Genomic DNA, 461,373 nt, shown 5'->3' with positions numbered 1-461,373 from the left:
TCCAGCAGCGCCAGCATCCGCTGGATGGTGGTCTTTAGCTGCTTGTCGTAAATGGTGGCAACCCGCATCAGCATTTCCTCAAGTTTGCCGGTTTCCTCGCCCATTTTAATCATTTGCACCGCCAGTTTGGGAAACAGGTTTTGCTGGGCCAACGCGTCCGACATCGTCCGGCCTTGCTTGAGCTGTGCTTCGGCATTTTCTAATAGATCCGCCAACACCATGTTACCGACGGTTTCCCGGACTATGCCCAGTGATTTTAAAATCGACACGCCATTGCCTAATAAAGTGCCGAAGGTGCGGCTGAAATTTGCTATTTCCATGGTCAGGATGATCTCGCCGAACAACGGAAATTTCAAAAGCCGGCCGTCCCAGGCTTTTTTGCCGGCCGGATCGGCCAACTGCGATTTTATAGTTTGCACGCTGCCAAGAATAACAATCAGCAGCACCCACCAATAACTTTGCAGAAACTCGGCCAGGCCGATGACGATCTGAGTTGGCACCGGCAAGGCCTGGCCAGCGCTGTCGAACATTTCCTTAAATTGCGGTACCACAAAAGTTAACATCACGAACAGCGATGCCAGCGACATCACCAATAAAATGGCCGGATAAATCAGCGCGGTGCTGACCGTATCTTTCAGTTCTTGCGAGCGCTCCATATACTCGGATAAACGCATCAATACGCCGCCGAGATTGCCGCCCATTTCGCCGGCGCGGATCATGTTCAAATAAAACTTGGAAAACACGCCGCTTTGGCTTTCCAGCGCATCGGCCAAAGCTTTACCCGCCTTGACCTTCTCCAGCACCTCGCCGACCAGTTTATTCAATTTCGGGTTTTCTTCGGTCAACTGCATCAGAATCGTCAACGAGCGGTCCAGTGGCAAACCCGATTCCAGCAAAGTCGCCAGCTCTCCAGTTAGCATGCCGATTTCTTTCTGGGAAAGCTTGACCCCGGCAGACTTTAATTTGAACCCCAGAAAGGTCTTATCCTTCGCCAACTCAATGCGGATGGGAATTAAGCCCTGGTTTTGCAATTCCAGCAGCAAGGCCTGCTCGTCTGCGGCATTACGCACACCGTCTTCGGCGACACCCTGACTGTTGACGGCTTTGTAGGAGAATAAAGGCATGTATTTGCTTAGTTTGCTTTTTGGCTGGGTTTGCGGTTCGGTAGTTGGCAATGTTTTTGTAATGCCAAGACATAGACACTCGGTTACTGTCGCGTAGCGTGTATACGTCTATCACATTTCATGTTATCAACCCGGCCCTATTTATCACTGGTATTCCGTTCGGTCTGAGCTGGTCGAAGCCCAGGCGGGTTTGCCCTTCGACAAGCTCAGCACCCTATAGAGGTGAACGGCTTTTAAGGGCCGAGTTAATAATCACGCAGATTCGGCTTGGCTTAATTCCGCCGGCAAAACATGGTCGCAACTATAAAGTAGTTGCGGGCGTATCTCAAAACTCCATGCGTATCCCGACATTAAAGGCGTGGCGGGATACGTATTCCTGGCCGAAGGTGGTGTCGTATTGAATGAACGCCGAGCCGCCAAACGGCAGTTGGGCCGATAAACCGGCGCGCAGATTAATGTAATCCTTATCGACACTAAAACTGTTGGTGGTAAAGGCATTGTTAGGCGAATCGACGAAGCGGGTGGTAATGAGGGAGTTTTTATTGAACCACTGATGCTCCCATTCGACATTCACTTGCGAAACTAGAACCCCCATCGGCGTGCTCAGCGCATGCGTGACCATGGCGCCGATACTGCTGCTCAACGACTCGTTGTCCAAGTCGCCGACGATCATATTCATGCCTAAACCGGCACCTTGTTCCTTGCGGCCGTTGACAAAATTGTAACCGTATTCCGTGCGGCCTCTAAGGCCAAACGTCCATTCTTTTACCGCTATGTCGTAACCGCTGCTGAGGCTGGTGCGATTTTGCCAGCCATCGGTTTGGCTGGATGCCGTTTCATTGACCGCTGTGCCGTTGGCATCGTTATACAGCGTGACGCGTTTGGAATCGTATTGGTTATAAGTCAGGTTGTTGACCAGATCAACATACCAGTTATCGGTCAGGTTTAGCGAGCCGAAGGCTGATACGGTGTATCCATCTATGCTTTGGCTGCCGCCTTGTTGGGAAATCAGTGCGGTGCTGCTGCCGTAGCCGGCAGACAAACCCATGAGTAGTCGTTTGCTCAAGCGATAGTCGGCGCCGGCAGTGACGGCGGACATCGTGGACGCATAACCGCGTTGAACTACCGTCGCGGTTCTATCCGCCCATTCGAACTGGCCGTTAATGAATAAGCCCAAATTGCTGAAGCCGGAGATAAGATCGGTGCCGTCGGCGTCGTTACCCGTGTTCAAGGAAATACTGACCGAGGAGGGTGCATTGGATGAGGATTGACCATCTTTTTCCGGCGTTGAAGCCTGAATGCTGATGCCGTTAGAACTGGGCGTACTGGGCGTGTTTATGCTGCTTGATGCATTCGGCGCGCTGACACTGTTTGTTGAGCTGGGCCCGCTGATATTGCCTGGAGCGCTGCCGATAGCCATTGAACTGCTTACTGGTGTGTTGAGCTTGGCGGACGCATTGAAACTGGAAGGAGATCCGGCGCCGACGCTTCCGGCTCTTAGAGAGACCAGCCGCTGAGTGACGTTGCCGGATTGCAGTTTGGCTATTTGGTTGGACACGGTTTGTTCCGCCGCGATTTGGCCAGGGCTGATTTGCCGCAACGCGCTGATGAATTGATCTACTTTGCTGGCATCGGCGGTACCGTTTGCTAAAAAGGGTTTCAAGCCGTTCAATAGATTCTGCAGATTAGTCGGGGTCGAGGCGCTGCAGTCTATTTGTTGTAAGGCGCTTGCCAGGGATTGCACGTCGGCGGGAACCAGATTGGGCAATCTGGGCACCATGGTCAGCAAAAACTGCTTTTCCTGTTTGGAAAATATAAACATATCGCTGGAGCCTTCCGGGCAAGTAATGCTCTGGTTAAAATTTCCGGAGATACTGCCGCTGGTGGTTTGCAACAGCACAGACTGCGAAAACGCCTGTTGCGGCGAGAAATTAGGCTGGCTGAGCAAGCGTTGTAAATTAAGCTTTGCGCCCTGAATATCGATGCTGCGCGCGTTAATCGCATCGGTCACCAATTGCCCGTTTACCCCGCCCAATTCCAAATTCAAGCTGCTGGACTCGCGAAATATCAAATCGGCCGATGTGGCATCGATGGCCGCTATACCCTGACCATTGGCACCTGGTCCCGGCGAGAAGCTATTGTTTATGTCCACAATGCCGGCGTAAGAACCGCTGCCGGATACCGGGCCGTTCAAAGTCAGATGCGAACCGGCGATGCCGACCGTGCCATCGTTGATGAGGGGACCGCTGATGCTGCCGTTGCCGCCGAAGCTTCCCGCTTGAATCTCGGTCAAAGCCTGGCTCCAAACGCCGTCCACCTGGGTAGTGCCGGCGGTTTGCCGGTAAGTGCCTGAGCCGGTAAAAGTTGCGTTGCTGGTCACCCGCACATTGCCAGAATTGATGACGGTCGATTGATTGTTGAGGATGAAATTGCCGTTCAGCAATAAATCGCTGGCAGAGCCTCCCGAGCCGCTGATAATCAAACTGCCGGGGCCAAGCATCTGACCACCGGAAAGCACGGCCGATTGCACTCTTAATTCGCCCGGGCCCGACAATATGCCGCCAGTCTGCACGTAACGGCTGACCTCCGTGCTGGTGTGCTGCAAATTGACGGTGCCGTTGTTTATAGTAAAGGTGCTGCCCAGGTTAAGTAGCTTGGTTGCCGCGGACGAAAAATTGACGGTGCCTCCGGATACCGTGGTGGAATTGCTTACCGAATAGTCGCCGGCGATAGTAGTTGTCCCGCCGCTGAACACCGCATCGGTGGCGGTAAGTGCAACGCCGGCGTTGACTAGATTGGTTCCGCCGCTAAAGGTGATATTAGCCGTGCCGAGATTGGTGCCCGTATTGAATTGGTGGTTGCCCGCGCCGAATTGCAAGGTACCGTTACCGGTGAAATTGCCGGAGTGGGTATTGCTGCCGGTAAAATTCAATACGCCGGCATCTACAAGCGTGTTGCCGGTGTAACTGTTAGTACCGTTTAAGATCACCGTACCCGACGTGGTTTTATTCAAGCCGACGTTGCCGCCCAGATTGGCGTTGACCGTGCCGGCTTGAAGATCAAAAGCGCTGTTCGACGTTAACGTGCCGGTGCCGGTGATCGACCCCGACAACAATTGCACGCCGGCCACGGTGTCGTTATGGCTGCCCAGATCGAAGCTGCCGCCGTTGACGATCAGGCTGGAGGTATTGGCGAGCACATCGCCGGCGCCCAAAGCCAACGTGCCGGCGCTGACTTGCGTGTTGCCGGTGTACGTGTTGGTGCCGCTTAGCGTCACGGTGCCGGCGGTAGTTTTGTTCAAGCCCACGCTGCCGCCTAACACAGCGCTGACCGTGCCGGCTTGCATATCAAACGTGCTGTTCGAGGTTAACGTGCCAGTGCCGGTGATCGACCCCGACAACAATTGGACGCCGGCCACGGTGTCGTTATGGCTGCCCAGATCGAAGCTGCCGCCGTTGACGATCAGGCTGGAGGTATTGGCGAGCACATCGCCGGCGCCCAAAGCCAACGTGCCGGCGCTAACTTGCGTGTTGCCGGTGTACGTGTTGGAGCCGCTTAGCGTCACGGTGCCGGCAGTGGTTTTGTTCAAGCCCACGCTGCCACCTAACACAGCGCTGACCGTGCCGGCTTGCATATCAAACGTGCTGTTCGACGTTAACGTGCCAGTGCCGGTGATCGACCCCGACAACAATTGCACCCCGGCGACGGTGTCGCTGTTTGCGCCCAAGTCGAAGGTACCCCCGTTGACCACCAGACTGGAGGCGTCGGCAATCACGTTGCTGTTGCCCAAAGCCAACGTGCCGGTGCTGACTTGCGTGTTGCCGGTGTACGTGTTGGTGCCGCTTAGCGTCACGGTGCCGGCAGTGGTTTTGTTCAATCCGACGCTGCCGCCTAATACCGCGCTGACCGTGCCGGCTTGAAGATCAAAAGCGCTGTTCGAGGTTAACGTGCCGGTGCCGGTGATCGACCCCGACAACAATTGCACCCCGGCCACGGTGTCGCTGTTTGCGCCCAAGTCGAAGGTACCCCCGTTGACCACCAGACTGGAGGCGTCGGCAATCACGTTGCTGTTGCCCAAAGCCAACGAGCCGGCGCTGACTTGCGTGTTGCCAGTGTACGTGTTGGTGCCGCTGAGCGTCACGGTGCCGGCGGTGGTTTTGTTCAAGCCCACACTGCCGCCTAACACAGCGCTGACCGTGCCGGCTTGCATATCAAACGTGCTGTTCGAGGTTAACGTGCCGGTGCCGGTGATCGACCCCGACAACAATTGCACGCCGGCCACGGTGTCGCTGTTTGCGCCCAAGTCGAAGGTACCCCCGTTGACCACCAGATTGGAGGCGTCGGCAATCACGTTGCTGTTGCCCAAAGCCAACGAGCCGGCGCTGACTTGTGTGTTGCCGGTGTACGTGTTGGTGCCGCTTAGCGTCACGGTGCCGGCAGTGGTTTTGTTCAAGCCCACGCTGCCGCCTAATACCGCGCTGACCGTGCCGGCTTGCATATCAAACGTGCTGTTCGACGTTAACGTGCCAGTGCCGGTGATCGACCCCGACAACAATTGCACGCCGGCGACGGTGTCGCTGTTTGCGCCCAAGTCGAAGGTACCCCCGTTGACCACCAGACTGGAGGCATCGGCAATCACGTTACTGTTGCCCAAAGCCAACGAGCCGGCGCTGACTTGCGTGTTGCCGGTGTACGTGTTGGTGCCGCTTAGCGTCACGGTGCCGGCGGTGGTTTTGTTCAAGCCGACACTGCCGCCTAACACAGCGCTGACCGTGCCGGCTTGCATATCGAACGTGCTGTTCGAGGTTAACGTGCCTGTGCCGGTGATCGACCCCGACAACAATTGCACCCCGGCCACCGTGTCGCTGTTTGCGCCCAAGTCGAAGGTACCCCCGTTGACCACCAGACTGGAGGCGTCGGCAATCACGTTGCTGTTGCCCAAAACCAACGTGCCGGCGCTGACTTGCGTGTTGCCGGTGTACGTGTTGGTGCCGCTTAGCGTCACGGTGCCGGCGGTGGTTTTGTTCAAGCCGACACTGCCGCCTAACACAGCGCTGACCGTGCCGGCTTGCATATCAAAGTCGTTGGTTGAGGTTAATGTGCCGGCGCCGCTCAAAGTCGCGCCTGCATGCGCTAAACTGAAATTTGCCACGCTGGGCGAAATATCAAGAGCCACATTTTGGCCGACATTGATAACCGCATCATCGGCGGCTCCGGGGCTTGCGGCACACGACCAGTTAGCGGGCGTAGACCAGATGTCATCCCCACCTTGCCAGTTACAAACGGCAGCGTCGGCGGTTGAAAAAAAACCGATCAGCAGCGCGGAGAATGGGTAAGAGGCATACGCGCCGAGGCTGCGTGAACGCCGTCCGGCTATCAGTGGATTATTTGCAGACTCGGCTAGTGATTGACACATCTTGAATCCATGATGTTGATTAAAAAGTGGGTTTTGGTCATATTCCACTTGCAGCTAGCTGTTATGCGGCATGTTAGCTTCGTCGTTCAAAGCCTTTCTAGATTTAGATCAACGAAAGTCTGTTGTCGAGAGCTGACTAAGTGGCTCAAGTCTCGGTCGTCACCCTTAACACCTCTTCCAAGGTGGTGATGCCCTGCAAGGCCTTAACCACACCATCCTCGTACATAGTTTGCATGCCTTCCTGAATGGCGGTTTGCTGGATCACAAACGCTTCTTCGTGCTTCATGATTTGCTTACGTATCGTGTCGGTCATCGTCAAAAATTCGATGATCGCCAGCCGGCCTTTGTAGCCGATGCCATTGCAGGTGGGGCAGCCGACTGGTTTGTGCAGCAGGATTTCGCCGTTGGGTTGCCATTGCCTTAGTTTCATTTCTTCGATCAGGGTGTCCGAGGCAGGATGGGCTTGTTTGCAATGCGGGCAGAGTCGCCGCACCAGACGCTGGGCGAGGATGCCGTTGATCGTCGAGCTAAGTAGGTATTCTTCCAGCCCCATGTCCTGTAAGCGGGTGACGCCGGCCGCGGCATCGTTAGTGTGCAGCGTCGATAACACCAAGTGACCGGTTAGCGCGGATTGCACGGCGATCTTGGCGGTTTCCAGGTCGCGCATCTCGCCGATCATGATCACATCTGGGTCTTGACGAACGATGGAGCGCAGGGCCGAAGCAAAGGTTAAACCAATCTGTGGTTTGGCTTGAATCTGGTTGATGCCTTCCAGTTGATATTCCACCGGGTCTTCGACGGTGATGATTTTGCGTTCGGAGGTATTCAGGGTTTTTAAGGCCGCATACAGCGATGTGGATTTACCGCTACCCGTTGGACCCGTGATCAGCAATATGCCGTGCGGCTGGGCCAGTACTTCCATGAAGCGCTCGGCCTGCTTGCCCACGAAGCCTAGAGTTTCGAAATCCAGTACCGCGTTTTCCTTGTCCAACAACCGTATCACCACGCTTTCGCCGTGCAGAGTAGGGATGGTCGAAACCCGCAAATCCAGCTCCTTACCAATCATTTGCAATTTGATGCGACCGTCCTGCGGCAGGCGGCGCTCGGCGATGTTGAGCTTGGCCATGATCTTGATCCGCGACAATACGGCGGCGGTGGAGGCTACGGGCGGCGAGTCGATGTCTTGCAACACGCCGTCGATGCGTAGGCGTACTTTCAGGCTTTGTTCGAAGGGTTCGATGTGCACGTCCGAGGCCCGGCTTTCCACAGCTTTTTGCAAAATGAAGTTAACCATCTTGATGATGGGCGCTTCGCTGGCCAGGTCCTTTAAGTGCTCCAGGTCTTCGCTGCCTTCCTCTTCGACATTGAGGTTGTCCATCAGCTTGTCCATTTGCGACTTGCCTTCGCCGTATTGCAATTCCAGCGCGGCGTCGATTTCCGAAAGTTGGCCGATTTGCAGCTTGATGGGTTTGCCTGTGGCGAGTTGCAGGGCTTGCGTGACGTAATCGTCTTCCGGGTCCATCACCGCGACCTGGATTTGCTCGTCGTCCGCCGCCAGGCCGACCGCATGGTATTGCTTTAAGAAACGCTGGGAAACGCTATCCGGCAGCGGCGATTGCGGCGGATACTGTTCGGGCGTTACGCGCTGTATGCCGCTGGCTTCGGCGAAACTGCCGGCGATGTCGCTGTCGGAACATAAGCCCAGTTTGATCAATAGCTGTGGTAATGAGTCGTCCAGAGCCGACTTTTGCATGCGGCGAACTTTGCCCAAATCGTTGTCGGAGAGTTTGCCCTTGCTTTTTAGCAATCTCAAAAAAGCGGCGTATTTTTCGGATTTATCAGCGATTTCCATGTCCATGTTTTCTGCCAGTCAACTTGCGAGATTAGGGCTGCATTGTAGCGATTTTCCGTGGAATCGGGCTTGATTTATTGCCGGCCTATCAGTCGCATGTTGTATATTGCAGCTGTTACCGGTTGGGAGGTTTTTAGGAGATTTGCGATGCGAGGACTAAACGTTATTTTGGGTTTGTTGGCGGCGATGGTGATGGCCGCGTGCAGCGCGGATTGGCCGCAACGCCTTGGCTATCACGCGGTGCAGAATGCCGGGCAATTGCAGTGCCAAAAAGCCATGTCCAACGATTGCGAACGGCGGCAAAGTTACGACGCGTATCAACGCGAGCGGGAGACGATGCGATAGCCATTTAAATACTATTCAACAACGACAGTTCGGCAGGATGCGGCAACATGTAAAAAGAATTGTCAATAAACTCATCCGGCTCTCTGCGAAAATGATGGCGGAGCAGGGTGAGAGGCACGATCAGCGGCAATAAACCGATTCGATAATTTTCGATGGTTTCCACCAGTTCCTGTTTGTCGTCGCTGTCCAGCTTATGTTTCAGGTAACCTTGAATATGTTGTAACACATTCACATGATTGCCGCGGGTGGCGACGATTTTCAGGCAGGTCATCAACGCCGCGATGTAGGCGGCGGCTGTGCTTTCAATGTCCGCGTTGGTGACGCCGGCAATAATCCGTCCCAGCTCCCGAGCCTGGTTTTGTTCGTGGCTCATCGCGATCAATTTATGCCGGCTGTGAAAGGTGATCAAGCTATGCGCGGTCAAACCTTGTTCGCATAGATCTTGCCAGCGGCGCATCACAAACACGCGCTGGATAAAGTTTTCCCGCAGGCCGGGGTCGCCCAGCCGGCCTTCTTCTTCCACCGGCAGGCTAGGGAAGGTGCGCTGTAAATAGTCCGCGAAAATACCGGTGCCTTGGCGGGCGGGAATGTCGTTTTTGTAAACTTTAACCCGGGTCATGCCACAGCTGGGCGAGTCCTTTTTAAGGATGTAGCCGCACAAGCCGCCCAGCCAGTCGTGTTGCCGGACCGAAGCCTGTTCCAGACGTTCCGTCACGTCCAGACTATTATCCTTGACGCCGACGCACCGGATGCCGTCGGCGGTTTCACGCAACTGCACGCTGGGTCGCGGGATACCCAAGCCGGCCTCTACTTCCGGACAGAAGGCTCTGAATTCGAAATACTGGCCCAGCGTACGCTCGATATAGCTGTGATACTTATGTGCGCCGTCGTAACGCACTTCCTGACCTAACAGACAGGCACTGATGCCCACCGAAATTTTCTGCATGCTTAATCCTGTTTATTGCTTGGGGTGTTGATCAAAAATCAGTTTCTCGGTGGCAAAACCGAGCGCTTTTGCCTGGTTAATCAGCTCTTGGCGGATGCTAGTTTCCAATTCCGGGCTCCGGGCCAGTATCCAAAGATAGTCGCGATCCGGGCCGGCAATCATCACATAGCGGTAGCCGGTTTTGTCCAGCGCAATGATGTTATAGGCGCCGTAAAACGGCCCAAAGAAAGAGACTTTCAGCCGGCCGATGTCCGGCTTGTCGATAAAGTAAGCTTTGCCTTCGGCGATTTTTCGTTGGCCTTGCTCGGCATCGTAGCCGCTATTTAACACCCTCACGCCGCCGTCATCGCGCAAGCTGTATTCGGCGCTGATGTCGGTCAGTCCACGCTCGAAGCTGTGATCCAGGCGGGCGATTTCGTACCAGGTGCCTAGATAGCGTTCCAGCTCGAATCCGTCTATGACTTTTACGCCTTCCGGAATGCCGGTGCAGCCGCATAGCAGGCTTAATAAAATTATCGATACATAACGCATGGTTTACTCCGGGGTAGCCGTGGTATTGCCCAGGGCTTTGAATTGGGCTTTGATAGCCTGGCTTTGTACGGCATGATCAACGCATGGTGGCGGGTAGTCGCCGGCTTGCGGATGCTTTTCCCATTTATGAATGACTGCTGCTGGGAAGTGCTGCAACTCCGGAATCCAAGTCTTGATATACAGGCATTGCGGATCGAATTTTTTCTGTTGCAGCCAGGGATTGAATATTCGGAAATAAGGCTGGGCGTCGCAACCGGTCGATGCCGCCCATTGCCAGTTGCCGTTATTGACGCAAGGGTCGTAATCCAACAGACGTTGGGCAAAATAACGTTCGCCCCAGCGCCAGGAGACGTGTAAATCCTTGACCAAAAACGAGGCAACGATCATCCGCAAGCGGTTGTGCATCCAGCCGGTCTGGTTCAATTCGCGCATGGCCGCGTCCACAATCGGAAAGCCGGTTTGGCCGTTGGCCCAGGCCCAAAAGTCTTCTTGGCCGTTGCGCCAAAGCAAGCCGTCGTAACGTCTATCAAAGGCGTGACCGAATACATGCGGAAAATGAAAGCCGATATGGGTGAAAAAATCCCGCCAATACAGCTGCCGGAGCAAGGGATGGTCGGGATCGAGTTCGGCTTGGATGCTGGAAAAAGCCTCGCGCACCGAGCAGCAGCCGAACTTTAAATAAGCCGACAGTTGGCTGGTAGCGGCCATGGCTGGAAAATCGCGGACCGCAAGGTAGTTTTTACAATTGCCGATGATGGCCAACCGTTCCAGTGCCGCGTGTCGGCCACCGGGTAGCGCGTTTTGGTGCGGCTGTTGCAACTGCTGGAGTAGCTCGGGTTTGTGGCCGGCATAGGCTTTTTCCAATAGTTTGCCTAGCGCCAAGCGTTGCGGAGCCGGCACCGTCTGGAGCCTGGCTTGCCGATGAAACGCGGTGAATACTTGATAAGGCTTGCCGTTGCTTTTTAAGCTCTGTTCCGGTTCCGTCAGCAGCAAATCGGCTAGGCTGTGAAAAGCCAAATGCAGTGTTTCGCATTGTTCGCGCAGTTCGTTGTCCCGTTGCCGGCTGAACGGACTGTAGTCGCGATTGACAAATACCGCTTCGATACCTAAGTCCTGCTTCAGCGGCTCGATGAGGTGTGCCGGCTGATCGTTGAAAATGTAAAGCAGGGCGCCTTGTTCTTGCAGTTGCCGGCTTAGATCGCTTAGCGACTCCAGCATGAATTGCAGGCCGGGCGTGCTTTGGTAAGGATGAGTTTGGATTTGTCGGGGATCGAAGATAAAGCAGGCGATGACTTGCCCGGAATCGTTTAGGGCGGCGTTGAGTGCGGTGTTATCTTCCAGCCGTAAATCGCGGCGAAAAATAAATAGCGAGGTTTTGTAGCGTTTTTTTGCCATCGGCTCAGCAGTCGCCCCAATGAATAATCATTTGTTGGCAATTAAACAGGATATTGGGGTAATACTGATAAATCACCCAACGCAGCAGTAAATCGAAATACGCCGCCACTGTCAGTATGCGCGCGACAGCGGCCCAAACTCTGCTGGCGCCTTTATCGGAACAGCGCCAGACTGCGCCGGTCCAATAGATCAGGGGCATCGCCATGATGATATGGATAGTCACCCAGCTGGCGACGGTGAAGTTGCCTTCGTTAATGCGATAGTCGATGAAAAACAGTACCGCGTTATACAGGATAAAAAACGGATAGAACGCGTCTTTTAACCGCAGGTAACCTAGCCAGCTCCATTGCAGGTAAAAATACAGCGTGGCCGGCGTGCGTTCTTCCCATTCCTGGGCCGGGGAGGGGGTCAGATAAAATACCAGCACGCCCAGGGCGAGGGCGATCAACAGCGCTTCGTACCAGGTGACGAACGAGGTAAAGGCAAATAGCAGGGAAAGACTGTCGATCAACATAAAGATGCCCGTTTTTAAATCTAGGGTTTATGCAAAATATCGCGCAATGCGGTATCCAGCTGTGAATATTTAAATGCAAAGCCTTGCGCCAGTAACCGCTCCGGCAGCACGCGCTGGCTACCCAAGACTAGCGCGGCCATTTCGCCCAGCAATAATTTAAGGGGCGCTTCCGGTATCGGCATTAGCAGCGGCCGCTTAAGCACGCTGGCCAGGCTGGCACTGAATTGTTGGTTGTTGACCGGTTCGGGGGCTGTGGCGTTGTATGGGCCGCGCATTGCCGGTTGTTCTATCATCGCTTCGACAATAGCCAGCCAGTCGTGCAGATGAATCCAAGACATCCATTGCTTGCCATTCCCCAGGCGGCCGCCTAACCCCAAACGAAACGGCAACAACATGCGTTTCAGTATGCCACCATTATCACCCAGCACCAAGCCGGTGCGTATCAGGCAGACCCGGCTGCCGAATTTTTCCGCTTCTAAGGCTGCGGATTCCCAATCGGCGCATAACTGTTGGGAGAAATCGGCAAGGCTCGCGCTGTTTTCAGTGAGGAATTTGTCGCCTTGATCGCCGTAAACGCCGATAGCCGAGCCGCTTACCAGTACTGGTGCGGGTTGGGTGGCTGATGCTATCCAGGCCACCAATTGTTTGGTTAATTTAATGCGGCTATCGCGCAATAGCTGTTTGCGTGGCTCGGTCCAGCGTTGATCGAAAATGCCCGCACCGGCCAGGTTGACCACCGCTTTAAAGCTGCCGGCATCCGGTAAGTCGGTGATCGAGCTAACAGCTTGAACGCTGTTGCCGAATGTGGCGAACACTTTTTCGGCGCTACGGCTTAGGATCGTCACCGCATAGTTTTTTTGGATTAGTTGTTTAGTAAGCGCGCTGCCCAGAAAGCCGGTGCCGCCGCTAATTAAAATCGAGTTGGTGTTCATGACATTCTGCTCCGGAAACTAATAAGACTAAACCCTAGCGTCTGTTCAGGGCTTGGTGGGTTAATCGGCTTCGGTATCGGTGGATGCGCGGCCTTTCGGTATCATCATTTGACTTAACTGCTTATTTTTAAACCAGATTACTGCGCGAAAACCCAGCAGCATAAATATCAGAAGCAAATAGAATAAAGGCTCTGCCAGATTGCCTTTAAGCTGCCAGAAATAATGAATCATTGCCGCGCCGGCTGCTAGGTAAATAAATCGATGCAGTTTTTTCCAGCTCTTGCCCAAGAGTTTTTTGGACGCTTTAGAGGAGGTAATGCCCAATGAAAAAACAATAAGATAGGCGAGCAATCCAAACCAGATATACGAGCTTTCGAGAATATCGATACCGATGATTCGCCAGGCAAAAACTTGATCAACCGCTAAATAAACCAGGACATGCAAGCTGGCGTAAAAAAAAGCATATAAACCGAATAATTGCCGATACTCGGTCATGCCGCGCCATTTCGTGACGGTTTGTACGGGAGTAATAGCCAAGGTTATCCATAAAAACCGCAAGGCCCAGTCACCTAAACGAATATGTAGGGCTTGCATTTGATTTGAGCCCAGATTATCGAAGGCAATATCGAAAACGACCCAAAGCAGCGGAATAAAACACACCGCGATGGTTAAAGACCGCAAATTATTAATTTGCATAATCATTAGAAAAAATGCCTCAAATCCATATCACGATACAGGTGAGCGACCTGTTCGCCATACCCGTTAAATAATTCGGTTTGCCGGCGGGGGGTAAAAAAGCCGCTGCCCAATAGCCGCTCGCTATTTTGGCTCCAGCGCGGATGCGGCACGTCCGGATTGACGTTGGCGTAAAAGCCGTATTCGTTGGGCGCAAACTTGTTCCAACTGCTAATCGGCGGCCTTTTCAGCAGTTCTATTTTGACGACGGCCTTGATGCTTTTAAAGCCGTATTTCCAGGGCACTACCAAACGCAGCGGCGCGCCGTTTTGCTTGGGCAAAATGTCGCCATACATACCGGTTGCCAGTATAGTCAATGGGTGCATGGCTTCGTCTATACGCAAACCCTCGACATAGGGCCATTCCAGCATCGCGTTATTGCGTTGCTTGGGCATGCTGTCAGGCTGATGAACCGAAGTGAGTTTTACGAACTTGGCGCTTGATAGAGGTTTTGCGGTTTTCAGTAAATCGCCCAGCGAAAAGCCTACCCAGGGCACCACCATGGACCAGGCCTCAACGCACCGGAAACGATAGATATATTCCTGTATCTGTTGCTGGTGCAGAATATCTTCCAACTGATAAATTCCGGGTTTTTCCACTTCGCCGCCGATCTCGACAGACCAGGGATCTACACGCAGGCTTTGGGCCAGGCTGCTGGGGTCTTCTTTGTTAAAGGCAAATTCATAATAGTTATTGTAATTTTTTGTGGCGTCCGCCGGCGTAACTGCTAACTCATGCGCCGAGAATGGGCTTTTGGGCACGGAGCTCCCTATCGGTTTTGAGGTGTCGGCCAAGCCGGTGCGGATGCTGGTGCCGGTCAGCATCATCGCCGCCATCGCTTTTATCAGAGTGCGGCGTTGCTGAAAAACCAAGGGATCGGTAATTTCACTGCCGGGAATAGTTTTTATTGTTTTTATAATCATGGCTTGATTACCGGTAACTTATCAAAGAAGTTCCATTAATTACTTTTTCCCTTTCGGAATCCAGCCCATTAATTGCCGGATTTTACGTTCGGTAATAAATGCCAGAGAAAACAGTTGAATAAAATTCTCCGCTTCAATCAAATCCAATCCTATATTGGCCGGTACCAGCTCTTTCCGAGTACCAAACATCCGATCCCAAATAGCCAACACTATGCCGTAGTTGCTGTCATGTTCCGAGCGCAAGGTGGAATGGTGAGTGCGGTGCAGGGAAGGGGTGATAATAATTTGGGAGATAGCGGCTTCGTTGGGGACCCGGATATTAGCGTGATGGAAAAATATGAAGAACAACTCGATGATTTCGATGGAAAGTACTAAATACGCATCCACGCCAATCACCACAACGAATACGCATTTATAAATTATTTCTAGGAATAAATCGAAAACATGGAAGCGAAAACCGGTGGAAACGTTAAAGCATTTATCGCTGTGGTGAACTTTGTGGAATCGCCACAAATACTCATACTTATGGCTGGCGTAATGCCAGATAAAAATAGCCAAGTCGAAAAAAGCGAAAGCCAGTAGCCATTTAACCGGGCCGTTACTCAGGCCGCTTAACAAGCCGTAACTGGCGAATTGCTGAGCAACCAGAAATAATGACGACGCTCTGAGCGCAGTTAATATTAAGTTATTAACCAAGAACGCCGTGGTATTGGTGACAAAGGACTCTTTATAAGTTTTGGCGGAAAACTGGCGATAAGGTTTGGTTTTTTCTATGATTAGCAACAGCACGAAAGCCAATATCGCCAGGCCAAATAAGGCTTCGTTAAAAAACAGGCCATCGTCACCGTTGGCGTTTGCAGTTGTATTCATGGAGACCCTCTACAAAATATATTTATCGCACGGTAATTTAACTTCCTTGAATCGCATCCAATAGACTGGTTAATTCCTTTATTTCATTGTTAGCACTTACTTGCTCGGTAATATCATATTGCACGCCTAGATAATATATTACCCGATTCTTTTTATCCAATAACGGGGTTATCTTTAAACGATTGTGAAATAAAGTACCGTCTTTTTTGTAGTTTCTTAAAGTCACTTCAACCGATTCGTGATTCTTCATGGCATCAGCAATTTTGAAGCGCGCCTCTTGCTCTCTATCTTCACCTTGCAAAAAACGGCAGTTATGACCGATTATTTCGTCATGAGCATATCCGGTTAAACGTTCGAATGCTTTATTGGCGTATATTATAGGCGCGTCTTCAAGGTCCGGGTCCGCCAACGTGACGCCGTTTACGCATTCGTCCAAAATAGCGGAAAGTACTTGCGGAATAAGCCCGCTATCTTTTTCAACAATAAAAGCCATGGTTAAACTCCGGGTTTTATAATAATTATGAGTTTGTATATGCTAGTTGCATTCTACTAATATTAAATTCTTAATGTTTTCGACGGTGCTTTCCGCACCGTCTTCAATGGCGCAACGAATTAATTTCTCAAAAGGTCGCATGAACACCTCAAGCTCCAAAAATTCAAATCGAAATGTCAAACGGGTGGGTTGCCGGTCTTCTTGAACGACTTCAAGAAAATAACTGTGCTTGTAAGGTTGGGTCAATCCTTGAAAGATAAGCTTGTTTTTGGGTTGATAATCGGTGATTTCAAAAACAGATTCGATTTCGCCGTTGTTATCGTTACGGATTTGTTTGGCCTTGGCGCCAACGAATACTTCTTTGCCGTCGAGAGGTTCAAAATCGACTACTTCAACAGCCCATTTTGGATAATTCTCAAAAAATTTTTCACCGACATAATGAAAAACATCGTCAACTGGTTTGTCGATGTCGATGCATGCCTCCCCGGCAACGGGCTTGTGTGAGTCAAACGGAAATTTGATGTGCATTTGATCTTTCCCCCTCGCGGAGCTTTCTGCTCGGCGTTGTTATAATTTTTCTGGACACGTAAAGCCTATAAAACTGTATTTGGATTTATGGAATTAAATCACCTTCAGGCGGTTCGGCTTTTTGTGTATTTACTCAGTATACCTCGATGGAGTTGATTTAGAGATGGCTTTACAGCTAAACAGTCGATTAGACTGAACTTTAAAGAGAAAATATAAATTTGCTTTATGGTTTGTGCTAAGCAAAGCCTATCATAGTAAAGAGAAATACTTCAGTATCTAATTCTAGTCTACATCGTGTCAGAAAACTTACAAATCCCTAGTTTTCCTGGTGCCGCATGGCTGCGCAGCCGCCATAAAGCAGGTGCGATAAGCCGGAATAAATAAATAATTGTCTGTAATTGTCGTCGATTTCAATTTGATTGATCGAGCAGTAAAACTCCAGTGAACCGATTAACAGAAGAAGAAAAACACCTAACGCGGCCAATGCTTCCGGGCTGTTACTCAATTTATAAAAACTGTACGCCGCGATTTGGATTAAACACAAATAAAACATCATTAACCGCATATTATTGGCCAAGGGGCCATACAGATCGCTACTATCTTCAAAAAAAAGCGTATTACCGAATATCGTCGCTGCACCGCTGATCAATAATAGAATCACCGCTACATTAAAATTAATCTGCAATAACAATTGCAGTGCGTTCATGGTTTTTGTGGTTATCGATTGAGTATGCATATTGCTACCTCTGAAAAAAGATACCCTCCAAGAGTACAGCGTTTGGAGGGTACATAGAGGAGGACTTTTAGGACGCCAGTACTTGTCCTTGATCCAGGTGATCGCCGGTTTCGTCGTTTATCGAGTCTTCGATCTCTTCAAACGATTTTGGTTGTTCTACTTCTTCAGGTTCCGGCGGTGCAAGTTTTTTGCCTTGTAGCAGTTCGTCAATTTGGAATTTATCGATGGTTTCCCAATCCATTAAGGCTTGCGCCATGTTGTGCAACACTTCGATATTTTCTTTCAGTATGGTTTCGGCGCGGTTGTAATTGGCGTCGATTACTGCCCGTACCTCTTCATCGATAGTTTGTGCCATTTTTTCGGACATTGGCTTGGATTGCGGGCCCATATAGCCGCCTTCGCTGTCACCGTAATCCATGGGACCTAAACGATCCGACAAACCCCATTTTGTGACCATGTTTCTAGCCAATTGCGTAGCCCGCATGATGTCGTTGGACGCGCCAGTGGTGACCTTGTTTTTGCCGTAGATCAAAGCTTCCGCTACCCGGCCACCGAACAAACTGGCAATCTGGCTTTCCAATTTGTCTTTGGAGGCGCTGTATTGATCACGCTCCGGCAAGAACATGGTGATACCCAGAGCACCGCCGCGAGGCATGATGCTGACTTTATAGACAGGATCATGCTCCGGCACATTGCGGCCGACGATGGCGTGTCCGGCTTCGTGATAAGCGGTCATCAACAAATCTTCTTTGGTCATCACCATGGTGCGTTTTTCAACGCCCATAATCATTTTGTCGCGAGCTTTATCCAAGTCGTTCATCGTCACGACCCGCTTTTTGTTGCGGGCAGCGAACAAAGCGCCTTCGTTGATCAAATTGGCTAGCTCTGCACCGGAAAAACCGGGTGTGCCGCGGGCCAGATCGTTGATATTCACGTCTTCTGCCAGCGGTACTTTGGCGCCATGCACTTTTAGGATTTGTTCGCGGCCTTTGATGTCCGGCAAGCCGACTTGTACTTGACGGTCGAAACGGCCAGGTCTTAACAAAGCTTTGTCTAACACGTCAGCCCGGTTGGTGGCGGCTATGACGATAATACCTTCGTTGCCGCTGAAGCCGTCCATCTCCACCAGCAGCTGGTTCAGGGTTTGTTCGCGTTCGTCGTTACCTCCGCCGATCCCGCTGCCGCCACGTTGCCGGCCGACTGCATCGATCTCGTCGATAAATATGATGCAGGGTGCGCGTTTTTTGGCTTGTTCGAACATGTCCCTGACCCTGGAGGCGCCGACACCGACGAACATTTCCACGAAATCCGAACCCGAGATAGAGAAGAAGGGTACGCCTGCTTCGCCGGCAATCGCTCTGGCTAACAAGGTTTTACCGGTACCGGGAGGGCCCACCATCAATACACCGCGCGGAATTTTGCCGCCAAGAGCTTCGTATTTGCCTGGTTCTCGCAGGAAATCGACCATTTCCACGACGTCTTCCTTGGCTTCTTCCACGCCGGCGACGTCGGTAAAGCGGACCTTGATTTGGTCTTCAGCCATTAATTTAGCGCGGCTTTTACCAAAACCCATCTGGCCATCGCGGCCGCCCATCGCGGCCTGCTTGCGCATGAAATACACCAGCACCATGATCAGTAACAAAGTGGGCGCCCAGGAGATGAGAATATTCATCAGGGTGGACGGCTGTTGTGGCTTCTCAACTTTGATTTTCACGCCATATTCCAGCAACTCGTCGATCATGCGCGAGTCGTTGGGATTGTAGGTCGCGAAACGCGTGCCGTTTTGCCGATGCCCTTCGACGTTATTGCCGTCGATCACCACTTCCGTGACCACTTTATTACGTACATCTTCGATAAAGTCCGAATACGAAATTTCAAAATGCGGGTCGTATTCCGGCATGTTGCGATTCATCACCGCCGACACCACCAACCCTGCTGCGAGAAGGATGGTGATAAAAATGAACATTTTTTTCATGATAGCTGTCTCCTAACTTACTTTTCGCTGGAGAAGTATTTGAAAAAATCGGAATTCGGTTTTAACACCAAAGTATCCTGAGTTTTTTCAAACGACGTTTGGTATGCCTGCAAGCTGCGGTAGAACGCATAAAACTCGGGGTTTTTACCGTAGCTTTTCGCGTAAATCTCCGCTGATTGCGCGTCACCGCGACCGCGAATGCTTTCCGCATCGCGCTGGGCATTGGCCACTATCACATGTTTTTGCTTGTCGGCTTCCGCGCTGATTTGCTCGGCACTTTCCGCGCCTTGCGAACGGAACTCTCTGGCTACCCGCTCACGTTCGGCGCGCATCCGTTGATAGACCGAGCTGCTGACTTCCGGCGGCAAATCGATGCGTTTGACGCGAATGTCGATTAACTCGATACCAAACTTTTCGGCAGTCGGCGACAACTTTGCCAGCAAGGTTTGTCTGAGTTCGTTGCGGTCTTCGGAGATCAGTTGCTTGATGGTTCGTACGCCGAATTCGCTACGCATCGCATCTTTCATAATTTGATCAAGGCGGAGATTTGCTTGAAACTCGTCGCCGCCGACCGTGGTGTAAAAGAGACCCACATCACCGATTCGCCATTTGACGAATGAGTCAACAATAACGTTCTTCTTCTCGGAGGTAAGAAAACGCTCGGATTTGGCATCCAAGGTCAGCACACGCGCATCAAATGTGCTGACGTTATTGATGATAGGGGTCTTAAAATGTAGCCCGGGAGTGTAGTCGGATGTGACCATCTCACCGAGACGAAACAGAATGGCTTTTTCGTTTTCTTTGACGTAAAAAACCGACATATAGGCCAGTACACACAGGGTCAAACCGGCCGGAATTAAAACTTGGGTGGTTTTGCTGCTCATTGTTTGCTCCTGCTAGGACGTAATTCGTTGCCGGTTGATTTGCGAACGCCATTTTTGTCGCCGTTGTGCGGTTCGGAGCTAAGTTCCGGTTCCGTATGGCTGGCGGCTGGCTGTGCATGTTGCGTGACGGTTTGCGGCAAAGGCATGTACATCATCGGGCTGGATTGATCATCGTTCAGCATGATTTTGTTGGTGCTGCTGTACAGTTTTTCCTTGGCTTCCAAGTACAAACGTTTACGGGTGATGGCAGGGCTTTTTTCGTATTCCACCAGCAACTGATCGAACCGTTCGGTTTCACCTTTGGCTTTGGCTACTTTCTCGGCTTCGTAGGCTTCCGCTTCTTGAATAATTCTGGAAGCCGCGCCGCGCGCTTTAGGAATCACTTCGTTGCTGTAGGCTTCGGCTTCGTTGATCAAGCGTTGCTTGTCTTCTCTGGCCCGAATCGCATCCTCGAACGCACCTTGCACTTCCTCGGGCGGCTGCGCGTCTTGTAGGTTGACGCTAGCGATGCTGATACCGGCTTTGTAGCCGTCCATCGCTTCCTGAATTTGTTCTTTAATCTCTGCGACGATTTGACTGCGCCCTTCGGTTAAGACGAAGTCCATATTGTTGCGACCGATCACCGCGCGCTCCACGCTTTCAGTCAATTGCTTCAACGTGTTTTCGTTGTTTTTCACGTTAAACAAGTAGTCGCGGGCGTTATTAATCTGATACTGCACGGCCAGGCGCACGGTAATAATGTTTTCGTCACTGGTCAGCATCAATGATTCTTGCGGAATAACAGCTGATTTGTTAACCCGGCTGGAATCGGTATAGCCAACTTCGATAAAGCGTTGTTGTTCTACGTTAACGTTGGCGACGCTTTCGATAGGCGCCGGAATGTGCCAATGCGGACCGGGCAAGGTGGTCTCGGAATACGCTCCGAAGCGACTTACCACCCCGCGATTACCCTGGTCCACTATATAAACCCCGCTGGCCAGCCAGACGACGGTCAAGGTGCCACCCACGGCAGCGGCGATATTGGTTAACGTAAACATACTCTTGTGATCGTTAAAGAAGTCGCCCGCTTTAGTAGAGACTTGCTTCCACTGCTTATCCAATTCCAACTTCCAGTCGGACTGCGGCGTTTGCTTACTGGTGTTTTGTTTTTCTGATGACATAATCACTCCTCTTGTAGTGTTAGCCTGACCTGGGTCAATGATTGTTATTGTTAGCCATCCTTGGGTTCGAGAAATAGCATAAGGTCAAAGCCAAATTGTTGTTTCAGTTTTTTTAATGCTTCATTTTGAATTTGCCTGACTCTCTCCCGAGTAACATGCAGCTGATCCGCTACTGCCTGCAAGGTCATTTCCGTATGATCGCGCAGACCGAAACGCATGGTTAAAATCGCCGCCTGTTTTTCCGGTAGCGAAGCAACTGCTTTGTCGACATATTGAGCCAGATCCTGATCAATTAGTTCATCGAGTGGCAGACTGAATTGATGCTGCTGCATTTTTGCCATCAATTCCAGGTTATCGTCATCATCACCTATCGAGGCGTCCAGAGAGTGGGTGGCCTGATAGTAGCTGCTGATGGTTTTAATCTCTTGCTCCGACAAATCGCAAGCAAGTTTTAATTCGGCGATGCTCGGCCAGCGCTCATATTTAAGGTAGCAACTGCGCATGGCCTCGAACACGGTGGCGGCTTTTTCAGCCAGCGCTACCGGCAAACGGACAATTTTTTCTTGTTTGACTATCAGGCGGGATATGGCCTGTCTGATCCAATAGATGGCATAAGTCGAAAAACAGATGCCGCGATCAGGGTCGAATCTATCCACCGCTTTAATCAAGCCCACCAAACCTTCCTGCATCAAATCTTCAAAGCTCAAATTGCTGGTTTTGTACTTGTGAGCAACGAAGGCCACCAGGCCGGTGTTGGCGGAGATCATTTGTTGGCGCAAGCTTCTCAATTCCCGTTTGGCTTTGCCCAGGCGTTTTTTGAAATCTGCGCTGTCTTCGGTTTCGGCGGTCAATACGCCGTCTGCTTGGGCCGCACTGTCCATCAAAAATACCGGTAACAAGTGCAGGCTGTACAACAACCGATTAACCGAACGAGCCACCAAGGATTGTTGCGCGAATTCCGAACCCATAAGTTGTACAACATTCTCGGCTTGTACAACTTTGTCCTGTCCGTTATTCTCGACATAAAGGACTGGATTGTTTTTATTTGCCGCCTGGCTGTTGACCAATAATTGCAGCAGCCTTTTATAGTCTTCAGAGTTCTTGGCGACGATCAGATCCGAGCAGTCCACGCCTGAATTGAGGTCGTGCAAAAATCTGTTGATTATCAAAGCGTTGGTCTGCTTGTTTTCCAGCAATAACGCTAGCAGAGTCTGCCTGGCCTGTTCAACTTGAACGGCAAGTGAGTTGGGTTGGGATTCTGTTACCGAATCCATCTCGCTATCGATTGGCAATGTGGCTAAGTTGGACATAATCAATTCACTTGGTTATTTAAGTTGTTGGCAAATAACTTACTAGAATGTAGAATGTTTGTCAAAGTATTTTCTATACAAAAGTTGAACAATGTACTCAATTAAAGCGATTACCTCCTTAACCGGATTAACAGCGGAAACACTAAGAGCCTGGGAACGTCGCTACGCCTGCATCATGCCGGCGCGGAACAGCACCGGGCGGCGTTTCTATTCTCAACAGGATTTGGAAAAATTGACGCTGTTGGTCAATCTGACCCGAAAGGGCCATCCCATCGGCAAGCTGGCTACCCTGGACAACCAGCAGCTACAAGATTTTCAGAAACAAGTCAGTGTTCAACCGTCAGAAGAGCAATCGCCGCTGTTGGCGCAGATCATCGAGTCGTTGAAACACTACCGAATCGAACGTTGCGAGCAGTTGTTGAAGAAGGCTCTGATCGCTGCCGAGCCATTGGACTACGCCAGAGACATTTTGTTGCCGGCCTTGCAAACCGTGGGCGAACTTTGGCACGACGGTAAATTGAACATCGCCCAGGAGCACATGTTTTCCAGTTGCATCAAACGGATTGTGTTGAGCATGGTGAACAATTTGCATCATCACTCTAAAAATAATCCGGGCATGCTGTTTGCCACTCCTAGCGGCGATCCGCATGAATTCGGGATTTTGGTGAGCTGCTTGATCGCTGCCAATCAGGGCTACAACTGCTATTATTTGGGTGCGGACTTGCCGGCCAAGGATATTATCGAGGCCTGCCAGCACTTGAAGCCGGACGTGATCGTCATGGGATTGGTAAAGACTCCGCCGGAGCAAGTAACCCTCGATGAATTACAGCTGATAATAGATTCGGTCAACAGCGAGGCTACCAAGGTATGGCTGGGCGGCAGTGGGGCTTATTTTTACTATGCGCAATTGCAAAACGATTTGAGCAACTGCGAATTGATCACCGATATCGATCATTTCAACGCCAAAGCTCAGCAACAGCAGTTGTCCAACTGATTTACAGGCTAAATCCAGACAACTTGCTGGAGATGATCCGGTGCCAGCTGCTTGCCGAACTTCGGTCAGGCAGAAACGTTGAAAGGGTTAGGGATATTCCAAGAACTTTTTTAGTTCGATCAAGAGCTTTTCTCACAAGCTACTACAGACCGACACGCGGCAACCCATTTGCCCCCAATCATTTAATCAACCCGCTAGTAGGTGAACGGCATGAACGAAGATACATTCAACATGGAAATCAGAAAATTTCTTAAAACAGTCGGTATCAGTTCGCAGCGCGAGATTGAACACGCAGTGGCGAAAGCGCTGGAAACCGGAAAACTAAACGGTTCGGAAAGCATCAGCGTGAAAATGACTCTGGAAGCGCCTGCGGCAGGCATCAGCCATTGTATTGAGGGGACTATCGCACTGGAATGACGGGCGCTTTTTTGAAGGGCGGCAGACCAGTGTGGATTTACGCTGGTCGCTTAGGCTAAAGGCGGGGATTAAGACACGGATTCTTTTTTGGCCTTTTTCGCGGCTTTTTTTTCTTTCGGGCTCAAGGCCGGTTGTTTTTTGGTTTCCTTATTGCTTTTTTGCGCTTTGCTCATGGTGTTTACTCCGAATTATTGATGGTTTTGTCCGGCGAATAATCAAAATGATGCCTGTATGCCAGTGAACACCAACGACTTGAAATAACCCGTAAGCGAAGTTATACACCTATTCGGCGTAGAGAACTGGCCTGGTTTGCCGTTGCCCAGTTTTTGGGCTGGTAGCATGTTCAAACAGAGTAGCCCAGGGGGTATTTGCAAATATTCCTAATCTCCGCACTGTTCAATGCGCAAGAACCGTAAAATCAAAAAGCTAGCGTCTGAAATACGCGGGAATGACAAATTTTTACATGTCCTCCATAATCAACCAATGGTCAGTTTGTTCAAATACCCTTAGGTACTTTCGCCAATTCAAGTCATGAATGAAATTACGTACGACATCGATAGTTTATTGATTGCCTGTGTGTTGCTGGGATCCATGGCAGTGACCATCGAGCTGGGTTATCGCTTGGGTTTACGGATTAAGCCTAAGGTGGACGATAATTTCAAAGCCCATGTCAATTCCATTTCCGGGTCATTACTCGGCATTCTGGCATTGTTGCTGGGTTTTACCTTCTCGTTGTCCTTACAACGCTACGATAGTCGGAGTGAGGCGGTGGTCGACGAAGCCAATGCCATTGGTACCGCTTATTTGCGTGCGCAATTATTGCCGAAGTCAGTCAGTGCAGAAGTCAGCGGCGTAATACGCAATTATCTGGATTTGCGGGTCAGAACCGGCTATGTCGATCTAACCCAGCGTGGGCAGAGGGAGGCGCTGATTGCGGAGGCCGGACGTATGCAAGCGAAACTTTGGGATTACGCCCGGCAAGCGAATGAACTGGCACCCAGTCCGGTGACCACCGGATTGTTTATCCCCGCCTTGAACGATTTGATCGACAATTTTGGGAAACGCGATGCCGAGGTGAATCGGCATGTACCCGAGTTGGTGCTGGGATTGTTGTACATCACTTTTGTAATGAGTGGCGCTCTGGTGGGCTATACCAACGGTCTGGCCGGGCATCGCACATCGTTTGTCACTTACATCATGGTCTGGCTGATTGTGGTCATGGTGTTCATTATTCTGGATTTGGACCGGCCGTATCGGGGCGTAATCCGGGTGAGTCAGCAGAGTATGATCGACTTACAGAGTGCTATTCGCGATGATGGCCGCACCGATAGCCGGCATTAGCATTTTTTAACAACCGGAGAGTTTCGCCATGTTTGACATTATCCTGATCCTCATTGCAATTGTTGTTCTGATTGTTTTGGCGTTGGCCAGCAGACAGCCGGATACGTTCCAGGTTTCCCGGTCCATCAGTATGGTCGCGTCGCCGGCAACGGTTTTTAACCAAATCAACGATTTGCAGAACTGGCAGGCTTGGTCGCCCTGGGCCAAACTTGACCCCAATGCCAAAAACAGCTTTTCCGGGCCGCAAGCCGGTGCCGGTGCCAACATGAGTTGGGCCGGCAACAACAAGGTAGGCGAGGGCAGTATGACCATCGTAGAGAGTCGCCCGCACGACTTGATCCGTTTCAAACTGGATTTTCTTAAACCGTTTAAAGCCTGCAATACCGCCGAGTTTACCTTCAAATCCGCTGGGGAAAATACTGTTGTGGTCTGGAGTATGTCCGGCAAAAATAACTTTATCGGCAAACTCATGAGCCTGATCATGAATTGCGACAAAATGGTGGGCTGCCAGTTTGAGCAGGGCTTGTCGGCTATCAAAGCGATAGTGGAAGAGGCCGGCTAGATTGGATTGAACTTGGCACCAAGAGAGGCCAATAAGACCTCATCGGCGATAACACACTAGTCTTGGTTTTCTGCCCACGAATTCTGCAAATAAAGCGCCTCTACCTTCTGCCTTGCCCATGGCGTCTTGCGCAAAAACCTCAGACTGGAGGTAATGCTGGGGTCTTTGGCAAAGCAATTAATGTCGATACGGCTGGCCAATTCCGCCCAGCCGTATTTTTCCACCAAACGGGTCAGCAGTGTTTCCAGCGTGATGCCATGCAGCGGATCTTGCTTGCCGGGTTTAGTCATCGGCGGCTTCGCCAGGGTTGGTTTCGGCCTTTTTCACACGAATGCGATTGCCGTCCATTTCCAGACCATTTAGGGTTTTGATGGCGGCCTTGGCTTCGCCGGCTTTGGGCATCTCTACAAAACCAAAGCCTTTGGAGCTATTGGTGTCTTTGTCCATCACCAGCGAACAGGATTGCACGCTGCCGTGTTCCGCGAACATAGCCCGCAATTCGGTTTCGGTGGTGGTGCGGGGGAGATTGCGTATCAGTAATTTCATGGGTTTGCTTGTTTATGCTAAAGGCCCCCAACTATACAACTTATCCGATTGGGCTTTTTTGCTAAATACGCGCTGTGCGGCAATCGGTTTGGGTTTTGTCGGTTATGCGACAATAAATCGATTAGTCAACGCGCAGCAATACGCTAAATTTGCGCGTAAAACTGACAATTCGCCGAGTTTGGCGGGCTCGCTGACGGCGGATTACCGTGGTGCGATTATTGCTGCAATGTGGTTTTCCATTACCGGATCGGTACCATGCGCTACGAACCTTACCAAGAAGAATATGATGCGGCTCAGTCCATGAGCGACGAAGATCTGTTGGAATATTTTATGTATCGCATCGTCGAAATGGACGAAGTCTGGGGTTTGAAAGAAAGCCGGCAATGGATTTTGCGGGTGGTGGACGGCCACGAAACCTTGCCGGTCTGGCCCTACCGGCGCTACGCTGACGAGGCGGCGGTCGGCGAATGGGAAAACATGATAGGGGTGGCGGAGACGCTGGATTTTTTCATGTATCAAGTCTTGAACAAGCTGACCGCACAGGGCGTCCTGGTGGAAATCATGCCCCGAAAAGCGGCGGCGGGCTGTCTGATCAGTCCGCAACGGCTGTTTAATTTTCTGGAAGGCATGCGCGATTCGCGCGACTTTGTGTTGGACGATTAACGCCGTAACCCAGAGCCTGACCGAGCTTGCGGCACGCGGGAGCACCGATATTGCGGCCGCGCTAATTAGTCACCAGCAAAACCCGCGTTGGCGTTCAGTAAAGTTTTAAAAATGTTAGAGTAAACACCTGCTAATCGGTCTTTATGAGGTGTTATGCACTATTGGGATTTCTCCGGCGCTAGGTATTCTGCGGCTTGGCTATTGCTGGCTAGCTTGGTGTCCAGCGGGACCCAGGCCGATGTTTATCGTCTATCGATCTCGGAAAAATCGATCAATCTGATTGGCGACACCCAGCAGGCCGTGGTCGCGGACGAGGCTTTGCCGGCGCCTACCTTGCATTGGCGGGAAGGCGAGGATGTGACCTTGCAAGTCACTAATCTACTCAAAGAATCTACTTCAATACACTGGCACGGCATCATTCTGCCTTACCAAATGGACGGCGTGCCGGGCATCAGTTTCGACGGTATTGCGCCCGGCCAGACCTTTACCTATCAATTTAAAATCAAGCAAAGCGGCACCTACTGGTATCACGGCCATTCCGGGATGCAGGAACAACAGGGCTTGTTTGGAGCGCTGATCATAGCCCCGCAACAGGAGCAGCAAAAGGTGGATCGCGATTATGTGGTCATGCTGTCCGATTGGCCGCGCGCGGACCCGGCGCGGACCATGGCGCGCTTAAAAAAACAAAGTGACTATTACAATTTTCAGCAGCGCACGGTCGGTGATTTCTTCGCCGATATTCAGCGCTTGGGTTTTTGGGAAACCGTTAGCGATCGGCTAGTCTGGGGCGAGATGCGTATGGAGCCTACCGATCTGGCCGACGTGACCGGCGCCAATTACCGGTTTTTGATCAACGGCCAAACCGCCGAAGCGAAACCGCTATATCTATTCAAACCAGGCGAAAAACTGCGTTTGCGCTTTATCAACGCTTCGGCGATGACGCATTTTGACGTGCGCCTGCCGGGTCTGAAAATGACGGTGATTGCCGCCGACGGGCAACCCGTCGAGCCGGTCGATGTGGCGGAATTCCGGATTGCGGTGGCGGAAACCTACGATGTGTTGGTGCAGCCGCAAACCGAACAGGCTTACAGTATTTTTGCCGAAGCGATGGATCGCAGCGGTTATGCCAACGCGACGTTGACGCCGCGCGCGGACCTGCATGCCGAACTGCCGGCGTTGCGGCCCATGACCTTGTTGACCTTGGCAGATATGGGCGGGGAACATGCCGGTCACACCGCTCATCAAACATCGCTTCAGCCACCTGCCAGCGAGGAAGTTAGCCACGCGCATACGGAACTCTCGGCTAAACCCGACCCCACCATGACTCAACACGCCGGCCATCAGCATGTAACTGTCGAGACACCGCCAAACCCGCATGCCGGGCATGTGATGCCTGTTGCGGATACCAGCGACACAGCAAAGCCATTGAGCTATAGCCAGTTAATCGCCACGCAACCCAATCACGTGCTGATGGGGCCGCCGGATCGGGAAATCACGTTGCGGTTAACCGGTAATATGCAACGCTACATTTGGTCGTTCGACGACACCAAATACGCCGATGCGGAACCGATTCGGGTCAAGTTCGGCGAACGGATTCGCTTTACCTATGTCAACGAAACCATGATGAACCACCCTATCCATATTCACGGCCTCTGGCAGTATTTGGACAACGGTAACGGCATGTACAACCCGAAAAAACATGTGATCAACGTCAAACCCGGTCAGACTGTCAGCGTCGATGTACCAGCCGATGCGGAAGGGGAGTGGGCCTTTCATTGTCATTTGCTCTATCACATGGATACCGGCATGTTTCGTAAATTAATCGTAGAAAAGGCGAAACATGAGCATCAGTAATGCCTGGTTCTCCACGATGACCCGCAAGTACTCCGTGACCGTCATTCCCTCGAAAGCGGGAATCCAGCGTGACGACTGGGCTTCCTTCTGCACGGGAACGATGACTTCTAAGGTCTCGTTTAATAGAAATATACATGTTTGGTTCTGTCTGCTGCTAGCGCTGTATTGTTCTGCCGCAACTGCGCACGACAGCTCGATGATTTTCAATCATTTCAAGGCCGACAGGCTGGAATACGAAGGCAACCAAGGGCTGCATCTGTTCAAATGGGATGTGCAGAACTGGACCGGCACCGACGAAAACAAGCTTTGGTTGAAATCGGAAGGCGATTATTCCGCCGATCAAAATATCTTCGGCCGCGCCGATTTACAGATCCTATACAGTCGCAATATCGACACGTTTTGGGATTTTCAAATCGGTGCGCGGCGGGCGATAGAACCGGAACGTACTTTCGATGCAGTGATCGGTTTTCAAGGGCTGGCACCGTATTTCATCGAAGTGGACAGCGCGATGTTCATCAACGAGAAAGGCAATGTGTTGGGACGTTTGACGCTGGGTTACGAAATGCTGTTGACTCAACGGCTAATTCTACAGCCGCGCGTGGAAGTGAATGTGGCGGCGGAGGACATACAAAATCGCGGCGTGAAAGCAGGCGTTACCGAATTTGAAGCTGGTTTTCGCTTACGTTATGAGATCGAACGCGAATTTGCGCCTTACGTAGGCATGGACTATGTCGAGGAAGCATCGCTCCGCGAGCACCAGCACAGTTTGCGCGGTGTCGTGGGTGTGCGGCTTTGGTATTAAGTCGTTTCGGACCAGTATATTTTTGAAAAAATAAAGTCCAATTTTCAAGCCAATGGGGATTGGCAGACTATTGGAATTGCCAGGAGAAAGTTTTTGAAACAATCATTTTACGACTTAAGTTATTCTGATTTAGAAACGGTTATAAATCAGAATAATTTAAACCAATCGGTAGCGGGAGTTCTATTTAATTGGCATTATAAGAAAAAAGAAAACATTCAATGTCGTGATAATATTTCAAAATCCTCATTGGCTTTTTTTGAACAACAATTCGACTTTTCTCTGCCGGAAATCGATTTGGTTCATGAGTCGTCAAAAGATCGAACAGTAAAGTTTCTTTTTAAGCTCAAAGACAATCATAAAGTCGAAACTGTCCTTATTCCGTTTAACAATAAATATTCTATTTGCCTGTCATCGCAGGTTGGCTGCGCAATGAATTGCTCTTTTTGTTTTACCGGCGAACAAGGACTTAAGCGGAATTTGACTACCGGTGAAATTGTTGGGCAGTTTCTGCAGGCTTGGCGTTGGTTGGCAAGCAATAGGCCTGGAGAAGAGCGGATTTTAAATATTGTTTTTATGGGGCAGGGCGAACCTTTACATAACTTTGATGCCGTTAAAAAAGCCTGTGAAATTTTTTTAGCGCAACACGGCACATCAATAGGTGTGCAAAAAATTACAATTTCAACGGCGGGTTATATTCCTGGGCTTAAAAGATGGATCCAGGAGGTTCCCGGCGTGAACTTGGCATTATCGCTGCATTCACCGTTCACAGAAAAGAGGAATGAGCTTATTCCCATTAATAGAAAATATCCGTTGGATGAAGTCCTATCCTATATTGATAAGATTCCTTTGCATAAAAAGCAATTTATTACCTATGAATATATTCTGATAAAAGGTTTCAATGACTCTGCGGATGATGCTAAAAAATTGGGGGCGTTACTGGCAGGTAAACGTGCTTATATAAACTTAATTCCTTTTAACGCATTCCCTGGCTCACGTTACCAGAGTCCTGATTTGCATGAGGTCGAAAACTTTAAAGCAGTATTAGATGAATTTAGAATCCCGACTTTAATAAGAGGCACTAAAGGTGATGATGTATTAGCGGCATGCGGGCAACTTAATTCTAAAAATTAAAAAATTCCTCCCTTCAATATTTCGGCAGGATGGCAATATGACAGCTGTGCGGACCAGCCATACACACCCGCTTCAGATTGCAGAAGTACGTGCGAGTCCTGCGCATGGACGGATCGGCATTACTTTCTGCCCCGGCAAGTACGACCACTTTGCTTACACGGGTGCCTGGGAGCGCGACCTCGGTATCGATTTGGATGCCATCGCTGCTTGGGGGGCAAAACTGGTGTTGACGCTCGTCGAACCCGCAGAGCTTAAAGCTCTCAAGGTGCCGCAACTCGGACATGAAATTCGCAGACGCGGCATAGCCTGGTTACATCTGCCGATTGCCGACTTTTCCGTGCCTACTCAAGCTTTTGAACAGCATTGGGTCACGCAAGGCCGCGAGATCCGCGAGATGTTGCGGAACGGCGATGACTTGCTCGTGCATTGCAAAGGCGGTTTGGGCCGGGCGGGTATGATCGCGGCGCGGCTGTTAGTGGAATTGGGAATGGATACCGAAGAGGCGATCCAGACCGTTCGGCACGTGCGTAAGGGTGCCATCGAAACGCCTGCGCAATTGGCGCTGGTGCGTCGCACTAAACCCATCCCTTAAGCCGGGGAATATAGCGATACGTGCAGCTATGCCAACTATTGATACCACGACCATGCAACGGATTGGCGGGCAATTGGGTACCAATCCCGCAGGCGTTTTTCAGGACGGTAAAGGTCGACGCTACTACGTGAAAACCCTGGAATCTGCGGCGCATGCGCGCAATGAACTGATCGCAGCCAAGCTCTATCAACTGGCTGGAGCGCCCACTTTGACCTATGTGAGAACAATAGCGGCGGACCAGGTGGCGACAGAGTGGGTGGAACTCGACAAGAAATGCATCGCTCATCTCAACGAAAGCGAACGCAAACAAGCTCAGCAGTGGTTTGGTGTGCATGCCTGGACCGCCAACTGGGACGCCGCCGGCTTCAATGGCGATAACCAAGGTGTTGTCAACGGCAACGTGTTGACACTGGATGTGGGCGGCGCACTGGCATTCCGGGCTCAGGGCGATCCCAAAGGCAAAGCATTCGGCACCAGCGTGGACGAACTAGACGTGCTGCGCGGCGACGATGGCAACCCACATGCCGGCAAACTCTTCGCAGACATGAGTCCTGAAGACATCAAGCAGGCCATTTTGGTGGTGTTAAGGATTCCCGACGAAAGCATTCGGCAAGTCATCAGTGATAGCGGCGGCAGTCATGCGCTGGCCGAAAAGATGATTGCACGCAAAGCTGATATGGCTGGGCACTAGCCTAACTTACTGGAGAATCGATTGATAGGACGCCTTCGACCCCTATGTATAGTGCCCAACTATGAGTAGATATTGTTACCAATGTATTTTTCATTGGTCAGGATCTCTTGCACCGTTGCGCGAGTCCACTGCCGGTCCAGGTCAGTATGTATTTCCATGCCGTTCAAGCGTTCGGCAATTTCGGACTCGACCAGTCCATCCTCGATGAACCAGTGATACATCAAATTGACGGTGCGGATTTCCGCCTCGGGACCAGGCATGAGGATGACACGGTCGGTTTGCAGGCTTTTATGTTCGCCTCTGGCCAGTTCGGCTTTAATGGAACCGTTTTGATCGAGTAATACCCGTCGTAGGCCATAGCCAGCAGGGCCGCCTTGACGAAAACCGAGCTCAATCAGTCGAGACTGCCCGGCGAAAACCTTAGCCGACAATTCTCGGCTGTATTCACCCGCCATAGCGCGTTTAACGCCTTTGACAATGGTGGAAACAGGTGAACCGTCGTTTTCAAACTGTTCGGCACAGTAAGTAACTTGAATTCCTGCTTTCCGACACCGATATTCATAGTAAGCGCTCTCATCAGCATCCTGGAATCGTCCCCAGCGGCTAACGTCATAAACCAAAATCATTGAAAAGTCGGCAGAGCCACTTTCAACATCTTTCAACAACTGTTGTAGCGAAACTCGGCCATCGATTCGCAAACCGCTTTTTCCGGCATCGGTGTAGGTTCTTACGATCTCTATATCATGACGAGCGGCGTATTCGCGGATTTTGTCAGACTGATTTTCTGTGGAGTACTGCTGGTGCTCGGTCGACATTCGCACATATTCCACTGCGCGTAATTTGACGAACGTTTCTGGCTGTTCTTCGTTGGATTCAATTTGATTAATCAAACCTGATGATCCCCGATCGCATGAAAATTAGGCCCTCGCTAAGCCACTTGTGGACAGGAGCTATCTTCTAAGCGGGGACAGCCAAATCCAGGGTTTACCAAGAGAAAACTGACAATACGGTATAAGAATCAGATTGGTTTGCCGATCAAGTCATCTCTTTGCAACACTGGCTTATGGCCGACATTCGCAAGCATGTACCGTGATTTCTACGGTCCAAACGTCCATCTTTACATTATTGGTTTCTGTCACCAAACTTAGTCTGTAAATCCCTGATGGCAGCGCCTTTGCTGGAGTTGACGCGTCCATATTTGCAATTCGAATATTTTTGGCTTTGGCGCTGCGTGTCCGTTGCAAAGTACGATTACGATCAACATACTTTGGATGAGATTCACGGTATTGACGCCAATAATCAGGATTGCGCTCTATCCACGATTGTTGCGCCCGTTGTTGGTTCTCTTGATAATCAGGGTCTGTTTGCAGTTTGTTGCTGTGCCATTGCCGTTTACGATGCTGTTGGCATGAAGGCACTGAGCAATAGGTTTGCAGTGGAACTTGTGGACGTGGTTGAAAAGACTGGCCGCAAGCGAGGCATTGTTTAATCGCCATTGAAGGCTCCCTACACAAAAATGCGTATTGAGCCCAATCAAATGAGTTAAAAGGCTGAAATAAGGCTAAGGCTGGTTTGCTGATGTCGTAGCTGTGACTTTGTTACGGCAGGATGCTAATAACTTTGCGAGCTTTGCCTCAGATCGTGCGCGGAGTCGACAAATGGCTGATAATGGTTCTGTATCAAATAACGCCCACTGAAATGGAATCAGTTATGGTTATTAGAATCAAAAGTAGGGTAGAGAGTAGGGTAGAAAAAATTAAGGCCTTGATAAGTCGTTATTTATCAAGGCCCTAACTGTATATAATGGCGGAGAGCTAGGGATTCGAACCCCAGGAAGGGATAAACCTTCAACGGTTTTCAAGACCGCCGCTTTCGACCGCTCAGCCAGCTCTCCAACAGCCGCGTATTATTACAGAAAATATTTTAAAATCCAGTGTTTTTTGCCGTTCCATTTTCACGCTGCAACCGAATGCAATCTTGTTTAGTACCTAAGTGTTTGTTAGTAATTGCCAAATCGACGCGGATGTTGGTGCAAATGTGCGTCGATTCCAGATGCGAAGTGGTGTCTATTGATTGCTTTGCCGATAGCGATACTCGGCAAATGGCAAAGCAGACATATCAGGTGGCTTCACTGGCCTGGGATGATGTTAGGGGTGCAGTGGCAGCGGTTCGGAAGATTTACGGCTTAACCGAATTGTTATACGGCAGTGGTTTGGAAACTTACCCGGAAACCTTGAGCAGTCTGGAAAAGGATTGGCGGATTATTGGGAATTCTGCAGCTATTTTTCAACGGGTCCAGGACAAGCGTGATTTTTTTGCCAGACTCGATTCGTTGTCAATTCGGCATCCGCCGGTGGTGTTTACGAAGCCTGAGGATGGTTTTGACTGGTTGTTAAAGCCTTGGCGCGGCGAGGGCGGCTTGGGGATTAGACTCTGTAATAATGACGAGTTTGCCGACGGCTATTGGCAGCGCTATATCGAAGGCCGTTCAATGTCCGTGTTGTTTGCGGCGAGTCGTGATGGGGTTGAGCTGATCGGTTTTAACGAGCAATGGACTGTAAATTCGGATGGCGGGCAATCGTTTCTGTTTCAGGGGATTGTCAGCCATGCCCAGGTTTCTATGTCTATTCAGACTGATGTTGCCGATTGGTTGGATAAGCTTGTTAATGCCTATGGATTGCACGGTTTAAACAGCATGGATTTTATCCTGCGTGACGGCAAATGTTACGTGTTGGAAATCAACGCGCGGATCTCCGCTAGCGCCCAGCTTTATGGTAAATCGCTGCTCTTGAAACATCTACACGCTTGTCAAAACCGGCTGGATGATAGTGTCGAATTATCGAAGGAGCCGAATGCTTATCAAATAATTTATGCGCAAAAAAAAGTCACGATTCCCGAGCGACTGGCATGGCCGATATGGGCAGTGGACAGGCCTAATTCCGGCGCAATTGTTGCCACAGGCGAGCCGATATGCAGTATTATTGCCACCGGAAAAAACTCGGGGCAGGTGCTGGATAATGTGCATCGCCAACAACGCATCCTTGCAAATCTTTTGGAAACAGGTCTTTAAAACTCATGCAATACCAGGCAAGCGTCAATAAATTTTCCCAGCCCTTGGTTCAACAACTGCTGGATAACGCGGATAAATTACGGTTGGGTATCGAAAAGCTGGAAAACGGCTGCACGATCATTGATGCCGGTATCAAAGTGCCGGGCGGTTTGGAAGCCGGACGGATTATCACGGAAATCTGTATGGGCGGCTTAGGTACTGCAACGATCTCGCAAAGCCCGTACACCAGTAATTGGCCGCTGACCATTAACGTACATGCGAGCAATCCGGTGTTGTCTTGCCTGGGTAGTCAATATGCGGGTTGGAGTTTGTCGCATGGCAAATATTATGCTCTGGGTTCAGGTCCGGCGCGGGCGATGGCCACCAAAGTCAAGGATGGTGCGGTCGAGCCGGTGGAAGAGCTTTATAAGGAATTGGAATACCGCGATAGCGCGGAACAAACCGCTTTAGTCATCGAAAACGATGCGTTACCGCCGGTGGAAATCGTCGAGAAAGTCGCGGCGGCTTGTGGCGTATCGCCAGCCAATCTGACCATCATCGTTACGCCAACCAGCAGTCTGGCTGGCGGCGTACAAGTAGTCGGCCGGGTGTTGGAAGTGGCAATGCACAAAGCCCATGCGTTGCATTTCCCGTTGGAAAACATCGTCGACGGTTCCGGCAGTGCGCCGATTTGTCCTCCACATCCGAATTTCGTTAAAGCGATGGGCAGAACTAACGACGCTATTTTGTTCGCCGGCCAGGTGCATTTGTTCGTCAAAGGCAGCGACGAAGCGGCGGAGAAACTGGCCAAGGAATTGCCAAGCTCCACCTCTAAAGATTACGGCAAACCCTTTGCCGAAATTTTCAAAGCTTACGAATACGATTTCTTCAAAGTCGATGCGATGTTGTTCAGCCCTGCCAGCGTTATCGTTACCGCTGTCGAATCCGGCAAAAGCTTCCGGGCCGGCAAGCTTGACAACGCCTTGCTCGATCTGTCGTTCGGCGCTTAATTCGCTCTAACTCTCTTCGACAGTTAACTGGCCTTGCTGGGCAAGGTCAGTTAGCTTGTATCGCTAACTTTTTCGACACACATCTCCTTGCACCGAATAGCAATAATTACCGATGATCCGGGTTGGCACGGCAAGCAGTTGTGCTTGGCTTTTGCCGAGCGCGGTTATGCCGCCGAATATGTCTCGCTGACTGCCTGCAAATTGCAGTTAACGGTCTCGGATTTGCCGATTGTTATTCCCGGTTTTGAGCAAGAATTGCCGGCGGCGGTCTTCGTGCGCGGGGTGCCCGGAGGTTCGCTGGAAGAGGTGGTGTTTTATTTGGATGTTTTGCACGCCTTAAAAATCCTGGGCGTACCGGTTTATAACGATGCCGGCGCTATCGAGCGCAGCGTCGATAAAGGCATGACCAGTTTTTTGCTGCAACACGGCGGATTGCCGACGGCAATGACCTGGGTATTGCGGGATCGTGACGAAGCATTAGCGATTGCTGAACAACAGTTGTGTGCAGGCTATTATCTCATCAGTAAACCCTTGTTCGGTTCGCAAGGCGAAGGCATCCGGCGTATCGAAAAATCCACCGATTTATTGTGGCTGACTAGCAGCCACGGTATTTTTTATTTGCAGCGTTTTGTCGAATGCGCCGGTGACGGCTATTCCGATGTGCGCGTGTTCGTGATCAACGGCAGGGCCGTGGCTGCCATGCGTCGGCGGGGAATCTCTTGGTTGAATAATGTGGCCAGAGGCGCGTCTTGCGAATGCATAGAACTGGAGCCGGCTTTGGTAGAGCTGGCGATTGCCGCCGTCGCGGCGCTAAAAATGGACTATGCCGGGGTAGATGTGATTCAGGATGCGGACGGTTGTTATCGCATCATCGAAGTAAACAGCGTGCCGGCCTGGAAAGGTTTGCAAAGTGTCTGCGACATCAACATCGCCGAGTGTCTGGTGGCGGATTTGCTTGACCGTTATTGCGAATTGGCAAAAGTATGTTGAGCCGGCAAAAACTGATGGAAGTGTACTTGCAAGCTTGCGAAACCGAGTTGCGAGCGTTCAAGCCCGGAAATGTCAGTGTTTATAGTGCTGCTGACGATATGACGGTTGAGGATTTTCGTGTCAGCGCCCAAGTTAGCAGTCAGCCTATCACCGATCCGCAATTCAGTTTGGGTGAAAAAATATATTACGCAGTTAAGGCAACCCGCGAGGCGGTGGCTTGTAATACCAATTTGGGTATTATTTTGCTTTGCGCGCCTTTGTTGCAGGTGGCTGCCAGCCTAAGCAGGGGCGAAAACTTGCATGATGGTTTACGGCTATTACTGGAAAATACGACCCGCGAGGATGCAGATTGGGTTTTCAAGGCTGTCACCTTAGCTGCGCCGGCCGGTTTGGGCGAATCCGCGCAGCACGACGTACAAAAACCGGCGGATGTGACGCTGACCGAAGCCATGGTTTTTGCCGCTGAAAAGGACAGAATTGCCCTGCAATACGCAACTATTTTTAAAGACGTTTTTGATTTCGGCGTTTTACGATATAATCGTGCTTTCGTTTTGTCTGGCGATTGTGCTTGGGCTGCGTTAGCGGTTTTTGCCGCAATGTTGGCTCAATATCCCGATAGTCATATTGAGCGGAAGTATGGAGAGCGGTATTCAGAGTGGATCAGGGCTGAGATGCATAAGCTCGATAGAGCAATGCAAACAGCTTGTGAGCCTGAAGAGCTTTTGCCAGTTTTGTATGATCTGGACAAAGCTTTTAAGGCACAAAGGATCAATCCGGGTACAACAGCTGACATAACTGTAGCGACAGTACTGGTGGTGCTTCTGGAACAACTTATCGGTGAAGGAACCGGTGGGTTATAGAGGGAACTAAGCAGAAACTACAATCTTGAGACACGAAAGTGTCTATTTTTTTGGTTCAATCTTATCTTTAGGGGATAAATTTAAAATGGCAAAAATCAATAACTTGCGCGTTGGCGAATCTTTGGTTGGTGAAGGCAACGAAATTGCTCACATCGATTTGATCATCGGCCCACGCGGCTCAGCAGCTGAAACTGCTTTCGCAAATGCTTTGACAAACAACAAAGACGGTTTCTCTACTCTGTTGGCTGTTGTTGCTCCTAACCTGTTGGTTAAACCTGCAACCATCCTGTTCAACAAAGTAACCATCAAAGGTGCAAAACAAGCTGTTCAAATGTTTGGACCAGCTCAACGCGCTGTTGCTATGGCTGTTGCTGATTCCGTTGAAGACGGCACTATCCCTGCTGACGAAGCTGACGATTTGTTCATTTCTGTTGGTGTTTTCATCCACTGGTTGGCTGAAGACGATGCAAAAATCGAAGAATTCAACTACAAAGCCACCAAAGAAGCAATTGCTCGCGCTGTTGCAGGCACTCCAACTGCTAAAGAAGTAGTTGCTGCTAAATCTGGTGCAAAACACCCATTTGCTGCTAACAACGTTTAAGTTTTTAGTTTCAAAGGCTGTCGAAGATACCCCGGCTTGCCGGGGTATTTTTTTGCCTAAATTTTTCCAGTGCGACGGCGTCGATACTGCCGTTATGCAGGGCGCTGGCCAGTAACACAGCGGCAATGCCGATAGTTTCTAGTCGCATCAGATCGTTAACGTCCCGAACCCCGCCAGCGGCGACAAAACGTTTGTTTGGATGATCCCTGCAAAGCTGGCTAAGTTTTGCAAAGTCCGGGCCTTTATTGCTGCCGACCAAATCCAAGGTCATCACCACAACGGTGTCCGGCCACAGTTCAGGACTTTCAAGCCAACTCGGATGACCTAAAGCCTGGTTATGTTTAAAATCCAGGGACAGGATGAGATCGGTGTTTTTTAAAATAACTGGTAACCCTTGCGATTCGGTACCAATGACCGGTTTACACTTGCAGGGTTGAGTGGCCTTATATGCGGTTTGGAGGCTGCTGCCGTTATCCAGCCAAAACTCCTTGTTTGGATATTGGCTAAGCAATGTGTCGATGGCATTGTTGTGATTGCCGTTGCCGTCAATAGCATCTAGGTCGGCAATATAAAACGTTTGAAATGGATGCAGCTTTAAAAAACAGGTCACGACCTCGGTTATCACGCTGCTGTCACATATTGACGAAGTGTGATGTACGGCTTGATAACGACTACGGTCGCCTCCTGCGGCATGGACCACCAGGCCGTCTTTCAAATCAATGACTGGAATAATCTGCATAGGCCAAGCGAGTTTTAGAATTGAAAATTCTAGTATTTGAATATATTACCGGCGGCGGTTTGGTCGGACAGGCATTGCCTGCTTCGTTGGCGACGGAAGGCGCGATGATGTTACAGGCTTTAATCGCCGAACTGAAGTGTCTGGAAAATATTCAGCTATGCATACCGCTTGACGAACGTTGTGCCAGACCGGATATGCTGACGCAAGTGGAAATTGTAAGAGTAAGTGCCAATGGCGACATCTTTGCGCTGCTGCGGGATTTACTTTATGAAGCCGACTTGTTTTGGCCAATCGCACCGGAAAGCGACAATTTGTTGCAGAGCTTGGCCGAGCTGGCTATTGCCGCGAATGTCGAGGTTTTGTTGTCCAATCCTGCAACCTTGAGCGTATGCGCCAATAAGTATGCAACTTATCAAGCTTTGAAGAAACGGATAATTCCGGCAGTGGCAACGCATTTGCTTAGCGAAGCGGAGGAGGGTATCGGAGCGGATAAGCTTGTTGTCAAAATCGCCGACGGCGTCGGGTGCCTTGATAGTTGGCAAATCGATGCCGAACAGTTGCCGGTCAAGATTGCCGAATTGACAGATCCGCAACGCTATGTGTTACAGCCTTATATTGGCGGACGATCTGCCAGTTTGTCTTGCTTGTTCAAGCATGGCCAAGCCTGGCTTATCTGCTACAACCACCAGCAAATCGTTCTGGCGCAGGGCAGATTCAGTTTGCAAGGCTGTTTAGTCAATATGCAAACCGATAAGCTGGATTTTTATCATAAGCTGATAAAGCAAATCGCCGAAGCCATGTCTGGCTTGTGGGGCTATGTCGGTATTGATGTTATCGAGAACACAGAATTAGGTCCGCTAGTTTTGGAAATCAACCCGCGTTTGACCAGTTCCTATGTGGGTATCCAGCAAGCGACCGGCATCAACGTCGCCGAACAGGTTTTGCGCCTGCGGCATGCCGACCCGGTGTTGCAGGCCTGTCGAAATGAAACGGTTCAAATCAGTATCAATTAAAAAGCAGAATGAACAAACAGATTGCAGGTTGGGACATTGGCGGTGCGCACGTCAAATTGGCGTTGCTCGATGAGTCCGGGCATGTCCAGGCAGTTGCTCAGCAGGCTTGTCCGCTATGGAAGGGCGTGGATTTCTTGCATGGCACTTTGGCCGATTTGGCCGGCCAGTTCGATTTGCAAGCTTGCCAGCATGCCGTGACGATGACCGGCGAACTGGTGGATTGCTTTACCAGTCGCGAGCAGGGCGTCAATGCCATCGTTCAGGCAGTTTGCGAGCATTTCAACGCCGAGAGGGTATCGGTATTTGCCGGCTTGCGCGGCTTTTTGCCGGCAGCGCAAATTCAGTCGGCCGATTGCATGGACATCGCCTCCGCTAACTGGTTAGCCAGCTTGTTACTGGTGGCAAAGCGCCTGCCAAATGCCTTATTTGTGGATATAGGCAGTACCACTACCGATATTTTGCTGGTCGAAAATCATCAGCTCAAAGTGCAAGGCTTTACCGACTATCAGCGCTTGGTCTCCGGCGAGCTAGTGTATACCGGGATTGTCCGTACGGCGGTAATGGCAATTGCGCAAGAAGCGGAATTCAACGGTCAACAAATGGGCTTGATGGCCGAGTATTTTGCGACAATGGCCGATGTGTATCGCTTGACCGGCGATTTAAACGAAGCTCACGATCAGAGCGACACCGCCGATGGCGCGGAAAAGTCGATTTCGGCCAGCGCCCGTCGCTTGTCGCGACTGACCGGTTACGAGTTCAGTGAGAGCGATCACGCACTCTGGGCGGCATTTGCCGAGCAGATTAAAACCAAGCAACATCACAAAATTAGTCAGGCTTGTGTCAGGCAGTTTCAAAAGGCAAAATCTCGCTCGGCAATCCAATTTGTCGGTGCCGGCGTCGGCCGGTTTTTGGCGCGGGACATTGCCCGGGATTTGGGAGTTGAGTATCTTGACTTTAACGATTTGCTGTCATCACCCCCTAAAACCAATGGTATAGATGCTGCCGACTGCGCGCCGGCCGCCGCCGTGGCTTATCTTGCCGGCCGGTTTGGTTAAAGCCCATGGCTGGGGTAAAATCGGTGTATTGCAAATCATGTCCTTGCGGCACATTCCGGCCGTTTAACAGCACCCCTTAATGCCTTTAGCAAAACCCATCAAACAATCGCTGCCTTATTTTCAAGACAGTGCAACATTATTTGCCCCGCTGGCGCAGCAGCCTTGGGCAGTATTTCTGGATAGCACCCAGCCGCATAGCAAGCAGGATAGGTTCGACATCATCGCCTACGCCCCAATCGCAACCCTGCAAACACGTGGCAATATTACCCTTATCGAACGCGATGGCGTGATTAGCGAAAGCGCGGAGGATCCTTTCGAGTTATTGAAACAGCAATTAGGTGCGCCTTTGGCCAGTGTGGACGGTTTGCCGTTCAACGGTGGGGCGATCGGTTATTTTGCTTACGATCTTGCCAGACGCATAGAGCGACTGCCGGCTATGGCCGCCGACGCCGAACAACTGCCGGAAATGGCGGTGGGCATTTACCGCTGGGCGGTGATTGTCGATCATCAGCGTCGGCAAAGCTGGTTGGTCAGTATCGATTTACCGGAAAGTGAGCAGCAAAGACTAATCGCCGAATTCAGCGCGATTTCTAAACCGGCTGACACTGCGGAATTTAAAGTGCTGCACGCGCCGCGCGCCAATATGGACAAAGATGCTTACACCACGGCTTTTCGGCGTATCAAATATTATTTGAAAGAGGGCGATTGTTATCAGATTAATTTGACCCAGCGCTTCGAAAGCCCTTGTCAGGGCGAGTCCTGGCAAGCCTATCAAGTATTGCGGCAGATCAACGCCGCACCTTTTAGTGCCTATCTCAATTTCCCGGATGTGCAGGTTTTAAGTTCTTCGCCGGAACGCTTTTTAAAAGTTACCGACGGCGCGGTGGAAACCAAACCCATCAAAGGTACCAGGCCGCGTCGAAGCGACTGGGAAGAAGATCAGGCGCAGATCGAAGACTTAGTATCCAGCACCAAAGACCGGGCTGAGAATGTGATGATCGTCGATCTGTTACGCAACGATTTGGGTAAAAGCTGCAAGAAGGGTTCGGTATGGGTGCCTAGTCTGTTCTCGGTAGAAAGCTATACCACCGTACATCATTTGGTAAGTACCGTCACGGGCCAGCTTGCCGCCGGTCAACATGCCATCGATTTATTGCGCAGCTGTTTCCCGGGGGGCTCGATTACCGGCGCGCCGAAGATCCGGGCGATGGAGATTATCGAGGAGTTGGAACCGCATCGGCGCGGCATCTATTGCGGTGCAATTGGTTATATAGGCTTTGACGGCAATATGGACACTAATATCGCGATTCGTACTCTGGTCCACAATCACGGCACGATACGTTTTTGGGCGGGCGGCGGCATTGTCAACGACTCGGTGTTGGACGAGGAATATCAGGAATGCTTCGATAAGGCCGCCGCCTTGTTGCAGTTGCTGAAACAATTTAGCGCATGACTTGCGTGATCAAGCTGGGCGGCAGCTTGCTGGAAACAGCAGCCTTGCCCGCTTGTTTGGCAGCAATCGCAAATCGCGCCGGCCCAATTGTTATTGTGCCCGGCGGGGGAACGTTTGCTGAACAAGTGCGTATCGCGCAAAGTCAATGGCGTTTCGACGATATCGCCGCGCACCGGATGGCGATTCTGGCGATGCAGCAAATGGCCTTGTTGATCCAGAGCCTAATGCCCGAGTTTGCTATCGTCGCCGATGCGGAAAGTATACGTTGTGCATCGCAAGTCAAACCGGTGCTGATCTGGTCTCCGCAAGTCAAGCAATTAGATCAAGCCGGGATTGCCGCTAGCTGGGATATAACGTCCGATAGTTTGGCGGCCTGGTTGGCTGGCTATATCAAAGCCGATGAGCTAATTATCGTTAAATCGGCGGCGATTCCGGAGCAAGCGAGTTTGCTGGGCTTACAGCAACAAGGCATACTCGACGCTGCTTTTACACGCTTCACCGCCCAGGCACACTACAAAATCAAAGTGATTAATAAAGACCGTTTCCTGTCCCACCATGATTAATTTTATCAAAGCCATTCTGAACAAACGTTTGCGCAAGGCTTACTACCAAAGCCGCGAGTCCTTGTTGGGTCATCAAAAGCGCGACATCGTAGTGATGCAGGTTGGGCAGGCTTGCGAGAGCTTGAAGGACAGCCGGGATCAATTCGTCGATGCACTGGATAAATTTAAAAGCATCGTCAATGTGCAGGATAGTTCGATGGAACAACGCTATCAGCAGCTTAAGCGCCGCTACGATCTATGCAAGGGTAAGGCCGATCAAGTCAGTCAAAGGATTCAGGCGGTCGAAGAGATTAGTGAAGCTCTATTCAACGAATGGGAAGCCGAGCTGGCTTTATATAGCAACCGGGCCTTGAAGGCGCGCAGCCAGCAGCAGTTGAAAAAATCTCGGCAACAATACGCCCGGTTGTTAAAAGCCTTGCAAACTGCGGAAACCCGCATGCATCCGGTATTGGCGGCGTTTCAGGATCAGGTGCTGTTTTTAAAACACAACCTGAACGCCCATGCCATCGCTGCACTGCGGCACGAATTTATGGAAATTGGTGTGGATATTTCGCGGTTGATTGAGGTGATGGAGAAAACCATCAGCGAGGCCAGCCAGTTTGTTGCGGTTCTGGTGGAACAGAAACAACTGCCGGCCCCGGTGCGCAGATAAATTACATGGAGTGCATTTTGTAATCGACCCGTGCCGGTGGGTTTTTGTCACGTTGGTCAGGGGTTTTCTTGCGGTTTTGATCGATACGTTCTTGCGAGTATTGGGAAATCATTTGGTCCCAGTTGTCGTACTTTTCGTAGTCTTTGCTGCCGGCAGCTTTACGTTTGGCAAATAACTCTTTGCCAGATTCCACCAATTGTTCCGGTGTCTTGCCATCGATAGCGTCCAAAAACTCCTTGTTATTGCGGATTTCATCGCGTAAGGTCCAGAAAGACACTTCAAACTCGATGCGTTGGTCTAGCGGCAATTTTTCCTTGATTTGACTGATTGATCGATTGACCGTTTTTAAACTGCTGCCGTTGATTTGATTGCTTTTATTGCAACCAGCCAAAAGTGCACAGGTTAAAAAAACCAAAACAGTTGACGCTTTTTTCATGATGCAGCCCCCCAGTGGCTAAATAAACAAACCCGAATTTTGTATTTATAATGGTTGCAACGCGGGTTACCAAACAAACCAAATTACTCGGTAATTAAAAACACAAGCTTACCACATGCTGGAATTTATCCAACTTCTCAAACAGCGTTACCAAACTGTGCTACAGCAGCTGGATAAAAAAAATCCCCAGTACCTGGATTATCAGCAACGTATCGAGCAATTGTTGCACGGCGAAGCCTTTATTCGCAAAGGCGAGCTGCTGGACCAAAACCCCGGTTTTCCGCTGCAAATCGCCGTGATCGGGCCTACGCAGGCCGGTAAAAGTTCCGTCGTTAATCTGCTGTTAGATGCCAACGCCGCCGGCGTGAGTCCGCTGGCCGGTTACACGGTACAGGCCCAAGGCTTTTGCCACGGCCTGACGCCCGACGACTGCGACGGCATGCAACATTATTTCGGCCGCTTTCAACGTTTGGAGCAAACTGAGCTGCGGCCGGGAAGATACGATTGCTATTCCTTGAGTCCAAGCCCCGGCGCCTCGGCCTTGTTGCCGGCTTGCGTCTGCTGGGATACGCCTGATTTCGATTCAATAGACGCCGCTGATTATCGGGAAGGCGTGATCCGCACCATCGCGCTGGCGGACATCGTGGTACTGGTGGTGAGTAAAGAAAAATACGCCGATCAATCGGTTTGGGAAATGATGAAAGCCATCGAGGTTTTCCAGCAGCCTACCTTGATTTGCGTGAATAAACTTAACGAAGGCAGCGAGCCGGTGATTCTGGATTCGCTGCGGCAAAAGTGGCTGCAAACCCGGCAAGATACTTTGCCTATCGTGGTGCCCTTATTATTCCAAAAAGCCCCCGCCGTGCCGAGCTGGCCGCAGTCGGCTGCGCACGCATTCGCGGATCTGGCGAAAAAGGTTACCCGGCATAAACACGCCGCTCGCCAGCAGCAATTACTTAGCCGCTATTGGCTGGACTGGCTGCAACCGGTGTTTGCCGAACACCATGCTCAGCATCATTGGCAAACCCTGGTCGATCAAGCTTTGGCGCAGGCAGTTAAGGAGTACCAGCGCGATTATCTGAACCATCCGCATCATTACGAAACCTTTCAAAACGCTTTGTTAAATCTGCTGACCTTGCTGGAAATCCCCGGCATCGCCAAGGCCTTGGGCAAGACCCGAAGGGCCATGACCTGGCCGTTTCGTAAATTATTTGCCTTGGGCGGCGGCACACCTGTTAATCCCACTCAGGAGCTCGGGGTGTTAAATCAGTTAGGCGAGCATCTGTTGATTCAAATCGCCGACCGTTTGCTGGAGAAAACCGAAACCGAACCGGCCGATAGCCGCTGGTGGAAAGAAACCGCGATGGCGCTGAGACAGAAACGCGGCGATTTATTAACCAGTTATCGCCAGGCGGTAACGGACTATCACAGCGATTTTCAACAGGATGTGGAAGCCTCGGCGCAGCGTTTATACGTAAAACTGCAAGAGCAACCGATGGTTTTGAACAGTCTGCGCGCCACCCGCGTCACGACCGACGCCGGCGCCTTATTGCTGGCAATCCAGGCCGGCGGTATCGGTATTCATGATTTGGTGATTACCCCATTGATGCTGACCATTACGTCCTTATTAGCCGAAAGCGCCATCGGTAGTTACATGCATAAGGTAGAAGCCGAATTAAAACAGCATCAGCTCAATACCGTGAAAACCGCGCTGTTCGATGCCTGCCTGAAACAGCGCTTGTATTTGTTGCCGCAAGGCGTGCTGTCGCCCACCCGCTTTAACATCTCCGAACAACAATGCCACGCCGCGGAACTGGCGCTGAAAGAGAAGAAACATGGCTTACGATTACTCTGAATTGCTGACCCAAGCCCGGCAATGGGCCGCAGCCGCGCAAGCCGAAGGCCGATTGAGTGCGGAACGGGCGCAATTATTGACCACCATAGACGCGCGCAGTACGGAAAGCCTCTTTGCCGCGAGTCAATCCGATCCGGATAGCAGACCGTTGATTGTTGCCTTCATGGGCGGCACCGGCGTCGGTAAAAGCAGTTTGTTGAATCGTTTGGCGGGGCAAGCCATTGCCCGGGCCGGCATCGAGCGCCCCACTTCGCGGGAAGTGACCTTGTATCACCATCAAAGCCTGGCGATTAACAAGTTGCCGGCCGGGCTGCCCTTGGACAGCATCAAGATCAGCCAGCACAACGATGCGGCAAACAGCCGTATCGTCTGGATTGATATGCCGGATTTCGACAGCGTTGAACTCGGCAACAAACGTTTGGTACTGGAATGGCTGCCGCATATCGACGCTTTACTCTATGTAGTCAGCCCAGAGCGCTACCGCGACAACAAAGCCTGGCAACTGCTGCTGTCGGAAGGTGCGAAACACGCCTGGCTGTTTGTGATGAATCAGTGGGATCGTGGTCAGTCGGTGCAATACGACGATTTTAAACAGCAGCTGGGTAAGGCCGGTTTTACCGATCCCTTAATCTTTCGCACCAGTTGCAGCGAACCGGACGGCGACGAGTTTGCCGCATTGCTGGCGCAGTTGCGGCAACTCTCTGGTAAACACAGCGTTGTGCAATTAGAGCAGCGCGGCGAACAATTGCGCCGCCAGCACCTAAAGCAGACCTTGCAACAACTGGCCGAGGATTTTTCCGCGCAAGACTACGCGCAATTACAGCAGAATTTCGATGCACTATGGCAGCATACCGAAGCCAGCTTGCAACAAGGCCTGGCCTGGCCGATCAAACAACTCGCGCAATTCTGGGCGGAGAATCTGGGCCAAGCAGCAGACATCAAATTGTGGGACGACTGGGCGCAGAATCGCCTGAACGATTTGCTGGACGAATTGGTGTTGCAAGCCGCGCAAGCCAATATTCCCAGTAAACCTTTAAAAAATGCTCTGCAAGGCATCCGCGACAATACCGAGAAAAACCTCACCGCTCAAACTGAACTGGCTGGCCGACAGGCTTTATTGCAGCCCGGCAACGGTGCCCAACGCTTTCTGCTCAAACTCACCGCAATCTGTGAAACTGTCTTGCCTCTGGCGGCGATGGGTGCAGTGGGCTATCAAGTATTCTCCGGCTACTACCACAGTGCCGCCGACGCCAATGCCACTGCTTATTTGGGTACTGACTTTGCGGTACATAGCGTGTTGCTGATTGGCCTAAGCTGGCTTATCCCGTTTTTCCTGCACAAAAAAATCCAGCCGTCTTTGCAGAAAGCGGCGTTGAAAGGCTTACAGAAAGGTTTACAGCAAGCTTTGGCGGAGGTGATGGCGGAGATCAAACAGGCGATGTTGAGCGAGCAAAAACGGCATGAAGTGCTGGGGCAGCAACTTGCAGGGTTGATCGAGCGTTGCGGTGCCGGGCCAACGATGGCTCTGGAAAATGGAAGCCTGCTGGGGCGGGTATTGTTGGTTAAGTGAGATTCTTCAGCTTGAGGTTTTGCCGGCTAAGATTAACGTGCATTCAAGTGCCCCAAGCTCGGATAGTTTTTACGTTTGTGTCTGAGAGACACAGTCTGCTCGCGGGCTTCTTACAATTTGAATCGTGCTGCCAACTTATCTAGGCTTGCCGCCTGTTGCGCTAATTGTTCCGCGCTCTGCTTGGTTTTCTCTACAGTTTTAGCCAGCGAATTGGCATTTTGCGAGATCTGTTCCACCCGACCAGCCATATCGCGTGTAGCAGCCGATTGCTGGCCAAGTGCGCCACTAATCCCGTCTACCGACAGAGTGACGCGGTATTGGGCATCGAGGATTTCGTTGACCGATTGGCCGGCCTGGCTGGAAAGCGCTACGCCGGATTCAACGCCGGTTACACCACTTTCCATAGCCTGCACGGCGGCTTTGGAGGCCTGACGAATTTTTTCCACCATCAATTTAATTTCACCGCTGGATGTGCTGGTGCGCTCGGCAAGGGTTCTTACTTCGTCTGCAACCACTGCGAAACCTCGGCCGTACTCGCCGGCTCGAGCGGCTTCAATCGCGGCGTTCAGAGCAAGCAGATTGGTTTGTTCGGCGACACCGTGAATCACATCAACAATACTGGTTATTTCCGAGCTGATTGCTTCCAGATTGCGAATGTAGTCGGCCGCATTTACAACAATGGCTGAAATTTTTTGCATCTCTTTGGCGGTGGAGCTAATGACTTTTGTGGATGACTCGGCGCGCTGTCCTGATTCGAACGCAACCTGCTTGGCGTCCAGCGCATTACCGTTGACTTGTTCGAGCGATACCGAGAGCTGTTCGATAGTGGCCGCCATGCTGCAAGCTGCCTCGTAACCGTTATTGGCGATAATCGATTCTTGCGCGGCGGCCTCTAACAGGTCCGCCGAATATCGATTAAGTTGGAATACGCCGTTGTGCATATCGGAGATTAGATTGTGTAGGTTCTTGCGCATCTGCGCTAACTTTCTGAGAAGTTGTCCGATTTCATCGTCGCCTGCATCGGGGATTACCACCGTCAGGTCGCCGGCGGCGATAGCCCCAGTGACTTTTTCCGCTTGATCAAGGCTGTAACGGATTTGGTGAATAATCACGTAGGCCATTATCACGAACGCTATTGCGCCCAGTAATGCCAGTCCGACCAGATACCAGGTTGTGCTGTCGACGGTCTGGTTAAGGTTTGCCAAGGTTTCATTGGAATATTGGTTGGAAATTTTGACTGTTTCTTCCAATGCTTCGTGATGTCGTTCGTACTGTTGATCCAGGCGTTCCATCGCCAGGTCCATTGTTTTTACATCACCTTCCTTGATTGCTGGAATATAGCGTTCCTCCAATTCTTTCCACCACTGATCAGCTTGTTCGCGTTGCGTGCCCAATATGGCTTGTTTTAGTTGGGCGGGAATACCCTGTGTGGACTCCCAATAGCGATTGCGGGTGTCATACTCGATTTTCAGTTCTTTTAATCGCACATACTTCGGTTCTTTATCTTTGTCATGGTAAAGCTGTTCGGCCATTAACTGAGCTTCAACCAGAAATAAAGGGGGCGGTAGAATGTCGGCGACAATATCTTTTCCTTGTCCCATACGGTGTGCTGCATCTCCGAGAAAATTTAATGCGTGATAGCCAAGTAACGCCAGGCCGGCCAGCAGTAGAGACGCAAACCAAGACATCAGTTGAAGTTTGGTGGCTATCGAAAAACGATTCAGCATACGCATTCCCCCTGTATTCATAACGTGAAAACTGAGTAGAAATTGTAGAAGAAATTTTGAATGCAACAATCAGCCACTGAGATAGGGCTTAAATAACGGAAAGGCGATAGGCCAGTCTGCGTGGGGGCGACTATCAGCAGATGCTTGGATTAATAGTGTTTGTGTGGCGTTGACGGTAAGGCGGATTCTTATTTGTCGGGTGCTTTATGTTGTTTAACACATACCCCAATAAGGTGTCGCTTAACGTTGAATGAGCGGGGCTGGTGTACCGGCTGGTTTTGGTTTTCAATATGACCTGTTCTGGTCTATTTCTTGCTGCCGGTTAACTGAGCCGCAAAATGGCCTGGATTAGCTGTGATTCATGTCATTTTCATAACATCGCTCAGGCCGAATGTTCGATGGTCTACAGAAGTTCGATTTTTGGACACGGTTCTACCGGTTCGGACCGGTATTTATAAAACCTATATCAAGAGGAATAGACAATGGCAGAGTTTTTTATTGAGATAAGCGCGCAAGAAAATGGCGATCACCTGATTCATAAATCCAGCTGCTCTTTGCTACCTGCTAAAGAGGCCATTTATTATCTGGGTTCGATCAGCAGCGTGACCAGTGCGGCGAAGAAGGCCGGTGAGAGATTTGCCAAGCCAACCGCGTGTCCGCAATGTTCTCCGGTTTGAGATAAAGCCTTATAAGGCGAATACGGCAGCGTATTCGCCTTAAGCTTACGAAAACTAGGCGGATTGCCCAGCGGCAAGCCGCACCGGCGATCTAATGGGTTACTGCTTCGCTGTCAATAACCGCCGCCGGCCGTTGCTCGCCCTTGCCGATTTCCAGTAAATCCCAGAGTAATAAGCCGCCACCGACTGCGGTCATCAAACCGAATACCATCCGCCAAATCATCGCCTGCATGAACCAAGGGTGGTTTTGTGCGGCAAAATAGCCGGCCCAGGTTGAGCCTTCAACCGCCCGTTCGATAAAGGATTGTTCGTAGCCGGCGATCAACAGGGCCACTGTCATGCCCATCACGCCCAAGTTCAGCAGAATCGCCGCGGCTTTCCAACGCCAGCCGTTGGCCAGTTCGCCGCCCATCCAGACATTGCCGCGCGCTTGCTGTGCGGCCAGGTAAAAGAAGGCGATGTTGATGGTGGCATAGGCGCCGAAGAAGGCTAAATGGCCGTGCGATGCCGACCATTGCGTACCGTGGGTATACAGATTGATTTGCGGTAGCGTGTGCATAAAGCCCCAAACGCCGGCGCCGAGAAAGTTACCGAAGGCGTGAGCGATAATCCAGGCCAGGGCAGGGTGGTTGCTGTTTTTGAATTTATGCGCGCCGGCATCGTAAATCGAATGCACCACCATCGCCACTAGCGGAATCGGTTCCAGCGCAGAGAAGAAGCCGCCGATGGTAAACCAATATTCCGGTGTACCGATCCAGAAATAGTGATGGCCCAAGCCTAAAATGCCGGAGCCGAACATCAAGGCCACTTCGATATACAGCCAGGTTTGCACGACTTTGCGGCGCACACCCAGCAACTTCATCAAGCTCCAGGCCATGATGCAGCCCACCAGCACTTCCCAGGTGGCTTCCACCCAGAGATGGATGACCCACCACCACCAGTATTGATCGACGGAAATGTTGGTGACATAAAACATGCCGGCCAGATACAAGCCGGCTAAGGCAACCAAGTCCAGAGTTAAAACGCCGGCAATCCCCGACCATTTGCCCTTGGCAAAGGTAGCCGCGACGTTGTAAAAGAAGGTCAGCATCACCACGACGATGCCGATGTCGGCCCAACGCGGCGCTTCGATGTATTCGCGGCCTTCGTTAATCAACCACAATGAAGTGTCGGTGCCGCTGCCGATTTGAATCAGTAGGTAAACCAGCACCACGATGGTGACTGCGCCGGTCAGCACCCAAAACGCCAGTTGACCCCATTTCAAACCGACGATGGGCACGCCGCTTTCGTCTTCCAGAAACCAGTATACCGAACCGAGAAAGCCGTACAGCATCCACACCACCATGGCATTGATATGCACCATGCGGTTGACGTTGAAATCGAGGATTTCGTATAAAAAGCTCGGGAAGATAAACTGCAACCCGGCCAGTAGGCCGAACAACAGTTGCGCCATAAACAGCACCATCGCCACGGTAAAATAATGCACGGCCAGTTTTTGGCCGCCGCTCAAATTTGGATTGGCCATGAATGCGGCATAGCGTTGCTTGCAATTGGCCGCGCAACCCTCGGCTTTTTCTTGATAGGCTTGTAGCGTCATCTATTTGTCCTCTTCGCCGAGCGCGATGAAATTATGCGGGAAGCCGTTGGTGTCGATAGACGACATCCATTTCAGGAAGGCGACGATGGCTTCTGCTTCCGGCGGCGTGATGTCCAGATTGGGCATCTTGCGGTTGGAGCCGTAAGTGCGGGCATTTTTTTCCGGATCGAGCAGGAAGTTCACCATCATTTGCTCGCGAGATTCCTTGGCGCCCCACCCTTGATCCAGCCAGGCTTTGGTCAAGTCCGGCGCGTAATAGGCGCCGTTGCCGAGCAGGGTATGGCAGTTCATGCAGTTTTTAGCTTGTACGGTTTTCTTGCCATGATCGACCAGTTTTTCGGCTTCTGCTTCGCTTAAAGTTTTGCCGAACAACGGTGCGTCATCGCCTATAGTCGGTTGATAACGCTGTTTGGCCTTGTCGAAGCGGTAGCTGACGTCTTTGTTTATCACGCTGTAAGCCGGCACGCGGGGACCGCCGGCGCTGATTTGTTTCATCGAATCGAAGCTTAAAATGACCAGTAACACAAAAGAACCGCCGGTGACCCAGATCGCGGTTTTTTTCCAGAATGTTTCCGACGCCCAGCGGGGCGGGCTTTGCTCAGTCATGATGACCTCCAGATTGATGAGAGTGATGAGTTTCGTCGTCGTGCGTCGCGGCACACAACTTCCAGATCAGACGCGGCATCCAGCCGTAGCCGAGTACCATTAACAACGACAGCAGTAGCCAATAATCGTTAAAATGGTTGACGTAGCTGAACACGCCGACGCAAATCAGCAACCCGGCGTAGATTACCCAAGCGGCAATCCCGAAAGCCCGGCGGCCGCTGATCTTGGACCAGGCATATAAAGCGGCATACACGGTAGCCAGCAAGATGATCAACGCCGCGCTGAAAAAGCTCAGGAAAAAATCGGACAGGGCAACGGGTTCGATCAACATTAAATTTACCGCCGGACAGTTTTATAACATGGTTTATAAATGCAACTTTTCGGCAAGTGTAAGCGTCATTAACATTTATTTCAAATACAGCTTTAACTGAACTCATCGACATGCAATTGACTGCACACACCGATTACGCGCTCCGCGTATTGATTTATCTGACAATTAACACCGAGAAATTGGTGACCATTACTGAATTGGCCGAGTATTTCGGCATTTCCAGAAACCACTTGGTCAAGGTGGTACACAAACTGGGCGTAAAAGGCTTTGTGCAAACTGTGCGGGGGAAGGGCGGCGGTATTCGGTTATCGCGGCCGGCGCGGGAGATCAGTGTCGGCAATGTGGTACGGGAAGTGGAGGGACACTTTCAGATGGCCGAATGTTTTAATCCCAAGAAACAGGGGCATTGCGCCTTGGAGAATGGTTGCGGCCTTATAGGATTGTTAGGCGGCGCTGTAGAGCAGTTTTTACAGACTTTGGACAAGGCGGTTCTGAGCGATTTGGTGCCAGGGCCCCGGCCGGGTGGCTTGGATGGCGTACCGCTAAAACAGGGTTGAGGCATCGCAATGTGTAGGATGGGTAGAGGCGATAGCCGAAACCCATCGCATCAGTTTGAGGATACTTGATGGGTTTCGGCTATCGCCTCTACCCATCCTACCGTTGTCAATAAAATCCGTTGGCAGCTATTTACCCAGAATGCTAGTTCCTCCGTTTCAACCTGTCCTTGGGCTGGTTTTGTTCGATTAGCGGTAGGCTCCAACAAACGGATTGCTGCGCATTTCCACGCCAAAGGTAGACATCGGGCCATGGCCGGGGATGAATTTCACATCTTCGCCCAAGGGCCAGAGTTTTAATTCAATCGAGTCGATCAAAGTTTGATGGTCGCCTTTGGGGAAATCGGTGCGACCGATCGAGCCTTTGAATAACACATCCCCAACCAGCGCCAAGCGCTGTGCCTCGCTGAAGAACACCACATGGCCGGGCGTATGACCAGGGCAGTGGATCACTTGTAACTCTGCGTCTCCCACCTTTACCGTATCGCCGTCGTTCAACCAACGTTGAGGAGTAAAGCTTTTCGATTCCGGAAAACCGAACATCCGGCATTGCTGCGCCAAGGCCTCGATCCAGAAGTTATCTTCAATTTGCGGGCCGATTATCGGCAACGAGAGTTTTTCGGCCAACTCCGCAACACCGCCAACATGATCGAGATGGCCGTGGGTGACCAGTATCGATTCCAACGCCACGCCTTGTTTTTTGACTTCCTTCAGCAATACATCAAGGTCGCCGCCCGGATCGACCAGAGCGGCTTTATGGGTTTGTTCGCAGACCAGTAAGGTGCAGTTTTGTTGATAGGCGGTGACGGGAATAATGGTGTAGCGCATGAAATCGATGATTGCTGGAAGTTGGACTCCCGCTTGCGCGGGAGTGATGGATCAGTAAGTTAGATATTTAGTAATAAATGCGCCGGCGCTTCCAGACATTCCTTGATGATGCCCAAAAACTGCACCGCTTCCTTGCCGTCCACCAAGCGATGGTCGTAGGACAAAGCCAGGTACATGATAGGCCGGATCACGATCTCGCCGTTTTCTACCACCGGCCGGTCTTTGATCGCATGCATACCTAAAATCGCGCATTGCGGCGGATTCAGGATGGGTGTAGAGAGCATGGAGCCGAAAATTCCGCCATTCGTGATGGTAAAGGTACCGCCGCTCAGGTCTTCGACACTGATCGAGCCATTACGGGCTTTATTTCCGAAGTCGTGTATGCCTTTTTCGATGCCGGCAAAATCCAGCTGATCAGCGTCGCGCAAAATCGGCACGATTAAGCCGCGCGGCGTGGTGACGGCGATACCGATGTCGTAGTAGCCGTGGTAGATAATATCGCTGCCGTCGATGGATGCGTTAATGGCCGGGAAGCGTTTTAAGCCTTCAATGGATGCCTTGACGAAGAAGGACATGAAACCCAGCTTGATGCTGTGCTTGGTTTCGAAACGATCTTTGTAGTGATTACGCAGATCGATGACGGCGCTTAGGTTGACTTCGTTAAAGGTGGTCAGCATCGCCGCGTTTTGCTGGGCTTGCAGTAATCGTTCCGCGACTTTGGCGCGCAAACGGGTCATCGGCACCCGCTGTTCTGGCCGTAGGCTAGCGACGGCTGTGGCCGATAACGGCGAGTGGGTTTCCGCTACCGGCGCGGGTGCCGGAGCAGGTGGCGTCTCTTTCGCTTGCTCGTTCAAGAAATCCAAGACATCGGTTTTCAGAATCCGGCCGTGTTTTCCGGAGCCGGCGATGGCTTGCGGATCAAGGTCTTTTTCGGCGACCAATTTGCGAACGGAAGGGCTAAGGACGGCTTCTTCGGTTTTTTCGGTTACCTGAGCCGGTTTGGCTTGCTGGGCGTCCAGTTTGGCTAGTAGTTGACCGCCGACCACGGTTTCGCCGTCTTGTACCACCAGTTCCACCAGCGTGCCGGATTTGGGTGCCGGTACTTCCAAGATGACCTTGTCGGTTTCGAGATCGGCCAGATTGTCGCCTTCGTTGACCCATTCGCCGGCCTGTTTGTGCCATGCGACTAGGGTGGCATCGGATACGGATTCGGGAAGGCTGGGGACCAGTATTTCAAAGCTCATGTGTATTTCCTTCGTTGCTGCCATAGAGCGCGGCGTTTACCACGGCGCGTTGTTCGTTGAGATGGGTTTTGTAATTGCCGACCGCCGGTGATGCCGACGCGACCCGGCCGGCATAGCTGATCGGGATATTCTTGTCTAGCAAATCGAAAAAATGGTGCTTGCTTTGGTACCAGGCGCCCTGGTTTTTCGGTTCTTCCTGACACCAGACAATATGTTCGATATTGGGGTATTTGTCGATTTCGCGTTTGAATTGCTCGTTCGGAAAAGGGTAGAGCTGCTCGATACGAATAATCGCAACATGGCGCAGTTGCTCCTGATCCAGGCGGCGAGCTTCCAACAAATCGAAATATACCTTGCCGGCGCACAATACGATGCGCGTGACGTGGTAGGGATCGATATCGTCCTGTTCGCCTATCACGTTCAAAAATTCGCCATGGGTCAAGTCGCTCAGCGTCGATACCGCTAGCTTGTGTCTTAGCAGGCTTTTCGGACTCATGACGATAAGCGGTTTGCGATATTGCCGCAGCATCTGTCGACGGAGCAAATGAAAAATTTGCGCCGGTGTGGTGGGGACGCAGACTTGGATATTGTGGTCGGCACATAGCTGTAAATAACGCTCCAGGCGGGCCGATGAATGTTCCGGGCCTTGGCCTTCAAAACCATGCGGTAACAACATCACCAAGCCGCTAAGCTTGCCCCATTTGGTTTCGCCGGAGGAAATGAATTGGTCGATTACCACTTGCGCACCGTTGGCAAAATCGCCGAATTGCGCTTCCCAGATCACCAGTTTATTCGGTTCGGTGGAGCTGTAACCGTATTCAAAACCCAACACGCCGGCTTCCGAGAGCAGCGAGTTGAAGATTTGCGCGCGGCCCTGGTCTTCACTTAGGTGTTTGAGCGGGATGTAGTTTTCGCCGTTGGCCTGGTTCAGCAAAATGGCGTGGCGATGCGAGAACGTGCCGCGGCCGATGTCCTGGCCGGTCAAGCGCATATGGTATTTTTCCAATAGTAGCGTCGCATAAGCCAAATTTTCCGCAAAGCCCCAATCCATTGGAATTTCGCCGGCCGCCATTTTATTGCGGTCTTCCATGACTTTGGCGACTCTGGGATGCAGTTCAAAACCTTCCGGCAAGCTTTGCAAACGCTGGTTGCAGAATTGGAGATGCTCCAAGCTTATTGAGGTGTCGGCCGGCGTGTCCCAATGTTTGTTTTGATAAGGTACCCAGCGCGCCGAGTATGAATAAACGTTGTTTTCGATAATCGGCCGCGATACCGGTTGGCCTTCGTTGAGCAGTTGTTGGTAATCCTGCTCCATTTTCTGCACCATGTCTTCCGTGACCACGCCTTCCGCAATTAATTTTTGCGCATAGATTTGCGGAGGGGTTTGATGGTCACGGATGGATTTGTACATCATCGGCTGGGTAGCCGCGGGTTCGTCCGCCTCGTTGTGACCATGGCGGCGGTAGCAAATTAAGTCGATAACCACATCTTTATGAAACGTGTTCCGGTAATCCAATGCCAATTGCGTGATGAAAATCACCGCCTCCGGATCGTCGCCGTTGACGTGAAATACCGGTGCTTGAATCATGTTGGCTACGTCGGTGCAATACAGTGTGGAACGCGCGTCGAACGGGTTGCTGGTCGTAAAACCAATTTGATTGTTGATAACAATATGCACGGTGCCGCCGGTGGAGAAGGCGCGCGTTTCCGACATATTCAAGGTTTCCATCACAATGCCCTGGCCGGCAAAAGCGGCGTCACCGTGAATCAATATCGGCAAGATCGCGTCAAAACCATCCGGGCCGTGCCGATCTTGGCGGGCTTTTACCGAGCCTTCCACCACCGGATTGATGATTTCCAAATGCGAGGGGTTGAAGGCCAGCGTCAAATGAATCGGGCCGCCCGGTGTGGCAATATTGGACGAAAAGCCTTGATGGTATTTGACATCGCCGGTTAGTACGCCGGGCGAGGACGTATGGGTGCCTTCGAATTCGCCGAACAGTACAGCCGGACTTTTGCCCAATATATTAATAAGTACGTTCAAACGGCCACGGTGGGCCATGCCGATCACGATTTCCTTACCTTTGTGTTCGCCTGCGCGTTGAATCAATTCGTCCAGCACTGGAATCAAAGACTCGCCGCCTTCCAGCGAAAAGCGTTTTTGGCCGACATATTTGCGGTGCAGGAATTTTTCCAGGCCTTCTGCGGCAATCAACAACTTTAACAGCCATTGGCGCTTTTCCGGGTGGCTGCTGAAATCCGGTTTCGCGCCTTCCAGTTTATCCTTGATCCAGCGTTTCTTTTCGTCATCGACGATGTGCATGTATTCGCTGCCGATGCTGCCGCAGTAAATCTCGTTAAGCGTTTGAATAATCGCTTTTAGGGGCAAGCGATCAACGCCGCACAAGCCGCCGGTGTCGAACAGCGTGCTCATATCCGCATCGGTCAAACCATAATATATAGGTTCCAAGTCGGCGGGGATGCTTTGCGATTGGCCAAGCGGATTGTTGGACGCTATCTGATGGCCTTTGACCCGGTAATGATTGATCAAGCGGGCTACCGCTGATTGCTTCTTGACGCTTTGCTCGGTAAACCCCTGCATTCTGGCCAGCCTGCCCGGTTCCGCAATCGCCAGTTTTTCGAAGCGCTCCACAATCACGCTATGCGGTGTGTCTTCGGTGGCACCGCTGCGAATGTGGTCGAAGCGTTGCCGCCAGCTTGGGCTGATGGATTCCGGGTTGCTCAAGTACTGTTCGTACAAGTACTCGATGAAGTGGGCGTTGCCTCCGTACAATGAGGAGGACTCTTCGAATTGTTTAAGCAGGCTACTCATGCAAACATCCAGGTTTTCGGCAAGTTGAACCGATTATGTTAGAACTAAAATGTTATATTACCAAGGACAATGTGTTGTAACGGGCTAGTGCATCAAGTGATTCCAGTTTCATTTGGTTGATTCAATATCGGGAAAAAACATGGCTGATAATAAAGTAGTTATCAAAATTAATTATGATAAGAAACACTCAGGCATAAACACGGAGCCGCAAACGGTAACGGTTTGGCATATTCGCAGGATACTGGTTGCGGTTCTGGCCTTAGTTTTGATAGTAATAGTATTGTTTTCATGGTTTGGCGGCGCTGACGAAGATAGTGATACTCAGATCGATACCACGGAAAAAGTTCAACAATTTAATACCCCGGATGCTGAAATTGTTGAACGGCAAGAGCCGGCGCTAATAGAAAAGCCAGTGCCGGCGATAGTGCCTAAGGAATCAGCCCACTCTGAAAGTGTTAAAAAAATCGACAGTGTTAAAAAGCCGGCGGCGATTATATTGGACCGAAAGGTTATCAGAGCATCTTTAAATACCGAGCCCAAGGATGATGAACCCGGTGAGCCGATTAAGTCTCCGCTGAGAGTTATTCCTAACCAATCCCAGGAAGTTTTTTATTTTAGTGAGATAAAAAACATGAAGGGTAGATCTTTGTTTCATCGATGGTCGCGTAACGGTCAAATCGTGCATCAAAAACAATTGGATATGAAAGATAAAATAACCAAGGTATGGTCTAGTAAAACCCTGTCTGCCAAAGATAAGGGCGAATGGCAAGTACAGTTGACGGATAAGAAAGGCAAGGTATATTCGGAAGTCAATTTTTCAGTAAATTCTGAATAATAGTTTTATTTAGAAACGCCGGGTGATAGAATTGTTTGCGTTTTTTGATTAACGAGGAAAATATGACTGACTTTAATAAACTATCCGAAGCCGAATTACAGGCTGTTATTGATAATGCCGAAAAAGCATTAAAAGAAAGACAATCCAGTAAACGCAAGGAAGTTATTGCGCAAATAAAGGAATTGGCGGCTTCTATTGGCGTAACTGTCGATATTCAAGACGGCGAGAAGAAATCCGAAAGAAAAACCGGTAAAGTTGCGGCTAGGTACCGTAGTCCTGACGATGCATCTTTAACCTGGTCTGGCCGTGGATTGGCGCCGAAATGGATGCAGGAATTGCTGGCTTCCGGTCGCAGTAAAGCCGAGTTTGAAATCAAATAATCTTCGGATTTAAACCGTAGTCTGGTTTATCCAGTCTTTTAAGCGGTTTGCTACCCAGGCTCCATCGTCCAAACATAGATCATGGCCCGCCCACGGGTGCGTGAAGATGTCGATTTGCCATTTGTTATGAATGGCGTCGGAACAAGCCGGTGCGACTAAACGGTCGCCCCGGCCATTCAATAGCAGCAATGGTGTTTCCGGTTTTCTCTGGCTAGGCCGATAGCGTGCCGCGGCTTTCAGCTGTCTGACACCATTAGCAAGGCTGATAGGCCGAACTTGCTGTATGGCGGTCCAGGCCTTGGCCGTTTCCGCGTAGAGGTCTTGCCGGTTACTAACCAGCTGAAGTATCGCTAGTTCCCTGTTGTACAAATCCCTTTCCAGTAATAACTCAATAAACTGCGGATAACTCTGCCAACGCATGCGCCGATAAAACGGGCTTAAACCGGCAAAGCTGGTATTAACCAGCGCGGCTGCGGCGATGTCTTGTGGATAGTTTTGCAACCATTCCCAGGCCACCATACCGCCTAGGGATAATGCGAGTAGCGTCACAGGCTTTGCCAGTAAGCCGTCCGCTAAAGCCTGGCGGCGGACTTGTTCCGTTATCGTTTCGATGCTGTCCGGGCTGGGTTCTCGGTAATATCGGCCGGTGCCTGGCAAATCGATAGTGCTGACGGTCGATTGTGGAAAAGCCTGCTGCAAAAAATCCGGAAAATTTCCCCAATGCGCCGCCTCTCGGCATAACCCACGCAGTAATAGCCAATGTTGCCCGGCTGACTCAGGCATACCAGAGTTCCAATGCTTGTCGCCGATTCTGCTCTTGTTGGTGGTTGTTTAACGCCGCCCATTTTTGCGGGTAGAGCAAGCTGCGGTACAAGAAATCGAAGAGGGTTAGATGCCTGCGCATAATGCGTTGCTGACGATGCGGCAGCAAGGGATGGAACAAGCCATGACGTTGAAATAAATGCGTCGGACTCTTGCGCAGCCACAGCCAGGAGCCCATCTCCAGGGTTAAAGGGAGAAACACCCGCTGTTTGCCATGCCGGTCGATAAAATCGTCATATAGATAATCCCACAAGTCCCCGCTGATAACGTATTCTTGGCTCATAGGCTCTATTTTATAGAAATGGTGCGGGTAGCAGCGATCAAACAATTGTTTTAAGCCATAAGCTTCTGCTATGCCCGGAAACGGCGTCTGACAGGATGCATAGGGAAACCATAATCTATCGTGGATGCCAAACCCCGAATGCAGATCGATAGCAATCGATAACGGTGCATTGAACAGATGTTTATGTACCACTCGGCATAATGCCTGGGCTTCTTTTTCCATTTTCGATTCATCGCCGCGATACCAAGGTAGTTTGGCGCTGAAACGCTGGCCGCTGTATAGCCGGGTGTTGCCGATACTTTCGATGGGCGAATTACGCATCAAATCTACGCCGTGACCGTTACAGCGCGTGCCTCGATAGACGCCCACCGGGTTGACAATGGGTACGAATACCAGCCGCGAATGTTGCAAACGAGCGTTAAATTCCTCGTCCCAATCCAATAATTGCAGGATGGTTTGTAAGTACGCCAGTATGACTTCCGAGCCGATTTTCTCCAGGCCATGCACGCCACCGAAAAAAGCCAATACCGGAACATCCGGACTGGTTGAGCCCAGGCTGAGGCAATGAATGGGAAATTGCCTGTCTTTATAGGTGATTTGCTCGACGATCTCGCAACGGGCGCGGTCGCCGAATTGCTCGATCAGAGTTTCCAGCTGTTCCAGCTCCGGGAATGAACGATTTTCCATGAATTCGCGCAACCCTAACCGGCCAGCGATTTTTCGATGTAGCGTTGTCTTTTCTTGGGCGCGATTTTATCGACCTCCACCATGATCAGGCCGTCGATACAATTATTGAAGTCCGGGTCGATATTGAAGGCGACGAAATGGCAGCCTTTATCGACACATAATTCCACGTATTGTTTATAAAGCGTAGGGACTTTGACGCCCAGTTTTTTTAGTTCGCTATTCAATATTTTGAAACTGGTGGAGTAGTCGGCGCTGAATTCTGTGGCCGCGAACGCTTTGCACTGTTGGGACATCACGAAGGGCGTTCTGGCCTTGGTGTTCTGTAAGTCGGAAGCGAACTGCTGTTGATAAAAACCGATAATCAGTTCTTTCGCGGCCTGCGGGTAGGCATTGCTGATGCTGACCGGGCCGAATAGATATTTGATGTCCGGCCGTTCGCGCAAATAGGCGCCTATACCGTACCAAAGATAATCCAGGCTGTGTTGCCCCCAATAACGCGGCTGCACAAAGCTGCGACCTAGCTCGATGCTGTGAGGTAGATAAGCTTCGAATTCGTTGCGTAAATCGAACAGGGTTTGCGTATAAAAACCGTCTATACCATGGCTGGCCATAATGGCAGGGCCGTCTCCGACCCGGTAGGCACCGACGATTTCCAGATCGTTATCGTCCCACAGCACGATGTGGCTGTAGTAAATGTCGAATTTGTCTAGATCCAATGCTAGGCCGGTGCCTTCTTCGACGGTTCTGAATGTCAGTTCGCGTAAGCGGGCGATTTCCCGCATCACCGGACAATCGTCTTGAAACTGGTATAAAAAGATCTTTTTGCCGTCGCGGGTTTCGCCAAGCAGACGCGATTGGTACAAGGCCTTCTTCACCGCTTTGGTATCGGAAGGATGCACCACGGTGGCGACGGTCTCGAATAGCGCCGGTTTGTTTTTCTTGCCCAGGTTTTGGACGTGCTTGCGAAAGCGCTGACTGAGCTGTTTATTGCTTTCCTCGCTATCGGCAATCACTTGGTAAGGTACCGGCGCGCCGACCATGAATTTGATTTCCTGGCCCTTCTTGTTGAACATCTCCTTAACTAACAGCATCGTGCCCAACGGTTTGTATAGCGTCGAGGCGCTGTAGAACAAGGCCGAGTTCTTGGCTTTGATGAAGATCGGCAGGATAGGGCACTGTGCTCTGCGAGCCAGTTTAATAAAGCCGGATTGCCAGGCGCCGTCGCGGATGCCTTTGGGCGTGATGCGCGAAACCTCGCCGGCCGGGAAGAAAATGATGGCTTCTTCGTTTTCCAGTGCATCCAGCATCACCTTATAAACGTCTTTTAGCTTTTTCTTATCGGACAGTACATCGACCGGCAGAAATATGGATTGCAAAGGCTCCATATGCGACAAGACTCGGTTGGCAACGATACGCACATCGGGCCGCACAGAACGAATCAATTTCACCAAGGCCAAGCCGTCCAGGGTTCCAATTGGGTGATTGGCAACGATCAGCAGACGGCCTTCCGAGGGAATATTGTTATAGCAATCGTTGCTGACTTGATAATTGAATTTGAAGTAATTCAGTAGCTTGTCGAGAAAGGCGAAGCCGCGCAGGTGTTGGTTTTTGCGAATAACGTCGTTGAAATCGTCTTCGTGGATCAGTTTTTTTAAAGCTTGTACGACCAGCTTATTGTCTTTGCCAAATTTAAAGTCGGGATAAGTTTCTTGCAGAATGCGTTCAGCATCGATCATCGCTCAGTGTCCTGGAAAAAGGAGTATGGCGGCGATTCTAGTGGGCAAATATGTCAGAAATATGTCAGCCGCAGGCTGATGAAAATGCCTGGCAGCCAATGGTTGATAAGCCGTAAACGACGTGCCCCAAACGGCAGAGCAGGCTGTTGGTGTGGTTTATTCTTAGCAAAAATTGCGGTTTAGGTGCCGGATGTTGGCGGGCCGAAAGAGGTTATCCAACCCGTTTTTAGTCGTGCTTTCACACAACAACGACGATAATCAGTGAGCTCTCCGGCCGGGTTTCTCCGGCGTCAATACGGTGTTTTGCGGCGGCTGACTGTTGTCCAAATCGGGATAATCCTTGGTGTAATGCAAGCCCCGGCTTTCCTTGCGCTGCTGCGCGCAGCGGATGATCAGTTCGGCGACGATGACCAGATTGCGCAGTTCCAGCAGGTCGCTGGTAATGCGGAACTGGCCGTAGTACTCGGCGATTTCTTCTTTTAGCAACACCAGGCGGTTCATCGCCCGTTCCAGGCGTTTGTTGGTGCGAACGATGCCGACGTAATCCCACATGAAACGGCGCAATTCGTCCCAATTGTGCGCGATTACCACTTCCTCGTCAGAGTCGCCGACTTTGGATTCGTCCCAATCCGGCAGCGGCAGCGGTTCCGGTAATTGCGCGAATCTGCGGCGAATGTCCTGATTGGCTTGTTCGGCGAATACTAGGCATTCCAACAAGGAGTTGCTGGCCATGCGATTGGCGCCGTGCAATCCGGTACAGGCGACCTCGCCGATGGCGTAAAGGCCGGGGATGTCGGTGCGGGCGTTGGCATCGGTTAATACGCCGCCGCAAGTGTAATGCGCAGCCGGTACCACGGGAATCGGTTGCTGACTGATGTCGATGTCCAGTTCCAAACACTGCATATAAATAGTGGGAAAGTGCTTCTGGATGAACTCCCGGGATTTGTGGCTGATGTCCAGATAGACGCATTCGATGCCGTGTTTCTTGATTTCGCTATCGATGGCGCGGGCGACGATATCGCGCGGCGCTAATTCCATACGCTCGTCGTAACGGCGCATGAAGCGCTCGCCGTCGGGCAAGATCAAATGCGCACCTTCGCCGCGCACCGCTTCGCTGATTAAAAACGAACGCGCGGTCGGGTGATACAGGCAGGTGGGATGAAATTGCATGAATTCCATATTGCTGATCCGGCAGCCGGCCCGCCAGGCCAACGCAATCCCGTCTCCGCTGGAAATATGCGGATTAGTTGAATACAGATAAACCTTGTTGGCGCCGCCCGTCGCCAATACCACCACTTTCGCAGCTATCGATTTGATGCTGCCTGATTTGCTGTCCAACACATAGGCGCCGCATATGCGTTGTTCGCTCGCGCCTAATTTGTTGGCGGTGATTAATTCGACAACGTTGTGATATTCCAGCAGGGTAATGTTGGGGTGAGCCTGGGCGCGTTCGATCAACGATAGCGAGACCGCTTTGCCGGTGGCATCGTCGGTGTGAACGATGCGGCGGTGCGAGTGGCCGCCTTCGCGGTTTAAATGCAATTGTTTGGCGCCGTCGGCGTTACGCTCTTCGGTAAAGTTCACGCCTTGTTGACGTAGCCATTCGATGCTTCGACGGCCTTGAGCGACGGTGAGTCTAACGATCTCCGCGTCGCATAGACCGGCGCCGGCGATCAAGGTGTCTTCGATATGCGATTCGATGGAATCGTATTCTTCGTCGAATACCGCGGAGATACCGCCTTGGGCGTAATAAGTGCTGCATTCGGTCAGTGCGAATTTGGCGAGCACCGCGACCTTGTAGGTGTCGGCAAGATGCAGCGCAAGACTCAGGCCGGCGCCGCCGCTGCCGGCGATAAGGATGTCATAATAGGAATCAGCGGTATTGATGGGTTGGTTTGCTGTCAGTGTGGTCAACTTTGCGGCCGGATGAATAGTTTTAGCGTTTTTGAATAATATCTGGTTTTAATCTTGCGGTAATTTTTTTTGTGTTGCCAGAACTAATGAGGTTTAATTCTGTCCACTTCAATATCAAAATAGCGCAGTGAACGAACAAGAAACGAATACCGAAGATCTGGATCAAGAGCTGGTACGCCGTGTGCAGCAAGGCGATAAATCCGCCTTCGATCTTTTGGTGATCAAATACCAGCACAAGATCGTCCACTTGGTGAATCGGTACGTCAAGGATCCGAGCGAAGCTCAGGATGTGGCGCAGGACAGCTTCATCAAGGCTTACCGGGCCTTGGGAGATTTTCGCGGTGACAGCGCCTTTTACACTTGGTTGTATCGCATAGCGATTAACACCGCCAAAAACTATTTGTTGTCGCGTTCGCGCCGTCATTTTGATTACGAGATCGATGTTCAAGATGCCGAACAAGTAGAAAACGCGCCACAACTAAAAGATATAGAAACGCCGGAAAATTTGTTGATGAACGAACAAATCGTGGCGGTCATCAAATCGGCTATCGAGAGGTTACCAGAAGAGATGCGGATTGCAATTACGCTCAGGGAGTTTGAAGGGATGAGTTACGAAGAAATCGCGGAAGCAATGGATTGCCCCATCGGAACGGTACGCTCGCGGATTTTTAGGGCTCGCGAAGCCATAGACCAAAAATTAAACCCATTGCTCGACTAAAGGTGTATCGATGCAAGAACAACTTAACGAAAAACTTTCTCAACTGATAGACGACGAACTGGATAGTCAGCAAGCACTGTCGCTATTAAAAACTTTGCAGAACGACGGTTTGCTGAAAGACAAGTTGCGTCGCTATCAAATTGCCAGTCAAGTCATGAGGAGTGGCGAATATTCTCACGTTACCAGCGATTTTGTGGACAAGATTCACGAACAGATACGCCAAGAACCTACCTATTTCTTACCTCGGAAAAAGTCGGCGGTAAATTGGCAAAAGGCTGCGTTGGCGATTGCCGCGTCGGTAGCACTGGCCGTGGTGTGGGTCAGCACTAAAGTGGATAAGCAAATGCATAACCCTTTCGGCGCGGTCGAGATGGTGGCTCAGGGTAAAGAGGCGTCAGCCGAGGAAATGCATGCTCGATTCAAGGATTATTTGGAAGCTCATGACAACGCGATGTATGTCAATAGCGTGCAAGCGGGGCAACCCTACGCACGGGTGGTGGGCTATCGGCAGGAATAAGCGCGTGAGAGTTTTAAAAGCTTTTTTGCTATGTGTTGTTTGCCAAAGCGCTTTTGCCGAGAAGGATCAAGTGACGGCCCGACAATGGCTGGATCATATGAACCGGGCGATGAAAACCCTAAACTATCGGGGTACCGTGATCTTCATGAAAAACGGTCAGCTCGATACGATGAAATATCAGCATAGTGTTGAAAACGGCGTCGAACAGGAACGCTTGGCTTCTTTGAATTCGCCGATGCGGGAAGTGACGCGTAAATCGAACGAAGTGACTTGCACATTCAAGGAAACCAGTCAAAAAGTGGTCAACCACCATCCGCTGGATAGTTCGTTTATCGTCAATTTGCCGCAGAACACCGCTAACCTGGAAAAAAATTATCAATTAGTTTTGTCGGGTCAGGAATCCATCGCGATGTTGCCGACGCAAATCGTCAGTGTTGAGCCTACCGATGCGCTGCGCTACCCGAGAAAAATCTGGGTGGATACCCAACATTTTTTGCCGCTGAAAGTCGAAGTTTACAATTTGGACGGCAGTATCCTTGAGCAAGTAGTGTTCACCGATTTAATGACCGATTCCGTAGCCGAGCCCCACACCGGCAATGTCGACGACAACAGCTTTCATGTCAAACATATCCACACTGCTCAAGCCGAACCGTTTGAAAACGCCACATTCGTATTGAAGAATTGGCCGGCTGGGTTTGAGCCGGTATTTTTTATTCGCAATTCCATCCAGCAATCTCAAAAAGCCGTAGATCATTTATTGATTAGCGACGGTTTTTCTACGGTGTCGGTGTATCTGGAAGCCAAAGAATCGCAAGGTATGAACGGTTTGCATAGTCTGGGTTCTGTTAATTCGTTCAGTAAGGTGATTGGCGATACCCAATTCACCGTATTGGGTGAAGTACCCGCCAAAACAGTCGAGCTAATTGCTGACGGCATAGCGCTACGTTAGCGTGTCCTTTTTGTAACAAATCAAATGTATGAGTGGAGATTACATGCTTAATAAGCTGTTTTATGGAGTTTTGATATTTTTATTGGCGATTGATGCAAGCTATGCGCAATTACCCGATTTTACCGAAATGGTGAAAACCAATGGGGATGCGGTGGTTAACATCAGCACGACCCAAAAGGCTGCCGACCCGCAAGCCGGCGTCGATCAGCAGCAAATGCCGGAGGATATGCCACCGGAAATGGAAGAGTTTTTTCGACGGTTTTTTCAGGGGCCGGGGCGTGGTAACTCCCCACGGGAGACTAACTCTCTAGGCTCGGGGTTTGTGATTTCCAAAGACGGATACGTCTTGACTAACCACCATGTAGTCAACAATGCCTCCGAGATTGTCGTCAAATTGAAAGATCGCCGGGAGTTGATCGCCAAATTGATCGGCTCCGACGAAAGCACCGATGTGGCCTTGTTGAAGGTAGAGGCCAAAGACCTGCCGGTAGTGGAAGTCGGTTCGCCGGAGCAATTGCAAGTGGGCGAGTGGGTTTTGGCCATCGGTACGCCGTTTGGTTTTGATCAATCCGTCACCGCCGGTATCGTCAGTGCTAAAGGGCGCAGTCTGCCGGATGGCAATTATGTGCCGTTCATCCAAACCGACGTCGCCATCAATCCGGGCAATTCAGGCGGCCCCTTATTCAATATGCAAGGCAAGGTCGTAGGGATTAACTCGCAAATCTACAGCCGTTCCGGCGGCTATATGGGTTTATCGTTTGCGATTCCTATCGATGTGGCGATGAACGTAGTCGACCAAATCAAAAGCAAGGGTAAAGTGTCGCGTGGCTGGTTGGGTGTACAAATTCAGGACGTGACTCGGCAGTTGGCGGAGTCGTTTGGTATGGACCGGCCGCACGGCGCCTTGGTTTCTAAAGTGATACCAGGCGGACCTGCAGAAAAAGCCGGCATTCAAATCGGCGATATTATTGTCGAGTTTAATGGTCAAGTCATTGAAACTTCTGGCGAACTGCCGCCTAGAGTGGGCATGACGCCCATCGATGAAAAAGCCAAGGTTAAAATCATTCGTCAAGGCGATAAGCAGGATCTTAGTGTGAAAATCGGTTTGCTGCCTGCGCAACCTTCCTCTTTGGCAAACGCGCCCGCCGCCGCCCCTGAAGTGGCGGTGAACCGTCTGGGCTTGGCCGTGGCCGATTTAACCGCCGAACAACGTCAACAATCACAGGTGGAAAAGAACGGTGTAATAGTTCAAAAAGTGAACAAAGGTATTGCGATGGATGCCGGTATTCAGCCAGGTGACATTATTTTGCGCATTCAAAATAATGTGGTGCGCGATGCCGCCGAGTTTAATTCCATCGTCGCGAAATTACCGGTTGAAAAATCGATAGCACTTTTGGTACAACGTAACGGCAGTCCGGTGTTTTTAGCGTTTAAAATCGAGAAATAATTGAGGTAACTCAATGCCTACCGCCAGCAATGTAACGCAATTGATCGGCAATACGCCATTAGTGAAATTACATAAAGTCGTGTTGGAAAACTCCGCGACTGTGCTGGCGAAACTGGAATCAAGAAACCCCGGCGGTTCAGTCAAGGACAGAATCGGTCTGGCCATGATTCAGGCCGCCGAGAGAGCGGGTCGCTTACGCAACGGTGGCACTATTGTGGAGCCGACCTCCGGCAATACCGGTATTGCCTTAGCCATGATTGCCGCCGCCCGCGGTTATCATTGTATTTTGACAATGCCCGACACTATGTCGATCGAGCGCCGGCAATTATTGACATTGTATGGTGCGGAAATCGTGTTGACGCCGGGTGCTGAAGGCATGACCGGCGCAATTGCCAAGGCGCAGGAAATAGTCAGACAGACACCGGGGGCATTTATGCCCCATCAATTCGAAAATCCGGCTAACCCTGAAGTTCACAGACAAACCACCGCCCAGGAAATCTGGTCGGCTACCGACGGCCAAGTCGACGCTTTTGTTTGCGGAGTAGGTACCGGCGGTACCATTTCCGGGGTTGCCGACGTGATCAAGAACCGTAAACCGCAATTTCAAGTGATTGCCGTTGAGCCGGCTGAATCCCCGGTCATCTCGGGTGGCACTCATACACCGCACAAAATTCAGGGCATAGGGCCAGGTTTTGTGCCCAAGAATCTGGAAGTCGATCTGCTGGATGGCATCGAATTGGTCACGACCGAGGAAGCCTTTACGATGCGCAAAAGGCTGATCGAAGAAGAGGGCATTATGGCCGGTATTTCCTCCGGTGCCAGTGTTTGCGCGGCGGTACGCGTCGCGGCGCAGATGGGTGCCGGTAAAACCGTGGTGACCATTATTCACGATACCGGTGAGCGCTATTTGAGTATGAGCTAACGCCGTTTTATCCCGCATTCTGCTGGAGCAACAATAATAACAATGACAAATCCCAGCATCAAAATACGTTCCACCGGACTCGGTTATTTTATTAACCGCATTCAAACCCTGTTTGTCAGCATGTTGCGTATCTGGACGATACCCATCGTCCTGATGCTTAGCCTGTCGTCCGGCTTTACCACTTATTACGGTTTATCGCATTTCATTACGCCCTGGATTGCGTTGGTGATTACCGTCGCCATTCAATCCATCATCGTTATCTGTTCTTTGGAAATGGCCGGCATCCATTGGAAAGCCAACAGGATGCGCTACTTTACTGTGGTAGCGTCTCTAGCGGTGGCGATTGCCGCTTCGGTGACTTTTTCCTATTTCAAGTTTTACGAAATATCCGAGCAGGAAACCCTGCATATCAATAGGCTGAATGAGTTAAGGCAGCAAACCAAAAGTTATTTGGACGGCATTCTGCAAGTTAAAAGCCAGATGTTGCACCAACAAAAACTTGATCTGGAAAAAGCTTCGCTGGATGCCAGTCAGGCGTATTTTGGCACCCATAATCAGATCGGGCCCGGCTATAAAAATCAGGTGGGAGAGGGGCCGTTCTGGCGTCACTACAACCAAATTTATCAGGAAAAAAAGCAGGCCTTACAACAGCAGGAACAAGCATTTCAGACGTTGGACAGCAATATTAGGCTGCTGCAAAGTAACCTGAATGAACTGGATGTGACTAACGACAAGGAAGCTACTTATTCACAATTTTTAAAGAATTATCAGGATATTCAACTCGGCGTGAATCAACTGGCCAGCAGCATGGGCTTATCTTTACCCGACGCGCCCTTGCTAATGACCTATAAACAGTTTGTCGAAGAAGTTAAACCCTCGTTTGCGATGTGGCGCGGGTTTTCTTGGTTCGCATTTGCCTGCGCGGCGATGGTGGATTTTTTCACGGTATTACTGTCTTACCGCTTGGAATTTACCGCACCGGGACCGTTAACGATCCAGGAAGAAGAGCTGGTGTTTGAATGCCTGCGGCAATTCACCGAGTTTCGGATCAACGAAAACGACGAACTGGAAATGGTCATCGAAAAGTCCGACTTGGAAAAAGCCCGGCGCTATTCGGATTGGTCGCGCATGTTCGTGGTCGGCTTGCTGCTCAGTCGCGGCTTCTTGCGTAAAGTGGACGATAGAACCGTGGAGTTTGCGCCGAATCTTTACCCGCTGATTGCGGAAAAAATGTCCGACAAAATCGCCGCGCTTAAACAAAAAGCGGTTGCCGCAGCCAGTGTTGTGAGCCATGAATAGCACCGGTAGCGAATTGGAAATCTGGCTGGCAGGCGGCGATTTATTCGAAGAGTCGCTTGCCGATTCGGCGGAGCAATGGATCGCCGGTTTCGACGCAGACCGGCAAGTGGTGCAGCTAAAACTCGGGCCGTATAAAAAACTTTTTTTACGTCCGAAGAAATTCGTCAAACGCTTCTATCACCACATTCACCCTCTGACGATAGAAAGCTGGCAATACCGGCGGCAGCTGAGTATGTTCGACGATTTTTGCACGGTAGACTTGGCGCTGGATTTGCGCTTTCAGGCTACCTTGGCTTATGTGCTGAAAAACAGCGAAATGCTGCCAACGATTAACCAACACATCAAGCAGTTGTATGCCGACATTATCGACGATGTGGTTAATCTTGAACTGCAAACGCTGGCTGATGGCAACTGGATTCAAACCGGTCTAATTGACACCGAGAAACGCATTGCGCTGGCTATTAACCAAGTGTTGATGCAACAGCATATTCAATCGCAAGCCCTCTGTAGTCTCACTGCCAGCTTTAACGAATTTCCGAGCGTGCAGTTGGGCCGCGACAGTGTTTATCTGAACGTGTTGAAAAAGACTTTTGAGTTGAATGAAGAACGCACCCGAGAGCTATCCCGGCAGCAGCGGTTGCTGGAAGAGGAGGAAATACACGAAAAGCGCCTGCAACTGGAACATTTGCGCCGTGTATCCGAGCTGGAATTGCAGATGCAGGCTCAGGAAGCGGAAAAACAGCGGCGCTTGCTGGAAGACAAACAAGAGCAGCTTAGCCAGCAACTGGAACTTGAGAAGCGTTTGTATGCCGAACAGCTACGCCACGAAAACGAATTAAAGGCTATGCGTCTGGAAGCGGAGTTGCTGGCCCAGGAAACCCAGCAGGTTAGGCAAAGGCTTGCAGAAAGTCAGCAACTTACAGAACAACTGACCCATCAGGCGGAATTGCACGATAAAAAGGTACTTGCCGACATTCGCTTGCAGCAACGCACGCAAAGCTTATGGCAAGAGAATAGTTCAACGAACGAAACAGGGAGTGATCATGCAGAGCAATAAATTGATAGGTGTAAGTTACCGGGTGTTGGTTTTGCTGTTGACCGGCTTGCTGGCGGCTTGCAGCACCACACCGCGTCCGCTGCAATTCCGCACGGAAATCGATTCGCTAGTCGCCGTAAGCGCTCCGCAAAGCAATATGCGATTCTTCGTATTGCCGGGCAATGCCGGCGCCAACGACCAGGATTTGCAGTTTATCGAGTTTAAAACCTATATCGAAAAAGTCCTGGCTAATCGCGGTTACAGCAAGGCCAACAGTATCCAGGACAGCAACTTGGTGATGTTCCTGAGTTACGGTGTCGGTGCCCCGGAAGTGCATCAATACACTTACGAGGTACCGTTGTGGAACGACATGGGTTATTACTATCCGTACCGAATGTCCAGATTTTACAACGGCTATTATCCGGGTTTCGGCGTCGGCGGCTATTCGCAACGGACCGAATCCTATACGACATTTCGGCGCTATCTGGTGCTGGAAGCCTGCGATAAAGAAGCCTATTTGCAACAGCAACAACGCAAACAGCTATGGAAAACCAGCGTGCAAAGTAACGGTTCCAGCAATGACTTACGTCTGGTGTTCCCGTATATGGCGGCGGCAATGCAAGCCTATTTAGGTACTAATACAGGGCACATGATCACTGTGGATATTGACGAAACCAATACCTTGGTGCGTAGCCTGCTTGGCCCATATCAACCGAGCACGCCGCAACCGAGATAAAGATTCGATTTGGTTTTCTGTCGGCTGCTGTGCTTCATTGCAGGCAACATATTGACAACGCCTGGTGGCGGATACAGACTGAGGGCACACCCGCGAAGTTAGGGATTGGATTTGATGTCGAGTATGCGGTTGGCCGAGCCGAAAGTTTAGGGATGAAAGTTAACAATAATAATCAGGAGAGCAGCATGAAAATAATCGTTTTGGGATTTGTCCTGGCTTTCAACAGCTTGGCTGCACACGCTGCAAAATACGGTCTGGAGCCGGGCGATGCGGTACTGACTAATTGTCACGAAATTTATACCCGGGGGGTGGTTAAAGCCAAAGTCGATGACGGCTACACCGTGCACTTTCCCAAAAACGCCGGACCTATCCAGTGTCCGCCGTTTCGTTGGCATGCCGAGTTTGTATTGCCGTTTCAATCGGTTTCGGAGTATCGCCTGAAGTTTCTAGGCGGCTTAAAACGCGACATCCTCTTTCAAGTGGGCGAGCCGGTGACTTTTCGGGTCGATACCGACAGACGCGTTGTCAAAACCAAAGCCAGCATCGACATCGACGCACAGATTACCGATATCAGCAGCAACGGCGCGATAGCCGTGAAATTAATCAGCACCGACCCGGAAGCAGCGGCGACATTTTGGCAATGGATAGGCGGCAATTATGTCGATTTACGGCATAAATATTTGGAACCGGAACGGGATAAAAGATCCCGGTAGTTCCCACAAATCAAGCTAAACACGTTCTTGTAATTGCTAACGCAATAGCCGGCAATTCGTAGCTATCTGCTGATGGACCAACGCATGGATGCAGAAGGAATAGCAACGCATGGTGCAATTCCCTAGCGGATCGCTGAGAGGAGAATTACTTGCTATTCAGTTCCCTGGTTTGCTTATTTTCCTTATTTCCCATACGCTTTTGGTCAAACACACCGAGGGCGCGTCTAATCCGTTTGAAGATGATCGCAAAGCAGGGATTGGCCTGGGGCAGAGTATTGGTAGAGACGCTATGAATTCGGCATTTTTCCATTTGACAAAAGTTGATCGGACCGCCCATCCCGATGCAAGATGACTTCAACATTACCTTGGATCAGCTGCGAATCGGGTTGTATATACACCTCGATCTCAAGTGGTTTGATCACCCATTCTCGTTCAGCCATTTCAAGATAAAGAACGAGGCACAGATCAAGACCCTCCAGAGTCTTGGGCTGAAGTCAATTCGTTACGATCCGGCCCTCAGCGATGTCAATCCGCTGCCAAAAAAACCACAGCAGGTAGAGCAAACACAGGTTGCAACCAAGCCGGATATTTCGCCGGCGCTGGCGACCAAACTGGCGCTAGTCGAGCGAATCCAGCAGCAGCGAGAGGCGGCGGCACGAATCGAAAATGCCTTTATCGATACCGCTAAAACGATACACGGTATCGAGAAAAGCCTGTATACCATGCCGGCGGAGACTTTGCGAAAGGCGACACAATTGGTGGACCAAATTGTCGACTCGCTGCTTTGCGCGCCGGAACTTGCTATACACGTCATGATAGGCAAGGCGGGGGCTGAGGAAATGTATTACCACTCTTTAAATGTCACCATGCTGTCCCTGATGATGGCGCGCGACATCGAATTGCCCCAAGAGGTGGTCGGCACCTTGGGGCTGGGCGCGCTGTTCCACGATATTGGTCATAAGGAGATTCCGTCAAAGATCCTGATGAAAAAGGAGCCGCTCAATCAGGCTGAGCGTCATTTATTCGAAATGCATTGCCAGTACGGCGCGGATATCGGCCGGCGACTGGGGCTTGCACCTGCCGTCTTGGCCATCATCCGCGAACATCATGAACTGTTCGATGGGACCGGCTACCCCAGTAAATTGAAAGGCGAAGCGATCAGTTTGCTTTCCCGCATTGTCGTCATTGCCAACCATTACGATGAACTGTGCAACCCGATGAATATTAACGATGCGCTGACACCTCATGAGGCTCTGTCGACGATGTTCGCCAAGTTGCGCAACAAATTCGATCAGAAGTTGCTTCAGGTCTTCATCCATTGTCTTGGTGTGTATCCGCCGGGCACGATCGTGCAGTTTTCCAATGGCGTGATCGGCATGGTCGTCACCGTCAATACCGCCAAGCCGATGAAACCGCTGGTGCTGATTTACGATGCGGATATTCCCAGGGATGAAGCGATCTTGGTGGATATGGCGTGCGAAGCGGATGCGAATATCGCGAAGGCGATCAGACCGGCGCAGGTTCCGCGGGAAATATACAACTATCTCAGTCCACGCAAACGGGTCAATTATTATTTCGATCCGAACAATCCCGGCCAGGAGCAAAGCGCCAGATGAGCAGCCTCGAACATCTGATGATTGATTGCAGCCAACATATGATGTTGCTGGTTGAACCCAGTGAGTTGCGGATCATCATTGCCAACAAGATGGTCGAGAAGATGCTTGGCTATTCGGAAGCGGAATTGCTGGCCATGGCCATCACGAATATCGAAAGTTCGTTGCAAGACGTCTTTTATTGGGAGGACGTCCGTAACGGCCAATACCAGGATATCGAGACCCAGGACGGACTTTACCAATGCGCCGACGGTTCGATGCTGACGGTGACCAAATCCGTCAAGGTCATTCACCATGAAGGGCGCCCTCTGATTCTGATTCAGGCCAGGGATGTACAGAACGAACACAAGGCCGAGGATGCCCTGGCCCAAATATTGTCGCAACTGCGGGCAACGCTGGAATCGACAGGCAACGGCATTCTGGTCATCGATTGGCATGGCAAGATCGCCAACATGAACCGCCAGTTCAGCAGCATGTGGGGCATTTCCGACGAGTTGCTGCTGGAGAGGGAGGAAGCGGATATTCTCGAGTTCATTGCCGGGCTGGTTGCCGAACCGGAAGTATTGCGTATTCGCCTACAGGAACTCGTCGGCAACAGCGAAACCGAAGATATCCTGAGTCTCAATGATGGCCGGATTTTCGAATGCAGATCGCGGCCGCAATATCTAGGCGAGCACATCATCGGCCGCGTCTTCGGCTTCAACGATATTACCGAACGCAAACGGGCCGAGGAAGCGTTGCGCGATTCCCGAGACGAACTTGAAGAGCAGGTGCGAAAGCGCACTGAATCCCTGCAAATGGCGAATACGCAATTGCTGGCCGAGAAGGCACGTCAAGAGGAGCTTATCGGGCAGCTTGAAGAAACTCAGATGCAACTGCTGCAATCCGAAAAAATGGCTTCGATAGGCCAGCTCGCTGCCGGCGTGGCCCACGAGATCAATAATCCCATTGGCTTCGTCAACTCCAACTTGAGTACCTTGCAGGAGTATGTCGATGGGATGCTCAGACTGTTGGCGGCTTACGAGCGGATCGAAGGGTCGTTGGTGAATGAGGCCTTGGAAAATATTAAGCATCTGAAGCAGGAAATTAATATCGGCTATTTGCGCGAAGATATTGGCGACCTTCTGGCGGAATCCCTCGACGGCTTGCAGCGAGTGCGGCGCATCGTTAAAGATCTGAAGGATTTCTCTCACGTCGGCGAACTGGAACAGCAATCGGCGAATCTTGAGTCGGGTCTCGACAGCACGCTTAACGTGGTATGGAACGAAATCAAGTACAAAGCCGACGTCGTTAAGGAATATGGCGGAATCCCGGAAATCAACTGCATCGCGTCCCAACTTAACCAGGTGTTTATGAACCTGCTGATCAATGCGGTGCAAGCTATCGAGGATCATGGTCGAATTACGCTTCGCACCGCTTATGACGAGCAAAATGTCTGGGTTGAGGTGGAGGATACCGGCAAGGGCATCAAGCCCGAACAGCTCGGAAAAATCTTCGACCCATTTTTTACCACCAAGTCGGTCGGCATGGGCACAGGCCTGGGTCTATCGTTATCCTATGGGATCGTTAAAAAGCACAATGGGCGGATAGAAGTGAAGAGCGAACTCGGTAAGGGCACTTGCTTTCGCGTATGTTTGCCGCGGACTAGCTGACAGGCGTTCCGCCATTTTGCCTATAGGCAATCCGCCATGCTAAACGGTCGCGGTAATCAGGATAATTCGATCCGAATAGCTTGTTTATCTCCAGCGAATTTGCCGTTATGCCTATTCTCCCCGACAAATGGTGAACAGCTGTTGTGTACTGAGAATGGTTCCGGCGGGAGAGTCGGTGATCGTTTCCAATCAGCAATGTTCGAGTTATTTTCTCCATCAATCAAGCTTGGAGCTTGGATGACCGAGAAATTTTCTTGAACGACCGAGCTGCGAGCTCAATTGGCCGAGAAATTTTCTCAATTGACCGAGCTCTGAGCTAGAACGGCCGAGCTATTTTCTCGATCATTCTCACTCAGAACTGCATCGTTCAAGCTCCGAGCTAAAACGTTGGCGTTATTTTGTCCAATGATCGAGAAAAAAGCTTGGCCGTTGCAGAAAATTTGTCCAATGGCCAAGAAAATAAGTCGAATCGGGGAGGGCGATTAGTGAGCGGACGGGGGATTTGCTGCGGCGGTCGCGCTGGTCGATTTTCTGGCGAAGCGGCGACTCAAACCGTCCAGGTGTTGTTCCAGGGCGCCATTCTTGCCGGCCAGTTTCGCCGCTTGGTATACCAGCAAGGTTTGACTATAAGCGTCGCAGCCCGCCGCCAAAAACGTATCCTCCAACCGGCCTTGCAGTTGGCCCAAGGCCAACACCAGCGGCTCTAACTGCCGAACTAAGGTCACGTCGCGCTGATATTCGTCCAAATCGAAATTGCGCGGCAAGATGCCCGGATTTTGCACGGCCAACACCAAGCCTTGGTCCACAAACGCCCGGCTCTTGTCACCCAGCTTGGGCAAGGCCCGGCGCTCGTCGGCGTTTAAATCGATCAAAAACGGTAACAGGTTTTGAATTTGACCGATCAAACCCATCACGGCATTCTGCTGGTCGGCGGACAATTCGCCCTTGACTAAATCGTTGTTCATAATCGCTCCTGGTCCAAAAAATTGATACTGGGATGCCTGTCGATGTTTGTATCGAACGGATCGAATCCCAGTAATTTAAGGTGAGGGTAGAGAGATAGCAGTCGCTGCATGCTTAAACTGCTTATTTAAACAACCGATCAGCAAAGCATGACGAATAAACGTCTAAAATGATTCGCCTTTCGGTTGCCGGCTGAGTGTAGTGGAAAATCGGCAAGGATTCAAACCTATCCGAACCCGAATATTAAGAGGGGTTGATTTGTTAACGGATTTAAATTTGATCGCAATGCCGACGAGCCGTTTGGTTGGGCTGATGGCTATCCAGTTCAAATGCTCCCGTTCGGCCAAAACCGGCCTCTGATTCAGCGAATGGCAGCTTTTCGGCAAGTAACCTTACATCCTCTTTGGCTCGACCTGGCCAAAAGGTGTCACCCAATCGTAGATCGCGAGCGGCTAACGATGTTCCTAAGCCCTCATTCAGGCAAATTCAATTTTTCTATGACTAATGGAGGAATTGATATGGGCGTCCAGCGGCCAAACGCTGCAACGGATTCATATAGTCGATAATCAGATTTTTCTTCGTCTGGGCCTTCCCTACTTCGTGCCGAGCAATGCGTTTCGGCCGATAATCGCCCCAATTCCAAGCAAGCTAACAGGCCGTCAAACCGAAGCAGTTTTTCCTTGGACGCGCAGTTTTCCGCAGCCTGACCCTTAAAGTTTACTATAAGTCATGTTTACATTAACCAGCTACTCACATCAGTTACATCAGAGTCTAAAAAGTTAGGCATGAGGCATTGAACTACCGTCGCGGATATTCGAATTGCAGGGCCACAAAATCGGCAGTCGGCGCACCATAGCGTCCGGCAATACCTTCTATTGCCGCATCCAATGCGCTCGCCGAAGTGCCGGCATAAACGGGTAGGACATATCGACCCAACTCGGAGCCGGCCTCAGTTTCCATGAGCAAGCCGTGGCGGGATCGCACCGCACCGCTTACATTCGTCGCCAATGCTTCGGAGCGAAAGGTTCGGGACCACGCATCCGCCATGAGTGCCACGGAAATTTCATCGAAACCGCCGTCAACGGGTATTTCGACAACCTCGTGTCGCCACACGGCGAGCCAATTGCCGGCTGCGAGAAAGATGCGGTCTGCGGTTAGAGTGAACGCAGATGTATCGTGATCGATTTTCCAAGTGCTCAGTCCCAGTCGTTGTGCAGTAAGCTCGGCAGCATGCCGACCGGCAATCGCTTCGACCAGCGCCAACGATGCCGGCAGGGAAGCGCTGATACCAGTGGTCGTCATCACCTGTCTGTCAATAACGAAGCGTTGGTTATGCACCCATGTCGTACCAGGAAATGCTTTAGCCATTTCCTCCAAACCCGACCAGTGTGTGGTCGCCGCTTTGCCTTCGAGTAGTCCTGCATGCGCGATAACTCGTGCGCCCTCACAAATCGATACCACTGTCGCGCCCTTTTCGGACTGGGCTCGCACCCAGTTGAGCAACACCGGATTTTCCGCTCTATCCATGGCGGGAACAATCAGAATGTCGGCTCCGTTCGGGGTTGATTCGTCGAATTGCCCTATCGTCATATCCGCGCGTATCTGTAGCGCAGGCATCAGCTCAACCGTGCCAGGCTCAGTCGAAACCGTCACCACATCTGCTGCACCGGATTCCTTCAAGACCCCGTAAGGAATGACAAAATCCGTGGTTTCTGTACCGGCATTGTCGGCAAGTATGACGACCAATGGACGTACACGCCGGTCTTTCGGTGCCGGAAGGGTGAGCGAGTTATTCGTCATGTCAGCGATTTTCGCGTGAGTGGAATCTGCGCCCAGGCATGATCGCGTGCAGTACGTTGACGCTGCAAGCAGCACTATCGCGAAACTGGTAATTTTTATCAAAGCGGAACAATTCATTTGCTTTCCTCAATCATTGGTCAATGCGCATTTGCAATGACTTTTGAATGCCGCAAAAGATAGGCGAGATACGCTGCGGCCACCACATCGTAGGTCAGGCAAAACATTGACCACCAATTAGGGACGCCTGGATTGGAAATGAGATGGCCGTGAAAGAAATCAAATATGCCATGGGTAACTAACGCAAAAACGACAAACCACAAATTGCGTTTGAAGCCAAGAACAGTGGCACCTAAAAATACGGCCATTACGACTGACTCGCTAAGGGCAGCCTGAAACGAGCCGCCCATAACCGCAAATAAACCATAGTAGGATGCAATCACTACCAACACGGTTGGGTAGAAGCTACGTTCTTTGTCAAAGCCGACGAGTGAAGCGAACAACGAAACAACTAAGGCGATGATAATACCTGCGAGATATTCCATTTTGGTTCCAGCTATCTAATGTTTGAATTTAGTGACCGTCGAGTCATGTCTTATAGCCATCTCGGAACGGACTGCGTGTAGGTGACGAAATGTTTGCCGAACTTTATAGACAGCGCCCTCTCCTCGGGTGAAATTTGAAAGCGATTCATATAGATAACAAAAGCTGGCAAGAAGATAAATCCCGCGGCATGCGCAAGAAAGAATGCCCAGCTACCTAGCGTAAATAAGAAGCCGACATACATGGGGTTCCGACTGAAACGATAGATGCCCGAGCTAACCAAGGTAGACGCGGCACCCGGTCGCGTTGGATTAACCGTTGTCTTGGCAGCACGAAATGCAATGACGCCGGCAACAGCGAAGACGATGCCAGTACCGCACAATGCAATGGATATGATAAGACGTCCGGGAATGGCGAAGGACATAACCGGAAACTGCACTGATGCAAGCCACATTGCGCCTGCAATGAAAAGTGACAAAGCGACGGGAGGAATTTTGAGTTCAAGTGTGTTCATGAGATGAAGATTCCGGCTGATATAAAAACTTTAATGCAGGGTTAGAGTGCATACTCAAAGCATTACGAATGAATGTTTGCCATGTCTGATTGGGCACCCAAACCTCCAGCATTGTATGGGCTGATTCTTCCTCACTCTCTAGGCGACATAATCTCCTATAGAGGTATATAAAAACCGATACCCGCATGTTTTTTGCGCCATGCACCCAAACATTGCGCTTTTCGAGGGCCTTGAGTGTGCTGAAAAACTGCGTTAGCCGATGAAGCTCGGGTTGCTCCCAAGCTACGGGAATATGAATGTAGGTAATTCCTTGCCGTGTAACAAATTCAGCCTCACCGGATAGGGCGTTTGATGACGTTGGGGGAGCCAAATTGATCACGGCGTCTATTCCAAGGTCCGTCAGACTTGCAATGTCCCTTTCAGATAATTGGCCGGAAGTCCAGAGCCAGTCAAATACTTGATGAATGTTTTCAGCGTCCATGAATGGTATCTTGGGGCTCATATCAGCTAATCAGACTTGTCCGGACACTTGTTGCGCACCCGACCAGCGAACTGCGGGCAAAAATATTTTGCTCTATGGTTTTTTGGCTGCCAACGCTAAAGTGCGAACATGGACAGGGGGCGCAGTGACGGAGAATTTCATAGGCTTTATTCATGAGATGTTTCCTTTCAAATTGATTTGATGCGGGGCCTAGTCTACGAGCTCACATCAGCTACGGCTTGAACGAAACGGCTATTCGCGCTGGAAACTAGAAGGCGCAATCCCGAACATGCGCTTGAACGTCCGCGAAAAATGCGCGGAGTCTGCAAATCCGCCGGCATACGAAGCCTCGGTCAGATTGCTGCCAGATGCTAATGCAGTGAGCGCGATTTCGATGCGCAGCCACAGCAGGTAGGGCCGAAACCGCATACCTGTTTGCTCAATGAAGAGATGGCGAAAGCGATCTGGAGAAAGACAGGTGGCATTAGCAATATCGGCAAGCTGAACCGTTTCACCGATATTCTCACGCAATAGTTCCACAGCATATTCAATTCGCTTATCCAGCGCTACCACCGGAACCGTGGTCATTGCGGCAAGTTTGGTAATCACGAATCGTGCGCAGGAGGCGAGTTCTGAATCTAGGGAGCCCTCCATGTAGGAGGCGGCGAGGGCTGCACGTTCGAGTTTAAGCGTTCCAAAGGCAAGCGCCGAAATCCCCTCACCGAGATATAACTGGTGTAGCACCCGTCCCTCGCGTGACTCCGGCTCAACAAAGATCATCGCAACAAACTCGCCACGCGCCTCGAATGCGTGAGGCTGGTGCGCAGCGATGATTGCCGAATTATAGGCATTCCAGTTTCCGTCGGGGCGCCGAAATCGCACCCCGCCTTCGGAGAATGACAACGTGATCTGGACTGCATGATGGGAATGAAAATCCGTGGGCTCACCAGCTCGACCGATCCACAGACTCCCTCCACGCCAAAGCACGATACGCCCGATTCCTGTCGTCTTCATTTCATACTACTCCGAGCTATACCGATTGGCAGGGCCGCAGGCTGAGTGGAGCGGTAGCGTACCCAGCTTAAATGGCTTCTAGTTGGGTTTCATTATCATTCAAACCAGACTACTTCCACGAACGCAGATTCAGCTTATTATCCAATTGCGGACCAGCCGATTTCAACTAAGCAACTAAATCCATCTTCAATCAATTTGGCTACTGACCGATGAAAAAACACTAACGCCCATGCTAATCAACAACATAGAGCGATTCATCTTTTCTGAAAGTGTTTGGTTAACCATGCGACTTGTTATATAACAGTCGCGCTTCAGCGGTCGCGCACCATGACTGGTCCGCTATTGTCTCTGGGCTTAATTTGATCGTTTTTGAGAGTATTGAACTAGTGTTTTATGTCACACAGGGCGCAAAATCCATCCTCATATTAATTTACTGCACGCTATTGGCCGCCTGCCAAGAATCGTCGCCACAATACCCAAAGCCCGTCAGCAAAATCACTGTAGCCTTCACTTATCAACCGGAATCCGTGCTGATGCATGTCGCCATGGCGCAAGGCTATTTTGCCGAGGAAGGATTGGAAGTTGAACCTCAAATACATAGCTTCGGCAAGGCCGCCTTACAATCGGTGGTTGAGGGGAAAGCCGATTTCGCAACCGTCGCGGAAACGCCCTTGATGTTCAGTATATTGCGTGGAGAAAAGGTCGCCGTAATCGCCAACATCGTCACCAGTTCAAGTAATCATGCGATTGCGGCCAGACAAGATGCCAGCATCTCCAAACTCTCGGACTTAAAGGGCAAGCGCGTGGGCTTTACTCCCGGCACCACATCCGAATTTTTTCTGGATTCAATTTTGACGGCATCCGGCCTGATGAGATCCGAGATTGAACCAGTCGCCCTAAACCCCCAGGAAATGCAGGAGAGTATCACCCTTAAAAAGGTCGATGCAGTTTGCACCTGGAACTACCCGCTGATACAAATTCAACGGCAACTCGGCTCTGCTGTGACGGTTTTTTACGACCGGGACATCTACACCGAAACTTTCAATATCGCTGTCCTGCAAGCGTTTATCGAAAAAAACCCGAAAACAATCAAAAGTTTTCTGCGCGCCTTGCTCAAGGCCGAACGTTTCGTGGCCGAACAACCGGATGCGGCTCAAACCATTATGGCAAGCGCAACCAAGGTCGAGTTGGGGCTGATCAAGAGTGTCTGGGACGATTTCAATTATGAGCTGACACTCGATCAAACTCTGCTGATTACCCTGGAAGATGAAACCCGATGGGCAATGAAAAACCGGCTAACCGATCAAGTCGTGATGCCTAACTACCAGCAATCTATCCATCTGGATAGTCTGGCGGCTATCAAACCTGCAACCGTAACCCTATACCGTTAGACCAGCATGCGGGTCATCAAACGCTTACAAATCCTGTCAACTTCGACTATCACCGCTGTGATCGTATTATTGCCTATCCTGTTCTGGGCGTACGTGCATTATCAGCGTGAAAAAAACGACTACGTGCTGGTGGACCAACTCCGCCATGGTTTTTTCGAACTGACTGTCTTCAGGGACCAATATTTCCTGTATCGCGAGGAACGGGCGCGAAGGGAATGGGACATCCACAAGGAAATAGTTAATCAGCTTATAGATCGGATTACGGCTCAACACGGCCACCAAGAAGATGAACCTGTTTTTAAGGATTTGCGCAGGAGTTTTAGCGAATCCGCAAATATTTTTCAGCGCATTGTCGAAAACAGCGAGTCATTAAAAACCGCAACCGATAAGCGAAGCATTTATGAGGAATTAGATCATCGACTCATTAGTCAACTGCTGCTAAGGTCCACCAAGAGCCTCAATTTGGCTTCAGCCTTACTGGATATCAGCACCCGGCGGGTAGAGAAAAGTTACCAATATTTGGTTGGCATTGTCAGTATGTTCGCCTTGCTGTTGGCACTGGCCACCATTCTGAGCTCGATGCGACTCAGTAGGTTGATCAACAAGCGATTATTGCCCTTGCATCAAGGGGCTAAGAGGATTGCAGGGGGCAATCTGGATTACCGTATTATCTGCGACGGTACGGATGAGTTTAGCGAGCTTGCCGCTTCTATCAATGTGATGACGACTCGCTTGCAGACATTTACCGAGCAGCTTCAGGCGGAAATCGTCGAACGAGAGCGCCTTGCACAAGAAAGGGAGCAGTATTTCCGATTCTTCCGACTCACCACGGAGCCGATGTGTATAGCCGATCCCAAAGGTTGTTTCAAGCAAGTCAATCCCGCATTTATTTCGCTGACAGGCTTTGACGAAAGCGAGTTGTTGACCCAGCCTTTTATAGACTTTGTGTTTGCCGAGGACAGACAAAAAACCGAGGATGAAATGACACACCAGATATTGGGTCAAAAATCCATGGCTTTTGAAAACCGTTACCTTTGCAAAGATGGCAAGTTGGTTTATTTGTCTTGGACGGCTTATTTTGATCGAGTCGACGGAGTAACCTATGCTACGGCACGGGATATTACCGAACGTAAACACGCAGAGGCCCAACTGGCCGAAAGCGAATTTCGCTGGAAATTCGCAATCGAAGGTTCCGGCGACGGCGTTTGGGACTGGAATATCGTCACGGACGAGGTGAATTTTTCCCAGCGTTACAAGGAGATGTTAGGGTATTCCGACGAAGACATTCGCGCGGTTAAACAGGAATGGGCTGATCGGCTTCATCCTGATGATCGAGCCGATGTCACCGCAATGCTTCAGGATTATCTGCTTGGCCAGATCCCGAATTATTCCATAGAGTTTCGGATGAAATGCAAGGATGGCAGCTATAAATACATTCATGCGCGCGGCATGCTGGTAAGTCGTAGCCACGACGGCAAACCATTGCGAATGATTGGGACGCATACCGATATCACCGAGCGTAAGCAAGCCCAACAGAAACTGCAGCTTGCCGCTAGTGTTTTCGCGAATGCTCGGGAGGGAATCATGATTACCGAGACAGACGGGAGGATCATTGAAGTCAACGACGCATTCGTCCAGATTACCGGCTACAGTCGCGAAGAAGCGGTTAGCCGTAACCCGCGCATTCTAAGTTCCGGTATCCATGGTAGTGACTTTTATACTAGGCTTTGGCGTCAATTGCTTGAGAACGGCCACTGGTATGGCGAGGTCTGGAATCGACGCAAAAATGGCGAAGTTTACGCCCAAATGGAAAACATCAGCGCGATACGAGACGCTCGAGGCAATGTCTGCCAATACGTGTCCTTATTCTCTGACATCACCACCCACAAGGAGCATGAAAAAAAACTGGAACATATCGCGCACTTCGATGCCCTGACCAACCTCCCCAATCGCGTGCTGTTAGCCGACCGCCTGCGGCAGGCCATGGCGCAGACGGATCGAGATCAACGGTTGTTGGCGATAGTCTATCTGGATTTAGACGGTTTCAAGGCCATTAACGATACCTATGGACATGCGGCCGGCGACCGGTTGTTGATGGCTGTTTCCGAACGGATGAAACAAACCCTGCGCGAAGTAGATACCTTGGCCAGAATTGGCGGCGACGAATTCGTCGCGGTGTTACCGAATATGCCCGATACGGCGTCGAGTATCCCCATGCTAAACCGGTTGTTAGGCGCCGCCTCCAAACCGATAGAGACTGATGATATTGCGTTTACTGTTTCGGCCAGTCTAGGAGTAACCTTTTTTCCACAGGTCGACGATGTCGATGCCGACCAACTCCTACGTCAAGCCGATCAGGCCATGTATCAGGCCAAACTGGCCGGCAAAAACCGATTTTATATGTTCGATGCCGACCAAGACATCAGTATACGCAATCATCATGAATCACTGAATCGTATCAGGCAGGCTTTAGTTGCAAATGAGCTGGTGTTGTATTACCAACCCAAGGTGAATCTTCGTACTGGAGGCGTCATTGGTGCGGAAGCGTTAATCCGCTGGCAACATCCGGAAAGCGGCCTGCTCCCACCGTCCGCATTTCTGCCGATAATCGAGGAGCATCCGCTGGCTGTCGAAATTGGCGAATGGGTAGTAGACACGGCGCTAACCCAAATACAGATCTGGCACAACGCCGGGTTGAAAATACCGGTTAGCGTCAACATCGGTGCCCGCCAGTTGCAGCAAAAGGACTTTGTCGACCGTCTGCGACAGTTGCTGGTGGCCCATACAGCAATTAGTCACAATAGCCTAGAGCTTGAGGTACTGGAAACCAGTGCGCTAGAAGACATTAGCCATGTTTCCGATGTCATTAACGCCTGTAGCGAGATGGGGGTGGCATTCGCTCTGGATGATTTTGGCACCGGTTATTCGTCTCTAACCTATCTGAAACGTTTGCCGGTCGCAATGCTGAAAATTGACCAGAGCTTCGTGCGCGACATGCTTGACGATCCTGACGATCTGTCCATTTTGAATGGCGTCATTAGTTTAGCCGCCGCTTTTGGTAAGCAGGTTATTGCCGAAGGCGTTGAAAGTCAGAAACATGGGGACTTATTGCTGCAACTCGGCTGTGAGTTGGCACAAGGTTATGGCATAGCCAAACCCATGCCTGCTGAGGAAATGCTTGATTGGCACACTAATTGGAGTAAACAACCTCACTGGCCCGATCACCCTTAGCGATTTTTCCTGGATTGCTTTCCTGGGTTTGGTAGCTAGGAAATTGAGAGGATTCAACATTTGACGATAGTCATTAGAATCTCAAATGAATGGAGAAATTAAGAGCATAACAGTAGCGGCCAAAGGCTGCTATTTGGCCGTTTGGTTGAGGTCGACAACGTCGCCTTTGTAGTCCTCCAGTTCGCAGAGTCTGGCTTCGGTCGACTGGCGGCTTTGGAGAAACTCGAGTGGCAAAAATGGGTCGAAATTTGGCCGTCAAAATCGTCAGATGGCTTTGGGTCTATCTAGCCATGGCAGTTTGAATGTCCCATGAGCGGAACAGCGTATCAACTCCTGTGCCGAACCTTGGTCAATTCATATTGCGGCAATGGAAAGCATTCCGGGAAGGCTGAATAATCCTCCCAATATTTAAAGATAAAGCCCGCCATTTTGTTTGACGTAATTGCCAACAACTAAAGTTGGCAATTACGGGTCGATAAGTTACCTCAGATTTAACCCTGCAAAGCCTTCAACAACCCCTGCAATTTGTCGTTGGCATCGCCGAACAGCATGCGGGTGTTTTCATGCACGAACAGCGGGTTGCCAACGCCGGCGTAACCGGAGGCCATTGAGCGTTTCAGCACGATGGTGTTTGCACCTTTCCAGCATTCTAGGACCGGCATGCCGGCTATCGGACTGTTGGGGTCGTCCAAAGCGGACGGGTTGACGATGTCGTTGGCGCCGATGACGATGGAGACATCGACATGCGGGAAGTCTTCGTTGATTTCGTCCATTTCAAAGACGATGTCGTACGGGACTTTCGCTTCAGCGAGCAACACGTTCATATGCCCCGGCATGCGCCCGGCGACCGGATGGATGGCAAAGCGGACTTTTTTGCCGCGACTGGTCAGGAATTTGGTGATTTCGTTGACTGTGTGCTGCGCTTGCGCCACGGCCATGCCATAGCCGGGGATAATCACGATGTCTTTGGCGTCCAGCAACAGTTGCGCGGTTTCTTCGACTTCAATGGGCTGTACGTCGCCAACCACTTCCGCGGCTTCGCCACCCGCGCTGCCAAAGCCGCCGGCAATGACGCTAAGAAAATGTCGATTCATGGCGCGGCACATGATGTAGCTCAGAATCGCACCGCTGGAGCCCACTAAAGCGCCGGTGACGATCAGCAAGTCATTACTAAGCATGAAACCGGTCGCGGCCGCGGCCCAGCCGGAATAGCTGTTGAGCATCGATACCACCACCGGCATGTCGGCGCCGCCGATGGCCATCACCATGTGTACCCCAAATACCAAGGCGATCACGGTCATAATCGCCAGCGGAATCGTCCCGCCGCCGGATTCTGCCGCACTCAAAAAGCTGCCACCCAAGATCACGGTGGCGACCAACATGGCCAGATTCAACCAATGCCGCGCGGGCAGCAAGATCGGTTTGCCGCTGATGCGACCGCAGAGCTTGCCGAAGGCGATGACCGAGCCGGAAAATGTCACCGCACCGATAAAAATACCGATATAGGTTTCGACTTCGTGAATGGTTTTCTCTGCGCCGACCAAGCTGTTGGAATGATCCATGGCGTTGGCGTAACCGACTAATACCGCCGCCATACCGACCAAGCTGTGCATCAATGCCACCAGCTCCGGCATTTGTGTCATTTCCACCTTGGCGGCGGCTTTGGTACCAATGAAGCCACCGATCAGCAAGGCAATCGTGAGTATCACGTAGGCGGTCACGCTGCCGCCGAATACCGTGGCGACAATCGCAATCGCCATGCCGGTCATCCCGTAATAGTTGCCTCGGCGCGCCGTGTCCTGCTTGCTCAGACCGCTGAGGCTGAGTATGAATAGAATCGAGGCTGCGATGTACGCCATCGTAACTAGACCGTTTGACATGTAGCTCTCCTTATTTTCTAAACATTTCAAGCATGCGGCGCGTCACGAGAAAGCCGCCGGCAATATTGATGGATGCGATCAGAATGGCCACCGCGGACAAAATGCCGATTATCGAGTCAGGCGAGGATACCTGCACCAAGGCACCGATGACGATAATGCCGCTGATGGCATTAGTCACGCTCATTAACGGCGTGTGTAGCGACGGTGAGACGTTCCAAATCACTTGGTAGCCGACAAAGCAAGCCAACACAAACACCGTGAAGTGCGACAAAAATGAGGTAGGTGCCGTCGCGCCGACCGCAAAGAACACCAGAGCAGCCAATGCTATCGGCAGCCATTGTTTTATCGGTTCCGGTATTAAGGATTTGGTTTCGACAGTGGCTGCCGCTTCGCTCGCTGCCGCCTGTTTGGGCGCGGCAGATAGTTTGGGCGGTGGTGGCGGCCAGGTGATATTGCCTTCCTTAATCACGGTAGCGCCGCGAATCACCTCATCCTCCATATTGATGACGGTGTTGCCGTCCTTGCCGGGAGTGAGATCGGTGAGCAGATGCCGCAGGTTGGTGGCGTAAAGTTGGCTGGATTGATTGGCCAAGCGGCTGGGTAAATTGGTGTAACCAATGATAGTCACATCGTGTTTGACCACTACCTGATTTTTCTCGGTCAAGGCACAGTTACCGCCTTGTTCGGCGGCCAAATCCACGATGACGCTGCCGGGTTTCATCGACGCCACCATCTCGGCGGTAATCAGCTCGGGCGCGGGCTTGCCAGGGATCAAAGCGGTGGTGACGATGATGTCTACTTCCTTGGCTTGCTGGGCAAACAAAGCCATCTCCGCTTCGATAAATTCCTTGGACATGGTTTTGGCGTAACCGCCGGTACCGGTGCCGTCTTCGTGAAAATCCAGCATCAGAAACTCGGCGTCCATACTTTCAATTTGTTCTTTTACCTCTGGGCGGGTGTCGAAGGCGCGGACAATGGCGCCCATGCCTTTCGCGGCGCCGATAGCCGCTAGTCCGGCTACGCCGGCGCCAATCACCAACACTTTCGCGGGCGGGATTTTACCGGCAGCGGTGATTTGGCCGGTGAAGAAGCGGCCAAAATGCTGGGCGGCTTCCACGATGGCTCGGTAACCGGCGATGTTGGCCATGGAGCTGAGTGCATCCATTTTTTGCGCCCGGGACATGCGTGGCACGCTGTCCATCGCCAATACCGAGACTTTTTTCGCTGCCAGTTTTTGCATCAGCGCTTCATTTTGCGCCGGCCAGATGAAGCTGATTAATTGTTGGCCTTCTCGCAGTAAGTCGGCTTCGTCGATAGCCAACTGCGGATGAAATTCGGGCGCCCGGACTTTCATGACAATGTCGCTGTTTTGCCATAGTTCCTGTGCCGAGGCGACGACTTGTACGCCTGCCGCGCGATAAGCGTCATCGGAAATATTGGCATTGTCGCCGGCACCGCTTTCCACCAGTACTTCAAAACCTAGTTTGATGATTTTTTCAGCGGCCTCTGGGGTGGTAGCGACGCGTTTTTCGCCGTCGTGAACTTCTTTTGGAACACCGATTTTCATGATTTCTCCTAAGGTTTGGAGGGGAATAACGGACGGTTATTAGGCTGAAAAGCCAGCGGGCGAGGATAGGGGATTGAACCGGTTTTATCAATTGTTTTCTGTGAGCCCTGCGAATTACGCTAGAATCCTAGAGTCTGCTTAAGCCAACTAGAAGAACAATGAAAATATTGGTGGTCGATGATAGCAAAGTGATCAGGCAGCTGGTTGCGGAATGCCTAAAAGAAATGGGGCATGCGGTGTCCTATGCGGAAAACGGTTCCGAAGCCTTGCAATATGTCGCCGACCACGATGTGGACTTGATTCTGATGGATGTGGAAATGCCCTTGCTGACCGGTATAGAGGCCACTAAAGCAATCCGCGAGTTAAAAAAGGCTGATTGGTTTCCCATCATTTTTTTTACCATGCATGACGATGATCAATCGTTTGTCAACGGCATTTTGGCCGGCGGCGATGCCTATCTGCCTAAACCGCTGAATCCTACCCGATTGCGATTGACAGTGATCGCGATGGAGCGGATTTATGTGATGCGGCAAAAGCTGCAAACAACCCAGCGCGAATTGCAGGCAGCCAATCTGGAATTGGAGCGTTTATCATTGCGCGATCAATTAACCGGCTTGGGCAATCGCCGCCATTTCGATAGCAATCTATCCATGCAGTTTGCGCTGTCCCGCCGCAATAAAGCGCCGTTGTCTTTGATTATTTGCGATATCGATTACTTTAAGAAATACAACGATACTTTAGGGCACCCGCAAGGCGACGGGTGTTTAATTGCAGTGGCGAAAGTTCTCACGGAGCAATTGGAGCGTAGCAGCGATCTCATTTGCCGTTACGGTGGCGAGGAGTTCGTAGCGATCCTGCCCGATACGTCGTTACAACATGCGCGTGTACTCGCTGAAAATATTCGCCGGCAAGTTTTTGAAAAAAACTTCGTTTACGGCGAGACTGAGACTCAGTGTATTAGCCTGAGTTTGGGGGTGGCAACCTATGTCGGCCAATATAGAACTGCGCTGGAGATGTTGGAAGCGGCGGATGCCGCTTTGTACAAGGCCAAGCAAAGCGGTCGTAACCGGGTGGAAGTCAATTAAATCGTGTATCGAGCCAAAGATTTTATAGAAACTGCGGAAGGATTGATTTTTGCCGTCGTAGTTCAGGGCCAGGAAAATGGGAAGGTTTTATGTTTTCTGCGCTACCTCTGCCTGGCGGGCGTTTGGCGTAAGGTCGACACTGCGCTGGCGAACCGTCATCTTGAGCAATATTGCCCGCAGTATCTGCATTATTCGGCGCTGCTCGATGCGCATTTACACGCCGTGCCTAGCGCCGCTATTGTTCGGCATTACCAACCTCAAAAAATATTGCAAAGTTTGTTGGCTGACGAACCCGGCGACCCGGTATTGGCCGATTTGCATAAACTGTGCGGCTTGTTGCGGGCCAATGGCTTGGCACTTAGCCGATTCGGCGTGACCGGCTCGCTGCTGGTGGGTATGCAAAAACATAGTTCCGATATTGATCTGGTTTGCTACGAGCGCGGCGAGTTTCATCGTGCGCGCAATATCGTCCAAGCCTTGATTGCCGAAGATCGTTGCCAAGCATTAAACGATGAAGATTGGTTGGAGGCTTACCAGCGGCGAGCCTGCGATTTTGCCTTTGACGACTATGTCTGGCATGAGCAGCGCAAATACAACAAGGGCATGATCAATGGGCGTAAATTCGATTTGTCGCTGGCGATTGCCGACCCGGAAGCACAGGACAGAAGTTACCGTAAACTGGGCTTTGTCACTATCGACGCCGAAGTGTGTGAAGACCAATTCAGTTTCGATTATCCCGCTCGGTTTGTTATTAAGCATCCGCAAGTCGATAGCGTGGTGTGTTTTACCGCGACTTATAACGGTCAGGCGCAAGTCGGCGAACGGATTCGCGTGGCCGGGCAGTTAGAAGTCGATCAAGACGGTGTCCAGCGCATAGTAGTCGGTTCGAATCGGGAAGCCATAGGCGAATTTATTAAGGTCATCCGGTGAAGGAACGGGGCTGGCGGGCGATTATTTTTGATATGGACGGTCTGGTTTTGGATAGTGAACCGACTTATGTTAAAGCTTGGCAGGCCGCTGCCGATGAGCTTGGTTTTGCGATGCCGGCGGAATTTTGGGATGGCTTGACCGGTTGCTCCGGAATGACGGTGACTCGGCGTTTGCAGGAGCAAAGCGGGATTCGTTTCAATCTGGAAAAGTTTCAGCAATTAAGTAGCGTTTATTGGCTCGCGCATGTGCAGCACCACGGTATCGCCGTAAAACCGGGTCTTTTTGCCGTATTGGAGGTATTGGCTAAGTACCGTTTGCCGTTCTGTCTGGCCACTAACAGCGCACTGGCAGCGGCGCAACAGTGCTTGGCCTGGGCCGGATTGTCGGATGTTTTTTCGTATATTGTTGCCGGCGATATGGTCGCCGCGGCAAAGCCGGCCCCGGATATTTTTTTGCGCGCTGCCGCAGAACTGGCACAACCGGTTGAGGACTGTTTGGTGCTGGAAGATTCGCCGACAGGCGTCCGCGCCGCTCTAGCCGCTGGGACGCCCTGCGTCTTCGTGCCGTCATTCCATCCGGCGGATGCCTGGGCTGTCGAACACGCCGATTTTCTAATGGAAGATCTACACCAAGTGGCCGATTTTATCTCGGCCCGCCAACATCATCCGCTATAATGCCGGCTCCTTAGTATTTGACGGAATCCAGGTGGTGAAAGCGCGGTACCAATCAGTCACGGTCATAGCTCCGGCTCGCTTACATATGGGCTTTATCGATTTAAGTGGCGCGTTGGGGCGGCATTTCGGTAGCATCGGTTTGGCGCTGAACGAAATCAATACCAGGCTCACCATAAGCGCGGCGGATAGCCTGCAAGTCAGCGGTCCGTCAGCGGAGCGCGCCCTGAAATGTACCCGGCAATTTTGTCAATTGCTAGGCGTTTCCGATGCACTCAATATCACTATCGATAATGCCATCCCTGAACACATTGGATTAGGATCCGGTACGCAAATGGCTTTGGCTGTTGGTGCCGCGTTGAATGCTTTTTACGATTTGGGTCTGTCGGTGCGGGAAATAGCGCAACTCTCCGATCGCGGCGCGCGTTCCGGTATTGGTATCGGTATCTTCGAAACAGGCGGCTTGGTAGTGGATGGCGGTCGCGGACCGGACACCAAAACCCCGCCAATGGTCGCGCAAATGGCGGTGCCGGAAGACTGGCGATTTATTTTGGTGTTCGATCAACGCGGCCAAGGTTTGCATGGCGAACAGGAAGTCAGCGCTTTTCAGCAATTGCCGCCGTTTCCGCAAGCCCAGGCCGAGCGCTTATGTTACTTGCTGTTGATGCAGGGTTTGCCGGCTCTGGCGGAATGCGATCTTGATAAATTCGGCGAAGTGATTACCTCCCTGCAACAGGCGGTGGGTGAGCATTTCGCGCCGGTACAGGGCGGGGTGTTTACCAGCCCGGATGTCGCGGCGGCAATGGCTAGTCTCGCCGTGCAAGGGGCCGTGGCGATAGGCCAGACCTCGTGGGGGCCGACCGGATTTTGCGCGGTTGCCAATCCGCAACGGGCGGCAGAGTTGCTGGCGCAGTTGGAACGGCAATTCGCCGCATCGCCGTTAAGTTTTTTGGTGGCCAGCGCCCGGAATCAGACCGCCGAAATTATTCTTAACTAGCCTTTGCTTCAGTCGAGCACGTGCTCCGCGTGATCTTGGTTTTGTCTATTGTCAGCCCATTCGGCGCTGAGCCTATCGCCGCTGTTTGCTATCAATCTAAACGTAAAAAACGGATTTTTGGAGATGCTGCCGGCCATGTTGGTGGTTAGGATTAGTTGATCGTTTAATTTAACCACCAACCGCTCGATAAAATGCGCCGGAATCAATTCGCCGTTAGCGTCGCGATTGCGGCCGTTTTCCATCGGATGCGTAATCAGCAATTTAACTTCTATGTAGCCGTCGCGCCGTTGGCTTCTGATTTTTATGCTGTTGTTCATCTCAACCTGTTCCACAGCCGCCGCGCATCACATTCACCCAACGGCTGGTGCGCAATAGCTCTCCGTTATGTTCCGCAAGCAAAATCACGTTGCAAGATTCGGCTAATTTAATCCGCGCGGTGATGAAGGGTGCTATCAGTGGCGTGAGTTCGAATTCCGCCAGCAGCGGCGTAGGATTTTTATCGGCGAATAGATACAGTTTCTCGATGCCGTCCAGCTCACTAGCAATGCTCACCGGCACCACTGCGCCATCTTCGGCAATCTCGGGCAGGATCAAATTGAGTTTATCGCTATCAATCACCGTTCGCTGATCGATAAGCTGCGAGTAGAGGGCGACGAAGTCGTCGGCGGCAAAATGTTTCGCCAACCTCTCGGCAAGTGCGCTTGCGGATTTGCCGGTCAATAAAGTCCCGGCCAGCAAAATACCGGAGTGCTTTAGAAATAGGCGGCGACTAGGCATAAATTTTAATAACCATAAAAAGTTTGATGTATATCAAAAAATTTAAGCCTCGGCTTGTTATCTTTTGCCCCGTTGAAATTTTTTCAGCACCACCATCACAAACAACAAAAGGAAGGTACAAAATGAGTGAAGTACAAGAAAAAGATAATTTCTGGCTCTATATCGTCATTGCTGTCGTCTTGGCGGCTGGCGCTGTACTGATGGTAAAAAATGCCGAGCATGATAAATATGCTACCGCGGCAAAAAATATCGCCGAAGACTCCGCCAACTCAGCTTACCGCAATGATGTACTTCACAGCGGTGGCGCGAAAAGATAAGCTCTTTTCAGCGTTTCGGGAAATGTAATCTGCGTTTCCCAAATTTGCGGATTTTGGTGGGGCATCCGGGCCCCGTCAAAATCCGTTTCTGTTTCTGCTAGTCGTTAAACAATACCGTTGCTTTCAGCAAGGCGATGGCATTGGCCATGCCAACTTCCAAGTTTTTCTCGATCTCGGCCATGGTGATTTCACCCTCCACCACGCCGGCCGCCCAATTGGCTACCACCGAGATATTGGCATAAGCCAAGCCCAGTTCCCGTGCCAGCGCTGCTTCCGGCATCCCGGTCATGCCCACCAAGTCGCAACCGTCGTTAGCCATACGTTTGATTTCGGCTACAGTTTCCAGCCGCGGCCCTTGGGTGCAGCCGTAAGTGCCTGAGGGAGTTATCGAAATGTTTGCCTGTTGCGCGGCTTGCATAATGCGCGCGCGTAGCGACGGTGTGTAGGGCTCGGTGAAATCGATATGTGTGACATGCTCCAGATCGTCGGCAAAAAACGTATGCTCCCGGCCGTAGCTGTAGTCTATCAATTGATCCGGAATGGCAATAACGGCCGGTGCCATCTTTGCGCCGATACCGCCGACCGCCGCGACGCCGATAATCTCGGAAACGCCCAGCTGTTTTAAACCCCAGATATTGGCCCGGTAGCTGATCTTGTGCGGCGGAATCCGGTGCGGATTGCCGTGTCTGGCCAGGAACACCAATTTCTTGCCATTTAGCTCACCAAGCAGATAAGGCGCGGATGGTTCGCCGAAAGGCGTGGTCAGGCGTTCTTCACCAGTGATGGTGAGTTCTTCGATTTGGGTGAGGCCGGTACCGCCGATGATAGCTAATGTCATAACACGTCCTTGCAGGCAAATACGCCTGGCGCATTTCTAAGATAACCCTTGTAATCCATGCCGTAACCAAACAAATAATGATTGGCGACCTTGAGACCGATAAAGTCGGGCTCGATGGGCTTGGTAACTTGCAAATCTTTGTCGAACAGCGCAGCGGTATAAACGGCGCTGGCACCTTGCTCCCGGCAATATTCGACAATAGCATGCAGCGTATGGCCTTCGTCGAGAATATCGTCCACCACCAATACCGTACGGCCGGCCAACGGTGTCGTGGGTTTAAACAACCAATGTATGTCGCTGCCCGAGGTGGCGTTGCGGTAACGGCTAGCGTGGACGCTGTCCAGATTTAACGGAAAGTCCAGGCGGGGCAGTAATTTGCCGGTAGCGATGATGCCGCCGTTGATGACGCACAACACCAACGGATTGCTGTCTTGCAGTTTGTCGGTGATCGCCGCCGCCATGCCGTCCAACGCCGCTTCGACTTCCTCGGCGCTGTGTAGCAACAGCGCGTGTTGTTTAACGATGCCGATTTCTTCAAGCATGGGATTCATAAAACTCCGTGATTTGTTTGGAAACAGTTTGCCATTTGTCATTTTTTACCAAGGCATCTTTGTCTAGCCGGACTTTGCCGCGCATCGCTTGCAGGCGTTGTTCGCGTTGGCTGTTGTGGCTGATAGGCAGTTTATCCAGCACTTGCTCCGCAGCTGCCGAATTATTGCAAACCAGCAGCATATCGCAGCCGGCTTGCTGGGCAAGGCCGGCGCGTTCGGTGAAGTCGCCTATGCTCGCCGCACCTTCCATACTTAGATCGTCGCTGAAAATGGCGCCATCAAAGCCCAGTTCGCCGCGCAGAATGGTCTGTAACCAGAAACTGGAAAAGCCCGCCGGATAGCGGTCCACTTGCGGATAAACCACATGAGCCGGCATGATGGCTTCCAGGCCTTGCGCTATCAGTTGTTTGAACGGCAATAGATCTTGCCGGCGGATGGTTTCCAAGTCGCGCTCGTCGACCGGCAGCGTCAAATGCGAGTCCAGCGCCACCGCGCCATGACCCGGAAAGTGTTTGCCGGTGGCCGCCATGCCGGCGCTACGCATGCCTTGTCGAAACGCGCCGGCCAGTTCTCCGGCTAATTTCGCGTCTTGGGAAAAGGAGCGGTTACCGATGATCTCGCTAACGCCGCAATCCACATCCAGCACCGGCGCGAAACTAAAGTCCACATCCACCGCCAGCAGTTCACTAGCCATCAGCCAGCCGGCAGCTTCTGCCAACTCTGGTTTCTCGGCGTAAAATGCTGCCGCCGGCAAGCGGGTAAAGCCGGTTTGAAAGCGTTGCACCCGACCGCCTTCCTGATCGACGGCGATCAAAATGTCGCCATGACGCGCGGCGCGGATTTGTTTAATCAATTCGGCGACTTGCCGAGGACTGTCGTAATTTCTAGCGAACAGGATTAACGCGCCGGTATTGGGATGAGCAATTTTTTCTTTGTCCAGCGCGCTGAGGCTGTGGGCCTCTATGTCTATCATGACCGGGCCGATAGCTTGTGGTTTCATGGTGATAAATGGTGAAAATGGAATATACTTTTGGTCTAACCATCACATTATATGAGGAAACCGTGCGAACATTTATATTGTTGATCAGTTTGATGCTGTTACCGACTATGACTTGGGCCAATTCCGGCGAGAAGAAAGCCGACGAGAGCGCAGGTCCGGTTATTGAGTATGTGGAGATGAAACCTAAATTCACCGTCAATCTGGCCGAGCCTAAAAAATATTTGATGCTGAATGTGCAACTACTGGCGGAAGGCGCCGAACACGTCGAAAAAATCAAAAAATATATGCCGGTTTTACGGCATGAGATGATCATGATGCTGAGCGGCATGAAAAGCGCCGACTTGCAAACCATGGAACAGCGCGAAGCGCTGCGAATGAAGACCAAACAATTGATCACCGATTTGTTGACCAAGAGTCAAAATAGCGACGGCTTTCGCGACGTGTTCTTTTCGGAGTTTTTGATCAATTAGTGGTCCCGATAAACCAACGGCCTGAATTTAAAAAGCTTGCAGCGATGCGAGCTTTTTTTTGCACGGTCATTTTTCCTATTAGACTGAATCTTCGACTAAGCCTCAGACCCGGCTACCCAATGCCATGGGCGGACTGCTTCGAAAAACCCATGAAGCTTGAATTCGCGTGTGATCGGTATAATCCCCTTACTCAAATTATGTGCTGCTTGCAGATGAAGCTATGTCTACGCCATTAATTTATAAAGGTCGCGCTAGTATCAGTAATGTCGCTGGGCGCTTTGAACGGCAAAGCGCGGTGGCTGAGGACGATGGTTGGGGCAGTCTGGATGCGGCACTTCCGCCGCTGCCGACCGAAGTGATCATCGACAGCACCAAATCGGTGATTACTTACAACGATTCGCCGGATATACCGTTCGACAGGTCGATAAATCCTTATCGCGGCTGCGAGCATGCTTGTATTTATTGTTTTGCCAGGCCGACCCATGCTTATCTGGGTTATTCCGCCGGACTGGATTTCGAAAGTAAAATTCTGGTTAAGCCCAATGCCGCCCAATTACTGCGGGAGGAACTAGCCAAGCGCAGTTATCGCTGTGCGCCGCTGGCGCTGGGCACCAATACAGACCCTTACCAACCGCTGGAACGGCAACAGCGCATCATGCGGCAAATTTTGGAAGTGTTGGCCGAGACCCGGCATCCGGTCAGCATCGTCACTAAATCGGCGTTGGTCGAGCGCGACATTGATGTTCTCGCGGACCTGGCCGGGCAGGGTTTGGCGTCAGTTTATCTGTCGATTACCACCCTGGATAGAACGCTGGCGCGAACCTTGGAGCCGCGCGCTGCGGCGCCGCAACGGCGGTTGGAGGCTGTCGCCCGCTTGCGGGCAGCGGGGATTCCGGTTGGGGTGATGGTGGCGCCGCTGATTCCGGTGCTGACCGATTACGAATTGGAAAGCATTGTTGGCGCCGCCCATCAAGCCGGCGCACAGAGTGTGCAATACATCCTGCTGCGCCTGCCATTGGAAACCGCCGACTTGTTTGCGCAATGGCTGGCGCAACACTACCCGCTAAAAGTCGAGCATGTCATGAATCGGGTCCGCGACAGTCGCGGCGGCAAAGCTTACGATGCGGCGTTTAATCAACGCCAGTCTGGCAGCGGCAGTTATGCCGATTTGCTTGCGCAGCGCTTCAAGTTGATTACCAGAAAGCTGCAACTAACCCGTTCGCTGCCACCGCTACGCAGCGATTTGTTTCGCCCGCCAAACTTAGGCGGACAAATGAGTTTCGATTTTTTCGATTGACCCCAAAGTCACACTTCGATTTCCTCCTCATCCCGTCGTTCCAGCAAACCTTGCTCCCGGATCATGGCTTTAAAACCTTTCATCACCGGCCGAGAAATCGCGGTTTCCGCCATCAGGCGTTTTTCGTAAATCAAGTTTTTCAAAGCTTCGTCGTCTTCGTCGTCTTCGTCGGCGCGGGCGGTCGCTATCAAAGGATGCAGATCAGCTTGCAGAATTTGTCCCGGCAAGTGTTTGACGCAGTCGTAAAGTAGCGCCATCACCACTTTTTCCGTCGGCCGCATTTTGCATTTGCCGTCGATGATTTTCAGCATCACCGTTACCGCGCAATCGACGTGGATGGGGCTTAGGGGATGGCTGTTGACCCATTGTGCGACGTGTTCGGGCGTCATCCGATCTCCTCGCCGGCGGCGGTGCGTTTGGCATAGTCCAGCAAGGATTCTTCGACCGCCGCGTAGGCGTATTCGGAAACCGCCCGGACGCCGATAGCATGCACTTTTGCGGTGGGGCCGTCACCGATGCGCGCTACGAACACCGCATAGCAGTCTTTAATGGATTCCAAAATGCCGGGCATTGCAGACTCGTCGGCATGCTGGCCGAGACAGTAGTTGGCTACTTCGCGGGTTTCCAGTAAGTCGCAGCCGGTTTCGGTAACGCTGTACACCGAAAACTGCTTGGCGTGGCCGAAATGTTCGTTGATGGAGATATGGTCTTTGGTGGCGACGGCCAGTTTTAAAGGGAACTCAGTCATGCGCATTCGCTTGTTTAGGTTTCATTGATCAGACTCGTCTTAGGGTTTACTAAAATCAAAGCAAGACCAATACCAGTTGCGCTAAGGCTTGATTAGTGGGATCACACCGAGAATCCTGCGGAGCAGGGTTGATTATTTGTCGAATATCCGACAAGTACAGCTGACAAAGGGCTTATTCCTCGTGTTTTTTTAAGGTACTGCCGGCAGGCTTGAAGGTATGTAAATCCACGGTCGGCTGGGTGCCTTGCGCAGCGCAACCCCAGCTTAGTTGCTGATCTTGGGTGAAGCGTTTGCCCAATTGCCAGGCGATTTCGGCGCGCGCCAGTTCCACGCCCAGATAAAAAGCATGGCCGCCATCGGTTTCCACGTGCAACTTGGGGTACAAATCAAATGGGTCGAGCGCGGTGTGCAGGCCATCGCGGTTAAACACATGGATGCCGTCGCTGCTGACCTGGATGCGGTAGCTGGGGTCTTTAATTTCCGCCGCCAAACTTTCGATTTCCTCGCGGCTATTCAAAAACGGCGAGCTGTCATGCACGGTCAGCAAATCCGGCGCGATATGCTTGGGCAGGGTATTGTGCTGCTTGGCGGTGTACATGATGCGACGGGCGCTGTCGGCTTCCTTGATCGCCCGCCGCGCGTGTTTACTCACTTCGGTGGCCAGAATGTGGTTGATATTCAGCTCCGAGCAAATCCCCAGCAGCATCGCGTTGATGCCGGAGGTGTCGGCGTGGGTCAGTTCAGTGAGATTGCCGACACCCATCATCATTTCTACCTGCGGATAGCGGCGGCGGAATTCATGATTGCGGACGATGGAGTCGGTGAAACCGAAGTGAATCGGGTCCAGAATCGGGTCGACGATGAAGGCGCGGTTTTTCGCGCTCAAGATTTCGATGGCTTTATCCAGCGTGCTCAAGTCGCCGTGCGTTTCCGGGATCAGAATCGGCGTGGTCGCCACTTCGTCTGCAATCCACAGGCTTTTGGTGGTCAGGCTGAGCATATAGTCGGCGCCGGCTTGGCCGCCGGCCAGCAGGTCGGCGTCTTCCAAGGAATCAATGCTGACGGTGAAGCCTTCTTGTTTCAAGGTGCGGATGCACTCCGCCAGATGTGGAAACGGCGTGCCGGGCAGGCAGCCAATGTCGATCACGTCGGCGCCGTTGGCTTTGTAGTAATAAGCCCGCTCGATCACTGCCTCGACGCTGATGCTGGGGGCGTCAGTAATTTCCGCGAAAATCTTGGTCTGGTATTGGCTGAGGTCGTAATGCTGCGCGGCCATGCCGAAATGCTGGGGCAGATCTTTGATTTCTTCCGGACCGCGCTCGAACGGCACGCCGAAATGCTGGCGCAGCGCCTCCAGATCGCCGCGGCAGCGGCCAGGTAAGATTACTCTATCAGCGCCTTGCGCGTCGGGCATGCGGCGGATGATCATGTCGCTGGTAATCAACGCGGCCACCGTTACGCCCATCACATACACTTTGTATTGAAATTCCGGCTGCATTTTCTCCAATACTTGCCGGACTTGCTTTTCCGCCAGTCGGCCGGTGATGAACAGGATGCGCTCGGTCATAAGCTGGCTAGCCGGGCGTTGACCGCGACGATCAGTTGCTCGACATCATCAACCACTTGCGTGTAAGGAAAAGAACGGATTTTATCGGTGGCTTCCAGATCGATAGGGCGCGGATAGACCATGAATTTTTTCTTACCGGGCGCGGTGGTTTCGATTTCCGGCTGGGTGTCGCAAGGGTAAACGATGCTGGGCACACGGCATTTTCCGGCTTGGGAATACAAGTTGGTCACCAACGAATCGGCGATGCCGAGCACGCATTTGGCGATGGTATTTGAGGTGGTTGGGGCCATCACAAAAGTGTGGTAGTGGCCTTTATAAAACAAGCCCACCGGCGGGGCGGAGGCGGCTTTATCGCGATATACCGGCATCTTGGCTCTAACGTCTTCCAGACGAATACCGTACATTTTCAAGACTTCCTCACCGGCCTGGCTCAAATACAAATCAACATTGTCCAGCGTCAGCATGTATTCAAGACATTCTTCTATATAGTGCCCGGAGCCGGTAATGGCCCAGGCGAGACGAGGGGTGGTCATGGGGTATGTAGTAGTTTTGTGGATGGTGCATTATACGTGAAGATGGCGGCGAATCGACCGCTCGCCGCTAAGGCCCCGATATGTGCAACCTAGGTTTATGCTATGAATTCATGAATTTGTAAGATTGGGCTTACAATATCGTTTGAATTCGGCTGGCTTGGTTTGCCGATCTAAATCCGACCTAAACAGCCTATTTCATTGCCACGATGGACAGTTTACATTTTTCAGAACAGGACAGCGCTGACGCACAATCAAAACCGCACATTATTGCGTTTGCTGGGGCCAAGAGCGCCGTCGGTAAAACCAGTGTGGTGGCTAATGTAGCGGCAGCGATGGCATTGCGCGGCAAGCGCGTTTGTGTGTTGGATGTCGATACCGGCTTGTCCAATATCAACACATTACTCGGGCTGCGGCCGGCGCACCGTTTGGAGCAGGTGCTATCCGGCGAAAAAACGATTGCTGAGGTTTTGCTGAAAACCGGCGAGGATGTGGGCGTGGTGTCCGCCGCAAGTTTAATGGGCGGCATACCTGTTTCTGCCGCGCAGATGACTAAGCTGTCGGAAGCATTGACCGAGCTGGAAGCGCAATTCGATTATTTTTTGATCGACACCGCCGCGACGCATACAGAAACCGTCCTGCGCTTTATCGAGCTGGCGCAATCTACGTTTTTAGTGGTCAGCGGTGATCCGGCGGCGCTAACCGATGCCTTTGCGCTGCTGAAGGCTTTGAATGCCCGTCAGTATTCGGGCAGCCTGCGCGTGGTTGTCAATCAGGCCGTTGATTATCCGGCCGCGACCGATACCTATCGACGCTTTGCCGCCGTGGCGGAAAAATGTTTGAAACTAAAAGTCGAGTACGGCGGTTTTGTGATTCGCGACGAAAATCTGCCTAAAGCCGTCGCTTTGCAAATGTCGGTGGTGGATTTAGCCGCCAATTCTCCGGCTAGCCGTTGTTTGTTTGCGTTGGCGGACAATATTATCAAGCACATCGGCAGCGAAACGGCCGGCAATGGGCTGTTGGATTACTGGCAAGCCTTGTTAACCCCCGCGCCGTTCAAACATACGGTGGCCGATATTGCCGATAGCGAACCGACTGCGGCGGTTAATTCCTGGCTTGCAGCCGATAAAACGGAGCTTAGTGTCAGCGAGTTGAGCCGGCGGCTGTTGTCGGCGATGAAACATCAATTGCTCGATCAACCGGAGCTGGAGCGTTTTACCGGCGAATTTGTAGAAGCCTACTGCGAGCAGTTCGGCCGTTTTCCGAATACCTTCAAACAGCTGTTTTATCGCTGGCTGGAAACTGAAAATTATGCCGAGCCTAGATTGGTCGAATTGCTGACGACCTTGGAGGCTTTGCATGCGATGCGTTATCAACGGCCGATGTTTAGCCTGGAAGAAAACGCGGCTCGATTGGTTGCGCAACTGCAAGGGCAGCAGGGGTCGCATCGCGAGTTGGTGGAGCAGCTATGCACGGCCTATCGGCAGGCTTTTCACGAAGAGGTCTTCGATGCCGAACAGGTCCTGCTGGAGCGCATGCAAGCCGATGACTTCACCGAGCAGCGTTTCGAGGCATTGCTGCAAAAATTGCGGGACGGCTTTCAGGCGCGATTCAAGCGGCCTTACCAAAGCCGGCACGAACTGGCGCTGGCATCCGTTGTCGAGGCTTTAAATGTCATGGGCGTCGATCAACAAAATTTGCAGGATGAAATCACTATGCTGATGCATGGCTTTCAATTGCTGGGTTCGCGGCGAGAAAAGTTGCTGACTGTTCTCAACGCCTTGCAAAATTCCGGTTTGCCACTCCCAGCCTCGGCCGTCCGGGATAATTGAGGTAGTTCTTTAAGCGCGGGCGCAAACCCAGACATCAACTTTGCCGACCCCGGCTTGCTTTAGCGCTGCCGCCAGCGCAGAGGCGGTAGCGCCGGTGGTCATGACGTCGTCTATGATTGCAATATGTTGAAAATTTAATGGTTTAACGACCTTAAACGCCAAACGCATGTTTTTCCGGCGCTGCTTGGCCGGTAAGCCGGTTTGATGGCCGGTATCGCGCTGGCGAACACAACTGTGTAAATCCAGCGGAATGCGGAGCTGTCTGGACAAATGCCGGGCAATTTCTATCGACTGATTGAAACCACGTTCCCGATAGCGCTTGGGATACAGCGGTACGGGTAACAGGCAATCCGGCAGCTCCGCACTATCGGCAATATGTTGAGCCAGCAAGGCTGCCATTAAGCGGGCGTTTTTATAATCGTTGGCGAACTTTAATTGGCCGATCAAATAGCGCATCTGGCTTTGGTACAAAAACGGCGCATAGGTCTCGTCGAAGGCCGGTGATTTCTTCAGGCAACGACCGCAGAGCTGCGGCACCTCTATTGCGGTCTCGAAGTGTTCCCCACAGCGGTAACAGCAAGACAGGTTGCGCGGCAGGTCGGTTAAGCAGCCCAGGCATAAATCCAAATTGCCGTATCCCGGACTTGCGCATAACACACAACGTGGCGGCAGCAATTTCTTCTGTATAATGTTCAGCCAGTTGTTTACCATAATTTTAAATATAGGTTGATAAGTCGGTGCTTGGCACGGCTTTGTCCTCACTCTCGGAGATTATCAGAATGTCTGCAAGCCAGAAACCCTTGGAATCAATGGCCACCATTCGTCACGACTGGCAGTTACCCGAAGTCGAAGCTTTGCTGGCGCTGCCATTTAACGATCTGATTTATCAGGCGCAAAGCGTGCATCGGGTGTATTTCGATCCGAATGAGATCCAGGTTAGCAGTCTGTTGAGCATCAAGACCGGCTCCTGTTCCGAGGATTGTGGTTATTGTCCGCAAAGCGCGCGCTACGATTCCGATTTAAATCCGGAAGCGCTGATGCCGGTTGACGCCGTATTAAAAGCCGCGCAACAGGCCAAAGAGCAGGGTGCATCGCGGTTTTGCATGGGTGCAGCGTGGCGTAGTCCGAAGGACAGGGATATCGAGAGAGTCGTGGAAATGGTACAGGGCGTGAAGGCGCTGGGCATGGAAACTTGCGTGACGCTGGGTATGCTCAGCGATAAACAGACCCAAGCCTTAAAAGACGGAGGCCTGGATTATTACAACCACAATCTGGATACCTCGGAAGATTATTATTCCGAAATAATTACCACCCGGACTTACCAAGACCGCCTGGATACACTGGAGCGAGTGCGCGATGCCGGGATCAACGTCTGCTGCGGCGGTATTGTCGGGATGGGCGAGTCGGAAACCGACCGTGCCAAGTTGCTGTTGCAACTAGCGAATATGCCTAAGCATCCGGAAAGTGTACCCATCAATATGTTGGTGCAGGTGGAAGGTACGCCCTTGCATGGCACTGAAGCGCTGGATCCTATTGTGTTTGTCCGTACGATTGCGGTAGCTAGAATTTTAATGCCGCAGTCGCGGGTACGTCTGTCGGCCGGCCGCAAGGCCATGAGCGACGAGATGCAGGCTTTGTGTTTCCTGGCCGGTGCCAATTCGATTTTCTACGGCGATAAACTGCTGACCACCGATAATCCGATGACCAACCACGACCAGCAGTTGTTCGAGCGTTTGGGCGTGCGGATGGGCGGATCAAGCTACGCCTGATGGCCAACCCTTTCTACGATTTTACCGCCGAACTGCGGCAGCTGGAGCAGGATAATCTGTATCGGCGCCGCCGCGTTGTTGATGGTCCGCAAGGCATCACGCTGAATGTCGATGGTCGGCAGTTGGTTAATTTTTGCAGTAACGATTATCTGGGGCTGGCCAATCATCCCGAGGTCAAGGTGGCATTCAAGTCCGGTGTCGATCACTACGGCGTCGGCAGCGGTTCGGCGCATTTGATCTGCGGACATAGTAGCGCGCATCATGCCTTGGAAGAAGAGTTGGCGGCGTTTACCGGACGAGACAGGGCTTTGTTGTTTTCCACAGGCTATATGGCAAATCTGGGTGTGATTTCCGCATTGCTGGATCGCAGTGATACTGTGTTGGAGGACCGCTTGAATCACGCTTCGCTGCTGGATGGCGGCTTGCTGTCACGGGCGCGTTTTCAGCGCTATCGACACGCGGATGTTCAAGATTTGCAGACCAAGCTATCTGCTGCTGCGGGTAAGGCTTTGCTGGTCAGCGACGGTGTGTTCAGTATGGATGGTGATTTGGCGCCGCTGCCGGCCATGGTCGACTTGGCCGAACAGCATCATGCCGGCTTGTTGATCGACGATGCCCATGGTTTTGGCGTGCTGGGTAACAATGGCGGCGGCGTGGTCGAACATTTCGGTTTGAGTCAAAACCAGGTGCCTCTCCTAATCGGCACACTGGGTAAGGCTTTCGGGACATTCGGCGCGTTTGTGGCCGGTTCCGAGGACTTGATCGAGATGTTGATTCAAAAAGCCCGGAGTTATGTGTTTACGACCGCACTGCCGGCGGCTGTGGCTGAGGCGACTCGCGCCAGTTTGCGTTTGCTGCAAGTGGAGTCCTGGCGCCGCGAACAGCTGCAAAATCTAATCTCCCGTTTCCGGCAAGGTGCGCAGCAACAAGGCTTGCAATTAATGGACTCTTTCACCGCGATTCAACCTGTTCTGATTGGCGACAGCGGCCAAACCGTGGCGGCTAGTCAACGCTTGCTGGAACAAGGTTTTTGGGTCAGTGCGATTCGACCGCCGACCGTGCCGGCCGGCAGCGCTCGCTTGAGGATCACCTTTTCCGCTAATCACACCGAACAACAGATCGATGCCTTGTTGGAGGCATTGGTTAAGGCTTTGCCATGACTGGAATTCATAGAGAAATATACGGCCAGGGCAGACCATTAGTCATGCTGCACGGTTGGGCGATGCATAGCGGCATTTGGCGTGATTTTGCCAGGCAGTTGGCTCGGCATCGCCAGGTGATTTGCCTGGATTTACCCGGTCATGGTCGCAGTGCCGGGTTGGATGCGTATGATCTACCGGCTATTACTTCCGCGTTATTCGATGCGATTCCGGTCAATCGCTTTAGCGTGTTGGGCTGGTCACTGGGCGCGACGGTGGCTTTGGATATGGCGGCGCGCTGTCCCGAGCGATTGCAGTCGCTGTTCTTGTTATCAGGCAATCCGAAGTTTGTTAAGACTGCCGATTGGCCGGGAGTGAGGTCGGAGGTGTTGGATGGTTTTGTCGCCCAGCTTAGCGATGACACGAAATTGACCTTGCAACGCTTTTTGGGTTTGCAAGTGCAAGGCTTGCCTGAGAGCCGGCAGTTGTTACAGCAATTGCGCTTGGCCGTGCAGGAGTGCGATGCCCCGACGCGCGATGCGTTGCAGGGTGGTTTGCAAATTCTGAAAAATAGCGATTTGCGCAAGTCCGTCGTGGGGTTGCGCTGTCCGATCACAGTAATACAAGGCGATAAAGATACTTTGATTCCGGTGCAAACCGGGCAAGCTGTAAAGACTTTAAACACGCGCGTCAAACTACATGTTCTGGCAAGTGCCGGACATGTGCCATTTTTATCGCACGCCCAGCAGCTATGCGACATCGTTGCCGCGGCTGAATGAGTTTTGCCGTGTTGGATAAAGCCAAAATTAGGCGTTCATTTGCGGCGGCGGCTGGGAGTTATGATTCGGCGGCGATGTTGCAACGCCAGGTGGGATTGGCCTTGCTGCAAAAATTTCCGTTGCAATCCGCGCCGGGTTGGGTGCTGGACGTTGGGTGCGGCACCGGTTTTTTGACGCGCCGTTTGCCGTTAGATTGTCTGAATCAGTCTTGTTTGGCATTGGATATTGCGTTGCCCATGCTGCAAACGTCGCGACGGAACAACGGTGCTTTACCGGTCGAATATGTTTGTGCCGATGCCGAAAAACTACCGTTTGCGGATAACAGTCTGCAACAGGTTTATTCGAATCTGGCCGTGCAGTGGTGTCAGGACTTGCCGGCGGTGTTTGCCGATGTGCGGCGATTATTGCGCCAGTGTGGGCAACTGGTATTTTCAACCTTCGGTCCGGAGACCTTAAGAGAGCTGAAAGCGGCTTGGACTGGTGTCGACGACTTTGCTCATGTTAACGATTTTTATAGTGCGGGGCAGATTTGCGGTTTTTTACGGGCTGCCGGTTTAGCGCGGGTCGATGTGGACACTGTGATGTATCGTTTATCTTACCCTTCGGTGATGGCTTTGATGCATGAGCTAAAAGATCTTGGGGCGCATAACGTTAGTGATGCCAGAAATCGGCGGTTCACCACCCGTTCGCAATTGCAGCAAATGATGCGGCAGTATGAAAACAGCATGGTAAACGGCGAAATAGTGGCCAGCTACGAAATTATCTTCGTGCGGGCAAGGTCATGAAATCTGCGTTCTTCATTACCGGTACCGATACGAATGTCGGCAAAACCTGGACGACTATTGCCTTGATGCGCTGTCTGCAAATGCAAGGCTTAAGTGCGGTGGGAATGAAACCGGTGGCCGCCGGCTGTGAATGGCATGACGGCATGCTGAAAAATTCCGATGCGCTACTGATGCAGCAATACGCTTCAGTGCCACTGGAATACCGGGAAATCAATCCCTACGCTTTTGAAGCGGCAATTTCTCCGCATCTGGCATGTGGTGACGTTGAAGTTTCGATGGATGTTATTGCGGACGGATTTGTCCGATTACAACAACGGGTTGATGTAGTGCTGGTCGAAGGGGCGGGCGGCTGGTATTCGCCGTTGAGCGGTGTTTTTGACAATGCCGGTCTGGCGCAAGCGTTATGTTTGCCGGTGATTCTGGTGGTGGGTATCAGGCTGGGTTGTATCAATCACGCGCGCTTGACGATGTCGGCCATACGCCGGAGCGGTTTGTCCTGCGCCGGTTGGGTGGCGGTGCAAATTGATCAGGCCATGCCTGGTTTTGATGGCAATCTGACTTATCTACGTGAGCTTATAGATACACCTCTGTTGGGGGTTTTGCCGTTTTCAGCCGCCGGCGATTTTGATGTGTTAGCTTCTAAATTGAGTTTGCCAAACTGGCAAAAAGTTGATGTAAATCAAAAAAAATGATGAACAGATGTTCAAAATGACGACTCCATTACAAAAACAACCAGGAGACGTTATATGGCTTTAATTACTTGGACTGCGGCTCAATATGGCACTAATGTCGGATTTGCCGACCAAGAGCATCAAACCTTGTTCGGTTTGCTGAATAAACTGTACGATGAAGCCACGGGCGGCGCGGCGCGCGCTACTGTTGGCGCTTCGCTGGATGCATTGATTACCTATGTGGTCGATCACTTTGCGCACGAAGAAAGGGAAATGGTTGCTAAAGGCTTTGGCGGTTATGATAGACACAAAGCCGAGCATGAAGCATTGATCGGTATCTGCGCGGATTTGCAGAAAAAATTCCATGCCGGTGAAGCAGAAGTCACCGAGGACGTCGGTCAATTGGTGAAAGGCTGGCTGGATAACCACATTCCGAAATTCGATATGGCTTATGCAGACGCATTAAAGTAATGACAGCATAAATCTGTCTCTAATATGCAACAAAAGGCTTGCGAGCAGCGATGCTCCCAAGCCTTTTTTATGTGTATTTTTTACAAACGGGAAAACCTCTTCTGGTTTGTGGGTGAGTCATGGGTTAAAATTGCCCAGTTAATTTATGATAATTATCAGTAAATGGAATTGTTCGCGCCTTTGATGTCGTGCGACGATATTACGAAGATATAACGCATACAAGTTTATAACTACTAATGGGGAGGCTGCTCCGTGAAGAAAACAAAGCAACTGCTCGCTTGTCTGGTCTTGATGGCTTTAGGCCTGGGGACTGCGCATGCGGACTATACACTCAACCTGATGAAAGGCGTGACGCAACTCAGTAACGAGCTTTACGATTTGCACATGCTGATTCTGTGGATCTGTGTGTTTATTGGGATCGCGGTGTTCGGCACTATGTTTTACTCGATTTATCATCATCGTAAATCAAAGGGTCATAAAGCCGAGCAGTTTCATGAGAATACGACTGTCGAGATCATCTGGACCATCATTCCCACGCTGATTCTGGTGGGTATGGCGATTCCTGCCACCAAAGCCGTGATCGATTTGGACAAGGTGCAGGACTCAGAGATGAGTATCAAAGTCACCGGTAAACAATGGTATTGGGAATACGAATACCTGGATAGCGGCGTGCATTTCGAAAGCCATTTAGACGAGGCCAGCGAAAAAACCCATAGGGTCAGCACGATGGATCCGCATAACGTCCCCAACTATTTGTTGAACGTTGATAAGCCTCTGGTCGTGCCGGTCGGCAAGAAAATCCGCTTTCTGTTTACCGCTGCCGACGTGATTCACTCCTGGTGGGTTCCTGATCTGGGCTGGAAAAAAGACGCCAACCCCGGTTTTGTGAACGAAGCTTGGACCTCAGTCGATAAACCCGGCACTTACCGTGGTCAATGTACTGAGCTGTGCGGTCGTGACCACGGTTTCATGCCCGTGGTGGTGGTTGCGATGGAGCAGGATCAATACGATGCCTGGGTTAAAGCGACTTTGGAAAAGCAAAATCAGAAACCTGATTTGAGCGACCAAACCCGCAATACCTTGATGGCAAAAGGCGAGTCTGTGTATCTGAAAAACTGCGTGGCTTGCCACCAGATCGATGGTAACGGTATTTCCGGTTGGTTCCCTGCTTTGAGGGGTAGCGAGAAAGTCACTGGAAACATGGATCAGCTGATTGGTTTTATTCAGGCAGGTACGAGCAAAATGCCGGCCTTCAAAAAATTGCCGGATGACGAATTGGCCGAGCTGATTACTTACATCAGAAACGCGCCGGCATTGGGTAACAACGTGGGTGATGAGATTCAGCCTAATAAAATCACACCCAAATGGGACGATGATGAGTAATTCACTGATTTTCGCAATGAACTCATTTTCTAATTTTTGCTGAGGTATAAAGTATGACTGCTGTCGTAGCTGAACATGATGATCATCACGATCACCACGATCACGGCCCCGAAAAGGGCGTTTTACGGTGGATATTTACCACCAACCACAAAGATATAGGCACCTTGTATCTGGTATTCGGTCTGATAATGTTTTTTGTCGGCGGTGCCATGGCATTGGTCATTCGCTCCGAGTTATTCGAGCCTGGCCTGCAATTTGTCGATCCTAACTTCTTCAATTCGATGACCACCATGCATGCCCTGGTGATGGTATTCGGCGCGGTAATGCCGGCGTTCGTCGGCTTGGCCAACTGGATGATTCCGATGATGATCGGCGCGCCGGATATGGCCTTGCCGCGGATGAACAACATGAGCTTCTGGATGTTGGTAGCAGGTGTCTTACTGTTGGCCAGCACTTTGTTCATGGAAGGTGGTGCACCATCCGGCGGTTGGACTTTTTATCCACCGTTGGTTTTTCAAAACGGTAAATCGTTTCCTTTCGCTATTTTCTCTGTGCATTTGCTGGGTATTTCTTCGATCATGGGTGCGATCAATGTGATTGCCACCATTTTCAACATGCGCGCACCAGGCATGACCTTGATGAAAATGCCTTTGTTCGTGTGGACTTGGTTGATTACTGCCTTCTTGTTGATCGCTATCATGCCGGTATTTGCCGGTGCGGTAACCATGTTGTTGACCGACAAATTCTTCGATACCAGCTTCTTCGATGCGGCTGGCGGCGGCGATCCGGTGTTGTATCAGCACATATTCTGGTTCTTCGGTCATCCTGAAGTGTATGTGATGATTCTGCCGACTTTTGGTGTGGCGTCTACCATCATTCCGGTGTTTGCCCGTAAACCACTTTTTGGTTATGCCTCTATGGTGTATGCGACTGGCGCAATTGCGTTCTTGTCGTTCATCGTTTGGGCTCACCACATGTTTACTGTAGGTATGCCTGTCGCCGGTGAGTTGTACTTTATGTACGCCACCATGTTGATTGCGATTCCGACCGGCGTAAAAGTGTTCAACTGGACCGCGACCATGTGGAAGGGCTCTATGACGTTCGAAACGCCGATGCTGTTTTCGATTGCGTTTGTAGTGCTATTTACCATGGGTGGTTTCACTGGCTTGATGATGTCGGTAGCGCCGGTGGATTTTCAATACCACGATACATATTTCATCGTTGCCCACTTCCACTACACCTTGGTGCCTGCGTCTATTTTCATCCTGATGGCTGCCGGTTACTTCTGGTTGCCAAAATGGACCGGTAATATGTACAACGAGAAAATCGGCAGACTGCATTTTTGGTTGTCGGCGGTATCGGTGAATATTTTGTTCTTCCCGCAACATTTCCTGGGTTTGGCTGGCATGCCGCGTCGTATCCCCGATTATGCGATTCAATTCGCCGATTGGAATATGGTGTCCAGTATTGGTGCGTTCATCTACGGTTTTAGCCAGCTGTTGTTCGTGTACATTGTCATCGACACCATTCGTGGTGGAACCGGCGAAAAAGTGAGCGACGAGGTTTGGGAAGATGCTAGCAAACACAGTCTGGAATGGACAGTGCCTTCGCCTGCGCCTTATCACACCTTCAGCACGCCGCCGGCGAGAATCCCTACCGAGCATTTTTAAAGCTTGAAATGAGTGACTGAAATAAGCCATGTCGTTTGACATGGCTTATTGGGTAATGAAATGGATACAAAAAAGAAAAACATTTTGACGGCTTTGGTGTTGTTTGCTGTGGCCTTCACGATATACGTATTTGCGGTCATTAAGGCAATCTCGCAATGAGCGAGGATCTTGGGCAAAAAAATACCAAGTTGGTCCGTAAATTGGCGCTTGTCGCAATTGCCATGTTTGGTTTTGGTTATGCTTTGGTGCCGCTTTACGATGTGCTTTGCGATTTGACCGGCTTGAACGGTAAGGTTGAAGGTCAAGCCGTTCAAGAAACGGCGTATGAGGTGGATAAAAGTAGGGAGGTGACAGTAGAGTTTCTCACATCCTTAAACGAGTCCACTCCCATGTTGTTCCGCTCCGAAGTGAAAAGCATGAAAGTACATCCGGGTGAGTACTACACGGTTAATTTTTATGCGAAAAACACGAGTAATCAGCCGATGATTGCGCAAGCCATACCCAGTATTACGCCGGGCCTGGCCGCAGAATTTTTTAAAAAAACTCAGTGCTTTTGCTTTACCGAACAAACCTTTGCTGCGAACGAAGAAAAAACCATGCCGGTCCGTTTCGTTGTAGAACCGACGTTACCCGAACGCTATAAGACCGTCACGCTTGCATACACTTTTTTTGATAACACTAACATCAGTAAAAAATAGAGAGGAAGGATATGTCTACACACGATAGTTATTACATACCGCATAAAGCCGTGTGGCCGGTTTTAGCTACCGGCGGCTTGATGATGACGCTGGCCGGGTTTGCTAATCATTTGAACGGTTCGTCGATAGGTTCCGGGATGATGCTGACGGGTTTCGTAATTTTTTTGGTGATGCTGGGGTTGTGGTTTGCCTTGCAGTCAACCGAGAGCGAATCCGGTATGTACAATCATGGCGTCGGTATTTCCTATCGGATGGGTATGATGTGGTTCATTTTTTCCGAAGTCATGTTCTTCGCCGTTTTCTTCGGCGCGCTTTGGTACACCCGTAATTTATCCGTGACTTGGTTGGGCGAGACAGGCCTTCCAAGTGGCCCTGGTCGTTCGACACACGATACTTTGTGGCCGGCGTTCCAAGCAGTTTGGCCGACTAATGGTCCCGGTAAGGTTGGTGGTGATTTCGAACCGATGGGCGCTTTTGGTTTACCGTTCCTGAATACCCTGTTGCTTTTGTCTAGTGGCGTAACCTGCACCTGGGCGCATCACGGCTTGCTAGCTAAAAATCGCGACCAACTGATAAAAGGTTTAATCGCTACCGTTGGTTTGGGCTTTTTGTTCGTGGGATTTCAAGCGACTGAGTATTACGAAGCCTATCACGAAATGGGTCTGACATTGGGCTCAGGTATTTATGGTTCAACCTTCTTCATGCTGACAGGTTTTCATGGCTTTCATGTTTGCGTCGGCGCGATTATTTTATCGGTAGTGTTGTTTAGAAGCTGGAAAGGTCATTTCACACCGGAAAACCACTTTGCCTTTGAAGCAGCCGCTTGGTATTGGCATTTTGTTGACGTGGTCTGGTTGGGTCTGTTCGTATTCGTTTACATGATGTAACACCGATTAACCACACCGGAAAAAGCGCGGTCTGTATAGATCGCGCTTTTTTTTTGTCGGTTCTTATCGGTCTGAAGTTGCTGTTGCTGGGTTTTGATTGGTATGCATGCGCGCACCGATGCCGTGGGGTTGAATTATCCCGGTGGCGTAGGCGATGAACAGCAGAATGAACAAAGCCAGCGACAGGCCGATCCGCATGGTCAACGCCTTGGCAGTCTTTGCCGAATCGCTGTCTTCCTTGTGTTTGACAATATGAAACAGCGCGGAACCAAGACTGAAGACGATGGCCAGGAAGGCGACGATAGTGAGCGTTTTGATGAACATGGCGGCGTTAATAAATAAAAACCTGCATTCTCGGCGATTCGGGTACGCTTGCCAATAGTGCATATTCATACTGGAGCTTTCATTTATGATCAAATTTAGCACGATGGGTATCGACTTCCGTTGCTCATTCCTCGCGCTAATCGGATATCTGCTGTTATTCGGCTTGCTTTGTAGTCTGGGCGTTTGGCAATTGGGACGCGGCGAACAGAAGACGATTTTATTGGCGCAACAGCAAGATGCTGCCAATGCGGAAGCCTTGGATTTAACTCGGCAAACTGAAATCGATAAGGATGTTTTACGCTATCGACCCGTGCTAGTGAGTGGTCATTACGATGCTAGTCAACAGATTTTGCTGGATAACCAAATGCTGAACGGTAAACCCGGCTACCTGGTTTTAACGCCGTTTTTGCCCGACGGCGGTCAGCCTGGCATATTAGTTAACCGCGGCTGGGTCGCGTTAGGCGCCTCCCGTGACGTGTTGCCGGACCTCAGTATCAGCATGGTTGCGCAGCAAGTGCGTGGCAGAATCAACCGTTTTCCGGAGCCTGGTCTGAAATTAAAGGGTGCGGAAATTCCAGGGGAGACTTGGCCGGTCAGGGTACAAGTTTTAGATAGCAAACTCTTGGCGGATAAGTTGGGATATGCGTTGGCCGATTATCAGATCGAGCTTGATCCGGCGCAGCCCGAGGGCTACCAACGGCAATGGAAGATCGCCGTCGCAATCCCGCCTGAAAAACATAGAGCCTATGCAGTACAATGGTTCGGATTGGCGCTGACATTAACAGCCCTATTTATTTGGATCAGTAGTCGAAAAATAAACCGTGGATAATCAATATAAAAAAAACCGCATCACCATCATAGTGATATTTGCCATGTCCATCGTGCCCTTTGGGTTTGCTTGGTTTTTGGCAAAAAATCCCGAGATAGTTAAATTAGGCACCAACAATGGCGCGCTGATCAATCCACCGCAAGTTACCTCAGCCGATGAGTTCTCCGGCTACGATACATTTTCCGCGCAAAACATGCAGGAGTTGAAAGGCCACTGGGTATTAGTCAATCCGGTGCCGCAGAATTGCGAGGAAACATGTCGCGATGCCTTGTACAAAACGCATCAACTAACATTAATGATGGGTAAGGATATTGCCCGGATCCGGCGCTTGGCCGTGCTGTTCGACAAAACGTATCAGCTGCCTGCCGAATGGCGCGACGACGGTCGTTTATTAAAAGCCTTGCCAGCTGTCTCGTTGCAGGAAAAATTAAAACAACTAAGCGCACAGCCTTTTCCGGAAGGTATGCTGATCATCATGGACCCACTGGGGAACCTCATGATGCAATACGCCCCAGGTTACGATCCTTATCAAGTCAAAAGCGACTTAAGCAAGTTACTCAGAATTTCACAAATCGGTTAGAAACATGTTCAGAAAATTAACTCTGTGCTGCGCGTTTTTGGCGCTGCTAGTCATTATCGTCGGCGCTTATGTCCGACTAACCCATGCCGGATTGGGCTGCCCGGATTGGCCCGGCTGTTACGGCAAGGCTTTCGTCAGTGACAGCGCCGAATTCAAAGCCGACGCTGCCGCAGGATTTCCGCAATATGCCTTGGATACGGCAAAAGCCTGGAAAGAAATGACTCACCGCTATTTAGCGGGTGGGCTGGCGATATTGGTGTTGGTTTGGTTCGGCTTGGCGTGGAAGGAAAAACCACGTTCGCCTGCGGTGATGCTGACTGCCTTGGTATTGCTTTTGATTGCCGGGCAAGCCGGTTTGGGCATGTGGGCCGTCGCTTCCGGCACACGACCAGGAGTTGTGACTGCTCACCTATTACTAGGGTTTTTCACATTTTGGACCTTGGGCTGGAGTTATTTACGACTTAACCCGGCCGCTGAGCTAAGGCCGGTTCGAAGCGGCCCGGCTTTATTTACTGGTTTGGCGATGCTGGTCTTACTGGCGCAGATTGTGTTGGGTGGCTGGGTCAGTAGCAACTATGCCGGCTTGGCCTGTAGCGATTTTCCGCGCTGCAATGGCGAATGGTTGCCGGGTGCCGATTATCTGAGCATCTTGGATCTATTCAGAGACAGTGGTCTTTCCGCTGATGCGAAAATGGCGATTCAGGCGTTGCATCGGGTCTTGGCGGCTTTTACTTTCTTGGTACTCAGTGCTTTGATGTTGTCGGCTACTTCGGAACGTTACCCAAAACCGGTGCGTTTAGCGGGGAATATCCTGAGCCTGCTGTTATTAGTGCAAATTGCGCTGGGGATTTTTAGCGTCAAGTACCAGTTGCCTTTGGCTTTGGCGGTTGCGCATAACGCGGTCGCGGCTTTGCTGATGTTGCCGTTGTTGGGGATTCTGTTTTATAGCCGTTATAGCATCGGAACCGAGGATGAAAGTCTAACCTTCGAAGCGGTCGAGACTGTTGCAACTGAACAAATACCGGTGGAAGTACCTCAGGTAAGCACTGAAGATTCTTTATATCTGCGCTTGACCACCCAGCTGAAAAGAACCAGAACCGGCCTGGGCGGAGTACTGAGCAGTTTGGCATTCGGGCAAAAAGCGGTTACAAAGGAATTATTGGCGGACATCGAAGCCCAGTTATTAATGGCCGATTTGGGTATCGAAACCACCACGCAATTGATTAAACAACTGACCGATAGTCTGGAGCGCGATCAGCTCAGCGACGGCCAGGTGTTAAGCCAAACCTTGAAGCAAAACTTATTAGCCTTGCTGGAGCCTTGCAGCTTGCCGCTGCAAATTCCTGAACAGGATGGCCCTTTCGTGATTCTGGTGGTGGGTGTTAACGGTGCCGGCAAAACAACTTCTATCGGCAAGTTGGCCAAACGCCTGCAACAACAGGGCCATAGTGTGATGCTCGCGGCGGGCGACACCTTTAGGGCCGCGGCAGTCGAGCAATTGCAAACTTGGGGTGAGCGTAACGATATTCAAGTCGTGGCCCAGCACACCGGGGCCGATTCCGCATCGGTCATTTTCGATGCCCTGCAGTCCGCCAAAGCCAAAGGGGTTGATGTATTGATAGCTGATACCGCCGGCCGTTTGCATACTAAGTCCAATCTGATGGACGAGCTTAAAAAAATCAAACGCATTATGACCAAGCTGGACGAGTCTGCGCCACACGAGGTATTGCTGATACTGGATGCTGGCACCGGGCAGAATGCCTTGTCGCAGGCTAAACTATTCAACGAAGCGGTGGAACTGACCGGCATTGCCTTAACCAAGCTGGACGGTACCGCTAAGGGCGGCATTATTTTCGCGCTAGCCAATCAACTGCATATCCCCATTCGTTTTATCGGCGTGGGCGAGCAGATAGACGATTTGCAGGATTTCAATGCGCAAAACTTTGTCGACGCCCTATTTGTGCAAGAATGAAGCGTAACAGACTGATCCCATGTTGAGATTCGAACACGTAAGCAAACGCTATCCCGATGCAGGTGAGGCCTTGACTGATGTCAGTTTCCACTTGCATCGTGGCGAAATGGCATTTTTAACCGGCCGTTCCGGCGCGGGCAAAAGTACCTTGCTGAAGTTAATCGCGATGATGGAACAATGCACGCGCGGCAGCGTGTTGCTTGACGGCCAGGATATTACTCGCATCGGCGAGCGGAAGATTCCCTACATGCGTCGCAATTTGGGCCTGATTTTTCAGGATTACAAATTGCTGAATGATAGAACCGTGTTTGATAACGTGGCCTTGCCATTAGTTGTTTCAGGTTATAACCATCAGGAAGTGGCGCGGCGGGTGCGCGCATCCCTGGATAAAGTGGGTCTGTTAGGTAAGGAAAAGAAACATCCCTTGGCGCTGTCCGGAGGGGAGCAACAGCGCGTAGGTATTGCCCGAGCCATAGTTAATAAACCTAAATTAATTCTGGCGGACGAGCCCACGGGTAACCTGGACCCGGATCTGTCCGCTGAAGTGATGTTCATGTTCGAGCAATTCAAGCAAGTCGGGGTGACGGTTTTGATAGCCAGCCACGATATAGAGTTAATTAATCATCTCGGCCATCGAGTGTTGACGCTCGATAAAGGCCATTTGGTTGCGAGTTGACGATGAAACAGAATCACCGCAAACAAGCCGGCAGCAGGCTGGTGGAGTTATTCCAAGCTTATTTGCTTAATCATGCTCACGGCCTATTTTCCAGCCTGGGTCGTTTGAGCCGCACGCCTTTTACCTCTGCCATGACCATTCTGGTATTGGCTATCGCCATTTCCTTGGCTAGCAGCTTTTATATCGTCGTCGCCAATATTCAGCAATTGACGGGTAATTTGGAGTCCAGCAATCAGATGTCGCTGTTTTTGCACGACAACATTACTGACGCGGCCGGGCAGAAACTCGCCGAGCAAATTCAGCAAAACGGTAGTGTCATGGAAGTCAAATTCATCAGCAAGAAACAGGCGTTGGAGGAGTTCAAAGCCAATAGCGGCTTCAGCGATGCGTTGAATGCGCTGGAACGCAATCCCTTGCCGAGTGTGATTCAGGTAGTGCCGAAAAATGCGCTGGAAAACAACGCAGACATCGAAAAATTGATGGCCGATTTCAAACAATTCCCGCAAGTCGATTTCGTACAGGTCGATATGCAGTGGGTGGCGCGCCTGCAAACCATCATGCTGATCGCCAGCCGTGGCGTGATGTTGGTCAGCTTGTTGCTGGGTTTTGCGGTTACATTCATTACCGGCAATACCATTCGTCTTGAATTGCAGAATCGCCAGGATGAAGTGTTTATTTCCAAATTGGTCGGTGCCACCCATGCATTTATTCAACGACCATTTTTATACACTGGTTTTTGGTTGGGATTTATCTCGGGTTTTCTCGGTTGGCTGATCATGACGATCATGCTATTGATCCTGGAAACACCGGTGGAGAAACTATCGACCTTGTACAACAGTTCTTTCGACTTACTGTTTTTGAGTTTCTCGGAGTTTATTTTGCTATTGATGATCTCATCCGTGTTAGCGGTAGTTGGCTCCTGGGCGGTGCTGCACTATCAGTTGCGCCAGCTTAAACCGCAATAAGACGATGAATTTCTGGGAAACCAAGACTTTGGCGCAAATGAGCACGGAAGAGTGGGAATCGCTCTGCGATAACTGCGGCAAGTGTTGTTTGAATAAGCTGGAGGACGAAGACACGGGCGAAATTGCCTTTACCAGCGTGGCGTGCGATTTGATCGATTTGGACACTTGCCGTTGCACGCGTTATAGCGAGCGTTGTACGCTGGTACCGGAGTGTATCGATTTGAAGCAGCACGATTTCGCCGAGTACAACTGGTTGCCGTCAACCTGCGCATATCGTTTGTTAACCGACGGTGAGCCATTGCCCAACTGGCATCCTTTGATTAGCGGGACTAGCGAGTCGGTGAAAGAGGCTGGGGTGTCTATCGGCAGTTATGCGATTAAGGAATCGCAAGTCACCGATCTGGAAGATCATATTATCGAATGGTTGCAACCCTGATTCAGGCTGGCTGGGCCGCCGGTAAACTTAGTTTTCCGGCGGCGACAGGTGTGGAAAATCCGGGATTGCCGATCCCTAGGGTGTGCTTTTAGATTATCCTTTGCCGGGCAGCATACCTACCGTACCCGGTTTAATCCGTTTGCAACTAACTACGACATCTTGCTGACGGCATTTGGCTTCCTGTGGGTTGCTGCAGGTGTCGCAAACCGTATTGCCAGTACTTTTAATCTCATCAACATGCCAACCGTAACCTTGGGATTGGCAAAACTTTTTACTGAATCTGTCGATATTGTAGTTTTTGGCAGCATTTTCCTTAGCTTTGCTCTCAACTTGGCAATGCTCTGGGGCCAGAGTGTTCGCCATAATGTCTCGGTAAATATATTCGGTAGCCTGGACGGGGCTGGCCAGCAATAAAGAGGCTAACAGGGTGCCGATAAAAGTTGTTTTCATCATAATTAATCCTCGCGGTTGCCGATGACGCGGATGTTCATCAAGCGATTCTCTTCGGCAATTTGGTCCTTGATGGGGGCAAATTTTTCGTTTTCGCTCATTTTTACCGCCAGGATGGCGCCAACAACAACTGCGGTAGCCAGCACCACATACAACACGAAGTTATCTTTTTCTTGTTTTACTTCTGTCATGGTTTTACCTCTTGTAATAGTAAATCGGTCAGTGCCGAACCGAATTTGTATTGAAAAACCTGTTCGCCCTATAACGGGGCCGGCACTGATTTGACGTCAATTACAGCGATTTCTCCGATACCAAAGGCATGCCGCTGAGCCAGATCGAATATTTCGCTGAAAGCATTGAATGCATCAGCCAGGAATTGCGTTACACCTCCATATAAGCAGTGCCAGATTGAAAAAGCCTGATTTAGGCATTTCCTGACCGCTTCATGGTAGCGAATCGAAACAATAAAAGAAATGAGCGGGCTTGTCAAACAAATATCGTATCAATATTATGCGTTTGCCATTGTTTTCGCAAAGACCGTCCGCAAATAGCGCTTGGATTATGCGCTATCATCTGCTTCCCCAATCTGACCAGGCGCGGTTTGGCTTGAAAAACCGGCGGCCTTTTATTTGAAAAGTTTGGAAAACGGAGTGTATATCGGCGATAAAATACTCGCGAAGTTGAAATTGACGATTATCCTGGTAGTCTTCGGTTTTGATCTTGTCTAATTACTTTAATAACAGAAATAGAAAAATCTCATATGCAAACATTGACTAGAAAAATTAAAAAAAATGTGACGGTGATTTTTTTAGGTGCATTGCTTCCGGCGCTCAACCCGGCTTGGGCGGAATCCGACAAGCAACTCCAGGAAAAAACCCTCAAAGCGCGGGAAATGATTCATCAGAAAGATATGGATCACTCCGCTCATGCCAATCTGGCAGAAAACACCGAGGGATTTCGTGGAGTTTTTTACGGATACTTGCCGTGTAAGGAAAAAGATTGTGACGGCTTTAAAATGACCTTGTCCTTGAAACAAAAGAACAATTATTTATTGGTCACCCAATACGCAAAAGCCTCTTCCAGAGAGTTTTACGAGAAAGGTAAGTACGACTGGGATGACAAAACTCGCATACTGTCGTTAACCTCCAATAAAAACGATCTGAATCGCAAATTCAGCATCAAAGACGAAGGGACATTGATACAGCTCAATAGTGATGGTACGCCCATGCTCGGCGACCAGGACGACTACACGTTGGCAAGGAGTGATAAATCAAAATCGCGGGAAGTGCACATTCATTAATCTATGCCCGGAACGAGCTAGCCGGTATTTAAGTAACGCCGGCTAGTTATAAAAATAGGCTGTTGGACGCAAAACACCGATACAGTCTATGTAGTTTGAAATTCACGCTGATTAGACTAAATAGTCGTTTTTCAACTTCACGTAATGTTTGGCGGAATATTCCAGAAAATTTTTTTCCTCGTCGGTAAGTGCCCGCATCTGCTTGGCCGGAGCACCAACATATAAATAACCGCCTTCCAACTTCTTGCCGGGCGGCACCAGCGCTCCCGCACCCAACATCACATAATCCCCCAATTCGGCATCGTCCATAACGATAGCGCCTATGCCAATAAGGCAATAATTACCTATCGTACAGGCGTGCACCACGGCACGATGACCGATGGTTACGCCTTTACCAATTGTTAACGGATGGCCTTGTGGAGAATAGTCGCCGGCGTGGGAGACGTGCAATACCGCGCCGTCCTGAACGTTAGTACCGTCGCCGATGCTGACGGCTTCCACATCGCCGCGTATCACCGTGGTTGGCCACACCGATACATCGTCGCCAATTGTCACATCGCCTATCACGACCGCCGCTTCGTCTATGTACACGTTTTTGCCGATGTCAGGCTGTTTACCTTTATATGTTCTGATTGCCACCGCAACTCCAGTTTTTTGCCATACTTAAACCGCGATGTTACGCAATTAATCAATTCTTCTCCAGTCCAGCGAGGGTAGTAATGGCATTTATAGACGGTATCAAACGGCAGCTGCGTTCGGTTATCGAGTGGGAAAATCCCGACCCCGATCTGTTGTTGGCGCAATGGACTGAAAACGGCGACGAAATCAAAAATGCCTCCAAATTGATCGTCGGTCCGGGACAGGGCTGTATTTTTGTGTATCAGGGCCAGGTTAAGGCAATTATCGAAGAACAGTGCATGATCAACCTAGAGACCGATAACGTGCCGTTCTGGACCACGATCAAGAAATTCATGCAGTTTTTCGAGAGTGAACATAAGGTGGGGATTTATTTCTTCCGCAAAACCAAGATTCTCGATCAGAAGTGGGGCACTACCTCACCGATTAAATATCAGGACCCTAAATATCATTTTCCTGTCGCTCTAAAAGCTTACGGCAACTATAGCTATCAGATAGCCGACCCAGGCGATTTCTTCGTCAATATCGTTGGCAGCCATAACCAAATGCGCGTAGACGATTTCCGCAATATTCTCTCGGCGCGAATCATCAACCCGATTTCCGATTATCTGGCGGAATGTCAGCATAGCTTTGCAGACATTGACGCCAACCGTGACGAAATAGCTCGGGGCATAGCCATTAAACTGGCCATCGTGTTTCGTAAGCTGGGTTTTAGCATTAGCGATTTTCGCATCGAAGGTACCGATTTCGATGAAGATACCTTGCGCCGCATCAATCGGATTGCCGATCTGACCGCTGAAGCGCAAGCCGCGCAAGCGGTGGGTCTGGATTATGCGAAGGTGCAACAGCTGGATGCCTTACGCGACGCAGCTCGCAACGAAGGTGGTGGCGCCGGTCTTGGCATGGGGATGGGGGCCGGCATCGGCTTGGGACAAGGCATGGCGCAATCGCTGGGTGCAACGACTAATCAGGCTGCTGCCGATAGTAATCAAACCGTCGCCAAGCTGACCGAGCTGAAACAGTTGTTTGAGGCGCAGCTGATTAACGAAGCCGAATACGCCGCCAAGAAACAACAAATATTGGATAAGTTTTAGCATGGCCAACTGCACCAGCTGTTCCGCACCCTTACCAGCCAACACGCAATATTGCAGTTATTGCGGGGTCCGCAACGATATTGATTTGCAAGGCAAGCACGACTACCAAGTGATCGATTCCACCAGCGAGCGCGTGTGCCCAGAGTGCGCACAAGGCCTGCAAACTATCAGTCTGGATGCCGCTGGTGCCTTGCATATTGAGCGGTGCGCCAACTGCTATGGCTTATTTTTCGATCCCGGTGAAATAGAAACCTTGCTGGATAGCGCGGTAGCGCCGGTTGTTACCGTTAATTTAGAACTGCTGAGCAACATCAACCAAGACCGGTATCCGAAAAATGCTACGGTAAAATATCTGAAATGCCCGGTGTGCCAGGTGTTAATGAATCGGGTGATCTACGGCTATCGCAGCGGCGTGATTATCGACCAATGCAGAAGCCATGGCATCTGGCTGGACGGCGGGCAAATCAGCCACCTGTTGGAGTGGAAAAAAGCCGGCGGCCAGATTTTGAATCAGCAAAAAATCGCTGTCAAACAAGAAAAAGCCAGTGCCGAGCAATTCAAAAATGCTTTTCGGAAAGACTATTCCAGGCCGCAACAAAATTACGGCGAACAAAGCGTGGATGGCGATTTAGTGGCGTCGGTAGCCGAAGTGATATTCAAGATTTTTGAATAAACGGCTTAACGGTTTCCGGCGGGTGTTCAACTGCCGGCGTCAGCACCGCAGGTAAAAAAAACTCTGCCACCAGCAACGGTTGCCGATGGATTGCGTAGACAGTTCGGCGTCCCCAGATAGCATCATCAACACCAACCGCCGTTTGCAGACCTGGCGACCAAATACCTCTATCGGCCCGGCTAAATTGTCGCTGGCGGCGCTCCAAATCAGGATAAGCGAAAATCACTTCACCCAAGGGCCTGGTGCCGAGATGGGATAAATTGCGATGGGCGATTTCGATGGTGGGTTCCGGCAGGATGGTGCGGGCCAGCACCAAGGGCTCGTCATCGGCGTGCAACAGCACTTCGCGGATCAATTGGTAGCGGCAGGGCGGCAAGCCCAATAGGCGGCATTCGTCTATGAAAGCCGGTTTCCAGCGGTGGAACAGTACTTTTACGCCGAAGCGGTTGCCGTGTATGCCGCGCAGACGTTTGGTCAGCGAGCCGGTTTCATTAAGCCAGGATTGCAAATTGTCCGGCAGTTGCCGTTGGCTGCTCTGTTCGTGGCTTTTCCAGATGGGCGGACGGCTGAATAGAAAACTTTTGTCGGGCAAGCGTTAAACCTCGGCGTAATGGCGGCTATGGCCGATCCAGCGTTGGATCAGCGGTTGAATGGCGTTGGGGTGTTGGCGATGGATCAATTGCACGGCGGCCGGGATCAGTTCCAGCAAGTCGCAGTCCCGGCTCAAGTCAGCGATTTTGAACTGAATCTGCCCGGTTTGGCGAGTGCCCATGACTTCGCCGGGGCCGCGCAGTTCCAAGTCTTTTTCGGCGATGACGAAGCCGTCGTTGCTTTCTTTCAGAATAGCCAGTCGTTGCTTGCCGGCTTGCGAGAGCGGTGACTGGTATAACAGCAGACAATAGCTGTCTTGATTGCCGCGGCCAACCCGACCACGTAATTGGTGCAATTGCGACAAGCCCAAACGCTCCGGGTTTTCAATGATCATCAGGCCGGCGTTGGGCACGTCCACTCCGACTTCAATCACGGTGGTGGCGACCAATAAATCGCAATCGCGATTTTTAAAAGCTTGCATCACCGCGTCTTTTTCCGCGGCTTTCATCCGGCCATGGACCAGTCCGACGCGCACATTCGGCAAGGCTTGGCATAGATAGGCGGCGGTTTTTTCGGCAGCTTCGCATTGCAGAACTTCCGATTCTTCGATCAAGGTGCAAACCCAATAGGCTTGGCGTTGCTGCGAAACCCAATGCTCGATGCGGCCGATGACCTCTTCCCGGCGTTCCGAGGAAATCACGCTGGTGGCGATGGGTTTACGGCCGGGAGGCAACTCGTCGATGATGGATATGTCCAGGTCGGAATATTGCAGCATCGCCAGGGTGCGCGGAATGGGCGTGGCGGTCATGATCAACTGGTGGGGTCTTAAGCCGCCATGTTGGCCTTTTTCGCGCAGGGCCAAGCGTTGATGGACGCCGAAGCGGTGTTGTTCGTCGATGACGATCAAACCCAGTTTATGAAAATGCACGCTGTCTTGAAATAGCGCATGTGTGCCAATCACGATGTTAGCCGAACCGTCGGTTAGCGCTTCCAAAGTGGCTTGCCGGGATTTGCCTTTTAATTGGCCGGTCAGAAACAGCACTTGATAGCCGGTCTCGGCGAACCATAGGTTGAAGTTACGAAAGTGTTGTTCGGCCAACAATTCGGTAGGTGCCATGATCGCGACTTGATAACCCGAGTTTAGCGCCAGCAAACTTGCCAGAGCCGCCACTACGGTTTTGCCGGAACCGACATCGCCTTGCACGAGGCGCAGCATCGGTTGTGCTTGGCGGCAATCGCTTTCGATTTCGGTGCAAACCCGCTGTTGTGCTGCGGTCAGTTGAAACGGCAAGCCTTGCAGAAATGCCTGATTCGCAGCCTGGTTTATTTCGAAAACCGGCGACTGCCAGCTTTTATAAGCCAATTTGCCTTGCAGTAGCGCCAGATGGTGGGCTAAAAATTCCTCAAAAACCAGGCGTTTTAAGGCGGGCAGGGAGCCGCCGCTGATGATCTCCGCCGATAACTGCGGTGGCGGATTGTGTAGAGTTTGCAGCGCGTCGTTCAGCGTAGGGTAGCCATACTCGGCCAACAAATTGGCCGGTAGCCAGTCCGTGATCGCGTTGTCGCTTGCCAAACATAGTGCTAATGCCTGTTTGATGGCTTTACGCAATGCGGATTGGGAAATACCTTCGGTCAGCGGGTAAACCGGTGTCAACGTGGTTTCCAGGAGTTGCTCGGCAGCAGAAACGATTTTGTATTCCGGATGCACCATTTCTAGGCCGTTGTAACCGTAACGGATTTCACCGAAACAGCCGAGCAGGGTGCCGGGTTTAAGTTGTTGGCTTTGTTGGACGGTGAAGTGAAAAAACCGGATCGACAAATTGCCGCTGTCGTCGGCAATGCGGCAAATCACGCTGGGCCGGCCACGCTGGATACTGTCGGTAAATTCGACCGTACCGCAGACTAAGGTGGTCATGCCCGGTAACAAGTGAGATATGGGCACGATGCGGCTGCGATCCTGATAGCGCAAGGGCAGGTGGAACAATAGGTCTTGGACAGTACTAATACCCAGTTTTTCCAGGCGGGCGGCGGATTGAGAACCGATGCCTGTCAGCGTGGTGACCGGCTGGTTATGCGGTTCCGGATGATTCATGAATACACAAATGAGGCCAGTTAAAGCGCCCCGTTGGCTTTATCAGTAGTATTCGTTGCGCAATACCATCACGCCGTCCATTTCCACGCCGACGCCTTTGGGTAATGCCGCAACGCCAATCGCGGCGCGAGCGGGGTAGGGTTGGCTGAAGTATTCGGCCATGATTTCGTTGACGATAGGAAAATTGCTTAAATCGGTCAGAAACACATTCAGTTTGACGATGTCGTTGAAATCGCCGCCGGCAGCCTCGGCTACAGCTTTCAGGTTATCGAATACTCGGCGGATATGCACGGCGATGTCGCCGTCGACGACTTGCATGGTTTCCGGGTCAAGCGGGATTTGCCCCGATAAATAAACCGTCTCGCCGACTTTGACGGCTTGCGAATAGGTGCCGATGGCTTGCGGGGCCAATGGCGTCGAGATGATTTCCTTGTTCATGCTATGCCTTGATGCGGGTAATTTTTAAAACGATGGAGAGTTTTTTCAGCTTGCGGATGATATTGGCCAGATGCACGCGATCCTTCACGGCTAAGGTCAGCAAATCCACCGAGACCCGATCATCCTGGCTGACCACGGTAATATTTTCGATATTGGAATCCATGCTGGAGATGGTCGAGGCGATGGTGGCCAGCGAACCGCGTTGGTTTAACAATTCGATGCGAATTTCGGCGGGGAATTCGCCGCTGGCTTCCGGGCTCCATTCCACATCCAGCCAGGTAGTCTGTTTTTTTCTGACTTCGTTGCTGTTGCGGCATTCGTGATGATGGACGACGATGCCTTTGCCGGGGTTGAAGAAGCCGATAATCGAGTCGCCGGGAATTGGCCGGCAGCATTTGGCAAGGCTCACTACGATGCCTTCGGTGCCTTTGATGATTAAAGGGGTTTTATGCGTCGATTCGTTGTCGTCGAGTTTGACTGCCGCGTTAACGTCGGTTTGGCTGATTCGTTTGGCCACCAGGAAAGGCATGCGATTACCCAGGCCGATGTCTTCCAGCAACTCGTTCATCGAGTGTTTTTTCAATACCTGCAATACCTGGATGATACGGGTGTTATCGACATTTTCCAGTTGAATGCCCAGGCTTTGCAATTCTTTTTCCAGCAGGCGGCGGCCCAGATTGATCGCTTCCTGCTGGTTGAAGTTTTTCAAATAGGCGCGGATGCAGCTGCGGGCCTTGGCTGTGGTGACGTAGTTCAGCCAAAGGGGATTCGGTCTGGCCCAAGTGGCGGTAATGACTTCCACCGTCATACCGTTTTCCAGCTTGGTTTGCAGCGGCACCAGTTTCTTGTCGATGCGCGCGGAAATACAGGCGTTGCCGACATCGGTATGTACCAGATAAGCAAAATCGACAATAGTCGCGCCGCGCGGCAGCTTGATGATTTTGCCTTTGGGGGTAAACACGAAAACTTCTTGCGGGAACAGATCGACTTTTAGGTTATCGATGAATTCCAGCGAATCGCCGGCGGATTTTTGAATCTCCAGCAAATCGCGCAGCCATTCGTTGGCGCGGGCCTGGATGGTTTCGCTTTTATCGTTGTCGGATTTGTATAGCCAATGTGCGGCAATCCCCGATTCCGAAAGACGGTGCATTTCGTGGGTGCGAATCTGAATTTCGATAGGCACGCCGTAAGGGCCAATCAATATCGTGTGCAGCGACTGATAGCCGTTGGCTTTGGGCAAGGCTATGTAGTCCTTGAAGCGGCCGGGAACGGGTTTATACAAATTGTGTACGCAGCCTAAAGCCCGGTAACAGTCGTCGACCTGATGGCAATAAATGCGGAAAGCGTAGACATCAAAAACGTCGGTAAAGGAAATCCGTTTACTGAGCATTTTTTGATAAATGCTGGCGATGTTTTTTTCTCGGCCCGCTACTGCGCCGTCCAAGTTGGATTCGTTTAGACGATTTTGGATGGCATTCTGGATGGTGTCGATGATTTCCTTGCGGTTACCGCGCGATTTTTTCACGGCATTATTGATAGCCGTATAGCGGTTGGGATAGAGCGCTTTAAAGCCCAACGATTCCAGCTGATGCCGCACGTCGTTCATGCCCAGCCGATTGGCGATGGGGGCGTAAATTTCCAGCGTTTCCTTGGCAATGCGGCGTTTTTTATCGACCGGCATATTGCCCATGGTTTGCATATTGTGCAAACGGTCGGCGAGTTTAACCACGATTACCCGTAGGTCTTGCGCCATGGCCAGAAACATTTTTCTGACGTTTTCCGCTTGCGCTTCGGCACGGGAGCGGCTGTCAATTTTGGACAGTTTGGTCACGCCATCAACCAATTCGGCCACTTCGACGCCAAACTGCTCGCCAAGTTGTTCCTTGCTGATTGGGGTGTCTTCGATCACATCGTGCAGAATGGCCGCCATGATGCCATGGTGATCCATGTGCATGCTGGCCAACGTGATCGCTACGGATACCGGATGGCAGATATAGGCTTCACCGCTTCTGCGGAATTGCCCGGAATGAGCGGCCGCACCGAAATGGTAGGCGCGGATCACATCGTTGATTTGTTCTTGGTCGAGATAGCTGCGCAGGATCTCGCAGAGCTGGTGAAGAAGTTTTTCTTCAGGATGCTCGATAGCAGGTAGCGCTGGTGCGGGTTTGACAGCTATCTCGGGCATGGGCGTTAGATTTCCAGATGGGTTTCCGAAACGTATCCCGCGCGATGCAAACGATCGATATTTTCTTCGTTAACAAAGCCAGCGGCAATTTCACGAAGTGCCAGGACAGTGTCTTTGTCTTTGCCTCGCGGAATGAATTCATCGGCGCCTTTTTCCAACTGTCGTGCTCTTTTGCTGGCGAGTAACACCAATTTGAAACGGTTTTCAACATTTTCCAAACAATCTTCAACGGTAACGCGTGCCATGATTAAACCTTATCTGAGTTTGCGGGGGAGCTTTGCCCGGTAGACTGTAACAGTATCGAGCGGACAAGGTTGAATTATAAGATAAATGACGCACTTAGGCCAATCGAGGCTGCAAGCGGCTAGGAGGGGAGTGTAAAACGATAGGCAATAAAAAGCCCGCTATACGCGGGCCCGTCCTGTTTGTTGTAATTATTATTGTTATAGTGTTGGACGCCTGCCTTAGGGCAGTTTAGTCAAGCAATTACTATTTTATAGTTATTATTATCAGCCGTTTTACAGGCTGTTTCCCTCCCCCCTCAAAGATACAACCCGTTAAGGTTGAACGCACTCCGTATTCAAGGTGGGCGAAGTGTATTTTAAAAAAAACCGGGTGTCCAACAAAAAAAACAGTTTTATTTCGGGAAATGGTTTCGCCACGAAATTAATTTTCTTAAACAGAAACTTAGCTTGTATCAGGCTTTTCTAATGTTTTGTTTTAGCGTTCCATTCGGCGCGATTCTTCCTCGCTGAGAAAGAAATTTAGCCGTTCGTTGAGGATGGCCTGTAGTTGAAAGCTGAGATCGTTCTGTTGTTTTGCCAATCTGATTTGCATGATTGCCGCTTCGGTTTCGCCGCTGGCGTAATAGTACTCGGCCATGTAGCGATGCGATTCACCAGGCTGTTTGAGGTCTGCGAAAATCTGCGCGAGTAATTCGTAATAATACGGCTGGTCTTTCTCGCCGTCCGACAAGCTTTGTAACACTTGTTTTGCGCGTTGCGGTTGAGCTTTCTTGACCAGGCTGCGGGTATATTGGATTTTCAGCGCGTCGTTGCTGGGGAAGGTATTAATCGCTTTTTCAAATAATTTGCCGGCTTTTTCGTAGTCGTGCGCATCCATGGCCGTGCGGGCCAGCGCCGATATATATTGCGGTTGCCGTGGATATTGCTCGGTGAGTTTTTGAAAAATTTCGCTGGCGGCGGCGTATTGTTGATTTTCCAAATACACCAAACCCATGCCGTAGCGGGCCACAGCTCTTTGCTCCGGCGTGCCTTGCATTTCGAGCGTAGTGAAATGCTGTAGCGGAGTGCGTTTGTCCTGCGCGGATAGTACGGCAAGCTTGGCTTTGGTCAACAAATACGCTAATGAGTCCGGATATTGTCGGTACGGATAGATTTCAGCTCTGCCGCGGGTGTCGGCGACGCGGTTCTCGGATACCGGATGCGTTCTTAAAAATTCAGGTACGCCTTTGCCGTAATAACGGGTGGATTGCTGCAAGCGTTCGAAAAAAGTCGGCATGCTGCGCGGGTCGTAATTGGCGCCTGCCAGGGTTTGCATGCCCACCCGGTCGGCTTCTTTTTCGTGGTCGCGGGTAAAGTCGATTTGAAACTGAATATTGCCGGCTTGGATGGCCATTAAAGCCGCTTGACCCATGTTGGGTGACTGGGTGCCGATTAAAATGGCCGCCAACGTGGCCGCGACTGTTGGAATCGACATTTTGCTGGCTTTTTCGATTGATCTATACAAGTGGCGTTGCGTGACGTGAGCGATCTCGTGAGCCATTACCGACGCCAGTTCGCTTTCCGCTTCGGTCAACAAAATCAAGCCCGAGTTGACCCCAATGTAACCGCCCGGGCCGGCAAAAGCGTTGATGTTGGGGTCCATCACGACAAAAAAGTGGAAGGGATTGGACGGTGTATCGCTATGGGATGCTAATTGCCGGCCGATATTCTGGATATATTGTTGGATTTCCACATCCTGATTAATCTCGGTTTGTTGATGTAAATTACGAAAAAATGCTTCGCCGAATTCCTTTTCCTGTGCGGGTGAAATGATGGCGCCGGCAGAATCGCCCATTTCGGGCAGTTGGATTTTTTCGATGTCCAAGGCTCTTGGCGACGAACAGAACAGGATCAGGCCAAGGCTGAAAATAAGAGGCTTAAGTGTCATGGAAGCTCGGACTGGAAGCAATAAATTTGGTTCAATGGCAAAACAATGCACGGCAAAAACGGGCAGTTTGAGTGTGCTCGTATTAAAATACGCCGAATATTGAGTTTAACGATTATTTTACAGCGCGATGAGATATGCCGTACAAGTTAATGCCAGTCCTTACGCCACCAATGTCGGCCTAAATGCCTATCGGTTTATTCAAGCCGCGTTGGCGGCCGAGCACCAAATTCTGCGAGTATTTTTTTACAAGGAAGGCATCTATCATGCGTTTCGTTACGCCAATCCTCCGGAGGACGAATTCTCGATTACCCGACATTGGTCGGCTTTGGCTGAGCAGCATGGTGTGGATTTAGTGGTATGCATCTCTGCGGCGCAGCGCCGGGGGTTATTGTGTCGCGATGAAGCGACGCGCCAAGGTAAGCAGGATGACGATACGGCGCCAGGGTTTCGGATAGCCGGCTTGGGGCAATGGCTGGAAGCGACTTTGCTGGCTGACCGCAGTATTGTCTTCGGCTAACTGTGGAATGAAACGCTACCTATTTATTATGCGCCGCTCGCCTTACAGCGGTGCTCATCTGCAAGAGACCTTAGACGCGATTTTGACTGCGGCCGCTTTTGATCAGCACGTCGCATTACTTTTTGTCGACGATGCCGTTTGGCAATTGAAAAATCAGCAGCAACCTGCTGGATTAGATTTAAAGGATACCTCGGCAATTTTCCAGGCCTTGCAAATTTACGACGTTAACGATTTGTACGTAGAAGAAGAATCTTTGCAGCTGGCCGGACTAACATCCACGGATTTGATCTTGCCTGCCGTCCGTCTGCCGCGCGCAGAAGTTAGCGGCTTGATGCGTAGTTACGACCTTACTATTTCCGATTGACGCTGCGGAATTAAACAGTTAAAGCCGCTTAAGCTAAAATTCTTTATTCGTAATATTACCCCACTTAAGTAGACCGAGGACGAGCACACCATGGCGGATGAAATTGAAGAAAAAAGGCGTTATTTTCGAGTCAACGACACGATAAATCTGCTGCATAAAGTCATCGACAAAAAAAATGTCGACGCCTTGAGTCATGTTTCTAATGATGTATTGGGCAATTGTTCATTGACGTCCGCTTTGGACGTATTGGCGCAGGAAGCGCGCATGTTGTCGCCGCGCCTGGAAAGACGTGATCCGGAAATGTTCGAATATCTGAAGATCATCGACACCAAAATCAACCTTATCGCACAGGCGATTAGCGCACAGAGCGAGGAATTTTCCGAACACGATACCCGCGAAGTAAGTCTCAGCGCGACTGGCTTGGCTTTTAGCAATGAAACGCCGATAGAAGTCGGCGAACTACTGGAACTGCGGATGCTGCTGACCTCGTGTATGGCGGTGATCGTGGCCTACGCGAATGTCGTCCAGTGCAAGGATATTGCCGAAGAGAGTCCGGAACGGCCGTTTTCTATCTGTGTCGAGTATGTCAATCTCACCGAAGACGATAGAGAGCTATTGATAAAGCATGTCGTCAAAAAACAATTGCAACAATTGCGTGATAAAAACGAGTTCTAGCTGCGTAGTGCATTTTTACAGAGCGTTCGGCAGGTTGGCGATTGATCTCTCCTAAACTCAAACAGTTGTTACATGTCCTGGCGGATGGTCAATTCCACTCCGGGACCGAATTGGCGGGCTTGCTGGGCGCTAGTCGTTCGGCTGTATGGAAACACTTAAGTGCGTTGTCCGAATTCGGTATCGAGTTACTAGCGGTTTCGGGTAAAGGTTACCGCTTGCAACACCCTTTACAGTTGTTGGATGAGCAGCAGATCGATCAGCACTTGGATGGACATGCAAAATCATTGTTGGGTGAGCTGGAAATTCACGATCAGATTCACTCTACCAACACGCATTTATTGGAAAAGGCGCGGCAGGGCGCTGGCATCGGCTCGGTCTGTCTGGCCGAACGGCAAACCGCCGGGAAAGGGCGGCGCAGCAGGTATTGGGTTTCGCCGTTTGGTCACAATATTTACCTATCGATTTTGTGGCGCTTCCAGGGTGGGCCGGCTGCGATCAGCGGGTTGAGTCTGGCGGTCGGAGTAGCGGTAATCCGCGCGTTGCGAGGTTTCGGCATTGTTGATGTGGGGTTGAAATGGCCGAACGATATTTATTGGCGCCAACGTAAATTGGCGGGGATTTTAATTGAAGTCTCAGGAGAAACTAACGGGCCGTGCCACGCGGTGATAGGTTTGGGTTTAAATGTGTATTTGCCGGCCCATGAAGGACAAGCTATCGAGCAGGATTGGGTCGATTTGCACGCCATTTTGGCCGAGTCGTTTCATGGTAAACGCAATCGGTTGGTGGGCGAGTTATTAAATCAGTTGTTACCCGTGCTGGCAGAGTACGAGACCCGTGCGCTGGAGCATTATCTCGACGAATGGCGTGGCTACGATGCCATGCAAGGCAAACAGGTCGATATTTTTATGCACGAGCAGAGCTTTAGCGGCGTGGTGGCGGGCATTGATGATCAAGGCCTGTTGTTGCTGGAACTCGCGGACGGCCAAACCCGTGTGTTTGCGTCCGGCGAAGTCAGTTTCCGGCGGTTATGATTTTACTGGTCGATATTGGCAACTCGCGTCTGAAATGGACCCTGGCAGAGGCCGGTCGGCTTCAGCCGACTCAGTTCATGGATTATCGGCAGCCGGATTTCTCTGAAGGCTTGCGTGAATATTGGCTGAATATCCCAGCACCCAAGCAAATAGCTATTGCGTCGGTATCGGAAAATTCTTTGATCTTGTTGCTGGTCGAAATGGCGCGGTCAATATGGCCAGGTCTTGAAGTAATCATTCCGCAGTCTTCGCAAACCGCTTTTAACGTCAAAAATGCATATGCTCGCCCGGAGAAGTTGGGTGTGGACCGCTGGTTGGGATTGCAGGCGGCACATCGTTATTATCCCGGGGATACGTGTGTCGTCGATTGTGGCACCGCTATCACAATAGATTTCATCGAGAGCGATGGCAGGCATCTGGGTGGTTTAATTAGTCCGGGGTTGTTGCTGATGAAAAAATCCTTGGCAGACAATACCGCCGCGCTACCGTTTAGCGAAGATCAGGCAGATACAAGTTTGGCGGTTGTCACGTCGGCGGCTATCAATAACGGTACTTTGTTAGCTGCGACTGGCTTGGTAGAGGCTGCCTTGGCGCGTCAGCCCAAAGCGTATCAGTTGGTATTGAGCGGCGGCGATGGGGAGACCTTAGCTCGACACCTGGCCGTTCCAAGCATTGTAGACGGCGATTTGGTCTTTAAAGGCTTGCTCAATTATTGCCGAAATGAAAACGTCTCATGAAAGCGCTGTTTTTTTTGTTATGTCTGCTGAATGTGTTGTTTTTTTTCTGGAAGCTACATTTTGGTGCGCTGACGCCATCGCTCGAGCCAGTCAGCCATATTCCGGCCTTGCTAACGGTCAGCGAAAGACAATCGGCTAGGCGTGGAGCACAAATTTCTGCTTATCTGGACAACGCCGCCGCTGAAATACAAGCTAAGCAAGCGAAGGATATTTTGCAGCGCTTGAATCCGCCCCAAGCTGTTTTGATCCTCAAAACAAGCCCCCATACACCTAAGCCAACTGTTTCCGAAAGGCGGAAAGCCGAGATCCATCAGTGCTACGAGGCTGGGCCGTTCAGCGATCAGGAAGCGTTGCGGCGCTGGGCTAATACCGAGCGTTTAACTGCGTTCAAAGCGGTAAACAAGTCGAGCATTGTGGCGTCGGACTTCCAGGTTTATTACCCGGCTGGAAAAGATGCCGAGCAAACCCGTATCAATAAAATGATGTTAAAGGCCAAAGGATTTAACGATATCTGGCCGGTAACCGATGGTGATATCAAAGGGGCAATATCGCTCGGCGTGTTCAATGAGCGGCAGCGCGCAACGCTATTTAAAAATCAATTGGCCGAGCAAGGCGTAAAAGCGGAAATAAGGCAGCGCAATAAACTCCGGGATGAATTGTTTATTCGCTTCTTCGGGGTACAGGGCGCAATTTTCAAGAACGTTGGCTACTCACGTGTGGCCGATTTAGACTGTGGAAATGCGTTGAAATAAGCGCCCGACGCTGACCGCATTTGCTACAGATGCTTTGACGGTCGTTGCGCCGGATGAAACAAATTTAGCTTCATCCGGCTTTTTTATGTCCGAAAAATTACCTTGTCTCAGTTCCAGACGCGTAACGCACCGATTTGGTGACTTTTTTACGCAAAAGGCAAAAATCACTCGTAACGTGTCGGTAATATTTACACTTTGCGATTGTTGTGGATATAACTTATTGAAAAAAAACGTTTTTAATTATGGCATTATATTTGCATTAACCTGTTTGGGTGGGTGTTTGTATATATCCACCCCCCTTCTTAGTTGGCATTGAGGAACAATTTCAACTACGGAGTAAGGTGGTCAAAAGGATGACCAATTGTTAACGTTAATTTAAATGGGGAATATCCATGAAAACGCTTTTATCTTTAAAACTTTGGCTTGCTGTTTGCCTATTTGCAGTTTCGACTGTAAGTTCGGCAGGCATCATTTGGGAATCTACTGACGGCGATAGCAATTTTATCTCCTTCGGTTCTAGTTCATTCCCATTTACTTCAAGTGACACCTTCGGTATCTTTTCTGCTACCGCTGATCTGGCTATTGATGCACCTGTTTACACTTTTAACGGTGTAGGCACATTTGCCTCTGCTAGCCCGTTTAAATTGGGTCTGTGGACAGCAAGCGGTTGGGTTAGCGAAGTCGGTAACTATGAATTGGGTGCTCCTAATACGTTCTTGTTGACCTTTGTAAAACCAGGCGTGGTCACCAGCAACTTGAGCTTTCTGTTTGGATTCGATCTGAAAGCCGCTGCTAATCAAAATCCTGTCACTAGCGTACCTCTCCCCGCATCGGTATGGTTTATGACAAGCGCTTTGATGGGCTTCCTGTATACCGGTCGTCGTAAAACGGCCGTTCAAGCTTAAAATTTTTGGGCTTTTTAAACCGGATGGAGTCGTGCTCCATCCGGTTTTTTTATGTCTGTTGAAAATCTCCAAGTTTATACCTCTAAATTCTCGCGATGGCGGGAGCTTTTAATTTGCCTGGCGCATCATTGTAGCCGATTGGCTTCCGCCTTCCCGGGAGCGACGTTTAACAGGCAAATCAACAACGGTCTTTCTTCACTGCTTTTCTGCTCAAGAACACGCCGACAGCGCTACCGAATAACCAAATTGGTGCAGGCAGCGGAACTGGCTGAACAGAGCCGGACACGGGCTTGAACGACACTAATCTCAACAAATCGCCATTTAGAAAATCGTTGTTCGCCGCCAAGGTAAAGTAACCGGAGCTGGTTGGTGCGGAGGAGCCGGCTTTGGCGTAAAGGTTAAACTCACCCGCGCCGCCGTCCCATCTGGCGCTTGTTCCCCAACCGCCACCTTGCGTCCACTGGCCCATCAATTGTTGGCTAAAGTCCAGTGTTTCGCCTGCGCTATCCCAGGTGGCAAAATCGAAATCCATCATCTGAAATGTGCCGTTTCCTAGGCCTCCCGTGGCGTTGGAAACGGTCAATGTGAAAGCCTTGATCACATCATTGTTGCTGAAATCAAGAAAAGTCGAGCCTGGATTGGGAATGAATTGGTCATCCAAGCTGATAAGGCCTTGCGCTGTGGCGGCGTTTCCGAATGCTAAGCCGCTGTAATCGAGGCTAAAAGTAAGTATTGCGGCGTGAGCGTTACCGGCCGCGCATAACGGGATAAGTGCGGTCAGGCTGTTTCTAACTAATTTTTTGAGCTGCTTATTCATCGTTGTTCTGGTTTATATTGAAAAGGAGACCACTCCGGCCCGGCGGGCGTAGCAGTTGCCGGGCGAGTGGGTTTTGCTAAGTCAGTCTTTAAATTCCCTGGTGTCGCCATTCCCGTAAAAACTGGAATCCAGTTCCTCAACTAGGCTTCGGCGTTCGCAGGGTAGACTTTATTTAAAGGTTAGGTGAATAGCTTGCCGAAATGCCGGGACTGGGACATGTCAGTCCCGGCAACAGAAGTTAACCGCCGCTGACTATCATGGCTCGCGCCTGGTTCTTCAGATTTATCGCGTTTTGCATGAGTGTCGAGCGGTTTGGATAAAACTTATTCGTTGCTTGTGTTTCGTAATAAAGCGCTTGCTGCAATTTGTCCAACGCATCCGGATAGGGATTGATGACAGCTTCCTTGAGCACGTCGATAGCGTCCTGAGTATCGGCAATCGCCAGTTTCAAGGTTTTGACGCTTTGATCGCCGCTCAACGCCATCGCTTTTTGGTCCAAAAGATTAGAGCTGCGGATGTTTTCCAGCACGTTGATGGAGCGCAGGAATAAAGCGACGGCAATAACTTGCGACGAATCCAGTTTGCCTTGGCGGTTGGCTTTACTCGAGGTGAATGCGCCCGGCGAACTGTTAAATGCATCGGAACTGTAAAACGCCACAGTCTCTTCCAGTGTGGTCACACTGTTATTGTGGAAGAACGGCGCGGTATCGGCAGCTTCGATGAGTGATGGGGTGTTGAAGCGATTCAAACCATGGTGACCTGCGGGGCGCGTGGTGGTGCCGGCCGGTGCGACACTGCCGTCGCTGTAACAGGTTTCGTTAAAGTTCGGACCACAATCGGTTTGTAGTGTTTGTCCGAAACCGCCATCGTATGCCAGATTAGGATCGGCCAAATGATGCAACTGGTCGCGCATGCGCTCTACGCCGGTGTCGCGCGTTGGATTGGCATTGGTGGTGGAGCTGATGCCGCCGGCGTTGGAGTGGCAGCCATTGCAGTTGCCGGTGGTGCCGAATAACACCGTACCGTCGGCAAGTTTCGGATTGTTTTTAGTGTTGAACAATAACAAGCCGTTTTGCACCAGCGGCGACTTGAAATACATATTGGCAAGATTGATTTCTTCGCTGCGGCCCAGGGACAGCATATAAGCTTCCAACGCATCCAGCTCGGCTTCGGTAGGCATTCTAAAGTCGATGTTTTCAGCGCGAATCAGGGTTTTCGGTAAGTGCTGTTTGATGGCGCCCTTAGCGAAATCTCGCAGCGACCCGCCGTCGGGTGCGCCGTCTCCCGACCAACCGATAGCATGCGTGTGTGTACCGGATTGCTGTGCTTCGGGGTCGTGAGCGTTGAAATAATCCGTATCCTGAGTGAATTCGCCGTTGCCGTAGCCTGGGTTGATGGTTTTTTCAAAGGTTAAGGTGTTGGCTATACCCAGCAGATGCGACGAGCTACGCAGTACCGGTGGTCTATCGAAGCCATCGACATTGGCCACGAATAAGCCAAACTGTCTGAGCAGCGCAGGTTTTTCCAGATCGGCCAATACCGGATTGGTTTCGGCTACAAACAGCGGATCGGTTTTCGGCAGCTTGGCGATGTAACTTGGATCGATGGTATGGTTGTTGTCCGGCCTGTGGCAGGTGGCGCAGGTACGACCGTTGCCGTTAAAGGTTTGTTCGGTAAACAGCTGTTGCCCGGTGGCGATCAGTTGTGTCAGTTGTTCTGGAGAGGTGGCAGCCGAGGCAGTCACAGCTGCTTGCGCGGTTTTGGGTAATAAAAATTCGAACGCCGCTTGTGCGGGACGGGCGTTCTCTTCTGTCGTTACGGAGCCTACCGTTGCCGCCGGCCAATAGCGCTCGGTGTAATATAGCCGTTGCAGTAAGCTTGGCGAGCCGAATAACAGGCCGCCGGTTTGCGGTGTCTCTCCGGCCTTGGCAATCGCGACGGCATCCATCGTAAAGCCGGTGAAGCGGTCGCGGTCCAGTTGGGTTGTCAGTAAGTGTTTATCTTCATGGGCTGACAATGGGCCAATTTTGACCGCTTTGTCGTTTAGGTTATTGCCGGATTTGTGATTATCCAGCAGCCAAACATCGTATTCTTCTTGATTGGATAAGCCGCTGACCGCCACTCTTAATTGGCCATTCACCAGATTCAATGCCGCTTCACCATTGGCAGCGGTAAATTGCCTGGATTGCGCTCGCGAAAAACCCAAGCCGACACGCAATACCTCTAAGTTTCCTTGTTGTTCGTGTGCGGTTTTCCAGCGCTCGTAGACTTTACTTAAAGCATCGACATTGCCGTGGCCGGTAAAAGCGGTTTCCGGTTTGGGGGTCAGAGCATAGCCCAAGGCGATTGCGGCGACAAAAGCCAAAGGAATTTTTAATTGTTTTTTCATGCTTATAATCCTGGGTTGAGCTAAATAAGGCTGATGCGGCGGACAACGACGGGATTTGATAGAAAGCACGGTTCCGGATGTTTCTGATCATGGTAACCAATTAAATTGTGTTCCAGCGCGGCATCCCCCAGGCAAAAGCAATAGCTATGCCTGATTGTGTTTTATAGTTAGCCGATAGAAAAAATCCATATAAATCAATGATAAGAATTTGTTGAGTTCTGGTTTTATCAGCCGTGAACAAGCATGAGCGGGTCGCTAGATGATTTTTTCGATATGTCAAACTTCTAGCTTTCGGATAAATGGGTCATATGCCTTATATCTGTGTTATATGACACAGTCATTTAGATTGTCGACGCTGAAAGAACTTTAAGCTTTCGCTAAACAGTATGTTTTAGAGGCTTTTGACAGGAAATATTTTTTTGTATTGCAAATTCCAGCATGATTTCTCCGGTTTTTAGGTGTGGACTCCTCCGGTAGGCGCGTTTTGGCTAATTAGCGTGTCGGAAAATGGGTTATTTACCTTAAATTACAGATGCTGGAAGTTCTGCGGTCGGGCTGAGTGGCTTGCGGTGCAACTGTGTTCAGATGGAGTGGATCGGCAGTTCCCGATTTATGGCTGGAAAATTAATCGCTTTGAGTAGGCCGGGGTTTCGGGACATGAATCCCGTTTCCCAGCCCTTAATTTAAGCTAGTTTTCGTAGCCAAACTCGTTTATGAATGGTTGCAGCTCAGGCAGGATGGTGGTGTATTCCGCTCGATAATGCTGCCAACGGCCAACTGATGATGAATATAAAGGTTGCGCGACCTGGCTAAAACTGGGGCTGGCGATGTACTTGCCGCCTGCTTTTTTATGGAATTCGGCGACCGCCGGATCCCACTCCAAACCAATAAAATCAAACACCTTTCGGAATGCCGGTTCGAAATCAAATACCGCGTCTTCGTACCGGAACTCGATAAAACGCATCGTTAATTTCGGTCTGATAGTCAGCCACCAGTCCATGACTTGCGCATAAAACCGGGCAGTACTTTCCCAGCTTAGTAATTGCACCGTTGATGGCGTCGGCAACATGGTTTGCATGAAGCAGCTCAAGCAAACGTCGCGCGGATCGCGCAGCAAAAATACCAGTTTGGCGTCCGGAAAAATGCAGTTGATCAAGCCCAGATCGATGGTGTTCATCGTCGTCTTATCCAGCAATAATCGGGTGCCGATCTTATCGCCGTACAAGGCGCGGGCTCGGTGCCAGTAAAACGCACGTAAGTGTTGTACGCCTGCTAAATCGAGTTTGCGTAGTTGCTCGGTGACGTGACCTTGTCCATTCGACATTCGCTTAAGTTCCTTCGCCATCGAAATAACCAGATCGGTTTCGTCCGCGACAAAAATTTCCGGATGGGCGGCCAGCACTTCCTGGGTTAGGGTAGTGCCGGTACGCATAAAGCCCAGCAGAAAAACCGGCGCGGGTTGATCGGCTGGAAACTCGGTATGGGTCCAGCGTCCCAGTAGTTCGCTATCAAATTCCGTCTTATGTGTTTCCAGCATTTTTGGAACTAAACTGGCGTCTTGGCGTTTTACTTCCGGCAGGAGCGGCGCCTGTTCGGCGGCTGCATGCAAATGCGGGAAAACCTGATCATATTGTCCAAGTTTGTCCAGAATCCGAGCCAGCTCTTTATTGGCTCGGAACCTTTCTTCGGTGGTCAATAAGGCGTTTTGCAATACCTTTTCCAAACGTTGTTTGGCTTCTTGGTTCAGGCCATCGGCAGCTTCCAGAGTGGCGAGTAAAATCGACAGTACTGCGCTGTTCGGCGCCAATTTCAATGCCTGTCTACCGGCTGCGAGGGCGGGTTTTTTCTGATTTAGACGAGAGTAGGTCAAGGCCAGCAATTGATAGCCGCGCAATTGCCCCGGATTAATTTGCACGGCTTGTTTGCATAGCTCCAGCGCACCGGGAAAGTCATTCCAATACTGCAATTGGTCGACCATATCCAGGGCCAAACCGATGTCGCGGCTTTTCCGGGCTTTTTTTAAAAGCAGTTGCCCCGACTGATGAAGGTGTGCCAAACCTTCATCGCGCTTCCCTAGCCAGCATAGCGATTGTCCCAGGCAAGCCTTGATTTGCGGATCTTTAGGGCTATCCTCGGCCGCCTTACTAAACCATGCCACGGCTTCGCTGAAGTTCTTCTGTTGGACGGCGGCTTGGCCGAGTTGCATGAATGGGGTCATGATGAGTATGGTTTGCTAATTCAAGCTTCAAAAAAGGTTTGTGAGATGGCGTTCGGTGAATACCTCCCATTTGTTTTTGATATTTTACTTTAGGGGCGGGAGCGTGTGTCATTCAGGCGTAAGAGCCAAGGAAAAATGATTCTGACGACTTTGTTATGTCATGATTTTTGCGCAGATACCTGCTCGGCCGAGCATGGGCCGAACAGGTTGATAGCGTCTAATGGCTTTTAGTGTTATGCCAGCGAGCGTTTACGACGTTGCAGGCCTATAAAACCGGTCAAAGCGCTACCAAATAACCATACCGCACCCGGCACGGGAACGGCCGCAATTGTCAGCTGATAGTCGTTGCGGGTTTCTATCCAGTCGCCTGCTTGAAAGCCGCCCAACATGATGGTGTATATTTTGCCGGCCTCGGCGGTGAATGTAGCACTATTTCCTACAACATCATCCAGTATCAGAGCGGTGAGTCCACTGCCGCCAAATGGATTGGGGTCGGTAATTTGGCTGTCATTATTGCCTACGGCTTGCGCGCTGGCTGGGTCTATCGAATGCCAGGTGCCGTGGTGAGAATAGTTGGTGGTTCCGGTATTTTTGCCTTCAAACACCGTAAAGCCATAATCGGGCGTTTCGTTAAGGGAGCCGTTACCCAGCAGGCTGGAAATCGAAAGAGTGACAGTCTGAGTGACGTTGGACTTAAACAAGCCGATGTCGGTGTCGTGTTTCCAGCCCTCGGCTGCGCCGTCGTGCCATGCGCCTTGTGCAGTATCAATGTCGGCGTAGTTGAACGTCGTGCCGTCTGCAAGGACGGTGCCCCCGTAACGGGTGTTGGAATCCAGTCTGGATACTACCGCAGTTTCGCCCGCACCGATGACCGCCGTCCAGTTTAATGTCTGTGTGCCTGAATAATTGAAGTTCGCATCGGTACGTGCATCGTTACCAACCCAGGGCACGGCCGCATTGCCTGCGCCCCCGGAGGTGACTTTTGTTGGGTTGTTGCTGGTAGTTGGACCATTGCCGCAGGTGCTGCCGGCCGCACCGCACGCATTGGTGCCGGTTCTCATCCAGCCATCCGTTCCATTGCCGCCAGACACCAATGCTTTGGGGGCGGAACGGTCATGGTTGAACGCGTTATAAGAGACAGTGGCCGCGGCGGCGTCTGAGCTGGAAACAGCGGAGATGGCGATGCCGGTCATAGCAAAAGCAACGGCCTGAGATAACTTGGTTTTTAGCATGTAATTCCTCGCAATAAAATATGTTTGCCGACTGGAAAGGGGGGAGGGCGCCGGCCTTAGGTATATTTAGAAGCATGTGTGGCGGCGCTGAAGCTGTTGTAAGAGCTTATTAACAACGACGAACAATTTATGTCTTCTAAGCAATGTGCCTGGGTTAGGCACATTGCGTTCAAAGCACATAGCGTGCCATTCATAACATGATGAAATATAAGGAAATAAATGCCTTCTGTTGTTTGAGGTGTGTGATATGCCGCACTTTGCGTGAAATGGCCTAATTTCAACAGGAACGCTATTCATGTTCTCGCTGAAGGGTGTTTTAGCAAGCGGCCTAGCAAACGGTTATGATTTTTTGTAAGAAATATCGGGGTATCTGGTCCTGGGTGTAAAAGGAGGGGGCTAATCGGGCGGCACGGTCAAAAGCCGAAAGTCCACGTCGCATTCAAGGTGCCTTCCCTTTCCAGTTGGTGCCCGTTGAAATCGGTAGCAATCGGTTGCAGCCACTCGATGCTGAAACTGTGGCCGGCAAGTGGGCCGTCTGGCAGGGTGGCGTTTAAACCCAAACCTACGTCCCAAAAGCGTCCGCCATAGTTGCCGGGGTGGTCCACTGTCGAGTTCAGCGAATGACTGCGGTTGAATTGGCCCTTGATCGCGCCTTGTTCGGAATAAATGCCGCGAACCGATGTAGAAAGCCAATCTAATATTTTGTAACTACCCCAAGCGGTGGATTGGAATGCGTCGCCCAGAGCATAACCAACGCGATTCCTATCTTGCATGCGTTTGATGCCACTCATTTGTGCGCCCCAAGACCAGTCTGCAAATTGACCGGTGTAGGTCAAGCTGGGTCTGAAATCCCAAGTGCCGCTGCCGAGCTGCATGCCATAATCCTGGACTTGGCTGGTCAGGGCGTCTTGCCCATCGACGGTCACTTCGTTACTGCCGGTGGGAGCGCTGACACCAAGCCCGACATGCAGGTGATGGTTGGGCGTGTCGAAGGCTTTGAACATGGCGGTCATAATGGTATCGCCCAGGCCGCCGCTACTATGGCCGCTGCCATGTTCATTACTAGCGGTGGAACCGGGAATGTTCGATAACGACATTTTCATGTCCATGATTTGCGGCATCAACATCAAATTCAGCCAATTGGTGGGTGCATACATGATGTCCAGCATGTGCATATTCATGCTCATTTCACTGGGACGCGAGGCGCATTGGTAGTTGCCGCAGGCTGAGTTCAACAAAGATGCGTCGTCCACCGTGCTCGAGCCAAATTGCATGCCGCCGGTTTGATTGGTGTAGGCGTAACGGTAGCCGACCATCAGCTCACCGGGCGTATTCATCATATGGCCGAACATAACGCCGGCGGGTAGCGGTGCGCCGTGGTTATGATGCAGGTGATGGGCATGCTCACCGGACTGCGAACTTAACGCGGATAGATTGACGTTCAATCCGCCATGCACCATGTAATAGCTGTAGTCGGCGTAACTGTTATCCAGACCGCCGCCTAACTTCAAACCGCTTTGCCGGGTGTAATACTCAAAGCCGGCATCCAGCGTCACACCTTTATTGAATTGTTTGCTGAAGGTAATCCCGCCGCTCAAGGCGCCAAAATCCGCTAGGCGAAAATCGCTGGAATAATGTCCATCAGCGCGCGGCGCTAAAAAATACGGCGCAAAAAATTCGGCTTGCGACTGTGAGTAATAACGAAAGCTCGGCGTGACGGTAATGCCCATCGGTAAGGATTGATACCATTTGAGCTCAACAGTATGTGAATTCACTCCCCAATCGTCGGCGTAAAAACGGTAATCAAAATGCACCGAGGCATCCAGTGAAGGAATATATTGGTTGATGCGGTTGGAAATAGACCATTGATTGCGTAGATCCGGTCTCACTTCCCGAAACAGTTCCGTGCCAACCATTTCCAGTTTGGTGATGGCATTCCAATTGATCGGGGCGCCGTTGGAGCCTTGATAGATTTGATAGTATTCCTCCGGAGTCACTTCGCCACGGATGTACACGTATTTGTAAGGGTTGCTCAAATAGCCGTTTTGCCGTGTATAGCTGGCAGACGAATGGAGCAGGGTGTTTTTGCTTAAAATTTGCGAAAAACCTAGATTAAAACCATGGGATGCGCTGGTCTCATTCAGTGCCTGATAATTGGGAGAATTGTCATTATCGCCATGCGTGTGTTCGTCGGCTGCGCCGTGGGCGGAGTCAGTGCTTCGAGTAATTTGATTACTGGAAATATTGTAACCAGCGGATACGGTACTTAGTTTGTTGTTAAATTCGTGGCTTAAAGTCACTGAGCCGAAATTGGAAATAAAGTCAGGTTCTTCGGACATGCCGCCGGAAAACGCCAGGGTGTTGTCGTCAAAATAATATTTGCCGCTGAAAGTCGGCATGGTGCGGGTTTCCAGCGGTTGCTGTTGATATTTTTGGACGATGGAGGACATCGGCGGAATCATCCGATTCAGGACATTTCTATACGCATCGATCACCAACTGTTGAAACAAGTTGGCCTGCGTGGCATTGATCGCTGAGACTTGTTGATTGTATTGGGCAATTGTCGCGGCGTCGGCGCCAGTCAGTCGGGAATAACTGACGTCATCAAGGCGCATTTTGTAGGCGGAGCCGGCAGTGATGAACGAATCGGGTTCGCCGATAAAATGAATCCAGACCGCGTAAATATTTTTAAAATCATTCCCCAGTACCATGATGCCGTTAAAGCTGTCCGCGCTGGTGTTATTAACACTTTTATAAGCCGCTCGTGTCGCATAATTAGTGCCGTCTCCACTGGATAAACTGAGATTCTGCGCTTGGCTGAAGCCTAAAATCTCCCAGGCGCCAGCTCTACGATTGACAAACGGGCTGGAAGTGGACCAGGGAGCCGAAAACCGCATAGATTTCAGGTCGAACGCCTGTCCGTCCTGGGCGCGAATATATATGCCTGAAGAATCGTTGTGATAAGCCACTTCATATAATTCGGTAACGCCGTCAGCGGCAAAATCATTCTGTTCTTGATGCAGATGGTTGGTAGGATTGGCATCGCTCACCACGCCCATCACAAAGCCCGACTCTGCATAGCAGTCCGCGCATATGCCGGTTGCGGCAATATTGGCATGGCCGCCATAAGCCGCTTGACTCATGCCGTCGAAATTTAGTGTGCCGCTGCTGGGTGAAGGTGCTATCGATAGTCCCGCTTGATCTTTAAGTGTGCTAATTGTGGATAAAATTTGCGCTTGGCCTGGATCGTAAACATCCTTAAACGCTTGAAAATTGTTTAGTCCGGCTGGGGTGGTGAGTGTTGCGGCGCTAACGCCGGCCGATGCGGCCGAGACAATATCCACCAGGCTTAACACGCCATCATCGTAATTGAGCTGGTTTGCCATGGCTGCCGGCATGCTGAATGCCGGCGTTGCCCCGCTGTAGGTATCCCTGTCTATGCTAAACGACAACTCAAGCGTGTCCTTATAAGGCACGGTAAAGTCGGCGTGATAGACGTCAACCGCCATGCGATTATCGCTTTCCTGATAGTGGCCGTAGTGAAAATTGGCTTCCGCTTGCGCAGCGGGTGTGGCTCCCTGGGCTTGGAGCCCTGGCAGTGCCAGAGCGGCTGAAGTCAGCGCGGCAAGCGCCTTGTGCTTATCGCTAGTTACAGCCACAGCCGCCACCACTGCCATTCAACCCGCCTTGAGACGCTTCCTTGCTAGTGAAAATATGGTCGCGGAAATGGCTTAAGTTCGGTTTAGGATTAAGCGCCATATCTCTTTTAGCTAGATTGCCTCTTTCCCAGGGCGAAACTTCGGCGCATCCTGCAAGTGCACAAATGCCGCACATCAATAATGCCTTAAAAAGCCTATTCAACTGGTCCATTGTTGTTCTGAAAGCCCTTACTGGTTGAGTAATGATTTTATTTGCTCTTTCAGAAGCGCCTGATCGCCATCGCGGAAGCCCAAATGGATTTTTCTAACTATGCCGGATTTGTCGAGTAGGTAAGAAGAGGGCATGGCTTTAACGTCATATATTTTCGGGCACTCGCCTTGCGGGTCGAAGGCAATGGGGTAATTCACTTGATGCTCGGTTAAAAATTGGCTCACGGTGTCGCGGTCTTCATCGAGATTAATCGCTACCACCTCAAAGCCGTCCTTGCCCAGTTCCTGGTGTAGTCCATTGAAAAAAGGCATGGATTTGATGCAGGGAGGGCACCAAGTCGCCCAAAAATCCAGTAAAACCACCTTGCCTTTGAAGTTGCTTGGATCCACTGATAGTTTGGTCTCTGAGAATACGGCCGGACATGCCGGAGCGGGTTGGCCCAGTTCAGCTGCGGTTGTGGAAAAACTACCAAGCAATAATAACGGGAAGAAAAAAAGCGCTTTATTCATAAGTTGCAAAGGGGATAGGAATTGATTCCTGTAAGCAGGAACCGTACCTATTTAAGATTGGGTGGGCAGATAAGCGGGTTGTGCTTGGGTTTAGCGAGAAGTCATTGAGATTTGGGTGGTGTTCAGGCCCACGGGCTGATTCTTGGCAGGGGTGGTGCGGGGCATATCAAGCACTATGCGTGAGTTATTTAACATAGTTCATTTTGTTAGCATCCTTGCTGAGTTGTTTTTGAGGGGGTGATCGACGCTTTTCGTTATGATTATTAAAGGGTTAAGGAATATGGTCTGGGTTTTGCTTTAGAGTTTTTACGGGGATTGTTAGGAAATGGCGATTGCGTTGTCAATCGTTCAGTAATTCTTTGAAATTTTTTAAGTCAAAGGATGATGTTAGAGCAAATTTCAAATTTTAAAATTAACCCAAGAAAGGAGATTTGATAGATGAATCAGTTAAGCACAATCAGCGCATTACTGCTTGCCGGCATGGCGTCGGTTTCAGGTGCGGCTTCCGCGGCAACTACCACCACCACCCTCAACTTCGATGGCATGAATCAAGCGGCCTACGGCGGTCATGCCAATATTGCCGCAACCGGTGTTTGTGCCGACTGCTATGCCGAGTCCGGCTTTGTGATGGGCGTGGTGAGTGATACCAATCTAACCAACCATCTGCATCAGGAAAACAATGACTTTGCCCCAGATGGCGTTACCGAATTATATGAAGTGGCTTATCACAATGATTCTTCAGGCATTTATATTCGCGCCCAGGATGGACAAGCGTTCGACCTGAAATCCATGCAGTTTTCCGCTCCCTGGTCCACTTCCAGCCCGTTCGTCAATCGTAGAGCTGGCTCTTGGGAGATTTTAGGTTTTAGTCAGGCGGATAATCCTAATCTGTCTAGCGGAAATGGCACTGATTATGCGACTCGCGTGGCTTATCAGACTGTTGCGAATACGGCTGCGGATAGTTTCAACGGTACCTTGGTGCTAAATAGCGGCTTTCAAAATATCAGTGCGTTCTGGATTCATTTTATCGGTGAACCTGATTCGTTCGTGACAGCTGGAAGTGCGTACAAAATGCGTTTAGACAATGTCGTGATCGAGCAGACTGCCGCAGCAGTGCCGGTACCGGCTGCCGTTTGGATGTTTGGTAGTGGTTTGTTGGGCTTGCTGTCCTTCGGAAGAAAGAAAAATATTTCATTAGCTGTCTAAGTCCAACAAACGATCCATTGCGCTGAGTTTTACGGGGTGGCGGTAACGCCACCCCGTTTTTTTTTGATCAGGTCTCAGGATTGGGCGGCTTTAATTTAGGCTTGCCGGCTACATCTGGTGCCAGCTCGATTCGTGATTCGGTATTTGCCTGTGTATTTAAATCAAATTGTGTCAAATGACGCATTGTCAGCTCCAGAAAGGCTGGTGGAATGATTGAAATCAATATAAGAACATGTTTTAAATGGTAATTATGTAAATGGTTTTATTTTTGCTTATTGACTTCAAATTCAAACAAGTTTGCATTTAGACGAGGTAATTATGCGAGTTATGAATAAATTGGGCTGGACAACCGCGGGCTGGTTATTTTGGTTGCCATTTGCTTTTGCCCACGGGCCGCAGCCGATGCCGTTGCAGAACGTGCCGATACCCAAGGTTTTAGGGACGTTGGGCGAGTTGCCGGTAAATTTTTTACCTACGGATGGTCGCGACCCTATCGTCGTAGACAAACAAAAGGCGATTGCTTTGGGTAAGGCCTTGTTTTGGGATGTCAATGTCGGCAGCGATGGCATGGCATGCGGATCCTGCCATTTTCATGCCGGTGCCGATAACCGGGTGAAAAACCAAATGAACCCTGGGCTTAAAGGTACTACGGCGACTGCTGAAACTTTTGAACGTTTGCCTTCGAGTATCGATAGCGGTGGTCCCAACTACACGCTTAAAACCACGGATTTTCCAACCTTTCGTTTTAATGACCCTTTAAATAAGGCAAGCGGTGTGTCTTTTGCAACCGATGATGTCGTTTCGTCATCCGGCACATTCAGCGGTAATTTTACCGGTGTATCGAAATTTACCGGCGAGCAAGATCAATGCGCCCGCTCCGCCGACCCGATATTTCATGTCGATGGTACCGGAACCCGCAGGGTGGAGCCCAGAAACGCCCCGACAGTGGTAAATGCTATTTTCAATCACCGAAATTTTTGGGATGGGCGAGCCAATAATACCTATAACGGCGTTAGTCCCTGGGGCGACCGCGATCCCGACGCGGGCGTTTGGGTGAAAACCGGTGCCAGAAGCGCCGCCAAACAGAAGCTTAGGCTGGAAAATGCGTCACTCGCGTCTTTGGCTATGGGGCCGGCATTAAGTGACGTCGAGATGTCATGTGTCGCTCGCAAATGGCCCAACATAGGCAGAAAGTTGCTATTGCGCCAGCCCCTGCAAGGCCAGAAAGTGCATCACCAAGATAGCGTGTTGGGCGCACTCAGTTTGAGCACGCCGGGCAGTCTCAAGCCCGGTTTGAATACAACGTATAAAAACATGATTATGGGGGCTTTCAACCCGAAATTCTGGTCATTCAGTTCGACGGGCCCGTTCGGTGCGCCGGCGGGGCAAGAGCCTTACAATCAAATGGAAGCCAATTTTTCGATGTTCTTTGGTATCGCTTTACAGCTGTATCAAGGCACTCTGGTTTCCGATCAGGCACCGATTGATTTGACCCCACGCGATCCGATTACACATTTGCCGACCTGGGAGGGCATGGGTAAAACGCAGGCGGAGATCGATTCTTTAAACAACGGCTTGGCAACATTCACCAACAATCACTGTAATTTGTGCCACTCAGGCCCGGCTTTGACTACCGCGGCAATTACGCTGAATAGTACGCTGGTCGACGGAACGCTTAATGCCTTCTATGGTAGCGATCTTTCAATACCGTATGGGCCGGACGGTCTGGGACCGGATGCCGGTGCTTACGCAGCCGGGATCAGTCCGCACGTCAGCGTAGTAACTCGTAATACTACTGTCGGCGGTATCAAACTCATGGATCTTGGTTTTGCCAACACCGGCGTGGCGGATCCGGCGGCTGATCCCGGTTTGGGTGCTTTAGACGATTTTGGTAACCCCTTGTCATATTCAGATCAATATGTTCAGTATTTGCTGGGAAATTACTCAAACGTCAAAGACAAAGTCGTAAAAAGCGTGCGCAGCTGCGATTTTCTGGTCGAGATTGCCAAAAATGTTACGACGACTAACCTTGTCACATTTACGATCCCCAATGGCATTCAAGCGGATGGCGCTAGGGAAGGAGTGCTGAAAAATCAGGATTGCATCAACGATTTTGCGTTAAAGGGGAATATACCGACCATTGCCGCAGCCAATGCATCGCTAACGTCGGCGCCGTTAAAACTGGGGGTCGCCAAGAAAGCTACCTTTAAAATACCGGGTTTACGGAATATCGAGCTGACTGGCCCGTATATGCATAACGGCAGCATGTCGACGTTGGAGCAGGTTCTTGAGTTTTATTCTAGAAAAGGCAACAACGACAATCCGGATAGACATACCTTGGTTTCGAATATCGCCTTGGCAAATGCGCCCGAGCAACGTGCCGACTTGCTGGCGCTGTTAAAAAGTTTTACCGATGAGCGGGTGCGTTATGAAAAAGCGCCTTTCGACCATCCGGAAATCAAAGTACCCAACGGGCATGCTGGCGACCATATTTCGGTGACGGCCGGTAATCCGCTGAGCGCTGAATTGGCTACCGAAGAATTTCTGGTGATTCCGCCGGTAGGGGCAAACGGTTCGCAAGCTCCGTTGTTACCGTTTGAGAGCTATTTGCAGGCCCCTTAATTTAATTATGCGATCCAAGCCGGCATATCCCCGGCTTGGATGCGGATTATTCAGTTGCACTAGGAATAAGAAATGAAAAACTTGAGTAACAAACAAAGACTTTTCAGCAGTTTGATGGTTTTGGTTTTACTAACGCTTGGCCAAAACGCGCAAGCGAGCAGTTCGTTCGATAGTCAAGCGACTATTTCGTTTGATGTCAGTGGAATAGGGAGCGGTGTGACGGCGACGAGCGCCTATGCACCCGCGGATGCGTCATATTCCTATATTTTTACAGCCCCAGAGAGTGTTGGTGCGATTTTACCGGCTGCTGCTAACGCCGTGGCGCTGCCCTCGCTTGGTTTTGGAGTCGCGCATACGTTTGCGGTCAATGGCTACGCGTCAGCTGGGAGCTTTACTTCGCAGCATGTCGGTTGGTATCAGCTGGATTTTTTAAATGAAAGTGCTCAGGATCAACAAATAACGCTGACAGTGAATTACACGCTCCAAGCCTTTACACAGGGTGATGCGAATACGGATGTGATTCTTGATTTTTGGGATACATTTTCACCGCAATTAGGTAATGCATTTTTCAATAACGGCATGCTCAATGTAACGTCTTATGACCCTGCCTTGGCGATTGCTGGCGATAAACGTTTTGTGACTTATTCCTTTAACCTGGCGCAGGGGGCGAGCAGAAGCTTTTTTACGGATGTGACAATAAACGGGAATTTGCAGCCAGCGGCGGTGCCGCTCCCTGCCGCTGTCTGGTCATTCTTAGCTGGTTTGATGGGTATATTGGGTGCTAAAAAACGCAAAAAAATACCCGTCAAGTTTGCTTAGAACTCTTTTGTATAGTCAACAGGGTTGCGGTTTAGCCTTAAACCACTCTATCCGGCAGTTCAGCGCCTGAAAAATAAGCCTGTAAATTTGCCAACACTTTTTCCCCCATCGCGGTGCGCGTGGCAATCGTCGCGCTGCCCAGATGGGGAAGGAGTGCGGCGTTGTCCAACGTCAGAAAACCGGGGTCTATGTTAGGTTCGCCTTCGTAAACATCCAGGCCGGCGCCGGCAATGCGTTTTTCTTGCAAGGCTTTGATCAAAGCTTTGCTGTCCACGACGTCGCCACGCGCGGTATTGATTAAATGCGCGGTGGGCTTCATTAAATTCAAGGTATTCTCGTTGATTAAATGCCGGGTTTCGTTGCCGCCAGGACAATGCAGAGATACATAATCGCATTGCGGTAATAGTTCTTCCAGCGTATCGCAACGCTCCGCCTTTAGCTCTTCGACAATGGCAGGGTCGGCCGGACTGGGTTTGAGATACAAAATTTTCATTCCAAAGCCGTGATGAGCTTTTCGCGCCATGGCCTGGGCGATGCGTCCGAAACCGATCAGCCCCAGCGTGGCGCCGGTCACGTCGCTACTCATCATATGGGTTGGGCACCAGCCGGTCCATGCGCCGGCTCTGACCAGTCTATCGCCCTCGGCGCCGCGCCGCGCAGACATTAATAACAAGGTCATCGCTATGTCGGCGGTGCTTTGCGTCAATACCCCAGGGGTATTGGTAACAATCAGGCCTTGCTGTTTGGCGGCGGCAATATCGATATGGTTATAACCCACGCCAAAATTACCCAGAATTTTGCAGCGCTTGTTCGCGACATTCAGTACTTCGGCTGGCAGGGAGTCGCAAACGCTGGGACACACTGCATCGTAATTTTGTAACGCCGCTCTAAATTCGTCGGCACTGAGAGGGTGGTCGTCGGTATTCAGCGTGACGTCGTAAAGCGCTTGCAGTTTAGCTTCAACACTTGCCGGCCAGCGGCGGCTAATCAGGACTTTGGGTTTGTTCATCGGATTTCCTATCGTAAAACTTTTGCGCTTTTAGGTTTAAACAAGTTATCAGGGATTTAGGGGTCAACGGCCGGGTTGGAAGTGCTTATGCCGCCGCTGCCATGATCACGGTCGTAAGCTTTCAAACGTGCCGCGCGCAGGCTGTTGATACTGGCGATATTCTCATCATGTTGTTGCAAAGATCTTTGCCGCTGCAATGACAAATGTTGGTCTTGTTGCTCTTGCAAGGCCGTCGCCATTGCCGGCTTTCTATATTGCAGTTCGGCTTGGCGTTCGGCGATACTTTGTTCTCGGTCGCGCGTGTCCGTATTCAGGTGTTTTTCCATCAAATCCAGGCTGCGCGCTTGGTTTTGCAACTGCTGTTGGCTTAGTATTTTCGCGTCGTCGAGCTGCTGCTGTCTGAGTCGTAGCTCGTTTTCCATGCGTCGAGCTTCCAGTTCGTCCTGGCGCTGGACGTTCATTTGTTGATTGTGGAGTAACAGCTGTTCTTGCTGGCTTTTCAGCGCGTCGGTGGCGGCAATTAATTTAGCATTTTGGATCTGCTGCAGCTCGGCTTGTTGCCGGGATTGCTGGTTATTGTGATAAATCCAAGACCCTATCGGAAACAATAGCAGCAGGGCGATAGCCACTCGTTGTGACCATAGGCCTATCCGGCCGGGTTCGGTTGCGTTGGGGGGGCTTATTTCAGTAGGCTGCAAGCGGCTGGCCGCCAGTTTTCGGTCATAGCTGATGCGCCGGTCCGTGTCGGACAGTATCACAAATGCTTCTCTCGCTCGGTTGAGTGTATCTATTGCGGAGTCGTCTTCGCGTTTTGCCCAAGTCCGTTCAATATCCTTGAACGCTCGATGGATTTGTTGGTCGTTGGCGGACTCGGCTATGTTTAATAGTTGATATAAGGTTTTTGCCATTTTTGCATCTCCCAACGCTTCGTCGTCTAATGATCGGGAGATAGTGGACTAGCCCCTGAAAGTGCCGGCACTGAGCAAAGCGCCGGCAGGTGGGACTATAAAGAATTGAAATTCGCAGCGCAAATACCTGGCAAAAAATTAATCGGCGACGATGGTCAGCTTTTCTTGGTGTCGACGCAGCATCGCTAACGTCCCCAACATGCAACCCAAAACAAACCAGGTTAATGCGGCTAGGGGCATAGATGATAAGGATTTTTCACTAACTGCCGTAACGGATTGCCGGCTGGTTTGGGCGTCTGCGGTTTTTTCCAGTAGAAACTGGTAACCAATGTCGGGGATAAACGACCAAGCTCCGCTGCTGATGGCGGGATAGTTCATCACGGACCAGTTCACTGCTCCAATATCGAGAGCTTCACTGGTATTTTCTCGATTTAATCCCGATGCGTAAATGGCTTCGATAACGCAAGTGTTGATCTGGTCGGCGTTATTGTTGCCGGTTAAGCTGCTGGGTAGCCAGCATAGCCCTGGTGCTAAAAAGTAGGAACTTGGTGCCAGGCTAATCGGAGTGGCGTTGTTTAGCAATGCTTGGTCGTAGATTTCAGTTGGCTCGTGTTCATGAAGTTCCGCATGGGCAGGAGCGATCAGTGCTGCTAACAGTAATAGGCGGTGTCTCATGATTTTCTCCTTTGGCTTTGGAGTCAGAAGATAACTCAAACAAATATTAAGCAATAGCAATGCCTTTATTTAAAAAGTCTTTTATTTTAAATATTTACTGATAATTTTCATTATTTTCGGTGTAAAAAATCAGGTGCTTTTGAGGTGGAATGGTGCAAAAGACGGTTACTTTTGGTGCTTAGTGCACAAAACACGGCTGTTAATCTCGTGTTCTAAAGTACATGGAGGCGGTATATCGGCCTGTTTTGGGATGTGATAAGGGCTAGGGCTGATGGGATACTTGCGGATCGGATGACGGGTGGCCGGTTACGCAGGTCACCCGTCGAACTTAGGGGATGTTATTTCGCTGTCGAGCGGTAATACTCGATGGCTGCGGCAACGCCGCTACCCGGTTTAATGTCAAAACCGTTATCCAGCATCGCCATTTCCACGCCGGCAATCGCCCCCAATAAGGAAACATCGTTCATATCGCCAACGTGGCCGATGCGGAACACTTTGCCGGCCACTTCGCTGAGGCCTGCGCCTAATGAAATGTTGTATTTGTTGTAAGCGGTACTGATGACGTGGCGTGCATCCTTGTCGGCCGGTACCACAATCGCGGTGACTGTATCGGAATCCCAGCCTGCTTGTGCGCAAGTTTGCAAGCCCCAGGCCGCAACCGCGCGGCGTACGCCTTCGCCCAGACGGTGATGGCGGGCGTAAACGTTCTCCATGCCTTCTTCCAGCAACAATTCCAAGGCTTTACGCAAGCCGTACAGCATCGGCGTGGATGGCGTGTAAGGAGTGTAGCCGTCTTTATTGGCTGCCGCCATGTCTTTTAGTGAAAAGAACGAACGTGGGAAGTTGCTGCTGTCGATAGCGGCCAAGGCTTTTTGGCTAAAACCCAAAATAGCCAGACCAGCCGGCAACATAAAGCCTTTTTGCGAGCCGGCGATGCTGGCGTCCACACCCCATTCATCTTGACGAAAATCCAGACTGCCGATGGAGCTGACGCCGTCGACGAACAATAATGCGGGATGACTTGCCGCGTTCAGTGCTTTGCGTACGCCAGGAATATCGCTGGTTACGCCGGTAGAAGTTTCGTTATGCGTTGCCAGTATGGCTTTGATGTCGTGGTTTTTATCTTCTTTTAGGCGCGCTTCCAGATGGTCCAAAGGCATGCCTTTGCCCCATTCGACTTGGTGGATTTCCACGTCAAACCCCAGTTTTTTTGAAGCTTCCGCCCACAGGTGGCCGAATTGACCGAAGCGATAAATCAGAACCTTGTCGCCCTGGTTCAAGCAGTTGGTCATCGCCACTTCCCAGCCGGCGGTGCCGGTGGCTGGAAACACGAAGCATTGGCCGGTTTCGGTGCGGAACACTTTTTTTAGGTCTTCCAGAATCGGTGCCAGCAATTTAGGAAAAATCGGTGAACGGTGATCTTCCATCGGCACATGCATCGCGCTCAGAATTTCATGTGGGGTATTGGTTGGCCCTGGAACAAATAGGTGATTGCGACCTGCCATCTGGTGTCTCCTTGGAATTTTGGAAGCTTAGAAAATCGCGGGATGTTGCCACATAAGCCGTGATTCGGCAAGTCGTTTACCGGCGTAAACCTGCACCGAAGCTGACAAGCGCAATTGACATTGCAGGCCCTGAAAGTAAAATGGCACGTTCTTTAATCCATGCACGGCGCGGTTTTTTAGCCGGCCAACCAACCGTAGGAAACATACATGAGTCACACTCTTTACGAAGCCAATGCCCAACGCGTGCAACGTTGCGAATTGGCGGTACCGGGTTCCAGTCCGGAAATGTTTGAAAAGGCCTTGAAAAGCGGTGTGGATTTTGTGTTTCTCGATCTGGAAGACGCCGTTGCGCCGGACGACAAACTGCAAGCGCGGAAAAACGTCATCCAGGCTATCAACGATCTGGATTGGAAAGGTAATGGCATCACCCTGTCAGTCCGCATCAATGGTCTGGATACCCAGTATATGGTGCGTGATGTGGTCGATTTGGTCGAACAAGCCGGCGCAAAAATCGACACGCTGCTGATTCCTAAAGTCGGCGTCTACGGTGACGTTTATATGGTCGACGCGATGCTGACCCAGCTGGAAATGCAGGAAGGCCTGAAAAACAAAATCGGCATCGAGTGCCTGATCGAAACCGCTCTGGGCATGGCAAACGTGGAAGACATCGCCAAACAAGGTGCCATTGGCGGCCGCGTGGAAGCCTTGCATTTCGGCGTCGCCGATTATGCAGCCAGCAATCGGGCCCGTACCGTGAATATCGGTGGTTTGAATCCCGATTATCCCGGCGACCAATGGCATGCGGCGATCAGCCGGATGACAGTGGCGTGCCGCGCCTACGGACTGCGTCCTATCGACGGTCCATTCGGCGACATCAAAGACCCCGAAGGCTACAAAGCCGGCGCCCGCCGCGCGGCCGCGTTGGGTTGCGAAGGCAAATGGGCGATTCATCCCTCGCAAATCGCTTTAGCGAACGAAGTATTCACCCCACCTGCTGCGGAAGTCGAAAAAGCCAAGCGCATCCTGGTAGCGTTGCAGGAAGCCGCCGCGCAAGGCAAAGGCGCTGCCGCACTGGATGGTCGCTTGATTGATGCAGCTTCCGAACGGATGGCGAATAACATCGTCCGTGCCGCCGAAGCGATTGCCGCGAAATCAAAATAAAAAATTGTAGGTTGGGTTGCTCTTTGGGAAAAAACCAAAGGTAACCCAACATTTAAGGCCTTCGTGTTGGGTTAGGGCTGATGCCTAACCCAACCTACATTTTTCCAATATTACGAGAGAGTGCATGGACATTCATGAGTACCAAGCAAAACAGCTATTGGCCGACTATGGCGTGAAAATAGCGGATGGCGGTCTGGCTTACAGCCCGGAAGATGCGGTGCAACGCGCCCGCGAAATCGGCGGCCACATCTGGGTGGTTAAAGCCCAGATTCATTCCGGCGCCCGCGGCAAGGCCGGCGGTATCAAGATTTGCAAAACCCACGACGAAGTCAGCGATGCCGCCGAATCTTTGCTGGGCAAAAAATTGGTGACACACCAAACCGGTCCTGCCGGCAAACAATGCCTGCGCTTATACGTCGAAGCCGGAACCGATATTGCCAAGGAACTGTATTTCAGCCTGTTGATCGACCGCGCCCAAGAGCGGATTGTCATGGTCGGTTCCGCGCAAGGCGGTATGGAGATCGAGGAATTGGCGGAAAATAATCCGGATGCGATCAAAAAAATCTACATCGAACCAGCCGTTGGTTTACAGGATTTCCAAGCCCGGGAAATGGCGTTTGCTTTGGGTTTAAACGCCGATTTGATCCCGCAAGCAGTGAAATTGATTCAAGGCTGCTATCGGGCGATGCGCGAGCTGGACGCCAATATGGTCGAAATTAATCCCTTGGTGATTACCGGCCACGATGAATTGATCGCGCTGGACGCCAAAATGGGCTTTGACGACAACGCCTTGTTTCGCCGGCAAAAAATCTCGGAGTTGCGTGACAAGTCGCAGGAAGATCCCCGGGAAATGGCAGCTGCCGACCGTGGCTTAAGCTATGTCGGCCTGGACGGCGATATCGGCTGCATGATCAACGGCGCCGGCTTGGCGATGGCGACGATGGACATGATCAAACTGGCAGGTGGCGAGCCGGCCAACTTCCTGGACGTTGGCGGCGGCGCGTCGGCCGAACGTACCGAAAAAGCCTTTAGGATGGTATTGCAGGATAAAAACGTCAAGGCCATGCTGGTCAATATCTTTGCCGGTATCAACCGCTGCGACTGGATCGCCGAGGGTGTGGTTCATGCTGTGAAAAAAATCGATATGCAAGTGCCGCTGGTCGTGCGCCTGTCGGGTACTAACGTCGAGGAAGGCCGGCGAATCATAGAGGAAAGCGGTTTGCCCATCATCACGGCAAATACCCTGGCCGAAGCCGCCGAGAAAGCGGTCGAAGCCCGTAATAAAGTCGTAGCCGCGCAAGCTTAAGGAACAAACATGGCAATTTTTATCGATCAAAACACTCGCATCATCGTCCAAGGTTTCACCGGCAAGATCGGTACCTTTCACGCCCAGGAGATGATCGACTACGGCTCCAACTTGGTCGGCGGCGTGACGCCGGGTAAGGGCGGGCAAAAACATCTGGACCGCCCAGTGTTCAATACCGTCAAGGACGCTGTCGAACAAGCCGGCGCTGAAGCCAGTATCGTGTTCGTGCCACCGGCTTATGCTGCTGACTCCATCATGGAAGCCGCTGAAGCCGGGATCAAATACTGTGTGTCGATCACCGACGGGATTCCGACCCAGGACATGATGAAAGTCAAAATCTTCCTGAGCAAATTCCCCAAGGAAAAGCGCATGGTGCTGACCGGCCCTAACTGCGCCGGCACCATTAGTCCGGGTAAATCCATGCTGGGCATCATGCCGGGGCATATTTACATACCGGGCAATGTCGGTATTGTCGGCCGTTCCGGTACGCTGGGATATGAAGCCGCCGATCAGATGAAAGCCTTAGGGATAGGCGTATCGACCTCGGTCGGTATTGGCGGCGACCCGATCAACGGCAGCTCGCACCGCGACATCCTGGAAAAGTTCGAACAAGATCCGGAAACCAAAGTGGTTGTGATGATAGGCGAGATCGGCGGCCCGCAAGAAGTGGAAGCCGGCATGTTCGCGAAAGAACACATGAGCAAGCCGGTCGTAGCTTACATTGCCGGGTTAACCGCACCCAAAGGCCGTCGTATGGGCCATGCCGGGGCGATTATTTCCTCGGTTGGCGAATCTGCGGCGGAGAAAGTTGAAATGCTGAAAGAGTTGGGCGTGATTATCGCCCCAACCCCAGCGGCGATGGGCGAAACAGTGGCTAAGGTATTGGCAACACTATAAGTTCCCCTCTCTATAAAAAAGCCCGCTGCGGCGGGCTTTTTTGTGCGCGTTGACTTGAGAATCTTTAGCTTGTCCGGCCAAGCTGGTAACATCCCCTCTTTTGCCGTTTTGCCGGAATCATGCAATCTTCTCGTTTAGTCGAACGCCTTAAAACTTATCGGACATTAACTCCAGAGCAACAGATTATTTTGAAGTTGCTGGCCGTGTATTACGGCTATAGTTCGCTGATCAATTTGGCTAAATGTCTGGGTAGTTTGGGTATCAGGGAGGGCGAGAAAACTCTTAAGTCCGAAGCGGTCAAAGCCCGCTTAAAGCCGCTGATTAAAGCCGGCTTGCTGGAAGAAAACCTCAAATCCGGCGGCACCCGTTGCTGCCGTACCTTGGCGGAAGTGCTGACGCGGCAAGCTGTCGAAGACAAAGAGTTTGATTTGTTTGCCGGCGCCGTACAAATGAACAATCCGCCCGGCCATGGCTACTATCGTTACAGCACCGTGGACGACTGCATCCGCGAAGCGCGCATCCAATTTTATCGCGGCGATTACGCCAGAGTCGACGAATGTCTGGAATCCGGGGCCCATTACTTGGGCAAACTGCCGCCGGTTAACGAACTCTATCTGTCGTGGTTTTTAAACCCGTTGGATGTGGCTTGGTTTACCACACATCATCCGCAATTATTGCTGGGGCTGGGCGGGTTTTCCGGCTTACATCAGCTGCTGTATCTGTATGCCGATGAAAAATTGGATGGGTTTTTACAGCAGTTATTGTTCGTCAGCCAGGGGATGCAGCAAGAATTGTTGAACCGCGTAGCTTTGGAATTGCGCTTGCTGCGAGGTGACTGGGACGAAGTCGAGCAACGGGTGGCGGATCAAAATGATCCGGAACTGCAAGCAATTGCTGCGACATTGATTTTTCTGCGCGGCGATTACGCGGCAGCGGTCAACCGTTTCGAAGGCGCTTTGGCACAGCTGCGCAAGGTTTCAGGACAACGCACCGCCTATTTTTACGGCTTGGCAGGGGTGTTTTACCCGCTGGCTATCCTGAAAAACAATGACGCCAAACAACGCGCCAAGCTCGGCACATTAATCAACCAAGCTATCAAAGCCGACAATTATTGGCTGGGCATTTATCATCAGTTAGCCTTGTTCCAGCGTTTTTTGCAAGGTGACTTGTCCTTGCGGGAGCAACTGTTAAACACCGATTTAACCTATAAAATCAGTAGCGGCTATCGGGAAAGCGGCTACCCGGAGACCTTACTCACTCCGCCATTACTACTGCATGTGTTTTTAACCCTGATCAAATTTTGGGTCAAAGCCGATCAATTCAATCATGTCACGCCACTTAGTCAAAAGCTATATCGGCATTTGTTGGACAACGGTTATCGTTGGCCGGCGGCCGAATTGGCCAAGATCTTTACCCATATAGAGCCGCCGCGTTCTATGCAATGGGATTGCAGCTTTTTCGATGGCCGGCCGGCGTTGGCTGATTTGTTCGCCAGCCGCCCCGATTGGGACTTGGCATTGGACGCGTTACTAAACTTGCCCAAGGCCGAAAAAAAAGCCGATACCGCCGCGCCTATCGACAAGCCTACGCGCTTGGTCTGGTTACTGAGTTACGACGATATTAGCCACGAGTTGGAGATTGAACCACGCGAACAAAAGCAGCAAGCTAAAGGTGGCTGGAGTAAGGGCAGGGCGATTGCATTGAAACGGTTGGCGCACGAAACCAACAAGTTTGACTACTTAACTGAGCAGGATATTAAGCTGTGCGCGCATATTAAGGAATACCGCGATAGCGGCTGGTACGGTAGCGGCACGTATTTTGAATTCGACAATAGCATGCCGCAGGCGCTGCTGGGTCACCCCTTGTTGTTTTGGGCCGATGCGCCCGAGGTGAGAGTGGATGTGGTCAAGGGCGAAGCCGAACTGCGGGTGAGAAAGCTGGAAGGTAGCGATAAGATCAAAATTAGCTTGGAACCCGTGCCCGGACATGAACAAAAATACTATGTCGCCAAGGAAACGCCCACGCGCTTGCGAGTGCTGGAGTTCACCGGCGACCATCATAAAATTTTTGCGGTATTGGGCGGCAAGGGCTTGGAAGTGCCGGTGTCTGCGCAAGATCGCGTCTTGCAAACCCTGACCAGTATTTCCGGCTTGTTGACCGTGCATTCGGATATCGGCGGCAGTTCCAGTAGCGCCGAGCAAGTCCTGGCCGACGCCACGCCGCGTGTGCATTTATTACCCTGGGGCGAAGGCCTGCGCGTGGCGATGTTGATTCGGCCCTTCGCTAGCGGCGGCGCGTATTATCAGCCTGGGCACGGCGGTGAAAGCGTGCTGGCCGAAATCGATGGTCGCCATTGTCAGGCCAAGCGCGATTTGGTCTTGGAGAAACAGCGGGCGCAGACGGTCTTGCAAGCTTGTGACGTATTGGAACAGGCGGAACGGGACGGGGCGGGCGATTATTTACTGGACCAACCGGAACAGTGTCTGGAACTGCTGTTGCAACTGCACGCATTGCCCGCCGAGCAAGTCGTGCTGGAATGGCCGGAAGGTGTCAAGTTTCGGGTGTTGGGGCAAACCGGGGGCAGCGGTTTTAGCATGCAAATCAAGCGCGACAACGACTGGTTTGCCTTGCAAGGCGAGTTGCAAGTCAACGAAGATACCGTCATCGAAATTCAGCAATTGCTGGGTTTATTGAATAATCGCGAAGGCCGGTTTTTAAAATTGCAGGACGGTCAGTTCATTGCCTTGACCGAAGAATTTCGCCGCCGGCTCGACGATTTACGGGCCTACGCGGATCTGCACGGCAAGAAAGTGCGGATAAACCCGTTGGCCGCTCTGACTTTGGAAGACTGGCAGGACGACGCCGGTTTTAAAGCCGATAAACATTGGCAAGTGCACCTGCAACGGCTGAAGGATTCGCGAGACTATCAACCCCAAGTGCCGTCCACCTTTCAAGCCGAATTGCGCGATTACCAATTGGATGGTTACCGTTGGTTGGCGCGTCTGGCTCGCTGGGGCGTCGGCGCCTGCCTAGCCGACGACATGGGCTTGGGCAAGACCGTGCAAGGTTTGGCTTTATTGGTGGACCGGGCGCCGAATGGTCCCAGTTTGATCGTCGCGCCAACTTCGGTATGCATGAACTGGGAAAACGAATCCAACCGCTTTGCACCGACCCTAAATCCGCAGATTCTGGGTGGCGGCGATCGGCAGCGCTTGCTGGATAATTTGGGGCCTTACGATTTGCTGATTTGCAGTTACGGCTTGTTACAACAGGAACAAGTCGCCGAGATGCTGGCGAAAATCCAGTTCCAGACGGTGATTCTCGACGAAGCGCAATGGATAAAAAACATCGCCACTCGCCGCTCACAAGGGGCGATGAGTCTGCAAGCCGAGTTTAAATTGATCATGACCGGCACGCCCTTGGAAAATCATTTGGGCGAGCTGTGGAATTTGTTCAGGTTTATCAATCCCGGTTTGCTGGGATCGCTGGAACAATTCAATCAACGTTTCGCCGGCCCAATCGAACGCGACCGCAGCGCCGAGGCGCGTTTCCAACTTAAGAAACTGATCCAGCCTTTTATTCTGCGCCGTACCAAAACTCAGGTACTACAGGAATTGCCGCCGCGCACGGAAATCCCGATCTATGTCGAGCTCAGCGCTGAGGAAATGGCCTTCTACGAAGCCCTGCGCCGCGATAGTCTGGCGGCATTGAGCAGCGCCGATGCGCCGGCTGGGCAAAAACAATTGCAGATTCTGGCGGCCATCAGCAAATTGCGCCGGAGCTGTTGCAATACCTTGCTGGCCAATGCGGCGGTGGCTTTACCCAGCAGCAAGTTGGCGGCATTCGGTGATATCGTCGACGAATTGCTGGATAACAAGCACAAAGCCCTGGTGTTCAGCCAGTTTGTTGATCATCTGCAATTGATCAAAAACTATATCGAGCAGCGCGGGATTCGTTATCAATACTTGGATGGCAGTACACCTGCCAAGGATAGACAGCAACGGGTAGACGCGTTCCAGCGTGGCGAGGGCGAATTGTTTTTGATCAGTTTGAAGGCTGGCGGCGTGGGTTTAAATCTGACCGCCGCCGATTATGTGATTCATATGGACCCGTGGTGGAATCCGGCCGTGGAGGATCAGGCCTCGGATCGGGCGCACCGCATGGGCCAACAGCGGCCGGTAACGATCTACCGGATGATCGCCAAAAATACCATAGAGGAAAAAATCGTCGCGCTGCACAGCCATAAACGCGATCTGGCTGATAGCTTGCTGGATGGTGCGGACATGAGCGGCAAGGTGTCTGCCGACGAATTACTCAATCTGATGAAAGGCGAAATTTAAGCAGGCAAAGAATCCGGCTGTTAGGCGGGGTTTTTACTTTAAGGCCATCGCGTCATCCCCGCGAATGCGGGGATCCAGGTTTTTAATTATTGGATTCCAGCATTCGCCGGAACGACGAAGCGGTGGGAGTTTACGCTTCGTTTAATCCCGTCTTAAATTGTGCTTCTTGCGGGCGATATTGCGGCTGGCTTTGTTTTGTTGATGGGTCAGTCTGGCTCGTTCTCCGGCGGTAACCACGCCATCGGCTTTAGCGGCTTCTTCTTGACGCTCTATGCGCATTTGTTGATGTTCCAAACGGTTGGCTTCGCGGTTGGTTAAGGCGCCGGACGCCTCGCCCTGCTCGATGCGTCTGTCCTGATTTTCCTGGCGCTGGTCGATACGCGGCGTTTCGATGCCGGCGAAGCAGGGTTGCGCCAAGCCAAAAAATGCAAGTAGCCCGCCCGACAGTAAAAATTGGTTGATGTTATTCATGTGTGCCTCATTAGTGTCGTTATTAGGTTGCCAACTTTTGTAAACAGCTGGTGAAGTCATTTTAGCCGGCAATATTAAGCTCGCCTTAACGTCGCGCGCCGAGCTTGTCGAAGGCCAAACAGCCTGGGCTTCGACGAGCTCAGCCCGAACGGAGTATCCGTGATAAATAGGGCAGGGTTAATAAACTCCAATCAGTTTCAAGAAACCAAATAGGTTGAACTCGGTTCCTGGCCGGCTTCCAGAATTTGTTTCATGCTGACCATGTCGTAACCACCGGACAGCAGGACAATAAAGCGTTCCCGCAGCATGGGGCTTTGCCGGGAACGCAGGATGATGTTATTGGCGTCTTTTTGTTCCAGGATCCGGTACCAGTTGTAGATCATTTGGAAAATGCGGCCCATCGGTTCGCGGATGCGCTCCTCATAATTACGCAGCCGAGCAGCGCTGAAATCGCCACCGTTAGCGAAACCGTCCAGCACCGCATCGGCGGCGAACACGCCGCTGCGCATCGCTAGCGTCACCCCAGCGGAAAATACCGGGTCGACAAACATCGAGGCATCGCCAACCAGTAAAAAGCCGTCGCCGTGAAAGCGTTCGTTCATGTAGCCAATAGAGGAAATAGTTTTGATGTCCATGGCTTGCTGCGCGCCCGTCAACCACTCGCGAACGCACTCGCAGCTTTGGATGGCGGCCTCGAAGCGTTGCTGCGGCGAATCGCCCAAGCTTTTCGCAAAGTGGGTATCCAACACCGCGCCGACGCTGGTGATATTGTCTCGTAGCGGAATGTACCAAACCCAGCCGCCGTCGATGGTATGGATGTCGGTGGTTACCGAGCCGTCCATCACCTCGCCAAAATTGATAAAACCGTGTGGGTCGCGGCGAAAGCCGCCTTTAAAATGGGCGAAATGGGCGATTTTGTTCAGCTCGGGCAAGGGCCGCCGCCAGTTTAACTTGCGGGCGATCATAGATTCGCGGCCCGAGGCGTCGATGACGACTGAGGTATGAATCGGCGCCGGGTCAGAGCCATTTTTGCCAGCACTAACGCCAATCGCGCGTTCGCCGTCGAATAGCACATCGGCAACCGACCATTCCCGGCGCACCTCCACGCCGCATTCGGCGGCATGTTCCAGCAGAATTTGATCAAAGCGCGCGCGCTCGACGTGATAGGTATAGGGCCGTTCGAAATACCCCGGATATTCCGCGGTCAGCAGTAACACATCGGGTTTTTGGTTGAACATGCCAAAGTTCGCGCCTTGCTTGACCGTAAAGCCTTCGGCTTCGATTTTTTCCGTGACACCCAGCCGCCGCCAGATTTCCCAACAAGCCGGCAATAAAGATTCGCCGATTTGAAAGCGTGGAAAGCGCGAGCGTTCGAACAACACCACGCGTTTACCCGCTTTGGCCAACATGATCGCCGCGCTGGCGCCGGCCGGGCCGCCACCGATGACGGCGGCATCGAAGCGTTCAGATGGCGGCATGCTGTTTCACCTGTGTTAAAGAAAACCGGTTTAGTTTCATCGTAGATTTCATGTTGTTCAGTCAAATGTCCGATGCAAAAGCATCAGTTGGCTAACGCTGATTTTGTAATAATACCTGCCTAACGCGACTCACTCCAAACGATTGGCCGATGAACACCACTGAAATATTTCTGATTGCCTTAACCATTATCTACAGCCTGCCGTATCTGATCTGGCGAATCGGCCGGACCGACTATTTCGCGCCTTTGGTGGTGGTGCAGATTATCACCGGAATTTTGCTGGGGCCGGGGGTCTTGGGTGCCGCGTTTCCGGATTATTATGCCTTTGTTTTTAACAAACAGGTGATACAAGCGCTGAACGGTATCACCTGGTGGTCGGTGATGCTGTTTGTCTGGGTGGCAGGTATTGAATTGGATCTGCGTCAGGCCTGGCAACATCGGCTGGAAACCAGCATCACCGCTGGGTTGGCGCTGGGCGTGCCCTTGGGCTTGGGTTGCGTTGTGGCTTTGGGCATGCTGATGTTCGAAGGCTGGATGGGAGCCAAGGCCATGCCTTGGCAATTTGTGCTGGGGATGGGGATGTCCTGTGCCGTGACGGCGCTGCCGATCTTGATTTTGTTGATGGAAAAACTGGAAATTCTGCGTCAGCCCATCGGCCAGCGCATCTTGCGTTACGCCAGCATGGACGATATTGCGATTTGGGCGGTGCTGGCCTTAATTCTGTTGGATTGGGAGCGGGTAGGCCGGCAGGGCGCTTTTTTAGTGGGTTTTGCAATCAGCGCCTACGGCATTCGTAAACTAATGGCCTGGCTGCCGGAACGTGACCGTTGGTATGTCGGCATTATCGCCTTGGCTGCTACCGGTTTTGCCGCAGACTGGGCCGGGCTGCATTTTATGGTGGGGGCGTTTTTGGCCGGCGCTATCCTGGATGGCTGTTGGTTTAATCAAAACCAGCTGGACATGCTTCGCCACCATCTATTACTGACGGTGATGCCGGTCTATTTCATCAGCGCCGGCTTGAAAACCAATTGGGCAATGGGCGGCGCGGCGGTACTGGTCGTCGCCGGGGTATTGTTGTTGGTCTCGGTGTTCGGAAAGTTGCTGGGTATCCATCTGGCCGGAAAAATCCTGAAATGGCGGCGCGGCGAGGCTTCGTTGATTGGTTGGCTGCTGCAAACCAAAGCCTTAATCATGATTATCTTTGCCAATGTCTTGCTGGATAAAGAAATTATTAGCAGCGAAACCTTCACCGCCCTGCTACTAATGGCCGTGCTTAGTACCATGCTGACGGTGCCGGTGGTGTCGCCGAAACTGGCGCGGATGCAGGCGCTTATCTCGCGCGCAGAATAAGTAGGTCAGAAGCCCTTATTCATCCAGCCCTAAAGCTTTCCAAAAATCTTCTTGCTTCGCGATACCCAGTACCGCTTGTGCAGCGAGCAAGGCGGAAACGCTGACCCCGGCCACACCACCACCCGGCCGAGTCCAATGGCCGGTGTGAAACAAGCCGGGCAGGGCGCCAACTACACTTGGCCGGTTCGGGCCAATCTGATCCGGGCTGGGCGCAAAACCATAGGCTGCGCCGTGGCGGTTTAGGGTGTAGCGCTCCATGGTGCGAGGCGAGCCGGACTCCACTACCAACAAATGGTCATTGAGGCCGGGAAAATGCCGCTCGGCTTTTTCTAGTAAGCGTTGCTGAAAACCGTTCTTGGCGATGCGCCAGGATTCCCCCACGTCAAATGGACACAGTGTGGTCAGCATCATGATGCTTTGTCCGGGCGGCGCCAGCGAGGAGTCGGCGAAGGATGGCAGCGTTGCAGAAAACCAATTGCTCTGGCCGGTTTGGCTTAATGCATAGCTGGCTTCGTGGTCGAACGATTCAAAGAAAAAGCCTTCATGAGCATGATCTTGCTCAGAGAGAGGCAGGTCGGTGGCGATATAACTGGCGAAGATCGATAAGGACGGCGACAGCTTTGCCAAGCCTTCGCAATAGCCGTTTGGCAAATGCTCCCGACCGATTAACAGCTCGGCGGTGTGCTGGATGTCGATGTTGGAAACTACCGTTTCAGAACGAATCAGCTGGCCGTTTTCCAAGACGATGCCGCAGGCTTTGCCTTGCTCGACTAAAATGCGGCGCACGCTAGCATTTAGCAACACTTCGCCGCCTTGATTTTCGATGGCGGCGGCCAGTTGATTGGCGTAAACCTGGAAACTGCCTCGACAGTAATAACCGCCTTCGTAAGTGTAACCGGCCATCATCGAGGCCCAATACAAGAAGGACAATTGTGACGGTGGCAAACCCAAGTAAGGCCAGAGCATCGCGCAAGCGCTTTTCAGGCGAGCATCGACCAAAAACTCGTCCAGCGCTTCGGCCAACGTGGTGCGGCGATAGCGGAATAAATTGCCCAGCGTTTGCATCGGCGAAACCCGCGTTGCCTTACTTTGCGACAACACTTCCTCGGCCAGCATGGCTTCTTCCGCCAATACTTTACAAAGCCGGATCAGCGCCAGCAGGCGGTCTTTTTCCTGCGGAAAGTGTTCAGTCAAGCCGGCCACGAACGCCGCTTCGCCGGCTTGTAACGGGATTTCGAAATCCGGAAAAACCGCGCGGGCGTATGATGGGACAGGGATGAACAGTTCCTCCGGATCTATACCCGCCACCCGGCAGATCTTATTCATAGTGCTGCCGTTACCATAACCCTCTGGGCTGCAACCGCTGACCAGATGGACGCCGGAATCAAAATGAAAGTTTCGACGTTTGAAGCCGTGGGCATAACCACCCGGTCTATCGTGTCTTTCCACCAGCAACACGGACTTGCCGGTTTTCGCCAGCAATGCGGCGGTACTGAGACCGCCGATACCCGCGCCAATGACGACAACGTCGTAAACTTCTTTTGCCGATTCCGTGTGAACGCCGCGCATTGAGTGTCTTCTATGAGGATAAATAGCGGGTTAGCTTAGGAACAAACTCGACGGAAAACAAGTGCTTGGTTTTTGTTGGGGCAATCGCGGCAACAAATAGTCACTTGTCATTCAATACAAGGTTAGGAAAGGCGGTGTTTGTTCATTAGGGGTGTGATTTAACGAATCGTACCAATCGCTTGGATGCACTTTGTCTACCAAATCCTCCGTGCCGCAAAAACCGCCAGGAATCCAGCAAGATATTCATTGTCGCCGGGCGAGTAAGAAGCGGCAGCCGGTGATGGGCTGTGGTGAATTAGGTGGAATGGAAGCTGGAGCTTCCGAGAGTGGGAGTTCCCAAGCTGGAGCTTGGGAACCAGCAAAATGATGGAAGCTTGCAACGATGGGGATTCGCGGCGACAATCCCGCTCCGCCATGACGCCCTTACTTCCTCAACAAATCGCCCCTGTTGACACCCAACAGCGTGCATTGACCGATGCCTATCTGGCGGAGCGGATCGATGCATTGCAGGCTTATTTTCTGGGCTTGCGGGTTCAGGTCGATGCGCTGCTCTCGCCTCAACTGCCGGCTGCTGCGGGCAAGGCTTATCCTTATGGCCGTTGCGAGGAGATCACCCGCGAACTTTACGCGTTGCTCGCGACCCGGTTACGCCAACCGCAGGCGCCGGTCGAACAGCTATTGCATGACTTTATGGCTCAAGGCGGTATCGTGCGCTCGGTATGGGGCGTTTTGCGCGAACAATATTTCCAGAACGCACTGCAATTCGGCGGCTTATATGTCGATGTCGCCAACGATACCGTGGACGTGAACAAAGCGCCGGTGGAAATTCTGCCGCTCACGGCCAGCGGCTTGGTCGCCGTGCGCGATCTGGCCCATTTTCGCCGGACCGCCGAATCCTATTGGGGCGCGACTATCTACGCCAATCACCTGTTGCCCTCGCTGGCGCCGCTGTTACCCATGGTATCGGTCAGTCCCGGCCGGTTGCGGTCCGGGCTGCAATCGGCCTGCGATTATATGATTGCATTGATGTGTCGCGACAACTTCGAGCAGGCCGAAGCCTGGCTGCGCGAAGGCCCGCCGCCGCCGGATGAGGAAGCGGCCGCGTTACTGGCCGATACGCCAGCCGACCTCAGGCCCTGGACAGACAAAGGCAGAGACGAAGCCATCCTCGCCTGCCAACGCGCCCGGATCGCAGACTGTGCTGCCGATGACCGTTGGCGTCAGGCACGCGTACTGGATTATCTGCGTTCGTTGCGTGGTCCTGCGGTGACGAGTTGAGTATTTTGTTTGAAGTGGGTCAGATGGAGGATTTCCTTATAAACCTGGCCGGCCAGTTCGCGGGTGGGACAAATCACGATATTACCGTGTCTACCATTCGAAGGGTTAGCAATTCGCGCTGACCGACATCCGCTATACTGAGTCCCGATCTTATTAGTCGTCGAGGAAAAATGTACAGCTAGTAAACTCGGCTATTCTTATCCGGTTAGTGGCATTGGACCAAACCAATGATTTGGCGATATGCGATAAACATTTTCAACGTTTTATTAAAGTCGAAGCGGAGTGGAATATGGCTAGCTTGGAAGAGTTCAGAGCATTATTAAAAAAGGAGCCGGAGAAAGCGTTTACCGAGTACGTCCTGGAAATAGACGAAGTGAGTTTTGACTGGAAAGATGCCAATGCCGGTATTCGGGCCGATGGTGGCGTTCGTGATATTGAATGGCACTTTGAAAAGCCTAATATCATTAAAATGTATCCCGGTCAGGGCGGGGATAAGGAGAGACGAATATATTATTTGCCGTGGAAAAATAAGAGTTTAACCCAAGTGACTCTTGATAAAGATTCGCCGCCGTACTTTTTGACTTCCGAATTTAGTAATTGTCGGTTCACGATTCATTTTCACGACCAAAACGGGAATAGCGTGACCGTCATGCATGTTGCGGGCGATGTGAAAGGTGAAGGGGGCTTCACGGGCGGCAATACCCGAAATGACATGGAAGCGCAAAATGCTCCGCCACTTCCAGTTGTAAGAACCCGGCGTATGTCGGTTAGTAAACCGCAGCCGTCGGTACAGGGCGCATCATGGAAAAAATACAATGCATCGGCGAAAGATACGGTGTATTACGATTCGAAAGCCGTTGTTTTTGGATTTCGGAAGGGAGACGGGGGGTGGGTGTTCTATGCCCAGAATCTCGATGCAAATAAGGTCGGAAAGGGCTTAATCGACTTGTCGGCATGATATGCCACGTCATTTCCACTGGCTCCCAAGCTCCAGCTTGGGAACCCACACCCCGGAAGCTCCTGCTTCCCAAATCCTCACCAGTCTTTAACCACCTAGATCAAGCCCTCCATTCCCGCATAATTCCGCGCACTGGAATAACGCCAATGCTCAGGCAAGTCCACATAGCCGCGCTTGACCGGATTGCGGTGAATATAATCCAGCTTCTGCCGCATCGCCGCCTCGGTTTCGATCAGCTGCGGATGGCTACCTTCCTCCCAAACCTGGTATTCGCTCTCAGTCTTATACGGCCGCTTCAACAACGCCAATAATTCCAGCACCCGCGCCGAACCGCTTTGCTGAAAATCAGCGATGATTTGCTTGGCGGTATAAGCCTTAAACCGCTGCATGTCCCGGCTTAAATCCGGCGAAGCGGCGATCAGATGCAAGTGATTTTCCAGGATCACGTAACCGTAAAGCTGAATCCCGCTGTCGCGCTGCAAAAACCGCCAGGAATCCAGCACGATATTCACCGTCGCCGGACGGGTAAACAGCGGCAGCCACTGATTGACCGTTGCGGTCAGGAAGTGCGGGCTGGGGTTTTGCAGGACTCGGTAGCGGCTGCGGGTCATGGGCTATGTTCAGTTTGTTGGAACGGAAACTGGGGCTTGGGATGTGTCGATGAAAATCGCCTTACATGCCGACTGTGGCATTCATCACCCGCTCGTTTATCTCGTTATCTGGTTCCCAAGCCGGAGCTTGGGAACCAGATCAATAGTCAATTAAAAAACAGGTGGATTATTGGTTGTCCATGCTTAGCTCAATCGGCTTGTCCGGATCGAGCTTTGCGATGCAGTGAGCGCCTGGTGTGTCTCGAACGATGAAGTAATCCTTATGCTTTCCGGTTGTAGGGTTTTTTGCTTCAAAAACAAAAAACTCTTCCTTAGAGTTAGCTACGTAGGTTTCATTCCCTAAAAATGTGGGTGTTGACGACACGATGATAGGAAGAAGAGTTTTGTTATCCTCAATACTAATGACATAAGATTCCATCCACAGCTTTAAATCAGGTGTTTTAAATATTTTTCCAACCTGGTATGGAAAAAAATTTTTAGAATCATAAGACATAGACGTAATTGAAACATTTAAATCCGGCATTAACTCGGCTATCAAGCGTTTTTTTTCGGTAGTGATTCCAAAAATAAGGTTACCGTTTTCCGCTTTCGCTATGTTATGCCACGCTAAAACTTTTTCATTTTTTATTTTATCGAATAAGGAAGTTACTTTTTTTCCGTCGTAAAACAACGCTTCTCCGTCTGGCCCTTTAAACAATACGCCGTTCAATGAAGGCACCTCTTTAAAATTAACTTCAAGGTGACCCCAAGGATAAGGTGGTCTTACAACGGATTTCTCCGCTTGTTTGGCAATGACTTTGGCTAATTCCGGCGGCAAGGGGATGGGCTGGCCGTTGACGATTTCCACAGCCGTCGCCGGCAATAAGCCGAAAAACGAGCGCCGGGTGCTATAGACAAAAACCCTGTCCAATACTCGGCTGTAATAGCCATTGGAGCCAAAACATGCCAAAAGCCAGTTAGTTCCCGGCCAGCATTCGTTCCCGAGCAGTTTGGATAATTCCAATGGTTCGCCAATCGTTGGCGGCGCGGTGCGGGTATCAACCGGCACCAAATAATCGGTATCGGTGCCGTTTACCCACAGCCAACCGTCCTTGGTCAGTGCCAGATCGTAGACATCATAATAATCACTGCCATACCAAGGATCAGCCGAATGGATGGGAGGAATGGTTGTTACCCGCTTGCCTTCGCCATCAAATAACCCCAAAAAGCCATAAATGCCATATTCAGGGAAGCCCTTCGTCAAAAATCGGTACGGTTTGCCGCCGGCAATAAACTCCAGATTGACGAATTTATGGGTTCGGATATAGGGAGGACTAAGCGAACCGAGGTAGTCCGTGCCGCCTTCCACGACAAAGTATCCCTTGCCGACTTTTAACTCGGTAATGCGTCCTTGGTCCTGATGTGCTGATTCAATTTGCAATACCTTGTGTTGATCGTCTTGAAGGGCGACGTGGTGTTTGCCGGCGACGAGGTAGTAGGTTTTGCCATTTTCTTTGTATTCAACCATTAGCGGACTGCTGGTAACTGACAGTTCGTCATATTCATCGTCGCTCCGTTGCACGACAGGCCGTTGGCCGACTTCACTGAGGCAGAGGCCTTCAATCGGTTTAGCAAGTGCAATATTGACAAATCCAATGAAGACTTGGAGCGTAAGAGCAATTCCGAAAAGCCGTTTTAAGACCGCAAGGCGCAATAACCAGCGGGCATTGCGCCGTATTGCTGTCAGTGTTGAAAAAATCAAATTCATATCAATCTCAGTTATTCCCGTGATCATCTAAAGGGTTACCGCTTCCCAAAGCACCTGAAAGCATCGAATCGATTTACCGTGCAAGAGGTTGTTGGTAAGCATGTTTTTTTTCTAGTTCCCAAGCTCCAGCTTGGGAATGCTATCTCGGAAGCTTTAGCTTCCCATCTACAACCAAACGGGAAGCTAGAGCTTCCAAGGCCGGGGTTCCCAAGCCGGAGCTTGGGAACCAGATCACCCAGATCAAAACGCCTCGGATGCCATTATTCAACTCATCCAACATCATTAAATACTTCCATGCTCTGGTGAGGAATGCCGATTATTTCTATGCCGGTATTGGTAGTGATGTAAAAAACTAAATGCCGGCCTTCGGGGACACAAAAATAACCGGGTTTTATATCGTCGCGCGCCTTGCCTAGCTTGGGGTATTCCGCAAGCCAGTTGAAACGGTCGAACAGTGCGCGTAGGTATTGGTCGGCTTGCTCGGGACCCCATTGTTGAAACGTATAAAGCCAAATCTGCTCCAAATCCTCCGCTGCCAGTTGCCTGATGCGATAGCTTGGCTTCATTGGCTGTGATTTTTTCGCATCGAGGCCAAAAATTGCTCTTCGTCGAAATCCTCCTGCAACGGGCTGTCTTCGCCGGCTTGCAGCTTGGCTCTTAATGTTTGTAGTTTAAGTTCCTCTTCTTCCAGTTTACGCAAACCGGCGCGAACGGCCTCGCTAACCGACAAGAAACGGCCTTGCTGTATTTTTTCCTGCACGAAGTTATCAAAGTGGTCACCTAAAGTGACGGAAGTATTTCTAGCCATGATCTCGCTCCCGATAAGGTGTATTAGATACTAATATACAACGGGGCTTGCGCCAAACGCTTGCTTTTCCTATCCGCATCCAATTGGAAGCTGGAGCTTCCAAGACCGGAGTTCCCAAGCCGGAGCTTGGGAACCAGAGCAACCAGAGCCAGATCACGACTCAATCCGGCACATCGGTAGATCAGCCAGAGCCGACTTGAATGATCTGATTCAACCGCTCGCAAACCTGAGTGAACAAATTGCCAGGCAAGACCTTGAGCGGATGGGGTTTGGCTTTGCGCAAGCGCCAGTCGAAGGATTTGGGTTGGTGGCAGAGCACATAACTGGTTTGTTCGGCTTTGCGGCCGCCGGTTTTACCGACGGCGACCGCAAACGGGTTGTCGGCGTTATAGGCGGCGGTCGTCATCGGCAGGCCGATCACCAGCGAGGTTTTTTCGTTGAAGATGCGTGGCGAAAGCACTAAAAACGGATGGATGTCGCGCATTTCCTGGCCGACTTGCGGATTGCAATCGATCCAGATGATGTCTTGCCTTTCCGGTACCCAAGCCGCTGTTTGCTTACGGCTTACCAACGTTCGGCACCGATTGTTTCCGCGGTTGCCATGGCTTCGCCGCCGTGCCGCTCGGGATCGAAACGGGCCAAACGTTGTTCCAACGTTAAAGCTTCGTCGGCTAACGGGGTGATAATCACCTTGTCGTCTTCGACGGATACCCGTACTCGTTGATGGTTGTGCAAATGGGCGGCTCTGGCAATGGCCGCCGGTAGGCGCACGCCCAGGCTATTACCCCATTTTTTGATGTCGAGTATGGCTTCGGTCATGATGTTTCCCTGGAATGTTTAAACGTGAGTATAAACATGGTTTTATATTCGGGTCAATTTTGTGAATTTCTCTAGTCCTCTAGTTCCCAAGCTCCGGCTTGGGAATGCTATCTCGGAAGCTTTAGCTTCCTATCTACAAACAGACTGGAAGCTGGAGCTTCCAAGGCCGGGGTTCCCAAGCCGGAGCTTGGGAACCAGATCGACCGGCTGGGAGAAAGGTCAATCCAACTCATCATCCATTCCAAGCGCCCGCATTTCCAAACCTTCAATTTCCTGCAAAGACTTGCCGGCGATGCCCTGCAAATCACCGTACATGCCGACCGTAGCATTCATCACCCGTTCGATTTGTGCTTCGCGTTTGGCCCATTGTTTGGTGATGGCTTTGCGTTCCTTGTCCAGGTCTTCCTGCATGGTGGAGAAGGCTTCGACGATGGCTTCCACCCGGTGGCGGAAGCGGGGACCGGTCAGGTATTGGTAGACCATCTCAGTCTTGCTGTGTTGGCCTTCGGCGGCGAGGCGGGCCATGCCCACTTCCAGCAGGGTGTGGCGCAGCACGGTGGCGACCGGCAAGGCGGCGCGCGGGGCGGTGACCCAGATGCCGTCGATCACTTCGAAGCTGTCCACGCCTTTGGGCAGGGCGTGGCTGACCAGTACGGCAATATCGGCCTTGGCGTTGCGCTGGTCTTCGCGCAGTTTCACCAGCCAGCCGTCGCTCCAGTTTTTGGTGCGTTTGGCTTCCCAGAGGATGCTGCCGGCGGCTTGCCCGGAGCCGCCGACCACGCGTTGCAGCAGGTCGCCGCCGAATTCGCCTTTGGCCACCGGTTCGATGTTATCGAACGGAAACTTGGCGCGCAGCAGGTTTTCCAGCTCTAGTTCCTGCACTTCGCCTTGTAGTTGCTGCGAGCCTTGTTCGGCTTTTTGTTTCAGTTCCTCGATTTTTTGCTGCATCGATGCAATGGTTTGGTCTTTTTCCATCACTCGTAGCTTCAGGCCTTCCTCCGCTTCGCGTTTGGCTTGGTTGCGTACTTCGTTGAGATTGGTTTGCACGCGTTTTTCGATGGTCAGTTCCAGCTCGCGCTTGGCGTCGTCCAGTTCCCGTTGTTTCTTGATCAGCTCGGCTTGGGCTTGTTGGGCTTCGGCCAGTTTGGCGTCGCGGACTTTCAAGACTTCGTTCAGTTCGGCCAGCTCCCGGCTTTTGTGCTCCAGTTCGGCGGCGGCAGCTTGTTTGGCTTTGCGGGTTTCTTCCTCGATCACCCGCTGGCGTTCGGCTTGTAATTGTTTGGCGACTTGTTGCGCGACTTGTTCGTCCAGGCCGCGCTTGGCCTCCGCCAGTTGTTTTTCCTGATCCTTGATGTCTTGTTCGCGCACGGCGATGGCTTGGTCTTTTTGTTGCAGCTGCTGTTCGAATTGTTTGCGGGTGGCGGCGAGTAACGGCGCGGCCAGCGATTCCGTCAACGGTACTTGCGTGCTGCAATTGGGGCAGATGATGGTGGCTTCGGTCATGTTGGGTGGTTTTTAGATAGTAAGAATAGGTGTAACTATTCAGCAAATCGCAAAACCCGGCAAGCCGCCGAAAGCATGTCCCCTCTCCTGATGGAGAGGGCTGGGGTGAGGAGAATTAAACTGGCAAAGTGCCTTATTTTGATTCCCCTCACCCTGCCTCTCCCGCTGGAGAGGATCTGCGGTCCTTTGCGCTGAAGAGATACTAATTTTTTGAGGCGCCCTATATTTATCTGCGCTGTCTAGCGGCTAAAGCATGGTCGCCCAGAGATTCCAGATCGGCCAGGCCATGAATTTCGCAACGGCCGCCGCGAGCGATGTAGTCTTCTCGGTAATGGGCGATAAACTCCATCACGGTGTGGTCGATCAAGTCGGCGGCGCTTAAATCGAAGATCACGGTTTGGCCGTCCGCCAGGTTGGCGACTTGGCTTTTTAACGCCAGAAAGTTGGAGAACAGCGCCGCGCCACTGACTTTAATAATCCAGCTGTTCGGCCCGTTGGCTTGCATTTTATAAGATATGGATAGCAGGTTACCCAAAGACACGCCGCGACCGATATGCAGCAATAATTTAGCGGCGATGCCTATCAGCACGCCGATCAACAAGTTGCTGGCCAGTATCGCCAGGATGGTAATTAGGAACAAAGCCAGCTGTTCCTTGCCCAGGTCCATACTTTTGGCAAAGGCTTGCGGCGATGCCAATCTAAAGCCGGTATAGACCAGCAGCGCGGCCAGCGAAGCCAACGGTATTGTCGAAATCAAATCCGGAAACAACACGACAAATAGCAGTACGAAGCCGCCGTGAAAGAAATTGGCCCAGCTGCTACGGCCGCCGGCGTCGATGTTGGCCGAGCTGCGGACGATTTCCGCAATCATCGGCAAGCCGCCGATCATGCCGGAGACCACGTTGCCGATGCCGACCGCGCGCAGTTCTTTATTTAAATCCGAATAACGTTTTTGCGGATCGAGCTTGTCGACGGCAGCGGCGCTGAGCAGGCTTTCCAGGCTGCCGACCAGACAGATCGACACCACGCTTTCCCAAAAGGCAAATGCGCTTAATTTGCCGAAATCCGGCAGATAGAAACTAGCTAGCAGGCTGTCCGGGAAAGTTACCAGAAAGTGTGGTGCAAACAGGATGTCTTTCGGCACGATGAAGGCTGCGCCGGGTTGCAGTTGCTCGAGCTGGAACAGATGGCCAAGCAAGATGCCGGAAGCGATGACGATAATGGGCGCCGGAATCTTGCGCAGCAAGGGTTGTTGAATCTGCGGCCAGCCGATCAGTACTACGATGCCGGCCAATGCGATCAAGCCGATTTGCGGCATGAAGTAAATCAGACTGTGCGGCAACGCGGCGATGCCGGACAGGATGCTGGCGCCTTGGCTTTGCACGCCGGCCAACACCGGTAATTGTTTGCTGATGATGATAATGCCGATCGCTGCCAGCATGCCGTGTACCACCGAGGCCGGGAAAAACGCCGCCAGCCGGCCGGCTTTGAAATAACCCAACACGGTTTGTAGAGCGCCGGCGACGACGATTGCCGCCAAAGTGTAGCGGTAGCCGGCCATTGCATCGCCGTCGCCCAGGGTTTGCACCGAGGTCAGAATTACCACTATCAAACCGGCTGCCGGGCCGGTGATGGTTAATTGCGCGCCGCCGATCCGCGATACCAGCAAGCCGCCGACGATGGCGGATATGATGCCGGCCATGGGCGGAAAGCCGGAGGCGACAGCTATGCCTAGACACAATGGCAAGGCGATCAGAAACACCAAAAAGCCGGCAGTAAGGTCTTGCCGCCAATGATTTGCTAGCGAGGGTTTTTGCATGAATTCTCCAGGGGTGGTGTACTGGCCCGCCATACGTCGAGTTAATCGGTTGGTGGACTGGATGAGGTTTTTTATTCAATCATAACCAGTTTTTTCCGAACATTATGAAGTTTGTGGGGCGGATGACGTTCGAGCTTTTTGTCATGGGCGTGGCTAAACTGGAGTTGACGGCCTTAGTCGCAGGCTGGTTTTAATGTTTGAGCATGCCTGCGACAGTGTGTCGCACGGACAAATAAAACAGGCCAAGCCTTATGATTCGGGTAAAATGCGCCGTCCAATTCTGGTCTTTTTTAACACTGAGAACCAGCTGTTTCCAGTCTCTTTTCCCGCTTTAAATTAATGAATATGCACTTTGTTGCCCGTGTAATTTTTGTCTTTTTCTGTTTGTTCACAGGGCCCTTGCTGGCCGCTGATTCGGGTAACTCCAGCTTTCTAGTATTGAATTATCACGACATTCTCGAAGAAGAAGAGCGGGTGCCGCCGTTTGATCGGATTGCGGTCAACAAAGACCATCTTGCCGATCATTTTGCCTGGTTGAAGCAGAACAACTATCACGTTATCAGCGTCCAGGATTTGCTGGATTGCATGAAGGGCGACAAGGTTTTACCGACGAAAGCCGTGATGTTGACGTTTGACGACGGCTACTTGAGTTTTTATACCCGGGCCATGCCTTTGCTGAAAAAGTACAAATATCCGGCCACCTTGGCGGTAGTAGGTTCTTGGCTGGAGCAGCAGAATGTGCCGGGCGTAAAACCGTTAATGACGCCGGCACAGATTCGTGAAGTGGCCGAGAGCGGTCTGGTCGAGATTGCTTCGCACACCTATGATTTACATCACGGCATCGTCGCCAATCCGCAAGGCAATCAGCAAAGCGCGGTAACTTCGCGTTTGTACAGCAACGAATACGACGAATACGAGAAAGACGAAGACTATCGTAAACGGATTTTCCAGGAAGTGGATAAAAGCTCCGAGCGTTTGTTTCAAATATTGGGCAAGCGGCCGCGGGTGATGGTGTGGCCTTACGGCGAATTTAACGCGATTGCGCTGGAAGCCACGAAATTGGCGGGCATGCGTCTAACCATGGGACTGAACGACGGTGCCAATACTCTGGCTGATGCGTACGTGATGAAGCGGATGATGATCACCGATGATGTGAATGCTAAACAGTTTGGCGAGATCGTGAAAAACCAGCGGGTTGGCCAGGAGTTGCGGGTCGCGCACGTGGATATGGATTACATCTACGACGATGACGAGGAACAGACCGAGAAGAATTTGGCTTTGGTGGTGGAGCGAATTAAAGCTAGCGGCGCCAATACCGTCTATCTGCAAGCCTATTCCGATCCGGACGGCGACGGTAACGCCGACAAACTGTATTTTCCTAATCGGCATTTGCCGGTGCGCCGGGATATGTTCAATCATGTAACCTTGCAATTGCGGACACGGGCGGGCGTGCGAGTCTACGCCTGGATGCCTATCATGGCTTATAAAGCCGATGTGCCGCTGAAATGGTATGTAAAGGAATGGCGCGATGGCGAGCCGCAATTATCCCGGCATATCTACACCCGCTTGTCGCCGTTTAACCCGGAAGCGCGGCAGTTTGTCGGCGAAATTTACGAAGACCTGGCTAAGCATTGCGACTTTAACGGCATTCTGTTTCATGACGACGGGATTTTGTCGGATTTCGAGGATGTGTCGCCGCAGGCGATGGAGTTTAGCCGCAATGTGTGGGGGATGCCGGCCGAGTTCGATACCATTCATGCGTCTAGCGAGTTACGCTTGCGCTGGGCGCAGCATAAAACCGAGTTGATCGGCCAATTCACCGATTATTTGGCCGACAAGGTCAGGTTTTATCGGCCTTATATTAAAACTGCCCGTAATTTTTACTCCTTGCCGCTGTTAAAGCCGTATAGCGAAGAATGGTATGCACAGTCTTTCCCGGCGTTTTTAAAGCATTATGATTACGTGGCGGTAGAGGCGATGCCTTTTATGGAGGAGGCGGAAAATCCCAAGCAGTGGTTGATAGAGTTAGTGGAAAAAACCGCGCAATATCCGGGCGGCTTGGACAAGATGGTGTTCGAATTGCAGGCGGTTAACTGGAAAACCAAGCAAGATATTCCCATGCCTATTTTTACCGAGCAATTCGAGTTATTGAAAATGCACGGCGCTAAACACATTGGTTACTATCCGGATAACGTGTTTAACGATCAGCCGAAGTTGGCGGAGCTGAAAAAATTCTTCCCGGTTTCGAGAAAGGATTAAGCGATAAATGGAGAACTTGATAGACCAAGCGTGGGTGCAGCAATTTATCGATTGGTGGTTAATCACCCAGGAAAATTTGCAGGAAGTACCCTGGTGGCAATTCAACGAATGGTTGTCGCGCTTTGTGTTTTATTATCCGCTACTCATGGCTTATGTCTGGATGTTGGGCGGCATGATTTATTACTTTCGTTGGGAGCGGAATCGCGGCAATGTTTTGTCCGATCTGCCCGAGTTGTCCGAATATCCGGCGGTATCGATTCTGATCCCTTGTTATAACGAGGGCGAGAATGTCCGAGAGACCATCGAATACCTGCTGCATCAGCAATATCCCAATTATGAAATCATCGCCATCAACGACGGCAGCAAGGACAACACGCTGGACATCTTGCACGAACTGGCCGACCAGCATCCGCAAATTCGGGTGGTCAATTTAGCCAGCAATCAAGGTAAGGCGGTAGGTTTACGCACGGCGGCGTTGCTGGCTAATAGCGAGATATTGATTGGCATAGACGGTGACGCCTTGCTGGCGCCGAATGCCACGGCCTGGATCGTCCGACATTTTCTGGAAGATCCACATGTCGGCGCGGTAACCGGCAACCCGCGTATCCGCAACCGCTCCACTTTGCTGGGCAAAATTCAGGTCGGGGAGTTTTCCGCCATCGTCGGTATGATCAAGCGTGCGCAGCGTTCCTATGGTCATGTCTTTACCATTTCCGGCGTGATTGCCGGATTTAGAAAAACCGCGCTGCACGATGTCGGCTATTGGAGTCCGGATATGGTCACCGAGGACATTGACATCAGCTGGAAATTGCAGCTGGCCGGCTGGGCGATTCGGTTTGAGCCGAATGCCTTGTGCTGGGTATTGATGCCGGAGACCCTAAACGGCTTGTGGAAGCAGCGTAGTCGCTGGGCCCAGGGCGGGGTCGAGGTGTTGTTACGTTATTTCCGGTCGCTGTTTCGCTGGCGTTCGCGTGGTATGTGGCTGCTGTATCTGGAATGCTGTATCAGCCTGACCTGGGCGTTTTTGGTGGTGGCGATGCTGGCTTTAGTGCCGTTCGAGTGGCTTAGCAGCGAACCTCAGGAGGCTTTGGAGGATTTGTCGCCGCATTGGACCAGTATGTTGTTATGCGTCACCTGTTTGATTCAGTTTGCCGTCAGTTTGACTATCGATTCCAGTTACGAACGCAAGAGCGGCGGCTCCGCGCAGCATTACTACTGGATGATCTGGTATCCGATTATCTACTGGCTGATCAACGTTGGCACCACTATTAACGGTTGCATCAAGGCGTTACGCAAAAAGCGCGGCCAGCGTGCGGTGTGGGTGACTTTGGATAGAGGCCTGAGGCAAAAATGAAAGACATCATCATCAACCAACCGCATTTGCAAAGCTTCCAACAAAAATGCGGTTCGGCGTTTATGTCGCTATTAAGCTGGATACTTTGGCTGTACTTTTTGTGGCCCTTGTTTACGCTCGGTGCCTGGCTGATGGGTTTGAAAAGCTTGTCCGACGAGATTCGCTGGTTCGGCGGGTATAAAACGCTGTTGGAACTATTGCAGTTGTACGGCGAGATTGTGGTGATCATTGCCGTTATATGGTTGTTTTGGACCTTGTATTTGTCCTGGCTGCATTCCAGCGTCGCGCCGAAGCGCACCGCCCCCGTAACGGATCAACAGTTGGCGGTGGCGTTTAAAGTCGATGAGACCCTGGTAACGGCGGCGCGAGCCAGCAAGAAAGTAACGGTACACTTCGATAATCACGCGGTGATTACCGATATAGATTCACAGTAGTCGGGATTGCTTGGTCGCGGTTCTGCTTTTCGCAGTGTTGATGTTACACTGCGCTAGGCGTAATCAAGGACTTATTTTATGCAACTTGCAATCACAGTGTTGGGCAACAAGTCCAACGGTTTTATCGCGGAAATCCTGTCGGCGCTGAGTGCCTGTCAATGCAGCGTGGTGGAGCTGCGCACGTCCAATCTGACTCAAATCACTGCGGCTTACGTGCTGATTGCCGGCAATTGGAATCATATTGCCAAGCTGGAAGGCATGCTGGAAGCGATAAAAATTCGATTCGAAATTCAGATGAGTTTTTTACGGCCGGATGAAATGCCGCCGGTGTTGGAGGGGGTTCCTTATACTTTAGAAACCATTTCCATGGATAAGAACGACGTGCTGTTCGCGGTCACATCGTTTTTGTTGGAAAGAGGCATTTGTATCGAAGAAGTCACGGCCAGCCGCCATCAAGCGGCATTTTTTAACACACCGGTGTTTTCCACAAAATATGTATTGCTGGTGCCGCCGGAAGTACGAATTTTATCGCTGCGTGAAGAATTTCTGGATTTTTGCGACAGCTTGAATATCGACGCTATTCTTGAACCCATCAAAAGGTGATCTGATGACTTTAGCCACTCTCGGCGCCGCCGTTCCCGATTTCGAAATTGCCGCCACTGGTGAAAAAACCGTCAAACTGAGCGACTATCGCGGCAAAAAAGTCGTTTTATATTTTTATCCCAAGGACAACACCCCCGGCTGTACCCAGGAAGGTCAAGGCTTTAGGGATAATATCGAACAGTTCAAGCAATTAAATACCGTTATTCTCGGTGTATCGCGTGACAGCGTGAAAATGCACGAAGGCTTTAAATGCAAACAGGAGTTTCCGTTCGATTTGTTATCTGACCAGGATGAGAGCCTTTGCAATTTATTTGATGTCATCAAAATGAAAAGCATGTACGGCAAGCAAGTGCGGGGCATAGAGCGCAGCACTTTCGTAATCGACGAAGACGGCGTGTTGGTCAAGGAATGGCGCAAGGTCCAAGTTAAAACCCACGTCGCCGAGGTGTTGAGCTACTTGCAGTCGGCAGCTTAATAAACCGACGCCAGACCTTATCTATCGATCATGCTCTTCACTTAGCGTCAGACTAAGCAAAACGACAGTCTAAGAATCCTGTTTTGCCTTACGCTGGCTAAGGCAATTAAACCCTTCGCCCCGCTCAGGATTGTTTAATCCGGCGGTTTTGGCGATAATGAACTCAGTTTTTAATCATTTGGACGAAACACATGAACGAAATGCTGTCCTCAGGGATTGAGCTGATGTTAATAGGCATGGGTATGGTCTACGCATTTTTAGCCATGTTGATTGTGGCAATCAATGTGATGTCCCAACTGGTGCGCCGCTATTTTCCGGAAATGCCTGCCAAGTTTTCGGATCAACCTGTCGTGGCAGGCAACGATAAAGCGATGATAGCCGCTATTACCGCCGCCGTTCATCAATACCGCAAAAAACACAAACACGGATAATCACACCCACAAGGTAGCAGTACTAGACCCAAAAACGTCATTAGGAGAAAAGAGTGGAAAAGGTAAATAAGCCCCTAGGAATTACTGAAGTGGTATTACGTGACGCCCATCAGTCAATTCTGGCGACCCGGCTACGTATCGAAGACATGCTGCCGATTTGCGGGCAGCTTGATCAAATCGGATACTGGTCTATCGAGTCTTGGGGAGGCGCCACCTTTGATGCCTGTATTCGCTATTTGGGCGAAGATCCTTGGGAACGTTTGCGTCTGTTAAAAAAAGCCATGCCCAACACCCCGCAGCAAATGCTGTTCCGGGGACAAAATATTTTGGGCTACCGGCACTATGCCGACGACGTGGTCGATAAATTCGTCGAGCGTTGCGTGGTCAACGGTATAGACGTATTTCGGATTTTTGATGCGATGAACGATATGCGTAATATCGAACGTGCGATTAAAGCCGTGCTACATACCGATGCCCATGCTCAAGGTACCATTTCGTACACCACCAGCCCGGTGCACACGATCAAGAAATGGGTCGAGCAAGGCAAGCAAATCGAGGACATGGGTGCGCATTCTATCTGCATCAAAGACATGGCCGGATTGCTGACGCCTTACGATGCTTACGAGCTGATCAGCAAGCTGAAAAAAGCTGTGGCGATTCCGATTCATATGCAATGCCATGCCACCACCGGTTTGAGTGTGGGTACGTATATCAAAGCCATCGAAGCAGGTGTCGATAATGTTGATACGGCGATCTCTTCGCTGAGCATGACTTACGGTCACAGCCCCACCGAAACCATCGTGGCTGCAATGGCCGGCCAAAAACGCGAAACCGGTTTGGATTTAATCAAACTGGAAAAAATCGCCGCTTATTTCCGTGAAGTGCGCAAAAAATATGCGCAATTCGAAGGCAGCTTGAAAGGCGTCGATGGCCGGATTTTGGTCTCGCAAGTGCCGGGCGGCATGCTCACCAACATGGAAAGTCAATTGCGCGAGCAAGGAGCTGCTGATCGTTTCGACGCGGTGATGCAGGAAATTCCGTTAGTGCGTAAAGACCTGGGTTATATCCCGCTGGTGACGCCCACTTCGCAAATTGTCGGCACCCAGGCGGTGTTGAACGTACTGGCCGGCGAGCGTTATAAAACTATCAGTAAAGAAACGGCAGGCGTACTGAAAGGCGAATACGGCGCTACCCCAGCACCAGTTGATAAAGATTTACAGGCCCGCGTTTTGAATGGCGCTGAGCCGATTACGTGCCGACCGGCGGATTTACTGGAAGCCGAGATGGACAAACTGGTTGCCGAAGTAAAAGCCAAAGCCGAGGCAGAAGGTGTGAAGCTGGCAGATAGTGTTGAAGAAGATGCTCTTATCGATGGCTTGTTTGCACAAATTGGCTGGAAGTTCATTCAAAACCGCGGTAACCCGGCGGCTTTTGAACCAGTGCCGGGGATAGAGAGCGCGGCAGCGCCGTTGCCGGCAGTTGCCCAGAAATCCGGCGTCGCTGAGACTTACACCGTTAATGTCGATGGTAAAAACTATCACGTAGCCGTGGCGCCGGGCGGTGCCGACTTAGTCGTCAAGCCGGTTACAGTGCAGTCCGTTTTGGACAGCGGCCCCATGTTGGCAGCGACCGCGCCTATCGTTAGCGGCAGTGGCTTTGTGGAATCGCCACTGGCCGGGGTGGTGCTCAAAGTCAATGTCAATGTCGGCTCCCACCTCTCCGAGGGCGATGTGGTTTTGATTATGGAAGCGATGAAAATGGAAACCGAGATCCGCGCCAAAGTCGCCGGTATCGTCAGCGCGGTAAACGTCCGTCAGGGCGATTCTGTAGCGGTCGGCGACGTATTGGTCACCTTGTAATAATTCTTATCGTTAAAAAGTAGTCTTGGTCTTATAGCTTGGGACCGAGATCTAAGTAATCCTCTGATCAGCTATTCGCGCCACGCTGCTGGCTGGCGCGGGTATCAGTGATTCTGATCAAACAACCGATTTAATACATACTCCATGGAAAATCTTAGACTGTTGTGGGAAAGCACAGGTATCTATAACGTTACCGGGCCGCAAGTCATTATGATGGCGGTCGGGTTTTTATTGCTGTATCTGGCTATCAAGAAAGGCTTTGAGCCCTTGTTGCTATTGCCGATAGGTTTTGGCGCGGTGCTGAGTAATATCCCGGTCGCCGGCATGATAGACGAAGGCGGCATCCTTTATTACCTGTATGGCGGTATCAAGGCCGGTATATTTCCGCTATTGATTTTCATGGGCGTTGGTGCGATGACCGATTTCGGCCCGATGCTAGCCAACCCTAAAACTTTGTTTTTAGGCGCCGCGGCGCAATTCGGTATTTTCGCGACCTTATTTGGCGCGTTGGCGTTGAATGCCATTCCAGGTATGGACTTTACCTTAAAGCAAGCCGCGGCCATCGCCATCATCGGCGGTGCCGACGGTCCGACTGCGATCTATGTGGCGTCCAAATTGGCTCCTGAATTGTTGGGAGCGATTGCCGTAGCCGCATATTCTTACATGGCATTAGTTCCCTTGATTCAACCACCCATCATGCGCGCCTTGACCAGCGAGCAAGAGCGGCGGATAGAAATGCAGCAGCTCAGAGTGGTCAGCAAGGCGGAAAAAATCGTTTTCCCGCTAATGCTGCTGGTTTTGACCGCCATGTTGCTGCCTTCGGCAGCACCATTGGTCGGCATGTTTTGCCTAGGTAATCTGATGAATGCCAGCGGCGTGGTGGACAGACTCAGCAAAACCGCGCAAAACGAATTGATCAATATTGTTACAATTTTCCTGGGTTTGTCGGTTGGCTCCAAGCTGAGCGCCGAGGCGTTTTTAAAAATGGAAACCCTGGGTATTTTAGGTTTGGGTGCAGTGGCGTTTTCTATTGGTACCGCCAGTGGCGTCATCATGGCAAAAATTATGAATCGTTTCAGCAGTACGCCGATTAATCCTTTAATTGGCGCTGCCGGTGTTTCCGCCGTGCCGATGGCAGCCAGGGTAGCCAATAAAATAGGCTTGGAAAGCAACCCGCATAACTTTTTGTTAATGCACGCCATGGGACCGAACGTAGCGGGTGTGATCGGCTCCGCCGTGGCCGCGGGCGTGTTGTTGAGTTTGGTGCGTTAACACTAAGACTCTGTATGAGTGCTCAGTCAGCCAAGGATAAGCCGATCAAGGTGCTTTGGCTGACATCAAGTTATCCTCGCAGTAAAGACGACAGTGCTTCGGTTTTCTTGCGCTATTTAGCGGAAGCCCTGGCCGACCAGAAAGTTAATCTTCATATCCTCTCACCGGATCATCCGGAAGTCCAAGCCAATACGCAACCTGACGGTATAGTCTGCCAGCATTTTCGCTATTTTTGGCCGCTTAAGCTGCAAATGTTAGCCTACGGTTCGGGGATTTTACCCAACTTGCGGGCGGCGCCATGGTTGTTTTTACAGGTGCCTTTTTTCATTACGTCCATGTTTGTTAATGCGGCCTGGATTATGGTTGTCCAGCGGCCGTCGTTGATACACGCACATTGGATTTTTCCGCAAGGCACGGTGGCGGTATTGCTAGGCAAGCTGTTCAGAGTCCCAGTGTTGGTGACCGCCCACGGCGGTGACGCGTTCGCGTTGCGAGGTAGTCTTGTAGGGGCTATCAAACGCTGGACCATAAATCATTGCGCAGCTTGGACCAGTAATACCAATGCGACTGCCGATGCCTTTGGCCCAGATTTGCCCAAGCCGCAGATTATTCCGATGGGCATTGACTATGAAAAGTTTGCTGCCGGCAATGCAAAAGCCGTTCTCAAGCCAAACAGTCAGCAAAAAACAATTCTATTATTTGTCGGACGCTTGGTTGAAAAAAAAGGCGTGGCCGATCTAATAGCGGCTGTTGCTGGTTTGCCCAAAAACCTACTTGACAGAATTGAGTTATGGATTATTGGCGATGGTGTAGAGCGTGAACGTCTAAAAACCTTAGCAGTTGATTTAAAGATTGAAAACAAGGTGGTCTTTCACGGCAGGTTGCCGAACGCCATCTTGCCGGATTACTATGCGGCAGCTGATATTTTTATCGCGCCATCAATTGTCGATACCAATGGCGATACGGAAGGCCAGGGAGTAATTTTATTGGAAGCGATGGCTAGCAAAATACCAGTTATTAGTACTAATACTGGTGGTATTGCAGAAGTTATAGAGAATCGAAAAACTGGCTTATTAGTTAACACCAAAGCGCCAGAAGAGATCAAGCAGGCAATCGAACTCTTAGTTGCGGACAAAGAATTAAGAGTATCACTCAGAATTGCAGGGCAGCGATTAGCCGAATCCTATGATTGGGAAAAAAGGGCAGTTAAATTTGTGAGTTTGTATATGGTGACAAGAGATGGATCATAAGCTCTCAAGTAAATTTTGGAGTATTCTTGCAGAAAACTCCCAATCCTGATTGGAATTATATTCTTTAGTTTTCCAAGCTAGAGCATCAAGAATATGTCTAGCTAGATCGATTGGGTTATCACTATCTGCCAAACATTCAGGATGATTTCGCAAAATCCAACTTGCACCAGCCGAGTTAGAAGCAATGACAGCCTTATGACACTTCATGGCTTCATACAATTTAACAGGGTAACTATAGTCGCCAAATGCTGATTGGCGGTTAATTACCAACAACACGTCCATAGAATTGATGATTATAGGTATTTTTTCGTCAGGCAAATAGCCAAGTTCGATTATTGCGTGCCTAATCTGCTTGGGAATTTTGAGGTATCTGTCTCTGCGTCCCGTTATCACTAGTTTGGCTTCGGGAATCCAATTTAACAAATATTCCATAGCTTGAAATAATAATTCCACACCTCTGTTGCTATAAAGAGAACCGCAATATCCAACCAAAGGTATTCCTTCGGATAATTCAAACTGTTGTCGAAAGTTAACTCCGCTTAAAGGTTGAAATATAGGATCAGCAGCCATCGGAATAATGGTAGAAACATTCTGAACTCGTCCACGACTCATCAATTCAGCTAGTTGTGGCCCAGCAGCGCTTATCGCCGTGCATCGCTGCAAAGAGTTCCGCCATAGCCAATGCAAAGGTTTAAGCCAGGGAATATAACTTTCATAATTGTCGTAAGCATCAATTAATGATTTTACGCAGTATCGCTCCCCCAAATAAGTCGCGAGAATGCCGTACCAAGTGTCTGAAAAACCGATTATCCAATCAGGTTTTTGAGTCTTAATAAATTTTTCTGCTTGCCTGAAATAGGCTATTGGGCCGCTTGATTGCTTCAACGGATGAACGCTCACAGAAAACCACTCTATGCCGTGGGCGCGGCGATGGATGAGGTCGCAGGGCCGGTAATCCATTAGCAATAAGGTAACATCGTGCCCGCGTTGCGCCAGATAATAAGGTAAATAAAAAAAACGCCCATAAGGTCGAGTTAGAAGATCTCGTCCTTGCGGGCGACGTTTACACAGAAATAACAGACGCATCCGTTGTTAATATTGTGATTTTATAATTAGTCGTCCCTGAAAAAGCCAAAATTTTTCAGGGATGACCGCCCTCATGCGAACGATAAAATTTGCTCTGATGAAAATGCGCCCCAAAGCCGAGACAGCAGCTGCCAAACATGGGGCCAAAAAATCCTCAACCGCCAGAGGATCAAACGGATGTTATGGCCAGCACCGCACAGGATGGTATGCAACGCATCGCCCAGTTCGCCTTTCAGGTAGTTGCGCCCCAATAAGCCGTCGTTCTTCAGGTGGCCGATGATCGGTTCGATGGCGTTGCGACGTTTGAGTGCGCGTTTGAGTCGTCGGGTATCCACGCCGCGTTTTTGCCGGGCTTTGTAAATCGTGACCCCGGGTACCTCGACACCCCGATACCCCAAATCCACAAACGCTTCTTTGGCGCGGGCACCGCTCAGTATTTCCGCCTGTTCCAGACAGGATTCCAAGGTGTGTCCATCATAAGGGTTGCCCGGAAAGCTGCGAGCGCCGAGCACGAAATTGCTTTTATTGGTGACGGTGATCCCCACTTTGACGCCGAATTCATATTTCTTATGGGCTTTGCCCTTGGCAATGCATTCGACTTCCGTGGCGTGAAAATTGTACAGTTTGTTTTTATCCTGAGGTTGCTGAGTCAAAATCCGTTGGGTTTTCTCTAGCGTCTCTTTGAACGCCCCTTTGACGGCGTCGGATTGATGGTCCAGTTGACGCTCAATATCTCGATACACCCGGCCCACCAGGGTTTTCAATTGTTTAAGCATCTTGCGTTTACGCTTCATTTGCTTGGCATGACTATAACGATTCGCCATCATGAGTAAATACGGGGCTTTGCGATTGTACCCACAGGGCATAAATAGTTCTGCCTTAGCAGAATCCCATGTTGCTCAGCCAATCGCACCAGGTGTTGGCGGCAGCGTTCGTACAATTTGCCATCGGTTAGATACGTGATGGCTTTTTCTTGAACCGTGCTATCGACCGTCACTGATTCAAAGTCTTGCTGCTTCACGGTCTTGCTGTCGACGCCTGCTTGAATCGTCACCATTAACATCCACTCACAGCCTGCTTCACCGATCCGCTTCCGCCAATAGGTCAGTGAAGTGGGGTGACAAGGCATCTGGTGTTGGAAATATTCTTCGCCGCAAAAGTATTGCCAGTACGGATTTTCCAGCCATTGCGCGACGACCGCTTCATCGGAGCGTGCGAAGGCATGTTTGAGGTAATGGAGACCGGCAATCAGTCGCGTCGGCAAGGCGGGTGCACCTTGAGTCTCAGCGAAAAATTCGCCAAAGGCGTCATCCAGGACTTTCCAATCAATCAGGTTAGCCAGTTGGTAAAGTTCATGCCTCGGGTTTAACAGATCGGCCAGAGGTGTGTTGAATAAATCGAATTGGCCACTCGTTTCTTGGGATTTTGGCTTCATTTTGAATAAAAATTTGCAAGAAATTAATAGCTATTTTACCCTTTTCTTGCAATTATTACCCGGCTTTTTTATTAAATCTTTATTGTAATTCAATGCGTTAGCGTTTATTTTTTGGCTTTTCAGGGGCGGCTAATTACGTATGCATTTTTAATTCGGCGTCTTTGCACATCAGTTTTACAACACCATCAACATCACTCTGATATTTCCATCCTAAGACCCTCTCTGCTTTGCCTGCATTACCTTTACTAGTTCTTATGTCTAATGGCCGTGAGAGCGTTTTATCTTGTATAACGTGGTCTGTCCAACATAATCCGAAATAACTAAATACGCTCTCGACAAAATACGCCAATGACACCGTTTTACCTGTGGCGATAATATAATCGTCTGGTGAGCTGGCCTCCATCATCAACCACATAGCTTCTACATAATCTGGCGCCCATCCCCAATCTCGTTCAATGTCTAAATCGCCAAGGCTTAATTTTTTAGAATTGCCAGAAGCTATCTGCGCAGCGCCACGTACTATTTTTTGTGTCACAAAACGTTCAGGCCTTAAGGGGGATTCATGATTAAATAAAATTCCGGTGCATGCAAATAAGCCGTACGCTTCGCGATAATTGGCCACTAAACCATGTGCCGCCGTTTTAGCTACAGCGTAAGGACTTCGAGGATAAAAAGGCGTAGATTCAATGGCGGCTATTTCTCCGGTATTACCAAAGCATTCGCTTGAGCCGGCATTATATAAACGCGTGGAGAAATCGATAAATCGAAGTGATTCCAATAAATTCAACGTACCTGTGACGATGCTTTCCATGGTTTCAACGGGTTGCTCAAACGATAAACCCACTGAAGTTTGGCCTGCCAGATTGTAAATTTCATCTGGCTTATGTCGTAATATTGTCGAATAAACGCTACGAAAATCGTTAAGCGCCATTGATACCGTTTCAACCTGTTCCTCAATGCCTAGGGCATGAAGATTCTTAAATGAACTTGCCATCGCGTCGCGGGACGTGCCAATCACCGTATAGCCTTTTGTCAATAAATAACGGGCTAAATAAGCGCCGTCTTGGCCGTTAATTCCACAAATCAATGCTCGTCTCATCGTTAATTATTTAATAGTTGATGATAAGTATTAAGTGTATCTCTGGCGCATTTGTCCCAGGAAAATAGCTTGACGCGTTGTTTTCCTTTCGCTATGAGTCGCGCCGAGTAATCCAGTGATGAAACCACTCGTTCAATTGCCAAACGCATTTCAGTAGTATCCTCCGGATTAAATAGTTCGGCAGCACTGCCCACTACTTCCGGTAGCGAACTGGTATTGGAACAGACCACGGGGCATTCGCAGGACATGGCTTCCAGTGGCGGAATTCCAAAGCCCTCGTACAACGAAGGATAAATAAAAGCCGCTGCTGAACGATACCAGGCGGCTAACTCATTATCGTCGCCGGATACATAAATGACATTGTCAGGATTAATATTTAGAGCTTTAAAAAGTTTCAATTCAGTCGAAGTAAAGCCGCCGCCGCCAAAGCAAACAAGAGAAAAATCGTTTTTTAGCAATTTCGATTCCGAATAAGCTTTGAGTAAGGTAACAAAGTTTTTGTATCCGTTACGTTTGCCTACATACAATAAATAAGGTCTATTTTTCCGATTCTGCTTAGGGGATACGGGAAGAGTAACGAATGAATGCCCAAGATATATTACCGATATTTTCTCATTAGGTATGTCAGTCAATTCGAGCAAGTCTCTTCTAGTATTTTCAGAAATGCAAATGATGTGATCTGCACGATGCAGTGAACGAGCCTTGATTTCGCGCGTTCTATCCAAAATGGAAAAATTATCCGGATATTTTTCATGAATCATATCGCATACGGTAATGACCCGTTTTGCTCTCAGTGGACAACAGTCGAATAGAGAGTAATAGGTTTCATGAAAGATGTCGGGATGAAATTTGTGTTTTAACAAATTGAACACGCCCACATTGGAGAATGTGGAAATTCTTCGCGAGAGCATTTGCGGCAAAGTTCTTGGCAATCTCGTGCCGCGAGGATGAATTGGCTTGTCTTCGTCGAAATATTCATTAGTGTAGAGAGGGGCGAATATTTCGACAGAAGTTTGATCAAGTTTACCTAAATTATTTGCCAATTCATAAAAGTAACGTGATATGCCGCCATATCTTTGGATGCAAAATATTTGGTAGTCGAACAGGATGTTCATTTGTTTAAAGAAAAATTATTTTTTGAGGAAAATGTAGTATTTTATTCGTTTCCTTATTTGGCTAAATTGGACTCATTGATATTTTTTTGGATAATATCCAGTATTTCGGCAGTGCATTCTTTCCACGTGGGCCATGAGAAATTTTCCGCATGTTCGCCGCTAACGACTCGACTAACACATAAGGAGTTATGGATTAATGAGATGAGCTCATCCTTATTTGTGAGGGAAAAGTAGGAGCAATGATTGCCGCCAATTTCATGAAACACCGGAATATCGCTTGCAAGCACCGGGCAATTAAATGATAGCGCTTCAACTAGTGGCAAGCCAAAACCTTCAGTCATTGATGGAAAGATTAATGCTTGTGCATTTTTATAGCTAAAGGATAGTTCATTATCTGAAAGGTCTTGAAACCATATCAAAGACGATCCAAACATTGGATGCGATTGTATTCTTGCAATAGTAGCGTCCGACTCCCACCCGTATTTCCCGATGATGCATAGCTTAATTTTAGGATGTGTTTGCCAAATGCATTCAAAAACATCCAGTAAAAAATTATAGTTTTTTCGTGGCTCAACGGTGCCGACAGATATGTATACGGTGTTGTTTTCAAATAACTTATGAATATGTTCCCGTACTTTTAAAGAGTCACTGATTAAATCAAGATCGGCTCCCAATTTGAAGGCGACAATGTCTTTCTTGTGAATGCTTGGGTGGTTTGATATGTATTGTTCAATAACTTTTGCGGTATCATGAGATATGCTTAATATCAAATCTGACGATTCGAGTGCGAAGTCTATTTTTGACGAAAAGTTTTTTTCGTGCATTTTTGTTACAAAATTACGATGAGTAATTGGAATGAGATCGTATATGATGGTAACTATCTTAGCGTGGTTGTTTTTTGTCTCTGCAACAGCCTTGTTGTAGAACGCTGACCACCAAGATGAGCCGGGAATAAATAGTATATCTTTATCGGATGGTTTCCATATGTTCTTGGGCGATAAGTGAGTTACTATATTGGCTAGTAAAATACAAGGCAATGATATGGATAAAAATATCGGTAGAAATAGAAATCGAGTGTATTTTCCCCATATTCTATCGATAAAACTCGGCAATAAAAAGCAAAATACTTTTTTAAATAAATTCTTTAGTCGCAAAAACTGTCGCGTGGCGAGGCTAATGGAATCAAAATAGCCGATTCCTTTGCTAAAATTATCTACAACAATGAAGCCATAAAGTGGGTCGTAGTATGTTAAGTGGCATGAAATATTTCTATCTGAACAAATTGAAATCATGTTAACAATCACATTGCGTTCAGTTCTACGAATGCCTGTGTTACCATCTCCGCGAACAAAATCGGTACAATCAATGTAAATATTCATTAGTTATCCTTTTGGATTTATAATGTTAAACACGCATAGAAATGCATAAATTATTAGATATATTTTTGATTTATGACAAGGATGGCGTCAAAAACAATTGCCTAAAATAACAATGTGATCTAGCGCTTGGTTTTTAGGTAATTCTTCTATAAACTCCGCGACAAGGAGAGATGAACGAAAGTTTTCTCATTTCCTTTGCAAAGGAGAATCTAAACTACTGCCGAAAGTACATTTAGCCATTTTTTGATAGCTATTAAAATAGCTCTATTTATTTAACTTAATGGTCTGGGTTTAAATAGTTAGATTCCCGCAGTAGCGCCAGGTGTGGTTACCCTTGTAAGTTATTTAGCACGACGTACTGTTATTCAATGCTTAACAAATCGGGGCACGGATTTAGGGTGATGACATCATTAATTTCGCCAAATCTGGAAAAGTCACGTTTGGGCGCCAACCTAGTGCATTTATCGTTTCAGAATTTGACACGAGTTGTTTATATTCCGGAATAAAGCCTTCTCGAAGACGCACATGTTCGTGCCAGTCTTTTTCGATGATTTTGAAACATGCTTCTAGCCAATCCTGAATCGAATAGGTAATACCGGAACCAATGACGGCTTCGAATATATCGTCCTGTTCAACCAAAGTAAAAACTCCTTGTGCAACATCGCCAGCAAAAGTCCATTCCTTTTTCACAGAAATATCTCCTAGCTCAATAAGTTCATTACTTCCTCCTGCGATACGTTGTGCTGCTAGCGCGATCATCTTGCTGACGTGATTCGGTTTACGAAACGGACTTTCGTGATGGAACAAATATCCAACATAGGCTCGAACCCCTAGCGACCGGTAATACCTAGCCGCATACACGGATTGAATCCGCGCTACAGAATAAGCGCAGCCTGCTTCAAATTCATCGTGTTCTGAAATGGGGGTTCCGGTATTGACGAATTGCAAGCCGCTGCCAGTAATGAATACCTTGGTATCTGGGCTATGCCTTTTAACAGCCTCAAGAACGTTCAAAGTACCTGTAGAAATGGTCTGGTGATTTTCAAACAGTGCATCGTGTCGCGTGGTTGAATTGGCTGCAAGATGAAAAACGTATCGGGGTGTGTGCGTTTTTATTAAATATTCGGTTTGTTCACGGTTAGATATATCTTCTTTTAACCAGCTTCCCTCTGATCTTGAAACTCCAATTACCGACATACCTTTTGCTTTGCAAAGCTCACTTAGATAATGACCGTCCTGTCCATTTATGCCAAAAATAATTGCTTTCATTTTTAATTCCTTCGCGCAAGATTTAAATCGACTTGTAGATAGTTAGCCGAGGACCTAATTTTTTAAAGTTACGGCATCGATGTGTAGATTTCGGCAATATATTTCTTAGGCAACACCTTGACTTTATTTAATTGTAGCGGTAATTTGCATGGAAACAAAGTTAAATATATAACGCAGACTTTGTTTTTCAGCTATATTAGCTTTAATGAAAATGGTGGAGTGAGAGATAAGTAAGTTTATAATACAGACTAACTATTTTCAAAATTCATCACTTGCGATTTCAGCATCTAATGCATATACGTTCTCAGCAAATTTCTGAAAGCTAAAATGCTCAATTATCTCTTTCTTTAACAAATTCTGGTTGTCAAGCACCTGATTTCGATATTCTATAGCATGTAAAATCAATTCAGAAAATTTACCTACATCGGCAAATGGAGCATACAATAGTAGCTCCATGTAACCACATAGTTCAAAACGAATCAGAGGATTATCCATGCAAACTATGGGGCAATTATTAATTAATGCTTCTAATATCTGTGTAGGGAAATTGCCTTCCATTTCGGATGAATATCCCAAGCAGGATGCATTTTTATAAAGCCAAACTAAAGTTGTATCATTGACTTTATTGAAAATAAATAGTCTATCAAGTAAGCCATTACTCTTAATTTCATCCTGCAAGATCTCAGGAATAAAGCTAGCCGTCAAAACCAAACAAAGTTCTGGTAAACTTTTTGCCGCCAGACACCAACTCCGAGCCACCAAGTCCAAACGTTTATTAGGATGATATTGCGTTGGATAAAATACAAATTTACGTCCCTCAAGCTTTTGAATCAAATTAACTGGAATAGCCATAAGATCATTTTGCTTATTCGATGTACCCAAATAAGGCATAAGGAACGATACGATTTTATCTGCAGGTATTTTCAATGCAGAGTTAGGTAAGTATTCTTTAGAAAAAGCGGAGCCCGTTAGAACTTTTTTAGCTTTTTTAGCCAATTTCACCCCAATGGCAACGTTTTTGTTACTTTTAGGAAAACATTCTCTGCCAGTAAAGAAGTGTGGTATATAATCTGGAATATAGGCTAACAAAGGAGTATTGAGGCTAAATGCCTCAGGAAAATTATAATAATGGGGAACGACAGCGTACCTTAACTTTGAGGAAATAGATGAAAATAGTTTATTTATTTTTTTTGAAGCAATATAAGCTATAATAACATTTTTGAATAAAATAAAAAAATACGCAAAAATGGATTTTATTAGTCTAAAAAATGATTTTATGCTGCAGATTTTACGCTTCCCTTTTATTGTCTCAAATATCCTCAGAAAATGCTCATTTGACCTGTATCCGTATCCATTGAGTAGACTTTTTATAAATCTACTGTACGCATTTTCTAAGTAGTATATGCCCGGTTCTGATAATGGAATTACCTTAACTAAATCTGGTCTAGCGCATTCAGCTGTGTAAAATCCATGTACAACAGCAGCCTCATTTTCAAGTGCCGTGACCATAACAGGAATATCTTTTGAGTTTAATGCCTTAACAAACTGTTGCATTACTCTTGGAATTTCATCAATAGAGGAATACTGCCCATTGCAATGTACATAAGAATTTTTAAAATGAGTGAATATTAATACTGGGTCATAATCAAAAATTTCTTGCTGGTTTAAATCGTAAATAATCTTGGGGGTAACAGAAGAGCTAGAGCTCTCTAGCAAGGATTTTATGGTGTTTTCAAATATGGGTTGACCATATTCTTTTAAATAACGTTGTCTAATTAATTCTTGGCTATCAATTATCTCAGATATGAGTGCTTTATCGCCATTTATAATCAGTTGTGCAACCCGCAGTGCATCTTCTTCATTCTTCACCAATCCAGGGGAATCAAATCCGAAATATCGATGCAATAACGAATTTGGGAAATACAGAACAGGACCTCCTAACATCATCATTTCGATGGGGGGAAGATAGCAAACATTTCTCTCTCGATAGGTATAGATATAACCAGATTCTTTTGAGAATTCTGACAAAAATGCTGCACGTGAAAGCGTACCAACCACATTCGGATCGGCATTGGGTTCTAATTGAACGCCGTAATACCGAAATTTCCTTTGCTCAAAAAATTCCTTTAGATAACGAAAGTGAGTTTGATAATAAGCGTTCGTAATATTTGGGCATGTGAGAGCGATAGTTTGTCTGCGAATTTCTGCATGCGCCCAAGTGTCTTTAAGATCAAGTACATCATCAGTTAACCAGTAAGGCACAACATGCCCCACATTTTGAAGCCATATCTGCTCATCAGACAGGCATTCATTTGCATGCGGCAAGAACCAGAAGTTCTCTCGTCCTTGAATTAAATCAAAAGCACCATTTTCATACAGATTTTTACTCACAATCCCAATCTGACCGTAGCAACGATATAATACCGTCCCACTAAAAACCTTTAGTACGCTAAGTAACCAATCGGGATGAATTGTTACGATAACGACATCAAAGTATGTATTTAAGATTTCCCCTATTTCGTGAGAAATGGAGTTATAAAAAAAATTATATCGACACAGCTTGTTAAGAACCTCTTTTGGAAGTGTTGTCTCGCCAACTTCCCATTTATCTGAAACAGATTGATCTTGGATGTTGCTAAGATAGGGAGGGCGAAAAACCTCGTATCCCATTTTTTTCAACATAGGGAATTCGGTTTCAACTAGCACCTTATGCATCCCAAGCCAAAATATTCTTTTCTGGTACTGTGCTTTTATTTCGGACATTATGGATTCAATTTCTTGAGTTTTTGCTTAATAAATAGAAACGGTTTCAATATCCGCCAAACCATACTTGTATGTATCGCATGAAGATCACTTTCCAATTGCTGAATTCTTTTCAATTCAGCATATCGTGTAAAATTATCAAAACAATTTGGAGGGGCATGAAAGCGTTTTTGAAGGGCATGTTGCTCTTTAGCAAGATAAAAACGGTTTAATCCATCGAAATAAACAAAATCATAGCCTCTGTTAACTATCAGTGACTCCCACTCCTCATGAGTTGTAACAACTGTATTAGGCTCTGTTGCCTCAATTAATATTATCCACGGTCGAATACGATTTAAATCAATCCCCTGTAAAACTAAGGCTTCAGCTCCTTCTACATCAATTTTAAGAAAACTGATTTCCTTAAATCCAAATTCGTCAATCACATTATCTAAGCGGCGCGCAGGAACAATTATTTTTATAACTTTATGTGAACTGGCTTCATGGCGAGAAGCATATTCAGGGTTAATGGTTGACATTCCTGTATTGGCAACTTCGTATAAAGTAAGTTCACCTTCCTCTGCCGCACAAGCTATATTCAGATTAATATCTCTAGGTCTATCAGAAACAATTTGTTCAAACCAATATTCAATCGGTTCAATATTGATACCTCGCCATCCCTTTTCATAAAATGCTTTAGTGACCGAGTCAATAATTGGATGCGCCGCGCCAACATCAATGTAGATACCATTCTCAACATGATTTAGCACTCGCCAAAGCATCACATCTTCAAAATTTTGTGAATAGGACATAAAGGTCATAAATTGATGCTCTATTTTTTTATGATCTCAATTGTAGGTAAAGGAAATATATACCCAACCCCACATTCCAACATGTCTTTTTCACGGTCGATAAATTCTTCTTTGAAATGCCAAGGAAGAACCAGGTAGTAATCCGGATGCATCAATCTTGACTCGGCTTCGCTTACAATTGGGATGTCCGTGCCAAGGGTGTACGCCCCATATTTGTCAGGATTGCGTTCCGCTGCCACATCTATCAGTCTGTTATCAATTCCGCACCACTGCAAAATGGTATTTCCCTTTGTAGAGGCACCGTATATGTGAATTTTCTTTCCTTCTTTCTTTAGTTTCTTTAGCAGCGAAATCAATTCCTCTTTGTGTACGTTGATACGATCTTGAAAATGCTTGTACGGTTTATCTGTATCCAATTCAAAGTCAAACTCTTGCTGGCGTATTTCCTTTATATTCTCGAGATATTGCTCATTCTTGTAGTTAAAATTATTGGCATGAGTAGCGTAACAGCGAAGACTTCCACCATTGATTGAGTTATGAATAACATTGAATACCTTCATTCCTGCAAATTTTAGAATATATTCAATCACCGCCAGACTGTAATATTCTAAATGTTCATGGCATATAGTATCATACGACGTCATTTTGAGCATGGTTGGCATATATGACATTTCAAATATCCAAATGCCATTGGAGGAGAGGATATTCTTAATTCCATTCGTGAAAATGATAGGCTTTTCCAAGTCATAAAACATAGCAATCGAAGTAATAATGTCAAACTTTTCACTGTTTAATAGTGTTAGCAATTCTTCGGATGGGAAAATATCTTGTACAACCTCAATGTCACCCTTAATTTCCTGGGCGACATCGGAAGGATCGACGCCATATTTTTTGAATGTTGCAGGATAAAATCCTAATAGAGTTCCGTCGTTGCAACCTATATCTAGTACCCTACCAGATGCCATGTTTATAATCTGCATAGCATCATCTACAATGCCTTTCAGATGTTCGCGCATTGTATTGTTGGTCCCGGAACGGTACCAATAAGAGGAGTACAGGATGTCTGGTGGAACTGTGTGCTCCATTTGCAATAACCCGCATGCTTGTTCATCGCGCGTTGGATCACATCGAATTAATGTCATTGGTATCTTTCGCATTGGTGGAATCTCTTTACCCGGTTTTACAAAAGACCCTTGAAGGAATTGTTCTCCTAAATTGATTACCGGTGTTAAAGCCGATGAACCGCATACGCGACATGTTGTACGGTGTATTAAATGCATATAAAACCTACCGCTTAGTTATGATTTTTTCCATGTAAACTTTTTGCAAAAGCATGTATTTTTTGTCGATTTGATCTATACACTGGTTTTGCTCCAGATTGAGAAAAGCTAGCTGTTTTACGACAGCATCTTTTTGTACAACGGGTACTTTGTCAAACTCGTAGACCTTTTTCTGTTTGTGCTATAGCTTATAATTGATTTCAGCCAGCCTAGAAAATAAATCACCAATACTTCAATCAATTGCCCTGATATCATTTCCTTCTTTCTTGTAAACTTGTTGGTGGTAAAAGCGAGTTTATCTGTGGGTAACTTTCCGTTAATGCGGCCGCCAAAGTTTCATCACTCTCATTTTTTAAGTTGGTTATCCTACTCTGCCAGACTTGCAAGTCTAGCTGAATTATTGGAATGCCATTGTTTAAGTATGACAGTTGTTAGTTTGTCGCAAAGAGATCCGAGTGTTTCCGCTACGATGTTATCTGCTCTGCGTTTAATCTAATTCCCATTGGCAATCTGCAAAAACACATCCATAGTCAAAACCCTCATAAGAAGCAAAAACTGTCCCTGCATCAATAACGTTAATCAATATGGCATCTTGGGCGATATCAATCGCTCTAACATGATGTACGCTAATAGCGAACGTACAATAGTACTGTCCGGGCACTAAAAAATTCTTGGGTATAGTTATTGCCATGTTTACCACATCTCCATCATTACCCGTCGCAGGCCATTTGTTGTTATTATTAGTAAAAACTTTTCTGCCTCTTTGATCTATTAGATAAAAACCAATTACACTTTCAGTTACCCAGCGATTAATTACGCAGCGGAGTGCTATTTTAATTGATTCATTATGAAGAAAATTTGTCGTCGGCATTCCTTGTGAATTTGTAGCCTGAATTTTTTCAAAATAAATATCGTTACTATATTTATTCGTTGCAATATATCCTTTGTTACTTTCCAACGCGGCATTTTCTAAATAATGCTTAATCACATCTTGAGTAGTACCTGAATTCAAAATACTTCCTTTCCCTAACAAAATTGTACTACTACATAGTTCGGTAATCATCCCCATACTGTGGCTAACAAAAATTATCGTTTTACCATCTTTGGCAACCTCTCCCATTTTCCCCAAACATTTTTTTTGAAACTGCGTATCCCCCACCGCTAACACTTCGTCGACAATCAATATTTCCGGCTCTAAATGAGCCGCCACAGCAAATGCCAGTCGCACATACATGCCACTCGAATAATGCTTAACCGGTGTATCCAGAAACTTTTTAACTTCGGCAAAATCGACGATTTCATCGAATTTTTTTTGGATTTCATATTTTCGCATTCCTAAAACTGCGCCATTAAGAAATATATTCTCTCTTCCGCTCAGTTCTGGATGAAAACCAGTGCCAATTTCCAATAAACTGGCTACTCGACCATTAATCGTTACTTTACCAGTGGTGGGGGCGGTAATTCGGCTTAATATTTTGAGTAAGGTTGATTTTCCAGCGCCATTGCGACCGATAATGCCCACCCGATCACCTGGGTGAATTTCAAAATTAATATCTCTTAGTGCCCAGAATTGTTCTGTTTCTTGGCTACACTGAACAGCTTGTAAAGGATGGCGCAAACGATGATACATTGAGCGAACACCGCCACTCAGTTGGTCACGTAATGTGCTGTATCGTGTCTGGCTTTCGTGCTTAATGGTGTATTTTTTACCAAGATTTTCAACTTTTATCGCAGGTGTCATTTGATGTCTAATGCAGTTAGGTGATTATAATTTATCTGCAAATTGTCTTTCAGTCTTTAAAAAATAACGAATACCAATGCCCAATAACGAGAATGATACTCCGACAGATATACTAAATCCCTGGATAAAAAAACCGGCTTCATTGCCAATTATTCCCCAACGAAATCCATCAATGACGCCTACCATAGGGTTAAGCGAGTAAATAAGTCGCCATTGTTCGGGAATAATCTGGCTGCTGAATCCGACCGGCGAAATATATAGCCCCATTTGCACAATAAAGGGCACAACATAACGAAAATCGCGATATTTAACATTGAGCGCCGATATTAGATAACCTAAGCCTATTGCTGTAATCGCTGCCTGTAATAAGAATAATGGCAGCAACAGAATATTGATCGATGGTATAAAGCGATACCAAATCATCATTCCCATCAATAATACAAATGAAATAAGGAAGTCTATTAAATTAACAAACAATGGCGTAGTGGGAATAATGATTCTGGGAAAATAAACTTTGCTGATCATCGCCGAGTTATCGATGACTGCATTGGCGCTTTCGCTGAGCGAGTTGGCGAAAAAATACCAAGGTAACATGGCGGTAAACACCATTATCGGGTACGGCGCATTGGCATCGCTAGGCAAGTGTGCAATCCTTCCGAAAACAAGTGTGAAGATAAGCATGGTCAATAGCGGCCTCAATACTGCCCATGCGGCGCCGATTACCGTTTGCTTATACCTGACTTTAAAATCGCGCCAGGCGAGGATGAAAAACAAATCCCTATACTCCCAGAGCTCCTTCGATAGATGGAGCATAGTCTTTTCCGGGGTAATGATGGTTTGTTGCATCTGATTGATAGTAAAGCGTTTGATTTTAATGGGTGAAATCGTGTTCCTGAATTTATGAGTGCAAATCAGCCGGCGGGATCATCGCTTGGCCGATTTCGCAACTCGTTTAGCATAGTCGTATGTCGAAGAAATACAATTAACGCTTGGTATTGAATTGTTTAGTTTTCGACTTGCTTGGAATGGCGTTGCCATCGCTTTTCGGCTGAAAACTCGGTACCAAATGCTGCTTACCATTACCAATCAAATCCGCGCGCCCCATATCTTTCAAGGCCTCCCGCAGCAACGGCCAGTTTTTCGGATCGTGATAGCGTAGAAAAGCCTTGTGCAAGCGCCGCTGCTTAATGCTCTTTGGGATCGCTATATCAGGACTGTTACGGGCAACTTTGTGCAAGGTATCTTTTCCGGAATGATACATCGCCGTGGCTATGGACATAGGCGAGGGCAAAAAGGCTTGCACCTGGTCGGCGCGGAAGCCGTTGCGTTTTAGCCATAGAGCCAGATTCAGCATGTCCTTGTCTTCGGTGCCGGGATGAGCAGCGATGAAATAGGGGATCAGATACTGCTCCTTGCCCGCTTCTTTTGAGTATTTATCAAACATCTGTTTGAAGCGGTCGTAGGTGCCCATGCCTGGTTTCATCATCTTCGACAGTGGGCCTTGCTCGGTGTGTTCCGGCGCGATCTTCAGATAACCGCCGACATGATGAGTCACCAGTTCTTTGACGTATTCCGGGGTTTCCACGGCAATGTCGTAACGCAAGCCCGAGGCAATGAAGATTTTCTTGATGCCGGGCAGTTGGCGGGCGCGCCGGTAGAGTTTGACCAGCGGCGTTTGATCGGTATTTAGATTGTGACAAATGCCAGGGTAGACGCAGGACGGTTTGCGGCAGGATTCTTCGATTTTCGGATCCTTGCAGGCCAAGCGCCACATATTGGCAGTAGGTCCGCCCAAGTCGGAGATATGGCCTGTGAAATTGGGCGAGGTGTCGCGGATGGCTTCGATTTCGCGGATGATGGAATCTTCGGAACGGTTTTGGATGATACGGCCTTCGTGCTCGGTGATCGAACAAAAACTGCAACCCCCAAAGCAGCCGCGCATGATCAGCACGGAATGCTGGATCATTTCAAAAGCGGGGATATTGGCGCTACCGTAAGATTTATGGGGTAGCCTAGAGTAGGGCAGGTCGAACACGCCATCCATTTCAGGGGTGGTCAGCGGCAATGGCGGCGGGTTGATCCACACTTCGCGAGCGCCGTGACGTTGAATCAACGCTCGTGCGTTACCGGGGTTTGTTTCGCCGTGCATCACCCGTGAAGCGTGTGCGTATAAAATCGGGTCGTCTTTTACTGCTTCGTAATCGGGCAATCGGATGACGGTTTGGGTGCGCTGTTTGTTGGCGATTGGTTTGAATTGGATAACCTTTTCATCTGCCGCAAGTTCAGGCTTATCGTCACATGCCGGCATTTCCTGATAGGGGTTCACATGAGAAATAACCGCCCCAGGCTTATCGATATCGGTAGAGTCTTTTTCCATCCAGCCCTGCGGTACTTGTTTCACAAAATGTACGGTACCGCGAATGCCTTTTAAATCGGCAATGGTTTCGCCTTTTGCCAGACGTTGGGCGATTTCCACCACTTGTCGTTCGGCGTTGCCGTAAACCAGTAAGTCTGCCTTGGAGTCCAACAAGATGGATTTACGCACTTTGTCGGACCAGTAATCGTAATGAGCGATTCGGCGCAGACTGGCTTCGATACCGCCGATCACGATAGGCACGTTTTTGTAGGCTTCGCGGCAGCGGTGGGCGTAGACATTGACAGCGCGGTCCGGGCGTTTACCGGCTGCGCCGTCGGCGGTATAAGCGTCGTTGGAGCGGATTTTCTTATCCGAGGTATACCGGTTCACCATCGAATCCATATTGCCGCCGGTCACGCCGAAAAATAGCTTAGGCTGGCCCAATCGTCTGAAATCCTCGGCACTATGCCAATCGGGTTGCGAGATAATTCCGACCCGGAAACCTTGCGCTTCTAAAACCCGCCCAATCACTGCCATGCCAAAGCTGGGGTGATCGACATAGGCATCGCCAGTTACCAGAATCACGTCGCAGGCGTCCCAGCCCAGTTGTTGCATTTCCGCTAGTGTCATCGGCAATTCCGGTGCCGGCCCGAAGCGGTGCGCCCAGTATTTTTTATAGCCGAAGATGTTGGGAGCGTTGTGTATCACGATTTTATAATCCGGTTGAAGACGTTGGGGTTGTGGCGTTTTAAATCCAGGAGATAGGTGGGAAACTCCAGCTGATATAACTGTTCAAGCTGTTTGGCTTTGTCGATCAGCTGTTTGACGCCGGGCTTTGCCATGGCTTCCCCAAAGGCAAAACCGATCACGTTACCGCGATTGCGCACCGGCAAAAACAACATGCGCCTATCGAACATGCGGCCCAGGTTCCAGACCACTTGCTGGAACATGTCTTTATCAGTGCCCCATAAGTTGATCACCAACAGACCGTTCTTGGTCAACAAGGTTCGGCAATTGTCGAAGAAAGTTTCGCTACTGACTTCCGGAGCCATGCCGTCGTGGTCGTAAGCGTCTATGACGATCAAGTCGTGTTGCTCGCTTTGCACCTGGCTGGCCTGACGCACATGTTGCGCGCCGCAGCCGATCTTGATTTTCAGGCGTGGATCAAATGGCAAACCAAAATGACTACGCGCCACTTTCAAAACGCTGCCGCGAAACTCCACGACTTTCAGTCGGCAATCGGCGAACTGGTGCAGCATGAATTTAGCGATGGTGCCGCCGCCCAGGCCTATCATCAGCACTTCGCGGGGCGTATCGTGAAACATCAAGCCGGCCATCATGGCCCTTGCATACAGGGAATGGAGGCGGTCGGGTTCGGCCAGCAGCATGCTGCTTTGCCGGGCGTGCGAGCCAAAGTGCAAGGCCCTGACGCCTTCCTTGTCAACGATTTCTATGATGCCTTCGTCGTCGTGGCTTTGGTGTACCACCAGGCCTTCATATTTGTACATGCGATGCAGAGAACGGTAAAGATAGGGCTATTTTCCTTGAAAATCCGGCGCTTGTCTTGCTAATAGTGTGTTGGTGACAATTTAGTCACCTTGTAAAAATGAAGGGATATTGGGCTAATGTGGCTTCATTTATGGGTAAAGGTGCGAATTGTCTCGCACCGTATATCGGAGGACTTAAGAAGGCTGTTTTGCTGATCGAGCAGATGGTACGGCGATAAAAGTCAGTCCACTCGATAACCTTCCTCCATCAACACACGTTTGACGACCGGACGGGACAGCATCAAGCGATAGTGTTTCAAGCAGTTTTCCGGCAGCGTAACGCCGGTTTTATCAGCCCAAAACTCCACGTAAAACAAAGCGGCATCGGCGATGCTGAATGCACCCAACGCATAGCCTTCGGCAGGTATCTGCTCATTCAAGATTGCAAAAGCTTTATCGACTATATCCAATCCTTGCGCCTTGACCGCATCGTGATCGGCAGGATTGGGCGTAAATTTCTCCGTGGTAAAAATTCTAGCAAAGCCCTGGCCATGTAGCGTGCCGACCGCATAGTCCATCAGCTCGATAGCTTTCGCATCGCCATCCGCATCCCCTGGCAATAGTTTGGCTTTAGGGTAGGTGCGTGCCAGCCAGTAAGCGATGGCTTGAAATTCGGTCAAGGCGGTACCGTCATTACGGACCAACGTCGGGATGCTGGCTTTTGGGTTAATTGCCAGATAATCGGCTTGATGTTGATCGCCGGCCATTAAATTGACCAGATGGGCTTCGAAAACCAGATCCAGCTCTTCTAGTAAAATATGAATGCCGGTGGTGCAGGAGCCAGGTGTTAAGTACAGTTTCATAAATTGTCCTGTCGGAAAAATTCGCCTTAACGGCATTCCAGAAAGTAAGCATTAATGTCCAACGCAAAGTTTCGCCAAAGTAAGGCGATATCGCTACGCACTGCGCTCAGGTAAACCTGATCGGGCTTATGTTCATCGGGGAAATTGGATAAGGCGCAGGATGTGCGATGTTTATCCACTACGATCAACAGAAATTCATCGATGAAGCCATCGAATACCGCCAGTACTGATTTGGTAAGATCCGCCAGGCCCTGATTGACAGTGCTGCCGGCGTGATCAAACGGTAGTGTCTTCAATTGGGCCAGGGCGTCTTGATAGGTTTTTTCTAAGACGATCAATATATTGCGTTGAAAACAGCCGTCCCATTGTTGATGCGATAGGTCATGGGCCAATAATTGATCGTACTGCTTCTTCATATTCACTTTCTGCTCGGTTATAAATCGGCTAAATTCGCCGATGCTAGTAGCGTTAAGCGTTGAATTGGTCATGTTAAAGTCCTTTAGTTAGAGTGTTAATGCGCTAAAAACCCGATCGCTGGCGTCCAACGCGCCTTCCAAATAGCCGCCGGATCTGCCGGCTGTTTCCGTCCCGCAGAAATACAGTTTGTCCTGCCAATGATCCAATTGCAGAGCGCGGTGGCCGTAGACGGGATGTTCGAACACCGGTATGCGATCTGCAGGAACCGAGGTAAATGGTTCCCGGCTCCAGTCCTGAATCACCACACTTAACGGATTGGCGGCGGCAGGACCGAATAGGCCGACCATTTGCCGAACGATCAACGCCGACAGGCTGTCTTGATACTGTTCGCGAATCTGGGCTGGCAAACCAAAGAAGCCGAACAGGGCCGAGGTTCCCGTATCGTGTGAGCAGGCGTCATAGACTTCGGCCAACACCGCACTGGGATAAGGAGAAATGGCGTTGCCGGAATAGCCTTGTAGGCGCCAGAACGCCTGTTCGTAAACCAGCACCGCTTTGGCATGTCCGGCCATCCAGGTAGGCGTGTCTTGCATCAGAGACAGCAAACCGAGCGCTAATGCCGGTTGGAAGGTAATACTGTTAGCCAGCAATCGCGGGGGCGCGGCCAGCACGACTTGGCGAGCCTGGATGGTATTCACCGAGTTATCGGTTGCGAATGTTAAATCGACATGACTACCTTGATCGCTCAGCCCTAGCAACCGATGCCCAAGGTGCAGAACGCGTTCGGGTATGTGTTGCAATAGGCCGTCGATCAATTGTTGGCAACCGCCGGCAATCCGTCTGGCATCCGCGTGCGTCTGGGTGTCGATATAGCTGGCTGGTATGGCGTTCGCTTGTACTTGATATAAGCTTTGACCGCGGTCCCACTGCGGAAATAGCGTTAATCCCAAGCGTTCTGCTAATGCCGTAATGAGCGGTTGATCCATTGGCCACAGCCAAGTCGGGCCCAGGTCTGCGGTAAAAACCTGGGCAGGAGCGGATGCGGATAAAATTCTGCCGCCGCAGCGTTCGCGCGCTTCAAACACGCCGATGTTGGATTTTTTCCGAAGCAGTTTTTCAGCCAAGGACAAGCCGGACAGGCCGGCGCCAATGATCGCCACGTCCAGCATGGGCATCATGCCGTCTGCGTCGTTTGGCACAGTAAGGAGTTGCTCTGCCATAAGGGTAGTCTCGGCGCTTCGGTTGAGGCGCTGGGCATGATCAATTTCTTGCGGAAAATATCCCACACGCCGTCATAGCGTTGCTGCACCCGAATACTCCAACCCCAAACGATAGGTAAATGCACCGGTACCCAAATATAAAGATCCGGTCGGTCCGGTCCGGCGTTTTGCATGAAATACACCGTATACTTTTCCAAAACGCTAATCGATGCGACGGCATTGCCGGCAATTTCAGACGGAATAGCTTGTGCCACGGCTTGGCTGAACAGCAGTTTTTGCTGCTGGCCTTGCTGTTGAAACGGACCAAGCGGCGTGACCGGCAAAGGCCTTGCTTTGCCGGACAGATACAAAACCGGGCCGCCTTCTTCAGTCTCGGTATCCACTAACGTCATCGTTTCGCCGTCGGCAAAGTGTGCTGTTCGGCTGGACTCCACCAACTGCAACACACCCAGTTGGCTGCAAAAACCGGCGGTGTCCCATTCCAGTTCAAAATGAGGCGCAATGCTTAGGGTTGGCATATCGTCCGCCAAGCTTACTGTCGGCGCGGGCATGCCGATGTCAAGCAAGGTCAAACGATTCTGATTGGGCAACTGCGGGTCAGCGCTGGTAAGGGCTAAGCAACTTATGAGCGGTGGGCTCAATAAATCGTTGTTCCAAACGAATGCCTGTGTTGGTGTTTGTTTAGTCTCCACGGGCATTACCTCAGCCCGTTCGATGCTTAACAGGTAATCGCCGAGCAAGCCGTTTTGCAGATCATGCTCCACATCGCCGAGTCGGTTATCAGCCAGTTTTTGTGTGTCTATGCTGTAGCGATGGCCTGCGTGTGGCACTGGATTGTTTGGTTTGGCCTGCGTAGGCGTCGGGCGGGGCAGTGGAAAAATGTGTTCCATTGTTGGGCTGCTGATGGCGAAAGCTATCAGGCATTCAAGAATGAGGCCAATTGAGAAAATGGCCGAATGCGTGCGAAGATCATGAATTGATTGGGATTATTGCTCCAAGCCAACTTGCCAAGCGATGTCGTGGATCCGACAAAGTCTGCATTCTTGTCACGACAACACTCTAGCCCTGGAATTTCGTCGGGGTTATCGTCAGTGCTTGCTATCCACGTAGAACACTTCTACAGTTCCAAGGTACGTACATTATTTTTAGGAAAATCATGCGAAATTTATTGATAACGATGCTGTTACTGGTCCCAATCGCCGCTGCGGCTGAAAACGATGCGTTTAAAAATATGGATAAAGCGCAAATGCAGCAAGTAATGCAGAAAATGAAAGCCATGCAAGACTGCGTGAAGAACATTGATAAGGCGGACATGCAGGCCTTTCAAGCGCAGGCCAAACAAATGAGTGCCGAGGTGAAGAGCTTATGCGAGGCGGGAAAACGCGATGAAGCGATGGCGAGAGCGATGGAATTTGGTAAAGATGCGTCGGCCAACAAGGCCATGCAGCAAATGAAACAGTGCGGTGAGGGAATAACGGAAGCCATGCCTTTATTGCCTGATGCTACTCAAGGCCAAAATCAAGCCGGTTCGTCTCGGCATGTTTGCGATCACTGAGTTTTAACGCACCATTTCGGTTGATTTTTTCGCAGTAAAAATATACGGTCATTTGCGTGAAACCCGCGCCAGCCCAGATATGACCGAATTTTTGTCGTCATGCAAACCCTATAAAATAGATAGGGTGGCAATGCGTTTTTGCATTATTGGTCTGCAAAATCGACGTCGCTTCCCCCTTACAGACCAAGCTCCGCCCATCACTTTAGTGTTTCCCTGGCAGAGGATATGTCGAAAATGAGCTCAAGCCTTTCGAAATCTCCACAGCTCGGGCTGTCGTCAATGTTCTAGAAACCTTCAATTAGCGGGTTTCTGCCCTCTTCTCGTCGCTTTTAACTTGCTGCCTGGTATCTTAGTACTCTGGCATTAAAACGTGAGTTTGCTCGGAGCCTGGGTGAGTCAGCTACTTGCCTCAGTGAACTCGCAGACTAGGCCTAGCCTGCTCTGACCGCCTGCCGCTTCCGACTGATTGTTCATTTCAGCCGGCATCGCGTAAAATCGCCAGCCATTACTACGCCCCCATTGGAGAGCAAATCATGACATACCGTTTAGTAGTTGCATTGATGATGGTCGCAGGTTTGGCCTGTGCCGAAGAAGCCAAGGAAGAATGGAACGAAACCACTCTAAAAGACGAAACGATCCAGAAAATTCAGCAAGCGCAATACACGTATAAGAAATGTGTAGTGGATAATATGCAAAAACCCGAGTTTGCCAAGATGGAAAGCCGTAATGCCACCGATGTGATTATTAAATCTTGCGAGCCGACCTTGGCCGAAATTCGCAAAGTTTATACCGACGCCGAAGTGCCGGGCGTGGTTGCTGACCGGCATTTGAAGAAAATGCGTATCCAGGTAACGCGCAATTTGCTTCAGGAATTGATGTATGCGGAAGCCGCGAAGAAAGCCGGCATGCCGGGCAACTGAATCTTAGCTGTCCGCAACGACATGGACGTAAAAATTTAGTTTTATCTGTTGCGGCAGGCTTGAAGATTCGACGACAGCCATTGTTTCAATTAACAACCATCACTCGTTATTCATGAATACCTACACCATCGATTTATCCTTGCGCCCGACCACCTTCGATTTGTGGCACGTGTGTTTGGCCGGTACGGCCGCGCTGCTGGCTTTGCTCCTGATTGTGGTTTTAGTCTCGGTTCTGCTGGGCATGCGCCGCTGTAAATCCCCAGCACCGGCAGTAATTGCGCCCGCCCCCGCACCGCAACCGGAAGTTAAAATCGTCGAAAAGATTGTCGAAGTGGAAAAAATCGTCCAGGCGCCGGCGCCTGAACCGGTGGTTTTGAAGGAGGCTACCCCGGATGCAGCGCTGCAATTATTGAGTTTGCTGCAAAAAGAAGCCCGCTTTATCGACTTCATCAAAGAAGACGTCAGTGCCTTTTCCGATGCCGAAATCGGCGCGGCAGCACGCGTGGTGCATCAAGGTTGCAGCAAAGCGGTCAGCGAGCATTTCACGCTGGCGCCGGTCAGCAACGATCCCGAAGGCAATCGCGTCACCCTTAACAAAGGCTTCGATGCAGCGTCATTCCGTTTGACCGGCAACATCGTCGGCGAAGCGCCGTTTACCGGTACCTTGGTGCATAAAGGTTGGCAAGTCACCGATCTGCGCTTGCCAAAATTAACCGAAGGCCATAACGCCAAGATCGTCGCGCCGGCCGAGGTGGAGTTATGACTGCACGTTATTCGGTCGGTATCGATTTAGGTACCACGCATTGCGTCTTGTCTTATGTCGATCTGGAAGCCGGGGACGACCAAGTAGTCTTGGATGTGCTGGCGATTCCGCAGCTGACTAGCCCTGGCGTTATCGAAGACAAAGCGCAACTGCCGTCGTTTACCTATTTGGCGCATTCCGCCGAGATTGCCGACGGCGCAACCGCGTTGCCGTGGACCGCTAAACCGGAATATCTGGTTGGCGAAATTGCCCGCAATCTGGGCAGCAAAACTCCTATTCGATTGGTATCCAGCGCTAAGAGTTGGTTGTGCCATGCCGGCGTCGATTGTAAACAAGCGATTTTGCCAGCCGAAGCGCCGGAAGATGTGGAACGCATTTCCCCGTTTGCGGCAACCAAAGCGTATCTACAACATCTGCGCGATGCCTGGAATCATCGTTTTCCAGAGCACCATATGCAAGATCAGGACGTAACGATCACCGTGCCGGCCTCGTTCGACCCGGCCGCTCGCGAATTGACTGTCGAGGCGGCGCGCGCGGTGGGTTTGGGGCAGGCAGTGTTGCTGGAAGAGCCGCAAGCGGCCTTGTACAGCTGGATCGAAAATAGCGAAGGCGATTGGCGTAACCACGTCAAAATCGGCGATGTGATTTTGGTGGCAGACATCGGCGGCGGCACCACGGACTTGTCGCTGATTGCGGTTACCGAGCAGGACGGCAATTTGCAATTGAATCGGGTTGCGGTTGGCGACCATATCTTGCTGGGCGGGGATAACATGGATTTGGCCTTGGCCTATACCGTCAAAGCCAAATTGGAACAAGAAACCGGTAAACGATTGGAAAGCTGGCAAGTGCAAGCTTTAACGCATGCTTGCCGGGAAGCCAAGGAAAAACTATTCAACCAAGCCGATTTGGGCAGTATGCCTCTTGTAGTAGCTAGCCGCGGCTCATCTTTGATTGGCGGTACCTTGCGCACTGAACTGACTCGCGACGAATTGAATCGAGTGCTGGTTGAGGGCTTTTTACCGTGGATTTCCGTTAACGAAAGACCTGTCGTCAGGTCACGCAGCGGTTTACGCACCGCCGGGTTGCCATACGCGCAGGATGCCGGCATCACTCGTCACTTGGCGGCATTCTTGTCACGGCAAAAAGAAGCGACCGGCGAGTTGTCCGATCATGTCTTGCCGGAACATGCCAGCTTCTTGCATCCAACAGCGGTATTGTTCAACGGCGGGGTGTTAAAAGCCGGCGTAATGGCTGAGCGTTTGATGCAAATATTGAATAGCTGGCTGCAAACCGAGCAAGCCGACCCAGCCCGATTATTGCAAGGCGCCGATCTGGATTTGGCAGTGGCACGGGGCGCGGCATATTATGGGTTTGTCCGCAAAGGCAAGGGCGTAAGAATTAAAGGCGGCACGGCGGCGGCTTATTATGTCGGTATTGAGAGCGCCATGCCGGCAGTGCCCGGATTGCCTGCGGAAATCGAAGCCTTGTGCATCGCACCGTTTGGCATGGAAGAGGGTAGTGAACAGGAATTGCCTAACGACGAATTCGGTTTGATCATTGGTGAACCAGTACGCTTCCGCTTTTTCGGTTCAAAAACCCGCCGTGACGATGCGGTAGGTGTGCGTTTGGAGTATTGGCAAGACGACGAACTGGAAGAACTGGATGAAATAGAAATCACGTTACCGGAAGAGGGGCGCCATGCCGGCGACATCGTTCCGGTGCATTTATCGGCGGCGGTCACCGAGGTGGGTACTTTGGAGTTAAAAGCCATTTCCAAACGTGATCAACAACGCTGGAAAATCGAGTTTGATGTTAGGGCCGGCGACGCTTGATATCAATAACATGTAGCGGCTAAACGCGAACCGAATTTCCGGGGGGCTAAAATGAAACCCGCTTCTTTCCCGGAAAGAAGCGGGTTTTTTATTACGGCTAGCTTGTATCTGAAGTCTTATTGTTGTTGATAATAAGGCTGTTGATACTGCGGGTATTGCTAGTTCTGTTGCGGGTAACCCTGTTGCGGATAAGTTTGCTGTGGATACCCCTGTTGCTGAGGGTAACCCTGGTATTGCTGATTCGGCTGAGGGTAACTTTGTTGTTGCGGGTAACCCTGCTGATACGGTTGGTTTTGCTGCGGGTAATTCTGTTGCGGATAACCGCCTTGTTGTTGAGTCGGCTGGGTCTGTTGCTGTTGCGGGTAGCCTTGCTGCGGTTGTTGTGCGGCGCCGGCGTTCTGATTGGCGTTGATCGCCAGTTCCACCCGACGGTTAATCGCCCGATTGGCATCGCTGCTGTTCGAGACCTTCGGTGAGCTTTCGCCCATACCCTGCTGGGAGATACGCATCCGGTTCACACCACGTTGCGCCAAAAAGTTGGCCACGCTGGAAGCTCGTGCTTCGGATAAACGTTGATTGTCGGCATCCGAGCCGACATCATCGGTGTGGCCGGTTACGGAAATCGTCGACTCAGGGTAATTGGTCAACACTCTGGCGATGGGGTCCAGCGCATTCTGGGCTTCCGGTGTCAAGTCGGCCTTGGCGAAAGCAAACGTCACATCACTGGTGCTGGGCATGTTCAAGGTCAGCTGGTTTTGCGCGGTGCGTTGCACTTCAATCCCGGTGCCTTGCAGCGATTGCTGCATCTCTTCCTGTTGTTTATCCATGTAGTAACCGACACCGGCACCCACCGCAGCACCGGCTAATGCGCCCAGACCGGCGTTTTTCCAGTCGTTTCCGCCGAATAAAGTACCGGCGCCTGCTCCCACTGCCGCGCCGACGCCGGCGCCCTTGCCTAGATTGCTCATGCTGGACTGGCCGGTATAGGGGTTAGTGGTACAGGCTGTCAACAAGCTGGTACCGATGGCGATAGCAAGTAATCTTTTAGTCATTATTTTTCGTCCTGGATGCTGTTCATAAATACGTTGAGTCGGGCGGCGTGTTGATTCTACAGGGTATTGCCAATAGAAGCCGGGCTCCGACTGCGTGGCGATTAAACCCTTAAAGGCTTAACTCGCACTTAAAATGGACCGGCAGACGGGGAAATGGTTTCCTGAATGGCTTATTAACGCGGGTCCTATTTATCACGGGTATTCCGTTCGGGCTGAGCGCGAACAGGATTTAGGGGCCGGGTTAATAAACGGATTCCGCGGCCTGCGCCGGTTGGCTTTGGTTTTGGCGGTGTGACTTTAGAGGCTGTTTCGCCCGCCGTTTTTGCAGCCAACGAATCACGCCAGTAATATACAACACCGGGCAAGCCAAACCCGCCAGCAATACCAAAATCCGTCCCGGCCAGCCGAAAGCGTGGCCGCTGTGCAAGGGCCATTGCCAATCGTAGAAAACATCGGTGTTCGAGCCGGTGCCGGAGTCGTAGACTTTCAGAATCTCGCCGCTGTACTGGTCGACGGCAAAATCCCGATAGCCGACAAATTGGCTCAATTCCGTGACGTCACGTTTCATTACCCTAAACACATCCAGCCTGTCCTTCGGTGCATTCAGCATCCATAGTCGGCCGGCAGGGTAGCTTTGCTGCACCATTGATTCCACCTGCGCTAAGCTAATCGTCTGTTGTCCGGCTTTAGCGGGGGCGCCGCTGTCAATCGTTTCCGGAATGCCGTTGTACGCATTCGGGCGGGTGATAGCCGAGAACGGCTTGAGCAACACGTCTATACGGTCCGGCATCGTCATGTAGATACCGGAAAACAATACCGGTATTAACACGATGCCGGAATAGAAACCGACTATTTTATGCAGATCGAAGTTGAACCTGACTGATCCCGCATGGCGCTTGAAAGTCAGGGCTTGCCTAAATTTACCGGTCAACGGCCACCAGACGATTAAGCCGGTCAATACCGATAAAATGGAAAATGCGCCGAGGATCGAGACGATAATGCCGCCGGTTTTACCCAGCAGCAAACACCAATGCAATTGCATAATGAAACTGACCAAAGGCCGGCCCCAATATCGATCTTTGGGATGCCATAGCTGCAAGCCCTTGACTTGAGTCGTATAGGGATCGACGAAGATATAGTAGCCGTCGCCATTGTTCGTTTGGCTTTCGTCCCTGACAAAATATAAAAATTTATAGGCAACTTCGGCTTTACGCGGGTAATACACCTTAAAAAAACGACTACCTGGCGGTTTGGCGTTTTCCGCTGCGGCGACGATGTCATCTAAAGAACGTAAATGTCGTTGTTCTTCGGCAGGTAGGGAAACGACGGACAACTCCGGATTCAATATTTCCTGCATTTCCTGATAAAACACCAATAGTCCGCCGGTCAGGCCGACCACGGCCAAAAGCAATCCGGCGCTTAAACCTAAATAAAGATGCACGGCCAACCATCGTTTGCGGCGGTCTTTAAGATTCGTTAAACGTCGAGCCGAGCTTGGTGAGGAGACTAACTTTGTACGACAGGACAAATTCTCGAGGGCTTGTTTCATGGCTATTTATTGATACTGCTTTGGTAGTGAATACACGGCGGGTTTCTAGGATAGAGCGGGAAGTCATCCCGCCCGTTTAGATTCAACTGGTTAAAACTCGACCTTTACCGATCCCAAAAACGAGCGCGGCGTACCCCAGGTCGCGCGCGTGCCGGACACTAACGCAAAACCGTCGTGGACATATTCTTTATTCAGTAAATTGGTGACATTCAGCTGTAAAGTAACGTTGGTTTTTGCCACTTTGCGGGTATAGCTAGCCAGCAGATCCACGACGCCATAGCCATCGAAGTTGAAATCGTGGAAATCGAAGGTCGCCTTCCTGTCGCTGGCCAGCTCAAGGCCTGCACCGATTTTTAAACCGCGCAACTCTTCCTGCTGAAAGTCGTATGTGGTCCAAAATGTAGCGGTATGATCCGGCACGCCCCTCAATCTGCTGCCGACGGGAATATTATTCGGATTGTTTTCCTTTAACACTTCGGTGTTGGTGTAGGCATAGGTAGCGATAGCATTCCATCCGGGCAGAATTTCCCCTTTTATATCGACCTCGACGCCCCGGCTGCGGGCCTCGCCGGTGGCTACGCTAAAATTCAAATTGGTTAAATCGGTGGTGGGAATGTTTTGTTTGGTTAGGTCGTAGTAAGCGATAGTGCTGGTCAATCTATCGTCGAAAAATGCGGTTTTAAATCCCACTTCCCACTGCTGCGCGGTCTGTGGCGGTAAAAAAGTATTGCCTTGTCCCATGCCATTGGTTGTGCCGAAATTCTCGACATAATTGCCGTAAAGGCTCAGCCATTCTTCCGCTTGCCACAGCACGCCCACCTGAGGAGTCACCGCATCGGCCCTTTGCCCAACCTGTTGAGACAACACATTAAATTGCTCGACATTTTGATAACGAAAACCGCCCATGACATGAACGTTGTAAGGCAGTTTGATTTGGTCCTGTAGATAGATGCCGTATAGATCGGTAACGGTGTGAAACGAATTGGCGGCTCGCGTCGTTAAATTGATAGGCGGATTGCCGGTATGGATGGGATTGTAGATATCGATAGTGCTGGCAACGGTACTGCTGTAGCCGACGGTGTTTTCGTCTTGAAGATAATAGTCGCCACCAATCAGTAGCGTATGTTTTAGCCCCCAGGTGTTGAAGTGGCCGGTCAAATTAGTGGTCGTAAAATAACTTTCGTTGCTGTAAAAATCGCTGGTGACTAAACGTCTATTCAGTGTGCGCTGATCTGCTTGCAATGTGGTGGGCAATAGTGCGGTTCTGCTTCTATCCAACAAATTGATGCCTAGTTGTTCGCTGATCTCCCAGTTGTCGTTAAATTGGTGTTTCAAATTAAAGCCGACGAATTTGTTTTCGACCGGATTAGGGTTGGCCTCCATCAAATTCCGTTCGCGCGGAATATCCACCAAACGTGGGTTTATCCAGCTGCCGTCGGCTCTAGTGCCGTCAATGATTAAGGGCCTGGAATGTAAGTCGTAATCGTTATTTTCGTGACGGTATTCCATTTCCAGCAAAGCCGTCGTTTGCGGGCTGATGTTCCATTGCAGAACGGGGGCGACGAATACTTTTTCGTAGTCCACCAGCTCGCGAAACGATCCGCTGTTTTCATAGGAGATGTTCATTCGGTACAACAGATCGCGATTTTCAGTCAATGGCCCGGTCGCATCGAAGCTGGTACGATATAAATCGTAAGAGCCAAATTGTTGTTGCAGCGCGTAATAGGCGGTATCCAATGGCTTTTTCGTAACGACATTAACCATACCGCCTGGTTCGACACGCCCGTACAGCATCGCAGCCGGCCCCTTTAGAACTTCGATGCTTTGCACATTGGCCATGGCTCGCGTGCCATCCGCGCCACCAAAGGTATCGATCCGGAAACCGTTGCGGAAATAGTTGAAATTGAAAAATCCGCGAATAGTGACTTGGTCGCCCAAGCCGCCAGCGCCTTGGCCGGTCGTCACGCCGCTGACGTATTTCACCGCTTGATCGAGTTTTATGGCTTGGCGATCGTCCAATACCGCCTTCGGAATCACCTGGACATTAAGCGGTGTTTCCATGATGGGAGTGTTTGTCTTGGTGGCGAATGTGGTATTGGGTACCGAGTAGTCCTTGTTGTAGGGATCATTAGGATCGTATTGTCTATTTCCAGTCACCGTTACGGCTGACAATGTATCGGTGTCCGTTGCGCGTGAGTCGGGTGCTGTTTGTAAAGTCACGCTATTAGTTCTGGTCAAGTGGTAACTCAAGCCCGTGCCTTGTAATAATTTCTGTAAGGCTTGTTGCGGCGTGAAATGACCAATGACGGCACTGGAACGTGTATTTTGGGCAATTTCCGCCGGAAAACCGACTTGCCAGTCACTCACGGCAATAAAGGCGTTAAGCGCATTGGTCAAGGCCTGGGCCGGGATGTTGAAGGTTTGCGTGGCGCTGGGATTATCGGTTTGGCCGGTCTCGGCGGCATATGCCGGCAGTGGCCTAACAGCAGGCAAAGCCAAAGCGATAGCGATGGCGAGTTTGCGTAATGCGCCGGGTTGGATGGGTTGTAGCCAATACATGAATACTCCTGATCTGTGAAATGAATAGTCAGCGCAAAAAAGCACATGGCTACCGAGACGTTTCAGAAAATGGAATACACAGTAAGGTAAGCGATATTTTTATTGGCAAACGTAGCGTTGCCTAATAAGTTGGGAATTGAGGTAAGGTTTGTGCCGATGTGCACTCTGGGCGGCAACCGCTGCGAGGCTTGGGCTTAGCGTTTCAACACCGTCAGATAAGGCGAGATATTGACGGTTTTGGCTCCCGCAATGTCCGCCAGAGTTCGAATCAGTGCTGCCGTATCTTCCAGTTTGTAATTGCCGGTGATACGGGTTTGTGCCAGTTTAGCGTCGGCGATGGCGATGGCGCCGGGATGGTAGCGATCCAGTTCGGTTATCACGTCTGCCAAGGTTTGATCTTGAAAGATCAAGCGGCCTTTTAGCCAGGCAAAGGCTTTACCGGTATCTATGTTGCTGATTTCCTCAACGCTTTGGGGCTTAATTTCGGTATGTTGGCCAACGCTTAATTGCCGGTTTTGCCCTTGTTCGGCGCTACAAATCACTAAACCACTTTCGACATTCACCTGGGTCGTTTTGCCGGTTTTGACGCTGAAGCGGGTGCCGACCACACGCACTGTTCCGTGTTCTGTCGTCACAATAAACGGCCGGTCTTTGTCAGCTTGTACCTCAAAATACGCTTCGCCGCTTAATAAAGTTACGCCGCGTTGTGGGCCGGCATAATCCAGTTTTACGGCGCTGTCGGTATTAAGAACCAGCGCGGAACCGTCCGCCAGTGTTACGCGGCGCTGTTCGCCGGTGGCGGTGATAATGTCTGCTTGCCAGCGTTGCAACCAGTCAGTTGAAGCTAGGAACCAGCCGCAAATTAAGGTAATGCAGGCGGCTGTAGCCCAGCGCCTAATTGTCGATTTATGCTGTGCGGGCGGCCGAAGTGGGATACTGGCGTATTGGCTTAGGGCCGCGTTAAATGCCGGTGATTGCCAGAGTTGTACAACTTTGTCGTAAGCGGTTTGATGTGTAGGGTCGGCAGCTAACCAGCAGGCAAACTCCGCTTGATCGGCCGCGCCGGTTTTATTGTCTTTTAAGTGGGCAAACCAGGCGATTGCTTGATCTTGGACATTACCAAGTGCTGGAATTTCCTGATCAAAACGTAAAGTCATGGCGGTTGAGGGGTTAGGCAATTGGGCGAATTTTATCAGTATTGAAGCTTTGTTAAGGAAAATCAGTATTGCCTAAGGTAATGGGTAGTCTTGCCGGCTGGCTAATAAATGAGTTAGAGCTGCCTGTACATTCTTCTCTACCGCGCTACGCGATATGCCGTAATAGGCGGCGATCCGCTCGTAATTCCAATGGTGAAATTTGTGCAACACCAGAATTTGCCTGCGCCGTTCGGGTAATTGCTCAAACGCCGCCAGCATCAATGCCAGTTCTTGTTGGTCGGACGCTTGCTGCTCGGGCGTCGGAGTACCGTCCGGCAAATTGTCCAGCAGCGATATATCTTCGTCCGTATCGGCCGTTTTTGAGTCGTCGGCGCGTTGACGAACACGCTCTTTGCGTAGATGATCCAGTGCCAGGTTTTTTGCGATTTGGTACAGAAATGGCCGTGGGTAGCTTATGTCTTGGTTTTCTAGGGCGTGCAGCATTTTTATGTAAGCTTCATGCGCCAGATCTTCGGCGGTTTGCGGGCAGCCGACGATGCCGAAAATAGTGTGAATCAGCGAATCGCGATGGCTGAGAAATAAATCGTCGATGTTGAAGGCGAGGCTGTTCATAGCGAAGACGCATGTGACGTACTTGGAATCAGTTAGAATCGATCTTGAGCAAAATCCGAACCAAAATTAAATAGTGTTGATTTTGAAAGATAAAATGACATATCACCTTGCGGCAGGGTGTGGCATATGCCGTTTTTATGCGTGAAATGCCTGATTTATTCACAATCAGAGTGGCCAGGACAAGAGAGTTGGAAGTGCTTATATCTACACACTTTTTCTGCGAAAACTGCTAGTCTTATCACCTCGATTAAGCGGGTGGGGCTGAGCTTGGAACAGGATATAACAACAGATCTGCGGGTGTTGGAAAGTCATTTGGACGGTATGCTCAACCGCGTCCAACACAACAGCCTGACCTTAAAGCGATTGCAAAGCTTTGAAATGCGTTTGCTGGGGCTTAGTTCGTTGGCGGAAATGATAGAGTTCATTCTGGGTGAAGCCAAGACGCTGTTCGATTTGGACGTGATCAGCTTGTGTTTGATTGACCCTAAAAACGAGATCGCCAGTTACCTGGACGTGGATAATTATAATTTTCGGGACAGGGAAGGGCTGTTTTTAGCGAGTAGCGAATGGCAATTGCGGCATAGTTTTGGTTTGTCCGATCAGCCGTTTCTGGGCAGCTATCAAACCACGATTTGCGAGAAGTTTTTCTCCGAATCGAATCAACAAAAACCAGCGTCTGTGGTGATTGCGCCGCTGATTCGTCGGGATCGGTATTTGGGGTCTTTGAACCTGGGTAGTTACCATAACGAGCGCTTCATGCAAGGCATGGCCACCGATTTTGTCGAGCATATCGCCTCGGTGATCAGCATTTGTCTGGAAAACAATTTAAACGTAGAGACCATGCGGCGTACCAGCTTGGTCGATCCCTTGACCGGTGTGAACAATCGCCGTTTCTTGGAGCAGCGTATAGAGGAGGAGCTGGATCGCAGTCAACGCAATCGGGAGCCATTGTCCTGTCTATTTCTGGATATCGATTTTTTCAAACGTATCAACGACGGTTTTGGACATCAGGCCGGTGATCATGTACTGGCTGTCGTCGCCGGTATCATCAAAAAGTTGCTGCGCAATAACGATGTGCTGGCGCGTTACGGCGGCGAGGAATTCGTGGCCTTGCTGTCGCAAAGCGACGAAAGTACGGCCTCGGAAATTGCCGAGCGCATTCGCTTGAGTATTGCCAATTTACAGGTGGAGTATGGCGATCAAGGCATCCCGGTGACTATTTCGATCGGTGTGGCGACTTACCAACCCAGTCGGGCACAAAAAAAACCGGTTACCGAGATTGCGCTGCAATTGGTGCAAACCGCCGATGCTGCCTTATACGAAGCCAAACGCAAAGGCAGAAATCGTATTGAGAATGGCGGCTTGGTGTTGCTTGTCGAGTCGGTTTAGTTATAACCGTTGGGGTTGCTTTTCTGCCAGCGCCAGGTATCGGTCATCATTTGTTTTAAATCCCGCTCGGCTTTCCAGCCAATTTTTGCTTCCGCCAAACTCGGATCGGCGTAGCAGGCCGCAACATCGCCGGCTCGACGTGGCGCGATTTTGTAGGGTACCGCCTGACCGGTTACGTCGATAAAGGTGTTCACCATATCCAATACGCTGTAGCCGTTGCCGGTTCCTAAATTAATCGCATCACAAATAGCGGTATCGGCCGTTTTTCCAAGCAGATATTGCAAGGCTTTGATATGGCCTTGCGCCAGATCGACCACATGGATGTAATCGCGCACGCCGGTGCCGTCTTTAGTGGGGTAGTCATTGCCGAACACCGACAGGACCGGCAACTTACCGATGGCGACTTGCGATAAAAACGGCATCAGATTATTGGGGATGCCGTTCGGGTCTTCGCCGATCAAACCGCTGCTGTGCGCGCCGATGGGGTTGAAGTAACGCAGTATTGCGAATTGCCAGGGCTGGCTGTTGTTGTTTAACGTATCGGCATTGCCGACATCGCGCAGGATTTCCTCGATAAACAGTTTGGTACGGCCGTAAGGATTGGTAGCTTGCAGCGGGAAGCTTTCCAGAATCGGTACGCTGTGCGGATCGCCGTATACGGTCGCTGACGAGCTGAACACCAATCTTTTCACCGCAAACTCTTGCATAGTCTCCAGCAATACTTGCGTGCCGTAGATATTGTTGCGGTAATAGCTCAAGGGTTGCTGGCAGGATTCGCCGACGGCTTTCAAGCCGGCGAAATGGATCACCGCATCGATTTTATGCGCTTTAAAAATCTCGCGCAGCGCGCTCTGGTTGGTAATGTCGGCTTGATAGAAACCGGGTTTTCGTTCGGCAATGGTTTCGATGCGTTTCAGCGATTCAAGTTTGCTGTTGCTGAGGTTGTCAACAACGATGACCTCGAAACCGTTGTTTAGTAGTTCCACGCAGGTATGGCTACCGATATAGCCAGCACCACCCGTTACCAAAATTGTGTTTTGCATCGTTCTGTTCCGTGGTTAGCGTTCGAGGATGTCCAGTCCTGCTTCGTCCGAGACGACACGCGGCAGACTTGCCTCGGGATCGCGGCGCAGGCCGGCAAAATCGAACAAGCTGGCGTCGGCCATTTGCGACGGTGCGATATTTTGCAGGCTGGCGAAAATGGTTTCGATACGGCCGGGGAATTGTTTATCCCAACCGTTCAGCATTTGCTTCATCGCCTTGCGTTGCAGATTTTCTTGAGAACCACACAGATTGCAGGGGATGATGGGAAATTGCTTGAACGCCGCGAAGCGGTTGATATCTTTTTCCCGGCAATAAGCCAGTGGCCTAATCACGATGTTTTGTTTATCGTCGCTGAGCAGTTTCGGCGGCATGGCTTTTAGCTTGCCGGCGTAGAACATGTTCAGGAAGAAAGTCTCGATAATATCGTCGCGGTGGTGGCCCAGCGCGATCTTAGTGATCTTATGTTCCTTGGCAAATCCATACAAAGTGCCACGGCGTAACCGGGAGCATAGGCTGCAAGTGGTTTGGCCTTCCGGGATGATGCGCTTGACGATGCTGTAGGTATCGTGCTCAATGATGTGGTAGGGCACGCCTATCGATTGCAGATATTCCGGCAGTACATGTTCCGGGAAACCCGGCTGTTTTTGATCCAGGTTGACGGCGATAATCTCAAAATTAATCGGCGCGGTTTTCTGCAAGTTCAGCAGAATGTCCAACATCGTGTAAGAGTCTTTGCCCCCGGACAGGCATACCATCACCTTATCGTCGGGCTCTATCATGTTGAAGTCGGCGATGGCTTCGCCAACGCAGCGTCTTAGGCGTTTTTGCAGTTTGTTAAACTGGGTACGGGATTTGTGCTCTGGATCTGACATGGATGCGGTGAAAGGCGGCTGAAACTGGTGTTCCAGCCGCGCAAAATTAGCCGTTATAGCGTTGGAAAATCAGCGTGGCGTTGGTGCCGCCGAAACCGAAGCTGTTGGACATGATGGTGTTGAGCGTGACGTTATCCCGATATTCTCTAACTATCGGAATGCCCGCCGCACCAGGGTCAAGCTGGTTGATATTGGCCGACGCGCTCAGGAAATTTTCTTCCATCATCAGTATGGAATAAATGGCTTCGTTGACGCCGGCCGCACCCAAAGCATGTCCGGTCAGGGATTTGGTTGAGCTAACGGCTGGTACGCCATCGGCGCCAAACACCTCGCGCATCGCTTCCAATTCGCGGGTATCGCCAACCGGGGTGCTGGTGCCGTGCGCGTTGATGTAGTCTATTTTATTGGTGACGGTAGCCAAGGCTTGTTGCATGCAGCGCACCGCGCCTTCGCCGGAAGGTTGTACCATGTCGTAGCCATCGGATGTGGCGCCGTAGCCGACCAACTCGGCATGGATTTTGGCACCGCGCGCTTTAGCGTGTTCCAGTTCTTCTATCACCAGCACGCCGCCGCCGCCGGAGATGACGAAGCCGTCGCGGGTTTCGTCATAGGGGCGTGATGCCGTGGCTGGCGTGTCATTATATTTTGAAGACAGTGCGCCCATCGCGTCGAACATCACCGACATAGTCCAGTGCAATTCTTCGCCGCCGCCAGCGAAAACGATGTCTTGTTTACCCAGCTGAATCAATTCCATCGCATGGCCGATACAGTGGGCGCTGGTCGCGCAAGCGGAGCTGATGGAGTAGTTTACACCTTTGATTTTGAAAGGCGTCGCCAGACAGGCCGTGTTGGTACTGGACATGGCGCGTGTCACCATGTACGGACCGACTTTTTTTACGCCTTTGGAGCGGAGAATGTCGGCAGAGTCTACCAAGTTGGACGTTGACGGTCCGCCGGAACCCATGACTAAACCTGTGCGGACATTGGAGATTTGCGACTCTTCCAAGCCGGAATCGGCGATAGCTTGTTCCATTGCCAGGTAATTGTAGGCTGCGCCGTCGCCCATAAAACGTTTAACTTTACGGTCTATCGCTTCATCCAGGTCAATGTTGACCGGGCCGTGCACATGGCTGCGAAAGCCCATCTCGGCATAGACCGGCGCGTGAACGATCCCGGAACGGCCGGTTCTCAAAGAATCGACCACTTCGTCTCGGTTGTTGCCGATGCTGGAAACTATCCCTAAACCTGTTACAACTACGCGTTTCATGACGGTTTCCTTAGAAATCTTGGGTGGACGTAAACAAGCCGACTCGCAAGTCGGTCGCTTCGTAGATTTGTTTGCCATCGACTTCCATCGTGGCATCGGCGATGCCCATAACCAGTTTGCGCAAAATCACACGTTTCAAGTCGATTTTATAAGTCACTTTTTGGGCTGTCGGCAGCACCTGTCCGGTAAATTTAACTTCGCCGCAACCCAGCGCGCGACCTTTACCAGGGCCGCCCAACCAACATAAATAGAAGCCGACCAATTGCCACATCGCGTCTAAACCAAGACAGCCAGGCATGACCGGGTCGCCTTGAAAATGGCAGTCGAAAAACCATAACTCGGGCGTGATATCCAACTCGGCGATGATTTCGCCTTTGCCATATTTGCCGCCTTCATCGGAAATATGGACGATGCGGTCCATCATCAGCATATTGGGAAGCGGTAGCTGCGCGTTGGTCGGACCGTATAATTCACCTCGGCCGGACATTAATAATTCTTCGCGCGTGAAACTGTGCTGCTTCTCCATCTTAATTTTTACCTGGTTGGTGGGTTCAAAAACTGCGGCATTATCTAATAACCGGCTTAAAAAATCAGCTCAATTTTTCATCCAGGCGTTACCTCGCGCAACAGATCGTCGATCTTTAAGCTATCGCGTTGCAGGCGCTGCTGGTAGATCAAGCTATACATCAACACCGATGCCACATAACCCCGCGTCTCTTTATAAGGTATGGTTTCGATCCAGATGTCGGCTGGTAGCTTGCGGTTTTCCGGTAGCCAGCGCTTAACTTTGTTGGCACCGGCATTATAGGCAGCGGTGGCCAATGCGACATGTCCATTGAATTGGCGTAGGAGTTTTTTCAAATAAAACGCGCCGTACTTGACGTTGAGTTCCGGTTTAAACAGGCTGTAGTCGCTATCCCAACTATCGCGTAAGTCGGCGGCGATTTGGCGACCGGTGTTCGGCATGACCTGCATCAAACCTTTAGCGCCAGCCGGCGAGTCGGCCAATTCGTCGAACGCGCTTTCCTGGCGGATCAAACCCAAAATTAAAGCCGGATCCAATTGTTGCGCGGTGGCGTTATTTTGGATTGGCTGGACATATGCCAATGGAAAACGCAGATTCACATCGTCCCAATGGTTGGCCTTGGCTATCGTGGCAATTGCTAGGGCCGGACAATTCGCTTGTTGTGCCAGTTTTGCCGCCACTGGTAATTGACTACTGTCGAGTTTGGCTATCGCGTACCACCATTGGCGTTTGGCTTCCGGTTTTTTGTCGATAGCGAGTAGTTCAGAAAACACCTGAAAATCCAGTCGATTTTGTAAAGTCTCGAGGTCCTTGATGGATACCGCCAACGGTCTATCGACTAGCTCGATGGCTTGCCTTAATTTGCCGGCCGCCAGAAAACCGTAAAAACTGCGATTTTTTGCCAGCTGTTGAAATAAGGTATTAGCTGCTGCGCTCTGGTCTGTTTCCGCCAAACCGCGAGCTTGCCAGTACTGCCATTTTTCCCGAGATTTTTCTTCGTCGTTCAGGCCGGCAATCGCGGTAGCGACATCTGGCCAGTTTTGTCTAGTCAATGCGGCTCTGACCCGCCATTCCCGCGCCGACTCGTCGCTATTTTCCAGTCGCGACAAACGTTCGTAGGCGCGACTGTCGTGTTTTAAGGCCAACGCGATAGCAATGCGTTTTTCGATAAAAGCGGCCGTTGCCGGCGCGATGGCGATTTGCGATTTATTACTGTCCCAAGCCGTCATGGCCGCTTCAACGTTGGTTTCCAACCAGCGATCAATCGCATGGGCAAACAACTCGCCCGCTTGTTCGGGGTATTCGCGCCAGCCAGTCTCCGATGCAACGCTTTCAGGCTGCCGGTGCAGCTTTAACCAGGTGTTGGCCAGATTGAGTTCCGGGCCGCTGAGGAAACGGGTCATGTAGCTTGCCAGGCTTTGGTTGTCACGTTTGAGTGCGGCGTGAAATCGTTGGTTTATCAGTTCATTATTAAAATACGGCGATGTTTTATAAACGTCGAACAAGGCATCGCAGTTATCCGGTTGGGTTTTACCACTCAACCATAAGGCGCGGGCCTGATTGAATGCTTCCAAAGTTTGGCCGGTTTGGAATTGAGCCAGGCCGGCGTAGCATTGCAGCTCGGGATCGTCACTGCCTTGGTAATAGTTCAACAGCACTAGCCACTGTTGCTTTTTGCCTAAAGCCAGCAACCACTTTTGCCGTAGCCCCGCCGCGTAACGGCTGGCGGCGTGGTCGTTTAAAAACTGTTTGATGTCGGTATCGGCATCCAGATGATTTTTTAGCCATTGGTATTGCAGATAAGGATACAGCGGGTAGCCTTTCAGGCCAGAAGCCAGCGTGAAATATTCGGCATCGCGATTCTGGTCAAGCGCTTGCTCGGCGCGCAAAAATTGCTGACGTTGGGCGGCTAAAGAGATTTCATCCGCCTGGGCACTGTTCGGCAAAACGCCGGTCAGAGCGGCAAGCATTAAAAAACACGGGATAAAATGCATATCAATTTCCACGACAGCCGAGACTAAACCCTGTGCAAGAAGTTTTTGCAAAGTGGGTCGGGCCATTATAATCGTTAAACTTCATCGAATTTGTTTCATTACCTTGAAAACCTCACACCGCGCGGCGCAAGCCGAATATTCCTGGCAGTACATCTACAGCATCGCTAAGCAGCATAAAAAACAACTGATCAACGGGCATTTAGTCGCCATATTGGCAACCGTTGCCAGCGTCCCGGTGCCCTTATTGATGCCCTTATTGGTAGACGAGGTTTTGCTCAACCATCCGGGCGTAGTGCTGAATAGTCTCAACCCCTGGCTGCCGGGCGAGTGGCGGCAACCCATTGTTTATATAGCCATTATTTTACTGGTCAGCTTGCTGTTGCGCTTGTTTGCCTTGATTCTTAACATTATGCAGACCAGGCAGTTTTCCAATATTGCCAAGGATGTGATCTTTCGTATCCGCGAAAGTTTGGTGAAGCACTTGCAACATATTTCGATGTCCGAATATGAAAGCCTGGGCAGCGGTACGGTCAGCTCGCACATGGTGACCGACTTGGACACACTGGATAATTTTATTGGCACCACGATCAGTAAATTACTGGTGGCGGTCCTGACCGTGTTCGGCACAGCGTTGATTCTGCTGTGGATGCATTGGCAGCTGGGTTTGTTCATTATCTTTTTAAATCCGCTGGTGATTTATCTGGCCAGGGCGGTTGGCTCCAGGGTCAAGGAATTAAAAGCCAACGAAAACAAGGCCTACGCGATATTCCAGCAAGCTTTGAGCGAAACCCTGGAAGCGATCCATCAAATCCGCGCCAGCAACCGCGAAGAGCACTATTGTCGGCAATTGATAGGCAGCGCGCTGGCGGTGAAAAATCACTCGACCATCTATGCCTGGAAAAGCGACGCGACGGTGCGTCTAAGCTTTTTGACCTTCTTATTCGGCTTCGACATATTCCGCGCCACTGCGATGCTGATGGTGTTGTATTCCAACCTGACCATAGGCGAGATGCTGGCGGTATTCGGTTATCTGTGGTTCATGATGGCGCCGGTGCAGGAGATTCTGAGTATTCAACAGTCTTTTTATGCTGCCAAAGCCGCGCTGGCCCGCGTTAATCAGCTGACCCTGTTGCAGCGCGAACCCTATTATCCGCATTTGCAAAACCCGTTTACCGGGCGTAAAACCGTGTCGGTCAGCGTTAAGAATCTGCATTTTAGTTATAAGGACGAACCGGTACTAAACGGTATTAATCTGACCATACCGGCCGGCGAGAAAATTGCATTGGTCGGAGCCAGCGGCGGCGGCAAGTCCACTTTGGCACAAACCCTGATCGGCCTATATCCGCCGGGCAGCGGTATGATTTATTTCGACGGCGTACCGCTGGATCGGATAGGCTTGGACGTCGTGCGCGAGCACGTCGCCACAGTATTGCAACATCCGGCTTTGTTAAACGATACGATACGCGCCAACCTGACCTTGGGCCGGGAGATTGCCGACCCGGAATTGTGGCGGGCCTTGGAGATTGCGCAAATGAAGCTCACCGTCGAGGAACAGCCGCAAGGGCTGGATACTGTGGTGGGGAGACAAGGCATGCGTTTATCCGGCGGCCAACGACAACGTCTGGCCATCGCCCGGATGATAGTCAGCCAGCCGGCGGTGGTGATTCTCGACGAAGCCACGTCGGCGCTGGATAGTGAAACCGAGTATAAACTGCACCAAGCCCTGAGCACCTTTTTGGAAGGCCGCACCACCATTATCATCGCGCATAGGCTCAGTGCCGTGAAACAGGCCGATCACGTGTATGTCTTCGAACAAGGCCAGATTTGCGAACAAGGCAAACACGATTCCTTGATTCAACAAAACGGCTTATACGCCAAACTTTACGGTGATTACCAATAGTGTCGGAATTATACGATTTACACAGTCATTCCACGGCGTCCGACGGCGCTTTGTCGCCCACCGAGCTGGTACTACGCGCCCGACAACAGGGTGTTACCGCACTAGCCCTGACCGATCACGACACGACTGCCGGCTTAGACGAGGCTACTCTAGCCGCCGCACAAGCGGGCATCCGCTTGATTCCCGGCATCGAATTGTCGGCCAGTTTTGAAAGCCATTGTTTGCACATTGTCGGTTTAAACATCGATCCGCAGCATCCCGGTTTACTCGAAGGTATTGCCAAGCAACAACTGATTCGCGACCAACGTGCGCAAAAAATTGCCGAAAAGCTAGCGAAGAAGGGCATAGCCGATGCCTACCCAACTTTAAAACAAATCGCCGGTAACGGCGAAATCACCCGCCTGCATTTTGCCGATTTTCTGGTTAATCAAGGTTTTGTCGAAACCCAGCAGGACGCCTTTGACCGTTATTTGAGCAAGGGCAAGCCCGCTTATGTGCCGACGGTTTGGGCCAGTCTGGCCGATTGCGTCGGCTGGATACGGGCGGCGGGCGGCGTGGCGGTGTTGGCGCATCCTCTGCGCTACAAACTCAGCAGCAAATGGATCAACAAGGCCTTAATCGCTTTTAAGGCCGCTGGCGGTCAGGGGATAGAAGTGGTGACCGGGCGTGCCAGCATCGACGATATTCGCTTAAGTTATTTGCATGCCAGCAAACATCAATTGCATGCGTCTATGGGTTCGGATTTTCATGCACCGGGCAATCAATGGCTGGAGCTGGGGCGTCTGGCGGCCTTGCCGGAGGGCGCCAGGCCGATTTGGCAATTATTTTAAGCGAGCGGTTTTGGGTAATCAGGCGTAAACAGCTGGGCGAATTCGTCGGCGGGCAAGGGTTGATTCCAATAAAAGCCTTGAGCTTTGCGGCAACCGAGTAGACTCAGTTGCTCGGCTTGCTCCTTAGTTTCCACACCTTCGGCCAAGGTCAGCAGGCCCAGCGTATCGCCCAATTGCAGGATGGCTTTAACGATAGCGGTGTCTTCGGCTTTACCGGAAGTCAAATCCCGGATAAACGATTGATCGATTTTTAGTTTATTCACCGCAAAGCGTTTTAAGTAACTGAGCGAGGAATAACCGGTGCCGAAATCGTCGATGGCAAAGCTGACGCCCAAGCCGCGCAGCTGGGCGATGGTGTTGATCACCGCATTGGTGTCGAACATCAGTACCGATTCGGTTAATTCCAACTCTAAATACTGAGGTTCCAGGCCGGACTCAGCCAGTGCGGCTTGCACCGATTCCAGTAAATTGCCGCGTTTAAACTGTAGGGCCGAGATATTGACGGTAACCAGCAGTTTAATGCCGGCATCGTGCCAGACTTTGTTTTGCCGACAGGCTTCGCGTAACACCCAGTCGCCAATCGGTACGATCATGCCGTTATCTTCGGCGATGGGAATGAACTTGGCCGGCGGGATCATCGCGCTGTTTTCCGGTTGCCAGCGCAGCAAGGCTTCCGCGCCGATCACCATGTTGTTGTGTATGGAATATTGCGGCTGATAGTGCAGCCGCAATTCGTTGCGCTTCAAGGCCATGCGCAGACCGTTCTCGATATTCATCCGCTCGATCGATGCCAGATTCATATCGTTGGAAAAGAAGCGGAAAGTATTGCGGCCTTCGTTTTTGGCCGAATACATCGCCGTGTCGGCTTTGTTGAGTAAACCGTGAAAATTCAGGCCGTCATTGGGATACAAACTGACGCCTATGCTGAAGGAGGTGCAGAGGGTGACACCTTCGATCACAAAGGGTTGCGTCAGCTGATCGAGAATTTTCAGCACAATTTGGGTGATCGCGTCAATGTCGGGAATGTCGGTGAGGATAATGATGAATTCATCGCCGCCTTGCCGGCAAACCGTGTCCACCTCGCGCACACATTGCACCAGGCGCTCCGCTATGCCTTGCAGCAAGCGGTCGCCGACATCATGGCCCATCGTATCGTTAATGTTCTTGAAATGATCCAGGTCCAGAAACAGCAAACCGACCAGTGTGTTGTTACGTACGGCATGGGCCATGGCCTGATCGAAGCGGTCGCGCAACAAGGTGCGATTGGGCAGGTTGGTGAGCGGATCGTGACGCGCCAGATATTCGATTTGCGCTTCGGCGGCCTTGCGCTCGGTAATGTCCGAAAAAATGCCGATGTAATGGCTGATCATCCCATCGGTGTTGTACATCGCAGAAATACCTAACCACGCCGGATAGGTCTCGCCGTTCTTGCGGGTATCCCAAATTTCGCCTTGCCAGTAGCCGTTTTCGCGCAAGGCCTGCCAGATGCGTTGATAGTGGTTGAGGTCAAGATGACGCGCATCGAGAATTGAGGGCGTTTGCTGAAGCACTTCTTCGGCTCTGTAACCGGTAATAGTCGTGTAGGCCTGATTGCTGGACACGATGCGGGTATCCGGATCGCACAGGAAAATGGCCTCGCCGCTGTTTTCGAACACTTTGGCCAGCAAATTCAGGCGTTCGGCTGCCGTTTTACTGTCGGTGATGTCGGTGTGGGTGCCAAGCATGCGCACCGGCTGATTATTGGCGTCGCGCTCGACGATACTGCCTATCGATAATATCCATTTCCAACTGTCGTCGGCACAACGCTGCCGGTATTCCAAGCGATATTCTGCCAGTTCCCCGGCAATGTACCGCTGGTAAGTGTCGGAAACGCGCTGCCGGTCATCAGGATGCAAGCGCATTATCCAGCTGTCGATAGTAGCGTCGAAACTGGCGGGGTCGTAGCCGAGCATGCTGGCGTATTCCGCGTTGGTGATCATATTTCCGGTTTGTGGATTGAGATCATAAAAACCTTGTTTGGCTGCCTGCATGGACAGCCGCAAGCGTTCCTCGCTATCGGCGAGGGCTTGCTGGGTGCTGCGCATTTCGGTGATGTCGTGAGCCAGGCCGTTCACTGCAACCACACGACCGTGATCGTCGAGCATAGGTGACTCATTGAGGCTGAGCACACGCAGACTGCCATCCTTACTACGCACTTCCACTTCGTAGTTCGGTGGTTTGATGCCCGCCAGGCATTGCTCGGTGTAGGTTCTGGCAAGCCGATTGATCGGGTTGTTGGTCGCGATATCGAAACAGTCGCAATATAGTTCGTCGGGTTTGTAGCCGAGGATATGCTCCACCGAAGGACCTAGATAAGTAAAAATACGCTCGGTATCGTGGGAATACAGAAAGTATTCGTTACCGATGCTTTCCACCAAATCCCGGAAGCGTTGTTCGCTTTGCTTGAGTAGACTTTGTTGTTCTATAAGGCTTTGCGTGGTGCGGTGCGAACGCAACACATAGCTGATGCGATGCGGCAACAGCGGCCATTGGATGGGTTTGCCGATAAAATCGGTAGCACCCAGCCGAAAGGCGTCTTCCACTGCTTGCGTATCCTCGATAGCCGTCATCATGACAATCGGTATATTTTTGTCGCTGGCGGCACGCATGCCTTGCAAGCAAGTGAAACCATCCATCTCCGGCATCATCACGTCCAGCAGAACCAAATCCGGCTCCGCTGCGATAAATTGTTCCAGTCCGGCCCGGCCGTTTTCGGTTTCGATCAGTTCGTAGCCGTCGGCTTGCAACATTTGCCTGACCAGCAGACGGACCATCGGATCGTCGTCGACTAACAGGATGCGCGGCTTGGCGGACATGTCAGACTTTGTCGGCTAACAAGCGTTGCGCATTGAATGCACGTACAAATGCTGCAAACTCATTGGCGGGCATGGGCTTGTTGTACAAAAAGCCTTGCACTACCTCGCAACCACTGTCCAGCAGGAAGTTGGCTTGATCTTCATTCTCCACGCCCTCCGCGACGACTTCCAGCGACAGCGCGTCGGCCAGCGCCAATATCGCCGCGGTAATCGCCATATCGTCTTCATTGTGCGGAAGGTCGCGGACAAAGCAATGATCGACTTTCAATTCCGAGATAGGCAGTTTTTTCAAATAAGACAAGGATGAATAACCGGTACCGAAGTCGTCGATACTGATTTTGACGCCCAGAGCTTGCAATTCCCGTAGCGTGATTAAGGCGTCGTCGATATGGTCGAGCAAAATGGTTTCGGTCAGTTCCAGCTTGAGGTAGCGCGGTTCCAGGCCGATGCCGGTCAATACTTCGCGGACATGATTGCCAAAGCCGTATTGTCTGAATTGAGTGGCTGATACATTCACCGCCATGATCAGCCCTTGGCTTAGTCCCGATTGTTGCCAGTGCAAAGTTTGCCGGCTGGCATTTTCCAGCACCCAATCACTGATTTGGCCAATCAAGCCGGAATCTTCGGCAATCGGAATAAATTGCGAGGGGCCAATTAAACCCAGCTCCGGGTGCTGCCAGCGAATCAAGGCTTCGCAACCGACGACTTGTTGGCGGCGGATATTGATTTTGGCTTGATAGTAAAGCTGTAATTCATGGCGTTCTATGGCCCGGCGCAGGCTGTTTTCCATCGCCAGTTTATGAAACGCGGCAACATTTAGCGATTTACTGAAAAACTGATAATTGTTATGGCCGTGTTCGCTGGCATGGTTCATCGCAAACTCGCCGTTTTTGATGAAACTGTCTTCATCCTGGCCGTCCCCCGGATAGACGGCGATGCCGATATTGATTCCCAGAAACAGCTCCGTGTTCTCCACCGGAAAAGCGTGCTGCATTATCTGAAAAATCCGCTTAGCCACTTTGACGCTATCGCGGGTGTCCTCGATATGATTCAGCAATACGGTAAATTCGTTACCGCCCAGCCGGGAGACCGTCATGTCCGCTAAATCGTAATCGGCATTGATGGAGATGTAGTCGCAATCCCTAATTTCGGCCAGTAAGCGCTCGGCGAACAATTTCAACACCTGATCGCCGATTTTCGGGCCCAGCGTCTCGTTGATGCGTTTGAAACGATCAATACTGATAAATAAAGTTGAAATGACCGTGCCGTAGCGCGTGCAATAGGACATCGCTTGCGCCAGAACTTCCTTGAACAGCGTCCGGTTGGGCAGGCCGGTTAAAGGGTCGTAGTAGGATAAAAGCCTTACCCGTTCTTCTATGTGCCGGCGTTCGGTAATATCTTGCAGCGTACCGTGGATATGGCTTACCTGCCCATCGGCGATCACGGGTTTGCCTTGAATATGAATCACTTGGTTGGCGCCATCGTGATGTGTAATCGGCAATTCCAGGCGAAAACTACGCTGGTTTTTTACGCACAGATCGATGGCTTGTTGCAGTTTGCCGACTTCCGTTTGCTGCATGGATTTGTATAAGTCGCGGCATTTATGTTCGAACGATGACCGATTCGTGCCGAGGATATTAAAGACTTCTTCCGACCATTGCATGTTATCGTCGGCAACAGACCAATACCAGCTGCCCAGTTGCGCTATTTTTTGCGCTTGACGCAGTTCCGCTTCGCTTCGGGCCAGTTCCTCTAACGTGGCAACCGAGCGCAGCAAGTAACGTAAGCGGTGCGGCAAGGTCGGCCAATTGAGAGGTTTGGGGATAAAGTCGGTCGCGCCTAATTGAAAGGCGCGATTGACCGATTCGAGGTCGTCCATGCCGGTCAGCATTACTACGGGCAACAAGCTGTTGCCGGGCATGTTTTTGATGGCTTGCAGGCAGTCGAAGCCGTTGAGGTCCGGCAACATAACGTCCAGTAATACCAGATTAGGCCGTTCGCTGGCTGCCAATGCCAAGCCTTGCTTGCCGCTAGCTGCGCAAATGACATCAAACGCTTCTCTTTGCAGAATTTCTTGCAACATCAGACGGACCATATCGTCGTCGTCTATCGCTAAAATCAGGCTGCGTGCAGGTAATCGTGCCATTATGAAAGTTTGAGTTGCGAAAGCCGCTGGAGGATTTCTTTATATTCTGTTTGCAGGCATTCGGCAACCCGGCTATCGAATTGCAAAGTGTTGTTCCGCGCCGCATTTTCAAGCGCACGAGCCTGTTCCGCCAAGTTTAGTGCGCCAATGTTGGCGGCGGCCGATTTTAAACTATGCGCGGCATGCCGCACTGTTTCGGTATTGCGGTCCAGCAGGCCGGAGCGGAGTGTCGCAATATGTTGCTCGGCATTCGTCCTAAACAAGGCCAATACATCCTCGACCAGCGCGCTGCCGCCAATTTCCCGCAAGGTATTCAGCGCAGACGGGTCGAGGGTTGCGTCAATCGATTTAATCTCGGGTGCGGGTGTATTGATGGCTGTTGTGGGTAGCGGGGCTACCAATGCCTGGATTTTGTCTTGCAAGGTTTTTTGTAAAAACGGTTTACTAAGATAATCATCCATGCCGGACTGCAAACAGCGTTCGCGATCACCTTCCATGGCGTTGGCGGTGAGGGCGATGATGGGGATTCGGGGCAAATTGCGGCTGCTTTCCCGATTGCGGATGTGTTGGGTTGCGGTGTAACCATCCATGACCGGCATCATGCAATCCATTAGGATTAGATCGACAGGCTCGCGGCTGATAATATCCAGCACTTCCCGGCCGTTATTCGCCAGCGACAGGGTGTAGCCTAGCTGGCGCAACATGGCGCTGCACACTTTCTGGTTAACCGGATTGTCCTCGGCCAGCAGGATTCGAATTGTTCTTGGGGCCGAGGCCGGCACACTGATCGATTGCGGTTTTTGCGACATTAACCCGAGCAGCGCATCTTGCAGGGTGCGCCTGTGTATAGGCTTGTGGAGGTAGAGGTCGCAGGCGCTGCCGCGAATCTTGGCTAATACGTCTTCGTCGTTGCTGGAGGTGATGATGACGATGCGGATACTGGCAAATCGCCAGTCGATACGAATTCGTTGGGTTAATTCGACGCCGTTCATGCCTAGCATTTTCATGTCCAGCACGGCAATGTCGAAAAATAGACCCAAGTGTGCCGACTGATCGAGAATCTCCAGGGCATGTGCGCCATTTTTGGCGACGCGGGTAAACATCCCAAAATCGGTCAAGTGATTTTCCAGGATTTTCGCATTGGTGGCGTTATCTTCCACCAGTAAGACCTGTTTGCCTTGCAGATCGTTGCCGGGCAAGGTGGCGGGCAGGGCTTCGTTAGCTTGGCGGAGCGGGATGTGTAGGGTGAATACCGAGCCGCTGTTCGCGATGCTTTGCACCTGGATATTGCCGCCCATCAATTCGCTCAGTTCCTTGCTGATCGCCAATCCCAGGCCGGTACCGCCGTATTTGCGGGTCGTGGAGCCGTCAGCTTGACTGAAGGATTTGAATAAACGGGCTTGGGTGTCCGGGGGGATGCCGATGCCGGTATCGCTGATGCAAAACTCCAGACACATGCTGTCGGCCGACTGGCAGCGATCCGGGGCGGCAACGTTGACCTGCATTTTCACCGAGCCGGCTTCGGTAAATTTGATGGCGTTGGACAGCAAGTTGGTAAGTATTTGCCGTAAGCGATAAGGATCGCCTCTCACGTCGCGCGGCACCCGGTTGTCGACGGTACAAACCAGTTCGATATTTTTGCTGCTGGCGCGTTCGAAGAATAAGGCGGCGAGTTGGTCGGTGATATTGATCAAGTTAAAATCGATTTCTTCCAGCTCCAGTTTGCCGGCTTCGATTTTTGAAAAATCCAGAATGTCGTTGATTACGGTCAACAGTGAATCGGCGGAACTGAACACGGTTTCGGCGTATTGGCGTTGGGTGGTGTCCAGGTCGGTGCCCAACAGTAATTCGGTCATGCCCAGTACACCGTTCATTGGTGTGCGGATTTCGTGGCTCATGGTTGCCAGAAATTGCGACTTGGCGATATTGGCGGCTTGGGCATCGAAGACGGCCTGACGCAGGTCGGCGGTGCGTAGATCGACTTGTTTTTCCAGGTTGCCGCGCTGATTTTCCAGTTCGGCATCGCGTTGTTGTACCCGCTCTATCATCTGATTGAAGCTTCTTACCAATTCACCGATTTCGTCCTCGCCTTCGCCTTGGGCGCGTACCATGTAGTTGTTGTCCCTGGATACCTGTTTGGCCAAGGACGACAAACGGATCAGCGGCGCGGCAATCGATTCCGCCAAGCGCCGTCCGAAAAAAACGGCCAGAATAAACGACACTACCATCACCAAAAAAATTTGGCCCAGACTGATAATCACCATACGCCACATGGGCTTTAAGTCGAGCTGCAAGCGCAAGGTGCCGATCACGTCGCCGTTATCGTCGGGTAAGGGGTTCAAAATTACCTGGCTCAATATCCGCAGGCCTTGATTGCGTTGTTGTTGTTCCGCATCGCCCAAGGTGGCGGGGAAACTGTCCGGTGCGGCCTTGGCGGGGTAATGGGCGAAAATTTCGCCGTCGTTTTTGTAGAGCTGCGCGGAGATGATTTCGGATTTGCCGCGTAATGTTGCCAGAATCTCGGTGCCGGTTTTGGTGTCGCCAAACAGCAGCGCGGCGTTGGCATTAAAACCGATCATTTTGCCGAGCGAACGCACCTCCATTGACAGTTCTCGCCGCTCCTGCCAGATATGGGTCATGCTGGTAATTAACAAGGTAAACAGCAGAGCCAATGCCAAGGTGATGGCTTGCAAGCGTTGTAGCTTGTAGGTCATCGGCAGATTGGCCAGTTTGTCGCGAATCATGGGTGGCGTTGAGATGTCGTCTGCATGCGGGCTTATTTACCGGCCAAAATGTTTTTAGCCAGTTTCAGCAGCTGGGCGCTGATTCGCGTGTTGCCGGCATTGGCGGTTTCTAAGTTAATCTCGAAACTGAGCCGATTGCCGTCCTGGATCAAACCTATGGTGCCGCCCTGGTTGATAAACCCTGATTTGTCGCTGACGCTGACCACCGGCGAGCCTTTTAATTCGCGTGCATAATCGCCCGGATTGTCGGCGGTATCGATAAAGATCAGATGGCAGGACTTCAAATCTTTGGCTGCTATATTGCGGATGATGTCCAAGGGCTTGCCGTTCACCGTTTTGCCTTCCAACATCAACAAATGGTCGCCGAAATCGGTATGACTGCTCAGGCACAAGGTATAACGATTCGGCGCGGTTGCCGACTCCGGCCATTCGATAAACTTAAAGAAATTGTATAAAAACGCCACTTTCACCGCTGCTTCGCTGGCGGCTTCGGCTTGGCATAAATGGCTGCTAAGCAGTAAGGGTAGCAACAGCATTTTGCTGAGTAGCGCGATAGGCGCGAATCTTGGTTTTTCCGCAGGGCGCCGGCACGACGCATCGCAGCCGCAATTTCGGCACGATCCGCACAATCTTGCATAACGATGGCGCAAGATTCGCTTCATATTCGACACCTGTTCTTTGCGGTATGCATAGTGTCGGGCCGCTTAAAAGTCCCAGCGCAAGGTGCCGTATACCTCGCGTTGCACGGCTGTGGCGGTGGAAAACATATCCGAGCCGTATTCGAAATGACTGCTATTGAGCAAATTTCGGCCCACTAGCGCCAGTTCCACGCCCGCGCCCAAATCCCATCCCAAACGTGCATCCAGGTCCTGATAGGCTCTGGACTGATCGCCGTTTAGACCGGTCGCGTCGGAATAGCGCCAATTCAGATCCAGCTTGAGTTGTGGGGAGAATTGGTACATAGACCAGAGCATGGCTTTGTGGGCCGGGTAGCTGTCTCCCGATATAAGGCTAGTGTTTGTCGGTGCCAGCGGGGATAGGCGAAAGCGTTCTTCTTCGTGGCTATAAGTGGCGCGCAGTTTCCAATCTTCAGTCGCTTGCCAATCCAGACTGATTTCCCCACCGTAGACTTGCACATGCCCGTAGTTGTTGTAATCCAGGGTCTGTAGCAAGTAGCCGGCGAACCTTTGGATGTTAGGCGTCAAACTGACGTAATCGTCGTAGCTGTAATGATACAAGGCTATATCAGTGCTCAATTGGCGACTGATTTGGCCGCGCCAGCCCAGTTCGAAGCCGAGCATTTTCTCGGCGGTTAAATCGGGGTTGCCGTTTAGACTGCGCAGTACAGGCACGGTATTGCCGCGTATCGTGTATGGCTGGGTTTGCAGACCGTAGGAAATATTCTGCTCGACCCAATTGGGCGTGCGTACCGAGCGGGATACCGAACCCCAGAACGAATGCTGTTCGTCGGGCGTCCACAGCAAGCGCGCGTTCGGCTGCACTTCGAATTGTGTGACCGGGTTGTGTTCCAGCTTACTGCCCAAGGTCAAATGCCAACGCTCAGGTACCAAAGTAATATCGTCCTGTGCAAACAGGCTGTAGATACGGTCGGTTCGATTGTTGGCATTCATCGAGATTTGCGGGCTATCCTGAAAGTTATTCAGGTTATATCGGACGCCAGCGCCCCAAACCAACATATGGCTATCATTTAGTTTGTAGTTATGCTGAAAATCGACGTCGATATTGTCGATTTGATATTCGGAATCCAGGTAGGGCGATTTGCGGCTGTGTCTGTCCCAATACATGCGCAAGACGGTATTGGAGTCCGTGCTTTGATGTTGTTCCCAGCGCCCTTGAATGTAGTGGCCGGAGAATAATTGATCGGTGGGTAAGGTGCGCGAGTAGGGCGGCGCGAGCACCGGCGTCAGCTGGGATGTCAGCGAGGGGAATTGTTGCAGTGCGCCATTGCTCTCGCCGAGAAACGCATCGCCTTGCAGACTTAGTTTATTGGTAAAGTCGATGGCTTTATCGTAACGGAAGCCGATTTTGCTCATCTCGCCTTCGTCGCCGGCCTTAGCGCTGCTGCCCAGGGTTTTTGAGTCGCTGTAGTTAGCGTAGCGGCCGTAGACTTTTAGATAGGCGTCGCCGCCCAAATCGGCGCCGTAGCGCAGGCCACCGCCGTAGCGTTGGGTACCGACATGACTCGATACCAAACCACCTTGCGTGTCTTTAGCCGATTTGGTAATGATGTTGATGACGCCGTTGACCGCATTGGCGCCCCACAAGCTGGCGCCGGGGCCGCGGATGACCTCGATACGCTCGATGTCTTCCATCATCACATCTTGTTGATCCCACCATACCCCGGAAAATAGCGGGTTATAAACGCTGCGGCCATCTACCAAAACCAGTAATTTGTTGACAAACTGGCTACTGAAGCCGCGCATCGATACGGCCCATTTATTGCCGTCAACTTTAGCGACATGCATGCCCGGCACCACGCGCAACGCTTCCGGAATAGTGGTGGCGCCGGTACGGCGGATTTCGTCGCTGCTCAGTACGAATAGGGCGGCGGGTACGTGTTTGACATCGGTGGGGACTTTCATCACCGAGGTCACATCGAGATTCATTAATTGCTCGACGCTGAGGCCGGTCAAATCCGGTAAATTGTCGCGTTCAGGCTCTTGATTGGCGGCGTGTGAGGAGGGTTGTCCCAAACACAAAAGTGCTCCCAGGCCAATGGCCCAAGCTTTCGGTCGATAAAACGCCTTTTTCATATGATCGGCCCTTCTAAAACGTCAACTGTAGTTTCAAGCGAAATTCCCTGCCGTTCATTTGTAACAGGTCGAAACGGTCGCTGTTGATCAGCATTTCATAATGGCTGTCGAACAGGTTATAAACCCCAAAGGACACGTCCAGACCACGCAGTAAACGATCCGTGCTCAAATTCAGATTGACCAAATTGTAGGCATCGACTTCGCCGCCCTGGAATGTCTTGCGGTCGCCAATGTAAATATTCTCGATACCGAGTCGGACAAAATCGTCGAACAAAGGCTCAGCATAGTGTAATTTGAAAATATTTTGCGGCGAACCGGGTGCCCACACCCCGTGTCTGCCTTCGTTGGTAAATAAGCTGTAGGTGTACGAGGCCTTGAACATTCTGCCGCTGTCCCAACGTTTTTCCGCTTCCCATTCCGCGCCGTAAGCATGGTATTTGCCGACGTTATCCAACAGCGCCGTATCGGGATTGGCTTTCAGTAACTCGGTAATATCGTTGTAAAACAAGGAAACCAACAGTTTCAGCCCGGCATTCGAATGCCATTCTGTAATCGCTTCGTAGCTTCTGATTTGCTCTTCACGCAGCTCAGGGCTGACACCGTAATAGTATTTGTTGTAATCCAGATTCCAGGCATGCGGGGCACGAAATGTCGAGCTGTACAAGAGCTTGAAGGTGGTGTTCTCCAGAGGGTTCCATATCAAGCCCAGACGCGGATTGAGTTGCAGGCGTTTGAGCATGTGAGTCTGATCTAAGCGCAGCCCGGCACTGAAAACCAAATTGTCCAGTAACTGGATGTCGTCTTGAGCGTAGAGTTCGACGCGGTGGCCGCTGAGGTCGCTATCTTGGTAAATCTGATAAGGCTCGGTAACATAGCCGAATTGGCGTTGGGTTTGGTCGTATTGATATTCCAAGCCGAAAAGTAGTCTATGTCCGTCGAATACGCTAGTGGTTAGTTGCGCTTCGCCGCCCCACCAGCGGCCGCTGGTTTGGTCGTGATAAACGTAATTACCGAAGTCATTAAATGGGTCCTCGGCCATGTAATCGTAGCCCTGATAAAAACCCTTAGCCATGAACGAGGTCTTCGCGTTCAAGGCTTTTTCATATTTCAGATTGGTGAAAAATTGTCTGTCGTAAGTATGCGAGGTGGGATCGTTGAAAACGGCGCCGAAAGCCGCGGTCGGCACCCGTTTGTATCGATCGACAAAACCGCCGCTGAGGGTGAATTCTTCGAACTGCATGCGTCCGAACAAGCGGTCAGCCCGCTCGGTATCCATGTTATGTGCGATACCGTTATTGGTACTTGGGTCGTCGAAAGCCGGGAAATATAAATCTTCCACACCCTGGCTATCGTAATGTGATGCCGACACCAGCACATCGGTGCCGTTATCGAATTGCTTGCCATAACTGACACGGCCTTTATAGGTGTCGAAACTACCCACTTCGCCGGTCATTTGCGCGCCGTTCACAGCTTTACCTTTCTTGGTCACGACGTTGATCAAGCCCAAAAACGCGTTGGCACCGTAAATAGTGGAACCGGAGCCGGGGATAAATTCGATGCGCTCAACCAAATCCATATCCAGCATGAATTCCTGGCCGATATTGCCGGAGTCGAAGATATTTTCGTTCATGCGTTGGCCGTCGATCATGAACAACACGCGGGAGTTATAGTCGCCGGACTGAATGAAGCCGCGCACGCCGACGAAACTATAGTTGCGATCATTGCTGGTAAACAAGCCGCGCATGCTGTTCAGCGCCTCCGCCAACGTGCGCCAGCCGAACGTGCGAATGTCGTTTGCCGTTAAAATCGAAACCGAACTAGGGGCTTGACTGGCTTTTTGACCGAGCCTGGAGGCGCTGATGATTTCCACATTCAGCAACTGCTCGATAGAGAGTTCGGTTAAATCTTCCGGGGCCTTGTCGAGCGCCTGTGCTGTGGCCAAGGGCACCAGTAAAATACTGAGTGCGATTAGCGCGCGCATCCAGAGTCTTGTCTGAGGGATGATGTTGACATTAATGAGGACTGGGCTCGGCTTGGTGCGTACCAGTGGAAGGTTAACGCGGAAATGGAAATGCGGCTATTTTACAATAGATTACGGATATTCAGCCTAGTTTGATTTTTATTCTGGCGTTTTTTTTGACAGGAATCTATCCAAGATACTCGAAAAGATCGGCTGATTGGCTAAAAAATCGTGGGAACAGTTTATTAGAGAAGTGACATTTGTAAGCTCTTATCCCTTAGCGTCCAACAGGTTTTCGCAGCAAACTGGAGAAAACCTGTGGCATCGCAAAATCGCTTCAAGTCAAGCGGATCTGGTGTTCTCACCCATTAGTAGAGGCTAAGAAGGACACCCTTCCATTTTATAAATGAAGTAACCCTGCCGATTTATGGTTTCAATCACGTCAACCGGCGCTTGTTGAGTGTGGCAAAAACGACATTCCTTGCTGGATACCACCGCGTCGGTTTCGCCGATTGACGTCAACCACCGCTTGGCATACCGAATAGCTTGCTCACTGTCTTTGCTGGCGGTGAATACATCAAAGTGCATGATGTGGTTATCGCGGGCTTTAACATAGGTATCGTAAACGTGGATTTCCATCAAAAACTCCTGGGTGAAAAAAATAAAAATTGGCTCATGCCATAAAACAAGCGGCCATATGGAAAGCTGTGCATACACATGTCAATCCCTGACGGTTTGACCGTGGGAATTGCCCGACAAGGTCATGGCAAATATGCCGGGATGACGGATTTACATCCGTCATCGTCAGAGATCCGCGAAACCGTTCCCCTTGGGGTGAAAACGCCTCTACGGACTCAGTAAAATTCTATACTAATATCGATTCGATATAAAATGCTTTTCATTATTCTTATCCAGCTACTCGCAAATGCCTCATCGGATTCAGCGGCGCTCTGAACCAATAGATAGTCAAGGAAACGGACAAGTCTTACTTGAGTATTTGTACGTTCAGCAAATAGCGGGTGATTTTTGCTCGGACGGAAACCGTGCTGCCATTCCAGGATTGCTTCGAATAACCAAAGCCACAAATAGGTTAAAACTGACAAGCCAATGTAAAACTGCTATTTCAATCCTTACGGCGCTTGTTTGTTCAAGTTATTCCCCGCCCATTTGCGCTCAAGACACGCTTAAACAACACAGCAAAAATCTCCAAAATTGCATAGGCAACTAGCGTCAAGCCTTAAAGCGGCAGTTGGAACGCTTTCTCAACGCGGCGAGTAGGAGTGTGGATATGACGGATATGACCTAGCGCTTTTCCGTGCCTCGCAATTAGCGCCATGATTCGGTGCCGGAGACTATGTACCCAGATTAGCCGGTCAGCCGCAAGAAGGGCGGTATTTGCTTTGACGACGAGGCTGATTGCCATTCCCGCAAGCTTCGCGGAACCGTGCGCAAGTTGTTGAACAAATCACGCAAGGCATTTGTTTAATGCGGGCAACCTATTTGGCTTGCGTGCAAGCCGTTGAGGCTTGCGGTTTAGGATCTTGGCCTTGCGCATAAGCCATTTAGGCTAGCGCTTATGGCAAATAGCCTTGCCCGCAAGGCTATTTACGTTGCGGGCAAGGCATTTAGAATGGCGAGCAGCTCTTTTAAGCTCGCGGCTATTGCAAAAAGGCTTGCGAGTTATCCTTTCATCTAATCCGCCGTTGGATGGAGGTTAGCTGGCAAGCCGGAAAGCCTTGCCAGGGAGCCATTTTGCTTATAGTGCTTAGCTGGCGGGTTGGGTGGCTTGGGTTTTTGCCTTGGCGCCGCGGTTAAATCGCACAGACATCGCCTGCCGCAGCGTTTCCAAGCCTGCGCCCTTACCGGCGATTTTCAACGAGGCATAAGCATCCAGGCTAAAACTATAAATATCGCTGCCCAGCGCCATGTCGGTATCTTCGCCTCGGCTCAATAAATCGCGCAGGCGATGTAGGCGAGGGCGGAGTTTATCGAGAGTCACCAAATCGGCTTGTGCTTCGACGACATCGAGACCGGGCGGAATGGCATGAGTGTTTTGGGTGGCCACCGTCAGCGTCTGGCGGCAGAAAGCTTCGGTTTTATCACCCATCTTCAGGATGGTGCGGCGCTCATCCGGGGTTAAAACCAGGAAGCCGGCGAAGCGGTCTTCCAAGGTCTTTAGCGCAGCGTCTATGTCGGTCAGATCATTGTCGGAAAGGCTTAAAGAAATTAGATGTTGGCTCATGTTTATCTCCTTTTAGCGTGGCTGATACAGCGGATGATGGGGTGTGGTCCGCAGAACAAAAGCGTAGGCCATATTTGGAGAAGCGCGTGAATTTGTTTGCTACGAATTGACGGGCTTCGGTTAATTTTGATTTCTGCTTTGGCTTGCGATCGGCAAAGACCTATCTATCAGGGTGGATTTTTGAATGGCCGGTTACTGTCGGACATTGGTCGATTAACACTTAGCTAACCAGAAATCTAGGGTCGTAATCTGATATATTTTCCGAATACAGTAATTTTTTAAAATTGCAGTATGCTATCTGCGACCTCTTCTGCAGCAATCAGGCTTTTTTCGGCATTAATCAACTCTGTTTTAAATTGAGTTGCTTCAAATTTATTAGAAACACACCTACATAATTCCTCTTGAAGGTTACTGCTCGCAATAAAAGCATCTATTTCAAATATAAAATTACGGCTACTGTGTTGGTATCTTTCATATTCATCAACTCCGCAAAAATTAATGAAATCTGCAATTGCAGGCTTTTTCCCTTCTAGAAATTTAGTCACGACATTTCTTGTGAATTCCGAATAATCTCTGTGTATTACTGCATAAGGGGTATCTCCCCAAAACAGTTTAACAATATTTCCATCTTCTGTTACTTTTGTTTTGGAGTCAACTCCTATTATGTCTAATAGGGCTTTGTAAGTAATGTTTACTTGATTGTTAGCATCAAGACTTAAGGCATTGCGTTTAAACGGAATAAGGAAAAATTTTGTATAGTTTTTTTCGTCAATAGTGCCAAGGAAAGCTAATGAATTTTGCCATTTTCTATACTCGTTAAAATCTTTGATAATCAGTTGATAGAAACTCGCTTTTCTTTCATCACTCTGCCTAGTTAAAAAAACTGCAGAAAAATACTCTTGTATACTCTTATGCGAAAAAGAATAGTGGTCGAAACCATCTCTAACTATTAATGCAGTTATGTTTGTAATATCATCGATTAACAAATCCTCTTTGTTTTCACCAATTCTTTCGAGCTGTGCCGTTTTTTCAAGAAATGATCTAAAATTTTGCGCAGAGAACCTAGTACTGTTGTTCTTTAGTGAAACAAAACTTAAAGCCTCGAAGATGCGCTGCATTTGATAGTCGGTGAGTCCTGCTTTCCTTTCCCGCTCAAAACCGATTTTGAGCCTGTCATGCCTGTATAGCATCGTAGGAAAAATTATACTGTAAAATTCGGCTAGGCTATCGGGTTTAAACTGTCTTGCGTTGTACGTTATAGTAAATAGAGTTAACAGTAGAGGTGTATTCGTGACCTCTGTAAGAAAGGAATTTTCATCTAATATATTATTGATCGCTTGCGCTTGTTCTCCATTTTTGTATAAATGACTTACAAAATCCAATTGATCACTTTTCGACAGGGTTTCAATAATGTATTTTTGAAAATAAACAGATGCTCCCATTCCAGAGTCTGGTCTAGAAGAAACAATAATCCTTAGGTCTGGATAGGTTCTTGCAATTGTTTCTAGCTCTCTTGCAATTCTAAGTCTTTCAGAGTTTGGAATTTCATCAAATCCATCAAGGATGAATACTATTTTTTTTGACTTGGCAAGAAAGTCAAAGAGATCATCACTAAGATTCACTCCAAAATCTTTCATCGCTCGAAACAGTTCTTTCTTTAGTGATTCTTTATAACCAAGGTTTCGAAATTCGATAAAAATAGGAATGTGAGTACAAGCTGCTCCTTCATTTATGCATAACCAGCGCATATATAGGGACTTTCCCTGCCCAGGCCCACCCTCTATTAAAACATGCGTAGACGAAAAATAATTTACCGTTCTAACTATTATTTGATTTCTAAACGTTATGGCTTTTTCAAAAAATATCTTTTCTAGGTCAATTATTGAATCAGGATCGAGTATGGTTTTTATTTTTCCAACCCTCCCGATATTTTCTTTCAATGTCTCGAGTTTATGGATAGAGAATGCTTCCGAAATCTTTTCTTTCAACTTTTCTGTCGCAGTTTTGACCAACTCATCGACAATCCCATCGATCCCTTTACTTGCTCTTTGTATCATTTTTTCAAGCATCAATATTCCTTAGCTCGTAGGATGGGTAGAGGCGCTAGCCGAAACCCATTGAAATTATCATAGCTTATCCCAAATCCATTTCAGGATGCCTATCACACGCCCAATTTGGCGGGAGAATGCCGCGTTTGACGAAATCATGAAATGAAGAATACTGCCAATCGGCAACGCAACGGACATAGCCGTGTTTTACTGGATTGTAATGAATGTAGTCGACATGTTTGACGAAGTCGTCCTCGTTTCTAATTCGGTGCTCCCAAAATCGTCTTTGCCATTTGTGCCCGTTGGGTAAATACCGCGTTCCTGTTTGCGTTGGCGGCTTTTGGATATTCGTTCACCTTTTTCGATCTGTCCAGTAAAGCGGGTCTTAATTAGCCGCCAGCGGCAACTGAAATCATCGTCACCTTCCGGCAACGTCTAAATGGTATGGAGATGCTCCGGTAAAACAACAATCGCGTCAGTAGTAAACGGGTGTTAATCCTTCACGTTACGAAAAGACTCGCGAAGCAGTTCAATCTTATCAGTCAGCAATGTCCGATTTCGTTCCGCCAAATTGACTGTGAGGAAATAACAATCGCCTTTGAGGCGATGTCGGCGATATTCTGTCATATCCGTTTTATCAGCGTTTCGTTTGATGGGTTTCGTGTCGCTCTACCTATCCTACAGTGGGCAATTAGCTCACATACGGTCATTGGATAAACCCTGTTAGTTGTCTACGATGGGGTGATTGCGACGATTTGCTACTTCCAAAAGCCGTCATTCGCTAATGGCGTAATCTTATCGGAATCGTTGGCTGATAAGAGGAAATATGCAATTTATTGAATTCAATCTCGGCTGGTTCAGGCGACGGGTGGATTTTTCTGAGCCGGCACTGTGCGAATTCCGATCAAAATCCCCGCTCATTCCGATACAAACCCGCTTAAACTTTGCATGCCGGACGTTGACCAAAGGATAAGCGCGTAGCGGAACTGCGCCGGGCTGTGATCCAGCTTGTCGAACTTAGCGGGGCGTAGCGGCGAGTATATGTTAGGGGAGTAGCCAACATTAAGCGAAAATATCGATTCGTTAGGCATGGGCTAATAGTAAGATACGGCTTGGTTTTCCAGCGCATTACCTTTACCTATGCCCCCACGTCCAATCGACCCTAACACCCTAGCGGCTGCGCGGCTATTTACCAGTCGAACGGCTGGCCGCTTCCGTTTAGTCGGAGCGTTACTGTTCGGCAGCCGGGCGCGTGGGGATTATCAGGCGCAAAGCGACACCGACGTGGCGGTATTGTTATCCGGTGCGCCCGGTCCGTTCTTGGAAACCAAACTGGCTTTGGCGGACATAGCTTACGATGTATTGCTGGAAACCGGGGTGTTGATCCAGCCCTTGCCTATCTGGCAATCCGAATGGGATTGCCCGGAAAGCTCTGCGCATCCGCGCTTATTGGAAAATGTTAAACGCGACGGTGTGCCGTTATGAATGCCTGGGAATGGTTGCAAAAAGCCGAACGGGCGTTAGCATCGGCGCGCTTGCTGCTGGCCGATGGCGATAGTGAGGGTGCTTGCAACCGGGCGTATTATGCGATGTTCGAATCCGCGCAAGCGGCTTTGTCGGTCAGTGGCCGAATGATTCCCGCCGAGGCTTGTCGCACGCATAACGGCCTGATCACGCTGTTCAGTTTGCATTTGGTTAAGCCGGGCTTGATAGCGGTAGAACTTGGACGGTCACTGAATCGTGTCCAAGAAATTCGTTTGTTGGCCGATTACACTGGCGATGCGATTGATCTCAAACAAGCTGCGGATGCCGTCGCCCAAGCCGAGTGCTTTGTGAGCGGTATGCAAGACTATGTGGCAAAACTTGACGGCCCGGAGCCAGGTTAATTCTCGCAAGTCAAATGTAAACCAGCCCCCTCTGCCCTTATAATGCCGGGCTTTTACCAGATTCTCCGCCCCATGTCCGTCCAAGACACCCTGAAACAACTCGCCAAAAATCTCCAAAACTGCATGGGCACTGACCGCCACGGTTTGAAGCGGCAACTGGACCGCTTGCGTAGCGAGGTGAGTAAGGGCAAGGATGTGGCAGGGCACATACAGCAACTGGCGGATAAGATCGAGCGTTCGGTGGGGCGGTGCAATCAGCGCCGGGCGTCGGTGCCGGTGATTAATTACCCGGATTTGCCGGTCAGCGGCAAGAAGGACGAGATTGCCGAGTTGATCCGCAATAATCAAGTCACCATCGTCTGCGGCGAGACCGGTTCCGGCAAGACTACGCAGTTGCCGAAGATTTGTCTGGAGATTGGTCGCGGCTTGACCGGTTTGATCGGTCACACCCAGCCACGCCGGATCGCCGCCCGCACCGTCGCTGACCGCATCGCTGAGGAACTGGGCCAGCCCATCGGCCAAGCGGTGGGTTATAAGGTGCGCTTTCACGACCAAACTCATCCTAATTCGCTGGTTAAGCTGATGACCGACGGCATCCTGCTGGCCGAGTCGCAAAACGATCCCTATTTAAATCAATACGACACCATCATCATCGACGAGGCGCATGAGCGCAGCCTGAATATCGATTTTCTGATGGGCTATCTGCGCTGGTTGTTGCCAAAACGGCCCGATTTAAAAGTGGTGATTACCTCCGCGACTATCGACCCAGAGCGGTTTGCTAAGCATTTTAATGATGCGCCCATCGTCAACGTTTCCGGTCGCACCTATCCGGTGGATGTGCGCTACCGTCCCATCGAGTTAATCGAGGAAGACGACGAAACTTCCGCTGATTTGCAACAAGCCATTCTGGATGCGGTGGATGAGTTGTATCGGGATATGCGCGGCGATATTCTGATTTTTTTGAGCGGCGAGCATGAGATTCGCGAGACCACAGAATCCTTGCGCAAATCGCACAATAATGCCCGCTACGAGGTGTTGCCGCTGTATTCCAAACTCAGTGTCAGCGAGCAGGAACGAGTGTTCAAGCCCAGCGGCAACAAGCCGCGTATCGTGCTGGCTACCAACGTCGCCGAAACCTCGTTGACCGTGCCGGGCATCCGCTGCGTGATCGATTCGGGCCATGCCCGCATCAGCCGTTACAGCCATAAAAGTAAAATTCAGCGCTTGCCTATCGAGCGTATCTCTCAAGCCAGCGCCAACCAAAGGGCAGGGCGCTGCGGGCGGGTGGCTGAGGGTATTTGCATCCGGCTGTATTCGAAAGAAGATTATCTGGCGCGACCGGAATTTACCGAACCGGAAATCCTGCGCACCAATCTGTCGTCGGTGATTTTGCAGATGGCGGCCTTGAAGTTGGGCGATATCGAAGATTTTCCGTTCGTCGAGCCGCCGGACGATAAGATGATCCGGGATGGTAAGAATGCGCTGTTTGAGGTGGATGCCCTGGACAAGGCCGGCCAGTTGACCGATACCGGTCGGCAGTTGGCGAAGATCCCCACTGATCCCAAGCTGGCGCGGATGTTGTTGGCGGCGGCTGAGCTGGGCTCGCTGCATGAGGTGGCGATTATTGTGTCGGCATTAAGCATTCAGGACCCGCGTGATAAGCCCGCCGATAAAATGCCGCAGGCGGAAGCGAAGCATGCGCAGTTCAAGGCCGAGGACTCCGATTTTTTGAGTTTGCTGAATCTGTGGAATGCCTTTGAAGAACAGAAGAAGCATCTGACCAACAGCAAGCTGCGCAAGTATTGCCAGGACAATTTCTTGTCTTATATCCGCATGCGTGAGTGGCATGACATCCACACCCAGATTATGCAGGTGGCGCGCGGCGATTTGGGCTTGAAGACCAGCGGCAATCCAGCCAATTACGAACAGATTCATATGGCGTTGTTGCCGGGTTTGTTATCGAATATCGGTTTTAGACACGAGCAATACGAATATCTGGGCGCGCGCGGTTTGAAATTTTTCATCTTTCCGGGTTCCGGCCAGCACAAGGCCAAGCCAAAATGGATCATGGCCGCCGAACAAGTCGAAACCAGCAAGGTCTATGCACGTACCGTCGCCAAGATCGAGCCGGAATGGATAGAAGCCTGCGCCCAACATCTGGTCAAACGCAATTACTACGACCCGCATTGGGAGAAAAACGCCGGGCGCAGCGGGGTTTACGAGCGCACGCTGTTGTACGGTTTGACCTTGCAGGCCAAGCGCAAAGTACCTTACGAAAATGTCGATCCTAAAGCCGCGCGGGAGATGTTTATCCGCCATGCGCTGGTCAATCACGATTATCACAGCAACGCGCCGTTCTTTAAGGCCAACGAGGCCTTGCTGGAAGAGGTGGGCTACATTCAGCACAAAGGCCGCCGCGTCGATTTGGTGGAAGACGAGGAATGGCTGTATCAGTTTTACGATAAAAAGCTGCCGGCTGAGGTAGTTAGCGGCATTACCCTCGATCAGTGGCGCAAGAAAGTCGAACGCGATAATCCGAAAATCCTGTTTTTAACCAAGGCGGATCTGACGCGCAGCGACGAGAATCAGTTTAACGATTGGGATTTTCCGGACAGTAAAAAAATCGGCGATTTGACGATCGAATTGCATTACCGCTTCGAGCCGGGGCATGACGAGGATGGCGTAACCGCTATCGTGCCGGTGCATCAACTCAATCAAATCCGCCAAGCGCCGTTCGATTGGCTGGTGCCGGGCATGCTGGAAGAAAAAGTCACGGCCTTGATCAAGTCATTGCCCAAACATCTACGTAAACATTTCGTGCCGGTGCCGAACACCGCCAAGGCCTGTCTGGAAATCGAACCGGATTTTAAAGGCTCGTTGTTCGAGTGGTTGAGTGGCCGTTTGCGCAAACTGACCGGCGAGTCGATACCCTTGAATGAATGGCAGCCGGATGCGTTGCCGGATCATTTGAAGATGAATTTTCGCATTGTTGATGATCATGGCCGGGCCTTGGGTTATGGCCGCAATCTGGCCAAGTTGCAAGCCGATTACGCGACCAAGGCCGGCGACAGTTTCGATAAGTTGGCGCAAGAGGAAATGAACCACACCGGCTGTATCGCCTGGGCGTTTGATGACTTGCCGGAGACTTGGCAGTTCATGCAAAAAGGTCAGACCTTCATTGGCTTTCCGGCGATTGTCGATGAAGGCGACACGGTGGGGGTGAAGATACTCGACACGCAATATAAGGCCGATCTGGCGCATTTCGACGGTTTAACCAAGTTGTTTCAATTGCAATGCCGTAAGGATGCGCAGTATTTGTTAAAAAACAGTGGCGTCCAGGCTACTTTGCAGTTGGCCTATAACCAACTGCCCAAGCATCCGTTGTTGAAAGAGCGGCCGGGCGGCGATTTTAAGGAAGACCTACTATTCTTAATCTTTAATAGTGTGTTCGTCGCCGATAACACAATTCGCAGTCAACAGCAGTTCGACGCGGCGCTGGCGGCTAAAAAATCGATGTTGGTCACGGTTGGGACTCAGGTGGGCAAGCATGCAACGGAAATCATGGCAAACTACCAAGCAGTTAGACAGCGATTGAAACAGACCGGCGTTAACCCAGGTTTGAGAGAAGACTTGGAAAAACAGCTGAGTTTACTGCTATTTGCTGGTTTTTTGCGGTTTACGCCGCTGGCGCAGATGCAAGCGATTCCGCGTTATTTAAAAGCCATAGAGTGTCGTCTGGATAAGCAAAAGCCGGATTCGGCGGATATCCAAGGTCTGCACAGACTGTCGCAACGTTTTTGGCAACATGTCGAGAAGCAAATGAAGACGTTGGTGCCTATGCCCGAGCGTGAACCCTTCCGCTGGAGTTTGGAAGAATTGCGAGTGTCGCTGTTTGCACAGCAATTGAAAACCGCTTTTCCGGTTTCTGTACAGCGTCTGGAAAAGACTTGGAACGAAAAATTTTAATCAGCCTCTGAATCATGTGCCCACTATAGAAGGAAGTCCAAGATGATACCCATTCGAGATTCGATACCGTGTAACACCAAGCCTTATGTGACGTGGGGCATCATGGCTATCTGTATTGCAGTGTACGTGGCGATGCTGTTTATGCCCGATGAAATGGGCCAGCACTTTGTCTACATGTACGGGATGGTGCCGATTCGGTATTCCAATCCTGATTGGGCTTATAGTTTCGGCTTGCCGCCGGATTATTATCTGTCATTTTTTACCAATATGTTCCTGCACGGCGGTTTCGGCCATTTGCTGATGAACATGGTGTTTTTATGGATATTTGCGGACAACATCGAAGACTTGATGGGACATAAACGTTTTGTGGTGTTTTATGTCTTATGCGGGCTGTTGGCAACTTATGCGCAGTGGTATTTTTACCCAAAGATGGCGGTGCCGGTGGTAGGTGCATCAGGCGCGATTGCCGGGGTGTTGGGTGCGTATTTCTTCCGTTTCCCGCAAGCTACCGTGGTGATACTGGTGCCCATCCTGTTTTATCCGCTGTTTTTCCATGTGCCGGCGATAGCTTTTCTTGGGTTTTGGGTGATCATTCAAATCGGTGATGTGTTTACGGCAACTTTTTTAGATAACGTCGCGGTGGATTCGGCCTGGTGGGCACATCTCGGAGGTTTCGTTGCCGGAGCGTTGTTACATCCGTTTTTTATCGAAAAGAAACCCCCGGAATATCAATTCCAGTCGGATGAATAGGCGCCCAAGCCGCGGTTAAACGGCAAAAAAGCAAGAAACGGTAGGGCTTTTATTTTATAATGCCGCTAGTTGGCTAACGGCTGAAAAGGTAACGAAAATCAAGGCCGTTGCCTGTGTTTGCAAAAGATTCTTCATTCATTCGAGACAAATAAACATGAAAAACCTTAATGTCGCATTGGTAAGACTGCTGCAGTTTGTGGTGTTCGCGCTGTTCACATTCATTGTGTTGTTGTACTTCGGTACTTTGATTTTGTTACCACTGGATATCGTGGTGCTGATTACTAAAATGCTGCATTTGATAGGTATAGGTACATTGTTCGGTGCGATTGTTGCTGTGCCAGTGGTCGCTTACATGGGTAAAATCGTCTACAGCACTCCAGGTCTGATTCAGATGATTGTTGAGAACGGCATCGATTTAGCCAACACCGGCAAACAGCGGGTTGAAGCGTTTAACAAAATTGCTGAAGCTGTTAAATAGACCGCTTAACGCAATCGTAGAAAAGGGGCTTGTTAGCCCCTTTTTTGTGCCTGTTGGTTTGGTTCAAGGTCAATTATTTTTCCGAATATTCTCCCAAATGGGGGCGCGGTCAGGCGGCTTGAAAAATGGCATTCGCTCCGGTAAATTCCCTTGTAGCCGGCTAGACACCAGGCTTTTATCAGCTGTCGAAATTTTTTACAGTGGCCTGTTCTGCAAGCAAACAAACTGGTTCAGTTGATTTTTTCGATTTCAATATATTAGCCGCTCAAATTCGTCAAATTAGAATGGTAAATAGCTGTTGTATCGATAAATTCGATGGTTAGCATAAATTGCTAAGTCGAGAAAATTTACAAATCACCGTTCGGCTTTTGCTTGGTTTAGTCTGCGGCAATTAAAAGTCTTTTAAGTACATAAGCTTGTGTTCTCTGTGTATATTTTTTGCTTATCTTTTAACGTAAATAAATTTGTTAAATAATCATGTAAGTATGTGTAAAGCAAGGGGAAGATTATGGACGCAAAGAAAGTAGACACATCGACTAAAAGTAGAAATGACGAGCACTGTGACCACCCGTCCTTGGCCAAAGAATATGTCTCCGGCGTACCCACTGGAAACTTTATTTGCGCACAATGCGGTCGTCATCTGACTTCAATTATCAGAACATCCAAAAAGTAAACTCTGCCGATTTCGCGCATGCCTTCACCGGTGTGCGCTTTCAGGTTCTATCCTCAAACCTTCAATCACAACTTCCGGTAACGCAACGCTTTGGCTACCGATGCTTGCCTGCTGCTTGTGTTTACTGTCTTTGATTTATGACCAGTTATCCCTGGGATGCGCGATAGGTCTGGCTGCTGGTTGCAAAAATCTTCAAACAGGCGCAATCTTGGAACTGTGGTACTACGGCTATCCAGGGCGTGAGCAGCACGTTTTTCTGATTTAGCTGTGTGAGCTTAATTCAACCCCATAAACAGCCAGTGTAGGTCAATGCGCACTGGCTTTTTTTCGACTATCCATTTTGAAGGAAAACGTTATGGCATATTGGTATCCCGACAATTCGCAGTCTATCGGCAAAACTCCGCTGGTTAGGCTTAACCGCATTACTGACGGCGCTCAAGTCACCCTATTGGCTAAAGTCGAAGGGCGTAACCCCGGATATTCGGTGAAATGCCGCATCGGCGCGGCAATGATTAATGATGCGCAACAACGGGGCCTGCTTGGGCCTGGCAAGGAGTTGATCGAGCCGACCAGCGGCAATACCGGCATTGCACTGGCATTTGTCGCTGCGGCGCGTGGCATCCCGCTAACTTTAACCATGCCGGATACGATGAGTATCGAGCGCCGGAAATTGCTGGTGGCATACGGCGCGAAATTGGTGCTGACCGAGGGCGCAAAAGGTATGAAAGGCGCTATAGCCAAGGCGGAAGAGATCGTCGCTTCCGATCCGGAGCGCTACGTACTGTTGCAGCAGTTTAAAAACCCCGCCAACCCGCAAATCCACGAACAAACCACCGGGCCGGAAATTTGGCACGATAGCGACGGTGCGGTCGATATTTTCGTTTCCGGTGTCGGTACTGGCGGCACCATTACCGGCGTGTCGCGCTATATCAAACTCACGCAGTGCAAGCCCATCGTTTCCATTGCCGTTGAGCCGGAAGCCAGTCCGGTGTTAAGTCAGTATCGTAGCGGCCAAGATATACAACCCGGACCGCATAAAATTCAGGGCATAGGCGCCGGTTTCGTGCCCGACGTATTGGATTTGTCCATGATTGATGCCATCGAGCAAGTTAGTAATGACGAAGCGATTGAGTATGCGCGGCGTTTGGCGCGGGAAGAAGGCTTGTTATCCGGCATTTCCTGCGGTGCGGCAGTTGCAGTGGCGGTGCGGGTGGCAAAACGACCGGAAAATGTTGGCAAGACTATTGTCGTGGTGCTTCCGGACTCCGGCGAACGCTATTTGAGTTCGGCCTTATTCGAAGGCTTGTTTGATGCGCAGGGTGTGGCGGTCTGATTTGGCGCGCGTCGATACTGACGTATAGGGGATAGCGGTCTGGGTTTTTGACCGTGGCAAACGCTAATTAACCCGGCCCTTGAATTCGCTGGATTCTGCATTCCCGCGAAGGCTGGGGCCATTAGACCGCTTACTGAATCAAGCATAGCCGCTGGGCTCCCGCCTTCGCGGGAGCGACGGCATTTAAAGGAACTTCTAAGAATTAGAATATCTCCTTCTCCCTCTGTACTCGCAGGGCATAGTTTAAGTGTCGGGTTAATAATCACCAGCGATCCCTGTAGTCATATCTCGGCATGGGCCGTTGCGGATAGCCGTAATAGTCTAGCGGCGGCCGCCCAAAATAACGGGGCGGCGGGGGCGGGTAATAGCCCATTCTCGCTGGGCTATGTCCCCTAAAATAGGGCCGGTAACCATGCCCATGATGGTGATGATGCCGCCTATGGTGGCCATGTCCCCAATCACCTCCATGCGCAAAAGCTGTCCCGGAACATAACACGCCGATTAACAATATCAATATAAGCCTGAACATATATCCTCCTTTGTTGGATTGTTTCAGTCGCGGCGGATTGTTCTCCTATTTGCTTAAAAACCTCTTAATTCCCTTGCGCCATCTGGAAGCAAAGCAGAATAGATCGAATACCAATCCCTCATCCCGTAAACCGTTGGCGAAAAATTGCCGAAGCGGTTCAAAACCCCGGTTTCCTGAAACCTCAATCTATTTCGAGCGACTGTAAGACATGCTGCATGGAAACCCCATCAATGCGGCCTGTGGGCAAGCCCGATAACATTGCCACATTAAAGTTTGATGAAAATGACGATTTGAATGAACCTTGCTTGTTTGCCCGGGAATAGACGCTGCACGTAACCACGGTTTTGTCTGGTTACCGAAATTGAACCGGGCGCCAGATCATCCACACTGGAAACTGCTTGCGCCCGCATAGTGAACGATGCTGCAAAAGGAATCCGGGCCATGACGCTTATCAACCAATCTAAAAGAATCATTGTGTATTCTCACGATACCTTCGGTCTGGGTAACATTCGCCGGATGTTGGCAATTTCTAAATCCCTGGTGGATGCCGACCCGAACGTCTCGGTACTAATTCTGTCCGGCTCGCCCATGCTGCATGCCTTCCGTATCCCCGATCGTATCGATTACATCAAATTGCCTTGTTTGTCTCGCAACGTCAAAGGCGACTACTCGGTGAAATTCCTGGATATGGAATACGAACAATTGCTCAAGCTGCGCAGCAACATCATCCTTAGCGCGGTGCTGGATTTCGATCCTGATTTGATTTTAGTGGACAAAAAGCCCTATGGCGTCAGCGACGAATTGGGTGCCGCTCTGCATCTCATGCAACGTCGTGGTCACCGCGCCAAACTGGTCTTGCTGTTGCGTGACATCCTCGATAGTCCGGAAAGCACGATTCCGGTCTGGAAGAAAAACGGCTATCACGACGCCATCCAGTCGCATTACGACAAGGTATTGGTAGTCGGTTCTCCTGACATTTACGACATGCGCAAGGAATACGAATTTCCCGACGCCAGCCACGAGAAAGTCGACTTCTGCGGCTACATAGCCCGCGAACGCAGCGACAAAAAAGCCGGTGAGATTCGCGAGCAAATCGGTTGCACCAAGGAGCGTCTGGTGCTGGTCACCGCCGGCGGTGGCGAAGACGGCTACCAATTGCTGCACAGTTATCTGGAAGGCTTGAGTCGTCAGGATCTGGGCGACAACACCATGACCTTGATGATATGCGGCCCGGAAATGTCGGAAAGCCGCCGCCATCAGCTTGAAGTTTTGGCTCGCAGTTGCCGAAATGTGGTGATTCAGGAGTTTAACACCGACATGATGGCTTGTATGGAAGCCGCTGATTTGGTGGTGAGCATGGGCGGTTACAACTCCACCTGCGAATTACTGACCCTGCGCAAGCGCGCTATTTTGGTGCCGCGCGTCAAACCTTCCCAAGAGCAATGGATACGTGCGGAGCGCCTGGCGCTGCAAGGCTTGGTGCGTGCCATTCACCCCAACCAACTGACCCCAAAATTACTGATGGACACGGTCCGTGAAGAGTTGGGCCGTACCAACGTTCATCACAGCCGCTTGTATCAAATCGACATGGGTGGTTTGCCGCGTATTAGCGAATCGATCAGCGATTTACTGTATGGCAGTGCGGAAAAACCGCAAGCGCAGATCAGAGCTTCGAGCCGCAGCGTAGCAGCCGACTAAACCCTTCTTCATCGAGACAACCCTTCCGGCCTGAGTAAGGCCGAAAGGACAATTTTGGATTTTACAATGCAAAACCATGGCAGCCGGGCGCAAGTCGCTTACATACTCAAAGGCTTTCCGCGCACCTCGGAAACCTTTATCACCAATGAAATCCATTTGTTGGAAACCCTCGGCCTCGAACTGTCGATTTTTTCGATCAAGCAACTCGAGGGCCAAAAGCATCATGCAGTGGTCGATGCCATCCGCGCGCCGGTGACGTATCTGCCGCAAGCCAGTGATCTGACCGGACACAGCTTTTTAACCTGGCTAAGTGAAAACCTGCCGAAATTCGCGCCCAGCCACGGTCGGCTGCTCCTGAAGCGCCCGGTGGCCTACCTTGGTGGGTTGCTGGAATGTTTGGGCATGAGTCTCAAGTACCGGTCTGGCAGGCTGGAATGGCCGCGCACGGTCTTCATCAAGGAGTTTCTGCAAGCCGGCTACATCGCCGAAGCGGTGTTACAGAATCCTGCTATTCGCCATTTACATGCGCATTTCTGCCACGGCGCGACGACGATTGTGATGTTAGCCAGCCGGATCAGCGGCTTGCCGTTCAGCTTTACCGCTCACGCCAAGGATATTTACCTAAAGGAATTGAATCCGGGCGATTTATTGCAAATCAAAATGCGCCGCGCCAAATTCGCGGTGACCTGTACCGGCGCCAATCAGGAACATCTGGATGCCTGTAAAGGGAGCAATATCGATGTGCATCGGATTTATCATGGCCTGGATACTGATTTGTTCGTGCCGGAGCCGCGCAAACAAGCTTTATCTGAGCAAATCCCTACGATTTTATCGGTCGGTCGTTTGGTCGAGAAAAAGGGCTTCGACTATCTGGTGAGAGCCTGTGCGATTCTGCGCGATCGCGGCGTCAGATTTAACTGCCGCATCGTCGGCGGCGCGGACAAATACGCACAAGTTATTCAACAACTCATCTCCGATTTGGATTTACAAGACATCGTTAGCCTGCCCGGTGCGGTAACGCAGGAAGAATTACGCGGCATTTATCAGCAAGGCAGCGTGTTCGCTCTACCTTGTCTGGTCGTAGATAACGGCGATCGCGACGGCATTCCCAATGTCTTGGTGGAAGCAATGGCGATGGAAATGCCGGTTATCTCGAGCGACATTTCCGGTATCCCGGAATTGATTCAGGACCAAGTCAACGGCTTGTTGGTGCCGGAAAAAAATGCTCAAGCCATGGCCGACGCTATCCAAAGCTTATTAGACGATCAAGCTTTGCGTTTACGTCTTGGTCAAGCCGCCCGCCAAACCGTCTGTCGGGATTTTAATTCCCGCCACACCACAGTGGCATTAAAAAACTTGTTCGACGCCTGCCTGCAAGGGCAAACGGTGGAAGCTCATGTCTGCTGTGCTGAACACTCGTAATCAAGACGTGCGCTTCGGCTGTCTGGAAGCGCCGTATTGCCAAATGAATCCAGAAGCTTTGTTAGCCTATTATCAGGCCCGCGGCCATGTGCATTATTTTTCGGTAATCGATGAAGAGCAAAATACCCCGGAAAAGCTGGAAGGCATTTTGCGCAATCGCTTTGAATTCAATCATGAGCCTTACCAGCTTGATGATGCATTTGATTGGCTGACTAATCCCAGCTCAGATGTTGAATGGCTGATTCTGCTGCACAAATTTTATTACGCAGTCGGCCTGGGCAGACATTTTGAGAAAACCGGCGACACCCACTACCGCGACAAATGGCAAACCCTGACCATTCATTGGATCGACAACGTGCCGGTCGATTTTCTGTCCAGCGACGTCACTGGCCGCCGGGTGCAAAACTGGATTTTTGCCTACCGCTATTTCGTGTCGGCAGCCGCCGAACCGGCCATCGATGCGGAATTTAATCTGGATTTTCTGGCCTCGCTGCAACAGCAGGTCGCCTACTTGTGCGAAAACCTGACGCCGGCCCGCAATCACCGCACTCTGGAACTTTATGCGATTTTCCTGGCGGCGGTCGTGTTTCCGGAACTGCGCGGCGCTAAAGAATGGCTGAGTTTTTCGACTCGCGAATTGCAACGCAACCTGCAAACCGATTTGCTGGCTGATGGTGTGCATTGTGAACTCTCGACCGATTACCACCATATCGTCTTACGCAATTTCCTGGGCATTCGCCGCTTGGCGATGTTGAATAATATCGAGCTGCCCGCCGATATGGACGAGGCGATCAAAAAAGCCCTGAGCTTTTGCCTGCATGCGCACAAACCTGACGGCTTTATCCCGGCCATCAGCGACGGCGACAGCGCCAATTTTCTGGATTTGCTGCGGCAAGGCCATGAGTTGTATCAGGATCCGGCGATGCTATACGTCGCCACGGCCGGTCAGCAAGGCCAAGCGCCAGCGGAGCGTTCTAAAACCTTTACTGCGAGCGGCTACAGCATTTTGCGCAGCGGCTGGGGCGAGCAAGATGAAGCGTATCAAGACGAACGCTATCTGTTTTTCGATTGCGCGCCTTTAGGTGCCGGTAATCATGGTCATCTGGATTTACTCAATATCGAAGTGGCGGCTTACGGCCGATCCTTGATCGTCGATCCGGGCCGTTATACCTACGACGAATCCGGCGACACTAATTGGCGAGTAATGTTTCGCGGTACCGGCTATCACAACACCGTGCAGGTGGATGGCAAAAACCAGACCCTTTATGCGCCGCATATTCGCAAATACAAGATTCAAGGCCCGGAACCGACGCGCGAATTCAAGTGCGCTCTGCACCGGCCGGGTTTTGACTATCTGCATGGCATCGCGGCCAGTCATGAGTATCCGGTGATTCACGAGCGCAAAATCGTGTTTATCGCCGGCGAATATTGGCTGGTCTGCGATTTACTGCGCGCCGAGCAAAGCCATGATTATGAACTACGGTTTCATTTGGATGCGTTGGCCGAACATCGCACCACAACGTGCGTCAATTCAGCGGGTTTGCGGGTTGACTCACCGAATCTGGTCATTCTGCAAGCGCCGCAACCAGATACAAAAGTGGCACTGGAGCCCGGCTTTGTCTCATCCAGCTATGGCAGCAAATACCCCGCACCGGTCGTCAATTTTTCCGCACATGCCACCAGTTATTGTTTTTTGACCGTGCTGTATCCGTATCAATCGACGCCTCCACAGCTTACGCTGGAACCATTACCGGTAAGCCAAAACGGTCAAGCGGTCGGTAGCACTATCGCCAGTGCCTTGCGGATTCATAACCAACAAGCCCAAAGGGAATACTACGATGAGCTATTCCTGGCGCATCGCGCGGGCGCCGGTTATGAGTTTGCCGATCTAAACACTGAAAGTGCGTTTTTATTCCGTCGCCAGGATACACAGGGGCGGATCTTAGCTTGGCATAGCGCGGATAAGTCATGAAACCCCGTTATCCCATCATGGAGTCGTCTGCACCGTTGGACGCGCCAAGCGAAACGGTGATTTCCATGCAGTACTTGCTGGTGACACCATTTGCTGCGCTGACTCCTGCTGAGTTACTGGCACATTTTCGCCGGCGTGCCGTGGATAATTATTTTCCCTTGCCAGCCGGAAAAGCCAAACATGTTGCCAGCGCGGCGCCGATTCTCAACAACGAATTTACCCTGAATAACGAAACTCATCGCTTGGGTAATGAGTTTGCTTGGCTGCATAACCCCAGCCCCGATCTGGAATGGCTGATTCTGCTGCACAAATTTTATTACTCTCGCGATCTGGCGCTGGCTTACGACTATAGCGGCGACGAGCGTTATGCCGACAAATGGGTGGGATTGGTCAGTTCCTGGATTGAACAAGTGCCGGACGGTTTTTTGAATAGCCAGGTGACCGGCCGCCGCTTGCAGCAGTGGCTGCTGGCCTACCATTACTTTGTGCCAGGTCGGAACTGCTCGGCTGTGAATGCCGAATTTTTGCTGGTGTTTTTGGCTTCGATTCAGTCGCAAGCAGTGTTCCTCAGCAACCATTTAACGCCGGCAGGCAATCACCGCACTATCGAATTGTCGGCGATTTTCACGGTGGCGGTTATGTTTCCCGAGCTCAGTGCCTCGGCGGAGTTACTGGCGTTTGCCCAACGCGAATTGCTGGACAATTTACGCCAGGATTTTCTGGCGGACGGCGTGCAAAAGGAACTATCTACCGACTACCACCACACGGTATTGAAGAACTTTCTGCGGGTCCGGGAGCTGGCCGAATTAAACAGGTTGACACTGCCCGCGGAGTTCGACGCTTTGATGCGTGAAGCGTTGGAATTTTCCATTTATGCCCACAAGCCGGACGGTTGGCTGCCGGCCATCAATGATGGCGACATCAACAGTTATCTGGGCTTACTGCGCAAAGCGGAACCTTATTATCCCAGCGACGCACTGAGCTATGTACTTAGTCAGGGAAAAGTTGGCAAGCCGCCAATGCAACGTTCGCGTCTATTCGCCGATAGTGGTTACTGCATTCTGCGTAGCGACTGGAAGGAGCAGCCTTATGCAGACGGGCGTTATCTGTTTTTCGACTGCGGCCAGTTGGGTTTTGGCAGCCACGGCCATTACGACTTATTAAATTTTGAAATGGCCGCCTTCGGCCGTTCGTTGATCGTCGATCCGGGCCGCTACACCTATCACGAACATCAAAGCGACGGCATCAATTGGCGACATGCCTTCAAAGGCACTGCGGCGCACAACACCGTCATGGTGGACGGTAAGGATCAGATGGCCTACCGATGCCATGAGCCGGTCGGCCCGCAACCAATAGCTTCGGTATTAAGCTTTGAATCCAACCCGGGTTTTGATTTTGTGCACGGTCGTGCTCTGAGTCCGCTCTACGAGGTGGATCACCAGCGCAGCATGTTCTTTGCCGAAACCGAATATTGGATTGTCAACGATGTGTTGCTCGCCACCGACGCGCATCGTTACGAACAATTTTTCCATTTGGGACCGGAAGCGCAGGGCCAAACCGTATTACAAGGCCAGGGCATTCGTGCGCCAAATCTGTTGATCGCCCAAGCCAGGCGCGCCGAGATTGAAATAACTATAAAACCCGGCTGGGTGTCGCCGGAATATGGCGTAAAGCAGCCAGCGCCTGTCGTGAGTTTTAGCCAGGAAAATTCGGGTAGCGGCTGGTTTCAAACCGTCCTTTATCCCTATAAAGACAACGATACAAATTTGCACGTGGAGACTATACCAGTAACGAGTCTTGGGCAATCCGTGCCCGCTACGCAGGCTTTGGCGCTGAGTATCATCATTCAAGCAAAGACCACGTGTTACCACGATTACTTTTTCCTCGCCAATCAGTCCTGTTTGTCTGAACACCGCTTTGCCGATGTGACTTGCCGGGCACAAGTCGTGTTCATTCGCCGGGATGCCGAAGGCGGGATCCTTAGCGTGAGGGCTTATATGGCGGAATGGCTGGAAATTGCTGGACGCACATTACTGGATAGCATCGGCAATCCGGTTTGCCTGAACTACGCGATGGGCCAGTTGCACATCGACGCTATCAACGGGAGCTTGCCGGCATGACCCAAGACCCACATTTCCCGCAAATGGCCGACGCGTTGAATCCCGCCGTGATGGGGCCACTGCTAGCCTGGTTGCTGGATATGCCCGGCATTAAAACCGGTCATGTTGAATGTGGCATTGGCGAAAAACGGCATAAGCCGGGTAAGAGTCTGGTGATCGGTTATCGGCTTGATAGCCGACCAGGTCTAGGCACCCAAGCGCGATATGTGACCGGCTGCCTATGTTCGCCAGACTCAGCGAGCCGGGAATTTGAATTAGAACTTAGCAAACGGCCGGATCTTGCGACAAGGGCGCTAACGGTTTTGCACGAGCCGGCGATGCTGGTTTGGGCATTTCCTTATGATCGAAAGCTGATTCATTTGCCAGCCCTGTTAGATGAGGCGTTTATCCAAACCTGGCTTGGTGCGCATGATTTAGCCGGGTACGAGCGGGTCCAGGCGGTCGAATCCGAAGTTTTGCATTATCTGGCTGAACGCTCCTGCATGATCCGCTTTCGTGTCACGTTGGCCGGATCAGATGAACCCCGCTTGCTGTATGCGAAGAACTACGCCGACGATAGCGGCCGCGACGTGTTCGCGGTGATGCGGCAATTGAGTAGCCAATTCGCCTGGGGTGCCAAGGCTCTGGCCTACGACGCCGAAACCCGCACTCTCTGGCAGTCGCCTGTCCCAGGCACGACATTGTGCTGGGCCGATTTGCAAGCTGCCGAGGGCTTGGCCTTAGCCGGACATATCGGCCAGTGCGTAGCGGCATTTCATGCCTGCAAACTCGACACCGTAAAGCGTTTTAACCAAGACGATGTTACCGAAGGTTTGTTAGCAACCGTTAGAATCTCTAAACAATCCCGGCCGGAAAGTGCAACACGCATCGAAGGATTGGTTACCGGCTTGTTGGCGCAAGCAACAAATCTTCCGAAACCCTCCTTGGCGACGATTCACCACGATCTAAAACTGAACAACTTTTTAATTGACGGTGAAGATCTGGGGTTGATCGACATGGATTGTGTCTGCCTGGGCGACCCAATGGCCGATTTGGCCAGCCTGATTGCCAACTTTTATCTACATGGTTTGCGGGAGGGTGACGCTATCGAGGAAATTCATCCGTTGGTAAAGCAACTGGTTAGCGCTTACCGGATTAACAGCGTCCATGCCATTTCATTGCCTGCCTTGCGTTGGCAGGTGGCGGCCGCACTGATTCACGAAGTCACTCGCCGCAGCCTGCGGCAAATGGATGAGTTGCGCATCGCCCATATCTCTAGCTATCTGGCGATCAGCGAAAGCTACCTGGCGCTAAGTAAACAGCCAATCGGAGCCGGCGATGCACTCATTTGATTGCCGATTACGAATTTATTTAGCTCGCCACGGCCAGAGCGAACTGAATCTTCAGCGACGCATCTCCGGCCAAGCCGATGCTCAGTTGTCGCCGAAGGGTTTGGAACAGGCGCAAGCCTTGTCCGATGTGTTGAAACATGACACTTTGAGCGCGATTTATAGCAGCAGCCTGACCCGAGCGATAAAAACAGCCGCGCCCACCGCCGTCACACATGGTTTGTCAATTAAGACGTTGGATGGTCTGAGGGAAATCGGCCTAGGTATTTTAGAAGGCCGCCATGTCGATGAGCGCGACCCCGAAGCCTGCCAGTTGTGGGGCGATCGAGAACGTGACAAACAAAACTTTAGCGTACCGGGCTCCGAACCCTATTCAGCTTTTACGCACCGGGTCCTGGGCTGTCTGGAGTCTATCCTGGCCAATAGCAGCGGTGCGATTCTGCTCGTCGGCCATCGCAACACCAACGAAGTGATACTGGCCCGTTTGTTGGCTAACGACTTTGCCGGCGCAGCCGAGATCAATGTCAAAAACAAATACCTGTACGCTATCGATTTGGCGGCCCGACCAGAAGTCATGACCATTCGTTTGGGCGGCGAACATCACGGTAAACATTATCCTGGGCTGCGCACATGAGCAATCCACTGGATCAATTTGCGCCCTTGCTGGATGCGGAATTGATGGCCTCAGCGCTGCAACGGCATTTGCCCGAATGCCTGGCCGGCGACTGGCAGGTGACGGGCTGTGAAATTCAGCATCCGCGTTACAAAACTTATCGGCTTGCCGAAAACCTTGAGCGTTCGTTTTTGGCACTGGTCTACCACTTGCGTGGCCGGCAATTGCCATCATCCATTGCCGATCAGCGCATCTTTTACGCCCGGGCCTACTTAGGCCAGCGCAGCCACCAGGCCTTTGCCCAAGCCCAATCCAGCGGTGAAAATGCGATTCATCTGGCGGAACTGGGCATGGTCGGCTGGCGCTTTCCGAACGATCCGGCGATGCCCTGGTTGGCGCGACTGATGGATAGCCGGCAGATTCCCGAGTTGGGTCAACCGCTATTGTCGGCTATCGAAATCGTCAATTACCGGCCGGAAATCCGTTGCACGGCGCGTTACCGATTCGCTGCCTGCGAAGCAGAACCGGCGCGGGTGGTTTACGGCAAAACTTACGCCGATGAGCGTGGACGGACGGTTTACGACAATCTGCATGTACTGCAAAAGCAATCCCAGTCAGACGCAGCCTTTATCATGCCTGCAGCCTTGGCGTATACCGCCGACCACCATACTTTATGGTTAGAAGGCTTGCAGGGTCAAATGCTAACTGAATTGGATTTTACAGCCGGTGTCGCAGAGAAAATCCCGGCCCTAGCTAATGCGCTTGCGGCTTTTCATCAATTCACACCTCCGCCTCTGCCGGTCGTTACCTCGCAGCAACAGCTGCGAGAATGGCGCAAGAAAGCCGATAAATTGAGCTACGCCTATCCCGCCATCCAGCCGGCGCTGACTGCGTTACTTAACGAATTGCGCCAAGAGAGCCCCGAGTTTGAAGTGTTAGGCTTGATCCACGGCGACTTTCATATCGATCAATTGCTGGTATTGCCAGACGGCAGTTTGGCGCTGTTCGATTACGACGAATTAGCTGTCGGCGATCCATTGCAGGATTTAGCCAACTTTGCGGCGGATTTATACAACTATCCCTATCCGCTTGCCGAGATAGACCAACTGGTCCAGCAACTGTTTACGGCTTATTCAGCCGCCAATAACAACCAAACCGACCGGCAACGTTTTGCCTGGCACCTGCGCGGGCAATGTCTGACCCGCGCTTACCGTACCTTCATCCAGCAAAAATCGGCAACCCAGCAACGCGTTGCCAATTTTATTGCCCTGGCTTTGCGTCCCTGGCCGATGGCCGGCTGAATTCATCAGGAAAACCGCTTATGACCAAGCAAATTCAAGCAACAAGCCGCTTCAAGCAGATAGTTTATGCACATCTGCGCCGGGAGCGAGGCAGTATTTTTGCCGCTATTGTCTGTATTCTCGGTTCCACGTTGACTAGTCTGATCGTGCCTTGGCCGCTGAAGCTGATCTTCGACCATGTGTTGCTGAATCATCCATTACCGGCACAGTTGGCAGCGGCGCAGCCCTTGCTGTATGGCGGTAGCGAGCAAGCGTTGTGGATACTTTGCGGCAGCATGGTGGTGATTGCGTTATTCAAAGGGGTGTTTTCCTACTACCAGCTGTTTCTGACTTCGCGCATCGGCTATTTGCTGGTCTACACCTTGCGCAGCGAGTTGTTCGACCATCTGCAACGCCTGTCGCTGGCATTTCACAGCAGCACGCCATCCGGGGAGTTGCTTAACAAACTCACCAGCGATACCAACACCTTAAAGGATGTCTACGCCGACTCGGCCTTGACCTTTACCACTCACGTGCTGACCGTGTTGGGCATGTTTGCGATCATGTTTAGTCTGAGCGTGAAGCTGAGTTTGATCGTACTGGCCAGTTTCCCGGTGCTGTGCCTGGCGATTGTGATGATTTATAGCCGGGTCAAACGCTCGGCGCGCAAACAACGCCATAACGAAGGGCGCTTGGCATCGCGGGTCAGCGAACTGTTGAACGCCGTACCACTGGTGCAAACCTACGGCATGGAAGATTACGAACGCGAGCGCTTTGATGTGGAAAGCAGTCAATCGATGACCGAAAGCGTCCGCACCGCGCGCATCGAAGCCGGGGCGACACGGATGATCGAAATCATCAGTGCGATTGGTACCGGTATTGTGGTGTTGTTCGGCTGCCTGCAAGTGTTTGCCGGGGTACTAACTCCGGGCGACGTGCTGGTGTTTAGCTCGTATATCGCCCAGATGTATCAACCGATTCGGCAAATTACCCGTTTGTCGACGCGCTATTCCAAGGCCAGCGTCAGTATCGAACGCATCAGCGAAATCCTCGATACCGAGCCGGATATCCAAGATCCACCTGATGCGGTGGTACCTAAAGGTTTGCGCGGCGAAATCGAGTTCAGCAACGTATCCTTCGGCTATCCGACCGGCAAACCCATCCTACGGGATATTTCCTTTCATATTCAACCCGGAGAACGGGTGGCCTTGGTCGGCGCCTCCGGGGCCGGCAAATCTACCATCGCCCGCTTACTGATCCGGCTTTACGATCCGCAGCAGGGCAGGGTGAGGATCGACGGGATCGAGGTCGGACGCTACCAACGCGCCGGCTTACGCCGGGAGATCGGCGTGGTGTTGCAGGATTCGATTCTGTTCGGCACCAGCATTCGCGAGAACATTGGTTACGGCAGCCCGGACGCGACGATCGAAGACATTGAAGCGGCCGCCACTATGGTGCACGCCGACGAATTCATCCGCAATCTGCCGGATGGCTACGACACGGTATTAGGCGAAAGCGGCGGTAATTTGTCCGGCGGCCAACGCCAACGCCTGTGCTTGGCGCGGGCCTTGTTGCGCAAATCCTCGATTCTGATCCTCGATGAACCCACCTCGGCGGTAGATGCCCAGTCGCAAGCCTTGATTCGCGATGCTATCGACAATCTACATGGCGGTAAAACCGTGCTGGTGATTGCCCATCAGTTTCACACCATCCGTAATTTCGACCGGATTTTAGTGCTGAAGCAAGGCGAGATTATCGAGCAAGGCAGCCACGAGGCCTTGATGCAGATGGGCGGCCATTATCACGAACTGTATAAACTCCAACACGGGTTGCGTGCCGCATGAACCAACATAAACCGCGATTACTCTTGTATTGCCAACACTCTCTGGGCATGGGCCATTGGGTCAGAGCCATGACCTTAGCCAATGCCTTGAGCCGCGAATTTCGGGTGACCTTTCTGAACGGCGGCCGCGCACCGGATCATCAGGCTGCCGTTACCGATCTGGATATGCTGAATCTGCCGCCGCTGGGTATGGGTGAAGATCATCAGCTGTATAGCCAGGATGAGCGTTACAACGTCAAGGAAGCCTTGGCGATGCGCCGGCAATTGATACTGGATACCTATGCATTACTCAGACCGGAAGTGGTGTTGATCGAATTGTTCCCGTTCGGCCGCAAGAAATTGGCCAGCGAGTTGTTGCCGCTCTTGAAAGCTGCGCGCCGCGACAAGTATGCCCGGCCCCTGGTGTTATGCAGTCTGCGCGACATCATGGTTAACGCCCGTAAAGATCAAAGTCGGCACGACGAACGGGCGCGCTGGATAACGGATCGTTATTTCGACGGACTGTTGGTACACGCGGACCCTAGGTTTGCCCGATTGGAAGACAGTTTTAAGCCGCGCCATCCGTTGAAAACGCCCTTGCTTTACACGGGTTTTGTCGGACCGCGTCGCACCACGACAGCGATAAAACCGCCCCGCCTTGGGGTGTTGGTATCGGCTGGCGGTGGTATGGTCGGCGCATCCCTGTTTCAAGCGGCGGTTCAGGCCCATGCCATCAATTGGGCAAGTGAAAGATTGCCGATGACCATCGTCGCCGGACCGTTTTTGCCGGAAGCCGATTGGCAGGCGTTATCGGCGCAAGTCGAAGGCAGGAAAGGTCTCACGCTGCTGCGTTCGGTGCCGGCTATGCAGCCTTTGCTGGAGGCGCACAGTGTGTCGGTAAGTCAATGCGGCTACAACACGGTGATGGACATCCTCGAATCCCGCACGCCGGCTTTGGTCGTACCGTTTCTGCGCGGTCAGGAAGACGAACAAACTCAGCGGGCGGAAAAATTGGCGCAATTGGGTTTGGTGAAGGTAATGAATCCGGCGGAATTGACAGGTCAGTACCTGGCGGAAGAGATTTTGCAATTGCGGGATTTTTCGCCCAATCCAGCCGGCCTGGATTTGGCCGGTGCTGACAATACCGTGAGCTTGATTCAACAATTACTTGGCGGCAAATCGGATTTGACCGGTGAATCGCTAAAACAGGAGTACGCCCATGCTTGCTGATTGGCTTACACCGGTTCGAGCGGCATTGGATGCCCGAGAGCAAGCCATAGAGATTTTCTTTCGCGACGACGACGCCGGCTGGGATGATGATCGGCTCTACGCATTGCTGGATTGCTTTAGAGATTGCAATGTACCCATCGATCTTGCAGTGATTCCCGATGCGCTAAGTCCGTCACTTGCTGGCTCGTTACTGGGACGTTGGCGGCGAAACCCGTTTCTGTTGGGCTTACATCAACATGGATACAGTCACAACAACCATGAAAACCAAGGCCGCAAATGCGAATTTGGCATCAGCCGCAGCGAAGAGCAACAATTTAAGGATTTGTTGGTTGGCAAACAGCAGCTTGAGTGCTTGTTCGGGTCGGCACTTGACAGGATTTTCACGCCGCCCTGGAATCGTTGTAGCCAGGCCACGGCCGACAGTTTGCTTAAACTGGGTTTTCAAGCCCTGTCGCGCAACCGCAGCGCGGCGCCACTCCATATCGGGACATTGCAGGAAATTCCGGTAGCTATCGACTGGTGCGGGATCAGAATCAAATCCGCGCAACCCTGGCTTGCGCTGGGCCAAGCCGTTGCTGATGTGTTGTATCCAGAGTATCCGGCCCCCCTGGGCATTATGCTGCACCACGCAGTGATGGGGGTAGACGACCTTGAGCATCTGCAAGCCTTATTGCAACTATTGCGTGAACATCCCACTACACACTGCCGCTTGATGCGCGAATTTTTATGCGAGCCAAAAGCGGTTGATGCACCGGCGTCTGCGTTTCCGCTCGAGCCCCAAGCTGTGCTGACCGCTATGCAGTCCTACCTCCTAACCAAACCACTCTGATTGGCCTTTCGTTCATGAGCTTTAATTCCTTCAAACTAAAACCCGGAAAAACCGTATTACTGGCCGGCGGCGCCTTGCTGAGTTTATCCGTACTTGCAGAGACCACTAACGGGCAGGTGGCAGCTAACAAGCCCAATGACAATACCTTCCGCCAGGACAATATCGACGGGGTCAGAAAAGAACCCTTGCGTATCAACCCTGGCGACAAAAGGCCCGCCGACCAATTTAAAGTAGATGTATTCGGTCATCCATTGACCATAGGTGGCGCTTACGAACTGGAACCGCGCTATGTCGAAGACCGGCGTCTGGACCCGCGCCGCGACGACGATGTGGCTAATGTCTATCAAGACCTGAAACTGGAGTTGTTTTATCAGTGGTCAAAGTCTTTGTCGTTTTTTGTGCAGTCCGATGTGTATTACGACCCGGAAGTCTATACCGAAAGCGGTCTGGATCAGTACGAAGCCGGCATTAAACTGACCCAGGCCTGGCTGTTCATTCATCAAATTCTGGATTCGGGGTTTAGTCTGCAATTGGGCCGGCAACGTATTGCCGACAAGCGACAATGGTGGTGGAATGACGAACTGGATGCGGCACGGGTGTATTTTGGCGAAGACACGCTGTTTGCCGAGTTGGCCATCGCCAAGGAGTTGGGATCCAAGCAGTCGGATCAGGATTTCATCGATCCAGTGAGCGACCGAGTGGTGCGACTGATGGGCGACGTGGTTTGGCAATGGGATCCGAAGCAAAACCTGTCTTTGTTCTTTCTGAGCCAGTTCGATAATTCGGACAACCAACGCCCTGGCGACTTAATCCGAGCCAATCGTAAAGACACCAGTGACGGCGATTTAAATTGGTTCGGCGGCCGGGCGATGGGCAAATTCAAAATAGAGCATGTCGGCAAGATCGGTTACTGGCTGGATTCGGCCTTTGTATTTGGCGAAGAGACTACACAAACTTTTACCGATATTAACAGCAACGTCTCCCGAGTTGGCGCGCAAACCCCGAGGCACGTCGAAGCCTGGGGCTTGGACGCCGGCATCACTTGGTACACAAATCTGTTTCTGGAGCCTTACTTTACCTTAGGTTATGCCTACGGTTCCGGGGATTCCAATCCCAGCGACGGTACCGACAGCAGTTACCGGCAATCGGGGATACATAACAACAAGATCAAACTATCCGGCAGCCAACGTTTTCGTTATTACGGCGAGTTATTTCGGCCGGAATTATCGAATTTAAATATCATGACTGCCGCGCTGGGATTTCCGATCTCCGAGCAAAGCTCCGTAGACTTGCTCTATCACCACTTCGAACAGGCCACGCCTTCGGCTGTAATTCGCGATTCACGGATTCGCGCCACGCCTAACGGCAACAGCGGCACCCTGGGCGACGAGTTCGATTTGGTATTGTCCTTGGATGAATGGAAGCATTTGCAGGTGCAATTTGCCGGTTCGGTATTCATGGCCGGGCCTGCTTTCGGACAACTGGAGGGTAATAATTCCTTTCAGTTGGATCTGACCTTTAAATACAGCTTTTAACGGTTTGGTTAGCATGCAGTCAAAGCGCCGTAAAATCCTGTTTTATTGCCAAAGCTTGGTCGGCTTGGGGCATTTGACCAGCAGCTTGATGGTGATACGCGAGTTGTCGACATACGCCGATGTCGATTTGATCCACGGCGGACAAGGCCTGCAACAGATGCCGGAATTGCCGGGCTTTCGGCATCTGCGTCTACCTACCATCCTGATCGATAGCGCCAGCGACGAACTTTATGCACCAGAGAGCGACAAGCACATTGACGCCGTCTGGACCGAGCGCGCCGCCGCTATAAATGAGTTTGTAAATTGGCCCTACGATGCGGTGATCGTCGAATTTTTCCCGTTTGGCCGCCGTCGTCTGAAAAAAGAGATTCTGGGTTTGTTTGCCGCGGTCAGGCAGCGTTGCGGGGCGATTCCGATTTTTTGTTTTGTGCGGGAAATCCTGGTGCCTGCAGCATTGGAAGCTGAGCGGCGCATGGTCAAACTGGTACGGGAGCATATTCACACGGTATTCGTGCGCGGCGATCCACACATTGTGCGTTTCGAGGAAACGTTCAGTTTGACGGCCGAAATTGCCGATTGTTTGGTGTATGTGGGCTACGTTAGTCCGCCGCCTCCCGCAAACTGGCCGACGCGACAGAACAAGATCGTCGTCAGTCAGGGTGGCGGCGAAATTGGCAAGACTCTATTGCGCGCGGCTATCCAGACCGCGCCTATGCTACCGGACTACAATTTTATGATTGTCACCAGTTCCAGAGCTTCAGTAACCGAAATTGCCGAGCTGCAGGCCTTGGTCCGCAGCCCTAATGTCCAAGTCGTGTCTTTCTTGAATGACTTTCAGGAAAACTTGCAATCTGCCGCTTTGTCTATCAGCTTGGGTGGCGACAACACATTGATGGACGTGATCAGTACTCGCACGCCGGCGTTGGCTTACCCTTATGCCGGCAATAGCGAGCAAGGTCTGCGCATTGAAAAACTGGCCGGCAAGGGCTTCGTGTTTCCGTTAACTGAGAACGATCTGGTGCCGGAGCGGCTAAGTATCAAAATCAGGACAACGATAAACCAAACTTATCCGCAACAGGCCATAGCCATTCATGGCGCGGCCGAAATCAGTCGGCGGATAAGCGTGATTCTTGAGGGTGAATTTTGTGAAGACTAGTGCGCGCGTTCCGGAGAGGCAAGGGCGGTACTCGAATCGAGCAAATTGGCAGTCGAGGCGTCGTTGCCGAGCCGGCGTTTGATGTCCGCGGCTTTCCAGTCCGGATGCAGTTGCAACAGCAAAGCGGCCATGCCGGCGACATGCGGTGTGGCGAAGGAACTGCCGTTCATAAAGTCATAGGCTTGGTGTGGCACCGTCGTCAGAATGTCCTTGCCAGGCGCGGCGATTTGCTGGTTGTTGCCGTTCTTTTCCTGGCCAACGGCTATCACACCGGCGATATTGGCCGGAAAACCACCGGCTTGTATTTGACTCGGCACAGCCGCGACCACAATAATGCCTTTGGCCAGCGCTTTTTCAATCAGTTGCTGTACTAAGGGGTCTTCGGGGCCGCTCAGGCTCAAATTGATGATATCGCTATTCATGCGAATGGCCTGATTCAAGGCTAATGCCAAGGTAAAGCTGTTGCAACGCGCCGCCAAGGAATTAGGTTTCTCCGGCCAGCAGGCCCGAAATGCCAAAATTTCGGCTTCGGGGGCGATGCCGGCAATACCTATGCCGTTGTTTGGATGGGCGGATAATACGCCGGCTACCGCCGTACCGTGAATATCGGCCAAATTGTGATCGCTGGGTTCCGGCGCGGTGTTTTCCGAGTATTTAATTCGACCTTTCAAGTCCGGGTGTTCGGTATCCACGCCGGTATCGATGACGGCAATCCGCACGCCTTGGCCGGTGGTGGTAAGGTGCAGATCGGCTATCCGCAAGACGTTAAAGCCGGTTTGTAAATGCAGATACGGGTCGCTATACGTCGGAGTAGGCGGTGTCTGTTTACCGAGAACCTGAAAGCTATGCATTTGTTGCACGGACGAAACGTCCCGGTCCTGTTGCAATTCTGCGATTGCCTCTTGTACGGGCAGGGTGTCCGGCACCTCGTAAACGACGCAACTGACACCCAATGTGGTGACCGGCCATTGGGCGACGAATTGCAAATGATGGCGGTCGGCAAGTTCCTGTGCAATATGTTCGCTCCAGCCGGAGTTGCCGTATTGGCCACGCAAGCGATAACCGTCCAAGGTATTGGCCGGCAACGCGCGATCAATGCTGCGGTCCGTAAAGGTGACCAGCAGACGGCGTTCTTCCGCAGATTTGCTATCGCCCAGCCGCGATAAATCGCCGGTGCTGGCGCAGGCACTAAGCAGCACGAGCAAGCAAATAAACAGATTTAAGCGCATTAATTTCATGATCAATTACGGTTGTAAAATAGGTTCCGCCAGTATTACATCCTGTCGGCCGCGGAGCAACGCCAAGGCGCTGGCCATGTCAGTATCCGGTTTGCCGGTGGCGATTTTGACCGTGTAAGCGCCGACACTGTTCGGCCCGTCTACCCGTACCCCATCAATTTGGCTAAGCACGGCGTCTATGTCTTTTTCTGTCAGACTCTTGGCAAACACCACGCGTAACTCACCGATCGGACCTGCGTTTGGCTTGGCTGCGGAAAGCGTGTGATAGTCGGTAGTATTGGCCGGCGATAGGTATTGCACGGCAGCCGGCAGGGTGACCAATAACAAGGACGCGGCAATAGCCAGACCTTTTCCGGTATTGCTGGCGATCCGCCAAAATCCGCGAGCAACGCTGAATGGTCTTACATTTGCGCCAGTCAGTTTGTCGTGTGGGCTATCGTCTTTTACGGTAAGCGGGAGTTGACTGGCTGTTTGCATTTTTGCTCTAAAACCGGCGAAAGAAGCTTCGGCCGCTACGTCCAGATCGGCTGCTTGTTGCACGGCCAATGCGAGTTTGCGCAATGTCTGCAATTCGCGCCGACAGACCAGGCAGTATTTTAAATGCAGGTCTACCTGCTGCCGTTCATCTGTTGACAGGCTTTGATTGACATACCAGGGCAATAACAAAACCATGTCGGAGTGGGAGTTAGTGGGTGAGGAAATCTGTGGGTTCATGGCCTTATTTCTCCTGTGCATCGGCAAAAACCTGCAGTTTCCTGCGGGCATGAAACATACGGGTTTTTACAGTATTTTCCGGGCAATCCAGAATTCTGGCGACATCCTGATAAGACAAGCCGTGGTAAAAGGTTAGTTCGATGACTGCACGTTGGTCCGGCGGTAAAGTGGCCAGTGCATAGTTTAACCAGTCTTCGTTTTCCCAATTATTCGCAGGATTTGCGGTCGGGTCGCCGATGGTTTCGGTCAAGTCGTCGATATCGACATCGTTGTTACGCCGGGCACTTTTGGCCATGGCTTTCAGGGTTTTGTGATAGGCGATGCCGAATACCCAGGTGGAAATTTTGCTTTCATGATTAAAGCCCTGGGGTTTTTCCCAAACCACCAGCAAGGTTTCCTGTATTAGTTCCTCGACAGCTTCGGGTTGGCGCGTCATGCGCAAGATGAAACGAAACAGCCTTGGATAGTAGTCTTTGTAGAAAGCTTCAAACGCGGCGGTATCGCCTGCGCCGATACGTTGCAGCAAGGCGTATTCGTCCGGACCGATTTGGGGCTGTTCGGGCATGGGTGGTCGATGTAGGTTAGGTACTAAACGCAGCATGGCTCAAACCTGGGTTCCTGATGATTTTAGCTTGGTGTGCGAGTGTATTCCGCCGCGAAGCCGGAAGGTTCAAAGGCGGTAAATTTTATTTAAAATCCGGCAGTCACGGAGATTAAAAATTTATTGTCCTGTAAGCGTGGATAAAACTCGTGGTGATGGATGTCTTCGTGATGATCGTCCAGATGGACGTCAGCATAGCGTAAGTCTAGCGCCAGATTAGATGTGATGAACCAAGACACGCCGGCGTTCCAATAGAAATAGTCCTCCTCTAACAGTTTGTTGGCTTGGCAATAGCCCAATCCCGTCGAAAATTGCAGGTTGTCAAGGATGTCGCGGCGATATTTGAGCTCGTAATTCAGTACCGTTGCCTCACGCCGATAGGCGTTTGGCGCGACGGACACCGTTCCGGTCAGCCAGTTTTGGTAGTGCAGGGATGCGTAAAATTCGGTGTAATCGGCATACTTTCCAAAAATCTTACCGTCGAACAGGTAGCCGGTTACCGATAATTCAGTACGCCAGTCGTGATTTAACGGCAGGCTCCATCCCAGATAGGGTTTGATTTCGACATCGGCGTAATTTTTATAGCTGCGGTCGTCAAAGCTGACTTGTGAAACGCCCACACCGGCGAACCACCCCATGGGATCTTGATAATCGATATGCGCTTGCGCCAGAGGATTGCCGCGATTTTTGGAGTAGCCCCGGTGCAAGTAATCGCTGAGAAAAGTGAGTACTCCATGCCATTCCGCTTGGGCGTAAGGTAAAACCGAGGATACGCCGAATACTCCTATGAAGATTGCAAACAAGCCTTTACGGAAGATTTTATCTGAGTCCATGGATGGGTAGTTTGAGATTTATGTGGGCATTGTCGGCGATTGACTGTCAGTATAGAACTACCCTTTTGTGCATTATTTCCTAGTTGAGTTGAACCTTCAACAAACTTGAGGGATGTGGGGGTTAATGTATCAATTTATTTAAAAAACTGAGGATGGCGGCAGCCATACCAATTAGTAACATGCAAGTATTGGCGGATGGGTGTTTTAATTAATAATAGCAGCAGGCCTATCGAATATAGACACCACACGGCAGCCCATTCGTTCATGTTATTGGTAGTTAAATAGGCCAACAGCGGACCGGTCGTAAGATGATAGAGCACCAGTTTCCATGAACCGTAAAGCAAGGGCATCAGAAAGGCAGCGTAAACGTAACTGTTAGCCATTTGAATGCTGCCGCTGGCCGGTATGGCCCAGGCAATATGCCATTGTCCGGATGTTGAGCAAATTTCCGTGCCGCAAAATGGCATCAGGAATTTGAGCTTAGTGCCGGGTAAAAACTGATAGTAGTGGTCAAAGCAAAAACTGCTCCATTGAAACGGATAAATCCGCATCATGAATACAGTGGCCGCCGCAAAGCAGAGGGCGTAGACAAACGGCGCAATACGTTTTCGTAAGGATTCCGGGATAAAGTGCATGGTGACCGCGTTGACGAAAAACGGTTGAAACGCGATGTGCATATATCCCAAAAAAGTAGCAACCTGATTGTTCGGATTAAGGCATTGGTCTATCACCGAATAGGTATATGCCTGTAGTAATTCCATCAGCGAGAAATAGGCCAATGCCAGGCATAAGACCTTGGATTCGCCGCGTCGATAAAAAAAAGCAGTGCTCGCAAAGCCGGTTACGGCAAGCGCGGCGGATGCCTCGCCACTCCAACACATAATTCCTCCTGGGAACTAAAAATCTAGGATCGGGCAAACTGCGATCCAGTGTCGGAGTTTGAAAAGTCTATAAAGAGTAACGCCTGGCGGATGCCGAGGGGCTTTAAGGCTCTGTATTGCCGACTTTTGCCTAGTTTTAGGCTTGGTCGTGAAGAGACTGCCTTGGTGTGGGTAAACCTAAGGCGTGATCGCGAGAAGAAAATGACGCAAATTTTGCAGTCGATACCTTCTGATTCCGGGATAGCTTTGCAGAATCGGTGGCTATTCTAATAGCTTGTTGAGGTTTTATGACAAAAATTTTCCGGGAACTGATGATGCCGGCACGCACCGGAGTTTGCTTTGGGTGAATGAGTGTATATCGGTTGGTTCGGAATTTCCGAGCCTGACGTACTGCTCAGTCGGCAGAGATGGGTAGCCGCATTAGCAATCAGACAAGCGGGTTTGGGAAACACCCAGTTTCGGCGTTTCCGCGCAGTTGTGCGTCCAGAAAACCACAAGTTTGACCCCGTGCTTTCCTGGTGCTGGCATTATCTGTGCGGGCAAAAGTTATGCTTCCTCGGTAGGTAATGCTTCGATTGCTTCGGGCTGTTTTCGACGTTCTGCTTTTAATTTGCTCGCTTGTTCAGCATCTGCTTTTGTGACTTGGCCGGCCGGCATCCCTTGCAAATCAACTCTGACGGCATCTTCCGTCAGGCAATCCCAATAACGATGTCCCCAACACCATGCCTTCAGTGCGTTGCGGAGTTGGTTTTTATCTGCGCCGAGTTGATCGGCATGCGCCAGGATGTCTTTGTGGATACCAATTTTTAAGGGCAGTTTCGCAGCGGGTTTTTTGGGGAATGCCAAAGGGAATTTCTTTTGCAGCAAGCCGATGATGGCGACTAAGGCATCAGCTTTGCCGGTCTTCTTGATAGGTGATTTCTCCGCTATCTTTTTTTGCCGTTGTACCGATTTATTGGCAGCCGCTTGCTTGACAAGTTCATCTCTGAGCGATGCTAGTTCTTCAAATCCCATAATGTATCCACACTGTTATCAAGGAATAAAAAGCAGATTGTACATCGGGAAACATCACGCCAAATAGTGCAATCGAATTTCGGTATCCCAAGCCAGCAATTTCTGAGAAAAATTAAGTAGCGGTACGCACATTATTTGGTGCTGTTTAGAGTTTTCAGGGGGCCGACGTAAGTGTCGGCGCACTGCTTATCCGAGTTTTAGTTTTATATTTTGTGGTAATTTGCGCTGAATGGGCTGCCGCATAACGGTTGCTGAGTAAAATTACTATCGATAGGACAGTGCTTATCATGATTGAGAACGATATATCCGCAGTAAAAACCTATTTGCTGAATTTGCAAGATCGAATTTGTACTGCTTTGGAGGCGGAAGAGCCCATCGCTCGCTTCATTGAAGATGCGTGGGAACGTGCCGAAGGTGGCGGCGGGCGTTCGCGGGTGTTGGCCAATGGTGAGGTGTTTGAGCAAGGCGGGGTTAATTTTTCGCATGTGTTTGGCAGTCATTTGCCGCCGTCGGCAACCGTCAAACGACCTGAGTTAGCCAACAGGCAATTTGAAGCGATGGGTGTGTCCTTAGTGATGCATCCTCGCAACCCTTATGTGCCGACCTCGCATGCCAATGTGCGGTTTTTTATCGCCAAAAAAGACGGTGAGCCGTCAATTTGGTGGTTTGGCGGCGGTTTCGATTTGACGCCGTTTTATCCTTTCCGCGAAGACGTATTGTATTGGCATCAAGTGGCGCGTGAAGCTTGCCTGCCGTTTGGCGAGGATGTGTATCCACGCTATAAGAATTGGTGCGACGAATATTTCTTTCTAAAGCACCGCAACGAAACCCGTGGCGTCGGTGGTTTGTTTTTCGACGATTTGAACGAGCCCGATTTTGCTCAAGCTTTTGCATTTATGCAGAGCGTAGGTGATCACTACCTGGATGCCTATTTGCCTATTGTGCAAGGACGTAAAGACACGGTCTATGGCGACCGAGAGCGTAATTTTCAGTTGTACCGGCGTGGGCGTTATGTCGAATTTAATCTGGTGTACGACCGCGGGACGTTATTTGGGCTGCAATCGGGCGGTCGGACCGAATCGATTTTGATGTCCATGCCACCCGTCGCGCACTGGCAATACAATTGGCAGCCTGAGCCGGGTAGTGCAGAGGCCGAGTTGTACGACACATTTTTAGGCCCACAAAACTGGCTGGGAATTTAGCTGGAAATCGGTTAGTAACTTTGCGTCGGTATTTGTTAGCCAACTTTATTCGCGAGGTTTTGTTTTCAGTCAAGCGTGTTTGGTCTTTTTTTTGGATAGTTAGCTAAAGTTCACAAAATTTCTGCCGCTAAAAGAAACGGCATGGTTGTAACCGCCAATACAGGAACTGATTTGCGTATGTCTGTCCTGCCCTTGGCTATTGACCATTTGTTTTTATGCAGCGTCAAGGTGAATCTAATGACTACGATCAATTCATTGACAACATCATTGTATGTATCGCAAATGACCATCAGCATATCCAGTACCAAAAGCACTCACAACGACGAGGACACAGAGCGTCCGGCGGTCAGTGGAAGAGGGGAGAAGCATGGGCATCATCATGGCGGTGGGGCGTTCATGCGCAATGTCATGCAAACATTGCAAAGTTTCGGGCTGAATATTCCTGGCGGTAATAGCGATTCTGCCGGCGATGACACCACTGAAAACAATGCTGGTGGCGGTCAAAATAACTCATCTAATCTCGGGCAGTTGTTGCAGACCTTTTTGCAGGATTTACGGCAGGTATTGAAGCAAAGCGGTGTGCAGCAAACTTCTACAGCGGCACAAGGCGATGCAAGTGCCGTGCAAACACCGCCAAAGCCGGTTACGCCGACTACGACTACTTCGACGCCTGTAACAACAAGCGCTGCACAAGCTCCGGCCGCAACTCCTGCAACCAGCGTCCAGAATAACGCCGGTACGCCGGCAACTACGACAACTGCACCGGTAACGAATACATCAACGGCTACAACCACTACGTCCGCGCCACGCGCAACTGTCGCCGATGTTCGTCAGGCGTTACACAGCTTCTTGCACGATTTGCGTCAGGCTTTGAAATACAGTGCGGATCGACGTCACGGCTCCGACGATGATATTCAGCATGGTGATAGAGCGGTTGGTCGAAATGGCTACGGTAAATTCACCGATAATTTGCAAAATTTGATCTCGGCTCTGAGTGACGCAAATGGAGCAACTGGCGGTAAATATAAGGAATTGCAAGATAGTTTTAGCGATCTAGTGAATTTGCTGGGTACTCCAGCGAATGGTAAAAAACCGACTTTGTTGGAGTTCTTAAACAAGTTGTCCGGTAATCGTGAGAACAACTCGCCAACCCCCGGTGCTAAGGGTTCCATCTTAACGGCAACGGTTTGAACCAAGTGTCGAAGTAGAAAAAGCTTGCATAAGCTGTTTAGATCGTTATAATGCGCGGCTCGAACGATAGACTTTAGGCGCGTAGCTCAGCTGGTTAGAGCACCACCTTGACATGGTGGGGGTCGGTGGTTCGAGTCCACTCGCGCCTACCAAAACATAAAGCACCGCATGACGGTGCTTTTTTTATTGTGGAATCGAAAATGCCTGTAATCACTTTGCCCGACGGCTCTCAGCGTCAATTCGACCAAGCGGTGTCTGTAATGGATGTGGCCCTTTCTATCGGTACGGGTCTGGCGAAGGCCGCGTTAGCTGGCAAAGTCAATGGCAAGTTGGTGGATGCCTCCACACTAATCGATTCCGATGTCAGCTTGCAAATCGTCACTGCCAAGGACGAAGAGGGTGTTGATGTAATTCGCCACTCCACTGCGCATTTATTGGCCCAGGCAGTCAAGCAATTATTCCCCTCAGCGCAGGTAACCATAGGTCCGGTGATAGAAAACGGTTTCTATTACGACTTTGCCTTTGAGCGTTCTTTTACACCTGATGATTTGACAGCCATTGAAAAGAAAATGGCGGAACTGGTTGCGCAGGACATTACAATTAGTCGCTCCCTTTTGTCACGCGACGAAGCTGTAAAGTTTTTTGAAGGTTTGGGCGAGAAGTATAAAGCTGAAATTATTTCTTCGATTCCTGCCAACGAAGATTTGTCTTTGTATCAGCAAGGCGAATTCACCGATTTGTGCCGTGGTCCGCATGTGCCCAGCACCGGCAAATTAAAAGCCTTTAAGTTAATGAAAATTGCCGGCGCTTACTGGCGCGGCGATTCAAAAAACGAAATGCTGCAACGCATTTACGGTACCGCATGGGGCGACGCTAAGGAGCTAGCCGCTTATCTGCATCGTCTGGAAGAAGCCGAAAAGCGCGACCACCGCAAAATCGGCAAGGCGCTGGATTTGTTTCATACCCAGGAAGAAGCCCCGGGCATGGTGTTCTGGCACGACAAAGGCTGGACTATTTATCAGCAAATCGAACAATACGTGCGCGAGAAATTGCGCATGAACGGCTACGGCGAAGTCAAAACGCCGCAAATTGTTGATCGCACCTTGTGGGAAAAGTCAGGGCACTGGGATAAGTTCAGTGCAATGATGTTTACCACACATTCGGAAAGCCGCGATTATGCGGTGAAACCGATGAATTGCCCCTGTCATATCCAAATTTATAATCAAGGCATTAAGAGCTACCGAGATTTGCCTGTGCGCCTTGCCGAGTTCGGCTCCTGCCACCGCAATGAGCCATCCGGTACTTTGCACGGTTTGATGCGGGTTAGAAACTTCGTACAGGACGATGCCCACATCTTCTGTACCGAAGATCAGATTCAATCCGAAGTGTCTACGTTTATTGATCTGTTGTTCGAGGTATATAAGGATTTTGGCTTCGAAGAAGTGATTATCAAATTGTCGACTCGTCCGGAAAATCGCGTTGGTGACGATGCGGTCTGGGATAAAGCTGAAAATGCTTTGGAATTGGCGCTGAATACTAAAGGTTTGGATTGGCAGTTACAACCGGGTGAAGGCGCCTTTTATGGTCCTAAAATTGAGTTCTCCTTAAAAGATTGTATAGGTCGAGTCTGGCAATGCGGTACTATACAGGTTGATTTCTCGATGCCGGAAAGGCTGGATGCCTCGTATATAGGCGAAGATAGCGCCAGGCATGTGCCGGTAATGTTGCATCGGGCGATCCTGGGTTCCTTGGAGCGCTTCATCGGGATTTTGATCGAGCAATTTGCCGGAACTTTTCCGTTATGGTTGGCGCCGGTGCAGTTGGTGGTGATGAATATCACTGATCGCCATGCCGATTATGCTGAGGAAGTTAGGCGACAACTTGAAAAACAAGGTCTTAGAGTCAAAATTGACTTGAGAAACGAGAAGATAGGCTTTAAAATCCGTGAGCATTCTATGCAGCGAGTGCCGTATCTTTTGATTATCGGCGACAAGGAATTAGAAACTCACACTGTCAGTGTACGCACGCAGCAGGGCGAGGATCTAGGAAGTCTGTCAATTGGCGAACTTGGCGAACGCTTGAGAAACCAGATTGCGGATCGAAAATAATAACAACTTGGAGGATTAGGGTATCAGCTCTAAAAAAGATGCAACGCGCTTAAATACCGAAATTACCGCCAGGCGGGTTCGGGTAGTAGGCGCTGAAGGTGAACAAGTCGGGGTTGTTTCAATAAACGAAGCGTTACAGCTCGCCTACGATGCAAACATGGATCTGGTCGAAATATCGCCCAATGCCGATCCTCCGGTTTGCAAAGTCATGGACTTCGGCAAATACCAGTTTGAGTTAAACAAAAAACTGCAAGCCGCCAAGAAAAAGCAAAAACAAATCCAGATCAAGGAAATCAAGTTTAGGCCCGGTACCGAAGAAGGTGATTACCAGGTCAAGCTGCGTAGCCTGATCAAGTTTCTAAACGAAGGCGACAAAACCAAGATCACTGTACGTTTTAAAGGCCGGGAGCTAACTCATCGCGAGTTGGGCATGGACTTGTTGAAACGTATCGAAACCGATCTGGAAGAAATGGCCATAGTCGAGCAATTTCCCAAGTTGGAAGGCCGGCAAATGGTCATGGTGATGGGCCCGAAGAAAAAGAAATAATTCGATCACACGGTTTTAGCCGTTTTTTAAAACGGCAACGCGATTCAGGAGCGAATCGGCTAGCGGATACTTTTGTGTCCGGAAATTCAATGGGGCCAAGCATTTTGCCTCACTGGGTTTTATCTCAGGGACTTTACTTTTAATCATTGGAGAAAACAAATGCCAAAAATGAAAAGCCATAGTGGTGCCGGCAAGCGCTTCAAGAAAATCGGAAGCGGCGGTTTTAAATGCAAACAATCGCATAAGCGTCATATCCTGACCAAAAAAACCACCAAACGTAAAAGACAACTGCGTAAAACAGCCATTCTTCATCCGTCGGATACGCCATTGGTTGCGCGTATGCTGCCGTACAGTTGATTTGTCACCGTTATTGAAGAGAGTAGAACATGGCTAGAGTTAAACGCGGCGTCACCGCTAGAGCAAGACATAAAAAGATTTTAAAACTGGCAAAAGGTTACTACGGTGCCCGTAGCCGGGTTTACCGCGTCGCCAAGCAGGCGGTCATTAAGGCCGGTCAATACGCTTATCGCGACCGTAAACAGAAAAAACGCCAATTCCGCGCTTTGTGGATCGTGCGTATCAACGCTGCCGCACGTTTGTACGGTATCTCCTATAGCCGTTTGATCAACGGTCTAAATAAAGCCAATGTTGCGATTGATCGCAAAGTATTGGCCGATTTGGCTGTACGCGATATCGACGCTTTCGGCGCGATTGCGAAAGTGGCTATAGCAAACCAAAGCAAACCGTAAGGAAAATATTAAGCCGCTCCGCAAGAGCGGCTTAATCGCTCGACTCCCCGTTTCTGGCGGGGAATTTTCCGCCGTACCTCTTTTGGCGGGAACCTATCGTTTTGGAATCTCCCTCAATTGCAGACAAAAGTGAGCTGAGTCGTGTCGGCTAGTATCGAAGATATTGTTACGCAGGCATTACAAGAGCTTGCACATGCAGCAGACCTCAGTCAACTCGATCAGGTCAGAGTCAATTACCTAGGCAAAAAGGGCCTGTTTACTCAGCAGATGAAAGAGCTGGGTAGTCTGGACCCCGAGCAACGGCGCAGTGCCGGGCAAGTTATCAACGATGCCAAAAACAAATTTCAAGAAGCGTTAGAAACGCGGAAGTTGACTTTAGAAAATGCCGAATTGGCGGCGCGTCTGGCTAGCGAATGTATTGACGTTACCCTGCCGGGGCGTGGCCAGACCGTATCCGGATTGCATCCTGTCACGATCACCTTGCGGCGGATTGCCAAAATTTTTGCCGAGGCCGGCTTTAATATCGTCGAAGGCCCGGAAATCGAAGACGATTACCATAACTTCGGCGCCTTGAATATTCCCGAGCATCATCCCGCGCGGGCGATGCACGATACCTTCTATTTCGATGCACATACCGTATTGAGAACCCACACGTCGCCGGTACAGATTCGGGTGATGGAATCCGAAAAGCCGCCCCTGAAAATTATCGCGCCGGGCCGTGTGTACCGTTGTGATTCGGACATGACTCACTCACCCATGTTTCATCAGGTCGAAGGCTTCTTGGTTGATACCGACGTTAGTTTCGGTGACCTGAAGGGCGTCATTTTCGAGTTTCTGCGCGCCTTCTTCGAAAAAGAAGTCAACGTGCGCTTTCGGCCTTCCTATTTTCCGTTCACAGAGCCGTCCGCCGAATTCGATGTGTCCTGTGTCATGTGCGACGGCAAAGGTTGCCGTGTCTGCAAACAAACGGGCTGGCTGGAGGTCGGCGGTTGCGGCATGATTCACCCTGAAGTATTCAAATCGGTCGGTATCGATAACCAAGTTTATTCGGGCTTTGCTTTCGGAACCGGCGTCGAACGTCTGGCGATGATGAAATACGGCATCAACGACCTGCGAATGTTTTTCGAAAACGATTTGAAATTTTTACAACAGTTTAGGTAACGGTGGAAAATAATCATGCAAGTCAGTGAAGCCTGGTTAAGAGAACTAGTCAATCCGCCTGTCGCCACTGCCGAATTAGTCGCGCAATTGACCATGGCCGGTCTGGAAGTCGATGCCGTGACGCCGGTGGCAGCTGAATTTTCCGGGGTGGTGGTCGGCGAAGTACTTTCCACTATTCAACATCCAAACGCCGATAAACTTAGGGTTTGTCAGGTCAATGTCGGCCAAGCTGAACCCCTGCAAATCGTTTGTGGTGCCAGCAATGTCAGGCCCGGTTTGAAAATTCCGGCAGCATTGATCGGTGCGGTGTTGCCAGGCGATTTCAGAATAAAAGAATCCAAGCTGCGCGGCGAATTGTCGTTCGGTATGTTGTGTTCGGAAAAAGAATTAGGCTTAGCGGTCAGTTCCGATGGTTTGATGGAATTACCGGCTGATGCACCGGTCGGTGTCGATATTCGCGACTATTTGACGCTGAATGATAACGTGATCGAGTTGGGCTTAACACCTAACCGTGCGGATTGCTTGAGCGTCGAAGGCGTTGCCAGGGAAGTGGCGGTGCTAAATAATCTGCCGTTCCAGGCAACGGCGTTTGCTGTTATCGAGCCGCAGCACCAACAAACCTTGGAAGTTAAGGTTGAAGCGACAGAAGCGTGTCCGGTTTATCTCGGGCGTTTGATCAAAAATATCAATCCCGCTGCGGTCACGCCAATGTGGATGCAGGAGCGTCTGCGCCGTTGTGGTATTAGAAGTTTAAGTCCGGTTGTTGATGTTACCAACTACGTCTTGATCGAACTGGGTCAACCGCTACACGCTTTCGATGCCGATAAACTGAGCGCGCCTATCGTGGTTAGACGCAGCCGGGCCGGCGAGTCCTTGGCTTTACTGAACGACCAAACCATAGAATTGGATGGTGACGCCTTAGTCATTGCCGATCAAAAACAAGCTTTGGCTTTGGCTGGGGTGATGGGTGGCAAGGATAGTGCGGTATTTGGTGAGACTCGGGACATATTTCTGGAATGCGCGTTTTTTACACCGATTAATGTAGCCGGCAAGGCTCGTCAATTTGGTTTGCACACTGATTCCTCACATCGCTTTGAAAGGGGTGTGGATTTTAAATTGCAGCGCCGTGCCATAGAACGCGCGACACAACTGATCATCGAGATTGCAGGCGGCAGCCCGGGGCCAGTTCAGGAAATTACTGCTGTTGCGGCGCTGCCGCCCAGAGAGCCAGTCAAATTGCGTAGTCAGCGTATCGCCAAAGTATTGGGTATCCAGTTCGGCGACGATGAAGTGCATGCGCTATTTGAAGGATTGGGTATGCAGGTTCAAGTAGTCGAAAACGGTTGGGAAATTACCCCGCCAGGCTTTCGTTTCGATATTGCCATCGAAGAAGATTTGCTGGAAGAAATCGGCAGAATCTATGGATATAACAATCTACCTAGCAGTAGTTTGTTGATGCGCTCTGAGCTTGGCAAAGCACCTGAGGCACAGTTGCCATTGGCGAGATTGCAGGATTGCTTGGTAGATCGCGGTTATCAGGAAGCGATTACCTACAGCTTTGTTGATGAAGCGATGCAAAATGCCGTCGCGCCTGGCGAAGAATTTATCCGGATTCAAAACCCTATATCCTCCGAGCTGGCTGTCATGCGCACTACGCTGTGGTGCGGTTTATTGAATGCGGCTTTGTACAACACGAATCGTCAACAGAGTCGTGTGCGCCTTTTTGAAGCCGGGTTGCGGTTTTTCTATGAAGACGGGCACATTCAGCAACGGAAAATGTTATCCGGTGTGGCCTTGGGGACGGTTAACGCCGAGCAATGGGGCGAAAAAGCCAGAAAGCTGGATTTCTTCGATGTGAAAGCCGATGTCCAAGCGTTATTCGGTTTAACGGGTATTACAGCGGAGTTTGTTGTCTATCAACATCCAGCATTACATCCCGGTCAAACCGCGCAAATCAAAAATTCAAGCGGCGAAGCAATAGGCTTATTAGGTATGCTGCATCCGACGCTGGAAAAACAATTAGGTTTCGATAGCCCGGTATACTTGTTCGAGCTGGAGCAGGAAGCCGTATTGAAACGGAAGGTTCCGAAATTCAGAGCGCTATCTAAATTTCCTTCGGTACGCCGCGATATGGCTTTGTTAGTGGAGGAGGCCGTATCGGCTACTGCAATTACCAAGGTTATTCAAGAATGTCGCGAGACGGCGATACGCGAAATATCGATCTTCGATATTTATCGCGGACCAGGCGTTGCCGAAGGTTATAAGAGTGTCGCGTTAGCTTTAGTCTTGCAGGATTTTACACAAACGCTTACCGACACAGAAATTGATGCTATATTTCGCAAAGTGCTGGACACTTTAGCGGCTAAACTGAATGCAAAATTGAGGGAGTGATTGTGGCATTAACCAAAGCAGATATTGCAGAGAAATTGTTTGAAGACCTCGGTTTAAACAAACGCGAAGCTAAAGAAATCGTAGAGTTGTTTTTTGACGAAATTAAAAAAAGTCTGGAGAGCGGTGAGCAAGTAAAAATTTCCGGGTTCGGTAAGTTCGAATTGCGCGATAAAAGCGGTCGTCCGGGCAGAAATCCGAAAACGGGCGAAGAGATTCCTATCACTCCGAGGCGTGTGGTGACTTTTAGAACAGGGCAAAAATTGAAAGCTCGAGTAGAAGCGTATGCTGGAACCCAGTAATAACAACGAATTACCGGTTATTCCGGCCAAGCGATATTTTACGATTGGCGAAGTTAGCGACCTCTGTGCGGTAAAACCCCACGTATTGCGCTATTGGGAGCAGGAGTTTACCGAACTGAGTCCGGTGAAGCGTCGTGGTAACCGTCGTTATTACCAGCGTCACGATGTGTTGTTGATTCGACAAATTCGTGCTTTGTTATACGAGCAAGGTTACACGATAGGTGGGGCGCGTGCTCATTTGGCAAGTGGTAGCGCCAAGGAAGATAGTCTTCGCACCAAGCAACTTATTCATCAAATGATAGGCGAGTTGGAAGATATTTTGGAGTTACTGAAATAGCCTTTCTCGAATAATGTGATATTATTATTGGCTTGCTCTGCTGGATGGGCATTGATATAACGATAAACTTCGGGGCGTAGCGCAGCCTGGTAGCGCACTTGTCTGGGGGACAAGGGGTCGTGGGTTCGAATCCCGCCGTCCCGACCAAGTTTTTTGAGATTGAATATTGCATAGCCCGCAAGTTACTTGACTTGGCGGGCTTTTTATTGCTTGAAAAACTATAGGAATACACAGAATTTTGATAATTAGTTAATTACTGTTTGGGAACCTCTGATTAAATCAATTTTTCGAGAAATCCTTGATAGCAAGCTGTTGATTTCATTGGTATTGAAATTTGAAACAACGAATTAATCAGGAGTTCCTTTGATCGATGAAATTAACTTGAATGAATACGGCTGCTAATATTTCGATTTATCAAATATTTGAGACTGGCTTAATCCGATGTTGAACCGTTTTAGAAACCATATTGTCGTGCATCGCCCGGATCAATTATCCCGACAATGGGCGCAACGTATCGTTAACCGATACGCAACCAGTGCCAAAGTCAGTGCAGTAGATATTCAATCCGTCAATATTGGCACATCGACGCGCTTGCGGCTTACGGTAAATCATGACGCTATCGGCGTCGTTCCAAGTCGATGGTTTGTAAAAACGCCTTCGCTGGCAATTAAGTCCAGAGCGATTACCGCTATACCACGTTTATTGCATAAGGAAGTTCATTTTTATAATTCGCTTTCTCAGGGTGTGCCGGTGAATTTGCCGCAAATTTTAGCGGCTGAGAGTCAGTTAGGACGCGGTACTACATTAGTAATGACGGACCTGGACGAGCTGGGGTTTAGGCCCGGGCTTGCCGCCGACGCTCTGTCTTTGGAGCAAGCTCAGCGGGTGGTCGAAAAGTTAGCCGGTTTTCATGCTCACTATTGGGGCAATGCCAGGCTGCTGAAAACGCATCGCTGGTTAAACGGTTTTAGTTACAATGTCGAAAATCATATGGGTACCTTACTGGCTGTGCCGTTGATGAAGCGTGGCCTTGAGCGCGCAGGGCGCTTGGTGCCCAGCAAATTATATCGATCCGCACTGCACTATGCTGCGGATCGGCGGCGAATCACCAGGATATTGGCAGCCGGCGTGCAGACCCTGGTGCATCATGACTGCCATCCAGGCAACCTATTTTGGAATCATTCTGAGCCGGGCTTTCTGGATTGGCAATTGGTGCGGATGGGGGAGGGTGTTAGTGATCTTGCTTATTTTTTAGCGACATCGCTGAAGCCGGAGTCCCGGCGCGCTCATGAAAAACAATTGCTGAAGCTATATTTGGCGTCGTTAGCTAGTCACGGGATTGGCGGTTTGGATGAAGAGACGTATTGCCAACGATATCGCGCTCATTTGGTGTATCCGTTCGAAGCGATGATTGTTACCTTGGCTATAGGAGGTATGATGGAGCACAATAGCAATTTGGAGTTAATTGCGCGCGTCTCAGCGGCAGTTGACGATAACGATAGCTATGCTGCGTTAGCCCTATAAACTTTTTACCTGCGTTTCTGGAAGGTAGTTGTATGATGAATTTGATGTGGGAATAGGCTCGAGACTATTCGGAGGAAATTTTGAGAGTTAGAATCTCATCTCGATAAGGTGAGATATATTTTAGCGGGCTTATAAACCCACAATTATTTTAAATAACTATTGAACTTATACTTTAATGCTACAGAGTTTGTAGCTATGAGAAAGTCTACAAGGATTTTTAATCTCCATCTTGCTGCTTTTTTGCAAGAAGAAAATAAAAATGGTGCGAGGAGAGGAATCGAATAATCGATATTTATTATTGATTTTTAACGATAAAAAATTCAATAATTTTTGAGATACCAACAAAAATACCAACAAAAAACGTTGCTTGAACGGTTTTAGGTGGTGTTACCTGACACGAATCTCAAAAATGATTAACGCCGAATCGATCATGCTCGAACTGGAAAAATTCGTTTACCAAGATGTGGTTGCCACTCATGGCGAGAAAGCAGCGCTTGGCAGTGCGGCGGCTTTATTCGATTGTCTTTGGCTGAATTTCCGAAAGCAAACACTGTATGTGCCGACTTTCGACCGGAAAGCACTGGAACGGCGCAACGAGGAGATTTTGCGAGAATTCAACGGCGCCAACTATGCCGACTTGTCGGTAAAGTATCGGCTCAGCTTGCAGCAAATCTATTCGATAACCAAAAAAATGCGGGCCAAGCCTTCAATCAAGACAGAGCCAGCCGAAAAGCCAAACCCCGACAACCAGGACAAGCCGCTTGCACTGTGGGTGATTGAAGAGTACCTGCCGGCGGATTTGGTGAAGTGCGGCCTATCCGGAGAAGAGGCGGTAACGCTGGCACAAAGGGTGGCCGCTTTCTTGTGCCAGCGTTTTCCAGGGGTGATGATTCGTATTACCGATGCACTCAAGGACGCCAGGCAGACAATCGTGCCAACCGCCGCGCTTTAAGTTTCGCAATATCCCGTTATATCCCAGAATATCCCGTTGCTTCGGCCAAACCCAGGCCTGAAAACCAGCACCGGCGGCTATTTATGCTGCCTGTGCTGTTGACGCCGGTTGAAAATTGACCAAGTAAACCGGTAAATTCCGGCTGAAGATTGACCAGGGTTATTAACCTGTCCTGTCCAGAAATTAGACAGGAACCTAAAGGGTGATAACCATGATCCTATACGCCAAAATCCGGCGGATGTATTTCCGCGATAAGTTGTCCATTAATGAGATTGCCAGACGCACCAGTCTGTCTCGCAATACCGTCAAAAAATGGCTGAGAATGCCTAATGGCAGCGAACCTGCTTATCAACGTCGCTCGGTACCCACCAAGCTGACGCCTTACGAAGAGCAGCTCAAGCAAGCCCTGATAGCCGATAGCTATCGTCCCAAGCGCGACAGACGTACCGCATTGAGGTTGTTGGAAGAGTTGCGGAAAGCCGGCTATGACGGTGGCTATACGCAGTTGACCGATTACATTCGGGCGTGGCGCAAGGCCGGTACCAGCGACGCCGGCAAACACGCGTTCGTGCCGTTGAAATTCCGTTGGGGTGAGGCCTTTCAATTCGATTGGAGTGAAGAGTCCTTGGTGGTCGGCGGTATTTACCGGCGCTTACAAGTCGCTCATACCAAACTCTGCGCCAGTCGGGCTTTTTTGCTGGTGGCCTATCCCAGCCAAAGCCACGAAATGCTGTTCGATGCCCATAGCCGTGCCTTTCGGGTACTGGGTGGCGTACCGTTGCGCGGCATCTACGACAACATGAAAACGGCGGTCGATAAAGTGCAGAGCGGCAAGGAGCGCATTGTCAACGCGCGCTTTGCGGCGCTGACGGCTTATTACCTGTTTGATCCGGACTTTTGCAATGTGGCGTCCGGCTGGGAGAAAGGTATCGTCGAGAAAAATGTGCAGGATAGTCGGCGCCGTATCTGGCAGGATGCAGGGCAACAATGCTTTGGTAGCTTTGCAGAGTTGAACGTGTGGTTGGAAAGTCGCTGCCGGGCATTATGGGCTGAAATTCCTTGCCCGGATGCCAGCGGCATGACCGTGCAAGAGGCCGTGGAGATCGAGCAACCCCATCTGATGCCAATGCCCGGAATGTTTGACGGCTACATCGAGGTGGTGGCTCGCGTATCCAGCACTTGCCTGGTGACCGTGAAGCGCAATCGTTATTCGGTACTGTGTCGCTGGGCCAACCGTCGAGTCAGTGTCAGGCTGTATCCGGAAAGGCTCGATCTGTACGCCGACGATGCCCTGATTGCCAGTCATGCACGGTTGTTCGACCGCGACCAGGTCAGCTATGACTGGCAACACTATATCCCGTTGCTGGAGCGCAAGCCGGGCGCGTTACGCAACGGTGCGCCGTTTGCCGAGATGCCGTCGCCATTGTTGTCTTTGCAGCGTGCATTGCGTAAGCGCCCCGGCGGCGACCGGGTGATGGCCGAGGTGTTGGCGTGCGTACCGGTTCACGGCCTGGACGTTGTCATCGCCGCTGTCAATCGATGCCTGGAATCGGGGCATACCAGCGTTGAACAGGTACGCCATCTGTTAACTCGCCTGCCAGAAAATCATGAGCCAGAGCCAGCCACCATCACCACACCGGATGCCTTAAAGCTAAACGAGGTCCCTATTGCCGATACCGGGCGTTATGATTTGTTGAGCGAAAACCTCAGCCCCATCCGTTTAGCTGAGGAGAGCGGAGATGCTTGATATTGAAGCCGAATTGAAATCGCTCAAACTCTATGGCATGGCCGCAGGCTATGCTGAGGTCGCCAGTCAAGCCGGCACTAGCCTGCACACGTCGGAATGGCTGCTTAGGCACTTGTTACAAGCCGAGACAGAGGATCGGCATATCCGCTCCATTCGTTATCAGCTACAAACCGCGCGATTCCCCATGCATCGTGATTTAGCGGGCTTTGACTTTGAATCCGCCAACGTTGACCGCTCGCTGATCGATCAACTTGCCAGAACTCAATTCACCGATGCTGCCCATAACGTGGTTTTGGTTGGCGGTACTGGCACAGGTAAAACACATCTGGCTACAGCTCTCGGTGTCAAAGCCATTACCGATCACGGCAAGCGAGTACGATTTTACTCGACGATTGATTTGGTCACCCAGCTTGAACGAGAAAAAGCGACCGGCAATCAGGGCAAGTTGGCGTACAGACTGATGCAAGTGGACTTGGTCATTCTGGATGAACTGGGCTATCTACCGTTCTCTCAGGTCGGCGGCGCGTTGTTGTTTCACCTGCTGTCGAAACTGTACGAGCGCACCAGTGTGGTGATTACCACCAATCTAACCTTTGCCGAATGGTCCAGCGTGTTCGGCGATGCCAAGATGACCACGGCGTTGCTGGATAGGTTGACTCACCATTGTCATATCATCGAAACCGGCAATGAGTCCTACCGCTTTCGGCACAGCACCGAGCAAGCCAAGGTAAGAATACAGGCCCGGGAGCAAGCTAAGCGAGGCGGTAGTAAAAATCCATCGAATGAGGAAATGTCAGAGGAGAATAACGTCTAAATAATCCATGGAAGCGGATAATGAAACTTCCTTCCCATTATCCGTTTCCGTTACACTTATCCACGGCCGGCCATTCAAAAAACCGGCTCCATCCCCTAGTCAAATTTCAACCGGTACGGGTGATCAAATTTCTCCCGGCGCCAACAGTTTTGGAAATTATTTTCTGCCGTGTAAGACTTTCAGTCCTTCGTTTATGGTGTTCTGAAGCGTGGTTTTTTTTAGACCGTAATCATTGGTTAATTTTAAGTTTTCGAGCTTTTTAAGTATTTCATAAAGCAAGTTTATTTTGCCCTCGGCTCCCATCTCGCCGCTACCAAGGACGATATTCCCTGATTTGTCCCGAAAGTCTCCTGGATTTGAATCAGCCAGCGCTTCCGATAACAAGCCAATAATGGAAAGTAATTTATCGTTCTCTTTTTTTGATTTCGATTTTCCCGTGTCGTTATCGTTTATGGCGCTGGTGTCTGGCGGTTGCTTTGATTCGTTTGCTGAATCCAAGCGCATTTCAGGGAAAAGGAATTTAGGTTTTTGACCAATACTTAAAGCAAAGTGCTTTAGGTCGTCCCTGATAACATATGTTTCACCATCTCCGTAAACGCCGTCTAACAATAATTCTTTTGTCGTTGCCCTATATTTCAATAGCCCGTTTTGGGTTGATTCATAGATTAAATTTGCGGTTCTTAAGTATTTTCCGGTTCGCGCTTCATAACCAATCTTAGGTTCCTCGCCAATCCAAAGCCATGCCGCCTCGTTGATAGTGAACTCGTTTATTGAGTCCCAATATTCATAATCAATCATTCCGCCTTTCTCGGTCTGCCTTTCAATAGGAAAACCGCGCCACTGGGTGAAAGGTTGCCCAGGTTCGCCCCGTCGGGCTAGGCGCGGTTTATTCGGGTTACGGCTTTGCCTGTAATTGCTTGTCCATCGTCAATAGCTCAAGGTCGTGAACGCTCGCAGTGGCGGCAATGATGGAATCCGGAAGCTTGGTTCTGTGCCGACGCCGGAAGCTAATTGTTTGTGCTTCCACGTCCGGCGTGATGCTCAGGCGGGCCATTCTGTTCAGCAGGGCATGAATCGAGGCTTCTTCAGTTGGCGTGATGCCGGGAAAACTCAGTAATTCCATACGGGTGACAGTGCTATAAGCACATTGGCTAATATGCACCTGCTTGGACCGCATCAAGTCTATGACCTCCGGATTGTGTTGGTACATGCCGATGATGATGTTGGTATCCAACAAGTATTTAAGCCCATTCATCACGCATGGCCTTTTGAATCTCCAAGGGGTCGTCGGCGAAAGTTGGCAATGGTGGCAAGGTGGCGATGATGTCGGCCATCAATTCCGGCTGTTCTTTGGTTGCGGCGGGTTTGGCAAGGTACTCGGCCAAGGCCCGCTTAATGAGCTGGCTGGCGTCCTGATGGTCGCGGTCGGTCAGTTTCGCCAGCAAGCCAGCTGTTTCGTCGTCGAGTTCCAGGGTTATCATGGGGTTTGCTCCTTAGCAGTTATGCGCTTTTGCGCTGAAACGGCACCACCGCCGCGCCTTCTTTCAAACTGTCCAAGTAGTCAGCCCACCATTGCAACATCTTTACCCGTTCCGGCAGGTATTGCGCTCGATTGTAAGCGGCGCGGACGCTGTTCTGTTCGCCATGGGCAAGCTGGCGCTCGATGGCGTCGGGATGAAATAGGTGGGCTTCGTTTAGCCGGGTCGAGGCCATGCCCCGGAAGCCGTGGGCGGTCATTTCCGCGCCGGTATAGCCCAATCGACGTAATGCGCCGGTGATGGTGTTTTCCGACATGGACCGGGCGTTACTGCGTACAGACGGAAACACAAAGCGGCTGTTGCTGGTTAGCGGCTTGATTTCCTCTAATATGGCGATTGCCTGTCTCGATAGCGGAATGATGTGTTCTTCCCGCATCTTCATTTTTGCCGCCGGGATGCGCCATTCAGCCCGGTCAAGGTCGATTTCGGACCATTCCGCCTTGCGCACTTCCCCTGGTCGCAACATGACCAAGAACGACAGGCGCAAGGCGCATCGGGTGGCAAACTGCCCGGTGTAGTCTTCACAGGCTCGCAACAGGGCACCGATTTGAACCGGATCGGTAATAGCGGCGTGGTGTTTTACGGTGGTCGGTACGAATGCGCCTTGCAGATCGGGAACCGGGTTTCTAACGGCGCGTCCGGTGGCAATGGCGTAGCGGAAGACTTGGCCTATCGACCGCTTGGCCTTTTTGGCAATCTCATTGGCTCCACGTTGCTCAATGCGCTTGACCACGGCTAGCACGTCGGGTGCTTCGATGTTGGTTATCGGCATGCGACCAAGCCAAGGGAAAACGTCTTTCTCGAAATTGGTTAGGGTTTTTTGGGCATGGTCTTCGGTTTTGTTCGCCATGTGGGTTTCGTGCCATTCGCGGGCGATGACCTCGAAACTATTGGCGGCGGCGTCTTGGTTAGCGGCTTTGGCGGCTTTTTTGGCGGTCGATGGGTCAATGCCGTTGGCAAGCTGCTTTTTTGCTTCCTCTCGCTTGGCGCGGGCATCGGCTAGGCCGATAGTCGGATATTCGCCAATCGCCAAGGTTTTTTGCTTGCCGGCGAAGCGGTAGGCTAACCGCCATAATTTGCTACCTTGCGGCGTGACTAGCAAAAACAGACCGCCGCCGTCACTGATCTTTTGCGGTTTTTCGGTTGGCTTTGCTTTGCGTATTTCGGTATCTGTCAGCATGGCGAACGCTCCATGAATGACGCCAGTTATAGGCGGTTTTGTTGGTATCGGGTGTAGGCATGATGGCAGATACCAACAAAAAAACCAACAGATTGTTGGTTCTTTGGTGGTGTTAGGTGTTACTACATGGAGCATAAAAAAACCCGCTAAGCCTTACAGCTTGCGGGTTCTGTTGTCAGATGTTACCACCTGAAACTGTAATATGGTGCCGAGGAGAGGACTTGAACCTCCACAGGGTTACCCCTACTAGCACCTGAAGCTAGCGCGTCTACCAATTTCACCACCTCGGCATTGCTCACATTAGCAAGCAATTCGAGTATTATAAATACATGGCGGGTATGTGTCAACTTTGCTATTAGACACATCGCTGAGCAGCGTAATGTTCGCACGCCTGAAGGAGCACTGGCTTGACGTGACGCCAATCCAAACAGGTTCTTGATCATCAGGCAAAACGCGATGACCACATTGGAAAATTTATTGGCTCACCCTTGCTAGTCAGCGCCCAGCAGCAAGCCTGCCCATCTTCTCCGTATCAATCCGGAGGAACAGCGAACCGCGTTGCTTCAAGGGTTAGTTGTAGTTGTCAGTTGGTGATTCAGTCGTTCTGAGGCAGCGGTTTGGGCATCCGGGCTGCAGGTGTAACCTGGGGACGAGCGATAGTTTGTGCAACAAAGCCTTTGTCGGTAGGCTATTCAGCTAGTTTGCGGTATCCATCGAATAAATGATGAATTTCCTCAAGACCGTCTTCGATTGACCAAGAAACCGACTTTGACAATAAATCCAGCAAAATCACGCCGTTTACCGCTGCGTCTTCGCTAATCGCCGTTTTTAACCGTTGGCTTAAATGCAGGTTGATGACTTGTAAGTTTTGATAAAGCGCGAGCAGTTCATGCAGTTCCAGCGAATAGGGTAGTTTGTCTTTTTGGCGAAAATACTGTGCCAGCAGGAACATCGTAGTTACTCGGTAAATCGTTTCAGTTTGATCGGCCAGGGGTAAGTGAAAGCGTGCCATTGGCTTTAAAAATTCGGTATGTGGGCACGGGCTGGTGGCCATAATTAAGCCTAGAATCGAACTGGCGATATGTTGAGCAGTGGTTTCGGCGCATATGGTTCTTCTATCGGTAATGACTTCCACAGCCATTTGCTTGTGGGAAACTAAGTGGCCACATAAATCTAATAGTGACACCAGATTAATGGCGACAGGACAATGTGGAACCTGTTCCGGATTTAACGGGCAATTGCGGCATTGCTGATACGCAAGCTCCGTCCAAAAAGGATAGGGTGGTGGAGCTGCAGAAATAAGGGTCATGCTTTGTTTGTCAACTTCTATCAGGAAATCCGCGCTCTCGTAATCTTCGGCACTTAGGCGGTAGGTAAAATGTAGGATGTCGTCGGACATATAAACTCGGCAAACTTGTGATATGCGTTTTCTTGGGTGGATTTCAATTTGGCTAAAGCGCGTTGTTGGGCGATTTTAGGTGCGCCAGTCACTGGCTGGCAAGGCTCAATGATACGGCTAGTTTAGCTTGAGTATAGTCGCGGTATCCAAGTAAAAGGGGCAGCCTCCGGCTCCATGCTACAATCGACGGTTCTAAAAACATAATCTCAAAAGGCATTACCATGCAATTTATTAAACTCCCCGCTGTTGCTTTGCTGTTTTTATCTTTTAATGCCGTAGCGGATGTACAGCTGACCAAAGCCGATCTTTTGGGAACATGGCAAATCGACAAAGAATCGAACACCAGTGATGGCAGCAAGGCCCGTAGCTCTAATACTACCTGGACGTTTAAAGACGACGGCACGATCGAAGGTATGACTCATGAAAACGATTCGCACGCCAGAATTGACCAAATGCGGGCTGTGCTGAATTACTCTGTCGAAGGCGGCAAGATTGTCAAGCAGGCCGCGCCGGGCCGCTCGAAGATGGAAACCTGCGAGGCAATCGAAAAATCCGGCAACAATATGGTTTTGAAATGCCAGACCGTTTACTTCTTTATGTCTAAAAAATAGGAACGCCGGATATTCCCGATAGCGTCTTGCTTAGTTTGACCTATTTATTTAGCTGCCGGCAGGGATGGACTCATTGGGATTAACGTGAAAATAGGAACTTTGATTTTGGCAGAACAGATCCAAAGCCTATCCGATTTTGCGGAGCGCTGTTTGTTTAATGGCGATATTGAGCAAAAGCTTGTTTTAACTCATCAAGCCAGGCAGTTGTTAGATAACGGCTTATTATCCCTGCAGACAGCTGGCGCGGTATTGCCAATAAGCAATACCGTATTTCCGAGCCGGCCGGCATTGTTGATGCCACGTGAGATGCCTAAACGTCGTCTGGATTCCAACGAAGGTAAAGCGGCTTTTTTTCATGCACTCGCGCATATCGAGTTTGTGGCAATTTATTTGGCTTGGGACATCATTTACCGGTTTCCCGGCTTGCCCGATGATTTTTATCGGGATTGGCTGATCATCGCCGACGAAGAGGCACAGCATTTCGAGTTGATTCGCACCCATTTGCTTGGCTTGGGATTCGACTACGGCGATTTGCCCGCGCATCGCGGGCTTTGGTCGCATGCCGAAGATACTTCGGATGATATTTTGGCGCGCTTAGCGATAGTGCCGCGCTGTATGGAGGCGCGCGGATTAGATGTGACGCCGGGCATGATGGATAAACTGGTCGATATCGACGATCAGCCAGGTCTGGCTATCTTGCGGCGGATTTACGACGATGAAGTCGGGCATGTCGAGCGCGGTTCTTACTGGTTCAATATTCTGACTAGACAGCGCGGCCTGGAGCCTGAACACTGCTTCAAAGACTTGATTCTGAATTATTTCAAGGGCAAACCCAAAGGGCCCTTTAATCGAGAAGTGCGTATAATCGCCGGCTTCTCGAATAACGAAATCGATTGGCTGGAGGAGCGTTTGCATGAATAACAAACCGGTTTTTGATTATCCACTGTTTGCGATGGGCTTTAGGGCGTTTTTCGCGCTGGCGGGGTTATCAGCTCTGGCTTTGATTGCGCTGTGGAATTCGATGTCCAATGGTTCGCTGCATATCGATAATTACTTCACTGGTAGTACGTGGCACGCACATGAAATGTTGCTCGGCTATACCACAGCCGTGATTGCCGGTTTTTTACTGACGGCGGCGAGAAACTGGACCGGCTTGCAAACGGTTACTCCCGATCAATTGGCGTCGCTATGTTTTCTGTGGATTTATGGCCGGGTATTGCCTTTTTATTCGGAACTACTGCCCGATGCGTTGATAGGCGCCGTCGATTTCGTATTTTTACCGGTGTTGGCGTATTTTGTCGGTAAGCCTATTTTAAAAACAGGCAACTACCAAAATCTGATTTTTATCCCCTTATTGCTGTTATTGGCCTTGGGTAATGGTTTGATTCATGCCCAAGTACTGGGTTTGGCCGATAGCGCCTCGCTAGGACTGATCCTGGTGGTTACCGTTATCGTCGCGATGATTTTGGTCATAGCCGGCCGGGTATTTCCGTTTTTTACCGAACGAGGGCTATCCGGGGTTATTTGTATTCGCAATCCGTTATTGGATATAGCGGCTGTTGCCGTGAGTCTGGTGGTGTTTGCACTATTGATGCTGAATATATCCGGCGCTTTGTTGGCTGTTGCTGCGGTAGCGGCGATTGTGATTAATATTGTGCGAGTGGCGGCTTGGTACAACCCGCGGATTTGGTTTGTGCCCCTGCTTTGGGTTTTGTATGTCGGCTACGGTTGGTTGATTATTGGATTTGGCTTGGTAGCACTTGCTGCTTTTGGTGTGGTTCCGCAGTCTTTGGCTTTACATGCCTTTACTGTGGGCGGCATCGGTATTTTGACTCTGGGCATGATGGCCCGCGTTGCGTTGGGTCATACCGGTAGAGCCTTGAAAGCCTCGAATGTGATGGCGCTGGCCTTTGTGCTGATCAATCTGGCGGCGTTGTTTCGAGTGTTTTTTCCGGCTTTATTGCCAAACTGGTATGGCGGCTTGGTAATGGTGTCCACCTATTGCTGGTTGGCGGCATTTTCTTTGTTCGCATTTTATTATTCGCCAATTTTGACGTCGCCCAGACTGGACGGGCAGCCGGGATAGCGTAGTTCATAAAAACAGCGGCGATGGCGGATGAGCTTGTCCCGGGCGTGACGCGTTTTACACTGAATTTGTTGGAGCGGCGGCTGGAAACGTGGGTTTGGTATATCGATTTGCTGCGCAACGAGGACAACGAGACGAGAGTGCATGGAAATTAATTGCACGACAGGTTTGATGTGAAGACGAGACTGGCGGAATTGACTTCTGTCAACGGCAGCAGTGGGCCTGTTGCTGGCAGGAGTAATGATCTCGGTCAGTGATAGGGGCGCTGGATAGAATTATAAAAAAGGCGGCTCTTAGCCGCCTTTTTTGTGTTGAAACGGTTTTACTGTGCGCTGTAATGCGATTCGATATAGCGCTCGACTATAGCTTGGAACTCTTCAGCGATATGGTCGCCTTTTAGGGTAACGGTTTTGAAGCCGTCTTCAAAAACCGGTGCAACAGGGGACTCGCCGGTGCCGGGTAGGCTGATGCCGATGTTGGCATTTTTGCTCTCGCCGGGGCCGTTAACGACACAGCCCATCACTGCGACTTTCATATCTTCCACGCCTTTGTATTTATCTTTCCAGACAGGCATTTGGTCGCGTAAATAGCCTTGAATGTCTTGCGCTAGGCGTTGGAAATAATCGCTGGTGGTACGACCGCAGCCGGGGCAGGCTACTACCATGGGGGTGAAGGAGCGGAAGTTCATGGTTTGCAGAATTTCCTGGGCCACGATGACTTCTTTGGTGCGCGCTGCACCGGGTTCGGGTGTTAGGGATACGCGGATGGTGTCACCTATGCCTTGTTGCATCAATACGCCTAGCGCTGCCGACGATGCGACGATGCCTTTGGAGCCCATGCCTGCTTCGGTAAGGCCTAAGTGCAGGGCGTAATCGCAACGGCTGGACAGGTCTTGGTAAATGCTGATCAGCTCCTGGACATCACTGATTTTGCAAGACAGAATGATTTTGTCTTTGCCCAATCCCAGCTCCTGGGCCTTTGCCGCGCTTTCCAGGGCAGAGAGTATGATGGCTTCGCGGGTGATCAAGGGTAATTCCTTGGGTTGCGCCAATTGCCTGTTCTCGTCGAGCAAGCGGGTCAACACGGCTTGATCAAGACTGCCACCGTTGACGCCGATACGTACGGGTTTGTTGTATTGAATCGCAAGCTCTATCATCTGCTGAAATTGCGGATCCCGCGCCTTACCTTTGCCGACGTTGCCGGGGTTGATACGGTATTTGGAAAGTGCTTGCGCGCAATCCGGATATTTTTCCAGTAACTTGTGGCCGTTGAAATGGAAGTCGCCGATAATGGGCACCGAAAAGCCTTTTTGCGCCAGTCGGTTGACGATTTCCGGTACGGCTTGCGCAGCTTCTTCGCGGTCGACTGTGATGCGGACCATTTCTGAGCCGGCTGTCGCTAATTCCATGATCTGTTGAACGCTTCCTGCAACATCAGCTGTATCGGTATTAGTCATGGATTGAACTACAATCGGAGCACCGCCGCCGACTTTTACGTTTCCTACCAAAACCTGTTGGGTGTGTTTTCTGGGGCTAATCGACATAGAATTGTGGTTTGCAAAAACTGAAAGTTATCTAAAAATACCAAGTAATTCACTTAGGATATAAATTATACCTCCTTAGTTACAGGACGAAAGAGCAAATTGTGCGGATAAATTACTTTTCTGATGTGCATTTAGAATTTGGCGAGCAGAGTTTGCCGGAAACCGATGCCGATATTGTCGTGGCGGCGGGCGATATTGGCATATTCAAACAAGGTGTCGAATGGTTGAAGTCTATCGGCAAGCCCGTGGTTTATGTGGCGGGTAACCATGAGTTTTATGGTTACGAATATCAACAGACCATCGACATGTTGCGTAGGGAATGTGCGGGCAGTCAAATTCAGTTCTTGGAAAAAGATCAGTTTATCTTCCAGGGCGTGCGCTTTTTGGGTTGTACTTTGTGGACGAATTTGTTTATCGAGGGCGCTGAAAAAGCCGAAGCGCTGGGAAAAACCTTGAATGACTTTCGTAAGGTGTCGTTTACAGGTCAATCATTCGAGCCTAAACACTTTGCCGAACTACACCGGGAATCAAAGTCCTGGTTAGAACAACAGCTTGCCACTCCCTTTGCCGGCAGGACCATTGTGGTCACGCACCATGCGCCGACCGAATGGAGTTGGATCGATTCACCCAACGTACTTAAAAAGCTGGCGTATTGTAATGACTTGAAGCCTTTATTTCACGAGTATGAAATAGCGGCCTGGTTTCACGGTCATGTGCACAATTTGGGTGATTACCGGATAGCGGATGCCCGTATTTTAAGCAATACCCGGGGGTATGTCGGCCGCAAGTATGTCAGCGGTTTTGATATCGATAAAGTGGTTGATATTTGATCGGCATTTCCACTTGCGCCGGGCGCTATCGCGCGGCTTACGGGGCCACAAGCCTTGGGATTTTCCGTTGAGAAAGCCGATAACTTGTGATGTAATGAACATGTTTTGTCTTGAAGTGTCCTTTGGGAGAGATGTTTCTCAATGGGCTTTTTGCTGCAACTAGTCTGGGGAGCAGGCGTATTAACTATGCAATTTAATATAAAGAAAGGTTTGGATTTGCCCATAACAGGCGGCCCCGAACAAAAGATAAGCGATGGTAACAGCATCAAATCGGTTGCTTTGTTAGGTGCCGACTATATTGATCTGAAACCGAAGATGATGGTTGCCGAAGGAGATAAGGTCAAATTAGGACAGGCGCTTTTTTCTGACAAAAAGAATCCTGGTGTCAACTTCGTATCACCCGGCGCGGGTGTGGTCAAAGCTATTAATCGTGGCGATAAACGTGCTTTGTTGTCTGTTGTCATCGAATTGCAGGGCAATCAGCAAGAGTCATTCGCAAAATACGGCGAAGCAGAGCTGGGCAATTTGACTCAAGAGCAAGTCAAGGAAAATTTGCTGGCATCGGGCTTGTGGACTTCGTTCCTGACTCGTCCTTACGGCAAAATCCCAGCTGTTGATTCCTCCCCAAGTTCGATTTTTGTCACAGCCATAGATACTCGTCCGCTTGCGGCCGATCCAGCTGTGATTATCAAGGAGCGCGCCGCGGACTTTGCTAATGGCTTGACTGTGATCTCCAAGTTGACGTCTGGTAAAACCTATCTTTGCAAGGCTTCTGGTACCGATGTGGTTGCTAACCAAGCAGTGCAAATAGCCGAGTTTTCCGGTCCGCATCCTGCCGGTTTGCCAAGCACTCACATACACTTCATCGATCCGGTCAATATCCATAAATTTGTTTGGCATATCGATTATCAAGCGGTGATTGCTATCGGCGCTTTGTTTACCAGCGGTAAACTGAATGTTGAGCGCGTGGTTTCCTTGGCTGGTCCAACCGTTAAAAACCCCAGGCTGGTGCGTACCCGTGTGGGCGCGAACTTGGATGATTTGGTTGCTGGCGAATTGCAAGATGTTGAAAATCGCGTGATTTCGGGTTCTGTTTTATATGGCCACGAAGCTACCGGATCTGCTGCGTTTTTGAGTGCTTATAGCCTGCAAGTTTCGGCTATCAAAGAAGGTCGCGATCGAGAATTTTTCGGTTGGATCGTCCCGGGTAAAGACAAATACTCGGCGTTGAATGTCTACGTTTCCAGTAAAGATCGTAAAGATAATCGCCTGTTCCCGTTGACCACCGATAAGAACGGCAGTAACCGGGCCATCGTCCCTGTTGGCGTATATGAGTCGGTCATGCCTTTGGATATTTTGGCTACACCTTTGTTAAAAGCGATTGTAGTCGGCGATACGGATACTGCACAGTCTCTTGGTTGTCTGGAATTGAGTGAAGAAGACGTGTCTTTGTTCACCTTTGTCGATCCAGGTAAACACGACTTCGCGCCTGTGCTCAGAGCTAATTTAACTAAAATCGAGAAGGAAGGATAATGTCGGCTAGAGATATTTTAGATAGCATAGAGCCGCATTTTACAAAGGGCGGCAAGTTTGAGAAGTATTACGGTCTCTATGAGATGGTGGATACTTTCATCTATACGCCATCCGATGTAACGCGCGGTAGAACCCATGTTCGTGACGGCAATGACCTGAAACGGACCATGACTTTCGTGGTAATAGCCACGGCGTTTTGTATTTTGATGGCATGGTATAACACCGGCTACCAAGCCAATTTGGCGATGGAAAAAATCGGTGCTACCGAAATCAATAACTGGCGCAGCATTCCAATGGCGCTGTTTGGCTACAACCCATACAATCCTTTTTCGTGCCTAGTGCACGGGATGTTGTATTTTTTCCCGGTTTACATTACGACTTTGGCGGTTGGCGGTATCTGGGAAGTGCTTTTCGCAACTGTGCGTAAACACGAAGTTAATGAAGGCTTCTTGGTGTCTTCGATGCTGTATACCTTGATCCTGCCACCTGATATACCTTTGTGGCAAGTGGCGCTGGGTATCTCTTTCGGTATCGTGTTGGGTAAAGAAGTTTTCGGTGGTACCGGCAAAAACTTCCTCAATCCCGCACTAACTGGTCGGGCATTCCTGTTCTTCGCTTATCCTGCGTCCATTTCAGGGGATGCGGTGTGGGTTGCCGTGGACGGTTACAGTGGCGCTACTGCATTGTCTCTCGCTTCTGCTGGCGGCTTGGAAGCGATCAAGGAAAGTTTTAGCTGGATTCAGGCGTTCCTGGGTTTCATTCCCGGTTCCATGGGCGAAACCTCAACTTTGGCTTGTATGCTGGGCGCTGCGTTCCTGCTCTATACCCGCGTCGCTTCCTACCGCATTATGGGTGGCGTGCTGATCGGTATGATAGGGATGTCTACTTTGCTGAATATCATCGGTAGTACTACCAATCCGATGTTTGCAATACCATGGTACTGGCATATGGTTGTCGGTGGTTTTGCGTTCGGTACGGTGTTTATGGCAACCGATCCTGTATCCGCAGCCGTGACCGACACCGGTCGTTGGATTTACGGTGCGATGATCGGCGTGATGATTATCATCATTCGGGTTATTAACCCGGCTTTCCCAGAAGGTGTGATGCTTGCCATTCTTTTCTCAAACATGTTTGCACCATTGATTGATTACTTTGTTGTTCAAGCAAATATTAGAAGAAGGATCAAACGCCATGCTTAATGCCGAGAAAAAAACCTGTAAGTATAACGAGCAGCTCTGCAAGTACTACGAACAGTTCAGAGTTTACGCCGACAGAATCCTGGCTTTAAGCAACGACAGCCTGGAAAAAACCGTTAACGTGGCTTTGGCCTTATGCCTGGTGTGCGCTGTTTTGGTATCTATCGCAACAGTCGCTTTACGGCCTTTGCAAGGCTACAACAAAGCCCTGGACATGAAGAAAAATATTCTTGATGTAGCCGGTTTGTTGGAAGAGGGTACCGATATCGACCAAGCCTTTGCGGAAAGAATCGAAAGCAAGATTGTCGACCTTAAAACGGGAGATTACGTAGACAATATCAACGTCGACGAATACGACCAACGCAAAGCTGCCAAAGATCCGGCGCAGAACGAATTGATTCCGGTCGAGAAAGATATTGCCAGCATCCGTCAAAAAGCCAAATACACGAAAGTATTTTTGGTTAAGAAAGGCGATCAGCTGCAATCCATTATTTTACCGATCAACGGTTACGGTCTGTGGTCTACCATGTACGGCTTTTTGGCGTTGGAAGCGGATGCGCAAACGGTACAAAGCATCAACCTGTATGACCAAGGGGAAACCCCTGGCCTGGGTGGTGAGGTAGTCAATCCTAATTGGCGTGCGTTGTGGAAAGGCAAGAAAGTCTATTCCGACAAAGGCGAGGTGGCTTTGACGCTGGTGAAAGGCGGTGTGGATTCCAGTCGTCCGGATTCTGTTTACAAAGTGGATGGTTTGGCCGGTGCAACACTGACCAGCCGTGGTGTCAGCAATCTGATCCAGTATTGGATGGGTGCGGAAGGTTTCGCAACCTATCTGAACAAGATTAGAACAAACGGTTAGGGCAAAACAATGGATAAAGAAACTAAAAAAGTATTATTCGAACCGTTGGTCGATAACAACCCAATCACTTTACAAGTGCTTGGGGTGTGTTCGGCGCTGGCGGTAACTTCGCAAATGTCTACTTCATTGATCATGGCTTTAGCCTTGACCTCGGTTACCGCCTGTTCAAGTGCGGCGATCAGTGCGGTGCGGGAACATATACCCAGCAGCATTCGGATTATCGTGCAGATGATCATTATTGCTTCGCTGGTTATTGTGGTCGATCAGTTGCTCAAAGCCTTTGCATTTGATGTCAGCAAAAAACTGTCGGTATTCGTTGGTTTGATTATTACCAACTGTATCGTCATGGGGCGTGCTGAGGCCTATGCCATGAAGAACCCGCCGCTGCAAAGCTTTGTAGACGGTATCGGTAATGGCTTAGGTTACAGCTTGATCCTGGTCATCGTGGCGCTGTTCAGAGAAACTTTGGGCTCAGGCAAACTGCTTGGCTTCGATGTATTGCCTCTAGTCAAAGACGGTGGTTGGTATGTGCCTAATGGCATGATGTTGCTGCCGCCTAGCGCGTTTTTCATCATTGGTTTGATTATCTGGGGTTTCCGTACTTGGAAACCGAAACAGGTGGAGCACAACGAGTTCAAAATCATGTCGATTGCTCACGGTGAAGGGGGACATCACTAATGGAAGCCTATATCAGTCTTTTTGTTAAAGCGGTTTTCATTGAAAACCTAGCATTATCATTCTTCCTAGGTATGTGTACTTTCTTGGCGGTGTCCAAGAAGATCTCTACTGCCATGGGTTTGGGCATCGCGGTAATGGTGGTGCAAACCCTGACCGTGCCTGCCAATAACTTCATCTACCAAACCTTGTTGAAAGAAGATGCGTTATCTTGGATCGGCATTTCCGGTGTGGATTTAAGCTTTTTAAGCTTGTTGAGCTGTATCGGTATGATCGCTGCGATCGTACAGATCCTGGAAATGATTCTGGATAAATTCTTTCCGGCTCTGTATCAAGCCTTGGGTATCTTCCTGCCGCTGATTACCGTGAACTGTGCGATCTTGGCCGGTAGCTTGTTCATGATTGAACGCGACTACAATTTCGGCGAAAGCGTGGTATATGGTATAGGGAGTGGTTTTGGTTGGGCTTTGGCGATTACCGTCATGGCCGGTGTGCGTGAGAAATTGAAATACAGCGATATACCTGCTGCATTGCAAGGTCTGGGCATCACTTTTATCACTGCCGGCTTGATGTCTCTGGGCTTCATGGCTTTCTCTGGAATTCAATTATAAGGGTATCGTAATGCTGGAAATTGCATTAGGTGTTATTTTCTTCACGGTCATCGTGATAGCGCTGGTGTTTTTAATCATCGGCGCCAAGAGTAAATTAGTGGCCTCCGGGGATGTGGAAATTCTGATCAATCATGAGAAGAAAATTCGGGTACCGGTTGGGTCTAAGTTATTAACGGCACTGGCCGACAACCAATTGTTTGTCTCCTCCGCTTGCGGCGGTGGCGGCACTTGCGGCCAATGCAAAGTTAAAGTGCATAGCGGCGGTGGCGATATTCTGCCAACCGAGCAATCCCATATCACCAAGCGCGAAGCGGCGCATGGAGAACGTCTGGCTTGCCAAGTGTCCATTAAACAAAATATGGACATCGAAGTTGAAGACAGCGTATTCGGTGTAAAAAAATGGGAATGCACGGTTAAATCGAACGACAACGTTGCCACTTTCATTAAAGAGTTGGTGTTGGAGTTGCCGGAAGGCGAAGCTATTAACTACCGTGCCGGCGGTTATATTCAAATCGAATGTCCGCCACATATTTCAAAATATGCGGATATGGATGTTGCCGATGAATACCGTCCTGATTGGGATAAATTCAATCTGTGGCGTTATGTGTCAGACGTAAAAGAACCAACCCTGCGTGCGTACTCAATGGCATCGTATCCTGAAGAAAAGGAAATTATGCTGAATGTCAGGATTGCTACACCGCCTCCAGGGGCGCCGGATGGTATCCCGCCAGGTATAATGTCTTCATTTATCTTCAATCTGAAGCCAGGCGACAAAGTATTCGTTTCCGGTCCTTACGGCGAGTTTTTTGCCAAGGAAACCGATGCGGAAATGGTATTCATCGGTGGTGGTGCTGGTATGGCGCCGATGCGTTCGCATATCTTTGATCAACTGCGTAGACTGAAATCCAAACGCAAAATGACTTTCTGGTATGGTGCTCGTAGCAAACGCGAAATGTTCTATGTAGAAGATTTTGATATGCTGGCCAAAGAAAATGATAATTTTGAATGGCATGTGGCATTGTCGGATGCGTTACCTGAAGATAACTGGAAAGGTTACACCGGCTTTATTCATAACGTGTTGTTCGAGGAGTTCATCAAGAAACACCCGAACCCAGAAGATTGTGAATATTACATGTGCGGACCTCCAATCATGAACTCTTCAGTGATCAACATGCTGTTAGCTAATGGCGTTGATCCTGAAAATATCATGTTGGATGATTTCGGCGGTTAATTTAAATTTATCTGACGCGAACAATGGGGAGCGATTTTCGGATCGCTCCTTTTTTGCTTTCAGCCTTTAGAAAAAACGGGAGAAAACAATGGGTTATTTTTTAGTAACATTTTTATTTATGTTGATCGTTATTGCCGTCATGGCCGTCGGTGTGGTTTTCGGCAGGAACGCTATCAAAGGATCTTGCGGCGGCACCGGTAACTGCGTCTGTAGCGAGAAATGCGATAAAAGAAAGAAATTTGAAGCCGAGCAAGCCCAAGCGTTGGAGCAACATTAAGACTTGTCGTCCAAAGCAAGTGAAGTCAAACCAAGCTATTTGGGCGCGATGACTTTCCGAAATGTTAAGTTTATGCGTCCTTGAGATAGTTGCGGATCGATAGGAATGCTATGCAGCCAGTGATGTTGAAATTCGGGCTGCATGATCAATAGCGTCCCGCCTGAGAGCAAAATACTGCCGCGTTCCGCGGTTTTTTTATGCCGAAATGTAAACTGCCGGGTCGCTCCCAGCGTCAATGATGCTATAAAGGGCCGCTGTCCCAACTCCGCTTCGTTATCCGCATGCCACCCCACATAATCCTCGCCGTTTCGATACAAGTTCACCAAAACGGAGTTAAACGAAAAGTTTAAGCAGCGTTCGACTTTTTGCCGTATATCCGACAGCAACGGAGTCCAAGGCCGAGTTTGCAATAGATTATTGCTGTAGCTATAACTTATCCCCGGGTCCGCATGCCAGGTTTGTAGACGAGGTAACGTAAATTCTCGACCGGCAACGCTGTAACAATTGTCGGGCCAGTTCTGTTCTTGCAGCAAACGCCGATAAATGCTTTCGCTTTCGGCCGCGTCGTAAAAATGTTCGATTACTCTAAGTTCCTTATTGGCAGTCATTCGCCAGGCAACTCTTGTTGCATTTTTATATGCGCGGATAAAGCACTGTCCATCGTTGTAACGTGCAGCACAAACCACTGCGGCAGACGCTCTCTGACAAATGAACGACCAAATGTGATAAGACCTTTGTCTATGCAGGTTTTAAACTGTTTGAATTCGCCCAAAACGCGTTGATGTTCTCCTTTGTGTTCAGTTTCCGCCGGAAATCCGCATTGCGCCATTAACCGATTTTCCGATTCAAAATGTTCTTCGGTGTGTTGATACAATTGCGCAAACAATCCCGGAAAGTCGGTGTTATTTGCCTTATCCAATTGATTTATCATATCAATAAATATGCCGTGATCATGATCGATGTGAGCATAACCAACACTCAGGGGAATGGTTTTGTCGAATATTGTCATATGAACACTCGTGTGATTTTTAAACTAATACAAATAAGCATGTTTTATGCCCGGTAATTGCCAATGACAAACTGGGTGGATGATCGTCGGTGGCAATTAAAGCGCAGGCAAGATTTAATCGGGTATTACCTTATCAACTCTACTAACAATGTGACCATCGGCCATTCTAATATCGAGCAGTTCAAGCTTGGCTAACTGTTTAACCGACTTAACTAGCTGGGAGCTTTCGTGTCGCTGCACAATAGCGTAACCGCGTTCCAGCGTTGCCAGTGGGCTGATCGCATGTAAGGTTTGTGCCGTCGCGTGTTGCCGGTTTTTCAATGCCGTCAGTTTAATTTGCATGGAACGGCTTAATCGTTGTTGGAAGTAATCAAGCTGGAGCCGATAGCCGTGAATTGATGCCAACGGCTGCTGACTGTTCAGACGCTGCGCGTTTAGCGCCAGGCGCTGGAGGCGCAGTTTCAAGCCGGCTTGTGTTGAGCGATTCAAGCGTTGTTCCAATTCGTCCAGACGCTGTGTATTACGTTGTAGTTTTTCGCCTGGATGTTGGGTTTGTAGGGCTTTGTTTAGCCAGGTCAAATGCAACTGCTGCTGCTGTAATTTATCCTGCATCTGTCGAGTAAGTTGGCGCTCGATAGCCGCAAAAAGGTTCAGCCACGCGGATTGGTCCGGCACAGCGCATTCGGCCGCTGCCGATGGTGTCGGTGCGCGCAAATCGGCGACGAAATCGGCGATACTGAAATCTACTTCGTGGCCAACTGCAGAAATCACCGGAATCTGGCTGGCCGCTACTGCCCGGGCCACAATTTCTTCGTTAAAGGCCCACAAATCCTCAAGCGAACCGCCGCCGCGCGCCAGGATGATTACATCCACCAAGTCTTGTTTATTTGCTGTTTCCAGTGCCGCGCAGATTTCAAATTTGGCACTCTCGCCCTGCACGGCCACCGGATAGATCAACACCGGGATGGCCGGGAAGCGCCGTTTCAAAACGCTGAGAATGTCGTGAATAGCCGCGCCGCTGGCCGAGGTGATGACACCTATTTGCTTTGGCAATTGCGGTATCGGTTTCTTGCGGTTTTGCTCGAACAAGCCTTCAAGCAATAGTTTTTGCTTCAGGCGTTCGTAAGCCAGTCGTAATGCACCGTCACCGGCTTCTTCCAGCTGTTCCACCACCAGTTGGTAATCGCCGCGCGGTTCGTACAAACTGACTTGCGCGGTCGCGACAACTAGATTGCCGTTGGCCGGTTTGAAGCGCAGCCGCTGCTGCTGGCCTTTGAACATGGCACAGCGAATCTGGGCTTGCGCGTCTTTCAACGTAAAGTAGTAATGGCCGGATGAGGGTAGGCTGAGATTGGAAATCTCGCCTTGTACCTGCACGGTCAAGAAGTGGCCGGCCAGCAAACGTTTGGCTTCGCGGTTTAGCTGGGATACGCTGAAGATGTGTTCGGAATTACTCATCGAATACTTGAGAGTGAAGGGCGAATAGTTTCAAAATCCTATTTTACGGCGGTTTGCCGCAAATACCAGGCGCTTTTACTTTGCGGAAGTGTTTCCCGGTAAGCTGCGCTAGAATGGTGCCTCGGTGAAGGTTTCGGCTGTGGAGAACAAGGAACTACGGATGCATGAACATCAATTGAGTAACTGGCAACATTCGCACGATTTTGCGCGGATCAATCGCAAAGGCGAGCGGCGCACGAAATGGGTGCTGCTTTTGACGTTTGCAACGATGATTGTGGAAATCGTCGCTGGCATGCAGTTTCATTCGATGGCTCTGTTGGCGGACGGTTGGCACATGGCTACCCATGTGGTGGCATTTATGATCGCGATCTTCGCTTATCGTTACAGTCGTATCCACCAGGATGACCAAACTTTCGCGTTTAGTCCCGCCAAGGTCGGCGTGTTGGGCGGATTTGCCAGTTCGATAGCATTGGCGATGGTAGCCTTGGTGATGATTGCCGACTCGGTACAAAGGCTGCTAATGCCGGAAATCATTCGCTTTGACGAGGCGATTTTAGTAGCGCAAGTGGGTTTGTTGATCAATCTGTTAAGCGCGCTGTTATTACGGGACCATCACGGTCATCACCATGGACACGGGCATAATTCTCACCATGACCATGACCATGACCATGACCATGACCATGACCATGACGAACACGATCATGATCATGATCACAAGGACCACGGTCATCGACCCCAACATCAGGATCACAATCTAAGGGCGGCCTATCTGCATGTAATGGCCGATGCGCTAACTTCGGTATTAGCCATCGTCGCTTTGGTCGCAGGCAAGTATTACGGCTGGGTATGGCTGGACACGGTGATGGGTTTTGTTGGCGCGACAGTGATCTTGGTCTGGGCTTACGGTTTAATCAAAGAAACTAGTCCGGTGTTGCTGGACCAAACCATGAACCCTAAATATACCCTAGCAATACAAGCTGCGCTGGAGGATGACGGCGAATGCCGTGTCAGCGATCTGCATGTTTGGCCCGTTAGTGCGAATCATTATGCGGCAATCGTGGTTTTGGTCACCCAGCAGCCAAAATCGCCCAGTTATTATAAGAATCTATTGGCCAAATTCGCGCAGCTCGACCACATCACCGTGGAGGTCAATCGTTGTAATGGCGAGGATTGCGTTGCAGAATAATCGCGTCGTTGCCGATGAATTCAATTTGGCAGTGGTAATGCGCCGCTAACCAACGAAATGTTGGCCGCGAAAAAAAAGCGATGTGGGTTTGATCGTTTTTGTAATGCCATTTGGCAAAGGCTTCGGCATCGATGACCAATTTGGTCATAATGCCCAGCCAGCCGCCGGGTTTCAATAACTCAAATAGTGCGTCGAATTCGCGTTTTGGCGCACGAAAATGCTCTACCACCTCGGTGCAGACGATAAAGTCGTAGGTTTGGTGCAGGTGCTCAGGAAAGTCCGCATAGAATGGGTCGTAGACACTTATTCGATGACCTTGGGCTTTTAAGAGATTTGCGAGCGCCGGGCCGGGGCCGCAGCCGTAGTCAAGGCCTTCAGAATTGTTAGGCAATCTTTCCAGCAGAGGCTTCGCCAAGCGCGATAGAAATACAATGTAGCCCGGATCGTCGATGGCGTTTTGATGCAGATCATAAATAGCCTTTTCCTGGCTTAGTGAAATATGCTGCGAGCAATCGACATACACCAATAAGCAATTCTGGCAACGTTTGTAATCGCGTTTTGAGTCGCTGTGAAAATGACGGGTATTCGGGCTACTACAAAGTGGGCAGGATAGTGCCGGCATAATTAATTTGGGCTTTTGCTTGACGCGTAGGGGATATACTGTAAAATGCGCCGCTCTCTACTGCGGAGCGGTAGTTCAGTTGGTTAGAATACCGGCCTGTCACGCCGGGGGTCGCGGGTTCGAGCCCCGTCCGCTCCGCCACTTTCTTGTTTTACCCGCGATTTCATTTCATCGCTGAAGTGACATTCATCATGAATATCGGCATACATTTTAGTTTGCGATATTCCTAAACTGTTGCCAGATAATTTTGAATGTAAGCGTCAAGGTCGGATCATTAGCGACTACTCGCTCGTCCAAGATAACCTGATCCACCCAGCAACCTTCGTCGATTTCATCAGTCGCCAGATCAAACGGTCCGTTATGCCGGCAGCGGTAGACCTGAATAAATTCCATACCTAAATCGGTGCTAGGCTCCAGTTTGAATAAGCCTTCCAGGCTATCGACAGATACGCCCAATTCTTCCTGTAATTCACGCGGCGCGGAACAGGCATAGCTTTCGCCGGCGTCGACGTGACCTGCCGCTGAGGTATCCCATAAGCCTTTGTTCAGATCTTTTTTCATCGAGCGCTTTTGCAGAAACAACTGGCCCGCATCGTTGAAAACCAGAATATGCACGGCCCGATGACGCAGTCTGTTGGCGTGAATCACTGATCTGGGTTGTTGGGCAATAACGGCATCGTCTTTATCGACGACATCGAGAAGTTCGTTGTGCATGTAAACTATCGATTCCTGAGGCAAGGTCGTGTATGGTAGCTGTTTTTAGTGCATGCCGCAGAGAACATATGGCAAGAAGAAGCGAACATAGTCAGGAACAAATTAAGGAAATGGTGTTGGTCGCCGCAGAAACCATCGTCATAGAGGACGGATATAGCGCTCTGACGGTGCGTAAAATCGCTATGGAAATTGGCTATACGGTGGGCAGCATTTATATGGTGTTTGCCAATATGAACGATTTGCTGACCCACGTCAAAGGCCGGACACTGGACGAGTTAGCTAAACAATTGCTCCACTGTGTACCGTCCGCCAGCGTCGAGGAAAATATTCTGATCTTGGCGGAAACCTATCTAAATTTTGCCGCCCAGCATTTCAATCGCTGGCGAATGATATTCGATATCCAGAGTGAGGAACCTCAGCCTGACTGGTATCTACAAAAAGTGGAGCAGATGTTTGCCATTGTCGAGGTGTTGTTTATACAGCTTACGCCAGGTAGCTCGTCCGAGCAAAGCCGGCTGGCTGCCAGAACCTTGTGGAGCGGCGTGCATGGGATCTGTATTTTGTCGCTAACCGCCAAACCGCAAGTCAGCGATATTGAAGCATCCAAACTAAGCGTTGATTTGTTAGTGCAAACCTTTATTCAAGGTTGGAAGGCGCTTGCTCCACTTCAGGTAAATGCCAAACCACCAGAAAAGTAGCCGCCAGCAGCAGCAAACCCAGGCCGATAAGCGCGGCAATAGGTGTTACGTGTTCGGCAGCAGCCAGGGTATAGCCGCCGACCGATAATAACATTGCTACGTTCTGGAAAAAATTCTGCATCGCTACCGCGCCGCCGCTGCCTATGCTTTGTTGACCAAGATCCTGAAGTGCCGCGTTGATCGGTACGATAAACATGCCGCCGGCCATACCCATTAAAAACAACACAAAACGCGCCGGCCAAACCGCCTCGGTAAAACTCAGGGCGATGATAAAGATGCTCATAAAATAGGCCGGGATTCGGGCGCGGCGCAAATGTTCCAGCGGAATCAAGTGCGGGACCAGGACCGAACCGGCGATGATGCCGATAGCCAAAAACAGCGTCAGATTGGCTATGTCGCTAGCATTATGCGTCATCAACACCAACGGCGCCCAGGCGATGATGATGATCCGCACGCTGGCAGCGGCCGCCCAGAATAAGGACGCGCCCAGCACCGCGAACCGTGAGCGCGGCATCGCCAGAAAAGTTTTAACTTCCAAGTAGAACAGCCTGACTTTCGAGCCGGATGGTGGCGCTTTACGCAAACCAATCGGCAAGAATAGGGTGGTTGCAGCTGAAATCAAAAACAAGACTATTGTGGCAATCAAGGCCCAAGTGGTGGAATGATCGGCCAGTTTGGCGCCGACCACCATGCCGGTTAATATAGCCAGAATTGTCGAACCTTCTATCCAGCTATTGGCTTTGACCAGGCCGTTGTGGCCCGCCAGTTCCGGCAAAATGCCGTACTTGGCCGGACTATAAAGTGCTGCGCCGACACCGACCACACAATAAGCCAATAGAGGCTCGACGTGAAATAACAACAAGCCGGCACCGCAAGCCTTGATCAGATTGGCGACAATCAACACCCTCGATTTAGCATGGGTGTCGGCAAATCCGCCCACCCAGGGAGCCAAGACCACGAATGCCACCAGAAATACGCTTTGCAATGCCGGCACGTACCAGCTAACCGGATGCGCGTCCTGCATCACCATGGCGATGACAGTAAATAAAATGGCGTTGTCGGCAAATGCGGAAAGGAATTGCGCGACTAGTAGGGGATAGATGTGTTTGCTCATGGCGTTAAAGGGTAGTTAAGTTAGGCAAGACAGACGTGGGCCGCGGTCAATCAGACTCGACGTTGCCGCCTTCCACCAATCGCGCTGCTAACGCGGTAGCCCCTGGATAATCGGTTTTCCCGGTCGCCAATACCGGCAGCTTATCCAGCACAAACACTTTCTTGGGCAGATTGATGGTAGCCACACCGGTCGAGGCTTCGGCCAACTGTTTGGCGCCGGCATCGCGGCGCGTGGTCAGCAATACGAGTTGCTCGCCTTTTTTTGGATCGGGCAAACTGACGACGACATGTTGCGCATCCGGCCAGGCGTTGATGGCTAGCTGTTCGACAGCGGTCAGCGAGACCATTTCCCCGCCGATTTTTGCAAAACGTTTGCTGCGGCCGCGAATATGAATAAAGCCCTCGTCGTCGACATGCACTATATCGCCGGTATCGTACCAGCCTTCGCCATAAGCGGCCGAGCAGGGCGGTACCAATACGCCGGGATTATCCGGCAGTAAATAGCCTTTCATAATGTTCGGGCCGGCGACGTGTAATTTACCGGCATTTTCGATACCTGGCACCGGTTCCAGCTTGTGGAGCATATCCGGCATGAAACGGCCCACGCTGCCCGCTTTGTAGTCCATCGGCGTGTTTACAGAGGTTACCGGCGAGGTTTCGGTAGCGCCGTAGCCTTCCAGAATACGGATGCCGAATTTGTCTAGCCAAGTGGTACGGGTGGTTTCCTGTAATTTTTCCGCACCGGCTACCACGTAACGCAGGGAGAAAAAATCATAAGGATGGGCTTTTTTGGCATACGCGGCCAGAAAGGTGTTGGTGCCGAACATGATGGTCGCACCCACTTCATACGCCATTTCCGGTATTACCGCGTAATGCAGGGGTGAAGGGTAGAAGAAGCTGGTCATGCCGTTCAGCACCGCCATCATGGTGCCAACGCTGAATCCGAAAGAATGGAACATCGGCAAAAAGTTCAGTACCACGTCGCCTGGTCCGAAATCGATGCGCGACCTGATTTGCTTGTGATTGGCTAACATGTTGGCGTGCGATAGAACAACGCCTTTGGGTAAGCCCTCCGAGCCGGACGTAAACAGCACGACCGCTGCGTCGTCGGCGTCATAGTCGTGGCTCTTGTACCAAATTGCCGCGGTTTTAGCCTTTAACCAGCCGAGTAACTTATCCAAACTGGTTAATGATGTCGCCAGATCTTCCAGATAAACCAGTTTGACATGTTGTGCCAATAGGGCCGCTTCATCCCCGAGATGCGCCAGTTCGATGAACTTGCGCGAAGTCAACACCGTGTTGACTTGCCCGGTACAGCAGGCCGCTGCCATGCCATTTGCACCTATGGAATAATTCAACATGGCCGGTACTCGTTTATAAATCTGCAAACCCAGAACCACGTTCAGCGTCTTGCAGCTATTCGGCAGTAACACACCAACATTCTCGCCTGTTTGGGTAATTGCGCTAATCAGTTTTCCAACGATGAGACTACGGGTGATCAATGCGTCGTAGCTTAAAGGTTTACGTTCAAGATCCTCGGCAACGGTGTAGCTACCACCATACAATCTGCGAGCTTCCAGCAATGCCGAAAAGATGGTTTGTTGGTAATGGCTGGTGGCAAACATCATTTCGGTCATGATGTCGGCCAGGATGTGACCGCTATGTTTGCGGCGGGCTTTACCGGTCACATCGCCGTGCGTTTCTATCAGCGTTGGCGGTTGAATGTGAATGGCGATGCGTGGCAGCCAATGTTTGCGCAAGATTCCGCCCATTCTGGAAAAGCGGCTAAATTCGGCACCTTCAATTCGGACAGGCAATATTGTCGCCCCCGACTTGTCGGCAACCATGCCGGTGCCATCATAGATTTTCATTAAGGAACCGGTGACCGTGATGCGGCCTTCCGGAAAAATCACGGTTTTTGTGTCGCTTTGTAAATGATGAATCAACGCTTTTAATGACAGGGGATGCGTCGGGTCCATCGGAAACACTTTGGATAAACGTAAAAACGGTTTCAGCCACCAGCGTTCGGAGATTTGGGTATTGATCGCAAAGGTGATGTCGTCCGGTAAAAATACGCCGAGTAACAATGGATCGAGAAACGAGGTGTGATTGGCGACGATCAACACGCGATTGCCGGCTTTGGAATAATTATCAAGTCCGTGGACTTTCACTCGATAGACTAGCGTCAACAGCCAGCGTAAAACAATTTTTAACATAGTGTTCCTCCCGTAAGCGCATATTAGCAGACAGATTGCGATTTGCCGGGAGGCACTATAACGATAAACTAAACGCTGTTCAATTCAATTTTTTCACTGCCTCCTAAAAACGAAAAAGCCATCCCCCGCGAGATGGCTTTTGAAATTGCTACCGCTTTGTCCGTCAATGGACAAAATCGGTGCGGAAACCGGGCGAACTGCTTTCTAGCCTTTTACTGCCCGTTTTCTGCCAAACCCTAATACGCCTAACAGCCCCGGAACGAACAAGAAGGCAGAGGTAGGCAACGGAACGGCGGCTGGTGCGGTCACGTGGACAGTAGCGCCAATCGTTGTGGTGGCGGGCCCGCTACCGTCGGAGAGGAACAGTAGTTGTGCCGGAGTATATATAGGGTCGGGGATTATACTTAAGGCATTGCCTGCACTGATATTGAGTGCTTTGAATTTGACGGTGCCCAGCAAGGTGGGCGCAGTGATGTTCAATCCAGTTGTCACGCTACCTCCTGACAGCAATTCGGCAAAATGAATTTTCCCCAAAGCTGCGCCCACGCCGGGTGTGATGGTGCTTATCGAGGCGAGTGCTTCGGTATCAGCGCCAAAAATACTGCTGCTAGTCAGCGATTGCGCGAACAGATTGGTGCTGTTGTAGGTCAGGTCGAAATCAAAGCCCGCCAGATCATTAACGCTATTAATATAAATTTTGACATCAAAAAATGAGCCTTTAGCGAACGAGCGGATGTTCGTGTCGTCAGTAAATTTAAGATTAAGTGTGGCCGCTTCAGTTGTCTGGAAAAAGCCGACGAATGCCAGCGCAAGCAGTTTGGTGAGCAAGTGTTTGTTCATGGAGGATTCCTTGGATTTAAGCGCCGGGGTTATCCGCCCCGGCAAAGCTAATCAAAAAAGTGGTTAGGGCGCAGGGTTGACCACGACGCATTGCGGTAAGGTGCAGAGCGAGGCGGCCTTTCTGTAATCGATGAAATTGACGCGCAGATCACGGTTCAAATCGCGCGGATCATTGGCTGGTACGGTTTGACCATATTTCGCTCTAATAGCGTTCAAATCGTTCATGTCGATGTCGTTATCGCTATCAGTATCGCCGGGGCCTGTTACTTTGACGGTAAAGGCTTTGGACGCGCTGGTGTTATCGGCGTCGTTCGCTGAGACGGTAAACTTGAAGGTACCTACCTTGGATGGCACGCCGGATAACAGACCTGTGTCTTGCGCAAGTGTCAAACCATTCGGTAGTGCGCCGGCGCTGACGTTTACCACGTAAGGCGTGTTGCCGCCGCTAACGGTGGGTCGCTCCGGAAACAGTTCGTTGACATTGCCATTTTGTAGCGCATCGACCATTGCGAAGGGCGAGATTGCCACGAATTCCGTCATTTGCGAGCCTTGGTAGGCGCCGACGACTTCCGCAGTCGAGCAATCGAATTCATGAGCGCCGCCGTTGGCATCGGTTACTTCCACTATACCGTTGCCGTGGAGATTATCCGGTCCGACCGTATCGCACATGGCTTCGCCTTTTTCGCCGTCTATGGATGCTGCGGGTCCACCATACGCATAAAATTCGTAACGGCGGGTTACGATTTCTTCGGCGTTGTTGCCCATGCTGTCGCTACCGCCGCGCAACTCCGACTTGGCATTGCTGGCGCCATTCCGCGATTGCAGCAGATACCACTCGGATTCGACTTCGTCCGGTTCTCCGTTAGTCCAGTCCGCCAGGCCGTCGCCGTCGTGATCGTCACTGATCAAATCGGCCAATGGCAAAACCCGGGTTCGATGGGTTTTGGTTTTGATGACCTTGACCCAACTTGGTTCGCCAAATTCTTTCACCACGCGTTGTGAGACAACCGGAGCCGGTATGGTTGCCACGACTTGAGCGGGGAAGTTGGTGGTTGGCGGGGTGTAGTCGAATACAGGAGTATTCAACTGTAGAGCTGGACCAACGATCAGTTTGCCGCTGCCATCCTTGACCAGCCAGTTGTATTTGACTGCGCTATAGGGCGTGGTGCTGGTGTAGGCAAAGTGGACTCCAAAATGTTCGCAACCAACATTTTTGCTTAAGTCGTAACAATAGAGGGTGCTGCCTAGCGGGTACGGATTGGTGTACGCTCCGTCTTTTTCATAACGCACAAAAGTTTTTGGATGCGCGGGGTCGCTGAGGTCCTCCCGTACTTTGCCATAACCATAATGATTGCCTGGGTAGGTGCTGACCACGTCCTTGCTGTAGGTATCGTCCAGCTCGATTTCTATGCCGTAGACGGGGCCTCCTGTGTGATTGAGTGCATCGAAGTTGCCCAGTCCGCCCCTGATGTCGCTCGCTTCGGCAGTAGAACCGAGCGCCAACAATGGCAATAAGAATGTCATTTTTTTCATTGTGTGTTCCCTGTAGGTTTTTGGTGTGTAAACTGACCTTAACTAGCAATGAAACTTGGCGGCGAGCGAATCGACAACTTCACGATTTTAGTAGGCCGTCAATAAAGCCTGCCCGAATTTGAAGCTGTAAGTAGTTTTGCCGCAAGGCATGTAGTGAGTTGCCTAATTCGGAAAGCAGATTTCAGACTGTCAGGCAACTTAAAGTCGGGAATTTATAACAGCGGAAAATGAATTTAAAATTAAAACTGCGTCAATTATCACGTTTCTATTGTCATTCCTTTGACTTTTTTCCGGTGAGCATAGCTTTAACTAGGCTCTCTCGGTGGAATCTGCTGGAGATAATGACACCGGCTATATGCAGGGCAATCAATACCAGCATAAAGTTCGTTGCACCTTCATGAATTTCCTCCCAAAATTCTTCATCTTGGCTTTCCATCTCTGCTTTTCCATCGTCGTCGTCGTCGTCTTCCGCATGGGCAGCGCTGATCAAAGTTATCGTCGCGGGATCACCAGCCAGAGGACCGCGGCCTTCTTCTATCGCATATACTTTTAAGCCGCTGACAGTCACAACCAGCAGCGTAGAGAGCAATGCCATGACCATCCAGCCGCCCAAAGGATTGTGGCCGACATAATGTTTCGCGGAACCTGCGCGCAGTTCGCGTATATAGCGGTAAACATTCCCGGGAGAACGGACAAAATCGCTAAAGCGGGCATGGCGGCTGCCGATTATTCCCCACAGAATGCGGAAGATAATCAGACCCAAAACCGTGTAGCCGGCGTAAATATGCCAAGCGTTTTCTTCTTCGCTGGTGAAATAGGCGACAGTAAAGGCAATTACCAACGACCAGTGAAAAATACGGATAAAAATGTCCCAGACCGCTACGGTGTTTTCGTTATTCATGTTGTTTACCTCGGCATGCTTAGTTGCGGATATAGCTAGTGTAAGAAACCGAGATAAATCCAATCTTAAAAGTTCGGGGTTAAAATAGTTTTCTCCGAGTAACTCTTTGATACCAACCTTTGTTATGACTCAACTATGCGACTATTGCTGGTAGAAGATGATCCAGGCCTGTCCCGATCCTTAAAAGCCGACCTGGAAAGAGCCGGGTTTGCGGTCGATTTGGCCATGGATGGCGAAAGCGGCGAGTTTTTAGGCATGACTGAATCCTACGATATCGTCATCCTGGATTTAGGCTTGCCGAAAATGCCCGGACTAGAAGTACTGCGACGTTGGCGGCAGGCGGGCAATCATGTGCCGGTCATTGTGCTGACTGCGAGGGATGCCTGGCATGAAAAAGTCGACGGCTTTAAAGTGGGTGCTGACGACTATTTAGGCAAACCGTTTCATATCGAGGAGTTACAGGCACGCATCCAAGCCTTGTTAAAGCGCATGCACGGGATGATGCAGCCGCAACTGTGTGGTTGCGGTGTGACCTTGGACGAAGACAGACAAACGGTCAGTGTGGATGGCGCTGAGCATGCCGAGTTGACGGCAATCGAGTTTCGTTTGCTGCGCTATTTCATGCTGCATCCCGGTAAGCTGCTCACCAAAAGCCATTTACTTGAGCACGTGTACGAAAGCGATGGCGACCCCGCCAGCAACGTTATCGAAGTGTATATCAATCGGTTACGGCGTAAATTGGGTAAGGATTTGATCGCTACTCGGCGTGGGCAAGGCTATATCTTCGGTGAGAAGCCGTGATTTCATTACGCCAGCGTCTCAACCGCGGCTTGATCATTATCCTGAGTATGGTGTTTGCCGGACACTGGTTGGCAGCAGATTGGGTGATTCGCTCCGTGGCGGAAAAACAAATGCTGACCCGCTTGCAACACGATGGCGACTCGTTGCTCGATACATTGAAACGCAATGCCGAAGGCGAACTGATCTTCGATAGCTCGCATGCAGGCACCGTTTACGGTCAGGCGTATTCCGGCCACTATTTCGTGATCCAGATTGACGGAAAAGCCTATTATTCAAAATCGCTGCAAGATGGGGTTTTGCCTTTCGCCACGGAGCCTGTCAATACCGCCAGGCAATTCCATTTTCCCGATGGGCCGCATCATCAACCTTTGCTGGTCTTGAGTCGAGGTTTCGAGCGGTTTGGTCATGCAATCACGATTAGTATTGCCGAGGATTTGAGCGATATTGGTCACGATATAGATCATATCCGGCTCGCCTATCTGGTACTGACGGCCATGGTACTGCTGACTGCAATCGCCCTCCAAAGTAACGATGTGCGCAGATCGCTGAAACCGTTGCAGGCCGCGCGGGATGAATTGGCGGAGATTGCCTATGGCCGTCAGTCACAGATCCAAGCCAGAGTGCCGGCGGAAATCAAACCTTTGGTTGCGGAAGTCAATCGCTTGCTAGTGCTGGTTGAGAGGCGCTTGCATCAATCGCGCACGGCGATTGGCAATTTGGCTCACGCGTTAAAAACGCCTTTGGCGATGCTGTTTCGCTTGGCTGAAAATTCGCAACTGGATGATCATCCGGAGCTGCGCAATCAGTTGCAACAGCAAACTCAAGCGATACATGAGCGCATCGAGCGAGAATTAAAACGCGCCCGTATCTCCGGTAATCTGCAAACTGCCAGTGTGTTTAATTCGCAGCAAGAACTCACGGCCTTAGTCATGCTTTTGCAAAACGTTTATGCTGAGAAAAATCTAACGATCAAAGTAAATGCCCCCGATCAACTAATCAATTTTGATCGGGAAGACATGCTGGAACTGACCGGTAATTTGCTGGACAACGCCTGCAAATGGGCTGATAAGCAGGTCGTAGTCTCAGTTGAACATGAGGACGGCATTACCATCCGTGTCGAAGACGATGGTCCCGGTTGTTCGTTGCAGGATATGCAGCAATTAAGTAAGCGGGGTTTACGGCTGGACGAAGCAGTGCAGGGACATGGGCTAGGCTTGGCGATTGTGCGTGACATCGCCGTATTTTATGGCGGTACTCTGGAGATCATGCGTTCCAAGCAGCTAGGTGGTTTGCATGTGAGTGTGCAATTCCCAAGGTGGATAGCTGCAGCATCGGTATAATTCCCGCTTCTTTTGCATTTACCGTTTGATTGCTTATGACCACCGTTAACACCGAAAAACTTTCCAGCGCCCGTTTTGCCGAAGCCACCGATGCTTTTGTCGAAGAATTTACCGCTTCAGTCAATTTTGACCGGCGCATGGCCCGGCAAGATATTCAAGGCTCTCTGGCGCACGCGGCCATGCTGTGCAAAATAGGTATTCTGACTGAGCAGGAGCTCGCCGACATTCGCAGCGGATTGATGCAAATCGGCGGCGAGATCGAACGCGGCGAGTTCGTCTGGTCGATCAAGCAGGAAGATGTGCACATGAACATCGAAGCGCGTTTGACCGATTTGATCGGCATTGCCGGCAAAAAACTGCATACCGGCCGTTCGCGTAATGACCAGGTCGCAACTGACATTCGCTTATATTTGCGCAGCGAAATTGAAACGATATTGACGCAGTTGCAACGCCTGCAAATCGCTTTATTGGATGTGGCGGAGCGCGAGGCCGACACCATCATGCCGGGTTTTACCCATTTGCAAGTCGCGCAGCCCGTGACATTCGGCCATCATCTGATGGCGTGGTTCGAAATGCTGTGCCGGGATAAGGAGCGTCTGCAAGATTGCTGTAAACGCTTGAATGTGATGCCGTTGGGCGCCGCAGCATTGGCCGGTACCAGTTATCCTATCGACCGTTTTATGACCGCCGAACTATTGGGATTTTCCCGGCCGTCGAATAACTCCTTGGATTCGGTTAGCGACCGCGATTTTGCGATTGAGTTTGCGGCGGCCGGCAGTTTAATCATGATGCATCTGTCGCGGTTTTCCGAAGAATTGGTGTTGTGGGCCAGCGCGCAATTCAATTTTATCGACATTCCCGATGCGTTTTGCACCGGCTCCTCGATCATGCCGCAAAAGAAAAACCCCGACGTACCAGAACTGGTGCGCGGTAAATCCGGCCGGGTCACCGGGCATTTGATGTCCTTATTGATGCTGATGAAAAGCCAGCCCTTGGCGTACAACAAAGATAATCAGGAAGACAAGGAACCCTTGTTCGATACCGCCGACACCTTAATCAATTGTCTGCGGGCCTTTGCCGATATGATGCCGCGCATTCAAGCCAAACGCGAAAATATGTATAACGCGGCGAAAAGAGGCTTTGCTACCGCTACGGACTTGGCTGATTATTTGGTTCGCAAAGGTATGCCATTTCGCGATGCCCACGAAGTTGTAGGCCAAGCTGTGCGCCTGGGACTACAAACGGATCGGGATCTGTCAGAATTAGCGCTCACGGAGTTGCAGGGCTTTTCCGCCACCATTACAGCTGACGTTTTCGACATTCTTAAACTGGAAGGTTCGGTCGCTGCCCGCAATCATATCGGCGGCACCGCACCTGAGGCGGTTCGTCAGGCAATATGTGAAGCAAGACAACAAATACCCCACTAAATCCTGGAAATTGGCTTTTTAACTGCTACCCTTCGAGCATCGATTAATTCGGAGGGTGGCATGCCCCAATACTTTTCCCGACTGCTTGCTGGAACACCGCTTGACGAGTTCCCGCAAGAAACCGACTTTTGGCACGACCGGGAACTCAGCTTGTTTAGCTGCCCCAACGCCGATGCCGATCAAGCATTGACCGCCATAGTTTTCAAAATTAGTAGAAACCCGAAAGATCTGCTGGCGCATCTACGACGGATTTATATTTGTTACGACCGGCACCTGTCCGAGCAACTCTACGCGGCGCTGTTAGATTTAGTGATTATTTTGAATGGGAAAGGGGCTTCGATTAGTCGCCGTATGATACAAGCTAGTCAGGCGCGACTGTCTGTTCAGCAATGTCTGGATTTGCTCAAAACAAACGGGCAGACGCCGCCAGGTAATCGATATTCTTTGTTCAGCAAAGGTCTGTTGGGTCGCCGCGAACTGGTCATGTCTAAGCAGCAAACAGAAACCGAGCATGATTATCTGGCGCTAGCCAATGACTTTATCGAATACAGCCAGCTTGAGCAGGCCATGGATGTGTTGGAAACCGGCATCACCCTTCAGCATGATCGTCCGGATTTACAACTGGCTTTGTTAGAGCTTTATAAATCCACAAAAAACCGCGAGCGCTTTCAAATCAATCGGCAACGCTTTAGCGACTCTGCCATTGTCCTAGATGCTGAATGGCGGGAATTGGCAAATTACTTTGAAGGACAGGCATCATGAGCAAGCCGAATAAAACGCCATTTCGAATAGCTCTGCATGGCATGGATAGCCGCACCTGTAAAACCATGGAAATGTATTTGAAGGGGCCATGCCGAGGGGTTGCCGTCGTGGTTGACGATGCCGAAGCCGACATCGATATGATCGACGCGGATCACCCTAAAGCCCGGGATATTTTGGATGCCAGAAAAGCCGCCGCGCCGGGCCGCCCGATCATCTTATTGTCGTTACAAAACCTGCAACTGGATAACACTTATTTCATCAAGAAGCCGGTGAATGTCGAACAAATAACGGCGGTGCTCGACAAAATCAAGGCGGTTGCCGAAGCTTGCAAATCTGTTACCGAACGTACGAAAATTGCGCAGGTAGCACCAAAGATACCTGATGTGCCGGAACCGCCCAAAGACGAGACGCCGAAAAAAATGACTATGGATGTCTATGTCAATAAGGCTAAGGCACCAAACTCAGGTGATTCCGCTGAACACCATAAAGCCAGCAAACATCAATCGGCGATGCAGTTGAACGAAGGCGGCTTCACCGCGTTTTTGGGCACACTGAGCGATATCGATTTCGACGACGAGGTGCAGTTGTTAACAGCCTGTTACGACCCCAGGCAGTATTTTTTGGGCTACGTGATGTCGGCCTATAAAACCGCTAATTTGCAGTCGCGCGTCTTGCAACTTTGCTCGATTTGGAAACCTTTGACGATTTTTCCGGAAAACCAGGAAATCTGGGTAGATGCCGACGATAAACAAACCCGCGCATTTGCCGGGATGCCATTGGGTAAAGGCTCCGTCGGCAAAATGATTTTGACGGCAGTCGATTCTACAACCGCTATTCAGCGCGCCGAAGACAAGTTTCAAGATATGGGCGCTTTTGTCTGGAAATTGGCGATCTGGACATCCAAGGGACGCTTCCCGATAGGCCTGGATATTCAACGGCCGGTCTACTTGGAAAGATGGCCGAATTTTACCCGGCTGGTCATCACGCCGGATGCTTTGCGCATTGCCGCATTGTTGGTTCAGGCACCGAGAACGCCGCTGGAAGTCGCTGGTCTGTTACATGTCAAACCGCAGTATGTGTTTGTGTTTATTAGTGCGTGTCATGCCATAGGCATATTGAAACAGAGCGAACGTCAAGTTGATGCGGTGATTGCCGTGGAACCAACCAAGAAGCCTAAAAATGAAGGTTTATTAAGCAAAATTCTCAACAAATTGCGCGGCGCTTAGCAAACGATAAGGAATCTCGATGAGTCAATACAAAATTATTTTCACGGGCCCAGTAGGTGCCGGCAAAACGACTGCAATTAATGCCATCAGTGATGTCCCGCCGGTCAAAACCGATGCGGCCGCCAGTGATATGACAAAAAACCGTAAAGCATCCACAACGGTGGCTATGGACTACGGTGTGATGAATTTGGCGGGCGGCGAAAAAATTCACTTGTACGGCACTCCCGGCCAGGAGCGATTCGATTTCATGTGGGATATTTTAACCAACGGAGGCATCGGCTTAATTTTACTGCTGGACAACACGCGCGCGGACCCTTTTCAGGACATGCGTTTTTTCCTGGACGCATTCGGTAAGTTTATCAACGATACCAGCGTAGCGATTGGGGTGACACAAATGGATTTGAGTAGTACGCCCTCAATAGAAGACTACCATGTGCAATTGCAGGGAGTTGGCTTGAAACCGCCGGTTTTTGCGGTGGATGCCCGGGAAAAGAATGACGTCTCTTTGTTGGTACAAGCCCTGTTATATTCCCTCGATCCTGGTTTGGCGGGCTAATCACGATGGAAAGATTTGATCTGATTAATGGGCTGTATCTCTATCCCACCCCCGCTGGTGCTTATTACGCCATATCGTCGCCGGAAACCGATAAACCTCGGCGGTTTTTAATCCACTTGCTGCAACAGGAACATACTCCGGCACTCAATATCGCGCAGTTGCAAACATTGATGGAAATCGATGACGAGGACAAGGCCTTGCAATTGCTGTTGTATTGCCAAAAACTGGGCTGGGTGCAAGGCGTGGATACACCTTTGCAGGCGCCACACTCAGCGCTAGAGGAGATTTTGCCTGATTTGTTGGGAAAGATTTCCGAGAGCGGCAAAGTGCTATTGGCAGACGACCAAGGCTTTTACCTGGCTTGCAGCGGCTTTCCGCATGAAGTAGCCGAAGAACTGTCCGCACTTAGCGCGGAACTGGCGACCGTGCATAAACGCCGTTCCGGATTACTGATAAACAATATGGGCATATCCAGTCACGCCTGGGCCATAGTAGATCCTTTCGGTAACAGTCAAATCGGCTTTTGGCCGATGTTCGTCGGTAAACACCGTTTCGTATTGGCGATCACCGGCGTACCGCATTTTAACCAGGCGGAGTTTGTAACCCTGGCCTGGGCTTTAATCACCCGTTATTTAACCAAAGCCGCTGATGCTGCCAATTAAACGCATCGCCACATCACCCATTAGTTAAGAGGAATTAGATTATGAAAGCAGACATGCTGACGTCGGTTTTAACCGAGCTGAACGGTACTTCGGCGGATATAGAAGCCTCCGGTGTGATTTCCACCGACGGTTTGATGATGGCGTCGGTATTGCCAGCCGGTATGGACGAAGATCGGGTGGGCGCTATGAGTGCGGCGATGTTGTCCTTGGGCGATAGGACCGCTCAAGAATTAAATCGCGGCAATTTGGAGCAGGTGCTGATCAAAGGTGCCAGGGGCTATGTGTTAATGACCTATGCCGGCAACGAAGCCGTACTCACGGTACTCGCCAAGCCCAACGCCAAACTCGGACTAATCTTCCTTGACGTGAAGCGTGCGGCGGAGAGTATTTCCGAAATGCTGTAAACCCTAACCGGCAACCCGGAGTAAATCATGATCGTTGATATGAAACCCGAAGACATCGTTGGCGAGTACCAGGAAGCAACGCTTACCTATTGCGATGGCAAATCCAGAAAAGTGCTGTACACCGAGCTTGAAACGCCGTATCCCGATGGCAAGTTGATTGTTTCCACCACCACGCCGGATGGCATCATCAGCCACGTCAATCGCGCATTTGTGGAAATGTCGGGCTATACCGAAGCGGAGTTACTCGGCGCGCCGCATTGTATTCTCAGGCATCCGGATATGCCGGCCGCCGCGTTTAAAGACTTATGGGATACGGTACTACGTGGTGAAAAATGGCAAGGCTTTGTGAAAAACTTACGCAAGGATGGCGGTTATTATTGGGTAAAAGCGACGGTCATTCCCAATGTGCGCGCTGGTAAGGTGGTTGGCTATACCTCGGTGCGCCGCAAACCCTCGCGCAGCAAAGTCGATGAATGCATCGCACTGTATCCGACACTTATTTAATTGGGGAGCCTCATGTCTTACATGTTTACAGTTAGCCCGGATTTTGCCCCAGACCGCCTGTCGGGTTGGTATATCTTCAACACTTGGTTGCAAAAACAGAGCGCCGAAGCCATCCATTTGGAAATGTACAATCATTATCACGATCTACACCAAGCCATAGCCGAGGATAAGATCGATTTGATTTACGCCAATCCCTTCGATGCGGCCATGCTGGTCAGAGAGAAAGGTTTTTTGCCATTGGTGCGCGCCCAGGGTGAAGCCGACGAAGCGATCATTGCTGTTAACGCCGATAGCAATATCAACGACGTGGCGGATTTAAAGCCGAATACGCGTGTGGCATTCACCGACGATCCGGATGTGCGCCTGATGGGGATGATCATGTTGGAGCCCGCTGATTTGCATGCCGGCAATATCATCCCGCTGTTATCGGACAATCATGTGTTGGTGGCAAAACATCTGCTGAAAGGCGAGGCGGATGTCGGCATTATTCTCGCTGAGGCATACGACAACCTGTCCGGTATGATCAAAAAACAGCTGCGCATATTGGTGCGCAGTCAAATTAGCGTCATCTACCATTCTCTGATGATAGGTCCGAGATTGCAGAGTCGTCGCGACGACTTCCAAAAAATACTACTGGAGATGGATAAGGATGAAAAAGGTAACGGTGTGCTGAATGCTCTTGGTTTCACTGCATGGCAAAAAATCGAGGACGAAGAAATGGAGTTCATGATCGATTTGATGGACACCTTGAACACTTGATTTCATCCTAATGCATCAGTCAACCATAATCGATTTTCTGCGGCACGGCGAAGCCCGAGGCGGTTCGTGTTATCGCGGAGTCACAGACGATCCGCTTACCGAACGCGGTTGGCGGCAGATGTATAGCCAATGCGGGGAAGGGCAGTGGGACGCGGTGATCAGTTCGCCGTTGCGCCGTTGCCGTTCCTTTGCCGCCGCCTGGTGTGAACAACAGCAACTGGACTTGGTGATCGAACCGGCATGGCGTGAAATTGATTTCGGCGCTTGGGAAGGCCAAACCGCCGAGCAAATTTCCAGTCGCTGGCCCGACGCACTTGCGGAATTTTATAAAGACCCTGTGAATTTCACCCCGCCCAATGCCGAAAGCTATCAAACATTCGCCGCCCGCGTGCGGCAGGGCTGGGAAAATTTATTGACCGGCCAGGCCGGGCGGCGAGTGCTGGTGGTTACCCATGCTGGTGTGATCAGAGCAATATTCGCGGAAGCCTTCAATCTGCCGGTTACCCAAAGTTTTCATATCGATTTGCCGCACGCCTGTTTAACCCGTTTTACCAGCTTCGATGACGGTAAGGGGCGCTTCGTCCAGCTTAATTTTCACAAGCCGGGTTGATTCTTCTATACTGGCCTCACACTTGATTTAGGCGCGGCAATTTTGACCAATCGATTCCTACCCATCCATTTAGGCGCGCCGGGCGAAGAGATCAGCAAAAAAGATCTATATGCGGTTGCCCAACGATTCAAGCACTTCAATCAGTTGCGTTTGCAACATGTGCAAAGTTTTCTACAGCCGCGCCAGCAGGATTTCTTGAAGCTGCTGCCTTTACTGTTTCATCAAAACCATCCCTTGTTGCCCGGTTTCGTGTCGCTGGAAGGCCCGGCCGGTATTCCCGATTACACGCCCAACAAGCAGGCTACCGATGTTGCCAAGCAGTTTTCCAAAGGCTTTGTCTACAAGCGCAAAGCCTTAAGACACTATCCTATCCAGGCTATTTTTTTAATGGGTAGCGTCGGTAGTATGGCGTTTTCGAAAAACAGCGATATTGATATTTGGCTTTGCCATTCATCCACTTTGGCAGCCGACGAATTAAACGAATTGCGGCAAAAAGCTCAGGAAGTGGAAAAATGGGCGGCGACCTTAAAAATCGAGACGCATTTTTTTCTGGTAGATGCCACGCAGTTTTTGCGCGGCGAAAATACGCCGATCTCTAAAGAGAGTAGCGGCGAAACCCAACATTATCTGCTGTTGGAAGAGTTTTACCGCACCTCGATTTACATCGCCGGGCGGGTACCGGTCTGGTGGTTGGTGCCGCCGCAACAGGAAAAATACTATAAGCAATATGTTGCGCATTTGCTGGAGAACCGGTTTATTTCGGAAACCGACGTTGTCGATTTCGGTGGCCTAGAAGATATGCCGATGGCGGAATTCGTCAGCGCTACGCTTTGGCATATATACAAATCTTTGACGTCCCCGCATAAGTCCTTGTTGAAGCTGCTGCTGATGGAAAGTTACGCCAGTGAATTTCCCGAACCGCAGTGGCTGTGCCTGACATTAAAACAGGCGGTGTATCAAGGCGATTTCAGTGTCGAAAGCCTGGATCCATACTTGCTGATGTACCGCAAAGTGGATGCCTATCTGCGCCAGGCACAGTCCAAACGCCGGTTGAATCTGATTCGGGAATGTTTTTACATGAAAATCATGGCCGCGTCCGAAAATCTCACGGAGAACAGGGTACGTCTGCAACGTGAAGATTATCTGCACAGCGTGGCAAACCAATGGGAATGGCCGGACGATTTGTTGGACAATTTGGCCAGTCAAAAATTTTGGGATATCAAGAAAGCCAGCATTGAGCATGTGGTGATTCGCGATCAACTGCAACAGTGCCTGCGGATGATTTTAAAGTTTTCCGGTTTGCCATTGGATCAGGCGCAGCGCGAAAACCGAGACTTGAAATTGATCGGCCGGAAATTGCGGGCAACCCTGGATTTACGCCCAGACAAAATCGAAGTGCTAACCACCCGAACCACTGTCCATGCCAAACCTGATCTTTTGGTGGTTGTCGAAGTCCTTGCTGATGATGTGCCAACGCGCTGGTGTCTATATGACGACAGAATTGCGTCGCAAAAAGCCTCCCCGGAAAGCGCTATTAAATCCGGCGATAGCTTACTCGAAGTTTTATGCTGGGCGGTGGTAAACGGCTTATATAAAAAATCGCTCAATCTGCAACTGGTTACCTCCAGTCTTAAAATAGCCAGTAATGATTTATATCAACTATTTAATGAGTTGAATGCGTTTCTAAGCCGCTATTTGCCCGGCAGGGAGAACGATCTGGAGGTTTACGGCGAGCCGAATCGCGTCGCGTCGTCGTTGTTACTGATAAATCTCGGCGAAAGTTTGGCTATCGACGCGAACAATCAACAATTAGTGATGAGCGAACGCTCGGACCCTTTAAGTTACGGTGACAGCCGCCAGTGTTTCATCCAGAGCATCCAGCGCTTATCCGTATCCAATTGGGGTGAGGCCAGTTTGCAGCGCTATATAGGCATAGAGGGGGTTTTTAACTGCCTCGTCGATGTGTTTAACAACAGCGCCACGCCGTTGTCGGCCGATAGACTCCAAGTTCTATGTTACAACCCGGTGCGCGGCAAAAGCATCATCTTGCGTATCGAAGCCTTGTTCGGCAATTTGCTAAAGTTTTTTGCCTCCGGTCGGGACGGCTTGCAGCGCTATATCGTGGCAGCTGAGACCGGTTATGGCTTGTTCCAACTTAGAAACGGCAGCCTGGGTTATTATCGGCTGGACACCCAAAACCAACTGTTACATGAATTAGCCAAACCGAATCCGCAATTTTCCGCAGTATTTTTTGATGCCTACGTACTGGATCAAACCTATATTCCGTCTTTATATACGCAGAATTTGGCTGATGTGATTCAGGTTTTTTATCATGCTACCAGCAAACACGTTGGTGTTTACGTGCTTGACGAAAAAGGCGCGCTGTTTGTCCATCAGCATAGCAATGCCAACCCGGAACATGTCGTCACCCACTATTCGGTGTTTTTGGGAACCTTGCTGGCGCGCGCGCAATTGCCGGATGGCTTAAGTGTCAAATTTTATGAAATCCAGCGTAATTCAGCGGGGGTGCTGTCTTGTCACGCTGTGCCGGTCAAACTTGGCGCCAGTGTGATGGATCTGAGAGTCCGGATAGCGACCGAGGAGGGCGGTGCTATTGCGATTTACTGTAACGAACAAAAGTTTTCCGTTGCCAACGCCGACAGCTTCAAACCGATCCGCGCCCACATACTGGGCTATCGGAAAAACCACGACGACTATCCGTTTCACATCACTGAAATAGATGTGCCTTGTCGTCTGTTGGGCACAGACCGAAACGAGCAGTTACAGGCCGCCCATTTCCTAAACTACAAACAAAAAATAGAAGACAAACTAAATATTTAATATTTCAGGCCGTCAGCCGCTATTCAGCTCAAATCAATCGAGCTATGGGGGTTGCCATGATTATCCAGAATTCCGCCGTCCACCTGCAAAGCCAATATCAAGCGCAACAGATTAGCAAACGCAGCGAATCGCTGCGAGTCTGGATCGATAAGCCGGAAGATAACCCCGATAAAGTACGAAAGCACCGTCCCGAAACGGCACACGACACCATTCAAGATACCCTCGATCTCAGCAAGTCAGCGCAAACTTCTGCAACCGCAGCGCAAACCCTGGATACCGTTACATCACTTAATTCCAAAGATAATCTGTTGCTGCAAATCATTCGACGCATGGTCAAGGAGATTACCGGCCGGGATTTTGAATTATTCGCACCGGATCAACTAAAAGCGCAAGCCGATCCAGTGACTATTCAGGCGCCGCAGCAAGCACCGGCCGACTCTGCACCGGAGCGGGAAGGCTACGGGCTGGTATATCAAAAGTCCGAGTCTTATTTCGAAAGCGAAACGACCCGTTTTAGCGCCGAAGGCAGTATTACCACCAAGGATGGACAAACGCTGAGTTTTTCGGTGTCCTTGTCCATGAGCCGCAGCTTTTACACCGAATCCAATCTGAGTATCCGCGCAGGCGATGCGGTGAAAACCGATCCATTGGTCATCAATTTCGACGGCACAGCCGCGGAACTGAGCAGTAGCCGATTTCAATTCGATATCGATGCCGATGGTCGTTTGGATCAAATTGCCGGCTTGAAAGCCGGCAGCGGTATGTTGGCATTGGACAAAAACCAGGATGGCCTGATTAACGACGGTTCTGAATTGTTCGGTCCGCGCAGCGGCAACGGCTTTGCGGATTTAGCGGCTTATGACGACGATAACAATCAATTTATCGATGCCGGCGATGCTATCTACAAACAACTGCGAATTTGGCAACGGCATGATGACGGGTCTCAGCAATTATTGGCGCTGGGCGATAAAAATGTCGGCGCGATTTACTTAGGGCACTTAACTACGCCGTTTCAATTGAAAGATACGGCTAATCAAGTGCTGGGAGAAATAGCCAGTAGCGGCATCTATTTAACCGAACAAGGTAAAGCCGGCAGCGTGCAGCAACTTAATTTCCTGGCTTGAACCAACGATTCCACACCATTTCCCTCCGGCCGAGTCGGCGCAACTTTTCCGGCTTGGCCGAGCAGGGTCCCTCCATCCCGCGCCTGACACATCATCTGTCCGAATTCGATAATTGAACTAGACTTGCCCACAACTCAAAAGAATCTCGAAACAGTCATTTCACACTAACTTTTATGTTTAACCCGGCCCGCAAATATTGCCGTTCCCGAAAATTCAGATTGGATTGGCTTCTCTTTGTGTTCCATACGCCTACCCAAGCTGTGAGAACCTCCGTCGCCATTGATTAAAGGCTGGTTGATAGTCAAAGCCACTTACCGGAATCGGAATCTAACCGTCCGGAATGACAGGTTAATAGACATTGGATTACTCAAATCGCTGCTGATAAACCCCTATGAAAAAATATATTGCCGGATTTTTATTGTTGACTGGTCATGTCTGCGCCTTGCAGGCTGCATCCGAAGACGTACTTGAGCTAAATGTGGAAGATTTGCTGAATGTTGAAGTCACTTCAGTTTCCAAGAAAGCCCAAGCCTTAAACGATTCTGCCGCGGCGGTATTTGTGATTACTCACGATGATATCAAACGCACTGGAGCAACCAGCATTCCTGAAGCATTGCGTATGGCTCCGGGTCTTGACGTGGCGCGTATCGATTCGAATAAGTGGGCGGTCAGTTCTCGGGGCTTTAATGCCCGTTTCTCCAACAAGTTGCTGGTATTGATCGATGGTCGCAATACCTACAGCCGCATGTTTTCCGGCACCTATTGGGAAAACCAGGACGTGATGATGGAGGATGTCGAGCGGATTGAGGTGATTAGAGGGCCTGGTGCAACGCTGTGGGGTGCGAACGCGGTAAATGGCGTGATCAACATCATCACCAAGCACAGCTCGAAAACACAAGGCGGTCTGGTGGCGGCGGGCGGCGGTACTGAGGAGCAGGGGTTTGGTGCGTTTCGCTATGGCGGCAAACTGGGCGAGGATACCACTGGCCGGGTTTATGCGAAGGGGTTTAAACGCGATCAAAATACCAATGCGCAAGGCCACGGCGCCGGCGACGATTGGGACAAAGTACAGGGTGGGTTTCGCATAGATTCTCAGCTGTCGTCAGCGGACGAACTTAAATTTCAGGGCGATCTTTATCACAGCCATCTCAATCAAGTGTTGTCTAAGCCCAGTATTTTAGCGCCCTACAGTACAACTTTCCGTGATAAAGCCGAAGCTTACGGCGGCAATATCATGGGGCGCTGGCAGCACACGTTTTCCACCCAGTCCGACATATCCCTACAGTTGTTTTACGACTACTATCGACGCAATGAGGAGTGGATGTCCGAGGGGCGGGATACGTTTGACTTGGATTTTCAGCATCGCTTCGGCTTGTTTGATAGCCATGAATTGATTTGGGGGCTGGGTTACCAACTAACCTCGGATCGCCTTGAAAGTAGCACTATATTCAGCATGTCTCCTGCCCACCGGAAAAATCAGTTATTCAGCGCATTCGTCCAGGATGAGATGGAATTGATAGACCAAACGCTGTGGCTGACCTTGGGCAACAAGTTCGAACATAACGATTTCACCGGTTTTGAAGGCCAGCCCACCGCCAGACTGATGTGGGCACCGGCTCTGAATCATCGGCTTTGGGCCGGAGTATCCAGAGCGGTGCGCACACCTTCGCGCGGCGAAGCGAATATGCGCTTGACGACGGCGGTTGTGCCGCCGTCGTCGCCATTTTTTATCCCGGTGGAACTAGCCCTGCAAGGCAATAGAAACTTGCGCAGTGAAGACGTGATTGCCTATGAAGTGGGCTATCGCACCACCATGATCAAATCCGTATCTGTGGACGTGACGGCGTTTTACAACGATTACGCGCACATGCGCGACGCTTCCCAAGGCGCCGTATATTTCGATCCTATTCGCGGTGTTTTGGTCCAGCCTTTGCCGTTTAGCAATAATTTAAAAGCCAAGACTTATGGTGTCGAAGTCTCGACTGTTTGGCAAATGCTGGACTGGTGGCGGTGGGACGCCAATTACAGCGTGCTTAAAACCGAAGTGCCGCAAACCGCAATGGCGGTGGTGGGCATCAGTCCGCAGCAGCGCATGAATTTACGCAGTGCGGTGAATATACGGCCGGATTTGGACTTTGATGTTTGGTTTCGCTACGTCGGCAACAATGCCGCAGCAACAGCTTCCGGCAACAGTTACATACCCGATTATGTGACTATGGACGCGCGCTTGGCCTGGCGTCCCGAACCTGATCTGGAAATATCATTGGTAGGTCAAAACTTATTAACTAATAGTCACTTGGAGTATCAACAGGAAAACTTGATACTGCCGACATTTATTGATCGGGGTATGTACGGCAAAATCAGTTGGAATTTCTAACGCCGCTGGCAGGTAGACTATTTTGCATATTTTCTATTTAATTGGATTGTTGTTGCGACGGATATGCAAAACGCAATAAAAATTTATCTGTTGGCATTAATGTTATTTAGTTCAAGCGCGTCTTGCGCGGCGCCGTTGGCGCTTGAGCAATATACGGTATTGGCAGCGTTGACGCTTAATTTTGCCCGTTTTACGCAATGGCCGGAGCAGGCGTTTGCCAATTCCGGCAATAACCTGCAGGTTTGTTTGGTGGGGGACAATGCATTATTGCAATCTTTCGATTCAATTAGCGGTAAAGCGGTTGGGGATAGAGTGATTAAAATAATTAATTCGGATAAATTACGTAATTTAAGTCAATGTCATATTCTGTTTTTAAGCGAATTATCCAATAGTGTTTTGTCGCAAGTTTTTTTAGATACCAGGCAGTTCCCGGTGTTGACGATAGGTGAAGAAGCTGATTTTATTGGATCGGGAGGCATGGTGGCTATGGTGAATACCGATGGAAAAATACAGTTACATATCAATCTTCCCATGGTTAAAAGTTCGGGGCTAACGATTAGTTCCAGCCTTCTGCGCTTAGCGAAAATTGTCGGCGATAATTAGGAGAGATAATCGCATGTTTAAATGGTTTAATAATGCGCCTATCAAGATAAAGCTAGTATTTATTATGACTTTGATCGCTGTGTTGACGCTATTTTCGGCAAGCACTGCGATTGTTGTGAATGAATATTATGCCAAAAAGAAAGATACCGAGCAGCAGCTGGTATTAATTGCCAATATTATTGCATCGAATATTTCAGCGGCACTAGTTTTTGAAGATACTGTGTCGGCTAATACTATGCTGAATAGTATGAAAACCCGCGACAGCATATTAAATGCCGAATTATACGATAAGCAAGGCAAGTTATTTGCCGACTATCACTCGCAAAAACTCGGTGTTAGTCATTGGGATGCGGAAAAAGCTTCCGCGCTTTTAAACGATGCGCAATCCATTCCTAGCTCTGAAAGCGTATATGGTTTTATAGGCGAAGTTTTCGTTGATTGGTATGAGAACTTGTTTCCTACCAATAATATTGTCGGTAAGGCTGGCGAAAAAAACGTATTCAAATACGATGAGGAAAATAATCTGCATTTTGTCCGTTCGATAGAACTGGATGGCGACGTGGTGGGTGTATTGCATTTGGTGGATGACCAAAGCGGCTTCTACGCCATATTAAAAGCGTTTTATTCGACTATGGGTTTGATCGTGGTGTTTACAATGATCTTAATCGGTATTTTAACCACCAAATTGCAGCAAATTTTTTTGGCGCCCTTACTTAAACTGATGGACGCGATGCAATCGGTGGGTCATGAGAAGAGTTTTTCGCATCGCATTAACAAGACCAGCAACGACGAATTCGGCGATTTAGCCGATGTGTACAATGCCATGCTGGCCGAAATCCAGTTCCGAGACGACCAACTGGCCATGCATCGCAATTCTTTGGAGCAACAGGTTGTCGAACGTACCCAGCAATTGGAAGAAAAAAATCAAGAACTGAGTATCAGCATCGCCGAAGCGCTATCCGCTAAAGAACAAGCCGAACAAGCCAGTAAAGCCAAGTCGCAATTTTTGGCAACCATGAGCCACGAGATCAGAACGCCAATGAACGGCGTGTTGGGCATGACCGAGTTGTTGATGTCATCCGGTTTGGACGACAGGCAACGCCGATTTGCCGATACCGCCTACCGTTCCGCCAATTCGCTATTAAGCATCATTAATAATATTCTCGATTTTTCCAAAATCGAAGCCGGCAAATTACAGTTGATCGTTCAGGAATTCGATCTACGCCGCTTATTGGAAGACACCGTGGAAATGATGGCGGAGCAAGCCCACCGTAAAGGCCTGGAATTGATATTGAATCTTCCGCACCAAATGCACTTTATTGTGCAAGGCGATGCGGAACGATTACGGCAAGTGCTGGTTAACCTGCTGAGCAATGCCATCAAGTTCACCGAAGAAGGCGATGTGCAGCTTAAGGTGAGTTTTCCGGAAAATGCGGCGCGCGATAAAGTCAGATTATTATTCGAAGTCATCGATACCGGCATAGGGGTTGCCGCGGAGCGCCAGGCGGAAATTTTCGATAGTTTCACGCAGTCCGACGGCAGCATAACCCGGCGCTATGGCGGTACCGGTTTAGGTTTGACCATTTCCAAGCAATTAGTCGAATTAATGGGCGGTAGTCTGGGGCTGGAAAGCAATATCGGCCGAGGTTCCCGGTTTTACTTTGACTTAGAATTGGGGTTGGGCATCCAGACCAACATCGAACGTGCCGATACCAGTGCTTTGGAAGGTCTGCACATCCTGGTAGTGGATGACAATGCGATAAACCGCGACATACTCCACGATCAAGTTTCGCTATGGGGCGCCCATGTCACGACCGTCGATAGCGGCCCCAGGGCGCTGAAGCTATTGGTCGAGGCGGCTACTTTAAATAATCCGTTTCAAGTAGCTCTGCTGGATTGGCATTTGCCGGTCATGGACGGCTTGACGCTCGCTAAGGCCATTCAACGTGACCAGCGTATTCCCAAACTGCCGTTGATCATGCTCAGCTCTGAAAATGTCAGCATTAAAACCGGCCTGACCCACGAATACGGCATCAGCTTTTATTTGAACAAACCGGTTTTCCAACAACGCCTGCTGAATTGCTTGCTGGAAATCGCCACGTTCGCACCCGTGGAGCAAATGGTGCCTTCCGCCGTTACGCCGGAGCAAATTAGATTTTCAGGACGCATTTTGGTGGCTGAAGATAACTTGGTCAATCAGGAAGTGGTGAAAAGCTTTTTGGAAAGCATGGGCTGCACCGCGGAGGTGGTAGCAGACGGTCAGGAAGCGCTGCAAGCAGCCTGCCGGCGTCGGTATGACTTGATTTTGATGGATTGTCATATGCCGGTTATGGACGGCTTTTCGGCAACGACCAAAATTCGCGAGCATGAGCAAGCCACGGCCTCGACCAGAGTTCCCATTATTGCTTTAACCGCCGATGTGCAAAAAGGCATACACGATCAATGTGAAATGGTCGGAATGGACGGCTATTTAAGTAAACCGTTCAGCAAGGAACAACTGCGCCAGCTGTTGCTAAATTGGCTGCCAAACGCCGCGGATAATGTACTGGAGCGGGCGCCGCTGGAATATCAAGACGCAGTAATGTCAGACAACTGCACCCCCGGCCCGATTTGCCAGGCCGATCTGGCTCAGCTTCGGGATATTTACGATGCGAATGGGGTAAGTTTATTAAACAAAGCCATAGCACACTATCTGCAAACCGCGCCGGAAACAGCCGAAAAACTTAGACAAGCCGCTATCGATGGGCAGGCGGATTTGTTAGGCGATATGGCTCACGCCCTCAAATCGTCCAGCGCCAATCTGGGTGCCAGGGACTTGTCCAAAACCTGCCGATTACTGGAAGCTGTCGGCCGCCAAGCAGATCTTGCAGCAATTCCGGCACTGCTGGCGGAATTCGAGGCGCAATTGCCGGCGGCTTTAGCCGAGTTGCGCGCTATTGCCAATGCCAGCACAGCGCAGCCCGATGTGCCGCAAGCCAGGATTGATAAGCGAGTAGCCGACCTGTCGCTGGAAGCCAAGCGAATTTTACTGATAGACGACGATCCAAACTTCAGATTGATTACCGGCGAGCAGTTAAAAGCCTCGGGATTTGAGGTTGTAGAGGCCGAGAGTGGAGAAGCGGCACTACTGTTGTTGGAGACGGCTATTCCGGATCTGGTCATAGTGGACGCGATTATGCCCGGTATCGACGGTTTTGAAACCTGCCGGCGCATGTCGGCCAACCCCGCCATGACCGATGTCCCCATCATTATGTCTACCGGATTGGAAGACATCGAATCGATAAATCGGGCATTTAAGGTGGGCGCTACCGACTTTATTATCAAACCGCTTAACCATGTGGTGTTAATCCATCACATCCGTTTTTTACTGCGCTCCAGCCATGACACCGCGGAATTACGCAACAGTAAGCAGCAACTTTCCGCCGCGCAACGCATCGCCGGTTTGGGTTACTGGACCTGGGATCCGAAGCAAGATAAATTCGAAATCTCGCCGTTTCTAGCGGAAATGTGCCAAATGCCGGCCGACTATTTTCGGGGAGAGCTCAGCAACTATTTAAATTTAATCGAGGCCGCGGACCGCAAAATAGTGCAGACCTTGATAGAGGCCGCTGCCCAGGGCGAACAGGTAGAGTATGTGGAGTACCGGTTGCGGCCGGATCTCGAAAACCCAATCAGCGTCCGTCAGGATACGGCCATGATCAGCAGCGGACAGCACAGTTTTGTCACCGGGACGGTTCAGGATATTTCCAAGCAAAAGCAATCGGAACAAATTATCCACCAGTTGGCGTATTTCGATGAGTTGACCGGTCTGGCCAGCCGTGTGCATTATCACAAACGTATTCAACAGACCATCAAAGTCTCGGCGCGCGGCAAGCTGGAGTTTGCGTTTTTATTCCTGGATCTGGACGAGTTTAAGTATGTCAACGACAGCTTTGGGCACAACATCGGCGATCAGTTCCTGAAGGCCATAGCCCAACGCATTCAAAGCGTGGTGCGCGAAGAGGATTTTGCCGCGCGATTGGGCGGCGACGAATTTTGTATTATCGCCAGCAGCATTACTGACGAATTTCAGGCCATGGAAATTGCCGAACGTTGTTTGCAGGAAATCAACCGGCCTTTAATTCTGGACACCCACCATTTAAAGCCCCGTGTCAGTATCGGTATTGCTATTTATCCAAAAGATGGCGAGAACGAGCACGACCTGATGAAAGCCGCCGACACCGCCATGTACTCAGCAAAAAGTGCCGGCAAACAGCGCTACGCTTACTATCGGCCGGAGATGACGGGGCTGGCAATTAAGCGGATGCAAGACGAGCAAACTTTGCGGGATGCGCTGGAGCATCAGCAGTTGCAATTGTATTACCAGCCCCAGGTAAGTATGTTGGATGGGCGAATGATAGGTATCGAAGCCTTGGTGCGCTGGCGACATCCGCTGCGCGGTTTGCTGGGGCCCAGCGAATTTATTCCTTTGGCCGAGGCCTTGGGTTTGATCGGTAAAATTAGCGACTGGGCTATTCAACAGGCTTGCGAGCAATTAATCGCTTGGCAAAAACAAGGGTTGCCGTTACTCACTACGGCTGTCAACGTCTCGGCAAGTCATTTCCGCGATCCGCAATTCCCGTTTACGTTGCGGGAAATCCTCAAACATACGCAATTGCCGGCTCACTATTTGCAAATCGAAGTCACGGAAAGTGCCATGCAAACTGCCGCAGACCTGGAGATTTTTAAAAAACTCAAGGGGATAGGGGTGAAAATCGCGATAGACGATTTCGGTACCGGCTTTTCGTCGCTGGCGTCGCTGAAGCAGTTGCCGGTGGATTGCCTGAAAATCGACCGCACCTTTGTTCAGGATGTGTTGTTCAATCCGCAAACCCCGATCCTGCTCGGTACGATTATAGGCATGGCTAACGCGATGAATTTCTCGCTGGTGGCGGAAGGCGTCGAGACGATAGAGCAAGCCATGGTGATGAGCGGTTTGGGCTGCCAAGTGGTGCAAGGCTATTTGTTTAGCCAACCTCTGACCGCCGCCGAAGTGCCGGCCATGTTTGACAAAGATTTCCGGCTGGAATTTATTCGGGCGAAATAAGCCCCCTAACGACAGACAAGTAAACGATTATGACTGATCTTGAATTGCCGGAACGGTTTGCAGATATTAAGCGGCTACCTTCTTTGCCGCATGATGTTCATCAAGTCGTTAAAGCCTTGTCCGACGACAATCTGGATTATGCCCGGTTAGCCAAGATTCTGGCGGGGCATGCGACTATCTCGTCCCGATTGATTGCCTTGGCCAATTCGGCCTGGTTTAACAACTCCAGCGAACCGGTGACGTCATTGGAAAGAACCTGTTTGAAACTGGGTTTGAATATTGTCCGGGGCGTCGGTATAGGTTTGTCGGTGATGAAGCCGTTTAATGTCAGGGATTGCCGAAGTTTCGATATTAAACGCTATTGGATCAGTACCATGCTGGTGGCGCACGCTGCCCGTGCGCTGGCCGACGAGCTTGCGGCGGAGCGAGGCCAGGAGCAATTGGCGCAAACTGTGCACACCGGCGGCATACTGCACAACATCGGCTTGCTGTGCATGGCCGACATCATGCCCGAAGAAACTCACCAGGCCCTGCGTTTTAAGCAAGCCAATCCCGAATTGGATTTGAATCAAGCCCTACGTAAATTGCTGCATACCGATTATTGCGAAGTAGGGGCGCATCTGACTCTCTCCTGGGGAATACCCGAAGCGTTGGTGGCGATTATTCGGTACCATCGTAACCCGGGTTATCAAGGTAGCTATTGGCGGCAGGCGGCTTTAGTCGGCGCTGCGACGCAAATGGTAGGTAGTGTGTTCGACAATAAAGAGATGTGGCCGGTCTCGGCGTTCGAGAAACTGGCCATCAGCCCGGCTTGTCAGGCTGAAATATTTGCCGACCTGCAAACTCAATATCTAAAAACTCAGGAATTAGCAAAAGTGCTGTTTCGTTAAGAAGTGTCTCAGAGACAAGCCCTACACAACTACTTTAGTCTTTTTATCTGCCTGATTCGGCCGTACATCTTTTGCAAAAAGCTGTTTGCAGCAGGGATCACAAACCTAATAATTGCCTGGGCCACGCGTCTTAATGCCGCTATGCAAGCAGTGGTTGCCGCGCCAGTGGCCCGTGCTAGGTCTACTTCTCGATCCGCAACAAAGCCATGCCGGTACAACCAATGTATTAATCCGCTTAAAAACAGGCATGTCGGCGTCAATCCCACAAAAAACCACAGCAAACGGCCGCTTTCGCCAAAGGCTTCGCCGGTATGGAGTGGCCAAAGCCAGGTAGTAAATGTTTGCCCGGCCGAGAATTTGTTGGGGTTTTGCACATCGCGAATTTGCCCGCTCCAGCGGTCCACCCAGACCGTAGTGAACGGATGGTGTTGATTGATCTCGTTGAGTTGTCGTAAATTGATCCGATACGTCCCCAACTCGCCAACCGGTGTGGTAATCCGCCGGACTTCCGAACTGGGAAACGGGCCGCGCGCCACTAAGATTGCTTCCGACAGACTGGTCGGCCGGTCATTGGGTATGGCACTGCTGCGCACATTGGGTCCGGCGTCACCATGTCCCATGCCGGACGCGGCGGTCAGGTTTTCCAGCAGGGTAGGATAAGCCAGATGAAAACCGGTAAAGGCCAGCAAGATTAAAAATCCCGCACTTGCTACTCCCAGTAGGCGGTGTAAATCAAACAACAGCCGCATCAAACCAGCGTTTTGACGTACCGAAAAGGAGCGGGGCAATGCTCGCCAGCCTGGCCACCACAAGTACAAGCCGCTGAATACCGACAACATTAATAAACCGCCCAAAACCGCCAGTGCATTCCGGCCAAAACCGTCCAATTGTAGTTGGGTGTGTAAATCCAACAGCCAGGTCGTTAGCGTCTGCCCCCATAGCCGGCTGTCGACAATCTGGCCGGTGTAAGGGTTGACCGAGACCATCAACGGCGCATAAAAAGCGTCCACACTTTCCTTAGGCTTTTCAAACCAGGCGGTGATCATGCCGTCCGGCGCACGCGGCATTTCCAGGGTCCAGGCACCGTGCCGATCTGGATTGGCTGCGCGCACCGCAGCGACGATTTTGTCGGGAGACAAGGCAGGGGTTTGGGGGACATCGACGTGCAATTGCGGGTTGAATAAGCTATCTAATTCTTCCCGGTAAATACTCAAACTGCCGGTCAGCCCAATCAGCGCAAATATCAACCCCAGACTCAGTGCCAGATAAACATGGCACAAGCGCCACCATTTACGGGCATTGAGGATAAAGCGCGGGCGGACAATCAGCGGGTAATGGGTCTCTAGCATTCGGTAAACAGTTGGCGTTTTAGCGACAGTCCGCCTGCTGAGCAGCCGTAGACGCTATCAATTAAAAAACAAAATTTGCCGGGCACGGCAAACGACTATTTTGCAGGATTAATGTAACAACAACCAGCCCGTGACAGCCGTTGCAGGGCGGACAAGTTTAAAAAATCGACTAGACTGCGTGAAATACGTTAGGCGGCGGAGTTTGTTTGGTAGAGACATGAGGTGTTTAATAAAGGATAAAAGCGGGTCGAAGAGGCAATGAATGTGAGCAGTTTGCTATTTCTGGCCGGAATTGTTGCGGTCCAACAATTCAGCCGCTTGCCGAATCTGTTTGAGTTTATCGGTTTAGGTGGTAGCTGCTTGCTGTTGATGTACCGGCGAAATTGGCGATTTTTCGCGTTGCTGGCCGGGGTGTTGTGGGCGAGTATATTCGGCAGCTGGCGGCTGTCCCAACAATTACCCGACGCCTATCAAAACCAGGAGGTGAAGGTTCAAGGCTATATTGCCACTCTGCCGCAACAACAAGGGCAGCGGACCAATTTCGATTTTATTGTCACGGCGCCGTCTGGCGATTTTCCGGATAAAATTCGTCTGAGTTGGTATTACCCGCAATTTAACTTGGCTGCCGGCCAAAGCTGGGAGTTTTACGTAAAACTGCGCAAACCGCACGGCCGCCTCAATCCCGGCGGTTTTGACTTCGAAGCCTGGTTATTTGCCAACCATATTGGTGCGACGGGTTATGTGCGCGACAAACCTGCACCGCAACTAACGCGTATCTCGCCGAGTATCGGTCAATATTTTGCCGGTTGTCGGCAGGCAATTGCTGAGCGATTGGATGCGTCTTTGCCCGGCAGTGCGCAGTTGGGAATCATCAAAGCACTGACCATCGGCAGCCAAAACGCAATCACCCAAGAGCAATGGCAAGTGTTCAGAATCACCGGTGTTGTGCATTTAATTGTGATCTCCGGTTCGCATATCAGTTTGATCTCCGGCCTGATTTACCTTTGGACCAGACGGCTTTGGGCTTGGACCGGGGTGCTGAGCATTTCGCCGCAACGGGCCGCCGCATTGTGCGCTTGGCTAGCCGCGGTGTTTTACGCCGGTTTGGCGGGATACTCGGTCCCAACCCTGCGAGCATTAATTATGCTCAGCGTAGCTCTTGCGGCGATCGCCTGGCAACGTAATATCGCGGCTATGCGAATTTTATTGCTGGCGTTGTTGGCGGTATTGCTGTTCGATTCGTTGGCGGTGTTATCGGTCGGCTTTTGGTTGTCATTCGTGGCGGTGGCATTATTGATTTACGTGTCGGCGGGGCGATTGGGCAGACCCTCGTACTGGCGCGAAGCCGGCGGCGCGCAATTAGCCACAGCAGTGGGCTTATCGCCGTTATTGATCGTGTTTTTTCAGCAGGTATCGTTGATATCGCCTGTCGCCAATTGGTTGGCGGTGCCGCTTATCGGCCTATTGATCGTACCGCCGGCATTGCTGGCGGTGGTGTTAATGTTCATCTGGCCCTCGCTGGGTGCGCTATTGCTACAACTCCTGGACTATGTGCTGCAAGGGTTGTGGTGGGCGCTTTCGCACATGGCCGAACTGCCATTAGCCAGCATCTCTTGCCTCCCGCCGCCTTGGTATGCCATTGGCTTGGCGGCCATCGGAGTGATTTTGTTGTTGGCGCCAAGCGGCTTTCCATGCCGGTATTTAAGTCTCTTACTATTCTTGCCGCTGATATTTGGGACGTTCGAAAAGCCGAAACCCGGCGAAGTCTGGCTGACTGTGCTGGACGTGGGTCAGGGTTTAGCTGCCGTGCTACAAACTGCGGAACATACTCTGGTGTTTGACACCGGCGCGCGTTATTCGGAATATTCCGATATGGGCGATTCAGTGGTTTTGCCGTTTTTACGCGAGCAGGGTATCGCTAGAGTCGATAGCTTGGTGATTAGTCATGGCGACAACGATCACAGTGGCGGCGCGGAGTCGATACTTGCCGAATTGCCTGTAGAAAAGGTCGTCAGCAGCGTTTCGGAATGGGCCGCACGCGAACGCGGGGATTATTGCCGAACCGGACAAACCTGGCGCTGGGACGAGGTAACTTTTACGGTGCTATCGCCGCCGGAAAGCGGATTTGTCGGCGATAACGATAACTCCTGCGTATTACAAGTAAGTAGCGCACGGCAGCGGTTTTTGCTGACCGGCGACATCGAACAAGCGGCTGAAAATTGGCTGGTGCGCGAGTACGGTGATGAGCTTGCCAGCGATGTATTATTGGCGCCGCACCATGGCAGTAAAACATCTTCAAGTCGTGCATTGCTTGAAAAAGTTAATCCCACGCTTATTTTGATCCCCGCCGGTTATCAAAACCGCTTTGGCTTTCCGCACCGGCAGGTTGTCGAACGCTATAGCCAACTTGGCATAGCTTGGTTGAATACGGCCGAGCAGGGCGCTATTTCAGTTCGTAATGGATCTGAAAAGATTCAGCCGATAGCGGAACGAGCGAAACGGCAACGCTATTGGCGGACACCCGTGCCGAATCGGCAGAGTATTGATGTCAGATAAATTTTGCCGTGTCGGCGTTTCTGCCTATACTCTCAGGACCAAAATATGGAGCATTACAGTGGAGAATGAAAACCGTACCAGAATACGTTTTAACCCGGAAGGACTCGTGGCGCACATCATTATCGAACCGCCACCGCCCGGCGGTGAAATCATCATCGACGGTCAGGTCGTCGATATGAGTTACAGCGGGATTAAAATTCGTTTGAAAGAACCCCTGGGGCAAGCGGTGGACGAGGCGGAATTGCGGATTTCTATCATCTTGCCGGAATCGCGGGTGGCGATGTCGATACACGGCAATATCAAACATATCCGCGAAGACCGCGAATGCGGCTTGCAATATAACCCGAACAAACACAGCGAAGACGAATTCGACGATCTGATGTTCGAATGCGTCAAGCTGGCTCCGCAGCGTAAAGATTAATCGGGGGCTTAATGAGCGGGTTCATTCTGTCTTTACGATCATTCTGGCGCCACCTCAACGGCGATGCCACTTATGAACGCTATCTGCGACACTGGCACGAACATCACGCGGAACAGCTTCCACCGTTAAGCCGAAAAGCGTTTTTTGCGGCTGAAACGCAGCGTAAATGGAATGGTGTGAAGCGTTGCTGCTGAATTTAGTTGGTGCTTGAGTTGCTGACGCTAAAAAGTATTCCGACCGCAGTTAACGATTCGATTCGTATACTACTGTCTCAGAAAACCGGTTCAATTCGATCAACTTGTGTTTGAAACAATTTGGGTTCTGCAATTCGGAAGGCAATAAAAAGGCCTAGATAGTGTCGTCATAAGATAGCCACCCAAAGAGCGATACAGCGGATTTGTACGGCGGCCAAGAATGATGCTGTGTTTTTAGCGTAGCGGGTAGCGATGCCTCGCCAGCGTTTAAGGTGTAAGAAAGCGTTTTCCACCAAGTGCCGAAGTCTGTAAAGCTCCCGGTCGTATTCGCGAAGTTGTTTGCGATTTCGACGCGGCGGTATCACAACCGCCATATTGCCCGCTTCGGCTTGGGCGACGATAGCATCGCTGTCGTAACCTTTGTCCGCCAACAGATGCTGAGCATCCAGGCCATCGATCAAGGTTGGAGCCTGTGAACAATCCGCAGTGGTACCTGCTGTAACAAGTATTCTGACCGGCATACCATGCGCATCCACGGCCAGATGTATCTTACTATTGAGCCCCCTTTTGTGACCCCCATGTCCTGGTTGCCACCTTTTGCCCCCGCGGCATGCGGGTGAACCTTGATGTGACTGGCATCGATCATCAGCCATTCATAATCGGGTTCAGTCACCAATTGTTCCAGCAGCGATTCCCAAATGCCTTTATCTCGCCAGCGGCAAAATCGGCGATGAGTGTTCTTCCAATCGCCATAGTCGGGCGGCAAGTCGCGCCACGGCGCACCGGTGCGCAAAATCCAGAAAACGGCATTGATAAACAAGCGGTTATCACGGGCTTTACCGCCCCAGGCACCTTCGCGCCCAGGCAAGCGGGGTTCCAATATTTGCCAGACTCGATCCGATATATCGTGTCGGCGATATGCTGGTTCCACCATCTTTTTCCTTCAAAATTATTGAGATAGAGCAATTATCTCATGATTTTGTGACGACACTATCTAGGTTTTTCAACCCAAGCCTATATAGTCATCCAACCCGCGACCGGCTGATTATAAAGCCTGACAATATAGGCGATAACCCTGTATAGCAATAACTTGCCGGCTTCGCGCATACCAAACTACCTCATTTATATTTAATTCGCAGGTCTCGAATAACATGTACTGGTACAATTTTGCTACAGCACATAGAAGCTTGATAGCCCAGTCATTGATTTAGCAGAGGGCTTCGGAAGGTGTGTAGATTTTGAATTTGATGACATTGGACTCAGGTTGCTTATTTTTGCCACCAACGCCATGTGTACAATATACTGGCAGGTTGGTGAAAACTCATTTTCGGCGTTGAGGGCTCTATGTGTAGTAGCAACGAAGCCACTCTCCCAGTAAATACGAGTTCGATTAAGCAAAATTAGCGTCTGAACTATGGTTTTTCACTAAACTACTAGAGCCGCAGATCAGGTTCTCTGAAGCTTCAGATCTAATGAAACGGATCAATAACCTGGTTACTTTACTCTCAACGATAAAATGCTATTTAATTCCTACATGTTTTTGTTGGCCTTCCTGCCAATCACTCTATTATTGTTTTTTTCGTCTGGAAAACACAACTCAAAGCTTGCGGCGGGAGTATTGTTTTTCGCATCTTTAGTTTTCTATGGATGGTGGGATACACGTTACGTAGGATTATTGCTAACATCAATTGTTTTTAACTTCGCTATAGGACAAAAACTTTCGCATAAAAAATTCTCAAATCGTAAGCCGACACTCATCTTTGGAGTATGTGTCAACTTGGCGGTTCTCGGTTACTTCAAATATGCTGGTTTTTTTCTGGAGACCTTTCGTGTTGTAACTGGAAGTTCATGGGAGTTTCCCCAAATTGTTCTTCCTCTTGGAATATCTTTTTTTACATTTACACAGATAGCTTTTTTGGTTGATGCATATAAAAGTTATGCTCGTGAGTTAAACATAATCCACTATGGGCTTTTTGTGACCTATTTCCCTCATCTTATAGCAGGACCAGTTTTACATCACAAGGAAATGATGCCCCAGTTTAAAAATACCGAAACCTATAGGCCGAAAAGTATTAATTTTGCAGTAGGACTTACAATTTTCATAATTGGATTATTTAAAAAGGTGTGCATCGCCGATACGGTTTCTGGTTATTCCAGTGTCATGTTTGCCGAAGCATCAGCAGGCGGTGAAATTACTTTGGTCTCAGCATGGGCCGGTGCGCTAGCATATTCAGTGCAACTTTATTTTGATTTTTCAGGTTACTCAGATATGGCGATTGGGTTGTCGCGAATATTCGGAGTTACTCTTCCGTTGAATTTTAACTCTCCCTATAAATCCAAAAATATTATTGAATTTTGGCGTAGATGGCATATGACCCTTTCGCGATTTTTGCGCGACTATCTTTATATACCTCTTGGGGGCAGTCGAAATGGATCGTTTGCCCGCTATCGGAATCTATTGGTTACTATGCTTCTTGGTGGCCTTTGGCATGGAGCAGGCTGGACTTTTGTAATCTGGGGAGGATTGCACGGCACATATTTAATTATTAACCATTGTTGGCAAGCATTGCAAATCAAACTAGGATTAAATCTCAGTGAACGAGGACGAATTGCAGCATTCACTGGATGGCTGATCACCTTCGTAGCAGTTGTTATCGCTTGGGTATTTTTTCGTGCACCTGATACGGTCAGCGCAATGCATATCATCAAAGCTATGACTCCTGGTATAGGTAAAATTCTACTTGATGCCAACCTTTACGACATGCTTCACTGGCGAATTAAAGAATACGGACAATCTTTAAATGTAATTAGTTGTCGCTTCACACCAACGGAACTCTCCGCCGAAATTGAAATGTGGATTTGGATCGTAACATTCCTCCTTGGATCGTTCATTATGCCGAATACACAGGAAATTATGCATAACTTTAAACCAGCACTTGATTACGAAAGCGTAAGCACGCCAATTAAATGGTTTCATTGGCGTCCTAATACTATTTGGCTTTGCGTGATAACCATAATGGGTCTCTTAGCCTTGCCTTACACGAACGCTGTTAGCGAATTTCTTTATTTTCAGTTCTAAATCAAGTATGCGCCGTTATGTTATTATTTTGTTAATTAGTTTGTTTATCGGCGGTATAAATCTGGCTGCTTTAGCAGTTTATTTGCAACCCCTCAGTGGAGACTTAACTCGATTGGGATGGTTTTCTGAACGTGACTTTGGTTGGAATAACCCTCAGGTTAATGTCAAGGAGACCCGTTACGAAGTCGGTCCCTATGACCATTACTATGATGTAGTTGTGGTTGGAGATTCGTTCTCGGGAATCAGTACTAAAGAGCGTCCCGTTCCCAAGAGGGAACAATGGCAAAATAGATTGGCAGCACGAAGCAATCTGTCGGTGCTAACAATCGACAAGCATATCGACACGTTTTCGTTTGACGATCTATTTGGGTCGGAAGCTTTCATAAAATTCCCTCCAAAAATGTTAATTGTAGAAAAAGTTGAGCGTACTGTTATCGATCTGTATAAGAATAGCGTTGATCAATGCTCAATCGCTCAATCCCAAAGTTGGCTAAATCCGGTTTTTCCAAAAATCTTACCGAGTGATGTTGAAACAATATCTAGGGTTAGAGATAGAGGCGGACTTCTTGCTAGCTTAAATCCAGGATATGCTCGGACTTATCTTCTAAAAAATATCATTAAATACTTTGGCTATAAAGTTCAAACGATATCCATTCCACTATCAACGGAAAATCTGTTTTCAAGCGAAAAAGATAAAAGCTTATTGTTTTTTCACGTTGATATTGAGAAAGCTAATTGGCGATCGAATGATATTAGTTCAGCCCGTTGTGGAGTTATAAACTTGAGAAAGCGTGCAGAAGCCAACGGGATCACTAAGTTTGTATCGATGATTGCTCCAGATAAACTAACTATTTACGATGGTTATATTGTAGATAAAAAATATACCAAACTAAGTCGCCTTGATGAACTGGATAGTGAAGGATCAATCTCAGACCTTCGGCTTGATAAAGTATTGAAAGAGGCTGTTAGGCTCGGCGGGAAAGACGTTTATTTACCTAACGATACACATTGGGGGGGGATTGGTCATACACTTGTTGCTGAGGCGATTATGAAGTTGTTAGAGCCAGATATTTCACTAAAAACTAGCTGGGTGGCTGATGTTATTGGTTCCAAATACGTTGAAACATTAGCTGTTACTGGACCGATTCCATGAGTTGCTGACTCATGTTACTAACACATTACTAAAACGCTCCACATCAAACGCGACGTTTCAAAGCTCATACAATAATAGGCGGATTCAAACCAACCGCCCCGGTTTTCTCGGAGGCTCCAAACTTTGAGAGAATGGACGGCGGCCATTCCACCACCGATCGCCGCCGGTGGAATGGGCGGAGCGGTAATGGTTTCGCAAGCCCGGCAGGCGTATTGCGGGCGAATGTGTCGGTGCAAAAAGAATTTAGCCGGTTCGACATCCAGTTGTTCGCTGAAATCTTCGCCGATTTTGACCAGGTCTTTGCCGCAGTGTCCGCACTGGCAAGTGTTGGGTTCGCAGCGATGTTCAATGCTCGGCAGATGCTTGGGTAAGGTTTGACGACCGGCGCGTGGGCGTTTGGGGCGGGCCACGGTGTCGCAGGGTTGATCATCGCGAAGTTGCTCGACTTCTTCATCCATCGCCGAGATGTCGGTATTCCAGGTTTCTTCGAACACATCCCGTTGCAGTGGTGCCAGCGCTTCGCTCTTGGTGTTGAAGCGGATGCGTTTGTAATAGGCCCGTTCATGGGTCAGCGCGCCGATTTTGAGTTCTTTGGCGTGAATCGTGGCGTCTTTGGTTTGGATGGCTTGAACATCCTGAGCTGCCTGATCGATCAGTGTCTGAAGCAGGGTCACCTCGGTTTTGGCGGACGGTTCCAGGTTCAATTGAGCGCGTTTGGCGAGCGGATTCGTGGGTAGATTATACCGCAATTACCCGCCCAATGCTTTGATATGACTGAGTTTCAGTGGATTTTGGCATCTCATTTTGCCCCTGGTTCACGCCTGCCAGTCTGCTTGGGGCTGAGCGGATAAACGCTGCCAATCTACCCCGGCAACCAGCCAGCGCCATTGCGCCTGCGTCAGCGCAAACACCGCATCGCCCACCTTAGGCCAGACAAAAGACCCCTGGGCAACCGGCGCTGACACAGCGAAACACCATTGCCGTCCTACACCAACAACCGTAGCCGGTTGCCCACACGATTACGAAAGATAAACACCGCGCCGGCACACGGGGGCATGCCCCAGACTCTGCTGCACGATGGTCGACAACCCGTCCAAGCCTCGCTGCATGTCCACCGGCGCTACCGCTACCCCGATCTGCGCGGGATAATCGATCAAGCCAGACATCGTAACAACTCGGCCACCCAGGCCACCGGCAACGAAGGTGAAAATTCCAGCCTATGACCGTGGACATGGGTAAAAACAATGGAAACTGCCACAGGTATTGCCAAAGAAGCAGGTTCAGCCGGTGCCATCTGTACCGGCACTAACGCGACCGACTCTAGCGTGGGTCGTTTGCGATACTCGCACAGTCTGGTCGCAAAGGTCCGGACATTGATACCTTGCTGCACGCAATACTCAGCCTGAGACAAAACACTGCGTTGCCACTCTTCAATATGTTGACGCCATTTCAATGTGACAGCCATCGCTACTCCTGATCAAAAGATCACAGGATGACGAAGACAACAACATTGTTACAGGTGGGCGGTATGGAGGCTTACGAAGTGAATACCAACGCCTGGCACAATGCTTTAGAGCGTGCCGGTATTGATGATTTCCGCTGGCATGATCTGCGGCATACTTGGGCCAGTTGGCACGTGCAAGCGGGAACACCGTTGCATGTGCTGCAAGAGTTGGCCGGTTGGGAGTCGGTCGAGATGGTGCGGCGATATGCGCACCTTTCAAGTGAGTATTTGGCCGGGTATGTGGATCGGTTATCGGCGCTGCATGTGGTGGGCGAGGATTCCGATAGCTACGATTTAGCTACGGCCAATAAAAAAGGCCTAGGTGAAAAACACCTAAGCCTTTGATAAATATGGAGCTGGCGATGGGACTCGAACCCGCGACCGGCTGATTACAAATCAGTTATTCGGCTTGATCTTTATTTTTGCCGCGTCTTGACGGTGAACCGACCCGTTTTTTGCTTTTGTCTTTTTTCACCAAAGCCGGGTCGAATTTGGAAATATCCAAAGGTTTACCGACTACACGGACTTTTTTCAGGGCCTGGAACAAGTCTTTGGGCATGCCGGCAGGCAGCTCCACGGTGCTGTAGTGTTCCTCGATTTTGATGCGGGCGATGTGATCGCCGTCTATACCGGTTTCGTTGGCGATGGCACCGACTATATTGCCGGGTTTCACCCCGTCGGCATGGCCCACTTCGATGCGGAAAGTTTCCATGTCCACAGCGCCGGCCCGGCCTTTTTCGCGCCTCGGGCCACGGTCACCACGATCATTGCGGTCCGGACGGCCTTTTTCTTCCGCGTCTTTGCGTGGCTTCTTGCTCGGTTCTTTCATCAACAAAGGCGTATCGCCTTGTAACAATTTTGCCAAGGCTGCCGCAACGTCGAGCGCCGGTACGTTGTGCTCGACCTGATATTGGTTGATTAATTGGTTATAAAAGCTGAGTTCTTCGCCGGCCAGGGTGTCGGTAATCCGCTGTTTGAAACGGTTGATGCGCGCATTATTAATAAAGTCAGTGGAAGGCAATTGCATTTCTTCGACTTTTTGTTTGGTGGCTTGCTCAATGTTGGCCAACAGACGTTTTTCCCGTGGCGAGACGAACAAAATCGCATCGCCGGTGCGGCCGGCGCGACCGGTACGGCCGATACGATGTATATAAGATTCGGTGTCGTAAGGAATGTCGTAGTTGACGACGTGGGTAATACGATCAACGTCCAGGCCGCGAGCGGCGACGTCCGTGGCGATCAGAATATCCAGTTTGCCGCTTTTTAGATTGTCGATAGCGCGTTCGCGTAAGGCTTGCGACATGTCGCCGTTGATCGCAGAGGCGGAAAAACCACGCGCTTCTAATTTTTCGGCCACTTCGATGGTGGCGGTTTTGGTTCTGACGAAGATAATCATGCCGTCGAAGTTTTCCGCTTCTAGAATCCGGGTCAGGGCATCCATTTTGTGCACGCCACTGACAAACCAATAGCGTTGGCGAATATTGGCGGCGGTGGCGGTTTTGACCTTGATGGTCACTTGTTCGGGGTTGTTCAGGTATTTCTGCGCAATTTTGCGAATTTCAGTCGGCATGGTTGCCGAGAACAGTGCAGTTTGGCGCGTGGACGGGGTTTGTTCCAGAATCCACTCGACATCGTCGATGAAACCCATCCGCAACATTTCGTCGGCTTCGTCCAATACCAAAGTAGTCAGTTGGTCTAGTTTCAGCGTGCCGCGACGCATGTGGTCCATGACCCGTCCCGGTGTACCGACCACGACATGCGCGCCGCGACTCAATTGGCGTAACTGGCTGGTGTAATCCTGGCCGCCGTAGATCGGTAATACGTGAAAGCCTTTGATATGTGCGGCATAACTTTGAAACGCCTCGGCAACCTGTATCGCCAACTCGCGGGTCGGGGCTAGCACCAAAGCTTGCGGGTCTTTCTGATTGAGATTAATACGCGACAAAATCGGCAAGGCGAATGCGGCGGTTTTGCCGGTACCGGTTTGCGCTTGGCCCAACACATCGCGACCAGCCATCACGAACGGAATAATCTGTGCTTGAATAGGGGACGGGGTTTCGTAACCGACACTTTCCAGCGCTTTTAATATGGGGTCTGAAAGCGATAAATCTTTAAAGGAAGGCGTGGTGGAGGAGGGGGTGTCGGACATTAATAATACCTGTAGAAAAAAAGAGAGTTGCCGGCCATGGGCTAGCTATGCCCGGCATTGTATCGCAACTTGGCTCGATATTGCTTAACTTATTGATAAATACCGTAAAATCCTGGCTTGTCTAGCTTGCTTTTCTGGAAGAGTAATTTAAGCAAATAAAGATGAAAAATTGCGCGCCAAAAATCAGATTAGCCATCAATAGATGTACTGGTTGAGCAACGGCTGGAAAACCCAGTCTGTCGAGGCTGACGCCGGCCAAAATGGCGGTAACGATCAATCCCATTAACACATAGGCGGTGCGCAACAGCAGGCTATGTTTGTCGGCTTGCTGATAAATTTTCCAGGCCAGCCAGAGGTTGGTGAACAAAATGATCGATGAAAACGACCGATGAATATAAAAAATGATCGGAAAACTATCCCGCCAATACTGTCGGTCGATGTAGCTATGCTCATGAGCGATGTAATCCACTGCTTCCCTGACTTGGGTGCCCATTGCCACTTGCAGTAAGGTCATGGCCATGGCAATTTTTAACACCAAAGCAAAACGCGGTGTCAACCAATGACTGTCTATGGCTTGCAGCAGCGGTTTTTGCGATCTGGCGATAGCGTAGATGAGTAGCGCGACGATAAACAGGGCCAGCAGCATGTGCAGGGTTATCATTAATGGCTTTAGGTTGCTTGCCACCACGGCCGAACCCAGCCAACCCTGAAACCCGACCAGTAAAAAAACCGATAACGCTAAATAAAAAATCGCTTTATCGGCTTTCAGATAAACCCTGGAGGTCCAGGCCGTCAGAAAAATCAGAAAACCGATAGTCACGCCGACCAGACGATTCGTGTATTCGGTCCAGGTTTTTACCGGATTGAAGGCGGTGTTTTCATAACCGCGCGCCGCATAAATTTCATGATAATTGGCAGGCAATTGCGACTCGTGGGTTGGTGGCACCCATTGTCCAAAGCAGGTCGGCCAGTCCGGACAGCCCATGCCGGCACCTGAAGCGCGGACGATGCCGCCGACCAGAATCACGAAATACACGGCAAAGATCGTAAGCGTGCCTAAGCGGCGAAAACGGGCGGCGTCTTGGGCGTCTATCATATGGTTTTATGTCTCAAAGGAACATTGAGTGGGCGAGTTCGATCTCTTCCGAGACTCCTTCAATTTCCAAAATTTCGGTATCGGGCTGAATACCCAATTTAACAAAAGCGGGTACGGTGTTCCAATCGACGCGGCAGGCAGGGTGATCGGTGCCGGCGATGCTTTGCAGAAACGCGACTTGCACTAAATCGACGTAATCAGCTTTGGAGCCTGAGTCGCGCTGAAAATCCACATATTCGGAAGGCACCAGTTTAAGTTCTTCCGGGAAATTCCAGGTGTTCATGATCAGTTTGCCGACATGCGGGTGGGCTTTTTCCAGCAGCTTGTCTAATCGGGACGGGCTGTCTCTAAATTCCGGAATTTTCTCGACCAGTGTCAATATTGGTAATTTACCGATTTGATGGATCAGCCCGGCCAGCATGGCTTCGTCGGCGTTTAAATGCGGTACGAATGCGGCCAACGCGCGACTGATCGCTGAGACATTGACGCCTTGCTCCCAGGTGCTGCGGAAATAGCCTTCCAGTAGCGCCGTGGTAGGCGTGAACATTTGCTGCATGATCAAGCTGGTAATCAGCGTGCGGATGGTGTTGTTGCCGAGCCGGGTTACGGCCATTTGGATATTTTTGATTTCCATGGTGCCGCGATAAAGAGGGCTGTTGGCCACTTGTATCAAACGGGCGGAAATGGCGGCGTCGGTTGCAATGATCTCGGCCAGGCTTTGCGCGGTGGCATCGCCTTTACTGACAGCGTCGCGGACTTTGATGGCGACATCCGGCAAGGTAGGCAGGATTAATCGGTTGGCGTCTAGTTCCGCTTGCACATGGACTAAAAAGTCTTGAACAGATTTGAATTGCATGGATTGAATTTCCGCTATTGATCCGAAATTATCGCGATAGGCGTACGATAGTCGTCATCAAGTATAAGGTTTTTTGGCAGTCCATCAACTATTTGCAGGACGAGCAGCGCTCGATTTATTCCGGTCCAGACCGCGTTCGTCAGTACGCACCCCATATTTTGCTGAGAAATGCCGTCCAACACCTTACAGCCATTAATGACGCCGCTTGCTGATTGACGGCATTCGGCAATAAACAAGGCGCGTTTGACTTTGCCCAAATAGTGACTGCGGGCTACGATTTCCTGACCTGTGTAACAGCCTTTACTGAAACTGATGCCGCCAAGCTGGTCAATACCCAACATCTGCGGAATATGTTGTTCCGATTGGCTAATATCAAACCAGGGCAGGGCAGTGGAGATGTCTTGATAGCGCCACTCGTCCAGGCTGCCGGATTCGAAAGCGTATCGGCTAAGCAGTAATCCGGTAAATTCATCGATCTGATCAGACGTACCCAATAGCAGATGGCGCGGCGCGCCGGGTAACTTAATGGTCGTTAACGGTATTTGCCCGATTGCGAAATTGTCTGTCGGAACGTCAAATTCAGGCGAAAGACCCGATATGCCCAGGATATGCATGTTTTCGGTTTGATCATGCAATTTTGCATCGGCTCGCAGCACGTACATCCGCAATTTTTTTAACACGGTGTCGAGTAAGTCCGCAGGCAGTATCAGGTAAAAAGATTCCAGCGATTTAACCACCAATAGCGTACTGATGACCCGGCCTTTGGGGTTGCAGAATCCAGCTATACTGGCTTGCGATGCCGATAAATCGTTAATGTTACATGTTAGCTGGCCTTGTAAGAGTTTTGCGGCATCCTGACCGCTGACTTCTATGAGGCTCAGGCCGGTGGCTGCGAATACTTTTCTGGATAAAGCAAGTGCATTGGGTTCGCTAAAAGCGTTTGTGTGAACTGTCCGGTCTTCAAGCATGGTGGTAAGGTTTGTAGGAATACGTGAACATAATTTAGCAGGGTAGTTTACCTTAGCTCGAAAAAGGTGCGGCGATTGTGTCGAAAAATCTTGAACAGAGCATGAATTTTACAGTGGGGCGCTCACGGGCGCTGACACTCATCGTTAGCGCCATCCACGCGGTGACGCTAGCGGCATGTTGGCTAAACGCGCTGCCGATGTCTTACCAATGCTTGCTAACGATGGCGGTATTTTTGAGTTGGCGAAGCAATATGGCATCCGGCAAAATTGGCGGCGCATATCTGCGCTATACTCCTCAGCATGGATGGTCGCTGCTGGGAAGTGGCGACCATTACCAGTCTATCGAGATTCAAGCATCAACTGTGGTAACCGGATTACTAATCGCGCTGCATTGGGTGCATGATAAAGGGAGGCGTCAATCGATGATAATTCCCAAAGATGCAATGAGTAACAACGATTACCGCAAACTCTCGGTTTGTTTAATTATTTCAGGTCATGGTCATGGTTGATGAATGCCGGTGTAAAGCAAACAATTGAATTGCAGATGAGTTCGCTGAAAAACTTGCCGGTTTTGCCCGAGGCGAGTCTGCGAATTCTAGGTGCCATTAACACGCCGGACATACCCATAGAAAAGCTGGCGGATGCCTTATCGTTATCGCCTGGTTTGGTCGCTAGATTGCTTGGATTAGCGAATTCGGCCTACTTTGCCCGAGGCCGTAATGTCTCAGACATTCGTACCGCCATTTTTCAGGTCCTGGGCCTGGATTTAGTAAAAGCTCTGGCAATGGCGATTATTTTTAATGTCCAATTCGATACGCGTAAATGCCAAGGATTCGACGCCGAGTATTTTTGGATACGCTCATTAACAACGGCGGTATCCGCGCAAAAATTGGCAGCCGAAATTCCGCAATTGCGCGAGTTTACGCCATCGACTATTTATTCCGGCGGATTGCTGCTCAATATCGGCGTATTGGTGCTCGGCTATTTGCAGCCCGAAGAGCTGCATGAGGTTTTTGTCGAGAGCAAAAAAACTCGCTTGCCGGTTAGTGAGGGAATTACTCGACAAATGGGGCAGAGCCATTATCAAATCGGTCATTTTTTATTGCATAAATGGCATTTGCCGGCTTTGTATCAGCTTCTATTGCAAAATTATGAAAATAAGGATTTTGACGGTAAAGAACTGCCCTTGCTGATTTTATTGAGGGTTTGTGAGCGATTAAGCGCAGCCGTGATTGCCGGTGAATCGATTAATCTGCAAGAGTTTGAGCCGGAATGCCGGAAAATTAAGTTACCGTTGGAAAATATACGCGAGCTAGACGAACAACTGGGCGAAAATCAGCCGGCTATGCAAAAACTTGCAGCCATCATGGGGAATTGATGAATCAGCACAGCGCAGACAGTCAAGATGCCAAACTAGCGGGCTTCGGCATGCAAGATTTGCTGATCGACCTCGTCAATGCGTTGTCCGCAGTTAAACAACTGTCCGAAATAGATTATCAAGTCGATGATGAAAAAGCCCTAATCAGACAGGCTTTGGCAAGCCTTATCCAATATCAAGACATGGAACGCTGCTCTTTTTTTATCGTGGATAGTGAAGGCTTATTAAGCAATGTCGCCGGTATTAGTGTTCATGAGTTGGGCAATACTGAACCAAATGTTGATAGGCCTTTGCGCTTTAAAGTCGGGGAAGGCTTGATCGGTGCGGCCGCTGCGACCGGTGTTTTGCAACATTGTCAAAATTGTCATGAAGATAAGCGATTTGAAAAAACTGGAAACGTGAACCAATCGCCCGGCTCAATTATTAGCGTACCGGTTTTTACCTTCAACCGCACTCTGATTGGCGTTTTAAACGTATCGCATCCGCAAGCAAATTATTTCAGTGATTGGCATATCCGTTTATTGGAAGTCTATAAAAACATTCTTGGTCAGTTGATCACCACTCGGCGCCTGGTTCAGCAAATGGAACAGCAAATTGCGTTGAGGACGGCCGAGTTGGAGAGCTTGGTCGCCGAAACTAATCAACTTAAAGATCATTTTGCCAGTATGTCCATGCATGACCAATTAACAGGCCTGCATAATCGGCGGTTTTTTTATGATCAGGTCGAAGTCGTTATCGCTCATCATAAGCGCTACAAAACCAGTTTTTGTCTGTTGGTGATGGACATCGATCATTTCAAAGTGATTAATGATCGTTTCGGCCATTTGTTTGGCGATCAAGTATTAACCGGCGTGGCTAACGCGTTAAAGCGGCAAGTGCGCAATACCGATATTTTGGTGCGTTTTGGTGGTGAGGAGTTTGTCGCGATTTTTACCAACACCCGTTGCGATAGCGGTAAAACATTCGCGGAACGTATTCGGCAGGAAATTAAAGCTCTGGAATGGTCTATCGATAAAGAGCTGGTTAATTTGACCCTGAGTATTGGTTTGTATTGCCTGAATGGCGACTTGGTTCAATCCGAACAAACACCGGACATCGACCAAATGATTAATTACGCCGATGCCGCCTTGTATCAAGCCAAAGCAAGTGGCCGAGATAAAACAATAGTATTCGGCGAAGCCTGCTCAGGTCAGGGTTAAAGACATTCTTTGGGTTATTCGTAACCTGATTCCGTAGCTAAAATTGTGAATTTTTACACTTCGCGTAAAACGGGGGATCGTTGCGATTCTGGTACTTGGTTTTTAATTAAGCAAATATCGGAGTTTGTTCAGATTAATACAAATACCACCTCCCGGTTCCCCAGTACCAATTGTAGCGATAGCCGGAATACCAGTTGTTGTAAAAAACCTGTTGCCATCGTCTCCGCCACTGATAATCGGCTTGCTCCGATTGGCGAGCTTTTACTGCCTCTTTAAGCAAAGTATTGGCTTCCTTGTCACCTTTGCTGGCCGTGATGGATAACCATTTTTCAGCCTCGCCCGGATCGGATCCCATTTCACCAAGACCCGTCAGATAAACTCTACCCAAGGCTTTTTGCGCATCGAAGTTGCCCTTCTCGGCGGATTCACGCATCCATTTGATCGACTTATAAGTATCTTGGCGAACACCGTCAGCTCTAAAGAAACGCAGAGCCAAATCATAAGCGGCACGTGGGTCGTTTGCGGCCAGCTCTTCAAGTGCTTTGATTTTTGCAGCGTCTTCGGCGGACATCGCTGGTTCCGGCTGAAAAGAGGCATAGTCTTTCGGGCGATCCGCACAGCCATTCTCGTCGCAAATTCTGATGGTGTCTGACTTAACTTGTTTCTCTTGATGTGTACACGCGACAAGGCCAAACGCTACGAATAATACAAATAGCGTTGACAAAAAAGGCTTTTTTGAATGCATGAGTATTTCCTTTTTCTTTTCATAAGTTTTGGTCTATTATCGCTCGAATTTTTTAGTTTGCTAGGCGTCATTAACTGAACGGCAATTTTTTGGAGTTTTTTGGATGAGCGTTAAATCAATTCGAGATTTATCATTACTGGTCTCTGTTTTTGCTTTTGCCGGCTGCGCGCAACAGCCTGGCTTGCAGACAGGTGGTAGTTCAAATTTAGTCTCCGGCTCTGCCGGCGGAGCGACCAGCGTCAACGCCAATAAATCGTTGGAACGTTGCGCTAGCCCGTTGGGTACCTTAGCGGTCAGCGATGGCCGTTTTTCGGGAGCATCAGGTGTAACCACAGTTGATCCGTTAATCCGCTTGGCAGTACAGCAATCCAATTGTTTTATTATCACCGGTATTGGCAATATGAGCACCAGCGCCATGCTGGATAGAATCACCGACCAACAAAGAAACTCCGGAGAATATCGGTCAGGTTCAAAACAACACAAAGGCCAACGTGTTGCCGCAGACTATTTACTTGACCCGCAGATTATCGTCGCTAACGAATCGACAGGCGGACAAGGGGGCTCCATCGGGGCCGGATTAATCGGTGCCGGATTAGGTGCTGCCGGTTTGGGCGGTCTAGGCGCCATTGCCGGCGCGGTTTCCCATGCCGTGGAAACGAGAACTACCGATGTGGCACTGACATTGACCGATATTCGTTCAACCGTACAAATTGCCATTTCCCAAGGCAGTGCCACCGCGAACAATATGAGTACCTCGGGCGGCGGCGCGTTTGGCGGTTGGGGCGGACTTTTTGCCGGCGCGGCCGGGGGCAGCATAGGCATGTACAGCAGAACCCCGGAAGGCATAGCTACCGCGGCAGCCTTTTTTGATGCCTATAACAATATGGTCCAATCGCTCAGAAACTATAAAGCGCAGGAAGTACAGGGCGGTGGCGGCAGCGGTCAAGGTGGTGTTTTGCAAGTCAAGTAACAATCCGATAGCGCATCGCCTGCAAACGATGCGCTACTCCTCCTGTCGGCGCGGTCATATCCGTAAATTCTCTGTATAATCGCGCCCGCACTCTTCCGGTTTATCCGGCTCCTGTTAAATTAATCCTTCTGTATAAAATTCATGGCACTACATTGCGGAATCGTTGGGCTGCCCAACGTCGGTAAATCAACTCTGTTCAACGCGCTGACCAAAGCCACCATTGCGGCTGAAAACTATCCTTTTTGCACCATAGACCCAAACGTAGGTGTGGTGCCGGTTCCTGATCCACGAATGGATAAACTGGCGGCCATCGTCAATCCTGAACGCGTATTACCGACCACCATTGAGTTCGTCGACATCGCCGGTTTAGTGGCCGGCGCGTCGAAAGGCGAAGGCTTGGGCAACCAATTTCTCGGTAATATCCGCGAAACCGATGCCGTTGTGCATGTGGTGCGCTGTTTTGATGACGACAATGTGATTCACGTTGCCGGCAAAGTCGATCCGATCAACGATATTGAAGTCATCAATACTGAATTGGCGCTGGCCGACATGTCTTCCGTCGAAAGAGCGCTGCAAAAAGCCGCAAAGGCTTCAAAGTCCGGCAACAAGGATGAGCTAGCCAGAAAGGAAGTTCTGGAACGGGTGCTGGAACACCTCAATGCCGGTGAAGCCGTGCGTACTTTGGGTCTAAGCGAAGATGAAGCCAAACTGATCAAGGACCTGTGCCTGATCACGATCAAGCCCACGCTATATGTTGCCAACGTTCAAGACGACGGTTTTGAGAACAATCCGATGCTGGACAAAGTCAAAGCGTTTGCCGAGAAAGAAGGCTCCAAGGTCGTCGCTGTCTGCGCGGCTATAGAAGCCGAAATCGTGCAACTTGATGAAGACGAAAAGAAAGAATTTCTCGAAGACTTGGGCTTGGAAGAGCCTGGCTTGAATAGGGTGGTACGTGCCGGCTACGAGTTGTTGAATCTATCGACTTATTTTACCGCTGGCGTCAAAGAAGTCAGAGCTTGGACGATCCCTGTCAACGCCACCGCGCCGCAAGCCGCGGGCGTGATTCACTCCGATTTCGAAAAGGGGTTCATCCGCGCCGAAGTGGTGTCTTATGCGGATTTTATAGCTTACAACGGCGAACAAGGAGCCAAAGACGCCGGTAAATGGCGGTTGGAAGGCAAGGAGTACAAAGTCCAGGATGGTGACGTGATGCACTTTCGTTTCAATGTTTGACAATGGAAAAGACGCGTCCTATAATGCGCGTCTTTTCAAAGCTGTTCCCAGTGGCGATATAGCTCAATCCGGTTAGAGCGCGGGATTCATAACCCCGAGGTTCCAGGTTCGATCCCCGGTATCGCCACCATTTATAGCTTTAGCAGTATCCAGATTAACCATAAGTCCTTTACACATAAGAACTTATGGTTTTTTTATGCGCGTAGATTTAGTGAGATCGTCTAAGTTACTGCGTAAACATACAGTAACACCCAAAAATACAGTAACAGCACACGTACCAATACGTCGGGCTGCACGACTGTGTCGTTAGAATCGTCCGCTTCCTGGGCTTTGGGTAAACGCACATCGACGGGTGCGGATAAAAGCGCGGCAGGATTGCCCGCTAGTGCTTGCCGAGTTTGGAAATAAGCTTCCCCCGCCACATCCTGATGTGTCAAGTCAGGCGCCGGTGACATCAAATAAGCGTCGCCATCGATAAGCTCGTAACGTATATCGTCAGGTCAATTCAAATAATCGCTGTATGTATGCGATTCCCTATCTTCCAATGCCGAACCCAGTGCCCACGCTTCCGGTTTTGCCTTGCTGCTATCGCATAGCCAGTTGCACCGGCGACGGCGAAACCTTTCTGATAAAAAGTCATTTTGGGGCTTTTCGAGTTTCGGTTAATTCGTTCGTTAGCTTTGCCCTTAAAAGTAGAACCTCTAGGAGTCTCGTGGGTAGGAGTCGAAGCGCCGTAATTCGGCGGTGAAATTCCTGGCATTTAACACACACTGCGATTTGTTTGCATTCCGCTAGGGTTTTACTCTAACATTTTCTCAGAGTGCTAAATTTCAGTTTCCGAGCTTGCTAATTTCGACAGGGGTGTGTCGGTATGATCTGCATAAAAACCAAACAACTAAGCTGGCTGGCAGTGATGATTTCGTTGAGCGCTTGTACAAAACCGGGCGTACAAACCGGCGGCAGTGCCAGCCTCATTAGCGGTTCGGCGGGTGGGTCTACCAGCGTCAATGCCAATAAAACGCTGGAACATTGCGCCAGCCCATTAGGCACCTTGGCGGTCAGCGATGGCCGTATCACCGGTGCCAGCGCCGTAACCACCGTTGACCCATTGATTCGTTTGGCGGTGCAGCAATCCAACTGCTTTGTGATTACCGGCATCGGCAATCAGGCCACCTTGGCATTACTCAATGCTATTACCTCACAGCAACGTGAATCCGGTGAGTACCGGGCCGGCTCCAAACAGCAAAAAGGCCAACGGGTCGCCGCCGATTATCTACTGGAACCGCAGGTCATCGTCCTCAACGAATCTACCCAGGGTAACAGAGCCGGCCTTTACGGCGGCGGTATGCATCAGTATTACGCCCCGCCGGGGCAAATCTCGCTGGGCGGGATTTTTGTAGATGCATTGGCGGGTGCTGCGGCGAGCGCAGCCGATAAACGCAGTACGGACGTAGCTCTGACCTTGATCGATATCCGCTCGACAGTACAAATCGGCATTTCCCAGGGCAGCGCAACCGCCAATGCTTTGCAGGTTTCCGGGTGGGGCGGATTCTTAGGCGAGAATGCTGCAGGCGGCTTTGGCTTGGCGAGCTTTACCCGAACCCCGGAAGGCATATCCACCGCCGCAGCGTTTTTTGATGCCTACAACAACTTGGTGCAATCTTTAAGGAATTACAAAGCCCAGGAAGTCAAAGACGGCGCCGGCACCGGCGGCCAACTTCAGTTCAAATAGCGCGGCCGCACAATCTACTGCGTACCACTGCATAACGCCAGCCGCTCAGTTCGCTGGCGTAAATGCTGATCAGCAATCGATCACTGGCTCCCGCTAATCGCGTCATACTTCCAGCTCTATGATCCGGGCCTCGACTGTCTTATCGTTGATGATCAGTTCGGCAACTGCTAGAGGCAATTTAAACCGGCGTGGGCCCGCGCTGCCGGGGTTTAGATATAGTACGCCGTCACGCTCTTGAAGCGACGGTTTATGCGAATGGCCGGAAATGACGACGCGAATTCCGGCCACGACCGGATCGATGGGCAACTCTGCCAGATCGTGGATCAAATAAATTGAAACTTGGCCGACCATGACGCTGGCACAGATGGGCAGTTCCTCAGCCCAAGCACCTCTATCGTTGTTACCGCGCACCGCCGTGACCGGAGCCAACTCGTTCAGTCGCTGCAACACCTCATGTTTGCCGACGTCGCCGGCGTGGAAAATCCGCTCGCAGCCGTGCAACGCCGCCAGCACCTCAGGGCGAAGCAAGCCGTGGGTGTCGGAGATGATGGCGAGGCGGTGGGACATTGTGGGAAAGAGAACCTCTTTATACGCGGTTTAAGGGCGATTAAATCACCGTGCAAGGTCAATTGGGTAGATTTCTTGCTTTTATTTATCCGACAGTTGTCAGCCAATTGCACGCCTAATCAGTGGCCATCGAATTGAGCTTCTGTAGCCTCGATGCAGCGCTAGCGAAATCGAGGGATTGGACCTCCGACCCCTCGATTACATCGAGGCTTGTATTATCAAACCGTGCTTTTCCACGGATAATAAACTGTGAAAACACACCTGAGGGGTACCTCAGGTAAGAGTAGCTGGATGCCGTATCGAGGCTTAGATTTCAATCCGCAAACCGTAGATTTTTGCAGCAGCTACTCGCCCTCGATCAACGATCGGACAGTCTCTTCGGCCCGGTTTCCGGCAGCCTGCATTCACAAGGTAGATCATTTGAGGTTTTCATGTCCCACTTTTATCTCGGTATCGATGTTGCCAAAGCCAAGCTGGACTGCGCATTGCGCCTGCCTAGCGGTAAGTTTCGCGCCAAAGTCATTCCCAATTCTCTCGACGGCTTTGCGGCGTTGTTGATGTGGTTAGCTACTCAAAAGGCCGAATCGCCTCATGTCTGCATGGAAGCGACCGGCATTTATTGGGAAGACGTTGCTCAGCATCTGGCAATCGCCGGTTTAACCGTCAGCGTCGTCAATCCGGCACAAATTAAAGCCTATGGTGCTTCACGACTCACCCGCAGCAAAACTGACACCATCGACGCCAAACTCATCGCCAATTTCTGTGCCGAGCGCCAACCGCCTGCTTGGCAGCCTCGTAGCCAGGAGGACATCACGCTACGTGCTTTGGTGTTACGCCTGGACGCCTTACAAACCATGCGTACCCAGGAAAGCAACCGCTTGCTGGTGGCGCGGGAAGCCGTGCGAGAGGACATTCAGCAACATCTGAATTGGCTGGATAGCGCTATTCGGCAATTGATCGATACCATCAACGATCATATCGATCACCATCCCGATCTCAAGCAACAACGCGAATTGCTCGATAGTATTCCTGGCATTGATGAGCGCACCAGCGCCATCATCCTGGCGTTCTACGCCGATACCTCGCGCTTCGCCAATAGCCGACAGGCTGCCGCCTTTGCCGGGCTTGACCCTAGGCATTACGAATCCGGCAGTAGTATCAAAGGCGAACCCAGGCTCTCCAAAGTCGGCCATGCATTCCTGCGCAAAGCACGCTATATGCCGGCCATGGTCACCCTTTATAAAACCGCCTGGGGGAAGCAATTCAGAAGCCGATTAGCCGATGCAGGTAAACCTGCCAAACTGATTATTGGCGCTATGATGCGTAAGTTGGTTCATGTGGCCTTCGGTGTCCTAAAATCCGCTAAACCCTTCGATCCGGCTTTGCATTTGGCTTGACTTGCATAACAGTATCTACTTGCTTTGGAACCCCACAAGTTCCTTGGTCATGCTTGAGCAATCCCTGTTTTACGTTCTTACACGGTCTGGGCCAAGGGTCGCCAGACGAAACAAAAGTGCCAATGGCAAATATCCAGCCAAAAGCAGGCGTCTGGTGTGGTGAGTTTACGAACCTTACCAATCGCGAACGATGCGGTGCACGTTGTTTAGCGCATCCACTTGCTAAACAATTTAGGATATGAAATTAGTCTGCGTTATTTGTTGGATTAATAAAGCTTTGCCAAACCGAAGAAGAACTCATGAGGTTATCAAACCAGTTTTTTACATTGATTATCGTCTTTCTCGTCGTTTCAATATCAACAGGGTTTTTTAATCCACCGTGAACCCAACTTATAAATTTATCTAAATTCTCCAAGCTAGCACGAACATTTGCGTGCGGATTAATCAAATAGGGAATGATCAGGTGTTGTGTCGGACACGGAATTATATCAATTAAATAATCTGCCCCGAAAATCTCTATATCATTTCGAACTTCTAATAGCTCCGCCTTTATCTCTTCTGGAAAAAATTCTATAGGTATCATGATTCTTGTTGACCACTCCAATATCTTAAGCTTTTTTTCAACTAATTTAACCAAAACCTCATCGGCAATATTAAAACGCCCGCAATTATTGTTACGTAACGCTAGTTCAGCGACAACAAAAGGAAACACAACAAAGCTAGTGCATTTAGGCTCGATTACCTTGAAAGATATACAATTATCTATATCTTTCAACCAATCCTGGATTAATAGCAAAGAAAGATTGCGTGAAAAAACAATTTTTGCATTTCCAACACCATAGTCAACAAGATTGCTACGGTGAGTCTAACTAGAAGAATTAGAAATTAGAGTTCCAGGGTTCAAAAGCTGAATAGCAGCATACTTAGCATCCTTGTTTTTATCGAAATTATCATCAGTCTCTACAACAGTGCATGGAAAATCCTTCCATAATTCAGCCGTCTTATTAGAAATAGACTCCCAAAAATCAAGGATTGATTGCTCTTGTCGCTTGTCAAAAGATTCGATTTTTGCAAAAGCCGAAAGAATAACCTTTGGATGGCATTGGCCTGCTTGTTGAAAAGGCGAGTTTTCTCTCATGACGTATTCTAGGTTTTTAGCAAACCATAACCGAATATTTTCCTCTACGACATTTGGAACAGCTTTTTTTCCTTTAAAGCTGAGGGAGTTTCTATTAAACGTAAGCCATTCAGAGGCTTTTCCAGAATACAAATCAATTTTATAATTAAAAAATGGATAACACCAAAGTCCCTTGTCATCTTTAACCTTCTGTCCTCTATAATATAATGAGTTATTATTAGCGTTGGCTTGGTCAAAAAAAATAATATCAAATCTACTGTTTGTTTCTTTAAAAAAATTAAGTTTCGATGTCGTGTCAATAGATGAAGAAAGGCCTACAGCTTCTGACTCGAAAAAACATTCAACGGAAATAGGAGAATTGTTTGAAAATAATGCGACCTCATCAATCAGCCTATAGGCATCCAATGGCAACTCTTGATCAAGAAGCCAATCACAATTAGCTATAGCTAAATAATATAAAGTTTGTTTATTTTCGTTTGAAATTGAAAAACTATTTGACTTTCTTTCTGTCTCTATTTCAATACTTAACGAAGTTCCAATAGGCCTTAAATAATCATCTACTCTCTCGACTTCCACCAGTCCCTTTTTTGTACCTGTAGGACTGTGTAAAATAATATCAAGCGCCTCCTGAGAATAAAGGCCTTTCGTTTTTATGATAATTTTTTCTGACCACATAAACGCACTTTGCAAACCAATCCCAAAAGTTCCTGAAGGCTGCAACCATTCTGGCATAGAATTAATTAACGACAGTCGCCTTATGTTATTGCTTGAGCCAGCCACTTTAGTCATATAAACCATATCTGATTGATTAATCCCAACTCCTTGGTCAGATATTGTCAAGCACCAACATATTTTGTTCTCGTTATCAGATATCCTTTCCAACCGGGCAATCACAGGATATTTATTAAATATTTCTTGAGAAAAATTACCGGATCTTCCTTGAGAAATCATCTGTTCTATAGCTGAATTATCACATTCCCAAATGCGTAGTAAAGTAGCATCGACTGCGTTTTGTAATAATTCTCTAAAGGCATCAAAACGATCATACAAATTATCACCTTTGAGCAAATCCATTACCCTGTTAGCATTTAGCGTAAACTCAGGCCTTTTTCCAGATTCTGCAATTAATGCTCTGTCAGCGATATCGACTTTTATATCTCCTAACATTGGCAATAGTCCAAGTTCGACAGAAGGCGCAATATCTTGCCAACGTGCCATTTGATTTTGCATTTCGTCGCGTAACATATCCAGCCAACGCCATTGCTCAACATAACCGTCAATGGATTTACATACTGCATATATCTCAATACGCTGATTATCTAATCGGAAGTGTCTAATACTGCTATGTTTATCTTCATGTGCTTTACTAAGTGCCGGACGATTATCACCGGCAATACGTTGCATTACCGGACAAAATCTATTGTCATCCATATCCAATAAATCGCCCAGTCTCAACAAGCATGCAACGAAACGCGGGTGGCAATCATCATTTGCCATACCTACTTCTTTATGCGGTAAATCACTGAGTATTTCAGAAAAACTTGCCCCGTGTAGTGAGCAAATTCGTCCTAGTAATCGAAATAGACGCGTCGGAATTAACTCTGATCTTGGAGAGCTCAACCCCAACTCGTTCCAAGGATCGTTCATGGCTTTTTCGGAACGTGTGGGGTGCTTTCGCCGAAACCATTCAGCCATTAATAACCGAAATTTAATAACTGCATCTAAAGGATAGTCAGCGCCAGTAAAACACTGAGTTAAGTCAGATGTTTTTAGGAAAAATGTGGCAAATTTTTGTAACTCATTTCCAGCATCATTTGCAATTTGCAATAAATAACTATGAAAATCTGTGTCGTCAAGCGCTTCTTGAAGCGCTCTATTTGGCACGACCATGCCTAAGTCATGCCAATATGCCGCCTCTAAAAGCATCCAAGTATCAGTTGCAGATAATAACGAAACTCTATCTCCTAAAATACGTTCAATATTAATCAATATTTGATCACTATGCGATTGATCGTGACGACTGTAGTGAGGAAATAATTGTCCGATAGTTTGCAAAGCTTTTGGAATTAGCTTGCTGTCGAAATCCCATTGGCTTTTTAATAAGTTCAAGTTTTCCTGTTTACAGGCTTCTTCCAAATGTTTTTGAAGCAAATTAGACATTAGCTATTCCGTTAATTGTTGTTCAGGGCCGTAGGGTGGATAAGCGAAGCGCCATCCACAATAGATTAGAAGAGTTTTGAATAGGTGGATGGCGTTTGCTTATCCACCCTACAACTTTCATTATCTAAATGGCTGATAAAATTTTAAACTGTCATTTGAGATTAAACATGCCAATTTCTACTTGGGTGGGATGTTGCCGAAGAATAAAATCTAATTAATAACGGTTGCTTTGGATGTAGCGGAACCGCCTATAGGCTCAATTATTTCCATTTGGGCATTCTGGCCCACATTCATCCAGTTCCCCTGCCAAACCACCATCCACTTTTCCAAAATCGCATACTGCCTTTTGGTGACAATGGCTTGCACGATGCCGTCGTTGAGGTCCAGGTAGTCGTGCATCAGCACGTTGCGAAAGCCGATGATTTTCATCAACTCGGCATGCTGCTCGGCCGGCAAATCGCCGTGGCTTTTCAATTCGTCCAACGCTTCTCGCGATTGGCTGACCGTCAGTTGGTATTTTTGCTCGACGAAATAACGCGCCATGCCGATGAAGGCTTCTATATAGACTTGTAGTGCGCGCTGTATCGCTAGAAGGTCGCGTTCGGTCCAGGTGTTGATATTTTCCTGGCTGTACTCGTCCAAAATACGCAGCATTTTGCGGCGATGGCGCATCAGCGCCTGTTCATAGGCAATATCTCTCATAATCCTTTTCCCATTTCGACCAGATGCTTTGCTCGACGCGTCTGACGTGCGGCACGTTGCGGTCGTACCATTTAACAGCCGACTGCAAGATGCCGACTTGCAGCAAGGCCTGCGCGGTTTCAAGATCGACGATGCTGATTTGGTTGTAGCGCTTTAATTCGCGTTCGACTTCGGCTTCCAGCATTTGCGGACGCACCGCCCGTTCCAGCGGATCGGTCTCGAAATCACTGAAAATCACCGCAATGTCCCAATCGCTATCGGGTCGGGCGGTATTTTTGGCCCTGGAGCCGTACAGATAAATCGCATCGACTGCGGCATGAGCCAGAATCGCTTTGGTTAATTCCGCTTGTAGCTCGTTCATGGTTTCAGTTGTAACTCACGCGAAAAACCGCTGCAAATACGTTCCGGTGTGCGACTTCTTATGCTTGGCAATCTGCTTAGGCGTGCCCTCCGCCACCAGCATCCCACCGCCGCTGCCGCCTTCCGGTCCCATGTCCACAATCCAGTCTGCGGTTTTGATCACGTCCAGATTGTGCTCGATGATGATCACCGTGTTGCCGTGGTCGCGCAGGGTGTGCAACACCGTCAGTAATTGTTTGATGTCATGAAAGTGCAGGCCGGTGGTGGGCTCGTCGAGGATGTACAACGTGGTGCCGGTGTCGCGTTTCGATAGCTCTTTGGCCAGTTTGACGCGTTGCGCCTCGCCGCCGGATAGCGTCACGGCGTTCTGGCCCAAGGTGATGTAGCTCAAACCCACGTCGATCAGGGTTTGCAGCTTGCGGGCCAGGCTGGGGATGGCGGAGAAGAATTGGGTGGCGTCTTCCACGGTCATTTCCAGGACTTCGTGGATGGTCTTGCCTTTGTAGCGGATTTCCAGGGTTTCCCGGTTGTAGCGCTTGCCGTGGCAGATGTCGCAGGGTACGAAAATGTCCGGCAGGAAGTGCATTTCCACTTTGATCACACCGTCGCCTGCGCAGGCTTCGCAGCGACCGCCCTTGACGTTGAAACTGAAGCGGCCAGGCGTATAACCGCGCGAACGGGCCTCCGGCGTGGCGGAGAACAGCTCGCGCACCGGCGTAAAAATGCCTGTGTAGGTGGCCGGGTTGGAGCGCGGGGTGCGGCCGATCGGGCTTTGATCGATGTCCACCACTTTGTCGAATTGTTCCAAACCTTCAATGGCTTCGCACGGCGCCGGGATGCAGCTGGCGCCGTTGATGAGCCGGGCGGCGTGGCTGTATAAAGTGTCGTTGATCAGGGTCGATTTACCCGAACCCGAGACACCGGTGACGCAAGTCATCAACCCTACCGGGAAGCTGACGTCGACGTTTTGCAGATTATTGCCGCTGGCTTTACGGATGGTGACTTGTTTGCTAGGGTCGCGCGGCGTGGTTTTTTTGGGAATCTCTATGCTCAAGCCGCCGGACAAATACTGGCCGGTCAAGGAGTTGGGGTCGGCCAAGATGTGCGCTGGCGTGCCTTGCGAGACGATTTGCCCGCCATGCACGCCGGCGCCGGGGCCGATGTCCACCACATGGTCGGCGGCGCGGATCGCGTCTTCGTCGTGTTCCACCACGATGACGGTATTTCCCAAGTCGCGCAATCGATACAGCGTGTTCAGCAAGCGTTCGTTATCGCGTTGGTGCAAACCTATCGACGGCTCGTCGAGTACATACATGACGCCCACCAAGCCAGCGCCAATTTGGCTGGCCAACCGAATGCGTTGTGCCTCGCCGCCGGATAGGGTGTCGGCGCTGCGATCCAGGGTCAGATAATCCAAACCCACATTCACCAAAAACTCCAGGCGTTCCTGAATTTCCTTATTAATCTTCGCGGCGATTTCACCACGGTGGCCGGGAATATTCAGCCCCTGAAAAAAGCCCAAGGTTTGTTTAATTGGCAAGCGCGTGACGTGATGTAAAGGTTGTTCATCGACAAACACATTGCGCGCACCTAGATTCAAACGCGCGCCATCGCACACCGAGCAGGTCTGTTGTGCCAGATATTTGGATAATTCGTCGCGGACCATTTGCGAGTCGCTTTCGTGGTAGCGGCGCTGCATATTCGGAATGATGCCTTCGAAGGCATGCCGGCTGGCTTTGGGTTTGCCGTTACCCATCTGGAAGGTAAAACTAATTTTTTCCTCACCGCTGCCATACAAAATCGCCGCCTGAATGTCCTTGGAAATATGTGAAAACGGCGCTTCCGGATCGAAGTTGTAATGCGCGGCCAGTGCGCAGATGATTTGGTAGTAATAGGCGTTGCGCCGATCCCAACCGCGCACTGCGCCGCCGGCCAGACTGATGTCCGGGTTATGTACCACCAACTGTGGATCGAAATGCTGGCGCACGCCCAGGCCGTCGCAACTGGGACAAGCGCCTTTCGGGTTGTTGAAGGAAAAGATGCGCGGTTCCAGTTCACTCAGGCTGTAGCCGCAATGCGGGCAGGCGTAGCGCTCGGAGAACAATAGTTGCTGATCGTTTTCCATCGAAGCGGCAATCGCCAGGCCTTCCGACAAGCGCAGCGCGGTTTCGAAGGATTCTGCCAAGCGCAGGGCGATGTCATCGCGGATTTTGAAGCGGTCGACGATCACTTCGATAGTATGTTTTTTCTTTAAATCCAGGGCAGGGGGCTCGTCCAGTTCATAGACTTCACCGTCGATGCGGGCACGCAGAAAGCCTTGGGCTTTCAAGTCTTCCAAAAGCAGCACGTGTTCGCCCTTGCGGTCGTTGATCACCGGCGCCAGCAACATCCAGCGCTCGCCTTCCGGCTGCGTTAACACTTGATCGACCATTTGGCTGACGGTTTGCGCCTCCAATGACACCCCATGTTCCGGGCAGCGCGGAATGCCAACCCGCGCGTACAACAAACGCAGATAATCGTAAATCTCGGTAATCGTTCCAACCGTGGAGCGCGGATTGTGCGAGGTGGATTTTTGTTCGATGGAAATCGCCGGTGACAAGCCTTCGATATGATCGACGTCGGGTTTTTCCATCATCGATAAAAACTGGCGGGCATAAGCCGACAGCGATTCCACGTAGCGGCGTTGGCCTTCCGCATAAATGGTATCGAAAGCCAACGAAGACTTCCCGGAACCGGACAGGCCGGTTATGACGATCAACTTGTCACGCGGCAAGTCCAGATCGATGTTTTTTAGATTATGAGTGCGGGCGCCGCGTATGCTGATGGTGTCCACTGCTGTGCATTCCTAGAGTTTTTGACAACGGGATACTATACGGGGAATGGTTCGCCTCGAGCAAAGCGGATTTGCTGCTCGTCGATTTATCTAGTCGCTAAACATAGATGCCGATGGGGGCAGTAATCAACTCAGCATCCTGTTGTTTTAGAAGTGCCACAAAGGATTCTGCCGTTAAGGGTTTGCTGAAATAGTAGCCTTGTAACTCATCGCAGCCCATGTCCTGCAAAGATTGCTGCTGATACGCCGTTTCCACGCCTTCGGCGACCACTTTTATGTTCAAACCATGGCCAAGAGCGATAATGGCCTTGAGAATGGCAACATTCGTCGGCTCTGTTTCCAGATTGCCGACAAATACTTTGTCGATCTTCAGCCGATCGACCGGAAAGTCCTTTAGGTAAGCCATGCTGGAATAGCCGGTGCCAAAATCGTCTATAGCCAGTTTGACACCCAAGGCTTTCAGATCGTGCAGGGTTTGAATGAAATGTCGCGTGTCATGGACCAGGCTGCTTTCGGTAATTTCCAATTCCAGGTACTGGGGATCGATGCCGGTTATTTGCAATACCGATTTTACGGTATTGACCAAGTCGAGTTGCCGGAACTGTCTGGGGGAGACGTTGACAGCGACGGGAAACTTGCAGCCGGTGCGTTGTTGGAATTCACAGGCTTTTCGGCAAGCATTGATCAATACCCAGCGGCCGATTTCTTCAATTTGCCCGGTTTCTTCGGCCACTGGAATAAAACTCATTGGGGAAATTAGCGGTTCGCCCGGCGGTTGCCAGCGGATCAGGGCTTCGGTACCGCAGATAGCGCCGGTGGCAAAATCCACCTTAGGTTGAAAGTGCAATAAAAACTCTTCGTTTTCGATGGCGTGGCGCAGGCGGTACTCGATCTTGATTCGGGTGGTTAAGGCTTGATTCAACTCCGGGGTGAAAAACTGAAAATTATTGCGACCTAATTGCTTGGCTTTGTACATCGCCGAGTCGGCGTGTTTGAGCAGGGTATTGGGGTCGTGCCCGTCGTCCGGATAAATGCCAATGCCGATGCTGCAAGAGACGACAAAATCGCGGCCATCGATCATACACGGTGTTACCACCGCGGCGAGGATGCGTTGCATGGTGTGGGTAAGATCTTCTATTTTTTGGACGTTGGTGAGCAGCAATACAAATTCATCACCGCCCAGCCGCACAACTGTATCCGATTCACGCAGGCACGCGCCCAAACGCTCGGCCATGGTCACCAGCAGCTGATCACCCACATGGTGGCCCATGCTGTCATTGATCAGTTTGAATTGATCGAGATCGACAAAGGCCACCGCTAATTTGTTGGCATAGCGGTCGCAAAAATGCATGCACTGTTGCAGCCGATCGGCCAGCATAGTGCGATTAGGTAGCCCGGTGAGGGTGTCGTGCGTGGCTTGATATTCGATCTGCTGCTCGTATTGTTTGCGCTCGGAAATATCCTCGACGGTGCCCTCATAAAATAGCAAATTGCCGTTTAAGTCTCGCACTTCATGAGCGTTTTCGGTGATCCAGATAATGTCGCCGTTCTTCCGGTAAACCTGGGCTTCAAAATTCAGCACCCGACCATCACACTGCATCATGGCGATATATTCTGCGCGCTTGCCCGGCTCTACGTAGATTTGGGTTTGAATGTCGCTGATGGCGCGCATCAGATCGTCGGTGGAGTCGTAGCCGTAAATGCGGGCTAAGGCCGGATTGAAATTTAAGTATTGGCCGGCCGGTGTGGTTTGATAAATCCCTTCGATGGCATTTTCGAAAATGGAGCGGTAGCGCTCCTCAGCTTCACGTGCCAGTTGCTCGCTTTGCTTGTGCGCGGTAATGTCTTGGATAAAACCTTCCAAGGCCTCCAATTCACCTTGTTCGTTAAACAGGGCGACGCCACTTTCCCTGACCCAACGAATGCTGCCATTGGCGTGGGTGATGCGGTAGTCCAACTCGAATTGTTCGCCGCTAAGCGCCGCGGCGTTGATGTGTTCGCGAATCCAAATCCTATCGTCTTCTAGGGTTAGTTCTTCGTATGTGATACGGCGGTTAAACAATAAGTCGTCTGCGCTATAGCCAGTGAGCGCTTGGCAACCTTCACTGACAAAAACCATTGTCCAATGTTGGTCTACCAGACAGCAGTAAACCATACCTTTCAAGTTGCTCATCAAGGTACTTAACATGCGTTCTCTATCCTGCAATAACTTCTGCAGGCTGGAACTGAAAACCTGGGAGATATCGGAATAAGGCATAGGCCTCAGGATAGATGAAGTAGGGTCTGGTGCTAGTCGCATAGTATCTACAAGCAGTAATTGTGCCGGCGCTGAAAATCTTGGAAACGGAGCGCCAGCGAAGTGAAGATTTTTAGTCCCCGATAGCCGTAGCGCCGGGCGGGTTTTCGCAGCGAAGCGGAGAAAACCTGCAAGGCATCGCGACACGGCGTTAAGTCATGCGAGAGCCGATGTTTCGACCCCTTGTTGGGTCGGAACGAGGTGACGCGGACGAATCGGGGCGCCGAAGGCATAAGCGGTCGCGTAATTTTTGCCGATTTTTTCCAGCAGGATGCCCGAAAAAATCTTTCGGCAAAAATAGCGACTCCCCGGCTGACGGCGGGTAGGCGTTGAATGGCATGCAAAGACGGTTAGCCAGCGAGCTGAGTTTAAAAATGGCGTTTTTGACGTATTCCCTGGACGTTAATCTTGTTTATTAGCTTTAAATTATGTTCATGAGTCGAAATGACGTCAGAGGTTCGCATACTTTGGCCAAAACGGCCTTGGCGAGTGATTAGTAGGGTTGGTAGGTGTTGTAGCCATATTTGAAAGAACACTCTCAAACTTGGTGCGCGATGCACTGAATTGGCGCGAGTTGGTCTTGAAATACGAATCGGCGCGTATGTTGTTTAGAGGATAGGGTGTTGGCGTATTTGATTTGATAGCTGCCGGTTTAGGGGTAAATCCGCCGCTGGCTGCGGTCATGAATTCCGAGGATTTGAATAAACTGGTACTATAGCCAACTTTAAAGATTCGACGCAAAAGGGGAGTTTGGGTTTGACACAGGTTCAGGATATTACCAGTCCGATGACGGCCATGGAGAAGCGGGCTACCGTATCGTTGGCCAGTATCTATGCTCTCAGAATGCTGGGTTTGTTCATGCTGCTGCCGGTGTTGTCGTTGTTCACCGAACAAATGCCCGGATCAACACCCAAATTGGTCGGTTTGACGATGGGTATCTATGGCTTGACGCAAGCCATCCTGCAAATTCCGTTCGGCTTACTGTCCGACCGTTTCAGCCGCAAGACGGTGATTGTGATCGGTTTGATCTTATTTGTGCTCGGCAGTGTCTGGGCAGCGTTGGCGACCGATATTTATGGTGTGTTGATCGGCCGTGCGCTGCAAGGCTGCGGGGCGATTTCCGCTGCGGTAATGGCTTTGTTGGCCGACTTGACCCAGGAAGTACATCGCACCAAAGCGATGGCGACGATAGGCGCCAGCATTGGTGTTTCCTTTGGTGTGGCGATTACGCTGGGACCTATCATCGCCCATCATTTCGGTATTGCCGGTATTTTCTGGATGATTGCCGTACTGGCGGCACTGGCGATTTTAGTGATTCTATTCGTGGTGCCTAACCCCGAAAAAATTACCACGCACCGCGATGCCGAATATATCCCTTCTGAACTGGGTTCGGTGATCAAAAATGCCGATTTGTTGCGTCTGAACTACGGCATTTTTGCGCTGCATTTGATCCTGATGGCCAGTTTCGTCGTGGTGCCGCTACTGATGCGCGACGCGGGTCTGCAAGGCGGCAGTCACTGGATGGTGTATCTGCCGGTGTTGGTGACGTCGATGGCGATGATTATCCCCTTCGTGATCATCGCCGAGAAAAAACGGCAGATGAAAAAAGTATTTATCGGCGCTATTGTTACATTGGTAATAGCCAACATCGGCTTTGTGCTGTTGCACGGCGAATTGATCGGCTTGATTGCCTGCTTGTGGGTTTTCTTCTGCGGTTTTAATCTGTTGGAAGCGACCTTGCCCTCACTGATTTCCAAAACCGCGCCCGGCGATCTCAAAGGGACGGCCATGGGCATCTATTCCAGCGCCCAATTCCTAGGCGCGTTTTTGGGCGGCGGCGCCGGCGGCTGGTTGTACGGTGAATTCGGTGCCGCGGCGGTGTTTATGTTTTCGGCGGGCATCGCCGCCAGTTGGATAGTGATCGCGCTGTTCATGTCGCCCCCGCGCTATTGGGCCAACTTGCTGTTGTCATTGCAAGCGGTCAAACCCGAACGTGGAGAGGAATTTTCTAAGCAGTTGTTAGCGATTAACGGCATTGAGGAAGTACGGCTGCATTTTGAAGAAAATGCCGCGTATTTGAAAGTCGATAACCAGCAGCTCGACAAAAACCAACTAGGTATTTTTTTGAAGCAGTGGCAGTAAGCCGCTGTTACTCGCAATTTTTACACGGAGAACACCATGCTCAATAAAGTTATGCTGATCGGCCGCCTCGGCGCCGATCCGGAAGTCCGCTATATGCCAAGCGGCGATGCGATTACCACCATCCGTTTGGCAACCAGCCGCCGCTGGAAAGATCGCAACACCAATGAACGTAAGGAAGAAACCGAATGGCATCGGGTGGTGTTTTTCAGCGGTCTGGCGAAAATCGCCGGCGAGTATCTGAAAAAAGGCAGCCAATGTTATGTAGAAGGCCGGATTCGCACGCAAAAATGGCAAGGCCAGGACGGTCAGGAGCGTTATACGACGGAAATCGTGGCCGACAATATGCATATGCTGGACAGCAAGAGCGGCGGCACCGCCAGCTATTCAGACAACAATACGCCGCCGGCCAGCAGTTACGACAATCGCCCGTCCGCGCCGTCAGGCTCGCCAGCGGCGCCGGCTTCTTATGACGATTTCGACGACGATATTCCGTTTTAACGGATACCTGGTAACAAGCAAAAAGCCCCTGCTCAGGGGCTTTTTTTATAGCGTGCGAAATCTGTTTATTCGGTGCCATCAAAAACTCTACTTGCTTCAGATACCCCTCAATCTGTTGAGATTGCCAGCCCTAGATATTTGCCACAACAAACTCATCTGGTAAGCTAACGCGTTAGACTGGTACCAATAAAATTTAGAGGGGCGCATGCTTTTCGGTTCGCACAAGTTTCCAATAGGGGGTGACGAAACGTGTAGGTCGGCACTTGCGGAGCTGCGTGTGCAAAACGCGGGGTCTAAAACCCCGACTGCCAGCACTGCACGACAGCCGTTAGACACGCTGCACGACATCAAGAACCCCCGCCATCGCGCCGCAGCGATATCGTTAAAAGCCAACAGCTTGGCATCTGACCACCTGCATTACCGTGTCATCGGCAATAGAGTGACTGTCAGCATGGTTTTGCATGCATAAGTTCTGGCGTTGTTTGCAGTCCGCAAGTGCAGATTGCCGGCAGTTTCATCGTCATGCTTAACATCCGCTTCCGCCAAATGCCAATAAACTCGACTTCGGTCCTGTCTTTGGCGATTCCTATCGCCGCCGGTTTACTGCAATGGTCGCTATGGTCCGCACTGTCGCCACTGACCTGGATATTGTTTTACCCGGCGGTATTTTTAAGTGCCTACATGGGAGGGTTACTTAGCGGTCTAATTGCAACAGCCATCGCCGTTTCAATTGGAATCTATTTTTTTATCCCGCCTGAGGGAAGTTTTAACATTGCGGACGTACGCTATTACTATTCAACGGCTATTTTTGCCTTGATGGGGCTGTCGTTTAATCTGGCTTTCGAGCAATTGCGCCGCTCCAGAGCTGAGTTGCAGCGAATGGCCAGTTTGGAATCGGATGTTAATCACCGGCGTTTGAACCAAGCGCTACGCGCTGCCAACGCCGGTATCTGGGAGTGGAATTTACAGACCAACGAAAATCGATGGGATGAAGGTCTATGGCGCTTGTACGGCTTGGAGCCGTTTTCTTGCCAAGCCTGTTACGACGTCTGGCTGTCCACTGTGCATCCGGATGATCGCGCCATCGCGCAAGCGGCAATTCACCAAGCGGTACAGCTAAATATCGAGTTGAACGTGGAATGGCGGCTTGCCGAGCTGGTTGAAGGCCGGGAGCGTTGGCTAATGTCGCGTGGGCAACCAGAGTTGGATGAGAAAGGTCGGCCGCTACTCTATCGAGGTATTGTCTTAGACATCACCGAACGTCGGCAAATCGAACAAAGCCTGATAGAAAAAGAACGGTTGTTGGCAGATTCTCAGGCCGTCGCTCATATTGGTTCGTGGGTCCGCTACCTACCGGGCGGGCAAGCGATGTGGAGCGAGGAAACCTTCCGGCTATTTGGCCTATCACCCGAAACCGATCAAGCTTTATCCATGGAACAGCTACTGGATACCGTGCATCCCGATGATCGTGCAGCCAGAAGCGCCTGGCATCAGGACTGTTTGGCGGGCAATAGCGGTAACGGTTTGGAATACCGTATTTGCACCGCGCAAGGCCAGCAGCGTTGGGTGTTGTCCAAAGCCAAACTGGAGACCACGGCCGATGGTCAACCCTTGCGTTTAATTGGGACAGTGCAAGACATCACCGAGGCCAAACGCGCGGCCGCCGAAAAGCAGCGTTGGATCGATGCTTTCCGCTATTGCGGGCATGGCATAGCCATAGGCAATCCCGAGACTGGGCGTCTAGTGACCTGCAATCCGGCCTTCGCCGACATGTTGGGTTACGACAACGCCGATCAGTTTGAAGGTCAATTGATTCTATCCCTATATGCGCCTGAACACGTCGAGTCGGCCCGACGCCATCTCCATGAAGCCGACCAATTCGGCAAAATACGCTATGAATCGGTTTATCGACGCCAGGATGGCTCAGAGTTTGATGTGGCGGTGGATTTGGTCAGCGTTAAAAATGCCGAGCAAAAGGTGATGTACCGAGTTGCTACGGTACAGGATATCAGCGTGCGTAAAAAACAAGAGATGGAACTGCTGCAATATCGGGATCATTTGCAAAACTTGGTCGAACAACGTACGGAAGAACTCAACCAAGCATTGCAGCGCGCAGAGCGTTTGACGCGGGTAAAAAGCAGTTTTGTGGCGAATATGAGCCACGAAATCCGCACGCCCATGAATGCGGTACTGGGCTTTTGTTATTTACTGGAACAGCACGCCCTGAACGAAGAAGAACGCAGTTTGGTGAGGAAAATTCGCGATGCCGGGCGCTCCTTGTTAGCGATCATTAACGATATTCTGGACTTTTCCAAAATCGAAGCCGGACGCCTGGAAATCGAAAACCTACCTTTCCGGCTCAGCGATATGTTCGATCATCTCGCGGCATTGATGACGGCATCGGCCGACCACAAAAATCTGGAATTGATCATCATCCCGCCGGCGGGTATCGATGCCCTAATTGGCGATGGCTTGCGTATCCAGCAAGTCTTGATCAACTTACTCGGCAATGCGATTAAATTTACCGAACGCGGCGAAGTCGTGTTGCGGGTTACTGTCGATGACTGGCAAAACGGCGATACGGTAGCGGTGCGCTTTGCCGTGCGTGATACCGGAATCGGTATTTCAGAACCGCAGTTGGATGATGTGTTTGCCGCCTTTACCCAGGCTGACAATACGATCAGCCGCCGCTTTGGCGGCTCCGGCCTTGGCTTGACAATTTGTCGCCAGCTGGTGGATTTGATGGGTGGCGAGTTACGGGTAAGCAGTGTCGCCGGCCAAGGCAGCGAGTTTTGGTTTGTGCTGTGCTTGCAGCGCCACCTTGATTTCAATCCGACGCAAGCCATCCCGCCCTTGCACAATTTGAAATTACTGGTGGTCGATGACTGCGAGAATACGCGCGAAGCGGTGCATATGTCGGCGCGGGGTCTTGATTGGGATACCACTCTGGTCGCTTCGGGCCAGGCGGCAATCGTCGAGCTGTTAGCCAGTCTTGAGAGCGCCGCTCCCTATGATGTGGTATTGCTGGATTGGCCCATGCCGGGAGCCGACGGCATCAGCGCAGCCGAAGCTATCCGCGCTTCTCTGTCCGCCGTTGAGCTCGATCAGCCGCAAATAGCCATTATTCTGATGATCAGCGCGTCCTATTCCCGTGAACGGCTGGCCGCTCATGCTGACATGAATCATGTCGATGGGATATTAAGTAAACCGGTAACGCCCTCAGCATTGTATAACGCTGTCGCGGCGGTATTGTCAAAAGCGCCGCAGCCATCGTTGCCGTTAGCCGCGCCCGATACATCGCCTAATTCGGCGGGCACGCGGATTCAAGGTTTGCGGATATTGGTAGTGGACGATAGCGACATCAATCGCGAAGTGGCCAGGCGCATCTTGGAGTCCGAGGGGGCGCAAGTCAGTTTAGCAAGCGACGGTCAAGACGCCGTGGATTGGCTGTTTGGACATCCTGACGCAGTGGATTTGGTGTTGATGGATGTGCAAATGCCGCGCATGGACGGTTATGCCGCCACTCGGCGGATACGCGAAAACCCGACGTGGTCTGATTTGCCCATCCTGGCACTCACGGCCGGCGCATTTAAAAACTTGCAGGATGCAGCGCTGGAAGCGGGTATGAACGATTTTATCGCCAAGCCCTTTAACGTACCGCAAATGCTGGCTTTGATCACGCGTTGGACAGGAAGAAAATCGCCTCTCGGACTTACGCTGCCTGCATCCGGTGATCGGTATGACGAGGTAATTTCCAGCGACCAATCCGTCCCCCTGATTGCGCCGACAAATCCAGGCCAAGACGATTGGCCAGGAATCGATGTTAACGCCGGCCTAAAAATGTGGCATAAGCTTGATCTATATCAGGCCTATCTAACATGCTTTGTTGATCAGTATCGCGCTGCCGGACAGGAAATCAGTGCTGCCGCCGAGCAAGGGAAGCTTACCGAGGTAGCGGCCTTGGCGCACAAGCTAAAAGGCGCGGCTTATGGTTTGGCACTGACGGATGTAGCCAAACGCAGCGCCGAACTGGAAACGGCCTTGAATCGCGGTGAGCCTCTAGCTGCGGCCTCCGCAGCGCTGCAACAGGCGCTTGGCGTGGTTATCAGCAGTATCGTCAACTTAAGCCGAAACACAATACCAGCGCTTGATCATCACACCCAAGCCGAAGCGCTGGGTGGGGCCAAATTCTTGCTGGGCGAACTATTAACGGCGCTGGATGAAGACAACCCAGGTCATGCCGAACGCGTAATGGTTAAACTGGAGGGCTTGGTTGACGCCGATTTATTGGCGCCGCTCGCTACGCAAATTCGCGACTATAATTTTCGGGAAGCTGAAAGCTTAGCTTTGGCGTTAATAAACCAGCTCGATATACCAACTCAGTAAAATACCCATGCCTAATAATCCTATTTTGATCGTGGATGACGAACCCGCGAATTTGGCGATACTCCGCGAAATTCTCGAGCCTACATATCATTTGGTGTTTGCGCGTAACGGTCAGGAAACTCTGCTGGCGGTTGCCAAGCATAGGCCGAGTTTAATTTTGTTGGACATCCAGATGCCTGATATGGACGGCTACCAAGTATGTCGGGCTTTGAAAGCCGATCCGGCCACCGAAACCATCCCGGTCATATTCGTCACCGCTTTATCTGAGTTGGGCGATGAGGAGCAAGGATTTGCGGTGGGCTGTGTGGACTACTTGAGTAAGCCGGTGGTGCCCAGTCTGGTGCGCGCGCGGGTGAAAACTCATTTGTCGCTAGTGAGAGCCACGCAATTGGAAAAAAGCCACCGCGATGCGATCTATATGCTGGGCGAAGCCGGCCACTATAACGACAACGACACCGGGGTACATATTTGGCGGATGGCCGCTTATGCTAAAGCCTTGGCGTTAAATGTCGGCTGGACTTGTGCCGACGCCGAATTGCTGGAGTTTGCCGCGACGATGCATGATACCGGGAAAATTGGCGTGCCCGATGCGGTACTGAGTAAACCGGGGGCGCTGGACGAAGACGAATGGCGCATCATGCGTAGGCACTGCCAGATTGGTTACGATATCCTGTCGAAAAGCGATGCACCGATTTTTAAACTGGCGGCCGAAGTGGCCTTGTCGCATCACGAAAAATGGGATGGGACCGGCTACCCAAATGGGCTGGCGGGCCTAAGCATTCCCGAATCGGTGCGTATTGTCGGAGTGGCCGATGTGTTCGACGCATTGACCATGCGCCGGCCCTATAAGGAAGCTTGGCCGGTCGAGAAGGCGGTCGCGACTATCCGCGACGGTGCCGGGCAGCATTTCGATCCGGCGATGGTGGCCTGTTTTCTGGATATCCAACCGCAAATTTTGCAAATCAAGGCCGACTGGGAAATTCGCGAATTGGCGAAAACTTGATAGGTACTGATAAGCTTTGCGCTGCCGACATGCCGATTTTGAGCATGCGGGGCATGCAGTTAAAGCAGTTGCATCAGGCTATTTTTAGGCGTGTTGCGCTAAAAATACTTATCTGTCGGCTATTGCCATGCGTCGGCGTTCTGCGCATACTTGTGGCTAAGTTTTATTAGTACCAACAGGGATGAAAAATTCAAAGATCCTACCGCCAGCCACCCATAGTGCTCCAACTTGTGCCATCAGCGCGATTCGTCAGGCAAAGGCCTTGGAAATTGCGCTATCCGGAGACTGGGTGCTGGATGCGCAATTACCCCCGCTGGAACCGGTATTGGCGCAGATTGAAACCAATGCTATCGAAAAAATCGTCTTCTCGACCGGGGCCCTGGGGCGTTGGGACAGCATGCTGGTCACAGAGTTAATCAAACTGATTGACTACGCTTCGCAAAAAGTTGTCGCGGTCGATAAATCTACCCTGCCAACCTCGATTCAGGGCTTATTGACGCTGGTTTCCGCCGTGCCGGAGCGCGTCGATGCGCACCGTGACCAAGCTCAGACTTCCTGGTCGCAGGCTTTAGTAGTCAGCACCGGCAAAGCGGTTCAGCATGGCGAGGAGATGTTGATCTTTGTCGGCGAAATGATCATCAGCACTTTCGCCACCATGCGGGGTCAAGCGCATTTTCGCCGCCAGGATTTATGGCTGTATATTCAAGAATGCGGACCATCGGCGTTGCCGATTGTTACGTTGATCAGCTTGTTGGTGGGTTTGATTCTGGCTTTCGTCGGTGCGGTGCAATTGTCTTTATTCGGCGCGCAAATTTACATCGCCAACCTGGTTAGTTTGGGCATGACCCGGGAAATGGGCGGACTGATGACCGCAATCATTATGTCAGGCCGCACCGGCGCGGCCTATGCCGCCCAAATCGGCACGATGCATGTCAACAGCGAAATCGACGCGCTAAAAACCATGAACCTGGACCCGATGGCGTTTCTGGTGTTGCCGCGCATGCTGGCCTTGATCATCATCATGCCGCTATTATGTCTTTACGCCGACTTGATGGGCATCATCGGCGGCGGCTTTGTGACGGTGAATTTTTTTGATGTGTCGTTGACCGAGTATCTGGACCGCACAGCCCACGCCGTTAAGATGAAGGATTTTATAATCGGCTTTGTTAAGTGTTCGGTGTTCGGCATTTTGATTGCGCTGTCGGGATGCATGCGTGGCATGCAATGCGGCCGCAGCGCCTCGGCGGTCGGCGATGCCGGCACTTCGGCGGTGGTGACTGCCATCGTGTTTATCGTCGTCGCCGACTCGGTAATGACCATAATCTGCAACCGGCTGGGGATTTGACGATGGCCGAAGCGTGCATTACCGTAAAAGACCTGACCATGACTTACGGCGATTTCGTGATTCAGCGCGATCTGAATTTTACGATCAACCGCGGCGACGTGTTTATCATCATGGGCGGTAACGGCTGCGGTAAAACCACCTTGTTGCGGCATATGATAGGCTTGAAATCGCCGGCAAAAGGCGATGTTTGTTATGGCGAGCAAGGTCTCTGGCAAGCCGATCCCAAAGCCCGCCAGCAAATTTTGGCACGTACCGGCGTATTATTCCAAAGCGGCGCCTTACTCAGTTCCATGACCTTAGCCGAAAACGTTGCGCTGCCGATCACCGAAGCCACTCAACTGCCGCCCAAAAAAGTGCGGGAGATCGTGTCCTATAAGCTCGCACTGGTCGGATTGGCCGGATTTGAAGACTATTATCCCTCCGAACTGAGCGGCGGCATGCAAAAGCGCGCCGGCTTGGCGCGGGCGATGGCCCTGGACCCGGAGATTCTGTTCTTCGACGAACCGTCGGCCGGCTTGGACCCGATCACCGCCAAACTGCTGGACGATCTGATTCTGAGCTTGAGTAGCGCGTTGTCGGCTACCATCGTGGTGGTCACCCACGATCTGGACAGTATTTTCGCGATCGGCAACAACTCGGTGTTTCTGGATGCGGAAACCCGCACCAATATCGACGGCGGCTCGCCGCAAAAACTGCTGCATGAATCTAAACACCCCAACGTGATTCGATTTTTAAATCGCGGCGACCAAACCGAGCAAAATAGTAATCATCGACACATGAGGAGTCCGGCGTGAGCAAACAAGCCAATCCACTCGCCATCGGCGCGTTTTTGGTCGGCGCGTTGATCCTGCTGACTGCGGGGGTGATGATCTTTGGCGGTAGTGATTTTTTTAAGGATAAAAAACGCTTCGTCATCTTTTTCGACTCGGCCTTGAATGGCTTGAATGTCGGGGCGCCGGTTAAATTGCAGGGCGTGCAGATCGGCAATGTCAACGAGATTTCTCTGGTGATGGATTCTGCGACCGGCCGCATTTTCAAGCCGGTGGTGATCGAAATCGATCCAGCCTTACTGCAAGACTTGTCGGTACAGCAATCCGGCGGCCACAGCAAAAAACAGCGGATGCAGGATGCTCAACGTATGATCGATGCCGGTTTAAAGGGCCGCTTGGAGACCCAGAGTTTGCTGACCGGCCTACTGTATGTGGATTTGAATTTTTATAGCGACAAGCCGATCAATCTAGTCAAACTGGATTACAAGAATCTGCCGGAATTGCCTAGCGTACCGACCACAGTCGATGAAATTCGCAACACCGCTGACGAAATCTTCAACCGGGTGCGGCAGTTGCCTTTGGAAGAGATTACCAAAAACATGGCGGATACCTTGAATTCGATGCATGGCTTGCTGGAGTCGGACGATACCAAGAAATCGATGGCGGCCCTGGCTAAATCCCTACAAGAAACCCAACGGCTGATGAGTTCGCTAAACGATCAGATCGGGCCCTTAATGACCAATGCCAATAGCGCTCTGACCGAGACCCGCACCACTTTGCAAGACTTTAACAAAGAGTTGTTGCCGGTGTTGAAAGCCGCCGAACAAAGCCTGAATGCCGCGACCAAGGTGATGGAAGGCTCGCAAAATGCTTTGACCGCAGTGGAAACCATGGCCGCGCCGGATGCGCAACTTGGGCAAGCCCTAGTGGAAATGCGCAATGCCGCACGTTCCTTGAAGGATTTGACAGAGTCGTTGGAGCGGCGGCCAGAGTCGTTGATATACGGCAAATAGATTGGGTTTTTAGCAGATTTAACCGGATGAATATGAAACACATAATTTATTTGCCCATGCTACTTTCAGCACTGTTGTTGACCGCTTGCAGTAGTAAGCCGATACAGTTTTACATGCTTAGCGCCGAAACCGGCGCGCCGTCGGCTACCGTGTTACCGGCCGATACTGTGTTGGGATTGGGCCCGATTCATTTGCCGGCGTATTTGGACCGGCCGCAGCTAATCACTGCATTGAGCGAACATCAGTACCAACTGGACGACCAAAATCGCTGGGCCGAACGTCTGGATGACAATATTGCCCGTGTTTTGCGGCTTTCTTTAGCCAAGCAACTGGGCATAGAACAAGTGGTTCGCTATCCATGGGCACCGCGTCAGGCTATCGATTACCAAGTCAGCTTCGATATTCTCGAGTTGCATCAAACTGCCAGCGGCCAAAGCCGCTTCTCCGTGCAATGGCAATTGAAAAAAGCCGATGAAGCGGTGATCGGCAAACGCTTTGAGTGCAGCGAAGCCGCAGGTAAGGGCACCGAAGCCAGTGTTGCCGCGCAAAGCCGGTGCTTGACAAGGTTTAGTATCGAATTGGCGAATGAAATTGCCGGACTGGGCTCAAGACCCCGCCGTTGAAAGCGGCTAAGACGCTCTAATTGTTCTGCTGAAGCGCCACGGAGTAACGGGAGCACTTTAGATGTCGCTGCTGCGGTTTATTTGCTATCCAACACCACGATCCCATTCCATGCCAACGGCGGCATTTCACTATAGTGCAAAGCTTTTTGCAGATAAAATCGGCTGGGGCCGTCGTTAGCGTCGAGAGCGAGTGCTGCTTGAAATAGGTGGACAGCCTTGGGCCACAGGCCTTGTTGGAAGGCTGCCAGGCCGTCGGCAAAGATGCGATGTACTTCGTTCGGTTGGGCATCGCTGCCGTGCTTGAGTCCGGCGATTTCCACCAGCGTCACCGGTTCCGTGCGGCCCACTACCCGGAATGTGCCCACCGGTCGGGTCACGATGTCATCCAAATCGGCGGCGATGCTGTGCGAAGCCAGAATCCGCGTGCCCAGATACTTGTTAACACCTTGAATTCGCGACGCGATGTTGACCGTATCGCCGATGGCCCGGTAATGGCTGGAACTGCCGGCGTCTAGGCTGCCCAGTGTGAGTTCGCCTTCGTGCAGGCCGATGCGGGTGGCTAGCGGGGCCAGACTGGAGGATAGATTAAACGATTCCACCGCCGCGGCCATTTCCAATGCTGCCAAGCAGGCGGCGCGGTGCTGGTTGCTTACCGGCGCATCGAACCACACTGCCATCATCGCGTCGCCAGTGACGTCGGCGATCACACCGTCATGCGACACCACGGGGTGGCCCAGCACTTGGTAATAGGTATTCAATAGCTCCCACATTTCTCGTGGCGAGTGTTGGGCGGCGATAGTGGTGTAGCCCTCGATGTCGGTGGCTAGACATAAACCGTTGACATCTTTTTCAGTTCCAGCGATACCGGCTTCCGTCCATTGCCCCGGCGCTGCGGGAAACACGCCGACCCATTGCGGAAACACTCTACTGACGAATTCAAGTATGCGCCCGCGTTCGCGCATTAAGTCGTAGCGCGACCACGCCAAGCTCAGCAGCCACGACAGCGGTAATTGAATTAATATTGGCCCGGCGACCGGCAGCCACCAATGGCGCTGGCCGAACAACCAGACAGCCGAGCCGGCGTAAGTCGAGGCAAACACCAAGCTGAGGACGATGCCGGGCCAGCCGGCAAATCCGACTAGCAACAGGGCGATCAGCAAGCCGAATAAGCTCGATATTAGCCAGCCTTGCGCAGGTATTTCGATAAAACTATCTTCCAGCAAGTTGGCAAACTGCGTGGCCATGATCTCCACGCCGGCCATTTTGCCGGTGCGCGAATCGGAATAAGGGGTGGGGAAGAAGTCGGATTTGCCGGGCGAAAATTGGCGGTTGGCGCGGCCGACGAATATCACTTTGCCTTGTAAGTCTTTAACCTTGCCTTCGTAAACATCGGCGTAGGATTCCATTCTCAGCGTGCGCGGTGGACCGTAGTAATTTAAGTAGCGGCTGTCGCCGTCGCAGATCAATTGCTTGGCGCGGTGGTCCAGGTCGGGTGAGTTTGCGCACGCTCGGCGCTGCGCAGTCAACCAGGCCGACAAAGGCTGTTCATCCGGATAATCGCTGCTTGTTTGTTGGAAATAAAACCAGGCCAAAACCGGGAGGCTGGGTGCTTCGGCGAGCGCATCGTAAAAAGTCCAGGACTCGCGGATACTGGCGTTTTCCGAGTCATTTATTAGATAAAACGGTGCAGCATCTAGCGCCGCCTGAGCAATCACCGGCGTTGGCGACAGTTTGCGCATGACTATCAACTGCTCGGATAAGGTTGTCGCTGGTTCGCCTTCGCGGGAAATGGCGGGCATTTTATTGCGGTCCGAACATTCTTCCCGCCCATAAAAGTCCTCGACACCTCGGCGAAATTTTTGCACGCACTCATTGATCAAGACCTTGCCGGCAGCGCGCATTGCATCAGCTAGACTAGGGTCTACGCTGGGGTTAGCGGCGATAAATTGTAGATCGAACACGATCAAACCCGCGCCTTGGTGGTGCAATTGGTCAAGCAGTTTTGCATGAAACTCTCGCCAGCGGGTCAAGTCTTGACCCACGCCCAAGCGAGTCTCGGACGCTTCGTCCATCGCGACAATTACCACCTGTTCGGGTGTTGCTTGCGGGCCGCGGATTTTGAATAAGGTGTCTAAGCCCAGTTCGCTTTCCGTATTGAAAGCTAAATTTACCAGCGTGCTAAGCAAAAAAACCAGAACGGTAAATACGACTATGCGAAACGGACGGGCCATAAGGAGTGCCAGTCTGGACAATAGATATGACGGCGGACTGCACGCGCGATCCACCGTCATCAATTTAGAGGCTTATATACAGAAATTAATTGAATGCTTCGTCGATTTCTTCTTGTGTATAACAGATTTCATATTGGTCGCCATTTACGTAATAAGTATTGCAATATGATGCTATTTGTCGAGTGGGTGATGAGTTTGATGTCTGAGAAAATACTGGTTCATCCATAACGCTTAATGAGTTTTGCGATGGAATATCATATTTAACTATTGAGGGAGAGCAAGGTTTTTCGTTTTCAGAAGGGGAAATTGTCGAGTTTAATGGCCTAGCGTTATAAATAGCTGAGTTACTTTGTGATTTATTGCATCTCAGTTCTTCTTTGTGGTTTATATCGCGTAAATCGGTTATCGCCTGTGTTCTTAAGGTGTTTTCTGTTTGATTGGTATTGCTTTGTGAATTTTGACTATATATTGACAGCAATGTGCTAATAAAGATAGAAATAATATAACTTGTTTTATTATTCATTTTGTTAGTCCAGGTTGGGTGGTAATAGTTAAATAACAAGCTTGTCGCAATAACTCAGAACACTGAATACCGGAAATTATTTAAAATTTTCTAGCAAATAAGCCGTATTAAGAGCTATTTTGTCTAATACCTTAGTAAATTTCTAATTGTTAACTCCAATATTATGGGGGCGCAAGTTTCTGTAAAAAAACTCATATTACTCAAGCGCTTCGTCGATTTCTTCTTGTGTGTAACAGGTTTGGTATTGCTGGCCGTTTAAGAAAAAAGTATAGCAGTAAGCTGCTATTTGTTGAGCGGGTGATGAATTCGATAATTGAGAAAATACTGGTTTATCCATATCGCTTAATGAGTTTTGCGATGGAATATCATTAACTATTGAGGGAGAGCAAAGTTTTCCGTTTTGAGGATTGCCGTCTGCCGGGTTTAATATGCGGGTATTATAAATCGCTGAGTTACCTTGTGATTGAATGCAGCCCTTTGCTTCTTTGTGGCTTATAGTAGTTAAATCAGTTGTTGCCGTGGTTATTAAGGTGTTTTCGGTTTGGTTGGTATTACTTTGTGAGTTTTGGCTATATATTGACAGCAAGACGCTAATAAACATAGACGTAATATAATATGTGTTATTTTTCATGTTGGTAGTCCGCGTATAGGTTATTGGATAAGTAATAAGCTTATTGCAAAAACTCAGAATGCTGCCTATCGGAAATTAAATTTTTCTAGCAAATAAGCTGAGTCAACTATAGGGATGTGCTACCTGCTTGTCAAGAATTTTTCAATTAATTTTATGAAAAAATTGAATACAATGCTTATAAAGATAATTTTATAAATTGGTTTTTACGGCTCCCGCTTGCGCGGGAGGATTGGTATTGATTTCGGTAGAATAACTGGCTAATTACTGTGTAAGTTGCTTTGCCACTGATCTCTGTTTTTCTAATTAATATAATTTAGCGTCGTCTGCCGCAATTTTCGTATTGGTCGCCGCCGGATGAAACGACGTTACAATGCGAGCCCTTATAAAGGGTAGTAACTGAAATAACAAACCGGGCAGGCTTCACTTCGCCGTCTTTTTTTATTTCTCCTTGTATGGTTTGCTTGCTAAGTTCTAAGGCTGCTTTTAGTGTCGGATTGTCGTCGATAAGCAAAGTAGCTTTGCAGTTTTCGCCAGAGTCTTTGGTGGACGACTGTGCTTTATCGGTGCTGCGACGAGGATCGGGTTTACTTTGAATACAAGCCGAGATTTCCTGACCTGTCTCAGGATCAAGTACTACTATTTTTGCAGTGTCAAAATTGACGCCGTTTGCTAAGGCGACCCTTTGATCAACTAGTGTTTCAATAGATTTATTCGATCCGCATCCAAAAATAAAAAAACTGCTAAGTACTAATAGAATAGGGGTTTGACCGATAACTTTTTTCATTATATTTCTCCTGATTTTTAAAAAACCCTTATAACAAATTAATAAAACAAGCTGAGTTTTACAAATAATTGTCGTTCAGGGGTAAATGGGCTGATTTGCGGACCGCTAGTATCGAAATTACTTTGATAGTTGAATTTATTGTCAAATAAGTTCCTAACTTCAAAATTAATCGAGCCGAGCCTTTTGGGCAAACGGTAACCGGCAGCAGTGTCAAACGTCCAAAAGCCTTCGCTTTGGTATTCTAACGGATTGGAGATAAAGTCAGTCGCAGTTGCAACGTGTTGATTAACATAGGTGCCAATTATTCTTGCAAAAAAGCCGACCGGATGAAAGAAATTGACAGAAACGGGTATTTGATGAGTTGCGATGCTTTGTGGGAGATTGGGAGCGCCGTTGCCCACACTATAGGCTCTATCTTGTTTATCAAATTGATACTCCGTTTTGAAAGCTAGCCATTCTTTAGGTGCCCAGTAAATATAAGCTAAATGCGACAATTCGTTACGATCTTGAAGTGTCAATACACCGTTGCTGGTAAAGGGGTGTCGACTATCTCGCCAGCTAAGTTCGCCGCCGACGAATACGGTTTTTAATGGATGGTAATCGAGTCCCACGCCATATCGCCAGGCTCTAGCATTGTTATTATCATCAAAAAACTGGTTAAATCCGGCAATTTGCGTTGGCTCAATTGTTTGATTTGCTGCTAGGCGCCGATTCAACGTCTTAAACGCAGCTCCTCTCAAAATTAAATTCTCTATCGGATTCCAAGTTATACCTAACTTAGGGTTAAGTTGTTGCCGTTTAATAAGATCAGGATTCTGCGTGGAAATTGTGGATGAACCATCGGAATATATGGTCGCTGAATTCACATCAATTAATTCATTGTCCAAATAATCAAAGCTGAGTCCCAAGGTTGTCGTTAGGTTTCCCGGTAAATATTGTTTCGAGTATATGTATCCATTGAAATGGTGCGTTTGACTAGCGGTTTTTGACGTATCCGTGAGGGGGTCTGGGTCGCCGTTGATAAAGATATTTGTATTGTCAAAGTTTATATCGTTCCTTAATTCCAGATGGCCTAACCCGGCTATTAGTTCAAAGAAGCGTGGGTGGTAAAGATATTGTATTTCGGTTTGATAGCCTTCGTTTTTGTTTAGCCTGGATATATCGTCGAGGTTATCGAAATCCGGATCGTCTGCGAACGCATGTAGGAAATTGTCATGGTTGAGTTCCTTTCTCCTGGTATAAAAAAACGAACCGATCAGATCCTGTTCAGGATCGATTTTATAATGGCCGCCAATTCTTGCTGTGTCTTGCTTGATAGTCTGTCTAAGCGTTTCATCGTGAAACTGATTCAAACGCATCGGCACATCGCCAGCTCTGACGTTTTCCGATTTCAACTCTGCTTGCACGCTAAAGTCCGGCGTGAAGGCGTATTGGGCAAAGGCGTCGTAGATATTTTGTTGATAATCGTCGTTTTGCCGAAAGCCGTCGGTTCGGTAATGGAACTGGCCCAGACTCATCGATAATTTGTCGTAAACGCCGGACACAATAGCGTTGTCGGTTTTGGTGTTATTGCTGCCGTAGGCGCCGTTCAAAACCAGATGCGCGCCGTTGCCGGTGTACAAGGAGTCGTATTCATTTACCGATAAACTGCCCGGCCCGGTATTATTCAGAATGCCGATATTTTCGCCGGTCAATTGCGGTTGTACCGGGGTGATATTGATCGGTTGCAGCAGTTGCGCCTGCAACAGCTCGCTGGCGCGGGCGACGCGGTAGCGTGGTTGACCGACGTAAGCATCCGAGAGAAAACGATGGGCCGACGGATCGGTGGCATCGTGACCCAAGGACTTCCAGGCTTCGCTAAGTGCCACCCGGCCGAAACCCAGATCGTTATATATACGTGCCAGATTGGCGGTGCGGGCCGCGGCGTCTTCGTCCAGCAGCAGTTTCGAGCGGTACACGCCACGGTTTTCGTTTAGCTCTATAGACTGCTGCATATCCCGCAGCGCTTCGACAGGGCGATTCAAGGATTGCTTGCGTAGTGCATCGTAAAAATACGGCGTGGGGTCTTTCGAGTCGTGTTGCTTCGCCAGGTCGAATTGATCGCCGGCCAGCGCTGGGCGTTTTTCCTCGTAGTAGGCTTTGCCAAGATAGCTGCGTAACAAGGAATTGTTCGGGTCCAGAATAGCGGCAATTTCCAGGTCGCGGCGGCCGGCTTCCAGATCGCCGCTGCGGATTTTCGTTAGACCCAAACCCAAGCGCGGTAACGGCGCGGTAGAATCCAGCTGGACGGCGGATTCGAAATGGCGCATGGCTTGGGCAGTATCCACTCGAAATAAATGCGAAAAGCCCTGCACGGTTTGGGTTCTTTCCAAATTGGGGTCGAGCATAAACGCCTTGGTTGCCGATTCTGCGCTTTCCGAGCGCAAGCCCACGGCCAATTGCAGTTCGGACAGTCGCGCCCAAGTCATTGCGTCGTTAGGCGCTAGCAGACTAGCATGCTGCGCCGCAGCCAGGGCTTTTTCCAGTTCGAATCCGGCTTGTTGGCTGTAGGATAGCGCTGAGTACGCGGTCGCCGATTGCGGATTTACCGTCACCGCACGCTCGGCCAGATTCAGTGCGTCGGCTTTGCGATTTTGGGTCAGCGCCAGAATACTTTCCAGTGCTAAAGCGTCCGCGTCATTCACATTGATGGAGCGCAAGGCTTGAATATCCTGCATCGCCAACTGGCTTTGCCCGGCTGTGAGCCTGATTGCCGCGCGGGCTTTCAAAAACGCTGAAGACTGTTCAGCCGGCGGCGTCCGGTCCAAAGCGGTGAGTGCCAAATCGACCCGGCCTTGCCGATAATTCTGAATCGCGGCGCTTAGAGCAGGGGATAACGGCGCGCCGGACGCGGAATAGGGCAATAGTGGCGGGTAATACAAGGCCCAATTCACCGCGTCGGCGGGTTTAAGATCGATTTGCGCGCGGGGGGGCTGGCCCAGCAAGGTTTTTCCTGCTTCTCCGGCTTTTAGATGAATATCGCCGTAGGTATTGAAAAAGCGCACGGCGCCTTCGTAAACCCATAGTTCGGCGCTGGCATCGTCGGCGCGTAACGCAAATTCGGTGCCTTCCGGACCGGCGTTGGCAATCGGAGTGGTGATTTGTAACTGTTTCGGGGTGCGGCTGATGAAATGCACAAAGCCTTTCAGCAAATCCACCAATGTGGCCTGATTGGGGGCGATGCCGATTAAAGTCAGTACCGTGCCCTCGGCAAGGCGCAGCGTGATGCCGTTGGGTAGCAATAAGGATGCGCGGCTATACGCCTCAATCCGGATTCGACTGCCTTCACAAAGGCGTTGCTCCAACTGTGCTGGTTGCCATTGTCCCTTGGCGCCGGCGTCGTAAAACAAGGTGCCTTGCAGCGAAACCAGTTTGGCGGCTTTTTCCACGCTACAGCTTGTCGCGGTCGCATCGGTTTCCGCCAAACACATTGGCGCAAATAAAACCATGAAGCAAATCACAAGGCAGCGCATTTTATCTCCGAAAGATGTTTTTTTTCGGATGATAAAGTCTGAAACCCTAACTGATCAAGGTAATAATTAACTTTGCCCTAGATTTTCTTATTTTTGTCAATTGGCCCAATGTGCAGTAGCGATAATGCGTTGTCGATAATCGCTATACGCAGCTCACCATGAGGCTGGTGGGGTGGTTTCGATTCTGAGGGTTTTTTCGTCGACGCTGATGTAACCGCCTTTGGTTAGTTCTTTCATCACCTTGTTAATCATTTCCCGAGACGAACCCACCATCGTCGCCAGCTCTTGCTGAGTCGGGCGGTTATGAATCACATACACGTCGCCGTCCTTTTCCGCCATATCTTGCAGCACTTTAATGGTACGTTCGTAAACATTCGACAAGGCCATTTGTTTGACTTTCTCGGTCAGGAATCTGACTTTTTCAGCCAACACTTTAAGTAGGGCAATAGCCGCATCGGGGTGTAGTTTCAACCAGTGGATGAAATCGGTTTTGGCAATGACTGCACACACGGTTTTTTCCTGGGCTTCCACGGCGGCGGAACGGGGTTCGTCGCTGAGCAAGGCCAATTCGCCGAAATACGAGCCGGCTTCCTGAATCAATAAGGTTACTTCCTTGTCTTTGTCGTTACTGCCGAACACCCGCACCTTGCCGGACAAAATGACATACATAGAACTGGTCTGGTCGCCCTCGGCGATAATCATCGCCTTTTTCGGGAATTTAATGACCTTGGCCCTTGCTGCCAAGGCCGCCAAAGCCTCCTCGGGCAAATCGGCGAGAAAGGGAATGTTGCTCAGACTGGCGATGACTTCTGCTTGCATGATGAGGCTATAACCGCTTGATTTAGTAGAGTGCCGCTTTCGATAACGGTCTGTTTGTATGTGACGCCTAGCTTACTAAGTTTGCGTCATGATAGTGAAGTATTTCACACATTGCCGGCCAATTAAATCACAGACATACCACTTTTGCGGCGAAAGTGGGAATAGCGCTCAACGCATTGGCGGGTGTCAACTTTGCAAATGCCAGCCCGCCAAGCGCCTGCCGTTTATACCAAGCGTTTGCCGGTACGCAGCAAGGCCTCGAATTCCGATGCCGGTAATGGCTTGCTGAAGTAATAGCCTTGTATCTCGTCGCAGTGGTGTTCGCGCAGAAACTGGCAGTGTGGTTCGGTTTCGACGCCTTCGGCGATCACCTTGAACGCCAGGTTGTGCGCCAGTGCAATCACCGCCAAGACAATAGTGGCATCTTCAGGATCGGTGAGCATGTCGCGCACGAAGGATTGATCAATTTTTAGGGTATCTACGCGAAATCGTTTCAAATAGCTGAGGCTGGAATAGCCGGTACCGAAATCGTCGATGGACAGCTTCACGCCGGCGCTCCGGAGCTGGCTAAAAGTGGCGATGACCTTCTCGACATCCTCAGCGATCAAACTCTCGGTCAGTTCCAGTTCGAGTTGAGAGGCCGGCAGGCCGGTGGCTTGGAGCGTATTCATCACCCAACTGATCACATCCTGCTGTAGAAACTGGCGTGCGGATATGTTGACCGCCACGCAGACCGGCGGCAAACCGGCGTCTGTCCAGGCTTTCGCCTGAGCGCAAGCCGCGCGCAACACCCAATCGCCTATGGGTACGATAAGCCCGGAGTCTTCGGCGATTGGAATGAACTGGGCGGGAGAGACCGCACCCATCTCGGGATGTTGCCAGCGCAATAAGGCTTCGCAACCGGAAATTTGCCCGTTTTTCAGGTTGACCTTGGGTTGGTAGGCCAGCTGAAACTGTCCTGCCGCCAACGCTTCCCGCAAGCGCGTTTCTATATTGACACGGCGCAGGGTTTCCTCGCTCATCTCGCGGGTGAAGAATTGACAGGTGTTGCGGCCTAGGTCCTTGGCGCGGTACATCGCTACGTCTGCGTTGTCGATCAGCGCCTCGGCGGTTTCGCCGTCCTGCGGGAACACGCTGACGCCAATACTGACGGACAAATGGATATTACGCCCCTGAACTAGCAGTGGACTATCAAGATTCTGGACCACTTTTTGGGCGAGGAAATAGGCATCGCTATCTTTGTTTAGATCAGTCAGCAAAATCAGAAATTCGTCACCGCCCAGGCGAGACACGGTATCGCCGTCCCTGATCAGGCTGCCTAGCCGTTCGGCGGCGACCTTCAATACCGCGTCGCCGAATGGATGGCCGTAGCCGTCGTTGACTACCTTGAAGCGATCCAAATCCAGATATAACAGTGCCAGCTGGCTACCGGCGCGGCGCGCGTGGGCGATGGCTTGGGCAATGCGGTCCTGGATCAGGTCGCGGTTAGGCAGGCCGGTCAAGCCGTCGTAGGTGGCCAGATAGCGAATCTGCAATTCGGCCTGTTTACGCGCGGTGATGTCCTGGATGGCACCTATCATCCGCACGCCGCGCCCCGTGTCGTCACAGAGCAATTGGCCTCGGTCAAACAAGTCGGCATAGCTGCCGTCCTTTCGCCGAAAACGGTATTCCTCAGACCAGGTTTTCTCGCTGCCGGCTACTGTGGCTTGAAGGTGTGCTACCACGCGGTCGCGGTCGTCGGGGTGAATGCGGCGGGCCCAGAAGTCGAATGAAGACAAAATCTCGTCAGCGTTGTAGCCAAACACAATTTGAAAGTTCTCGCTCCACCAGATGTTGTTGCTGGCGAAGTCCCAATCCCACACGACATCTCCTGTCGCGCGGGTTGCGGCGTGGAAGCGGGCCAAGCTTTCCCGCAACGCGGCATCCGCGCGTTGTCTTTCCGAGATGTCGTTTAGAAACAACGTGCGTACTTCCAAGCCGTTGCGTCTAAAAGCCGCTACCCGCAATTCCGCGTCGAACACGCCTTGGGCGCCGAGAAATTGAAACGCGCCGGAATCCGTGGTGCTGAGGATCTCGGCCCAATCAGCGTGGCCGTCGGGAGCAAACACAGCATCGGTGATGTTCTTACCAAGAATGTACTCACGCGCCAGGCCAAACAAACGTTCAGCGGCCGCGTTCCATTCTATAACGGTCAGCTGGTGATCCAGGCTAAAGATTGCGGTGTGAGTAGAGTCGAAAATAGCGCCTTTTAAGGCCAGAGAAGCGGCTTGCTGTTCTTTGGCTTCCAGCAGTTGTTTAACGGCCACGGCCATGTGGTCGAGTGCTTCACCCAGAATCTGGGTTTCCCGGAATTCGTTCGTGGCGAAAGTGGCGGCCGCCGGGGCTTCCAGTTCAGTATGGCCGATGCCGGCAACCCTGCGTTCCAGCACCGCCAGCGGTTTGCCGAAACGCCTGGCCATGCGCATCGAGACCAGCACCAGTCCCGCGGTAATTGCCACGCCCATGCCGCCCACCTGATATAACTGGCGGCGTAGCATGTCCTCGATATACGACACTTTTCGCGAGGTAATGACCAACCAAGACATGCCGCCTTTCAGCGGCATGCGCCGGGCGGCAACCCAGCGTTGTTCACCTTCCACTAGCATGCGGTCTAGGAATAATTCGCCGGCGAAATTCAGCAAAGGGTTCAACTCGGCGGGCAAGGGCAGTGGCGCCCGGCCTACTTGCAGCGGATCGCCGATTAGGCGCGGAGCGGCTCCCAGCTCTAGGATCTGAAACTGGGAGTGATATTCCGCACCTATGGCGCGCAGAAAGCTGTTCAGTGCCGGGATGTCGAAGTCGGCATCCAGAACGCCGATCAAACGACCGCCGGCATCTTTGAGCACTTTGCCGTAGCTGAAGCCCCACAAGGGCTCATTGCCCGTGAAAGGTGCCGCCCAGCGGTAAGCCGGAACCCAGGTGTCGCCGCTTGGACTGCGCAAAGCGGCTTCGTAGAACGCGTCACTGCGGGGATCGTAGTGTTGGTTGTACAGCTGTTGATGGAGCACGAATCCCTGCTCGGTCAATATGAACTTTCGCGCCAGCGGGCCTTCCGTGCGGTTGCCCGGGAATAGCCAAAGTAAAATCTCGCCATTTGCAGTGCGTTCCAACGCGCCGTATTCGCCCGAAGCCGCCAGGGAGATGCCCAGGTAACTTAATTCCGGGCGCTGTTCGAATGCAGCCAGTGAATATTCCAGTGTCGATTGTAAAGTGGCGCCCGTTACCTCCGGGGCAATCGCGGCACGTTCAGCGGATTCGGCTGTCATCTCTGCCGCCCGAATCAAAGTCAGCAGGCGTTCGGTCGCGCGGTCCAGGGTTTCTTTCACTTCGCGCCGGGTGGTTTCCTCGGTGCTGGTGACGCTTTGCCAAGTCATTCCTACTAAAAGCGCCAGACCAAGCAACATCACCAAACCCACGATATTGGAAATTAAAACTCGGGTAAATGAGGGCGCAACGGCCTCAGGTAACACTGTTTGTTCCGCGGGTGAAGGCGTGTTTTTCATGGTTGTTTGGTCAATGGCTATAGCTATGAACTGATCTTGTCAGCGTATTTCGGGCAGTATGCTGCGCAGCATTTAAATAAGCAAAAGCGGCTTGCAATGTCGTTCTAAACGATCTTGTGTTTTGCCGGAAATACCATCTTATGCGGTCCAAGCGGCCCGGGTAGTGTGGCCGGGATTAAGCCTAAGCGGCAGCTGCCGACCAATTCGGCTATGAAAAGCTACCAGTTTCTATAAACGTCGTCATTTGCATTAAAGATATTGCCATTCAAATCAGCCCTATTTATCCCTGGTGCCTCGTTCGGGCTGAGCTTGTCGGAGCCTGAGCTGGTTGGTCTTTCGATAGACTCAGTACCCTCAAAGGCATTAAGGCGAACAGTACTTAAGGGTCGTGTTAATAATTGTAGATGCTGAAGACGATCTTTAAATTTAGCCGGTGAAAAAGTTTCGCAATATACACATCCAGCGAAGTACCGCGTTTAGCGTAGCCGCAATAGCTGCACGAATGCCCGTCGAATGAAAAACTACCCCGATTTGCAGTGGAATTTGTCACAGCTTTCCAGGGTGGCGAACGCCTAAAGTATCAATACCCGCTCTAGTTCTCAAACCGGTAGATGGGGATGCGGCTGGCAAGCAATTTTGTCGGTATCGCAGTCGTTGGGCCGGCGGTGCGCCAGCCTCGTAACTTTATTAAGGAGAAAGACAATGTCTGAAAAATCCAAATTCGATCAAGACCTGAAAGTCTTGCCAGCAGAGGAATTAAATCGGGTGTCCGGCGGCTTGATTGGTCCGGATCAAGATTTAAGCCAATTTCCGCGCAAATTTTGGCCGGTGATCAATCCCGGCGCGTTCAACGTCAAAACCGTCGTGGCCAATCTCGTCGTGAGATAAGGCTTTTTAAATTATTTAGGAGAACTGTCATGTCAAACAAAACCACTCGAATTTCTGCCGATGAATTATCCGCCTTTGCTGCACAAGGCATAGAACGCGCTTTGCAAGCCCGGGAGGCTGCCGGCGTGGAATTGAATCAGGAGCAACTCGATCAAGTCAGCGGCGGGGCCTCGTTAAGCTTGGTGCTGAATAAAGGCATTATCGCCGGTGGCCCCTGGTTCGATCAGTTTAGAGGATTGAATAGCGTCATTACCAACCCAAGTGCCGGCGGTTTGGCCGGGGGCTTGGGCGGCCTGCAAGGAGCAACCCAACTGGGTTGATAGTGCCATGACCTTGGAGAACCCAGTGTTATGTCCCAGCGCGCAGCCGGAATGGGAAGGTGCCCAAGTCATCGGCGTGATGACCGGCACCGCGGATAAGCCGGAAATGGCCTATCTGAGTGCCCCGCAACCGGTGACCGAGCAATTGCTCGAATTGGCTGGCCCTGTCAGTCCGGCGGAAGTATTCCGCTTTTCCGCGCCTTGTGCCTGCACCGGTTGCGGGCACTACGCGGAGGCGGAATCCAAATGCCGGCTGGCGGAAAAAGTCGTGCGTTTTACGCCGACAGTCACCGAGCAATTGCCGGTTTGCGCGATTCGTGCCGATTGTCGTTGGTGGCAACAGGAAGGCCGCTCGGCGTGTTTTAGATGTCCGCAAGTGGTGACCAATAACCTCAAGCCGACCGAAGACATGCGGCGGGCGGCCGACTACGGCGTTCTCTGAGGGGTTTGGTCAGAATGTCAAAATGGTGAGAAGGAAACGGCGTTATGAAACATGAGTTATTTCGACAACAAGCCTTGGACTTTAAAAAAGACAAGCCCTTAGGGGAGGTTATTCACATGGAGTCTTTGTCGTTTTCCTTTCTCACCGCTTTAGCCGTCAGCAGCGCTTTGCTGCTGGTCGCCTTTGCCTTTTGGGGCGAGTACACCCGTAAATCTCATGTGAACGGTTATTTGTCGCCGAGCATGGGTTTGATCAAAGTTTACGCGCCGCAAGCCGGCACCTTGATCGAAAAACACGTACGCGAAGGGCAGGCCGTTAAAGCCGGCGATACGCTGTTCGTGTTATCCACCGAAAGCAGTTCGCGGGAAACCCCGCAAACCCAGGCCGCAGCGATCGAACAATTGAAACAACGCCGGGAAAGCCTGGAAACCGAGCTGGCCAAACAAGAGCAAATCGACCAGATTCAATATCGCTCCGTGTTGGATAGATTGCATGGCATGCAGCGCGAGTTGCAGCAAGTGAATAGCGAAATAGCCACCCAACAACAGCGTCTGGCCGGTGCCGTCGCGACCTCGCAGCGCTATCAACAACTATTGACCACGAAATTCGTTTCGGCGGTGCAAGCGCAGCAAAAACAAGACGAATGGCTGGATCACCAAGCCAAGTTGCAAGCCCTGCAACGCGTGCAAATGACTTTGCAGCGCGACATCCGCTCCGCACAGCTGGAAGTGGACAGTAGCCAGATGAAATTTAAAAACCAACGCGCCGCCATAGAACGCAATATTTCGACCTTGGCGCAAAACATCACCGAATCCGAATCGCGCCGCAATATCGTGATTACCGCGCCGCACGACGGCACCGTCACCACGATCCTGGCCGAACAAGGGCAAAACGCCACGACCGCCAATCCTTTGCTGTCCATTCTGCCGCTAGGTGCCAAGTTGCAAGCCCAGTTATTGGTGCCGTCCAGTGCGGTGGGCTTTGTCGAGCAGGGCCAGACTGTGTCGGTGCGTTATCAAGCCTTTCCCTATCAACGTTTCGGCAGTCATCAAGGCCGCATCGTCGAAATTGCCAAAACCTTGATTACCCCCAAGGAAGCCGATTTACCGGTGACTTTGCAAGAGCCGGTGTACCGGGTCACGGTGGAGATCGATAAACAAGCGGTGCAAGCGTATCGCCAGGATATTCCGCTGCAATCCGGCATGCTGCTGGACGCGGACATCTGGCTGGATCATCGCCGCCTGATCGAATGGGTATTCGATCCTCTTTACAGCATTCTAGGACGGGTTTAACCATGACTATGCAACACATCCTCGACTTTTCCGGCCGCAGAAAAACCCCGCTAATTCTGCAAACCGAAGCGGCCGAATGCGGTCTGGCCTGCCTGGCGATGGTGGCCAATTTCCACGGTCACCGGGTCGATTTAGCCAGTCTGCGGCAGAAGTTTTCGCTGTCGCTGAAAGGCTCGACCTTGAATCATCTGATCCAGATCGCCAACCAATTGCATCTGGGCTCGCGGCCGGTGCGGGTGGATTTAAACGAACTGAGCAAACTTAGCCTGCCGGCCATCTTGCATTGGGATTTCAATCATTTCGTGGTGTTGACTCAGGTCAAACGCGGCGTGGCGACGATACTCGATCCGGCCAAAGGTACCGTGCACGTACCTTATACCGAGGTGTCCAAACATTTCACCGGCGTCGCCTTGGAATTACAACCGACCCAAGCCTTTACGGCAAAAACCGAACGTCAACAAATCAAGCTATCCCGCCTCATCGGCCAGTTGAATGGTGCCTCCAGCGCTACCTTGCAAATCATTTTATTGGCTGCGGCCATAGAAGTGTTTGCAATCGTAGCGCCTTTTTTTATGCAACTGGTAGTCGATAACGCGGTGGTTGCCAAGGACACCAATCTTTTGACCGTACTGGGCTTGGGGTTCTTATTGTTGGCTTTGATCCAGATCGGCATTACCGCGCTGCGCTCCTGGGTGGTGTTGGTGCTGAGTACCTCGGTAAATTTGCAGATGATGAGCAATCTGTTCGGGCATTTACTGCAATTGCCGATGAATTTTTTCGAGAAACGCCATTTGGGCGACATCGTCTCGCGCTTCGAATCGTTGAACGTGATTCAAAGAACTCTGACCACCAGCTTTCTGGAAGCCATCATCGACGGCGTGATGGCATTGGTTACCTTGGGCATGATGCTGGTGTACAGCTGGAAGTTGGCGGCCATCGTCAGCCTGGCCGCGCTGCTGTATGGGCTATTGCGCCTGGCGTCGTTTGCACCGTTGCGGGCAGCCAGCGAAGAACAAATCCTGCGCGCCGCCAAACAGCAAACCAATTTATTGGAAACGGTGCGCGGCATGCAGAGTGTGAAATTATTCAATCGGCAATTGCAACGCCGGCACGGTTATCAAAATTTGATGGTCGATCATTTCAACGCCGGTATCCGCGTGCAAAAGCTGAATATCATTTACCGCGCGCTGAACAGCTTGTTGTTTGGAGTGGAAAATATCGCGGTGATTTGGCTGGGAGCCTTGTTCATTCTGGATGGCGGTTTTTCGGTGGGGATGCTGTTTGCCTTCATGTCCTTTAAAGATCAATTCACGCACCGGGTGGGTAGCTTCATCGAAAAAGGCATCGAATTCAAAATGCTGGGCTTGCATACCGAACGGGTTGCCGATATTGCGCTGGCGGAAGCCGAGGACGAGCATGTTAGTGGCGCCCGCCACGAGCAATTGCCGGCATCGATTCAAATCCGCAATCTGGATTTCAGTTACGCACCATCCGAGCCGCCGGTGCTGAAAAATCTGAATCTGGATTTTGCCGAAGGCGAGTCGGTGGCGATCATCGGCCCATCCGGTTACGGCAAAACCACGCTGGCCAAATTGATCCTGGGTTTGTTGCAGCCTAGCGCCGGCGAGATTTTGATCGGCGGCGTGCGCTTAAATCGTATCGATAGTCACGAATACCGCAATATGGTGGCAGCGGTGATGCAGGAAGATCAATTGTTCGCCGGCTCGATTGCCGACAATATCTGCTTCTTTGATCCGGAACCGGATCAAGCCTGGATCGAAACCTGTGCCCAGTTGGCGGCGGTGCATCAAGATGTAATGACCATGCCCATGGCCTTTAACACGCTGATCGGCGACATGGGTACGGTCCTGTCGGGCGGGCAAAAACAACGGGTACTACTGGCCCGCGCCTTGTACAAACGCCCCAAGATTTTAGTGTTGGACGAAGCCACCAGTCATTTGGATGTGGCCCGTGAAAAGTTGGTGAACGGCGCGGTGCAGCAACTAAAACTGACCCGCATCATCATCGCCCATCGTCCGGAGACCATTGCTTCGGTGGATAGGGTGATTGATTTGCAGGCCATAGCGGCAGAGGCGCTTGCCGGACCGTGTTATGCGTCGCAGGCGGCTTAGCTGTTGTTGAGCAGTAAATGCTCTATGTTGCCGGATTCGTTATAAAATCGTCGAAAATATTTAAACATTTTACGACTGGATTTTATGAATAACGCTATTGAAATGCATGCCGCCGACGATATTTTTTCCGAAGCTTTCTTATTGGGTAATTTAGGCGCACCGTTTATTCTGGGAATGGCGGTCGGCTATTTCGCCAAAAAAATGCTACGTACGGCTTTGTTCGTGGGCGGGGCGATTGTATCGATTTTGTTCGTTGCCGAATATTATGACCTGATCAACATCAACAACATGGCCTTGGAAAATGCGGCTAACTCAGCCGCTGAGGTTGCCAAGGAATCCGGTAGTTTTTTGCTGGACCGGCTAGCGGTGTTTACCAGTCGGGGCGTTAGTGGCGCGGGCGGTTTTTTTGTGGGATTTAAACTGGGGTAAAGCGGTTTTTATTTTCTTGCGTCATTACCATTAAATTTAGATCAGATGGTTCCCTCTCCCCGTGGGAGAGGGGTAGGGTGAGGGAGATAAATGAGTAAAAAGCTTTATTTTGATTCCCCCCATCCCACCTTCTCCCAGAAGGAGAAGGGCTTCTTGCTTAGCTAAATAGCAGCTACGTTAGGCTTTGGGAGCTACCATCCGCACATGCGGAGCAGATTTGTACCATCCCAGCCCTTAATTTCGGCTAGGAAAAATGCCTTGTGTGGCTATGCAGTATTTGACACCCAAAACCGGCGAGCGGATATAAAGGGGCTGGCTTCCGCCCGAAATGCCAACCGTGGTCGTTGCCGACGCTGAAGTGCTGATGGCGCCTTGGTCCAGGGAAGTATTAGGTGTTGCGTTCGAATAAAGATTATCTCTGGATGCTGAAGTCGCCAACACTTTTCCGGAGGGATTGGTGGTGTTGCCGGCGCTGCTCACTGCGTTAATCGATGCAGAGACAGTGACGTTGGTGTGGGCTGGGTGGGTATGTGAGGGCATTTGGTTCTGGAGTATGGTGACAAACTCCGAACCGGTTTCTTCGCCCACCTGGATAGGCGATAGCCCCGGACCTTGCCCGTCGCCTATTGGCGACCGGCCGCGCAGGTCTGGCAATGCGAAAGTCTGCCGCCCGTCGCCGCCATACTGCGTGCCTAATAAGGAAAACAAGGCGGTATTCTGCTGAATGCTCACGGTCTGTCCGGCGGCTTCTAAAAAGCCGCGTGGGCAGAAGTTATAGGTAAATGTGCAAATCTCGCCCAGAAAGGGATCGGAGCCGCAAGCCGAAGCAGATACCGGTAATCCGGTGATAGCGATCATGGCCAGTTTCAAGAGTGGTTTGTTGAATGATTTTGACATGTTGAGTACCTTTAAATTGGATCGAATTGAAATTAATTGAAAGCGTTATTGCGACGTTTGTTGGTAAGGACTGAGACCATGCCGATAGCCAGTAGCCAAAGTGTTTCCGGTTCCGGTACTGTGTTATTGGTTTGTTTGGTAACCGAATCGACTGTAATCAGGCTGGAAGCGTTTATCGAAAATCTGCCGGAGTCGGCGCCGCCATATACGAAAAGATCCGGATTGCTATCGCCAAAGCTGATTAAATCGCCTGGGTTCAGCAGAAATGACAAGAGTAAGGTGCCGACGTCTGACAACGCGCCGCCTACGCCGCTACCAATATCGGTAAATGGAGAGCTGGGTATGAATTTTTCGTTACCGAAAAGGGTGTCCGAGACTACTTTAGAAAATACTAATTCGCTGCTATCTGCTTTGAAAAAGGCGATCTGTGATTCGGCGAATTCACCGTTATCGTTTAGCACTTGGGTATCGATTGCTTCGACTTGATGGCTGTAATGGAATTGTAAGTTCACCACAAAACTATCCACAGCCGATTTGTTTTCAATCGAAAAGGTATAGTCGCCAAACAGGGGGCTGATGCCCGACGGTTCGGTGCCGCCAGTGCCGCTAGCGCTTAAGTTTATGCCAAAGCCGTCGCCGATGTGGCTTAAGGTGCCTGACAACGGATCAGGGCCTGTGATCGTGGAGCCAACCAGTGTGGTCGTGGAGGTAGAGCCGGCGATAATGCTGGTCAGCGAACCCGCCTGGGTAGCGTTTACAGGATCGGACGGGGAGCCGGAACTATCAAACTCCGCCGAGCCGCGAATCACAATATTGCTGTCAAAAGCCGCGGCCGACACCGATCCGGCATGCGCGCCGAGCAGTATTGAAATAGCCAATGCCATATTGCAAAGTCGGCTACCTTGGTTTGAGGGTAGGGTCTTAAAATCGCTACCGAAGCTCTTTTTAAATTTAATTGATTCCATCTTGATACCTCTATATTTGATTAGATTTAGTGATTTATTAATGGGCATTTTTTGCTGAAAAAATATTTATATTAATGACCTGTTGCATGAAAAAATACAGGTGTCTAGTAACTATTTAAATGCAGTCAATTAAAATAATTTTTCATGTTGCTAAATGCCATTTTCTAAATGTCTAAATAAATTTAATTAACTTATTTCTGTTTTATTCAAAAAATTGTATTACGTGAATTAATAGCCAATTCTTGTGCCAGTTATTAATTTCATGCGTGAAAATAATTTATCTTTATGTTTTTTAAGGGGTTTTACGGCGATGCTTGGCTGGAAGAACCAGCGTGCACAATTGATGCGGGAGCGATTTGGCACGATATGTCGCTTGAGGTACGAAATATCGTTTTTATGTAGGGGCGGGGTTTGACTTATTGGTTCGCTCGATAGAGCTAGTAATTGAAAGTAGGCTTTTTTAGCTTAAAAAATGACTAAATAGGTATTAGAAGGCTTTATCCGCTGGCTGGTAAAACTTCAAAAGCCCCTGTTAGCAAGGCAAATAACTTCAACAAACAGGTAAAACAAAGCATCTAAATTGGCAGCACGCAAATGCGCGGATATGCGCATTGATAGTGAAAGTAACGGATTTTCTATGTTAAGGATAGCGGAGGCTGCGGTTCGCCGATTTCGTCGATCAGCACTGTCTGGCCGACTGACAAGCTGCCGGGTTTATCGTGCAAGGCGTTTTGCCCAAAATAGACTTTGTTTTGCCATTTGCGCAGACGATTCAGCGTCGTCAAGGGTTCTTTGCCGGTTTCGGCGGTTAGCGGGTCTATGGTCGGTACCGAACAGCGCGAGCAGGGTTTGGGCAATCTAAAACCAATATCGTTGATAGTAAGCCTTCGCCAAGTGTCTTCGGCATAGCTATCGCAATCGGTGACGACCAGGTTCGGCCGAAAGCGAATCATGTCAATTGCCAATGGCATGGCTTGGTTAAGGGCGTTTAAGGAATTCTCCGACACGATCAAAAACGGAAAGCCGTCGGAAAATGACGTTTGGTCGCTGTCCAACGCATAGTTAGGATCGACCTTGCGAATATCGTTATCGGTTTGGTAAACCAACCGGCAATCGGTTTGTAAAAAATCGCTTAACCAAGCATCGGCGTCATCGCCGCAGGTCTTGGCAATACACTGGTCGTGCCAGACCACCACTTCAATGTCATCGCCGTCTGTAGCTTGCAAAGGCAGGGCCAGATCCGCTTGATTGGGAGCCGACAAAATTAATTGTTGATCTGCAATGCGGGTTTTAATCAACGCCATTTTTGGTAAACGGCGTTGGCTGAGGAACTGTCTATCGCTGTCTATCAGCATCCATTTTCTATCGTACAGCAAGCCCTTCTGATCAACCGGCCAGTGTGCCACCCGAATTCCGGCCAGCGATTTGACCGGGTATATATAAATTTCACTGAGTATCGGCATATTATTTTGCTGTTAGCTGAATAGCAGATCGGTTTGGGTATGCAGTAAATGCTCTGCTAAATGTTTTTCAATGTTGTCGAACTTGATGCCGTAACGGCCATTTTCCCGGTCGCAATGTACAACAAGTGCGGAGATATCAAAACGCTTGCCGTCGGCGAACAGTAAATACAGGAATATGCGCTTATTCTTGCCGAGTTTTTTCTCGCTGAATATCGCCGCGCCACGGCTACTGACATCCCGCAACACGACCGGAAACAAGCGTGGAAACCAGATGCTTTTGACTTTAACGGCGGCACGGATGTCGTTGCGTCGATAGCGAACCGCACTACGCTTGTTAGACCATGAGCTATCAATCGTGACCTCTTGATCGAGAAAATCTAAAGAGAAATCTGGCTCAGACATGGCAAACGCGGCGAATGTAAAGGTGGCTAAGTATTGATGTTAAACCACTAAAATTCAATAGAGCGGGACGATTATTGACAGAGCCCGGCCGAACCGAATCCGTTAAAATAACGCTTTTATGTCGTTCCGTATCGGATTATGAAAAAAATCGCGCTTATTTCAGTTTGTTTTTGTTGGCTTGTCGCGTTGCCAAGCAGCGGCGCAATTGCCGCGACTGCCAAGAAAGCCGTTCCGGCCAAACCGCAGGTCACCAAGCCCGCCGAGCCTGCCAAGCAGGTAGTCAAAATCGGCTATTTCAGTCAGGAAAGAGCTGCGCCGGCGGCCTTGTCCAATCTTGATCCGTTTATCCAGAACAAAGGCCAGATCGGTGCCGAATTGGCGATTGCCGACAATAATACCACCGGGCAATTTACCGGCCAGCACTACGAATTAAAGAAAGTTGTGGTGCCGGTTGGCGGCGATTTACAGCAGGCCTTCAATCAAGTAGGCGACGATGTTGGGCTGGTGGTGTTGAACGTGCAGCCTGACCAACTAAACAAGCTCGCCGACTTGCCGGTCGCAAAAAACAAATTGTTGTTCGATGCTTCTACCAGTGACGACGAGTTGCGCAACACGGATTGCCGCCATCAGGTTTTGCACCTATTACCCAGTCGGGCCATGCGTGCCGATGCGCTGGCGCAATATATGCTGAAAAAACGCTGGCAAAACTGGTTTTTGGTGGTAGGCGCCACGCCGGAAGACAAGTTATACGCAGCAGCCATTAAACGCGCCGCCAAGAAGTTTGGTATCAAACTGGTCGCTGAAAAAGCCTGGACCAACGATTACGACGCCCGCCGTACCGCGCAATCCGACGTGCCGGTTTTTACCCAAGTGGATGATTACGATGTGTTGGTGGTGGCCGACGAACAGGGCTTGTTTGGCGAATATCTGGATTACCGGACCTGGAAACCGCGGCCGGTGATCGGTACCCAGGGTTTGATCGCCACCGCCTGGCATAGAACTCATGAACAATGGGGCGCGGTGCAATTGCAAAATCGCTTCAAGGACACGGCCGGTCGCTGGATGGAAGAGGAAGATTATGCGGCCTATCTGGCGGTGCGGGCGATAGGCGAGGCCAGCGTCCGCAGTAAATCGAATCAAACCCAAGCCATCAAGGAATATATGTTCTCCACGGCGTTTGCATTGCAGGGTTATAAAGGCGTGCCTTTGTCGTTTCGTCCTTGGGACGGTCAATTACGGCAACCGGTATTATTGGCCGCACCGCGTTCTTTAGTCAGTGTGGCGCCGGTCGAAGGGTTTTTGCATCCGAAGACCGAGTTGGATACTTTGGGATACGACCAGCCGGAAACGGCTTGTAAATAAGCCGGTGTTGAACCAAATTTCAGAGGGTGGGGCATGAGCGATAAACGGCGCATGGAGATCAGTCAGTCGGCGATCTCGGGCATTCTGGGCGTGGAAGAAGCGCGGCCGCAAAAAAAGGGGCCGGCGCATAAACCGTTCAAGATCCAAAGCCGCTATCAACCGGCCGGCGACCAGCCCACCGCCATCGCGGCGCTGGTGGAAGGCATCAACGACGGTGAATTGCATCAAACCCTGCTGGGTGTGACCGGCTCGGGCAAGACCTTTACTGTTGCCAATGTGATCCAACAAACACAACGCCCGGCAATGATCATGGCACCCAACAAGACGCTGGCGGCACAGTTGTATGGCGAGATGAAGGAGTTTTTTCCGGAAAACAGCGTCGAGTATTTTGTCTCCTATTACGACTACTATCAGCCCGAGGCCTACATCCCGGCCTCTGATACTTTCATCGACAAGGACGCCTCACTTAACGAGCATATTGAGCAAATGCGCTTGTCGGCTACCAAAGCCTTGCTGGAACGGCGCGATACCATCGTGGTGGCCACTGTTTCGGCGATTTACGGCTTGGGGGAACCCGAATCCTACTTCCAGATGGTCTTGCATTTGGTGCGCGGTGACATGATCAAGCAACGCGATATTCTGCGGCGTTTGGCTGAGATGCAGTACACCCGTAACGATACCGAACTGCGCCGGGCCACTTATCGAGTGCGTGGGGAGGTGATTGATGTGTTTCCGGCCGAATCGGAAGAACAAGCCTTGCGGATTGAGTTATTCGACGACGAAATCGAGCGCTTGTCGATGTTTGATCCGCTCACCGGCGAAGTCACGCAGCGCTTGGCACGTTTCACGCTCTATCCAAAAAGCCATTATGTGACGCCGCGCGACCAATTACTCAGTGCGGTAGAGAAAATCAAAATCGAATTGGCCGAACGCCTTGAACAATTACGCGACAATCATAAGTTGGTGGAAGCCCAGCGCCTGGAACAACGCACGCTGTTCGACATTGAAATGATCATGGAAGTCGGCTACTGCTCCGGCATCGAAAATTACTCCCGGCATCTGTCCAATCGCGCGGATGGCGAATCGCCGCCGACCATGTTCGATTATTTGCCCAACGATGCCTTGGTAATTATCGACGAAAGCCATGTGACCGTGCCGCAGATCGGCGCTATGTATAAGGGCGATCGTTCGCGCAAGGAAACCTTGGTGGAGTACGGCTTTCGTTTACCATCGGCCTTGGACAATCGGCCGCTCCGATTCGAGGAATTCGAGCAAATCTGTGGTCAACGTATCTATGTTTCCGCCACGCCAAGCACTTATGAGAAAGAACATTCCGGCGCGGTGGTCGAGCAGGTAGTGCGCCCGACCGGCTTGGTCGATCCTATTGTCGAAGTACGCCCGGCGACCAGCCAGGTTGACGATCTGTTGTCGGAAATCACCAAACGCACTGCTGTTCAGGAACGTGTGTTGGTCACCACCTTAACCAAACGCATGTCGGAAGACTTGACCGATTATTTGATGGAACATGGCGTCAAGGTGCGTTATCTGCATTCGGATATCGAAACCGTGGAGCGCGTGGAGATTATCCGCGACTTGCGGCTGGGCGTGTTCGACGTATTGGTCGGCATTAACTTATTACGCGAGGGCTTGGATATTCCGGAAGTGTCGCTGGTGGCTATTCTTGATGCGGATAAGGAGGGTTTCCTGCGCTCGTTGGTGTCGCTGGTACAAACCATAGGCCGGGCGGCGCGTAATGCTAACGGCAAGGCCATACTTTACGGCGATAAAATCACGCGCTCGATGCAATTGGCCATAGACGAAACTGAACGCCGTCGCAATAAACAGATAGCGTTTAATAAAGAACACAATATCGAGCCGAAAACCATTTTCAAATCGGTGACGGATATTTTGGAACTCGCCATTCCCGGTTCCGGCGGTTCGATTTCCAATGCCAGAGCCAAAGTCGCCGAGCCGGCTGGGAATTACAAGGCGATGACACCGAAACAGGCCGCGAAAGCCTTGAAACAGCTGGAAGAAAAAATGTATCAGCATGCCAAGAACCTGGAATTTGAGGATGCTGCACGTGTTAGAGACCAGATTAAATTGCTTCAGGCCGAGATGGTAATTTGATGGGCTTGGGTTTGTAATTAACGCTTTGGCTAACTATATTTAGTGTATTTTGTGGGGCCCATAGCTTCCAAAGCTTGGTCCGTACAAACTAAACGACGATAGCGGATTATTAAACAGATGCTGGGAAACAGATGATACCCGCCAAAAACATACTGAACGAAAATGTTCGCGTGCTGAAAAGCGAGGTATCTAAAACCACTTATCAAGGCGTGGCTATTGCGATTGCCAGCATTGTCAGCGCACTGTTGGCGTTGAGTTATTACTACGTCGGCGAAATCTCCTTAAACGGTATCATCAAAGCGCAAACCGAAAACTACGGTCTGTGGATGCTTGAAGCGCTACCATTCATTTTCGGATTTTGGGGACAATATTCCAGCTCGGTCATTGCTTATCAAGCCGGGGCGATGATTTTGGACCAGACCCAGGAACTGCGCTCCCGCGCCGAATCATTAGAAAAACAAGTCAGTTATTCCACCACCCACGATTCGGTAACGGACTTGCCGAACCGGGTATTGTTCTACGACCGAGTGGAACAAGCGATTTTAGCCGCCGGCAATCAAAACAAAATGCTGTCTATTTTGCTGGTGGAAGTGGCCAATTTTAAGGAAGTTTACGACACACTGGGCCGTAACAGCAGCGATCTGATCTTGAAACAGATCGCCACACGGTTGCAAAGCGTGGTGTTGGGTACCGATAGCGTTGCCCGCATAGACGGCAATATTTTCAGTGTATTGCTCTCGGCGGTCGACAACGAAACGGCCGGCCTCACCTTGGCGAAAAATATCCAGGCGGCTCTGGATCCGGCGTTTAAAGTCGAGCGTCTGAGTCTGGTAATTCACAGCAATATCGGCATCGTCAATTTTCCCGAACATGGTGACGATGTGGATACGCTGGTGCAAAAAGCCGGTGTGGCATTGTTCGTTGCCGGCCAATCGCACGAAGGTTACACCACTTACGCGCCATCTTACGATGATCATAGTCCGCGCCGCCTGACCTTGATGAGCGAGCTGCGCCAGGCCATCGAAAAAGAGCAATTACATATCTACTACCAGCCCAAAGTGTCGGTGGCGACAGGGCACGTTTACGGCGCGGAAGCCTTGGTGCGTTGGCAGCATCCCAAACACGGTTTTATTTCGCCGGATGAATTTATTCCGATGGCGGAAAGAACCCGGGTGATCAAGCATCTGACAGCATGGGTTCTGAAACAATCATTCAAGCATTGCGCGGTATGGCGCAAGCGCGGCTGGGATTTGATTATTTCAGTCAATCTGTCCGCCAAGGATTTACACGATCCGGAACTGCCGGATGTGATGGCGGGTGTGGCGGCGGCAGCCAATATCAAACCCGGCTGGATGATGTTGGAGATTACCGAGAGTTCCATCATGACCGATCCGGAACGGGCAATGGAAGTGATTCAGCGCCTGAATGAAATGGGCTACAAATTGTCGATTGACGACTTTGGCACCGGTTATTCCTCGCTGGCCTACTTAAAACGCATGCCATTGACGGAATTGAAAATCGATAAATCGTTTGTCGTCGATTTGTTGCATAGCGAAAACGATGCGGTGATCGTCAAAGCCACTATTAACCTCGCGCACAACCTGGGCTTGCAGGTCACCGCCGAAGGTGTGGAGACTCAGGAAATCATGGATAAACTCAGCAGTTATCAATGCGATCTGGCGCAGGGTTACTTGTTCAGCAAGCCGATGCCGTTCGAGGATTTTGGTGTATGGGTGGAATCCCATCGTTAAGCGGAAAACTATGTATAGTCAGGAGCAGCAATAGTGTCCACGGCCTGGGCGGGTGGTACCGATGCCATTCTGGAAAGAATGGACAAGATGACCGAGCTTTTCGTCGCCGAGACGCGTAAAGCCATTTATACCGGTGAATCCGCCAGCCATTGCCAGGAATGCGGCGAGCCGATTCCGGAAGCGCGGCGTCAGGCGATTGCTTGTAAATATTGTTTGTCTTGTCAAACCGAACTGGAAAAAGGCTGACGCAGCGCTATTTTATTGAGCGCGTTTAAACGGCAGATAATTTGCCGCGTCTTGTTTGTAATGCTGAATCGCTTTTTTCTCCCGATCTACGAATTGCGCAACGGCCTTGGCAAAGCCGGCATCCTTTAGCCAATGTGCAGAATAGGTGGTGATCGGCTCAAAGCCACGGGAGATTTTATGCTCGCCTTGCGCGCCGGAATCGAAACGGGCCAAGTTGTGTTCTATGCAATATTCCAAGCCCTGGTAATAACAGGCTTCGAAATGCAGGGCATTGTATTCCGCCTGGCATCCCCAATATCGGCCGTATAGTGTGTCGGTGCCGATAAAACTCAAGGCTGCGCCTACGTACGCATCGTCTTTAATCGCCAGAACCAGCAACAACTGCTCGGGCATGGTGCGCGCGATTTGCTTAAAAAACGCCAGATTCAGATAAGGTTCGGAACTGCGTTTAAGATAGGTCAACGCGTAAAACCGGAAAAACACTTGCCACTGCGCGTCGGTAACCTCTTGTCCGGGAATACGCAGCAGATCGATACCTTGCTCCGCCACTCGACGCCGCTCTCGTTTGATCATCTTGCGTTTATCGGCGCTCAAGGTCTGTAAAAAGTCCAAAAACGTAGCGTAGTTGCGATTAAACCATTGAAACTGCACCCCTTCGCGGACGCTTAGACCTAAGGATTGCAGCAGTTCAAGTTGGGAATGCTCGGGAAACAAACAATGCCAGGAGGAAATGCCGCGTCGCTTGGCAAGCTGTTGAATAAAATTCCACAATACTGCGCAGACAGCGGTTTGATCCGCATCCGGTGCAAATAGCAGTCGTTGTCCTTGGCAGGGCGTAAAGGGGATGGCGCTGACTAATTTTGGGTAATAGGCCAGTCCATGCTGCTGGTAAGCTTGGGCCCATTGCTGATCGAATACGTATTCCCCCCAGGAATGGGTTTTTAAATATAGCGGCAATGCCGCCTGTAGTTTCTGATTGTCCATGACCAGCAAATGCGAGGTTTCCCAGCCGGTTTGCGGGCAAACCGCGGCGCTTTGTTCCAGGGCGGATAAAAATTCATGGCGTAAAAAAGGATAGTCGAGTCCGCACAGCTGATTCCAATCCGCGGCGTCGATTTGCGCCATGCTGTCGATTTGTTTTACTTCCATTTTTAATCACAGTAGAGTTAAAGCATCAAAATACCATCAAACCATTGCTGATGACGATACCGAAACCATTTTCCCAAGCTTGCGAGAACAACAAGGCACCGATTTTAGACATTATCAAAACGGTCTTTAGCCAACCGACCACGGTTTGGGAAATCGGTAGCGGCACCGCGCAGCACGCCTGCCATTTTGCAGAGAATCTGCCGCATTTGGCATGGCAACCTACCGATAGGCGTGAGAATCTGGCGGGGATCCATTTATGGCGGGACGAAGCGCAACTGGCTAATCTGCTGCCGCCGCTAAGATTGGATGTGGCGGATACGCTATGGCCGTGCGAACGAATTGATGCGGTGTTTACCGCGAATACCCTGCATATCATGAGTAGCGTCGAAGTACGGCTTCTATTTGATCGGCTGGGAGCTTATCTGGGGCCCGAGGCAACGATGTGTATCTACGGTCCATTCAATTACGCTGGGGCGTATACCAGCGAAAGCAATGCTCGATTTGATTTGTGGTTGAAAGAACGGGATGCTTCGAGCGGGATAAAGGATTTTGAAGAGATCATGCGCTTCGCCGAAAATGCTGGCTTGGAATTAGAGGCCGACCATGCCATGCCCGCGAATAACCGGCTATTGGTTTTGCGGAAGGGGGCATAAGGAGCATAGTCTGACGCTTTACGTTGCGCAAGTAGCTACGTGTTATGCTCCTGCCATCAATTAAAATTTCCCTATTCACGGAGTGGACTATGCAAAAAATAGTAACGGTTTTTCTTTTAGTCGCGACACTGATGCTACCCGGTTGCGGTTACAACACCTTTCAAACGCAAGACGAACAAATCAATGCCGGTTGGGCGGAAGTGCTGAATCAATATCAGCGCCGCGCGGATTTGGTGCCGAATCTGGTGAATACGGTGAAAGGTTACGCCGGCCATGAGAAGGAAGTATTGGAAGCGGTGACGGCTTCGCGCGCTAAAGTGGGCAGCATTCAAGCGACGCCGGAGTTGGTGAACGATGAACAGGCTTTCGCCAAGTTTCAAGCGGCACAGGGTGAATTGAGCTCGGCCTTGTCGCGCTTGATGGTGGTGTCTGAGAACTATCCGCAACTGAAAGCCGATGCCAATTTCCGCGATTTGCAAGCGCAACTGGAAGGCACCGAGAACCGTATCACCGTGGCGCGCAACCGTTATATCGCCGCGATCAAGGATTACAATATTACCGTTCGTTCTTTTCCCAGCAATCTGACTGCGATGATGATGGGCTATAAAACCAAGCCATCGTTTACGGTTGAAAACGAAAAAGCCATATCAACCGCGCCGGTGGTCGATTTTGGTAAATAACATGCGGAAGCCAGCCGGGCTTCCACGGTTTGTGGTTGCTGTTTTGCTGCTCGCTTGCCTGATTGCGAAGGCTGTAAGTGCGGAGCAAGCGGTGCCCAATCTTGAGCATCGAGTGACCGATTTAACCGCCACCTTATCCGCTCAGCAAAATGCCATGCTGGAACAGCGCTTACAGGCTTTTGAGCAACAAAAAGGCACTCAGATTGCGGTATTAATCGTAGCCAGTACCCAGCCGGAAGACATTGCGCAATACGCCATTCGCGTGGTCGAACAATGGCGTCTAGGCCGCAAAGGCGTCGATGACGGCATACTAATGTTGCTGGCCAAAGATGACCGGGCCACGCGCATAGAAGTGGGTTACGGTTTGGAAGGTGTGGTGCCGGATGTGTTGGCCAAGCGGATTATTGATGACATCATGATTCCGTATTTTCGGCAGGGCGACTATGCCACGGGCATTAATGCCGGTGTTAATAGCCTGATAGGAATATTCGAAGGAGTGCCATTGCCAGCCTCCAAATCATCGTTTATAGACGACCGGGTGCAACGCTTATTGCCGCTCTTGGCGGTTCTAGCCGTTGCTGGTGGTTGGGTTTTACGGACGCTATTTGGGGGCTTTCTCGGGGGGATAATCAACGGAAGTTTGGTCGGCAGTATTGCATGGCTTTTGAACGCAGGTTGGCTTGTTGTATTTCTCGCGGCATTTTTTGCTTTTATGATTTCGCTTAGCAATGGCAGGAGAGCTTTTCGAGGTCGACGAAACGATGATTTTTACGACGACAACGACTTTGGTGGAGGGCAAGGTGGCGGTTTCTCCGGCGGAGGCGGTGGTTTTGGTGGTGGCGGTGCATCAGGGAGATGGTAGCTAATGCAAGTTGTTAGATTTATAAAGCATATTTTCATCGGTCCCTGGAGCGTGCGATTGGCGTTTCCCAAGCGCAGTTTGCAAGCTATAGAAGCCGCGATTGCCGATAGCGAAACATCGCATTTAGGGGAAATCCGTTTCGTTGTGGAAAGTGCGTTGGAGATAGGCGAGTTGTTGCACGGTATTACCCCTAAACAACGCGCGCTTGAAGTGTTTTCGCAATGCCGGATTTGGGACACGGAACACAACACCGGTGTGCTGATTTATTTGCTGCTGGCGGACCGCGATGTCGAGATCGTCGCTGATCGCGGTATACATGCCAGGGTCGGAGAAGCGGTTTGGGCAGGGGTTTGCAAACAGATGGAAGCCCAGTTTAGGGCAGGTCGATTCGAATCGGGCGTGATTGAGGGGATTGCCCATATCACTGCGCAATTGCAACAGCATTTTCCGGCGTTCGATAATGAAAATCCCAATGAAATAGCTAACGCACCGCTAGTTCTTTAAGTGATTTTTTGCAACGATTATCCGTTGTTTTTGAAGTGTCTTCCTCTTGAATTTCTTGTGGTCTAACACCATATTCGCATAGAGACATTCAGGTTTTTACATGCAACAAAGAGGAGAATCGACATGAGTAACTTAAGCCCATTTGTTAGTCGCGGTCTGTTTGACGAACTGTTTCGCGATGTTAATCCCGGTTATTACATCAAGCCGCTACATGGGGATGGTTTGCCAGCCCAGATCAAGGTTGATGTGAAGGAAAATCCCGGGGAATTTGTCGTCCAGGCCGAAATTCCGGGTGCCGGTAAAGAGAATATCCATGTGGATATCGACGGCAATGTGGTTGCCATCCGCGCGCAAATTAACCAGATGGACTCGGAAAATAAAGACGATAAATTGCTGCGTAGCGAGCGCTATTTCGGTGAAGTATCGCGCAGTTTTCAACTATCGGCCGAGATCGATGAAGAGGCCAGCAAGGCCCGTTACGAGAACGGTATCTTGACGTTAAATTTGGCGAAAAAGTTGAAAAAAAGCGGGCAACGGATGACTATCGACTGAGCGCAATTAGTGCCGATTGTTTCAAGTCCAATCTCAGGTTATATCGATTAGGATTTGGAGAGTAGGCGCTTTCACGGGTACACAGTATGTGTACCCGTGAGCATCACGTCAGATTAGTAAACATCCCGGACGTAGCGTTTATCTTTTTTCAGTTGGTTAACGTACTCAACCGCCTTGATCAAGGTTTTCTTGCCGTGCTCGCGAATTACATCGTGCAGGGCTTGATCGACGTCTTTCGCCATTCGGTAAGCATCGCCGCAAACGAAGAAGTAGCCGCCTTGTTCCAACCAGGCATAAAGTTCGGCACCATGCTCTTTCATACGGTCTTGCACATAGATTTTTTCCGCTTGGTCGCGAGAGAAAGCCAAATCCAGCTTGGTCAGCAGGCCGCTGCTTTGCATTGCTTCGATTTCTTCGCGGTAGATAAAATCGGTGGCGGCGTTGCGATCGCCGAAAAACAGCCAGTTTTTGCCAGGGGCTTTACGGAATTCGCGTTCTTGCAGAAAAGCGCGAAACGGCGCGATACCGGTGCCTGGTCCAACCATGATCATCGGCAAACTATCATCGGCCGGCACGCGGAAGTTGTTGTTGGGAGTGAAGAATATCCGCACATCGCTTTCTTCATTAACTAAATCGGCCAGATAGGTGGAGCAGACGCCTTTGTGTTGGCGGCCGTGCGCGTCGTAACGCACGCTGGCGACGGTCAAATGTACGCTGTCCGGATGTTTCTTGCCACTGGAGGAGATGGAGTAGGCGCGATGTTGCAGCGGTTTTAATAAACGCAAAAATTCGGCGGCGGAAAACTCTACCCCGGGGAATTGCAGCAATAGATCGAGTATGTCGCGGCCCCACAGATAATCGGCCAGCTTTTCCTTATCGCCGGATAATAGTAAAGCGTTCAACTCCTGATCACCGGAACGGCTGGCGATTTCTTCAATCAGCTCTTTGCCGGGTAATTTAATCTCGAAATGCGTACGCAGAGCATCCGACAGCTTCATTAGCTCGCCATTGACCGGTTCATCTTCTGCACCGGTGCAACCGATGGCTTTGACAATTTGCGCGACCAGATCCGGGCAGTTAGTCGGGATTACGCACAAGGCATCGCCCGCTTCGTAACTGAGGCCGGAGCCATCAATGGAAATTTCGTAATGCCGAGTTTCTTTCGACGAATCCAATGCCGTGACGATGCGGTTGACGCGCATTTTGGCCGGAAACGGATTTTTGCGGTTGTAGACCGATTTGGCAGGTTGGGTTTCGGTATCGACAACCGCAACTGTGCTGGCACCTTCCGCCATCAACGGAATCACTTCGCTCAGCCATTTTTCCGCCGGCGCTTCGAAATCCACGTCGCAATCGACGCGGTCGAACAGGCGTTTAGCGCCCAGAGCAGCCAATTTGTTATCCCAGTCTATGCCGGCCTGGCAGAACAAGTCGTAGCTGGTGTCACCCAAAGCCAATACCGAATAATTGACATTTTCCAGGCTCGGAGCCGCATCGCTATTCGCGGCTTCCCACAGCATTTCCGCGTTGTCCGGCATCGCGCCTTCGCCATATGTGCTGGTAATGATCAACAAGTACTGCATTTGCGGCAATTGGCCGATTTCAATTTCATCCATACTTTTAACCACGGGTTGCAAACCGTGCTTTTTAGCCGCGTTGGCTGCGTCGTTGGCTAGAGACTCGGAGTTACCGGTCTGGGTGCCATAAAGGATGTGCAAGGTACGGGCGTCGGCTTGATTGACGCTGCCGGCGCTATGCAGCATGTGGCTGTGCATGCCGGCGAAAAAGCCGCCTAGCCAGGCGCGTTGGGTGTCACTGTAAGGAGCGTTTTGAGGGATAAAAGGTGCTTTCATTTCATTACCATCTGTGGACAGGTGTCAGGCTGTCCAGTCACTGTATTTGGTTCTTGCCAATCGCGGTGTGGAGGGTGCGTGGCAGGCACCCTCCATGGGCTTAGGCGGACGCGCTTTCCAGCATGTCTTTAACGATAGACAGGCTTTCCAAGCTCGCCAGATTTTTATCGATGGACGGCAGGCCGGCCAAAGCGACACGATTGAATCTATCCTGTTCGATGATCCAGGCCGTGGAGCCGATCGAGTAAATGCTTTGCACGTCGCGTAGCATCAGCGTGGTTTTGTAGTCGTTCAGGCGTTTTTCCGCCATCAACGCCGCTAACTGGCCGTCATCGTATTGGCTGTAAGCTTCGCGGATATTTTTAATCAGCGCGTCTTGCAGTTTGCGCGGACGTTCCATGACTAATTTGTAGGCATGTTTATCGACTAAGGCTTCGGTAGCCGGTTGGCCGGCTTTATTCAGCTGATCGCGGGCTATTTGCTGGGCTTTATCTATCACCGCATAGCTGTTGATCAGTTTCAAAGTGAGATCGGTGTCGGTTTCGCCGTAACCGGGGATAGCACCGTCGAACAGTGGTGTGTCGTTTTTGTAAGCCTGTTTGATTTGCTCGATTTGTTTTTGTGCAAATGCCACCGACAATTCTTCGATCATAGCTTTGCGATCCAAAGCTTTGCTCAGGTATTCGGCCGTTTGCGTGCGGTTTAACCAGAGCGGCAAGGCAAATTTGAAGTGCTGACGCTCGTTGGTCCAATTAGCCAGAATGGCCTGGGCTTTTTCCGAGTCGGTATGTTCAACATGTTGCTCCAGCATGTACAAAATGAATTGCTCATGACTACTTGCTACATCGGTGTCATCGGTCAAACTGTGTATCGATACCGAGGTGTCGTCATACAAATCGTGTAAGCGATTATCAGGGTCGTATTGGTAGGCATTGCCGCCAGACATTCCGGTGCAGAAGCCTTTACCAAAACCGCCCAGATTCAATACCGCGCCGTTAATCATGTATTCGCAGGCAAAGTCACCGACGCCTTCGACGACAGCCATCGCGCCGGAGTTACGTACCGCGAAACGGTCGCCGGCTTCGCCATTGATAAAGGTTTTGCCGCCGGAGGCCCCGAATAGCGCAAAGTTACCGATCAGCACGTTCTCGCCGGGCAACTTTGATCCGCCGCCAGGTGATTTGATAACGATGGTACCGCCGCAAGCGGTTTTGCCGACGCCATCGTTGCAGGTGCCGGTGTGCTCCATACGCATGCCGTCGTTGTTGAACGCGGCGTAACTTTGACCTGCCGAACCATGGGTGCGGACGATAATGGTATCGTCGGCTAAATAACGGCGACCGTGTTGGTTGGTATAGATGATGTTCGACTTAGCGACTTGCTCTGGGTTGAGTTCATAAGTCAACAAGCGTTCCAGATCGACTGCGGTTTGACCGCCGACGGTTTTGTTGCGGTTGTTCAGCTTGAACTCGTTGCCTTCGACGACCACTTGTTTTTGACCTTTTTCGAACAACGCCGATTTGACGCGCGCGAAGATCAAATCGTCGATCGCGAAATCTTTTTCTAGATAAATCGGTTTCTCGATTTTGATAACAGGTACTTCCGCCAGCAGTTTTTGCAAGTGAATTTGGCCGACCATGCTGGGGTGGTCGATCAGATGCAGCAACTCGGTTTTACCACGAATGTCCTGCAAACTGGTGTAACCCAGGTCAGCCAGGATTTCGCGCACTTCGTGGGCCAGGTTCATAAAGAATTGTGCCAATACACGCGGGTCGCCTTTGAATTCTTCGTGGGCGGTGGTCAAACCGGCCGGGCAGCGGATGTTGCAGTTTTTCGCCATGACGCAGCGTAGCATCATCAGCGCTGTGGTACCGAACTCGAAGGAATCGCCGCCGAGAATAGCCGATTTCACGACGTCGGCACCGTTCTGATGAGCCGCACTGCAACGCAAAATGACTTTATCGCGCAGACCGTTGGCAGCCAACGCTTGATGGACTTCGGCGATACCAATTTCAGGTGAGCGGCCGGTGTTTTTCAAGCTAGTAACAGCCGCCGCGCCGGTACCGCCGGTGTTGCCCGCTACGTTGATTACATCGGCGCCCGCTTTGGCAACACCAACTGCGATGGTGCCTATGCCTTCCGAGGAAACCAGTTTTACCACCACGCGGACGCGGGCTGCCTTGGCGTCATGGATCAATTGGCCCAAGTCTTCGATGGAATAGGTATCGTGATGTGGAGGTGGGCTGACCAATTCTACTTTGGGCGTGCCGCCACGTAGCGCGGCGATTTCGACAGAGACTTTAGGTGCCGGTAATTGGCCACCCTCGCCGGGCTTGGCGCCTTGGCCGATCTTGATTTCAATTTCTTCCAGATTCGGATCGGCTAAATAGCCAGCCCAGACGCCGAAGCGGCCGGAAGCGAACTGTTTGATTTTACTGGAGCGAATCGTGCCAAAGCGGCTGGAATGTTCGCCACCTTCGCCGGAGTTGCTCATGCCGCCGGCAATGTTGGTGCCTTGCGCGACGGCTTCATGGGCTTCGGCCAGCAGCGCGCCGTGACTCATCGCACCGGATGCGAAAGTCGGAGTGATTTCATGGGCGGGCTGAACAAGGTCCAGCGCTATCGGCGAGCGGGCAGGGCGCACGTTGATCAGATAGTTGTAAATCAGACTGTCGCTGTCGTTCGCCCGCAGACTGATACTGTCGTTTTCCAGGGTTAAACCGAAATCGTTACCGGCAAAGCGACCTTTTAGGTGTTCGGCTAATTGTTCCAGACGCGCTTTGCTTGAATTCTCGGTAAGCCGAATGCTAAACACCACGCCGTTGCTTTTCTCGACCTGTAGGCCGCGGATCAGGTAATTATTGTTACCGTGCAAATCCTGGCTGCCCAAAAGGCGATCAAAATCGGCTTTGCTGTTAGCGTCGCTGACATCGGCCGGAAACTCCATTACATCGCGCAAAGCAGCTGGGCGGTTCGCCCGCTCCTGAGCCAGGTTGTGGGTAAAGCTGCGATAAGCCGGAGTAATACCGAAAGCGTCAATTTGCGCCGGTGTGCGTTTCTCATAGCCGAAATCCAAATACGCCGTATCGCTGGCTTCCGGCGCTTGTTGTGGCGCTATGTACATGATCGCTTCATCGGTCATGTTGATATATTCGCGCACCGCCGTGTTGCCAAACGTGTGGCCGGCACCTTCGTTACGCTCTTTGAATAGGCCTAGAAACGGGATATCGTTTTCGCTTTTTACGGATAGCGCCTTATGGTGCCATTCCGTTGCGCTGGCGGCGATGTCACTGTAACGCACCCCGCCGACGGAAGCATTGATGTTGGGGAAATACGGTTTTAATTTCGGTTCGTCGGTATCCAGGTAATTGGATTCGAAAAACTCGCCGCCGATATAGCTTTCAGCGGTACACAAGCCGAATTTGCCCATGGTTTTCATCAGCGATTTTTCGACGCCTTTTTGAAAGCTGTATAGCGCTTTTTGCTGGGCTGCCGGATCGGCGTATTCGGTAGTTACCCGGTTATGGACACTGAGCGGGCAGATGGCGGATGCGCCGAAACCCAGAATGGTGGCCACGTCGTGCGGGCTGGCTGCCTGTCCGGTTTCCATGATCAATGAGCTATTAAAGCGCAAGCCATGTTTTACTAAATGCTGATTGGCTGCGGCAATAGTCAACAGCGCAGGGATAGCGGCTTGAGTTTTGCTGATATTGGCGTCGCTCAGAATGATGATGCCGGTATTGCTGCGCGCGGCTTGTTCGACTTCTTTGCAGACCGTTTGCAAAGCTTGTTCCAAAGCCAGTTCGTTTTGCGCGGCATTTTCAAAATTTGGAGTGTATAGCGCTTCTATAGTCGCGGTTTTCACCTGACTTTGTCTGCGAATCTGTTCCAGCTGAGTGCGTTGCAGGATCGGCGATTCGATGATCAGCTGTTTGCTGTTCTGCGGTGCAAAAGTCGGTTTGGCACCCAAGGCTACGCGCAAGGTCATGCCGTCGCTTTCACGCAGAGAGTCCAGTGGCGGATTGGTAACCTGAGCAAAGCGTTGGCTGAAATAACGTGACATACCGCCTTCAGACGCGCTCAAAGCGTTCGGCGTCAGGCCGTAACCCATCGCCGAGACTTTTTCCAAGCCGGTTTGCAGAATAGGGTCCAGCAAAAACTTAAAACTTTCCTGGTTCAGCGAATAAGCAGTGTGACGTTGATCGATATTCAGTTCATGCTCGTTGTTGAGTTCCGCAAGCTCTACTTTGGGCAATTCGTTGATATGAAGGCAACTTTGTTTCAGCAGCGCTTTATAGTCTCTTTCCTTGGCCAAACGCTCCATCACTTGATGGCTGTTGTATGACTTGCCGGTACTGTGGTCGAAATACAGCATGCCGCCAGCCTCGATGCGGCCACGTCTCAGCACTTTTTCGGGTGGGAAATCGATCTGGCCGGCTTCGGACATCACCGCCAGGTACTCTGCGGTTTCCACTGAGCGCAATGGTCTTAAGCCCAGGCGGTCCAAGCGCGCGCCGACGCGAATGCCGTCATTGAAGATTAAAGCGGCCGGGCCGTCGTTTTTCTCTTCATACAGGCTGAAATATTCCAGCATGGCACGCACGTCTGCCGATAAGGTTGTATCGTTTTCCCAAGCTGGCGGCATCATTGCCAGAATGGCGGTGACGATATCCAGCTGATCTTCGTTGATGCGGCGGGTCAGGGTTTGATCCAAGCGACCGGAATCCGATTGGCCGCAAGGAAACACGACATGTTTGTTGTTTTGCCGAGCAATCGCATTTTCGCTGAGGCGGTTTTTCTTGTCTGTGTTCAACTCGCCGTTGTGCGCCATATAACGGAACGGCTGGGCCATCATCGTCGCCGGTGCGGTGTTGGTGGAAAAACGGGTATGGAAGAACAGCGTGCTGATTTCGTGGTCGGCGTCGTACAAGTCGACAAAGTAGGGGATGACTTCGAACGAGTTCAGGCGGCCTTTATAAACCTGGGTGCGGGAACTCATCGACAACGGATAAAAACCTTTCAGTTCCGGGCGAGTGAAGCCGTTGGCTTCTATCGTTAACAGCGCGGACTGAATATGTCTTTCAAAAGCCTCGTGACTGGCATCTGTCAGGGATTTTGGGCGACCGAAAATGACCTGCTTGATCGGTAATTGCGCGCGCAACGCCGCCGCATTTAACACCGAGCTGTCAACAGGCACTTCCCGCCATTTGATAATGGGCAGATCGAATTCCAGAAATTGTTCTTCGACCAGCTTTTGTGCTTCAGAATCGTAATGGGCGTGATCTTCCGGGAAGAAAAAGTTGGCTACGCCGAATTGTCCCAGTTCCAGGTCATCATTCCCTGTGACCTTACGGAAAAACTTCAGAGACAAATCGATATTAACGCCGGCGCCGTCGCCTATGCCTTCCGCGCTCATGCCGCCGCGATGCGGAATCGTACACAAGGCTTCGTGTGACTTGACTAGGAGCTCGTGGGTCTGTTTGCTGTCTTTGCGGGTGATAAATCCGACACCGCAGCTATCCTGGGAGAGATCAGCGTCGTAAAGCATGTGTATTGCGTTAATTTTCTGGGCGTTTTTAATCATTGCTATCCAGATCCTCTCTTACTGATTAAATGCGCTAGCCGGTATTTTCCTTACCGATAGTGCCGTTTATGGTTTTTCTGCCTGCTGCGTGTTAGAGTCGTCCTATGCGGCGAGAACCCCTAATTAACTTCGGAATTTCAGTTGGCGAAACTTTGTAATTCTACCATGTTGCGCGGCCTCTGTCATTTCGTAAAGCCAATGGCGGCGTCGTTCTCTCGTCTGGCCTTTAGTTTTAAAACTTTGTGAAGAAATATGAAAGAACAATTTGATGTGGTGATCGTCGGCGGGGGAATGGTGGGTGCCGCCGTGGCTTGTTGCCTGGGCGGCAGCGAGTTAAAAGTAGCTGTCATAGAAGCGCAAGTCCCGGAAGCTTTTTCCAGCGAGCAGCCGCATGATTTAAGAGTTTCAGCCTTAAGTATTGCCTCGAAGAACATTCTGGAAGCCGTCGGCGCTTGGGAAGGTGTGACATCACGGCGTTATTGTCCGTTCAAACGCATGCGCGTTTGGGAAACGGCCGGCGATACCACTTTTAACAGTGATGACATTCGCTATCCCGAGCTGGGCTATATCGTCGAAAATCGCATCACCCAGCTGGCATTACTGGATAGACTGGCAAGTTTTGACAATATCGAATTACTGATGCCGCAAACCATCTCCAAAATAAATTACGATGGTCGCGAATCGGAGTTGGTATTAGTGGACGGTCGCGTGCTTCAGGCAAAGTTGCTGGTTGCGGCAGATGGTGGACAATCGCGAGTCAGGCAGGCGGTAGGCCTGGGCGTGACCAGCTGGGACTATAACCAGCATGCCCTAGTGATTTACATAGAAACCGCCTATCCGCAGCAGGACATTACCTGGCAGCGATTTGTATCCAGCGGTCCGCAAGCCTTTTTGCCGTTGACGGGCAATTACGGTTCCATTGTTTGGTATCAATCCCCCGATGAAGTTCGGCGTTTACAAGCCTTGTCTTACGAGCAATTGCGGGATGAGCTGGTAGCGGCTTTTCCCGATTGTCTGGGCGAGGTTAAACAAGTTTTGGGTGTGGCGAGTTTCCCACTGAAGCGGCAGCATGCGCAAAGCTACGTGAAACAAGGTGTGGCTCTGGTGGGCGATGCGGCGCACATGATTAACCCATTGGCCGGCCAAGGCGTCAATATCGGCTTGCTGGATGCTGCGGCATTGGCCGAGATTCTGGTGGATGCCCGCAAACGCGGCAAGGACATCGCAGATCTGGCGGTGTTGCAGCGTTACGAAGCGATGCGCCGCAACGAGAATCTGAAAATGATGACCTTAATGGATGTGTTTTATCGGTCCTTCAGTAACGACATTTTGCCGATTAAACTACTAAGAAATCTTGGTCTGGGTTTGGCCCAACGCATCACTCCCGCCCGCAACAAAGCGATGAAGGCTGCTATGGGGTTGGAAGGTCGTCTGCCGAAATTAGCTCGCGGCGAACGTTTGTTAGCTAGATAAGGTTTTAGCTTTTCAGGCTCAAATATCGCAACATGGTGGTGCGTATTTGGGCTTTTTTATCTTCGTCAGTGATCGGCATTGACTGCTGGTCGCTGATGTAGAACATGTCTTCAGCGCGACTGCCTATCGTGGTGATTTTTGCATCGTGCAATTGGATGTCCAGCTCCGTAAACGCCTTGCCTATGGTAGACAGCAAACCGGCGCGATCCGTGGTAACTAATTCGATCACGGTGTGTTTGTGCGATGGATCTTCCAGAAAGGTGATACTGGTTTCAATCGGAAAGTGCCGGGCCTGACGGGATTGCTTGTGGATATTCTTTGAGGCTTTAACCTTTTTGGCAATCAAGCCTTGGCGTAGCGAAGTGCAGATGTGCACCTCGCGATACAAGTCGTTAATGGCTTCGCCGGATTGTTCCAGCACCTGAAAACTGTTCAAGACGTACTGATCGGCAGTGGTAATGATTCTGGCATCCAGAATCGTTAAGCCCAGGTGGTCCAGGGTGGCGGTCGAAATTGAAAAAATTTGCGCTTCGTTACGGGTGTAAACGAAAATCTCCGCGCTGCCGCGCTGGGTTTGCGGCCGCAATAGCACCAGCGGCAGTTCGCTTTCCTGGCAGGCCGCGATCGCAATTGTGTGCCAGGCTATTTCGTCCGCAGAATAGCGCAGAAAATAGTCGTCACTGAGATGCTGCCAAGACTGTGTAATATTGGTTTTGGATATGCCCAGTTTCAAAAGCTCGTCGCGCGCTTCTTTTTTGTTTTCCTGTACCCGTTCAGATCGGACCATCGGATTTTGTAGTCCGCGATGCAAGGCTTGGTGGGTGGAAATATACAAATCTTTCAGCAATACATCTTTCCAGGCATTCCACAGGCTAGGATTTGTGGCGCGAATGTCTGCCACTGTCAGGAGATATAAGTAATTTAGCCGCTCTATACTGCCGACTTCCTGGGCGAAGGTGTGGATGACGTCAGGGTCGCTGATGTCCTTGCGTTGTGCAGTCATCGACATCAGCAAATGCTGACGAACCAGCCAAGTGATCAACTTGGTGTCGTGGCTTGATAATTCGTGCTGCTGGCAAAAATTGTTGGCGATGGTTTCGCCTAGCGTGGAATGATCCCCGCCTCTGCCTTTAGCTATGTCGTGAAACATGGCGGCAATGTACAAAATGTCAGGCTTTGAAATCAGTAAAAAAATATTATTGCAAAACGGCAACTCCTTATTGTGTTTGGCCAGCGAGAAGCGCCGCAAATTACGAATAACAAACAGAGTGTGCTCGTCTACGGTATAGATGTGGAATAGGTCGTACTGCATGCGCGCCACGATATTGGCGAAATCCGGCAAATAGGCGGCGAGTACGCCGTAGCGGTTCATTCGCTTGAGTTGGCTGGTAATGCCTCGCGGCTGTCTGAGAATATCCATGAACAGGCGGTTGGCCTGTTTGTTGGCGCGGAAGTCGGCATTGATCAGGTGCAGATTTTTGCGAATCAAACGGATGGTGCTGGCACGAATTCCCTTCAAAGAGGGCGATTGTTGCAAGATTAAAAAAATTTCCAGCAAAGCCAGCGGTTGTTTTTGAAATACGTCTTTGTGGCTGACTTCCAGATAGCCATCAATCGAGGAAAAATTGGCGGTGATAGGGATTGGGGCCAGGCTTTCCTTATTGCTGATCAGTCTCTCGTTCAGCAGTTGTAACAGCATTTCGTTCAGACGCTCGATATCCACGACAGTTTTGAAGTAAAACTGCATGAATTGCTCGACATCCGGTTGCTCGTTCTTATCGATGTAGCCGAACTGGCTGGCTAACTCGCGTTGGTAGTCGAACACCAAGCGGTCTTCGCAGCGGTTGGTCAGATTGTGTAGTGCAAAGCGCAGGCGCCAGAGGATGTCGCGAGCGGTAATGAGGTTGTCGTATTCCGATTTCGGTAAAAAACCGTACTTGATCAACTCTCGGAGAGACGATGCGTTATAATGGCGTTTGAATACCCAGCTGATTACCTGCAAGTCGCGGAGTCCGCCCGGACCTTCCTTGATATTCGGTTCCAGGTTGTAAGCGGTGTCGTGAAACTTGCTGTAACGCTTTTGTTGTTCCGCCATTTTGGCTGGAAAAAATTGTTCCGATGGCCAGAGTGTTTCGGAATTTACCTGGTGTTTTAAATCGCTAAATAGTTCGGAGTTGCCGGTAATCAGGCGCATTTCCAGCAGGTTGGTAAATACGGTTTGGTCGCCCTCGGCCACAGCCAGGCACTCTGTTACGCTACGCGTACTGAGTCCTGGTTTTAAGCCAATATCCCATAGGAAGTTACAAAAACCGGATATTTGCTGTTGATAGTCTATCGGGTTGGCTGCGCTGAGCAGCACCAAAATATCGATGTCCGAGTAAGGAAACAATTCGCCTCTGCCGTACCCGCCGGTCGCGATCAGGCTGTGGCGGCTGGCGGCTGCGTCGAGGAAATGCAGCCAACAGGCCGTCAATAAATTGTCGATGAACCGAGCTTTCTCGGTCAGCAGGCCGACGGTCGCCTGGTCCGGGTTAAAGCGCATTTTTAACTGCGCATTTTCCTCGTTAATCGCATTTTTGAATTTGGCGACCGGATTGTCGCCCGCGAAACAGTTGAGAAAATCGTTTTCGGTGAACAGCGCTTGGCTCACAGCTCTTCCTGTCTCAGCGTCAAAATCTCGTAGCCGGTATCGGTCACCAAAATCGTGTGTTCCCATTGTGCGGACAAACTACGGTCTTTGGTCACTGCAGTCCAGCCGTCGGCGAGGATTTTCATATGGCGTTTGCCTTGATTGAGCATGGGCTCTATCGTAAAAATCATGCCTGGCTCGATTATCTCGCCCTCACCGCGTTTGCCGAAATGCATTACGTGTGGATCTTCGTGAAATTTTTTGCCAATGCCGTGACCGCAGAACTCTCTGACGATGGAGTAGCGATTGTTCTCGGCGTGCTTTTGAATGGCGTGGCCTATGTCGCCGAGGCGGGCGCCGGGTTTGACTTCCGCTATCCCCAAAAACAGGCATTCGCGGGTGATGTCTACCAAGCGTTTGGCGTGTGGGCTGACATCGCCGATGCAAAACATTTTGCTGGTGTCGCCGTGGTAACCGTCTTTAATCACCGTGATATCGATGTTGACGATGTCGCCGTTCTTCAGTTTTTTCTCGCTGGGAATGCCGTGGCAAATTTGTTGATTGATGGATGTGCAAATCGATTTAGGGAAGCCGCGGTAATTTAAGGGCGCGGGAATGGCGTGTTGCACATCGATGATGTAATTGTGGCAAATTTGGTCAAGCTCTTCGGTGGATATCCCGGCAACGACGTAGGGGGCGATCATTTCAAGTACTTCGGCGGCCAATTTTCCGGCAACGCGCATCTTGTCGATTTCTTCAGCGGTTTTTATGGTAATAGTCATCGGCAGGTGGCTAATTATTGGGATAAAAGCGAGTGCGGGCCTGTTTTTGCTATCCAATCAAGATGCTTTCGCAGGCAAACGCCGACAGGAGTCTATCAGAGTTGAAGTTGTTGTGAAATTCTAATCATGGTATAAAGGCAAGTTCACTATGTAACCAATACTCACACTTGTCGACACGGTCGGTGGGGTGCTGAAAGTCTATTGCAGATTTTCGGTCACTGATCGGGGCGGGTGGAGGCGTAACCCAACGCCGAATTATTCGGCAATTTTAGGAGAAGTAAATGGCAGCAGTGTCAATGCGTCAAATGCTGGAAGCGGGTGTTCACTTTGGACATCAAACCCGTTACTGGAACCCGAAAATGGCTTCCTACTTGTTTGGAGCCCGCAATAAAATTCATATCATCGATTTGGAACAAACGCTTCCTTTGTTTAACGATGCCATGAACTATCTTGGTCAAATGACCGCCAACAAAGGCACCATTCTGTTTGTTGGTACCAAAAAAGCGGCGCGTAAAGTCGTGGCGGAAGAAGCAAAACGTTGTGGCATGCCCTACGTCAACCATCGTTGGTTGGGCGGCATGTTGACCAACTTCAAAACCATCAAAAAATCCATCAACCGTTTGAAAGAACTGGAAGCGATGAAAGCCGATGGCACCTTGTACCAACGTTTCAGCAAAAAAGAAGCTTTGGGCATGGAGCGCGAATTGGAAAAGCTTGAGCGCAGCCTGGGCGGTATCAAAGATATGCGCGGCACACCCGATGCTATTTTCGTTCTGGACGTAGGTTATGAAAAAAATGCCATTATGGAAGCCAAAAAATTAGGCATTCCAGTGGTTGGCGTGGTTGACTCCAATAACTCGCCCGAAAAAATTGATTACGTCATCCCAGGTAATGACGATTCTATCCGCGCAGTGACTTTGTATTGCCAAAGCGCTTCAGCCTCCGTGTTGGAAGCGAAAGCCTTGCGTATGGATGCTTCAGCCAAAGCCGACGATTTTGTAGAAGAAGTCGTAACGGAAGCGTAAGTTTTAAACGCGCTCGGCCAAAGCGGTTGAGCGCCGCTGAATCTGGTATTCAGAACAGACTGTCTTTTAAACGCCTCCTTTGTGAGGCGTTTTTTTAGTTAATAAAATTTGAGGAAAAAAACGATGAGTATTAGTGCGGCGATGGTCAAGGAATTGCGTGAGCGTACCGGCTCAGGCATGATGGAGTGCAAGAAAGCCCTGGTTGAAGCCAATGGCGATATGGAACTGGCCATTGAAAACATGCGTAAAGCCGGTCTGGCAAAAGCCGATAAAAAATCCGGTCGTATCGCGGCGGAAGGCATTATTGGTGTTAAAGTTTCCGACGACGCTAAAACCGTTGTTATGGTAGACGTTAACTGCGAAACCGATTTCGTAGCCAAAGGCGATGATTTTATTGGTTTTGCTAATGATGTCGTCAACAGCTTGTTGAATGCGAATGTCAATAGCGACGAAGAGTTACAAGCCATGTTACTGAGCACCGGCGTCAGCGTAGACGATACCCGTCGTGCGTTGATTGCTAAAATCGGCGAAAACATTACTGTGCGCCGTTTCGTTAAATTCACCACCACCGATGGCGGCCAAGCAGCTTATCTGCACGGTAGTAAAATTGGCGTTATCGTTGAATTGACCAAAAACGATCCAGCGTTGGGTAAAGACGTGGCGATGCATGTTGCCGCTGCCAAGCCTGAATATGTGTCGGATGATCAAGTATCGGCCGATGTAATTGCCAAGGAAAAAGAAATTTTTGCTGCGCAAGCACTGGAAAGTGGCAAGCCTGCCGAGATCGTTGAAAAAATGATCGGCGGTCGGATCAATAAATTTCTGGCGGAAGTCACGTTGTTGGGTCAGCCTTTCATCAAAGACGACAGCGTTACCGTTGGTAAATTGCTGGCATCCAAAGGCAATGCTGTAGTGCGTTTTGCTCGTTTCGAAGTGGGCGAAGGCATCGAGAAAAAAGAAGAAGATTTTGCCGCCGAAGTTATGGCACAAGTTAGAGGCTAAAAGCCTCCTAATAAACCCGGTTCGCCGGGTTTATTTATATTAGTTCGTTGCTTTTAACCCATGTTTACGGTGGATATTTGATTATGAGTCAATTGATTTGTCAGAGAATTTTACTTAAATTGAGCGGCGAAGCACTGGCGAGCGAACGCGGCGGCAGTATCGATCCCGATATAGTGCAACGCTTGGCTCAGGAAGTGAAAGACTTGTGCGATGCAGGTATCCAGGTCGGCTTGGTCATCGGTGGCGGCAATATTTTGCGCGGCGGCGAGAAAGCATCGGAAGGCCTGAATCGGGTCACCGGCGATCAAATGGGTATGTTAGCGACGGTAATTAATGCCTTGGCCATGCAGGATGCACTGGAGTATCTCGGGCAGCCGGTTCGGGTGATGACTGCCCTGAAAATCAATCAGGTGTGCGAAGACTATATCCGTCGCCGGGCCGTCAGGCATTTGGAAAAAGGTAGAGTGGCTATTTTCGCTGCCGGCACGGGCAATCCGTTTTTCACTACTGATACCGCCGCCAGTTTACGCGCCATAGAGATAGACGCCGAGTTGATGATTAAAGCGACGAAAGTCAAAGGCGTTTATTCGGCGGACCCGAATAAAGTCGCGGACGCAGTATTCTATCCTCGTCTGACCTATGACGAAGCCATCGACCAGCGCTTGAATGTCATGGACACCACGGCCTTGGTCTTGTGCCGGGACAATAATCTGCCTATGCGGGTAATGAATGTATTTGAGCCGGGAGCGATCATGCGCTTGATGCGCGGTGAAGATATAGGCTCCCTAATCGAGAGGAACTAACAAAATGATCAGCGATATTCAACAAGATGCCGCATCACGTATGGTGAAAAGCATCGAGTCCTTGCAAAAAGCATTTACCAAAATTAGAACCGGGCGCGCCCATCCCAGTTTGCTGGATCAAATCAGTGTGACTTATTACGGCAATGAATCACCTTTATCTCAGGTTGCCAATGTGTCCGTCGAGGACGCGCGTACTTTGAAAGTCGTGCCTTGGGAAAAAAGCATGATCCAGGCTATCGAGAAAGCCATTATGTCTTCCGGTTTGGGTTTAAACCCTGCTACACAAGGCACTGTGATTCGCTTGCCTTTGCCGGCGCTGACCGAAGAGCGCCGCCGCGATTTGGTTAAAATCGTCAAAAATGAAGCGGAACAAGGTCGGGTAGCGATTCGAAATATTCGCCGTGACGCCAATGCCGCGATCAAGGACGCGTTGAAAGAGAAACTAATTTCCGAGGACGACGCACGTCAGGCCGAAGAAAAGATCCAAAAGCTCACCGATCAATACATCAAGGAAGTAGAGAAGCATCTTGAAGAAAAAGAAGCCGACTTGCTTTCCATGTAACCGAGAGGCGAGATGACTGCTGCTGATAACGATAAACCGGCGATAAATAACGGCAACCCACGGCATATTGCCATCATCATGGATGGCAACGGTCGCTGGGCGCAAAAACGCTTGATGCCCAGGATCATGGGGCATTATGCCGGCGTCAAGGCGGTCAGGAAGATCGTCGAATATTGTGCCAAACAGAACATCGAAGTGCTGTCTTTGTTCGCTTTTAGCAGCGAAAACTGGCGCAGGCCGCAGGATGAAGTGAGTTTGTTGATGGAACTATTCATGAATACGCTGCAATCCGAGGTTGACAAGCTCGATAAAAATAACATCAGGCTGAAAATCATCGGCGATAAAAGTGCGTTTCCGGAAAAGCTGCGGGAAAAAATCGCCACTGCCGAAGGGCAAACAGCACAAAACGACGGATTGACATTGTTGATTGCCGCCAACTATGGCGGACGTTGGGACATCACCCAAGCATTGCGGAAAATCGTTGCCGGGGTAAAATCGGGCGAGATTGACGAACAAGCTATTTCAGAGCAGCTCGTCAATCAGTATCTGGTTACCGCAGAGTTACCCGAGCCTGATTTGTTTATCCGTTCGGGCGGCGAAGAACGCATCAGTAATTTTCTGCTATGGCAATTGGCGTATACAGAATTTTATTTTACTGATGCGCTTTGGCCCGATTTTGATCAGAAAGCGTTGGAAAAGGCTATCGGTAGCTTCAAAGGCCGGCAAAGGCGCTTCGGACACACTGGCGAACAAGTCATCGATAACAGAGTTCTCTAGGGATTTTTCTATAACCATAATAATTAAAAATCAAACACATGTTATTAAAACGCATCTTAACCGCGCTAGTACTGGCTGCCGTGTGCATCACGGCAGTTATGCAATTGCCAGCCCTTTATTTCTCCCTCTTTATCGCAGTCATTACCTTGATAGCCGCCTTTGAATGGATGGCCTTGACCGATGTCAACACAGTCACCCGGAAAATAATTTTCGTAGCGTTTCTGATTTTGCCAATGCTGGGCGTTACCTACTGGACCGTGTTGTTGGAACTGCTAAGCGAAGCGATGGAATGGCCGGAAATCAAGGATTATTCGGATGCATTGGAATGGTTTGTCATCGCTCCTGTGATGTTTTGGGTGTTGATGATGGTTTTGATCCGAAAAGCCGGTTCCCAGTTGATAAATATCGAATTCAAATCGCGGCTCAAGACGTTCAGCGGTTGGTTGATATTGCTTTCGGCGTGGATGTTTCTCAGCAAATTAAGGGCTTATTACGGTCCCGGCATGGTGATCTACTTTTTGCTGTTGATTTGGGCTGCGGATATTTCCGCCTTCTTTGCCGGTAAAACTTGGGGCAAAGACAAGCTCGCTCCGGAAATAAGCCCAGGTAAAACGGTCCAAGGCATGTATGGCGCCTTAATATCTGCTGCTGTATGCGGTATAGGTTTTACTATCTATGGTTGGATTACTGCCACTCAGCCGGAACAGGCTGACTCTGGAGCATTAAGATTTCTTAATGGATTGGTTTGGACCGATATGTTGATTTTGTCGGTCATGACCGTGTTGATTTCGATTTATGGTGATTTGTTTTTTAGTCTGATCAAACGTAAAAAAGGTGTTAAAGACAGCGGAAACTTGTTGCCTGGTCATGGCGGCGTATTGGATAGAGTGGATAGTATTATCGCCGCCGCACCTTTTTTCTATGCTGGCATTTTATTGATTGGTAGGGTGTTTTACGCATGAAAGGTATTTGCATACTCGGAGCCACAGGTTCGATTGGCGTCAGTACACTCGATGTCGTAGCTCGCCATCCCGATTTATACAAGGTGGTCGCTCTCACCGCCAACGGTAATATTGACGCCTTGTACGAACAATGTCTGGCACATCGACCGGAATATGCGGTAGTCGCCAATCCGGACAATGCTCAAGCGTTTAAAGACAAAATCGCCGGTTCGCCGGTCGCCGGCATGAAGGTACTGGCCGGCGCAGATGCCTTGACGCAAGTCGCCACCCTGGACGATGTTGATGCGGTAATGGCCGCTATCGTTGGCGCAGCAGGTTTGTTGCCGACCTTGGCGGCCGCGAAAGCCGGCAAAACGGTATTGCTGGCTAATAAGGAAGCCTTGGTCATGTCCGGGCAAATCTTTATGCAAGCCGTCGCCGAAAACGGCGCGACCTTGTTACCTATAGATAGCGAGCACAACGCAATATTTCAATGCATGCCGGCCGGTTACACCACCGGGCATACTGCCAAACAAGCCAGACGCATTTTATTGACTGCATCCGGCGGTCCGTTTCGACAAACGCCGATAGCCGATCTGGATACTGTGACGCCCGACCAAGCGGTCGCGCATCCAAAATGGGATATGGGCCGGAAAATTTCCGTAGATTCGGCGACGATGATGAACAAAGGCTTGGAGTTGATCGAAGCCTGTCTGCTGTTCAATATGGACCCCGATGCGATTCAAGTGGTGATTCATCCGCAAAGCATCATTCATTCCATGGTTGATTATGTCGATGGCTCCGTGTTGGCGCAAATGGGCAACCCTGATATGCGCACACCCATCGCTCATGCGATGGCTTGGCCGGAACGTTTTGATTCAGGTGTAGCGCCGTTGAATATTTTCGAAGTCAAACACATGGATTTCGAACAGCCCGATTTACAGCGATTTCCTTGTCTGAGATTGGCCTACGAAGCTATCAAAGCCGGTGGCATTATGCCGACTGTTTTGAATGCAGCCAATGAAATTGCTGTAGAAGCCTTTTTGAACGAGCAGGTGCGCTTTACCGATATTGCGCGCATCATAGAGCGGAGCATGGCAAAATTTAAAGCCGATTGCGCCGATACGCTCGAACATGTCCTAGCAGCCGACCGGCAGGCCAGGGACGTTGCTAATGCAGTGATTGCCGAGCTCAAACACTAGTTAATGGATACTTTGCACACCTTGTTTTATTTCATCGTCGCCATCGCAGTGTTGGTGGCGTTTCATGAATACGGCCATTTTTGGGCAGCGCGCAAGGTAGGCATCAAAGTTATTCGTTTTTCCATCGGTTTCGGCAAGCCGCTGATCAGCTGGCAAAAAAGCCCTGCCGATACCCAATTTGTTATCGCTGCGATTCCGTTGGGCGGCTATGTAAAAATGGTTGACGAACGCGAAGAGGCGGTTAAAACCGAGGATTTGCCCTATGCATTTAATAGGCAACCGTTGCTGGCCAGAACCGCCGTAGTCGCCGCCGGACCTATCGCCAATTTACTGCTGGCCGTGGTTTTATTTTGGTTGGTGTTGGTCATCGGCGAAGCAGGCGTCAGACCGGTCATCGGTGGAGTGGAAGCCGGATCTCTGGCCGAGCAAGCCGGTTTTGCGACAGGCGAGGAAATCGTCAGTATCGACGAGACCGTCACGCCGACCTGGATAGAAGCCCTGGATACTTTGTTGACCTTGGCGATTGACGGTAAAACTGACATCAGCGTGCTGACTAAAGCGATAGACGACAGTCAACAAATTCGCTTGATTCACCTAACAGAACAAGATGTACAAACTCCGGAAACGCTACATAAGCGTTTAGGTTTGAAGCCTTGGGTGCCGACTATAAAGCCGGTCATCGGTAAGCTGCTTGACGATGGGGTTGCCAAACAAGCTGGTTTACAAAGCGGGGATTTAATTCTCAGCGCGGACGGCACCGCCATTACCGACTGGCAACAATGGGTGGATTATGTGCAGGCCCGGCCGGATGTCGAAATTAAATTATTGCTGGAGCGCAGCGGCGCGCAATTGCCATTAAGCATCACGCCGCGTAGCGAGCAGCAGGGCGAGGGTAAGGCAGTCGGTAAAATCGGCGCAGGTGTCGACGCGCCGAAAGAATTGCTGGACTCCATGATGGTGACACATGCCTTATCGCCTTTGGATGCAGTGCCAGTCGCCGGAAAGAGAGTTTGGTTTTATGCGGTGACGACTCTAAAAATGATGGGAAAAATGGTGGTGGGTTCCGCTTCAGTCGAGAATTTGAGCGGCCCCATCAGCATTGCCCAATACGCCGGTCAATCGGCTGAAATGGGATTTACTGCATTTCTGAAGTTTCTGGGTTTGGTTAGCGTCAGTCTGGGTGTCCTGAATTTACTGCCGGTGCCGGTGCTGGACGGCGGTCATTTGCTGTTTTTCGCGGTTGAGGCCATTAAAGGCAGCCCGCTTCCGGAAAGAATACAACTGTATTTTCAACAAGCCGGCATGCTGCTATTGATGCTGCTGATGGGCTTGGCGATGTTTCTCGATATAGGCAGATTATTTCAATAACGCTGAACAAAGCATCAGCGTTGTGGTCAACCACATTCCTTTCTAATCTTCCCTGGTAATTACATGAAAAAAATCACACACATTCTGGCTTTGACGCTACTGGCTTTGATTAGCCCAGCATTATTTGCCGACGAAGCCGCCATTAAAAAAGCCTTGAGTGAGTTTATGCCCGGGGGGCAGGTTGACTCGGTGAAACCATCGGAAGTCAAAGGTCTGTACGAAGTGTCCATGGGCGGCAATATCTTTTACGCATCTGAAGACGGTAAATATTTACTGCAAGGGCAATTATTCGACGCCGAAGCAAAGAAAAATATCACCGAATCCAAGCTGGCTGACGTGCGTAAAGCCTCGCTGGATAAAGTCGGCGAACAAAAAATGATTATTTTCAAACCGGAAACCAGCAAACATGTCGTGTCTATCTTTACCGACATTGATTGCGGTTATTGCCGTAAGTTGCACTCTGAAATCGATCAATACATGGCGCAGGGCATTACGATACGCTACATGTTTTTTCCTAGAGCCGGCAAAGGGTCGGATTCTTACAAAAAAGCCGTGTCAGTCTGGTGTGCTGCCGACAAAAATAAAGCGCTAACCACCGCGAAGAAGGGTGAACATCTGGACGCGAAAACCTGCGAAAACCCGGTGGATGAACATATGGCCTTGGGCGAAGCATTCGGTATGAACGGCACACCAATGATAGTCACGCAAAAAGGCAATATCTTGCCTGGCTATGTACCCGCAGCGCAATTAGCAAAAGTGCTGGCCAGCGAATAAGCAAATACGAAAAAACCGCCAGCTTCCGCGCCGGCGGTTTTACATGTTAGAAAATTATCGTATCGTCACCTCTACCCGACGGTTTCGCGGTTCGGACGTTTCATCGCCGGTCTTGATCAACAAATTCTTTTCGCCGTGCGATGTGACGGCGACTTCCTTCACATCCAGCTTACTAGGGTCGAACAAACGGCTTACCTGAACGGCGCGCTCATTCGCCAATTTTTCGTTTTTGCCCGCATCGCCCACCGTATCGGTGTGACCGATCACTGAAATATCGGCGGCCGGATGTTTGCCGGCGGTTTCGATGATCTTGGGAATCAAAGCCGCCGATTCGGCGGTCAGCTTGGTGCCGCCGGTCTCAAAATACAATAAAAATATCTCCGGCAATACCGGCTCGGAAGCCAAGGCTCTGCCAAAGTCTTTATTGATTTTTTCTTGTTCGACTTTGAATACGGTTTTGGAGTTGTCCAGAGCTGCACCAAAACCGGCTTGTTCAACCACGGTTTCGCTGTTGGCACCGCTGAAAATCACTTTTCCGGTTGAGCCGTCGTGATCTTCCAGCAATACCAAATAAGATTTGGCGCAACCGGTTAACGCCAGTGCAGCGGCGAATGTGAGGGTTTTGGGTAAGGAAATTGTCGTCATGGCAAATACTCGGCTTATTCTTCAACTTTGACTAAAAAACGCGTGCCTCTCACCGCAATCACGCCGGTAGGGGTTTTTACCGTTACCGCTTCCGGCTTAAGTTTGGCGATGACGCCGGAAATATAATGCAGGGTGCCTTTTAATAAGCTGGCGTTTAATTGCAATTTGTCCTGCTGTGGTTCGAATTGATACGCTTCTATTTTTAATTCGGTATTCGGGCCGATCGACAAAATGGTATTGTCTTTCAGCGTTACCCCAGCAGCGCCGTTCTGGTCGGTTTTGATGACGTTGCCGACATGAATCGGCGAACCAAGGCTGGCTTTGATCGGGCCGCTACTCTCGTCAATAGTCGTTTGATCGTTGATGGTTTTGATGTATCCGATGACTGTTTCATCGGCCGATACCGCATTCGGCATGCAAAGGGCTAACCCCAGGCTACAACAGGCGAAAAGACGTTTCATAATGGCCTCTACAAACGGTGTTTTGGGACATCAATAGCCGCGTCGGCGGTATTGAAATTTAGCGTGTAAGTATAGACAGCATTTAATTGTTGTTAGATTCAAGAGCTTTTTTGTTTTAGCGCTATTCGTTACGCTGCTCTTAAATAATGTCTCACCGGCGAAGGCGGGAGCCCGGCGGCTATATGGGATTCGGTTCACTGTCTGGCTTCCGGCCGCGCGCGCAATATCGGAAACTAGCGCTTACGGAACGGTTACCGGTATTAGATAAAAACCTCGGCGGCTTAACGGATCAGTAATTCCACCCAAAACGTGCTGCCCACACCCGGCGTGCTGCTAACGCCGACAGTACCGTTCATCAGTTCCGCCAGTTGTTTGGTAATTGCCAATCCTATACCGGTGCCTTCTATGTCGGTATTATCCGCACCCAGACGCTGAAACGATTGGAATAACAATTGCTGTTGTTGCTCCGCCAGACCTTTGCCGGTATCGGTAATAGAAATTCTTACCCGATTATCGTCTATCCGTCTGCTGCTCAGGTTGATGGAACCGTTGGGGCGATTATATTTCACGGCGTTGGACAGAAAATTCAATAAAATTTGTTTGGCGCGTTTCGGGTCAGCTTGTAGCTCAATGTTCCCGGGTAAGGGATTATCGACAATTAGCGCCAAGCCTTTATTTTGCACCAAGGGTGTGATCAGGGTTTGGCAATCGTTGATCAGCTCCACCAAATTGATGCTGCCGATATTCACGCTGATTTTGCCGGACTCGATTTTAGCCAGATCCAAAAGCTCGTTTATTAGCCCGAGTAGGTGCAGACCGGCCTTGAGTATTTCATTGACCGAGTCCAGGTGGGTTTCGGCCAAAGGGTGTTCCGGATCGTCCATTTGCATCAGCTGCGCAAAACCGATAATGGCATTCAGCGGCGTACGCAATTCGTGGCTCATTTGCGACAGAAATTGGCTTTTGGCCAAGCTGACTTGTTCGGTCCGGTTAATCAATTCTCGCATTACGGTTTGTTCTTCGGCTTTTTTCAGCAGCATTTTCGCCATGAGCACCCGTTCGCCAATATCGTTGATGGTCAACACCGTGCCCATCAGTGCGCCCCGACTGCCTATCAAAGGGGCGATGGTCAGATTGGCGTTCATCGCGTAGTGGTCGGAAATGGATAGGCGAGTATTGCTGATTTTCAACGGTCCCTGATTGATGACGCTTTGCTGTATCAATTCAGCGATTCGATGCGGTTTGCCGTCTATTTCCAGGCTAAATATGTCGTCGATATTTTGGCTGGCGGTCTTGGGGCGTTTGCTGCCGATGATATCCAGAGCGGCGGCATTCATGTATTCGATTGAGCCTTTATCATCTGTGGTTATGACACCATCGACGATAGCGTTTAAGGTGATGTAGGCGCGTTTGCGTTCCGCGAATAAGGACTGGATCAGTTTCTCAAAATGCCGCCAGCTGCGTAGTGGATAGCTGATTATTAACACCAGTAACGCCACGGACGGTGCAAACCAATAGTGGCTGGTATGCAGTAAGACCAAGCAAAACAGTAAAATTGCCATCGATAGTATCGAGACAGCCAGTGCGAGCCAGCGCAGTGAAAAACAAGTGCTGATCTTGACGGCGATACCGGCTATCGCCAGGCTTAACAGGAATTGCCAATGGCCCGGTAACGGCTGCCAAAGGGTTTGCTTTATGAGGCCATCCAAGCCGGCTGCGACGAAATCCACCCCGCTCATGGGCCGATCACCGACAGCCAAGGGTGCCGGCAGGTCGCGTTCTATGCCGCTGGCGGTCAGCCCGACCAATATGTATTTATCGGTGAATAATTGTCCGGACACCTTCCCCGACAATACGTCCAAATAAGAAACTCTAACGAAATCGCTGCCCGGCGCAAAGAACGGCAACCACACCCGATAATCGCCATGTATGCTTTCTGGCGATGTTTCGGTCCGTAAGCCCGGTAAATCGGCAAGTATTTCCGGATGGTTCAAAGAATAAATAGTCAGCGGCATCGCCAACCACTGCGAGTCGCCCAAGGACAATTGCAACAAAATGCTTCTACTGATGCCGTCCTTATCCAAATCGACATTGGCATGCCCCAACGCAGCGTGTTTGGCGAATTCAGGTAAGGGCAGCGTTTCCACTACGTTATTGCCATTGCGTTCGACAATAACCGGCAGTATTACTTGTTTGTTACTCGCTAGTGCGCGGCTTAAGTGCGCGTCCAATTCAGGATGTTGCTGATCCGCTTCGGAAAAAATAAAATCCAACGCAATCGCCTTGGGTTTTGCCGACGCCAGCGTCTCCAGCAGGCGAGCGTGAATATCTCTGGGCCAGGGCCAGCGCCCTAGTTTTTGCAGGCTTTTTTGATCGACTTCGATAATGACAATATCTTTTGAAGCCGGCGTGGCCAGCAGCTTCAGTTGGGCATCATAAATCCACCGATCAAAGCGCCACAGTGCATCCGTATAGCTTAAGCCAACCGTTAGAACGATCAGCGCAATGACGATCAATGATTTTTCGAAGTGGCGTGTCGCCATGGAATTTACTGTGCAAAGTGGAAATACTTGGGAAAGTATACTAGTTGCAATCGCAATTAGTTAATGTAAAACAAGGTTTTCCGCTGTTAGCTGCCTGGCTGCACGAGGTAAATTGTCTGAACAATGCTGCGTGCCGCGAACATGTCTGCCTATCAACGCTTGTTGACTTTTAGCAGCGCTTTCAAACGATATAAGGCGTCCAATGCTTGCCGAGGACTCAAATGATCGGGATCGAGTTCTTCCAGCAGCACGACAGCCGGATGGCATTCCTGGCTGGTAAATAAGTCGAATTGGTTGATTTCGCTATGATTTTGCAGCTCAATGTAGGCGGTGTTTTCCAATTGCGCCAGTTTGTTTTTGGCGTTGGCAATCACGCTCTGCGGCACGCCGGCCAGCGCCGCCACTTGCAAACCGTAGCTTTGACTGGCCGGGCCGTCCTTGACGGCGTGTAAAAACACGATCTTGTCGCCGTGCTCCATCGCATCCAAATGGATGTTGTGGATATTGCTTTGTTCTTCGGCCAGCGTAGTTAATTCGAAATAATGGGTCGCGAACAGCGTGAACGCCTGGGTATGGCGGGCCAGATAATCGGCGCTGGCCCAGGCCAACGATAAGCCGTCGAAAGTGCTGGTGCCGCGGCCGATCTCATCCATCAAAATCAAGCTGTTGCTGGTGGCATTATGCAGAATATTCGCGGTTTCCGACATTTCCACCATAAAAGTCGAGCGGCCGCTGGCCAGATCGTCGGAGGCGCCGATGCGGGTAAATATCTTGTCTATCGGTCCGCAACGTAGCGATTGCGCAGGCACGTAGCAGCCAATGTGCGCCAGCAGCACGATCAGCGCGGCCTGGCGCATATAAGTCGATTTACCGCCCATGTTCGGGCCGGTGATGACCAGCATCCGGCGCTCTGTCGAAAAATTCAGGTCGTTGGCGACGAAGGGAATGCTGGAGAGTGCTTCCACCACTAGATGTCGACCGGCAACGATGTCGATGCCTGGCTGTTGATCCAATACCGGTTGCGACAAGTTTAAGGTTTCGGCGCGTTCGGCGAAATTTACCAACACATCCAGTTCGGCCAACGCGTTGGCACAATGCTGTAGATCGCGTAAGGCATCGCCCAACGTATCCAGCAATTGATCGTACAAAGCTTTCTCGAAGGACAGCGATTTTTCCCTGGCGCTGAGCACTTTGTCCTCAAACGACTTCAGTTCCGGCGTGATGTAACGCTCGGCACCTTTCAGCGTTTGCTTGCGGGTGTAATGCATTGGCACCTTGTCGGCCTGAGCATTGGAAATCTCGATGTAATAGCCATGCACCCGGTTGTAATTCACCTTGAGTGTGGCTATGCCGGTAGCGGCCCGTTCGCGCTGTTCCATGTCGATCAGGAATTGGTCGGCGTTCTGGCTGAGATTACGCAGCTCGTCCAGCTCCGGGTGGTAGCCGGGGGCAATCACGCCGCCGTCGCGGATCAAGACCGGCGGATTATCGATGATGGCGCGTTGCAGCAGGGCCAATAATTCCGGTTGTTCGCGCAGTTGCGAGCGTAGGTTTTCCAGATGCGGGTTATCGCTGTCGGCCAGCTGACTTTGTAAAGCCGGCAAGGTCGCCAATGTATGGCGCAGCACCAGTAAATCGCGTGGCCGCGCGGATTTCAACGCAATGCGCGAGCTGATACGTTCTATATCGCCGACCTGACGCAGACTGCCTTGTAGGTCTTTATATAATTGATTCACCAACAGACTCGCGACGCAGGCATAGCGGCCATTGACAACAGCATGATCCCGCAGCGGTCGGTGTATCCAGCGCCGCAGGCAGCGACTGCCCATCGCGGTGGCAGTCTTGTCCAGGACTCCCAGTAAAGTGTATTGCAGTTGGCCGCTGGGATGGCTGTCCAGCTCCAGAGTGCGGCGGCTGGCGGCGTCCAGACTGATGCTGTCGTCGCAGTTCTCGACCCGAATGCCTTGAATATGCGGCAGGGCGCTTTGCTGAGTGTCGCGTACGTATTGCAGCAAACAACCCGCCGCGCAAATCGCCGCCGGCAAATGCTCGCAGCCGTAACCTTTCAAGTCGTGGCTATTGAACTGCTTCAAAATCAACAGCCGGCAACTATCAAGGTCAAAATGCCAGGGCGGACGCTTACATAAGCCGCGGCGTTCCTTGACGGCGGGCGGTAGTTTAATATCTTCGCTATACAGCAGTTCCGCCGGATTCAAGCGCTCGATTTCGCTAAGCAGCTGGGTTTCGTTGTCCAATTGTTGCAGCGTGAATTTACCGCTGCCTAAATCCAGACAGGCCAGTCCGAACAACTTGTCGAATACTGCCAGAGACACCAGCAGATTGTCCTTGCGATCCTCCAACAAGGCTTCGTCGGTGACAGTGCCTGGCGTGACGATGCGCACGACCTTGCGTTCCACTGGACCTTTAGATTTGGCCGGGTCGCCGATTTGCTCGCATATCGCAATCGATTCGCCTTGTTTCAGCAGGCGGGCGATGTAGTTTTCCGCCGCATGATAAGGAATGCCGGCCATAGGGATTGGTTGTCCACCCGATTGGCCGCGAGCGGTTAGCGTAATATCCAATAACTGCGCGGCCTTTTTTGCATCATCGAAAAACAGCTCGTAGAAATCGCCCATTCTGTAAAACAGCAGCGTGTCAGGCTGGCCGGATTTGATGCGCCTATATTGTTGCATCATCGGGGTGTGTTGCGATTCATTGCCTTGCTTGCTGTCTTGTTTTGTTTGGAGATTCATTCGTAAATTAATGAAATAATAGATAATTGTTCTATGCTGTGAGTCAGGTTTGCACCAACTGCACTTTTCAAAACTTCCCTGCACTTTGCTGTTTAGTATAGGTTTTAGTATAGGTTTTTTCGAGTTATACTCGTGTCATCGATCAACATAGAAAACCTATACTAAAATGCAATTCGATGCCCGCACCGCTAAAGCTTTGCAGCCAGGACAGCATATGGCTTTTGACGATTACCCAGGACTGCGTTTGTCTGCCATGGCAAAGGTGAGAACTTGGTTTTATCGATATAGAAGTACTGTTGATGGACGCCTTAGGCAGGTGTCCATCGGTCATTGGCCGTCAATGTCATTTCCAGCGGCTATTGTCGCTTGGGAAGCTTTGAAAAACCAGCGTGATTCTGGTAGTGACCCTGTATTAGAAGCAAAGCAAGCAAAATTAGAGGCAAAAGCTTTAATATTAAAACGAGAGGCGGCAAATTCTGAAAACGCTTATACAGTACGTGTGCTGTGTGATGAATATTTAGCTGGACATGTTTGTCGTCACAGAGCCAAAAAAGGTTCTACTGAAATTACTAGAATGTTTAACACAATGCTGGGTGATATGGCGGATTTACCATCCACTGCAATTACCCGTGCAATGGCTTTTGATTTGATTCAAAAATACGCCGCAATATCGCCCGTGCAGGCTGGAAAATTACGATGTGAGTTAGGAGCGGCATGGGATTATGCAATGGATGCCGGTAGACTACCTGAAGCTGCAGTAAATTGGTGGCGCTTAATTTTACGTGGAAAAATTAGATCAAAAGGAAAGACCATAGAAGGTAAGAACATCGGCGTGGTCAAACGCGTACTTACTGAAGACGAAATCGGTGAATTGATTGCTTGGCTTCCAAATTTCGCACCGATAATTACTGACGTTTTAATGTTATATCTTTGGACCGGAACTCGCGGCTCAGAAATAGTTGGCATGTCAGGAAGTGAAATTAGCGAAGAGGGTGGCCAAGTTTGGTGGACGATACCGAAAATTAGAACGAAAAACGCCCGACATGAAACTGCTACAGATCAAAGGGTGCCCTTATTCGGTAGAGGTTTGACAGTGGTGTTACGGCGGAAAAAACTATATGGCGACGGTTTTCTATTTCCATCCCGTCATAAAGTGGGGCACATCGAACAAAAATACGTCACTGAACAGGTATTTTATAGACAACCCTATAGTCAGATTCGCCCTGAGCAGGTGAGGCCTCGATTAACGGTGACTCATTGGGCACCGCATGATTTGCGACGGACTTCACGCACCTTGCTTGCAAAATTAGGATGTCCAGATTCCGTAGGTGAAACGATTCTCGGTCATATGTTACCCGGTGTGGTAGGAACTTATAATCGGCATCAATATGACGATGAAAAACGCCTATGGCTCTTTAATCTGTCAGAGCATCTTGAGTCATTGGCACATTTCTAGATTTAGGTTTGCCGTTGCGTCCGCCTATTGCCGTATTAGGGGGGGGTAATAAATCGGAAACAGGACGCGACTCAGCCCATTCTTCAATTTCGCGTAGTAACCAGCAGGAACGGCGTGCAGATGCTTTACGAGGCTTAGGGAACTCATCGGCACGAATCAATGATTGGATGGTAGATTCAGAAAGCCCTGTGACTTCTGAAACCGCCTCAAGATCAATCATGATGGGTCTCAATACTGACTGACGTTTCTGGGCGTTACTCATGTATTTGTTGTCTACCAATAAATAGGTCGCTGGTTCGATCCGGCCTTGTTTTAAATAAAGCAATGACCGGATTGGTTGCCATTTTATCTTACTCAGGATTCAAATATTTTTGGTTAACCTTCTCATAAATGTATTTTGCAGATGCTGCAGCGATCAGTGAGATCTTCACGGGCTTTTAACAAAACCCAAGATTGACATTGTGGACACTTCGAAAGTTGAACTCGTTTATCTTTGATGTCCTGTGCCACCACCCAAGCATCGGAAAACTCGAGTTGTCCCAAGGGATATGATTTTTTATACGCATTAAAGGTAGTAATTAGCGTCTGGATTTGGCCTTCTTTCGATTTGGCCGTGGCAACCTGAAAACACACGGCGAAGATGGTTACATCTTTATACTTACGGCGACTACCGGTCAAACCTCGGGTTGAAAACTTGATCGATCCACGACTGGGCGATTGGCCATGTAATTGACGGTATGTCTGCCTCAGTAACTTTATCGGTACTCCCGTTGCTTGATGCACGATTTTGACTTTCGCATGGAGATTGAGCAGTTCAATTGCCAAGGTTTGCTGTTGATATTTCTTGAGCATTAGCTGCCTCCCTTAGCCAATAGCGCCGCTTAATCCGAGCATGGCTTCCACCATCGGAGGCGAATCTCTGTTGATGTTTTGAATAAACTGACTCGAAAATCGGGGGGTAAAACATAGCCAGTTGGAGCGGGCAATTAAGTCAATGTCTTCTAAAGATAAACGCCCAACAGCCAAGCGCATGGCCTCATCGGTAATCCCCAAGATTAATTCAGTCAGCACCGGGTTCTCCCGTGCGATTTCTCTGGCTTTGATGAGCCATGCCTGATTCATGGCATAGATCTCTTCATCGCAACCCAGTTGATCTATCGTTGTCAGTTTGTCAAAGTAGGCCTCAAGATTTTTGAATGCTGACTGCATCATGTTGTCGACGTGCCCCGCCATATTGACTATTTTCAGTTTCGATTTCAGATAATCGGATCCGAATTCAGCGACCAGCGGAATATACAATTCCTGGAAGAACCCCTGCGTGCTGGTTTTGACGTCCTTAAAATCAATCGTCAGCGATTGCTGATTGGCAAAGCACTCGCGTGCCAGTCGCGCGAAATTTTTGCCATGGATTGCCTGGGGTATTTGGGAATGGGTGGCTGTAACGACAACGATATGCATGCGACTTCTCCTTAGTAGCTCCTTGATTGCCTCTAACGAGTGCTTGGTTTGTTCAAAGATTGACTTTTTGATTTTGCGGAAACCCAACGCCGCCGCCCCGACCGATCAGTCCACACCTCGCAGATAGGGCATTGACTAAATGCGGCTTCAGGGTGAGTCATGCCTAGGTAACGGGCGCGGCAACGCCCGCAAAGAATGAAAACCAAATCACCCGCCGAGAGCAGGCTAATTAAATACCAAGCCCGGTTGATGTCTAACGGATAATGTTGGCTGGAGCGTGGTTGGATAAATTGCCGATCGGCTAAAATTTTGGAAGCGACGTTGCTGTAGATCTCATAGGCCGTAACCAGTAAGGTTGCACTCAGGTTCGGAGTAGAAAGTCGGTGTCTGATGTCTTCAATCATGCTTAAAAATAGCGAGGCATGAATGTTGTTGAACGCCGAGCGGATGGCCCATTGATGATCATGAGGCAGCATGCCTTGTTTGGGCGGTTGTCCTTGTACCGCTTTAGATAATTCGATGCTTTGCTTTCGGGTTAAATGGCAGAGTTGGCTGACAATCGGAGGACGTACGCCAAGCTGGATTAGCCTTTCGGCCAATAGCAAGTCCGCGCCTATATTTGACCTGCTTTTAAAGGGCATTGGTTTCATCCGCAGTTCCAGTGATACACGGTTGGAGAAGATCCACATAGGCGACCATGGGCAAGTTGCTTGGAACATAAACCGGCAATAACTGAATCACTGCGCGACTGCTTTCGGCGTGTTCACGAAGTTGCTCCTGTGTCGTGCCGGCGAGATGGTCTATACCATTCCGATCTAATCCAAAGCGCCAGGCCGTTTCTTCAGGATTACTGCGTGCGCATTCCCTGGCTAGCATGAGATATTCGAAATTTAACCGGGCAAGATCTTCATCCAGTGTTGACATAAACGCCTCTGAGTTGATTAACGACTGTTGTCGATATGCTAGGCAGGCAACGCGGAAATGTCCCGGTCGCAAAGTGACCTGATTTGGGTCACAAACCTCCGGAACCCCCGATAGATATGATTTGGCTTTGTTGAAAATAATTGTCCTATTGCGCTGGCGACGCTTTTTTCGGCAAATAACGGACGGCCAATTTGATAACGCCAGGCTAATTGCAGGGTCCAATGAATTGAATGATCCTGAAATTCTTCTAATCTCGTTCTGCTTACCAGGGACTTTGCCTACAAGAAGTAGAGCCTTAATTGGTGTTTGACCTGAATAATTGCATTCCAAAATCATTTTTATATTGCTTATCTTGAATTTGTTATGGAGGAAATTGTTATGAATCGGCTATTCGCTAACCAGACAACTACTGCTGGTTACCTGGTTTGGGGTGGTTTATGCGCGAGGTAATTCAATGCTTGATCGATTGGTTGGATAGCGAGCCAAGCGATGAAAAAGGGCACCGCATATTGCGCGCGTTAGCCCAGGAATCGTTGAAGAAGTCAGAATTCGAAGAGTCGAAGCGCCGGTTCACGGCTGATGAAATCGTCGCCGCAGTCGGTGAATCTATAGGAATTTCCGATCCTAAAAAGTGGATCGATTGGCCGGGTTCGTTGAAGAAATATTGCGAAACCCGAGAGCCGCAAATCTTAGAGTTTGCTCGTAAACGTGGGTTGTCTTGTTATGCAAAACCTGACCGTAAAAGCACAAAGGGCGGTCCGGGACAACTCACGACGTTCTATATCAAGGCAGAACCGATACCGGAAATAACGGAAGAAGACCAAGCGATTGACGGCGTCCTTGGCAGGAACAATGCAGCCGATTTGCAAGCCAGCTATCAAATGACTGAACTAGGTGAAGTCAAACCCAGTTGGATCGCGAGTCGGTTATTTCGGCATGGACAAATTGAATTAAGACAATGGCATGTCTGGGTTATAGTGGGTTGGCTAGCAATCATAGCTGGGTTGTCGGTGTTAATTGCTTATGCTGGATGGCTATCGTTATCCTTACCCAGATCCGTGACAACGCAAGATTTGACATTACTGGTCAGTATTTTCGCGATTCCCTATGGTTCCTGGGTAACTATCATCAAGCCTTGGATATTATTGTTGGATGATCGAATTGTCGTAGCCCATGAACTATTCACAAATTTTTATGAACAGTCTGCGCAGTTCGAACTGCTTCGAGACGGAGATTTAAGAGTAATTCGGTTAGTTCGGTATTCGGCGGCATGTCCCATTTGTGGCGCCACTATTTATCTCGAAAAAGGCGAGCCGGATTATCGGCGCAGGTTGGTGGGGCGGTGTTATGAAAGCCCAAGAGAGCATGTGTTCAGTTTCGATCGAATCACGCGTTGCGGGCGATTACTGGTTGATCGATAACTTGTCGAGAGGAACTGCTGCCGCACAGTTTATTCTTATTTCAATACATTTCATTTGCCCTACGACTAGCTGCGGCATACAATCGCCGCTGGTTTTAAGGTTCCCGCTCTTGGCGGGTGAAACTGGAAGTCGGTTAAATGCCGACGCTGCCCCCGCAACGGTAGGTGATTCGTCACGAGCCCGGAGACAGGCCTAAAACTGTAGTCAACAGTATTGCGGAGGGCGATCTGTCAAATCGGTTTTTTTTGGTTTGTCTTTCCCTCTGTTATTCCGTCCACCTTATTCGGAACAGACAACCATGAAAACACTTGCAGCATCTACCACCCTTTCTTCCTCAAAAATCCTGCCTGGCCTGAGTGCTATTGTTTTGGGTCTGACCGTCGTTTTAGGTTTGGGTTTCTTGCAGGACGCCAACAACTACCTACATAACGCCGCCCACGACGGACGTCACAGCGCTGCTTTTCCTTGCCATTAACATGGCGGATTTTCGTAAGTTGGTTGCGGCGTCGCTACTGGCTGGACTATTGGGCGGCTTGTTACTCAGCGTGCTCCAACACTATCAAACCTTGCCCTTGATTTTGGCCGCCGAGCAATTCGAAACACCATCGGCCGAGCATGCGCATGACTGGCAACCGACGGACGGCTGGCAACGCAATGGCTTTACTTTGCTGTTCAATGGCCTGACCGGCTTCGGCTTTGCCTTGTTTATCAGTGTCGCCCTGTACTGGCGGGATCAACACGGTTACCTGTACGGACTCGGCTGGGGTTTGGCCGGTTATTTGGTATTTTTTGTCGCGCCATCATTGGGCTTGCCGCCGGAGTTGCCGGGTACTGACAGCGCCGAATTGCATAGTCGCCAAGCGTGGTGGCTTTTTACGGCCGCCGCTACCGCGATTGGCTTGTTTGGTCTGTTTTTGACCAAACAGCGCTGGCTGCAAATCGGCGGCGCTGGCTTACTGGCCTTACCGCATCTGATCGGCGCACCGCATCCGGAGGTTGCTCAGGCTTTAGCGCCCGAAGCCTTACAACAGCATTTTGTGGTGTTGACATCCATCAACAACGCTATTTTCTGGCTGACCTTAGGAGCAATATCGGGCCGATTGTTGCGTAAAGTAACGTTTTAGTGATGAATGCTACCGCAACACGCCATTGCCCGGCGATATTGATCAGCGCCCCTGCCTCCGGGCAAGGCAAAACCACCATAACTGCAGCTTTGGCCTATTACCATCGCCAGCAAAACCGAAAGGTACGCGTGTTCAAAACCGGCCCGGATTTTATCGATCCGCAAATCTTGAGCTTTGCTTGCGGACAACCGGTTTATCAGCTGGATTTATGGATGATGGGCGAAGCGCATTGCCGTGAGATGCTTTATAACGCCGCCGCCGACGCTGACGTTATCTTGATTGAAGGTGCCATGGGCTTGTTCGACGGCGATAGCAGCAGCGCCGATTTGGCACAAACACTAGACGTGCCTGTGGCCGTTGTCATCGATGCGGGCGGCATGGCACAAACTTTTGCCGCAGTAGCTTATGGCTTAGCCCATTACCGTGCCAACTTACCGTTTGCCGGGGTCATCGCCAACAAAGTCGGCAGTCCTAGTCATGCCAAACTGCTAGAAGAAGCGTTGCCGAATAACATGCCTTTGCTGGTGGCGATGGCGAAAGACGACGCGGTCGGCTTACCTTCGCGACATCTGGGTTTGTTGCAGGCCGACGAAATCGGCGATCTCGATCTTCGCCTGGCGCGAGCCGCCGAATTGCTCGGCAGTCTTGCGCCGTGCCGATTGCCGGAGCCGGTCACCTTCGCGCCGATTACTACCGATCCGCCGCCGAAATTGCTGACTGGTAAGCGTATCGCGGTAGCTCGCGATGCCGCATTTTCGTTTATCTATCAAGCAAATCTGGATTGTTTGCAAGCCATGGGCGCTGAACTGACGTTTTTCTCGCCGCTCGCAGACCACGTATTACCCGAGGCAGACAGTGTTTATTTGCCCGGCGGTTACCCGGAACTACATCTCCAAACATTGGCCGACAATGTCGCCATGAAACAAGCCTTGCAGCAACATCATCAAGCCGGTAAACCGATTTACGCCGAATGTGGCGGTTTTTTATATTTGCTGGAACGTTTGGCCGATAAAGACGGCAATGCGGCAGCGATGGCAGGATTACTACCCGCTAGCGCGCAGATGCAAAAACGGCTGGTCAATCTTGGCATGCACAGCGTGCAGTTGGAACAAGGTGAAATTCGCGGGCATAGCTTTCATCACTCGCAACTGGAAACCACACTGCAGCCGTTCACCGAATCGAAGCCCCAACGCAATCGTCGCCGTAACGAAAACTTTTATCAGCTGGGTTCGTTGCAAGCGTCTTATCTGCACACCTACTTTCCGTTCAACCCCCAGGTCGCGGCTGGATTTTTTCTATGAGCATTCAACCTAAAGTGTGGTTTGTCGGCGCAGGTCCCGGTGATCCTGATTTAATCACTGTCAAAGGTCGCGACTTAATTGCCAAAGCGGATGCCATTTTGTTCGCAGGCTCTCTGGTACAGGCCGCAGCGACGCAATGGGCCCCAAGCACTTGCGTGATCAAAGATTCCAAAGACATGACTTTGGAGCAGATTACCAACTGGCTGACCGAACAAGCCGGTCCGGGCAAAACCGTCATTCGCCTGCAAACCGGCGACCCTGGCTTGTACGGTGCATTGATTGAAATGGTGCAACCACTGGATGCGGCCAACATTGCCGTCGAAGTAGTGCCGGGCGTCTCGTCGGCGTTTGCTGCGATGGCTTGCGCAGTCGAAAGCCTGACCTTACCCGAAGTCACGCAGACCGTGATTCTTACCCGTGTTGAAGGCCGCACGCCGATGCCGGACGGTGAATCCTTGCAAGAACTGGCCAGCCATCACACCACGCTGTGCCTGTTTTTATCGATCACCTTGTTGCCCTTGATCGAACGCGAATTAAAAGCCGCCAACTGGGCTGATGATTCCCCGGTATTGGTGGTTCATAAGGCCAGCTGGCCGAGCGAACAACAGATTATTCGCGGCACCCTGGCTGATATTCGCGAACGCTGCCGAGCCGCCAAAATCAACAGTCAGGCCATGATCGTCATCAGCCCCACCTTGGGCGCGCGGCACTGGCCATCGTTAAAAAAATCCAAACTTTATGATGCCGGTTTTACCCATCGTTTTCGCCGCGCCGAGCGGCCTCAGCCTAAGGAATAAGCATGACAACCACAGTTCTCTTGGTCGGCCACGGTTCGCGCAATCAGGCCGGCAATGATGAAATTCGCGAATTTCAACAACAATGGCAGGCGCAACACCCTGACTGGCGCATTGAGTTGTGCTATATCGAACTCGCCGAGGTGCTGTTGGAAGAAGGATTGAGCCGCGCCGCGCAAGGATCTAGCCGCGTGATAGTCGTGCCGCTGATCATCAGCGCCGCCGGGCATGTGAAGATGGAAATTCCCGAGCATATCGAGGAGGCCCGCGAAAATTTTCCGGCGGTCGAATTCATCTACGCGCCACATCTAGGAAGCAATGAAACCTTGCTGGCCATTCTGCAAAAACAGCTCAAAACGGCACTCAAATCTTTGGCCATGCCCGACCCGAAAACTACCGGCGTGATCATTTTAGGCCGCGGCTCCTCCGACAAAGTCGCCAACGGCGAACTAGCAAAACTGGGGCGTTGGCTGTTTGAAGCTACCGAGCATGAACTCGTCGACATTGCCTTCACCGGTATTACCCATCCGCGTTTGGAAACCGCTGTGCAACGTCAAGTACGACTGGGCATGACGCAGATTGCGATTTTGCCCTATTACCTGTTTACCGGCTTGCTGATCGAGCGCATCGGCAAACAAATCGAACGCTTGCAAAGCCAATATCCGCAGATTGTCTTCGGTGCCGGTACGTATTTTGGTTTTGATCCGGCCATTTTTAAATTGCTGGATCAACGGGTTACCGAAGCCTGGGACCCGCTCGCGCCGAAAATGCTGGAATGCGACGGCTGTCAGTATCGCGAGCAAGCCGAACATCACCACCATCATTGATTAGCCATGAGCCACAACATTCAAACCGAACAACTGACTCAGGCTGGGCAACAAATCGAACACGATTCCTTTGCCATCGTCGACCGCGAAGTCGGCGAGCACCATTATTCCGATGGGCAATGGCAAGTGGTGCGTCGCATGATCCACGCCACTGCGGATTTTGAATTCAATGGCCTGACCGAGTTTTCCGCGCATGCAATCGAAGATGGTATTCAAGCCATTTTAAATGGTGCGCCTATCGTTGCCGACGTGGAAATGATTTGCGTCGGCTTATCGAAGCCGCGCCTGGCGCATTTTGGCATCAGCGCCCGCCAGTTCATCGCCGATGCGGATGTCATAGCCGCCGCCAAACAGGTCAACAGTACCCGCGCGGTACAAGCCATGCGTAAAGCGCAGCGCCTGGGTTTAATCGCCTGCGGTATCGTCTCAGTTGGCAACGCACCGACCGCGCTGTTGGAAGTGTTGCGGATGATCAAAGAAGAAGGCGTCAAGCCGGCACTGATCGTCGGGATGCCAGTCGGTTTTGTCTCTGCAGCGGAATCCAAGGATTTACTCGCCGAATTAGCCGATGTGCCATGGATCATCACCCGTGGACGTAAGGGCGGCTCGACCTTGGTCGTCGCGGCGATTCATGCCTTGTTGAGCTTGGCGGAAACCCGGCAGAAAAACGGCTGATAGCATGGCAATGCCGGAACGCAAACCCAAAGGTACCCGCAAGGGTTACACCACCGGCGCCTGTTCGGCGGCAGCGGCACGGGCGGCAGTGCAGGGTTTGCTGAATGGGCGCGTGCCGGACACTATCGACTGCGTGCTGCCCAATGGGCAAGACGTGGCATTCAAAGTCGAAGAAAGCTTCGTACAGAACGACCGAGCACATGCTGTCATCGAAAAAGACGCCGGCGACGATCCGGACTGCACCCATCGCGCTCGGCTGACGGCGGATGTGATGTGGATAGAACAACCGGACACTGTCGTATTGCAAGGCGGCGCAGGCATAGGCCTGATCACTCGGCCCGGTTTGGGGCTGGCGGTCGGCGGTCCGGCCATCAATCCGGTTCCGCGTAAAAATATCGAGGATAACATCCGTCTGATCGCCGCCGAAGCGCTAAAAACCCGAGGTCTACAGGTAACGATCTCGGTGCCGGGCGGCGAAGAGATGGCGAAAAAAACCCTGAATTATCGTTTGGGCATTATCGGCGGTATTTCGATTCTAGGTACGACCGGGATCGTGCATCCGTATTCCACGGCGGCGTTTCGGGCTAGCGTGGTGCAAGGCGTGGAAGTTGCGGCCAATCAGGGGCAGGCTAGCGTGGTGCTGACCACCGGCGGCCGCACCGAGAAATTCGTGATGCGCGAATTGCCCGAGCTGGATGAAAGCTGTTTCGTGCAAATGGGCGACTTTCTAACACCCGCACTGGACGCCGCCGCTCGTTGCGGCATTCAAAACATCATCATCGGCGGCATGGTCGGCAAGCTGACCAAAATGGCCCAGGGCGAGACCATTACTCATGCCGGTCGTGCACCGGTCGACGTTGAACTGGTCGCTGATATTGCCCGTAGCATCGGTGCGCCGGACGATGTGTGCGACGCCATCGCTGCTCAAGAAACCGCTCGCTACGCCTCCGAATGCATGGCCGAGTTGGGGTTGGAATACGAATTTCATGTCGAACTGGCTAACCGAGTCATCGCCACCTTGGAAAACCGTTATCCCGGCCGTTTTCACATCAGTGTTCTGGTGTGTGATTTCGATGGCAACAAACTGGCCGAAGCCGGAAGGAATTGATCATGCAAGCGATGTGCAGTTTTATCGGCGTACTCGACAACGGCGTCGCCAGCCTGAGCCAGGAGGCCTTGCAGGTATTACGCGAAGCCAAACATGTCATTGCCGGTAGCCGTCTGCTGGCAACGCTGGCTGATGACATCATTGAAGCCAGACACTACGACTTAACCGGGCAAATCAAACAAGTGCCGGACTGGATCAATGCCGCGTTGGCACAAAATGAAGCGGTCGCGGTACTGGCTACTGGTGACCCCTTGTGTCACGGCATCGCCGGGTTTCTGGCCGGCAAACTGGAATCCAGCCGTGTGAGTATCCTGCCCAATCTGAGCACCCTGCAATTGGCCTTTGCCGAGTTGAAATTATCTTGGCAAGCCGCCACTATCGTTTCGATCCACAGTAAGGATGCCGGTGAATGGCTGCGCGGGGCCACGCCGGAGCATGGCTTGTACGAATTGGCTCAGCGCTGCCGCCAACACGATTTGCTGGCGATATTGACCAGCCCGGACAACACCCCGGCGCGTATCGCCCGCTTATTGCAAATCGAAGGCTTGGCCGATGTGTTCGAAATGGCGATTGCCGAAGCCCTAAAGCAAGCGGAACAGCGCGTCAGCGCCTGGCTGACCATCGCTGAGGTGGCCCAAAACAGCTATCGAGATCCCAACGTCGTCATTCTGAAACGCAAAGCGTCTGTGCCCGCACCGGTGCTATTTGGTGTCAGCGACGACAGCTTTCAGCAGCGCAAGCCGGAAAAAGGCCTGATCACTAAACGCGAAGTGAGGGCTGTATCGCTAGCCCGCATGCAGCTGACAAGAAGCAGTATTGTCTGGGACATCGGTGCCGGCTCCGGCTCGGTAGGGCTGGAGGCCGCGCGCTTGTGTCCGGACGGGCATGTATTTGCCATCGAAAAAAACGCCGACGACATCGCCAATGTCGAACAGAATCAAGCCGCCTGGGGCATCAGCAATTACAGCTTCGTGCATGGCAAGGCTCCGCAATTTCTCGACACTTGGCCCGATCCGGATGCGGTATTCGTCGGCGGTTCCGGCGGCGAATTGGCGGAATTGATTGCCTTGTGTTTAGGGCGTTTGCGCCCGGCGGGTTGGCTAGTGATGAATTTCGTCACGCTGGAAAACCTGTCCACCGCCGTCGAGACCCTGAAACAGCTAGGCGCAGGCTGGGACGTTTGTCAGATTCAAGCTTCCCGTAGTAGCCCGATTCTGTCCATGCATCGCATGCAGGCCGAAAATCCAGTGTGGATCGTATCGGCCACCCATCCTTTACAGCCTAAAACCTGCGGTCAAGATGAACACTAAACTCGGCACCCTCTACGGCGTTTCCCTTGGCCCAGGCGATCCTGGCCTGATGACCCGGCGAGCCTGGGATTTACTGACCGGTCCGGGCCATTGGACTTATCCGGTGCGCAAGAAAAACAGCGACAGTTATGCCTTGGACATAGCCTTGCGCGCCGGCCTGGAACTGCCTGCCGAACATAGCGAGCTGCATTTTCCGATGACTCACGATGCCGAGATTCTGGCCCGTTACTGGCTGGATGCAGCACAAACCGTGTTGGCAATATTACAACGCGGCGAGGATGTGTTGTTTCTGGTGGAGGGCGATGCATCAACCTATTCCACTTTCGGCCATTTGCAACGCAGTGTTCGTGCCTTACAGCCGGAAGTGACAGTCGAAGTAGTGCCGGGGGTGTCGTCATTTCATGCCGCTGCGGCGCGCAGTGGCGAACCGTTGGCGGATGTCGATGACACCATCGCCATAGTACCGGCGGGATATGGTATCGCGCAGATCGAGCGCATGCTGAGCGACTTCGATACCTTGGTGTTGCTCAAGGTCAAACCGCTGCTGGACGATATTATCGATTTGCTGCGCCGTCGCGATTTGCTGGCTCATGGCTGGTTCGTGGAAAAAGCCGGGGCGCCGGAAGAACGCATGGTGCACGACATCGCCAGCCTCGAGGGGCAAAAGGTCAATTATCTGTCGTTACTTATCATCAAAAACCCAGGCCGTCAGCGCAGCGAAATGCAGCGCGGTTGCCGCAAGAAAAAGGACTCAATCGATGAATGAAGTGCGTGTCGCCCTGGTGGCGATTACCAAACACGGCGCCGGGATTGCCACTCGCCTGGCACCACAACTCCCCGAAGCGGAGGTGGTGGTGTCGGAGAAGCAATCCGAACATTTGGGTGATTTTGCCAATCCGCGTTGCGTGTATCAGGGGGCGTTGAGCGCGCAACTCGGCGAGTTGTT

General features: G+C 50.6%; 405 protein-coding genes, 6 tRNA genes, 4 pseudogenes and 1 riboswitch (2 of these 416 running past the window's edge). Of the genes and pseudogenes, 226 read left to right on the top strand and 189 right to left on the bottom strand.

Annotation, left to right across the window (positions count from 1 at the left end; translation table 11 throughout):
* The 3 genes from G006_RS0105880 to gspE all read right to left on the bottom strand — a co-directional run.
* Window positions 1-1,124 carry the 5' portion of a type II secretion system F family protein gene (locus tag G006_RS0105880; protein ID WP_026146875.1) on the bottom strand. Its footprint begins 94 nt before the window's first position, so 1,124 of the gene's 1,218 nt are visible here — the first part of the coding sequence; its start codon is at window positions 1,122-1,124; its stop codon lies beyond the left edge, outside the window.
* Between the two features lie 325 nt (window positions 1,125-1,449).
* Window positions 1,450-6,540 (bottom strand): beta strand repeat-containing protein, encoded by a 5,091-nt coding sequence (locus G006_RS0105875; protein ID WP_020482244.1) that lies wholly within the window; start codon window positions 6,538-6,540, stop codon window positions 1,450-1,452.
* A 145-nt stretch (window positions 6,541-6,685) separates the two neighbouring features.
* Window positions 6,686-8,398: a type II secretion system ATPase GspE gene (gspE, locus tag G006_RS0105870; RefSeq protein WP_020482243.1), complete on the bottom strand. Its 1,713-nt coding sequence runs from the start codon at window positions 8,396-8,398 to the stop codon at window positions 6,686-6,688.
* A 141-nt stretch (window positions 8,399-8,539) separates the two neighbouring features.
* Here gspE and G006_RS0105865 point away from each other — a divergent pair, with 141 nt between their 5' ends.
* The gene (locus G006_RS0105865; RefSeq protein WP_020482242.1) at window positions 8,540-8,737 is read left to right on the top strand and encodes a hypothetical protein; all 198 of its coding nucleotides are present in this window, start codon (window positions 8,540-8,542) and stop codon (window positions 8,735-8,737) included.
* Between the two features lie 4 nt (window positions 8,738-8,741).
* Here G006_RS0105865 and G006_RS0105860 read toward each other — a convergent pair whose 3' ends face one another.
* The 15 genes from G006_RS0105860 to G006_RS0105790 all read right to left on the bottom strand — a co-directional run bounded on the left by G006_RS0105860 (window position 8,742) and on the right by G006_RS0105790 (window position 22,669).
* Entirely contained in the window at window positions 8,742-9,683 is a 942-nt protein-coding gene (locus G006_RS0105860; protein WP_020482241.1) for a YbgA family protein, read from the bottom strand.
* Between the two features lie 12 nt (window positions 9,684-9,695).
* Window positions 9,696-10,214 (bottom strand): lipocalin family protein, encoded by a 519-nt coding sequence (locus G006_RS0105855; protein WP_020482240.1) that lies wholly within the window; start codon window positions 10,212-10,214, stop codon window positions 9,696-9,698.
* Between the two features lie 3 nt (window positions 10,215-10,217).
* Window positions 10,218-11,609 carry a cryptochrome/photolyase family protein gene (locus G006_RS0105850; protein ID WP_020482239.1) on the bottom strand — a complete coding sequence of 464 codons (1,392 nt, stop codon included), beginning with the start codon at window positions 11,607-11,609 and terminating at the stop codon, window positions 10,218-10,220.
* 4 nt (window positions 11,610-11,613) lie between these two features.
* On the bottom strand, window positions 11,614-12,123 hold the full coding sequence (locus G006_RS0105845; RefSeq protein WP_020482238.1) for a hypothetical protein: 510 nt from the start codon (window positions 12,121-12,123) through the stop codon (window positions 11,614-11,616).
* A gap of 20 nt (window positions 12,124-12,143) precedes the next feature.
* A complete protein-coding gene (locus G006_RS0105840) occupies window positions 12,144-13,055 on the bottom strand; it encodes a TIGR01777 family oxidoreductase (RefSeq protein WP_020482237.1) in 912 nt (303 codons plus the stop codon).
* A 60-nt stretch (window positions 13,056-13,115) separates the two neighbouring features.
* Window positions 13,116-13,757 carry a sulfite oxidase heme-binding subunit YedZ gene (locus G006_RS0105835; protein ID WP_020482236.1) on the bottom strand — a complete coding sequence of 214 codons (642 nt, stop codon included), beginning with the start codon at window positions 13,755-13,757 and terminating at the stop codon, window positions 13,116-13,118.
* Window positions 13,757-14,713, bottom strand: coding sequence for a protein-methionine-sulfoxide reductase catalytic subunit MsrP (gene msrP, locus G006_RS0105830; RefSeq protein WP_020482235.1), 957 nt, complete (start codon window positions 14,711-14,713; stop codon window positions 13,757-13,759). The genes G006_RS0105835 and msrP overlap by 1 nt, the downstream gene beginning before the upstream one ends.
* A 39-nt stretch (window positions 14,714-14,752) precedes the next feature.
* Window positions 14,753-15,583, bottom strand: coding sequence for a sterol desaturase family protein (locus tag G006_RS0105825; protein WP_020482234.1), 831 nt, complete (start codon window positions 15,581-15,583; stop codon window positions 14,753-14,755).
* A 37-nt stretch (window positions 15,584-15,620) separates the two neighbouring features.
* On the bottom strand, window positions 15,621-16,076 hold the full coding sequence (locus G006_RS0105820; protein WP_020482233.1) for a PAS domain-containing protein: 456 nt from the start codon (window positions 16,074-16,076) through the stop codon (window positions 15,621-15,623).
* Between the two features lie 42 nt (window positions 16,077-16,118).
* Window positions 16,119-16,604 (bottom strand): SRPBCC family protein, encoded by a 486-nt coding sequence (locus tag G006_RS0105815; RefSeq protein ID WP_020482232.1) that lies wholly within the window; start codon window positions 16,602-16,604, stop codon window positions 16,119-16,121.
* Window positions 16,605-16,920: 316 nt separating this feature from the next.
* A complete protein-coding gene (locus tag G006_RS0105810) occupies window positions 16,921-17,310 on the bottom strand; it encodes a hypothetical protein (protein WP_020482231.1) in 390 nt (129 codons plus the stop codon).
* A 97-nt stretch (window positions 17,311-17,407) separates the two neighbouring features.
* A complete protein-coding gene (ftsH, locus tag G006_RS25050) occupies window positions 17,408-19,315 on the bottom strand; it encodes an ATP-dependent zinc metalloprotease FtsH (RefSeq protein ID WP_020482230.1) in 1,908 nt (635 codons plus the stop codon).
* Between the two features lie 17 nt (window positions 19,316-19,332).
* Window positions 19,333-20,199: a protease modulator HflC gene (hflC, locus tag G006_RS0105800; protein WP_020482229.1), complete on the bottom strand. Its 867-nt coding sequence runs from the start codon at window positions 20,197-20,199 to the stop codon at window positions 19,333-19,335.
* Window positions 20,196-21,359: an FtsH protease activity modulator HflK gene (hflK, locus tag G006_RS0105795; protein ID WP_020482228.1), complete on the bottom strand. Its 1,164-nt coding sequence runs from the start codon at window positions 21,357-21,359 to the stop codon at window positions 20,196-20,198. Before hflK ends, hflC begins: the two co-directional genes overlap by 4 nt.
* 50 nt (window positions 21,360-21,409) lie before the next feature.
* On the bottom strand, window positions 21,410-22,669 hold the full coding sequence (locus tag G006_RS0105790; RefSeq protein WP_020482227.1) for a sigma-70 family RNA polymerase sigma factor: 1,260 nt from the start codon (window positions 22,667-22,669) through the stop codon (window positions 21,410-21,412).
* A gap of 91 nt (window positions 22,670-22,760) precedes the next feature.
* Here G006_RS0105790 and G006_RS0105785 point away from each other — a divergent pair, with 91 nt between their 5' ends.
* The 4 genes from G006_RS0105785 (at window position 22,761) to G006_RS0105765 (ending at window position 25,983) form a co-directional block, all read left to right on the top strand.
* Window positions 22,761-23,663 (top strand): MerR family transcriptional regulator, encoded by a 903-nt coding sequence (locus G006_RS0105785; protein WP_026146873.1) that lies wholly within the window; start codon window positions 22,761-22,763, stop codon window positions 23,661-23,663.
* A gap of 210 nt (window positions 23,664-23,873) precedes the next feature.
* Complete coding sequence (locus G006_RS0105780) at window positions 23,874-24,080, top strand: DUF6494 family protein (RefSeq protein ID WP_020482225.1); 207 nt, start codon at window positions 23,874-23,876, stop codon at window positions 24,078-24,080.
* A 531-nt stretch (window positions 24,081-24,611) separates the two neighbouring features.
* Window positions 24,612-25,421 (top strand): bestrophin-like domain, encoded by an 810-nt coding sequence (locus G006_RS0105770; RefSeq protein ID WP_020482223.1) that lies wholly within the window; start codon window positions 24,612-24,614, stop codon window positions 25,419-25,421.
* Window positions 25,422-25,449: 28 nt separating this feature from the next.
* Complete coding sequence (locus G006_RS0105765; RefSeq protein ID WP_020482222.1) at window positions 25,450-25,983, top strand: SRPBCC family protein; 534 nt, start codon at window positions 25,450-25,452, stop codon at window positions 25,981-25,983.
* 56 nt (window positions 25,984-26,039) lie between these two features.
* On the opposite strand, the gene G006_RS0105760 is transcribed toward G006_RS0105765, so the two are convergent.
* Both G006_RS0105760 and G006_RS0105755 read right to left on the bottom strand, forming a co-directional pair.
* Window positions 26,040-26,273 (bottom strand): VF530 family DNA-binding protein, encoded by a 234-nt coding sequence (locus G006_RS0105760; protein WP_020482221.1) that lies wholly within the window; start codon window positions 26,271-26,273, stop codon window positions 26,040-26,042.
* Window positions 26,266-26,529 (bottom strand): RNA recognition motif domain-containing protein, encoded by a 264-nt coding sequence (locus G006_RS0105755; protein WP_020482220.1) that lies wholly within the window; start codon window positions 26,527-26,529, stop codon window positions 26,266-26,268. The genes G006_RS0105760 and G006_RS0105755 overlap by 8 nt, the downstream gene beginning before the upstream one ends.
* Window positions 26,530-26,784: 255 nt before the next feature.
* Between G006_RS0105755 and G006_RS0105745 the strand changes: the two genes are divergently transcribed.
* The 6 genes from G006_RS0105745 (at window position 26,785) to G006_RS0105720 (ending at window position 32,262) form a co-directional block, all read left to right on the top strand.
* Complete coding sequence (locus G006_RS0105745) at window positions 26,785-27,192, top strand: DUF2750 domain-containing protein (RefSeq protein WP_033194073.1); 408 nt, start codon at window positions 26,785-26,787, stop codon at window positions 27,190-27,192.
* Window positions 27,193-27,345: 153 nt separating this feature from the next.
* Window positions 27,346-29,046 (top strand): copper resistance system multicopper oxidase, encoded by a 1,701-nt coding sequence (locus tag G006_RS25045; protein ID WP_051067670.1) that lies wholly within the window; start codon window positions 27,346-27,348, stop codon window positions 29,044-29,046.
* A complete protein-coding gene (locus G006_RS0105735; RefSeq protein WP_235048832.1) occupies window positions 29,033-29,848 on the top strand; it encodes a copper resistance protein B in 816 nt (271 codons plus the stop codon). Before G006_RS25045 ends, G006_RS0105735 begins: the two co-directional genes overlap by 14 nt.
* Before the next feature lie 93 nt (window positions 29,849-29,941).
* The gene (gene rlmN / locus G006_RS0105730) at window positions 29,942-30,979 is read left to right on the top strand and encodes a 23S rRNA (adenine(2503)-C(2))-methyltransferase RlmN (protein WP_020482216.1); all 1,038 of its coding nucleotides are present in this window, start codon (window positions 29,942-29,944) and stop codon (window positions 30,977-30,979) included.
* Between the two features lie 37 nt (window positions 30,980-31,016).
* Window positions 31,017-31,571 (top strand): cyclin-dependent kinase inhibitor 3 family protein, encoded by a 555-nt coding sequence (locus G006_RS0105725; protein WP_020482215.1) that lies wholly within the window; start codon window positions 31,017-31,019, stop codon window positions 31,569-31,571.
* Window positions 31,572-31,599: 28 nt separating this feature from the next.
* Window positions 31,600-32,262, top strand: a complete 663-nt coding sequence (locus G006_RS0105720; protein WP_020482214.1) for a hypothetical protein — start codon at window positions 31,600-31,602, stop codon at window positions 32,260-32,262.
* A 59-nt stretch (window positions 32,263-32,321) separates the two neighbouring features.
* Here G006_RS0105720 and G006_RS25040 read toward each other — a convergent pair whose 3' ends face one another.
* A complete protein-coding gene (locus tag G006_RS25040; RefSeq protein ID WP_020482213.1) occupies window positions 32,322-33,152 on the bottom strand; it encodes a recombinase family protein in 831 nt (276 codons plus the stop codon).
* 272 nt (window positions 33,153-33,424) lie between these two features.
* Here G006_RS25040 and G006_RS28600 point away from each other — a divergent pair, with 272 nt between their 5' ends.
* The gene (locus G006_RS28600) at window positions 33,425-33,751 is read left to right on the top strand and encodes a hypothetical protein (protein WP_020482212.1); all 327 of its coding nucleotides are present in this window, start codon (window positions 33,425-33,427) and stop codon (window positions 33,749-33,751) included.
* Window positions 33,752-34,066: 315 nt separating this feature from the next.
* On the opposite strand, the gene G006_RS0105705 is transcribed toward G006_RS28600, so the two are convergent.
* Window positions 34,067-34,156 (bottom strand) — tRNA-Ser (locus G006_RS0105705).
* 75 nt (window positions 34,157-34,231) lie between these two features.
* On the opposite strand from G006_RS0105705, the gene G006_RS0105700 reads away from it, so the two are divergent.
* The 5 genes from G006_RS0105700 to fae all read left to right on the top strand — a co-directional run bounded on the left by G006_RS0105700 (window position 34,232) and on the right by fae (window position 38,772).
* The gene (locus G006_RS0105700) at window positions 34,232-35,332 is read left to right on the top strand and encodes an ATP-grasp domain-containing protein (RefSeq protein WP_081607892.1); all 1,101 of its coding nucleotides are present in this window, start codon (window positions 34,232-34,234) and stop codon (window positions 35,330-35,332) included.
* Between the two features lie 5 nt (window positions 35,333-35,337).
* Window positions 35,338-36,321: a methenyltetrahydromethanopterin cyclohydrolase gene (mch, locus tag G006_RS0105695; protein ID WP_020482210.1), complete on the top strand. Its 984-nt coding sequence runs from the start codon at window positions 35,338-35,340 to the stop codon at window positions 36,319-36,321.
* 87 nt (window positions 36,322-36,408) lie between these two features.
* Window positions 36,409-37,311 carry an ATP-grasp domain-containing protein gene (locus G006_RS0105690; RefSeq protein ID WP_026146870.1) on the top strand — a complete coding sequence of 301 codons (903 nt, stop codon included), beginning with the start codon at window positions 36,409-36,411 and terminating at the stop codon, window positions 37,309-37,311.
* Window positions 37,312-37,325: 14 nt separating this feature from the next.
* Window positions 37,326-38,171 (top strand): triphosphoribosyl-dephospho-CoA synthase, encoded by an 846-nt coding sequence (locus G006_RS0105685; RefSeq protein ID WP_235048831.1) that lies wholly within the window; start codon window positions 37,326-37,328, stop codon window positions 38,169-38,171.
* An 85-nt stretch (window positions 38,172-38,256) separates the two neighbouring features.
* The gene (fae, locus tag G006_RS0105680; RefSeq protein WP_020482207.1) at window positions 38,257-38,772 is read left to right on the top strand and encodes a formaldehyde-activating enzyme; all 516 of its coding nucleotides are present in this window, start codon (window positions 38,257-38,259) and stop codon (window positions 38,770-38,772) included.
* 10 nt (window positions 38,773-38,782) lie between these two features.
* Here fae and G006_RS0105675 read toward each other — a convergent pair whose 3' ends face one another.
* On the bottom strand, window positions 38,783-39,511 hold the full coding sequence (locus G006_RS0105675) for a HisA/HisF-related TIM barrel protein (protein ID WP_020482206.1): 729 nt from the start codon (window positions 39,509-39,511) through the stop codon (window positions 38,783-38,785).
* 20 nt (window positions 39,512-39,531) lie between these two features.
* Between G006_RS0105675 and G006_RS0105670 the strand changes: the two genes are divergently transcribed.
* The 5 genes from G006_RS0105670 (at window position 39,532) to G006_RS0105650 (ending at window position 44,247) form a co-directional block, all read left to right on the top strand.
* Window positions 39,532-40,524 carry an ATP-grasp domain-containing protein gene (locus G006_RS0105670; RefSeq protein WP_020482205.1) on the top strand — a complete coding sequence of 331 codons (993 nt, stop codon included), beginning with the start codon at window positions 39,532-39,534 and terminating at the stop codon, window positions 40,522-40,524.
* Window positions 40,525-40,532: 8 nt separating this feature from the next.
* The gene (locus G006_RS0105665; RefSeq protein ID WP_020482204.1) at window positions 40,533-41,579 is read left to right on the top strand and encodes a hydantoinase/oxoprolinase family protein; all 1,047 of its coding nucleotides are present in this window, start codon (window positions 40,533-40,535) and stop codon (window positions 41,577-41,579) included.
* A 79-nt stretch (window positions 41,580-41,658) separates the two neighbouring features.
* Window positions 41,659-43,032, top strand: a complete 1,374-nt coding sequence (gene pabB, locus G006_RS0105660) for an aminodeoxychorismate synthase component I (RefSeq protein WP_020482203.1) — start codon at window positions 41,659-41,661, stop codon at window positions 43,030-43,032.
* Window positions 43,029-43,595 carry an amino acid kinase family protein gene (locus tag G006_RS0105655; protein ID WP_020482202.1) on the top strand — a complete coding sequence of 189 codons (567 nt, stop codon included), beginning with the start codon at window positions 43,029-43,031 and terminating at the stop codon, window positions 43,593-43,595. Before pabB ends, G006_RS0105655 begins: the two co-directional genes overlap by 4 nt.
* A complete protein-coding gene (locus G006_RS0105650) occupies window positions 43,588-44,247 on the top strand; it encodes a DUF2959 domain-containing protein (RefSeq protein ID WP_020482201.1) in 660 nt (219 codons plus the stop codon). The genes G006_RS0105655 and G006_RS0105650 overlap by 8 nt, the downstream gene beginning before the upstream one ends.
* 1 nt (window position 44,248) lies before the next feature.
* Here G006_RS0105650 and G006_RS0105645 read toward each other — a convergent pair whose 3' ends face one another.
* The gene (locus G006_RS0105645; protein ID WP_020482200.1) at window positions 44,249-44,683 is read right to left on the bottom strand and encodes a DUF6694 family lipoprotein; all 435 of its coding nucleotides are present in this window, start codon (window positions 44,681-44,683) and stop codon (window positions 44,249-44,251) included.
* A 115-nt stretch (window positions 44,684-44,798) separates the two neighbouring features.
* Between G006_RS0105645 and G006_RS0105640 the strand changes: the two genes are divergently transcribed.
* Entirely contained in the window at window positions 44,799-46,538 is a 1,740-nt protein-coding gene (locus tag G006_RS0105640; protein WP_020482199.1) for a GTPase, read from the top strand.
* Window positions 46,519-48,108 (top strand): GTPase, encoded by a 1,590-nt coding sequence (locus G006_RS0105635; RefSeq protein WP_020482198.1) that lies wholly within the window; start codon window positions 46,519-46,521, stop codon window positions 48,106-48,108. Before G006_RS0105640 ends, G006_RS0105635 begins: the two co-directional genes overlap by 20 nt.
* A 110-nt stretch (window positions 48,109-48,218) precedes the next feature.
* On the opposite strand, the gene G006_RS25035 is transcribed toward G006_RS0105635, so the two are convergent.
* Window positions 48,219-49,835 carry a methyl-accepting chemotaxis protein gene (locus tag G006_RS25035; protein WP_020482197.1) on the bottom strand — a complete coding sequence of 539 codons (1,617 nt, stop codon included), beginning with the start codon at window positions 49,833-49,835 and terminating at the stop codon, window positions 48,219-48,221.
* Between the two features lie 482 nt (window positions 49,836-50,317).
* On the opposite strand from G006_RS25035, the gene G006_RS0105625 reads away from it, so the two are divergent.
* Window positions 50,318-50,512, top strand: coding sequence for a hypothetical protein (locus G006_RS0105625; protein WP_020482196.1), 195 nt, complete (start codon window positions 50,318-50,320; stop codon window positions 50,510-50,512).
* Between the two features lie 91 nt (window positions 50,513-50,603).
* Here G006_RS0105625 and G006_RS0105620 read toward each other — a convergent pair whose 3' ends face one another.
* From G006_RS0105620 to G006_RS0105610, 3 genes are read right to left on the bottom strand one after another with little or no spacing between them, the layout of a single operon-like run.
* Entirely contained in the window at window positions 50,604-52,109 is a 1,506-nt protein-coding gene (locus tag G006_RS0105620; protein ID WP_020482195.1) for a cbb3-type cytochrome c oxidase subunit I, read from the bottom strand.
* Window positions 52,110-52,715, bottom strand: a complete 606-nt coding sequence (locus G006_RS0105615) for a c-type cytochrome (protein WP_020482194.1) — start codon at window positions 52,713-52,715, stop codon at window positions 52,110-52,112.
* On the bottom strand, window positions 52,708-53,046 hold the full coding sequence (locus tag G006_RS0105610) for a hypothetical protein (RefSeq protein WP_020482193.1): 339 nt from the start codon (window positions 53,044-53,046) through the stop codon (window positions 52,708-52,710). The genes G006_RS0105615 and G006_RS0105610 overlap by 8 nt, the downstream gene beginning before the upstream one ends.
* Before the next feature lie 110 nt (window positions 53,047-53,156).
* On the opposite strand from G006_RS0105610, the gene G006_RS0105605 reads away from it, so the two are divergent.
* The gene (locus G006_RS0105605) at window positions 53,157-53,603 is read left to right on the top strand and encodes an Rrf2 family transcriptional regulator (RefSeq protein WP_020482192.1); all 447 of its coding nucleotides are present in this window, start codon (window positions 53,157-53,159) and stop codon (window positions 53,601-53,603) included.
* Window positions 53,604-53,789: 186 nt separating this feature from the next.
* Here G006_RS0105605 and G006_RS0105600 read toward each other — a convergent pair whose 3' ends face one another.
* The 3 genes from G006_RS0105600 to G006_RS0105590 are packed head-to-tail and all read right to left on the bottom strand — an operon-like array spanning window position 53,790 to window position 58,505.
* Window positions 53,790-54,428 (bottom strand): MBL fold metallo-hydrolase, encoded by a 639-nt coding sequence (locus G006_RS0105600; protein ID WP_020482191.1) that lies wholly within the window; start codon window positions 54,426-54,428, stop codon window positions 53,790-53,792.
* 59 nt (window positions 54,429-54,487) lie between these two features.
* The gene (gene odhB, locus G006_RS0105595) at window positions 54,488-55,672 is read right to left on the bottom strand and encodes a 2-oxoglutarate dehydrogenase complex dihydrolipoyllysine-residue succinyltransferase (protein WP_020482190.1); all 1,185 of its coding nucleotides are present in this window, start codon (window positions 55,670-55,672) and stop codon (window positions 54,488-54,490) included.
* Complete coding sequence (locus tag G006_RS0105590) at window positions 55,662-58,505, bottom strand: 2-oxoglutarate dehydrogenase E1 component (protein WP_020482189.1); 2,844 nt, start codon at window positions 58,503-58,505, stop codon at window positions 55,662-55,664. Before G006_RS0105590 ends, odhB begins: the two co-directional genes overlap by 11 nt.
* A gap of 139 nt (window positions 58,506-58,644) precedes the next feature.
* On the opposite strand from G006_RS0105590, the gene G006_RS0105585 reads away from it, so the two are divergent.
* Window positions 58,645-59,340, top strand: a complete 696-nt coding sequence (locus tag G006_RS0105585) for a DUF2914 domain-containing protein (protein ID WP_020482188.1) — start codon at window positions 58,645-58,647, stop codon at window positions 59,338-59,340.
* A 62-nt stretch (window positions 59,341-59,402) separates the two neighbouring features.
* Window positions 59,403-59,720, top strand: a complete 318-nt coding sequence (locus G006_RS0105580) for an H-NS histone family protein (protein ID WP_020482187.1) — start codon at window positions 59,403-59,405, stop codon at window positions 59,718-59,720.
* A 9-nt stretch (window positions 59,721-59,729) separates the two neighbouring features.
* Here the strand turns inward: G006_RS0105580 and G006_RS0105575 are convergent, their stop codons facing one another.
* The 4 genes from G006_RS0105575 to nadB form a co-directional block, all read right to left on the bottom strand.
* Window positions 59,730-60,503, bottom strand: coding sequence for an alpha/beta fold hydrolase (locus G006_RS0105575; RefSeq protein ID WP_020482186.1), 774 nt, complete (start codon window positions 60,501-60,503; stop codon window positions 59,730-59,732).
* Window positions 60,496-61,512, bottom strand: coding sequence for a M14 family zinc carboxypeptidase (locus tag G006_RS0105570; RefSeq protein ID WP_020482185.1), 1,017 nt, complete (start codon window positions 61,510-61,512; stop codon window positions 60,496-60,498). Before G006_RS0105570 ends, G006_RS0105575 begins: the two co-directional genes overlap by 8 nt.
* Before the next feature lie 14 nt (window positions 61,513-61,526).
* Entirely contained in the window at window positions 61,527-63,248 is a 1,722-nt protein-coding gene (locus G006_RS0105565) for a lysophospholipid acyltransferase family protein (RefSeq protein ID WP_020482184.1), read from the bottom strand.
* 258 nt (window positions 63,249-63,506) lie between these two features.
* Window positions 63,507-65,162, bottom strand: a complete 1,656-nt coding sequence (gene nadB / locus G006_RS0105560) for an L-aspartate oxidase (protein WP_020482183.1) — start codon at window positions 65,160-65,162, stop codon at window positions 63,507-63,509.
* A gap of 127 nt (window positions 65,163-65,289) precedes the next feature.
* Between nadB and rpoE the strand changes: the two genes are divergently transcribed.
* The 12 genes from rpoE to G006_RS29405 all read left to right on the top strand — a co-directional run bounded on the left by rpoE (window position 65,290) and on the right by G006_RS29405 (window position 76,764).
* A complete protein-coding gene (gene rpoE, locus G006_RS0105555) occupies window positions 65,290-65,880 on the top strand; it encodes an RNA polymerase sigma factor RpoE (RefSeq protein WP_020482182.1) in 591 nt (196 codons plus the stop codon).
* Window positions 65,881-65,890: 10 nt separating this feature from the next.
* The gene (locus tag G006_RS0105550; protein ID WP_020482181.1) at window positions 65,891-66,397 is read left to right on the top strand and encodes a sigma-E factor negative regulatory protein; all 507 of its coding nucleotides are present in this window, start codon (window positions 65,891-65,893) and stop codon (window positions 66,395-66,397) included.
* A gap of 4 nt (window positions 66,398-66,401) precedes the next feature.
* Window positions 66,402-67,346 (top strand): MucB/RseB C-terminal domain-containing protein, encoded by a 945-nt coding sequence (locus G006_RS0105545; protein ID WP_020482180.1) that lies wholly within the window; start codon window positions 66,402-66,404, stop codon window positions 67,344-67,346.
* 43 nt (window positions 67,347-67,389) lie between these two features.
* Window positions 67,390-68,793, top strand: a complete 1,404-nt coding sequence (locus tag G006_RS0105540; protein ID WP_020482179.1) for a DegQ family serine endoprotease — start codon at window positions 67,390-67,392, stop codon at window positions 68,791-68,793.
* A gap of 13 nt (window positions 68,794-68,806) precedes the next feature.
* Window positions 68,807-69,715: a cysteine synthase A gene (gene cysK / locus G006_RS0105535; protein ID WP_020482178.1), complete on the top strand. Its 909-nt coding sequence runs from the start codon at window positions 68,807-68,809 to the stop codon at window positions 69,713-69,715.
* Between the two features lie 42 nt (window positions 69,716-69,757).
* Window positions 69,758-71,014, top strand: a complete 1,257-nt coding sequence (locus G006_RS0105530) for a hypothetical protein (protein ID WP_020482177.1) — start codon at window positions 69,758-69,760, stop codon at window positions 71,012-71,014.
* On the top strand, window positions 71,007-72,071 hold the full coding sequence (locus G006_RS0105525) for a hypothetical protein (protein ID WP_020482176.1): 1,065 nt from the start codon (window positions 71,007-71,009) through the stop codon (window positions 72,069-72,071). The genes G006_RS0105530 and G006_RS0105525 overlap by 8 nt, the downstream gene beginning before the upstream one ends.
* On the top strand, window positions 72,058-72,786 hold the full coding sequence (locus G006_RS0105520) for a hypothetical protein (protein ID WP_020482175.1): 729 nt from the start codon (window positions 72,058-72,060) through the stop codon (window positions 72,784-72,786). Before G006_RS0105525 ends, G006_RS0105520 begins: the two co-directional genes overlap by 14 nt.
* Before the next feature lie 185 nt (window positions 72,787-72,971).
* Window positions 72,972-73,499 carry a hypothetical protein gene (locus G006_RS0105515; RefSeq protein ID WP_152428808.1) on the top strand — a complete coding sequence of 176 codons (528 nt, stop codon included), beginning with the start codon at window positions 72,972-72,974 and terminating at the stop codon, window positions 73,497-73,499.
* A 109-nt stretch (window positions 73,500-73,608) separates the two neighbouring features.
* Window positions 73,609-73,851 carry a hypothetical protein gene (locus G006_RS0105510; protein WP_020482173.1) on the top strand — a complete coding sequence of 81 codons (243 nt, stop codon included), beginning with the start codon at window positions 73,609-73,611 and terminating at the stop codon, window positions 73,849-73,851.
* Complete coding sequence (locus tag G006_RS0105505) at window positions 73,841-75,115, top strand: HD-GYP domain-containing protein (RefSeq protein WP_020482172.1); 1,275 nt, start codon at window positions 73,841-73,843, stop codon at window positions 75,113-75,115. The genes G006_RS0105510 and G006_RS0105505 overlap by 11 nt, the downstream gene beginning before the upstream one ends.
* Entirely contained in the window at window positions 75,112-76,764 is a 1,653-nt protein-coding gene (locus tag G006_RS29405; protein WP_020482171.1) for an ATP-binding protein, read from the top strand. Before G006_RS0105505 ends, G006_RS29405 begins: the two co-directional genes overlap by 4 nt.
* Before the next feature lie 482 nt (window positions 76,765-77,246).
* On the opposite strand, the gene G006_RS0105495 is transcribed toward G006_RS29405, so the two are convergent.
* The 6 genes from G006_RS0105495 to G006_RS0105465 all read right to left on the bottom strand — a co-directional run bounded on the left by G006_RS0105495 (window position 77,247) and on the right by G006_RS0105465 (window position 82,076).
* Window positions 77,247-77,729 (bottom strand): hypothetical protein, encoded by a 483-nt coding sequence (locus tag G006_RS0105495; protein ID WP_020482170.1) that lies wholly within the window; start codon window positions 77,727-77,729, stop codon window positions 77,247-77,249.
* Window positions 77,730-78,525: 796 nt separating this feature from the next.
* Complete coding sequence (locus G006_RS0105485; RefSeq protein ID WP_020482168.1) at window positions 78,526-79,527, bottom strand: DJ-1/PfpI family protein; 1,002 nt, start codon at window positions 79,525-79,527, stop codon at window positions 78,526-78,528.
* 137 nt (window positions 79,528-79,664) lie between these two features.
* The gene (locus tag G006_RS0105480; RefSeq protein WP_020482167.1) at window positions 79,665-80,069 is read right to left on the bottom strand and encodes a hypothetical protein; all 405 of its coding nucleotides are present in this window, start codon (window positions 80,067-80,069) and stop codon (window positions 79,665-79,667) included.
* A gap of 50 nt (window positions 80,070-80,119) precedes the next feature.
* Window positions 80,120-80,581, bottom strand: coding sequence for a methyltransferase family protein (locus tag G006_RS0105475; RefSeq protein ID WP_020482166.1), 462 nt, complete (start codon window positions 80,579-80,581; stop codon window positions 80,120-80,122).
* On the bottom strand, window positions 80,568-81,062 hold the full coding sequence (locus G006_RS25030) for a protein tyrosine phosphatase family protein (RefSeq protein ID WP_152428807.1): 495 nt from the start codon (window positions 81,060-81,062) through the stop codon (window positions 80,568-80,570). The genes G006_RS0105475 and G006_RS25030 overlap by 14 nt, the downstream gene beginning before the upstream one ends.
* Window positions 81,063-81,314: 252 nt before the next feature.
* On the bottom strand, window positions 81,315-82,076 hold the full coding sequence (locus G006_RS0105465) for a helix-turn-helix transcriptional regulator (protein WP_020482164.1): 762 nt from the start codon (window positions 82,074-82,076) through the stop codon (window positions 81,315-81,317).
* A gap of 386 nt (window positions 82,077-82,462) precedes the next feature.
* Here G006_RS0105465 and G006_RS0105460 point away from each other — a divergent pair, with 386 nt between their 5' ends.
* Both G006_RS0105460 and G006_RS26935 read left to right on the top strand, forming a co-directional pair.
* On the top strand, window positions 82,463-83,467 hold the full coding sequence (locus tag G006_RS0105460) for an ABC transporter substrate-binding protein (RefSeq protein ID WP_160167659.1): 1,005 nt from the start codon (window positions 82,463-82,465) through the stop codon (window positions 83,465-83,467).
* A gap of 6 nt (window positions 83,468-83,473) precedes the next feature.
* On the top strand, window positions 83,474-86,698 hold the full coding sequence (locus G006_RS26935) for an EAL domain-containing protein (RefSeq protein ID WP_020482162.1): 3,225 nt from the start codon (window positions 83,474-83,476) through the stop codon (window positions 86,696-86,698).
* Between the two features lie 491 nt (window positions 86,699-87,189).
* On the opposite strand, the gene pntB is transcribed toward G006_RS26935, so the two are convergent.
* On the bottom strand, window positions 87,190-88,578 hold the full coding sequence (gene pntB / locus G006_RS0105450; RefSeq protein WP_026146868.1) for a Re/Si-specific NAD(P)(+) transhydrogenase subunit beta: 1,389 nt from the start codon (window positions 88,576-88,578) through the stop codon (window positions 87,190-87,192).
* 10 nt (window positions 88,579-88,588) lie between these two features.
* Window positions 88,589-90,145, bottom strand: a complete 1,557-nt coding sequence (locus G006_RS0105445; protein WP_020482160.1) for a Re/Si-specific NAD(P)(+) transhydrogenase subunit alpha — start codon at window positions 90,143-90,145, stop codon at window positions 88,589-88,591.
* A gap of 158 nt (window positions 90,146-90,303) precedes the next feature.
* On the opposite strand from G006_RS0105445, the gene G006_RS0105440 reads away from it, so the two are divergent.
* The 4 genes from G006_RS0105440 to G006_RS0105425 are packed head-to-tail and all read left to right on the top strand — an operon-like array spanning window position 90,304 to window position 93,828.
* A complete protein-coding gene (locus G006_RS0105440) occupies window positions 90,304-91,230 on the top strand; it encodes a GGDEF domain-containing response regulator (RefSeq protein ID WP_020482159.1) in 927 nt (308 codons plus the stop codon).
* Window positions 91,231-91,233: 3 nt separating this feature from the next.
* Window positions 91,234-92,160: a hypothetical protein gene (locus G006_RS0105435; RefSeq protein WP_020482158.1), complete on the top strand. Its 927-nt coding sequence runs from the start codon at window positions 91,234-91,236 to the stop codon at window positions 92,158-92,160.
* Window positions 92,157-92,834: an HAD family hydrolase gene (locus G006_RS0105430; protein WP_020482157.1), complete on the top strand. Its 678-nt coding sequence runs from the start codon at window positions 92,157-92,159 to the stop codon at window positions 92,832-92,834. Before G006_RS0105435 ends, G006_RS0105430 begins: the two co-directional genes overlap by 4 nt.
* A gap of 34 nt (window positions 92,835-92,868) precedes the next feature.
* Window positions 92,869-93,828: a beta-ribofuranosylaminobenzene 5'-phosphate synthase family protein gene (locus G006_RS0105425; protein WP_081607952.1), complete on the top strand. Its 960-nt coding sequence runs from the start codon at window positions 92,869-92,871 to the stop codon at window positions 93,826-93,828.
* Between the two features lie 8 nt (window positions 93,829-93,836).
* Here G006_RS0105425 and soxZ read toward each other — a convergent pair whose 3' ends face one another.
* Together soxZ and G006_RS26930 are read right to left on the bottom strand one after the other, a co-directional pair.
* On the bottom strand, window positions 93,837-94,145 hold the full coding sequence (gene soxZ / locus G006_RS0105420; RefSeq protein WP_020482155.1) for a thiosulfate oxidation carrier complex protein SoxZ: 309 nt from the start codon (window positions 94,143-94,145) through the stop codon (window positions 93,837-93,839).
* Window position 94,146: 1 nt separating this feature from the next.
* Window positions 94,147-94,605, bottom strand: coding sequence for a thiosulfate oxidation carrier protein SoxY (locus G006_RS26930; RefSeq protein WP_020482154.1), 459 nt, complete (start codon window positions 94,603-94,605; stop codon window positions 94,147-94,149).
* A 122-nt stretch (window positions 94,606-94,727) separates the two neighbouring features.
* Between G006_RS26930 and G006_RS0105410 the strand changes: the two genes are divergently transcribed.
* Window positions 94,728-94,922: a hypothetical protein gene (locus G006_RS0105410; RefSeq protein WP_020482153.1), complete on the top strand. Its 195-nt coding sequence runs from the start codon at window positions 94,728-94,730 to the stop codon at window positions 94,920-94,922.
* 97 nt (window positions 94,923-95,019) lie between these two features.
* Here the strand turns inward: G006_RS0105410 and G006_RS0105405 are convergent, their stop codons facing one another.
* From G006_RS0105405 to nagZ, 3 genes are read right to left on the bottom strand one after another with little or no spacing between them, the layout of a single operon-like run.
* A complete protein-coding gene (locus tag G006_RS0105405) occupies window positions 95,020-95,760 on the bottom strand; it encodes an S-methyl-5'-thioinosine phosphorylase (protein WP_020482152.1) in 741 nt (246 codons plus the stop codon).
* Window positions 95,757-96,302 carry a hypoxanthine-guanine phosphoribosyltransferase gene (locus G006_RS0105400; protein ID WP_026146866.1) on the bottom strand — a complete coding sequence of 182 codons (546 nt, stop codon included), beginning with the start codon at window positions 96,300-96,302 and terminating at the stop codon, window positions 95,757-95,759. Before G006_RS0105400 ends, G006_RS0105405 begins: the two co-directional genes overlap by 4 nt.
* Entirely contained in the window at window positions 96,295-97,311 is a 1,017-nt protein-coding gene (nagZ, locus tag G006_RS0105395) for a beta-N-acetylhexosaminidase (protein WP_020482150.1), read from the bottom strand. Before nagZ ends, G006_RS0105400 begins: the two co-directional genes overlap by 8 nt.
* Window positions 97,312-97,373: 62 nt before the next feature.
* On the opposite strand from nagZ, the gene G006_RS0105390 reads away from it, so the two are divergent.
* Window positions 97,374-97,781 (top strand): flagellar basal body-associated FliL family protein, encoded by a 408-nt coding sequence (locus G006_RS0105390; RefSeq protein WP_033194064.1) that lies wholly within the window; start codon window positions 97,374-97,376, stop codon window positions 97,779-97,781.
* Window positions 97,782-98,001: 220 nt separating this feature from the next.
* Window positions 98,002-99,078 carry a PA0069 family radical SAM protein gene (locus tag G006_RS0105385; protein ID WP_020482148.1) on the top strand — a complete coding sequence of 359 codons (1,077 nt, stop codon included), beginning with the start codon at window positions 98,002-98,004 and terminating at the stop codon, window positions 99,076-99,078.
* An 8-nt stretch (window positions 99,079-99,086) separates the two neighbouring features.
* Here the strand turns inward: G006_RS0105385 and G006_RS0105380 are convergent, their stop codons facing one another.
* From G006_RS0105380 to G006_RS0105365, 4 genes are all read right to left on the bottom strand, one after another.
* Window positions 99,087-99,467 carry a hypothetical protein gene (locus G006_RS0105380; protein ID WP_020482147.1) on the bottom strand — a complete coding sequence of 127 codons (381 nt, stop codon included), beginning with the start codon at window positions 99,465-99,467 and terminating at the stop codon, window positions 99,087-99,089.
* A complete protein-coding gene (locus tag G006_RS0105375) occupies window positions 99,464-99,826 on the bottom strand; it encodes a NifB/NifX family molybdenum-iron cluster-binding protein (RefSeq protein ID WP_020482146.1) in 363 nt (120 codons plus the stop codon). Before G006_RS0105375 ends, G006_RS0105380 begins: the two co-directional genes overlap by 4 nt.
* 172 nt (window positions 99,827-99,998) lie before the next feature.
* Window positions 99,999-101,393, bottom strand: coding sequence for a DUF6513 domain-containing protein (locus tag G006_RS0105370; protein WP_020482145.1), 1,395 nt, complete (start codon window positions 101,391-101,393; stop codon window positions 99,999-100,001).
* The gene (locus G006_RS0105365) at window positions 101,390-101,926 is read right to left on the bottom strand and encodes a flavoprotein (protein ID WP_026146863.1); all 537 of its coding nucleotides are present in this window, start codon (window positions 101,924-101,926) and stop codon (window positions 101,390-101,392) included. The genes G006_RS0105370 and G006_RS0105365 overlap by 4 nt, the downstream gene beginning before the upstream one ends.
* 206 nt (window positions 101,927-102,132) lie before the next feature.
* Here G006_RS0105365 and G006_RS26925 point away from each other — a divergent pair, with 206 nt between their 5' ends.
* Window positions 102,133-103,755, top strand: coding sequence for an AAA family ATPase (locus tag G006_RS26925; protein WP_020482143.1), 1,623 nt, complete (start codon window positions 102,133-102,135; stop codon window positions 103,753-103,755).
* A 9-nt stretch (window positions 103,756-103,764) separates the two neighbouring features.
* On the opposite strand, the gene G006_RS0105355 is transcribed toward G006_RS26925, so the two are convergent.
* Window positions 103,765-104,466, bottom strand: coding sequence for a ComF family protein (locus G006_RS0105355; protein WP_020482142.1), 702 nt, complete (start codon window positions 104,464-104,466; stop codon window positions 103,765-103,767).
* A 68-nt stretch (window positions 104,467-104,534) separates the two neighbouring features.
* Between G006_RS0105355 and bioB the strand changes: the two genes are divergently transcribed.
* From bioB to G006_RS0105300, 10 genes are all read left to right on the top strand, one after another.
* Window positions 104,535-105,524, top strand: coding sequence for a biotin synthase BioB (gene bioB / locus G006_RS0105350; RefSeq protein ID WP_020482141.1), 990 nt, complete (start codon window positions 104,535-104,537; stop codon window positions 105,522-105,524).
* Window positions 105,524-106,684: an 8-amino-7-oxononanoate synthase gene (bioF, locus tag G006_RS0105345; RefSeq protein ID WP_020482140.1), complete on the top strand. Its 1,161-nt coding sequence runs from the start codon at window positions 105,524-105,526 to the stop codon at window positions 106,682-106,684. Before bioB ends, bioF begins: the two co-directional genes overlap by 1 nt.
* Window positions 106,681-107,442: a pimeloyl-ACP methyl ester esterase BioH gene (gene bioH, locus G006_RS0105340; protein ID WP_033193903.1), complete on the top strand. Its 762-nt coding sequence runs from the start codon at window positions 106,681-106,683 to the stop codon at window positions 107,440-107,442. The genes bioF and bioH overlap by 4 nt, the downstream gene beginning before the upstream one ends.
* Entirely contained in the window at window positions 107,439-108,227 is a 789-nt protein-coding gene (gene bioC, locus G006_RS0105335; protein ID WP_020482138.1) for a malonyl-ACP O-methyltransferase BioC, read from the top strand. The genes bioH and bioC overlap by 4 nt, the downstream gene beginning before the upstream one ends.
* A complete protein-coding gene (gene bioD / locus G006_RS0105330) occupies window positions 108,224-108,919 on the top strand; it encodes a dethiobiotin synthase (RefSeq protein WP_020482137.1) in 696 nt (231 codons plus the stop codon). The genes bioC and bioD overlap by 4 nt, the downstream gene beginning before the upstream one ends.
* 54 nt (window positions 108,920-108,973) lie before the next feature.
* Window positions 108,974-109,369, top strand: a complete 396-nt coding sequence (locus G006_RS0105325) for a bacteriohemerythrin (protein ID WP_020482136.1) — start codon at window positions 108,974-108,976, stop codon at window positions 109,367-109,369.
* A gap of 252 nt (window positions 109,370-109,621) precedes the next feature.
* Window positions 109,622-110,752, top strand: a complete 1,131-nt coding sequence (coxB, locus tag G006_RS0105320; protein ID WP_020482135.1) for a cytochrome c oxidase subunit II — start codon at window positions 109,622-109,624, stop codon at window positions 110,750-110,752.
* A 53-nt stretch (window positions 110,753-110,805) separates the two neighbouring features.
* Window positions 110,806-112,422 (top strand): cytochrome c oxidase subunit I, encoded by a 1,617-nt coding sequence (ctaD, locus tag G006_RS0105315; RefSeq protein WP_020482134.1) that lies wholly within the window; start codon window positions 110,806-110,808, stop codon window positions 112,420-112,422.
* Window positions 112,423-112,577: 155 nt separating this feature from the next.
* On the top strand, window positions 112,578-113,120 hold the full coding sequence (locus tag G006_RS0105305; RefSeq protein WP_020482132.1) for a cytochrome c oxidase assembly protein: 543 nt from the start codon (window positions 112,578-112,580) through the stop codon (window positions 113,118-113,120).
* A gap of 11 nt (window positions 113,121-113,131) precedes the next feature.
* Entirely contained in the window at window positions 113,132-114,007 is an 876-nt protein-coding gene (locus G006_RS0105300; protein ID WP_020482131.1) for a cytochrome c oxidase subunit 3, read from the top strand.
* 63 nt (window positions 114,008-114,070) lie between these two features.
* On the opposite strand, the gene G006_RS0105295 is transcribed toward G006_RS0105300, so the two are convergent.
* Complete coding sequence (locus G006_RS0105295) at window positions 114,071-114,400, bottom strand: twin transmembrane helix small protein (RefSeq protein ID WP_327036670.1); 330 nt, start codon at window positions 114,398-114,400, stop codon at window positions 114,071-114,073.
* A gap of 16 nt (window positions 114,401-114,416) precedes the next feature.
* Here G006_RS0105295 and G006_RS0105290 point away from each other — a divergent pair, with 16 nt between their 5' ends.
* From G006_RS0105290 to G006_RS0105265, 6 genes are read left to right on the top strand one after another with little or no spacing between them, the layout of a single operon-like run.
* Entirely contained in the window at window positions 114,417-115,160 is a 744-nt protein-coding gene (locus tag G006_RS0105290) for an SURF1 family protein (RefSeq protein ID WP_020482129.1), read from the top strand.
* On the top strand, window positions 115,153-115,740 hold the full coding sequence (locus G006_RS0105285) for a hypothetical protein (protein ID WP_020482128.1): 588 nt from the start codon (window positions 115,153-115,155) through the stop codon (window positions 115,738-115,740). Before G006_RS0105290 ends, G006_RS0105285 begins: the two co-directional genes overlap by 8 nt.
* A 4-nt stretch (window positions 115,741-115,744) precedes the next feature.
* The gene (gene ftsY, locus G006_RS0105280; RefSeq protein ID WP_020482127.1) at window positions 115,745-117,712 is read left to right on the top strand and encodes a signal recognition particle-docking protein FtsY; all 1,968 of its coding nucleotides are present in this window, start codon (window positions 115,745-115,747) and stop codon (window positions 117,710-117,712) included.
* Between the two features lie 19 nt (window positions 117,713-117,731).
* Complete coding sequence (gene ftsE, locus G006_RS0105275; protein WP_020482126.1) at window positions 117,732-118,388, top strand: cell division ATP-binding protein FtsE; 657 nt, start codon at window positions 117,732-117,734, stop codon at window positions 118,386-118,388.
* Window positions 118,389-118,390: 2 nt separating this feature from the next.
* A complete protein-coding gene (gene ftsX / locus G006_RS0105270) occupies window positions 118,391-119,353 on the top strand; it encodes a permease-like cell division protein FtsX (protein ID WP_020482125.1) in 963 nt (320 codons plus the stop codon).
* 4 nt (window positions 119,354-119,357) lie between these two features.
* A complete protein-coding gene (locus G006_RS0105265; protein WP_020482124.1) occupies window positions 119,358-119,789 on the top strand; it encodes a YcgN family cysteine cluster protein in 432 nt (143 codons plus the stop codon).
* Window positions 119,790-119,882: 93 nt separating this feature from the next.
* Here G006_RS0105265 and G006_RS0105260 read toward each other — a convergent pair whose 3' ends face one another.
* Together G006_RS0105260 and G006_RS0105255 are read right to left on the bottom strand one after the other, a co-directional pair.
* A complete protein-coding gene (locus G006_RS0105260; protein ID WP_020482123.1) occupies window positions 119,883-120,242 on the bottom strand; it encodes a hypothetical protein in 360 nt (119 codons plus the stop codon).
* A 2-nt stretch (window positions 120,243-120,244) separates the two neighbouring features.
* Complete coding sequence (locus tag G006_RS0105255) at window positions 120,245-120,430, bottom strand: hypothetical protein (RefSeq protein ID WP_020482122.1); 186 nt, start codon at window positions 120,428-120,430, stop codon at window positions 120,245-120,247.
* A gap of 569 nt (window positions 120,431-120,999) precedes the next feature.
* On the opposite strand from G006_RS0105255, the gene G006_RS0105250 reads away from it, so the two are divergent.
* Complete coding sequence (locus tag G006_RS0105250) at window positions 121,000-121,539, top strand: copper resistance protein NlpE (RefSeq protein WP_020482121.1); 540 nt, start codon at window positions 121,000-121,002, stop codon at window positions 121,537-121,539.
* A 111-nt stretch (window positions 121,540-121,650) separates the two neighbouring features.
* On the opposite strand, the gene G006_RS0105245 is transcribed toward G006_RS0105250, so the two are convergent.
* Window positions 121,651-122,178, bottom strand: coding sequence for a gamma carbonic anhydrase family protein (locus G006_RS0105245; protein WP_020482120.1), 528 nt, complete (start codon window positions 122,176-122,178; stop codon window positions 121,651-121,653).
* An 80-nt stretch (window positions 122,179-122,258) separates the two neighbouring features.
* Between G006_RS0105245 and G006_RS0105240 the strand changes: the two genes are divergently transcribed.
* Window positions 122,259-123,269: an SPFH domain-containing protein gene (locus tag G006_RS0105240; protein ID WP_020482119.1), complete on the top strand. Its 1,011-nt coding sequence runs from the start codon at window positions 122,259-122,261 to the stop codon at window positions 123,267-123,269.
* Between the two features lies 1 nt (window position 123,270).
* The gene (locus tag G006_RS0105235) at window positions 123,271-123,942 is read left to right on the top strand and encodes a TFIIB-type zinc ribbon-containing protein (RefSeq protein WP_020482118.1); all 672 of its coding nucleotides are present in this window, start codon (window positions 123,271-123,273) and stop codon (window positions 123,940-123,942) included.
* Here G006_RS0105235 and G006_RS25010 read toward each other — a convergent pair.
* The 6 genes from G006_RS25010 to G006_RS0105205 all read right to left on the bottom strand — a co-directional run bounded on the left by G006_RS25010 (window position 123,926) and on the right by G006_RS0105205 (window position 131,420).
* Complete coding sequence (locus G006_RS25010) at window positions 123,926-124,534, bottom strand: chorismate--pyruvate lyase family protein (RefSeq protein ID WP_020482117.1); 609 nt, start codon at window positions 124,532-124,534, stop codon at window positions 123,926-123,928. The two genes, G006_RS0105235 and G006_RS25010, sit on opposite strands and share 17 nt — an antisense overlap.
* Window positions 124,535-124,537: 3 nt before the next feature.
* Window positions 124,538-126,625, bottom strand: a complete 2,088-nt coding sequence (gene recG / locus G006_RS0105225) for an ATP-dependent DNA helicase RecG (protein ID WP_020482116.1) — start codon at window positions 126,623-126,625, stop codon at window positions 124,538-124,540.
* A gap of 42 nt (window positions 126,626-126,667) precedes the next feature.
* Complete coding sequence (locus tag G006_RS0105220) at window positions 126,668-127,063, bottom strand: RidA family protein (RefSeq protein WP_020482115.1); 396 nt, start codon at window positions 127,061-127,063, stop codon at window positions 126,668-126,670.
* Between the two features lies 1 nt (window position 127,064).
* Window positions 127,065-129,248, bottom strand: a complete 2,184-nt coding sequence (locus G006_RS0105215; RefSeq protein WP_020482114.1) for a RelA/SpoT family protein — start codon at window positions 129,246-129,248, stop codon at window positions 127,065-127,067.
* 5 nt (window positions 129,249-129,253) lie between these two features.
* Window positions 129,254-129,493, bottom strand: coding sequence for a DNA-directed RNA polymerase subunit omega (rpoZ, locus tag G006_RS0105210; protein ID WP_020482113.1), 240 nt, complete (start codon window positions 129,491-129,493; stop codon window positions 129,254-129,256).
* A gap of 475 nt (window positions 129,494-129,968) precedes the next feature.
* Window positions 129,969-131,420, bottom strand: coding sequence for a M48 family metalloprotease (locus G006_RS0105205; protein WP_026146858.1), 1,452 nt, complete (start codon window positions 131,418-131,420; stop codon window positions 129,969-129,971).
* A gap of 127 nt (window positions 131,421-131,547) precedes the next feature.
* On the opposite strand from G006_RS0105205, the gene tusD reads away from it, so the two are divergent.
* The 7 genes from tusD (at window position 131,548) to G006_RS0105170 (ending at window position 136,401) form a co-directional block, all read left to right on the top strand.
* Window positions 131,548-131,937 (top strand): sulfurtransferase complex subunit TusD, encoded by a 390-nt coding sequence (gene tusD / locus G006_RS0105200; protein WP_020482110.1) that lies wholly within the window; start codon window positions 131,548-131,550, stop codon window positions 131,935-131,937.
* A 7-nt stretch (window positions 131,938-131,944) separates the two neighbouring features.
* Window positions 131,945-132,301 (top strand): sulfurtransferase complex subunit TusC, encoded by a 357-nt coding sequence (tusC, locus tag G006_RS0105195; protein ID WP_020482109.1) that lies wholly within the window; start codon window positions 131,945-131,947, stop codon window positions 132,299-132,301.
* Between the two features lie 90 nt (window positions 132,302-132,391).
* Complete coding sequence (locus tag G006_RS0105190; protein WP_020482108.1) at window positions 132,392-132,976, top strand: PilZ domain-containing protein; 585 nt, start codon at window positions 132,392-132,394, stop codon at window positions 132,974-132,976.
* A gap of 41 nt (window positions 132,977-133,017) precedes the next feature.
* Complete coding sequence (gene birA, locus G006_RS0105185; protein WP_026146857.1) at window positions 133,018-134,007, top strand: bifunctional biotin--[acetyl-CoA-carboxylase] ligase/biotin operon repressor BirA; 990 nt, start codon at window positions 133,018-133,020, stop codon at window positions 134,005-134,007.
* A complete protein-coding gene (locus G006_RS0105180; protein WP_020482106.1) occupies window positions 134,004-134,744 on the top strand; it encodes a type III pantothenate kinase in 741 nt (246 codons plus the stop codon). Before birA ends, G006_RS0105180 begins: the two co-directional genes overlap by 4 nt.
* Window positions 134,741-135,496: a hypothetical protein gene (locus tag G006_RS0105175; RefSeq protein WP_020482105.1), complete on the top strand. Its 756-nt coding sequence runs from the start codon at window positions 134,741-134,743 to the stop codon at window positions 135,494-135,496. The genes G006_RS0105180 and G006_RS0105175 overlap by 4 nt, the downstream gene beginning before the upstream one ends.
* A gap of 392 nt (window positions 135,497-135,888) precedes the next feature.
* Window positions 135,889-136,401, top strand: a complete 513-nt coding sequence (locus G006_RS0105170) for a hypothetical protein (protein ID WP_020482104.1) — start codon at window positions 135,889-135,891, stop codon at window positions 136,399-136,401.
* Window positions 136,402-136,579: 178 nt separating this feature from the next.
* Here the strand turns inward: G006_RS0105170 and G006_RS0105165 are convergent, their stop codons facing one another.
* From G006_RS0105165 to G006_RS0105140, 7 genes are all read right to left on the bottom strand, one after another.
* A complete protein-coding gene (locus G006_RS0105165) occupies window positions 136,580-137,218 on the bottom strand; it encodes a hypothetical protein (RefSeq protein ID WP_020482103.1) in 639 nt (212 codons plus the stop codon).
* Window positions 137,219-137,456: 238 nt separating this feature from the next.
* On the bottom strand, window positions 137,457-139,607 hold the full coding sequence (locus G006_RS25005; RefSeq protein ID WP_020482102.1) for a hypothetical protein: 2,151 nt from the start codon (window positions 139,605-139,607) through the stop codon (window positions 137,457-137,459).
* A gap of 688 nt (window positions 139,608-140,295) precedes the next feature.
* Window positions 140,296-141,825, bottom strand: coding sequence for a tetratricopeptide repeat-containing sulfotransferase family protein (locus tag G006_RS0105155; protein WP_152428806.1), 1,530 nt, complete (start codon window positions 141,823-141,825; stop codon window positions 140,296-140,298).
* 233 nt (window positions 141,826-142,058) lie between these two features.
* Entirely contained in the window at window positions 142,059-143,057 is a 999-nt protein-coding gene (locus tag G006_RS0105150) for a hypothetical protein (RefSeq protein ID WP_020482100.1), read from the bottom strand.
* Between the two features lie 413 nt (window positions 143,058-143,470).
* Window positions 143,471-146,734 carry a DUF3570 domain-containing protein gene (locus G006_RS26920; RefSeq protein ID WP_020482099.1) on the bottom strand — a complete coding sequence of 1,088 codons (3,264 nt, stop codon included), beginning with the start codon at window positions 146,732-146,734 and terminating at the stop codon, window positions 143,471-143,473.
* On the bottom strand, window positions 146,703-146,816 hold the full coding sequence (locus tag G006_RS29055) for a DUF4266 domain-containing protein (RefSeq protein ID WP_231499702.1): 114 nt from the start codon (window positions 146,814-146,816) through the stop codon (window positions 146,703-146,705). Before G006_RS29055 ends, G006_RS26920 begins: the two co-directional genes overlap by 32 nt.
* Before the next feature lie 128 nt (window positions 146,817-146,944).
* Window positions 146,945-147,436 carry a TlpA family protein disulfide reductase gene (locus G006_RS0105140; protein ID WP_020482098.1) on the bottom strand — a complete coding sequence of 164 codons (492 nt, stop codon included), beginning with the start codon at window positions 147,434-147,436 and terminating at the stop codon, window positions 146,945-146,947.
* Window positions 147,437-147,874: 438 nt separating this feature from the next.
* Here G006_RS0105140 and G006_RS29050 point away from each other — a divergent pair, with 438 nt between their 5' ends.
* The 3 genes from G006_RS29050 (at window position 147,875) to G006_RS28760 (ending at window position 152,083) form a co-directional block, all read left to right on the top strand.
* The gene (locus tag G006_RS29050) at window positions 147,875-148,642 is read left to right on the top strand and encodes a hypothetical protein (protein ID WP_020482097.1); all 768 of its coding nucleotides are present in this window, start codon (window positions 147,875-147,877) and stop codon (window positions 148,640-148,642) included.
* A 318-nt stretch (window positions 148,643-148,960) separates the two neighbouring features.
* Complete coding sequence (locus tag G006_RS0105130) at window positions 148,961-151,264, top strand: cytochrome c peroxidase (protein WP_235048829.1); 2,304 nt, start codon at window positions 148,961-148,963, stop codon at window positions 151,262-151,264.
* 72 nt (window positions 151,265-151,336) lie between these two features.
* Window positions 151,337-152,083 (top strand): VPLPA-CTERM sorting domain-containing protein, encoded by a 747-nt coding sequence (locus G006_RS28760; protein WP_020482095.1) that lies wholly within the window; start codon window positions 151,337-151,339, stop codon window positions 152,081-152,083.
* A 37-nt stretch (window positions 152,084-152,120) separates the two neighbouring features.
* Here the strand turns inward: G006_RS28760 and G006_RS0105120 are convergent, their stop codons facing one another.
* From G006_RS0105120 to G006_RS0105105, 4 genes are all read right to left on the bottom strand, one after another.
* Window positions 152,121-153,092, bottom strand: coding sequence for a 2-hydroxyacid dehydrogenase (locus G006_RS0105120; RefSeq protein ID WP_020482094.1), 972 nt, complete (start codon window positions 153,090-153,092; stop codon window positions 152,121-152,123).
* Between the two features lie 56 nt (window positions 153,093-153,148).
* Window positions 153,149-154,000, bottom strand: a complete 852-nt coding sequence (locus G006_RS0105115) for a hypothetical protein (protein WP_020482093.1) — start codon at window positions 153,998-154,000, stop codon at window positions 153,149-153,151.
* A 138-nt stretch (window positions 154,001-154,138) separates the two neighbouring features.
* Window positions 154,139-154,675 carry a hypothetical protein gene (locus tag G006_RS0105110; RefSeq protein ID WP_020482092.1) on the bottom strand — a complete coding sequence of 179 codons (537 nt, stop codon included), beginning with the start codon at window positions 154,673-154,675 and terminating at the stop codon, window positions 154,139-154,141.
* Between the two features lie 338 nt (window positions 154,676-155,013).
* A complete protein-coding gene (locus G006_RS0105105; RefSeq protein WP_020482091.1) occupies window positions 155,014-156,180 on the bottom strand; it encodes an aminotransferase class V-fold PLP-dependent enzyme in 1,167 nt (388 codons plus the stop codon).
* Between the two features lie 207 nt (window positions 156,181-156,387).
* On the opposite strand from G006_RS0105105, the gene G006_RS0105100 reads away from it, so the two are divergent.
* From G006_RS0105100 to G006_RS0105085, 4 genes are all read left to right on the top strand, one after another.
* The gene (locus tag G006_RS0105100) at window positions 156,388-157,341 is read left to right on the top strand and encodes an HpcH/HpaI aldolase/citrate lyase family protein (protein ID WP_020482090.1); all 954 of its coding nucleotides are present in this window, start codon (window positions 156,388-156,390) and stop codon (window positions 157,339-157,341) included.
* Between the two features lie 124 nt (window positions 157,342-157,465).
* Complete coding sequence (locus G006_RS0105095) at window positions 157,466-158,647, top strand: malate--CoA ligase subunit beta (RefSeq protein ID WP_020482089.1); 1,182 nt, start codon at window positions 157,466-157,468, stop codon at window positions 158,645-158,647.
* Window positions 158,648-158,656: 9 nt separating this feature from the next.
* Window positions 158,657-159,544 (top strand): succinate--CoA ligase subunit alpha, encoded by an 888-nt coding sequence (gene sucD / locus G006_RS0105090; protein ID WP_020482088.1) that lies wholly within the window; start codon window positions 158,657-158,659, stop codon window positions 159,542-159,544.
* A gap of 119 nt (window positions 159,545-159,663) precedes the next feature.
* Window positions 159,664-163,884 (top strand): DEAD/DEAH box helicase, encoded by a 4,221-nt coding sequence (locus tag G006_RS0105085; protein ID WP_020482087.1) that lies wholly within the window; start codon window positions 159,664-159,666, stop codon window positions 163,882-163,884.
* Between the two features lie 141 nt (window positions 163,885-164,025).
* Here G006_RS0105085 and G006_RS0105080 read toward each other — a convergent pair whose 3' ends face one another.
* On the bottom strand, window positions 164,026-164,355 hold the full coding sequence (locus G006_RS0105080; protein WP_020482086.1) for a hypothetical protein: 330 nt from the start codon (window positions 164,353-164,355) through the stop codon (window positions 164,026-164,028).
* A 197-nt stretch (window positions 164,356-164,552) separates the two neighbouring features.
* On the bottom strand, window positions 164,553-165,833 hold the full coding sequence (locus tag G006_RS0105075) for an NAD(P)/FAD-dependent oxidoreductase (RefSeq protein WP_020482085.1): 1,281 nt from the start codon (window positions 165,831-165,833) through the stop codon (window positions 164,553-164,555).
* 149 nt (window positions 165,834-165,982) lie between these two features.
* On the opposite strand from G006_RS0105075, the gene G006_RS0105070 reads away from it, so the two are divergent.
* Window positions 165,983-167,182, top strand: coding sequence for a cation:proton antiporter (locus tag G006_RS0105070; protein WP_020482084.1), 1,200 nt, complete (start codon window positions 165,983-165,985; stop codon window positions 167,180-167,182).
* A 15-nt stretch (window positions 167,183-167,197) separates the two neighbouring features.
* On the opposite strand, the gene G006_RS0105065 is transcribed toward G006_RS0105070, so the two are convergent.
* A complete protein-coding gene (locus G006_RS0105065) occupies window positions 167,198-168,751 on the bottom strand; it encodes a phytoene desaturase family protein (RefSeq protein WP_020482083.1) in 1,554 nt (517 codons plus the stop codon).
* Window positions 168,752-169,165: 414 nt separating this feature from the next.
* On the opposite strand from G006_RS0105065, the gene G006_RS0105060 reads away from it, so the two are divergent.
* The gene (locus G006_RS0105060) at window positions 169,166-170,029 is read left to right on the top strand and encodes a hypothetical protein (RefSeq protein WP_033194058.1); all 864 of its coding nucleotides are present in this window, start codon (window positions 169,166-169,168) and stop codon (window positions 170,027-170,029) included.
* Window positions 170,030-170,243: 214 nt separating this feature from the next.
* On the top strand, window positions 170,244-170,987 hold the full coding sequence (locus G006_RS0105055; protein WP_152428805.1) for a hypothetical protein: 744 nt from the start codon (window positions 170,244-170,246) through the stop codon (window positions 170,985-170,987).
* A 95-nt stretch (window positions 170,988-171,082) separates the two neighbouring features.
* Here G006_RS0105055 and G006_RS0105050 read toward each other — a convergent pair whose 3' ends face one another.
* From G006_RS0105050 to G006_RS0105015, 8 genes are all read right to left on the bottom strand, one after another.
* Window positions 171,083-171,598 carry an REP-associated tyrosine transposase gene (locus G006_RS0105050; RefSeq protein ID WP_020482080.1) on the bottom strand — a complete coding sequence of 172 codons (516 nt, stop codon included), beginning with the start codon at window positions 171,596-171,598 and terminating at the stop codon, window positions 171,083-171,085.
* 166 nt (window positions 171,599-171,764) lie between these two features.
* A complete protein-coding gene (locus tag G006_RS0105045; RefSeq protein WP_020482079.1) occupies window positions 171,765-173,345 on the bottom strand; it encodes a hypothetical protein in 1,581 nt (526 codons plus the stop codon).
* A gap of 269 nt (window positions 173,346-173,614) precedes the next feature.
* Window positions 173,615-173,911 (bottom strand): type II toxin-antitoxin system RelE/ParE family toxin, encoded by a 297-nt coding sequence (locus tag G006_RS0105040; RefSeq protein WP_020482078.1) that lies wholly within the window; start codon window positions 173,909-173,911, stop codon window positions 173,615-173,617.
* Window positions 173,908-174,153, bottom strand: a complete 246-nt coding sequence (locus G006_RS0105035) for a type II toxin-antitoxin system ParD family antitoxin (RefSeq protein ID WP_020482077.1) — start codon at window positions 174,151-174,153, stop codon at window positions 173,908-173,910. The genes G006_RS0105040 and G006_RS0105035 overlap by 4 nt, the downstream gene beginning before the upstream one ends.
* Window positions 174,154-174,334: 181 nt before the next feature.
* Window positions 174,335-174,724, bottom strand: coding sequence for a type II toxin-antitoxin system PemK/MazF family toxin (locus G006_RS0105030; RefSeq protein ID WP_020482076.1), 390 nt, complete (start codon window positions 174,722-174,724; stop codon window positions 174,335-174,337).
* Window positions 174,718-174,972, bottom strand: a complete 255-nt coding sequence (locus tag G006_RS0105025) for an AbrB/MazE/SpoVT family DNA-binding domain-containing protein (RefSeq protein WP_020482075.1) — start codon at window positions 174,970-174,972, stop codon at window positions 174,718-174,720. The genes G006_RS0105030 and G006_RS0105025 overlap by 7 nt, the downstream gene beginning before the upstream one ends.
* A gap of 219 nt (window positions 174,973-175,191) precedes the next feature.
* A complete protein-coding gene (locus tag G006_RS0105020; protein WP_020482074.1) occupies window positions 175,192-176,475 on the bottom strand; it encodes a DUF2130 domain-containing protein in 1,284 nt (427 codons plus the stop codon).
* Between the two features lie 226 nt (window positions 176,476-176,701).
* On the bottom strand, window positions 176,702-178,294 hold the full coding sequence (locus tag G006_RS0105015) for a SulP family inorganic anion transporter (RefSeq protein WP_020482073.1): 1,593 nt from the start codon (window positions 178,292-178,294) through the stop codon (window positions 176,702-176,704).
* 399 nt (window positions 178,295-178,693) lie between these two features.
* Here G006_RS0105015 and pgaB point away from each other — a divergent pair, with 399 nt between their 5' ends.
* The 9 genes from pgaB (at window position 178,694) to G006_RS0104960 (ending at window position 188,231) form a co-directional block, all read left to right on the top strand.
* Window positions 178,694-180,553: a poly-beta-1,6-N-acetyl-D-glucosamine N-deacetylase PgaB gene (pgaB, locus tag G006_RS0105000; protein ID WP_235048828.1), complete on the top strand. Its 1,860-nt coding sequence runs from the start codon at window positions 178,694-178,696 to the stop codon at window positions 180,551-180,553.
* Between the two features lie 7 nt (window positions 180,554-180,560).
* Complete coding sequence (gene pgaC, locus G006_RS0104995; RefSeq protein ID WP_020482069.1) at window positions 180,561-181,907, top strand: poly-beta-1,6-N-acetyl-D-glucosamine synthase; 1,347 nt, start codon at window positions 180,561-180,563, stop codon at window positions 181,905-181,907.
* A complete protein-coding gene (gene pgaD, locus G006_RS0104990) occupies window positions 181,904-182,341 on the top strand; it encodes a poly-beta-1,6-N-acetyl-D-glucosamine biosynthesis protein PgaD (protein ID WP_020482068.1) in 438 nt (145 codons plus the stop codon). Before pgaC ends, pgaD begins: the two co-directional genes overlap by 4 nt.
* Before the next feature lie 78 nt (window positions 182,342-182,419).
* Window positions 182,420-182,944 carry a glycine cleavage system protein R gene (locus G006_RS0104985; RefSeq protein WP_020482067.1) on the top strand — a complete coding sequence of 175 codons (525 nt, stop codon included), beginning with the start codon at window positions 182,420-182,422 and terminating at the stop codon, window positions 182,942-182,944.
* A 4-nt stretch (window positions 182,945-182,948) separates the two neighbouring features.
* Window positions 182,949-183,419, top strand: coding sequence for a peroxiredoxin (locus G006_RS0104980; RefSeq protein WP_020482066.1), 471 nt, complete (start codon window positions 182,949-182,951; stop codon window positions 183,417-183,419).
* 191 nt (window positions 183,420-183,610) lie between these two features.
* Complete coding sequence (locus G006_RS0104975; protein ID WP_020482065.1) at window positions 183,611-183,850, top strand: OadG family protein; 240 nt, start codon at window positions 183,611-183,613, stop codon at window positions 183,848-183,850.
* 53 nt (window positions 183,851-183,903) lie between these two features.
* Window positions 183,904-185,709: a sodium-extruding oxaloacetate decarboxylase subunit alpha gene (gene oadA, locus G006_RS0104970; RefSeq protein WP_020482064.1), complete on the top strand. Its 1,806-nt coding sequence runs from the start codon at window positions 183,904-183,906 to the stop codon at window positions 185,707-185,709.
* 144 nt (window positions 185,710-185,853) lie between these two features.
* A complete protein-coding gene (locus G006_RS0104965; protein WP_020482063.1) occupies window positions 185,854-186,981 on the top strand; it encodes a sodium ion-translocating decarboxylase subunit beta in 1,128 nt (375 codons plus the stop codon).
* Between the two features lie 14 nt (window positions 186,982-186,995).
* Window positions 186,996-188,231: a glycosyltransferase gene (locus G006_RS0104960; RefSeq protein ID WP_020482062.1), complete on the top strand. Its 1,236-nt coding sequence runs from the start codon at window positions 186,996-186,998 to the stop codon at window positions 188,229-188,231.
* Here G006_RS0104960 and G006_RS0104955 read toward each other — a convergent pair.
* From G006_RS0104955 to G006_RS0104875, 17 genes and pseudogenes are all read right to left on the bottom strand, one after another.
* The gene (locus G006_RS0104955) at window positions 188,226-189,317 is read right to left on the bottom strand and encodes a glycosyltransferase (RefSeq protein WP_081607888.1); all 1,092 of its coding nucleotides are present in this window, start codon (window positions 189,315-189,317) and stop codon (window positions 188,226-188,228) included. The genes G006_RS0104960 and G006_RS0104955 overlap by 6 nt on opposite strands.
* 71 nt (window positions 189,318-189,388) lie before the next feature.
* Window positions 189,389-190,752: pseudogene (locus G006_RS26595) on the bottom strand (IS5 family transposase).
* A 133-nt stretch (window positions 190,753-190,885) separates the two neighbouring features.
* Entirely contained in the window at window positions 190,886-191,851 is a 966-nt protein-coding gene (locus G006_RS0104945) for a GDP-mannose 4,6-dehydratase (RefSeq protein WP_020482058.1), read from the bottom strand.
* 2 nt (window positions 191,852-191,853) lie between these two features.
* Window positions 191,854-192,966: a glycosyltransferase family 4 protein gene (locus G006_RS27580; RefSeq protein ID WP_026146854.1), complete on the bottom strand. Its 1,113-nt coding sequence runs from the start codon at window positions 192,964-192,966 to the stop codon at window positions 191,854-191,856.
* A gap of 53 nt (window positions 192,967-193,019) precedes the next feature.
* Window positions 193,020-194,345: a glycosyltransferase family 4 protein gene (locus tag G006_RS0104935; protein WP_020482056.1), complete on the bottom strand. Its 1,326-nt coding sequence runs from the start codon at window positions 194,343-194,345 to the stop codon at window positions 193,020-193,022.
* A 393-nt stretch (window positions 194,346-194,738) separates the two neighbouring features.
* Complete coding sequence (locus G006_RS0104930) at window positions 194,739-195,614, bottom strand: GDP-mannose 4,6-dehydratase (RefSeq protein ID WP_020482055.1); 876 nt, start codon at window positions 195,612-195,614, stop codon at window positions 194,739-194,741.
* A 258-nt stretch (window positions 195,615-195,872) separates the two neighbouring features.
* On the bottom strand, window positions 195,873-198,377 hold the full coding sequence (locus G006_RS0104925) for a glycosyltransferase (RefSeq protein ID WP_020482054.1): 2,505 nt from the start codon (window positions 198,375-198,377) through the stop codon (window positions 195,873-195,875).
* Window positions 198,377-199,177: an FkbM family methyltransferase gene (locus tag G006_RS0104920; RefSeq protein ID WP_020482053.1), complete on the bottom strand. Its 801-nt coding sequence runs from the start codon at window positions 199,175-199,177 to the stop codon at window positions 198,377-198,379. The genes G006_RS0104925 and G006_RS0104920 overlap by 1 nt, the downstream gene beginning before the upstream one ends.
* 11 nt (window positions 199,178-199,188) lie before the next feature.
* Entirely contained in the window at window positions 199,189-200,448 is a 1,260-nt protein-coding gene (locus G006_RS0104915; protein ID WP_026146853.1) for a class I SAM-dependent methyltransferase, read from the bottom strand.
* Between the two features lie 487 nt (window positions 200,449-200,935).
* Complete coding sequence (locus G006_RS0104910; RefSeq protein ID WP_020482051.1) at window positions 200,936-202,189, bottom strand: ABC transporter ATP-binding protein; 1,254 nt, start codon at window positions 202,187-202,189, stop codon at window positions 200,936-200,938.
* Window positions 202,190-202,213: 24 nt separating this feature from the next.
* Window positions 202,214-203,035, bottom strand: a complete 822-nt coding sequence (locus G006_RS0104905) for an ABC transporter permease (protein WP_051067668.1) — start codon at window positions 203,033-203,035, stop codon at window positions 202,214-202,216.
* 136 nt (window positions 203,036-203,171) lie between these two features.
* Entirely contained in the window at window positions 203,172-205,253 is a 2,082-nt protein-coding gene (locus G006_RS24990) for a YgiQ family radical SAM protein (protein ID WP_020482049.1), read from the bottom strand.
* Window positions 205,250-206,053: a spermine synthase gene (locus G006_RS0104895; protein ID WP_020482048.1), complete on the bottom strand. Its 804-nt coding sequence runs from the start codon at window positions 206,051-206,053 to the stop codon at window positions 205,250-205,252. Before G006_RS0104895 ends, G006_RS24990 begins: the two co-directional genes overlap by 4 nt.
* Window positions 206,054-206,274: 221 nt before the next feature.
* Window positions 206,275-206,895: a glutathione S-transferase family protein gene (locus G006_RS0104890; protein ID WP_020482047.1), complete on the bottom strand. Its 621-nt coding sequence runs from the start codon at window positions 206,893-206,895 to the stop codon at window positions 206,275-206,277.
* Window positions 206,896-206,921: 26 nt separating this feature from the next.
* Complete coding sequence (locus G006_RS0104885) at window positions 206,922-207,383, bottom strand: hypothetical protein (protein WP_020482046.1); 462 nt, start codon at window positions 207,381-207,383, stop codon at window positions 206,922-206,924.
* 15 nt (window positions 207,384-207,398) lie between these two features.
* Entirely contained in the window at window positions 207,399-208,532 is a 1,134-nt protein-coding gene (locus G006_RS0104880; RefSeq protein WP_235048826.1) for a flavin monoamine oxidase family protein, read from the bottom strand.
* Complete coding sequence (locus G006_RS0104875; protein ID WP_020482044.1) at window positions 208,487-209,422, bottom strand: hypothetical protein; 936 nt, start codon at window positions 209,420-209,422, stop codon at window positions 208,487-208,489. Before G006_RS0104875 ends, G006_RS0104880 begins: the two co-directional genes overlap by 46 nt.
* A gap of 266 nt (window positions 209,423-209,688) precedes the next feature.
* Between G006_RS0104875 and G006_RS0104870 the strand changes: the two genes are divergently transcribed.
* From G006_RS0104870 to G006_RS0104855, 4 genes are all read left to right on the top strand, one after another.
* On the top strand, window positions 209,689-210,087 hold the full coding sequence (locus G006_RS0104870) for a hypothetical protein (RefSeq protein WP_020482043.1): 399 nt from the start codon (window positions 209,689-209,691) through the stop codon (window positions 210,085-210,087).
* Window positions 210,088-210,620: 533 nt separating this feature from the next.
* Window positions 210,621-211,007: a hypothetical protein gene (locus G006_RS0104865; RefSeq protein WP_033193900.1), complete on the top strand. Its 387-nt coding sequence runs from the start codon at window positions 210,621-210,623 to the stop codon at window positions 211,005-211,007.
* Window positions 211,008-211,119: 112 nt separating this feature from the next.
* Window positions 211,120-211,770, top strand: coding sequence for a DUF2760 domain-containing protein (locus tag G006_RS0104860; protein ID WP_020482041.1), 651 nt, complete (start codon window positions 211,120-211,122; stop codon window positions 211,768-211,770).
* A complete protein-coding gene (locus G006_RS0104855; RefSeq protein ID WP_020482040.1) occupies window positions 211,767-213,602 on the top strand; it encodes an Hsp70 family protein in 1,836 nt (611 codons plus the stop codon). The genes G006_RS0104860 and G006_RS0104855 overlap by 4 nt, the downstream gene beginning before the upstream one ends.
* Window positions 213,603-213,760: 158 nt before the next feature.
* Here G006_RS0104855 and G006_RS0104850 read toward each other — a convergent pair whose 3' ends face one another.
* The 5 genes from G006_RS0104850 to G006_RS0104830 all read right to left on the bottom strand — a co-directional run bounded on the left by G006_RS0104850 (window position 213,761) and on the right by G006_RS0104830 (window position 220,531).
* Window positions 213,761-214,654, bottom strand: a complete 894-nt coding sequence (locus tag G006_RS0104850; RefSeq protein ID WP_020482039.1) for an OmpA family protein — start codon at window positions 214,652-214,654, stop codon at window positions 213,761-213,763.
* A gap of 241 nt (window positions 214,655-214,895) precedes the next feature.
* Complete coding sequence (locus G006_RS24985; RefSeq protein ID WP_235048825.1) at window positions 214,896-216,095, bottom strand: PepSY-associated TM helix domain-containing protein; 1,200 nt, start codon at window positions 216,093-216,095, stop codon at window positions 214,896-214,898.
* Between the two features lie 198 nt (window positions 216,096-216,293).
* Complete coding sequence (locus G006_RS0104840; protein WP_020482037.1) at window positions 216,294-218,762, bottom strand: TonB-dependent siderophore receptor; 2,469 nt, start codon at window positions 218,760-218,762, stop codon at window positions 216,294-216,296.
* A gap of 194 nt (window positions 218,763-218,956) precedes the next feature.
* Window positions 218,957-219,919, bottom strand: coding sequence for a FecR family protein (locus tag G006_RS0104835; protein ID WP_020482036.1), 963 nt, complete (start codon window positions 219,917-219,919; stop codon window positions 218,957-218,959).
* A 72-nt stretch (window positions 219,920-219,991) separates the two neighbouring features.
* Complete coding sequence (locus G006_RS0104830) at window positions 219,992-220,531, bottom strand: RNA polymerase sigma factor (RefSeq protein ID WP_020482035.1); 540 nt, start codon at window positions 220,529-220,531, stop codon at window positions 219,992-219,994.
* 267 nt (window positions 220,532-220,798) lie between these two features.
* On the opposite strand from G006_RS0104830, the gene G006_RS0104825 reads away from it, so the two are divergent.
* A complete protein-coding gene (locus G006_RS0104825; protein WP_033194056.1) occupies window positions 220,799-221,920 on the top strand; it encodes a sensor domain-containing diguanylate cyclase in 1,122 nt (373 codons plus the stop codon).
* On the opposite strand, the gene galE is transcribed toward G006_RS0104825, so the two are convergent.
* The 5 genes from galE to G006_RS0104800 form a co-directional block, all read right to left on the bottom strand.
* Window positions 221,917-222,963: a UDP-glucose 4-epimerase GalE gene (gene galE, locus G006_RS0104820; protein ID WP_020482033.1), complete on the bottom strand. Its 1,047-nt coding sequence runs from the start codon at window positions 222,961-222,963 to the stop codon at window positions 221,917-221,919. The genes G006_RS0104825 and galE overlap by 4 nt on opposite strands.
* Before the next feature lie 15 nt (window positions 222,964-222,978).
* Window positions 222,979-223,836: a tRNA 2-thiocytidine(32) synthetase TtcA gene (ttcA, locus tag G006_RS0104815; protein WP_020482032.1), complete on the bottom strand. Its 858-nt coding sequence runs from the start codon at window positions 223,834-223,836 to the stop codon at window positions 222,979-222,981.
* Window positions 223,837-223,882: 46 nt separating this feature from the next.
* On the bottom strand, window positions 223,883-225,103 hold the full coding sequence (fabB, locus tag G006_RS0104810; RefSeq protein WP_020482031.1) for a beta-ketoacyl-ACP synthase I: 1,221 nt from the start codon (window positions 225,101-225,103) through the stop codon (window positions 223,883-223,885).
* Window positions 225,104-225,113: 10 nt separating this feature from the next.
* A complete protein-coding gene (gene fabA, locus G006_RS0104805) occupies window positions 225,114-225,629 on the bottom strand; it encodes a 3-hydroxyacyl-[acyl-carrier-protein] dehydratase FabA (protein ID WP_020482030.1) in 516 nt (171 codons plus the stop codon).
* 77 nt (window positions 225,630-225,706) lie between these two features.
* Entirely contained in the window at window positions 225,707-227,623 is a 1,917-nt protein-coding gene (locus G006_RS0104800; RefSeq protein ID WP_020482029.1) for a transglycosylase SLT domain-containing protein, read from the bottom strand.
* A gap of 103 nt (window positions 227,624-227,726) precedes the next feature.
* Here G006_RS0104800 and G006_RS0104795 point away from each other — a divergent pair, with 103 nt between their 5' ends.
* Together G006_RS0104795 and G006_RS0104790 are read left to right on the top strand one after the other, a co-directional pair.
* On the top strand, window positions 227,727-229,523 hold the full coding sequence (locus G006_RS0104795; protein WP_026146849.1) for an ABC transporter ATP-binding protein: 1,797 nt from the start codon (window positions 227,727-227,729) through the stop codon (window positions 229,521-229,523).
* Window positions 229,523-230,353, top strand: a complete 831-nt coding sequence (locus G006_RS0104790) for a PHP domain-containing protein (RefSeq protein WP_020482027.1) — start codon at window positions 229,523-229,525, stop codon at window positions 230,351-230,353. Before G006_RS0104795 ends, G006_RS0104790 begins: the two co-directional genes overlap by 1 nt.
* On the opposite strand, the gene G006_RS24980 is transcribed toward G006_RS0104790, so the two are convergent.
* From G006_RS24980 to G006_RS29495, 10 genes and pseudogenes are all read right to left on the bottom strand, one after another.
* Window positions 230,350-233,208, bottom strand: a complete 2,859-nt coding sequence (locus tag G006_RS24980; protein WP_020482026.1) for an EAL domain-containing protein — start codon at window positions 233,206-233,208, stop codon at window positions 230,350-230,352. The genes G006_RS0104790 and G006_RS24980 overlap by 4 nt on opposite strands.
* Before the next feature lies 1 nt (window position 233,209).
* Window positions 233,210-235,354 (bottom strand): two-component system response regulator, encoded by a 2,145-nt coding sequence (locus tag G006_RS0104780; protein WP_020482025.1) that lies wholly within the window; start codon window positions 235,352-235,354, stop codon window positions 233,210-233,212.
* The gene (locus G006_RS0104775; RefSeq protein WP_020482024.1) at window positions 235,354-238,098 is read right to left on the bottom strand and encodes a response regulator; all 2,745 of its coding nucleotides are present in this window, start codon (window positions 238,096-238,098) and stop codon (window positions 235,354-235,356) included. The genes G006_RS0104780 and G006_RS0104775 overlap by 1 nt, the downstream gene beginning before the upstream one ends.
* 32 nt (window positions 238,099-238,130) lie before the next feature.
* Window positions 238,131-238,760: a YfiR family protein gene (locus G006_RS0104770; RefSeq protein ID WP_152428803.1), complete on the bottom strand. Its 630-nt coding sequence runs from the start codon at window positions 238,758-238,760 to the stop codon at window positions 238,131-238,133.
* 42 nt (window positions 238,761-238,802) lie between these two features.
* Window positions 238,803-240,872 carry a TonB-dependent receptor plug domain-containing protein gene (locus G006_RS0104765; RefSeq protein WP_020482022.1) on the bottom strand — a complete coding sequence of 690 codons (2,070 nt, stop codon included), beginning with the start codon at window positions 240,870-240,872 and terminating at the stop codon, window positions 238,803-238,805.
* 13 nt (window positions 240,873-240,885) lie between these two features.
* A complete protein-coding gene (locus G006_RS0104760) occupies window positions 240,886-242,853 on the bottom strand; it encodes a TonB-dependent receptor plug domain-containing protein (protein ID WP_020482021.1) in 1,968 nt (655 codons plus the stop codon).
* 357 nt (window positions 242,854-243,210) lie between these two features.
* Window positions 243,211-243,471, bottom strand: coding sequence for a DUF2024 family protein (locus G006_RS0104755; RefSeq protein WP_026146846.1), 261 nt, complete (start codon window positions 243,469-243,471; stop codon window positions 243,211-243,213).
* Window positions 243,472-244,597: 1,126 nt separating this feature from the next.
* Entirely contained in the window at window positions 244,598-245,074 is a 477-nt protein-coding gene (locus G006_RS0104750) for a hypothetical protein (RefSeq protein WP_020482019.1), read from the bottom strand.
* 278 nt (window positions 245,075-245,352) lie between these two features.
* On the bottom strand, window positions 245,353-247,143 hold the full coding sequence (locus G006_RS0104745; RefSeq protein WP_020482018.1) for an NACHT domain-containing protein: 1,791 nt from the start codon (window positions 247,141-247,143) through the stop codon (window positions 245,353-245,355).
* A gap of 64 nt (window positions 247,144-247,207) precedes the next feature.
* Window positions 247,208-247,749, bottom strand: a pseudogene (locus tag G006_RS29495) (REP-associated tyrosine transposase).
* Between the two features lie 513 nt (window positions 247,750-248,262).
* Here G006_RS29495 and G006_RS0104740 point away from each other — a divergent pair.
* From G006_RS0104740 to cysK (G006_RS0104715), 6 genes are all read left to right on the top strand, one after another.
* The gene (locus G006_RS0104740) at window positions 248,263-248,607 is read left to right on the top strand and encodes a nucleotidyltransferase family protein (protein ID WP_020482017.1); all 345 of its coding nucleotides are present in this window, start codon (window positions 248,263-248,265) and stop codon (window positions 248,605-248,607) included.
* Window positions 248,604-249,008, top strand: a complete 405-nt coding sequence (locus G006_RS0104735) for a HEPN domain-containing protein (RefSeq protein ID WP_020482016.1) — start codon at window positions 248,604-248,606, stop codon at window positions 249,006-249,008. The genes G006_RS0104740 and G006_RS0104735 overlap by 4 nt, the downstream gene beginning before the upstream one ends.
* Window positions 249,009-249,080: 72 nt before the next feature.
* Complete coding sequence (gene hrpA / locus G006_RS0104730; RefSeq protein ID WP_026146845.1) at window positions 249,081-252,974, top strand: ATP-dependent RNA helicase HrpA; 3,894 nt, start codon at window positions 249,081-249,083, stop codon at window positions 252,972-252,974.
* Between the two features lie 42 nt (window positions 252,975-253,016).
* Window positions 253,017-253,724 carry a rhomboid family intramembrane serine protease gene (locus tag G006_RS0104725; RefSeq protein WP_026146844.1) on the top strand — a complete coding sequence of 236 codons (708 nt, stop codon included), beginning with the start codon at window positions 253,017-253,019 and terminating at the stop codon, window positions 253,722-253,724.
* A 154-nt stretch (window positions 253,725-253,878) separates the two neighbouring features.
* Complete coding sequence (locus G006_RS0104720) at window positions 253,879-254,202, top strand: hypothetical protein (RefSeq protein ID WP_020482013.1); 324 nt, start codon at window positions 253,879-253,881, stop codon at window positions 254,200-254,202.
* A 1,028-nt stretch (window positions 254,203-255,230) separates the two neighbouring features.
* Window positions 255,231-256,208 carry a cysteine synthase A gene (gene cysK / locus G006_RS0104715; protein WP_020482012.1) on the top strand — a complete coding sequence of 326 codons (978 nt, stop codon included), beginning with the start codon at window positions 255,231-255,233 and terminating at the stop codon, window positions 256,206-256,208.
* Window positions 256,209-256,529: 321 nt separating this feature from the next.
* Here cysK (G006_RS0104715) and G006_RS29315 read toward each other — a convergent pair whose 3' ends face one another.
* Entirely contained in the window at window positions 256,530-256,658 is a 129-nt protein-coding gene (locus tag G006_RS29315) for a hypothetical protein (RefSeq protein WP_268743564.1), read from the bottom strand.
* Between the two features lie 520 nt (window positions 256,659-257,178).
* On the opposite strand from G006_RS29315, the gene G006_RS0104700 reads away from it, so the two are divergent.
* The 12 genes from G006_RS0104700 to G006_RS0104645 all read left to right on the top strand — a co-directional run bounded on the left by G006_RS0104700 (window position 257,179) and on the right by G006_RS0104645 (window position 273,742).
* Window positions 257,179-258,435 carry a glycosyltransferase family protein gene (locus G006_RS0104700; protein WP_020482009.1) on the top strand — a complete coding sequence of 419 codons (1,257 nt, stop codon included), beginning with the start codon at window positions 257,179-257,181 and terminating at the stop codon, window positions 258,433-258,435.
* A gap of 66 nt (window positions 258,436-258,501) precedes the next feature.
* Window positions 258,502-259,857, top strand: coding sequence for a glycosyltransferase (locus G006_RS24975; RefSeq protein ID WP_020482008.1), 1,356 nt, complete (start codon window positions 258,502-258,504; stop codon window positions 259,855-259,857).
* A complete protein-coding gene (locus tag G006_RS0104690; protein WP_020482007.1) occupies window positions 259,832-261,829 on the top strand; it encodes an alginate lyase family protein in 1,998 nt (665 codons plus the stop codon). Before G006_RS24975 ends, G006_RS0104690 begins: the two co-directional genes overlap by 26 nt.
* Window positions 261,826-263,949: an alginate lyase family protein gene (locus G006_RS0104685; RefSeq protein WP_020482006.1), complete on the top strand. Its 2,124-nt coding sequence runs from the start codon at window positions 261,826-261,828 to the stop codon at window positions 263,947-263,949. Before G006_RS0104690 ends, G006_RS0104685 begins: the two co-directional genes overlap by 4 nt.
* A complete protein-coding gene (locus tag G006_RS0104680; protein WP_020482005.1) occupies window positions 263,946-265,280 on the top strand; it encodes an aminoglycoside phosphotransferase family protein in 1,335 nt (444 codons plus the stop codon). The genes G006_RS0104685 and G006_RS0104680 overlap by 4 nt, the downstream gene beginning before the upstream one ends.
* Complete coding sequence (locus G006_RS26910) at window positions 265,267-265,911, top strand: histidine phosphatase family protein (protein WP_020482004.1); 645 nt, start codon at window positions 265,267-265,269, stop codon at window positions 265,909-265,911. The genes G006_RS0104680 and G006_RS26910 overlap by 14 nt, the downstream gene beginning before the upstream one ends.
* Entirely contained in the window at window positions 265,908-267,191 is a 1,284-nt protein-coding gene (locus G006_RS0104670) for an aminoglycoside phosphotransferase family protein (RefSeq protein WP_020482003.1), read from the top strand. The genes G006_RS26910 and G006_RS0104670 overlap by 4 nt, the downstream gene beginning before the upstream one ends.
* A gap of 20 nt (window positions 267,192-267,211) precedes the next feature.
* Window positions 267,212-269,014, top strand: coding sequence for an ABC transporter ATP-binding protein (locus tag G006_RS24965; RefSeq protein WP_020482002.1), 1,803 nt, complete (start codon window positions 267,212-267,214; stop codon window positions 269,012-269,014).
* Window positions 269,011-270,222, top strand: coding sequence for a glycosyltransferase family protein (locus tag G006_RS24960; protein ID WP_081607886.1), 1,212 nt, complete (start codon window positions 269,011-269,013; stop codon window positions 270,220-270,222). The genes G006_RS24965 and G006_RS24960 overlap by 4 nt, the downstream gene beginning before the upstream one ends.
* Window positions 270,212-271,051 (top strand): hypothetical protein, encoded by an 840-nt coding sequence (locus tag G006_RS26905; protein WP_020482000.1) that lies wholly within the window; start codon window positions 270,212-270,214, stop codon window positions 271,049-271,051. The genes G006_RS24960 and G006_RS26905 overlap by 11 nt, the downstream gene beginning before the upstream one ends.
* A 14-nt stretch (window positions 271,052-271,065) precedes the next feature.
* A complete protein-coding gene (locus G006_RS0104650) occupies window positions 271,066-272,586 on the top strand; it encodes an alginate export family protein (protein WP_020481999.1) in 1,521 nt (506 codons plus the stop codon).
* 13 nt (window positions 272,587-272,599) lie between these two features.
* Window positions 272,600-273,742: a glycosyltransferase family protein gene (locus G006_RS0104645; RefSeq protein ID WP_020481998.1), complete on the top strand. Its 1,143-nt coding sequence runs from the start codon at window positions 272,600-272,602 to the stop codon at window positions 273,740-273,742.
* Here G006_RS0104645 and G006_RS24950 read toward each other — a convergent pair.
* From G006_RS24950 to G006_RS24940, 6 genes are all read right to left on the bottom strand, one after another.
* Window positions 273,739-274,980, bottom strand: a complete 1,242-nt coding sequence (locus tag G006_RS24950) for a S8 family peptidase (protein ID WP_020481997.1) — start codon at window positions 274,978-274,980, stop codon at window positions 273,739-273,741. The two genes, G006_RS0104645 and G006_RS24950, sit on opposite strands and share 4 nt — an antisense overlap.
* Before the next feature lie 6 nt (window positions 274,981-274,986).
* Entirely contained in the window at window positions 274,987-275,694 is a 708-nt protein-coding gene (locus tag G006_RS26900; protein ID WP_152428802.1) for an anti-sigma factor family protein, read from the bottom strand.
* Window positions 275,695-275,698: 4 nt separating this feature from the next.
* A complete protein-coding gene (locus tag G006_RS0104630) occupies window positions 275,699-276,259 on the bottom strand; it encodes an RNA polymerase sigma factor (protein ID WP_020481995.1) in 561 nt (186 codons plus the stop codon).
* A gap of 125 nt (window positions 276,260-276,384) precedes the next feature.
* Window positions 276,385-277,128, bottom strand: coding sequence for a TorF family putative porin (locus G006_RS0104625; protein ID WP_020481994.1), 744 nt, complete (start codon window positions 277,126-277,128; stop codon window positions 276,385-276,387).
* 134 nt (window positions 277,129-277,262) lie between these two features.
* Window positions 277,263-278,009, bottom strand: a complete 747-nt coding sequence (locus G006_RS0104620; RefSeq protein ID WP_020481993.1) for a DUF5765 domain-containing protein — start codon at window positions 278,007-278,009, stop codon at window positions 277,263-277,265.
* A gap of 546 nt (window positions 278,010-278,555) precedes the next feature.
* Window positions 278,556-279,023 (bottom strand): ProQ/FinO family protein, encoded by a 468-nt coding sequence (locus G006_RS24940; RefSeq protein ID WP_020481992.1) that lies wholly within the window; start codon window positions 279,021-279,023, stop codon window positions 278,556-278,558.
* Between the two features lie 287 nt (window positions 279,024-279,310).
* Here G006_RS24940 and hemF point away from each other — a divergent pair, with 287 nt between their 5' ends.
* From hemF to istB, 16 genes are all read left to right on the top strand, one after another.
* Window positions 279,311-280,225 carry an oxygen-dependent coproporphyrinogen oxidase gene (gene hemF, locus G006_RS0104610; RefSeq protein ID WP_020481991.1) on the top strand — a complete coding sequence of 305 codons (915 nt, stop codon included), beginning with the start codon at window positions 279,311-279,313 and terminating at the stop codon, window positions 280,223-280,225.
* 141 nt (window positions 280,226-280,366) lie between these two features.
* Complete coding sequence (locus G006_RS26895) at window positions 280,367-281,416, top strand: hypothetical protein (protein WP_152428800.1); 1,050 nt, start codon at window positions 280,367-280,369, stop codon at window positions 281,414-281,416.
* A gap of 75 nt (window positions 281,417-281,491) precedes the next feature.
* Window positions 281,492-281,568 (top strand) — tRNA-Val (locus G006_RS0104595).
* A 48-nt stretch (window positions 281,569-281,616) separates the two neighbouring features.
* Window positions 281,617-283,524 carry a threonine--tRNA ligase gene (thrS, locus tag G006_RS0104590; RefSeq protein WP_026146841.1) on the top strand — a complete coding sequence of 636 codons (1,908 nt, stop codon included), beginning with the start codon at window positions 281,617-281,619 and terminating at the stop codon, window positions 283,522-283,524.
* A 22-nt stretch (window positions 283,525-283,546) separates the two neighbouring features.
* Window positions 283,547-284,071, top strand: coding sequence for a translation initiation factor IF-3 (infC, locus tag G006_RS0104585; protein ID WP_081607885.1), 525 nt, complete (start codon window positions 283,547-283,549; stop codon window positions 284,069-284,071).
* 159 nt (window positions 284,072-284,230) lie between these two features.
* Window positions 284,231-284,428 (top strand): 50S ribosomal protein L35, encoded by a 198-nt coding sequence (gene rpmI, locus G006_RS0104580; protein WP_020481987.1) that lies wholly within the window; start codon window positions 284,231-284,233, stop codon window positions 284,426-284,428.
* Window positions 284,429-284,457: 29 nt separating this feature from the next.
* Complete coding sequence (gene rplT / locus G006_RS0104575; RefSeq protein ID WP_020481986.1) at window positions 284,458-284,820, top strand: 50S ribosomal protein L20; 363 nt, start codon at window positions 284,458-284,460, stop codon at window positions 284,818-284,820.
* Between the two features lie 141 nt (window positions 284,821-284,961).
* The gene (pheS, locus tag G006_RS0104570; RefSeq protein ID WP_020481985.1) at window positions 284,962-285,981 is read left to right on the top strand and encodes a phenylalanine--tRNA ligase subunit alpha; all 1,020 of its coding nucleotides are present in this window, start codon (window positions 284,962-284,964) and stop codon (window positions 285,979-285,981) included.
* 15 nt (window positions 285,982-285,996) lie between these two features.
* On the top strand, window positions 285,997-288,372 hold the full coding sequence (pheT, locus tag G006_RS0104565) for a phenylalanine--tRNA ligase subunit beta (protein ID WP_020481984.1): 2,376 nt from the start codon (window positions 285,997-285,999) through the stop codon (window positions 288,370-288,372).
* Window positions 288,373-288,374: 2 nt separating this feature from the next.
* The gene (ihfA, locus tag G006_RS0104560; protein ID WP_026146839.1) at window positions 288,375-288,671 is read left to right on the top strand and encodes an integration host factor subunit alpha; all 297 of its coding nucleotides are present in this window, start codon (window positions 288,375-288,377) and stop codon (window positions 288,669-288,671) included.
* Complete coding sequence (locus tag G006_RS0104555; protein WP_020481982.1) at window positions 288,655-289,008, top strand: MerR family transcriptional regulator; 354 nt, start codon at window positions 288,655-288,657, stop codon at window positions 289,006-289,008. The genes ihfA and G006_RS0104555 overlap by 17 nt, the downstream gene beginning before the upstream one ends.
* A gap of 70 nt (window positions 289,009-289,078) precedes the next feature.
* A tRNA-Pro gene (locus G006_RS0104550) sits at window positions 289,079-289,155 on the top strand.
* Between the two features lie 294 nt (window positions 289,156-289,449).
* Window positions 289,450-290,532, top strand: coding sequence for a phosphotransferase (locus G006_RS0104545; RefSeq protein ID WP_020481981.1), 1,083 nt, complete (start codon window positions 289,450-289,452; stop codon window positions 290,530-290,532).
* A 409-nt stretch (window positions 290,533-290,941) separates the two neighbouring features.
* On the top strand, window positions 290,942-291,484 hold the full coding sequence (locus tag G006_RS24930; protein WP_020481980.1) for a Mor transcription activator family protein: 543 nt from the start codon (window positions 290,942-290,944) through the stop codon (window positions 291,482-291,484).
* 211 nt (window positions 291,485-291,695) lie between these two features.
* On the top strand, window positions 291,696-293,231 hold the full coding sequence (gene istA / locus G006_RS0104535; RefSeq protein ID WP_020481979.1) for an IS21 family transposase: 1,536 nt from the start codon (window positions 291,696-291,698) through the stop codon (window positions 293,229-293,231).
* Window positions 293,224-294,045, top strand: a complete 822-nt coding sequence (gene istB / locus G006_RS0104530; RefSeq protein WP_020481978.1) for an IS21-like element helper ATPase IstB — start codon at window positions 293,224-293,226, stop codon at window positions 294,043-294,045. Before istA ends, istB begins: the two co-directional genes overlap by 8 nt.
* Window positions 294,046-294,201: 156 nt before the next feature.
* Here the strand turns inward: istB and G006_RS0104525 are convergent, their stop codons facing one another.
* The 6 genes from G006_RS0104525 to G006_RS0104500 all read right to left on the bottom strand — a co-directional run bounded on the left by G006_RS0104525 (window position 294,202) and on the right by G006_RS0104500 (window position 298,162).
* A complete protein-coding gene (locus G006_RS0104525; RefSeq protein ID WP_020481977.1) occupies window positions 294,202-294,843 on the bottom strand; it encodes a hypothetical protein in 642 nt (213 codons plus the stop codon).
* A 97-nt stretch (window positions 294,844-294,940) separates the two neighbouring features.
* Entirely contained in the window at window positions 294,941-295,300 is a 360-nt protein-coding gene (locus G006_RS0104520) for a type II toxin-antitoxin system VapC family toxin (protein ID WP_020481976.1), read from the bottom strand.
* Entirely contained in the window at window positions 295,287-295,526 is a 240-nt protein-coding gene (locus G006_RS0104515; protein ID WP_020481975.1) for a ribbon-helix-helix domain-containing protein, read from the bottom strand. Before G006_RS0104515 ends, G006_RS0104520 begins: the two co-directional genes overlap by 14 nt.
* 19 nt (window positions 295,527-295,545) lie before the next feature.
* A complete protein-coding gene (locus tag G006_RS0104510) occupies window positions 295,546-296,763 on the bottom strand; it encodes a tyrosine-type recombinase/integrase (protein WP_020481974.1) in 1,218 nt (405 codons plus the stop codon).
* A gap of 203 nt (window positions 296,764-296,966) precedes the next feature.
* Window positions 296,967-297,053: transfer RNA gene (locus G006_RS0104505), tRNA-Leu, on the bottom strand.
* 398 nt (window positions 297,054-297,451) lie between these two features.
* Window positions 297,452-298,162, bottom strand: a complete 711-nt coding sequence (locus G006_RS0104500; protein ID WP_020481973.1) for a DUF6901 family protein — start codon at window positions 298,160-298,162, stop codon at window positions 297,452-297,454.
* 221 nt (window positions 298,163-298,383) lie between these two features.
* Between G006_RS0104500 and G006_RS0104495 the strand changes: the two genes are divergently transcribed.
* The 3 genes from G006_RS0104495 (at window position 298,384) to G006_RS0104485 (ending at window position 300,859) form a co-directional block, all read left to right on the top strand.
* A complete protein-coding gene (locus G006_RS0104495; RefSeq protein ID WP_020481972.1) occupies window positions 298,384-298,773 on the top strand; it encodes a lipocalin family protein in 390 nt (129 codons plus the stop codon).
* A 105-nt stretch (window positions 298,774-298,878) separates the two neighbouring features.
* Window positions 298,879-299,694 carry a ferritin-like domain-containing protein gene (locus G006_RS0104490; protein ID WP_235048824.1) on the top strand — a complete coding sequence of 272 codons (816 nt, stop codon included), beginning with the start codon at window positions 298,879-298,881 and terminating at the stop codon, window positions 299,692-299,694.
* Window positions 299,687-300,859: an NnrS family protein gene (locus tag G006_RS0104485; RefSeq protein ID WP_020481970.1), complete on the top strand. Its 1,173-nt coding sequence runs from the start codon at window positions 299,687-299,689 to the stop codon at window positions 300,857-300,859. The genes G006_RS0104490 and G006_RS0104485 overlap by 8 nt, the downstream gene beginning before the upstream one ends.
* A 322-nt stretch (window positions 300,860-301,181) precedes the next feature.
* Here G006_RS0104485 and ispG read toward each other — a convergent pair whose 3' ends face one another.
* Window positions 301,182-302,402, bottom strand: coding sequence for a flavodoxin-dependent (E)-4-hydroxy-3-methylbut-2-enyl-diphosphate synthase (ispG, locus tag G006_RS0104475; RefSeq protein ID WP_020481968.1), 1,221 nt, complete (start codon window positions 302,400-302,402; stop codon window positions 301,182-301,184).
* A 101-nt stretch (window positions 302,403-302,503) separates the two neighbouring features.
* On the opposite strand from ispG, the gene G006_RS0104470 reads away from it, so the two are divergent.
* The 8 genes from G006_RS0104470 (at window position 302,504) to nqrM (ending at window position 309,614) form a co-directional block, all read left to right on the top strand.
* Window positions 302,504-303,232 carry a metallophosphoesterase gene (locus G006_RS0104470; RefSeq protein WP_026146838.1) on the top strand — a complete coding sequence of 243 codons (729 nt, stop codon included), beginning with the start codon at window positions 302,504-302,506 and terminating at the stop codon, window positions 303,230-303,232.
* A gap of 186 nt (window positions 303,233-303,418) precedes the next feature.
* Window positions 303,419-304,765, top strand: coding sequence for a Na(+)-translocating NADH-quinone reductase subunit A (locus G006_RS0104465; RefSeq protein ID WP_026146837.1), 1,347 nt, complete (start codon window positions 303,419-303,421; stop codon window positions 304,763-304,765).
* Window positions 304,765-305,964, top strand: coding sequence for an NADH:ubiquinone reductase (Na(+)-transporting) subunit B (locus G006_RS0104460; RefSeq protein WP_020481965.1), 1,200 nt, complete (start codon window positions 304,765-304,767; stop codon window positions 305,962-305,964). Before G006_RS0104465 ends, G006_RS0104460 begins: the two co-directional genes overlap by 1 nt.
* Window positions 305,957-306,820 carry a Na(+)-translocating NADH-quinone reductase subunit C gene (locus G006_RS0104455; protein WP_020481964.1) on the top strand — a complete coding sequence of 288 codons (864 nt, stop codon included), beginning with the start codon at window positions 305,957-305,959 and terminating at the stop codon, window positions 306,818-306,820. The genes G006_RS0104460 and G006_RS0104455 overlap by 8 nt, the downstream gene beginning before the upstream one ends.
* Window positions 306,821-306,829: 9 nt before the next feature.
* Window positions 306,830-307,498 (top strand): NADH:ubiquinone reductase (Na(+)-transporting) subunit D, encoded by a 669-nt coding sequence (locus G006_RS0104450; RefSeq protein WP_020481963.1) that lies wholly within the window; start codon window positions 306,830-306,832, stop codon window positions 307,496-307,498.
* Window positions 307,498-308,106: an NADH:ubiquinone reductase (Na(+)-transporting) subunit E gene (gene nqrE / locus G006_RS0104445; RefSeq protein ID WP_020481962.1), complete on the top strand. Its 609-nt coding sequence runs from the start codon at window positions 307,498-307,500 to the stop codon at window positions 308,104-308,106. The genes G006_RS0104450 and nqrE overlap by 1 nt, the downstream gene beginning before the upstream one ends.
* A 10-nt stretch (window positions 308,107-308,116) precedes the next feature.
* Window positions 308,117-309,337 (top strand): NADH:ubiquinone reductase (Na(+)-transporting) subunit F, encoded by a 1,221-nt coding sequence (gene nqrF, locus G006_RS0104440; RefSeq protein WP_020481961.1) that lies wholly within the window; start codon window positions 308,117-308,119, stop codon window positions 309,335-309,337.
* An 88-nt stretch (window positions 309,338-309,425) separates the two neighbouring features.
* A complete protein-coding gene (gene nqrM, locus G006_RS0104435; RefSeq protein WP_020481960.1) occupies window positions 309,426-309,614 on the top strand; it encodes a (Na+)-NQR maturation NqrM in 189 nt (62 codons plus the stop codon).
* 35 nt (window positions 309,615-309,649) lie between these two features.
* Here nqrM and G006_RS0104430 read toward each other — a convergent pair whose 3' ends face one another.
* The 3 genes from G006_RS0104430 to xseA form a co-directional block, all read right to left on the bottom strand.
* Entirely contained in the window at window positions 309,650-310,222 is a 573-nt protein-coding gene (locus tag G006_RS0104430) for an alpha-ketoglutarate-dependent dioxygenase AlkB family protein (RefSeq protein ID WP_020481959.1), read from the bottom strand.
* Window positions 310,219-310,623: a bacteriohemerythrin gene (locus tag G006_RS0104425; protein WP_020481958.1), complete on the bottom strand. Its 405-nt coding sequence runs from the start codon at window positions 310,621-310,623 to the stop codon at window positions 310,219-310,221. Before G006_RS0104425 ends, G006_RS0104430 begins: the two co-directional genes overlap by 4 nt.
* 114 nt (window positions 310,624-310,737) lie before the next feature.
* Complete coding sequence (xseA, locus tag G006_RS0104420) at window positions 310,738-312,081, bottom strand: exodeoxyribonuclease VII large subunit (protein ID WP_020481957.1); 1,344 nt, start codon at window positions 312,079-312,081, stop codon at window positions 310,738-310,740.
* Between the two features lie 160 nt (window positions 312,082-312,241).
* On the opposite strand from xseA, the gene dmeF reads away from it, so the two are divergent.
* A complete protein-coding gene (gene dmeF / locus G006_RS0104415) occupies window positions 312,242-313,267 on the top strand; it encodes a CDF family Co(II)/Ni(II) efflux transporter DmeF (protein WP_020481956.1) in 1,026 nt (341 codons plus the stop codon).
* Here the strand turns inward: dmeF and G006_RS0104410 are convergent.
* A complete protein-coding gene (locus G006_RS0104410) occupies window positions 313,230-313,889 on the bottom strand; it encodes a class I SAM-dependent methyltransferase (RefSeq protein ID WP_020481955.1) in 660 nt (219 codons plus the stop codon). The two genes, dmeF and G006_RS0104410, sit on opposite strands and share 38 nt — an antisense overlap.
* Window positions 313,890-313,953: 64 nt before the next feature.
* On the opposite strand from G006_RS0104410, the gene G006_RS0104405 reads away from it, so the two are divergent.
* Window positions 313,954-314,030, top strand: a tRNA-Asp gene (locus tag G006_RS0104405).
* Between the two features lie 69 nt (window positions 314,031-314,099).
* Here the strand turns inward: G006_RS0104405 and G006_RS0104400 are convergent.
* Complete coding sequence (locus tag G006_RS0104400) at window positions 314,100-314,603, bottom strand: NUDIX hydrolase (protein WP_020481954.1); 504 nt, start codon at window positions 314,601-314,603, stop codon at window positions 314,100-314,102.
* A gap of 68 nt (window positions 314,604-314,671) precedes the next feature.
* Between G006_RS0104400 and G006_RS0104395 the strand changes: the two genes are divergently transcribed.
* Window positions 314,672-315,301, top strand: coding sequence for a TetR/AcrR family transcriptional regulator (locus G006_RS0104395; RefSeq protein WP_020481953.1), 630 nt, complete (start codon window positions 314,672-314,674; stop codon window positions 315,299-315,301).
* Here G006_RS0104395 and lplT read toward each other — a convergent pair.
* The 5 genes from lplT to G006_RS0104370 form a co-directional block, all read right to left on the bottom strand.
* Complete coding sequence (gene lplT / locus G006_RS0104390; protein ID WP_020481952.1) at window positions 315,240-316,415, bottom strand: lysophospholipid transporter LplT; 1,176 nt, start codon at window positions 316,413-316,415, stop codon at window positions 315,240-315,242. The two genes, G006_RS0104395 and lplT, sit on opposite strands and share 62 nt — an antisense overlap.
* A gap of 46 nt (window positions 316,416-316,461) precedes the next feature.
* The gene (locus G006_RS0104385) at window positions 316,462-318,630 is read right to left on the bottom strand and encodes an AMP-binding protein (RefSeq protein WP_020481951.1); all 2,169 of its coding nucleotides are present in this window, start codon (window positions 318,628-318,630) and stop codon (window positions 316,462-316,464) included.
* A 204-nt stretch (window positions 318,631-318,834) separates the two neighbouring features.
* Window positions 318,835-319,470 carry a cohesin domain-containing protein gene (locus G006_RS0104380; RefSeq protein WP_020481950.1) on the bottom strand — a complete coding sequence of 212 codons (636 nt, stop codon included), beginning with the start codon at window positions 319,468-319,470 and terminating at the stop codon, window positions 318,835-318,837.
* Window positions 319,471-319,533: 63 nt separating this feature from the next.
* Window positions 319,534-321,003: an Ig domain-containing protein gene (locus tag G006_RS0104375; protein WP_020481949.1), complete on the bottom strand. Its 1,470-nt coding sequence runs from the start codon at window positions 321,001-321,003 to the stop codon at window positions 319,534-319,536.
* A gap of 271 nt (window positions 321,004-321,274) precedes the next feature.
* Window positions 321,275-321,904 carry a cytochrome b/b6 domain-containing protein gene (locus G006_RS0104370; protein WP_020481948.1) on the bottom strand — a complete coding sequence of 210 codons (630 nt, stop codon included), beginning with the start codon at window positions 321,902-321,904 and terminating at the stop codon, window positions 321,275-321,277.
* Between the two features lie 135 nt (window positions 321,905-322,039).
* Here G006_RS0104370 and G006_RS0104365 point away from each other — a divergent pair, with 135 nt between their 5' ends.
* The 17 genes from G006_RS0104365 (at window position 322,040) to G006_RS0104285 (ending at window position 343,876) form a co-directional block, all read left to right on the top strand.
* The gene (locus G006_RS0104365; protein WP_020481947.1) at window positions 322,040-322,705 is read left to right on the top strand and encodes a response regulator transcription factor; all 666 of its coding nucleotides are present in this window, start codon (window positions 322,040-322,042) and stop codon (window positions 322,703-322,705) included.
* A complete protein-coding gene (locus G006_RS0104360) occupies window positions 322,702-324,045 on the top strand; it encodes a sensor histidine kinase (protein WP_020481946.1) in 1,344 nt (447 codons plus the stop codon). Before G006_RS0104365 ends, G006_RS0104360 begins: the two co-directional genes overlap by 4 nt.
* 35 nt (window positions 324,046-324,080) lie before the next feature.
* Window positions 324,081-325,472 (top strand): argininosuccinate lyase, encoded by a 1,392-nt coding sequence (argH, locus tag G006_RS0104355; protein ID WP_020481945.1) that lies wholly within the window; start codon window positions 324,081-324,083, stop codon window positions 325,470-325,472.
* Window positions 325,473-325,532: 60 nt separating this feature from the next.
* Window positions 325,533-326,234, top strand: a complete 702-nt coding sequence (locus G006_RS0104350) for a type IV pilus assembly protein FimV (protein ID WP_020481944.1) — start codon at window positions 325,533-325,535, stop codon at window positions 326,232-326,234.
* Entirely contained in the window at window positions 326,231-327,460 is a 1,230-nt protein-coding gene (locus tag G006_RS0104345) for a hypothetical protein (protein WP_020481943.1), read from the top strand. The genes G006_RS0104350 and G006_RS0104345 overlap by 4 nt, the downstream gene beginning before the upstream one ends.
* A 19-nt stretch (window positions 327,461-327,479) precedes the next feature.
* A complete protein-coding gene (locus tag G006_RS0104340) occupies window positions 327,480-328,016 on the top strand; it encodes a GTP-binding protein (RefSeq protein WP_020481942.1) in 537 nt (178 codons plus the stop codon).
* 5 nt (window positions 328,017-328,021) lie between these two features.
* Complete coding sequence (locus G006_RS0104335; protein ID WP_020481941.1) at window positions 328,022-328,678, top strand: hypothetical protein; 657 nt, start codon at window positions 328,022-328,024, stop codon at window positions 328,676-328,678.
* A gap of 41 nt (window positions 328,679-328,719) precedes the next feature.
* On the top strand, window positions 328,720-329,082 hold the full coding sequence (locus G006_RS0104330; RefSeq protein WP_020481940.1) for a roadblock/LC7 domain-containing protein: 363 nt from the start codon (window positions 328,720-328,722) through the stop codon (window positions 329,080-329,082).
* A 27-nt stretch (window positions 329,083-329,109) separates the two neighbouring features.
* Window positions 329,110-329,586, top strand: a complete 477-nt coding sequence (locus G006_RS0104325) for a PAS domain-containing protein (RefSeq protein ID WP_020481939.1) — start codon at window positions 329,110-329,112, stop codon at window positions 329,584-329,586.
* A 12-nt stretch (window positions 329,587-329,598) separates the two neighbouring features.
* Window positions 329,599-330,345, top strand: a complete 747-nt coding sequence (locus G006_RS0104320; RefSeq protein ID WP_026146835.1) for a phosphate/phosphite/phosphonate ABC transporter substrate-binding protein — start codon at window positions 329,599-329,601, stop codon at window positions 330,343-330,345.
* 10 nt (window positions 330,346-330,355) lie between these two features.
* On the top strand, window positions 330,356-330,955 hold the full coding sequence (locus G006_RS0104315; RefSeq protein WP_020481937.1) for a histidine phosphatase family protein: 600 nt from the start codon (window positions 330,356-330,358) through the stop codon (window positions 330,953-330,955).
* Window positions 330,956-330,997: 42 nt separating this feature from the next.
* Entirely contained in the window at window positions 330,998-333,796 is a 2,799-nt protein-coding gene (locus G006_RS0104310) for a class I adenylate cyclase (RefSeq protein ID WP_020481936.1), read from the top strand.
* A gap of 56 nt (window positions 333,797-333,852) precedes the next feature.
* On the top strand, window positions 333,853-334,920 hold the full coding sequence (locus G006_RS0104305) for a hypothetical protein (protein WP_026146834.1): 1,068 nt from the start codon (window positions 333,853-333,855) through the stop codon (window positions 334,918-334,920).
* Window positions 334,921-335,311: 391 nt separating this feature from the next.
* Window positions 335,312-337,297 (top strand): TonB-dependent receptor plug domain-containing protein, encoded by a 1,986-nt coding sequence (locus tag G006_RS0104300; protein WP_020481934.1) that lies wholly within the window; start codon window positions 335,312-335,314, stop codon window positions 337,295-337,297.
* A gap of 63 nt (window positions 337,298-337,360) precedes the next feature.
* The gene (locus G006_RS0104295; protein WP_020481933.1) at window positions 337,361-337,900 is read left to right on the top strand and encodes a YfiR family protein; all 540 of its coding nucleotides are present in this window, start codon (window positions 337,361-337,363) and stop codon (window positions 337,898-337,900) included.
* 64 nt (window positions 337,901-337,964) lie between these two features.
* Window positions 337,965-342,986, top strand: coding sequence for a response regulator (locus tag G006_RS0104290; protein ID WP_235048823.1), 5,022 nt, complete (start codon window positions 337,965-337,967; stop codon window positions 342,984-342,986).
* Window positions 342,987-343,015: 29 nt separating this feature from the next.
* Complete coding sequence (locus tag G006_RS0104285) at window positions 343,016-343,876, top strand: HDOD domain-containing protein (RefSeq protein ID WP_020481931.1); 861 nt, start codon at window positions 343,016-343,018, stop codon at window positions 343,874-343,876.
* 29 nt (window positions 343,877-343,905) lie between these two features.
* Here the strand turns inward: G006_RS0104285 and G006_RS0104280 are convergent, their stop codons facing one another.
* Window positions 343,906-345,225 carry a PepSY-associated TM helix domain-containing protein gene (locus G006_RS0104280; protein ID WP_020481930.1) on the bottom strand — a complete coding sequence of 440 codons (1,320 nt, stop codon included), beginning with the start codon at window positions 345,223-345,225 and terminating at the stop codon, window positions 343,906-343,908.
* 258 nt (window positions 345,226-345,483) lie between these two features.
* Between G006_RS0104280 and G006_RS0104275 the strand changes: the two genes are divergently transcribed.
* The 3 genes from G006_RS0104275 to G006_RS27565 all read left to right on the top strand — a co-directional run bounded on the left by G006_RS0104275 (window position 345,484) and on the right by G006_RS27565 (window position 348,396).
* Window positions 345,484-347,781, top strand: coding sequence for a DNA internalization-related competence protein ComEC/Rec2 (locus G006_RS0104275; protein ID WP_020481929.1), 2,298 nt, complete (start codon window positions 345,484-345,486; stop codon window positions 347,779-347,781).
* Window positions 347,782-347,887: 106 nt separating this feature from the next.
* Window positions 347,888-348,202 carry a PilZ domain-containing protein gene (locus tag G006_RS0104270; RefSeq protein ID WP_235048822.1) on the top strand — a complete coding sequence of 105 codons (315 nt, stop codon included), beginning with the start codon at window positions 347,888-347,890 and terminating at the stop codon, window positions 348,200-348,202.
* Window positions 348,203-348,213: 11 nt separating this feature from the next.
* Window positions 348,214-348,396, top strand: a complete 183-nt coding sequence (locus G006_RS27565) for a CstA-like transporter-associated (seleno)protein (RefSeq protein WP_081607884.1) — start codon at window positions 348,214-348,216, stop codon at window positions 348,394-348,396.
* Between the two features lie 167 nt (window positions 348,397-348,563).
* Here G006_RS27565 and G006_RS27560 read toward each other — a convergent pair.
* Window positions 348,564-349,330: pseudogene (locus tag G006_RS27560) on the bottom strand (IS5 family transposase).
* 600 nt (window positions 349,331-349,930) lie between these two features.
* On the opposite strand from G006_RS27560, the gene G006_RS0104255 reads away from it, so the two are divergent.
* Window positions 349,931-351,475 (top strand): MBOAT family O-acyltransferase, encoded by a 1,545-nt coding sequence (locus tag G006_RS0104255; protein ID WP_235048821.1) that lies wholly within the window; start codon window positions 349,931-349,933, stop codon window positions 351,473-351,475.
* Between the two features lie 7 nt (window positions 351,476-351,482).
* Complete coding sequence (locus G006_RS0104250) at window positions 351,483-352,628, top strand: hypothetical protein (protein ID WP_020481924.1); 1,146 nt, start codon at window positions 351,483-351,485, stop codon at window positions 352,626-352,628.
* Between the two features lie 134 nt (window positions 352,629-352,762).
* Here G006_RS0104250 and G006_RS0104245 read toward each other — a convergent pair.
* The 3 genes and pseudogenes from G006_RS0104245 to tnpA all read right to left on the bottom strand — a co-directional run.
* A pseudogene (locus G006_RS0104245) lies at window positions 352,763-353,377 on the bottom strand (IS66 family transposase zinc-finger binding domain-containing protein); the annotation flags it as partial.
* A gap of 66 nt (window positions 353,378-353,443) precedes the next feature.
* Entirely contained in the window at window positions 353,444-353,593 is a 150-nt protein-coding gene (gene tnpB / locus G006_RS29040) for a transposase (protein WP_235048819.1), read from the bottom strand.
* Between the two features lie 188 nt (window positions 353,594-353,781).
* Window positions 353,782-354,093: an IS66 family insertion sequence element accessory protein TnpA gene (gene tnpA / locus G006_RS24920; protein WP_033193898.1), complete on the bottom strand. Its 312-nt coding sequence runs from the start codon at window positions 354,091-354,093 to the stop codon at window positions 353,782-353,784.
* 27 nt (window positions 354,094-354,120) lie between these two features.
* Between tnpA and G006_RS0104230 the strand changes: the two genes are divergently transcribed.
* Complete coding sequence (locus G006_RS0104230) at window positions 354,121-354,477, top strand: tyrosine-type recombinase/integrase (protein WP_081607883.1); 357 nt, start codon at window positions 354,121-354,123, stop codon at window positions 354,475-354,477.
* A 55-nt stretch (window positions 354,478-354,532) separates the two neighbouring features.
* Here G006_RS0104230 and G006_RS0104225 read toward each other — a convergent pair whose 3' ends face one another.
* The 4 genes from G006_RS0104225 to ygfZ form a co-directional block, all read right to left on the bottom strand.
* Window positions 354,533-356,281 carry a DEAD/DEAH box helicase gene (locus tag G006_RS0104225; RefSeq protein ID WP_020481920.1) on the bottom strand — a complete coding sequence of 583 codons (1,749 nt, stop codon included), beginning with the start codon at window positions 356,279-356,281 and terminating at the stop codon, window positions 354,533-354,535.
* 121 nt (window positions 356,282-356,402) lie between these two features.
* Complete coding sequence (locus G006_RS0104220) at window positions 356,403-357,377, bottom strand: COX15/CtaA family protein (RefSeq protein ID WP_020481919.1); 975 nt, start codon at window positions 357,375-357,377, stop codon at window positions 356,403-356,405.
* A 13-nt stretch (window positions 357,378-357,390) separates the two neighbouring features.
* Complete coding sequence (locus tag G006_RS0104215) at window positions 357,391-358,233, bottom strand: HDOD domain-containing protein (RefSeq protein ID WP_020481918.1); 843 nt, start codon at window positions 358,231-358,233, stop codon at window positions 357,391-357,393.
* Window positions 358,234-358,247: 14 nt separating this feature from the next.
* Window positions 358,248-359,201, bottom strand: coding sequence for a CAF17-like 4Fe-4S cluster assembly/insertion protein YgfZ (gene ygfZ, locus G006_RS24915; protein ID WP_020481917.1), 954 nt, complete (start codon window positions 359,199-359,201; stop codon window positions 358,248-358,250).
* A gap of 77 nt (window positions 359,202-359,278) precedes the next feature.
* Between ygfZ and G006_RS0104205 the strand changes: the two genes are divergently transcribed.
* Genes G006_RS0104205 through G006_RS0104195 form a run of 3 tightly spaced genes read left to right on the top strand, consistent with a single transcriptional unit; the run spans window position 359,279 to window position 361,778 of the window.
* On the top strand, window positions 359,279-359,710 hold the full coding sequence (locus tag G006_RS0104205) for a protein YgfX (protein WP_152428798.1): 432 nt from the start codon (window positions 359,279-359,281) through the stop codon (window positions 359,708-359,710).
* A gap of 35 nt (window positions 359,711-359,745) precedes the next feature.
* On the top strand, window positions 359,746-360,579 hold the full coding sequence (locus tag G006_RS0104200) for an HDOD domain-containing protein (RefSeq protein WP_160167658.1): 834 nt from the start codon (window positions 359,746-359,748) through the stop codon (window positions 360,577-360,579).
* Window positions 360,579-361,778 carry a sensor domain-containing diguanylate cyclase gene (locus G006_RS0104195; protein WP_020481914.1) on the top strand — a complete coding sequence of 400 codons (1,200 nt, stop codon included), beginning with the start codon at window positions 360,579-360,581 and terminating at the stop codon, window positions 361,776-361,778. Before G006_RS0104200 ends, G006_RS0104195 begins: the two co-directional genes overlap by 1 nt.
* A gap of 133 nt (window positions 361,779-361,911) precedes the next feature.
* Here the strand turns inward: G006_RS0104195 and G006_RS0104190 are convergent, their stop codons facing one another.
* The gene (locus G006_RS0104190) at window positions 361,912-362,523 is read right to left on the bottom strand and encodes a tetratricopeptide repeat protein (RefSeq protein WP_020481913.1); all 612 of its coding nucleotides are present in this window, start codon (window positions 362,521-362,523) and stop codon (window positions 361,912-361,914) included.
* 103 nt (window positions 362,524-362,626) lie between these two features.
* Between G006_RS0104190 and G006_RS0104185 the strand changes: the two genes are divergently transcribed.
* The 3 genes from G006_RS0104185 to G006_RS0104175 all read left to right on the top strand — a co-directional run bounded on the left by G006_RS0104185 (window position 362,627) and on the right by G006_RS0104175 (window position 364,856).
* Complete coding sequence (locus G006_RS0104185; RefSeq protein WP_020481912.1) at window positions 362,627-363,493, top strand: hypothetical protein; 867 nt, start codon at window positions 362,627-362,629, stop codon at window positions 363,491-363,493.
* A gap of 141 nt (window positions 363,494-363,634) precedes the next feature.
* Window positions 363,635-364,726 carry a redox-regulated ATPase YchF gene (gene ychF, locus G006_RS0104180; protein WP_020481911.1) on the top strand — a complete coding sequence of 364 codons (1,092 nt, stop codon included), beginning with the start codon at window positions 363,635-363,637 and terminating at the stop codon, window positions 364,724-364,726.
* 52 nt (window positions 364,727-364,778) lie between these two features.
* Window positions 364,779-364,856 (top strand) — tRNA-Met (locus G006_RS0104175).
* A gap of 91 nt (window positions 364,857-364,947) precedes the next feature.
* Here G006_RS0104175 and G006_RS26890 read toward each other — a convergent pair.
* Window positions 364,948-365,217 (bottom strand): Uma2 family endonuclease, encoded by a 270-nt coding sequence (locus G006_RS26890; RefSeq protein ID WP_268743570.1) that lies wholly within the window; start codon window positions 365,215-365,217, stop codon window positions 364,948-364,950.
* A gap of 380 nt (window positions 365,218-365,597) precedes the next feature.
* Here G006_RS26890 and G006_RS0104165 point away from each other — a divergent pair, with 380 nt between their 5' ends.
* The gene (locus tag G006_RS0104165) at window positions 365,598-366,458 is read left to right on the top strand and encodes a hypothetical protein (RefSeq protein WP_020481909.1); all 861 of its coding nucleotides are present in this window, start codon (window positions 365,598-365,600) and stop codon (window positions 366,456-366,458) included.
* 102 nt (window positions 366,459-366,560) lie between these two features.
* On the opposite strand, the gene G006_RS0104155 is transcribed toward G006_RS0104165, so the two are convergent.
* Window positions 366,561-367,025 carry a metallophosphoesterase family protein gene (locus G006_RS0104155; RefSeq protein ID WP_020481907.1) on the bottom strand — a complete coding sequence of 155 codons (465 nt, stop codon included), beginning with the start codon at window positions 367,023-367,025 and terminating at the stop codon, window positions 366,561-366,563.
* Between the two features lie 431 nt (window positions 367,026-367,456).
* On the opposite strand from G006_RS0104155, the gene G006_RS0104150 reads away from it, so the two are divergent.
* Window positions 367,457-368,422, top strand: a complete 966-nt coding sequence (locus tag G006_RS0104150; protein ID WP_020481906.1) for an IS110 family transposase — start codon at window positions 367,457-367,459, stop codon at window positions 368,420-368,422.
* Between the two features lie 244 nt (window positions 368,423-368,666).
* Here the strand turns inward: G006_RS0104150 and G006_RS0104145 are convergent, their stop codons facing one another.
* From G006_RS0104145 to G006_RS0104120, 6 genes are all read right to left on the bottom strand, one after another.
* The gene (locus tag G006_RS0104145; RefSeq protein ID WP_152428797.1) at window positions 368,667-369,197 is read right to left on the bottom strand and encodes a hypothetical protein; all 531 of its coding nucleotides are present in this window, start codon (window positions 369,195-369,197) and stop codon (window positions 368,667-368,669) included.
* A 90-nt stretch (window positions 369,198-369,287) separates the two neighbouring features.
* Window positions 369,288-371,720 carry an HD domain-containing protein gene (locus tag G006_RS24905; protein WP_020481904.1) on the bottom strand — a complete coding sequence of 811 codons (2,433 nt, stop codon included), beginning with the start codon at window positions 371,718-371,720 and terminating at the stop codon, window positions 369,288-369,290.
* Between the two features lie 210 nt (window positions 371,721-371,930).
* Window positions 371,931-372,422, bottom strand: coding sequence for a type VII toxin-antitoxin system HepT family RNase toxin (gene hepT / locus G006_RS0104135; protein WP_020481903.1), 492 nt, complete (start codon window positions 372,420-372,422; stop codon window positions 371,931-371,933).
* Window positions 372,403-372,783, bottom strand: a complete 381-nt coding sequence (mntA, locus tag G006_RS0104130; protein ID WP_020481902.1) for a type VII toxin-antitoxin system MntA family adenylyltransferase antitoxin — start codon at window positions 372,781-372,783, stop codon at window positions 372,403-372,405. The genes hepT and mntA overlap by 20 nt, the downstream gene beginning before the upstream one ends.
* Window positions 372,784-372,798: 15 nt before the next feature.
* A complete protein-coding gene (gene uvrA / locus G006_RS0104125) occupies window positions 372,799-375,615 on the bottom strand; it encodes an excinuclease ABC subunit UvrA (RefSeq protein ID WP_020481901.1) in 2,817 nt (938 codons plus the stop codon).
* A 97-nt stretch (window positions 375,616-375,712) separates the two neighbouring features.
* The gene (locus tag G006_RS0104120) at window positions 375,713-377,872 is read right to left on the bottom strand and encodes a putative bifunctional diguanylate cyclase/phosphodiesterase (RefSeq protein WP_020481900.1); all 2,160 of its coding nucleotides are present in this window, start codon (window positions 377,870-377,872) and stop codon (window positions 375,713-375,715) included.
* A 795-nt stretch (window positions 377,873-378,667) separates the two neighbouring features.
* On the opposite strand from G006_RS0104120, the gene G006_RS0104115 reads away from it, so the two are divergent.
* From G006_RS0104115 to G006_RS0104070, 8 genes are all read left to right on the top strand, one after another.
* Window positions 378,668-380,053, top strand: coding sequence for an MFS transporter (locus tag G006_RS0104115; protein ID WP_033194038.1), 1,386 nt, complete (start codon window positions 378,668-378,670; stop codon window positions 380,051-380,053).
* 36 nt (window positions 380,054-380,089) lie between these two features.
* Window positions 380,090-380,551 (top strand): single-stranded DNA-binding protein, encoded by a 462-nt coding sequence (locus G006_RS0104110; RefSeq protein ID WP_020481898.1) that lies wholly within the window; start codon window positions 380,090-380,092, stop codon window positions 380,549-380,551.
* Window positions 380,552-381,046: 495 nt separating this feature from the next.
* Entirely contained in the window at window positions 381,047-384,937 is a 3,891-nt protein-coding gene (locus tag G006_RS24900) for a response regulator (protein ID WP_020481896.1), read from the top strand.
* Between the two features lie 7 nt (window positions 384,938-384,944).
* The gene (locus tag G006_RS0104095) at window positions 384,945-385,940 is read left to right on the top strand and encodes a response regulator (protein ID WP_020481895.1); all 996 of its coding nucleotides are present in this window, start codon (window positions 384,945-384,947) and stop codon (window positions 385,938-385,940) included.
* Between the two features lie 181 nt (window positions 385,941-386,121).
* The gene (locus G006_RS0104085; RefSeq protein WP_020481893.1) at window positions 386,122-387,285 is read left to right on the top strand and encodes an MlaE family ABC transporter permease; all 1,164 of its coding nucleotides are present in this window, start codon (window positions 386,122-386,124) and stop codon (window positions 387,283-387,285) included.
* A gap of 2 nt (window positions 387,286-387,287) precedes the next feature.
* On the top strand, window positions 387,288-388,079 hold the full coding sequence (locus G006_RS0104080) for an ABC transporter ATP-binding protein (RefSeq protein ID WP_020481892.1): 792 nt from the start codon (window positions 387,288-387,290) through the stop codon (window positions 388,077-388,079).
* Entirely contained in the window at window positions 388,076-389,068 is a 993-nt protein-coding gene (locus G006_RS0104075) for an MlaD family protein (RefSeq protein ID WP_020481891.1), read from the top strand. The genes G006_RS0104080 and G006_RS0104075 overlap by 4 nt, the downstream gene beginning before the upstream one ends.
* Window positions 389,069-389,100: 32 nt before the next feature.
* The gene (locus G006_RS0104070) at window positions 389,101-389,691 is read left to right on the top strand and encodes a PqiC family protein (RefSeq protein WP_160167657.1); all 591 of its coding nucleotides are present in this window, start codon (window positions 389,101-389,103) and stop codon (window positions 389,689-389,691) included.
* Between the two features lie 77 nt (window positions 389,692-389,768).
* Here G006_RS0104070 and G006_RS0104065 read toward each other — a convergent pair whose 3' ends face one another.
* From G006_RS0104065 to G006_RS0104045, 7 genes are all read right to left on the bottom strand, one after another.
* Entirely contained in the window at window positions 389,769-391,922 is a 2,154-nt protein-coding gene (locus G006_RS0104065) for an adenylate/guanylate cyclase domain-containing protein (protein ID WP_020481889.1), read from the bottom strand.
* 85 nt (window positions 391,923-392,007) lie between these two features.
* The gene (locus G006_RS28205) at window positions 392,008-392,445 is read right to left on the bottom strand and encodes a hypothetical protein (protein ID WP_152428795.1); all 438 of its coding nucleotides are present in this window, start codon (window positions 392,443-392,445) and stop codon (window positions 392,008-392,010) included.
* A gap of 196 nt (window positions 392,446-392,641) precedes the next feature.
* The gene (locus tag G006_RS28200; RefSeq protein ID WP_152428794.1) at window positions 392,642-393,076 is read right to left on the bottom strand and encodes a hypothetical protein; all 435 of its coding nucleotides are present in this window, start codon (window positions 393,074-393,076) and stop codon (window positions 392,642-392,644) included.
* Window positions 393,077-393,389: 313 nt separating this feature from the next.
* A complete protein-coding gene (locus G006_RS0104060; RefSeq protein WP_020481888.1) occupies window positions 393,390-393,860 on the bottom strand; it encodes a hypothetical protein in 471 nt (156 codons plus the stop codon).
* A 38-nt stretch (window positions 393,861-393,898) separates the two neighbouring features.
* Window positions 393,899-397,372, bottom strand: a complete 3,474-nt coding sequence (locus tag G006_RS0104055) for a FecR domain-containing protein (protein ID WP_020481887.1) — start codon at window positions 397,370-397,372, stop codon at window positions 393,899-393,901.
* Between the two features lie 153 nt (window positions 397,373-397,525).
* Entirely contained in the window at window positions 397,526-398,191 is a 666-nt protein-coding gene (locus tag G006_RS0104050) for a Crp/Fnr family transcriptional regulator (protein ID WP_020481886.1), read from the bottom strand.
* A 224-nt stretch (window positions 398,192-398,415) separates the two neighbouring features.
* A complete protein-coding gene (locus G006_RS0104045; protein WP_020481885.1) occupies window positions 398,416-401,733 on the bottom strand; it encodes a bifunctional diguanylate cyclase/phosphodiesterase in 3,318 nt (1,105 codons plus the stop codon).
* 702 nt (window positions 401,734-402,435) lie between these two features.
* Between G006_RS0104045 and G006_RS0104040 the strand changes: the two genes are divergently transcribed.
* The 6 genes from G006_RS0104040 (at window position 402,436) to G006_RS0104015 (ending at window position 407,236) form a co-directional block, all read left to right on the top strand.
* Window positions 402,436-402,621, top strand: coding sequence for a hypothetical protein (locus tag G006_RS0104040; RefSeq protein WP_020481884.1), 186 nt, complete (start codon window positions 402,436-402,438; stop codon window positions 402,619-402,621).
* Window positions 402,622-402,650: 29 nt separating this feature from the next.
* Entirely contained in the window at window positions 402,651-402,941 is a 291-nt protein-coding gene (locus G006_RS0104035) for a hypothetical protein (protein ID WP_020481883.1), read from the top strand.
* A gap of 7 nt (window positions 402,942-402,948) precedes the next feature.
* Window positions 402,949-403,383, top strand: coding sequence for a hypothetical protein (locus tag G006_RS0104030; RefSeq protein ID WP_020481882.1), 435 nt, complete (start codon window positions 402,949-402,951; stop codon window positions 403,381-403,383).
* A gap of 44 nt (window positions 403,384-403,427) precedes the next feature.
* Complete coding sequence (locus G006_RS0104025; protein WP_020481881.1) at window positions 403,428-404,675, top strand: HlyD family secretion protein; 1,248 nt, start codon at window positions 403,428-403,430, stop codon at window positions 404,673-404,675.
* A 2-nt stretch (window positions 404,676-404,677) separates the two neighbouring features.
* Window positions 404,678-406,807, top strand: coding sequence for a peptidase domain-containing ABC transporter (locus tag G006_RS24895; RefSeq protein ID WP_152428793.1), 2,130 nt, complete (start codon window positions 404,678-404,680; stop codon window positions 406,805-406,807).
* Window positions 406,808-406,891: 84 nt separating this feature from the next.
* Window positions 406,892-407,236 (top strand): FUN14 domain-containing protein, encoded by a 345-nt coding sequence (locus tag G006_RS0104015; RefSeq protein WP_020481879.1) that lies wholly within the window; start codon window positions 406,892-406,894, stop codon window positions 407,234-407,236.
* 234 nt (window positions 407,237-407,470) lie between these two features.
* Here G006_RS0104015 and G006_RS0104010 read toward each other — a convergent pair whose 3' ends face one another.
* The 4 genes from G006_RS0104010 to G006_RS0103990 all read right to left on the bottom strand — a co-directional run bounded on the left by G006_RS0104010 (window position 407,471) and on the right by G006_RS0103990 (window position 410,963).
* Complete coding sequence (locus G006_RS0104010) at window positions 407,471-408,133, bottom strand: phage tail protein (RefSeq protein ID WP_200860427.1); 663 nt, start codon at window positions 408,131-408,133, stop codon at window positions 407,471-407,473.
* Between the two features lie 32 nt (window positions 408,134-408,165).
* Window positions 408,166-409,098: a PEP-CTERM sorting domain-containing protein gene (locus tag G006_RS0104000; RefSeq protein ID WP_160167656.1), complete on the bottom strand. Its 933-nt coding sequence runs from the start codon at window positions 409,096-409,098 to the stop codon at window positions 408,166-408,168.
* A 635-nt stretch (window positions 409,099-409,733) separates the two neighbouring features.
* Complete coding sequence (locus tag G006_RS0103995) at window positions 409,734-410,561, bottom strand: MOSC domain-containing protein (RefSeq protein ID WP_020481876.1); 828 nt, start codon at window positions 410,559-410,561, stop codon at window positions 409,734-409,736.
* 12 nt (window positions 410,562-410,573) lie between these two features.
* The gene (locus G006_RS0103990; protein ID WP_020481875.1) at window positions 410,574-410,963 is read right to left on the bottom strand and encodes a PilZ domain-containing protein; all 390 of its coding nucleotides are present in this window, start codon (window positions 410,961-410,963) and stop codon (window positions 410,574-410,576) included.
* Window positions 410,964-411,101: 138 nt separating this feature from the next.
* Here G006_RS0103990 and G006_RS0103985 point away from each other — a divergent pair, with 138 nt between their 5' ends.
* From G006_RS0103985 to G006_RS0103970, 4 genes are all read left to right on the top strand, one after another.
* The gene (locus tag G006_RS0103985; protein WP_020481874.1) at window positions 411,102-412,325 is read left to right on the top strand and encodes an ABC transporter substrate-binding protein; all 1,224 of its coding nucleotides are present in this window, start codon (window positions 411,102-411,104) and stop codon (window positions 412,323-412,325) included.
* Window positions 412,326-412,358: 33 nt separating this feature from the next.
* A complete protein-coding gene (gene uvrB, locus G006_RS0103980) occupies window positions 412,359-414,455 on the top strand; it encodes an excinuclease ABC subunit UvrB (RefSeq protein ID WP_020481873.1) in 2,097 nt (698 codons plus the stop codon).
* 131 nt (window positions 414,456-414,586) lie between these two features.
* Entirely contained in the window at window positions 414,587-416,206 is a 1,620-nt protein-coding gene (locus G006_RS0103975; RefSeq protein WP_020481872.1) for a putative bifunctional diguanylate cyclase/phosphodiesterase, read from the top strand.
* A 33-nt stretch (window positions 416,207-416,239) separates the two neighbouring features.
* Entirely contained in the window at window positions 416,240-416,452 is a 213-nt protein-coding gene (locus tag G006_RS0103970) for a TraR/DksA C4-type zinc finger protein (protein ID WP_020481871.1), read from the top strand.
* A gap of 12 nt (window positions 416,453-416,464) precedes the next feature.
* Here the strand turns inward: G006_RS0103970 and G006_RS0103965 are convergent, their stop codons facing one another.
* The gene (locus tag G006_RS0103965) at window positions 416,465-417,601 is read right to left on the bottom strand and encodes a GNAT family N-acetyltransferase (protein ID WP_020481870.1); all 1,137 of its coding nucleotides are present in this window, start codon (window positions 417,599-417,601) and stop codon (window positions 416,465-416,467) included.
* A gap of 50 nt (window positions 417,602-417,651) precedes the next feature.
* Between G006_RS0103965 and G006_RS0103960 the strand changes: the two genes are divergently transcribed.
* From G006_RS0103960 to G006_RS0103940, 5 genes are all read left to right on the top strand, one after another.
* Complete coding sequence (locus tag G006_RS0103960; protein ID WP_020481869.1) at window positions 417,652-418,254, top strand: DUF938 domain-containing protein; 603 nt, start codon at window positions 417,652-417,654, stop codon at window positions 418,252-418,254.
* An 89-nt stretch (window positions 418,255-418,343) separates the two neighbouring features.
* On the top strand, window positions 418,344-418,934 hold the full coding sequence (locus G006_RS0103955; RefSeq protein ID WP_020481868.1) for a LemA family protein: 591 nt from the start codon (window positions 418,344-418,346) through the stop codon (window positions 418,932-418,934).
* 1 nt (window position 418,935) lies between these two features.
* Window positions 418,936-419,796 (top strand): TPM domain-containing protein, encoded by an 861-nt coding sequence (locus G006_RS0103950; RefSeq protein ID WP_020481867.1) that lies wholly within the window; start codon window positions 418,936-418,938, stop codon window positions 419,794-419,796.
* Window positions 419,797-419,799: 3 nt separating this feature from the next.
* Window positions 419,800-420,300, top strand: coding sequence for a TPM domain-containing protein (locus G006_RS0103945; protein ID WP_020481866.1), 501 nt, complete (start codon window positions 419,800-419,802; stop codon window positions 420,298-420,300).
* A gap of 123 nt (window positions 420,301-420,423) precedes the next feature.
* Window positions 420,424-420,852 carry an Hsp20/alpha crystallin family protein gene (locus G006_RS0103940; protein ID WP_020481865.1) on the top strand — a complete coding sequence of 143 codons (429 nt, stop codon included), beginning with the start codon at window positions 420,424-420,426 and terminating at the stop codon, window positions 420,850-420,852.
* A gap of 113 nt (window positions 420,853-420,965) precedes the next feature.
* Here G006_RS0103940 and G006_RS0103935 read toward each other — a convergent pair whose 3' ends face one another.
* A complete protein-coding gene (locus G006_RS0103935; RefSeq protein ID WP_020481864.1) occupies window positions 420,966-422,705 on the bottom strand; it encodes a sulfite reductase subunit alpha in 1,740 nt (579 codons plus the stop codon).
* A gap of 100 nt (window positions 422,706-422,805) precedes the next feature.
* On the bottom strand, window positions 422,806-428,289 hold the full coding sequence (locus tag G006_RS0103930; protein WP_020481863.1) for a glutamate synthase-related protein: 5,484 nt from the start codon (window positions 428,287-428,289) through the stop codon (window positions 422,806-422,808).
* A 252-nt stretch (window positions 428,290-428,541) separates the two neighbouring features.
* On the opposite strand from G006_RS0103930, the gene G006_RS0103925 reads away from it, so the two are divergent.
* Window positions 428,542-429,762 carry an FAD-dependent monooxygenase gene (locus tag G006_RS0103925; RefSeq protein WP_020481862.1) on the top strand — a complete coding sequence of 407 codons (1,221 nt, stop codon included), beginning with the start codon at window positions 428,542-428,544 and terminating at the stop codon, window positions 429,760-429,762.
* Between the two features lie 4 nt (window positions 429,763-429,766).
* Here the strand turns inward: G006_RS0103925 and glnD are convergent, their stop codons facing one another.
* Both glnD and map read right to left on the bottom strand, forming a co-directional pair.
* The gene (gene glnD, locus G006_RS0103920; protein WP_020481861.1) at window positions 429,767-432,412 is read right to left on the bottom strand and encodes a [protein-PII] uridylyltransferase; all 2,646 of its coding nucleotides are present in this window, start codon (window positions 432,410-432,412) and stop codon (window positions 429,767-429,769) included.
* Entirely contained in the window at window positions 432,409-433,173 is a 765-nt protein-coding gene (map, locus tag G006_RS0103915) for a type I methionyl aminopeptidase (protein ID WP_020481860.1), read from the bottom strand. The genes glnD and map overlap by 4 nt, the downstream gene beginning before the upstream one ends.
* 281 nt (window positions 433,174-433,454) lie before the next feature.
* Between map and rpsB the strand changes: the two genes are divergently transcribed.
* The 9 genes from rpsB to G006_RS0103865 all read left to right on the top strand — a co-directional run bounded on the left by rpsB (window position 433,455) and on the right by G006_RS0103865 (window position 441,627).
* The gene (gene rpsB / locus G006_RS0103905) at window positions 433,455-434,198 is read left to right on the top strand and encodes a 30S ribosomal protein S2 (protein ID WP_020481858.1); all 744 of its coding nucleotides are present in this window, start codon (window positions 433,455-433,457) and stop codon (window positions 434,196-434,198) included.
* A gap of 123 nt (window positions 434,199-434,321) precedes the next feature.
* Window positions 434,322-435,200, top strand: a complete 879-nt coding sequence (gene tsf, locus G006_RS0103900; RefSeq protein ID WP_020481857.1) for a translation elongation factor Ts — start codon at window positions 434,322-434,324, stop codon at window positions 435,198-435,200.
* Between the two features lie 83 nt (window positions 435,201-435,283).
* Entirely contained in the window at window positions 435,284-436,003 is a 720-nt protein-coding gene (pyrH, locus tag G006_RS0103895; RefSeq protein ID WP_020481856.1) for a UMP kinase, read from the top strand.
* A 4-nt stretch (window positions 436,004-436,007) separates the two neighbouring features.
* Window positions 436,008-436,565 (top strand): ribosome recycling factor, encoded by a 558-nt coding sequence (frr, locus tag G006_RS0103890; RefSeq protein WP_020481855.1) that lies wholly within the window; start codon window positions 436,008-436,010, stop codon window positions 436,563-436,565.
* A gap of 12 nt (window positions 436,566-436,577) precedes the next feature.
* Window positions 436,578-437,342 carry an isoprenyl transferase gene (locus G006_RS0103885; protein ID WP_020481854.1) on the top strand — a complete coding sequence of 255 codons (765 nt, stop codon included), beginning with the start codon at window positions 436,578-436,580 and terminating at the stop codon, window positions 437,340-437,342.
* A gap of 38 nt (window positions 437,343-437,380) precedes the next feature.
* On the top strand, window positions 437,381-438,304 hold the full coding sequence (locus tag G006_RS0103880; RefSeq protein WP_020481853.1) for a phosphatidate cytidylyltransferase: 924 nt from the start codon (window positions 437,381-437,383) through the stop codon (window positions 438,302-438,304).
* Window positions 438,301-439,485, top strand: coding sequence for a 1-deoxy-D-xylulose-5-phosphate reductoisomerase (gene ispC, locus G006_RS0103875; protein WP_020481852.1), 1,185 nt, complete (start codon window positions 438,301-438,303; stop codon window positions 439,483-439,485). The genes G006_RS0103880 and ispC overlap by 4 nt, the downstream gene beginning before the upstream one ends.
* A gap of 3 nt (window positions 439,486-439,488) precedes the next feature.
* Window positions 439,489-440,853 carry an RIP metalloprotease RseP gene (gene rseP / locus G006_RS0103870; RefSeq protein ID WP_020481851.1) on the top strand — a complete coding sequence of 455 codons (1,365 nt, stop codon included), beginning with the start codon at window positions 439,489-439,491 and terminating at the stop codon, window positions 440,851-440,853.
* 63 nt (window positions 440,854-440,916) lie between these two features.
* The gene (locus G006_RS0103865; protein ID WP_020481850.1) at window positions 440,917-441,627 is read left to right on the top strand and encodes a DsbC family protein; all 711 of its coding nucleotides are present in this window, start codon (window positions 440,917-440,919) and stop codon (window positions 441,625-441,627) included.
* A 54-nt stretch (window positions 441,628-441,681) separates the two neighbouring features.
* Here the strand turns inward: G006_RS0103865 and G006_RS0103860 are convergent, their stop codons facing one another.
* The 4 genes from G006_RS0103860 to mutS form a co-directional block, all read right to left on the bottom strand.
* Window positions 441,682-442,272: an OmpA family protein gene (locus tag G006_RS0103860; protein WP_020481849.1), complete on the bottom strand. Its 591-nt coding sequence runs from the start codon at window positions 442,270-442,272 to the stop codon at window positions 441,682-441,684.
* Between the two features lie 14 nt (window positions 442,273-442,286).
* Complete coding sequence (locus tag G006_RS0103855; protein WP_152428792.1) at window positions 442,287-442,733, bottom strand: FecR family protein; 447 nt, start codon at window positions 442,731-442,733, stop codon at window positions 442,287-442,289.
* 281 nt (window positions 442,734-443,014) lie between these two features.
* Window positions 443,015-445,276: a CHASE2 domain-containing protein gene (locus G006_RS26885; RefSeq protein WP_020481847.1), complete on the bottom strand. Its 2,262-nt coding sequence runs from the start codon at window positions 445,274-445,276 to the stop codon at window positions 443,015-443,017.
* Between the two features lie 152 nt (window positions 445,277-445,428).
* A complete protein-coding gene (mutS, locus tag G006_RS0103845; RefSeq protein WP_020481846.1) occupies window positions 445,429-448,029 on the bottom strand; it encodes a DNA mismatch repair protein MutS in 2,601 nt (866 codons plus the stop codon).
* A gap of 166 nt (window positions 448,030-448,195) precedes the next feature.
* On the opposite strand from mutS, the gene G006_RS0103840 reads away from it, so the two are divergent.
* Window positions 448,196-449,485, top strand: coding sequence for a tyrosine-type recombinase/integrase (locus G006_RS0103840; protein WP_020481845.1), 1,290 nt, complete (start codon window positions 448,196-448,198; stop codon window positions 449,483-449,485).
* Here G006_RS0103840 and G006_RS27555 read toward each other — a convergent pair.
* Genes G006_RS27555 through G006_RS29035 form a run of 5 tightly spaced genes read right to left on the bottom strand, consistent with a single transcriptional unit; the run spans window position 449,445 to window position 452,203 of the window.
* The gene (locus G006_RS27555; RefSeq protein ID WP_020481844.1) at window positions 449,445-449,810 is read right to left on the bottom strand and encodes a helix-turn-helix transcriptional regulator; all 366 of its coding nucleotides are present in this window, start codon (window positions 449,808-449,810) and stop codon (window positions 449,445-449,447) included. The two genes, G006_RS0103840 and G006_RS27555, sit on opposite strands and share 41 nt — an antisense overlap.
* Before the next feature lie 59 nt (window positions 449,811-449,869).
* Window positions 449,870-450,337 (bottom strand): FlhC family transcriptional regulator, encoded by a 468-nt coding sequence (locus G006_RS0103835; RefSeq protein ID WP_020481843.1) that lies wholly within the window; start codon window positions 450,335-450,337, stop codon window positions 449,870-449,872.
* A 12-nt stretch (window positions 450,338-450,349) separates the two neighbouring features.
* Complete coding sequence (locus tag G006_RS0103830; RefSeq protein ID WP_020481842.1) at window positions 450,350-450,943, bottom strand: STAS-like domain-containing protein; 594 nt, start codon at window positions 450,941-450,943, stop codon at window positions 450,350-450,352.
* A 32-nt stretch (window positions 450,944-450,975) separates the two neighbouring features.
* A complete protein-coding gene (locus G006_RS0103825; RefSeq protein ID WP_020481841.1) occupies window positions 450,976-451,584 on the bottom strand; it encodes a FlhC family transcriptional regulator in 609 nt (202 codons plus the stop codon).
* Window positions 451,574-452,203, bottom strand: coding sequence for a flagellar transcriptional regulator FlhD (locus G006_RS29035; RefSeq protein WP_020481840.1), 630 nt, complete (start codon window positions 452,201-452,203; stop codon window positions 451,574-451,576). Before G006_RS29035 ends, G006_RS0103825 begins: the two co-directional genes overlap by 11 nt.
* Window positions 452,204-452,304: 101 nt before the next feature.
* Between G006_RS29035 and G006_RS0103815 the strand changes: the two genes are divergently transcribed.
* From G006_RS0103815 to G006_RS0103770, 11 genes are all read left to right on the top strand, one after another.
* Window positions 452,305-453,288, top strand: a complete 984-nt coding sequence (locus tag G006_RS0103815; protein WP_020481839.1) for a hypothetical protein — start codon at window positions 452,305-452,307, stop codon at window positions 453,286-453,288.
* 80 nt (window positions 453,289-453,368) lie between these two features.
* A riboswitch (cobalamin riboswitch) is annotated at window positions 453,369-453,498 on the top strand.
* 88 nt (window positions 453,499-453,586) lie between these two features.
* Complete coding sequence (locus G006_RS27550) at window positions 453,587-453,763, top strand: CbtB domain-containing protein (RefSeq protein WP_081607879.1); 177 nt, start codon at window positions 453,587-453,589, stop codon at window positions 453,761-453,763.
* A 1-nt stretch (window position 453,764) separates the two neighbouring features.
* Window positions 453,765-454,412 carry a CbtA family protein gene (locus G006_RS0103810; protein WP_020481838.1) on the top strand — a complete coding sequence of 216 codons (648 nt, stop codon included), beginning with the start codon at window positions 453,765-453,767 and terminating at the stop codon, window positions 454,410-454,412.
* Window positions 454,413-454,414: 2 nt separating this feature from the next.
* Window positions 454,415-455,713, top strand: coding sequence for a cobyrinate a,c-diamide synthase (locus G006_RS0103805; RefSeq protein WP_020481837.1), 1,299 nt, complete (start codon window positions 454,415-454,417; stop codon window positions 455,711-455,713).
* Complete coding sequence (cobM, locus tag G006_RS0103800) at window positions 455,710-456,510, top strand: precorrin-4 C(11)-methyltransferase (RefSeq protein ID WP_020481836.1); 801 nt, start codon at window positions 455,710-455,712, stop codon at window positions 456,508-456,510. Before G006_RS0103805 ends, cobM begins: the two co-directional genes overlap by 4 nt.
* Before the next feature lie 2 nt (window positions 456,511-456,512).
* Window positions 456,513-457,334 (top strand): sirohydrochlorin chelatase, encoded by an 822-nt coding sequence (locus G006_RS0103795; RefSeq protein WP_020481835.1) that lies wholly within the window; start codon window positions 456,513-456,515, stop codon window positions 457,332-457,334.
* Window positions 457,335-457,340: 6 nt separating this feature from the next.
* Complete coding sequence (locus tag G006_RS0103790; protein WP_020481834.1) at window positions 457,341-458,009, top strand: precorrin-8X methylmutase; 669 nt, start codon at window positions 457,341-457,343, stop codon at window positions 458,007-458,009.
* A gap of 4 nt (window positions 458,010-458,013) precedes the next feature.
* Window positions 458,014-459,117, top strand: coding sequence for a cobalt-precorrin-5B (C(1))-methyltransferase (locus G006_RS0103785; protein WP_101052988.1), 1,104 nt, complete (start codon window positions 458,014-458,016; stop codon window positions 459,115-459,117).
* Between the two features lie 2 nt (window positions 459,118-459,119).
* Complete coding sequence (locus G006_RS0103780; protein WP_020481832.1) at window positions 459,120-460,427, top strand: bifunctional cobalt-precorrin-7 (C(5))-methyltransferase/cobalt-precorrin-6B (C(15))-methyltransferase; 1,308 nt, start codon at window positions 459,120-459,122, stop codon at window positions 460,425-460,427.
* On the top strand, window positions 460,417-461,193 hold the full coding sequence (cobI, locus tag G006_RS0103775; protein WP_026146827.1) for a precorrin-2 C(20)-methyltransferase: 777 nt from the start codon (window positions 460,417-460,419) through the stop codon (window positions 461,191-461,193). The genes G006_RS0103780 and cobI overlap by 11 nt, the downstream gene beginning before the upstream one ends.
* Window positions 461,186-461,373, top strand: the start of a protein-coding gene (locus G006_RS0103770) for a cobalamin biosynthesis central domain-containing protein (protein ID WP_020481830.1). Its footprint extends 550 nt past the window's final position; 188 of the gene's 738 nt are visible here — the first part of the coding sequence; its start codon is at window positions 461,186-461,188; its stop codon lies beyond the right edge, outside the window. Before cobI ends, G006_RS0103770 begins: the two co-directional genes overlap by 8 nt.

Source organism: Methylomonas sp. MK1 (assembly GCF_000365425.1).
Classification (GTDB): Bacteria; Pseudomonadota; Gammaproteobacteria; order Methylococcales; family Methylomonadaceae; genus Methylomonas.
This window is presented reverse-complemented; position numbering and strand designations above follow the sequence as displayed.

What these genes read in the sequence shown, in the direction of transcription:
- G006_RS0105875 (WP_020482244.1), bottom strand. Translation starts at nt 6,540, where the DNA reads ATGTGTCAATCACTAGCCGAGTCTGCAAATAATCCACTGATAGCCGGA.
- gspE (WP_020482243.1), bottom strand. Translation starts at nt 8,398, where the DNA reads ATGGACATGGAAATCGCTGATAAATCCGAAAAATACGCCGCTTTTTTG.
- G006_RS0105865 (WP_020482242.1), top strand. Translation starts at nt 8,540, where the DNA reads ATGCGAGGACTAAACGTTATTTTGGGTTTGTTGGCGGCGATGGTGATG.
- G006_RS0105860 (WP_020482241.1), bottom strand. Translation starts at nt 9,683, where the DNA reads ATGCAGAAAATTTCGGTGGGCATCAGTGCCTGTCTGTTAGGTCAGGAA.
- G006_RS0105855 (WP_020482240.1), bottom strand. Translation starts at nt 10,214, where the DNA reads ATGCGTTATGTATCGATAATTTTATTAAGCCTGCTATGCGGCTGCACC.
- G006_RS0105850 (WP_020482239.1), bottom strand. Translation starts at nt 11,609, where the DNA reads ATGGCAAAAAAACGCTACAAAACCTCGCTATTTATTTTTCGCCGCGAT.
- G006_RS0105845 (WP_020482238.1), bottom strand. Translation starts at nt 12,123, where the DNA reads ATGTTGATCGACAGTCTTTCCCTGCTATTTGCCTTTACCTCGTTCGTC.
- G006_RS0105840 (WP_020482237.1), bottom strand. Translation starts at nt 13,055, where the DNA reads ATGAACACCAACTCGATTTTAATTAGCGGCGGCACCGGCTTTCTGGGC.
- G006_RS0105835 (WP_020482236.1), bottom strand. Translation starts at nt 13,757, where the DNA reads ATGATTATGCAAATTAATAATTTGCGGTCTTTAACCATCGCGGTGTGT.
- msrP (WP_020482235.1), bottom strand. Translation starts at nt 14,713, where the DNA reads ATGATTATAAAAACAATAAAAACTATTCCCGGCAGTGAAATTACCGAT.
- G006_RS0105825 (WP_020482234.1), bottom strand. Translation starts at nt 15,583, where the DNA reads ATGAATACAACTGCAAACGCCAACGGTGACGATGGCCTGTTTTTTAAC.
- G006_RS0105820 (WP_020482233.1), bottom strand. Translation starts at nt 16,076, where the DNA reads ATGGCTTTTATTGTTGAAAAAGATAGCGGGCTTATTCCGCAAGTACTT.
- G006_RS0105815 (WP_020482232.1), bottom strand. Translation starts at nt 16,604, where the DNA reads ATGCACATCAAATTTCCGTTTGACTCACACAAGCCCGTTGCCGGGGAG.
- G006_RS0105810 (WP_020482231.1), bottom strand. Translation starts at nt 17,310, where the DNA reads ATGAACGCACTGCAATTGTTATTGCAGATTAATTTTAATGTAGCGGTG.
- ftsH (WP_020482230.1), bottom strand. Translation starts at nt 19,315, where the DNA reads ATGAAAAAAATGTTCATTTTTATCACCATCCTTCTCGCAGCAGGGTTG.
- hflC (WP_020482229.1), bottom strand. Translation starts at nt 20,199, where the DNA reads ATGAGCAGCAAAACCACCCAAGTTTTAATTCCGGCCGGTTTGACCCTG.
- hflK (WP_020482228.1), bottom strand. Translation starts at nt 21,359, where the DNA reads ATGTCATCAGAAAAACAAAACACCAGTAAGCAAACGCCGCAGTCCGAC.
- G006_RS0105790 (WP_020482227.1), bottom strand. Translation starts at nt 22,669, where the DNA reads ATGTCCAACTTAGCCACATTGCCAATCGATAGCGAGATGGATTCGGTA.
- G006_RS0105785 (WP_026146873.1), top strand. Translation starts at nt 22,761, where the DNA reads ATGTACTCAATTAAAGCGATTACCTCCTTAACCGGATTAACAGCGGAA.
- G006_RS0105780 (WP_020482225.1), top strand. Translation starts at nt 23,874, where the DNA reads ATGAACGAAGATACATTCAACATGGAAATCAGAAAATTTCTTAAAACA.
- G006_RS0105770 (WP_020482223.1), top strand. Translation starts at nt 24,612, where the DNA reads ATGAATGAAATTACGTACGACATCGATAGTTTATTGATTGCCTGTGTG.
- G006_RS0105765 (WP_020482222.1), top strand. Translation starts at nt 25,450, where the DNA reads ATGTTTGACATTATCCTGATCCTCATTGCAATTGTTGTTCTGATTGTT.
- G006_RS0105760 (WP_020482221.1), bottom strand. Translation starts at nt 26,273, where the DNA reads ATGACTAAACCCGGCAAGCAAGATCCGCTGCATGGCATCACGCTGGAA.
- G006_RS0105755 (WP_020482220.1), bottom strand. Translation starts at nt 26,529, where the DNA reads ATGAAATTACTGATACGCAATCTCCCCCGCACCACCACCGAAACCGAA.
- G006_RS0105745 (WP_033194073.1), top strand. Translation starts at nt 26,785, where the DNA reads ATGCGCTACGAACCTTACCAAGAAGAATATGATGCGGCTCAGTCCATG.
- G006_RS25045 (WP_051067670.1), top strand. Translation starts at nt 27,346, where the DNA reads ATGCACTATTGGGATTTCTCCGGCGCTAGGTATTCTGCGGCTTGGCTA.
- G006_RS0105735 (WP_235048832.1), top strand. Translation starts at nt 29,033, where the DNA reads ATGAGCATCAGTAATGCCTGGTTCTCCACGATGACCCGCAAGTACTCC.
- G006_RS0105725 (WP_020482215.1), top strand. Translation starts at nt 31,017, where the DNA reads ATGACAGCTGTGCGGACCAGCCATACACACCCGCTTCAGATTGCAGAA.
- G006_RS0105720 (WP_020482214.1), top strand. Translation starts at nt 31,600, where the DNA reads ATGCCAACTATTGATACCACGACCATGCAACGGATTGGCGGGCAATTG.
- G006_RS28600 (WP_020482212.1), top strand. Translation starts at nt 33,425, where the DNA reads ATGGCAGCGCCTTTGCTGGAGTTGACGCGTCCATATTTGCAATTCGAA.
- G006_RS0105700 (WP_081607892.1), top strand. Translation starts at nt 34,232, where the DNA reads ATGCAATCTTGTTTAGTACCTAAGTGTTTGTTAGTAATTGCCAAATCG.
- mch (WP_020482210.1), top strand. Translation starts at nt 35,338, where the DNA reads ATGCAATACCAGGCAAGCGTCAATAAATTTTCCCAGCCCTTGGTTCAA.
- G006_RS0105685 (WP_235048831.1), top strand. Translation starts at nt 37,326, where the DNA reads ATGGAAGTGTACTTGCAAGCTTGCGAAACCGAGTTGCGAGCGTTCAAG.
- fae (WP_020482207.1), top strand. Translation starts at nt 38,257, where the DNA reads ATGGCAAAAATCAATAACTTGCGCGTTGGCGAATCTTTGGTTGGTGAA.
- G006_RS0105675 (WP_020482206.1), bottom strand. Translation starts at nt 39,511, where the DNA reads ATGCAGATTATTCCAGTCATTGATTTGAAAGACGGCCTGGTGGTCCAT.
- G006_RS0105665 (WP_020482204.1), top strand. Translation starts at nt 40,533, where the DNA reads ATGAACAAACAGATTGCAGGTTGGGACATTGGCGGTGCGCACGTCAAA.
- pabB (WP_020482203.1), top strand. Translation starts at nt 41,659, where the DNA reads ATGCCTTTAGCAAAACCCATCAAACAATCGCTGCCTTATTTTCAAGAC.
- G006_RS0105655 (WP_020482202.1), top strand. Translation starts at nt 43,029, where the DNA reads ATGACTTGCGTGATCAAGCTGGGCGGCAGCTTGCTGGAAACAGCAGCC.
- G006_RS0105650 (WP_020482201.1), top strand. Translation starts at nt 43,588, where the DNA reads ATGATTAATTTTATCAAAGCCATTCTGAACAAACGTTTGCGCAAGGCT.
- G006_RS0105645 (WP_020482200.1), bottom strand. Translation starts at nt 44,683, where the DNA reads ATGAAAAAAGCGTCAACTGTTTTGGTTTTTTTAACCTGTGCACTTTTG.
- G006_RS0105640 (WP_020482199.1), top strand. Translation starts at nt 44,799, where the DNA reads ATGCTGGAATTTATCCAACTTCTCAAACAGCGTTACCAAACTGTGCTA.
- G006_RS0105635 (WP_020482198.1), top strand. Translation starts at nt 46,519, where the DNA reads ATGGCTTACGATTACTCTGAATTGCTGACCCAAGCCCGGCAATGGGCC.
- G006_RS25035 (WP_020482197.1), bottom strand. Translation starts at nt 49,835, where the DNA reads ATGCTGAATCGTTTTTCGATAGCCACCAAACTTCAACTGATGTCTTGG.
- G006_RS0105625 (WP_020482196.1), top strand. Translation starts at nt 50,318, where the DNA reads ATGGCAGAGTTTTTTATTGAGATAAGCGCGCAAGAAAATGGCGATCAC.
- G006_RS0105620 (WP_020482195.1), bottom strand. Translation starts at nt 52,109, where the DNA reads ATGACGCTACAAGCCTATCAAGAAAAAGCCGAGGGTTGCGCGGCCAAT.
- G006_RS0105615 (WP_020482194.1), bottom strand. Translation starts at nt 52,715, where the DNA reads ATGACTGAGCAAAGCCCGCCCCGCTGGGCGTCGGAAACATTCTGGAAA.
- G006_RS0105610 (WP_020482193.1), bottom strand. Translation starts at nt 53,046, where the DNA reads ATGTTGATCGAACCCGTTGCCCTGTCCGATTTTTTCCTGAGCTTTTTC.
- G006_RS0105605 (WP_020482192.1), top strand. Translation starts at nt 53,157, where the DNA reads ATGCAATTGACTGCACACACCGATTACGCGCTCCGCGTATTGATTTAT.
- G006_RS0105600 (WP_020482191.1), bottom strand. Translation starts at nt 54,428, where the DNA reads ATGCGCTACACCATTATTCCCGTCACCGCCTATCAACAAAACTGCACC.
- odhB (WP_020482190.1), bottom strand. Translation starts at nt 55,672, where the DNA reads ATGAGCTTTGAAATACTGGTCCCCAGCCTTCCCGAATCCGTATCCGAT.
- G006_RS0105590 (WP_020482189.1), bottom strand. Translation starts at nt 58,505, where the DNA reads ATGAGTAGCCTGCTTAAACAATTCGAAGAGTCCTCCTCATTGTACGGA.
- G006_RS0105585 (WP_020482188.1), top strand. Translation starts at nt 58,645, where the DNA reads ATGGCTGATAATAAAGTAGTTATCAAAATTAATTATGATAAGAAACAC.
- G006_RS0105580 (WP_020482187.1), top strand. Translation starts at nt 59,403, where the DNA reads ATGACTGACTTTAATAAACTATCCGAAGCCGAATTACAGGCTGTTATT.
- G006_RS0105575 (WP_020482186.1), bottom strand. Translation starts at nt 60,503, where the DNA reads ATGCCTGAGTCAGCCGGGCAACATTGGCTATTACTGCGTGGGTTATGC.
- G006_RS0105570 (WP_020482185.1), bottom strand. Translation starts at nt 61,512, where the DNA reads ATGGAAAATCGTTCATTCCCGGAGCTGGAACAGCTGGAAACTCTGATC.
- G006_RS0105565 (WP_020482184.1), bottom strand. Translation starts at nt 63,248, where the DNA reads ATGATCGATGCTGAACGCATTCTGCAAGAAACTTATCCCGACTTTAAA.
- G006_RS0105550 (WP_020482181.1), top strand. Translation starts at nt 65,891, where the DNA reads ATGCAAGAACAACTTAACGAAAAACTTTCTCAACTGATAGACGACGAA.
- G006_RS0105540 (WP_020482179.1), top strand. Translation starts at nt 67,390, where the DNA reads ATGCTTAATAAGCTGTTTTATGGAGTTTTGATATTTTTATTGGCGATT.
- cysK (WP_020482178.1), top strand. Translation starts at nt 68,807, where the DNA reads ATGCCTACCGCCAGCAATGTAACGCAATTGATCGGCAATACGCCATTA.
- G006_RS0105530 (WP_020482177.1), top strand. Translation starts at nt 69,758, where the DNA reads ATGACAAATCCCAGCATCAAAATACGTTCCACCGGACTCGGTTATTTT.
- G006_RS0105525 (WP_020482176.1), top strand. Translation starts at nt 71,007, where the DNA reads ATGAATAGCACCGGTAGCGAATTGGAAATCTGGCTGGCAGGCGGCGAT.
- G006_RS0105520 (WP_020482175.1), top strand. Translation starts at nt 72,058, where the DNA reads ATGCAGAGCAATAAATTGATAGGTGTAAGTTACCGGGTGTTGGTTTTG.
- G006_RS0105515 (WP_152428808.1), top strand. Translation starts at nt 72,972, where the DNA reads ATGAAAATAATCGTTTTGGGATTTGTCCTGGCTTTCAACAGCTTGGCT.
- G006_RS0105510 (WP_020482173.1), top strand. Translation starts at nt 73,609, where the DNA reads ATGGTGCAATTCCCTAGCGGATCGCTGAGAGGAGAATTACTTGCTATT.
- G006_RS0105505 (WP_020482172.1), top strand. Translation starts at nt 73,841, where the DNA reads ATGCAAGATGACTTCAACATTACCTTGGATCAGCTGCGAATCGGGTTG.
- G006_RS29405 (WP_020482171.1), top strand. Translation starts at nt 75,112, where the DNA reads ATGAGCAGCCTCGAACATCTGATGATTGATTGCAGCCAACATATGATG.
- G006_RS0105495 (WP_020482170.1), bottom strand. Translation starts at nt 77,729, where the DNA reads ATGAACAACGATTTAGTCAAGGGCGAATTGTCCGCCGACCAGCAGAAT.
- G006_RS0105485 (WP_020482168.1), bottom strand. Translation starts at nt 79,527, where the DNA reads ATGACGAATAACTCGCTCACCCTTCCGGCACCGAAAGACCGGCGTGTA.
- G006_RS0105480 (WP_020482167.1), bottom strand. Translation starts at nt 80,069, where the DNA reads ATGGAATATCTCGCAGGTATTATCATCGCCTTAGTTGTTTCGTTGTTC.
- G006_RS0105475 (WP_020482166.1), bottom strand. Translation starts at nt 80,581, where the DNA reads ATGAACACACTTGAACTCAAAATTCCTCCCGTCGCTTTGTCACTTTTC.
- G006_RS25030 (WP_152428807.1), bottom strand. Translation starts at nt 81,062, where the DNA reads ATGGACGCTGAAAACATTCATCAAGTATTTGACTGGCTCTGGACTTCC.
- G006_RS0105465 (WP_020482164.1), bottom strand. Translation starts at nt 82,076, where the DNA reads ATGAAGACGACAGGAATCGGGCGTATCGTGCTTTGGCGTGGAGGGAGT.
- G006_RS26935 (WP_020482162.1), top strand. Translation starts at nt 83,474, where the DNA reads ATGCGGGTCATCAAACGCTTACAAATCCTGTCAACTTCGACTATCACC.
- pntB (WP_026146868.1), bottom strand. Translation starts at nt 88,578, where the DNA reads ATGTCAAACGGTCTAGTTACGATGGCGTACATCGCAGCCTCGATTCTA.
- G006_RS0105445 (WP_020482160.1), bottom strand. Translation starts at nt 90,145, where the DNA reads ATGAAAATCGGTGTTCCAAAAGAAGTTCACGACGGCGAAAAACGCGTC.
- G006_RS0105440 (WP_020482159.1), top strand. Translation starts at nt 90,304, where the DNA reads ATGAAAATATTGGTGGTCGATGATAGCAAAGTGATCAGGCAGCTGGTT.
- soxZ (WP_020482155.1), bottom strand. Translation starts at nt 94,145, where the DNA reads ATGAACAACAGCATAAAAATCAGAAGCCAACGGCGCGACGGCTACATA.
- G006_RS26930 (WP_020482154.1), bottom strand. Translation starts at nt 94,605, where the DNA reads ATGCCTAGTCGCCGCCTATTTCTAAAGCACTCCGGTATTTTGCTGGCC.
- G006_RS0105410 (WP_020482153.1), top strand. Translation starts at nt 94,728, where the DNA reads ATGAGTGAAGTACAAGAAAAAGATAATTTCTGGCTCTATATCGTCATT.
- G006_RS0105405 (WP_020482152.1), bottom strand. Translation starts at nt 95,760, where the DNA reads ATGACATTAGCTATCATCGGCGGTACCGGCCTCACCCAAATCGAAGAA.
- G006_RS0105400 (WP_026146866.1), bottom strand. Translation starts at nt 96,302, where the DNA reads ATGCTTGAAGAAATCGGCATCGTTAAACAACACGCGCTGTTGCTACAC.
- nagZ (WP_020482150.1), bottom strand. Translation starts at nt 97,311, where the DNA reads ATGAAACCACAAGCTATCGGCCCGGTCATGATAGACATAGAGGCCCAC.
- G006_RS0105385 (WP_020482148.1), top strand. Translation starts at nt 98,002, where the DNA reads ATGTCTACGCCATTAATTTATAAAGGTCGCGCTAGTATCAGTAATGTC.
- G006_RS0105380 (WP_020482147.1), bottom strand. Translation starts at nt 99,467, where the DNA reads ATGACGCCCGAACACGTCGCACAATGGGTCAACAGCCATCCCCTAAGC.
- G006_RS0105375 (WP_020482146.1), bottom strand. Translation starts at nt 99,826, where the DNA reads ATGACTGAGTTCCCTTTAAAACTGGCCGTCGCCACCAAAGACCATATC.
- G006_RS0105370 (WP_020482145.1), bottom strand. Translation starts at nt 101,393, where the DNA reads ATGACCGAGCGCATCCTGTTCATCACCGGCCGACTGGCGGAAAAGCAA.
- G006_RS0105365 (WP_026146863.1), bottom strand. Translation starts at nt 101,926, where the DNA reads ATGACCACCCCTCGTCTCGCCTGGGCCATTACCGGCTCCGGGCACTAT.
- G006_RS26925 (WP_020482143.1), top strand. Translation starts at nt 102,133, where the DNA reads ATGGACAGTTTACATTTTTCAGAACAGGACAGCGCTGACGCACAATCA.
- G006_RS0105355 (WP_020482142.1), bottom strand. Translation starts at nt 104,466, where the DNA reads ATGGTAAACAACTGGCTGAACATTATACAGAAGAAATTGCTGCCGCCA.
- bioB (WP_020482141.1), top strand. Translation starts at nt 104,535, where the DNA reads ATGTCTGCAAGCCAGAAACCCTTGGAATCAATGGCCACCATTCGTCAC.
- bioF (WP_020482140.1), top strand. Translation starts at nt 105,524, where the DNA reads ATGGCCAACCCTTTCTACGATTTTACCGCCGAACTGCGGCAGCTGGAG.
- bioH (WP_033193903.1), top strand. Translation starts at nt 106,681, where the DNA reads ATGACTGGAATTCATAGAGAAATATACGGCCAGGGCAGACCATTAGTC.
- bioC (WP_020482138.1), top strand. Translation starts at nt 107,439, where the DNA reads ATGAGTTTTGCCGTGTTGGATAAAGCCAAAATTAGGCGTTCATTTGCG.
- bioD (WP_020482137.1), top strand. Translation starts at nt 108,224, where the DNA reads ATGAAATCTGCGTTCTTCATTACCGGTACCGATACGAATGTCGGCAAA.
- G006_RS0105325 (WP_020482136.1), top strand. Translation starts at nt 108,974, where the DNA reads ATGGCTTTAATTACTTGGACTGCGGCTCAATATGGCACTAATGTCGGA.
- ctaD (WP_020482134.1), top strand. Translation starts at nt 110,806, where the DNA reads ATGACTGCTGTCGTAGCTGAACATGATGATCATCACGATCACCACGAT.
- G006_RS0105305 (WP_020482132.1), top strand. Translation starts at nt 112,578, where the DNA reads ATGAGCGAGGATCTTGGGCAAAAAAATACCAAGTTGGTCCGTAAATTG.
- G006_RS0105300 (WP_020482131.1), top strand. Translation starts at nt 113,132, where the DNA reads ATGTCTACACACGATAGTTATTACATACCGCATAAAGCCGTGTGGCCG.
- G006_RS0105295 (WP_327036670.1), bottom strand. Translation starts at nt 114,400, where the DNA reads ATGAATATGCACTATTGGCAAGCGTACCCGAATCGCCGAGAATGCAGG.
- G006_RS0105290 (WP_020482129.1), top strand. Translation starts at nt 114,417, where the DNA reads ATGATCAAATTTAGCACGATGGGTATCGACTTCCGTTGCTCATTCCTC.
- ftsY (WP_020482127.1), top strand. Translation starts at nt 115,745, where the DNA reads ATGTTCAGAAAATTAACTCTGTGCTGCGCGTTTTTGGCGCTGCTAGTC.
- ftsE (WP_020482126.1), top strand. Translation starts at nt 117,732, where the DNA reads ATGTTGAGATTCGAACACGTAAGCAAACGCTATCCCGATGCAGGTGAG.
- ftsX (WP_020482125.1), top strand. Translation starts at nt 118,391, where the DNA reads ATGAAACAGAATCACCGCAAACAAGCCGGCAGCAGGCTGGTGGAGTTA.
- G006_RS0105265 (WP_020482124.1), top strand. Translation starts at nt 119,358, where the DNA reads ATGAATTTCTGGGAAACCAAGACTTTGGCGCAAATGAGCACGGAAGAG.
- G006_RS0105260 (WP_020482123.1), bottom strand. Translation starts at nt 120,242, where the DNA reads ATGATGAAAACAACTTTTATCGGCACCCTGTTAGCCTCTTTATTGCTG.
- G006_RS0105255 (WP_020482122.1), bottom strand. Translation starts at nt 120,430, where the DNA reads ATGACAGAAGTAAAACAAGAAAAAGATAACTTCGTGTTGTATGTGGTG.
- G006_RS0105250 (WP_020482121.1), top strand. Translation starts at nt 121,000, where the DNA reads ATGCAAACATTGACTAGAAAAATTAAAAAAAATGTGACGGTGATTTTT.
- G006_RS0105240 (WP_020482119.1), top strand. Translation starts at nt 122,259, where the DNA reads ATGGCATTTATAGACGGTATCAAACGGCAGCTGCGTTCGGTTATCGAG.
- G006_RS0105235 (WP_020482118.1), top strand. Translation starts at nt 123,271, where the DNA reads ATGGCCAACTGCACCAGCTGTTCCGCACCCTTACCAGCCAACACGCAA.
- recG (WP_020482116.1), bottom strand. Translation starts at nt 126,625, where the DNA reads ATGAATCATCCGGAACCGCATAACCAGCCGGTCACCACGCTGACAGGC.
- G006_RS0105220 (WP_020482115.1), bottom strand. Translation starts at nt 127,063, where the DNA reads ATGAACAAGGAAATCATCTCGACGCCATTGGCCCCGCAAGCCATCGGC.
- G006_RS0105215 (WP_020482114.1), bottom strand. Translation starts at nt 129,248, where the DNA reads ATGCCCGAGATAGCTGTCAAACCCGCACCAGCGCTACCTGCTATCGAG.
- rpoZ (WP_020482113.1), bottom strand. Translation starts at nt 129,493, where the DNA reads ATGGCACGCGTTACCGTTGAAGATTGTTTGGAAAATGTTGAAAACCGT.
- G006_RS0105205 (WP_026146858.1), bottom strand. Translation starts at nt 131,420, where the DNA reads ATGACACTTAAGCCTCTTATTTTCAGCCTTGGCCTGATCCTGTTCTGT.
- tusD (WP_020482110.1), top strand. Translation starts at nt 131,548, where the DNA reads ATGAGATATGCCGTACAAGTTAATGCCAGTCCTTACGCCACCAATGTC.
- tusC (WP_020482109.1), top strand. Translation starts at nt 131,945, where the DNA reads ATGAAACGCTACCTATTTATTATGCGCCGCTCGCCTTACAGCGGTGCT.
- G006_RS0105190 (WP_020482108.1), top strand. Translation starts at nt 132,392, where the DNA reads ATGGCGGATGAAATTGAAGAAAAAAGGCGTTATTTTCGAGTCAACGAC.
- G006_RS0105180 (WP_020482106.1), top strand. Translation starts at nt 134,004, where the DNA reads ATGATTTTACTGGTCGATATTGGCAACTCGCGTCTGAAATGGACCCTG.
- G006_RS0105175 (WP_020482105.1), top strand. Translation starts at nt 134,741, where the DNA reads ATGAAAGCGCTGTTTTTTTTGTTATGTCTGCTGAATGTGTTGTTTTTT.
- G006_RS0105170 (WP_020482104.1), top strand. Translation starts at nt 135,889, where the DNA reads ATGAAAACGCTTTTATCTTTAAAACTTTGGCTTGCTGTTTGCCTATTT.
- G006_RS0105165 (WP_020482103.1), bottom strand. Translation starts at nt 137,218, where the DNA reads ATGAATAAGCAGCTCAAAAAATTAGTTAGAAACAGCCTGACCGCACTT.
- G006_RS25005 (WP_020482102.1), bottom strand. Translation starts at nt 139,607, where the DNA reads ATGAAAAAACAATTAAAAATTCCTTTGGCTTTTGTCGCCGCAATCGCC.
- G006_RS0105155 (WP_152428806.1), bottom strand. Translation starts at nt 141,825, where the DNA reads ATGACCCCATTCATGCAACTCGGCCAAGCCGCCGTCCAACAGAAGAAC.
- G006_RS0105150 (WP_020482100.1), bottom strand. Translation starts at nt 143,057, where the DNA reads ATGCTAAAAACCAAGTTATCTCAGGCCGTTGCTTTTGCTATGACCGGC.
- G006_RS26920 (WP_020482099.1), bottom strand. Translation starts at nt 146,734, where the DNA reads ATGGCAGTGGTGGCGGCTGTGGCTGTAACTAGCGATAAGCACAAGGCG.
- G006_RS29055 (WP_231499702.1), bottom strand. Translation starts at nt 146,816, where the DNA reads ATGGCGCTTAATCCTAAACCGAACTTAAGCCATTTCCGCGACCATATT.
- G006_RS0105140 (WP_020482098.1), bottom strand. Translation starts at nt 147,436, where the DNA reads ATGAATAAAGCGCTTTTTTTCTTCCCGTTATTATTGCTTGGTAGTTTT.
- G006_RS29050 (WP_020482097.1), top strand. Translation starts at nt 147,875, where the DNA reads ATGAATCAGTTAAGCACAATCAGCGCATTACTGCTTGCCGGCATGGCG.
- G006_RS0105130 (WP_235048829.1), top strand. Translation starts at nt 148,961, where the DNA reads ATGCGAGTTATGAATAAATTGGGCTGGACAACCGCGGGCTGGTTATTT.
- G006_RS28760 (WP_020482095.1), top strand. Translation starts at nt 151,337, where the DNA reads ATGAAAAACTTGAGTAACAAACAAAGACTTTTCAGCAGTTTGATGGTT.
- G006_RS0105120 (WP_020482094.1), bottom strand. Translation starts at nt 153,092, where the DNA reads ATGAACAAACCCAAAGTCCTGATTAGCCGCCGCTGGCCGGCAAGTGTT.
- G006_RS0105115 (WP_020482093.1), bottom strand. Translation starts at nt 154,000, where the DNA reads ATGGCAAAAACCTTATATCAACTATTAAACATAGCCGAGTCCGCCAAC.
- G006_RS0105110 (WP_020482092.1), bottom strand. Translation starts at nt 154,675, where the DNA reads ATGAGACACCGCCTATTACTGTTAGCAGCACTGATCGCTCCTGCCCAT.
- G006_RS0105105 (WP_020482091.1), bottom strand. Translation starts at nt 156,180, where the DNA reads ATGGCAGGTCGCAATCACCTATTTGTTCCAGGGCCAACCAATACCCCA.
- G006_RS0105100 (WP_020482090.1), top strand. Translation starts at nt 156,388, where the DNA reads ATGAGTCACACTCTTTACGAAGCCAATGCCCAACGCGTGCAACGTTGC.
- G006_RS0105095 (WP_020482089.1), top strand. Translation starts at nt 157,466, where the DNA reads ATGGACATTCATGAGTACCAAGCAAAACAGCTATTGGCCGACTATGGC.
- sucD (WP_020482088.1), top strand. Translation starts at nt 158,657, where the DNA reads ATGGCAATTTTTATCGATCAAAACACTCGCATCATCGTCCAAGGTTTC.
- G006_RS0105085 (WP_020482087.1), top strand. Translation starts at nt 159,664, where the DNA reads ATGCAATCTTCTCGTTTAGTCGAACGCCTTAAAACTTATCGGACATTA.
- G006_RS0105080 (WP_020482086.1), bottom strand. Translation starts at nt 164,355, where the DNA reads ATGAATAACATCAACCAATTTTTACTGTCGGGCGGGCTACTTGCATTT.
- G006_RS0105075 (WP_020482085.1), bottom strand. Translation starts at nt 165,833, where the DNA reads ATGCCGCCATCTGAACGCTTCGATGCCGCCGTCATCGGTGGCGGCCCG.
- G006_RS0105070 (WP_020482084.1), top strand. Translation starts at nt 165,983, where the DNA reads ATGAACACCACTGAAATATTTCTGATTGCCTTAACCATTATCTACAGC.
- G006_RS0105065 (WP_020482083.1), bottom strand. Translation starts at nt 168,751, where the DNA reads ATGCGCGGCGTTCACACGGAATCGGCAAAAGAAGTTTACGACGTTGTC.
- G006_RS0105060 (WP_033194058.1), top strand. Translation starts at nt 169,166, where the DNA reads ATGACGCCCTTACTTCCTCAACAAATCGCCCCTGTTGACACCCAACAG.
- G006_RS0105050 (WP_020482080.1), bottom strand. Translation starts at nt 171,598, where the DNA reads ATGACCCGCAGCCGCTACCGAGTCCTGCAAAACCCCAGCCCGCACTTC.
- G006_RS0105045 (WP_020482079.1), bottom strand. Translation starts at nt 173,345, where the DNA reads ATGAATTTGATTTTTTCAACACTGACAGCAATACGGCGCAATGCCCGC.
- G006_RS0105040 (WP_020482078.1), bottom strand. Translation starts at nt 173,911, where the DNA reads ATGAAGCCAAGCTATCGCATCAGGCAACTGGCAGCGGAGGATTTGGAG.
- G006_RS0105035 (WP_020482077.1), bottom strand. Translation starts at nt 174,153, where the DNA reads ATGGCTAGAAATACTTCCGTCACTTTAGGTGACCACTTTGATAACTTC.
- G006_RS0105025 (WP_020482075.1), bottom strand. Translation starts at nt 174,972, where the DNA reads ATGACCGAAGCCATACTCGACATCAAAAAATGGGGTAATAGCCTGGGC.
- G006_RS0105020 (WP_020482074.1), bottom strand. Translation starts at nt 176,475, where the DNA reads ATGACCGAAGCCACCATCATCTGCCCCAATTGCAGCACGCAAGTACCG.
- G006_RS0105015 (WP_020482073.1), bottom strand. Translation starts at nt 178,294, where the DNA reads ATGCAAAAACCCTCGCTAGCAAATCATTGGCGGCAAGACCTTACTGCC.
- pgaC (WP_020482069.1), top strand. Translation starts at nt 180,561, where the DNA reads ATGGAGAACTTGATAGACCAAGCGTGGGTGCAGCAATTTATCGATTGG.
- pgaD (WP_020482068.1), top strand. Translation starts at nt 181,904, where the DNA reads ATGAAAGACATCATCATCAACCAACCGCATTTGCAAAGCTTCCAACAA.
- G006_RS0104985 (WP_020482067.1), top strand. Translation starts at nt 182,420, where the DNA reads ATGCAACTTGCAATCACAGTGTTGGGCAACAAGTCCAACGGTTTTATC.
- G006_RS0104980 (WP_020482066.1), top strand. Translation starts at nt 182,949, where the DNA reads ATGACTTTAGCCACTCTCGGCGCCGCCGTTCCCGATTTCGAAATTGCC.
- G006_RS0104975 (WP_020482065.1), top strand. Translation starts at nt 183,611, where the DNA reads ATGAACGAAATGCTGTCCTCAGGGATTGAGCTGATGTTAATAGGCATG.
- G006_RS0104965 (WP_020482063.1), top strand. Translation starts at nt 185,854, where the DNA reads ATGGAAAATCTTAGACTGTTGTGGGAAAGCACAGGTATCTATAACGTT.
- G006_RS0104960 (WP_020482062.1), top strand. Translation starts at nt 186,996, where the DNA reads ATGAGTGCTCAGTCAGCCAAGGATAAGCCGATCAAGGTGCTTTGGCTG.
- G006_RS0104955 (WP_081607888.1), bottom strand. Translation starts at nt 189,317, where the DNA reads ATGCGTCTGTTATTTCTGTGTAAACGTCGCCCGCAAGGACGAGATCTT.
- G006_RS0104945 (WP_020482058.1), bottom strand. Translation starts at nt 191,851, where the DNA reads ATGAGACGAGCATTGATTTGTGGAATTAACGGCCAAGACGGCGCTTAT.
- G006_RS27580 (WP_026146854.1), bottom strand. Translation starts at nt 192,966, where the DNA reads ATGAACATCCTGTTCGACTACCAAATATTTTGCATCCAAAGATATGGC.
- G006_RS0104935 (WP_020482056.1), bottom strand. Translation starts at nt 194,345, where the DNA reads ATGAATATTTACATTGATTGTACCGATTTTGTTCGCGGAGATGGTAAC.
- G006_RS0104930 (WP_020482055.1), bottom strand. Translation starts at nt 195,614, where the DNA reads ATGAAAGCAATTATTTTTGGCATAAATGGACAGGACGGTCATTATCTA.
- G006_RS0104925 (WP_020482054.1), bottom strand. Translation starts at nt 198,377, where the DNA reads ATGTCCGAAATAAAAGCACAGTACCAGAAAAGAATATTTTGGCTTGGG.
- G006_RS0104920 (WP_020482053.1), bottom strand. Translation starts at nt 199,177, where the DNA reads ATGACCTTTATGTCCTATTCACAAAATTTTGAAGATGTGATGCTTTGG.
- G006_RS0104915 (WP_026146853.1), bottom strand. Translation starts at nt 200,448, where the DNA reads ATGCATTTAATACACCGTACAACATGTCGCGTATGCGGTTCATCGGCT.
- G006_RS0104910 (WP_020482051.1), bottom strand. Translation starts at nt 202,189, where the DNA reads ATGACACCTGCGATAAAAGTTGAAAATCTTGGTAAAAAATACACCATT.
- G006_RS0104905 (WP_051067668.1), bottom strand. Translation starts at nt 203,035, where the DNA reads ATGCAACAAACCATCATTACCCCGGAAAAGACTATGCTCCATCTATCG.
- G006_RS0104895 (WP_020482048.1), bottom strand. Translation starts at nt 206,053, where the DNA reads ATGTACAAATATGAAGGCCTGGTGGTACACCAAAGCCACGACGACGAA.
- G006_RS0104890 (WP_020482047.1), bottom strand. Translation starts at nt 206,895, where the DNA reads ATGAAACTGTACTTAACACCTGGCTCCTGCACCACCGGCATTCATATT.
- G006_RS0104885 (WP_020482046.1), bottom strand. Translation starts at nt 207,383, where the DNA reads ATGACCAATTCAACGCTTAACGCTACTAGCATCGGCGAATTTAGCCGA.
- G006_RS0104880 (WP_235048826.1), bottom strand. Translation starts at nt 208,532, where the DNA reads ATGGCAGAGCAACTCCTTACTGTGCCAAACGACGCAGACGGCATGATG.
- G006_RS0104875 (WP_020482044.1), bottom strand. Translation starts at nt 209,422, where the DNA reads ATGGAACACATTTTTCCACTGCCCCGCCCGACGCCTACGCAGGCCAAA.
- G006_RS0104870 (WP_020482043.1), top strand. Translation starts at nt 209,689, where the DNA reads ATGCGAAATTTATTGATAACGATGCTGTTACTGGTCCCAATCGCCGCT.
- G006_RS0104865 (WP_033193900.1), top strand. Translation starts at nt 210,621, where the DNA reads ATGACATACCGTTTAGTAGTTGCATTGATGATGGTCGCAGGTTTGGCC.
- G006_RS0104860 (WP_020482041.1), top strand. Translation starts at nt 211,120, where the DNA reads ATGAATACCTACACCATCGATTTATCCTTGCGCCCGACCACCTTCGAT.
- G006_RS0104855 (WP_020482040.1), top strand. Translation starts at nt 211,767, where the DNA reads ATGACTGCACGTTATTCGGTCGGTATCGATTTAGGTACCACGCATTGC.
- G006_RS0104850 (WP_020482039.1), bottom strand. Translation starts at nt 214,654, where the DNA reads ATGACTAAAAGATTACTTGCTATCGCCATCGGTACCAGCTTGTTGACA.
- G006_RS0104840 (WP_020482037.1), bottom strand. Translation starts at nt 218,762, where the DNA reads ATGTATTGGCTACAACCCATCCAACCCGGCGCATTACGCAAACTCGCC.
- G006_RS0104835 (WP_020482036.1), bottom strand. Translation starts at nt 219,919, where the DNA reads ATGACTTTACGTTTTGATCAGGAAATTCCAGCACTTGGTAATGTCCAA.
- G006_RS0104830 (WP_020482035.1), bottom strand. Translation starts at nt 220,531, where the DNA reads ATGAACAGCCTCGCCTTCAACATCGACGATTTATTTCTCAGCCATCGC.
- galE (WP_020482033.1), bottom strand. Translation starts at nt 222,963, where the DNA reads ATGCAAAACACAATTTTGGTAACGGGTGGTGCTGGCTATATCGGTAGC.
- ttcA (WP_020482032.1), bottom strand. Translation starts at nt 223,836, where the DNA reads ATGTCAGATCCAGAGCACAAATCCCGTACCCAGTTTAACAAACTGCAA.
- fabB (WP_020482031.1), bottom strand. Translation starts at nt 225,103, where the DNA reads ATGAAACGCGTAGTTGTAACAGGTTTAGGGATAGTTTCCAGCATCGGC.
- fabA (WP_020482030.1), bottom strand. Translation starts at nt 225,629, where the DNA reads ATGGAGAAGCAGCACAGTTTCACGCGCGAAGAATTATTAATGTCCGGC.
- G006_RS0104800 (WP_020482029.1), bottom strand. Translation starts at nt 227,623, where the DNA reads ATGCATTTTATCCCGTGTTTTTTAATGCTTGCCGCTCTGACCGGCGTT.
- G006_RS24980 (WP_020482026.1), bottom strand. Translation starts at nt 233,208, where the DNA reads ATGTCCGCCAAGCCGCGCATCCTGTTAGTCGACGACGATCCGATGGTC.
- G006_RS0104780 (WP_020482025.1), bottom strand. Translation starts at nt 235,354, where the DNA reads ATGGCACGATTACCTGCACGCAGCCTGATTTTAGCGATAGACGACGAC.
- G006_RS0104775 (WP_020482024.1), bottom strand. Translation starts at nt 238,098, where the DNA reads ATGATTCGCGACAAACTGGCCAATCTGCCGATGACCTACAAGCTACAA.
- G006_RS0104770 (WP_152428803.1), bottom strand. Translation starts at nt 238,760, where the DNA reads ATGAAGCGAATCTTGCGCCATCGTTATGCAAGATTGTGCGGATCGTGC.
- G006_RS0104765 (WP_020482022.1), bottom strand. Translation starts at nt 240,872, where the DNA reads ATGAAAAAGGCGTTTTATCGACCGAAAGCTTGGGCCATTGGCCTGGGA.
- G006_RS0104760 (WP_020482021.1), bottom strand. Translation starts at nt 242,853, where the DNA reads ATGCGCGCGCTAATCGCACTCAGTATTTTACTGGTGCCCTTGGCCACA.
- G006_RS0104755 (WP_026146846.1), bottom strand. Translation starts at nt 243,471, where the DNA reads ATGGAAATCCACGTTTACGATACCTATGTTAAAGCCCGCGATAACCAC.
- G006_RS0104750 (WP_020482019.1), bottom strand. Translation starts at nt 245,074, where the DNA reads ATGAGCCAACATCTAATTTCTTTAAGCCTTTCCGACAATGATCTGACC.
- G006_RS0104745 (WP_020482018.1), bottom strand. Translation starts at nt 247,143, where the DNA reads ATGCTTGAAAAAATGATACAAAGAGCAAGTAAAGGGATCGATGGGATT.
- G006_RS0104740 (WP_020482017.1), top strand. Translation starts at nt 248,263, where the DNA reads ATGCCCCCACGTCCAATCGACCCTAACACCCTAGCGGCTGCGCGGCTA.
- G006_RS0104735 (WP_020482016.1), top strand. Translation starts at nt 248,604, where the DNA reads ATGAATGCCTGGGAATGGTTGCAAAAAGCCGAACGGGCGTTAGCATCG.
- hrpA (WP_026146845.1), top strand. Translation starts at nt 249,081, where the DNA reads ATGTCCGTCCAAGACACCCTGAAACAACTCGCCAAAAATCTCCAAAAC.
- G006_RS0104725 (WP_026146844.1), top strand. Translation starts at nt 253,017, where the DNA reads ATGATACCCATTCGAGATTCGATACCGTGTAACACCAAGCCTTATGTG.
- G006_RS0104720 (WP_020482013.1), top strand. Translation starts at nt 253,879, where the DNA reads ATGAAAAACCTTAATGTCGCATTGGTAAGACTGCTGCAGTTTGTGGTG.
- cysK (WP_020482012.1), top strand. Translation starts at nt 255,231, where the DNA reads ATGGCATATTGGTATCCCGACAATTCGCAGTCTATCGGCAAAACTCCG.
- G006_RS29315 (WP_268743564.1), bottom strand. Translation starts at nt 256,658, where the DNA reads ATGGCCACCATAGGCGGCATCATCACCATCATGGGCATGGTTACCGGC.
- G006_RS0104700 (WP_020482009.1), top strand. Translation starts at nt 257,179, where the DNA reads ATGACGCTTATCAACCAATCTAAAAGAATCATTGTGTATTCTCACGAT.
- G006_RS24975 (WP_020482008.1), top strand. Translation starts at nt 258,502, where the DNA reads ATGCAAAACCATGGCAGCCGGGCGCAAGTCGCTTACATACTCAAAGGC.
- G006_RS0104690 (WP_020482007.1), top strand. Translation starts at nt 259,832, where the DNA reads ATGTCTGCTGTGCTGAACACTCGTAATCAAGACGTGCGCTTCGGCTGT.
- G006_RS0104685 (WP_020482006.1), top strand. Translation starts at nt 261,826, where the DNA reads ATGAAACCCCGTTATCCCATCATGGAGTCGTCTGCACCGTTGGACGCG.
- G006_RS0104680 (WP_020482005.1), top strand. Translation starts at nt 263,946, where the DNA reads ATGACCCAAGACCCACATTTCCCGCAAATGGCCGACGCGTTGAATCCC.
- G006_RS26910 (WP_020482004.1), top strand. Translation starts at nt 265,267, where the DNA reads ATGCACTCATTTGATTGCCGATTACGAATTTATTTAGCTCGCCACGGC.
- G006_RS0104670 (WP_020482003.1), top strand. Translation starts at nt 265,908, where the DNA reads ATGAGCAATCCACTGGATCAATTTGCGCCCTTGCTGGATGCGGAATTG.
- G006_RS24965 (WP_020482002.1), top strand. Translation starts at nt 267,212, where the DNA reads ATGACCAAGCAAATTCAAGCAACAAGCCGCTTCAAGCAGATAGTTTAT.
- G006_RS24960 (WP_081607886.1), top strand. Translation starts at nt 269,011, where the DNA reads ATGAACCAACATAAACCGCGATTACTCTTGTATTGCCAACACTCTCTG.
- G006_RS26905 (WP_020482000.1), top strand. Translation starts at nt 270,212, where the DNA reads ATGCTTGCTGATTGGCTTACACCGGTTCGAGCGGCATTGGATGCCCGA.
- G006_RS0104650 (WP_020481999.1), top strand. Translation starts at nt 271,066, where the DNA reads ATGAGCTTTAATTCCTTCAAACTAAAACCCGGAAAAACCGTATTACTG.
- G006_RS0104645 (WP_020481998.1), top strand. Translation starts at nt 272,600, where the DNA reads ATGCAGTCAAAGCGCCGTAAAATCCTGTTTTATTGCCAAAGCTTGGTC.
- G006_RS24950 (WP_020481997.1), bottom strand. Translation starts at nt 274,980, where the DNA reads ATGAAATTAATGCGCTTAAATCTGTTTATTTGCTTGCTCGTGCTGCTT.
- G006_RS26900 (WP_152428802.1), bottom strand. Translation starts at nt 275,694, where the DNA reads ATGAACCCACAGATTTCCTCACCCACTAACTCCCACTCCGACATGGTT.
- G006_RS0104630 (WP_020481995.1), bottom strand. Translation starts at nt 276,259, where the DNA reads ATGCCCGAACAGCCCCAAATCGGTCCGGACGAATACGCCTTGCTGCAA.
- G006_RS0104625 (WP_020481994.1), bottom strand. Translation starts at nt 277,128, where the DNA reads ATGGACTCAGATAAAATCTTCCGTAAAGGCTTGTTTGCAATCTTCATA.
- G006_RS0104620 (WP_020481993.1), bottom strand. Translation starts at nt 278,009, where the DNA reads ATGTGTTGGAGTGGCGAGGCATCCGCCGCGCTTGCCGTAACCGGCTTT.
- G006_RS24940 (WP_020481992.1), bottom strand. Translation starts at nt 279,023, where the DNA reads ATGGGATTTGAAGAACTAGCATCGCTCAGAGATGAACTTGTCAAGCAA.
- hemF (WP_020481991.1), top strand. Translation starts at nt 279,311, where the DNA reads ATGATTGAGAACGATATATCCGCAGTAAAAACCTATTTGCTGAATTTG.
- G006_RS26895 (WP_152428800.1), top strand. Translation starts at nt 280,367, where the DNA reads ATGGTTGTAACCGCCAATACAGGAACTGATTTGCGTATGTCTGTCCTG.
- thrS (WP_026146841.1), top strand. Translation starts at nt 281,617, where the DNA reads ATGCCTGTAATCACTTTGCCCGACGGCTCTCAGCGTCAATTCGACCAA.
- rpmI (WP_020481987.1), top strand. Translation starts at nt 284,231, where the DNA reads ATGCCAAAAATGAAAAGCCATAGTGGTGCCGGCAAGCGCTTCAAGAAA.
- rplT (WP_020481986.1), top strand. Translation starts at nt 284,458, where the DNA reads ATGGCTAGAGTTAAACGCGGCGTCACCGCTAGAGCAAGACATAAAAAG.
- pheT (WP_020481984.1), top strand. Translation starts at nt 285,997, where the DNA reads ATGCAAGTCAGTGAAGCCTGGTTAAGAGAACTAGTCAATCCGCCTGTC.
- G006_RS0104555 (WP_020481982.1), top strand. Translation starts at nt 288,655, where the DNA reads ATGCTGGAACCCAGTAATAACAACGAATTACCGGTTATTCCGGCCAAG.
- G006_RS0104545 (WP_020481981.1), top strand. Translation starts at nt 289,450, where the DNA reads ATGTTGAACCGTTTTAGAAACCATATTGTCGTGCATCGCCCGGATCAA.
- G006_RS24930 (WP_020481980.1), top strand. Translation starts at nt 290,942, where the DNA reads ATGATTAACGCCGAATCGATCATGCTCGAACTGGAAAAATTCGTTTAC.
- istA (WP_020481979.1), top strand. Translation starts at nt 291,696, where the DNA reads ATGATCCTATACGCCAAAATCCGGCGGATGTATTTCCGCGATAAGTTG.
- istB (WP_020481978.1), top strand. Translation starts at nt 293,224, where the DNA reads ATGCTTGATATTGAAGCCGAATTGAAATCGCTCAAACTCTATGGCATG.
- G006_RS0104525 (WP_020481977.1), bottom strand. Translation starts at nt 294,843, where the DNA reads ATGATTGATTATGAATATTGGGACTCAATAAACGAGTTCACTATCAAC.
- G006_RS0104520 (WP_020481976.1), bottom strand. Translation starts at nt 295,300, where the DNA reads ATGAATGGGCTTAAATACTTGTTGGATACCAACATCATCATCGGCATG.
- G006_RS0104515 (WP_020481975.1), bottom strand. Translation starts at nt 295,526, where the DNA reads ATGATAACCCTGGAACTCGACGACGAAACAGCTGGCTTGCTGGCGAAA.
- G006_RS0104510 (WP_020481974.1), bottom strand. Translation starts at nt 296,763, where the DNA reads ATGCTGACAGATACCGAAATACGCAAAGCAAAGCCAACCGAAAAACCG.
- G006_RS0104500 (WP_020481973.1), bottom strand. Translation starts at nt 298,162, where the DNA reads ATGTCCGACGACATCCTACATTTTACCTACCGCCTAAGTGCCGAAGAT.
- G006_RS0104495 (WP_020481972.1), top strand. Translation starts at nt 298,384, where the DNA reads ATGCAATTTATTAAACTCCCCGCTGTTGCTTTGCTGTTTTTATCTTTT.
- G006_RS0104485 (WP_020481970.1), top strand. Translation starts at nt 299,687, where the DNA reads ATGAATAACAAACCGGTTTTTGATTATCCACTGTTTGCGATGGGCTTT.
- ispG (WP_020481968.1), bottom strand. Translation starts at nt 302,402, where the DNA reads ATGTCGATTAGCCCCAGAAAACACACCCAACAGGTTTTGGTAGGAAAC.
- G006_RS0104465 (WP_026146837.1), top strand. Translation starts at nt 303,419, where the DNA reads ATGCAATTTAATATAAAGAAAGGTTTGGATTTGCCCATAACAGGCGGC.
- G006_RS0104460 (WP_020481965.1), top strand. Translation starts at nt 304,765, where the DNA reads ATGTCGGCTAGAGATATTTTAGATAGCATAGAGCCGCATTTTACAAAG.
- G006_RS0104455 (WP_020481964.1), top strand. Translation starts at nt 305,957, where the DNA reads ATGCTTAATGCCGAGAAAAAAACCTGTAAGTATAACGAGCAGCTCTGC.
- G006_RS0104450 (WP_020481963.1), top strand. Translation starts at nt 306,830, where the DNA reads ATGGATAAAGAAACTAAAAAAGTATTATTCGAACCGTTGGTCGATAAC.
- nqrE (WP_020481962.1), top strand. Translation starts at nt 307,498, where the DNA reads ATGGAAGCCTATATCAGTCTTTTTGTTAAAGCGGTTTTCATTGAAAAC.
- nqrF (WP_020481961.1), top strand. Translation starts at nt 308,117, where the DNA reads ATGCTGGAAATTGCATTAGGTGTTATTTTCTTCACGGTCATCGTGATA.
- nqrM (WP_020481960.1), top strand. Translation starts at nt 309,426, where the DNA reads ATGGGTTATTTTTTAGTAACATTTTTATTTATGTTGATCGTTATTGCC.
- G006_RS0104430 (WP_020481959.1), bottom strand. Translation starts at nt 310,222, where the DNA reads ATGACTGCCAATAAGGAACTTAGAGTAATCGAACATTTTTACGACGCG.
- G006_RS0104425 (WP_020481958.1), bottom strand. Translation starts at nt 310,623, where the DNA reads ATGACAATATTCGACAAAACCATTCCCCTGAGTGTTGGTTATGCTCAC.
- xseA (WP_020481957.1), bottom strand. Translation starts at nt 312,081, where the DNA reads ATGAGTAATTCCGAACACATCTTCAGCGTATCCCAGCTAAACCGCGAA.
- dmeF (WP_020481956.1), top strand. Translation starts at nt 312,242, where the DNA reads ATGCATGAACATCAATTGAGTAACTGGCAACATTCGCACGATTTTGCG.
- G006_RS0104410 (WP_020481955.1), bottom strand. Translation starts at nt 313,889, where the DNA reads ATGCCGGCACTATCCTGCCCACTTTGTAGTAGCCCGAATACCCGTCAT.
- G006_RS0104400 (WP_020481954.1), bottom strand. Translation starts at nt 314,603, where the DNA reads ATGCACAACGAACTTCTCGATGTCGTCGATAAAGACGATGCCGTTATT.
- G006_RS0104395 (WP_020481953.1), top strand. Translation starts at nt 314,672, where the DNA reads ATGGCAAGAAGAAGCGAACATAGTCAGGAACAAATTAAGGAAATGGTG.
- lplT (WP_020481952.1), bottom strand. Translation starts at nt 316,415, where the DNA reads ATGAGCAAACACATCTATCCCCTACTAGTCGCGCAATTCCTTTCCGCA.
- G006_RS0104385 (WP_020481951.1), bottom strand. Translation starts at nt 318,630, where the DNA reads ATGTTAAAAATTGTTTTACGCTGGCTGTTGACGCTAGTCTATCGAGTG.
- G006_RS0104380 (WP_020481950.1), bottom strand. Translation starts at nt 319,470, where the DNA reads ATGAACAAACACTTGCTCACCAAACTGCTTGCGCTGGCATTCGTCGGC.
- G006_RS0104375 (WP_020481949.1), bottom strand. Translation starts at nt 321,003, where the DNA reads ATGAAAAAAATGACATTCTTATTGCCATTGTTGGCGCTCGGTTCTACT.
- G006_RS0104370 (WP_020481948.1), bottom strand. Translation starts at nt 321,904, where the DNA reads ATGAATAACGAAAACACCGTAGCGGTCTGGGACATTTTTATCCGTATT.
- G006_RS0104365 (WP_020481947.1), top strand. Translation starts at nt 322,040, where the DNA reads ATGCGACTATTGCTGGTAGAAGATGATCCAGGCCTGTCCCGATCCTTA.
- argH (WP_020481945.1), top strand. Translation starts at nt 324,081, where the DNA reads ATGACCACCGTTAACACCGAAAAACTTTCCAGCGCCCGTTTTGCCGAA.
- G006_RS0104350 (WP_020481944.1), top strand. Translation starts at nt 325,533, where the DNA reads ATGCCCCAATACTTTTCCCGACTGCTTGCTGGAACACCGCTTGACGAG.
- G006_RS0104345 (WP_020481943.1), top strand. Translation starts at nt 326,231, where the DNA reads ATGAGCAAGCCGAATAAAACGCCATTTCGAATAGCTCTGCATGGCATG.
- G006_RS0104340 (WP_020481942.1), top strand. Translation starts at nt 327,480, where the DNA reads ATGAGTCAATACAAAATTATTTTCACGGGCCCAGTAGGTGCCGGCAAA.
- G006_RS0104335 (WP_020481941.1), top strand. Translation starts at nt 328,022, where the DNA reads ATGGAAAGATTTGATCTGATTAATGGGCTGTATCTCTATCCCACCCCC.
- G006_RS0104330 (WP_020481940.1), top strand. Translation starts at nt 328,720, where the DNA reads ATGAAAGCAGACATGCTGACGTCGGTTTTAACCGAGCTGAACGGTACT.
- G006_RS0104325 (WP_020481939.1), top strand. Translation starts at nt 329,110, where the DNA reads ATGATCGTTGATATGAAACCCGAAGACATCGTTGGCGAGTACCAGGAA.
- G006_RS0104320 (WP_026146835.1), top strand. Translation starts at nt 329,599, where the DNA reads ATGTCTTACATGTTTACAGTTAGCCCGGATTTTGCCCCAGACCGCCTG.
- G006_RS0104315 (WP_020481937.1), top strand. Translation starts at nt 330,356, where the DNA reads ATGCATCAGTCAACCATAATCGATTTTCTGCGGCACGGCGAAGCCCGA.
- G006_RS0104305 (WP_026146834.1), top strand. Translation starts at nt 333,853, where the DNA reads ATGATTATCCAGAATTCCGCCGTCCACCTGCAAAGCCAATATCAAGCG.
- G006_RS0104300 (WP_020481934.1), top strand. Translation starts at nt 335,312, where the DNA reads ATGAAAAAATATATTGCCGGATTTTTATTGTTGACTGGTCATGTCTGC.
- G006_RS0104295 (WP_020481933.1), top strand. Translation starts at nt 337,361, where the DNA reads ATGCAAAACGCAATAAAAATTTATCTGTTGGCATTAATGTTATTTAGT.
- G006_RS0104290 (WP_235048823.1), top strand. Translation starts at nt 337,965, where the DNA reads ATGACTTTGATCGCTGTGTTGACGCTATTTTCGGCAAGCACTGCGATT.
- G006_RS0104285 (WP_020481931.1), top strand. Translation starts at nt 343,016, where the DNA reads ATGACTGATCTTGAATTGCCGGAACGGTTTGCAGATATTAAGCGGCTA.
- G006_RS0104280 (WP_020481930.1), bottom strand. Translation starts at nt 345,225, where the DNA reads ATGCTAGAGACCCATTACCCGCTGATTGTCCGCCCGCGCTTTATCCTC.
- G006_RS0104275 (WP_020481929.1), top strand. Translation starts at nt 345,484, where the DNA reads ATGAATGTGAGCAGTTTGCTATTTCTGGCCGGAATTGTTGCGGTCCAA.
- G006_RS27565 (WP_081607884.1), top strand. Translation starts at nt 348,214, where the DNA reads ATGAGCGGGTTCATTCTGTCTTTACGATCATTCTGGCGCCACCTCAAC.
- G006_RS0104255 (WP_235048821.1), top strand. Translation starts at nt 349,931, where the DNA reads ATGTTTTTGTTGGCCTTCCTGCCAATCACTCTATTATTGTTTTTTTCG.
- G006_RS0104250 (WP_020481924.1), top strand. Translation starts at nt 351,483, where the DNA reads ATGCGCCGTTATGTTATTATTTTGTTAATTAGTTTGTTTATCGGCGGT.
- tnpA (WP_033193898.1), bottom strand. Translation starts at nt 354,093, where the DNA reads ATGGCTGTCACATTGAAATGGCGTCAACATATTGAAGAGTGGCAACGC.
- G006_RS0104230 (WP_081607883.1), top strand. Translation starts at nt 354,121, where the DNA reads ATGACGAAGACAACAACATTGTTACAGGTGGGCGGTATGGAGGCTTAC.
- G006_RS0104225 (WP_020481920.1), bottom strand. Translation starts at nt 356,281, where the DNA reads ATGTCCGACACCCCCTCCTCCACCACGCCTTCCTTTAAAGATTTATCG.
- G006_RS0104220 (WP_020481919.1), bottom strand. Translation starts at nt 357,377, where the DNA reads ATGATAGACGCCCAAGACGCCGCCCGTTTTCGCCGCTTAGGCACGCTT.
- G006_RS0104215 (WP_020481918.1), bottom strand. Translation starts at nt 358,233, where the DNA reads ATGCAATTCAAATCTGTTCAAGACTTTTTAGTCCATGTGCAAGCGGAA.
- ygfZ (WP_020481917.1), bottom strand. Translation starts at nt 359,201, where the DNA reads ATGCTTGAAGACCGGACAGTTCACACAAACGCTTTTAGCGAACCCAAT.
- G006_RS0104200 (WP_160167658.1), top strand. Translation starts at nt 359,746, where the DNA reads ATGAGTTCGCTGAAAAACTTGCCGGTTTTGCCCGAGGCGAGTCTGCGA.
- G006_RS0104195 (WP_020481914.1), top strand. Translation starts at nt 360,579, where the DNA reads ATGAATCAGCACAGCGCAGACAGTCAAGATGCCAAACTAGCGGGCTTC.
- G006_RS0104190 (WP_020481913.1), bottom strand. Translation starts at nt 362,523, where the DNA reads ATGCATTCAAAAAAGCCTTTTTTGTCAACGCTATTTGTATTATTCGTA.
- G006_RS0104185 (WP_020481912.1), top strand. Translation starts at nt 362,627, where the DNA reads ATGAGCGTTAAATCAATTCGAGATTTATCATTACTGGTCTCTGTTTTT.
- ychF (WP_020481911.1), top strand. Translation starts at nt 363,635, where the DNA reads ATGGCACTACATTGCGGAATCGTTGGGCTGCCCAACGTCGGTAAATCA.
- G006_RS0104165 (WP_020481909.1), top strand. Translation starts at nt 365,598, where the DNA reads ATGATCTGCATAAAAACCAAACAACTAAGCTGGCTGGCAGTGATGATT.
- G006_RS0104155 (WP_020481907.1), bottom strand. Translation starts at nt 367,025, where the DNA reads ATGTCCCACCGCCTCGCCATCATCTCCGACACCCACGGCTTGCTTCGC.
- G006_RS0104150 (WP_020481906.1), top strand. Translation starts at nt 367,457, where the DNA reads ATGTCCCACTTTTATCTCGGTATCGATGTTGCCAAAGCCAAGCTGGAC.
- G006_RS24905 (WP_020481904.1), bottom strand. Translation starts at nt 371,720, where the DNA reads ATGTCTAATTTGCTTCAAAAACATTTGGAAGAAGCCTGTAAACAGGAA.
- hepT (WP_020481903.1), bottom strand. Translation starts at nt 372,422, where the DNA reads ATGAGAGATATTGCCTATGAACAGGCGCTGATGCGCCATCGCCGCAAA.
- mntA (WP_020481902.1), bottom strand. Translation starts at nt 372,783, where the DNA reads ATGAACGAGCTACAAGCGGAATTAACCAAAGCGATTCTGGCTCATGCC.
- G006_RS0104120 (WP_020481900.1), bottom strand. Translation starts at nt 377,872, where the DNA reads ATGCCTTATTCCGATATCTCCCAGGTTTTCAGTTCCAGCCTGCAGAAG.
- G006_RS0104110 (WP_020481898.1), top strand. Translation starts at nt 380,090, where the DNA reads ATGCTCAATAAAGTTATGCTGATCGGCCGCCTCGGCGCCGATCCGGAA.
- G006_RS0104095 (WP_020481895.1), top strand. Translation starts at nt 384,945, where the DNA reads ATGCCTAATAATCCTATTTTGATCGTGGATGACGAACCCGCGAATTTG.
- G006_RS0104085 (WP_020481893.1), top strand. Translation starts at nt 386,122, where the DNA reads ATGAAAAATTCAAAGATCCTACCGCCAGCCACCCATAGTGCTCCAACT.
- G006_RS0104080 (WP_020481892.1), top strand. Translation starts at nt 387,288, where the DNA reads ATGGCCGAAGCGTGCATTACCGTAAAAGACCTGACCATGACTTACGGC.
- G006_RS0104070 (WP_160167657.1), top strand. Translation starts at nt 389,101, where the DNA reads ATGAAACACATAATTTATTTGCCCATGCTACTTTCAGCACTGTTGTTG.
- G006_RS0104065 (WP_020481889.1), bottom strand. Translation starts at nt 391,922, where the DNA reads ATGGCCCGTCCGTTTCGCATAGTCGTATTTACCGTTCTGGTTTTTTTG.
- G006_RS28205 (WP_152428795.1), bottom strand. Translation starts at nt 392,445, where the DNA reads ATGAATAATAAAACAAGTTATATTATTTCTATCTTTATTAGCACATTG.
- G006_RS28200 (WP_152428794.1), bottom strand. Translation starts at nt 393,076, where the DNA reads ATGAAAAATAACACATATTATATTACGTCTATGTTTATTAGCGTCTTG.
- G006_RS0104060 (WP_020481888.1), bottom strand. Translation starts at nt 393,860, where the DNA reads ATGAAAAAAGTTATCGGTCAAACCCCTATTCTATTAGTACTTAGCAGT.
- G006_RS0104055 (WP_020481887.1), bottom strand. Translation starts at nt 397,372, where the DNA reads ATGCGCTGCCTTGTGATTTGCTTCATGGTTTTATTTGCGCCAATGTGT.
- G006_RS0104050 (WP_020481886.1), bottom strand. Translation starts at nt 398,191, where the DNA reads ATGCAAGCAGAAGTCATCGCCAGTCTGAGCAACATTCCCTTTCTCGCC.
- G006_RS0104045 (WP_020481885.1), bottom strand. Translation starts at nt 401,733, where the DNA reads ATGAAAAACACGCCTTCACCCGCGGAACAAACAGTGTTACCTGAGGCC.
- G006_RS0104040 (WP_020481884.1), top strand. Translation starts at nt 402,436, where the DNA reads ATGTCTGAAAAATCCAAATTCGATCAAGACCTGAAAGTCTTGCCAGCA.
- G006_RS0104035 (WP_020481883.1), top strand. Translation starts at nt 402,651, where the DNA reads ATGTCAAACAAAACCACTCGAATTTCTGCCGATGAATTATCCGCCTTT.
- G006_RS0104030 (WP_020481882.1), top strand. Translation starts at nt 402,949, where the DNA reads ATGACCTTGGAGAACCCAGTGTTATGTCCCAGCGCGCAGCCGGAATGG.
- G006_RS0104025 (WP_020481881.1), top strand. Translation starts at nt 403,428, where the DNA reads ATGAAACATGAGTTATTTCGACAACAAGCCTTGGACTTTAAAAAAGAC.
- G006_RS24895 (WP_152428793.1), top strand. Translation starts at nt 404,678, where the DNA reads ATGACTATGCAACACATCCTCGACTTTTCCGGCCGCAGAAAAACCCCG.
- G006_RS0104015 (WP_020481879.1), top strand. Translation starts at nt 406,892, where the DNA reads ATGAATAACGCTATTGAAATGCATGCCGCCGACGATATTTTTTCCGAA.
- G006_RS0104010 (WP_200860427.1), bottom strand. Translation starts at nt 408,133, where the DNA reads ATGTCAAAATCATTCAACAAACCACTCTTGAAACTGGCCATGATCGCT.
- G006_RS0104000 (WP_160167656.1), bottom strand. Translation starts at nt 409,098, where the DNA reads ATGGAATCAATTAAATTTAAAAAGAGCTTCGGTAGCGATTTTAAGACC.
- G006_RS0103995 (WP_020481876.1), bottom strand. Translation starts at nt 410,561, where the DNA reads ATGCCGATACTCAGTGAAATTTATATATACCCGGTCAAATCGCTGGCC.
- G006_RS0103990 (WP_020481875.1), bottom strand. Translation starts at nt 410,963, where the DNA reads ATGTCTGAGCCAGATTTCTCTTTAGATTTTCTCGATCAAGAGGTCACG.
- G006_RS0103985 (WP_020481874.1), top strand. Translation starts at nt 411,102, where the DNA reads ATGAAAAAAATCGCGCTTATTTCAGTTTGTTTTTGTTGGCTTGTCGCG.
- uvrB (WP_020481873.1), top strand. Translation starts at nt 412,359, where the DNA reads ATGAGCGATAAACGGCGCATGGAGATCAGTCAGTCGGCGATCTCGGGC.
- G006_RS0103975 (WP_020481872.1), top strand. Translation starts at nt 414,587, where the DNA reads ATGATACCCGCCAAAAACATACTGAACGAAAATGTTCGCGTGCTGAAA.
- G006_RS0103965 (WP_020481870.1), bottom strand. Translation starts at nt 417,601, where the DNA reads ATGGAAGTAAAACAAATCGACAGCATGGCGCAAATCGACGCCGCGGAT.
- G006_RS0103960 (WP_020481869.1), top strand. Translation starts at nt 417,652, where the DNA reads ATGACGATACCGAAACCATTTTCCCAAGCTTGCGAGAACAACAAGGCA.
- G006_RS0103955 (WP_020481868.1), top strand. Translation starts at nt 418,344, where the DNA reads ATGCAAAAAATAGTAACGGTTTTTCTTTTAGTCGCGACACTGATGCTA.
- G006_RS0103950 (WP_020481867.1), top strand. Translation starts at nt 418,936, where the DNA reads ATGCGGAAGCCAGCCGGGCTTCCACGGTTTGTGGTTGCTGTTTTGCTG.
- G006_RS0103945 (WP_020481866.1), top strand. Translation starts at nt 419,800, where the DNA reads ATGCAAGTTGTTAGATTTATAAAGCATATTTTCATCGGTCCCTGGAGC.
- G006_RS0103940 (WP_020481865.1), top strand. Translation starts at nt 420,424, where the DNA reads ATGAGTAACTTAAGCCCATTTGTTAGTCGCGGTCTGTTTGACGAACTG.
- G006_RS0103935 (WP_020481864.1), bottom strand. Translation starts at nt 422,705, where the DNA reads ATGAAAGCACCTTTTATCCCTCAAAACGCTCCTTACAGTGACACCCAA.
- G006_RS0103930 (WP_020481863.1), bottom strand. Translation starts at nt 428,289, where the DNA reads ATGATTAAAAACGCCCAGAAAATTAACGCAATACACATGCTTTACGAC.
- G006_RS0103925 (WP_020481862.1), top strand. Translation starts at nt 428,542, where the DNA reads ATGAAAGAACAATTTGATGTGGTGATCGTCGGCGGGGGAATGGTGGGT.
- map (WP_020481860.1), bottom strand. Translation starts at nt 433,173, where the DNA reads ATGACTATTACCATAAAAACCGCTGAAGAAATCGACAAGATGCGCGTT.
- rpsB (WP_020481858.1), top strand. Translation starts at nt 433,455, where the DNA reads ATGGCAGCAGTGTCAATGCGTCAAATGCTGGAAGCGGGTGTTCACTTT.
- tsf (WP_020481857.1), top strand. Translation starts at nt 434,322, where the DNA reads ATGAGTATTAGTGCGGCGATGGTCAAGGAATTGCGTGAGCGTACCGGC.
- pyrH (WP_020481856.1), top strand. Translation starts at nt 435,284, where the DNA reads ATGAGTCAATTGATTTGTCAGAGAATTTTACTTAAATTGAGCGGCGAA.
- frr (WP_020481855.1), top strand. Translation starts at nt 436,008, where the DNA reads ATGATCAGCGATATTCAACAAGATGCCGCATCACGTATGGTGAAAAGC.
- G006_RS0103885 (WP_020481854.1), top strand. Translation starts at nt 436,578, where the DNA reads ATGACTGCTGCTGATAACGATAAACCGGCGATAAATAACGGCAACCCA.
- G006_RS0103880 (WP_020481853.1), top strand. Translation starts at nt 437,381, where the DNA reads ATGTTATTAAAACGCATCTTAACCGCGCTAGTACTGGCTGCCGTGTGC.
- ispC (WP_020481852.1), top strand. Translation starts at nt 438,301, where the DNA reads ATGAAAGGTATTTGCATACTCGGAGCCACAGGTTCGATTGGCGTCAGT.
- rseP (WP_020481851.1), top strand. Translation starts at nt 439,489, where the DNA reads ATGGATACTTTGCACACCTTGTTTTATTTCATCGTCGCCATCGCAGTG.
- G006_RS0103865 (WP_020481850.1), top strand. Translation starts at nt 440,917, where the DNA reads ATGAAAAAAATCACACACATTCTGGCTTTGACGCTACTGGCTTTGATT.
- G006_RS0103860 (WP_020481849.1), bottom strand. Translation starts at nt 442,272, where the DNA reads ATGACGACAATTTCCTTACCCAAAACCCTCACATTCGCCGCTGCACTG.
- G006_RS0103855 (WP_152428792.1), bottom strand. Translation starts at nt 442,733, where the DNA reads ATGAAACGTCTTTTCGCCTGTTGTAGCCTGGGGTTAGCCCTTTGCATG.
- G006_RS26885 (WP_020481847.1), bottom strand. Translation starts at nt 445,276, where the DNA reads ATGGCGACACGCCACTTCGAAAAATCATTGATCGTCATTGCGCTGATC.
- mutS (WP_020481846.1), bottom strand. Translation starts at nt 448,029, where the DNA reads ATGAATCTCCAAACAAAACAAGACAGCAAGCAAGGCAATGAATCGCAA.
- G006_RS0103840 (WP_020481845.1), top strand. Translation starts at nt 448,196, where the DNA reads ATGCAATTCGATGCCCGCACCGCTAAAGCTTTGCAGCCAGGACAGCAT.
- G006_RS0103835 (WP_020481843.1), bottom strand. Translation starts at nt 450,337, where the DNA reads ATGCTCAAGAAATATCAACAGCAAACCTTGGCAATTGAACTGCTCAAT.
- G006_RS0103830 (WP_020481842.1), bottom strand. Translation starts at nt 450,943, where the DNA reads ATGCATATCGTTGTCGTTACAGCCACCCATTCCCAAATACCCCAGGCA.
- G006_RS0103825 (WP_020481841.1), bottom strand. Translation starts at nt 451,584, where the DNA reads ATGCCCTTTAAAAGCAGGTCAAATATAGGCGCGGACTTGCTATTGGCC.
- G006_RS29035 (WP_020481840.1), bottom strand. Translation starts at nt 452,203, where the DNA reads ATGATTTTGGAATGCAATTATTCAGGTCAAACACCAATTAAGGCTCTA.
- G006_RS0103815 (WP_020481839.1), top strand. Translation starts at nt 452,305, where the DNA reads ATGCGCGAGGTAATTCAATGCTTGATCGATTGGTTGGATAGCGAGCCA.
- G006_RS27550 (WP_081607879.1), top strand. Translation starts at nt 453,587, where the DNA reads ATGAAAACACTTGCAGCATCTACCACCCTTTCTTCCTCAAAAATCCTG.
- G006_RS0103810 (WP_020481838.1), top strand. Translation starts at nt 453,765, where the DNA reads ATGGCGGATTTTCGTAAGTTGGTTGCGGCGTCGCTACTGGCTGGACTA.
- G006_RS0103805 (WP_020481837.1), top strand. Translation starts at nt 454,415, where the DNA reads ATGAATGCTACCGCAACACGCCATTGCCCGGCGATATTGATCAGCGCC.
- cobM (WP_020481836.1), top strand. Translation starts at nt 455,710, where the DNA reads ATGAGCATTCAACCTAAAGTGTGGTTTGTCGGCGCAGGTCCCGGTGAT.
- G006_RS0103795 (WP_020481835.1), top strand. Translation starts at nt 456,513, where the DNA reads ATGACAACCACAGTTCTCTTGGTCGGCCACGGTTCGCGCAATCAGGCC.
- G006_RS0103790 (WP_020481834.1), top strand. Translation starts at nt 457,341, where the DNA reads ATGAGCCACAACATTCAAACCGAACAACTGACTCAGGCTGGGCAACAA.
- G006_RS0103785 (WP_101052988.1), top strand. Translation starts at nt 458,014, where the DNA reads ATGGCAATGCCGGAACGCAAACCCAAAGGTACCCGCAAGGGTTACACC.
- G006_RS0103780 (WP_020481832.1), top strand. Translation starts at nt 459,120, where the DNA reads ATGCAAGCGATGTGCAGTTTTATCGGCGTACTCGACAACGGCGTCGCC.
- cobI (WP_026146827.1), top strand. Translation starts at nt 460,417, where the DNA reads ATGAACACTAAACTCGGCACCCTCTACGGCGTTTCCCTTGGCCCAGGC.